At 38.6% G+C, this 461,373-nt stretch carries 398 protein-coding genes, 6 tRNA genes, 1 pseudogene and 1 riboswitch (2 of these 406 only partly in view); of the genes and pseudogenes, 176 read left to right on the top strand and 229 right to left on the bottom strand.

The features are described 5' to 3' along the window. Window positions 1-110 carry the beginning of an aminomethyl-transferring glycine dehydrogenase gene (gene gcvP, locus FFJ24_RS25650; RefSeq protein ID WP_138820010.1) on the bottom strand. It extends 2,767 nt beyond the left edge of the window, so 110 of the gene's 2,877 nt are visible here — the first part of the coding sequence; the start codon lies at window positions 108-110; the stop codon falls past the left edge of the window. A gap of 346 nt (window positions 111-456) precedes the next feature. On the opposite strand from gcvP, the gene FFJ24_RS25645 reads away from it, so the two are divergent. Continuing rightward, window positions 457-1,308 carry a hypothetical protein gene (locus FFJ24_RS25645; RefSeq protein ID WP_138820008.1) on the top strand — a complete coding sequence of 284 codons (852 nt, stop codon included), beginning with the start codon at window positions 457-459 and terminating at the stop codon, window positions 1,306-1,308. Between the two features lie 234 nt (window positions 1,309-1,542). Here FFJ24_RS25645 and FFJ24_RS25640 read toward each other — a convergent pair whose 3' ends face one another. The 3 genes from FFJ24_RS25640 to FFJ24_RS25630 form a co-directional block, all read right to left on the bottom strand. Beyond that, a complete protein-coding gene (locus FFJ24_RS25640; protein ID WP_132404020.1) occupies window positions 1,543-2,106 on the bottom strand; it encodes a hypothetical protein in 564 nt (187 codons plus the stop codon). 121 nt (window positions 2,107-2,227) lie between these two features. Next, on the bottom strand, window positions 2,228-3,118 hold the full coding sequence (locus FFJ24_RS25635; RefSeq protein ID WP_138820007.1) for a DMT family transporter: 891 nt from the start codon (window positions 3,116-3,118) through the stop codon (window positions 2,228-2,230). A gap of 97 nt (window positions 3,119-3,215) precedes the next feature. Further along, a complete protein-coding gene (locus FFJ24_RS25630; RefSeq protein ID WP_138820005.1) occupies window positions 3,216-3,932 on the bottom strand; it encodes a pyridoxine 5'-phosphate synthase in 717 nt (238 codons plus the stop codon). 83 nt (window positions 3,933-4,015) lie between these two features. Here FFJ24_RS25630 and FFJ24_RS25625 point away from each other — a divergent pair, with 83 nt between their 5' ends. Further along, window positions 4,016-5,656 carry a glycosyltransferase family 39 protein gene (locus tag FFJ24_RS25625; protein ID WP_138820003.1) on the top strand — a complete coding sequence of 547 codons (1,641 nt, stop codon included), beginning with the start codon at window positions 4,016-4,018 and terminating at the stop codon, window positions 5,654-5,656. A gap of 1 nt (window position 5,657) precedes the next feature. Beyond that, window positions 5,658-6,038, top strand: coding sequence for a GtrA family protein (locus FFJ24_RS25620; protein WP_132404032.1), 381 nt, complete (start codon window positions 5,658-5,660; stop codon window positions 6,036-6,038). A gap of 108 nt (window positions 6,039-6,146) precedes the next feature. Here FFJ24_RS25620 and FFJ24_RS26685 read toward each other — a convergent pair whose 3' ends face one another. Then, window positions 6,147-6,269, bottom strand: a complete 123-nt coding sequence (locus FFJ24_RS26685; protein ID WP_256377597.1) for a hypothetical protein — start codon at window positions 6,267-6,269, stop codon at window positions 6,147-6,149. A gap of 60 nt (window positions 6,270-6,329) precedes the next feature. Between FFJ24_RS26685 and FFJ24_RS25615 the strand changes: the two genes are divergently transcribed. Further along, window positions 6,330-7,310: a polysaccharide deacetylase gene (locus FFJ24_RS25615; protein WP_138820001.1), complete on the top strand. Its 981-nt coding sequence runs from the start codon at window positions 6,330-6,332 to the stop codon at window positions 7,308-7,310. A 167-nt stretch (window positions 7,311-7,477) separates the two neighbouring features. On the opposite strand, the gene FFJ24_RS25610 is transcribed toward FFJ24_RS25615, so the two are convergent. Next, window positions 7,478-7,819, bottom strand: a complete 342-nt coding sequence (locus tag FFJ24_RS25610; protein ID WP_138819999.1) for a DUF6370 family protein — start codon at window positions 7,817-7,819, stop codon at window positions 7,478-7,480. A 313-nt stretch (window positions 7,820-8,132) separates the two neighbouring features. Then, complete coding sequence (ahcY, locus tag FFJ24_RS25605; protein WP_138819998.1) at window positions 8,133-9,449, bottom strand: adenosylhomocysteinase; 1,317 nt, start codon at window positions 9,447-9,449, stop codon at window positions 8,133-8,135. 404 nt (window positions 9,450-9,853) lie between these two features. Here ahcY and FFJ24_RS25600 point away from each other — a divergent pair, with 404 nt between their 5' ends. Then, on the top strand, window positions 9,854-10,282 hold the full coding sequence (locus FFJ24_RS25600) for a CBS domain-containing protein (RefSeq protein WP_138819996.1): 429 nt from the start codon (window positions 9,854-9,856) through the stop codon (window positions 10,280-10,282). A 238-nt stretch (window positions 10,283-10,520) separates the two neighbouring features. Here FFJ24_RS25600 and FFJ24_RS25595 read toward each other — a convergent pair whose 3' ends face one another. From FFJ24_RS25595 to FFJ24_RS25585, 3 genes are all read right to left on the bottom strand, one after another. Further along, window positions 10,521-11,969 carry a M20/M25/M40 family metallo-hydrolase gene (locus tag FFJ24_RS25595; RefSeq protein ID WP_138819994.1) on the bottom strand — a complete coding sequence of 483 codons (1,449 nt, stop codon included), beginning with the start codon at window positions 11,967-11,969 and terminating at the stop codon, window positions 10,521-10,523. Between the two features lie 384 nt (window positions 11,970-12,353). Then, the gene (locus FFJ24_RS25590; protein ID WP_138819992.1) at window positions 12,354-13,409 is read right to left on the bottom strand and encodes a TerC family protein; all 1,056 of its coding nucleotides are present in this window, start codon (window positions 13,407-13,409) and stop codon (window positions 12,354-12,356) included. Next, entirely contained in the window at window positions 13,409-14,380 is a 972-nt protein-coding gene (locus FFJ24_RS25585; RefSeq protein ID WP_138819990.1) for a polyprenyl synthetase family protein, read from the bottom strand. The genes FFJ24_RS25590 and FFJ24_RS25585 overlap by 1 nt, the downstream gene beginning before the upstream one ends. Window positions 14,381-14,670: 290 nt before the next feature. Here FFJ24_RS25585 and FFJ24_RS25580 point away from each other — a divergent pair, with 290 nt between their 5' ends. Beyond that, entirely contained in the window at window positions 14,671-15,663 is a 993-nt protein-coding gene (locus tag FFJ24_RS25580; protein WP_138819988.1) for a carboxylesterase, read from the top strand. Between the two features lie 186 nt (window positions 15,664-15,849). Then, window positions 15,850-16,350 carry a hypothetical protein gene (locus FFJ24_RS25575; RefSeq protein WP_138819986.1) on the top strand — a complete coding sequence of 167 codons (501 nt, stop codon included), beginning with the start codon at window positions 15,850-15,852 and terminating at the stop codon, window positions 16,348-16,350. 55 nt (window positions 16,351-16,405) lie between these two features. On the opposite strand, the gene FFJ24_RS25570 is transcribed toward FFJ24_RS25575, so the two are convergent. From FFJ24_RS25570 to FFJ24_RS25535, 8 genes are all read right to left on the bottom strand, one after another. After that, window positions 16,406-17,374, bottom strand: coding sequence for a YpdA family putative bacillithiol disulfide reductase (locus tag FFJ24_RS25570; protein ID WP_138819984.1), 969 nt, complete (start codon window positions 17,372-17,374; stop codon window positions 16,406-16,408). A 143-nt stretch (window positions 17,375-17,517) separates the two neighbouring features. Further along, on the bottom strand, window positions 17,518-18,930 hold the full coding sequence (locus FFJ24_RS25565) for a rhodanese-like domain-containing protein (protein ID WP_138819982.1): 1,413 nt from the start codon (window positions 18,928-18,930) through the stop codon (window positions 17,518-17,520). A 528-nt stretch (window positions 18,931-19,458) separates the two neighbouring features. After that, window positions 19,459-20,478, bottom strand: coding sequence for an asparaginase (locus tag FFJ24_RS25560; protein ID WP_138819980.1), 1,020 nt, complete (start codon window positions 20,476-20,478; stop codon window positions 19,459-19,461). Window positions 20,479-20,732: 254 nt separating this feature from the next. Next, complete coding sequence (locus FFJ24_RS25555; protein WP_138819978.1) at window positions 20,733-21,500, bottom strand: TatD family hydrolase; 768 nt, start codon at window positions 21,498-21,500, stop codon at window positions 20,733-20,735. A gap of 79 nt (window positions 21,501-21,579) precedes the next feature. Beyond that, window positions 21,580-24,504 carry an excinuclease ABC subunit UvrA gene (gene uvrA, locus FFJ24_RS25550; protein ID WP_138819976.1) on the bottom strand — a complete coding sequence of 975 codons (2,925 nt, stop codon included), beginning with the start codon at window positions 24,502-24,504 and terminating at the stop codon, window positions 21,580-21,582. A 112-nt stretch (window positions 24,505-24,616) separates the two neighbouring features. Then, window positions 24,617-25,576 (bottom strand): hypothetical protein, encoded by a 960-nt coding sequence (locus FFJ24_RS25545; protein ID WP_138819974.1) that lies wholly within the window; start codon window positions 25,574-25,576, stop codon window positions 24,617-24,619. A gap of 281 nt (window positions 25,577-25,857) precedes the next feature. Beyond that, complete coding sequence (locus FFJ24_RS25540) at window positions 25,858-26,898, bottom strand: ferredoxin--NADP reductase (RefSeq protein WP_138819972.1); 1,041 nt, start codon at window positions 26,896-26,898, stop codon at window positions 25,858-25,860. A 411-nt stretch (window positions 26,899-27,309) separates the two neighbouring features. Beyond that, complete coding sequence (locus tag FFJ24_RS25535; RefSeq protein ID WP_138819970.1) at window positions 27,310-28,092, bottom strand: lytic transglycosylase domain-containing protein; 783 nt, start codon at window positions 28,090-28,092, stop codon at window positions 27,310-27,312. 262 nt (window positions 28,093-28,354) lie between these two features. Here FFJ24_RS25535 and FFJ24_RS25530 point away from each other — a divergent pair, with 262 nt between their 5' ends. The 4 genes from FFJ24_RS25530 (at window position 28,355) to FFJ24_RS25515 (ending at window position 32,419) form a co-directional block, all read left to right on the top strand. Beyond that, window positions 28,355-29,881, top strand: coding sequence for a pseudouridine synthase (locus FFJ24_RS25530; protein ID WP_138819969.1), 1,527 nt, complete (start codon window positions 28,355-28,357; stop codon window positions 29,879-29,881). Window positions 29,882-30,072: 191 nt separating this feature from the next. Continuing rightward, window positions 30,073-31,182 (top strand): lactonase family protein, encoded by a 1,110-nt coding sequence (locus FFJ24_RS25525; RefSeq protein WP_138819967.1) that lies wholly within the window; start codon window positions 30,073-30,075, stop codon window positions 31,180-31,182. 18 nt (window positions 31,183-31,200) lie between these two features. Further along, entirely contained in the window at window positions 31,201-31,695 is a 495-nt protein-coding gene (locus FFJ24_RS25520; RefSeq protein ID WP_138819965.1) for an SRPBCC domain-containing protein, read from the top strand. A gap of 4 nt (window positions 31,696-31,699) precedes the next feature. Further along, window positions 31,700-32,419 carry a phytanoyl-CoA dioxygenase family protein gene (locus FFJ24_RS25515; RefSeq protein WP_138819963.1) on the top strand — a complete coding sequence of 240 codons (720 nt, stop codon included), beginning with the start codon at window positions 31,700-31,702 and terminating at the stop codon, window positions 32,417-32,419. A gap of 122 nt (window positions 32,420-32,541) precedes the next feature. Here FFJ24_RS25515 and FFJ24_RS25510 read toward each other — a convergent pair whose 3' ends face one another. The 4 genes from FFJ24_RS25510 to tilS all read right to left on the bottom strand — a co-directional run bounded on the left by FFJ24_RS25510 (window position 32,542) and on the right by tilS (window position 36,429). Then, window positions 32,542-32,988, bottom strand: coding sequence for a KTSC domain-containing protein (locus FFJ24_RS25510; RefSeq protein WP_138819961.1), 447 nt, complete (start codon window positions 32,986-32,988; stop codon window positions 32,542-32,544). A gap of 285 nt (window positions 32,989-33,273) precedes the next feature. After that, complete coding sequence (gene bshA / locus FFJ24_RS25505) at window positions 33,274-34,416, bottom strand: N-acetyl-alpha-D-glucosaminyl L-malate synthase BshA (RefSeq protein WP_138819959.1); 1,143 nt, start codon at window positions 34,414-34,416, stop codon at window positions 33,274-33,276. Between the two features lie 192 nt (window positions 34,417-34,608). Further along, a complete protein-coding gene (locus FFJ24_RS25500; protein WP_138819957.1) occupies window positions 34,609-35,097 on the bottom strand; it encodes a hypothetical protein in 489 nt (162 codons plus the stop codon). Further along, a complete protein-coding gene (tilS, locus tag FFJ24_RS25495) occupies window positions 35,098-36,429 on the bottom strand; it encodes a tRNA lysidine(34) synthetase TilS (protein ID WP_138819955.1) in 1,332 nt (443 codons plus the stop codon). 65 nt (window positions 36,430-36,494) lie between these two features. Between tilS and FFJ24_RS25490 the strand changes: the two genes are divergently transcribed. Beyond that, the gene (locus tag FFJ24_RS25490) at window positions 36,495-38,930 is read left to right on the top strand and encodes an OstA-like protein (protein WP_138819953.1); all 2,436 of its coding nucleotides are present in this window, start codon (window positions 36,495-36,497) and stop codon (window positions 38,928-38,930) included. 130 nt (window positions 38,931-39,060) lie between these two features. On the opposite strand, the gene FFJ24_RS25485 is transcribed toward FFJ24_RS25490, so the two are convergent. After that, complete coding sequence (locus tag FFJ24_RS25485) at window positions 39,061-39,633, bottom strand: non-canonical purine NTP diphosphatase (protein WP_138819951.1); 573 nt, start codon at window positions 39,631-39,633, stop codon at window positions 39,061-39,063. Window positions 39,634-39,754: 121 nt separating this feature from the next. Next, a complete protein-coding gene (locus FFJ24_RS25480) occupies window positions 39,755-40,408 on the bottom strand; it encodes a hypothetical protein (protein WP_138819949.1) in 654 nt (217 codons plus the stop codon). Window positions 40,409-40,512: 104 nt separating this feature from the next. Between FFJ24_RS25480 and FFJ24_RS25475 the strand changes: the two genes are divergently transcribed. From FFJ24_RS25475 to FFJ24_RS25455, 5 genes are all read left to right on the top strand, one after another. Then, a complete protein-coding gene (locus FFJ24_RS25475; protein ID WP_246862700.1) occupies window positions 40,513-41,100 on the top strand; it encodes a hypothetical protein in 588 nt (195 codons plus the stop codon). Between the two features lie 53 nt (window positions 41,101-41,153). Beyond that, the gene (locus tag FFJ24_RS25470) at window positions 41,154-42,512 is read left to right on the top strand and encodes a peptidylprolyl isomerase (RefSeq protein ID WP_138819945.1); all 1,359 of its coding nucleotides are present in this window, start codon (window positions 41,154-41,156) and stop codon (window positions 42,510-42,512) included. Window positions 42,513-42,517: 5 nt separating this feature from the next. Then, on the top strand, window positions 42,518-43,480 hold the full coding sequence (locus FFJ24_RS25465; RefSeq protein ID WP_138819943.1) for a MoxR family ATPase: 963 nt from the start codon (window positions 42,518-42,520) through the stop codon (window positions 43,478-43,480). 146 nt (window positions 43,481-43,626) lie between these two features. Beyond that, window positions 43,627-44,178: a DinB family protein gene (locus FFJ24_RS26270; protein WP_168202556.1), complete on the top strand. Its 552-nt coding sequence runs from the start codon at window positions 43,627-43,629 to the stop codon at window positions 44,176-44,178. A gap of 258 nt (window positions 44,179-44,436) precedes the next feature. After that, complete coding sequence (locus FFJ24_RS25455; RefSeq protein ID WP_138819941.1) at window positions 44,437-44,958, top strand: tetratricopeptide repeat protein; 522 nt, start codon at window positions 44,437-44,439, stop codon at window positions 44,956-44,958. Between the two features lie 453 nt (window positions 44,959-45,411). Here FFJ24_RS25455 and FFJ24_RS25450 read toward each other — a convergent pair whose 3' ends face one another. The 4 genes and pseudogenes from FFJ24_RS25450 to cysS all read right to left on the bottom strand — a co-directional run bounded on the left by FFJ24_RS25450 (window position 45,412) and on the right by cysS (window position 49,673). Then, window positions 45,412-46,299, bottom strand: a complete 888-nt coding sequence (locus FFJ24_RS25450; protein WP_138819940.1) for a glycerophosphodiester phosphodiesterase family protein — start codon at window positions 46,297-46,299, stop codon at window positions 45,412-45,414. Window positions 46,300-46,494: 195 nt separating this feature from the next. Then, window positions 46,495-47,352, bottom strand: a complete 858-nt coding sequence (locus FFJ24_RS25445) for a DUF4440 domain-containing protein (RefSeq protein WP_138819939.1) — start codon at window positions 47,350-47,352, stop codon at window positions 46,495-46,497. Window positions 47,353-47,692: 340 nt separating this feature from the next. Next, a pseudogene (locus FFJ24_RS26855) lies at window positions 47,693-47,938 on the bottom strand (endonuclease domain-containing protein). Window positions 47,939-48,212: 274 nt separating this feature from the next. Then, window positions 48,213-49,673, bottom strand: coding sequence for a cysteine--tRNA ligase (gene cysS / locus FFJ24_RS25435; protein ID WP_138819937.1), 1,461 nt, complete (start codon window positions 49,671-49,673; stop codon window positions 48,213-48,215). A gap of 406 nt (window positions 49,674-50,079) precedes the next feature. On the opposite strand from cysS, the gene FFJ24_RS25430 reads away from it, so the two are divergent. The 4 genes from FFJ24_RS25430 (at window position 50,080) to FFJ24_RS25415 (ending at window position 53,125) form a co-directional block, all read left to right on the top strand. Continuing rightward, window positions 50,080-50,511, top strand: coding sequence for a GNAT family N-acetyltransferase (locus FFJ24_RS25430; RefSeq protein WP_138819935.1), 432 nt, complete (start codon window positions 50,080-50,082; stop codon window positions 50,509-50,511). Between the two features lie 194 nt (window positions 50,512-50,705). Beyond that, window positions 50,706-51,599: a lipoyl synthase gene (gene lipA / locus FFJ24_RS25425; RefSeq protein ID WP_025144173.1), complete on the top strand. Its 894-nt coding sequence runs from the start codon at window positions 50,706-50,708 to the stop codon at window positions 51,597-51,599. Window positions 51,600-51,713: 114 nt separating this feature from the next. Then, a complete protein-coding gene (locus FFJ24_RS25420; RefSeq protein ID WP_138819933.1) occupies window positions 51,714-52,265 on the top strand; it encodes an RNA polymerase sigma factor in 552 nt (183 codons plus the stop codon). Between the two features lie 2 nt (window positions 52,266-52,267). Continuing rightward, window positions 52,268-53,125, top strand: coding sequence for an anti-sigma factor domain-containing protein (locus FFJ24_RS25415; RefSeq protein ID WP_138819931.1), 858 nt, complete (start codon window positions 52,268-52,270; stop codon window positions 53,123-53,125). A 576-nt stretch (window positions 53,126-53,701) separates the two neighbouring features. On the opposite strand, the gene FFJ24_RS25410 is transcribed toward FFJ24_RS25415, so the two are convergent. Together FFJ24_RS25410 and FFJ24_RS25405 are read right to left on the bottom strand one after the other, a co-directional pair. Further along, window positions 53,702-54,403 carry an AIM24 family protein gene (locus tag FFJ24_RS25410; protein ID WP_138819930.1) on the bottom strand — a complete coding sequence of 234 codons (702 nt, stop codon included), beginning with the start codon at window positions 54,401-54,403 and terminating at the stop codon, window positions 53,702-53,704. Between the two features lie 125 nt (window positions 54,404-54,528). Beyond that, the gene (locus FFJ24_RS25405) at window positions 54,529-56,025 is read right to left on the bottom strand and encodes an NAD(P)H-hydrate dehydratase (protein ID WP_246862699.1); all 1,497 of its coding nucleotides are present in this window, start codon (window positions 56,023-56,025) and stop codon (window positions 54,529-54,531) included. A 265-nt stretch (window positions 56,026-56,290) separates the two neighbouring features. Between FFJ24_RS25405 and yiaA the strand changes: the two genes are divergently transcribed. Beyond that, window positions 56,291-56,698, top strand: a complete 408-nt coding sequence (gene yiaA, locus FFJ24_RS25400; RefSeq protein WP_113950314.1) for an inner membrane protein YiaA — start codon at window positions 56,291-56,293, stop codon at window positions 56,696-56,698. A 39-nt stretch (window positions 56,699-56,737) separates the two neighbouring features. Here yiaA and FFJ24_RS25395 read toward each other — a convergent pair whose 3' ends face one another. Then, window positions 56,738-58,810 (bottom strand): M48 family metallopeptidase, encoded by a 2,073-nt coding sequence (locus FFJ24_RS25395; protein WP_138819928.1) that lies wholly within the window; start codon window positions 58,808-58,810, stop codon window positions 56,738-56,740. A gap of 210 nt (window positions 58,811-59,020) precedes the next feature. Here FFJ24_RS25395 and eat point away from each other — a divergent pair, with 210 nt between their 5' ends. From eat to FFJ24_RS25355, 8 genes are all read left to right on the top strand, one after another. Further along, on the top strand, window positions 59,021-60,334 hold the full coding sequence (eat, locus tag FFJ24_RS25390) for an ethanolamine permease (protein ID WP_138819926.1): 1,314 nt from the start codon (window positions 59,021-59,023) through the stop codon (window positions 60,332-60,334). Continuing rightward, window positions 60,334-61,695, top strand: a complete 1,362-nt coding sequence (locus FFJ24_RS25385; protein WP_138819924.1) for a glutamine synthetase family protein — start codon at window positions 60,334-60,336, stop codon at window positions 61,693-61,695. Before eat ends, FFJ24_RS25385 begins: the two co-directional genes overlap by 1 nt. Before the next feature lie 246 nt (window positions 61,696-61,941). Beyond that, the gene (locus FFJ24_RS25380) at window positions 61,942-63,090 is read left to right on the top strand and encodes an iron-containing alcohol dehydrogenase (protein WP_138819922.1); all 1,149 of its coding nucleotides are present in this window, start codon (window positions 61,942-61,944) and stop codon (window positions 63,088-63,090) included. A gap of 122 nt (window positions 63,091-63,212) precedes the next feature. Then, window positions 63,213-63,926: a gamma-glutamyl-gamma-aminobutyrate hydrolase family protein gene (locus FFJ24_RS25375; protein ID WP_138819920.1), complete on the top strand. Its 714-nt coding sequence runs from the start codon at window positions 63,213-63,215 to the stop codon at window positions 63,924-63,926. Between the two features lie 80 nt (window positions 63,927-64,006). Further along, window positions 64,007-65,371 carry an aldehyde dehydrogenase family protein gene (locus tag FFJ24_RS25370; protein ID WP_138819918.1) on the top strand — a complete coding sequence of 455 codons (1,365 nt, stop codon included), beginning with the start codon at window positions 64,007-64,009 and terminating at the stop codon, window positions 65,369-65,371. A 2-nt stretch (window positions 65,372-65,373) separates the two neighbouring features. Then, window positions 65,374-65,763 carry an STAS/SEC14 domain-containing protein gene (locus tag FFJ24_RS25365; RefSeq protein ID WP_138819916.1) on the top strand — a complete coding sequence of 130 codons (390 nt, stop codon included), beginning with the start codon at window positions 65,374-65,376 and terminating at the stop codon, window positions 65,761-65,763. A 1,074-nt stretch (window positions 65,764-66,837) separates the two neighbouring features. Continuing rightward, a complete protein-coding gene (locus tag FFJ24_RS25360) occupies window positions 66,838-68,787 on the top strand; it encodes a beta-N-acetylhexosaminidase (RefSeq protein WP_138819914.1) in 1,950 nt (649 codons plus the stop codon). Window positions 68,788-68,837: 50 nt separating this feature from the next. Next, window positions 68,838-69,308 carry a CYTH domain-containing protein gene (locus tag FFJ24_RS25355; protein WP_138819912.1) on the top strand — a complete coding sequence of 157 codons (471 nt, stop codon included), beginning with the start codon at window positions 68,838-68,840 and terminating at the stop codon, window positions 69,306-69,308. Window positions 69,309-69,361: 53 nt separating this feature from the next. Here the strand turns inward: FFJ24_RS25355 and FFJ24_RS25350 are convergent, their stop codons facing one another. The 3 genes from FFJ24_RS25350 to FFJ24_RS25340 all read right to left on the bottom strand — a co-directional run bounded on the left by FFJ24_RS25350 (window position 69,362) and on the right by FFJ24_RS25340 (window position 72,582). Beyond that, a complete protein-coding gene (locus FFJ24_RS25350) occupies window positions 69,362-70,330 on the bottom strand; it encodes an FKBP-type peptidyl-prolyl cis-trans isomerase (protein WP_138819910.1) in 969 nt (322 codons plus the stop codon). A 199-nt stretch (window positions 70,331-70,529) separates the two neighbouring features. After that, the gene (locus FFJ24_RS25345; protein WP_138819908.1) at window positions 70,530-71,525 is read right to left on the bottom strand and encodes an FKBP-type peptidyl-prolyl cis-trans isomerase; all 996 of its coding nucleotides are present in this window, start codon (window positions 71,523-71,525) and stop codon (window positions 70,530-70,532) included. 46 nt (window positions 71,526-71,571) lie between these two features. Beyond that, a complete protein-coding gene (locus FFJ24_RS25340; protein WP_138819906.1) occupies window positions 71,572-72,582 on the bottom strand; it encodes a bifunctional oligoribonuclease/PAP phosphatase NrnA in 1,011 nt (336 codons plus the stop codon). A 243-nt stretch (window positions 72,583-72,825) separates the two neighbouring features. Here FFJ24_RS25340 and FFJ24_RS25335 point away from each other — a divergent pair, with 243 nt between their 5' ends. The 3 genes from FFJ24_RS25335 to FFJ24_RS26265 all read left to right on the top strand — a co-directional run bounded on the left by FFJ24_RS25335 (window position 72,826) and on the right by FFJ24_RS26265 (window position 74,592). Then, window positions 72,826-73,245: a nucleoside-diphosphate kinase gene (locus FFJ24_RS25335; RefSeq protein WP_025144153.1), complete on the top strand. Its 420-nt coding sequence runs from the start codon at window positions 72,826-72,828 to the stop codon at window positions 73,243-73,245. A gap of 133 nt (window positions 73,246-73,378) precedes the next feature. Then, on the top strand, window positions 73,379-74,152 hold the full coding sequence (locus FFJ24_RS25330) for an FKBP-type peptidyl-prolyl cis-trans isomerase (protein ID WP_138819904.1): 774 nt from the start codon (window positions 73,379-73,381) through the stop codon (window positions 74,150-74,152). A gap of 263 nt (window positions 74,153-74,415) precedes the next feature. Further along, window positions 74,416-74,592, top strand: coding sequence for a hypothetical protein (locus FFJ24_RS26265; protein ID WP_168202555.1), 177 nt, complete (start codon window positions 74,416-74,418; stop codon window positions 74,590-74,592). 99 nt (window positions 74,593-74,691) lie between these two features. Here the strand turns inward: FFJ24_RS26265 and FFJ24_RS25325 are convergent, their stop codons facing one another. Both FFJ24_RS25325 and FFJ24_RS25320 read right to left on the bottom strand, forming a co-directional pair. Next, window positions 74,692-74,982, bottom strand: a complete 291-nt coding sequence (locus tag FFJ24_RS25325; protein ID WP_090504909.1) for a DUF721 domain-containing protein — start codon at window positions 74,980-74,982, stop codon at window positions 74,692-74,694. Next, window positions 74,975-76,078, bottom strand: coding sequence for a DNA replication/repair protein RecF (locus FFJ24_RS25320; RefSeq protein ID WP_138819901.1), 1,104 nt, complete (start codon window positions 76,076-76,078; stop codon window positions 74,975-74,977). Before FFJ24_RS25320 ends, FFJ24_RS25325 begins: the two co-directional genes overlap by 8 nt. A gap of 105 nt (window positions 76,079-76,183) precedes the next feature. Here FFJ24_RS25320 and FFJ24_RS25315 point away from each other — a divergent pair, with 105 nt between their 5' ends. Next, window positions 76,184-76,591, top strand: a complete 408-nt coding sequence (locus tag FFJ24_RS25315) for a hypothetical protein (RefSeq protein WP_138819899.1) — start codon at window positions 76,184-76,186, stop codon at window positions 76,589-76,591. A gap of 123 nt (window positions 76,592-76,714) precedes the next feature. Continuing rightward, window positions 76,715-77,380 (top strand): tetratricopeptide repeat protein, encoded by a 666-nt coding sequence (locus FFJ24_RS25310; RefSeq protein ID WP_121287707.1) that lies wholly within the window; start codon window positions 76,715-76,717, stop codon window positions 77,378-77,380. 555 nt (window positions 77,381-77,935) lie between these two features. Here FFJ24_RS25310 and pth read toward each other — a convergent pair. From pth to FFJ24_RS25295, 3 genes are all read right to left on the bottom strand, one after another. Further along, window positions 77,936-78,496 carry an aminoacyl-tRNA hydrolase gene (gene pth / locus FFJ24_RS25305; RefSeq protein ID WP_121287706.1) on the bottom strand — a complete coding sequence of 187 codons (561 nt, stop codon included), beginning with the start codon at window positions 78,494-78,496 and terminating at the stop codon, window positions 77,936-77,938. A 218-nt stretch (window positions 78,497-78,714) separates the two neighbouring features. Continuing rightward, complete coding sequence (locus FFJ24_RS25300) at window positions 78,715-79,299, bottom strand: 50S ribosomal protein L25/general stress protein Ctc (protein ID WP_138819897.1); 585 nt, start codon at window positions 79,297-79,299, stop codon at window positions 78,715-78,717. Between the two features lie 146 nt (window positions 79,300-79,445). After that, window positions 79,446-80,387 (bottom strand): ribose-phosphate pyrophosphokinase, encoded by a 942-nt coding sequence (locus FFJ24_RS25295; RefSeq protein WP_055909454.1) that lies wholly within the window; start codon window positions 80,385-80,387, stop codon window positions 79,446-79,448. Window positions 80,388-80,757: 370 nt separating this feature from the next. Between FFJ24_RS25295 and FFJ24_RS25285 the strand changes: the two genes are divergently transcribed. The 3 genes from FFJ24_RS25285 (at window position 80,758) to FFJ24_RS25275 (ending at window position 87,821) form a co-directional block, all read left to right on the top strand. After that, window positions 80,758-83,784, top strand: coding sequence for a DUF2723 domain-containing protein (locus tag FFJ24_RS25285; RefSeq protein ID WP_138819895.1), 3,027 nt, complete (start codon window positions 80,758-80,760; stop codon window positions 83,782-83,784). Window positions 83,785-83,998: 214 nt separating this feature from the next. Then, on the top strand, window positions 83,999-87,037 hold the full coding sequence (locus tag FFJ24_RS25280) for a DUF2723 domain-containing protein (RefSeq protein ID WP_138819893.1): 3,039 nt from the start codon (window positions 83,999-84,001) through the stop codon (window positions 87,035-87,037). Between the two features lie 229 nt (window positions 87,038-87,266). Then, a complete protein-coding gene (locus tag FFJ24_RS25275; RefSeq protein WP_138819891.1) occupies window positions 87,267-87,821 on the top strand; it encodes a transposase in 555 nt (184 codons plus the stop codon). A 199-nt stretch (window positions 87,822-88,020) separates the two neighbouring features. Here FFJ24_RS25275 and FFJ24_RS25270 read toward each other — a convergent pair whose 3' ends face one another. The 17 genes from FFJ24_RS25270 to FFJ24_RS25190 all read right to left on the bottom strand — a co-directional run bounded on the left by FFJ24_RS25270 (window position 88,021) and on the right by FFJ24_RS25190 (window position 117,817). Next, a complete protein-coding gene (locus FFJ24_RS25270; RefSeq protein ID WP_138820811.1) occupies window positions 88,021-88,983 on the bottom strand; it encodes an acetyl-CoA carboxylase carboxyltransferase subunit alpha in 963 nt (320 codons plus the stop codon). Between the two features lie 442 nt (window positions 88,984-89,425). Continuing rightward, a complete protein-coding gene (locus FFJ24_RS25265) occupies window positions 89,426-90,985 on the bottom strand; it encodes a S10 family peptidase (RefSeq protein ID WP_138819889.1) in 1,560 nt (519 codons plus the stop codon). A gap of 327 nt (window positions 90,986-91,312) precedes the next feature. Next, complete coding sequence (locus tag FFJ24_RS25260) at window positions 91,313-92,908, bottom strand: SusD/RagB family nutrient-binding outer membrane lipoprotein (RefSeq protein ID WP_138819887.1); 1,596 nt, start codon at window positions 92,906-92,908, stop codon at window positions 91,313-91,315. Between the two features lie 19 nt (window positions 92,909-92,927). After that, on the bottom strand, window positions 92,928-96,206 hold the full coding sequence (locus tag FFJ24_RS25255) for a SusC/RagA family TonB-linked outer membrane protein (RefSeq protein ID WP_246862698.1): 3,279 nt from the start codon (window positions 96,204-96,206) through the stop codon (window positions 92,928-92,930). 186 nt (window positions 96,207-96,392) lie between these two features. Then, window positions 96,393-97,466: a FecR family protein gene (locus tag FFJ24_RS25250; protein ID WP_138819884.1), complete on the bottom strand. Its 1,074-nt coding sequence runs from the start codon at window positions 97,464-97,466 to the stop codon at window positions 96,393-96,395. Window positions 97,467-98,101: 635 nt separating this feature from the next. Further along, complete coding sequence (locus FFJ24_RS25245; RefSeq protein WP_138817962.1) at window positions 98,102-99,124, bottom strand: IS110 family transposase; 1,023 nt, start codon at window positions 99,122-99,124, stop codon at window positions 98,102-98,104. Window positions 99,125-99,386: 262 nt separating this feature from the next. Further along, entirely contained in the window at window positions 99,387-99,941 is a 555-nt protein-coding gene (locus FFJ24_RS25240) for an RNA polymerase sigma factor (protein WP_138819882.1), read from the bottom strand. Window positions 99,942-100,120: 179 nt separating this feature from the next. After that, window positions 100,121-102,052, bottom strand: a complete 1,932-nt coding sequence (locus FFJ24_RS25235; RefSeq protein ID WP_138819880.1) for an alpha-amylase family glycosyl hydrolase — start codon at window positions 102,050-102,052, stop codon at window positions 100,121-100,123. A 150-nt stretch (window positions 102,053-102,202) separates the two neighbouring features. Continuing rightward, window positions 102,203-103,579 (bottom strand): MFS transporter, encoded by a 1,377-nt coding sequence (locus FFJ24_RS25230; protein ID WP_138819879.1) that lies wholly within the window; start codon window positions 103,577-103,579, stop codon window positions 102,203-102,205. A 124-nt stretch (window positions 103,580-103,703) separates the two neighbouring features. Beyond that, window positions 103,704-105,569 carry an alpha-amylase family glycosyl hydrolase gene (locus FFJ24_RS25225; protein ID WP_246862697.1) on the bottom strand — a complete coding sequence of 622 codons (1,866 nt, stop codon included), beginning with the start codon at window positions 105,567-105,569 and terminating at the stop codon, window positions 103,704-103,706. After that, window positions 105,566-107,884, bottom strand: a complete 2,319-nt coding sequence (locus tag FFJ24_RS25220; protein ID WP_138819878.1) for a glycoside hydrolase family 65 protein — start codon at window positions 107,882-107,884, stop codon at window positions 105,566-105,568. The genes FFJ24_RS25225 and FFJ24_RS25220 overlap by 4 nt, the downstream gene beginning before the upstream one ends. Window positions 107,885-107,984: 100 nt before the next feature. Next, entirely contained in the window at window positions 107,985-108,683 is a 699-nt protein-coding gene (pgmB, locus tag FFJ24_RS25215) for a beta-phosphoglucomutase (protein ID WP_138819876.1), read from the bottom strand. 89 nt (window positions 108,684-108,772) lie between these two features. Beyond that, window positions 108,773-110,689, bottom strand: a complete 1,917-nt coding sequence (locus tag FFJ24_RS25210) for a glycoside hydrolase family 13 protein (protein WP_138819874.1) — start codon at window positions 110,687-110,689, stop codon at window positions 108,773-108,775. A 63-nt stretch (window positions 110,690-110,752) separates the two neighbouring features. After that, window positions 110,753-111,769: a SusE domain-containing protein gene (locus FFJ24_RS25205; RefSeq protein WP_138819872.1), complete on the bottom strand. Its 1,017-nt coding sequence runs from the start codon at window positions 111,767-111,769 to the stop codon at window positions 110,753-110,755. A 20-nt stretch (window positions 111,770-111,789) separates the two neighbouring features. Next, on the bottom strand, window positions 111,790-113,379 hold the full coding sequence (locus tag FFJ24_RS25200) for a RagB/SusD family nutrient uptake outer membrane protein (RefSeq protein ID WP_138819870.1): 1,590 nt from the start codon (window positions 113,377-113,379) through the stop codon (window positions 111,790-111,792). Between the two features lie 14 nt (window positions 113,380-113,393). After that, window positions 113,394-116,369 carry a TonB-dependent receptor gene (locus tag FFJ24_RS25195; protein WP_138819868.1) on the bottom strand — a complete coding sequence of 992 codons (2,976 nt, stop codon included), beginning with the start codon at window positions 116,367-116,369 and terminating at the stop codon, window positions 113,394-113,396. A 437-nt stretch (window positions 116,370-116,806) separates the two neighbouring features. After that, window positions 116,807-117,817 carry a LacI family DNA-binding transcriptional regulator gene (locus tag FFJ24_RS25190; RefSeq protein ID WP_138819866.1) on the bottom strand — a complete coding sequence of 337 codons (1,011 nt, stop codon included), beginning with the start codon at window positions 117,815-117,817 and terminating at the stop codon, window positions 116,807-116,809. Between the two features lie 286 nt (window positions 117,818-118,103). On the opposite strand from FFJ24_RS25190, the gene FFJ24_RS25185 reads away from it, so the two are divergent. Next, window positions 118,104-118,463: a PleD family two-component system response regulator gene (locus FFJ24_RS25185; protein WP_138819864.1), complete on the top strand. Its 360-nt coding sequence runs from the start codon at window positions 118,104-118,106 to the stop codon at window positions 118,461-118,463. Between the two features lie 108 nt (window positions 118,464-118,571). On the opposite strand, the gene FFJ24_RS25180 is transcribed toward FFJ24_RS25185, so the two are convergent. Beyond that, a complete protein-coding gene (locus tag FFJ24_RS25180; RefSeq protein WP_138819862.1) occupies window positions 118,572-118,925 on the bottom strand; it encodes a DUF6717 family protein in 354 nt (117 codons plus the stop codon). A gap of 65 nt (window positions 118,926-118,990) precedes the next feature. On the opposite strand from FFJ24_RS25180, the gene dinB reads away from it, so the two are divergent. After that, complete coding sequence (gene dinB, locus FFJ24_RS25175) at window positions 118,991-120,091, top strand: DNA polymerase IV (protein WP_138819860.1); 1,101 nt, start codon at window positions 118,991-118,993, stop codon at window positions 120,089-120,091. 1,229 nt (window positions 120,092-121,320) lie between these two features. On the opposite strand, the gene FFJ24_RS25170 is transcribed toward dinB, so the two are convergent. The 14 genes from FFJ24_RS25170 to FFJ24_RS25105 form a co-directional block, all read right to left on the bottom strand. Further along, a complete protein-coding gene (locus FFJ24_RS25170) occupies window positions 121,321-123,750 on the bottom strand; it encodes a glutaminase domain-containing protein (protein ID WP_371717081.1) in 2,430 nt (809 codons plus the stop codon). A 255-nt stretch (window positions 123,751-124,005) separates the two neighbouring features. Next, entirely contained in the window at window positions 124,006-124,839 is an 834-nt protein-coding gene (locus tag FFJ24_RS25165) for a PKD domain-containing protein (protein ID WP_138819858.1), read from the bottom strand. 13 nt (window positions 124,840-124,852) lie between these two features. Then, window positions 124,853-126,292 (bottom strand): PA14 domain-containing protein, encoded by a 1,440-nt coding sequence (locus FFJ24_RS25160; RefSeq protein ID WP_138819856.1) that lies wholly within the window; start codon window positions 126,290-126,292, stop codon window positions 124,853-124,855. A gap of 31 nt (window positions 126,293-126,323) precedes the next feature. Further along, on the bottom strand, window positions 126,324-128,021 hold the full coding sequence (locus tag FFJ24_RS25155; protein WP_168202554.1) for an alkaline phosphatase family protein: 1,698 nt from the start codon (window positions 128,019-128,021) through the stop codon (window positions 126,324-126,326). Between the two features lie 36 nt (window positions 128,022-128,057). Beyond that, on the bottom strand, window positions 128,058-129,680 hold the full coding sequence (locus tag FFJ24_RS25150) for a DUF5008 domain-containing protein (protein ID WP_138819852.1): 1,623 nt from the start codon (window positions 129,678-129,680) through the stop codon (window positions 128,058-128,060). Window positions 129,681-129,710: 30 nt separating this feature from the next. Further along, a complete protein-coding gene (locus FFJ24_RS25145; RefSeq protein ID WP_168202553.1) occupies window positions 129,711-130,451 on the bottom strand; it encodes a fasciclin domain-containing protein in 741 nt (246 codons plus the stop codon). Between the two features lie 16 nt (window positions 130,452-130,467). Continuing rightward, window positions 130,468-131,988 carry a RagB/SusD family nutrient uptake outer membrane protein gene (locus tag FFJ24_RS25140; protein WP_138819848.1) on the bottom strand — a complete coding sequence of 507 codons (1,521 nt, stop codon included), beginning with the start codon at window positions 131,986-131,988 and terminating at the stop codon, window positions 130,468-130,470. An 11-nt stretch (window positions 131,989-131,999) separates the two neighbouring features. Beyond that, window positions 132,000-135,146 (bottom strand): SusC/RagA family TonB-linked outer membrane protein, encoded by a 3,147-nt coding sequence (locus tag FFJ24_RS25135; RefSeq protein WP_138819846.1) that lies wholly within the window; start codon window positions 135,144-135,146, stop codon window positions 132,000-132,002. A gap of 21 nt (window positions 135,147-135,167) precedes the next feature. Next, window positions 135,168-136,259, bottom strand: coding sequence for a DUF5007 domain-containing protein (locus FFJ24_RS25130; protein WP_138819844.1), 1,092 nt, complete (start codon window positions 136,257-136,259; stop codon window positions 135,168-135,170). A gap of 36 nt (window positions 136,260-136,295) precedes the next feature. After that, entirely contained in the window at window positions 136,296-137,405 is a 1,110-nt protein-coding gene (locus FFJ24_RS25125; RefSeq protein ID WP_246862696.1) for a discoidin domain-containing protein, read from the bottom strand. Between the two features lie 11 nt (window positions 137,406-137,416). Then, on the bottom strand, window positions 137,417-138,922 hold the full coding sequence (locus tag FFJ24_RS25120; protein ID WP_138819842.1) for a RagB/SusD family nutrient uptake outer membrane protein: 1,506 nt from the start codon (window positions 138,920-138,922) through the stop codon (window positions 137,417-137,419). 34 nt (window positions 138,923-138,956) lie between these two features. Further along, window positions 138,957-141,812, bottom strand: coding sequence for a SusC/RagA family TonB-linked outer membrane protein (locus tag FFJ24_RS25115; RefSeq protein ID WP_246862695.1), 2,856 nt, complete (start codon window positions 141,810-141,812; stop codon window positions 138,957-138,959). A 681-nt stretch (window positions 141,813-142,493) separates the two neighbouring features. Next, window positions 142,494-144,029 carry a SulP family inorganic anion transporter gene (locus FFJ24_RS25110; RefSeq protein ID WP_138820807.1) on the bottom strand — a complete coding sequence of 512 codons (1,536 nt, stop codon included), beginning with the start codon at window positions 144,027-144,029 and terminating at the stop codon, window positions 142,494-142,496. Between the two features lie 301 nt (window positions 144,030-144,330). Then, window positions 144,331-145,389, bottom strand: coding sequence for an SDR family oxidoreductase (locus FFJ24_RS25105; RefSeq protein WP_246862694.1), 1,059 nt, complete (start codon window positions 145,387-145,389; stop codon window positions 144,331-144,333). A 93-nt stretch (window positions 145,390-145,482) separates the two neighbouring features. Between FFJ24_RS25105 and FFJ24_RS25100 the strand changes: the two genes are divergently transcribed. Then, complete coding sequence (locus FFJ24_RS25100) at window positions 145,483-146,271, top strand: AraC family transcriptional regulator (protein WP_168202551.1); 789 nt, start codon at window positions 145,483-145,485, stop codon at window positions 146,269-146,271. Window positions 146,272-146,406: 135 nt separating this feature from the next. Here FFJ24_RS25100 and FFJ24_RS25095 read toward each other — a convergent pair whose 3' ends face one another. Genes FFJ24_RS25095 through FFJ24_RS25085 form a run of 3 tightly spaced genes read right to left on the bottom strand, consistent with a single transcriptional unit; the run spans window position 146,407 to window position 149,950 of the window. Beyond that, window positions 146,407-148,176 (bottom strand): CocE/NonD family hydrolase, encoded by a 1,770-nt coding sequence (locus tag FFJ24_RS25095; protein ID WP_138819834.1) that lies wholly within the window; start codon window positions 148,174-148,176, stop codon window positions 146,407-146,409. 17 nt (window positions 148,177-148,193) lie between these two features. Further along, entirely contained in the window at window positions 148,194-148,886 is a 693-nt protein-coding gene (locus FFJ24_RS25090; RefSeq protein WP_138819832.1) for a LytTR family DNA-binding domain-containing protein, read from the bottom strand. Then, window positions 148,883-149,950, bottom strand: coding sequence for a sensor histidine kinase (locus tag FFJ24_RS25085; protein WP_138819831.1), 1,068 nt, complete (start codon window positions 149,948-149,950; stop codon window positions 148,883-148,885). The genes FFJ24_RS25090 and FFJ24_RS25085 overlap by 4 nt, the downstream gene beginning before the upstream one ends. Window positions 149,951-150,226: 276 nt before the next feature. On the opposite strand from FFJ24_RS25085, the gene FFJ24_RS25080 reads away from it, so the two are divergent. Together FFJ24_RS25080 and FFJ24_RS25075 are read left to right on the top strand one after the other, a co-directional pair. Then, entirely contained in the window at window positions 150,227-150,841 is a 615-nt protein-coding gene (locus FFJ24_RS25080) for a hypothetical protein (protein ID WP_138819829.1), read from the top strand. Window positions 150,842-151,919: 1,078 nt separating this feature from the next. Further along, window positions 151,920-152,333: a VOC family protein gene (locus tag FFJ24_RS25075; RefSeq protein ID WP_138819827.1), complete on the top strand. Its 414-nt coding sequence runs from the start codon at window positions 151,920-151,922 to the stop codon at window positions 152,331-152,333. Between the two features lie 234 nt (window positions 152,334-152,567). Here the strand turns inward: FFJ24_RS25075 and FFJ24_RS25070 are convergent, their stop codons facing one another. From FFJ24_RS25070 to FFJ24_RS25035, 9 genes are all read right to left on the bottom strand, one after another. After that, on the bottom strand, window positions 152,568-153,686 hold the full coding sequence (locus FFJ24_RS25070) for a TlpA disulfide reductase family protein (RefSeq protein WP_138819825.1): 1,119 nt from the start codon (window positions 153,684-153,686) through the stop codon (window positions 152,568-152,570). A gap of 1 nt (window position 153,687) precedes the next feature. Then, window positions 153,688-154,860, bottom strand: coding sequence for a TlpA disulfide reductase family protein (locus FFJ24_RS25065; protein WP_138819823.1), 1,173 nt, complete (start codon window positions 154,858-154,860; stop codon window positions 153,688-153,690). Window positions 154,861-154,873: 13 nt separating this feature from the next. Further along, entirely contained in the window at window positions 154,874-156,289 is a 1,416-nt protein-coding gene (locus FFJ24_RS25060) for a RagB/SusD family nutrient uptake outer membrane protein (RefSeq protein ID WP_138819821.1), read from the bottom strand. 52 nt (window positions 156,290-156,341) lie between these two features. Next, on the bottom strand, window positions 156,342-159,848 hold the full coding sequence (locus tag FFJ24_RS25055; protein WP_138819819.1) for a SusC/RagA family TonB-linked outer membrane protein: 3,507 nt from the start codon (window positions 159,846-159,848) through the stop codon (window positions 156,342-156,344). Between the two features lie 259 nt (window positions 159,849-160,107). Continuing rightward, the gene (locus FFJ24_RS25050) at window positions 160,108-161,280 is read right to left on the bottom strand and encodes a FecR family protein (RefSeq protein ID WP_138819817.1); all 1,173 of its coding nucleotides are present in this window, start codon (window positions 161,278-161,280) and stop codon (window positions 160,108-160,110) included. Between the two features lie 77 nt (window positions 161,281-161,357). Further along, the gene (locus FFJ24_RS25045) at window positions 161,358-161,918 is read right to left on the bottom strand and encodes an RNA polymerase sigma-70 factor (protein ID WP_138819815.1); all 561 of its coding nucleotides are present in this window, start codon (window positions 161,916-161,918) and stop codon (window positions 161,358-161,360) included. A gap of 529 nt (window positions 161,919-162,447) precedes the next feature. Then, window positions 162,448-162,524, bottom strand: a tRNA-Asn gene (locus FFJ24_RS25040). A 527-nt stretch (window positions 162,525-163,051) separates the two neighbouring features. Continuing rightward, the gene (locus tag FFJ24_RS26260) at window positions 163,052-163,210 is read right to left on the bottom strand and encodes a hypothetical protein (RefSeq protein ID WP_168202550.1); all 159 of its coding nucleotides are present in this window, start codon (window positions 163,208-163,210) and stop codon (window positions 163,052-163,054) included. Between the two features lie 287 nt (window positions 163,211-163,497). Continuing rightward, a complete protein-coding gene (locus FFJ24_RS25035; protein WP_138819813.1) occupies window positions 163,498-166,755 on the bottom strand; it encodes a TonB-dependent receptor in 3,258 nt (1,085 codons plus the stop codon). 410 nt (window positions 166,756-167,165) lie between these two features. On the opposite strand from FFJ24_RS25035, the gene FFJ24_RS25030 reads away from it, so the two are divergent. Continuing rightward, complete coding sequence (locus tag FFJ24_RS25030; protein ID WP_138819811.1) at window positions 167,166-167,666, top strand: GNAT family N-acetyltransferase; 501 nt, start codon at window positions 167,166-167,168, stop codon at window positions 167,664-167,666. A gap of 7 nt (window positions 167,667-167,673) precedes the next feature. Here the strand turns inward: FFJ24_RS25030 and FFJ24_RS25025 are convergent, their stop codons facing one another. The 9 genes from FFJ24_RS25025 to FFJ24_RS24985 all read right to left on the bottom strand — a co-directional run bounded on the left by FFJ24_RS25025 (window position 167,674) and on the right by FFJ24_RS24985 (window position 174,429). Further along, window positions 167,674-168,234 carry a DUF4256 domain-containing protein gene (locus tag FFJ24_RS25025; RefSeq protein ID WP_138819809.1) on the bottom strand — a complete coding sequence of 187 codons (561 nt, stop codon included), beginning with the start codon at window positions 168,232-168,234 and terminating at the stop codon, window positions 167,674-167,676. Between the two features lie 344 nt (window positions 168,235-168,578). Further along, window positions 168,579-168,791, bottom strand: a complete 213-nt coding sequence (locus FFJ24_RS25020) for a hypothetical protein (protein WP_138819808.1) — start codon at window positions 168,789-168,791, stop codon at window positions 168,579-168,581. 605 nt (window positions 168,792-169,396) lie between these two features. Further along, window positions 169,397-169,591 (bottom strand): hypothetical protein, encoded by a 195-nt coding sequence (locus FFJ24_RS25015; RefSeq protein ID WP_138819807.1) that lies wholly within the window; start codon window positions 169,589-169,591, stop codon window positions 169,397-169,399. Window positions 169,592-170,587: 996 nt separating this feature from the next. Then, window positions 170,588-171,166: a YdeI family protein gene (locus FFJ24_RS25010; protein WP_138819806.1), complete on the bottom strand. Its 579-nt coding sequence runs from the start codon at window positions 171,164-171,166 to the stop codon at window positions 170,588-170,590. 5 nt (window positions 171,167-171,171) lie between these two features. Next, window positions 171,172-171,558: a DoxX family protein gene (locus tag FFJ24_RS25005; protein ID WP_138819805.1), complete on the bottom strand. Its 387-nt coding sequence runs from the start codon at window positions 171,556-171,558 to the stop codon at window positions 171,172-171,174. Window positions 171,559-171,564: 6 nt separating this feature from the next. After that, the gene (locus FFJ24_RS25000) at window positions 171,565-172,032 is read right to left on the bottom strand and encodes an SRPBCC domain-containing protein (protein WP_138819804.1); all 468 of its coding nucleotides are present in this window, start codon (window positions 172,030-172,032) and stop codon (window positions 171,565-171,567) included. Window positions 172,033-172,038: 6 nt separating this feature from the next. Beyond that, on the bottom strand, window positions 172,039-172,362 hold the full coding sequence (locus tag FFJ24_RS24995) for a helix-turn-helix transcriptional regulator (protein WP_138819803.1): 324 nt from the start codon (window positions 172,360-172,362) through the stop codon (window positions 172,039-172,041). Window positions 172,363-172,534: 172 nt separating this feature from the next. After that, window positions 172,535-173,407: a helix-turn-helix domain-containing protein gene (locus tag FFJ24_RS24990; protein ID WP_138819802.1), complete on the bottom strand. Its 873-nt coding sequence runs from the start codon at window positions 173,405-173,407 to the stop codon at window positions 172,535-172,537. 113 nt (window positions 173,408-173,520) lie between these two features. Next, the gene (locus FFJ24_RS24985; RefSeq protein WP_138819801.1) at window positions 173,521-174,429 is read right to left on the bottom strand and encodes an alpha/beta fold hydrolase; all 909 of its coding nucleotides are present in this window, start codon (window positions 174,427-174,429) and stop codon (window positions 173,521-173,523) included. Window positions 174,430-174,766: 337 nt separating this feature from the next. Between FFJ24_RS24985 and FFJ24_RS26255 the strand changes: the two genes are divergently transcribed. The 8 genes from FFJ24_RS26255 to FFJ24_RS24945 all read left to right on the top strand — a co-directional run bounded on the left by FFJ24_RS26255 (window position 174,767) and on the right by FFJ24_RS24945 (window position 185,744). Then, on the top strand, window positions 174,767-174,904 hold the full coding sequence (locus FFJ24_RS26255) for a hypothetical protein (protein WP_168202549.1): 138 nt from the start codon (window positions 174,767-174,769) through the stop codon (window positions 174,902-174,904). 380 nt (window positions 174,905-175,284) lie between these two features. Next, window positions 175,285-176,022: a hypothetical protein gene (locus FFJ24_RS24975; RefSeq protein ID WP_138819800.1), complete on the top strand. Its 738-nt coding sequence runs from the start codon at window positions 175,285-175,287 to the stop codon at window positions 176,020-176,022. Between the two features lie 304 nt (window positions 176,023-176,326). Next, on the top strand, window positions 176,327-176,893 hold the full coding sequence (locus FFJ24_RS24970) for an RNA polymerase sigma-70 factor (protein WP_138819799.1): 567 nt from the start codon (window positions 176,327-176,329) through the stop codon (window positions 176,891-176,893). 87 nt (window positions 176,894-176,980) lie between these two features. Further along, window positions 176,981-178,111 (top strand): FecR family protein, encoded by a 1,131-nt coding sequence (locus FFJ24_RS24965; protein WP_138819798.1) that lies wholly within the window; start codon window positions 176,981-176,983, stop codon window positions 178,109-178,111. Between the two features lie 120 nt (window positions 178,112-178,231). Continuing rightward, the gene (locus FFJ24_RS24960; RefSeq protein ID WP_138819797.1) at window positions 178,232-181,867 is read left to right on the top strand and encodes a SusC/RagA family TonB-linked outer membrane protein; all 3,636 of its coding nucleotides are present in this window, start codon (window positions 178,232-178,234) and stop codon (window positions 181,865-181,867) included. A gap of 26 nt (window positions 181,868-181,893) precedes the next feature. Then, window positions 181,894-183,432 (top strand): RagB/SusD family nutrient uptake outer membrane protein, encoded by a 1,539-nt coding sequence (locus FFJ24_RS24955; RefSeq protein ID WP_138819796.1) that lies wholly within the window; start codon window positions 181,894-181,896, stop codon window positions 183,430-183,432. Between the two features lie 29 nt (window positions 183,433-183,461). After that, the gene (locus FFJ24_RS24950; RefSeq protein WP_138819795.1) at window positions 183,462-184,604 is read left to right on the top strand and encodes a thioredoxin family protein; all 1,143 of its coding nucleotides are present in this window, start codon (window positions 183,462-183,464) and stop codon (window positions 184,602-184,604) included. Window positions 184,605-184,616: 12 nt separating this feature from the next. Beyond that, window positions 184,617-185,744: a TlpA disulfide reductase family protein gene (locus tag FFJ24_RS24945; protein WP_138819794.1), complete on the top strand. Its 1,128-nt coding sequence runs from the start codon at window positions 184,617-184,619 to the stop codon at window positions 185,742-185,744. Window positions 185,745-186,265: 521 nt separating this feature from the next. On the opposite strand, the gene FFJ24_RS24940 is transcribed toward FFJ24_RS24945, so the two are convergent. The 10 genes from FFJ24_RS24940 to FFJ24_RS24895 all read right to left on the bottom strand — a co-directional run bounded on the left by FFJ24_RS24940 (window position 186,266) and on the right by FFJ24_RS24895 (window position 198,268). Next, window positions 186,266-187,408, bottom strand: coding sequence for a TlpA disulfide reductase family protein (locus tag FFJ24_RS24940; RefSeq protein WP_138819793.1), 1,143 nt, complete (start codon window positions 187,406-187,408; stop codon window positions 186,266-186,268). Between the two features lie 3 nt (window positions 187,409-187,411). Further along, window positions 187,412-188,848, bottom strand: a complete 1,437-nt coding sequence (locus FFJ24_RS24935) for a RagB/SusD family nutrient uptake outer membrane protein (RefSeq protein WP_138819792.1) — start codon at window positions 188,846-188,848, stop codon at window positions 187,412-187,414. A gap of 18 nt (window positions 188,849-188,866) precedes the next feature. After that, a complete protein-coding gene (locus FFJ24_RS24930; RefSeq protein ID WP_138819791.1) occupies window positions 188,867-192,550 on the bottom strand; it encodes a SusC/RagA family TonB-linked outer membrane protein in 3,684 nt (1,227 codons plus the stop codon). A gap of 153 nt (window positions 192,551-192,703) precedes the next feature. Further along, window positions 192,704-193,888: a FecR domain-containing protein gene (locus FFJ24_RS24925; RefSeq protein WP_138819790.1), complete on the bottom strand. Its 1,185-nt coding sequence runs from the start codon at window positions 193,886-193,888 to the stop codon at window positions 192,704-192,706. A gap of 84 nt (window positions 193,889-193,972) precedes the next feature. Then, complete coding sequence (locus tag FFJ24_RS24920; protein ID WP_210419429.1) at window positions 193,973-194,590, bottom strand: RNA polymerase sigma factor; 618 nt, start codon at window positions 194,588-194,590, stop codon at window positions 193,973-193,975. A gap of 428 nt (window positions 194,591-195,018) precedes the next feature. Beyond that, a complete protein-coding gene (locus FFJ24_RS24915) occupies window positions 195,019-196,119 on the bottom strand; it encodes a serine protease (RefSeq protein ID WP_138819788.1) in 1,101 nt (366 codons plus the stop codon). Window positions 196,120-196,865: 746 nt separating this feature from the next. After that, window positions 196,866-197,129, bottom strand: a complete 264-nt coding sequence (locus FFJ24_RS24910; RefSeq protein ID WP_138819787.1) for a hypothetical protein — start codon at window positions 197,127-197,129, stop codon at window positions 196,866-196,868. Between the two features lie 19 nt (window positions 197,130-197,148). Then, window positions 197,149-197,316, bottom strand: coding sequence for a LytTR family transcriptional regulator DNA-binding domain-containing protein (locus FFJ24_RS26850; protein ID WP_168202547.1), 168 nt, complete (start codon window positions 197,314-197,316; stop codon window positions 197,149-197,151). Beyond that, a complete protein-coding gene (locus tag FFJ24_RS24900) occupies window positions 197,276-197,743 on the bottom strand; it encodes a LytTR family DNA-binding domain-containing protein (protein WP_138819785.1) in 468 nt (155 codons plus the stop codon). Before FFJ24_RS24900 ends, FFJ24_RS26850 begins: the two co-directional genes overlap by 41 nt. A 153-nt stretch (window positions 197,744-197,896) precedes the next feature. Then, window positions 197,897-198,268 (bottom strand): helix-turn-helix domain-containing protein, encoded by a 372-nt coding sequence (locus tag FFJ24_RS24895; RefSeq protein WP_138819784.1) that lies wholly within the window; start codon window positions 198,266-198,268, stop codon window positions 197,897-197,899. A 107-nt stretch (window positions 198,269-198,375) separates the two neighbouring features. Here FFJ24_RS24895 and FFJ24_RS24890 point away from each other — a divergent pair, with 107 nt between their 5' ends. The 5 genes from FFJ24_RS24890 (at window position 198,376) to FFJ24_RS26845 (ending at window position 201,662) form a co-directional block, all read left to right on the top strand. Continuing rightward, a complete protein-coding gene (locus tag FFJ24_RS24890) occupies window positions 198,376-199,128 on the top strand; it encodes an SDR family NAD(P)-dependent oxidoreductase (RefSeq protein ID WP_138819783.1) in 753 nt (250 codons plus the stop codon). Between the two features lie 15 nt (window positions 199,129-199,143). Then, the gene (locus FFJ24_RS24885) at window positions 199,144-199,770 is read left to right on the top strand and encodes an NADPH-dependent F420 reductase (RefSeq protein WP_138819782.1); all 627 of its coding nucleotides are present in this window, start codon (window positions 199,144-199,146) and stop codon (window positions 199,768-199,770) included. A gap of 12 nt (window positions 199,771-199,782) precedes the next feature. Next, window positions 199,783-200,541, top strand: a complete 759-nt coding sequence (locus FFJ24_RS24880; protein WP_138819781.1) for an SDR family NAD(P)-dependent oxidoreductase — start codon at window positions 199,783-199,785, stop codon at window positions 200,539-200,541. Between the two features lie 570 nt (window positions 200,542-201,111). Continuing rightward, entirely contained in the window at window positions 201,112-201,495 is a 384-nt protein-coding gene (locus tag FFJ24_RS24870) for a DDE-type integrase/transposase/recombinase (protein ID WP_138819780.1), read from the top strand. Between the two features lie 5 nt (window positions 201,496-201,500). Continuing rightward, window positions 201,501-201,662: an integrase core domain-containing protein gene (locus tag FFJ24_RS26845; RefSeq protein WP_371716936.1), complete on the top strand. Its 162-nt coding sequence runs from the start codon at window positions 201,501-201,503 to the stop codon at window positions 201,660-201,662. Between the two features lie 129 nt (window positions 201,663-201,791). Here FFJ24_RS26845 and FFJ24_RS26250 read toward each other — a convergent pair whose 3' ends face one another. The 5 genes from FFJ24_RS26250 to FFJ24_RS24840 form a co-directional block, all read right to left on the bottom strand. After that, the gene (locus FFJ24_RS26250; RefSeq protein WP_168202546.1) at window positions 201,792-202,169 is read right to left on the bottom strand and encodes a hypothetical protein; all 378 of its coding nucleotides are present in this window, start codon (window positions 202,167-202,169) and stop codon (window positions 201,792-201,794) included. A gap of 27 nt (window positions 202,170-202,196) precedes the next feature. Beyond that, complete coding sequence (locus tag FFJ24_RS24855) at window positions 202,197-202,709, bottom strand: DinB family protein (protein WP_138819779.1); 513 nt, start codon at window positions 202,707-202,709, stop codon at window positions 202,197-202,199. Window positions 202,710-202,720: 11 nt separating this feature from the next. Beyond that, window positions 202,721-203,140, bottom strand: a complete 420-nt coding sequence (locus FFJ24_RS24850) for an ester cyclase (protein WP_210419428.1) — start codon at window positions 203,138-203,140, stop codon at window positions 202,721-202,723. 70 nt (window positions 203,141-203,210) lie between these two features. Next, window positions 203,211-204,083, bottom strand: coding sequence for an AraC family transcriptional regulator (locus tag FFJ24_RS24845; protein ID WP_138819778.1), 873 nt, complete (start codon window positions 204,081-204,083; stop codon window positions 203,211-203,213). Next, the gene (locus FFJ24_RS24840; protein WP_138819777.1) at window positions 204,080-204,460 is read right to left on the bottom strand and encodes a helix-turn-helix domain-containing protein; all 381 of its coding nucleotides are present in this window, start codon (window positions 204,458-204,460) and stop codon (window positions 204,080-204,082) included. Before FFJ24_RS24840 ends, FFJ24_RS24845 begins: the two co-directional genes overlap by 4 nt. Window positions 204,461-204,783: 323 nt before the next feature. Here FFJ24_RS24840 and FFJ24_RS24835 point away from each other — a divergent pair, with 323 nt between their 5' ends. Beyond that, window positions 204,784-205,641 carry an AraC family transcriptional regulator gene (locus FFJ24_RS24835; protein WP_138819776.1) on the top strand — a complete coding sequence of 286 codons (858 nt, stop codon included), beginning with the start codon at window positions 204,784-204,786 and terminating at the stop codon, window positions 205,639-205,641. A gap of 75 nt (window positions 205,642-205,716) precedes the next feature. Further along, window positions 205,717-206,901: an NAD(P)/FAD-dependent oxidoreductase gene (locus FFJ24_RS24830; protein ID WP_210419427.1), complete on the top strand. Its 1,185-nt coding sequence runs from the start codon at window positions 205,717-205,719 to the stop codon at window positions 206,899-206,901. 349 nt (window positions 206,902-207,250) lie between these two features. Here FFJ24_RS24830 and FFJ24_RS24825 read toward each other — a convergent pair whose 3' ends face one another. Continuing rightward, window positions 207,251-208,162 carry an AraC family transcriptional regulator gene (locus FFJ24_RS24825; protein WP_138819775.1) on the bottom strand — a complete coding sequence of 304 codons (912 nt, stop codon included), beginning with the start codon at window positions 208,160-208,162 and terminating at the stop codon, window positions 207,251-207,253. A gap of 109 nt (window positions 208,163-208,271) precedes the next feature. Here FFJ24_RS24825 and FFJ24_RS24820 point away from each other — a divergent pair, with 109 nt between their 5' ends. Then, window positions 208,272-208,637, top strand: a complete 366-nt coding sequence (locus FFJ24_RS24820; protein WP_138819774.1) for a nuclear transport factor 2 family protein — start codon at window positions 208,272-208,274, stop codon at window positions 208,635-208,637. Window positions 208,638-209,190: 553 nt separating this feature from the next. On the opposite strand, the gene FFJ24_RS24815 is transcribed toward FFJ24_RS24820, so the two are convergent. Next, a tRNA-Asn gene (locus FFJ24_RS24815) sits at window positions 209,191-209,267 on the bottom strand. Between the two features lie 143 nt (window positions 209,268-209,410). On the opposite strand from FFJ24_RS24815, the gene FFJ24_RS24810 reads away from it, so the two are divergent. Continuing rightward, a complete protein-coding gene (locus tag FFJ24_RS24810) occupies window positions 209,411-210,331 on the top strand; it encodes a PfkB family carbohydrate kinase (RefSeq protein ID WP_138819773.1) in 921 nt (306 codons plus the stop codon). Window positions 210,332-210,471: 140 nt separating this feature from the next. Here the strand turns inward: FFJ24_RS24810 and FFJ24_RS24805 are convergent, their stop codons facing one another. The 3 genes from FFJ24_RS24805 to FFJ24_RS24795 all read right to left on the bottom strand — a co-directional run bounded on the left by FFJ24_RS24805 (window position 210,472) and on the right by FFJ24_RS24795 (window position 212,412). Then, complete coding sequence (locus tag FFJ24_RS24805; protein ID WP_138819772.1) at window positions 210,472-210,714, bottom strand: cytochrome b5 domain-containing protein; 243 nt, start codon at window positions 210,712-210,714, stop codon at window positions 210,472-210,474. Between the two features lie 476 nt (window positions 210,715-211,190). Continuing rightward, window positions 211,191-211,880: a lycopene cyclase domain-containing protein gene (locus tag FFJ24_RS24800; RefSeq protein WP_138819771.1), complete on the bottom strand. Its 690-nt coding sequence runs from the start codon at window positions 211,878-211,880 to the stop codon at window positions 211,191-211,193. A 1-nt stretch (window position 211,881) separates the two neighbouring features. Then, a complete protein-coding gene (locus FFJ24_RS24795; RefSeq protein WP_138819770.1) occupies window positions 211,882-212,412 on the bottom strand; it encodes a hypothetical protein in 531 nt (176 codons plus the stop codon). Between the two features lie 203 nt (window positions 212,413-212,615). On the opposite strand from FFJ24_RS24795, the gene FFJ24_RS24790 reads away from it, so the two are divergent. Continuing rightward, window positions 212,616-214,097 (top strand): NAD(P)/FAD-dependent oxidoreductase, encoded by a 1,482-nt coding sequence (locus FFJ24_RS24790; RefSeq protein WP_138819769.1) that lies wholly within the window; start codon window positions 212,616-212,618, stop codon window positions 214,095-214,097. A gap of 432 nt (window positions 214,098-214,529) precedes the next feature. Here FFJ24_RS24790 and FFJ24_RS24785 read toward each other — a convergent pair whose 3' ends face one another. From FFJ24_RS24785 to FFJ24_RS24770, 4 genes are all read right to left on the bottom strand, one after another. Continuing rightward, entirely contained in the window at window positions 214,530-215,060 is a 531-nt protein-coding gene (locus FFJ24_RS24785; RefSeq protein WP_121284155.1) for an RNA polymerase sigma factor, read from the bottom strand. Between the two features lie 123 nt (window positions 215,061-215,183). After that, on the bottom strand, window positions 215,184-216,200 hold the full coding sequence (murB, locus tag FFJ24_RS24780; protein ID WP_138819768.1) for a UDP-N-acetylmuramate dehydrogenase: 1,017 nt from the start codon (window positions 216,198-216,200) through the stop codon (window positions 215,184-215,186). 41 nt (window positions 216,201-216,241) lie between these two features. Further along, the gene (locus FFJ24_RS24775; RefSeq protein WP_138819767.1) at window positions 216,242-216,691 is read right to left on the bottom strand and encodes a hypothetical protein; all 450 of its coding nucleotides are present in this window, start codon (window positions 216,689-216,691) and stop codon (window positions 216,242-216,244) included. Window positions 216,692-216,701: 10 nt separating this feature from the next. Next, window positions 216,702-217,142, bottom strand: coding sequence for a sterol desaturase family protein (locus FFJ24_RS24770; protein ID WP_371716935.1), 441 nt, complete (start codon window positions 217,140-217,142; stop codon window positions 216,702-216,704). Window positions 217,143-217,308: 166 nt separating this feature from the next. Here FFJ24_RS24770 and FFJ24_RS24765 point away from each other — a divergent pair, with 166 nt between their 5' ends. The 5 genes from FFJ24_RS24765 (at window position 217,309) to FFJ24_RS24745 (ending at window position 225,091) form a co-directional block, all read left to right on the top strand. Next, entirely contained in the window at window positions 217,309-217,920 is a 612-nt protein-coding gene (locus FFJ24_RS24765; protein WP_138819766.1) for a TetR/AcrR family transcriptional regulator, read from the top strand. A gap of 89 nt (window positions 217,921-218,009) precedes the next feature. Beyond that, window positions 218,010-219,350, top strand: a complete 1,341-nt coding sequence (locus FFJ24_RS24760) for a TolC family protein (RefSeq protein ID WP_138819765.1) — start codon at window positions 218,010-218,012, stop codon at window positions 219,348-219,350. Window positions 219,351-219,352: 2 nt separating this feature from the next. After that, on the top strand, window positions 219,353-220,420 hold the full coding sequence (locus tag FFJ24_RS24755) for an efflux RND transporter periplasmic adaptor subunit (protein ID WP_138819764.1): 1,068 nt from the start codon (window positions 219,353-219,355) through the stop codon (window positions 220,418-220,420). A gap of 65 nt (window positions 220,421-220,485) precedes the next feature. Then, window positions 220,486-223,680: an efflux RND transporter permease subunit gene (locus FFJ24_RS24750; protein WP_138819763.1), complete on the top strand. Its 3,195-nt coding sequence runs from the start codon at window positions 220,486-220,488 to the stop codon at window positions 223,678-223,680. A 607-nt stretch (window positions 223,681-224,287) separates the two neighbouring features. Further along, window positions 224,288-225,091 (top strand): hypothetical protein, encoded by an 804-nt coding sequence (locus FFJ24_RS24745; protein WP_138819762.1) that lies wholly within the window; start codon window positions 224,288-224,290, stop codon window positions 225,089-225,091. Window positions 225,092-225,470: 379 nt separating this feature from the next. Here FFJ24_RS24745 and FFJ24_RS24740 read toward each other — a convergent pair whose 3' ends face one another. The 11 genes from FFJ24_RS24740 to FFJ24_RS24690 form a co-directional block, all read right to left on the bottom strand. Continuing rightward, window positions 225,471-226,676 carry an MFS transporter gene (locus FFJ24_RS24740; protein ID WP_138819761.1) on the bottom strand — a complete coding sequence of 402 codons (1,206 nt, stop codon included), beginning with the start codon at window positions 226,674-226,676 and terminating at the stop codon, window positions 225,471-225,473. A gap of 106 nt (window positions 226,677-226,782) precedes the next feature. Further along, complete coding sequence (locus tag FFJ24_RS24735; protein ID WP_138819760.1) at window positions 226,783-227,436, bottom strand: TenA family protein; 654 nt, start codon at window positions 227,434-227,436, stop codon at window positions 226,783-226,785. Further along, entirely contained in the window at window positions 227,433-228,251 is an 819-nt protein-coding gene (gene thiD, locus FFJ24_RS24730; RefSeq protein ID WP_210419426.1) for a bifunctional hydroxymethylpyrimidine kinase/phosphomethylpyrimidine kinase, read from the bottom strand. Before thiD ends, FFJ24_RS24735 begins: the two co-directional genes overlap by 4 nt. Window positions 228,252-228,613: 362 nt before the next feature. Continuing rightward, a complete protein-coding gene (locus FFJ24_RS24725) occupies window positions 228,614-230,155 on the bottom strand; it encodes a choice-of-anchor I family protein (protein ID WP_138819758.1) in 1,542 nt (513 codons plus the stop codon). A gap of 485 nt (window positions 230,156-230,640) precedes the next feature. Then, the gene (lpdA, locus tag FFJ24_RS24720; RefSeq protein WP_138819757.1) at window positions 230,641-232,047 is read right to left on the bottom strand and encodes a dihydrolipoyl dehydrogenase; all 1,407 of its coding nucleotides are present in this window, start codon (window positions 232,045-232,047) and stop codon (window positions 230,641-230,643) included. Between the two features lie 356 nt (window positions 232,048-232,403). Continuing rightward, window positions 232,404-232,760, bottom strand: coding sequence for a VOC family protein (locus tag FFJ24_RS24715; protein WP_138819756.1), 357 nt, complete (start codon window positions 232,758-232,760; stop codon window positions 232,404-232,406). Window positions 232,761-232,822: 62 nt separating this feature from the next. Beyond that, window positions 232,823-233,374 (bottom strand): Crp/Fnr family transcriptional regulator, encoded by a 552-nt coding sequence (locus FFJ24_RS24710; protein ID WP_210419425.1) that lies wholly within the window; start codon window positions 233,372-233,374, stop codon window positions 232,823-232,825. 42 nt (window positions 233,375-233,416) lie between these two features. Next, window positions 233,417-234,025, bottom strand: coding sequence for a DUF2306 domain-containing protein (locus FFJ24_RS24705; RefSeq protein ID WP_138819755.1), 609 nt, complete (start codon window positions 234,023-234,025; stop codon window positions 233,417-233,419). Between the two features lie 44 nt (window positions 234,026-234,069). Next, window positions 234,070-234,735 (bottom strand): HAD family phosphatase, encoded by a 666-nt coding sequence (locus FFJ24_RS24700; RefSeq protein ID WP_138819754.1) that lies wholly within the window; start codon window positions 234,733-234,735, stop codon window positions 234,070-234,072. A gap of 24 nt (window positions 234,736-234,759) precedes the next feature. After that, window positions 234,760-235,920, bottom strand: coding sequence for an esterase-like activity of phytase family protein (locus FFJ24_RS24695; RefSeq protein WP_138819753.1), 1,161 nt, complete (start codon window positions 235,918-235,920; stop codon window positions 234,760-234,762). Window positions 235,921-236,142: 222 nt separating this feature from the next. Beyond that, on the bottom strand, window positions 236,143-236,970 hold the full coding sequence (locus FFJ24_RS24690) for a DUF6515 family protein (RefSeq protein WP_138819752.1): 828 nt from the start codon (window positions 236,968-236,970) through the stop codon (window positions 236,143-236,145). A 345-nt stretch (window positions 236,971-237,315) separates the two neighbouring features. Between FFJ24_RS24690 and FFJ24_RS24685 the strand changes: the two genes are divergently transcribed. From FFJ24_RS24685 to FFJ24_RS26380, 8 genes are all read left to right on the top strand, one after another. Beyond that, window positions 237,316-239,187: a CocE/NonD family hydrolase gene (locus tag FFJ24_RS24685; protein WP_138819751.1), complete on the top strand. Its 1,872-nt coding sequence runs from the start codon at window positions 237,316-237,318 to the stop codon at window positions 239,185-239,187. A 183-nt stretch (window positions 239,188-239,370) separates the two neighbouring features. Continuing rightward, entirely contained in the window at window positions 239,371-241,023 is a 1,653-nt protein-coding gene (locus tag FFJ24_RS24680; RefSeq protein WP_138819750.1) for a M1 family metallopeptidase, read from the top strand. A gap of 156 nt (window positions 241,024-241,179) precedes the next feature. Continuing rightward, window positions 241,180-241,911 (top strand): head GIN domain-containing protein, encoded by a 732-nt coding sequence (locus tag FFJ24_RS24675; protein ID WP_138819749.1) that lies wholly within the window; start codon window positions 241,180-241,182, stop codon window positions 241,909-241,911. 507 nt (window positions 241,912-242,418) lie between these two features. Further along, window positions 242,419-243,291: a DUF4261 domain-containing protein gene (locus FFJ24_RS24670; RefSeq protein WP_138819748.1), complete on the top strand. Its 873-nt coding sequence runs from the start codon at window positions 242,419-242,421 to the stop codon at window positions 243,289-243,291. A gap of 27 nt (window positions 243,292-243,318) precedes the next feature. Then, window positions 243,319-244,083, top strand: coding sequence for a hypothetical protein (locus tag FFJ24_RS24665; RefSeq protein ID WP_210419424.1), 765 nt, complete (start codon window positions 243,319-243,321; stop codon window positions 244,081-244,083). 9 nt (window positions 244,084-244,092) lie between these two features. Continuing rightward, window positions 244,093-244,539, top strand: a complete 447-nt coding sequence (locus tag FFJ24_RS24660; RefSeq protein ID WP_138819747.1) for a DUF1572 family protein — start codon at window positions 244,093-244,095, stop codon at window positions 244,537-244,539. A 63-nt stretch (window positions 244,540-244,602) separates the two neighbouring features. After that, window positions 244,603-245,049 (top strand): nucleotidyltransferase domain-containing protein, encoded by a 447-nt coding sequence (locus FFJ24_RS26385; protein WP_210419423.1) that lies wholly within the window; start codon window positions 244,603-244,605, stop codon window positions 245,047-245,049. A gap of 6 nt (window positions 245,050-245,055) precedes the next feature. Continuing rightward, entirely contained in the window at window positions 245,056-245,400 is a 345-nt protein-coding gene (locus FFJ24_RS26380) for a hypothetical protein (RefSeq protein ID WP_210419422.1), read from the top strand. A 184-nt stretch (window positions 245,401-245,584) separates the two neighbouring features. Here the strand turns inward: FFJ24_RS26380 and FFJ24_RS24650 are convergent, their stop codons facing one another. Both FFJ24_RS24650 and FFJ24_RS24645 read right to left on the bottom strand, forming a co-directional pair. Beyond that, entirely contained in the window at window positions 245,585-246,475 is an 891-nt protein-coding gene (locus tag FFJ24_RS24650) for a hypothetical protein (protein ID WP_246862692.1), read from the bottom strand. 85 nt (window positions 246,476-246,560) lie between these two features. Next, window positions 246,561-247,271, bottom strand: coding sequence for a DUF2490 domain-containing protein (locus tag FFJ24_RS24645; RefSeq protein ID WP_138819746.1), 711 nt, complete (start codon window positions 247,269-247,271; stop codon window positions 246,561-246,563). A gap of 135 nt (window positions 247,272-247,406) precedes the next feature. Between FFJ24_RS24645 and FFJ24_RS24640 the strand changes: the two genes are divergently transcribed. From FFJ24_RS24640 to FFJ24_RS24615, 6 genes are all read left to right on the top strand, one after another. After that, window positions 247,407-248,732 carry a hypothetical protein gene (locus tag FFJ24_RS24640; RefSeq protein ID WP_138819745.1) on the top strand — a complete coding sequence of 442 codons (1,326 nt, stop codon included), beginning with the start codon at window positions 247,407-247,409 and terminating at the stop codon, window positions 248,730-248,732. A 151-nt stretch (window positions 248,733-248,883) separates the two neighbouring features. After that, window positions 248,884-250,077: an enoyl-ACP reductase FabV gene (gene fabV / locus FFJ24_RS24635; protein ID WP_138819744.1), complete on the top strand. Its 1,194-nt coding sequence runs from the start codon at window positions 248,884-248,886 to the stop codon at window positions 250,075-250,077. Between the two features lie 153 nt (window positions 250,078-250,230). Continuing rightward, window positions 250,231-250,767, top strand: coding sequence for a GNAT family N-acetyltransferase (locus FFJ24_RS24630; protein ID WP_138819743.1), 537 nt, complete (start codon window positions 250,231-250,233; stop codon window positions 250,765-250,767). Window positions 250,768-251,291: 524 nt separating this feature from the next. After that, window positions 251,292-251,744, top strand: coding sequence for a cold-shock protein (locus FFJ24_RS24625; RefSeq protein ID WP_029277369.1), 453 nt, complete (start codon window positions 251,292-251,294; stop codon window positions 251,742-251,744). Between the two features lie 514 nt (window positions 251,745-252,258). Further along, window positions 252,259-252,945 (top strand): SIMPL domain-containing protein, encoded by a 687-nt coding sequence (locus tag FFJ24_RS24620; RefSeq protein WP_138819742.1) that lies wholly within the window; start codon window positions 252,259-252,261, stop codon window positions 252,943-252,945. A 98-nt stretch (window positions 252,946-253,043) separates the two neighbouring features. Further along, window positions 253,044-253,358 carry a hypothetical protein gene (locus FFJ24_RS24615; protein WP_138819741.1) on the top strand — a complete coding sequence of 105 codons (315 nt, stop codon included), beginning with the start codon at window positions 253,044-253,046 and terminating at the stop codon, window positions 253,356-253,358. A gap of 176 nt (window positions 253,359-253,534) precedes the next feature. Here the strand turns inward: FFJ24_RS24615 and serS are convergent, their stop codons facing one another. Further along, window positions 253,535-254,806, bottom strand: coding sequence for a serine--tRNA ligase (gene serS / locus FFJ24_RS24610; RefSeq protein WP_138819740.1), 1,272 nt, complete (start codon window positions 254,804-254,806; stop codon window positions 253,535-253,537). A gap of 98 nt (window positions 254,807-254,904) precedes the next feature. On the opposite strand from serS, the gene rsmI reads away from it, so the two are divergent. From rsmI to FFJ24_RS24580, 6 genes are all read left to right on the top strand, one after another. Beyond that, a complete protein-coding gene (gene rsmI, locus FFJ24_RS24605) occupies window positions 254,905-255,618 on the top strand; it encodes a 16S rRNA (cytidine(1402)-2'-O)-methyltransferase (protein WP_138819739.1) in 714 nt (237 codons plus the stop codon). 38 nt (window positions 255,619-255,656) lie between these two features. Then, window positions 255,657-256,310, top strand: coding sequence for a PH domain-containing protein (locus tag FFJ24_RS24600; RefSeq protein WP_138819738.1), 654 nt, complete (start codon window positions 255,657-255,659; stop codon window positions 256,308-256,310). 126 nt (window positions 256,311-256,436) lie between these two features. Continuing rightward, window positions 256,437-258,065, top strand: coding sequence for an apolipoprotein N-acyltransferase (lnt, locus tag FFJ24_RS24595; RefSeq protein ID WP_138819737.1), 1,629 nt, complete (start codon window positions 256,437-256,439; stop codon window positions 258,063-258,065). Next, window positions 258,058-258,519: a DinB family protein gene (locus FFJ24_RS24590; RefSeq protein WP_138819736.1), complete on the top strand. Its 462-nt coding sequence runs from the start codon at window positions 258,058-258,060 to the stop codon at window positions 258,517-258,519. The genes lnt and FFJ24_RS24590 overlap by 8 nt, the downstream gene beginning before the upstream one ends. Window positions 258,520-258,524: 5 nt before the next feature. Next, window positions 258,525-259,043, top strand: a complete 519-nt coding sequence (gene lspA / locus FFJ24_RS24585; protein WP_246862691.1) for a signal peptidase II — start codon at window positions 258,525-258,527, stop codon at window positions 259,041-259,043. A gap of 89 nt (window positions 259,044-259,132) precedes the next feature. Further along, window positions 259,133-259,549 (top strand): OsmC family protein, encoded by a 417-nt coding sequence (locus FFJ24_RS24580; RefSeq protein WP_138819734.1) that lies wholly within the window; start codon window positions 259,133-259,135, stop codon window positions 259,547-259,549. Between the two features lie 209 nt (window positions 259,550-259,758). Here FFJ24_RS24580 and FFJ24_RS24575 read toward each other — a convergent pair whose 3' ends face one another. Together FFJ24_RS24575 and FFJ24_RS24570 are read right to left on the bottom strand one after the other, a co-directional pair. Further along, window positions 259,759-261,399 carry an NAD+ synthase gene (locus FFJ24_RS24575; protein ID WP_138819733.1) on the bottom strand — a complete coding sequence of 547 codons (1,641 nt, stop codon included), beginning with the start codon at window positions 261,397-261,399 and terminating at the stop codon, window positions 259,759-259,761. A gap of 49 nt (window positions 261,400-261,448) precedes the next feature. Then, window positions 261,449-262,123, bottom strand: a complete 675-nt coding sequence (locus FFJ24_RS24570) for a porin family protein (protein WP_138819732.1) — start codon at window positions 262,121-262,123, stop codon at window positions 261,449-261,451. 30 nt (window positions 262,124-262,153) lie between these two features. Here FFJ24_RS24570 and gldB point away from each other — a divergent pair, with 30 nt between their 5' ends. The 4 genes from gldB (at window position 262,154) to FFJ24_RS24550 (ending at window position 266,174) form a co-directional block, all read left to right on the top strand. Beyond that, window positions 262,154-263,188 carry a gliding motility lipoprotein GldB gene (gene gldB / locus FFJ24_RS24565; RefSeq protein ID WP_138819731.1) on the top strand — a complete coding sequence of 345 codons (1,035 nt, stop codon included), beginning with the start codon at window positions 262,154-262,156 and terminating at the stop codon, window positions 263,186-263,188. Window positions 263,189-263,305: 117 nt separating this feature from the next. Continuing rightward, a complete protein-coding gene (locus FFJ24_RS24560) occupies window positions 263,306-264,076 on the top strand; it encodes a patatin-like phospholipase family protein (RefSeq protein ID WP_108197491.1) in 771 nt (256 codons plus the stop codon). Between the two features lie 314 nt (window positions 264,077-264,390). After that, window positions 264,391-265,185 carry a M12 family metallopeptidase gene (locus tag FFJ24_RS24555; protein ID WP_138819730.1) on the top strand — a complete coding sequence of 265 codons (795 nt, stop codon included), beginning with the start codon at window positions 264,391-264,393 and terminating at the stop codon, window positions 265,183-265,185. A 71-nt stretch (window positions 265,186-265,256) separates the two neighbouring features. After that, entirely contained in the window at window positions 265,257-266,174 is a 918-nt protein-coding gene (locus FFJ24_RS24550; RefSeq protein ID WP_138819729.1) for an omptin family outer membrane protease, read from the top strand. Here FFJ24_RS24550 and FFJ24_RS24545 read toward each other — a convergent pair. The 4 genes from FFJ24_RS24545 to FFJ24_RS24530 all read right to left on the bottom strand — a co-directional run bounded on the left by FFJ24_RS24545 (window position 266,171) and on the right by FFJ24_RS24530 (window position 270,230). Beyond that, window positions 266,171-266,887, bottom strand: coding sequence for a 2-phosphosulfolactate phosphatase (locus tag FFJ24_RS24545; protein ID WP_138819728.1), 717 nt, complete (start codon window positions 266,885-266,887; stop codon window positions 266,171-266,173). The two genes, FFJ24_RS24550 and FFJ24_RS24545, sit on opposite strands and share 4 nt — an antisense overlap. Window positions 266,888-266,960: 73 nt before the next feature. Beyond that, entirely contained in the window at window positions 266,961-268,040 is a 1,080-nt protein-coding gene (gene gcvT / locus FFJ24_RS24540) for a glycine cleavage system aminomethyltransferase GcvT (protein WP_138819727.1), read from the bottom strand. Window positions 268,041-268,397: 357 nt separating this feature from the next. Further along, window positions 268,398-269,600, bottom strand: coding sequence for a glycosyltransferase family 4 protein (locus FFJ24_RS24535; protein ID WP_029275534.1), 1,203 nt, complete (start codon window positions 269,598-269,600; stop codon window positions 268,398-268,400). 21 nt (window positions 269,601-269,621) lie between these two features. After that, window positions 269,622-270,230 carry a ribonuclease HII gene (locus FFJ24_RS24530; RefSeq protein WP_138819726.1) on the bottom strand — a complete coding sequence of 203 codons (609 nt, stop codon included), beginning with the start codon at window positions 270,228-270,230 and terminating at the stop codon, window positions 269,622-269,624. Between the two features lie 87 nt (window positions 270,231-270,317). Here FFJ24_RS24530 and FFJ24_RS24525 point away from each other — a divergent pair, with 87 nt between their 5' ends. The 4 genes from FFJ24_RS24525 (at window position 270,318) to FFJ24_RS24510 (ending at window position 272,705) form a co-directional block, all read left to right on the top strand. Then, window positions 270,318-271,004, top strand: a complete 687-nt coding sequence (locus tag FFJ24_RS24525) for a hypothetical protein (RefSeq protein WP_138819725.1) — start codon at window positions 270,318-270,320, stop codon at window positions 271,002-271,004. 9 nt (window positions 271,005-271,013) lie between these two features. Beyond that, the gene (locus FFJ24_RS24520) at window positions 271,014-271,352 is read left to right on the top strand and encodes a TfoX/Sxy family protein (RefSeq protein ID WP_138819724.1); all 339 of its coding nucleotides are present in this window, start codon (window positions 271,014-271,016) and stop codon (window positions 271,350-271,352) included. A gap of 90 nt (window positions 271,353-271,442) precedes the next feature. Beyond that, entirely contained in the window at window positions 271,443-272,078 is a 636-nt protein-coding gene (locus FFJ24_RS24515) for a hypothetical protein (RefSeq protein WP_138819723.1), read from the top strand. A gap of 96 nt (window positions 272,079-272,174) precedes the next feature. Beyond that, window positions 272,175-272,705, top strand: coding sequence for a DUF4251 domain-containing protein (locus tag FFJ24_RS24510; protein ID WP_138819722.1), 531 nt, complete (start codon window positions 272,175-272,177; stop codon window positions 272,703-272,705). Window positions 272,706-272,988: 283 nt separating this feature from the next. On the opposite strand, the gene FFJ24_RS24505 is transcribed toward FFJ24_RS24510, so the two are convergent. The 13 genes from FFJ24_RS24505 to rsgA form a co-directional block, all read right to left on the bottom strand. Then, window positions 272,989-274,071: a glutaminyl-peptide cyclotransferase gene (locus tag FFJ24_RS24505; RefSeq protein ID WP_138819721.1), complete on the bottom strand. Its 1,083-nt coding sequence runs from the start codon at window positions 274,069-274,071 to the stop codon at window positions 272,989-272,991. Then, window positions 274,049-274,414: a YraN family protein gene (locus FFJ24_RS24500; RefSeq protein WP_138819720.1), complete on the bottom strand. Its 366-nt coding sequence runs from the start codon at window positions 274,412-274,414 to the stop codon at window positions 274,049-274,051. The genes FFJ24_RS24505 and FFJ24_RS24500 overlap by 23 nt, the downstream gene beginning before the upstream one ends. 192 nt (window positions 274,415-274,606) lie before the next feature. Continuing rightward, on the bottom strand, window positions 274,607-276,586 hold the full coding sequence (gene dnaG / locus FFJ24_RS24495; RefSeq protein WP_138819719.1) for a DNA primase: 1,980 nt from the start codon (window positions 276,584-276,586) through the stop codon (window positions 274,607-274,609). A gap of 182 nt (window positions 276,587-276,768) precedes the next feature. Next, window positions 276,769-277,428 carry an SGNH/GDSL hydrolase family protein gene (locus FFJ24_RS24490; RefSeq protein ID WP_138819718.1) on the bottom strand — a complete coding sequence of 220 codons (660 nt, stop codon included), beginning with the start codon at window positions 277,426-277,428 and terminating at the stop codon, window positions 276,769-276,771. An 18-nt stretch (window positions 277,429-277,446) separates the two neighbouring features. Beyond that, on the bottom strand, window positions 277,447-279,015 hold the full coding sequence (locus tag FFJ24_RS24485; RefSeq protein WP_138819717.1) for a serine hydrolase: 1,569 nt from the start codon (window positions 279,013-279,015) through the stop codon (window positions 277,447-277,449). 59 nt (window positions 279,016-279,074) lie between these two features. Beyond that, entirely contained in the window at window positions 279,075-280,016 is a 942-nt protein-coding gene (locus FFJ24_RS24480; protein ID WP_138819716.1) for a hypothetical protein, read from the bottom strand. A 117-nt stretch (window positions 280,017-280,133) separates the two neighbouring features. After that, window positions 280,134-281,318 (bottom strand): M20 family metallopeptidase, encoded by a 1,185-nt coding sequence (locus FFJ24_RS24475; RefSeq protein WP_138819715.1) that lies wholly within the window; start codon window positions 281,316-281,318, stop codon window positions 280,134-280,136. Then, window positions 281,305-281,748: an SPOR domain-containing protein gene (locus tag FFJ24_RS24470; protein ID WP_138819714.1), complete on the bottom strand. Its 444-nt coding sequence runs from the start codon at window positions 281,746-281,748 to the stop codon at window positions 281,305-281,307. The genes FFJ24_RS24475 and FFJ24_RS24470 overlap by 14 nt, the downstream gene beginning before the upstream one ends. A 403-nt stretch (window positions 281,749-282,151) precedes the next feature. Beyond that, window positions 282,152-282,529, bottom strand: coding sequence for a PEGA domain-containing protein (locus FFJ24_RS24465; RefSeq protein ID WP_138819713.1), 378 nt, complete (start codon window positions 282,527-282,529; stop codon window positions 282,152-282,154). Between the two features lie 222 nt (window positions 282,530-282,751). Beyond that, window positions 282,752-286,228 carry a preprotein translocase subunit SecA gene (locus FFJ24_RS24460; protein WP_138819712.1) on the bottom strand — a complete coding sequence of 1,159 codons (3,477 nt, stop codon included), beginning with the start codon at window positions 286,226-286,228 and terminating at the stop codon, window positions 282,752-282,754. Between the two features lie 139 nt (window positions 286,229-286,367). Beyond that, a complete protein-coding gene (locus FFJ24_RS24455; protein WP_138819711.1) occupies window positions 286,368-286,667 on the bottom strand; it encodes a hypothetical protein in 300 nt (99 codons plus the stop codon). Window positions 286,668-286,880: 213 nt separating this feature from the next. Continuing rightward, the gene (locus FFJ24_RS24450; RefSeq protein ID WP_138819710.1) at window positions 286,881-287,834 is read right to left on the bottom strand and encodes a Smr/MutS family protein; all 954 of its coding nucleotides are present in this window, start codon (window positions 287,832-287,834) and stop codon (window positions 286,881-286,883) included. Window positions 287,835-288,029: 195 nt separating this feature from the next. Further along, window positions 288,030-288,950, bottom strand: a complete 921-nt coding sequence (gene rsgA / locus FFJ24_RS24445) for a ribosome small subunit-dependent GTPase A (protein WP_138819709.1) — start codon at window positions 288,948-288,950, stop codon at window positions 288,030-288,032. Window positions 288,951-289,136: 186 nt separating this feature from the next. On the opposite strand from rsgA, the gene fumC reads away from it, so the two are divergent. The 8 genes from fumC to FFJ24_RS24410 all read left to right on the top strand — a co-directional run bounded on the left by fumC (window position 289,137) and on the right by FFJ24_RS24410 (window position 294,143). Beyond that, a complete protein-coding gene (gene fumC, locus FFJ24_RS24440) occupies window positions 289,137-290,534 on the top strand; it encodes a class II fumarate hydratase (protein ID WP_138819708.1) in 1,398 nt (465 codons plus the stop codon). A 122-nt stretch (window positions 290,535-290,656) separates the two neighbouring features. Next, the gene (locus FFJ24_RS24435) at window positions 290,657-291,019 is read left to right on the top strand and encodes a hypothetical protein (RefSeq protein ID WP_138819707.1); all 363 of its coding nucleotides are present in this window, start codon (window positions 290,657-290,659) and stop codon (window positions 291,017-291,019) included. Next, entirely contained in the window at window positions 291,012-291,527 is a 516-nt protein-coding gene (locus FFJ24_RS24430) for a fumarate hydratase (protein ID WP_138819706.1), read from the top strand. Before FFJ24_RS24435 ends, FFJ24_RS24430 begins: the two co-directional genes overlap by 8 nt. A 2-nt stretch (window positions 291,528-291,529) precedes the next feature. Then, window positions 291,530-292,336 carry a S1/P1 nuclease gene (locus FFJ24_RS24425; protein WP_138819705.1) on the top strand — a complete coding sequence of 269 codons (807 nt, stop codon included), beginning with the start codon at window positions 291,530-291,532 and terminating at the stop codon, window positions 292,334-292,336. 123 nt (window positions 292,337-292,459) lie between these two features. Further along, the gene (locus FFJ24_RS26680) at window positions 292,460-292,594 is read left to right on the top strand and encodes a hypothetical protein (protein ID WP_256377596.1); all 135 of its coding nucleotides are present in this window, start codon (window positions 292,460-292,462) and stop codon (window positions 292,592-292,594) included. Between the two features lie 23 nt (window positions 292,595-292,617). Then, window positions 292,618-292,899 carry a hypothetical protein gene (locus FFJ24_RS24420; protein WP_138819704.1) on the top strand — a complete coding sequence of 94 codons (282 nt, stop codon included), beginning with the start codon at window positions 292,618-292,620 and terminating at the stop codon, window positions 292,897-292,899. Window positions 292,900-292,901: 2 nt separating this feature from the next. After that, complete coding sequence (locus tag FFJ24_RS24415; RefSeq protein ID WP_138819703.1) at window positions 292,902-293,336, top strand: low molecular weight protein-tyrosine-phosphatase; 435 nt, start codon at window positions 292,902-292,904, stop codon at window positions 293,334-293,336. A 39-nt stretch (window positions 293,337-293,375) separates the two neighbouring features. Beyond that, window positions 293,376-294,143 (top strand): ThuA domain-containing protein, encoded by a 768-nt coding sequence (locus FFJ24_RS24410; protein WP_138819702.1) that lies wholly within the window; start codon window positions 293,376-293,378, stop codon window positions 294,141-294,143. A 71-nt stretch (window positions 294,144-294,214) separates the two neighbouring features. Here FFJ24_RS24410 and FFJ24_RS24405 read toward each other — a convergent pair whose 3' ends face one another. Further along, a complete protein-coding gene (locus FFJ24_RS24405) occupies window positions 294,215-294,889 on the bottom strand; it encodes a hypothetical protein (RefSeq protein ID WP_138819701.1) in 675 nt (224 codons plus the stop codon). Window positions 294,890-295,052: 163 nt separating this feature from the next. Here FFJ24_RS24405 and FFJ24_RS24400 point away from each other — a divergent pair, with 163 nt between their 5' ends. Further along, window positions 295,053-296,504 carry an alpha-L-fucosidase gene (locus FFJ24_RS24400; RefSeq protein WP_138819700.1) on the top strand — a complete coding sequence of 484 codons (1,452 nt, stop codon included), beginning with the start codon at window positions 295,053-295,055 and terminating at the stop codon, window positions 296,502-296,504. Here the strand turns inward: FFJ24_RS24400 and FFJ24_RS24395 are convergent, their stop codons facing one another. The 3 genes from FFJ24_RS24395 to FFJ24_RS24385 all read right to left on the bottom strand — a co-directional run bounded on the left by FFJ24_RS24395 (window position 296,505) and on the right by FFJ24_RS24385 (window position 302,164). Further along, on the bottom strand, window positions 296,505-298,025 hold the full coding sequence (locus tag FFJ24_RS24395; RefSeq protein WP_138819699.1) for a rhomboid family intramembrane serine protease: 1,521 nt from the start codon (window positions 298,023-298,025) through the stop codon (window positions 296,505-296,507). A gap of 7 nt (window positions 298,026-298,032) precedes the next feature. Next, a complete protein-coding gene (locus FFJ24_RS24390) occupies window positions 298,033-298,782 on the bottom strand; it encodes a bifunctional 2-polyprenyl-6-hydroxyphenol methylase/3-demethylubiquinol 3-O-methyltransferase UbiG (protein ID WP_138819698.1) in 750 nt (249 codons plus the stop codon). A 184-nt stretch (window positions 298,783-298,966) separates the two neighbouring features. Beyond that, the gene (locus FFJ24_RS24385) at window positions 298,967-302,164 is read right to left on the bottom strand and encodes a S41 family peptidase (protein ID WP_138819697.1); all 3,198 of its coding nucleotides are present in this window, start codon (window positions 302,162-302,164) and stop codon (window positions 298,967-298,969) included. A 169-nt stretch (window positions 302,165-302,333) separates the two neighbouring features. Here FFJ24_RS24385 and FFJ24_RS24380 point away from each other — a divergent pair, with 169 nt between their 5' ends. The 5 genes from FFJ24_RS24380 to FFJ24_RS24360 all read left to right on the top strand — a co-directional run bounded on the left by FFJ24_RS24380 (window position 302,334) and on the right by FFJ24_RS24360 (window position 306,903). After that, on the top strand, window positions 302,334-303,614 hold the full coding sequence (locus FFJ24_RS24380) for a glycosyltransferase family 4 protein (protein ID WP_138819696.1): 1,281 nt from the start codon (window positions 302,334-302,336) through the stop codon (window positions 303,612-303,614). 119 nt (window positions 303,615-303,733) lie between these two features. Next, complete coding sequence (locus FFJ24_RS24375) at window positions 303,734-304,825, top strand: YhcG family protein (protein ID WP_138819695.1); 1,092 nt, start codon at window positions 303,734-303,736, stop codon at window positions 304,823-304,825. A 3-nt stretch (window positions 304,826-304,828) separates the two neighbouring features. Then, window positions 304,829-305,575: a glycosyltransferase family 2 protein gene (locus FFJ24_RS24370; protein WP_138819694.1), complete on the top strand. Its 747-nt coding sequence runs from the start codon at window positions 304,829-304,831 to the stop codon at window positions 305,573-305,575. A 3-nt stretch (window positions 305,576-305,578) separates the two neighbouring features. Beyond that, window positions 305,579-306,268 (top strand): hypothetical protein, encoded by a 690-nt coding sequence (locus FFJ24_RS24365; RefSeq protein WP_138819693.1) that lies wholly within the window; start codon window positions 305,579-305,581, stop codon window positions 306,266-306,268. A 74-nt stretch (window positions 306,269-306,342) separates the two neighbouring features. Continuing rightward, window positions 306,343-306,903 carry a type 1 glutamine amidotransferase domain-containing protein gene (locus tag FFJ24_RS24360; RefSeq protein WP_121284244.1) on the top strand — a complete coding sequence of 187 codons (561 nt, stop codon included), beginning with the start codon at window positions 306,343-306,345 and terminating at the stop codon, window positions 306,901-306,903. Window positions 306,904-307,059: 156 nt separating this feature from the next. Here the strand turns inward: FFJ24_RS24360 and FFJ24_RS24355 are convergent, their stop codons facing one another. Together FFJ24_RS24355 and FFJ24_RS24350 are read right to left on the bottom strand one after the other, a co-directional pair. Then, complete coding sequence (locus tag FFJ24_RS24355; RefSeq protein ID WP_138819692.1) at window positions 307,060-308,103, bottom strand: hypothetical protein; 1,044 nt, start codon at window positions 308,101-308,103, stop codon at window positions 307,060-307,062. A gap of 119 nt (window positions 308,104-308,222) precedes the next feature. Beyond that, the gene (locus FFJ24_RS24350) at window positions 308,223-309,413 is read right to left on the bottom strand and encodes a serine hydrolase (protein ID WP_138819691.1); all 1,191 of its coding nucleotides are present in this window, start codon (window positions 309,411-309,413) and stop codon (window positions 308,223-308,225) included. Between the two features lie 119 nt (window positions 309,414-309,532). Here FFJ24_RS24350 and FFJ24_RS24345 point away from each other — a divergent pair, with 119 nt between their 5' ends. Beyond that, the gene (locus FFJ24_RS24345; protein WP_138819690.1) at window positions 309,533-310,426 is read left to right on the top strand and encodes a hypothetical protein; all 894 of its coding nucleotides are present in this window, start codon (window positions 309,533-309,535) and stop codon (window positions 310,424-310,426) included. On the opposite strand, the gene FFJ24_RS24340 is transcribed toward FFJ24_RS24345, so the two are convergent. The 5 genes from FFJ24_RS24340 to typA form a co-directional block, all read right to left on the bottom strand. Further along, window positions 310,412-311,326 (bottom strand): lysophospholipid acyltransferase family protein, encoded by a 915-nt coding sequence (locus FFJ24_RS24340; RefSeq protein ID WP_138819689.1) that lies wholly within the window; start codon window positions 311,324-311,326, stop codon window positions 310,412-310,414. The two genes, FFJ24_RS24345 and FFJ24_RS24340, sit on opposite strands and share 15 nt — an antisense overlap. A gap of 92 nt (window positions 311,327-311,418) precedes the next feature. Then, window positions 311,419-312,345: a lysophospholipid acyltransferase family protein gene (locus tag FFJ24_RS24335; RefSeq protein ID WP_138819688.1), complete on the bottom strand. Its 927-nt coding sequence runs from the start codon at window positions 312,343-312,345 to the stop codon at window positions 311,419-311,421. Window positions 312,346-312,503: 158 nt separating this feature from the next. Beyond that, on the bottom strand, window positions 312,504-313,082 hold the full coding sequence (locus FFJ24_RS24330; RefSeq protein ID WP_138819687.1) for an NAD(P)H-dependent oxidoreductase: 579 nt from the start codon (window positions 313,080-313,082) through the stop codon (window positions 312,504-312,506). 62 nt (window positions 313,083-313,144) lie between these two features. Beyond that, window positions 313,145-313,705 carry a Crp/Fnr family transcriptional regulator gene (locus tag FFJ24_RS24325; RefSeq protein WP_138819686.1) on the bottom strand — a complete coding sequence of 187 codons (561 nt, stop codon included), beginning with the start codon at window positions 313,703-313,705 and terminating at the stop codon, window positions 313,145-313,147. A gap of 368 nt (window positions 313,706-314,073) precedes the next feature. Then, window positions 314,074-315,879, bottom strand: coding sequence for a translational GTPase TypA (gene typA / locus FFJ24_RS24320; RefSeq protein ID WP_138819685.1), 1,806 nt, complete (start codon window positions 315,877-315,879; stop codon window positions 314,074-314,076). Between the two features lie 225 nt (window positions 315,880-316,104). Here typA and FFJ24_RS24315 point away from each other — a divergent pair, with 225 nt between their 5' ends. Continuing rightward, window positions 316,105-316,464, top strand: coding sequence for a DUF4180 domain-containing protein (locus FFJ24_RS24315; RefSeq protein ID WP_138819684.1), 360 nt, complete (start codon window positions 316,105-316,107; stop codon window positions 316,462-316,464). A 6-nt stretch (window positions 316,465-316,470) separates the two neighbouring features. On the opposite strand, the gene FFJ24_RS24310 is transcribed toward FFJ24_RS24315, so the two are convergent. Next, window positions 316,471-316,917: a VOC family protein gene (locus FFJ24_RS24310; RefSeq protein WP_138819683.1), complete on the bottom strand. Its 447-nt coding sequence runs from the start codon at window positions 316,915-316,917 to the stop codon at window positions 316,471-316,473. A gap of 141 nt (window positions 316,918-317,058) precedes the next feature. On the opposite strand from FFJ24_RS24310, the gene FFJ24_RS24305 reads away from it, so the two are divergent. After that, entirely contained in the window at window positions 317,059-317,736 is a 678-nt protein-coding gene (locus FFJ24_RS24305) for a TIGR02117 family protein (RefSeq protein ID WP_138819682.1), read from the top strand. Between the two features lie 104 nt (window positions 317,737-317,840). Here FFJ24_RS24305 and FFJ24_RS24300 read toward each other — a convergent pair whose 3' ends face one another. After that, a complete protein-coding gene (locus FFJ24_RS24300; RefSeq protein ID WP_138819681.1) occupies window positions 317,841-318,653 on the bottom strand; it encodes an esterase family protein in 813 nt (270 codons plus the stop codon). 182 nt (window positions 318,654-318,835) lie between these two features. On the opposite strand from FFJ24_RS24300, the gene FFJ24_RS24295 reads away from it, so the two are divergent. From FFJ24_RS24295 to FFJ24_RS24250, 10 genes are all read left to right on the top strand, one after another. Continuing rightward, window positions 318,836-319,543, top strand: a complete 708-nt coding sequence (locus FFJ24_RS24295; protein ID WP_138819680.1) for an esterase family protein — start codon at window positions 318,836-318,838, stop codon at window positions 319,541-319,543. A gap of 124 nt (window positions 319,544-319,667) precedes the next feature. Next, complete coding sequence (locus tag FFJ24_RS24290; protein ID WP_138819679.1) at window positions 319,668-320,747, top strand: RimK family alpha-L-glutamate ligase; 1,080 nt, start codon at window positions 319,668-319,670, stop codon at window positions 320,745-320,747. A 29-nt stretch (window positions 320,748-320,776) separates the two neighbouring features. Further along, window positions 320,777-321,877 (top strand): carboxylate-amine ligase, encoded by a 1,101-nt coding sequence (locus FFJ24_RS24285; protein WP_138819678.1) that lies wholly within the window; start codon window positions 320,777-320,779, stop codon window positions 321,875-321,877. Between the two features lie 5 nt (window positions 321,878-321,882). Then, a complete protein-coding gene (locus FFJ24_RS24280) occupies window positions 321,883-322,734 on the top strand; it encodes a type 1 glutamine amidotransferase (protein ID WP_138819677.1) in 852 nt (283 codons plus the stop codon). 180 nt (window positions 322,735-322,914) lie between these two features. Then, entirely contained in the window at window positions 322,915-324,099 is a 1,185-nt protein-coding gene (locus FFJ24_RS24275; RefSeq protein ID WP_138819676.1) for a hypothetical protein, read from the top strand. A gap of 413 nt (window positions 324,100-324,512) precedes the next feature. Next, window positions 324,513-324,740, top strand: coding sequence for a FeoB-associated Cys-rich membrane protein (locus tag FFJ24_RS24270; protein ID WP_371716933.1), 228 nt, complete (start codon window positions 324,513-324,515; stop codon window positions 324,738-324,740). A 12-nt stretch (window positions 324,741-324,752) separates the two neighbouring features. Then, window positions 324,753-325,340: a Crp/Fnr family transcriptional regulator gene (locus tag FFJ24_RS24265; protein ID WP_138819675.1), complete on the top strand. Its 588-nt coding sequence runs from the start codon at window positions 324,753-324,755 to the stop codon at window positions 325,338-325,340. Window positions 325,341-325,558: 218 nt separating this feature from the next. Next, window positions 325,559-326,089 (top strand): YceI family protein, encoded by a 531-nt coding sequence (locus FFJ24_RS24260; protein ID WP_138819674.1) that lies wholly within the window; start codon window positions 325,559-325,561, stop codon window positions 326,087-326,089. 71 nt (window positions 326,090-326,160) lie between these two features. Then, window positions 326,161-327,030, top strand: coding sequence for a pirin family protein (locus FFJ24_RS24255; protein ID WP_138819673.1), 870 nt, complete (start codon window positions 326,161-326,163; stop codon window positions 327,028-327,030). Window positions 327,031-328,269: 1,239 nt separating this feature from the next. Further along, window positions 328,270-331,674: a glycosyltransferase gene (locus FFJ24_RS24250; RefSeq protein ID WP_138819672.1), complete on the top strand. Its 3,405-nt coding sequence runs from the start codon at window positions 328,270-328,272 to the stop codon at window positions 331,672-331,674. Window positions 331,675-331,828: 154 nt separating this feature from the next. Here FFJ24_RS24250 and ispF read toward each other — a convergent pair whose 3' ends face one another. Both ispF and porV read right to left on the bottom strand, forming a co-directional pair. Then, entirely contained in the window at window positions 331,829-332,305 is a 477-nt protein-coding gene (gene ispF / locus FFJ24_RS24245; RefSeq protein ID WP_138819671.1) for a 2-C-methyl-D-erythritol 2,4-cyclodiphosphate synthase, read from the bottom strand. A 21-nt stretch (window positions 332,306-332,326) separates the two neighbouring features. Then, a complete protein-coding gene (gene porV / locus FFJ24_RS24240; protein WP_138819670.1) occupies window positions 332,327-333,514 on the bottom strand; it encodes a type IX secretion system outer membrane channel protein PorV in 1,188 nt (395 codons plus the stop codon). A 660-nt stretch (window positions 333,515-334,174) separates the two neighbouring features. On the opposite strand from porV, the gene FFJ24_RS24235 reads away from it, so the two are divergent. Beyond that, the gene (locus tag FFJ24_RS24235) at window positions 334,175-335,851 is read left to right on the top strand and encodes an SUMF1/EgtB/PvdO family nonheme iron enzyme (RefSeq protein WP_138819669.1); all 1,677 of its coding nucleotides are present in this window, start codon (window positions 334,175-334,177) and stop codon (window positions 335,849-335,851) included. 272 nt (window positions 335,852-336,123) lie between these two features. Here FFJ24_RS24235 and FFJ24_RS24230 read toward each other — a convergent pair whose 3' ends face one another. The 28 genes from FFJ24_RS24230 to pckA form a co-directional block, all read right to left on the bottom strand. Beyond that, window positions 336,124-336,624, bottom strand: a complete 501-nt coding sequence (locus FFJ24_RS24230) for an acetyl-CoA carboxylase biotin carboxyl carrier protein subunit (RefSeq protein WP_138819668.1) — start codon at window positions 336,622-336,624, stop codon at window positions 336,124-336,126. 3 nt (window positions 336,625-336,627) lie between these two features. After that, window positions 336,628-337,245: a DUF4159 domain-containing protein gene (locus FFJ24_RS24225; RefSeq protein WP_138820798.1), complete on the bottom strand. Its 618-nt coding sequence runs from the start codon at window positions 337,243-337,245 to the stop codon at window positions 336,628-336,630. Between the two features lie 89 nt (window positions 337,246-337,334). Next, window positions 337,335-338,039, bottom strand: coding sequence for a 16S rRNA (uracil(1498)-N(3))-methyltransferase (locus FFJ24_RS24220; protein ID WP_138819667.1), 705 nt, complete (start codon window positions 338,037-338,039; stop codon window positions 337,335-337,337). Between the two features lie 8 nt (window positions 338,040-338,047). Further along, window positions 338,048-339,472 carry a hemolysin family protein gene (locus FFJ24_RS24215; RefSeq protein ID WP_138819666.1) on the bottom strand — a complete coding sequence of 475 codons (1,425 nt, stop codon included), beginning with the start codon at window positions 339,470-339,472 and terminating at the stop codon, window positions 338,048-338,050. Next, complete coding sequence (locus tag FFJ24_RS24210; RefSeq protein WP_055908779.1) at window positions 339,472-340,023, bottom strand: inorganic diphosphatase; 552 nt, start codon at window positions 340,021-340,023, stop codon at window positions 339,472-339,474. Before FFJ24_RS24210 ends, FFJ24_RS24215 begins: the two co-directional genes overlap by 1 nt. A gap of 2 nt (window positions 340,024-340,025) precedes the next feature. Next, a complete protein-coding gene (locus tag FFJ24_RS24205) occupies window positions 340,026-340,685 on the bottom strand; it encodes a DedA family protein (protein WP_138819665.1) in 660 nt (219 codons plus the stop codon). A gap of 47 nt (window positions 340,686-340,732) precedes the next feature. After that, window positions 340,733-342,106 (bottom strand): NADH-quinone oxidoreductase subunit N, encoded by a 1,374-nt coding sequence (locus tag FFJ24_RS24200; RefSeq protein ID WP_138819664.1) that lies wholly within the window; start codon window positions 342,104-342,106, stop codon window positions 340,733-340,735. 3 nt (window positions 342,107-342,109) lie between these two features. After that, window positions 342,110-343,573 (bottom strand): NuoM family protein, encoded by a 1,464-nt coding sequence (locus FFJ24_RS24195; RefSeq protein WP_138819663.1) that lies wholly within the window; start codon window positions 343,571-343,573, stop codon window positions 342,110-342,112. Between the two features lie 20 nt (window positions 343,574-343,593). Then, window positions 343,594-345,495, bottom strand: coding sequence for an NADH-quinone oxidoreductase subunit L (gene nuoL / locus FFJ24_RS24190; protein ID WP_371716932.1), 1,902 nt, complete (start codon window positions 345,493-345,495; stop codon window positions 343,594-343,596). Window positions 345,496-345,508: 13 nt separating this feature from the next. Continuing rightward, window positions 345,509-345,838 (bottom strand): NADH-quinone oxidoreductase subunit NuoK, encoded by a 330-nt coding sequence (gene nuoK / locus FFJ24_RS24185; RefSeq protein WP_055908793.1) that lies wholly within the window; start codon window positions 345,836-345,838, stop codon window positions 345,509-345,511. Next, the gene (locus FFJ24_RS24180) at window positions 345,838-346,341 is read right to left on the bottom strand and encodes an NADH-quinone oxidoreductase subunit J (RefSeq protein WP_138819662.1); all 504 of its coding nucleotides are present in this window, start codon (window positions 346,339-346,341) and stop codon (window positions 345,838-345,840) included. Before FFJ24_RS24180 ends, nuoK begins: the two co-directional genes overlap by 1 nt. 162 nt (window positions 346,342-346,503) lie before the next feature. After that, window positions 346,504-347,007 carry an NADH-quinone oxidoreductase subunit I gene (locus tag FFJ24_RS24175; RefSeq protein WP_025146332.1) on the bottom strand — a complete coding sequence of 168 codons (504 nt, stop codon included), beginning with the start codon at window positions 347,005-347,007 and terminating at the stop codon, window positions 346,504-346,506. Window positions 347,008-347,009: 2 nt separating this feature from the next. Then, entirely contained in the window at window positions 347,010-348,047 is a 1,038-nt protein-coding gene (gene nuoH / locus FFJ24_RS24170) for an NADH-quinone oxidoreductase subunit NuoH (protein ID WP_138819661.1), read from the bottom strand. After that, window positions 348,047-349,057 (bottom strand): 2Fe-2S iron-sulfur cluster-binding protein, encoded by a 1,011-nt coding sequence (locus tag FFJ24_RS24165; protein WP_025146330.1) that lies wholly within the window; start codon window positions 349,055-349,057, stop codon window positions 348,047-348,049. Before FFJ24_RS24165 ends, nuoH begins: the two co-directional genes overlap by 1 nt. 66 nt (window positions 349,058-349,123) lie before the next feature. Beyond that, the gene (locus FFJ24_RS24160) at window positions 349,124-349,663 is read right to left on the bottom strand and encodes an ORF6N domain-containing protein (protein WP_138819660.1); all 540 of its coding nucleotides are present in this window, start codon (window positions 349,661-349,663) and stop codon (window positions 349,124-349,126) included. An 88-nt stretch (window positions 349,664-349,751) separates the two neighbouring features. Further along, window positions 349,752-351,119 carry an NADH-quinone oxidoreductase subunit NuoF gene (nuoF, locus tag FFJ24_RS24155; protein WP_138819659.1) on the bottom strand — a complete coding sequence of 456 codons (1,368 nt, stop codon included), beginning with the start codon at window positions 351,117-351,119 and terminating at the stop codon, window positions 349,752-349,754. A 75-nt stretch (window positions 351,120-351,194) separates the two neighbouring features. Beyond that, entirely contained in the window at window positions 351,195-351,710 is a 516-nt protein-coding gene (gene nuoE, locus FFJ24_RS24150; protein ID WP_138819658.1) for an NAD(P)H-dependent oxidoreductase subunit E, read from the bottom strand. Next, window positions 351,703-352,917: an NADH-quinone oxidoreductase subunit D gene (locus tag FFJ24_RS24145; protein ID WP_138819657.1), complete on the bottom strand. Its 1,215-nt coding sequence runs from the start codon at window positions 352,915-352,917 to the stop codon at window positions 351,703-351,705. The genes nuoE and FFJ24_RS24145 overlap by 8 nt, the downstream gene beginning before the upstream one ends. Before the next feature lie 91 nt (window positions 352,918-353,008). Continuing rightward, on the bottom strand, window positions 353,009-353,509 hold the full coding sequence (locus FFJ24_RS24140) for an NADH-quinone oxidoreductase subunit C (RefSeq protein ID WP_138819656.1): 501 nt from the start codon (window positions 353,507-353,509) through the stop codon (window positions 353,009-353,011). After that, complete coding sequence (locus tag FFJ24_RS24135; RefSeq protein ID WP_131533237.1) at window positions 353,509-354,051, bottom strand: NADH-quinone oxidoreductase subunit B; 543 nt, start codon at window positions 354,049-354,051, stop codon at window positions 353,509-353,511. The genes FFJ24_RS24140 and FFJ24_RS24135 overlap by 1 nt, the downstream gene beginning before the upstream one ends. 221 nt (window positions 354,052-354,272) lie before the next feature. After that, window positions 354,273-354,644, bottom strand: coding sequence for an NADH-quinone oxidoreductase subunit A (locus tag FFJ24_RS24130; RefSeq protein ID WP_138819655.1), 372 nt, complete (start codon window positions 354,642-354,644; stop codon window positions 354,273-354,275). 83 nt (window positions 354,645-354,727) lie between these two features. Next, window positions 354,728-356,443 (bottom strand): tetratricopeptide repeat protein, encoded by a 1,716-nt coding sequence (locus FFJ24_RS24125; protein ID WP_138819654.1) that lies wholly within the window; start codon window positions 356,441-356,443, stop codon window positions 354,728-354,730. A gap of 78 nt (window positions 356,444-356,521) precedes the next feature. Further along, window positions 356,522-357,427: a PstS family phosphate ABC transporter substrate-binding protein gene (locus tag FFJ24_RS24120; RefSeq protein WP_138819653.1), complete on the bottom strand. Its 906-nt coding sequence runs from the start codon at window positions 357,425-357,427 to the stop codon at window positions 356,522-356,524. Window positions 357,428-357,669: 242 nt separating this feature from the next. Further along, window positions 357,670-358,488, bottom strand: a complete 819-nt coding sequence (locus FFJ24_RS24110; RefSeq protein ID WP_138819652.1) for an energy transducer TonB — start codon at window positions 358,486-358,488, stop codon at window positions 357,670-357,672. Window positions 358,489-358,505: 17 nt separating this feature from the next. Then, window positions 358,506-359,012, bottom strand: a complete 507-nt coding sequence (locus tag FFJ24_RS24105) for a biopolymer transporter ExbD (protein ID WP_138819651.1) — start codon at window positions 359,010-359,012, stop codon at window positions 358,506-358,508. A gap of 3 nt (window positions 359,013-359,015) precedes the next feature. Further along, complete coding sequence (locus FFJ24_RS24100; RefSeq protein ID WP_138819650.1) at window positions 359,016-359,630, bottom strand: biopolymer transporter ExbD; 615 nt, start codon at window positions 359,628-359,630, stop codon at window positions 359,016-359,018. A 79-nt stretch (window positions 359,631-359,709) separates the two neighbouring features. Beyond that, the gene (locus tag FFJ24_RS24095) at window positions 359,710-360,540 is read right to left on the bottom strand and encodes a MotA/TolQ/ExbB proton channel family protein (protein WP_086548865.1); all 831 of its coding nucleotides are present in this window, start codon (window positions 360,538-360,540) and stop codon (window positions 359,710-359,712) included. A gap of 299 nt (window positions 360,541-360,839) precedes the next feature. Further along, a complete protein-coding gene (gene pckA, locus FFJ24_RS24090; RefSeq protein WP_138819649.1) occupies window positions 360,840-362,435 on the bottom strand; it encodes a phosphoenolpyruvate carboxykinase (ATP) in 1,596 nt (531 codons plus the stop codon). A gap of 868 nt (window positions 362,436-363,303) precedes the next feature. On the opposite strand from pckA, the gene thrA reads away from it, so the two are divergent. The 5 genes from thrA to thrC all read left to right on the top strand — a co-directional run bounded on the left by thrA (window position 363,304) and on the right by thrC (window position 369,278). Next, complete coding sequence (gene thrA, locus FFJ24_RS24085) at window positions 363,304-365,757, top strand: bifunctional aspartate kinase/homoserine dehydrogenase I (protein WP_138819648.1); 2,454 nt, start codon at window positions 363,304-363,306, stop codon at window positions 365,755-365,757. Window positions 365,758-365,761: 4 nt separating this feature from the next. Next, window positions 365,762-366,214, top strand: coding sequence for a DinB family protein (locus FFJ24_RS24080; RefSeq protein WP_138819647.1), 453 nt, complete (start codon window positions 365,762-365,764; stop codon window positions 366,212-366,214). Window positions 366,215-366,219: 5 nt separating this feature from the next. After that, window positions 366,220-366,852: a LysE family translocator gene (locus FFJ24_RS24075; RefSeq protein WP_138819646.1), complete on the top strand. Its 633-nt coding sequence runs from the start codon at window positions 366,220-366,222 to the stop codon at window positions 366,850-366,852. A gap of 46 nt (window positions 366,853-366,898) precedes the next feature. After that, entirely contained in the window at window positions 366,899-367,882 is a 984-nt protein-coding gene (locus tag FFJ24_RS24070) for a homoserine kinase (protein WP_138819645.1), read from the top strand. A gap of 88 nt (window positions 367,883-367,970) precedes the next feature. Further along, on the top strand, window positions 367,971-369,278 hold the full coding sequence (gene thrC / locus FFJ24_RS24065; protein WP_138819644.1) for a threonine synthase: 1,308 nt from the start codon (window positions 367,971-367,973) through the stop codon (window positions 369,276-369,278). 258 nt (window positions 369,279-369,536) lie between these two features. Here thrC and FFJ24_RS24060 read toward each other — a convergent pair whose 3' ends face one another. The 9 genes from FFJ24_RS24060 to murQ form a co-directional block, all read right to left on the bottom strand. Continuing rightward, a complete protein-coding gene (locus FFJ24_RS24060; protein WP_138819643.1) occupies window positions 369,537-369,896 on the bottom strand; it encodes a hypothetical protein in 360 nt (119 codons plus the stop codon). Window positions 369,897-370,039: 143 nt separating this feature from the next. Next, the gene (locus FFJ24_RS24055) at window positions 370,040-370,453 is read right to left on the bottom strand and encodes a tail fiber domain-containing protein (protein WP_138819642.1); all 414 of its coding nucleotides are present in this window, start codon (window positions 370,451-370,453) and stop codon (window positions 370,040-370,042) included. A gap of 73 nt (window positions 370,454-370,526) precedes the next feature. Beyond that, on the bottom strand, window positions 370,527-370,829 hold the full coding sequence (locus tag FFJ24_RS24050; RefSeq protein ID WP_138819641.1) for a hypothetical protein: 303 nt from the start codon (window positions 370,827-370,829) through the stop codon (window positions 370,527-370,529). Between the two features lie 171 nt (window positions 370,830-371,000). Next, window positions 371,001-371,954 carry a methylenetetrahydrofolate reductase [NAD(P)H] gene (gene metF, locus FFJ24_RS24045; protein ID WP_138819640.1) on the bottom strand — a complete coding sequence of 318 codons (954 nt, stop codon included), beginning with the start codon at window positions 371,952-371,954 and terminating at the stop codon, window positions 371,001-371,003. A 68-nt stretch (window positions 371,955-372,022) separates the two neighbouring features. Continuing rightward, window positions 372,023-375,703 (bottom strand): methionine synthase, encoded by a 3,681-nt coding sequence (metH, locus tag FFJ24_RS24040; protein ID WP_138819639.1) that lies wholly within the window; start codon window positions 375,701-375,703, stop codon window positions 372,023-372,025. A gap of 121 nt (window positions 375,704-375,824) precedes the next feature. Beyond that, window positions 375,825-375,928: riboswitch (SAM riboswitch) on the bottom strand. A gap of 288 nt (window positions 375,929-376,216) precedes the next feature. Continuing rightward, window positions 376,217-376,972, bottom strand: coding sequence for a Bax inhibitor-1/YccA family protein (locus FFJ24_RS24035; protein WP_138819638.1), 756 nt, complete (start codon window positions 376,970-376,972; stop codon window positions 376,217-376,219). Window positions 376,973-376,998: 26 nt separating this feature from the next. Next, entirely contained in the window at window positions 376,999-377,232 is a 234-nt protein-coding gene (locus FFJ24_RS24030; protein ID WP_138819637.1) for a hypothetical protein, read from the bottom strand. Window positions 377,233-377,303: 71 nt separating this feature from the next. After that, window positions 377,304-377,870 (bottom strand): hypothetical protein, encoded by a 567-nt coding sequence (locus FFJ24_RS24025; protein WP_138819636.1) that lies wholly within the window; start codon window positions 377,868-377,870, stop codon window positions 377,304-377,306. Between the two features lie 112 nt (window positions 377,871-377,982). Further along, window positions 377,983-378,786, bottom strand: a complete 804-nt coding sequence (gene murQ / locus FFJ24_RS24020) for an N-acetylmuramic acid 6-phosphate etherase (protein WP_138819635.1) — start codon at window positions 378,784-378,786, stop codon at window positions 377,983-377,985. Window positions 378,787-378,976: 190 nt separating this feature from the next. Here murQ and FFJ24_RS24015 point away from each other — a divergent pair, with 190 nt between their 5' ends. The 4 genes from FFJ24_RS24015 to FFJ24_RS24000 all read left to right on the top strand — a co-directional run bounded on the left by FFJ24_RS24015 (window position 378,977) and on the right by FFJ24_RS24000 (window position 383,158). Next, window positions 378,977-380,584: a S41 family peptidase gene (locus FFJ24_RS24015; protein WP_138819634.1), complete on the top strand. Its 1,608-nt coding sequence runs from the start codon at window positions 378,977-378,979 to the stop codon at window positions 380,582-380,584. Window positions 380,585-380,738: 154 nt separating this feature from the next. Beyond that, entirely contained in the window at window positions 380,739-381,869 is a 1,131-nt protein-coding gene (locus FFJ24_RS24010; protein ID WP_138819633.1) for a histidine decarboxylase, read from the top strand. A gap of 72 nt (window positions 381,870-381,941) precedes the next feature. After that, a complete protein-coding gene (locus FFJ24_RS24005; RefSeq protein WP_138819632.1) occupies window positions 381,942-382,538 on the top strand; it encodes a short chain dehydrogenase in 597 nt (198 codons plus the stop codon). A 113-nt stretch (window positions 382,539-382,651) separates the two neighbouring features. After that, window positions 382,652-383,158 carry a GNAT family N-acetyltransferase gene (locus tag FFJ24_RS24000; protein WP_138819631.1) on the top strand — a complete coding sequence of 169 codons (507 nt, stop codon included), beginning with the start codon at window positions 382,652-382,654 and terminating at the stop codon, window positions 383,156-383,158. Window positions 383,159-383,491: 333 nt separating this feature from the next. Here FFJ24_RS24000 and FFJ24_RS23995 read toward each other — a convergent pair whose 3' ends face one another. From FFJ24_RS23995 to era, 3 genes are all read right to left on the bottom strand, one after another. Then, complete coding sequence (locus FFJ24_RS23995) at window positions 383,492-384,001, bottom strand: N-acetyltransferase (protein WP_138819630.1); 510 nt, start codon at window positions 383,999-384,001, stop codon at window positions 383,492-383,494. A gap of 245 nt (window positions 384,002-384,246) precedes the next feature. Continuing rightward, window positions 384,247-385,548: a ribosome biogenesis GTPase Der gene (der, locus tag FFJ24_RS23990; protein ID WP_138819629.1), complete on the bottom strand. Its 1,302-nt coding sequence runs from the start codon at window positions 385,546-385,548 to the stop codon at window positions 384,247-384,249. Window positions 385,549-385,677: 129 nt separating this feature from the next. Continuing rightward, window positions 385,678-386,574, bottom strand: a complete 897-nt coding sequence (gene era / locus FFJ24_RS23985; protein WP_138819628.1) for a GTPase Era — start codon at window positions 386,572-386,574, stop codon at window positions 385,678-385,680. 114 nt (window positions 386,575-386,688) lie between these two features. On the opposite strand from era, the gene FFJ24_RS23980 reads away from it, so the two are divergent. Together FFJ24_RS23980 and FFJ24_RS23975 are read left to right on the top strand one after the other, a co-directional pair. Beyond that, window positions 386,689-386,764: transfer RNA gene (locus tag FFJ24_RS23980), tRNA-Met, on the top strand. 75 nt (window positions 386,765-386,839) lie between these two features. Then, window positions 386,840-386,911 (top strand) — tRNA-Glu (locus FFJ24_RS23975). Between the two features lie 192 nt (window positions 386,912-387,103). Here the strand turns inward: FFJ24_RS23975 and FFJ24_RS23970 are convergent. Together FFJ24_RS23970 and FFJ24_RS23965 are read right to left on the bottom strand one after the other, a co-directional pair. Further along, entirely contained in the window at window positions 387,104-389,227 is a 2,124-nt protein-coding gene (locus tag FFJ24_RS23970) for a trypsin-like peptidase domain-containing protein (RefSeq protein WP_168202545.1), read from the bottom strand. Window positions 389,228-389,392: 165 nt separating this feature from the next. Beyond that, entirely contained in the window at window positions 389,393-390,580 is a 1,188-nt protein-coding gene (locus tag FFJ24_RS23965; protein ID WP_138819626.1) for a glycoside hydrolase family 30 beta sandwich domain-containing protein, read from the bottom strand. Window positions 390,581-391,453: 873 nt separating this feature from the next. On the opposite strand from FFJ24_RS23965, the gene FFJ24_RS23960 reads away from it, so the two are divergent. The 3 genes from FFJ24_RS23960 to FFJ24_RS23950 all read left to right on the top strand — a co-directional run bounded on the left by FFJ24_RS23960 (window position 391,454) and on the right by FFJ24_RS23950 (window position 393,944). Then, window positions 391,454-391,529: transfer RNA gene (locus FFJ24_RS23960), tRNA-Met, on the top strand. 75 nt (window positions 391,530-391,604) lie between these two features. After that, window positions 391,605-391,676: transfer RNA gene (locus tag FFJ24_RS23955), tRNA-Glu, on the top strand. A gap of 405 nt (window positions 391,677-392,081) precedes the next feature. Further along, window positions 392,082-393,944, top strand: coding sequence for a right-handed parallel beta-helix repeat-containing protein (locus FFJ24_RS23950; protein ID WP_138819625.1), 1,863 nt, complete (start codon window positions 392,082-392,084; stop codon window positions 393,942-393,944). Window positions 393,945-394,254: 310 nt separating this feature from the next. Here FFJ24_RS23950 and FFJ24_RS23945 read toward each other — a convergent pair whose 3' ends face one another. Genes FFJ24_RS23945 through FFJ24_RS23930 form a run of 4 tightly spaced genes read right to left on the bottom strand, consistent with a single transcriptional unit; the run spans window position 394,255 to window position 398,414 of the window. Beyond that, entirely contained in the window at window positions 394,255-395,418 is a 1,164-nt protein-coding gene (locus tag FFJ24_RS23945) for an AMP-binding protein (protein ID WP_138819624.1), read from the bottom strand. Window positions 395,419-395,427: 9 nt separating this feature from the next. Further along, window positions 395,428-396,345: a glycosyltransferase family A protein gene (locus FFJ24_RS23940; RefSeq protein ID WP_138819623.1), complete on the bottom strand. Its 918-nt coding sequence runs from the start codon at window positions 396,343-396,345 to the stop codon at window positions 395,428-395,430. A 2-nt stretch (window positions 396,346-396,347) separates the two neighbouring features. Then, window positions 396,348-397,580: a hypothetical protein gene (locus tag FFJ24_RS23935; protein WP_138819622.1), complete on the bottom strand. Its 1,233-nt coding sequence runs from the start codon at window positions 397,578-397,580 to the stop codon at window positions 396,348-396,350. Between the two features lie 3 nt (window positions 397,581-397,583). Then, a complete protein-coding gene (locus FFJ24_RS23930; protein WP_210419421.1) occupies window positions 397,584-398,414 on the bottom strand; it encodes a hypothetical protein in 831 nt (276 codons plus the stop codon). Between the two features lie 690 nt (window positions 398,415-399,104). On the opposite strand from FFJ24_RS23930, the gene FFJ24_RS23925 reads away from it, so the two are divergent. The 11 genes from FFJ24_RS23925 to FFJ24_RS23875 all read left to right on the top strand — a co-directional run bounded on the left by FFJ24_RS23925 (window position 399,105) and on the right by FFJ24_RS23875 (window position 412,763). After that, window positions 399,105-399,695 (top strand): RNA polymerase sigma factor, encoded by a 591-nt coding sequence (locus FFJ24_RS23925; RefSeq protein ID WP_138819620.1) that lies wholly within the window; start codon window positions 399,105-399,107, stop codon window positions 399,693-399,695. Between the two features lie 73 nt (window positions 399,696-399,768). Continuing rightward, window positions 399,769-400,920 (top strand): FecR family protein, encoded by a 1,152-nt coding sequence (locus tag FFJ24_RS23920; protein WP_138819619.1) that lies wholly within the window; start codon window positions 399,769-399,771, stop codon window positions 400,918-400,920. Between the two features lie 106 nt (window positions 400,921-401,026). Continuing rightward, window positions 401,027-404,698, top strand: a complete 3,672-nt coding sequence (locus tag FFJ24_RS23915; protein ID WP_138819618.1) for a SusC/RagA family TonB-linked outer membrane protein — start codon at window positions 401,027-401,029, stop codon at window positions 404,696-404,698. 12 nt (window positions 404,699-404,710) lie between these two features. Then, window positions 404,711-406,294: a RagB/SusD family nutrient uptake outer membrane protein gene (locus tag FFJ24_RS23910; protein ID WP_138819617.1), complete on the top strand. Its 1,584-nt coding sequence runs from the start codon at window positions 404,711-404,713 to the stop codon at window positions 406,292-406,294. 10 nt (window positions 406,295-406,304) lie between these two features. Beyond that, window positions 406,305-407,228, top strand: coding sequence for a hypothetical protein (locus FFJ24_RS23905; protein ID WP_138819616.1), 924 nt, complete (start codon window positions 406,305-406,307; stop codon window positions 407,226-407,228). Between the two features lie 34 nt (window positions 407,229-407,262). Further along, window positions 407,263-408,636 (top strand): TlpA disulfide reductase family protein, encoded by a 1,374-nt coding sequence (locus tag FFJ24_RS23900; protein ID WP_138819615.1) that lies wholly within the window; start codon window positions 407,263-407,265, stop codon window positions 408,634-408,636. Then, window positions 408,633-409,724, top strand: a complete 1,092-nt coding sequence (locus FFJ24_RS23895; protein ID WP_138819614.1) for a thioredoxin family protein — start codon at window positions 408,633-408,635, stop codon at window positions 409,722-409,724. Before FFJ24_RS23900 ends, FFJ24_RS23895 begins: the two co-directional genes overlap by 4 nt. Before the next feature lie 64 nt (window positions 409,725-409,788). Next, window positions 409,789-410,697, top strand: coding sequence for a serine protease (locus tag FFJ24_RS23890; RefSeq protein WP_138819613.1), 909 nt, complete (start codon window positions 409,789-409,791; stop codon window positions 410,695-410,697). Window positions 410,698-410,909: 212 nt separating this feature from the next. Further along, window positions 410,910-411,692: an alpha/beta fold hydrolase gene (locus tag FFJ24_RS23885; RefSeq protein WP_138819612.1), complete on the top strand. Its 783-nt coding sequence runs from the start codon at window positions 410,910-410,912 to the stop codon at window positions 411,690-411,692. Between the two features lie 75 nt (window positions 411,693-411,767). Beyond that, entirely contained in the window at window positions 411,768-412,454 is a 687-nt protein-coding gene (locus FFJ24_RS23880) for a GNAT family N-acetyltransferase (RefSeq protein WP_138819611.1), read from the top strand. Between the two features lie 84 nt (window positions 412,455-412,538). Then, window positions 412,539-412,763 carry a CDGSH iron-sulfur domain-containing protein gene (locus FFJ24_RS23875; RefSeq protein ID WP_010600649.1) on the top strand — a complete coding sequence of 75 codons (225 nt, stop codon included), beginning with the start codon at window positions 412,539-412,541 and terminating at the stop codon, window positions 412,761-412,763. A 67-nt stretch (window positions 412,764-412,830) separates the two neighbouring features. Here the strand turns inward: FFJ24_RS23875 and FFJ24_RS23870 are convergent, their stop codons facing one another. After that, complete coding sequence (locus FFJ24_RS23870; protein WP_138819610.1) at window positions 412,831-413,634, bottom strand: AraC family transcriptional regulator; 804 nt, start codon at window positions 413,632-413,634, stop codon at window positions 412,831-412,833. A 194-nt stretch (window positions 413,635-413,828) separates the two neighbouring features. Further along, window positions 413,829-414,707, bottom strand: a complete 879-nt coding sequence (locus FFJ24_RS23865; protein WP_138819609.1) for an oxidoreductase — start codon at window positions 414,705-414,707, stop codon at window positions 413,829-413,831. Window positions 414,708-414,861: 154 nt separating this feature from the next. On the opposite strand from FFJ24_RS23865, the gene FFJ24_RS23860 reads away from it, so the two are divergent. The 6 genes from FFJ24_RS23860 to FFJ24_RS23835 all read left to right on the top strand — a co-directional run bounded on the left by FFJ24_RS23860 (window position 414,862) and on the right by FFJ24_RS23835 (window position 419,995). Further along, complete coding sequence (locus FFJ24_RS23860; protein ID WP_138819608.1) at window positions 414,862-415,056, top strand: hypothetical protein; 195 nt, start codon at window positions 414,862-414,864, stop codon at window positions 415,054-415,056. Window positions 415,057-415,166: 110 nt separating this feature from the next. Next, window positions 415,167-415,565, top strand: a complete 399-nt coding sequence (locus FFJ24_RS23855; RefSeq protein WP_138819607.1) for a helix-turn-helix domain-containing protein — start codon at window positions 415,167-415,169, stop codon at window positions 415,563-415,565. A gap of 95 nt (window positions 415,566-415,660) precedes the next feature. Then, window positions 415,661-416,185 (top strand): hypothetical protein, encoded by a 525-nt coding sequence (locus FFJ24_RS26375; RefSeq protein ID WP_210419420.1) that lies wholly within the window; start codon window positions 415,661-415,663, stop codon window positions 416,183-416,185. 780 nt (window positions 416,186-416,965) lie between these two features. Next, window positions 416,966-417,268: a helix-turn-helix transcriptional regulator gene (locus FFJ24_RS23845; RefSeq protein ID WP_138819606.1), complete on the top strand. Its 303-nt coding sequence runs from the start codon at window positions 416,966-416,968 to the stop codon at window positions 417,266-417,268. Window positions 417,269-417,279: 11 nt separating this feature from the next. Beyond that, entirely contained in the window at window positions 417,280-418,380 is a 1,101-nt protein-coding gene (locus tag FFJ24_RS23840; protein WP_138819605.1) for an NADH:flavin oxidoreductase, read from the top strand. A 724-nt stretch (window positions 418,381-419,104) separates the two neighbouring features. After that, window positions 419,105-419,995: a pirin family protein gene (locus FFJ24_RS23835; RefSeq protein ID WP_138819604.1), complete on the top strand. Its 891-nt coding sequence runs from the start codon at window positions 419,105-419,107 to the stop codon at window positions 419,993-419,995. On the opposite strand, the gene FFJ24_RS23830 is transcribed toward FFJ24_RS23835, so the two are convergent. Further along, on the bottom strand, window positions 419,992-421,167 hold the full coding sequence (locus FFJ24_RS23830; protein ID WP_138819603.1) for a porin family protein: 1,176 nt from the start codon (window positions 421,165-421,167) through the stop codon (window positions 419,992-419,994). The two genes, FFJ24_RS23835 and FFJ24_RS23830, sit on opposite strands and share 4 nt — an antisense overlap. Continuing rightward, a complete protein-coding gene (locus FFJ24_RS23825) occupies window positions 421,164-421,802 on the bottom strand; it encodes an RNA polymerase sigma factor (protein ID WP_246862690.1) in 639 nt (212 codons plus the stop codon). The genes FFJ24_RS23830 and FFJ24_RS23825 overlap by 4 nt, the downstream gene beginning before the upstream one ends. Window positions 421,803-421,977: 175 nt before the next feature. Between FFJ24_RS23825 and FFJ24_RS23820 the strand changes: the two genes are divergently transcribed. Next, on the top strand, window positions 421,978-422,835 hold the full coding sequence (locus FFJ24_RS23820; RefSeq protein WP_138819601.1) for a hypothetical protein: 858 nt from the start codon (window positions 421,978-421,980) through the stop codon (window positions 422,833-422,835). 57 nt (window positions 422,836-422,892) lie between these two features. Here the strand turns inward: FFJ24_RS23820 and FFJ24_RS23815 are convergent, their stop codons facing one another. Both FFJ24_RS23815 and greA read right to left on the bottom strand, forming a co-directional pair. Continuing rightward, on the bottom strand, window positions 422,893-423,291 hold the full coding sequence (locus FFJ24_RS23815; protein WP_138819600.1) for an HIT family protein: 399 nt from the start codon (window positions 423,289-423,291) through the stop codon (window positions 422,893-422,895). Window positions 423,292-423,379: 88 nt separating this feature from the next. Next, window positions 423,380-423,853 carry a transcription elongation factor GreA gene (gene greA / locus FFJ24_RS23810; RefSeq protein WP_010603520.1) on the bottom strand — a complete coding sequence of 158 codons (474 nt, stop codon included), beginning with the start codon at window positions 423,851-423,853 and terminating at the stop codon, window positions 423,380-423,382. Between the two features lie 308 nt (window positions 423,854-424,161). On the opposite strand from greA, the gene FFJ24_RS23805 reads away from it, so the two are divergent. Continuing rightward, window positions 424,162-426,042 carry a M1 family metallopeptidase gene (locus FFJ24_RS23805; RefSeq protein ID WP_138819599.1) on the top strand — a complete coding sequence of 627 codons (1,881 nt, stop codon included), beginning with the start codon at window positions 424,162-424,164 and terminating at the stop codon, window positions 426,040-426,042. A gap of 78 nt (window positions 426,043-426,120) precedes the next feature. Here FFJ24_RS23805 and FFJ24_RS23800 read toward each other — a convergent pair whose 3' ends face one another. The 3 genes from FFJ24_RS23800 to FFJ24_RS23790 all read right to left on the bottom strand — a co-directional run bounded on the left by FFJ24_RS23800 (window position 426,121) and on the right by FFJ24_RS23790 (window position 428,285). Beyond that, window positions 426,121-426,588: an OsmC family protein gene (locus FFJ24_RS23800; RefSeq protein ID WP_138819598.1), complete on the bottom strand. Its 468-nt coding sequence runs from the start codon at window positions 426,586-426,588 to the stop codon at window positions 426,121-426,123. Between the two features lie 310 nt (window positions 426,589-426,898). Continuing rightward, window positions 426,899-427,357 carry a hypothetical protein gene (locus tag FFJ24_RS23795; RefSeq protein WP_138819597.1) on the bottom strand — a complete coding sequence of 153 codons (459 nt, stop codon included), beginning with the start codon at window positions 427,355-427,357 and terminating at the stop codon, window positions 426,899-426,901. 7 nt (window positions 427,358-427,364) lie between these two features. Further along, a complete protein-coding gene (locus FFJ24_RS23790; RefSeq protein WP_138819596.1) occupies window positions 427,365-428,285 on the bottom strand; it encodes an NAD(P)-dependent oxidoreductase in 921 nt (306 codons plus the stop codon). A 218-nt stretch (window positions 428,286-428,503) separates the two neighbouring features. Here FFJ24_RS23790 and FFJ24_RS23785 point away from each other — a divergent pair, with 218 nt between their 5' ends. From FFJ24_RS23785 to FFJ24_RS23770, 4 genes are all read left to right on the top strand, one after another. Further along, the gene (locus tag FFJ24_RS23785) at window positions 428,504-430,990 is read left to right on the top strand and encodes an outer membrane beta-barrel family protein (protein WP_138819595.1); all 2,487 of its coding nucleotides are present in this window, start codon (window positions 428,504-428,506) and stop codon (window positions 430,988-430,990) included. Window positions 430,991-431,085: 95 nt separating this feature from the next. After that, complete coding sequence (locus tag FFJ24_RS23780) at window positions 431,086-431,640, top strand: NUDIX hydrolase (protein ID WP_138819594.1); 555 nt, start codon at window positions 431,086-431,088, stop codon at window positions 431,638-431,640. A 412-nt stretch (window positions 431,641-432,052) separates the two neighbouring features. After that, window positions 432,053-432,514: an IS200/IS605 family transposase gene (gene tnpA / locus FFJ24_RS23775; RefSeq protein ID WP_138819593.1), complete on the top strand. Its 462-nt coding sequence runs from the start codon at window positions 432,053-432,055 to the stop codon at window positions 432,512-432,514. A gap of 36 nt (window positions 432,515-432,550) precedes the next feature. Further along, on the top strand, window positions 432,551-433,309 hold the full coding sequence (locus FFJ24_RS23770; protein WP_138819592.1) for a 1-acyl-sn-glycerol-3-phosphate acyltransferase: 759 nt from the start codon (window positions 432,551-432,553) through the stop codon (window positions 433,307-433,309). 200 nt (window positions 433,310-433,509) lie between these two features. Here the strand turns inward: FFJ24_RS23770 and FFJ24_RS23765 are convergent, their stop codons facing one another. Next, complete coding sequence (locus FFJ24_RS23765; protein WP_138819591.1) at window positions 433,510-434,259, bottom strand: LytTR family DNA-binding domain-containing protein; 750 nt, start codon at window positions 434,257-434,259, stop codon at window positions 433,510-433,512. A 55-nt stretch (window positions 434,260-434,314) separates the two neighbouring features. Next, window positions 434,315-435,340 carry a sensor histidine kinase gene (locus tag FFJ24_RS23760; protein WP_246862689.1) on the bottom strand — a complete coding sequence of 342 codons (1,026 nt, stop codon included), beginning with the start codon at window positions 435,338-435,340 and terminating at the stop codon, window positions 434,315-434,317. A 349-nt stretch (window positions 435,341-435,689) separates the two neighbouring features. On the opposite strand from FFJ24_RS23760, the gene FFJ24_RS26245 reads away from it, so the two are divergent. The 3 genes from FFJ24_RS26245 to FFJ24_RS23750 are packed head-to-tail and all read left to right on the top strand — an operon-like array spanning window position 435,690 to window position 437,573. Then, entirely contained in the window at window positions 435,690-435,860 is a 171-nt protein-coding gene (locus FFJ24_RS26245) for a hypothetical protein (RefSeq protein ID WP_168202544.1), read from the top strand. Between the two features lie 5 nt (window positions 435,861-435,865). After that, complete coding sequence (locus FFJ24_RS23755; RefSeq protein ID WP_138819590.1) at window positions 435,866-436,774, top strand: ABC transporter ATP-binding protein; 909 nt, start codon at window positions 435,866-435,868, stop codon at window positions 436,772-436,774. A gap of 1 nt (window position 436,775) precedes the next feature. After that, on the top strand, window positions 436,776-437,573 hold the full coding sequence (locus FFJ24_RS23750) for an ABC transporter permease (RefSeq protein WP_138819589.1): 798 nt from the start codon (window positions 436,776-436,778) through the stop codon (window positions 437,571-437,573). Window positions 437,574-437,719: 146 nt separating this feature from the next. On the opposite strand, the gene FFJ24_RS26840 is transcribed toward FFJ24_RS23750, so the two are convergent. Beyond that, window positions 437,720-437,950, bottom strand: coding sequence for a response regulator transcription factor (locus FFJ24_RS26840; RefSeq protein WP_138819588.1), 231 nt, complete (start codon window positions 437,948-437,950; stop codon window positions 437,720-437,722). A 502-nt stretch (window positions 437,951-438,452) separates the two neighbouring features. Here FFJ24_RS26840 and FFJ24_RS23740 point away from each other — a divergent pair. The 7 genes from FFJ24_RS23740 (at window position 438,453) to FFJ24_RS23715 (ending at window position 444,239) form a co-directional block, all read left to right on the top strand. Beyond that, complete coding sequence (locus tag FFJ24_RS23740; protein ID WP_138819587.1) at window positions 438,453-438,908, top strand: hypothetical protein; 456 nt, start codon at window positions 438,453-438,455, stop codon at window positions 438,906-438,908. Window positions 438,909-438,912: 4 nt separating this feature from the next. Then, window positions 438,913-439,608: a hypothetical protein gene (locus FFJ24_RS26240; protein ID WP_168202543.1), complete on the top strand. Its 696-nt coding sequence runs from the start codon at window positions 438,913-438,915 to the stop codon at window positions 439,606-439,608. Window positions 439,609-439,736: 128 nt separating this feature from the next. After that, window positions 439,737-440,366, top strand: a complete 630-nt coding sequence (locus FFJ24_RS23735; protein WP_168202542.1) for a sensor histidine kinase — start codon at window positions 439,737-439,739, stop codon at window positions 440,364-440,366. A 2-nt stretch (window positions 440,367-440,368) separates the two neighbouring features. Beyond that, window positions 440,369-441,010, top strand: coding sequence for a response regulator transcription factor (locus tag FFJ24_RS23730; RefSeq protein WP_138819585.1), 642 nt, complete (start codon window positions 440,369-440,371; stop codon window positions 441,008-441,010). 210 nt (window positions 441,011-441,220) lie between these two features. Next, on the top strand, window positions 441,221-441,598 hold the full coding sequence (locus FFJ24_RS23725; protein WP_138819584.1) for a BlaI/MecI/CopY family transcriptional regulator: 378 nt from the start codon (window positions 441,221-441,223) through the stop codon (window positions 441,596-441,598). Beyond that, complete coding sequence (locus FFJ24_RS23720; protein ID WP_138819583.1) at window positions 441,595-443,586, top strand: M56 family metallopeptidase; 1,992 nt, start codon at window positions 441,595-441,597, stop codon at window positions 443,584-443,586. The genes FFJ24_RS23725 and FFJ24_RS23720 overlap by 4 nt, the downstream gene beginning before the upstream one ends. An 11-nt stretch (window positions 443,587-443,597) precedes the next feature. Further along, window positions 443,598-444,239 carry a TonB-dependent receptor plug domain-containing protein gene (locus tag FFJ24_RS23715; RefSeq protein ID WP_138819582.1) on the top strand — a complete coding sequence of 214 codons (642 nt, stop codon included), beginning with the start codon at window positions 443,598-443,600 and terminating at the stop codon, window positions 444,237-444,239. Window positions 444,240-444,928: 689 nt separating this feature from the next. Here FFJ24_RS23715 and FFJ24_RS23710 read toward each other — a convergent pair. The 6 genes from FFJ24_RS23710 to FFJ24_RS23685 all read right to left on the bottom strand — a co-directional run bounded on the left by FFJ24_RS23710 (window position 444,929) and on the right by FFJ24_RS23685 (window position 450,381). After that, window positions 444,929-445,699 (bottom strand): succinate dehydrogenase/fumarate reductase iron-sulfur subunit, encoded by a 771-nt coding sequence (locus FFJ24_RS23710; RefSeq protein WP_025143311.1) that lies wholly within the window; start codon window positions 445,697-445,699, stop codon window positions 444,929-444,931. Window positions 445,700-445,785: 86 nt separating this feature from the next. Then, entirely contained in the window at window positions 445,786-447,765 is a 1,980-nt protein-coding gene (locus FFJ24_RS23705; protein WP_138819581.1) for a fumarate reductase/succinate dehydrogenase flavoprotein subunit, read from the bottom strand. A gap of 17 nt (window positions 447,766-447,782) precedes the next feature. Beyond that, entirely contained in the window at window positions 447,783-448,463 is a 681-nt protein-coding gene (locus tag FFJ24_RS23700; RefSeq protein WP_138819580.1) for a succinate dehydrogenase cytochrome b subunit, read from the bottom strand. Window positions 448,464-448,948: 485 nt separating this feature from the next. Beyond that, window positions 448,949-449,116 carry a GxxExxY protein gene (locus tag FFJ24_RS26835; protein WP_210419419.1) on the bottom strand — a complete coding sequence of 56 codons (168 nt, stop codon included), beginning with the start codon at window positions 449,114-449,116 and terminating at the stop codon, window positions 448,949-448,951. Window positions 449,117-449,366: 250 nt separating this feature from the next. Then, complete coding sequence (locus tag FFJ24_RS23690; protein ID WP_010599638.1) at window positions 449,367-449,558, bottom strand: cold-shock protein; 192 nt, start codon at window positions 449,556-449,558, stop codon at window positions 449,367-449,369. 319 nt (window positions 449,559-449,877) lie between these two features. Then, window positions 449,878-450,381, bottom strand: coding sequence for a hypothetical protein (locus FFJ24_RS23685; RefSeq protein WP_138819579.1), 504 nt, complete (start codon window positions 450,379-450,381; stop codon window positions 449,878-449,880). Window positions 450,382-450,903: 522 nt separating this feature from the next. Between FFJ24_RS23685 and FFJ24_RS23680 the strand changes: the two genes are divergently transcribed. After that, the gene (locus FFJ24_RS23680) at window positions 450,904-451,248 is read left to right on the top strand and encodes a four-helix bundle copper-binding protein (RefSeq protein ID WP_138819578.1); all 345 of its coding nucleotides are present in this window, start codon (window positions 450,904-450,906) and stop codon (window positions 451,246-451,248) included. A 60-nt stretch (window positions 451,249-451,308) separates the two neighbouring features. On the opposite strand, the gene FFJ24_RS23675 is transcribed toward FFJ24_RS23680, so the two are convergent. Then, the gene (locus FFJ24_RS23675; protein WP_210419418.1) at window positions 451,309-452,859 is read right to left on the bottom strand and encodes a trypsin-like peptidase domain-containing protein; all 1,551 of its coding nucleotides are present in this window, start codon (window positions 452,857-452,859) and stop codon (window positions 451,309-451,311) included. Window positions 452,860-453,252: 393 nt separating this feature from the next. Between FFJ24_RS23675 and dapF the strand changes: the two genes are divergently transcribed. From dapF to FFJ24_RS23650, 5 genes are all read left to right on the top strand, one after another. Next, on the top strand, window positions 453,253-454,035 hold the full coding sequence (gene dapF, locus FFJ24_RS23670) for a diaminopimelate epimerase (protein WP_138819576.1): 783 nt from the start codon (window positions 453,253-453,255) through the stop codon (window positions 454,033-454,035). A gap of 420 nt (window positions 454,036-454,455) precedes the next feature. Continuing rightward, the gene (locus FFJ24_RS23665) at window positions 454,456-455,625 is read left to right on the top strand and encodes an efflux RND transporter periplasmic adaptor subunit (protein ID WP_138819575.1); all 1,170 of its coding nucleotides are present in this window, start codon (window positions 454,456-454,458) and stop codon (window positions 455,623-455,625) included. Between the two features lie 48 nt (window positions 455,626-455,673). Next, the gene (locus tag FFJ24_RS23660; protein WP_138819574.1) at window positions 455,674-458,856 is read left to right on the top strand and encodes an efflux RND transporter permease subunit; all 3,183 of its coding nucleotides are present in this window, start codon (window positions 455,674-455,676) and stop codon (window positions 458,854-458,856) included. Between the two features lie 10 nt (window positions 458,857-458,866). Continuing rightward, window positions 458,867-460,267, top strand: a complete 1,401-nt coding sequence (locus tag FFJ24_RS23655) for an efflux transporter outer membrane subunit (protein ID WP_138819573.1) — start codon at window positions 458,867-458,869, stop codon at window positions 460,265-460,267. An 879-nt stretch (window positions 460,268-461,146) separates the two neighbouring features. Next, window positions 461,147-461,373: the beginning of a gliding motility-associated C-terminal domain-containing protein gene (locus FFJ24_RS23650; protein ID WP_138819572.1), read on the top strand. The gene runs 3,307 nt beyond the window's last position; only the first 227 of its 3,534 coding nucleotides appear in the window; the start codon lies at window positions 461,147-461,149; its stop codon lies off the right edge, out of view.

Below are 461,373 nucleotides of genomic sequence, written 5' to 3'. Positions count from 1 at the left end.
TCATCAATAGAATTTACGCCAACAGTTTGCAACATTTCGGCTGTATCTGCCTCATTTGGTGCAATATGACGATTTTGAAAATCTTCCTTGTAGTGGATATTTAAGCTCATGCGGTATGAATAATAAATTTGCGTGCAAAGGTAGCAAAAACGAAGCTGTATTTCACTATCAATCAGTGTAAAAAAGGCGTCTTATTTATACTTAAAAGCTACAAAATAGATAGATTTTATTAGCAAAAGCCAGGACAAACGTTTATTCAATTTTAAGCCAATATTTTGATTATTTGAAAGCGGTGGTTGTTCTAAAATTTATTTTGTCGCTATGGCTAACTTAAATCTTTTTGCATCAGTTGATCCGAATCAATAAGCAGCTGCAACGTAAAATATTAGCTACCAAAGCAAACGAAAAAAGCATTTTCTTAAATTTGAAAAGCATTTACCTACCCTATGCCCTTTTATGTCAACTTGCAAAAATAACGTCGCACTTTTAGTTCACGCCTGCGATAGTTATGAATTTCTTTATAAAGGTTTTGATTACACTTTCTCAGAAAACTGGGATTTTAAAATACCATGCAATTATTATTTCGCTACAGAAGAAAGAACCGCAGATGTGAGCGGCTTCGCAAACATCAAATCGGGCAAAGGCGAATGGGCTGATCGGCTGGTAACGCTTTTAAGCAATTTAGATGAAGAGTATATACTCTACTTCCAGGAAGATATGTGGTTAAGCAAACCTGTAAAGCCTAAGTTCTTTACAGCACTGTTCGAACAGGCAATTGAAAACGATTGGCAACAGGTTAAACTCCATAGTTCTGGCGTTTACAAAACTAAAGGAACCATTAATTTTATTGAAGGATTTAATATTGCGGAGATCGATAACGAGGCGTCAAATTATTTAATGTCGCACCAGATTACCCTTTGGAAAAAGGATTTTCTGCTTGCGCAACTTTATAAAAAAGAACATCCCTGGAGGAATGAGCGTAAAGGCACTAAGAGATTGAAAAAATTAAACCCGTTTATTCTTCATGTCGATTATTTTGCAGAAAACGGCGCGATGGAAAACAACAACAATAGAAATCCATCGGAACGGAGCGAGTACTACGCAGTTTCATTTAACAGCACCTTAAATAGTAATGCCGTTCGGTTTATCGAGGTGTTAAAGTCGGGTAGTCAACCTCAAAAAGACTATGCTGCAGAACTGCTAAACCATTACGACAACAATTTAACCCATAATGGTAAGGAAAGGCCTAAAAAAGAAGATTTGTTTAAGAAGCTTAAAACCTTTATTCAAAAAAGTCTGGGCAGTTAATTTTTTTATATCCATTAAGATTTTGGAAAGCAGTGGCTGTGCTAAAATTTAGGACTGTTCCCGCCATTCGCTTCAATCTTTCTGAGATCCTATCAGCTTATTTAAGATTGCTGCAAACAAAAAGGATTTTCGCTTCTGTCGGGTTTAAAAACGAAGGCACTATAAGAAACAAAGGTTGCAGGGCGCAATATGCATTCCGTTTTTATCTTTGATCTTTCAGCTTGAGTCTTTTTCTTACTTCTGCACCTTCCATCCTTCATCTTTACTCAACTTTAATTTATAAGTTTTGGTAATGAAGTTGCTGTTTTTATCGGCGTCTTTATCAAATGGCTCAAAATCGGTCGTATTCATTTTAAGCGACACCGTCACTTTTGCTGTGCTTGAGTTTACCTGCGCAAAATCAACTGGTTTCTCGTCTGATAAAACATACTCTACCACTTTTACAGTAGCCTTGTCGCCATCCTGTTTCAACACCAACGGACTTGCTTTATCGGTTAAAGTAATCTGATAAACATAACTGCTATCTTTCGAAAGAAATTTCTTTTTGGCTTCTTTTAAGCTTAGGGTAACCAAACCTTTGCTGGCCAAAGATTTATATTTCCCCAGTTCGAACATATCGTTTGTACTATTAAATTTCATCTCCCCAAATTTAAACCTGGTGGTTTTATATTCAGGATTGGCTTTTAAGTAGCTGGTAATTACTTCAGCTGCCTCATCCTGATTGATGGTGGTTTTGGTTTTACATCCGGCTAAGCCGATAATGATCAGGGATAAAATATAAATGGTAAGTTTTTTCATGTGTAAATGCTTTATGCTTTTTAAAGATATTTAATTTTTCAATAAGTCGGGTGTCCGAGGTCCGAAAGTCGGAAGATTATTATCGTGTATTTCAACCTTACACCTTCAACCTTCCTACCTTCTACCTTTTTTTAAGGTACTTCAGGTTTGGCAAAACCATCGCCGATAAAATTACTACAACACCAACCCATCTTAGAAACGACACCTGCTCTTGCAGCACAAAACCAGCCATCATTACGGCAACAGGTAGCTCTGCTGCACTTAATATCGAACTTATGGCAGTACCAATTCTGGGCACGCCTTCTGCGTAAAATAAAGGGGGAATAACCGTACCGAAAACTGAGATAATCAATCCCCATTTCAATAAACTTCCACCCAAAGCACCATTAAACAAAAATGCTGGCGGGAAGATAATGAAGATTAATATACAGGCGCCGGTAATCATCAGCGCGCTTTTCTTTAGTGGAGCATATTCATTCCCAATTCTACCACTTAATAATAAAAAACCCGCATAACAAAGTGCAGCCAACAACCCAAAACTAATCCCTTTTAAATCCATGCTTCCAATGCTGGTTTCTACCATTCCACTGGCTAAAACTGTACCACCCAGAACCAGTAAAATAGCGGCTAATTGTAAGCCGGTAGGTTTCTTTTTAAAAATGAGGTATTCCATTAAAATACTCATCCAGATAAACTGCATCAATAAAATAATCGCTACCGAATTGGGTACCAGCTTTACACACTGATAATAAAAGATGCTCACCAAGCCCGTACAGGTTCCTGCGATGATCATTTTCCACCAAGGTGTTTCAGGCACAATAGCCTTAGCTTTATAAGCGGCTGTTCTGCTTTGAAAGAAAAATAATACCCATAAAATTACCGCTCCGAAAAAAGCCTGGGCACCGGTTACATCGCCCAGCGTATAACCTTCGTGATAAGCGAGTTTTACAAAAGTAGACAGGATACCAAAACTACAGGCACCAAAAAAAACAAGGAGAATTCCTTTTAACATATTTATATTATCTAACCACAGAGAAAAAGAGTTTTTCACCGAGTACGCAGAGGCTCTGTTTCTCTGTGCACTTCTTAGTGTGCTTTGTGGTTAAAAACTAAGCAAGTTGTTGTAAATATTTATGAACGGTTGTTTCTAAACCTAAATAAAGTGCATCGCTAATTAACGCGTGACCGATTGAAACTTCTAACAAACCTGGTATGCTCTGTGCAAAATAATGCAGGTTGTGTAAATCAAGATCGTGACCGGCATTAATTCCCAAACCTAATTTGTTGGCGTGGTGTGCTGCCGCAATATAATTCACCAAGGCCTTTTCGCGATCGGCAAAATAGTTATGGGCATAAGCCTCTGTGTACAATTCAATGCGGTCTGTTCCGGTTTCAGCCGCGCCTTCAACCATTTCTACAACCGGATCAACAAAAATAGAAACGCGGATGCCTTCCTTTTGAAAAACAGCTACCATTTCTTTCAGGTAATCTTTATGTTTAACCGTATCCCAACCGTGATTAGAAGTAATTTGACCTTCGGCATCAGGCACTAATGTAACCTGAGCAGGTTTGTTGGCCAAAACCAGATCAACAAATTTATCTTCTTTGCAATTTCCTTCAATATTAAATTCTGTCGCAATAACAGCCTTTAAATCGTAAACATCCTGGTAACGAATGTGGCGTTCATCAGGCCTTGGGTGCACGGTAATTCCCTGCGCACCGTAACGTTCGCAATCTAATGCAACCTTAACCAGATCAGGATTATTACCTCCGCGACTGTTGCGAAGTGTAGCAATTTTATTGATATTAACCGATAACTTTGTCATGAAGCAAAGATAATGCTTTGCCCTTGTTAATCTTAAACCTTAAAAAAATTTGACTTTTTTTTGCTCATATTTGCTTCCTGTAAATGAACTTAAAATATACAACCCTATATAAATTCCTGATCGTTTTACTTGCAATTGCGAGTATACCAGCACTTTTTGGCGGCGTGATGGAGCCCGATGGCGCATTGTATGCTTCCATGTCTAAAAACATTATTCTGTTCAAAGATTGGTTTAATCTTTACGGCCGTGGGGCCGACTGGCTGGATAAACCCCACCTCACTTTTTGGATTTCTGCAGCATCCTTTAAAATTTTCGGGATATCGTCCTTTGCCTATAAATTACCATCATTTCTATTTGGTTTACTGGGCGCGTGGTATTTATACAAGCTAGCTAAAGATATATACGATGAAAAAACCGGGTTAATCAGTACGGTAATTTTTCTTAGTGCCTTACATATCATCACCTCTACTTTTGATGTTAGGGCCGAAATTTACATTACAACTTTCACGTTAGCATCTATTTACCATTACTATAAGGCACATCAAAATTCTTTCTGGCACCTAGTAGCAGGTTCATTTTTTGCGGCCTGTGCAATATTAATCAAAGGAATTTTTGTACTGATTCCTGTATTTGCAGGCTTTATTATCTACTGGTTGCTTACAAAACAGTACCATCAGCTTTTAAAACCAAAATGGTATATCGCCATCCTTTTGATTTTTGTTTTTATTACCCCTGAATTGTATTCGCTTTACACGCAATTCGATCTGCATCCCGAAAAAATTGTTTTTGAAAGGACCGGTGTTTCGGGTTTAAAGTTTTTCTTTTGGGACAGTCAGTTTGGGCGTTTCTTTAACAATGGGCCAATTAAAGGCAAAGGGGATATTTCGTTCTTCTTGCATACCACCCTTTGGGCATTCCTCCCTTGGTCTGTACTATTTTATACGGCCGTAGTAAATCTGTTTAAAAGAAAAAATAGAATTGCTTTAGCTCCTGAAAGCATTATGATCTGGGCAAGTGCAGCGGTTACTTTTCTGATCTTTTCTCTTTCTAAATTTCAGTTGCCGCATTATATCCTGATCATCTTTCCCCAGTTTTCGATCATCACAGCGCTGTATCTGCGAAAGCTTAGTGGGAATGGCTTAAAAATCTTCTTCATTATACAGAACATCATTTTCATATTGGTTATTGCCTTACTTTCTGTCTTAGTCTTTTTCTTTGGATTCGACAGCCCATATTTAATTATCGGGATCCTGATTGTTGTTCTCGCCATCTCTTTCTTACTATTTAAAGGCATTTTACTGGAAACCATCATTGCCAGAAGTGCATTTTTATCTGTCGGATTAATGATATTTCTATTCATTTTTTTCTACCCGGCCCTTTTAAAATATCAATCAGGTATGCAGGCAGGTAATTGGTTAAAGCAAAATTATCCTACTGCTAAACCTGCAGTATTAAACTATATAGATGCATTTTCTTTTGACTTTTATGCCCCGGGAGAAGTAAAATATCTGCATAATTATAGTGATCTCGACAAGTCAAAGCATCTAAAAGACTTAGTTATTTACATTCCAGAACAGGAATTGGCAAAACTAAAAAGCGAATACCATGCTGAAATTCTAAAATCGTTTGAATACTTTCATACCACGAAACTGACGGGTAAATTTTTAAACGTGAAAACACGCCCCCAGGTTTTAGAACATTTTTATCTGGTTAAAATACATTAACATGGATTTATTCTTCCGCATCTTAAAATTTGGATTAACAGGTTTTCTCGGGATGGCGATAGATTTCGGCGCAACATGGCTGTGCAAGGAGAAAATCAAAATCAATAAGTACATTGCTAATGCCATTGGTTTTACTTTAGCCGTAACCAATAATTATCTCATTAATCGGATATGGACATTTGAAAGTACCAACACCCATTGGGCAACTGAATTCAGCAAATTTTTAGTAGTGAGTTTAATCGGCTTAGGTTTAAACACCTTCATCATTTATCTTTTTCACCAGCGGAAAAATGGCACCAATTTTTATGTAGCCAAATTCTTCGCGATTGTGATTGTTTTTGTGTGGAATTTTCTGGCGAATATGCTGTTTACTTTTAGGTAAAATACTTTCGAAATAGATCCGGAAACAAGTTCAGGATGACGGTCGGTTCAAAATTTTATGCAATTCGCGCGGACTAATGAGCTAATGACTACTGAACGAATGAACTATTTAAGTAACGTTTTTGCCAATAAAATAGAACACAACAAGCCATATTAATCCTTTAATCAGGAAGAATAAAAACCCAACCAGCCCCACCCGCTTAAACCATAATTTTGCTTTTTCTTTGTTCATGGCGATGTTTGTAAAGGTAACGGATTTGCATTAAATTAGAAAGATTTTAAATAAGGAAATATGAAATTATCTAAATCCATACTGCTCAGCATGTTTTTCACCTGCTTCTTCTGCGCTGAAATTTTTGCACAAAATTTTGAAGATATTAAACGCTATAAGGTAAGTTTTGCCCTCGCAAGTGGTGCTAATGAGAAGTTGATTGCGGTCAGAAGTTTTTCGGCAAATAACCAAAAATATTTATTGCTGGTAAATCCTGAAACATTAGATACCAGGGTAGATTTGTCCAGTAATTATGCCACAAGCAGCTTACAGTTCCAAAATGTATTGGCGATTTTTAAAAACACGGCTTATATAAAATCAATAGAAGCCGCAGCTGCTAAAGATCTGCAGCTGCAAAACGCAGGGATTGATCACGCCATTCCGAATGAAAAGGGCATTACTTTAACGATCGATCTTTGTCCTTCGCACAAGGCTTTAGACCGGATTATTTTCCAATCAGTTTTCGACGAATTTAAAAAGACAGAGCAGCCCGCCCCACTTGCGGTTTCCGTTTCAGGTAAATGGATGTTAAAACACCAGGATGATCTGAATTGGTTGAAAGGTTTGGTAGAGAAAAAGAAATTGAATATTACCTGGGTAAACCATACTTATAACCATGAAGTCAATAAACTGCCATTGGCTGAAAATTTCCTGCTGGCTCCGGGAACCAACTTAGACGTAGAGGTATTAGAAAATGAAAAAATGATGTTAAAAAACGGTTTAATCCCATCGGTATTTTTCCGGTTTCCAGGATTGGTATCGGATGAGGCGATTGTTGAAAAAATTGAAGCTTACGGATTAATCCCTGTTGGAAGCGATGCCTGGTTAGCCAAAGGACAGCAACCTAACGCGGGCAGCATTGTGCTGATTCATGGTAACGGGAACGAAGAAATTGGGGTGAAAGATTTTATCCAGTTGCTAAAAACGAAACAAGCTGATGTGAAAAACAAACAATGGTTGCTTTTCGATTTAAGAGAGGGTTTAGAGAAAGAATTTGAATAATTTATCGCGTTTTTAACCGCAGAGGACGCTAAGAAAGGCGCAGAGTTCACAAAGATCGCACAATAAATTTACCACAAAGGCACAAAGATCACAAAGTTGGGTTCAGACCGTTTTTAAATCAGACTTAGCGGCTCTTTGCGAAAAGTTTTGCTTCCTTTGCGGTAAAACTACTTCTTAACCGGTAATAACTTTATTTCTTTTGCTTTAAAGCGGTTGTTTACGATTTCGCCGGTAACTTCTGCTTTACTTACCGCATTGCAAAAACCATGTTTACCGTGGGCATCGCCAAAGTCATCAATGCCTTTGCCATCGACAAAATAAGGTTTACCGTCAATTTTAACTGCTAACTCACAATCTTTACCTTTCATTTTAAACTGACATTCGCCACAGGCAATATCGACCACCTGTTTGGTTACTACTTTTGCAGTTGCAAGTTTTTGAGGACTGGTTTGGGCATTTACAGCAACTGAAAACACACCAAGTACAAGGGCGAATATTATTTTTTTCATTATTTGAGTTTTTATCAAATTTAGGATTTCAGCGTTAAAAGAACCACACACTTTGTAAAATAAACCTGATAGAAATGGAAATCCTTTTTGTTGTCATTCTGAGCGTAATCGAAGAACAACAAAAAGATTGGAATGAATAGCAGGACTGATGCCTCCGAAAAGCACTGAACGTACTTTTTCAAAAAACACCTAAAGACACCCCGCCTTACAGGCACCCTCTAGAAGAGGGGAATAAAAAAAGGGACATGCATATTGCATATCCCTTAGATATTATGGCATTTAGTTAACTGCTAACTAAAAACTGTAAACTGAACTAGTATCTGTATGTATCTGCTTTAAAAGGACCTTCAACCGGTACGCCGATATAATCAGCCTGGTGTTGATCCAAAACATCTAATTCTACACCGATTTTTTCTAAGTGTAAACGGGCAACTTTTTCATCTAAATGCTTAGGTAAAGTATATACTTTGTTTTCGTAAGCACCAGTATTGGTCCAAAGCTCTAATTGAGCTAAAGTTTGGTTGGTAAATGAGTTACTCATTACAAAACTTGGGTGACCAGTTGCGCAACCTAAATTAACCAAACGACCTTCAGCAAGAACGATTACGTCTTTACCATCGATGGTATATTTATCAACCTGAGGTTTAATCTCCACTTTGGTATCGCCATAAGCACCGTTTAACCAAGCCATATCGATTTCGTTATCGAAGTGACCGATGTTACAAACAATCGCTTTATCTTTTAATGCCCTGAAATGTTGCTCGCGAACGATATCACAGTTACCAGTCGTGGTTACCACGATATCAGCTTCTTTAATAGCAGTAGCTAATTTTTTAACTTCGTAACCTTCCATTGCAGCTTGTAATGCACAGATTGGATCAATTTCAGTTACAATAACACGTACACCCTGTGAGCTTAAAGATTCTGCAGAACCTTTACCCACATCGCCATAACCACAAACAACAGCCACTTTACCAGCCATCATTACATCAGTAGCACGACGGATCGCATCAACCAATGACTCACGACATCCGTATTTGTTATCGAATTTAGATTTGGTAACCGAATCGTTAACGTTAATTGCAGGTAAGTGCAATGTTCCGTTTTTCATTCTTTCGTACAAACGGTGAACACCGGTTGTAGTTTCTTCTGATAAACCTTTAATATTCGAGATCAGTTCAGGGAAACGGTCGAAAACCATATTGGTTAAATCGCCACCATCATCCAAAATCATGTTTAATGGCTGTTGATCCGGACCGAAGTGTAAAGTTTGCTCAATACACCAGTCGAATTCTTCTTCGTTTAAACCTTTCCAGGCATAAACCTGAATACCTGCAGCGGCGATTGCAGCCGCAGCGTGATCTTGTGTAGAGAAAATATTGCAAGATGACCAGGTAACTTCAGCACCAAGGGCCACTAATGTTTCGATTAATACAGCCGTTTGGATGGTCATGTGCAGACAGCCTGCAATACGCGCACCTTTTAACGGTTGTGTTGGACCGAATTCTTTACGTAAACTCATTAAACCTGGCATCTCTGCTTCGGCTAATTCGATTTCTTTACGGCCCCATTCTGCCAGTGAAATGTCCTTAACTTTGTAAGGAATATAAGTTGTCTCTACTGATGACATAATTATTTGTTTTTAAATGTGATGCAAAGTTACGGCATCCCTTTGTGAAAGCCAAATAATTAAAGGGTGGGTGAGTTGGAGGATTGTAAAATAGTGCTGCGATTTTTTATACCTAAGTTCGAAAACTTCATGTCTTATTTTATTTTTTTGGAAAACAAGTATGGTAGTTCTTAGCTCAGCTTGAGGCCTGCCATACATTATAGCTCCGATGGAGAATCGGAGGCTGCCATTCCTGTCAGGTTTAGATTAATCAGGTCCTACGGTTTTCGCTCCTAAAGAAGTCAAGTTTGACATGGCAAGGTGCCTATTAAAAACCTGACTTCTTTTAAAATCTCCAAACATCAAAACAAAACTTTGATATCCAGCTAATTATTTCTTAAATTGTTATAACCAAATTAAACTTTATGAAAAGCGTAAAACACTTACTCGATACCAAACAGGCCGTCATTATCTCCGTATCAGAAAACATTTCTGTTCTGGACGCCTTAAAAGTGATGACAGAAAAAAATATCAGCGCCGTATTAGTCATGGAAGATGAACAACTTCGTGGCATTTTTACTGAACGCGATTATGCCCGAAAAATCATCCTGCAAGGCAAATCATCAAAAGATACCCTGATTAAAGAAGCCATGACCGCTAAACCCATTACCATCAAGTTTAGCGACAGTATTGATCATTGTATGGAATTGATGACCGATAAACACATCCGCCATTTACCAATCGTAGAAAGCGGTGAGGTAAAAGGTATGGTATCCATCGGCGATGTGGTAAAATTTATCATTGCGGATCAAAAACAGACCATTTCGCAATTGGAAAGTTATATTAGCGGGTAATTGTTGTTCCATGCACGCTCCTATTAATTAGCTATTTAATTTATTTTGTTGGCATTTGGGTTCTTGTTCATAAAAAAGGTTTGTTTATTAACATTAGATTAGCCTTAGCTAACAGAACTAAATCAAATAGATTTCTCCGCTACGGTCTAAATGACGACCCGCCGAACGACGGATTGATCTTAAATCTGTGCAATCTCTTATTCTGTGTAATCACCCGCGAAGCGAATCTGCCAAATCATTACTTCCATCTCCACTCGCCCGCAATGCTTAAAGGTTCTTTCAAGTTCTGCGATTCTAAGAAAGCCCTCAACTCTTCTTCGCCCTGAACACCTACCGGGATTTTCGGTGTATTGGCTAATGCATAAGTTAACATGGCACTGTAGCGTACCGTATTTTTAAGTTCCTGCTCATCAACCAGTTTAAAGCTATCGCCATCAGAATGGTAAAATGGTCCGGAATTATTTGGCAATTTACCTCCGAAACCACCTCCTGTAGGAATACCTTCCAACATAAACGGCTGATGATCGCTATGCAAACCTGCTCCTGCATTAAACAGGTTTTTAAAGCCTGTATCAATCTTTACAATATCAGCTCCCCAAGATATAAAAAGGTCTTTCATTTCAGCACGTGAAGTAGAGAAACCTTTCGGATCGTTGGTCATATCGTAGTTCAGCATAAATTTCACCTTGTTTAAGGTTCCGTCTTTTTTAGCCTGGTCGATATAAGCTTTAGAGCCCAACAAACCTTGCTCCTCACCCATAAATAAGACAAATTCTACTGTACGTTTGGTTTTTAAATTCAGTTTTTTAAACGTCCGTGCCATATCCATAATGGCGAAAGAACCGATTCCGTTGTCAATAGCGCCCGTGGCTAAATCCCAGCTGTCTAAATGTCCGCCGACAACAATTTTATCTTTTGGTAATTCTGTTCCTTTAAAAGTAGCCACTACGTTTCGGGCTTTAATCATACCAGAGAAATTCGTCATGGCAATGTGCGCTTTTTGTGGCTGCGATTTAACTTGATCTTTCAAAGTCATACCATCCTCCAAACCAATACAAACCGCAGGGATTGGAATTAATTTTCCCGTTACCGATGCCGTTCCTGTTAAAAGCACACCATCCTTTACCGTATTGATGATAATTATACCAATGGCACCATATTTTGTGGCAATAGCAGTTTTTTCTGAACGGTGTAATGATTTTGTTCCGGCCTTAGAGCCTGGTAATACCCCAAGATAAATCAAAGCAATTTTACCTTTAAACTTTTCAGGACTGGCCTGATAATTTGCTTCCAATCCATTACCAGCGTCAACAATTTCACCTGTAATATCCGCACTTACTGGCGAATGCGCCAACGTAACGGCTTTCATTTTAACAAGGCTATTTTTATCAGCCCCAATTTCTACATTGATCGTTTTTCTGGCCCAGCTTTCCACCTCAAAAGGTTGAAATTTTACCTCGCAACCATAAGATTTTAATAAATCAAAAGCATACTGCTCTGCCTTTGCCCCATTTGCAGAACCTGTTAAACGGTGACCGATGGTTTCGGTTTCGTATTTAAGAGTTTTGTAAGCCTTTGAGTTTTGCTGTACATCCGTATTGATTTTGGCAAAAACATCACCAAATTTATCCTGTGCATTGGCAAATAAAGTGGTACAGAGAAGGGCTGTAGAGAAAAGGTATTTCATTAGGTTTAGTTATATCTGCTGAAAGTACAAATTTTCGGTAGAGATTGCCAGCTGTAACGTTTATTTTGCTTTTGGATAACCTATAACTATGCTGGAGAAAATTTATGATATAAAATTCAATACAGTTTTTTTCAACAGGTAATGGCTGAGAGAAATCGTCATTCCCAACTCGATTGGGAACCACGGAGTGCTCATGAATGCCTTTGAAATAAGGGAAACTTATGAATAATCGTAATGCAACCGCTTTAAGATTCCCGCCTACGCGAGAATGACGATCGTGCTAATGATTCTGTTTACTGTCGGCACGAAGCATCTGCAACCTACGAAACACCTTCCGATTGCAGTCAAAGATTCTTCGCTGCGCTCAGAATGACAAAACTTAAACTAATGCTTTACATGTACCTTTTTCTTCGGAAAAACCAATGAAGCCACAATGCTAATCACCAGGATGCTTAAAATCACAATCAGTGAATGCTCAGTGGTAAATCCCCATTTTTCCAGGTAAGTATGCCCTAACATTTTTACACCAATAAAAGCCAGTAAAAATGCTAATCCGGTTTTTAAATAATGGAATTTGTGAATAATATTTACCAGTAAAAAGAACATAGACCTCAAGCCCATGATAGCAAAAATATTAGAAAAAAATACAATATAAGGATCTTTCGTTACCGCAAAAATAGCCGGAATAGAATCAACTGCAAATAACAGATCGGTAAACTCTACAATCAACAGTACCAAAAACAATGGTGTAACCATTCTTTTATGGTCTATTTTTACAAAGAAGTTTTTACCCTCGTATTTTGGGTGGATGGAAAATATTTTCGAAGCCCATTTCACTACAGGGTGATTTTCCGGATCAATTTTATCATCTTCTTCCTTACTGAAAAACATCTTCACACCGGTAAATACCAGGAAAGCTCCAAAAACATAAAGTATCCAGGCAAATTTGGTAATCAGCGCTGCACCTACAAAAATGAATATGAAACGCATAATGATGGCGCCCAATATCCCCCAGAACAATACGCGGTGATAATATTTTTCTTCAACTGCAAATGCAGAAAAAATAAGCACGATAACAAAGATATTATCTACCGAAAGTGCATACTCAATTACGTAGCCTGTTAAAAACTCCAGTCCAAGGTTTTGCTTATAAACCGCCAAACTCCCTTCAAAATCGCCCGGAACCAGTTTAATATGATGCTGGTGTTTGGTTACAATCTCTTGCAGGTGGGCAAAATACTTAATTCCATGTAGCTGGTGGCCTTCAGTTAGCAAGATAAAATAAAAGCCGATGGCCAGGGCAACCATAATCAAACTCATTACCCCGGCTTGTTTTAAACTCACTACATGCTCTTTCCTGCTAAAAAGACCAAGGTCTAAAGCAAGAATCAGTACAATAAAAAGAAGAAAACCTAAGCTAAAAAGTAATTCGTTACCCATTATTTTTTACGTTCAGTGGTATACAGTACAAGCTGTTCTAAACCTGTCCTGGCTTCACCTGCATCAAAACTGTGCAGAATATTAAATGCTGATTGCTGGTACTCCAACATTTTCTCATTTGCATAATACACCCCTTGGTGGGCATTTACGAAATCAATAATCTGTTGTATTTTAACCGGATCGTCCTGATGGTTTTTAACCAGGTTGATCATTTTTTTACGTTCTGTCTTCTCCGCTTTATTTAAGGCATAAATTAAAGGCAAGGTTACTTTCTTTTCTTTAATATCAATACCCAAAGGCTTTCCAACATCATCGGTTCCAAAATCGAACGTATCGTCTTTAATCTGAAAGGCAATCCCAACTTTTTCACCAAAAAGGCGCATTTTTTCTATCGTAGCATCATCAGCACCAGCTGAAGCAGCACCCGCAGCACAGCAGGAAGCAATTAACGAAGCCGTTTTCTGTCGGATCACATCAAAATATAAATCTTCCGAAATGTCCATTCTCCGTACCTTTTCTACCTGCAGCAACTCACCTTCACTCATCTGTTTCACCGCTTCCGATACAATCTGTAACAAACGGTGCTCATTATTGTTTACCGAAAGTAGTAATCCCTTAGCCAGCAGATAATCACCTACCAAAACGGCAATTTTATTTTTCCATAAAGCGTTGATAGAAAAAAAGCCACGGCGTTCGTAAGCATTGTCTACCACATCATCATGTACCAAAGTGGCCGTATGTAAAAGCTCTACCAAAGCAGCTCCGCGATGGGTTGATTCTGTAATTCCGCCGCACAGTTTAGCCGCAAAAAACACAAACATCGGTCGCATTTGTTTGCCTTTTTGCTTTACAATATAATGGGTAATCCTATCCAGCAACGGTGCGTCGCTATGCATAGATTCCTTAAAGGTTTTTTCAAACGCTTTAATATCAGCAGCTATAGGTGTTTTTATCTGTTCGATTCCCGGCATTAAGTCGAAAAATTTTGATTGCAAACTTAAGCTAATTTCCCATAAAAAGGTAATCCGCAAGCTTATTATTAAGGATTTGAAAAGCAAGGCACGGCAATCTTTAACATCTTTGCTCCTGCTATTGCCCATAGTCCTCGCCCTCATGCTTCGGGCTGTGGGCTATTTGGCGCTATCAGGTTTAACATGATGGGGCAGTGCAGGTAAAAAGGCCCCTCAAAGTGATAATTAATTCCCCTAAAAATTAGCTTTATTTAAATTCAAATTTTACATTTAAACCAATATTTAATGGCATGAAAAAACGCTACAAAGTAATTATAGGCCTTTCTGCATTTATTATTGCTGGTTATTTGTTAGGGCCAAAACCCAAAAAACCGGTATTTAGTGAGGAGCTGACCAAAGTGCCCGATCTGGAAGACCTGGACAACTATGTAGCCAGTATCGAATCCATGCATAAAATAAAACCCGGCAACGAAGCTGAAATTGTATGGGCTGATAACCTCCACCAGCAGACAGAATATGCCATTGTGTATTTACATGGTTTTTCGGCATCAAAAACAGAAGGCAACCCGGTACACCTAAACTTAGCTAAAGCGCTGCATGCCAATTTATACCTTGCCCGCCTGGCTGATCACGGTATCGATACCCTGGCGCCTATGCAATATTTCACGGCTGACCGCCTTTGGGAAACCAGTAAACAGGCTTATGCCATCGGCAAAAAACTGGGCAAAAAAGTAATTTTAGTGGGTACCTCTACCGGCGGAACGGTGGCTTTAAAATTAGCGGCAACCTATCCTGAAATTAACAGCTTGATTTTAATGTCGCCAAATGTGGCCATCAACGATAAAAATGCCTGGCTACTGAATAATCCCTGGGGATTACAGATTGCCCGTAAAGTAGTGGGCGGCGATGAACGTAAAGTAGACGACCGCACCGACGAGTACAAAAAATACTGGTACACCAATTATCGACTCGAATCGCTGGTAGAACTGGAAGAATTTATAGAAAGCAGCATGCTCAAACCAACCTTTAAAAAGGTAAAACAACCTGTTTTACTGCTTTATTATTATAAAAATGAGCTGGAACAGGATCCTGTAGTACGGGTAGATGCCATGCTGAAAATGTTCGATGAATTGGGTACTCCTAATAATTTAAAGAGAAAAGTAGCAATACCCAATGCAGGTAACCATGTAATGGGATCTTATATTACTTCGAAGGATTTGCCAGGAGTGGAAAAAGCTATTGAAAGTTTTGTAGAGAGTAGACTGAAGGTTCCTGTTTATTGATAATGATTTATAATTCTAAAAGAGTGGTCGTCATTTCGATCGGAGTGCAACGGAGTCGAGAACCCGAAGGCTCTGCGAAGCAAAATCTGTTTAAATAGATCTCTCCATTTCGCTGCGCTTGAGTCGAGATGACGATCGGCCTAATTAATACAACTATACATAAAGCTTATCTAAATCTTTCTCATCATGGAAATCAAACCTATACTGCTTGAAATAGCATGGCTTTTAGGCTGTGCAGTAGTATCATATTATATGTTCATCGTATTATTAGGAAATTTTGACCAGGATATCAACCTTCATGACACTTATTTCGTTATTAAAACAGGACATGCATGGATATCCTGTTTTATCATTATTTCCTTTTTTGTTTATTATTTTAAAGAACTTAAATATTCATTTCGCAGAAAGATTCAGCGTTCATTTATTTTCTTTTTAGGCTTTATTTTAATCGTCCTGGCATCATTGGCGGTACAGCTTTTGCCATTTTTTAATCCATACAATAATAACGGCTGGACCATTTATCCTCCATTGTCTGCTCAACCCAAAATCCATCAATTCAAACAAAACTTCATTATTTTAACAATCGTATCTAAAGCTGTACTTATACTGCAGATCGCAGTAGTGATCATGATGTTATCCGTAGCTTATAAATATGGGAAATCGAAGAAAATGATTTCAGGAATTTAGTACAGACTTAAGAAGTTATTCCATCACTAATCTCCCGGATAAACTTCGTAAGACACTAACCCAAAATATTCTTCACAATCATTTCCGCATGTACTCTCGAGTTTTCGATAAACAGTTTGTGCGTATCTAATCCACCGCAAACTACACCAGCCAGGTACAAACCCTTTACGTTGGTTTCCATGGTTTCTTCGTTGTAGGATGGACAAAGGCTTTCAGGCAGGTTGATACCGAATTTTCTTAACATCGAAAAGTCTGGCTGATAGCCCGTCATGGCAATTACAAAATCATTTGGAATGGTTCTTATCCCTTCCGGTGTTTTGATATCCACTTCACCTTCCCTTATTTCAACAAGTTCAGAATCGAAAAGGGCAGTAACTTCACCTTCTTTAATCCTGTTCTGTATATCAGGGCGAACCCAATATTTAACATGGGGACCAAGTTCACCACTCCTCACCACCATGGTTACATTGGCACCTTTGCGATAAGTTTCTAAAGCGGCGTCAACACCCGAGTTATTGGCACCAACCACCACTACATTTTGGAAGGCATATAAGTGTGGATCTTTATAATAATGGGTCACTTTGGGCAGGTCTTCACCTGGTACATTCATTAATAAAGGTACATCGTAAAATCCTGTGGCCACAATCACATTACCAGCCACATAATTGGCTTTAGCAGTCTTGATTTCGAAAAGATTATTATCATTCTTAAACACCTGTTCTACCCTTTCGAAAAGATGGATGTTTAAATCAAATTTTTCGGCAACACGTCTATAATATTCTACGGCTTCGTTACGATTTGGCTTCGGGCTGATGGTTACAAAAGGTACGCCCCCTATCTCTAACTTTTGCGAGGTAGAAAAGAATGTCATAAATACCGGATAGTTAAACAAACTGTTCACCAAAGCGCCTTTTTCTATAATGACATAGCTTAGATTTGCTTTTTTGGCTTCAATTGCACAAGCCATCCCTATCGGGCCGGCACCTATAATTAATACGTCGTAATGATTTTGATTGTCTGACATCCAAATTTTTTAATTCGCTTTTAAGAGTGGTCGTCATCTCGATCCAATAGCTATCGGATGGAGCATCGCGGAATGGAGAGATCCGTTTAAATAGATTCCTCGGCTGCACTGCGTTCCGCTCGAAATGACGATCTCTTTTAATTTTATACTTTCATTGCTTTACTTGGGCAGGCGAAATCGGTTCTTTTTAAACCGGTATTTTTTATCGCACCATAACCCCCAGCTATATCAATTACATTTTCTACTCCACGCGATTTTAAAATAGAAGCCGCAATCATGGAGCGATAACCACCTGCACAATGAATATAATAGGTCGCTTTCGGATTAATCTCACCAGTCCATTCGTTAATAAAATCCAATGGACGGCTAAGCGTAAATTCTAAATGTTCTGATTCATATTCACCTGGTTTACGCACATCAAGCGCCGTAATTTCATCATTTGATGCCGCCTGCTCAAAAGCTTCTGCCGAAATAGATTCAATGGTATCGATTTCTTTGCCGGTAGCTGTCCAGTTTTCGAAACCGCCATCCAAATAACCAATGGTACTATCATACCCTACACGGGTTAAACGGGTAATCGTTTCTTCTTCTTTGCCCTGGTCGGCAATTAATAAAATCGGTTGTTGTAAATCGGTAATCAAAGCCCCAACCCATGGTGCAAACTGACCGTTTAAACCAATATTGATCGAATTTGGGATAAAACCTTTTGCGAAAAGCTGCGGATCGCGGGTATCGAGCATAATTGCACCAGTTTGGTTGGCCAGATCTTCAAATTGTTGAGGAGTTAAGGCATTTAGTCCTTTTTCGTAAACATCATCAATGCTTTCAACCCCACCTTTATTAATCGCGGCATTTTTAGCAAAATATTGAGGAGGTGGCATAATACCATCCGTTACTTCGGCAATAAACTGTTCTTTCGTTTCCGCCTTTAAAGCATAATTAACCTGTTTCTGATGGCCTAAAGTGTCAAACGTTTCTTTACTCATGCTCTTACCACAGGCCGAACCAGCGCCGTGAGCCGGGTAAACAACTACATCATCAGCTAAGGGTTTTATCTTTTCATTTAACGAATCGTAAAGCATTCCGGCCAAATCATCCATTGTTAAATTTCCTTTTTGCGCTAAATCCGGACGGCCTACATCACCGATAAACAAAGTATCACCACTAAAAATACAATGGTCTTTACCATTTTCATCAGTTAAGAGATAAGTAGTCGATTCTAAGGTATGCCCAGGGGTATGTAATGCAGTTATGGTTAACTTACCGATTCTAAATTGTTCGCCATCTTTGGCGATATGCGATTTAAATTCAGTTTTGGCAGTTGGACCGTAGATAATTTCAGCTCCCGATTTTTCTGCCAAATCTACGTGACCGGAAACAAAATCGGCATGAAAATGCGTTTCGAAAATATATTTAATGGTGGCACCAGCTTTTTCTGCTTTCTTTAAATACGTCGCAACTTCTCTTAAAGGATCAATAATTGCAGCTTCGCCATCACTTTCTATGTAATAAGCGGCTTCTGCCAGGCAACCTGTATATATCTGTTCTATTTTCATGTTTAATAAGTATCGGGGTGTTGAGTATCAAGTATGGAGAAGTGAGTATCAAGACACAACCTTACGCCTTAAACCTTTCGCCTTACACCCTTTTCACAGCAAAAATAGGGCTAAATACTTATAATCGAAATGATGTTGGTCATAATTGCAGAAGTTTTACTTATTGTAGTGCATGATACAGCTTATCTAGATATTAAATTTAGTAATGCTAAATCTTAATCCTTTTTATTTGAAAACGAACGTTTTTGTTGATCTTGGCCAGTGAAGCCCTGCCATTCGCTTTAGTCCCGATAAAAAAATCGGGAGCTGCCGCTACTGTCAGGTTTATAACCGAAAGGCCTGTTCCTTACATCATGCCAAATACTGCACTTTGCTAGGTTTAGCCAATTGTACTTATCCTTTGTCTCTAAACCCGATCGAAGCGAGATGCCGATTCTTCATCGGCAGAAACGTGAGCGGGACTAAAAACCTCCAAAAGAGCGGAACTGCTCATTTCCTTAAAAAAAAATATTATAAACGCTGGAAACATTATTCCTTTGTTAGCTCTCCCCGCAACGATTCATCCATCAATTTCCGGCTTTCTTCAACTGATAAACCCAAGCCCATTACGAACATCAGTTTGGTTACGGTAGCTTCAAAAGTTAAATCGTAACCGCTTACAATGCCCATTTTTAACAATTCCCTACTGGTTTCATAGCGACCAAGCTGCACCGATCCTTTTTTACACTGAGAGATATCGATAATGATTTTTCCATTTAAAATGGCCTGGCGCAAACTATCTAAAAACCATTGTGCAGTGGAGGTATTACCTGAGCCAAAAGTTTCTAAAATGATGGCATCAACCTTAGAATCTGTGATGGCCTGAACGGCTTGTGGTGTAATTCCCGGATATAATTTAAGCACACCAATATTCGAATTAAAACTGGTATGCAATTTTAATTCACCGCCGGTAGCTTTTAAAATATAATTTCTGTGAAACTGTAAATGTACTCCAGCTTCTGCAAGTACCGGATAATTTGGCGAACGGAAGGCTTCAAACTTCTCGCTATTGTATTTAATAGAACGGTTGCCCCTGAACAATTGTGCATCAAAATAAATGCAAACCTCCGGAAATAATGCTTTACCATCTTCTTTGGTAGCAGCTATCTCTAAAGCAGTAATTAAATTTTCTTTGGCATCAGTCCTGATTTCGCCAATAGGCAATTGCGAACCGGTTAAAACAACAGGTTTATCGAGGTTTTCGAGCATGAAACTCAGTGCCGAAGCTGTAAAAGCCATGGTATCAGAACCGTGCAAAATCACAAAGCCATCGTACTGGTCATATTTATTGTAAACCAGTTCGGCCAATGTTTTCCATATTTCAGGATCCATGTTTGATGAATCTAAAACCGGATTGAAAGAGTGTACATCTAACTGGTAATCTAAACGGCCCAGTTCCGGAACGTTTTCTTTTATCTGCTGGAAATCAAACGGAATCAACATCCCGTTTGTAGGATCGTTAACCATACCGATGGTACCACCGGTATAAATTATAAGTATTTTGGTCATTTGGTTTAGTGAAGGTTGCTCAGCGCAAAGAAACTAAAAATTTATAAATGATTCGGCGATATTTTTAAATTAGCAATAAAAAAGCTAAAAAACATTAATTTTTTACCAAAACAATAAAATTATAGTCAATATTTTACAATATAAGAAATCAATAATATCATTATCCTGCATTAGAGATACCTCAGCAGATTTCTCCATTACGCTACGCTCCAGTCGAAATGACGACCGACCTAAACCCGACTGAGGACTCAATCCTAGACTCCAAAAATCTTTTTCGAATTTTCTGTAGTTACATCCGCTATTTCTTCAATAGAAACGCCATAAATATCAGCCAGTTTTTGTGCGATATAAACCAGGTAACTGCTCTCGTTAGGTTTACCACGGAAAGGAACCGGTGCCAGGTAGGGAGAATCGGTTTCTAAAACCAGATCAGTCAAAGGAATAGCTGCCAATACCAGGTCCAAACCCGCTTTTTTATAAGTGACCACACCACCAATGCCTAAATAAAAATTAAGGTCAATGGCTTGTTTTGCCTGGGCCAAATTACCGGTGAAACAATGGAATATACCTCGCAATTTTTCATCACGTTCACTTTCCAATACTTCAAAAACTTCATCAAAAGCTTCTCTGCAATGGATTACAATCGGCAGCTCTAACTCTTTTGCCCAGCCAATCTGTTTGTGGAAGGCATCTTGCTGGATAGTTAAAGTAGTTTTATCCCAATATAAATCGATCCCGATTTCGCCAATGGCATAAATTTTCCGCCCGGCAATACTTGTATATATTTCATCCAATAGCGCCTGATAATCTTCCTTTACATCACAAGGATGCAGGCCGGCCATTGCAAAACAATTTTCAGGGTATTTTGCCACCAGGTCATCAATCATCGTGATCGATTTCACGTCAACATTGGGCAAAAACAAACGGTTTACATCGCTTTCAAAACAACGTTCCATTAGCTGCGCCTGTTTCTCGGCATCCTGCTCGTAATATAAATGGGTATGGGTATCGGTAAAAAGCATGTTATGTTATAGTATCAAGTATTTAGAATTAAGTATCAAGATGGATTTGCTGCTCTTGATACTTTACATAAGAGGAGTTCTATTTCTTTTCGGCCTTGCTTTTTTTCGGTGCTTTGACTTTGGACTCCGGACTTCCGCCTTCGGACTTTCCGTTCTGCGGCATCCATTCCATTTCCTTTTTCAAAAATTTTCCGGTTAAACTAATCGGGTTCTGGATCAAACCTTCTGGTGTACCTTCAAACAAAATCCTTCCACCGCCAGCACCTCCTTCTTCGCCTAAATCAATCACCCAATCGGCAACTTTAACCACATCTAAATTATGTTCGATCACCAAAATGGTATTTCCTTTATCAACCAGCTCCTGCAATACGCCCAAAAGCACGTTAATATCTTCAAAGTGAAGTCCTGTTGTAGGCTCATCTAAAATATAAAAGGTCTTTCCGGTATCTTTTTTCGAAAGCTCCGTCGCCAGTTTTACACGTTGCGCCTCCCCTCCGGATAAAGTAACCGACGATTGGCCCAAAGTAATATAACCTAAACCAACATCTTTTAAGGTTTTGATCTTTCTATAGATGATCGGAATATTTTCAAAGAAAGTACAGGCATCTTCGATACTCATATCCAATACATCACTGATCGATTTTCCACGGAAACGTACCTCTAAAGTTTCCCTGTTGTATCTTCTTCCACCGCACTCTTCGCAAGGCACCTGCACATCAGGTAAAAAATTCATTTCGATCACCTTCAAGCCGGCTCCCTGACAGGTTTCGCAGCGCCCACCTTTAACATTGAAAGAGAAACGGCCGGGTTTGTAACCACGAATTTTCGCTTCAGGCAATTGAACAAACAGATTCCTGATATCAGAGAAAACCCCAGTATAGGTAGAAGGATTAGAACGTGGTGTTCTGCCAATCGGTGCCTGATCAATCTCGATTACCTTATCAATTTCTTTTAAGCCATTGATTTTTTCGTAAGGCAAAGGCGTTTTTTTGGCCCTAAAGAAATGATGGTTTAAAATAGGATATAAAGTTTCGGTAATTAAACTCGATTTACCACTACCTGAAACTCCGGTTACGGCAATAAATTTACCCAAAGGAAAATCTACTGAAACCTCTTTCAGGTTATGTCCGGTTGCTTTAATAAGCGATAGTTTATGTCCGTTGCCTTTCCTGCGGAATTTTGGTGTTTCAATCTGCCTTTTGCCATTCAAATAATCGGCAGTTAAGGTGTTCGATTTCAGGATCTGCGCAGCTGTTCCTTCGGCTACAACAGTACCTCCATGGATACCGGCACCAGGGCCCACATCAATTACCCAGTCGGCTTCCAAAATCATATCCTTATCGTGCTCTACCACTAAAACGGTATTTCCCAGGTCGCGGAGATTTTTTAGTGCATTAATCAAACGTTCATTATCACGCTGGTGCAGACCGATACTGGGCTCATCGAGGATGTACATGACGTTCATCAGCTGCGAACCAATCTGTGTGGCCAAACGGATACGCTGCGCCTCACCACCTGAAAGTGTACGGGCCGTCCGGTCTAAGGTTAAATAAGTTAAACCTACATCAGTTAAAAAACCGATCCTGGCTTTAATCTCTTTTAAAATTTCTTTGGCGATAATATTCTGGCGGTCAGACAAACGTTCATCAACTTTTTCGAACCACTGATGAAGATTATTGATATCCATCGATGAAAGTTCGAAAATGTTTTTGCCATCAACTTTAAAATGCAGGCTTTCTTTTTTCAAGCGTGCACCATGGCATTCCGGACAGGTTTTCAGTTTCCTGAACTCGTCCATATCGTCGGATGCTGATTCGCTCCTCTTTTCGTTCTGCTCTTCGAGCATTTTAATTATCCCATCAAATGTGATGTTATAATTCTGAACGTTCCATTTATTGTATTCAACCTCAACCTTGATCAAATCGGGTGAACCGTTTAAAATGATATTGATCACTTCATCGTTTAATTTTTCAATGGGCGTAGAAAGTGAGAAGCTGTATTTTTTGGCCAGCGCTTTTAATACCTGAAACATCCAGATGTCGCGGTATTCGCCCAATGGAGCCAAACCACCGTTTAAAATACTGAGTTTGGGGTTAGGGATAACCGAATCTTTATCGACTACAAAAATATAACCCAAACCATCACAACGTTCGCAGGCGCCATAAGGCGAGTTGAACGAAAAACTATTGGGTTGAGGTTCGTCATAAGAAATACCCGTGGTTGGGCACATCAAAAACTTACTAAAGTGCGCTACGTTATTATCTTTATCGCTGATTTTGATTACTCCTTTACCCATTTTCATTGCAATCTGCAATGAATCGAGCAGGCGTTTTTTATCTTTCACGTCAATGATCAGGCGATCGATCACCACTTCAATATCGTGGATTTTATAACGATCTACCTGCATTTTAGCAGTAATATCTTTTATTTCTCCATCTACACGCACTTTTACATAACCCTGCTTACGGATCTGCTCAAAAAGTTCACGGTAATGCCCCTTTCTGCCTTTAACTACCGGAGCAAGGATATTTACAGCTAAACCATCAAATTTATTGAAGATGTTCTGCAGGATCTGGTCTTCGCTCATACGCTCCATTTTCTCACCGGTATTGTACGAGTAAGCATCGGCAACACGCGCATAAAGCAAACGCATAAAATCGTAAATTTCGGTAATGGTACCCACGGTTGAGCGCGGATTTTTGCTGGTGGTTTTCTGCTCAATGGCAATAACCGGACTTAATCCTGATACTTTATCTACATCCGGGCGCTCCATGCCTCCCATAAACTGGCGGCTGTAAGCGCTAAATGTTTCCATATAACGGCGCTGACCTTCGGCATAAATGGTATCGAAAGCCAATGATGATTTACCGCTGCCACTTAAACCCGTGATTACCACAAGCTCGTTGCGCGGAAAACTAACATCTATATTCTTTAAATTATGTACCCTCGCACCATATACTTCTACATCTTTTTGCTCGCCGAGGTCGATAGATTTATTGCTCATATTTCATTTAAAGTTGGGGCCAAAACCAGGCCTTTAAAAAGACCGGATTTCAATCCGCAAAAATGCTAAAAATTTTATCAAAAAGAAAGTCAAAACCAATCTGTATTACCTATTAATTGTCATAATGTCGGCTTCTATTTCTAAGGAAACCAGATGATAAGCCAAAGCGCACATAACCATAATGATCCTGAAAATAGATATTGTAATTATCTTCGCCATAATAGCCTACCGCCGCCATTAGAAACACATTGTTCATAAACGGAAAACTGTAATTAAAATTGATTTCAGCATTAAGCCTCTTCTGAATATTGTCAAAATTTTTGGATGGAATTTTATTTACGGCATAAGATAACTCGGTATTTAAACGCCAGGTTTCTTTTTCGGTTTTTACTTTTTGCTTATTCCGGGCATTTTTTTCGGTTTCATCATACCTGCGCCAGGAGAATCCGTACAGCACTCTTGTAAATCCGAAACCTTCATTTAGCGCAGGCTCATACCTGAAAAACTTATACCATTGCAAACCGACGCGATGATTGAAAGAATAATAGCTTTGATCGGTATTAACAGGTGTAAAATCTCCAAAGCGATAAGAAAGCGTTAAATAATTTGCATTAAAATTTCCGGTGCGGGTGTTAATTGTTCCATCAGGATTAAAGGCAGACTGATCCTGACCGTTTGAATGGTGGGTAAAAGCCAATTCAGCATATTTATAATGTTCGGGATCGGGATTTAACCTGGCATAAAGTGCTCCGCCCAAACGGTAACTCGGCGTTCGTACAGCAGCCGAAAATTCTGTCCGCACCCGTACCGTAAAATCAGGGATAATTGCAAAAGCAATGGGCGATTTATAACTACCAAAAAGCATATAAGTGGTGGTGAGCCGACCGTTGATTACATATTTTGAAGGTGCGCCCAATTCGCCACCCGGCGCCGTATAGGCTAAATCAGCATTTTCTTTGTATAGATGAATATATTCTTTATTGGCAAATTCTCTTTTTATTGCTATTGAATCCTGAGCAAAGGATTGTAAACAGATGAAGCAGATGATAAGCGTAAAAAAAGTTTTCGTCATATCAGATAAACGCTGATAATGAGACAACGGTTTTGTATTTTTAGAGAAAATAACAATCGCTAATCAAATGATACAAAACTTAAAAAATCACGAAGATTACAGATCAACAGTTAGTTTCCACCTCACCGGAGAATTAGGTTAGATTTCAATAATTAAGCACATCCAAAAGATCTCTCGGCTCCGTTACTCTCCGCTCGAGATGACGATGCAACGATGAACGCCACGTTAAGCAATGAAGCTGTAAACGAATGACCAATGAACGATTGAACCAGTGAACTAACCTACCACTCTATCGTCGTTCCATTTTCAGTTGGGTGACCCGTACAAACCAGCACTCTTCCTCTTTCCAGTTCATCATCGGTAAGCACTTCGTTGTAATCCATCCTTACCCCACCTTTGGTACAATTGGCCACGCAGGTGCTGCATACGCCGCCACGGCAACTGTAAGGAAGTTTAATTTTATTTTCGAGTGCTACATCTAAAATCCGCTTTGGCCAGGGCACTTCAAGATTATATGATTCCCCTTTAAAATTTAAAACAACCGAATACGTATTTTTATCGACTATTTTTTCAGAACTATCGTCCTCATCAACCTCATCTTCCGGCAGCACAAAAGTCTCCCTTTTGATCTGTTTGATATCGAAACCCATACCCAATAAGGTGATCCGGCATAAATCCATGTAGATTATTGGTCCGCAACTATAAAACAGCGCATTATCCCGATCGAAATGTAAATGTTCTTTGATTAATTTCTCGATATAGAACTTGTTCAGCCTGGCAGTCATTAAGTTTTTGCTGTTGCTAAAAATCCAGACAATTTTTAACCTATCGGGGTATTGCTGTTGCCATTCGATCAGTTCATCATAAAACAAAGTTTCTTCTTTCGACCGGTTACTATATATTAATGTGATCAAAGATTTCTTTTCGCGTACCAATGCCGTTTTCATAATCGAGAACAAAGGTGTAATGCCGACTCCCGCAGCAAAAAGAAAAAGATCACGCTCTAAATTTTCTTCAGGCAAATAACTAAACAAACCCTGCGGTTCCTGAGCCAAAAGAATATCATTTACTGAAGTTTTATGATGCAAAAACCTTGAAATTTCTCCATTCTCTACCCGCTTTACCGTAATAGCCAAAGGTTCATTTACATCTGGAGAACTATTAAAAGAATACGATCTTCTCACCTCTTTATGTTTCCCCTGAAAAACCAACGATAAAAACTGTCCTGCCAAATATTTTGGGTATTGATCTACCTCTTCAAATTGAAAAGTAATATTATCGCCGGGCTGATTGATGATTTTATTAATGCGCAGTTTGAACATGATACAAAGAAAGGAAATTGGTTTATTAGTTCAATAGTTCATTGGTCATTTGTTCATTGGTAACTGCAAATTGCCAACCGAAAACTGTTCATTGGTTCATTGGTCATTTGTTAATTGGTAACTGCAAATTCCCAACTGAAGAACTGTTCAATAGTTCATGAGTCATTTGTTCATTAGTAATTGCCAATTGTAAACTGTTCAATCGTTTCATTGTGATTGCAAATTGCCAACTGTAAACTGTTCATTGGTTATCGTGGTGAGAAAAACTACTCGTGGCTTTGCGATAAAGAAAACATCTATCAGCAAAACAAACCTGTGTAATCCAACGATCTGTGAAATCACCCTAAATAAAAAGCGTCCCGATTGAAAACCGGGACGCCTTACCAAATGCTTGTCTTTATCTTAATTATATTATCCGCCGTTATAGGCCAATAACACTCTCGGTTTTGCGTAACCGTAACGTTTCGGATGTTCCATAATCTGTTTCATAGAAATTACTTTATAAACATAGCCACCGGTTTCGCGGTTAAGCCTCATTTTGTAGTAATTATCCTGATTTTGATTATTGATCTGCTTGCGTAAGCGTCCGTCGCCAACATTGTAAGCCGCAGCTACCAATGTCCAGCTTTCTAAACCTTTATACATTTCTTTAATGTATTTACAGGCTGCAATGGTCGATTTGCGCAGGTTATAGCGCTCATCAACATTTCCATTTACTCTTAATCCATAGGTACGGGCTGTGCCAGGCATAAACTGCCAGATTCCGGCTGCACCTTTTGGAGAAACCCCTTCCGCCATTCCAGATTCGACCAATGCCAAATACTTAAAATCGTTCGGGATTCCGTAAGCAGCGAGAATGGGTTCAATTACAGGAAACCATTTTGCTGCTTTTGCGTGCAGGCGGTTGGTTTGGGTATTTCCGTAAGTGTGTGCTGCAAGAATTTTTTTCATTTTGCGTTCTACCTTTTTATCGCCTAATGGCAGGGTTTCTTCCGCGAAATTCAACTGTGCCATTAAAGATTGAGGGGCTTCCTCGTTTTCTACTTTCAGGCTATCAGATTTGGGTATTGTAGTGTTTAATTTTTCTTCTTTTAAAAGACTTTTTTGTGCTAAGGGCATTTGGTAAGCGAACACTTTTGCCAAGATAAATAGTGTTGCCACTACCGCAAATGGTACGATGTGTTTCTTTAACATTTTCCTCCTTTTTTTGGTGAACTTATATAAAAACGTTGGCAAAGGTAAAAAATAATAAGCACATTATCAAACAGTTACAAGAATAAGCCCAAAAATCAGCCTTTAAAGTGCTTTAAACGTGGGTTTTAATTTTTGATTTTCAGGCAAATTTCCCTATATTAGAGGCTATTTTTTTATCTAATTTTTCAGCTGCTAAAATTGTTATGTTCATCATTTTTTCATAAATTTGCAGCCCGCATTTTTAATGCGTTAAAAGCGTATCATGATAAATAAAAACAACAGGAACAGTCGGGATGACAAGTCCAAACCAGGCAGTCGGAGAACAGAAGGCAGAAGTAGTTCGGCCGGGTCTGACAGAAAAAGATCAGACGACAAAGACAGCAAATTCAAAAAATCATCCGATTCAAAAGAAGGCTTCAGACCCAGAAGCGCAGACGGTAAAGATTTCAAATCAAAATCTTTCGGAGACAAAAAAGATTTCAAACCAAGATCAGGCGGACGTGATTTCAAATCAAAAGATTCGGAGCCACAGAGTTTTAAATTCGGCGATCGTGAGTTTAAATCTAAAGATTCAGGAGCAGAAGACCGTGGTTTTAAACCAAGAGAAGGTAAATCAAGAGATTACAAGCCAAGAACCGGCGACCGCGATTTCAAATCGAGAGAAGGTGGATCTAGAGATTACAAACCAAGAACAGGAGACAGGGATTTTAAACCAAGAGAAGGTGGTGCAAGAGATTATAAGCCAAGAACAGGAGAGCGTGATTTCAAATCTAAGGATGGAGATTCGAGAGATTTTAAACCGAGAACTGGCGACCGCGACTTTAAATCGAGGGATGGTGGATCAAGAGATTACAAACCAAGAGAGGGTGGCTATAAAGATTACAAATCAAGAGGCAAATCAGATGATTTCAAGCCAAGTGCTGGAAGTTCAAGAGATGTAAAGCCCAGAGAACCAAAGGAAGGTGATACCCGTCCGTTTAGAAAACGTGAGGAGGCACAGCCAAGAGATACAGAATTTAACCGCCCGGAGCGCACTGTTATTACTCAGGGCCGTAAAACAAACGAAGATAAAGGCTTAATCCGCCTAAACAGATATATTTCAAATGCAGGCATCTGCTCTCGTCGTAAAGCCGATGAGTTAATTATTGCAGGTATTATTACCGTAAACGGCGAAGCGGTTACCGAACTGGGACATAAAGTTGACCCTGCAAAGGATTTGGTTCGTTATAACGGCGAATTATTAAAACGCGAGAAAAAAGTTTACGTTTTATTAAACAAACCAAAAGATTACATCACCACTACCGACGATCCACAGGAACGCCGTACGGTAATGCAATTGGTTGATAAAGCCAGTCGTGAGCGTATTTACCCGGTTGGACGTTTAGATCGCAATACCACAGGCTTGTTGTTAATGACAAACGATGGTGATTTAGCCGATAAATTATCACACCCTAAAAACGGTATCACTAAAATTTACAATGTCGAACTGGATAAATCTTTATCACAAGGCGATTTAAACAAGATTGCCTTTGGTTTAGAGTTAGAAGATGGTTTGATTAAACCTGATAACATTTCTTACGTTGCAGGTGGAACCAAGAAAGAAATCGGTATCCAGATCCACAGTGGTAAAAACAGGATTGTTCGCCGTATTTTCGAACACTTAGGTTATAATGTAGAAAAATTAGACCGTGTAGTTTATGGCAATTTAACAAAGAAAGACCTGCCACGTGGCAGATGGCGCTATCTTGAAGAACATGAACTGATTCAGATTAAACATTTAATAAAATAATACATAAGGCAGCCGATTGGCTGCCTTTTTTGTTTATTGTTTTTTACCACCAGGTACACAGAGAAAAAGCACGAGGGTCACAGCGCAGGCATCCATTGAATAGTCTCTAATAATTAAGAAACATCTTCCGTGTTTTATATGCCTCCGTGACCAACTTTCTTTATATTTGTTAAAATCAATATCATCGTTTCATGAAAAAACTTAGTCCATTGCTGATACTTTCTATATTATCGACCCTTAGTTTCGCTCAAAAAACCAACTATAATTTCATTGTCGGCACCTATACTGCACCAGGAAAGAGTGAAGGGATTTATACTTACAACTTTAATGCCTTAACAGCAGCTACAAGCATAAAAAGTATTACAAAAAACACCGCTAATCCAAGTTACATAACCATTTCACCTGATAACAAATTTGTTTATGTCGTTAACGAAACCGGAGCTACCAGTACAGTAAGCGCATTTAAATATGATGCCAAAACAGGCGATTTAACTTTTTTAAACAAAGTTGACAGTCATGGTGCCGATCCCTGCTTTATTACAGTTGATGCTAAAAACGTAATTGTAGCCAATTATAGCGGTGGCAGTTTAGCGGTATTTTCACGAAAAGTTGATGGATCTTTAACAGAAGCCTTACAGATCATTAAACATACCGGAAAAAGCATCGATCCTAAAGGCAGACAGGAAAGCGCTCATGTGCACATGACAAAATTTACACCAGACCATAAATACTTAATTGTTAACGACCTGGGCGAAGATCAAACTTATATTTACAATTATAATCCAACCTCGAAAGAAAAAATATTAACGGTAAAATCGGTGCTTAAAACCAATGCAGGCACTGGCCCAAGACACATTACTTTTAGTCCGAATGGAAAATTTGCTTATTTAGCACACGAATTTAACGGCGGTATAACTGTTTTTGCTTATGCAGATGGAAGTTTGACCAAAATTCAGGAGATCGGCACAACCCCAAAAGATTTTACCGGCAAGGTTGACGGGGCAGACATCCACGTTTCTGACGATGGAAAATTCCTATACGAAACCAACCGTGGTGATGCCAATAGCATTTCTGCATTCTCTATCTTACCTAACGGAAAATTGAAATTTATTGAAACGGTAAGTACCCTGGGAAAAGGACCAAGAAATTTTACGATTGATCCAAGCGGAAAATTCTTATTGATCGGACATCAGTATACCAATGACATTGTTATTTTTAACCGCAACAAAATAACGGGTAAATTAACCGATAGTGGTAAAAGAATCGATGTTGGTGCTCCGGTTTGTTTAGTTTTTAATTAATCTGCCAAAATTTAGCCAGTGGAAAACTTCGATTGGACCAAATTCACCATCAGGATCGCCGTTAAAGCAAAACTTGAAGACATCTACAATTCCTGGACAAAGGCCAGCGAAATTGAAAAATGGTTTTTAAGTGATGCATTATTTACTGACGAGAATAAAGTTCTGCTCAATAAAACGCAGAATGCACTTAAAGGCGATCGGTATAAATGGATCTGGTACCTGTATGATGATATCGAAAACGGAACGGTAACCGAGGCAAATGGCACAGATTATTTTCAGTTTACTTTTGCAGGAGATTGCCTGGTTGAAATCAAACTCCATGAAAAATTTGAATATACCATTGTAGAATTGACTCAAAAAAACATTCCTGCAGACGACAATTCAAAGCGAAATATTCGGTTGGGTTGCCACAATGGCTGGAGTTTTTACCTCATTAATCTAAAATCGGTTTATGAAGGGGGATTAGACTTAAGAAATAAAGATAACCGCTTTAAACCCATGTTGAATAATTGAGGTAATGGATGTAACGGTTAAAGAAAGAGAAATTCAGGAATCAGGATTTTCCGTGATTGATAGCGTATTTACCGATCAGGAAATTGAAGATATTTTGTTGGCTATTAGCAGGGCAGATACTACAAAAGAGTCCTTTAGGAAATCAGACGATCTTTTTGCGATACGCAGATTTTTAAAAGAAGTTCCGGATGCTATAGACCTAATTTTCAATAAAAAACTAAAATCCATCAAACGGGAAATTTTTGGGAGAGATTATTTCCTTGTTAAATCAATCTATTTCGACAAACCCGAAACTTCGAATTGGTTTGTTTCCTATCATCAGGATTTGACTATTTCTGTTGACCAGAAAATAGAAATTCCAGGATTTGAACCCTACATTAGGAAACATGATCAGTTCGCCGTACAGCCACCGTTAAATATCCTTGAAAGTAACTTTACCATCCGCATCCACCTTGATGATACCAATGAAGAGAATGGCGCGCTAAAAGTAATTCCGAATTCGCACAGTAAAGGCATTTACCGTCCAGAAACAATCGACTGGAGCATCGAAAAAGAAGTTAGCTGTAATGTATCGCGGGGAAGCATCATGATCATGAAACCATTGCTTCTGCACAGTTCAAGCAGAACCACAAACAATCAAAAAAGAAGGGTAATCCATTTAGAATTTAGCAATCAACTACTACCAAAAGAATTGCAATGGTCTGAATACCTTGATTTTGAATAATTAACAAATTTGATTCAGGATCTTAATACCTTGATAGATAAACAAGTTCAGTATCAAAGATCGTAAAACAAAAATGGCCCCGATTTTCATTGGGACCACTTAAATATTATAAATATCGTTTATTATACTGGTTCTGCAACCCTGGCCACATTACGATACGGGAATTCATTAAAAATATGTCTACGGGCAAAACGACCAGGAGAATCGGCGTTAACCAATTTCACGTAAATTGCTTTTGGCACATCGAAATATTCGTAAGCACTTCCATCAAAAAACTGGATATTTAAAACCTGTTGTTTGTATTCAAAATCCTGAATATTCGACAATGTTGTAGTTTGCGTGTACGTTTCGATATTCTGTTCGCGAGTTTCTGGCGCAATACTTACCAGAAAATGATAAGCTTCGATAATTTCTTTACTTCTGGCTTCTGCATCTAATTTCTCTTCTTCCTGCTGAAATTTATCAGGGTGACAATCTTTCATCAATGTACGGTACACAGATTTAAGCTCTTTTAATTCAGCATTTTTATCTACACTCAAAAGCTTTCTGTAATCAACTATTTTCTTCATTTGGGATAACCTCTTTTTATTTTTGTCGAAATGATTTAGGTTTTTTTACCTTCCAAACCGTTTCAAGCTGCAAAGATACAATTTATAATCATTTGATTTTGAGAAAGTTTAATTTGTTTAATATTGCTGACACTAATCATCAACCAGGGAATTCTCTATAAAATACTTAAGTTTTTTAACCACAGATGCATACAGATAAACAAGGATTTATCATTTCTATGCATCCTTTTTATCTTCCGAAACTGGGACTGGTCGTGGTTAAAAGATAACGTAAGACTTATATTGTTAATATTTAGCTTGCAAAGAGTTTTCGATTACTTCCTTATAATAGCTAACATAAATTGGCAGGATCTTTTTCAGGTCAAAATCCTGTGCTCTTTTAAACGCATTTTCTTTAAAACGGTTAAGCGTTTCATCATCTTTTAAAATTTCAATGGCATGGGCCGCCATCGATTCTACATCACCGACATTGCTCATGTAACCACAGAAGCCGTCAATATTAAGTTCGGGTAAACCGCCAGCATTTGTGGTAATTGCCGGTACTTTACAAGCCATTGCTTCTAATGCGGCCAAACCAAAACTTTCAGATTCTGAAGGCATCAAGAAAAGATCTGAGACCGATAGAATTTCTTCTACGGCATCTTGCTTGCCTAAAAACCTTACATTTTCACAAATATTCAACGATCTGCAAAGCTGCTCATTGTAAGCACGTTCAGGTCCATCCCCTACCATTAATAGTTTTGATGGAATAACTGTTTGTACTTTTTCGAAAATCCTGATCACATCAGCCGTACGTTTCACTTTTCTGAAATTACTGGTATGGATTAAAATGCGTTCATTATTTGGTGCAATCGCTTTTTTAAAGTGTCCTTTTGCCTGTAAACTGAATCGCGAAAAATCTATAAAATTTGGTATTACCTTAATTTCTTTTGTAATCTCGAAATGGTTATAGGTATCTTCTTTCAAATCTTCTGACACCGTAGTTACACCATCGCTTTGGTTGATAGAAAAAGTAACAACAGGTTTATAGGTTGGATCTTTACCCACTAAAGTAATATCGGTACCGTGCAAAGTGGTTACTACCGGAATATGAAGGCCATAACTCGCCAAAATCTGCTTTGCCATAAAGGCTGCTGATGCATGGGGAATGGCATAATGAACGTGTAACACATCCAATTGTTCAAATCGAACAACATCTACCAGTTTGCTGGCCAGCGCGGATTCGTATGGAGCATAATCGAAAAGCGGATAATCCCTTACTGATACCTCGTGATAAAACAGATTGGAAGAAAAGAAATCGAGCCTCGCGGGCTGACTATAAGTAATAAAGTGCACCTGGTGTCCCTCGTTAGCAAGTGCTTTACCAAGTTCTGTTGCAACTACTCCACTACCGCCAAAAGTGGGGTAGCAAACAATTCCTATCTTCATCGTAAATGTATTGTTGTTACCGCAAATGTAGCCGATTTTAATCTATAATGCGTGTCGGTTTATTGCAATAATGTAATAACATGCGATTATTAATTTCCCTTCGCAATGCGACTTCATCAGATAGCTACCAGGCCAGGGCTAAAACCAGAAACAGTAATAGAAAATGGAGTAGATGGAGAATGAAAAATTAAATTATTTAAGGCCGCGCATTTCTTCTTTTAAAACAAGGAAGAGTTCATTTGGCCTCTGGGTACCAATAAAATATTCTAAGCCATCCCTATCGGTTAAAACCACTGCATCCTTACCTGATGAATAAAAACGAATCGTACCTTTTGTATGCAGGTTGTAAACCGGATTATTAAAAAAATAACGGCTGTAAGTAGCTTTACGTACATCAACAATGCTATTTAGGTCAATCTTAACCCTCTTGGTTGTCCAAAGGCCATCCAGAATCATGCTACCATTATCTACCACAATTTTATACTGAATAAGGAAAAGCAAAAGCATTGAAACACCTATGATTCCGAAGCCTACTACAAGGAAAAGATCTTGGGTATTGTCACGATCGCGCTCGTAAACATAGGCGGCAAAACAGAAAGCAGCCATAATTAGCCTGATAAAAATGCGCACATAATCACGGCCGATGTATTGTTTTTCGATGTAGGCGTATTTGCTTTCCACTTATTTAATTTTGAGTTCGAATATAGCAACTTTTTTTGTTGCTGAAGTTAATTTATATCGGTTGTCCTGACGCATACCTGCAATCCAAACAATTTCACCGTTCCCGTTAACCAGAATCGGGGTAACACTTTTTAAATGTAGCGGAACCTTCTCGTCGATAAAATAATCACTAACTTTTTTAAGATTACGCATACCCAGTGGAATAAATTTATCTCCATTTTGCCAATTTCTCAATACTAACGGAAAAATTAATTTATCAGCATTAACAAAAGCTTTGTTCAAATTCACTTCGAATTTCACCTCTTCAGTAAACGTCAATAAAACTTCATCATTGGCAAAAGCAATGCTTTCTGTTGTTGGATGGATAAATTGGTTAGCGGTAACCGTTGTGTTCTTTTCAACAATAACCAGGTCGTTTCTGTCGATAATCGCCTGATGTGTAGTGCTAAAAAAATGCGTACCACTCAGAGCCTTTAAGCTGTCTAGAATTTCCTGTATTACATTTTCATCAAAATTAAAAGGTTTAAGCAACTCGTAAAGCAATAGTTTTTGGGGGTTTAATTTAGAAATTTCATCCAGGGAAATATAAATGCCATCATTTCTTTTATTTAGAATTTCAACAGCAAGTTTCTGAACCTGAATATTTAACAAAGTCTCTAATTCCGCAAAGCGCGCAATATTTTCGGAAAATGTTTTTTCGAGATTAGGGTTGATTTCCTGCAAATGCGGTACTACCTGTAATCTGATTTTATTCCTGACATATTTTGTACTTGCATTCGAACTATCCTCTACAAAATCTAAGTTATTAACCCTTACCAACTCATCAATTTGCTGCTGGTTTAAAAAAAGCAAGGGTCTGATCAGTAAATCACGTTTAGGTAAGATACCGTGCAATCCACTTATGCCTGTGCCACGGGTAAGGTTGATGAGTACGGTTTCTACCGCATCGTTCTGGTGTTGTGCCAATGCGATGTAATCGTATCCTTCTGTACGCCTAATTTCTTCAAACCAGTTATAACGCAGATCGCGTGCGGCCATCTGGGTAGAAACTTTATTTTCGGCCGCATATTTTTTGGTATCAAAATGCGTTACATAAAAAGGTAATCCAAAATTTTTGGCCAATAATGCAACAAAACTTTCATCGCGTTGTGCTTCATTAGCCCGTAAATTAAAATTACAATGAGCCACACCAACATCAACGCCTATTGCTTTAAACAAATGCAGCATTAATACCGAATCCTTCCCCCCACTTACAGCCAAAAGAATACGATTACCCTGATCAAATAATTTTTGCTGTTCAATAAAATCCTGAAATTGGCTTAGGGGTAACATCCTTCAAAAATATTTAATTTTAACTGGTATTCCGAACGTTCGGAACAAAAAACTAACTTTGTAGTGTGCAAAAACTATTTGTCTTTTTACTCTTTCTAATCAGTCCAGTATTTTTATTCGGCCAGCAACCTGCTTCGAAGATTAAAATCGTTTCGTTTTCTAAAATAACCGGGGATGTTAAAAATAAGGTCAGCTATTTACGGAATCCGGTTTTCCAACAAGACAATGCGACCTTAACTTGCGATAGCGCTATTTTTTATAGCGAAAGAAACTATTTCGAGGCTTACAGAAGCGTTCATATCCATCAAGAAAATACAGATATCTATTCCGATCAGCTTGAATACGATGGAAATAAAAAGCAGGCGCATTTAACCGGAAATGTAGTAATGAGGGATCTAACCTCAACTCTAACCACTAATATTTTAGATTACAATACCCTCACCAAAATAGGAACCTATACCAGTGGCGGCAAAATTGTAAACAAAGAAGTAACGTTAACGAGTAAAAACGGCTATTATTTTAGTGAAAGAAACGTAGCCTACTTTAAATACGATGTGGTAGTCGTTACGCCTCAATCGGTCATAAAATCGGATACGATGAGCTATAATACCCAGGATAAATGGACCTACTTTTATGGCCCAACCAACATCAAGGGAAAAGACGATAATCTTTACACCGAAAATGGTCAGTATAATACGATGACTGAGGATGCTTTTTTCGGAAAGAAAAATCTATATACACAGGGTACCAGATCGTTAAAAGGAGATAGTTTGTACTATTATGGTAAGAAAGGTGTTGGTAAAGCGGTTAAAAACATTGTTTTCTCTGATACGAAAGATAAGATGAAAATGTTCGGTGATTTAGGCTATTACTACAAACTGGATCAACGCACATTGGTAACACGAAATGCCTACCTGGGAATAGGCACTGAAGATTCGATCATGGTGAAGAATAAAAAAAGGCCTGATAGTTTATGGATGGGTGCAGATACACTGGAAACGCAAATGGTACTGCAAAAAACCTTAAAGTTAATCCCTAAAATTTCAATCAAAGCCGATAATCAGGTTGGCGAAGACGATGAAGATACCGGCGAAAAGAAAGGAAAAGGTGAGCCAAAATTTAAACCAGAAGCTGAATCAACCCAAAAAGAAGACAAAAATAAACGTAATGCCAGAAATAGCAAGGCTGACAAAAAGAAGAAGAACAAAGGCGATGCCGAAGCAGAGGACCTGCTTAACCTGAAGGATAAAAACGTCGATAGTTTAAAATCGAAAGTAGACTCACTTAGCAAAGGACTTCCCAAGCTTAATCCAGATAGTTTGCAAAAAAGTAACCTTTTAAAGGGAAAAGCCGATTCTATTATCAAAAACCTGCCTAAACTCAAAACAGATAGTCTTGAAAAACTAGTAAACAAAACCAATTCGATTACAAAGAATGTATCGAAAACCAAAATCGATAGTTTGCAAAAAAAGATTACCGGCAAGGCTTCTCCAATTATGAAGGAAATTTCAAAAACGAAAGTCGATAGCCTTCAAAATAAGATAACAAAATCTGGCGCCAAAGATAGCTTAACAAAAGTTCTTGGAAATTTAAAAGCCGGAGCATTAAAAACAGATACGGCCAAATTTAACCCAGCCGACACAGTTCAAACGCGTATTATTAAGGCTTACCATGGTGTTAAGATTTTTAAAACGAACATACAGGCCAAAACCGATAGTCTGTTCTACACCAGTGCCGATTCTACTTTACGTTGCTACAGCAACCCGATCATCTGGTCGGAAGGTTCTCAGCAGGTTGGCGACACCATATTTGTACAGTTCAAGAATAAGAAACTCAATAATTTACAGGCATTTAGAAATGCATTTTTAGTAAATACACCAAAAGATTCGTTAAGGTTTAACCAAATAAAAGGTAGGTTGATGACGGGTTTCTTTTCCAACGGAAAATTCAAAAACCTGTATGTAGATGGTAATGCGGAGAGCATTTATTATACCCAGGATGATAGCACAAAAGTTTATAAAGAAATGAACCAAACCCTAAGCAGCAGGATAAAGTTCATCTTTAAGGATAAGGAAAATGCCATTGAGGAAATTGTTTATATCAAGGGGATAGAAGGGGCTTTGAATCCCGAAAATACGATTGCAAAGGATCATGTATTAAAAGGGTTTTCATGGAAACCCACTGAACGTCCGAAATCAAAGAAAGATGCGATAGGCTCATCAGGAAAACCCAAGCCCAAAGCAAAGGCCAAAACGGTTATGGGTAAAACTGCAGGAGGTGCGAAAGCGGCAAGCCCGGCAGTTAAACCATCAACAACGACACCTGTTGTTAAACCAAAAAGCACTTTGGGAAAAGACAGCTTAAATGTAGATAAGAAATCGCTTCAGGTTAAACCAGCTGACACAACCAACTTTGGCATTAAACCTATCCTACAAAAAAAGGACTCAGTTCAGGTGAAAAAAGATTCTGTTCAGGTAAAAAAGGTGGTTGATAAAATGTAATAAGTATGATCGTCATTTCGACTGGAGCGCAGCGGAATGGAGAAATCTTTTAATGAAAACTTCAAAGATTTCTCCACTACGGTCGAAAGGACGACCCATCATATTTTAATATTCAGTAAAGTCTATAGTTCTATCCCCTCAAAAAATCCAGCATCTTTTTTAGTGCGAGAGCCCTGTGGCTGATTTTATTCTTTTCAGCCATATCCATTTCAGCAAAAGTAATATCGTAACCATCCGGCTGAAAAATGGGATCATAACCGAAACCCTTCGAACCTGATAATATTGTTCTGATGGTACCCGCTATTGTACCTTCAAAAATATGATTTTTACCATCCTGCATTAAGGAGATCACCGTTTTAAACCTTGCTTTTCTATTGGAATTCCCCTCAAGCCTGGCCAAAACCATTTGAATATTTTCTGAGCTATCGCGGCTGCCAGAATATCGGGCAGAGTAAACGCCAGGTTCGTTATTTAAAGCTTCAACCTCCAAACCGCTATCGTCGGCAAAACAATCCAAATTAAAATGTTCAACCACATAACTGCTTTTTAAAGTTGCATTGCCTTCAAAAGTATCAGCAGTTTCAGGAATATCAACCAAACAACTAATATCTTCCAGATTTAGCACTTCATATTTACCTTCAAGTGCAGCGCGTATTTCTTCAGTTTTATGTTGGTTATTGGTAGCAAATACAAGTTTTTTCATTTTAGGAAAAGATAAATGGTGTAGGGTGTAGGGTGTAGGGTGTAGGGTGTAGGGTGTAGGGTGTAGGGTGTAGGGTGTAGGGTGTAGGGTTTGAAAGATTAACCGTGTCTTTGTTACCGACTTATTTAATTTTCTGCAGATGCCCCCAAAGTGTCTTTTTAGCGATTAAATCACTATCCAGATGATGGAGGTTTGGAGCAAAGATAATTCTGGTGGTTTCGTGGACGATGATTTCATTCTGCCAGGTAAGGTTCAGCCGCAAGTCGGCAAACTCTACTCCGAAAGACAACATAATGGCAGGTTTAAAAAACCGTTTTAATTCTACGAAATCTGTTCCCTTATAATTCGAATAATTTAGAATGGCAAAATCGGGCGTACCTAAATCTACAGCTTTAACAATTTTCCGCAACAGTTCTCTGCCTTGTTCGGTACTTACATCATGTTCACAATCATTGACTAAAATGAGTACTGATTTTTTATTTCCACCTAAAAATTTAAACGTTTTTTCAGGCACTGGTTCGGCCACAATATGCGGAATTTCAGGGCCTTGCGGATAAACTTTAGGGGGATTTGTAGGATTAATCCCAGGAATTTGCGTCGTTTCTGGCTTTAAAACAGCTTCTTCTGCCGCCTTAACAGAAACCGTTTCGACAGCCAAAACTGGCTCAGGGTCACGTAAAGGCAGAATTTCTATGCTTTCATCCTTTACCAAAAAAACTTCTTCAGTAAAAAATAAACGTAAAGCATTCGCATTGTTGGTAACCTGGTTTTCCATTTGTATTTTTGTCGGATAATAATTTCTGTTAAAATTAGTTAAATATCTTATAATAGCGTCGCTAATTGTTACTTTTATCCCTTAAAATTTATAGAGTGTTCTGCGTGAAGAAAGCTTACTGCCTATTTGTTTTTAGCTTTATTTATAGCATTTCGTTTGCACAAAACGTGGCTGTGGTAAATGGTAAATCAATAAGTGCTAAAGAATTTATGTGGGCATACAAAAAAAGCCATAATGGAAACGTTAGTGCTGCGTATGATACTTTACAGGCTTATTTAAACTTGTATATAAATTTTAAGCTTAAGGTTTTAGATGCCCGCGAAATGGGATTGGATAAAAACGCTGGTTACCAGGAAGAAGTTAAAACTTATGAGGATGCATTGGCCACACATAAAAAAGCTGGAGTCAGTAGCAAAGATCATGATTTCTTGTTGAATGAATACCGCGAAGGTGTTTTAATGTTTAATGTTTCGGAACAAAAAATATGGAACAGGGCACAGGAAGACGAGCAGGCGATAAATGAATTTTACATCAAAAACCAACAAAATTATAATAAACCTATAAACGAAGTTAGAGGAGAGGTAATTGCTGATTACCAACTTAGTTTAGAAGAAAAATGGCTAAAAAGCCTGAAACAAAAATATCAGATCAAAATTAATGAAAACGAGTTGAAAAAGCTTGCCAAATTATAACCGACCTGATCTTTTTACCATAAGTATTAAATTTGCAAAATATAATAAATAGAATGAAGAAAGTTTTTTTAGTAGCAACCGCTTTAATTTGCCTGTTTTTAAACAGTTTCGCTCAAAAGCACACGGTAGATAAAGTTGCTGCTGTTGTAGGAAATAATATTATCCTACTGTCAGATTTAAACCAACAATACACTCAATATCTTTATCAGGGAAACCAACCGAACAATGATATTAAATGTAAGATATTACAACAAACCTTAACCCAAAAGTTACTTAAACAACAGGCTGAGATCGATTCGGTAATGGTTGAGGATGGTGCGGTTGATGATGAAGTAAATAAGCGTATGCGTTACAGCATGCAACGTGCAGGTGGGCAAGAGCGTTTGGAGCAATTCCTGAACAAATCGGTTTTACAGTACAAGGATGAAATCAGACCATCAGTAAAAGATGAATTGATTGCACAGAAAATGCAGCAAAAAATTACCGAAAACATTAACGTTACGCCAATGGAGGTTGAAAAATATTTCAAATCTTTAGGCGATAGTATTCCAGAATTTAATACCGAGGTTGAGGTTGGTGAAGTAATTTTAAATCCACAGTTAACCAGAGCGGAAAAACAGAAATTCCGCGATAAAATTGAAGCCCTTCGATTAAGGGTTAAAAGTGGCGAAGATATGGGCGTTTTAGCTAAAACCTATTCTGAAGATCCAGGTTCTGCTTCAGATGGGGGTGATTATGGTTTTATCGACAGGAATACCATGGTTAAAGAATTTACAGCCTGGGCGTTTAAATTAAAAGCCGGAGAAATTTCGCCAGTATTCGAAACAGATTACGGTTTCCACTTTTTACAGGTTTTAGAGCGTAGAGGTGAGCAGGTACACGTTAGACATATTTTAATTACACCTAAAACCACACCAGAAAGTTTAACACGCTTAAAATTACATGCAGATAGTATTTACAATAACATTATCGGTAAAAAATTAAGTTTCGCTGCTGCGGCAAACCTTTATTCAGACAATAAAGAGAGTAAATACAATGGCGGTATGATGCTTAATGCTGAAAATGTTCAGGCCAGAAGTACTTTTATTCCTGTTGATAAATTAGATCCATCGGTATTTTTGGTAATCGATACTATGAAAATTGGTGGCATTTCCAAACCTGATTTATTTACTGCAGCTGATGGAAAACAAGGGTACCGTATTTTGTATTTAAAATCTAAAATTCCACCACACAAAGCAAACTTAGCTCAAGATTTCCCAAAAATCAGAGATGCCGCACAAAGTGATAAAATTAATCGTACTTTAAGCGAATGGTTTGAAAAACGTCGCGAGAGCACCTACATTAAAATCGACGATGAATTTAATACCTGTGATGAATTAAAAATCTGGACTAAAACCACAGCCGCAAAATAATACCAATGCAGTATAAGAACGAAGTAGAAGCTGTTGATGCACTTCATCAATCTTTCAACAATATAAAAGCCGAAATAAGCAAAGTAGTAGTTGGACAAGATGACATCATCAAATCTGTTTTAATCGCCATTTTTAGCAACGGACACTGTTTGTTGGTTGGCGTACCAGGCTTGGCTAAAACTTTACTTGTACAAACCGTTGCTTCCGTTTTAGACCTCGATTTTAACCGGATTCAGTTTACACCCGATCTAATGCCAAGCGATATTATTGGCGCAGAGATTTTAGGAGAAGACAGGCACTTTAAATTTATAAAAGGGCCTGTTTTTTCCAATATTATCCTTGCTGATGAGATTAACCGTACACCACCGAAAACCCAGGCAGCTTTGTTAGAAGCCATGCAGGAGAAATCGGTTACCGCAGCTGGACAGACCCATATTCTACCAAAACCATTTTTCGTTTTGGCCACACAAAACCCTATTGAACAAGAAGGAACTTATCCCCTGCCTGAAGCCCAATTAGATCGTTTCATGTTCAACATTCAATTAAATTATCCTGCCTTTGCAGATGAGTTGAACATCGTAAAAAACACCACCAGTAATAAAACCACCCAACTGCAGAAAGTTATCCATGCAGATGATATACAATATTTCCAGAAACTGATCCGCGATATTCCCATTACCGATAACGTTTTGGAATATGCTGTTAAGCTGGCTGCTAAAACCCGTCCAAACAGTGAGTTTGCTACCGATGCCGTTAATAAATACATTAGCTGGGGTGCAGGTCCGCGTGCTTCACAGTTTTTAGTATTAGGCGCAAAATGCCATGCCGCAGTAACCGGAAAATATTCTCCTGATATTGAAGATGTGAAAGCTGTAGCAGAGCCTATTTTACGTCACCGTATTGTGCGTAACTATCGTGCGGAAGCTGAAGGTTTATCAATCGAGAAAATTATTAAAGATTTATTGTAAAACTTTAGTCGTGGCGTTAACCGCCCTGATTTTAATATTGGGATCAGCGCATACTTTGCAGGAAAGATGTTAAGCTAAATTTCTCAAAACAGATTTGGATAGAAAAGTCGTCATCTCGTTCCCCGCTGCTTTGCTCTCCGCTCCAAATGACGGGAATTAAAGGGAGTTATTTACTAAATCAACTCACTGCAAACAATTATATTTGTTTAACGATGGAAGCCAATAACCTTACCGGTGCAATTGCTGCACTAATGGATGAATATAAAAAAGCAGTTGATGAGCTGATTGAAGTAATTGAACTAATCAGCCAACAGCAACTACTGAAAACCATTGAGCCAGAAAGTTCAAATACAGATTGTATTTCCATCCAAACTATTTTAACGCATGTAACTGCCTCAATGTTCAGTTATGCCGTTTATATCGAAAACTCCATCGGATTAGAAACTACCAGGCCGGAACGATTGCAATTTGATCAGGTGGCAGCCTATATTTCAAGGCTCCGGGAAGCGCTCAAATATAACGAGGACTTTTTCGCCAGAAATCCCGACATCACCATGGAAGAGTTCGATCAATCAAAAAAGATCAACACAAGGTGGGGGCAACAATACGATGTAGAACAGATGCTAGAGCATGCCATTGTTCATATTTTAAGGCATAGGAGGCAGATTAAAAATGCACTTATCAGGATGAAGAGCTGATCAATCGAAAAAATAATTTGCAATTCACTGAAAATAAATATCTTTGCATCAAATTTACAGAAATGCTACGTCAACTACATATCCAACAGTTAAGCTTTAGCCCGTCTTGTGGCATAAAGGGCTTGGGTATTGACTTAAATTTCCTTCCCAACCCTTAGCTCGGTTTTACTGTTCAACACAATAAAATCCAAATTTAAAAATCATTTATTATCCATTTGTTAAGCAAAATACCGCTTAACAAAATTAATTATATCCGTTATGGACATTTATACCACTGTAGAAGAAAAATATCTACAGGCTATTGAAGAATTGCACTGGGGCGAGCTGCCTAAAGCACTTCAATATTTTAATGAACTTATTGCCTTTGATCCTGATTACGCCAGGGGTTATTTTCAATTGGGAGATATTTATCATGAACGTTTTAAGGATTACAAAACCGCTGGTTATTATTACAAACGCTGCACCGAACTCGACGCCGATTTTCCTGAGGTTTACGAGCCTTACTTAAAGCTGGTGATTACGCTAAAAATGCATAAGCTGGTTAAACAGATTGCCGATAAAGCTTTAAGCGTTGCAGGTGTTTGCGAAGCCCACATTTATGAAAGTTTAGGTTTGCATGCAGAACAACAGCAAAATTTTACAGAGGCAGCCAACTATTTTAAAAAAGCAGAACTGTTTAATGCCGTTCAGGATGAACATGGTGCTTTACTTGAGCATCAGAACCGCATCAAAAGCAAAATGAACAGCACCAAAAAAATGGTTTACGATTTACAGGGATAAAAGGCCAGGCCTTTTATCCCTTATGCTTTTACATACAAATCGCCATTTTATCTTTTTATTTTAATTTTGTTATTATCTTTACCACACAATTACAAAGCATAAATTCTTAAATCAAAAATATTCGATATGTCAGCTCACGATTCACACGCGCCAGTTCAGCAAACTAAAGGCATTTGGGCATTACCATTAACGGCTTGGATTATTGTTTTAATCCTGCTAGTGGCTTTCACAAGACCAATTTTCCACCATGATGAAGAAACTTCTTCACATGAGAAAACTGAAGCACACCACACGGAAGCTCCTGAATCGCACCACTAGGCATTAGTAAAGATCAAAAAAAGCGCTAAAATCTGCGCTTTTTTTGTTTGATCTATCCCGCCCTCTCTATTGGTTGGTGTCACACCAATCAGCTTAGTTACTATTTATTCTGTCAGTGAGATACCAAATGTTAGGTTAGTTATTCAACTGTCCCATAATATTAGGGTAATCGGTAAGCACACCATCGACACCTAAATCCATAAAATATTTAAGCTCCTTTACCGTATTTACAGTCCAGGGAATAATTTTGATGCCCATCGCATGACAGCGGTCTACCAGACCTTTACCAACCAGAACGGAATAGGGACTATAAATAGTCGGTTTAAATCCTAATTTATCAATATAATCTTCAAAGGGTTCTTTTTCATCAATCAATAATGAAGTTTGTATTTTAGGGTATTTCTCATGCAGATATTGAAGCGTTCTCATATCAAACGATTCGATAATGACTCTTTTGCTTAATTTCCTGGCATTGATTACCTCCATAATAAGGTCTACAAACTCTGCAGGCTCAGGGTGGAATTCGTTATCGCCGTTTTTAATCGTTTTTGTTTCAATACTGTACATCGGTTTAGCCAGTTTGTGTTCTTTCACATAAGCCTCTGCAGCATCTATGGTTGCAGAGAGCAGGGGTTTGTAAGCCTTAAATTTCATCTGTCCCGGAAAACGGCTGTGCACCTTACTGCCTACATCGAACTTTTTAACCTGCTCATAGTCCATTTTGTAGATATTGAAATTCTTCTGGTCTTTTAAGGTGATGGCTTTCCCATTGGGCTGAAGCGAAATTTCGTTGTTAAAATAAGGCTCCTGCGAAAGTACCACCTGTTTATCTTTCGAAATCACGGCGTCCATTTCTAAAGTGGTAACGCCCAAATCTAATGCTTTTAGCATACCTTCGATGGTGTTTTCGGGCATAATGCCACGTGCGCCGGCTTTGCCCTGTAAATCGAACCTTTTCTTTTGTGCCGAAACGTTAAAACAAAATAAAACGAGAACGGAGAATAGAAGTAAATTTTTATGCATGATCTTTAAACGTAAAATGCGCCATTTTATTAGTGAGTTGACAACTTTAATAACCAACATAAATGGAAGTTGTAAACGCTCAAAATAGGGTATAATATTAAGCTAATCTGATCCTAACTACAGGTGAAGGTAAAATGCTAAAATGAAAAAAGGGCCTCTTTTTATAGATAGCCCTTCTTTAATTCACATTTGTATTTATCTTTCTGCAGGTACAAAAGCCTGTACAATTAAGTTCCAGCTGGCATCGGCTGCTTTTTCGTAAACGAAAACGTAGTTAAAACTTTCACGTAAATCGGCTTTGTAATCAATAGTAGCAACACCATAGGTATAAGCCAAATCACTACCGATTGCTTTATCTACCCCTGTTGTTTTCAGGTTAATTTTGCTGATCATTCCATTATAAAAAGCAATAATTTTTCCTTTTCCATCAATGGCTTCGTTACCTGGGAAAAGTAAACGTGCATCGTTGGTTAAAAAGCCGCCAAATGCTGCAATTCCATGTGTTTTTAACAAAGTATTTAATGTTTTTTCGGTAGTTAAGATAATATCCTTCCCAGCCTTAATTTCTTTTTCATTTAAGAACTTTGGAGCAAAATGATCTTTAGGTTCAATAAACTGTGGGCTAGATTTAGCTAAAGGTTTATTGCTTTCCGTTCCTAAATCAACAACTAATTTCCATCTGCCGTTTTCCGGCTTCCAGATCGATAAGTATTGACCGTATTTCTTTTCTGAAGTTCCGATTTCATACGGCCCGGTAGTGAAACCTAAATCGCCACTACGCGATACCTTTGCCAAATTTGGCGTCCATGATATCTCTTTTTCAGCATTTGCCTTACCCGCATAAAAAGTTTTAGCGTTAACAGGATTGGGCCTGAATACTAAAGTACCTGTGGTTGAATAGTCTATGTAGGCTTCTTTATCTCCATTTTTGGCAATTGACTTAGCAAAATCCTTTTCAGCATTTATTAAAGATTTGGTTGTTCCGTCGCTTTTTTGAGCAAAAGCACTTAAGGCTAAAAGTGAAGCTATTGCAGTTGAAAATAATTGTTTCATTATTAATTAAGATAATATGTTTGGCGAATATAAAATTTTCTTTAATGCACGACCTTAAAAGTAATTAACAATTACACATTAAATTCCTTATTTTCTCTTTAAATGGCTCCTAAAGCACTTCCCGATTGGTTGCTATATTTCTAATGTCATTCCGATGAGCTCTGGCAAAAAGTTTACGATTGTAGTGGTAATTGTCCATGCTAATATTCTATTTTTTAATTCCGACGATTTTGCATGCGCTGGTTTTGTATTTCCCCGCTCCCTAAGAATGGGACAGATTTTCCCTCGAGATAGCTCGTCCCCCTTGGAAAGGGGGCAAGGGGGATGATGCATTGACTTCTTATTTAGTACGAGGATGCTCCTTCTCCCACACTCCAATATAATGTTTAATCGTCCTATCTACATTTTCAATATCTTGCATTACTTCATCATCAGTAAACCGTAGGATATTAAAGCCCAACATCCTAAAAACCTTTTCTCGTATCTGATCCTTTTGAAATTGACCTTCTCATTCATGCGAAAGTCCATCAACCTCGATGACCAACTTTAAATCCTTTGAGAAAAAATCGGCTATATAATTCGCAATCGGCCGCTATCTTAAAAAAGGATATCCCAACAGTTTCTTATTCCTCAACAATTCGCACCACATTCTTATCTCCGCTTTGGTACTATCATTTCGATGAGCTCTGGCAAAAGTTTTTAGTTTAGGGTTATAGTTGTTCATAAGCTTATTCCATCTATGTTTCATCCTCCTGCCCCCTTCAAAGGGGACAGACTCCTTGATGAATTCAAAATGCCCAGAATGTATTTTTTCGCGATTAATCCATCGCCCTTGAGGAGATGATCATTCTCAGAACTAACTAGGCCTTACTCCAGGTTGTACCCTCTTTGCCATCTTTAAGCTGGATACCCAATTCCTGTAAGCCTATGCGGATCCGGTCAGATGTTGCATAATCTTTATTCGCTTTTGCTTCAGTCCGTAAGTTAATCACCATCTCTAAAACGCCATTTAAGTCATTTCCACCAGCATCCTCATCTTTCAAACCTAAAATACCGAATACGAAATCATTAATCAATTGCTTTAACTTTTCTAAAGCATCGGCAGAAATTTTTCCTTTACCATCGTAAACGGTATTGATAATACGAACGGCTTCAAATAACTCGGCAACCAAAATCGGACTGTTAAAGTCGTCATTCATCGCATTAATGCATTTTTCTTTCAATGCATCAATATCGAAATCATTCTGTTCAGAAACCGATAATTTATCCAGCAGACCAATTGCTGACATTAAACGGCGGAATCCTTTTTCCGAAGCATCCAAGGCATCGTTAGAGAAATCCAAAGTACTGCGGTAATGCGCCTGCAACATAAAAAACTTTACCGTCATTGGGCTATAACCTTTTTTCAGTAGAGGGTGGTCACCAGTAAACAATTCTAAAGGAAGGAAACCATTACCTGCAGATTTAGACATGCGTGTGCCATTTACGGTAAGCATATTGGTATGCATCCAATAGCGCGCAGGCTGTTTATGGCTGCAAGCTTCCGATTGTGCAATTTCATTGGTATGGTGCGTAGCCGCTAAATCCATTCCACCCCCATGGATATCAAACTCTGCACCCAAATATTTGGCGCTCATGGCCGAACATTCAATATGCCAGCCCGGAAAGCCCATGCCCCATGGCGATTGCCATTGCATTAAAGTTTCCGGTTTTGCTTTTATCCAGAGCGCAAAATCTAACCTTCCGCGTTTCTCATCCTGTCCACCCAGTTCGCGGGTATTGTTCAGCATGTCTTCGAGGTTGCGGTTGGTTAAAATCGTATAATTGTATTCCTTACTATATTTTTCTACATCAAAATATACATTGCCATCCACTTCGTAACCATAACCATTGGCAATAATTACCTTAATCATTTCAATCTGTTCGATAATATGACCTGTAGCAGTAGGTTCGATACTTGGCGGCTGTGTATTGAACATGCGCAATACATCATGGAAACCCAAAGTATATTTCTGTACAATTTCCATTGGCTCAAGTTGTTCCAATTTCGCACGCTTTGCAAACTTATCATCACCCTCATCCCTATCGCCTTCCAAATGGCCTGCATCGGTAATGTTACGCACATAACGCACCTTATAACCAGCATATTTAAGATACCTGAAAATTAAATCGAAAGAAATAAAAGTGCGACAATTGCCCAAATGAACATCGCTGTAAACAGTAGGACCGCAAACATACATCCCAACATTGGGTGCATTTAAGGGTTGAAAAAGTTCTTTTTTGCGTGAAAGCGTATTGTAAAGCTGTAAGCCAGTATCCATACTGCAAATGTAAGATTTAGTTAGAAAGTTAAAACGTTTAAAATTGGATTGTTAGGCTTATGATTTTTAGCTAACATTTATCTACCGGGCAGAATGATTAACTTATATTGTTTCCATTGCTAGATTGTAGTATTGCTAGCTTGTTATTTGGAAAGGTGCTGTAGTGCCTATCGGCAATAGCAGTCCCTCTTTCTGCTGTAGCTTCGCCGAAGGGGCTCAGGCTGCCGCTTCAATAGGGTTTAGGTGGCAAGGCCTGGTGCATTTTGGATCGTAGTTAGCCCTGGCGCCGGCCCGTCAAATTCGTAAGTTGTCAGTACTAGACATCCGTACCGTCAGCTCTTACCATCTGACGGTTGAATCGAATTTAAACTTTAACTTAGTTTCACTTCTTAAATCATTAGTATAAATGGTCAAAATCAGAGCAATAACCGAAAAAGATGCAGAAAGTGTGGCAGGGCTGTCTACACAATTGGGTTACGAGAGTAACATCGAACAAACACTATTTAGGATCAGGCAGATTAACAACAGTAACGGGAACTGTGCTTATGTTGCTATTTTCGAAAATAAGGTGGTTGGCTGGATCCACGGTTTTTATACCTTAAGAATTGAGTCAGATTCTTTTGTCGAAATTGGCGGATTGGTTGTCGATGCTGCTTACCGCAACCTAAAAATAGGAAAACAGTTAATTGAACGCATAAAACTTTGGGCAGAACAGCATCAGGCGAAGAAATTAAAGGTAAGGTGCAACATCAAACGAACGGAAAGTCATCAATTTTACGAACGGATTGGTTTTAAAGAAAATAAACGGCAAATTGCTTTTGAAATTGATTTAGATTAATTTTTTAGTGTCAGATAGAAATATCTGACACCACAGGCCCTTGCTAAACTTGCGAAGTCTAGCTCCGCCTCTGCACAGCCAGACTTCACAAGTTGGCCCCACAGTTAAACAATTCACCAGTTAATCCAACTTTATTACAACCCTCAAACATTTCGGCATTGTAACATTTCAATCCTATTCATTAACTTTGTACCATGATTGATTTACCGGTAGTACCTGCTGTGACTGAAGTAAAGCGTAAACCAGATTGGTTACGTGTAAAATTACCCGTTGGTAAAGAATATGCACAAGTTCGCAGTTTAGTAGACACGCATAAGCTCCATACCATTTGCGAAAGCGGCAATTGCCCGAATATGGGCGAATGCTGGGGCGCAGGTACGGCAACTTTCATGATTTTAGGAAACATCTGTACCCGCAGTTGCTCTTTCTGTGCGGTTGCTACAGGCAGACCACTGGCTGTTGATGTTGACGAACCAAACCGTATTGCCGATTCGGTAAGGTTAATGGGCGTTAAACATTGCGTAATTACTTCTGTAGATCGTGATGATTTAAAAGATGGCGGTTCAATCATTTGGGCCGAAACCTTACAGGCCATCCGCAGAGAAAGCCCGATTACTACCTTAGAAACTTTAATCCCTGATTTTAAAGGTCAGTGGGATAATTTATACCGCGTTTTAGAAGAACGCCCTGAAGTGGTTTCACACAATATGGAAACCGTTAAGCGCTTAACGAGGCAGGTGCGCATCCAGGCTAAGTACGATAGAAGTTTAGAAGCTTTAAAAAGAATTTCGGAATTTGGCTTAAGAACAAAAACAGGTATTATGCTTGGTTTGGGCGAAACTGAAGAAGATATTTTCGAAGCCATGGACGATTTAGTGGCCAATGGCGTTCACATACTAACCTTAGGTCAATATTTACAACCAACCCGTAATCACCATCCTGTGGTTGATTGGATCCATCCTGATACCTTTGCAATGTACAAAGAAGCAGGTTTGGCAAAAGGCCTAAAATATGTAGAAAGCGGTCCTCTGGTACGTTCATCTTATCACGCCGAAAAACACCTTTTTCCAATTGAAGGAATAGCATAATTCTTTTTTAAGGAATAGATTAGCAATGTTTTAAAAATCGCACTCTTAAGCGGAATGCATTTTTAAAACATTTTTTTGCTTTTAGTGTTGTGTATTGTATCTTAGTGACCAATAGTGACTGCATTAAAAAAATTAACTCTAACCGAGCCTGAACTTGTTCAAGCACTGCAATCGAAAGATCCGGCGGTACTAAAAACGCTGTACAGCATGTATTCGTCAGCGCTTTACGGCGTTATTTCACGTATTATTACCCACACAGAGCTTGCAGAAGATGTATTACAAGAAACTTTCGTAAAAATCTGGCAGTCTGCAGCACACTATGATCATACAAAAGGACGTTTGTTTACGTGGATGATGAATATTGCCCGCAATTTATCGATCGATAAACTCCGTTCTAAAGATTTTAAGAATTCACTCAAAAACCAAGATATAGAAAATAACGTAAGTTTCGTTGATGAACAAAACAAGGTTACGTTTAACCCGGATGTTCTTGGTGTTAAGCAACTTGTAGAAAACCTTAAACCGGATTTACAAGCAGTTCTTGATTTAGTTTATTACAAGGGTTTCACACATGTGGAAGCCGCAGAAAAGTTAGATCTGCCATTAGGTACGGTGAAAACCCGGATCCGGTTGGCTATTATTGAATTGAGAAGGAATTTTAATTGAGCGTGGAAAATTTAAAAGCATATATCGAATCTGGAGTACTTGAACTGTACGTTTTAGGTGATTTATCACCTGAAGAAACACTGCAGGTGGAGGAAATGGCATCTCAAAACCCTGAGGTAAGAGATGAAATAGCGGCCATCGAGCAAGCTATGGAACAATATGCTATGCAAAATGCTGTAGAACCATCTGCAGATGTAGAAACAAGATTATTCGAAAAGTTGGGGTTAAGTGAGATTGAAGAGAATGTGAATGTTCAACCCGAACCAATTTATGCTGAAGAACCAAGAATTATACGTTTGGATGGAAGTGATGCTAAAGTGAGAACTTTACGTTACGCCTTAGTTGCTTGTATAGCTTTATTGGTAGTAAGTACGGTAGCATTGTTTATTACGTATAATAAGTTAAATGCTGCACACGACCAAATTGCCAGCTTAAACCTGGATAAACAGAAATTTGCTGGCGTAGTGAGCAAGCTCGAGTTCGAAAACCAGGGCTTAGATAATATGGCTGAAATGGCCGATAGTAAAGAATGGGCAACCATCCGTATGGCAGGGCAGGCATTTAGTCCAGCTTCTAAAATGAAGGTTTACTGGAATAAAAAAGATAAAAGTGTGCTGATTAACTATGTGGCAATGGATTTACCCAAAACCGATGCCGAACATCAATATCAGTTATGGGCCTTGGTAAATGGCAAACCGGTAAGCCTGGGTGTTTTTGGGAAAACAGATTCAACCAATAATGAGGCACTGTTAAAGATGCAAACCATTCAGGAAGCACAGGCGTTTGCCGTAACCTTAGAACCTAAAGGCGGAAGTGTTAATCCAACCATGGACAAATTAACCGTAATGGGTGGTGTTTAATTAGACATTATTTAATCAACATAATAAATCCCGACATTGGTAAAATGCCGGGATTTTCTGTTTTTTAACTAAAGAATCGTCATTTCGAGTGAAGTGAAACGAAGTCGAGAATCACGTAGTGCTCAGCGAAGCTAAATCTGTCTAAATAGATCTCTCCATTCCGCTGCGCTTCAGTCGAGATGACGATTAAGATTTAACGCCTTAGTTGTGTATCCACTAGCAAAGGAATATCATATTTTAAGATTTAGTTGCATATTTCATTTCTTCACAAGAATACACCGATCCCCTATTAGGTCTGTTAAATTATGAGGAAAACTGTTTAAACTGAAGGTTTTTGCTCCTTGCACCTAAAATAGAATGAATGGCCGCGCCACCTAAACCTGACAATAGCGAGCACCGAACGCAGAGAGGTAAAGTGAATGGCAGGACTATCGTTGCCTAAAGGCTTCTGCATGTGCTTTCCAAAAAAGCGGATAAATATTTCTGCTGAAAGAAGCACAATACCTGATTAACACATGCAGAGAGACCTTGTCATAAAGATCTCTCCACTGCGGTCGAGATGACGATTTTACTATATTAAGACTTTGCTGCGTACTTCACCTCTTCGTAAGGCTGTACCAATACCCATCCCTCGCCAAAAAACTCTAATTGGAAAGATTCGCCACTTCCTCTTCCGATGAAAGAACCGAAAGTCAAATTGGTTTTGATGTTTGGCGTTAAATTTTCCGACCAGGCTACCGTAGCATTCGGATCGGTGTATACCGGTTGGTTGCCCGTTACTCTTAATAAAATGGGTTCGCCATGTGTGGTTATGGCAATATAACCGCTGCCCGATAATTTAACCTGGAATAAACCACCACTCATCATGCCAGCAATGCTTTTTAACATCTTTATTTCATTTTTAATATTCTCTTCCAATGCCAAAACATCATTACCATTAACAAAAACTGACTCGTTTTGGAGTTTGATGATTATCACTTTCTTACCCTCGTCGGCCAGATATAATTTGCCCGTTCCTGTTGCGTGCATCAGTGAGGTGCCTTCACCAGATATGGCTTTTTTTAACAAACCGCCCAAACCTTTGCTCAATAGCCCTTCTCTTTTAAAATCGATGTTTCCGATATAAGCCACCATCGAACCAGCCTTTGCCAGGATTTTTTGATTTTTTAAGTTTACCTCCAGCATGGCCGGTTTTTCCAGTTCAAAAAAATCGTTTTCTGCCGGGTTTTCTGCTGATTCCTTTATGAGTTCGTTCAGCGTATACTCTTTTTGTGCCATAATAATTTTGTTTTCCGTTTTAAGATATCTGTTATTTAAATATTCCTGTAAACCATAAATTCTAAACTAGAAGTATAGTAAGTTAGTGGAGTTTTTTCCACAATTCTGGCTAAGCACATGACAAACTATATGGAGATGAGCACTTTAATTTCTTTTGATATCCTTGCGCTAAGATGCGACGCGGTAACTACGAATTGTTCCTGCGCTAAATGATCGCCTGCTTTTCCATGAATGTAGCAAGCCAGAATAGCGGCATCTGTTGCAGAATACCGTTGCGCCACAAAACCTGCAATAATCCCGGTTAAGATGTCGCCCATCCCCCCCTGTGCCATTGCCGGATGACCTGTTAGGTTGATCAGCACTTTCCCTGTTGGCAAACAAATAAAGATATATTGGTTTTTAAGTACGATAACGATTTTTAATCTTTTGGCTTTTTCTTTGGCCGACTGTACCCTGTCCCACCAGCTGTCGTGCTCACCGAATAAGCGATCGAACTCTTTTACATGAGGGGTTAAAATGGTATTTGGAACAAGTTTATCAATTAGATCCGGTCTTTCGCCCAAAATATTTAAGGCATCAGCATCAATCACTAAGGGTTGATTGGCTAAGATCAAACTTTCCAATAGCTTTTCATTTTCAGGATTTGTTCCCAAACCCGGTCCAATGGCTATAGCCTGGTATTTCTTTGGGTTTTCGATCCGCGTATATTCGTCTCTTGGCAGTGCCATTACTTCGGGTAAGCTGGTATTTAAAGCTATTAATCCACTTTGTGGGATGCAGGCGGTAGTTAAACCCGCACCTGTATGTAAACAAGCCATTGAAGAGAGTAAAGCCGCCCCCATGGTATCGGTATTACCCGCTATAATCAATGCATGGCCATAAGTACCTTTATGACTGAATAACTTGCGTGGCTGTAGTTTTTTTTGAATATCGCTTTCATCTGTTAAATAAAAATCGGCTTCCTGTTTTTGGATAAATAGCTCATTGAGCTCAATTTCTACCACTTCAAATTTTTCAGTTGCAGCGGCAGATTCGGGAAAGAAAAAGTTAATCTTTGGACGTTGAAATGAGATCGTTTTATAGGCTTTTATGCCGTTATACACTTCAGGTAATTTTCCTTCAGAAAAAAAACCTGTAGGTACATCAACCGCATAAACCTTTTTATGTTGTTTATTAATAAACTGAACCAGTTCTTCATAGTCGCCTGTCAACGCTTTATCTAAGCCCGAACCTAAAATGGCATCGATCACTAAATCTGCTTTTAAGCTTTTCAGATCGGAAGGTTGGTTGATTACTACTTTTTTGCAGCGCGATTCGTCTATCCGTTGCAGGTTGATGGTAAAATCGTCGCTTTGCTTTTTACTAAAGTTAACAATGTAAACTTTAATGTTTTCATAACCGTTGGCCATTAACAAATGGGCAATCGCTAATCCATCGCCACCATTATTTCCCTTTCCACAAAAAATGGCCACACTTTTAGTGGCGTCAAACTCATCTCTCAAAAAGCACTGAACAAAAGCCCTGGCAGCCTTTTCCATTAGATCGATTGATGCAATGGGTTTGTTTGCAATGGTAAACTGATCGGCACTGCGCATTTGGGCAGAAGTAAGCAACGTTCGCATATAACTAAGGTAAGATTATAAGCTATAATGCGAAAGATTGAATTTTGTTTGTTTTTTTATCCATTAACGCAATTGCCATTATTGATTTAAGCATTTTTAACTACAGATGTTGACAGATAAAGACGGATTTTCATAGCCACATACATCCATTTCATTTCCTCTCATGCATCAGATTTAAAAATAATTTAAGGCAGCGGCTTTTAATTGTTATACCTTTTGCCAATCTTTAGCGTTTCCTATTGAATTAAATTAAATCTCAAAACAAATGAATCAAAAACCATCGAATGCATTCGTGGCTGCGGCCTGGATTGCATTAGGCATCGGAATGATCGGCTTTATTGTAGGCCTGTGGCGTTCTGATATGCTTCTCAACGAAAAAGGATATTATTTTACGGTATTGATGTTTGGCCTTTTTGCCGTAATCTCTTTACAAAAAGCTGTTCGCGATAAACTGGAAGGAATTCCCGTTACCGAAATTTATTATGGTCTTAGCTGGTTTTCTACACTGCTCACCATCACTTTGTTGGTAATCGGTTTGTGGAATGCCACTTTGTTACCCAGTGAAAAAGGGTTTTATGCCTTTGCCTTTTTACTCTCACTTTTCGGCGCCATTACGGTGCAGAAAAATACGAGAGATAGTCAGATCGTAAATAAAAATCGTGATTCGGAATAAGCATAAAAGCCAGTAAGATTAATTACTGGCTTTTTTAAGCTAACTAAATACCGGATTTATCAACTTTGCTTCAAAGTTCAGAAGTTCTCTTTTAGTAAGGAAATGTCGTTCATAAATTACTCCTCCGAAAAAACTCATCGCAAAAAATAAGTCCTTAAGCTCTTCATCAAAATAAAGATCTGCCCCAAAATACTTATAATCATGTTTTAAGTAATCTGCCAGGGCTGTTTTTGCCTCTTCGGTTATTAAACTGGCATACGCATCATCGTTAACGATTGCAATCAAATAATCCTTAAATTTCTGCTCTTCTTTTTTAACGACCACCATCTTTCTTTTGATCATTTCCTTGGATGCTGATGTATGCATAAATCTTGTTGCATTGGCCAGATCTAAATAAGCATTCTCTTGAACCGTGAATTCTTCAGCAACCTGCTTATATTTGATCGAAAGCGATTTAAATGTTGCTTCAGTTTGATTTTCTTTTGCCAAAAATCTGAAATATTCAAAAACCTTTACATCGAGCAGGGCCAATTGCCCATTTTTCTTGCTTATTTCACCCTTCAGATAATCGATCATTGCCCTACAATCTGCCAGCGAATACTTTTTGCCATCGTAATTAAATGTTTTAACATTAATCACCTGCGAATCTATATTATCTATCGTGGCCAGATCGGCTTCCAATGCCTTCAACTCATACATTACGCTTAAGTTGGTGTCATCAAAAAACTCTTCAACGCTCAATTCGGATGGAATAGTTGGCAGATCAAATGAATCTATATTAAATTGATGATAGGGATTTCTATAATCGAAATAACCATTAAAAATATCAGGATAAGAATTTTGATCATTTTCTTTCAAAAAATCAGTTTCGAAGTCACTCAACTGCTGTACCGATGGTTGCTCTCGGTAAACTGCGCGCTGGAATATCTGTGCTGTAAATTTTTCAGCAATTTTTTCCTGATCAACAAGTAGTGTGTTCGCCATATCATGGTATGGTTTTGCAACAGGAATTCCAAGGTCATTTAATCTTTTAACACGCTCATCGGTTTCAGGATGTGAGCTATATTGATTGGAAAAGGATATTTTTGATTTGTTAAAGCGGTTATAATAATCAATACTCACCTGCGGGAATCCATTTTCGAAAGGCAGTTTATTCCTTTGAGCCAAAAAATTCATTACTAAAATCTGTTGCGGAAAAATATTTGCCGAAATAACACAATCATCGATTTTTCTTTCGTAATAATTATAGATAATATCTACAGAACGGCTTGCGAGCTGCATGCGCAATAACGAATCAACGAGGGGTTTAGAACCTACAACTACTGCCGCAACTGCATCGGCATAAAATTCCATTTCGTGCGAAAGTTTGCTGTAACTCTCACTTAAAACCTGATATACACGCACTAGAATTTGTTGCATCAAACCAATTATCTTATCAGAAATCAGCACAAAAACACCAATATAAGAACTTGCATTCGCTATGCCCCGCGTTACTTTATCATAACTTTCATTTTCATAAAGCATATCGTAAATAATCTTATTAAATTGATATACATAAATACCTACCTTCATGCTCTTTTGCGAAAAGTGGCCAAACTCATGGGCCAATATTACACGTAGTTCATCAGCAGTGGTCGTATTAATCAGACCAAATCCGATTATCAGGTTTTTGCGCACGGGGAAAAACATGCTCCAAAAGTTCGAATCGTAAAAAACGGCAGCATTAACCTCATTCGATAGGTATACTTTTTTCGGGAAATCTGTTTGTACGCTTAAAACAATTTCATCAATCATTTTAAAGATATTAGGCTGATCGGGCCTGGTAATTTCCATTAAATGAGACCTGTCCACCTTATTGCTCTTAAACATAAACTTGACCAGAAAAAACAGGATCATAAAGCCAAAACCTATCAAACCGATGCCCAGAATAAAAGTAATAGAAGAGCTGATGTACTCCATGAGCATTATCCCTAAATAACAGGAAATTGCGGTTAGCGCCAATGTAAATATTATTAAAACTATATAGGTGGCAATGAATAAGGTAATCGCCTGTACAGACTTGGCTGCCATCTTCTTAAAATTTTCAGAAGGCCGGAGAGCGTTTTCGTGCATAAAGATATTGTTTGGTCATGCAAGATAACAAAACGGATAAATGCCCAAAAGCGCTTTAAAAAAAATTAACAATAAATTATTGCAGCAATTGCGAGCGACAGTGAAATGATTCGAAAATAATTACTACTTTAAACATCAGATACCGAGGCTAATAGTTTATCATTTTCGAGCAAATTTTATAAACCTGTTTAAATCTTATAAATCCTACCCATGGAACAAAAAGATGGCTTAAGGAAAACGCTTACCCCCTTTATGCTCTGGGGGCTTGGCGTGGGTTATGTAATTTCGGGAATGTATTTCGGCTGGAATTTGGGTCTCGAAAAAGGTGGCACCCTGGGTATGGCCATTGCTACGGTTGCCATCATGGTGATGTATATTACCTTTAGTTTCAGTTATGCCGAACTGGCCTGCGCCATACCAAAAGCTGGCGGTGTTTTCGATTATGCCAATACTGCGCTGGGTAAAAACCTCGGTTTTATTGCGGGTATTGCCCAAATGGTCGAATTTATATTTGCCCCGCCTGCCATTGCATTTGCCATTGGTGCTTATTTTAATGCATTTTTCCCGCAGGTACACATTCTTACGAGTGCAATTGCGGTGTATTTCATTTTTACAGCTTTAAATGTTTATGGTGTAAAGGCTGCAGCTTCATTCGAAGTCATTATTACCATTTTGGCTGTTGGAGAACTGTTGCTGTTTTCAGGCATTACCTTAGCCAAATTTCATCCTGGAAACCTGGTGCATAACAACTTTCCTAATGGCTGGAGCGGTGTTTTCGCAGCAATCCCTTTTGCCATCTGGTTTTTCCTCGGTATCGAAGGTGTTGCCAATGTAGCCGAGGAAACCAAGAACCCACAACGCGATATCAGCAAAGGTTTTGGCTGGGGCATATTTACGCTGGTTGTATTATGTGTACTGGTTTTTATCTCAACCATTGGCATTGATGGCTGGGAAACCATTGTATATAAAAACGGAAAATCGGGCGAAACCTCTGATTCACCTTTGCCACTTGCCCTTTCGATGATAACCGGCGATAATCATTTAATGTACCACTTACTGATTACGGTTGGTTTATTTGGACTGGTAGCCTCCTTTCATGGTTTAGTTTTAGCAGCGGGCAGGTCTACTTATGAAATGGGCAGGGTAAAAAGTATCCCTGCAATATTGGGAAAAATCTCACCAAAATTTCAAACGCCGGCGAATGCATTGATCGGTAATATGGTAATTGGCATCATCGCTCTTTTATCTGGTAAAACTGCCGAGATTATTATCATTTCGGTATTTGGCGCATTGACATTGTATATCATTTCGATGATTTCGGTAATGGTGCTCAGAAAAAACAGTCCGGAAATGGCGAGGCCTTTTAAAACACCGGTTTATCCATTATTTCCCATCATTGCATTGATCATTTCCTGTGTTTCTTTTATCGCAATGCTGATTTATAATCTTAAATTGGGTTTAATTTATTCGGGCATTGTTTTAGGCATATTTCTTCTATATAAAATCTTTAAAAAGGCAGATTAATGAGTACTAGCAAAGAGATTCTGGATTACGTAAAACATCATCCTTCTGGAAAAGTAAAACTAGCTGTTGCTGATATCGACGGCATTCTCAGAGGGAAATATGTCGCTGCTGAAAAGTTTACTTCACTGGTTGAAGGCAGACTGGCTTTCTGCGATGTTACTTTCGGCTGGGATGCAGGTGATCTGGCTTACGAAAATGGAAAATATACGGGTTGGCATACCGGTTACCCGGATGCTCAGGTGAAAATCGACCTAAACACCTTTCGAAAAATCCCATGGGAAAATGAGGTGCCATTCTTTTTGGGAGATTTTATTGATGACCAGGATCGACCAAATTTTGTTTGCCCGAGGCAGCTGCTAAAAAAACTGATCACTGAATGTAAAAATGAAGGCTTCTCACCACTTTTTGCTCAGGAATTTGAATGGTTCAATTTTTCGGAAACGCCAGAAACCGCCCATGAGAAAGGTTTTACCAACTTAAAACCCTTAAGTCCGGGCATGTTTGGCTATTCCATTTTAAGGAGCACTTACCGGAATGCATTTATGAGCGACCTGTTCGAACTGCTGAATAAATTCGACATCCCTATTGAAGGCTTGCATACCGAAACCGGACCAGGGGTTTACGAAGCTGCCATCAAATATGCTCCGGCTTTACAAGCTGCCGATCAAGCAATTTTATTTAAAACAGCCGTAAAGGAAATTGCCTACAAACATGGGATCCTGGCCACTTTTATGGCTAAAATAAGCGAAAACTTACCTGGTTGCAGCGGACATGTGCATCAAAGCTTATGGGACAGCAACAACAAAACCAATCTCTTTTACGAGGAAAAAGATCCGGATAAAATGAGCGAAACGATGAAAAGTTATATCGCTGGTCAGCTGTATTGTCTACCGCACCTTTTGCCAATGATTGCCCCTACCATAAACAGTTATAAACGTTTGGTTGAGGGCGCATGGGCACCAACCACCGTAACCTGGGGAATCGACAACCGCACTACGGCATTGCGCGCATTGCCTGGAAGTAAAAAAGCTTCACGTTTAGAAACACGAATAGTAGGATCTGATACCAATCCATATTTGGCACTTTCTGCCTGTTTAGCCGCCGGAATGTATGGTGTTAAAAACAAACTCAAACTGGAACAACATGCTACCAAAGGGAATGGATATACCGATTTATCAAATGGTATATTATCCCGTAATTTATTCGAGGCTACACAAAAAATGAAAAATTCAGATCTGGCCAAAACATTATTGGGAGAAAATTTCGTTGATCATTTTACGATGACACGGGAATGGGAATGTAAGCAATACGCCAAAGTGGTAACCGATTGGGAGTTAAAAAGGTATTTAGAAATTATTTAGCCGAGTCGTCATTCCCAACCTGATTGGGAATCCTAATGCCTTAGGGGTATATTTTTTAACATCCAGCCTTAGATGGACTTAGGTGACTTAGGTGGTAAAATAAAACAAGCTAAAATGTTAACCACCTAAGTCACCTTAAACACCGTAGTTAATCGCTGACTGTTAGGTTTAATAATATAGCCTCAGATGGTAAAATAAATTAAAAAGAACAGGTCTTAAATACCTAAAATAGTAAAATAGAATATCATGATATTTGATAAAATCCATCAGTTTAATTTCCCCACAACCATCCGTTTTGGTGCAGGTGCCGTAAAAGAATTACCAGCTTATTTAAGCAAAAATCAATTAAAAGCCCCATTAATTGTTACCGATCCAACCATTGCCCAACTTCCGTTTTTTAAAAAAATTGTAGAAGATTTAAAGTCAAAAAATATTTCTGTTGAGGTTTTTAGCGACATACACAAAAACCCGGTAAAAAGCGATGTTTACAAAGGTACCGATGCCTGGGATGCTACCCATCGCGATAGCATTATTGGTATTGGCGGTGGCGCAGCTTTGGATGTTGCCCGTGCCATTGTACTGCGTGTTAACCACCGCGAAGATTTATTTAAATATGATGATTTAATCGGTGGAGATGTTTACGTAACCAACGATGTCCCCCATTTTATTACCATCCCAACCACATCAGGTACGGGAAGTGAGGTGGGCCGCAGCGCCATTATTGCCGATGATGAAACCCACCAGAAGAAAATCCTTTTCTCGCCTAAATTAATGGCGCAGATCGTTTTTGCAGATCCGGAGTTGACGATGGATTTACCACCTTTTATCACGGCAGCAACAGGGATGGATGCCCTAACACACAATATGGAAGCTTATCTGGCCAAAAACTTCCATCCTATGTGCGATGGAATTGCCTTAGAAGGTCTTTCGTTGATTAAAGACTCATTGGAACGCGCTACCAATAAGCCCGATTTAGAAAGCCGTAGCAAAATGTTAATGGCTTCCATGATGGGCGCCATCGCCTTTCAGAAGGGTTTAGGTGTCGTCCACTCGTTGGCGCATCCTCTTTCTTCTCTTTTAGATACCCACCATGGTCTGGCAAATGCCGTGAATATTCCTTATGGAATGCAATTCAACATTGTGGGATTTGAAGACCGGTTTAAAAAAATTGCCCGAACACTCGGGCTTAAAGAGGAAAATGGAGAAGCTGTTGTAAAATATCTGTTCGATTTAAATACGAAAGTAAATATTCCGCATAAATTGAGTGATATTGGCGTTAAAAGTGAACACATTGAAATACTTGCCGATTTAGCATTTGCAGATTTCGCACATCCAAACAATCCTAAACCGGTAAGCAGAGCAGATTTTAAACAATTGTATTTAAGTGCTCTTTAAAGTGATCATTAACCACAGATAAAAAGGATGAACACAGATAAAAGGTGGTATTACTTAAATAAAAAATCACAATCCAAATCTGTGTTTATCTGTGAAAATCTGTGGCAAAAACATAATAGACTATGCCTGATAAAATAACTATTGGTGTTACCGATTGCAGCAAGTATACCATTTACCGCGACTGGGCATTATATTACCATAAAAATGTAGAAGTAATCCAGCTCGGATACAAGCTTAACAATTTCGACGAGATCAAAAAATGCGATGGCATCGTTTTAACTGGTGGTGAAGACGTGCATCCGAGATTTTATAATCAGCCCGAATATTATCCTTATTGCTACGAGGATGATATCGATGAAAAACGTGATGAGTTCGAATTTAAAGTTTTAACCTATACCGAAGCTCATTCAATCCCGATTTTAGGTATATGCCGCGGCATGCAGGTTGGAAATGTGTTTTTTGGTGGCACCCTAATCCCCGACATCGCAACCTGGGGAAAATTCGATCATTCTAAAATGCACGATAAATCAGACCGCTACCACGAAATTTTGGTAAATCCATCTTCATGGCTCAATCAGATTGTAAATACCGATAAAGGATTGGTAAATAGCAACCACCATCAAAGCACCGATAAAACTGGAAAAGGGCTTGTGGTGAGCGCAATTTCTCCTGATGGGGTTACCGAAGCCATGGAACGATTGGAACCGGAAGGAAAATCATTTTTGTTATTTGTACAATGGCATCCCGAGCGGTTGCAAGATCAGCACAGTCCATTTAGCAAAAACATACACGAGGCTTTTATTCATGCGATAAACTTAAATATTAACCACAGATAAAAAGGATAAATACAGATCCTAATGATTATTACATTTAAAATCTGTGTTTATCTGTGAAAATCTGTGGCAAAACAAAGAATATGCAAATCATCAACCCAGCAACAGAAGAAATCATTACCAGTTTGGAGGAGGATAATTCATCCACGCTTCATCTAAAATTTGACGCTTTAAAACAAGCGCAGCCGCTATGGGCAAATAAAACCCTTCAGGAAAGGATTTTAGTGATCGCTAAGTTCAGTGGTTTATTGGAAACTGAGATAGAAGAACTGGCCTCGGTATTAACCAGCGAAGTAGGCAAACCTTTACAACAATCGCGTAATGAAATTAATAGTGCAAGAGCCCGTATTAAATGGATGCTTAATAATGCTGAAAAATATTTAAGTGATGAGGTGATGGTTGATGAACCAGGTTTGAAAGAAATCATTAAATACGAGCCGCTGGGTGTCGTATGTAACATTTCGGCGTGGAATTATCCTTACCTGGTTGGCGTAAATGTTTTTATCCCTGCACTTTTAAGTGGTAATGCAGTGATGTACAAACCATCAGAATATGCCACTTTAACCGGGTTACAGATCGAAAAACTGTTGAAGAAAGCAGGTGTACCTGATGATATTTTCCAGATCGCCATCGGTGCGAAAGAAACAGGCGCAGCTTTATTAGAAATGAACTTAGATGGTTATTTTTTTACAGGATCATATAAAACAGGGAAATTCATCTACGAAAAAGTAGCTTCAAAAATGGTTCCCTGTCAGTTGGAGTTAGGTGGAAAAGATCCTTTATATATTGCTGATGACGTGGCCGATGTAGCCGCTGCAGCGGTTGGTACAGCTGATGGCGCTTTTTACAATAACGGACAAAGTTGTTGTTCCGTTGAGCGCATTTATGTGCATGAGAAAAATTACGACGATTATTTGAATGCCTTCCTTACCGAGGTTAAAAGCTGGAAAAGTGGTTCACCTACAGCCGACGGCACTTATATTGGACCCTTAACGAGGAAAGAACAAATAGCGGTATTAAAAACTCAGGTTGAAGATGCTTTAAATAAAGGTGCAAAATTGTTAACCGGAGGCAAAGCCCTTGTAGGAAAAGGCTATTATTTTGAGCCTACCGTACTTACTGATGTAACAAATGATATGCTGGTGATGCAGGAAGAAAGTTTCGGCCCAATTATCGGAATTATGAAAGTGAAAGATGATGCCCAGGCATTAAACATGATGCGAGATACTGATTACGGCCTAACCGCTTCAGTTTACACAGCCGATCAGGCAAGAGCCGAAAAAATACTGTCTCAGCTTGATGCCGGTTCGGGTTATTGGAACTGTTGCGACCGGGTGAGTGCTGCTTTACCTTGGAGCGGAAGAAAATATTCGGGTATCGGTGCTACTTTATCCCACCAGGGATTAAGGGCTTTTACCAAACCAAAAGGTTATCATTTAAGGGATTAAATATGGGAAACGATAGAGATAATAACCTTATCGAAGGCGAAATAGCCGATTATTTATTAACAGATACCGGAATACTGATTGCGTACAGCAAAAATATTTTACGTACCGTAGAAAATATTTCGGCCAATGTTGCGCTGGTGAAAAAAATCACCGATAACAAGAAAGTTCCGTTGTTAATTTATTTGAAAAATTCGCCGGTTCCGGATAAAGAAACAAGAAAATTTTCGACTCAGCAGCTGCCCCAAATTTATACCGCAATGGCCATGGTTTCGAAACCGGGTTTGGCACAATTAATTATGAAAATACTTTTTAAGTTTCAAAACCCGCCTATACCGATGAAATCATTTACAGATGATAAGAAAGCGATGGAATGGTTGACGCAGTTTTTGTAATTTGAATCAAAAAGATATTATCCTCAGTTTAAATTATTGCGTGAAACCGATATAAGTGACAGTTTTTTCATCAATCATGGACTGTGAGGAATCGTCATGCTGAATTTATTTTACAAGTAGAAGTTAGTGTTTTCAATTGTTTTGTAGCTACTGCGTGATCAGCATCTTTCCTGCTAATAGCAAGCTTTGATATCTTAAAGACTATACTTTGGAGATAAATGTTGATTTTTTTCGCTCTATGCCGCGGTGGCATGGTACTTTGGAGCGCCAAAGTACCCAAAGCGCTTTGTCATCCGATGGCTATCGGATCCAGCAATGGGCCCTTTACACAATCTCATGCACATCAAAAAAACAGAGGCACTTTGTTTTGTGTTCAATGCTTTTTTGAGCTTAAATTCAGTGATTACGAACACAAAACCACTGCGTTTCAGGTTTGTTCGTGCCAATTGTAGTGAACTACTCCTGTTTTTTTGATTCTCCTGGCCCTTGGGATTGACGGCGTTCTTCGGTACAACTTGTAATTTATTAAAGCAAGCCAGCAAAACGCATAAAAAATCCAAACCAAAAGATGTGTCCATACGATAGGCCTGCGTGGGAATGACGGACGTTTTATAGGAATTCCATCATTGATAGGTATAATTTATTACATAAAAGGTAATATGAATGACAGCAGTTAATCTATACGTAAAAATTCGCTCGAGTTACCGTCCTTTCGAGCGGAGTGCAACGTAGCCGGGAACCACGATTGCTCAACGAAGCTAAATCTGCCAAGATAGATCTCTCCATTTCGCTGCGCTACAGTCGAGATGACGATCGATTTTTTTAAATCCGTCTATTGGTAATGCAAGAAGAATATGATACAGATAGATTTGTTGTTAGGTAGTAACTCCATTAGTCTTCGACTACGCTCAGATTGACAAATCTCTGGCTTATCAATCCCTAACTTTTTGCTCTTCGTGCTTTCTCTGTGACCTCTTTGTGGTTAAAAAAGTACGGAAACAAATATCACCCATTAAATCTTTTTTAATAAATTGCGGATTATACTTATCCGGCTAAACCGTTTTAATTATTTTAATGAAAAAATTATTCCTGATTATCTCCTGCTGTTTTTTTACAGCCAATACTTTCGCTCAATCTATTGTTACAGAAACTGAAATCGGCGACTCAGAAGGTGCTGTTGTACAAACACCAATTGCCATTATTCCAGAGCCAGTTTCATTGGTAAAAAAAGCCGGAAGCTTTACCTTACCCGAAAATGTAATTCTACAGGCGGTTAAAAGCGCAGAGTTAAAGCAATCCATTACTTATTTGTCTGACCGGATTACCACAGCAACAGGTAAATTTGTAAGCACCGTAAGCAATTCGACCCATCCTACTATCAAATTGATTTTAAACGCCCAGGAAGATGCACAATTGGGTAAAGAAGGTTACAAATTAAATGTTAATCCTACCCAAGTTGTCATCACCGCAAACCAGCCAGCTGGTATTTTTTATGGTGTACAATCTTTACTTCAGCTTTTTCCTGCCGAGATAGAGAGCAAAGAACTGGTGAAGGATGTGAAATGGAAAGCTCCTTGTGTTGATGTGGTAGATTATCCAAAATTAGGCTGGAGAGGTTTAATGTTCGACGTGGCCCGTCACTTTTTCACCAAACAGGAAGTAAAACAGTTTATCGATGACATGGTTCGCTATAAATTTAACTTACTGCATTTGCACTTAGCGGACGATGAAGGCTGGAGGATCGAAATTAAAGGCTTGCCTAAATTAACTGAAGTTGGTGCCTGGAGCGTTAAAAAAACCGGAACTTTTGGTGATTTTACCCCACCAACCCCTGATGAACCCCGTACCTATGGTGGTTTTTATACACAGGAAGATATTAAAGAATTGGTACAATATGCACAAGAACGTTTCGTGAACATTTTACCCGAAATTGATGTCCCAGGGCATAGTTTAGCCATTATCGCTTCTTATCCAGAATTATCATGTACGCCAGATGCCGTGAATTATAAAGTCCGTTCGGGCGAAAAAATTATGGATTGGAGCCGTGGTGCACCACCAACAGCCTTAGTTGATAATACCCTTTGCCCTGCAAACGAAAAAGTTTATGTCTTTTTAGACTCGGTACTGACGCAAGTAGCCAAACTTTTCCCTTTCGAATATATCCACATGGGTGGTGATGAAGCCCCTCATAATTTCTGGGAAAAGAACGATCAGGTTAAAGCTTTAATGCTTCGCGAAGGCTTAAAAACCATTCCACAGGTTCAGGCGTACTTCGAAAAACGTGTAGAACAGATTGTGATTTCGAAAGGCAAAAAATTTATGGGCTGGGACGAAATCCTTGAAGGTGGCGTATCGCCTACAGCGGCCGTAATGAGTTGGAGGGGAATGAAATATGGCATTCAGGCGGCTAACGATAAGCACAATGTGGTAATGAGTCCAACTGATTTTGCCTATTTGGATTATATGCAAGCGGATCCTATTACCGAACCAAAGGTTTATGCCTCTTTAAGATTAAACAAAGCTTATCAGTTTAACCCGGTTCCGGCTGGCGTAAATGCACAGTATGTTATTGGCGCACAAGCCAACCTTTGGACAGAACAGATTTTCACTTTCCGCCAGGTTGAATATATGGTTTATCCACGTGCATTTGCCATTGCCGAATCAATATGGAGTCCGATTGAAAAGAAAAACTGGACAAATTTTATTGATCGTACACAACAGCATTTCAAAAGATTAGATTTTGCAGAGATTAAATACTCACCTGCCATTTACGATCCGATTTTTACGGTAAAACGCAGCGCAGATAAACAACTGATGATAGAATTGACCACGGAAATAGATGGATTGGACATTTACTACAGTTTTGACAACTCTACGCCCGATCGCTTCTACCCGAAATATACAGCCGCGTTACAGGTACCTAAAGATGCCAGCATGTTGCGCGTAATTACCTATCGTGGTAAGCAGCCTATCGGAAGATTGATCAGCATGCCTGTTGCAGATTTACAAAAAAGGGCACGTTAACCAATCAGCATTAAGATTCCCGCTTTCGCGGGAAAGACGAAATACCTACCATGGGAAAAGAAATAGAGCGCAAGTTTTTAATAGATCAGCCAAAGTGGGATAACCTGGATAAACCGGAAGGAAAACTTTTCAGGCAGGGTTATTTACTCACTGATAAAGATAAAACCATACGCGTAAGGACAACAGAAACTAAAGGTTTTTTAACCATAAAAGGTCAAACCATTGGCGCCACACGGTTAGAATATGAATATGAAATCCCAGTTGATGAAGCCACGGAATTATTAGACAATTTTGCTGTTTCTGAACTTTCTAAAATACGCTATGAAATTACATTTAACGGCAAACTTTGGGAAGTGGATGTATTTTTAGGTGACAATAAAGGATTAATTGTTGCAGAAATTGAACTGGGAAGCGAAGATGAAACTTTCGATTTGCCTGATTGGATAGGTAAAGAAGTAACCGAAGAAGAAAAATATTATAACTCCAATTTAACGGTTAAGCCTTTTAAAGATTGGAATTAGATTTACATAAAGAGACCTTATAGGTTTTGAAAACCTATAAGGTCTAAATTGTTCTATTTAGCCACGGGCGTTGCCGCAGCTGGTTTAATAATACCTTTCAACTCCACATCAAATACCAACGGGGTAAATGGATTAATTGGCCCGCCACCATTTTCACCGAAGCCTAATTTCGATGGCAAAATCATTTTAATCTTACCGCCTACCCCGATCAGCTGAATGCCCTGAATAACGCCCTGTGGCAATTGACCCAATGGTAAACTGCGTGGAACATATTGTACGCTTTCTGAGAAAATTCCAGCCTCCTTCGCGATTTTAGCATCAGAAGTATCAAAAACATTTAATGTTCCGTTCGATTTTTTATTGGTAAACTGACCAGTATAGTCCATTAATACCGTATCTGTTAAAGCTGCCCTTTCAGAATTTCCTGGTGCAGAAATTACATACTGCAGGCCAGATGGCGCAGTAGTTACTTTCAGATTATTCTCTTCAACGTATTTGGCTATTTTAGCAGGTTCTACCGTTTTGTTTTTCTCGTTTAACGCTTTGTATTCAGCTTCAAAAAAAAGTCTTTTCTTTGCCTCAAAAATAGAATCGGGATCTTTCCCTTTGTGTAAAACCTTCTCAATTTTAATGGTAAAGGAGGCAATATTCGATTTTAATCCTTTTGGTTTCGGCTGTCCTGAATATTTCTCCATCGAATCGAGGTTCAATTTAAAAACGGCGCTATCTCCTTCACCAAGTAGTTTCAATCCAGAGGCTAAATCGCCTTTAAACATCGATTTGCTAATGGCAAAAAAAGCAGGACGTTCATTATCGTAGGTATTTACCATTACCGAGTCGGGATTGGTATTGGTTTCTACTGTTTGAACGCCGTTTAATTTTACATAATCGCCATCCTGAATTTTTGGCTTACCTTCACTTTTATAGATCTTGTAAGTCATATCTCCTTCACCCTTTTCGAATTTGTTACAGGCACATAGTCCCGATGCTGCTGCCAAGAGAATAATTATTCCTTTTTTCATTTAATATATTAATTAAAAAATTAACCTTTAGTCCAATTTTTGGATGACTGGCTATTTTATCAGATCATACAAAGATAGGCTATAATAAGTTTTTACGAATCTTTGTAAAGTTTTATTTCTTGGTTTTGCGTCAAAAAAATCAGACAAAAAAAATCCTGCCTAACTGAATAAGCAGGATTTAAAATTATATTTTAAGAAATTACTTCTTAACCGGAGTAGCCGCTACCGGAGCTGAAGTTGCCGGAGCTGGTTTTCCTTTTATGATATCTTTAATTTCTAAATCGAAAGCAATCGGGCTGAAAGGCATAATACCAACCTGTGGTGCACCTTGCTCGCCGTAACCTAGGTTAGAAGGGATAATTACTTTAATTTTACCACCTTTACCAATTAACTGTAAAGCTTCAGTAAATCCTGGGATAGTACCACCAACCGGCATTTTTTGAGGGCCATAAGGTTTACCTGGTTTAAATTCGTTTTCTGCTTTAGCCAGTTTCTCATCACTTGTATCGAAAATTTTGTATTTACCATCTTTACCTTTTTTAGTTACTCTACCAGTATACTCAATTAGTACGGTATCGCCTAAAGCTGCTTTTTCTGCACTTCCAGCGTTTTCGATAATGTAGTGTAAACCACTTGCAGTAGTTTTGGTTGCCAGTTTAGTATCATCTAAATAAGCTTTTAACTTAGCAGGTTCAGCAGCTTTCTTTTTTTCTGAAGTAGCTTTATAGTCAGCCTGGAAAAATTCCTGAGCTCTCTTGTTAAAAGTAGAGTCAGCTTCGCCAGTTTTTTTCTTGAATACTTTCTCGATTTTCACCGTGAAAGTGATGTATTTATCATTTTTGAATTGCTCTGGTTTAGGTTGTTTACTATGAAATGCCATAGTATCCAGGTTTACTTTAAACGTAGCGCTATCGCCTTCTCCAAACAATGTTAAAACATCGTTCATATCACCAGCATACATTTTTTTCTGTGCAGGAAATACTGCAGGTGTTTCGCTATCGAAAGTGTTTGATAAAACTGAATCTTTATCGTTTTTCTGAATAAAATTCATTTTAACAATATCGCCTTCTTTAATTTTTTCGTTACCTGCCGAGTGGTGAATGGTATATAGTAAGCCACCAGCTCCCTTTTTCTCTTGTTTACATGCTGCTAAACCTAAAGTGGCTGCTGCTAGAATAATAATTCCCTTTTTCATTTATTAATTTGACTTTTTTAAATTTTTATTGTTGTATTTCTTTTTTCTAAGCTATCAATTGTTCTTTATATTCTGCTAATATCGATTTAAATTCATTTACTACATCAGCTAAAGGTTTTTCTGCTGCACCACCAGCCGCATTTCTGTGACCACCACCATTGAAATATTTTTTACAGATTTCGTTAGCCGGGAAATCGCCTGTAGACCTAACAGATAATTTAACCTTATCAGTACGTTCTATAATTAACGCGGCCAAACGGATACCATTGATGGAAAGGGCATAGTTTACTACTCCTTCTGTGTCGCCGGTAATGCTGTGGTACTGCGCCAATTCTTCTTTAGTAACCGAAATGATGGCTGTGTTGTAATCTCTTAAAACTTCTAGTTTATTAGATAGACAATAGCCTAAAAAGCGCAGTCGGTTTTCGCTCGAGTTATCGTATACCAACTCGTGGATTTTCGATTGGTCGGCCCCTAAATCGATCAGATTTGCAGCAATACGGTATACTTCCGAGGTTGCTGATGAGAAGCGAAAAGATCCCGAATCGGTCATTATACCCGTGTAAAGGCAAGAAGCTACATCTTTATTGATCAGCTCGCCATCCTGTAACTGATTTACAATAAAATCATAAACCAATTGCGCAGCAGCACATGCATTGATATCCCAATGACGGTAATCGTCAAAATCCTCTGGCTCCAGGTGATGATCGATCATGATCTTTTTAGCACCTGCAGCCCTAACCAATTCGCCTAATTCGTTAATGCGGCTTAGGGTATTAAAATCAAGGCAAAATATGAGCGATGCTTCATCAACCAATTTTGCCGCCCTTTCTTGTGCTTCCGTAAAAATAATTACATCGCTATTATTTGGCATCCAATGCAAAAAAGTAGGATAATCGGTTGGGGTGATTACCTTAACATGGTGGCCTTTTTGAATCAAATATCCATATAAACCCAGAGATGACCCCATTGCATCGCCATCGGGTTTGTGATGCGTAGTGATCACAATTCGTTGTGGCGTAGCCAATAATGTTTTTAATTCGGTTAATGTAAGCATATATTTTTTGCGCTGCAAAGCTAAGTAAATTTAGATTAGGATTGATTAGGATTTAAAGATTTTAGAATGAGCAGGATTATAGTTTAAAAAATATTAAATATAAGCATAGTAAGATTAGCTACAAAACAAGGTTAATTGGCTATTTTAATCCCTATCATCATTCATTCGCAACTGAAAAACAAGTTGTATTGATTATTCATCAATTAAAACGTATTTTTGCAGAAAATTGATATCAAAAGCACAATGAGCACTAACAGAACTTTTACCATGATCAAGCCTGATGCAGTAGCAAACGGCCATATCGGATCAATCATTAACGACATTACTAATGCTGGTTTCAAAATTATTGCATTAAAATATACTAAACTTACAGACGAAACTGCTGGTCAGTTCTATGCTGTTCACGCTGAGCGTCCTTTTTACAAAGATTTAGTAAGCTTTATGTCCTCAGGACCTATTGTTGCTGCTATTTTAGAAAAAGACAACGCGATTGAAGATTTCAGAAAATTGATTGGTGCTACTAACCCAGCTGAGGCTGCAGAAGGTACCATCCGTCAGAAATATGCAAAATCAATCGATGCAAATGCAGTTCACGGTTCAGATTCTGATGAAAATGCAGAAATTGAAGGTAACTTCTTCTTCAAAGCAGACGAACGTTTCTAGTTCCCAACACAAAAAAATTACAATAAAACCCCGAATATTCGGGGTTTTATTGTTTTATCTATTTTGTATCTTTCGGCCTTAAAATATAATCCAGCATTTTAATCCTGTTGGAATTAATTACATAAAATAATCAATGAAGAGATTTTTTTTAGCGATATGTCTATCCGGTATCGCTGTTGCATCTTATGCACAAACCAAAACAACAGCAAAGAAACCTGTTGCCAAAAAACCGACTGCAGCCTCAGGTAAAACATCACCCCTTACAACGGGTTTAAAATCTACTTTAGATTCTACCAGTTATGCCTTCGGTACTTCTATAGGTGCAGGCTTGAAAACAACCGGCCTTTCTACCTTAAATTACGAAGTATTGTTAAAAGGACTAAAAGATGCATTTACAGGTGGCAAGGTTATTTTAACCCAACAGCAGGCACAACAATGTATTAATGAGGCTTTAGCAAAGGCATCTGCGGTAAAAAACAAAGCTGAAGAAGCAGCAAATAAAATTAAATACGCACCAATTATGAAAGAAGGACAAGATTTCTTAGAACAGAACAAAAAACGTGCAGGTGTACAAACAACTGCAAGTGGTTTACAATACGAAGTTTTAACGGCAGGTACTGGTGTTAAACCACAGGCAACGGATTCGGTGCTGGTACACTACAAAGGAACGTTATTAAATGGCAAACAATTTGACAGCTCTTACGACAGAGGCGAGCCGATTTCTTTTCCGCTAAACCGTGTGATTCCAGGCTGGACAGAAGGTGTACAATTAATGCCTGCAGGTTCAAAATACAAATTTTTTATCCCTTACAACCTGGCTTATGGTGAACGCGGTGCAGGACAGGATATTCCGCCTTACAGCACTTTAATCTTCGAAGTTGAGCTGTTAAAGGTTAACGGAAAATAAAAACTCTATTCGTCATTTCGAGCGAAGTGCAACGAAGTCGGGAATGACGATTTTCTTTTAGAATAATCCTTTAATGTGCAGTCAGATGTTACCATCTGACTGTTTTTTTATTGAATAATCCTATCAAAAAAGTGATGAATACTGCGTCAGATGATAAAATCTGACACCACTAAACAGGAATTTCTTTTAGAATCGAGCTAAATAAACCCACAATTAAAACTTTCTTGAATATTCGATGTTAGCTATTACAAATTAACATAAATATGAAAAAAGCATTCCCTTTAGCACTGATCGCATTTTTATGCACTACCTTAAGTAGTTGTGAACTAGTAGAAGGTATATTTAAAGCCGGCGTTTGGGTAGGCGTAATTGTAGTTGTAGTAGTGGTTGCGCTGGTGATCTGGATTTTGGCAAAGATATTTGGCGGAGGAAGAAGTTAGTTTAGTCTTGAGTCCGAAATCTACAGCCTTTAGTCGGGATTATCATCCCTGGTAAAATATAAAGGGCGTAAGTTTTAACTTTTGCCCTTTTATTATGCCTTATAAAAACACCATTTCGGTAATCACCTCGCTGCCTGCGTGTTCATTTAACTTCTGGATTATTCCTTGTCGCACCATAATCAGTTCATTTTTGATCACAGACGATTCTATTCTTAAGAACAATTTCTTATCGTGAATATAAATCTGTTTGGTTCGGTTGGCAATTGCAGTCCCCATAATCTCCGGCCAGATAGACAAGATTGAAGTTTCATCAAACTTACGGCGCAAACGATACACATCCAGCATTTTGCTGATGGCATCTTTTACGGTAACATCATTGGGTTTACGCATTTTGTATCGCTCCGTTATCTACTTCGAACAAAGTTACATCAACTTCTATTTTTTCAAAAATTGATTTTACTCTTTCTCTTCCTGTATCTGTAATAAATATCTGCCCAAAATCATGGTGGGAAACCATTTGCATTAGTTTTTGAACACGGTTATCATCTAACTTATCAAAAATATCATCCAGCAAAAGCAAGGGCTTAAACCCTTTGTTTTTAGCGAGATAAGCGTATTGTGCAAGTTTTAAGGCAATTAAAAAAGACTTCTGTTGTCCTTGCGAGCCAAACTTTTTTAAAGGCATTCCGCTGATGATAAAAGCCAGCTCATCTTTATGGATACCAGTTGTGGTACGCTCCAGCACACGGTCTTTTTCTACAGATTTTTTCAATAGCTCCTCAAAGGTCGCATCATTCAATTGCGATTGATAATTCAACTCAACGATTTCCTTATTTTCGGTAAGGTAGGTATAATATTGGTTAAACAATGGAATAAACTGATCCATAAAAGCTTTTCGGATGGAGAATATCTTATTGCCGGCAATAACCAATTGTTCATCCAAAATTTCAAGCAATGTTGGATCGTATTTTCGGGTTATGGCGATCTGCTTTAGCAAAGCATTCCGGTTTAGCAAAATACGGTTATAGGTAATCAGCTGATCGAGGTAATGCGCATCGGTTTGCGAAATCACATTATCGATAAACTTTCTTCGCTCTTCACTGCCTTCCATAATCAGGTTTACATCATAGGGAGAAACCATCACTACCGGGAAAAGTCCGATGTGATCGGCCAGTTTATCGTATTCCTTTTTATTGCGCTTGAATTGCTTTTTCTGATTGCGTTTTACGCCGCAGGAAATTTTTTCGTTTTTTTCGTTGCGGTCAAAATCGCCCTGGATCATAAAAACCTCTTCATTGGTTTTGATCTGCTGGCTATCAATGGGATTAAAGTAACTTTTACATAGACACAGGTAGTGAATCGCATCAAGCATGTTCGTTTTGCCAGAGCCATTATTACCGGTAAAAACATTTACCGTTTCCGAGAAATGGAGATCTGCATCGGTATAGTTCTTAAAATTTAGAAGGGTAATATTTTTTAACCACATAAATATGTCACAAATTTACCCTTTTTTAGCCTCTTAACATTCATTGTTTAAAATAAACGTTAATAACATTTAAAAAAACTGTACTTTCATCGCAAGGAAAAATAAATGGTTGCACAAAAAATGTTAGAAGGGAATGTTCTATGGTCTTATGATCACGAACTGACCAATGATAAAAATTCGAACTGGATTAAAAAAATCGCAGGTTTATTTTCGTTTTTAAAACCAGTTCACAATCACGAGGGCGATATCTTGTTGGCTTCCAACGGTCTTTTTATTACCGGAGATGAACAATTGGAACTTCCATTATCACATATAGAAGAGGTTTATATGGGCTTCGATGATTTATTCCCAGCTTCATCCGCAAAAAACTTCGGTGCATTCTGGCAGCCCATTAGAATTAGATCGACCCTGAGCCGATCGGAAAGTCAAACGGTATACCTGGTCATTAACCACACAGGTATTTTTAGCGATAACCAAACCTGGTTTAATACACTAATTAGCTTGTTGCGCTAATGATCGTGATGATTTTACGATCTGCAGGCCTAAATAACTAATGTTTAATCAAATACTTCAAAATAAAGATTGATACTTTGATTGAAAAATGTATTTTTGCAATCTTAAATTTTTTAAACAAACATGTCTACAACAGATAACCAGACAATTCAACCAACTAAAAAAGGTTCATTTTTACAAGAGAATAATAAAAGCTTACTGTTTATTGCAGGTGCTGTAGTTTTATTAGTTTTAATATATCTTTGGTATCAAGGCGTGTATTTAAAAGGTCGTGCTGAAGAAGCCGCCAGCAAAATGTACAAAGCAGAGCAATCTGTCGGAGTAGATTCATTGTCGAACAGAGCTGTTAAAGGTGAAGGTGGTTACCCAGGCTTGGAGCAGATTGCTAAAGAGTACGATAACACAAAATCGGCAAACTTAGCCAACCTTTATTTGGGCGGCATTTACTTACGTAAAGGCGAATATAAACAAGCTATAGAGTCATTGAACAAATATAGCGCTACCGGCAGCCCGGTTGCAGACCCATTGGCTTTAGGTTTATTAGGTGATGCCTATAGCGAGTTGAAAGACTACAAACAAGCTTCTACATATTATAAAAAAGCAGCAGATAAAGCAAGTAAATTTACTTCGCCAATGTTTTTAAAGAAATTAGGATTGGTTAACGAAAACCTGAAAGATTTTAAAGGTGCAGTTGATGCTTACACTAAAGTTAAAACTCAATATCCGGAGAGCGCAGAAGCACAATTAATTGATGCTTATATTGCAAGGGCTCAAGAACAAGTTAAATAAACACTAACTGAAACATATTTACAGGAAAGATCATCGAAAGATGGTCTTTTTTTGTTTAGTAGCTTTTCGTAATTGCAAGCGCTGGCCTTTTGACTAAGTTATCAATAACAGATTCTTATAGAAAGATTGTCATCTCGACTGGAGCATCGCGGAACGGAGAGATCTATGAGCCAGATTAAATTGGAAAATAGATTTCTCGACTGCGTTGCACTCCGCTCGAAATGACGACACTCCGAGGCTAACGCGCCAATAATGTTATCTTTTTTTTTGGAAATCAGGTGCAGATGCGTTTAGGTTAGTGCAGCCCCGCTCTCCGTTCCTTCCGATGAAAAATCGGAACCACTGCGATCAGGTTTAGGTGGCAAGGGCAGTGCTGCTGTTTTGGGTTGTATGGAGCAAAAAATCTAACTACCTATTCTATTTACCATATAAGGCATTTAAGGGCACATAAGCTTAAATGTTCTTATAGTTACTTATATGGTTATATATTCTTGGCTTATAAAAGATCCTTCGCTGCGCTCAGGATGACAGCATGAAGTTAACCAATTAACCCACCTACTTATTAAAAGCCGTCATGGTATGAGCGGGCCCAACCGTAACAAAACTTTTAATCAACTCTACACTTTTATCAATCAATGCAGGAAGCTCCAATTGTTCATTTTTATCAAACAAACCCAAAACGAAATCTACTTGTCTGCCTTTCGGATAATCATTACCAATGCCAAAGCGAAGGCGTGCATAGTTTTGACCACCGCAAACCTCTTCAATACTTTTTAAACCATTGTGGCCGGCACTAGAGCCTTGCAGTTTTAATCTTAGCTTTCCCAGGGGCAATGCAAGGTCATCAACAATAACGAGTACATTTTCTGGTGCTATTTTCAGTTCCTTCATCCAATAGTTTACGGCCTTACCGCTCAGGTTCATAAAAGTAGTAGGCTTAATTACATGCAGTTTTTTGCCTTTAAAGCCCACTTCAGCATAATAGGCCAAACGGATATTATCAAAGCTACCACCTAAACCTTTAACCAGTTCATCGGCAATATCAAAGCCAATATTATGCCTGGTGTGCGCATAATCCGGTCCGATATTTCCTAAGCCAACTATAAGATATTTCATGGGGCAAAGATAAATAAAAAGGTTGAGGGCGGGAAGGCTGGAGGGTTGAAGGTGAAAAAGTTGGGAGTCGGAAATCCGAATTCTTGAGTCCCAAGTCCAGATACTATCAAGGACTTAGCGGTTAGCGTTGGCAAATTGACCTCTTTAAAAACAAAAAAGCGTTCCGACTTAAATCGGAACGCTTCATCTTAAAATCAGGAAAATCCTAAGAATCCTGATTATTTTTTACCTTTAGCCGCTTCAGTTTCTGCTTGTTTTAATGCTCTAGACATTGCAACAGAAACGATAGTATCTTCAGGAGTGTTAGTGATTACGTATTTATCACCTTTAAGGTCACGAACACGGAATAAGCTACCAACTTCTAATTTCTCTAAGCTTACCTCTACGTTTTGTGGCATATCAGCTGGTAATGCTTTAACACGTAGTTTACGTAATTTCTGAATTAATTTACCCCCCATTTTAACACCTGGAGAAGTTCCTGTTAATTTAACCGGGATCTCCATAACGATTTCTTTCTCGTCGAATAACTGAAGAAAATCGATGTGCATTAATACGTCGGTAAGTGGGTGATATTGAGTATCTTTAACAATAGCTTTAGTTTTAGTACCGTTTACATCAATTTCCACAAAGTTAACTTCCGGGGTATAAATAACATCTCTTAAATCAGCAATAACTACAGCTAAGTGTTGTTGCTCTTTTCCACCATACAATACCGCCGGAACTTTACCTTCGTAACGAAGTTCCTTGGCATCGCGTTTCCCTACGTTCTCTCTTGGAGAACCGCTAATTGCGATTGTTTTCATTTTTTATTTATATTTATTTATTAGTAGTAAGTATCGAGTATCAAGTAAAAGCCTTACGCCTTTAACTTTTCACCTTCAACCTTAATTATGCTCTTCTTGTTGTTTGACGTTTGGCGTTTTAACCGCTTATCGTTAAACGCTTTGCACTACACTCTAAACAGATCACTAATTGACCCGTGTTCGTTTACATTGGCAATTGCCCTTGCAAATAAACTGGCTGTACTTAGCACTCTTATTTTCGGACTCTCCTGTCTTAGTGGAATCGTATCCGTAACAATCAGCTCTGTCAATACCGAATTTTCTACGGTTTCGATTGCTTTTCCTGATAAAACAGCATGTGTACAAACCGCTCTTACACTTGCTGCACCGTTTTCCATAATCAAAGCCGCAGCTTTTGATAAGGTACCGGCAGTATCGCAGATATCATCGATCAATACAACATCCTGTCCGGTTACATCACCAATAATCGACATTGATTCGATTTCGTTGGCACGCTTACGGCGTTTATCACAAATAATTACCTCAGCGTTAAAAAACTTGGCAAAAGTACGCGCCCTGTAAGAACCGCCCATATCTGGCGATGCAATGGTTAAGTTTTTTAAGCCTAAGCTTTTGATATAAGGCACAAAGATTACCGATCCGTCTAAGTGATCAACCGGAATATCAAAGAAACCCTGTATCTGTGCAGCATGTAAATCCATCGTCATAATACGGTGAATACCTGCTGATTTCAATAAGTTAGCCACCAATTTGGCACCGATTGCTACACGCGGTTTGTCTTTTCTATCCTGACGGGCTAAACCATAATAAGGAACCACTGCTGTAATATAATGTGCTGATGCTCTTTTAGCTGCATCAACCATTAGCAAAAGCTCCATTAAATTATCGCTGGGCTGATAAGTTGACTGGATTAGAAAAACATCACTACCACGGATTGACTCATCAAAGGAAGGCTGAAACTCTCCATCACTGAATTTGTGAATGGTGACGCTACCAAGTGGCTTGCCGTAGTGCTCGGCAATCTTAAGTGATAATCCCTTAGAACCTGTTCCGGAAAAAAGCTTTACCGGGTTAAACTGCAATGGCATGGGTTCGTGTAGTTACGGTTAAAAAAAATCGGATCATGTCTATTTAAAACATGATCCGTTATTAAATTTTAGTTGTCCGACCTGGATTCGAACCAAGACAAACGGTACCAAAAACCGTTGTACTACCCTTATACTATCGGACAAAAACTTTTCAAGGATATTCTCCTCGAAAGGGAATGCAAATGTAGGAACCTTATTTTAAATATGCAAGAGTGATTTTAAAATATTTTCAATTTCTTTCCTGCTGTTCTTTGTTTGCGATGCAAAGATAAAAAAATGATCATATCCGGTGCAACATTTTATTTTTTTCTACGACTTTTTTTACCGCTAACCACTTAAATCATTTATTATCAAAGACTAAAATTAAACTATGAATTACTCAAGGATCAACACCATTGGAGGCTGGCTCTGTTTTAGCGTTGCCGCACTCACGTACATCTTAACTTTAGATCAATCCGTAAGTTTCTGGGATTGTGGGGAATTCATCTCCTCAGCTTTCCGTATGGAGGTCGTGCATCAGCCTGGAGCACCCATTGTTTCTATGATCCAGAGATTATTCTCTGCCCTGGCTTTTGGCGATAAAACTAAAGTAGCCTATTTTGTTAATATTGCTTCGGCCCTTGCAAGCGCAGGAACGATTTTGTTTTTATTCTGGACCATTACCGCTTTGGCAAAGAAAACAGTGATTAAAAAAGGGGAAGAAATCAGCAAACAGCAAATCATTGGCATTATGGGTGCCGGCCTGGTTGGCGCGCTGGCTTATGCTTTTTCTGATAGTTTCTGGTTTTCGGCAGTAGAGGCTGAGGTTTATGCCATGTCATCGCTTTGCAGCGCCATCGTATTTTGGGGTATCTTAAAATGGGAATCGCAGGCTGATGAACCAAAAGCAGACAGATGGTTACTTTTTGTAGCCTATATTATGGGACTTTCTATCGGCGTGCATATTTTAAACCTGCTTACCATTCCTGCATTAATATTTGTTTATTATTTTAAAAAGAATCCATCGCCAAGCTGGCAAGGTGTTCTAAAAATATTTTTTGTTTCCATCGCAGCTTTAGCTGTGGTGCAATTTGGTATCATCCAATACGTGGTATCGCTTGCAGCAAGCTTCGATTACTTTTTTGTAAATTCCATGAACCTTGGCTTTGGTTCGGGGATATTATTTTTTGCTGTTTTATTGATCGGAAGCTTAGTTTATGGTATCCGTTATTCCATCCTTAAAAACAAAAGGGCTTTAAACCTGATCCTGTTATTCACTGTATTACTTTTATTTGGATACAGTTCTTTTGCGTTATTAGTTATCAGAGCACAGGCCAAACCTAACCTGAACAATTATAACGTGGATAATGTATTCTCGCTTTCGAGGTACCTGGGCCGCGACCAATATGGCGACAGGCCTTTACTTTATGGGGAGAATTACAATTCAGAAAAAATCGACATTAAAGAAACGGGCAAAGTTATCCGTAAAGGCGACAAAAAATACGAACCGGCGGGAACAAAATCAGCCTATGTTTTTGCCGATAAGACTTTAATGCCACGGATGTACAGTGATAAACCTGAACATGTGAGGTTTTACAAAAGTTATATGGGTTTTGATGATGCACATAAACCTACACTTATCGATAATTTAAAATATCTGTTCTCTTTCCAGACCGGACAGATGTATATGCGTTATTTTATGTGGAATTTTGTAGGCCGGCAGGATAACGAAGATGGACAGTTTGGCGGAAAAGATGGCAATTGGCTAAGTGGCATTAAACCAGTAGACGCCATCAGGCTTGGCAGTCAAAAAAATCTGCCGCCGTCTATTGTAGAGAATAAAGCCTATAACAGGTTTTTCTTTTTACCTTTAATCATCGGTTTAATTGGTGCAGTTTGGCACTTTAAACGCAACCAAAAAGATGCCGGCATTATCGGTTTATTATTCATTTTTACCGGAATTGCGATTGTTGTTTACTTAAATTCTGTACCGATTGAGCCCCGCGAAAGGGATTATGCTTATGTAGGCTCATTTTATGCCTTCGCCATCTGGATAGGGTTAGGTGTATTTGGATTAAAAGACTTTATTTTCAAAAAACTAACACCTGTACGTGCAAGTATCTTTGCTTCGGTTATTGCTTTGCTCGGTGCACCAATTATTATGGCCAACCAGGGCTGGGACGATCACGACCGTTCTGATAGCCATGTAGCCAGGGATATGTCAGTCAATTACCTTAAATCATGTGCGCCCAATGCCATTTTATTTACTTACGGCGATAACGACACCTACCCTGTTTGGTATGCGCAGGAAGTGGAAAATGTACGTCCGGATGTGCGGGTGGTAAACCTGAGTTTATTTACTGCCGATTGGTATATCGATGGCATGCGCAGAAAGCAAAATGAATCGGCACCACTTCCTATCACCCTAAAACCTGAGCAATATGTTGAAGGGACGAGGGACATTATGTATTACCAGGATTATAAGATTGCACAACATATCGAATTACAGCAAATTTTGGATGTACTCCTCTCCGATCACGATGAAGATAAGGTAACCATGAACGATGGCTCGAAATACAATGTATTACCGACTAAGAATCTGAAACTTGCGGTAAGTCCACAACAGGTTTTGGATACAGGTACGATACCCAAAGAAGATGCAGGCAAAATTGCGAGCAGCATGGAATGGACATTTAACCAAAATTACGTAACCAAAGGTACACTGGCTTTATTTGATATTTTGGCGCATAACAACTGGGAACGGCCGATTTATTTTACCGGAGCCATGCCAGATGAGCAATACGTAGGATTGAACAAATACCTTTATTCGGAAGGATTGAACAAAAGGCTGCTTCCATTAAAACCCGATACAGCCATTACAGAAGATTATGAGCGCATCAACATTAAACCTTTGTATAACAACCTGATGAATGTGTATGGTTTTGGTAATATCAAAAATGCCAATCATTTAGACAGGCAATCTGCTGATGATGTAACCATGTTATCGAATATGTTTAATGGTTTATTAAACGGCATGATCAACGAAGGCAAAATTGCGGAGAGCAAAAAAGTAGCGGACAAGTATGTTGCGGTAATCCCATCTAAATTTTACAGTATGCGCCAGGTAATGAGCACTTATTATTTTACCGAAAGCCTGTATCGGTTAAATGATTTAAATCGTGCCAATGCAATGATCAAAAAAACGGCCGATTATGTGGGCAAGGAACTCACCCACCTGGCCGATGTTTCAGAGAGCAAAAATCAGCTGTCATCAGAACAGGATGTACGTTTCTATCTTAGTTATTTAGGGCAAATGGTAAAATTAACAGAGGTATTTAAACAAGCAGCACTGAGCAAAAGCCTTGAGAAACAATACAACGACCTGATTGTAAGGTTTACCCCGTTTGCCGCAGGATAGGCAAAAAACATTCTAAATTTAACCCATAGGCAGATTTTACATTTCTGCTTGTGGGTTTTTGCTTTCCAATAAATTAAAATCCTTTATGTTAAAGGCCTTAAGCCGTTAAAAATTGTTAAATCAATGCAAAAATTTACCTGTTTTATCGACTAGAATAGTTAATTTCGGCAGCATTTTTATATGAAAACAATTTTTAATATCATTAAACAAACCAATGAATTATTCAAAAGTTAATAATATAGTAGGCTGGATCTGCTTTTTAATTGCTACACTAACTTACGTTTTAACCTTAGAGCCTTCTGCCAGTTTTTGGGATTGCGGTGAATTTATCGCATCGGCATTTAGAATGCAGGTTGTTCACCAGCCTGGTGCGCCTTTATTCTTAATGATCCAACGTTTCTTCTCCATTTTTGCAGCTGGAGATTTAACCAAAATTGCTTACTGGATGAACGTAGGCTCGGCTGTTTCAAGCGGGGCAACTATCTTATTTTTATTTTGGACCATCACTGCATTGGCTAAAAAAACGGTGTTAAAAGCTGGTGAAGGATTAACAACCGGTAAATTGATCAGTATTATGGGTGCGGGTGCCGTTGGTGCTCTGGCTTATACTTTCTCTGATAGTTTCTGGTTTTCGGCTGTAGAATCAGAGGTTTATGCGCAATCCTCTTTATTCACAGCCATTGTATTCTGGGCTATCCTTAAATGGGAAGCGCATGCCGATGAGCCACGCGCCGATCGTTGGTTACTGTTTATCGCCTATATTATGGGTTTATCAATCGGTATCCACTTGTTAAACTTATTAACCATCCCGGCACTTGCTTTTATTTATTATTTCAAAAGAACAGATAAAGCAACCACAGCAGGTATATTCAAAACACTTATTGTTGGTATCTTAATTTTAGCAGTAATCCAATATGGTATTATCCAATACCTGGTTTCGTTCGGTGCGTATTTCGATCTGTTCTTTGTAAATACATTAGGTCTTGGTTTTGGAACCGGCGTTTTATTCTTCGCCATTTTATTAATCGGTGCCCTGGTTTGGGGGATCCGTTATTCGATCAAGCATCAAAAGAAATTATTAAACTTAGGTTTAATCTCTACCGTTTTAATCATTTTCGGTTATGCATCCTTCTCGATGATCATCATCAGGGCAAAAGCAGATCCGAATTTAAATAACAGTGCACCTAAAGATGCTTTCTCTTTCTTAAGTTACCTAAACCGTGAGCAATATGGCGATAGGCCATTGGGTTACGGTCCTAATTATAACTCTGAAAGAACAGGTGTAACAGAAGGTAAAACCATCTGGAGAAAAGGAAAAGACAAATACGAGGTAGCGGGTAAAAAAACCGATTACGAATACAGCAACAACACTTTATTGCCACGTATGTATAGCGACGACCCTAAACATGCCAGTTTTTATAAAGAGTGGATGCATTTGGATGATAGTAAACACCCGAATTTAGTTGATAATGTTGGCTTTTTGGCCAGCTACCAGATCGGCTACATGTATATGCGTTACTTTTTCTGGAATTTTGTTGGTCGCCAGAACGATGAACAAGGTCAGGGAAGCGGATTTGAAGGAGAATGGATTAGTGGTATTAAACCGTTTGATAGCTGGTTACGTGGAGATCAAAGTCATTTGCCACCATCAACAGTTGATAATAAAGCATACAATCGTTTCTTCTTTTTACCGTTGATTATGGGAATAATTGGCGCACTTTGGCACTTTAAACGCAACCAGAAAGATGCTGGCGTAGTGGCTTTGTTATTCTTTTTTACGGGTATCGCGATTGTATTATACTTAAACCAAAAGCCTCTGGAACCTCGTGAAAGGGATTATGCTTATGTAGGATCTTTTTATGCCTTTGCGATATGGATTGGGCTCGGGGCACTGGCCATTAAAGAGTGGTTGTTTAAAAAACTAACTCCAACTGCCGGTGCCATTGGTGCAACGGTTATCGGTTTATTGGCTGCTCCGGTAATTATGGCCGAGCAAGGATGGGATGACCATGACCGTTCTACGAAACTGGTTCCTCATGATATTGCTCTGGATTACTTACAATCCTGTGCACCAAATGCCATCCTATTTACTTACGGCGATAATGATACCTACCCGCTTTGGTATATCCAGGAGGTAGAGAATGTTCGCCCTGATGTTCGCATTGTAAACTTAAGTTTATTCGATACAGATTGGTACATCAATGGTTTAAGACAAAAACAAAATGAATCGGCTCCATTGCCAATTACCATGAAACCTGAACAATATGTACAGGGTGAAAGAGACGTAATGCCTTATGATGATTATAAAATTGCAGGTAATGTTGAGCTTAAAAATGTAGTTGATTTATTGTTATCAAACGATGAGAGTGATAAAGTAGCCATGCAAGATGGATCGAAATCTAATTTCCTACCAACTAAAAACCTTAAAATTACAGTAGATCCACAGCAAGTAATCAGCACAGGAACATTGCCTGCAGCTGATGCTTCAAAAATTACCACCACAATGGATTGGAAATTCAATAAAGGTTATGTTACTAAAGGGACTTTGGCCATGTTCGATATCCTTGCACATAACAACTGGAAACGTCCGATTTATTTCGCTTCTACTGTACCTTCTGAGCAATATAATGGCTTGGATAAGTATTTATACAATGAAGGTTTGGCCATGCGTTTATTACCGCTTAAAGCTGATACAACTGCATCTGAAGATAGACCAGAGCAATTGAATACCCCTGTTTTATACAATAATGTGATGACTAAATTTAAGTGGGGAAATATGAAAACTGCTAAATATTTAGATCCGCAATCATCAGATGATACTTTCATTTTTACCAATATCTTCAGTAGCTTAACCAACAGCTTGATTAAAGAAGGTAAAATTGCTGAAGCTAAAAAAGTAGTAGATAAATATTTCGCGGTAATGCCTGATAAATTCTTCGGCATCCGTACCGTTGTAGTGAAATTCTATATGGCTGAAAACTTATATAAACTAGGTGAAACTGCCAGGGCGAATGATATTTTAGACAAATCCGGCGATTATATCAATAAGGAATTAAACTACCTGGCTGATATTTCACAATCAAAAGGTTTAACCGGATCGCAGAATATTCAAACCGGCTTATATTATCTGGACCGAATGATTAAAACCAGTAAAGCTGCAGGTCAGGATAAGTTGAGCGAGAAGCTGCAGAAAACATTCAACAACCTCGAAGGCCGTTTATCAATGTTCTTCCCACAACAAAGCCCGCAGTAATAAACGGATTTAAAAATAGCTTACAAAGCAGCTGCATTAATTTGTAGCTGCTTTTTTTTGCTTGCGCTCGTTTCTAACGAGCGCAGTAATAGCCTTACGATTTCATCGTAAAAGATGATATAAATTTAAATTTAGGATATAAGTCGTAAATATGACCAACTATCTATATGCTCGTTGGAACAAGCATGAGCAATTATGATTTTTCTGAATAAATAAATATTTTTATTAAATGTCAGATCAATACCAAGCAAGAGATCCGGAAGGCATCTATTTTTTAACTTTTACGATTGTAGATTGGGTAGATATATTCACCCGATCATCGTATAAAGAAATTATTATTAATTCACTAAAACACTGCCAATCCAACAAAGGGTTAACACTTTACGCCTATTGCATGATGACCAACCACATACATCTCATTGCCTCTGCGAGTGGAGATGTAAAGCTTTTTGAAATTATTAGAGATTTTAAAAAGTTTACGAATAGGGCGATTATCAAAGAGATTACTTCAGGAAATGAAAGCAGGAAAAAGTGGCTGCTAAATAAATTTGAATTTGCAGGTAAATACTTGACAAGAATTGAGAATTATAAGGTTTGGCAAGATGGTTACCATGCTATTGAATTAATCAGTCGAGATTTTACATTTCAAAAGCTAAATTACATTCATCAAAATCCAGTTAGAGCTGGAATTGTATCAGAGCCCGAACATTATATTTATAGTTCCGCGACTAATTATCATGGGCTTAGAGGACTAATAGAAATTGAATTACTAGACATTGATTAATATTTATTGAATGCTTGCGCTCGTTTCGAGTGCAGCAATTGCTTTACGATATAATCGTAAAGCAAGCTAAAGATATTGATAACTAACACCGTAAAATACGGTATCCTATTTACACGCTCGTTAGAAACGAGCGTGAGCGCGCAAAAAAAAATCCCATTCAGCATTGCCAAACAGGATTCAAATTTATTTTAGTTAATGATTATTCGTTTACTACACCCATCGCACAGAATTTATCAATTCGTTGTTCGATCAGCTTATCCGTTTTTAATTTACCTAAAGCAGTTAAATCTTTAACGATATACTCTTTTAATGTTTTACCCATCAATTCCGGATCCTGGTGTGCACCACCAAGCGGCTCAGGAATGATGCCATCGATTAGTTTGTTGCCAAACATATCATCAGAAGTCAATTTCAAACATTCAGCAGCTTTCTCTTTAAAATCCCAGCTTCTCCATAAAATAGATGAACAAGATTCCGGAGAAATTACAGAGTACCAGGTATGCTCTAACATATAAACTTTATCGCCGATACCGATGCCCAAAGCACCACCCGAAGCACCTTCACCTACAACAATGCAAATAATTGGCACGCGCAGAATAGACATTTCCAATAAGTTTCTGGCAATAGCTTCACCTTGTCCACGCTCTTCTGCCTCTAAACCAGGGTAAGCACCCATCGTATCGATAAAAGAGACAACCGGTTTATTGAATTTTTCAGCCAAACGCATTAAACGCAATGCTTTACGGTAACCTTCCGGGTTGGCCATACCGAAATTACGAAACTGACGCTCTTTGGTGTTTTTACCTTTCTGGTGACCGATAACCATTACTGTTTGACCATTGATGGAAGCAAAACCACCGATAATCGCCTTGTCATCCTTAACCGTTCTATCGCCATGCATCTCAATAAAATCATCGCAGATCATGTTAATATAATCAAGGGTTTGTGGACGATCTGGGTGACGGCTCATCTGAACCTTGTTCCAACCGGTTAAATTTTTATATAAGTTATTGGTAGTTTCATCTAATTTACCATCAAGCTCGTCTAAAGTGGCAGACATATCTACCTTAGTTTTTTCGGCAACTTGCTTAACCTTTTCTATCTGCTGAACTAAATCTGCAATAGGTTTTTCAAAATCGAATGATGTTTTTATTTGCTGCATAATTGAACCACAAAAATAAGTAATTATTTTTAGTTTGTAACCAACAGTTTTTCGTTTACGTTTTTGGAGGGGAATTGCTTTGGCTTTACAGGTAAAAGACCGCTGTAAATACGATTTATTTCTTTTTTTGGAAAGCAATTGCAGTGGCACTTTGGTTGGGTTCCGTCCTGCTCTCCCTCCAGCCACGAAAAGTGGCATCCGTACGATCAGGTTTATTTTATTCTGGTTTCTGCATTATGCGGGGTTTCCATGCCACCGCCCTAACCTACCTAGCCCTGATTGCAATGGAAAGCACGCAAGCGAAGTATCCCGATTCATCGGGACGGACTTACAATGCAAAGCAGGACGAACGATAATTATTGTTCTTCAACTGCGCCCAATAAACCTAAAATAGTTGACAAATTAATAGCAATGTGCATAGGAATTTGTCAACTCTAATTTTTTAGAACTTAGCGGCCTCGCCTGCTTTTGGCAATGCTTTTTTGATAAACTTACGGATATGGTTATTGGCCGTTTTCAGATCATCCTTACGTAAATACATCATGTGTCCGCTACGGTAACCTTCCCAGCTCATACGGTCTTGCAATTTACCAGCTGCATCTAACTGCCATATACTGTATTTGGCATTAAAATAATCGCAGGCTCCATCGTAATAGCCCGATTGCACCAATAAATGTAGATACGGGTTTTGTGCCATCGCCTGGCGGAGATTATCTCCGGTCTGATCTCCGGATTTATCCCATGGATAAACTGAACCGAACATATTGTATTTCAAATCGGTTTTATAATTCAGCTCGTTGCGGATGTACATATTGATAGCTGGTGTAAAAGAATGCAACCAGGAAGTTAGTTCTGCATTATAATCAGGCGCTTCTCCGGCACCCATTTTATCTATGCCACGATAGCGCGAATCTAACCTCCCAACAGTAAACCCTTTATCTCTTAATAGTTCTTTCCAAAAGAAATCGGTTGGTACATTAAGGTTATAATCTAAAATTACTTTTTCTGAAAGACCTGAGTAACGTGCCATTTTTACGGCAATGCCTTTCTTTTTATCAGCACTCAACATTCCTCCCTGCGAAATGGCCGGAATCAGCTCATTAATGGTAAAACTTTCTACTTCAGGGAGCATGGCGGTTAAATCTTTGCTTTGTAAATCGGCTGCCAAAGCTTTATGGTACCATGCAGTAGCAGCGAAATACGGTAAGCGCAAAGCTGCATCAACAGGGCCGCTACGCTCAATACCGAGTTCGGTTGGCGAAACCAATATCACACCGTTTAAATACATCCATTGACTGTTTTGCAGTTCTAAAGCTAAGCCTGAGACACGGGTGGTACCGTAACTTTCGCCGATTAAAAACTTTGGCGAAGCCCATCGGTTATTCCGGGTTACAAAAGTATTGATCCACTCGGCCAGGTATTTAATATCGGCCCTTACCCCAAAGAATTTATTGGTTGGAATATCTTTGCTCACCGCTCTGGAATAGCCTGTGTTAACCGGATCGATGTATACAATATCTGCCACATCTAAAATAGAATATGGATTTTCTTTATAACCGTAAGGCTGTACAGGATAACCTTCATCATCAATATTCAGCACTACCGGACCGGTATAGGCAATGTGCATCCAAACCGAAGCAGAACCTGGTCCACCGTTAAAAGAAATTACCAAGGGTCTTTTATCGCGGTTTTGTATATCGCTGCGTTCATAATAGGTATAAAACAAACCGGCTATGGGTTGCCCGTCTTCGTCCCAAACCGGTAATGTACCAGTAGTGGCTTTATATGGAACGGCTTTTCCATCAATCGTTACTGAATGATTGGTGATTACCGAGCTTTCTACTTTTATGTTTCTTTCGTTTGATGATGATTTGGGTTCATCTTTAACGGTAACCTGTGTGGTGGTTACCGTTTCTTTTGACTGACTCTTTTTTGGCGTTTGTTGTGCATGTACAAAAAAACCTGCACACAAAAAGGTGGTAAGTATAAATCTGAATTTCATTTAAAGTTTGGTTTGATATATAAATATCAAATTAATGCACCGTTAATCAAAAAACCGATTAGAAATGTTACCATAAAAAAACCAGCAAAGCTTTTGGCAATGCCGGTTCTGCAAAAAAAGCTGCAATAAAGGAGTAGGTCTTATTATTTTATCAATTAAATCACAACGGCTTCTGCACTTGCTGACACTGCGACATCGAATTTAATGTTTTAAATATCAGATCTTTACAATAAATACCACACAAACGTTTGCTATAAATCAGATCACATAAAAAGGCCGACAATGCATGCTGCACTGCCGGCCAGGTATAAATCGGGATGATTTATTTTATTTATCCCACCAAACCCTGCCAGTGAGGTTGTCACCCCCAGGTACAGCCGAAGAGGCTGCTTTGTAATTGGCGTTATTTTTGGCCGCTTCTTCAACCGGGTATGGGAAACGGCGTGGAATGGTACCATTGGTGGCATTACCTGGATAAACCACTGGGGTTAAAGCCGGAAATCCTGACCGACGCCAGTTAGACCATGTTTCATAAAAATCGAGCATGGTACAGGTATGCAACCAATATTGGGTATTGATCATTTCTAAACCATTGGCAGCAACGTAAGGATTGGCAGCAGCATAAGCGTCAGCTATTGTACCCGAAATGGCTAAACTTGCATCATACTGCGATAAGAAAGTGATACCTGCAGATAGTCCACTGGCATAATGAGTAGCAGCCGAACCGCCTATTGCCCATCTTTGCGCCGCCTCCGCCAATAAAAGTTCGCTTTCGGTATAGGTTAAAATAAATGTAACGCCGTCTTTTTTAATCATTGCCGGATTTGGCGAAGAGTAAGCCGGAAATGTGGTGTAAGAAGCATCTTGCCGAACATCTCTGCCTGCTATACCACTCAGGTCTTTTCCATTAGGCATTCCTTTTTGCAGAAGCGGATCGGCACTGTAATTGGGGTTTTGTGTTTTACTGTTTTCATCCAGATAAAGGCCTGTAACGGCAACTTTTGCTAAACGCGGGTCGTTTGCTGTTTTTAATTTATTAATGAAAGTTTGCGACCATTTAACATAATAGTTTTCCTGACCACCATCGCCCGATAATACCTGGCTATTTCTATTTTGCGTTACCCTTGCACCAGATACATCATGTTTAACAAAAGCATTATCATCATTACTGAGCATGGTTTTACCGATCACTTTTTGGGTGTAGGCTTTGGCTGTGTTTTCATCCACTTTGGTTAAACGCATGGCAATACGCAACAGCAATGTATTTCCGAACATTTTCCATTTGTTGATATCACCTTTATAAATGGCATCGCCGGTAACTTTATCACCATTTACATCCAATGCATTGGTGGCTTCTTCTACTTCTTTTAATAAATCGGCATAAATGGCTTGTTGTTTATCATATTTTGGGGCCAGATTACCGGTATAATAACCTTGTCCTGCTTCAGAATAAGGTGCATCGCCATACAGATCGGTAATACGTTCAAAAATCAGTGCTTTCCACAAACGGGCCACCTGGCGTACGTTATTATATTTAGGTAATCCCTTTGTAAATTCAACAATATCTACAATTGGTTTAACCTGCTCTACATAAGCACCTACAGTGGTGCTGCCCCAGTATGCTGCAGTATAACCTTCATTCAATAAATATTTATCACCCGCCCAATAACTTACCACAGTAGAAAGTCCCTGCATCATGGTAGAAGAATAGATTAAATTTCCCCTCCAGGTATCGTAAGCGAAATCGATACTGCCGGTATAGGTAAGCTGAGCAGTGGTTAACGTATAATTGGGATCAAAAGTTGCTGCGCCATAAGCAGATGGGTTGGTATTGATATCCTCGAAATTTTTGGTACAAGCCGAGATCATTAACATGCCGGTACAAAGTAACAGGCTATATTTTTTTAATATGTTCGTTTTCATTGTTTTGTCTGTTTAAAATTTAAAGCTTCACACTAAGGTTTACACCAAATGTTCTAACCGGAGGTACACCACCCAGTTCCAATCCCGGAAAGGTTGCATTATAACTCGATTCAGGATCGATATTATCCGTTTTTTTCATCAGGATAAACAGGTTCCTGCCTACAAGACTCACATTTAAGCCATGTATTTTGTTGTTGAACATTTTTGCAGGAAAATTATAACCCAGGGTCATCTGCCTGAACTTGATGAAACTTGCATCCTGCACAAATTTATTAGACACATTATCTGCCGATAGCTGATAGTAAGTTGCGGCCGTGTTACCCAATGCCTCGCGGTTTTCGAGCGTAGCCTGGTGTAAACCAAAAACATAACCATAATAATCAGTTGCAGAGAATACTTTTCCACCCCATTTACCATCAATCAAAAAAGATAGGGTTGCACCTTTATAATTAAACTCGTTATTCCAGCCTGCAAACCATTTATTATATGCAGAACCATAAGCAACCAGATCACCACGCTGTGGGGCGTTATTTGCACCCAGCATAATATTTCCTGAAGCATCATATTTATAATCGTAAGCCATTACCTGAGAGGCGGCTTTGCCCGGGATATTCTGTAAAAAGCCAACGCCAGATCTTGAAGTGGCAATAAGATTTGAGGTAACACCATCAGCAAGTGAGATTACTTTATTGTCGTTATACGATCCATTCAAAGAAGAAGTCCATACTAAATCTTTGTTTTTTACCACCTGACCCGATAACAACAGCTCTACTCCTTTATTTTGAATTTTACCAGAATTTAAAACCGCACCACTATAACCAGTCGATGTAGATGTGGTTACAAACGTGATTTCATCTTTAGATATTTTTTTGTACCAGGTAAAATCGAGGTTTAAACGATCTCCGAAGAAGCGCATTTCCGTTCCGATCTCCAATTCTGATGCTTTTGAAGCTTTTAATGCAGAATTAGGAATATTTACGTTGGAAATGGTACCCAATGGCAATCCGTTTAAAACCTCACTTCTTAAACTATAGGTTAACAAAGTTTGATAAGGATCTGTGGCCTGACCAACTACTGCATAACCTGCCCTAACTTTACCAAAGCTTAAGAATGATGGTTTCCAAAGTTCTGAGAAAACAAATGAACCGCTAATGGAAGGATAAACCACATTTAACTTATTGTCTTTACCAGGCGTTGCCAGTGTAGAAAACCAGTCGGTACGTCCGCTACCTGTTAAATATAAAATATCTTTATAGGCAAGTTCAAGTGTACCATATACCGATTGTGTTTCGGCTTCGGATGCGACATACGCCACCGATTTATTTTTAGCGTTAAGAATATTATAAACGCCGGAAACGGCGAAATCGGCACCGCTATTGGTGGTTTGCGTTATATTTGTTCTACGGTAACTCGCACCGATATTTGGAGTAACAGAGAAATCTTCGTCTACTTTAAAAGGCTTGCCGATTAATACATCGACGTTAACATCTGCAAATTTGGTGGCCTGCTCAACAATTTTACCGGGCGCATAATAAGCTGTACCTGATGGAACTACATTTTTATAGGTGTCGTTATAAGCATCGCGACCAGCACGACCTTGTACAAACAAACCATTATCAAAAGTATAACGGGCATTAAAAGAGCTAATCAAACGATCGCGTTTGGTATCGTTTACGAATTCGTTTGCCGCAAACCAGGGGTTGGTTGCATAAGCATTGCCTTTATTGTACTGAATTTCATTTCCATTGGCATCTTTCCATGGATCGAGGTTTTTTACGCTTACACTGGTTGGTAAAAATGCCACGTTATAATTGGCATTACCTGCACCATCTGATACCATCGGTCTGTTTTTAGCCTGCTCTAAAATATAGTTCATGCGAGCATCAATGGTCAACCTTTTAATTGGGTTAAAAGTACCGACCAGGTTAAAAGATTGTCTGTTTAAGCCAGAATTTGGCACAACTGAATTGTTATGTACATCGTTGGCAGATAAACGGATGGTACCACCATCAAAACTTTTGTTTAAAGCAAGGGTATTAGACCATGTGCCCCCTGTGCGGTAAAAATCTTCAATATTATTTTTCTGCGCAGAATATGGTCTGCTTATCCCGTCAAACTGAATCACGTTAGAACCGTCTAATTTTGCTCCCCAGCTAGATCCGCCTACCTGTGCAGCAGCTGCTGCATCAATTGGCTTTACCCCATTGGCGCCCTGTCCGTAAACATATTGCCAATTGGTTCTGTCCATTACCTGTTCTGCAACATAATTGGAATTAAGTTCGATGCTGTTGCCCTTTCCACTTTTAGTGGTGATCAAAATTACCCCGGCTTTTGCACGATAACCGTATAAGGCCGCTGCAGCGGCACCTTTTAACACCGAAATACTTTCAATATCATCTGGATTCAAGTTCCCAACGGCATCTCCTAAATCAGGTGCGTTATCATATTGACTACCTGAGTTCCCATTACCATTCAGGTTATTTAAACCCACTGGTTTATTCTCCATGGGTACACCGTTAATTACATATAAAGGCTGGTTGGTTTGACTTAAACTGGAAACCCCACGGATGGTTACGCTGGTTGCCGCGCCCACACCACCTGATGTTGAGCTAATATCTAAACCAGCCACTTTACCTACTAACGAGTTGGCCACATTATTTTCCCTGGCCTGGGTTAAGGTTTCGCCACTTACCTGCGTAACCGAATAGCCTAAAGCCCTTCTTTCTTTTTTAATACCCAAAGCCGTAACTACCACATCGGTAAGCTGTTTGGTATCTTCCGTTAAAACGATAGTAATGCTGGTCTGTGAGCCTATACCTACTTCTTTGGTTTGAAAACCTGCATAAGAAACCACCAAAACTGCATTTTCCGGGGCATTAAGAGAAAATTTACCATTAATATCGGTAGATGTGCCTATTCCTGTTCCTTTAACCCTCACGCTGGCTCCCGGCAAAGTACCGCCAAGCGCATCTTTTACTGTTCCGGAAATGGGGACTTCTTTATTTTTGCTAATGACAATTAAGCCGCCATCAGAAACAGAATATTTCAGGTTGGTTCTGTTTAAAATGGCTGCCAAAACATCGGTAACCAAAGTATTGGTTACAGTAATACTTATATCCTTATTTACGGGAACGTAGGAAGAGCTGTAAACAAAATGGTAACTGCTTTGCTGCTCAATAATCTGTAAAACCCTGGCCAGTTTTGTTTTCTTAACATCCAGTGAAATTTTTTCCTGCGAAAAAACCGATGCAGAAACATTAAGGCAGGTAATGAAAACCATAATACAGGCTAGTTTCATTAGCATAATGAATTTTAGGAGCGCTTTATATTTTGGGCGCCCTTGCAGTAAGTAATAATAAATCATATTTTTGTTTTTTTGGTTGCATAAGTTCTTGGCAGCAATCTGTTTGCGCATAAACTGCCATTAATTGATCAAAAAAGAAATTCAAGAGGGCGGTGCTCCAACACCGTCCTTTTTTTCTTCCTATTTTGAGATAATTACCTGTTTTCCCTTTATCTCATATTTAAAATTATTTTCGGTTGCTTTTAATGCATGTAATACTTCTTCAATGGTCTCATTGGTAATGGTTGCCGTAAAACGGTATTTCTCAAGCGTCGGGTCAGTGAAACTGATTTCAACATTGTACCATTTCTCCAGCACATTTTTGATCTCGCTAAAATCCTGATCGTAAATTTCGATCCGGTTTTGTGTCCACGCGGTTTCAACAATAGTGCTGTCCTTTATTTTGGTGTAATGGTTAATGGTAATTTCGGGCTGTGGTGCTGCAGGTTTGACCAATTTATTCTTTTGCTGCGGAGCTACGCTTTTGTAAAACGTAACCTTCTGACTTGGCTTTAAAGTAATTACACCGCCATTTCCGTTTACGCCTTCCATGGTAATTAAACCGCGAATCAAAGTGGCTTCTGAGCTGATTTCATCCGGATAAGCTTTTACATTAAAAGCGGTACCCAGTACATTGATGTTAAAATCGTTGGTATGTACTTTAAAAGGTTTTTCCTTATTATGTTTCACATCAAAAAACGCCTCACCTGTTAAAGTAACTTCGCGGTATTTATCATTAAAATCTTTAGCAATGGTTAAAATACTCATGGCATTTAACAGCACAGAGGTGCCATCAGGCAACATAATTTTTTTACGTTCACCATTTTTTGTAGCGAAAGTGTAAACATCGGGTACTACGTTATTTGTACCTGTACTTTTATAATAGGTGCTATAAATTAAAACCCCACCAAGCACCAAAATTATGGCAGCGGCAATTTTTAACCATAAATAACGCTGTAGTTTAAGGACTTTTTCTTCAGTGGCAGGAAACATATTTTCTTTAAATTGTTCTACCTGCTTAACCAGCGGGCGTTTGTTACCGCTCAATATCACATAAAGTTTTTTTGCCTCTGCAATTACCGCTTCCTGTTCGGGGTGTGCATTAATGTATTTCTCCCAATATCCAATGCATAGCTTATCTGTTCCAGCGCAGTATTGCTGGAAAGTGCTGTCAACAAGAAAGTCTTCTGCATTGAATTTACTTCTATCAACCATTCTTTTTGCCTTTTATATAACAGTGCCCAAAAGCTTTATTTTTTCCTAAGGAAATTTTAACTTTTTTTTAACATGACGAAATATATGCCCTGAATGCCAGCAGAATGAAGAAATTTAATTTGTAATAATATGGATTTTGAGGTTAAAAAGGCTGATTTCTCAGGCTTGAAAATAGTTAAGCACATTTTTTGGAAAGCAAGAACAGAAGCATTTAGCAAAAAATGTTCCTGCTTTTCGCTTGTAGTCCCGATTAGAAAAAAATCGGGAGCTACCGCTGCAATCAGGTTTAGATGGCCCAGGCTGTATTACTATTGAGGAGTGCAGGGTACAGACGATTAGGCCGCCAAGGACTACAAACTTAATTCCCTAAACCCGGTAGTAACGGAAATCCTTTTTATTGCCTATAATCATGATTAAAGTATACTTATTGCCTGTAGCGTTAAATTGCAATAAAAAGATTGGAGTGCATAACGGGGCTACAGTCCCCACGGAGACACGAATGTTCGTTTCCAAAACAAAAATATCCCTAAATAAACTACGTTTTAGCAGGAAAAATTTAGAAAATTTTTCTGTCAATTAGATTTCTCCACTCCGTTGCACTCCGGTCGAAATGATTGTTATGATAAAAACAAATTTTAAGCAGCTATTTTATAGTTATTTTTATAGCTGGCTTGATTTTTTATAACAGCAGCAACTCTTAATGCTATCTTGTTTCTAACGGCATTAATTATGCTCATGCTGTGCTTCCCTTCATCCTTTTTTCTATTGTAATATGTTTTGAATTCCTGATTATGTTGAATCAAAGATAATGCACACATATGCAGCAATCTTTTAAGCTCTTTATTGGCCATCCGGTGTACTCTTGTTTTACCTTTGATACTTATACCACTGCTGTGTTCAAATGGTACAACCCCTGCATAACAGGCCAGTTCTTTTCCGCTGGGGCGCCCTGCAAAATTTCCAGTGCAGCCAATCAGGTATACTGCGGTAACATGTCCTATCCCAGGGATACTGAGCAATAGTTTGTAGTTCTGCTTGAAACCCTGGTTTCCTGTGATAATTTTTTTGATCTGATCTTCGAGGTTCCTGATTGACTTTGCGATACCCTCAATTGCATTTTTAAGTGCTTTTTCAATCAGTTTCTGATGTTCTTTACCATTGACATTGCCAAGTTCTTTTACCGAAACGCTAATGCCGGACCTTTGTTTGAGCAGCTTTGTCCTCGCTGATATCAGATCTTTCAGGAGCATCAGTTCGGGATCCAGGGCAGCTGTAGCCTTTAGGTCATCCGCTTCCTTAAAGGCATAGTTGCATAAACGGATACTGTCTATTTTATCATTTTTGCCCCTTGCTATCCCAAAACTCCATTTGATATGGGCGGCATTGCCAATATGGATGGGCAGATTTCTGTTGCTGCAGAAAGTCCATATTAAACGATGATAGATCCCCGTATTTTCCATGACAACCAGGGAGTCCCCATTGAATGTGGTTTTCTGAGATTTCAACCACTTCTCAAATAGCTTTATACCTGGAGCGGTGTTATCAAACCGTGCGGTGGCTATTTCCTGTTTTACATGGTTCACAACGGCCATTAATGCAACATCGAAGTGCGGTTTGGAAATATCAATACCGATAAAAAATTTTGTAGTGGCAATCATCCTGCTATTTTTTATGTTTGTAATGGTTACCTAAGTTTTACCCCATCGATCCTAGTCCTTAATAATGGGTATTACCCTAATTGTTATCTGGTCACTAAGGGAAAAAACGGTAACGGATTGAATCATTTCATAGGCATAAAAACCTTGACGAATTTTAATGTGCCGCTACCGTTTTAGGTAATCTGATTTATAATTTAAGCAAAGTAAGTACTTGGTATCTTTAAATAAAATATCAAAACAAATCTAAAGGACGAAACTAAAATTATGCATTAAATTCCTTTCTCAGGATTTTAAGGGCATCATAAATGGTATTGTAGGCCGTTTTTATCGTCTGGTTGCTCTGTTCGGCAATCTGCTCGTAACTTAAGCCTTCAAAAAACTTTAAATGGATCAGTTGTTTCTGGCGAAAAGTGAGTTTTTCCAATGCATTTTTGAGTTGGTGCTGTACCAGTTCGTCGCTTTGCACCTTTACAATAAATTCTTCGTAGCTCATCTCCATCCAATCGCCATCTGCACCTGCATTAAAAAGGGCATCATTAATTTTACGCTTTCTTTCGAGAATCCTGAGCAATTTCCGTTTTAAGAAGGTGCGCAGGTAAGCTTCAACATTGTCAACCCGGATTAAACTTTCATGCTTTTCCCATACAGTGGTAAAAACGAGGTCGGTGGCTTCACTGGCCGTATCGGCATCGGCACAAACCCTGATCCCGAAATTAACCAATGGATAATAAAGTGCCGTATAGAGATCAAAAAATGCATCTTTATCGCCAGTCCGTAATCGTTCCCATAATAAATGATGCGCTAATTTGTTATCCATTAAGTTGTTAGTTGTTATCGCAATATTAACTAAAAACAATAAGATTATTACTAAGTTTCAGTTCGTGCAACACGAACTGAGTTGAAATTTAGACCTCGCAGGTTTTTAAACAGCGTAACCCTCAATGAGACCATTGAAAAACAATATAAGCCACGAATTGAACCTGCGGGGTCTGTAATTTATTTTAAAGCTACGCTACTAAAAATATGATATTCACCAGGCGCCAACGTTTTCGTATACGTACTGCCCGAAAAGTTAACACCATTTCCAACCGCATCGATCCAGGTTCCAGCCGATCCGAAATCGATATTTGCCGTTTGGCTCACCACATCAAAATTACCTACAACCACAACAGTATTGCTCCCTTCGGTTAACTTGATGTATTTAACGCCTCCCGCCAGGTTATAAGTTGAATTGCCTGAATTAAAAATGCTGTTATTCTTTTTCAATTTGATAAATTTAGCGTAGGCATTGTACAGGGCTTTACGGTTTGGATCAGTATAATAATCCCATTTAATTGGCTTTTCGCCTGTTCTACCATTAAAATCGATGTTGATATCATAACCCAGTTCTCCGAATTGCCAAACCATTTTCGGTCCGGGTATACTGAACAAAAATGCTGCTGCAAGTTCTTCTCTTTTTAAGGAAGTGGCCAGGTTTCCTTTAATCACATAACTGCCTGAAGCATTTCCATAAGTGATATTTTTAAAGTTCAGACGTTCCTCGTCGTGACTTTCACCATAGGTAACCAGACCATCAGACCTGGTGAAGCCATGATTGGCATAAAAGCCCCACTGAAAATTGGAATTATCCAGCCAGCCCATTGTGGCCTCGTTCATATTGTAATTGAGGTTATTCCAAAGCATCATACCGTCATCAGCCAATACCTTTTCTTCTGATTCTTCGGCAAAATGTTCTAAAATCACATAAAAATTAGGGTCTAAGCTTTTAATGTAGCCATTATAGTCTTTCCAGATGGCGACACGACCAGCATCGTATAACCTGAACTGTGTATCATCTGTTGATTGTTTCTGTGTAAATCCTTTTGACAGATCAAAACGAAAACCATCAATTTTATATTGCTGCATCCAAAACTTCATCACGTCTTTCGAGAATTTTTTAGTCGCCGAACTTTCATGGTTAAAATCGTAACCTACATTAAATGGATGTTTAGCATCAACATTAAACCATGGGCTGTTTGCAGTAGGTTTTGAGCCATCGAAATACAATTGCACCATAGGCGATTGACCAAAAGAGTGATTTAATACCATATCCATAATTACGGCTATTCCGCGGCCATGGCATTCATCGATGAAGTTTTGCAGAGCGGTTTTAGTACCATAATACTTATCGGGGGCAAAGTAAAAAGAAGGATTATAACCCCAGCTTAAATTTCCCTCAAATTCATTTACCGGCATTAACTCAATAGCATTGATACCCAAACCAGTTAAATAATCGAGTTTGGCCAAGGTTGATGCATAATTATGATCGGAGGTAAAATCGCGGATCAGCAATTCATAAATCACCAGGTTATTTTTATCTGGACGCGTAAAGCCGCTATTCTTCCAGGTATAAACGGGTTGATTGGCCTGCATCACACTCACAATTCCTGTAGTTTTACCTGTTGGGTAAGCTTTTAAGTTTGGGTAAGTCGCCGCAGAAATATATTGATCATTATCCGGATCAAGCACTTTTTCGCAATAGGGATCGGCTACTTTCAGGCTTCCATCTACATAAAACTGATAGGCATATTCTGTAGCTGGGTTTAAATTATCAACCTGGATCCACCAGTAATTTCCATCGGTTGTGTTTTTCATCGGTGTTGCGCTGGTTGACCAATTGTTAAATTCGCCGATTAGTGCAACCGATTTTTTACCGGGCGCATACAAGGTTACAATGGCCGATGTCCCGTTATTGATAAACACGACACCATCTTTGGCTCCTGCAGGCAGATCAGCTTTTTGATCAGTTGGCGCAGGTTCTAAAACACCATCTGACGCTTTTTTACAGGCCATACTACATATTATTACTAATAGTAAAAGGTAAACAATGGTTTTGACTCTTTTTGTTTCGTGCACACACGAAACAAGGTGGTTAATTATTCTTTTCATTTGGTTAGGATTATTATTGGTTTTACCACAGAGAACACCGAGTTATCACGGAGCGCACTGAAAATAAATATTTTATGTACCTCGGTCTGCGTCCCCACAGGCCGAAATATGAATAATGGTCTGTGAGGACACAGACCATGGAGTAGTGTTTTAGACCGATCTATTTTCTTCTACTTCCAGTTTTGAAGTTAAAACTTCATCTGCTTTCTTTGGTTCACGGATAAATAAATAACAGATTATTGCCGCTAAAATCATCAATCCACCGCCTAATTGTACCGCCAAAAGCCTGTCGTTATTGAGCACATTACGCATAAGCCACCCAAAACCAAGCGAAGCAATAATTTCTGGCAATACAATAAAGAAGTTGAAAATCCCCATGTAAATCCCGATTTTATCTTTAGGCAGCGATCCGCTTAACATAGCATAAGGCATAGAAAGGATACTGGCCCAGGCAATACCCACGCCTGTCATGCATAAATACAGCATATTTTTATCGTGCACCCAGGCCACACTGATCAAACCGATTGCTCCGCAGATTAAACAAAGGGCATGGGTGGTTTTGCGGCCCAATGTATCGGCAATTTTTGGTAGTACCAGGGCAAACAGAAAAGTAATTACACTGTAATAAGCAAGTGTTAAACTGCCAAAATCTGCACCATGTGCATAAACCGGATCAGCAGCATCTTTACCGCCAAAAACATTAACAGCAACGGCTGTAGTGTAATAAAACCACATTAAAAATAAACCTGGCCAGGTAAAAAACTGAACCAGGGAAACAATCTGCATCCTTTTTGGCATATTCCTCAAGGCATGAAAAATCTCTCTTGCACCACCACCAAAACCTTTATTGCTTTCTTTTACTTTTTCTTTGAAATCTACATCCTGAGGCGGGTATTCTTTAGTGGTAAGCACCGTCCATAATACTGCAGCGAAAAAGAAAAATGCACCGATATAAAAAGAAAATTTTACATTTTCGGGGATATTACCTTGCGCTGCCGTATTAGTTAAATGGAAAACATTGTTCATGATCCAGGGCAAGGCTGATGCAACACTCCCACCCAAACCAATCATCATACTCTGCATAATAAAACCACGGTTCACCTGGCTATCAGGCAATTTATCAGTAACAAAAGCGCGGAAAGGTTCCATGGCAATGTTTCCAAAAACATCCAGAATCCAAAGCAGTCCGGCTGCCATCCACAATACACTGCTATGTGGCATAAAGATTAAGGCAATACTACTTACAATAGCTCCAAGCATAAAATAAGGTCTTCTTCTCCCCCATTTTGGATGCCAGGTACGGTCGCTCAGGTAACCAATAACAGGCTGAACGAGCAATCCGGTTAAAGGTGCTGCCAAAAACAATAATGGAACCTGATCGGGATTGGCGCCCAGGTTTTCGTAAATACGCCCCATGTTGGCCCTTTGTAAATCCCAACCGAACTGGATCCCGAAAAAACCAACGCTCATGTTGATGATCTGTGCGAGTGTTAATTTGGGGTTCTCGAATATTGTTTTTAACGTCATTATATCTGGTTTAGTTTGTAACCGCAAAGGGCACAGAGGCAAAGAGACTTAAAGTGGAAATTAAAATACGACCTCTGCTTCCTTTGCGCCACACTTAGCGTTCTTTGCGGTTAATTCATTGTTCTTAAAATTCTATCACCTGTGCACTAACCGGTGCCAGGGTTACTGGAATGCTTGTTCCTGCGGGAATATTTAATTTTTTACCTGTTAACAGCTCGGTAACGGGCGATGAACTTTTAACCTTTAAAATCTCCTCTGGGATTTGAATGTTGGCAGTTAAAGCTTCTGTTCGATTAAAATTGGCCACGATCAATAGACGTTGTTTACCTGAATAACGGATAAAAGCGTACATGCGCTTATTCATATTGCCGGTAGCAGGCACTTCATAAATTCTGCCATTAATTACAGCATCACTTGTTGTGGTTACTTTTAATAATTGCTTATAATAAGCCCTTAGATTTTGCTGGGCAGCATTTAATTTATGGCCATCAAATAAGCCGCCGTTCATCCATTTCTGGTGATTCGGAACGCCCCAATAATCGAAAATGGTGGTCCTATTATCGTCCTCACCAAAACCCTCTTGCCCTTTTCCCGGTTCGCCAACTTCCTGACCAAAATAAAGCATCACCGGACCACCACCTAAAGTTGCCGTAACTACCATTGCAGGTAGAGCCAGTTCGGCCTTGCCTGCAAATCCTGCAGATGCGATGCGTTCTTCATCATGGTTTTCCAAAAAGCGTAACATGCGTTGGCCAAAACCAGCACTCTCTTTCTGCCAAACGAAACTAATATCTTTTACATCTGCGTTTGGTTCATTCCTGACCAATCTTTTTAAACCATCATATAAACCTACCTTATCGTACAGGTAATCGAATTTACCTTCGTCTAAATATTGTTTGTACACTTGTGGAATATAGGCTTCTCCGATAAAAATTAAATCAGGATTCACTTTTTTAACCTGAGGAATGACCCAGTTCCAAAATGCAATAGGAACCATTTCGGCCATATCACATCTGAAACCATCAATCCCTTTATTGGTCCAAAAGGTTAAAATATCACGCATTTTTAGCCAAACCGGTGGAATGGGATCGAAATATTTTTTCTCCCCATTTTGATAATCTACTCCATAATTTAACTTGATGGTTTCGTACCAATCATCGTATTTAGGCTGAGCAGAAAACACATTGTTCCCAGTTGCTTTTGCTGGATTCTCTTTAAACTTAGCATCCTGAAGTGCCGAAAGTGGTGTTTTTTGCCCATTTGCAGGAACCACCAAAGCCTGACCAGGTATATAATAAAAATCGTTTTTAGGGCTAAATGCTTTGGTTACCTCATCCTCTGCCCCAAAATCAACTACGCCATCCGGTTTTGAATAAGAATGGTAACTCCTGGCGACATGATTGGGTACAAAATCGATCAAAATTTTTAAGTTTTTGGCATGTGTTCTTTTAATCAAAGCCTCAAATTCATCCATCCTGTTTTTAACATCAACAGCTAAATCAGGATCCACATCATAATAATCGCGGATGGCATAAGGCGAACCTGCCCTGCCTTTTACCACATCAGCATCATCAACCTTAATTCCGTAAGCAGAATAATCGGTTAGGCTGGCGTGTGCAATGGCTCCTGTATACCAAACGTAATTTACATGGAGTTCTTTTATACCATCTAAAGCTTTATCGGTAATATCGTTAAACTTGCCAGAACCATTTTGTTCGATGGTTCCGTAAGGTGTATTAGTAGTATTTTTATTCCCGAACAAACGGGGCAGTAACTGATATATAACGATCTGTTTATCGTTCATTTTTGTACGCTTTTTTTGTGCAAAAGATGGTATAGAGAGTATTATAAAGGTAAAAAAAAGTGTAAATAGCCACTCTTTATTACTTCCAAATACGGATAAGCTTTGAGCAGAATAACATCTTCCATCAGATAAAGTTTTAGATTTTAACCCTCTACCCTCAACCTTTACACCCTTTACCTTTCTCATACCAACTCTGTATTATTTACTTCAATTTCAGTATTTCCGGCCAATTTATAAAGCTGGTTTCTGATACCGATTTCCAAATCAATAGCTGCGTGGTTTTTAATGCTGATGCCGCTCTCGGTGATATTAATTTTTAAGGTAGCTCCTCTGAAGCCAATGGTAAACGAAAATGACTTCCACTTGCCTGGCAAGAAAGGATTAAAATGCAATTTACCGTCGCGCACACGCATGCCTGCAAAACCTTCTACCACACTCATCCAGGTTCCTGCCATCGAGGTGATGTGTAAACCATCCTCAGTATCGTTATTATAATCATCAAGGTCTAAACGTGCAGTACGTAAGTAGAATTCGTAGGCGCGGGTTTCGTCGTTTAATTTGGCTGCCAAAATACTGTGAACGCAAGGCGACAACGAACTTTCGTGTACCGTACGCGGCTCATAAAAATCGAAGTTGCGTTTTAATGTATCCAGATCATAATCTTCTTCAAAGAAATATAAGCCTTGTAAAACATCAGCCTGTTTAATAAAACACGAACGTAAAATCCTGTCCCAGCTCCATTTTTGGTTAATCGGCCTTTCGCTCGCTGGCAGATCTTTAACCAAAGTTTGTTCCTTATCTAAATAACCATCCTGCTGTAAGAAAATACCCAGTTTTTCATCCTGCGGATAATACATCTGGTCGATAATATCAGCCCAATCGGTAAATTCTTTTTGATCGAAGTTTAAACTTTTTAACAAGCTGTTATATTTTTCCGGCTGCTGTGTTTTTACAATTTCGGCAGCTTCGGTGGCATATTTCATACACCATGTGGCCAGAACATTGGTGTACCAGTTGTTATTGACGTTGTTTTCGTACTCATTTGGCCCGGTTACGCCAAGCATTACATATTGCTGTTTATTGTTGCTCCAGTTAACGCGTTGTTTCCAGAAACGGGCAATACCAATCAATACTTCTAAACCAAAATCAGAAAGGTAGCTTTCATCGCCAGTATAACGGATGTAATTAAAAATGGCAAAGGCAATGGCACCATTACGGTGGATTTCCTCGAAAGTAATTTCCCACTCATTATGGCATTCTTCACCATTCATCGTTACCATTGGATACAATACCGCACCATTTTTAAAACCTAATTTCTCCGCATTTTCTATGGCTTTACCTAATTGTTTATAGCGATATACCAACAGGTTTTTACTTACTTCCTGTGGAGCAGTTGCCAGGTAAAAAGGCACACAATAAGCTTCGGTATCCCAATAAGTTGAGCCACCATATTTCTCTCCGGTAAAACCTTTCGGACCAATGTTCAATCGGTCATCTTTACCGGTATAGGTTTGAAAAAGTTGAAAAATATTAAAACGAATAGCCTGTTGAGCTGAAACGTCGCCTTTGATAATGATATCGCTTTCTTCCCACTTGCCTGCCCAGGCTTCGCCTTGTTCTTTTAATAAAGTATCAAACCCCTTAGCAGATGCTTTGGCAATTACTGATTTGGTTTCTTTTAAAAGTGATTCTTTAGGGTAATTTTCTGAAGATAAATTCGCCGCAATTTTAACCAGAGTAATTTCATCGTTTGCTTTTACATCAACAGAAAAAGTTTGTCCGACGAATTTCTCTTTGCGGACAGCTTCTGGGTTAATGTCTAATTTCTCTGTATTTTTATACAGTTCGATGTTGCTTCCGGTGCAAACCTCAAATTCAGTTTTCTTTGTCCTTAATTTGATGTAGGCTTCCGTTCCTGAAATTTCATCAGCAACCATATCCCAGAATTTTTCATCGTAGTTACTGTCCTGATTTTTTACATCACCATCAATAAAAGGTGTTAAAGTTAATTTTCCATCAAAATCCAGCGGCGTAATATTGTAACGGATAGCGCCAACTTCATCATCAGCTATGCTGCAAAAACGTGTCGATTTAACTTTTAGGGTTTTACCACTTTTTAATTTCGCGGTGAAACTACGCTCCAGATATCCGGCATGCATGTTCAGCACACGTTTAAAATCGCTCACTTCAGCTGTTGCCAGATCCAGGATTTCATCATCGATTTTCACTTCGATACCTACCCAGTTTGCTGCATTTAACACTTTTGCAAAATATTCCGGATAACCGTTTTTCCACCATCCCACACGGGTTTTATCGGGATAATAAACACCTGCAACATAATTGCCCGGCAGAGTTTCTCCGGTATAGGTTTCTTCAAAATTGGCTCGCTGCCCCATGCGACCATTGCCCAGGCTGAAAATACTTTCCGAAATTTTATTTAAATGTGGATCAAAGCCTTCTTCGATAATATTCCACTCATCTGCTTTAATGTAGTTTTTCATATTTAGTATCAAGTAGCGAGTAACTAGTATCAAGTAATTAGAATCGGGTATCAAGATAAATTTACTACTTGATACTTACTACTTAATACTTGCTACTCCTTTACAATTCTTCTAGGTCTTTAACTGTTAATTTATCTAATCCGCTTACTACCAGATCTGCCTGGCTAAGCACGCTTTTTTCGCCGATACCGATGGCTTTCATTCCGCCTCTTTTTGCTGCTTCTACGCCTGCAACGGCATCTTCAAAAACCACACATTCATCAGGTTTAAAACCTAAAAGTTCGGCACCTTTTAAAAATACCTCGGGGTCTGGTTTTGATTTGGTTACCATGTTTCCATCAACTATTTCATCGAAGAAATGGGCCAGATTTGTTTTTTCTAAAATGATTCCTGAGTTTTTGCTTGCTGAGCCCAATGCCAGTTTATAACCTGCTTTGTGTATTTCGGTTAAAAAATCAACCGTTCCGGGCAAAACTTCAGCAGGCGTCATTTTTGTAATCATATCTACATACCAACTGTTTTTCAAAGTGGCCAGTTCTTCTTTCTCATCATCAGTTTTCTCTACGCCGCCCCAGGCCAAAATCTTGTTCAAACTTTCTACCCGGCTAACACCTTTCAACTGCTCGTTCTGCTCTTCAGTAAAATCAAAACCCATGGTATTAGCCAAACGTTTCCATGCTTTATAATGGTAAACCGCAGTATCTACCAGCACACCATCAAGGTCGAAAAGACAAGCCTTTATTGAGGCAGAAGGTGTAAGGTGTAAGGAGGAAGGTTCTGAGTGGATGTTATCTTGCATCTTTGTTATATTTTTTAGTATCAAGTAATGAGTATTGAGTATCAAGATGTAAGTTCTACGTCTTAAAAACCTCAATCTTGTACTTTTCGCTATCTTAATTCCAATACCAACGTTGTTTTAGCGGGTACTTTAATGTTTTTAAATTCGATGTTTTCGCCTGTAATTACATTTTTCGCGGAAGTAATTCCTGTTGTTCTTTCTGCAAAGCGATCTGTATTTAATGGCTTTTCTTTCTCTGTATTGTTTACAATAACCATTACAGTGCCTTTTGGTTCTGCATTGTAACGGAAATAAACATAAATATCATCCTGTGGCACAAACTGCATCAATTTACCTGTTTGCAATGCCGGACTGTTTTTGCGGAAATTAGCTAAGGTTTTTACAAAGTTGAAAGCCTCGTTTTCTTTGTTTGTACGGCCATCGGCTATGAATTTATCTTTTTTATCGCCTTCCCATCCCCCAGGAAAATCAGAACGGATTAATCCATCTGGATTGGAGAAATTTTTCATTAAAATTTCGGTTCCGTAATACATTTGCGGAATGCCGCGCATGGTTAACAAGATACTCATTCCCATTTTGTATTTATCGAAATCTTCGCCCACCATTGAGTAAAAACGGCTCATATCGTGGTTGTCCAGAAAAATACAGTTGGTATTTGGATTTTTGTAGAGAAAATCATGCGCCAGGGTTGCATACAAACGGTTAATGCCATCTACCCAACCATTTTTGCCGTTTATTCCTTCATAAATCGCATCTTTTAAAGTAGCATCAGTAATGCCCTGTAAATGGGTATCGAAACCGCGGTTCACGGTATTGCCACCAGTAAAGAAAGCCTGGTTAGCCACCGCGGTTACCAATGTTTCACCAAAAACAGATAAGTGTGGAAATTCTGCCTGCACTTTTACAGCCCAATCGGCCATGTAAGCCGGATCATTGTATCCATAAGTATCCAAACGTAAACCATCAATACCAGCATATTCTATCCACCAGATGTGGTTTTGGGTCAGGTAATTTTGTACGAAAGGGTTACGTTGGTTTAAATCGGGCATTGAAGGTACAAACCAGCCATCCAACATCTGCTTGCGGTCGGCTGCTGATGCATGGATATCCATTACCGTTTGATCGCGGTAACTGGTCTGTGTATATTTTGGCCATTGGTTTAACCAGCTTTTCATTGGTAAATCTTTATAAAACCAATGTTGGGTACCAATGTGGTTGTGCACAATATCTTTTATTACTTTTAGTCCTTTGGCATGCGCAACTTCTACGTATTTCTTGTAAAGTGCGTTAGTACCATAACGTGGATCTATTTTGTAGTGATCGGTTACCGCATAGCCATGATATGAAGCATGTGGCATGTCATTTTCTACCTCTGGCGTCATCCAAACGGTCGTAATTCCTAAATTTTTCAGGTAATCGAGGTGATTGATTACGCCCTGGATATCGCCGCCATGGCGGTAGTACATGCTGTCGCGGTTTAATGCGGTTTCGGTTAAGCCCTGCACCACATCGTTGCTTTTATCGCCGTTCGAAAAACGGTCAGGCATGAGCAGGTAAATAAAATCTTTGTTGGTTACACCCTGAATCCTGCCCGCGCTTTTATCACGGTTTTTTAATTCGTAGGTGTAAGTAAATATCTTTTTTCCGTTAACGGCAAAGTTAATCGGGAATTTTCCGGCTTTGGCCGCGGGAGCAATTATTAAATCAAGAAATATATAGTTCGGGTTTTCAACTTTGTTAACCTTTACGAGTTTTACTCCCGGATAAGTTAAGGAAACCGAGCTTGAAGCAATGTTTTCGCCATGAACCAGCAATTGCAATTTTGGATTGTGCATGTCTGTAAACCAGAACATCGGTTCTACCCGTTCCAGCTTTTGGGCAAAGAGATTGTTTGTTAGCAAGACAACCAGAAGGGTCAAAATGGTTGTTACCCTTTTTAAAAAGGAAGTATTAGTATGATTATGAATTGGGAACGGATAATTTGGATGGGTATGAGATCTGTTCATGCTAAAACTTTAAAGATTTAAAAAAAGCCCTGCAGTACTTAACTGCAGGGCAGGTAATAAGAATTAGTTTTTAACCATTGTAGCTTTTTTTGCAGCTACATCTAAAGTGATGGTATAAGTTCCGGGAGCGGTTACGGCAATGTTATCGCCTCCATTGGTTAAAGCAGTTATGCTACCACCAAGATTAACGGTCCAATCGTGTTTGAACCTGAATTTCAATGCACCAGTGGTTAAGGTTGTTTTAATGGAGTAATTATTTGATTTTCCATCATTTACCACTTTCATATCCGTATCATTGTTCCACCCGCCCAAAGTTGCGTCTCCAATAATCGACCATTCGTTCGGTGTTGAAAAAACTATGGTTTTAGCATTTAAATCAACTGTAACCTGTTTCACTACAGCATCTGGTGATTTTAGGTTATCGCCTGCGCTACTGCTGATTTTACCCGCACCTGCGTCGCCATAGGCAACATCCCATTTTTTGGCAGGTGTAATTTTAAACTCCAGGTTTCCGGCAGTATAAGCAATCATTCCGGTGTATATACCATTGCTTGATAACGAAATTAAACTGTCAGCAGTGGTAGGATCCCAGCCCTGATAAGCTCCCGGAGCATAAATCCATGCTGAAGCTAAATAAGGTGTAGCGGTTAAAGTGATCACGTTTGAGTAAGTTAAATCGTTTACGGCTGCGCCCGATTTCAACCTCACTTCTACCTGGGCAGCAACGCCAACTTTGCCACCTAAAGCCAAAATCATGTTGTTGATTTCGGTTACGGTTGGGGCATAGGTTTTTGTGTTAACCACTACTTCTTTTGGAGTAGCAAAATTGGTACCTTTTAAAGCGAACTGTAGGGTGGAGTTAACCGGCACCACATAACCTGATGAAGTAGCCAGTGGATAGCTTAATGTTAATGCGGCCTGCGCACCGTTTGCCTGCACTAAACTTAAGTTAGTAGTAGAAGCAGTTAGTGTGCCTGCTGCCCCAATAGTTGAAACCGTTTGGGTTTCGTCTTTTTTACACGACCAAAGCGATAGTGCTATAAAGCAAAGGGCCAAGGTTTTGAAAAATATTGATTTCATATCTTATTAAAATATTAAGATTAATAACCTGTGTTTTGAACCAGATTCGGATTGGCAATTAAATCTGCCGCCGGAATCGGATAGATGTTGCGGTAAGCTGGAATGGAAGTTCCGGCTTTAACCCCACCTTTAAACGGCCATAAGTAAGTACCACCGGTAAATTTACCATAACGCACCAAATCGGTACGGCGGTGACCTTCCCAGTATAATTCGCGGGCACGCTCATCCAAATAAAAATCGACAGTTAAGGCAGCCGGAGTCAGATTACCTGACGCATTGCCATAAGCACGTTGACGTAAGGCATTAACATATTCGAGTGCTTTCCCTGCATCGCCACCTGAACCGCCACGGGCAACTGCTTCTCCGTAAATCAAATACTGTTCAGCCAAACGGAAAATGGCAAAATCCAAAGAGCTGAATGTTCCATTTAATGATGGCGGTATGGTACTTGTACCAATGATGTTTTTGAATTTTGTAACACGCAATCCATCTGTAAACACACCAATTTCATCAACTGTATTTTTCGCACCGAAAAAAGTACCGCGTTTATCTAAAGTTCCATTTGCATCTGGGAATAGTGCAGGCAAATTCTGACGGGTCCTGTTACCGCCCCAACCACCATTTGGCACACCATAAGAGGCTGTACCCATATCGGCATTAATGCCTGCATTGATCAGGAATGTGGTGCCTCCATAATTGGTACCTGTTATGCCATCATAATTAATAGTTAAGATGTTTTCGGTATTGTTGATGTTGTTATCTGCTTTAAAAAGATCCATATAATTGGATTTTAAGCTATAACCTGCAGCAATTACCTTGCTTGAGTAAGTAATGGCTTCGGTATATTTTGCAGTGCCGGTATACACCTGTGCATTTAAATATAACCTGGCCAGTAGCGCCCAGTCAGCACCTTTATCTGCGCGACCATATTCGTTGCCACGGGCATTGGCTAAATCACCCTCAATTGCTTTTAGTTCTGATTCGATATAAGTAAAAAGAGCCGCTCTCTGAATTTGTTTTGGGGCTACTTTACCGATTTCATCATTTTCGGTAACAAAAGGCGGATTACCAAAGGCATCTAAAAGCACCCAATATTGATAAGCACGTAAGAAACGGGCTTCTGCACGGTATTTGGCAATATCTGCAGCATCGGTACCCGTAATGTTGCGCGAAGCTAATTTCTCAGGTGTACTTTCGCGAAGAAATTCATTACAAACCGTGATCTGTAAAATACTTCTCGAGTATAATCCCCTTAAAAATTGATTATCCACACTTGGTGTACCATAATCCAATTCCGGAATACCAGTATCTCCCCAGGCACAGATCGCCTCATCGGTTACCAGCTCTTGTGAAGTCCAGAATAAACGCAGGAAATCTGCAAAACCCGAGTTCAATCCACCAATATCACTATTATCCGATCCGGTAGAACTGGTTAATGCATAAGCTGCATATAGTTTAACCAAACCTTGTTTATAACCTGCCGGAGTAGCATAAACGGTTGCCGCAGTAACATCGTTGGTGGGCAATACGTTTAAATCTCCTTTTTTGCATGAATTTAATGACAACAATAAAACACCTGATGCCAATATTATTTTAAATGAGTTTTTCATTTTTTGTCTCCTTATTAAAAACCAACATTAAAACCTAAAGTATACGTGCGTGGACGCGGATATAGGTTATAATCAATACCACCGCTCAATTCAGGGTCTATACCATTATACTTCGTTACGGTAAAAACATTTTGACAGTTTGCCGATATCCTTAACGAGGCTGTTCCGGTTTTAGATAACTTGCCGGCGTTGTAAGAAATACCTGCATTATCCATTTTCAGGAATGAAGCGTTTTTAATATAATAATCGCTTAAAAACTGGTTGTTCTGGAAATTGGTTGCCAGAAAATCTGTAGATGCGTTATTGATCACACCTGCCGGACTCAAGATATTCGCCCTTACACCAAAGTTTGAAGAAACGTTATCATATATGTAATTGCCAAAGTTTGCCCTGAGTGATGTTGTAAAACTCCATTTTTTATAAGAGAAAGAAGTATTGAAACCCAGGGTAATGTTTGGATCTGGTGATTTATAAAAATACTGATCGCTGGTATTGATCACGCCATCTTTATTCAAGTCTTCATAAACACCTTCTAAAGGTTTTCCATCCGCGTTATACACCTGTTTGTATACGAAAAAAGATCCTGGAATCTGGTTAACCGCATTGTATTTTAAGGTAACACCGGTACCACCTGTAATATCGCCCGCACCAACTTTAGAAGCCGGATCAGGATTTAAGGTTAAATTGGTTACTTTCCTTTTGTTGTACGCAATGTTTACACCAAAATCCCAACTGGTGTTTTCGGTTTTGATTGCCGAGAAGTTTAAACTTCCCTCAACACCTTTAACATCCATATTACCCACATTTGTAGTTAACTCGTTGTTAAAGTTTGTACCTACCGGAATATTGATTTTGCTTAAAAGATCAGAGGTTTTTTTGTAGTACACATCGATACTTCCATATAAACGACCTTTCATAAAACCATAATCTAAACCTGCATTGTAAGTAGTAGTCGTTTCCCATTTCAGATCAGGATCGTAAGCTGCAGGCGTATAATAGTTGTAAAAAGTATTGCCGATCTGGTATTGGCCGGTATTGCTGTTGGCATAATATTTAGATAAGTAATCGTAATAACCGATACCATCTTTATTACCTGTTTGACCGTAACTTAAACGGAGTTTTAAATCAGAAACTGATGTACTGTTTTTCAGGAAATTCTCGTTCGAAATTCTCCAGGTAAAAGCAGCTGAAGGAAAATAACCCCAACGGTTTTTCTCTGCGAATTTAGAAGAAGCATCAGCCCTTAATGTTCCGGATAAAATATATTTATCGGCCAAAGTGTAAATAAACCTTCCGTAGTAAGAAAGCAATTTATCACGATCGGTAGAGAAAGGGAAAACAGGAGTTACCAAAACTTCGCCGGTTCCTTTGTAAGAAGTAAAGTTGAAACCGGTTTTTGAGTTATCGTAATATCCGTAACCTGCAGTTACATCAAAACGGCTTTTAATACTTTCTACCGTGTGTGCATAGTTTAAGTAAAACTCAGAAAGTTTGTTTGTTTCTGTATTCAAAGAATGGGTGTATGATCCTGAAGTTGAAATGCTTTGTGCGGCATAAACCGGGATACGAACCTCACCATAACCTTTAGACAGATCGTAACCTAAATTTAAATTGGCATGCAATTCTGGTAAAAAGTGGAAAGAGTAATCGAAACGTGCATTACCAAAACTTCTTTCGGCATTACCGTTATTATCGTTCAACCTGATTAAACCTACCGGATTCCGCGGTGCATTCGGGTTTACCGTACCATCGCTTCTTAACCATTCAAAATAGTTACCAAAGTTATTGTTTGCGTTTACCGATTGTGTTGGATCGAACTGAATAGCTGCGCCAACAGCACCAGCATTAGCAAAATGCGACTGGGTTAAAGCACCTTTTAAGTTTAAGTCGATTTTTAAATGATCCTGGAATAATTTTGGCGAAATGCTGATTGCACCGGTACCACGAGAAAAATGATCGCTAATTAAAAGACCTTGTTGATCTAAATAACCAGCAGAAACACGGTAAGGAACGCCTTTAAACGAGCCTGCAATGCTTAAACTATTATCAGTAGAAAATGCATTCTGATAAATTTCATCCTGCCAATCGGTATTCGAGCCGCCCAATAATGAGGTGAATTTTTTACCATCATCATAACTTGCATTTGGGTTCGCGTTTACGAAATCGCGGATCTGACCTGAAGAAAGAATATCAACCTTTTTAGCAACCGTAGCAATAGAATTGTTGGTGCTAAAGTTAAACACCGGAGCACCTGACGCACCTTTTTTGGTGGTGATTAAAATTACCCCGTTTGATGCCCTCGAACCATAAATAGCTGTTGCATTTGCATCCTTTAAAACGGTAAAGGTTTCGATATCGTTAGGGTTAACCAATGATAATGGACTTGGCGCATTACCAATAGAGTTACCACTGAAGGGAACCCCGTCAATTACGATAAGCGGATCGTTACTGGCATTAAGTGAAGCACCTCCACGGATACGGATGGTACTTCCTACCCCTGGCTGACCACTATTTGAGATGATGTTTACGCCAGCTACCTTACCCTGAATCAATTGTTCAGGTGTAGTAATGGTACCCTTTTGAAAATCTTTCGAATTTACGGTAGTGATAGAACCGGTTAGGTTTTTCTTTTCAGCCGTACCGTAACCAATTACCACCACTTCGTTCAGTTTTTGTGCATCAGGCACCAATTGAAAATTAACAGTAGCATTTGCTGAAATGCTTACGGCTTTATCAAGGGTTTGATAGCCGATAAAACTTGCTGATAGCGTTATCGAACCATCCGATAACCCTGCCAGTTTAAAATTACCATTGGCATCGGTTGATGTACTTCTTGTTGTTCCTTTAACAACTACAGAAGCGCCAGGTAGTGGCAGGCCGGTTTCATCAAGCACTTTACCAGATACCGATCCGGTTTGTGCTTTTACCATTAATGCTGAAAAAACTAACAGCACCAAAAGCCCCTGTTTTAACAGGTAAAATACTCTCATATTTGAAGCTCGTTTAAGTATAAAAATTTGGTTAAATATTATAGTGATTTACACATAGGCCTAATTTACAGCTGTTAATGATATTTCAAAATTTATTTAAAAAATATATTTGGGATAAAAAACGGGGCTTCAAAAACTTCGCAAAATCAGACTTTTAGACGAGCCTAAAAAACCACATTAATTAATTGTTAATTACTTAATTTATTGATTATAAATATATTACAAACATTAAATTTGATTTTAAGGTGTAATTATTACACTAAGCCTTTTTTGGAGTATTTTTCGGGAACGTTCCCGAAAAAATTGTATAAAAATTTAAGCCATTTTCGGGAACGTTCCCGAAAATGAGTCGCAATTCTGCTTATTTTACACTAAGTGAAGATTTTTTTTGAAAATTTAAGACCAAAAACAAGGTGGTTTTCCTGGCCTTTTTTCACCTATTTATTGGTCGAATTCCGCTTGATAATTTTGGACTCTAAAACCACCTCATTTGCCTGGTTTTTATCGGCATGATCATCCAAAACAGTAAACAATAATTTAGCCGCTTCTTCTCCAATTTCAATTGCGGGTTGGGTGATGGTGGTAAGTGAAGGATTTAACAAAGGAGCAATTTCCAAACTGGAGAAACTGATCACCTTTAAATCTCCGGGAATGTTGATGTGGAGATCGTAACAAGCATAATAGGTGGCAAAGGCCAAACGCTCTACCGAGGTAAAAACACCATCAGGTTTCAATTGCATTAAAGCATGTTTTATGATAATGCTGTTTTCTTCGTAACTGTTGCTGCAGTCTACAATCAAATTTTCTTCGAAAGGAATCTGATGTTTGGCCAGTGCATCAAGGTAGCCCTGCATACGGGTTTTACCAATAGATAAACTTTTATTCACCACCAGGTAAGCAATTCTTTTGCAACCCTGCTCTATTAAGTGTTCCGTTGCCAGAAAACTGCTGTTATAATCATTTGTAATTACCCTTGGGGTAGCTATGTCTTCATAAATACGATCAAAAAATACCAGCGGCAGCCTTTTAGTGCCAAATTTATTGAGGTAATTATGATCATTGGCTTCTCCGGAAACGGACATGATAATGCCATCGGCTCTGCCATTGTGTAAGTGGCGAATGAAAGTTACTTCCTTTTGATAATCATCATCGGTTACGTAAATCAAAATATGGTAACCATTTTCTCTTGCCACACGTTCGATACCATGAATGGCCTGCGAGAAATAATTATTAGCGAGTTCGGGTACAATAACAGCAATAGTCTTGCTTTTTTGCTCCCTTAAATTACTGGCATAATGGTTAGGCTGATAGTTTAACTCTTTCGCCTTGGCTAATATAAGCGCTTTCGTAGCGCCATTAATGTCGCTATTATCCCTAAAAGCCCTCGAAATTGTAGAAGTAGATAAATTTAACGCCTCTGCTAACTTCTTAATATTAATACTATCCATTTTTGGCCATTAAACCCAATTAATTTGAATAAACGCTGTAAATATAAAATATTAATGTACGAATATCTGGCATGTAAAATAAATTATCAGTTAATTCACTACTTCGGGAATAAAACAGCTATACTTTATCAATTGACAATAGTCAATATTTGCCATAAAATTCTTTAAATAAATATTCGTTTTTTTTAAAACAAAAAGCATCTTTGCCGCATTAATAATCTATCGATATTAATCATCTTCTCATTAACCGATTGAAAAACAAAACTATTTGAAATAAAATTACAAAATGGGGAACAAAAAAATACTCATCGCCGATGACGACGAAGGGATTGTTGATGCTATAACAATGATTTTGGAAGTGATGGGTTATGATGTTGACTTTACGTATGATGGCGGAGCAGTAATAGATGCGGTAAAAAATAGGCCAGATTTGATTCTGCTCGATATCTGGATGAGCGGTCATGATGGGAGAGATATCTGCAAGCAGCTTAAAAACGACCCTCAATTTAAGGAAATTCCTATCTTAATGATCTCGGCTAGCAGAGACATCAGACAATCTGCACTGGATGCTGGTGCAAATGATTTTATGGAAAAACCATTTGAGATGGATTCTTTACTGAATAGGGTAGAAACATTGTTGGATTAGATAAAGGCATAAGGTTTAGCATGTATGGCTTTCCGGAACAATCGTTATACCAACTGAAGCGAAATGGAGAGCGCTGCCTCCATAAATTTAGCCTCGCTCAAAATCTTGTTATTCAATTTCCTTAAAATAAATCCTTTCAGGCAATTGTTTAAAAACAAACTCCGTTACATGGCAAAGCCAAATTTTATGGTTCTTAAATTCTCCTCTAAATTTTTCTAACAGATAGTCGCCACCCCCGCCTAAATTCTCTTCGCGTGCATAAACAAGATCTAAAATTTCGGCATTTTGTATTTGCTCATCGGCCATTAATAATTTACATTCATTTTCGGCAGCAGCTATCCAGTTTAACAGTTCGTCGGCACCCTCTACCATTTGTAGATCTTCAATAGCCCCTCCCCATTCAGGTATATCGGCATACCATTCGTGTTTTGCATTTTTATAAAAACGAATTGCTCTCTCCATATTTTGTAAAGAAAAAAAATCCAGCTCAATAATCCTGATAAAAATCACGAAATTTAGATCATTGCATGTCTGATTCAACTCCACCGGTTTTAAGAAAAATAATTCATATCGATATGGATGCTTTTTATGCATCTGTAGAGCAACGCGATTTTCCTGAATACCGGGGAAAGCCTTTGGTGGTTGGTGGCAAGCCAGATAGTCGTGGGGTGGTTTCTACAGCCAGTTACGAAGCCCGGCAATATGGAATTTGCTCGGCAATGTCGTCAAGTAAAGCTTACCAGCTTTGCCCGACAGCAATTTTCGTCTATCCTCGTTTTGATGCTTATACTGCGGTTTCGAAAGCGCTTAGGGAAATTTTTAGCCGCTATACGGATGTCATAGAACCCCTTTCGCTGGATGAAGCTTACCTTGATGTAACAGAAGACAAACTCGGAATTGGATCGGCCATTGATATAGCACAATCGATTAAGGATGCAATTAAAAATGAGTTAAACCTAACGGCTTCAGCAGGTGTATCGATCAATAAATTTGTGGCTAAAGTAGCTTCAGACATGAACAAACCTGATGGTTTGACTTTCATTGGTCCATCGAAGATTGAAGCTTTTATGGAAAAACTCCCGGTAGAGAAATTCTTTGGTGTAGGCAAAGTTACCGGCGCCAAAATGAAGGCCATGCAAATTAATACGGGTGCAGATTTAAAAAAACTGACTGAAGCCCAGCTTGTTGCCCAGTTCGGAAAATCGGGAAGGTTTTATTATAAGATTGTTCGTGGTATTGATGACAGGCCTGTGAGGGCAAACCGTGAGGCGAAATCGGTTGGTGCAGAAGATACTTTTGCAGAGGATACCAATGAAGATTCGGTGATGCACGATCTGCTGAAACAGATTAGCGAAACCGTGGCCAAACGTTTAGAAAAATACCAGCTAAGTGGAAAAACGGTAACCCTAAAAATCAAGTTCGCCGATTTTAAACTCATTACACGCAGCCGTTCTTTTGCTATACCGATAAACAAAGCTGAGGTAATTTATGCAGAGGCGATTAAACTTTTGGAAGAGGCAGCTATCGGCGTAACACAAGTCAGGTTGTTGGGTATTACCTTATCGCGGTTTTATGATGATGTGGAGATAGAAAAGCCAGAAAGTAATCAGCTGGAGTTTGAGTTTTAATGATTGATGTTTAATACATGAATTTCGTAATTTAAAAGTGCCTATTTCCATTATATGAAGCGCAAGGCCTCTGCAGAGCAATAAATGCCTTCCCGTTTTACGCTTGTACGCTTCACTTCCTCGTACCTCGGTCGTTGCAGGGTACCGCTTCAACCGGGGCTATTGGGCAAAATAGCATTTCATTTTTGGGGTTGCTATGTGCAGAAACCATTGTTCCTAAACCCGACAACAGCGGCAGCCTCCGATGTTTCTATCGGAGCTATAGCGAATGGCGGGACTAAAGCCAGCCAGAAACCACAAGCCACTCATTTCCTAATAAGATATCTTTTACTTCGGTCGGTGCGACACCAAACGATAGGATAATTTAAAAGTGCCTATTTCCATTATATGGAGCGGAAGGCCTCTGCAGAGCAATAAATGCCTTCCCGTTTTACGCTTGTACGCTTCACTTCCTCGTACCTCGGTCGTTGCAGGGTACCGCTTCAACCGGGGCTATTGGGCAAAATAGCATTTCATTTTTGGGGTTGCTATGTGCAGAAACCATTGTTCCTAAACCCGACAACAGCGGCAGCCTCCGATGTTTCTATCGGAGCTATAGCGAATGGCGGGACTAAAACCAGCCAGGAACCACAAGTCACTCATTTCCTAATAAGATATCTTTTATTTCGGTCGGTGCGACACCAAACGATAGGATAATTTAAAAGTGCCTATTTCCATTATATGGAGCGCAAGGCCTCTGCAGAGCAATAAATGCCTTCCCGTTTTACGCTTGTACGCTTCACTTCCTCGTACCTCGGTCGTTGCAGGGTACCGCTTCAACCGGGGCTATTGGGCAAAATAGCATTTCATTTTTGGGGTTGCTATGTGCAGAAACCATTGTTCCTAAACCCGACAGCAGCGGCAGCCTCCGATGTTTCTATCGGAGCTATAGCGAATGGCGGGACTAAAGCCAGCCAGAAACCACAAGCCACTCATTTCCTAATAAGATATCTTTTACTTCGGTCGGTGAGACACCGACCGATAGGATAAAACCAGCCAGGAACCACAAGCCAATCATTTCTAACAAGATATCTTTAATTTCGGTGGGTGAGACACCAATCGATAGGATAAAAAATGCCCCGTCCTGCTGACACCCCTTTAAAAGAGGGGAATGGAGGGCATGATGGGAAAAAAAAGGTCCTGCAAATTAATGCAGAACCTTTGATTGTTAATTTAAAGGAGATGAGATCTTATTTACTATTTAATTTATCGGCAAGCATTTTCATGTAAAAGCCACCCACTACACTGCGGGCTTTAAAGTTATCGCGAATACCAGTATTTGAATCATAAAAATCATTCAAAGGCACTCTAGAGTCAGTTTCGATAGCATGCTTGTAAACAGGATGAATCAAAGCTTCGAATTCTTTTTGTGTTGGTGCAAAAGTAGCGGTCCACAAGATCCAGTCGTTTTTAGTGTAGGCCTTTCTACTATCTAATGGGATACCGTATTTATTTTGTTTCGTCAGGTAATATTTGGTTTCGGTATCATATATTTTTTGAGGGAACAAATTTAAATTTAAAACCTTATCCCAAACCAGGTTATACTTCTGGCTCCAGGTATTTTTGTTATCAAAAGTTAAAGCATAGTGATCGCCTGCATCGGCCATTTCTATCCATTTTGGCACCATACTTTCAGCAATATCCCTATATTTTTTAGCTACTTCATTATAACCTAATGTTTGTGCCATCTGGGCATAACAGGCTATACCCACAATAGCTTTTACCGATAAGTTGGCATTACGGGCAAGGTGACCAGCAAAATCATCGGTACATAACTGTGTTTTTGGATCTAAGCCCTCTTTGGTTAAATAATCAACCCAGGTGGTTAAGGTTTTCCAGTGTGCTTTAGCGTAATTGGCATTTCCCTGTGCTTTGGCAATCGCCGCAGTTAAAATAATCATGTTGCCCGATTCTTCAACCGGCATTGGCTCGCCATAGGTTTGTCCGTTGGCTAAGGGGTAAGTACCCAGATCGTGGGCTGCCCAGGGATGAGGATATTTTCCACTTTCGCTGAAATAGAAAATACCGTTCAACATGCCTTGCAATAACTCTGGATTATAAATCAGGTATAATGGTGCCGAAGGGTAAGTTACATCGACGGTATTAATAAAACCACCACTGTTATTTTCTTTAGATAACCATAAAATCTCTCCTTGCGGACTTTTTGCCAGAGTATGTGCTGCAATACTCTGGCGGTAACCTAAAACGCATAAATCAGCATATTCTTTACCACCCGATTTTAAGGCATCGGCATATAAATTTTTGTTAAAAGTCTCGCATTTCCGGATCACCGTTTTGTATTCATCAGCCGCAGCCGTTAACTGTGATTCAATGGTTTCTTTACCTGAGGTATTCCACCATGGTCTTAAATTTTTGTTAAAATATTGAACACTATAAATTTCGTCATAGCCTAATTCAACATATTTTTCTACCGCAGCTTTACCCACTGTTCCGAAGGGGATAACAGTATTCAATGCAAGCATTTTGCCTTGTTTAACGGTTGAAGCGGAATTGCCTTTTCTAAAAGCATCGGCAGCATCTTTTTCGGCCGTTACAAACTGGATGGCATTGCCGGTTTTTGGCGCAGCCACGTAAAAATAACCCCAGTCAATTCGCATATCATCACTTGCTTTTTGAAGAACTGGCTGCTCTACCGTTCCTGTTTTCAATACTGATAATTTAGCTGTTGCGTACTTGGTTGCGGCAACCTCTTGTGTAGGACGGTAAACTGCAATGTTAGAAGAAGCACTTAAATACACTTTTACCTGGTGCGTTTTACCATCATTTGCTTTTACCTGATAGGAAACGTAAGAAACCGGACGTGCAAACAAACCCAAATCGTTCATTAACAAGGGAGAGGTAAAAGTTAATTTTAAATCGACCTTACCACAGGTAAAGTTATAAATGGTTTGCGTGGCATTGATATCAACACTTTTTTGTTTAGCCAGCTGTACTTTTTCTGCTTTGTCTTTTAGCTTTTCTACTAAACCAAAATCGAGAAAGCGGCCGCCAGCAGTGTTAATTAAATGGATCGAGATTACGTTAGACCCTGCCTTTAAAGCATTTTTATCGCTATTGCTTAAGGCAATATATTGGAAGTTATTGGTCCAGCCTTCTTTCGTGTAGATTTTCTTTCCATTCAGGTAAACCTCAATATTATCATCATGATTAATCTTTAAAAACAGTTCGTTTATTGATGCCGGGTTAGCGACATTAAAGGCTCTCCTCACCCATATATCATGCGATTTCCAAACGGTTTTTACATTTTTTTCATCATCACCAATTGGCGTAGCACCTGTTTGCCAGTTGGTGGCGCTATAATTTTCCGCCTTCCAATCGCCCTGTGGCTCACTTTCAGTATATTTAACTTCGTAAGCTTTTTCGTCGGAAGCAGGTACAACCGTTCTATAAGTGGTAGTTTCTTTACCTAAAAACCGATAAATACCACCGTCAACATTAATCATTCCTAAAAGAGAGTGATCAGCTCCCGTCCAGTGTTGGGTAGAAGATTCGTTTAATTTATCCGTGGTAGACCAGATACTGAAATAGGTATTGTGTGTAATTAAGGGATAAGCCGGGGCTTTCCGCTCCTGGGCCTTCAGCAAACTGCCTGCAAACATGCAGCCGAGTACGCCTATAAATTTAAAAGTGTTGGTTTTGTTCATCATTTGTATGTGTGTGTTGAAATCCGATTGTATATTTTGGTTAGATTTAACTTTAGTTAAACGTTTTACTAAAGTATAAAATATAATTTAATTTGCAAGTGAAGACATTTTTTTAATTGTCTAAATGACATTTAAAATGAGCCCTCAAAAAAATACATGAAGTTTTTAAGCTCCATGTATCTTTCAAATTGTGCATAAAACCTATATAAACTAAGGCTGTTTTTTGTTAATGGTCCATTCGGATAATTGGAAAACCCTGCTTCCTCTGTTTGCTTTAATATAAAGACGATAGAATTTATAGGCAACAAAGTTGTCGAAATAATACCTTTTGGTAACGCGTCTTTCATTAGAGTTTGCCCACGGGCAAGTGGTTACGGTATGTAAATCGGTATACTGAATACCATCTATTGATCCCTGTAAAATCCAATATCTAGGGTCTCTATCTTCAGCATCGTTTCCCGAAGTTAAAGTATAAGCACCAACAACCTGTGGGGTTGCAAGTTCGAAAGTACATCTTTGCGTACCATCAAAACCTGCCTGCAAAAATTTGGTCGTGATGTCGCCATCAACCAGTTTTTTCGATCCCTCATCAGAATTAGGTCCGGCACCGGCTTCTAAATTTACCGAAAATATGCCACCAACCGTCTGCATATAATTCTCTCCAATTTTTGTTGGATCGAAATTTGGATCTACAATATTTAAAAGCACTTCTTTTGCGGCCGAATAGCCCTGGCTGTTTCTGGTGGTTAAGGTTACTTTATATTTGCCGGGGAAACGATAGGTATGTTTTGGATTAACCAAAACAGAGGTACTATCATCTCCGAATTGCCACAACAAAGTTTTGTAATTTGTCGAGCTACCCGTAAACTGGTACTCTAAGAATTTTACAGTATCCGGCCTTACGTACGAAAAACCTGCTGTTGGTTTAGGTTCGTCCACCACCGGAACAACCTCTTCTGCATCTTTCTTACACTTTACTGTTGTCATTACAATAAGTATTAAAAGAGATAGAATACTGAGTAATTTTTTTACGTTATTTTTCATATCTGATTAATATTTAAGGTGTTGGAAATAATTGAGATTTTGGTATTACCCTTTTGGATAAAATATTCGGCACTTCAATTTCAAGATAAGCCTGCTGCCCACCTACATTTTCGCGGTGATGTGCTTCTATTTTATATCTTTTACCACGTTCTAAAAATATGGTGCCCTTACGTGTATCTTTATCCCATTGGGTGGTGTAATCGTCTACTAACGCTACGCCATTAACATATAGTCTGGCACCATCATCCCAGCGGGTTTGATAAAAAGTATAGGTACCACGAACTGGCGCCAAAAACTCGCCTGTCCACCTGGTCGCAAAGTTATCTCGGCTCAAAGAATTACTTTTTGTATTAACGTACACACTATCTGGCCAACTATCCCCACTAAAGTTAATTTGCTCATCAATTCTGGTTTTAAATGGCGCGCGTCCATCATCCGGATCTAATTGGGTATTGGTATAATATTTTGCTGTTAAACCAGTACCGTTTCCGGTGATGTAAGAGTTATTATCCAAATTTACATTAGGATCTACAATCACTATTAATTTGCTGTTAGTTGGGTGAATTACATGATTGCTTGCCTCGTTAATACTGAAGGCGAATGCAAATTTCTTATTTGCAACAATGTTGGCATCGAAAACCGGCCATGGGATCTGAAGTCTGACGATCGCACTCGAAGCTCCCGTGGCAAACCGAACCAAAGTATCAACGCTATAATCTTTAGCAGCCAAATGGATTGCATCTGCGGGCAAAGTTCCCCTGCCAACTAAAGTAGCAATGGTATCTATGTTTTCCTTGATTTTAATATTGAAAGCTGTTGATGGTTGGTTTTCTAAACTTACAATCAGTGGAATCGTTACCCCGGCAGGGCCTACAATGTAATTGCCCTGATATACTACATTATAGGTACCACCGCCATTTAAAGTTAAATAGTGCAGATCGGTGGGTTTTAACAGATCGGCAGTATTGATAATAACCATGATGGTAGATTGGCCAGCGGCAATCTTATTTCCTTTGCCGGGAGCCGAAAGCTTTAGGGCGAAAACCACTTTTTTACCATAATTGCGCTCCAATACTGACCGGCGAACAATAGCAACGCCTTCGCTCTTATCGGTTCCGTAAGCCACGTTGATCACATTAGGATATTCTACCCCTGCAGACGGCATTAGGATCGCATTTGTAATGGTTCCATTATTAATTAACTGCGTAACAGTATCGTTATTTAAAGTTAAACCTACCTGAAAGGCCTCTTCTGCAACGCCCGTTAAAGAAATTTTAAAAGGAACTTTAATGTATTCGTTATCTATGGAAACGTTTCCGGCAACGATACCTTCCCCTGTTACACTTCTGGTATTAGGATCTGGCAATTTTAAATCATCTATTTGTGATTTGCGACAAGAATAAACACCAATTATGGCTAAACTTATCAATGCGATATATATAATTTTCTTCATTTTATGATATTTTAAATAATCAGCAAATCTGTTATTGATCTAACCAAACCCGGCCATCAAGCCCCCATATTTGTTTATTGGCAATCTTTAACCAATTTATAATCTGTGCAGGTATATCTGATGTTTGAGGAACAAATATGGCCAGTGTTTCTGGTGCCGGAGGGCAGATTAAATCGTTAAAACTCTCCCAGGCATAGTTTCCCTGAAATTTAAAATCATGTGCCTGAGAACTTAAATCTGCCATGATATCACCATTACCATCTGTTGCGGGCCAATACCCTACCAGAAAATTAAAGTATGGATGACTTTGGTCTATTGAAGTTTGACAGGCATAGTTGCCGATCATTCCGTCCGGAACAGAAAATTTAAAAAAGCGGATATCACTTACATATACATCTGGTACTCCGTGTCCGTTTCCGTTTAAAAATCCCAGTTTTAAAGGATTAGAATTTGCCAATGAACCTGAACCTGTAATTTCGAGCTCATTATTAAAGCTACCATTGGTATAGGTACGAACAAACCTTTGTCCATTACGTACCTCTATTTTTGCCGTTAAATTTGTCCATTTCCCCTTGGCAAAACTCCCACCCCTACATTGGTGGTAATCTCCATCTTTGGTGCCCCGCCACTCAAAATACCAATAGTCTTCTTCTAAATAAATAACCCAGCCTACACTCGGATGGCCACCAGACCACTCATTACGTTTACCTAAAACACTTGGCCAGAAGAATTTGTCTTCGTTCTTTTTAACCTTAAGTTCAATGGTCACTTTTGTAGTGTCATCTATATTGTAAACGTTTGCGTCAGCAGCATCAACCTGTGCCCTCACATCTTCCCCTTTAAAACGGATTGTTTTGCCTAAATACCTGTTACCCGTAAATGGCTTTGTTAAAATTCGTTTGTTGTAGGTTGGTGCATAATAAATTACAAACGAATTTACTTTTGGCTGGCTAAAAATAGTTTGGTCATCGGCATTTGAGGGTAAGGTATATTGCCCGCCTGCACTTGATGCAATAACCACCAGCCATTGCTCATTGTTATAATCAGGACGTTTTTTTAGTGCCGCGAGGATTTCACCTACGGAAGTATCGAATTTTTCGATAGCTGCTTTATAAGCTGGAAAAGAAACATCATATCCTGATGCAGCACCTGCCGCATTAACCCCCGTAAAATGGCCTACAATAACCGTTGCAGTATCACTTGTTAAATTGCTGATCAATCCGGCTTTAACAGCATCATCATCTGCCAACAGGCTAGTCACGTCAGCTCCTGTATTTAACGATTTAAAAACCGCTGATGAGGTATAGGTAACGATTTTCGATTTTGCACTTGCCTCTTTAATCCTGTTGAAGATAATTGGGTAATTCTGCAGATTGTTATTCGTTAATGCATCGGTGGTAACCTTATGCTTCTCTTTTTTAACCCCGGTTAACATGTTTGCCCAATTGGTTGCACTTGCAGTTGCTTCAGGATCACTTAACCCTACCCATGTGTAGATAGCGTGCGGTAAAATAGCATCAATATTTGGTGTATTTGCATCTAAAACCGATTGCCCCCTGGCTCCATCGACAACTAAATAAAGTACCTTACGGTTTCCGTATTTAACAGTTGTGGTATCACTGGCATTCTTATCTCCAATAGTTCTTTCGAATTCTTTATTACAAGAAAATATGGCCGTGGTAATTATTGTTGCGATTAAGCCAATCAATAATTTATATTTTTTCATCATACTCATCTTAATTTATATTCTGGTTAGCTTAATCTGTTATTCGATAGTTACCCTAATAATGTTGTATAATGGTAAATTATCAAAACGACTAAAGCTACCTATTAGCAATAGTGCTTTTTTACCATCTGCCGATTTCGTTTCGATCACATCGGATAGGCTACCATTAAAAGGACCTGTAGAATTGTATCCTTTTGCCAATGTTCCTGTTGGTGTTAAAACCATAAACCCATTTCTGGTGATGCCATTGTATTTAATAAAATACCCGCTTACTACAATTAACCCATTATTAAGCTGTTTGGCAAAATTAGCTTGCCCACCTTCGAAGGAGAGCGATGCGAATGATTCATCTAAAGTTCCATTATCGTTTAAAACCGCAACACCTACTACTGCTTTACCATTATAACGGGTAAAACTTCCGGTAATCACATATTTTTTTGTTGTTACATTATAAGTACAAGAATATATGGCATTATCGGCGCCTGTACCTGATGTAAAAGTAGGATCGATACTTCCATCAGCATTTAACCTCACAATGCGGTTAGCTTGCTGACCATCGAAAGTGGTAAAATTACCAAACACAACCAGTTTTTCCAGCTTCTCTGCCTCAGTATGCATGTAAGTATCCACAGGTCCGTTTGCACTTTCTTTTCCTTTATTGGTAGCGGTGTTGAAACGGAATGTTTTATCAAGACTACCATCTAAATTAAAGCGCAAAATCTGGCGGATTTCTGTACTGTCCAATATGACCGTATCCCTCGATAAATCGTAATTAAACTTATCGTAAGTTCTTTTTACATAATACCTGAAATCGCCGGTTGCTAAAATTTTTCCCTGGTGTGCGTATACACGGTTAATAAAACCATTTGTACCGCCGTTAAACCTCGGAAACCATTTCTGCGTAACGGTATCAGTGACTGTTGGCTTTCTTTTGGTTTGAATTTTTATGGTGTCTATTGCTCCGCTGGTGAACAAACTGGTAATGTTGCTGATATTTTCTGTACGCTGGTTAAATCCGGTAAAACCACCTGCTACAATAAAACGCCCACCAATTTCTACAATCCTGGCTAAAGTCCCGTTAGCTCCCCGCCCTGTACGGAAAGTACGATCGTATTCTCCATCTAATGATGTTCTTGCGATCCGGTTAATGGGAACCACACCTCCTTTATTATCAAAATTGGTAAAATTACCAACTACGATATTCCTTCCATCAAGCATTTCGTATACCTGACTTACATAACCGTTGGTACCTGCTATAGCTTTAAAAGTAGGATCAATCTGCATGAGCCCGGTTACGGTAAAAGTTGGCCCAATAAATAACTGATCGCCAATAGCGATTGATGTTACGCCCGTACTTCCGCTTTCCGGAACTTTAACGGTAATTTCTGTGGCCGTAACGCTAATTACCTCGGCCTTTTCGCCGTTAAACATAAAGGTTAATCGATCTTTATATTTATCAAAGCCCGAAGCTTTGATGACTACAGATGTACCTACAATCCCAACAGCAGGAACTGGGACATCAGTTTGCGAAATGGCCACGCCTAATGGCGATTTAGCATCAGCATAAGGGTCAGGGATTACATCATCTGCCTTTTTACATCCTTGAAAGCTGAAAGCAATCAAAGTGATTATTGTGAATATAAATTTAATTTTTTTCATCATTTAATTTCTTGAGGTAAAACCAGTTATGACTTATTTTGAGGGATCAGAAGGAGCTAAACCGCTAAAATATACATCACTAAAAAAATCACTCTCGTTAAAGCCAAAATAAGCGCCGCCTCTTATGTCATTATAGGCCAAAGTGTGTACAACGCCATTGGTAGGTTTTATATCAGATGATGCCACCTTGTTGATGTACCAATTATCATTAGGTTTTGAAGCATCGGGGATATAAGTTAAGTTTAATTGGCGGTACCCGATATATTTGATATTGTTCGCGGTAGCATAGGTTACTCCAATATTTGAGATATTACCACTAAGAGAATAATACAAACCGCCCGGATAAACACTCTTAACATCAAAATCGATTTGCTGATAATCCTTTAACCTATTCACACCCTTAAACATATAACGTTGCAGATATCTCCTCCAGATTACCGGACTAATCTGATCCAGCGTTTTAACGGTATCTTTTCCTGCGTAAAAAAGTAGGTTATTTAATCCATCAGTTCTAATTGTCCCGATTGTTTTTTTAATTACCTCATCATCAGGCGCAAAAAAAGTAAAGTCCTCATTTGAAAAGGTACTTTCTAAACCCGCCAGTTTTACAATTTTGGCTATGGTATCAAAAGGTACTTTTTTAGCCTGTAAATATTGAAGCATGTTACCATTAAAGTCAGGATTGGCCAGGCCTCCATCACGATAATATTCATCACGCTTACAAGCATTTAATATCAGCAGTAAAGCAGCACAAGCAAAAATTAGCTTTTTCATATCTTTTTTATTATAATTAATTACCACCATTAACCCAATAATCATTCAGTTTCATGAATGGGTTGTTGTTTAGCGCACCCGGGTTTATCGGCCAGGTCCAGGCACCACGACTAAATTTATCGGATGTAAGTACGTTGTAAGAATATTGACTATTTAAAATTCTCTTCGTTCTAACTAAATCAAAATAGTGATGACCTTCGCCAATAAGCTCCCTTGAACGTTCGTAAAAGATAAATTCCTTAAGATCTCCATTTGAAGACGTATATGGAGATGCGCCGGCGCGGCCCCTTACCATATTTACCAGTTTTATGGCTTCGGCATCTTCATCTATATTTGCAAGCGCTTCTGCCGCCAGCAGGAGTTCTCCACCATACCTGAAAATCATAAAGGTATTATCCGGATTGGCATCTTCCTCACCAACAATAAAAGAGTTCTTGGCATATTTTAATAACATGAACTTACCATTGTCGGCAAAAATATCTTCATTAAACCAGGTTGTGATCCTTTTGTCGCCTCCATCCTGAAAAAGTTTCTGCATATATTCGCCCCTGTAATAAGCAAAACTTACGCGGTGTGTATATTCAGGTCTTTTGTATGGGTAATGCAAAAACATGTCGGCAATTGGTGCAACATTCAGTACGGCATCTCCATAATTTATACTTTGATAAAATTCGAATAAACTTTCATCTGAGCGGCCCTTAATTACTGTAGACCAGTCTGAAATTGGTAATAACCGATAGGCATTACTTGCAACCAATTCTTTACCCAGATCTGCTGTAGCCTGATAATATTTTCTTGCGTTAGCGCCGTCAAAGCCTGCGTTCCACATATTCATCTCCATCATTAAGGCAATGATGCTACCTCTACTTGCCCGAACGCCTTTTAAAGCAGGATCGCTGTAGGTAAATGGAATTTGATTTTTATAACTACTTAAATCGGCAATACATTTATTTAATACGGATACAAAATTTTCGCGGGGTAAGGATGTAGAATGAAATGCATCAGTATAATACACTACATCGCCAAATAACCGTACCATGGTAAAGTAACAAAGTGAGCGAATAAAGGCGGCTTCAGCCTTAAACTGTCCTTTTTCTGTTTCAGAAACACCCGGAACACCCTCATCTAATTTCGCAATCAGGATATTGGCACCTTGAATTGCCCTGTAATAACCGGTCCAGTCTGTTATTCTATCAAAATTATAATAGTCCCAGGGCTGCCCTCTCCTAATCAGGTTTAACAGATCATTTCGACCTAAATACTCCACATATTCACGGGAAGCGGCATTGTCAGACTGGCTTTCGTGTAATACTTCGCCTGATCTGTATTCGCCAACCGCACCAACATAATGCGTTTCATTTATTTTGCTAAAAACAATCCTCGACAAATCATAAATATTGGCAACAACGTCTTCTTTAGTCTGGAAAAAGTTGTTCCCTGTTAGTTTATCTAAAGGCTGTACGTTTAAAAACTTTTTACATGAAGGCAAGCAAAAAGATGCTGCAATAACCAAAGTGTAAATAATAACTTTTTTCATAATCAATATTTTTAGTTGCCTGTATTAAGTTCTAAATTTAAACCAATGTTATAGGTACGTGGCACAGGATAACCGTTAGAAATATCGCGACCTAATGCAGTTACGTTTTCCGGATTAGGGCCACTATACTTAGAAAATGTAATTAAGTTATTAGTGGAACCAAATATCCTTAAATTAGCCAGTCCGAATCTGCTGATCAACTTCTTATCGAACATATAGGAAAGAGTTAAGTTGTTAATTTTCAAATACGTACCACTTTCCTGCCATAAGGTTTGGTCAGCTCTTAATGGTTGGATATTTCCGTAACGGCTAAAATCATAAGGATATGGATATTTAGCCACATCGCCTGGTTTCTGCCAGATATTCAAATCACCTAAAGGTACTACTGCATTTAATGCATAAGGATCTCTCATGATGGCAATACGATCGGCAAGGGCATTATTTAAGATTGTTCTGTCGGCAGTGTAACTGGCATACATATTTAGTCCCCATCTTTTATACCTCATGGTGAATGATAAACCACCTGTTAACAATGGCTGTGAGTTTCCGGTAATTTCGTAATCTCTGCTGTCCAGAATATAATCGCCATTTACATCTTTTAAGATCGGATCTCCCCCGTAAAAGAAGGTATTGTTTGTTTGGTATCTTTTTCCGGTAACCGGATCTACAGGTACATCTGCGTCTGTTTTGTAAACCCCCTGGTTAATTCTTAAATAGTTTGACAGGGTATTTCTGCCTACACGGAAAACATTATGTTGCAGGTAACCGGAATCATCGAAGCGGATATACTGCCCGTTATACTCTTCAGGCAATTTTAACAGCACATCGCGGTTGTAAGCACCGTTTATTGAGAAAGATAAATCGAAATCCTTGCTGGTAATGGCTTTTACATTTAAGCTGATCTCGGTACCATAATTGGCTATACCCAAATCGTTACTTGATAGTTTATTAAAACCTGTAGTATTTGATAAAATACGATCGAACAGTAAATTATCTACTTTTTTAAAATAACTATCCACAACAATCGAGAATCTGTTCAGGAAACCAATGTCAAAACCAAGGTTATACTGACTTGTAGTGGTTGGCTTTAAAGCCGGATTTGGAATTAAATCGTAATTGATACCAATGGTTTGCGTATTGTTGTAATTTCCATTAAGGTTATAAATACCATAAATACTTTGCAGATTACCTGTTGGCACAATATTCTGGCCCCAGGTTAATCTTAAACTACCATAGTCTAACCATTTTTGATCTGTTAACCAGTTTTCTTTGTTGAAATTCCATCTTAAACCTATTGAAGAGTTTTTAGAATATGGATTTTCCAAACCACTTGATGAGGTACCATCTAAACGGTAAGAGAATTCAGCAACATATTTTTTATCATAATCGTAAGATAGCGATCCTGCGAAAGAGGCAATTGTAGCATTTTTATAACTACTTAAAACTCCGCCACCTCTTGAGTAATAACCATCGAAGCCGACTGGCCCCTGGAGCTGATCGTTTGGAATTCTTTCCTGCCGGCTTATTGATGATTGGGAGCCCTGTTTATAAATTTCGTTAAATGTATTGATAAAGAAATTGTGCTTTTCACCTAATGTTTTAGCGTAGGTAATTGCATTTCTATTGTATAGCTGGAAATTTCGGCCATTATAATCATAAAGCTTGGCAAATGATCCGTTGGCTGCGGCTGGTGTAAATGTAGTTTCAGTATCTGAGGTATAATCATAACTTAAGGTAGAAGATGCTGCGAAACCTGGTATAAATTCGTAACGGGCATCTATATTTGCTCTTAAATTTCTGGAATTGTTATCGTTTAGCGTTTGCAAAGCAGATAATACCCCGCCAGATGCCTGATAAAAAGACGGAGGTGGCAAAAGTGTTGATGCCTGGCCGTTTTCAGCTACACCCGATTGAAGCAAACCTGCACCGTTACCTTTATTCTGTTTACCTACAGAGCCATTAACGAAACCGAAAAACCTGAATTTATCATTCGGCTTAAACTCCATGTTCATGTTTAAATTGTAACGGTTATAACCCGTATTTTTAATTACACCTTTTTCCGCATAATAGCCCATATTAGCTTTGTAATTAAATTTTTGGTCACCGCCATCTAAAGCCAGGTTATGACTTTGGTTAAAGGTGGTTTGATAAAATACATCCTGCCAATCGGTAGAGTTATTATAATACGCATTTAAACTATCGGCAAGAAAAGGTGTATTGCTAATTCCCCTGATCTGATTAATGGTCTCAGCGTTTAAAATAATTTGCTGAATTTTTAATTGGCGTTCTGAATTACCGCCTAATGTTTCGCGTAATTTAGGCGGAGCATTAACGAAAAAGTTCGATACATATTTAATACGCGGCACTTTAGAATTACCTCTTTTTGTGGTGATGATGATTACCCCATAAGCACCTCTTGATCCATACATGGAAGTGGCCTGCGCATCTTTCAGGATCTGGATGTTTTCGATATCCTCCTGAGGGATTAGCGAAAGTGGACTCACCCCGGGGCCTTGCGTTTGAAAACCAAACTCTGCTGCCTTATCTGCATCTAATGGCACACCATCGATAATGTATAATGGCGATGTAGGTTGTAAAAATGAATCGTTACCACTACCCGAAATACTTAAACTTGATAAACCACGAAGCTGTACCGATCCCCTAAAACCAGGGGCACCGGTATTGTTCTGGATATTTAACCCTGGCACCTTACCCTGTAAAAGGGTTTCAATATTTGATACCGGGATATCGGATACATCCTTACCGCTAAGCACCGTTACCGATCCGGCAGTTGTTTCTTTTGGTCTGTTTTGGTAAGCTACAATAATCACATCATTCAGATCTTTACGATCCTCGCTAATGGTTACTGTGATATTGGTTTGATTGGTAATTTTAACCGATGAGGTATTGTACCCTAAAAATTTAAATAAAAGTGTTCCTCCAACAGGCACGTTAACCGAAAACTTTCCATCACCGTTTGTTTGCGTTAAGCCTTTATTTGTGCTTTGCAAAACAACAGATACGCCTGGCACCCCCTGTTTGGTATCTTTATCCAGAACCCTGCCATTTACAATAATATTTTTTTCTTGCGAATAGGCATTCGTACAACAGATTATACATACAATAAGTAATGTATATAAAAGTATATTTCTTTTCATAATATTAGCTTTATTGATCAACTATTCGTTAGCAAATTTTGGGTTCTCGTTTTTGAAATAAAAGACGATTTCCCAGTCGCCAGCCTTATAAATAGCGAAATCGACACCGAAACTGGCCACTGTACGTGCCCCTCCAAAACCAATCCTGGAGTAACTCAACTCTGCTTTTGCCCTTGATCCGCCTTTAGCATAAGATGTAGGGATTTCTACCAATGGAATTGGATAAGCAACATCATACTGAACATATTGATCGGTTTTCTGGATATTGAAACCATGGATCATTTTATCCCAAACTGTTTCATTGAAGAACTTAGGATCGATCGGTAAAGAATCTTTACCCAAAACCACAATACGTAGTGAATGGCCATTACCTCCTGATGTTAATGGACGGATGTAAACAATGGCATCCTTCTTATCATTGTTGCTCACTAAGTTTAAATTAGAAGTAGCACCGATCACATTATTCAGATAAGGACGGATGTAATCCCTCAGTTTTTTGTCTAACGGAAATTTTGGATCAGGGGCAGGCAAACCTGTATAAGCATTAAAATCATTCGATGGTTCGTAAGGGCGTTCTCTGAAAGGTCTGATCTGAAAATCTCTGATCAGGCGCTCGCCACCGGTGTTTTTAACCTTTACATCAAAAAAGCGTGTATCCTGAGCAAAGTTGGTACTATCAGTCGGACGGGGTTTCAATAGCTGGTTGGTTGCTGATGGCCACAAGATAAATTCACCTGATGAACGTATTTCGAATATCGGATGTGTTTCGATTTTTCTTTTTGCCTCAATTTCAGCCAGGCTTTTTTCCAAACCCGTATAAGGGGCCGTCCATACGTAAGTTGGCGCCGTTGTAAAAAGATCGTTCACCGGCTTTCCATCCCCAAACCTAACGTTTACAATTTCGAAAGTGATGGGATTGGTCGAGTTATCGCTGTTAAAGCCACCGATAAGATTGGTCCTTCCGATTATTGGCTCCAGAATTTTATTGCTAAAATTTACATTGTTACTGATATAATCTTTCTCATCGGGTAAATCGAAAATCTTTTTACAGCTACTGCAAACGGTTACAGCAAGCAAAAGGAGCGCAAAATATTTATATATGATCGATTTCATCGGGCTATTTATTTTAGTGTTTCTATTTCGCATCACTTATTTCGTTTTGTTTATGGTAAACTCAGCCAACTGGAAGGTTCCACTGTTTCTGAGTTCGGTAATCACAATGCGGTAAAATTTGTAGGCAACCGTATTTGTACACCTAAATACTTTTTGCTGGTATCTTTCTTCAAAGAAGAAATTAGATCTTCTGTCCAATTCTACCCAGTTTGAACCATCCATCGAGCCTTCATAAGTCCATGCTTTTGGATCTCTTTCGTTGGCATCATTTGCAGATGTTAAAGTATATACGGACGAAACCGCAGGTGTTTTAAGTTCAAATCTCATCCATAATTCGCCTTGTAAATCGGCCAGGAATTTAGTGTGATCATCCCCATCAATTACTTTTCTCGAATTTTCTCCACTGGTTATACCGCCGCCATTTTCGCGGTTTGATGAAAATATACCGCCAATTTCGAGATAAAGGTTTGGTGGTGGTGGTACAAAAGTTAACCGGGTAACGAACTCATTGAAGCCAAATACGTGATCGGCACTGATAACATGTACGACACCGTTTTTGGTTTTAATGTTATTTGATGATGTTGTACTGGTTGCCCAGTTGCGAACGAATTTGCTTTTTTTGGTATTATCAAAATTAATAACCTCAGGTCCGGCACCAACCTGACCAGAAGCCGATATTTTGGTTACACTCGCATGCATCGGGTAACCAATATGTACACTTTTCAAGTCTAAACCATCCTGAAGTTTTAATGAATCGGTTGTTTTCTTACCTCTGATAATATAGTACGAGGTCATCGTATCCAACTGAACAGCATCAATATTGGCCAAAAAAAGTGGGTCTTTATCAGATAGTTTTCTTAACGTATTTAAGTTACGTAAAGCCAGTTGGAAGCTTGGATTGCTTACTGCAAATAACGTAACATTACTATCGGTTAATGTTTTTTTCAAACCCATCCTGTCAATCGCTACAATAAGCGAATCGAAAACGCCTGGTTTGCTTTTCAAATAATCGTAAGTATTGCCGGCAAAAGTTACATTCTGGTCTGGTGCATCGTAAAATCCTCCATTCTTTTTGCAGGCCGAATTGATGAGCGTAAGCAATGATAAGATTGCCAGTGCGCCTGTGTATTTAATTGAATTTTTCATATCCGTTATCATTAGCGCCAGTAAGCATTTTGGGTTAATAAACTATTTTGAGCAATCAGCTTTCTTGATATTGGCCAGTAAATGCCACCAGAATTAATGAGGTTCATAAATTTGGCGTCGTTCTGTTTGATCTTGTTGTAACGGATCAAATCATACCACCTTGAGCCTTCACCCAACAATTCGCGGTGACGCTCTTCGAAAATTAATTTAATGATGTCATCTATATTTACAGAAAATCCGTCATCATATCTTCTCACCATCACAGAAAGCAGTTCATTTAAAGCGCCCTGTTGGTCGCCCAAAACTGAAAGCGCTTCTGCTCTTAACAATACGATATCTTCTAAGCGGGTAAAAACCAAAGCACTGGTAAAGTACCTGAAGTTTGGATCTGTTCCGCCACCCTGAATTACTTTGATTTTGCTGAAAATGGGATACTTACCGTTTATGTTGGTAAAATATCTTCCATCGTATTTTGCTTGCCCTAAAGTATCAACCGCAAACCTTTGATCTTTTGCAATATTGAAATATTTTAGAATCGAATCTTTCGGAAGATAAATATCCGGAACTGACTTAGTCATAACCGGTTCAGCTAAAGTTAACTCTTCAATATGCCCGGTAGATGAACCATCCACGTGGCCATAATCGGAGTTAAAACCGAACATCTGCCTGGTGTTTTTATTATAGAAAAACCCGTTGGAATTTGATAAGTCAGCACTTCCTGTAAAACCTCCGGCACTTTTTCCGTAATTATCTTCCACAAATTTGGCATATTTAGAAACGCTGGTATAATCGCCATTCCAGGCTGCCAAATGCGCTAGAACCGCGTATACCGTAACTTTTGTAGCCAAAGCACCGCCCCATCTTCCTGAAGTTTCATTATAATAATCAGTTGGCTGCTGCACATCGCCACCGCTATAAATAAATGGCAGATCAGCTGCTGCTTTTAGCATTTCCTGCTCGGCCCATGCTAAAATCCTGGCCTGGCTTTCGCGGGGTTTATTCGTAAATTTACCTTCGTCTGATGAGGTAATAAATGGTACATCACCCCAGATTCTCACCATGTAGAAATAGGCAAAAGCCCTTAAAAACCTGGCTTGCGCAATATCCACTGTCATGTTATTGCTTGTGTATCGTTTATCTGTTTCTTTTACATGCCCAATATTTTCTAAGAAAACATTAGCACCGTTTACAATGGCGTAAAACCTTGTCCAATCAGATAACGCCTCCATCACAGGATATGCTGCGTTTAAATTATTGCCGATTACAGCCTTTAAATCCTGTCTTTTCGGACTTAAAAACTCTCCGGTTCTTACATCACCATAAATCCAGTGACCGTTATTATCTGATAAGGCAGCCCGTGTTAAAGCATAAACCCCCAAAATTCCCGACCGGGCATCCTCTACTGTATTCCAGGCATTTTTTTCGCCTACAACCCTGGTAGAATCGGTTTCTAAAGCTTTATTACAGCTCGAAAAGGCAATTATAGAAACCAGAAGTATGTATAATATATTTTTCATCTTACCTGATGTTTTGTTAGTTCTTGTTTTCATCTTATAGCTCCATTTTAACACCCAGTGTATATGTTCTCGGAATGGGTTGGCCATAACCTGTATCCACGCCATCGTAGCTAACTAGCTCGGGATCCTGACCGGTGTAAGGCGTGATGGTGAAAATATTACTCACGGCACCGTATACGAAGAATTTGTTGATTTTGATGTTCTTCTTACTAAGCAGATTACCCAGTTCGTAACCCAATGAAACCTGTCTTAATTTTAAGAATGAAGCATTCTCTAAAAAGAGATCCTGATCTGCACGGTATGGGATTACCGTACTCCAGGGATTGTAAAGCGGATATTTTGAGTAATCGCCACGTTTCTCCCAGAAGGTAATTTCTTTAACAGAACTGATATCGGTATTACCTTCGCGGTTAACAAAATCAAAATGGTTAGCCATCTCCTGGTTGATTAGCTTTCTGCCTAAATTAAAGTAGAAACTTGTAGCCAGACTCCAATTGCCATATCTAAAATTGTTATCGAAACCACCTGCAAGGGTCGGTAATGAATGACCTTTTAATACTTTATCGTTATCATCAATAGTATTATCTCCATTTTGATCTTTCCAACGTGGATCGCCGGCCTTTAAAACAATCCCCTTATATTTTAATTTTTGTCCGTTAACCGCTGGCACATCAGCATCTGCAGTGTAAATACCATTATTCTCCAATAACCAATATTGATCTACGGGCTGGCCAACTTTTAAAAATCTGTTACCTACTACCAACTGATCCAGTCCTCTTGGCAATGCTTTCAATTCGTTAGCATTGTGATTAAAGTTTAAGGCCGAATTCCATGAGAATTTACTTTTTGCGATGATTTGAGCACTCACGGTGAAATCGATACCCGTGTTGTTAACAGACATTCCGCTTTCGATAGATTGTTTATAACCATATTCGGCATAAGCAGGGATGCCAATTAATTGATTTTTGTCGGTTTTGCTGTAAAGGTCAACAGAAACGTGAAGACGGTTTTTCAACATCGCCACATCAGCACCAACATTAAGTTGATCTGAGTACGACCAAGGCACACCATAACCTACCCAACCAAATTGATAAGGACGTGTTAAAACACCGAATGCATTATATCCAGGTACTGTTAAGTTACCAGTATAACCAACTGAAGCTGTATATTGTGGACCCTGCGTATAATTATCGTAACTAAAGGTACGCCCCATTCTACCAGCACTTGCACGCAATACCAAATCATCAACCAAGCTGTTATCTTTCAAAAATTCATTTTTGATATTCCAGGCGGCAGAAATAGTTGGCGAATAAAACCAACGGCTTGTTGGTTGTGCGTTTGAAGAGCCATCTAAACGTAATACGGCTGATAAGAAGTATTTATCGCTAAATGAGTAATCAGCTTTTCCATAGAAAGACAATAAGTTATCTTCCGTTTTATCTAAAAACCGATAAGTTAATTCTCTTGGAAAGGCAACTGGTGTTAAATAACCTGGGTTATCCTTACCATCGTCATTTTTAGGTTTAGAGTCCAGCAAATTGATTTTAATATAATCATTAACACCTTTATAAGCGTAGGCGTTACTGTATTTATAAATATCCCATTGCATGGATTGCCCTAAGGCAAAATGAAAATCGTGAACCTTATCCAGGTTTAAATCGTAAGTTACTTTGTTATCCATCATTAATCTCTGGCTAAAGCCATAATAATTGGATGCATAACTGTTTCCCTGCAAAAGCGTTCTGGCATAAAAAACATCTCTATACCCCTCACTGTAATCAGCATTAAAAGATGATACCACCTTAAACTGACCAAAAATTCCTTCTAATTTGGCATAACCCTGAATAGAGTTTGTTTTGTTATCATCAAAACCTTTCTTATATTCTTGCAGGTATGAACCATAGAAATCTTTATTTGGAGGCAGAGGCGCACTTAAATCAGGAAAATAATTAAGTTGTGCAAACCGGTCGCGCAAGGTTTTATTTCTGTCGCGGTTTAAGCGGTTCGCATTAATCATAGTCGAAAACAACAACCATTTGGTTGGCTTCATATTGATATTGAAAGTGGCGCTATAACGGTCGATACCCGTTTGATCTGCTACACCTTCACTTTTGGTATTACCCAATGCAAACCTAAAGTTCGCCCTGTCCGTACCGCCGGCAAGTGAGAAATTAATACCATATACCAGTGCATTTTTATAGTATAGATCTGTCCAGTCTGATTTTCCACTGTACACATTATTTAGCGAATCGCTTAAATATACCGGATACTCTTCATCATCAGAATATCTGCCATTTGTGGTATATACATCATAAAAGCGCTGTCTGAAATCATTTTCATATTTACCATTGATGGTATTTACAAATGGTTTTTGCACCATACCGATATACGAATTGAAAGATATCGCGCGGTATTTACCAACTGCTGTTTTTGAGGTTAAAACAATTACCCCGTTAACACCTCTTGGGCCGTAAACAGAAGTGGAACCTAAATCTTTAAGCACTTCTACCGATGCAATATTATTCATATCAATACCAGTCAATAAATTAGTTGCAGGACCGATTCTGTTAAAATCGAATTGCTGTATATCAAAAGCGAAAGGATGCTCCCGTACCAACGGGATTCCATCTAGAACCACCAGAGGTTGAGCATCGTACAAATCCTTTTTAGATAATAGCGGCATTGCAGCTCCCCTAATAAACATGTTCTGAATAGAACCTGGTTCGCCTGAGGGTTCCTGAATATACAGACCAGCAAAATTGCCCTTTAAATTTTGCTGTAATGAAATTGCAGGGAAGAGCGATAAATCTCTGGTGTCTTTTTGTACACCACCAGACAATTTGTTGTAAAGTGTTTTTTTCCTGATCTGTTCAAGACTATCTTTTCGCAAAGAATCTTTAGTTGATACGATCTTAATTTTCGTCGTATCCTGAAGGATCAAATAATTAATTGTTAGGCCTTTATGATTTTTTTTGCCCGCAGAAAAAACGGGTAAAACGTTTAACGTAAACGCGGCAAAAAAAACAAGGCACGCCCATAAGTATCGCATAGTTAATGGATCTTTTAATTGGTAAAAAAATGATTTCTAGAACTTATTTTTTCGGAAACGGCAAGACACGTCTTAGGTTAAAAGAACAGGTACTTTGGTAGTAATAGTTAGGGATTCTCATAAAATTTAGTATTTGGTTAACTCAAATATATAATATACTAAAACGTTTTAATAACGAATTGTCATTTTTATGAAATTTTTATAAAACAGCGCAATAATATTTAATTCTATTAAAATAATTGTCAAGCAGACAGGTAAAAAATAAATATTATTAAAATAATTTGAAAAATTAACATCCTATAAAACAGTAGATAAGGATATTTTTTACAAATAATTACAATAATCAGAACAATTTTAGGTTACAATTTTTTAAAATGCTTAAACGTTTTAGTAAAAATTAATATGCAGAGTATGTATTACCATTAAATTGCCGGCAATAGTTTAGTTCTGAATAGCTACTACCCAATTATCCCTTAAAATCAGTTAACTGCAAGTGTATTGTAAAAGAAAGGTTAACTTAATTTATCTTTCAGTAGCTATCCGATAGGTAGGATCTTCCATAATGTTTACTGCGATAATCTGATCAGCATTTTTCAGCAAGCGCTTACAGTCGTTACTCAGATGTTTTAATTGAAGTTTCTTATCCACTAAACGATAACGTTCGGTTAGTTTATTCAGCGCATCAATGCCCGACATATCAAAAACACGGCTGTGCTTAAAATCAATAATGATATGCTGCGGATCGTGTGCCACATCAAACAGTTCATTAAAACTAGCAATTGATCCAAAAAACAGGGGCCCGAATATTTCGTAAGTTTTCACACCATTGGCATCGATATGTTTACTGGCACGTATTCTTTTAGAACTCTCCCAGGCGAAAACAAGTGCTGAAATAATTACACCTATTAATACCGCAAGTGCCAGGTTATGCAGCCAAATGGTGATAACAGCCACCAGGATGCCAATGATAATATCATGCACAGGCATTTTATTAATCACTTTAAAGCTCATCCATTCAAAAGTGCCAATGGCTACCATCATCATTACACCAACCAGCGCGGCCATAGGTACACGATCGATCACCGGAGCACCTATCAAGATGATAACGAGTATAGTTAAGGCCGCAACAATACCTGATAACCTGGCCCTGGCACCTGCCGAGAGGTTAACCAGTGTTTGGGCAATCATCGGACAGCCACCCATCCCCGTAAAAAAGCCGTTTGTAATATTGGCAATTCCTTGTGCAATACTTTCCCTGTTCCCATTGCCTTTAGTTTCTGTAATTTCATCAACCAGGTTCAACGTAAGCAGGCCCTCTGTTAAGCCCACACCAGCCATAATGAGTGAATAGGGAAAAATGATCTTGAGCATATCCAGATTAAGCGGAACTTTCGGAATATGAAAGGGCGGAAAACCACCATTTACTGAAGCAATATCTTTAACCAGTTTGGTATCAATCCTAAAACATAAGACAACAAGAAAAACCACAATAATAGCCACCAGTGAGGATGGAATGGCTTTGGTTATTTTAGGGAGAATGATCACTATTGCAACAGTGAGTAATACCAAAGCCAACATGATATATAAAGGCACACCACTCAACCATTCTACTCTGCCGTTAACAAGGGTTTTGAACTGTTCTAACTGCGACATAAATATAATAACCGCCAAGCCGTTAACAAAACCGAACATTACGGGCTGCGGAACCAGCCTGACAAATTTCCCAAGTTTAAACAGCCCTGCTATAATCTGGATTACGCCTGCTAAAGCCACTGCCGCAAAAACATACTCTATACCCTGTGTTTTCATTAAAGCGATAAGCACAATTACTGTTGCACCTGCCCCACCCGAAACCAAGCCTGGCCTGCCACCTAAAACAGCCGTAACCAGGCCCATAATAAAAGCAGCGTACAAACCTGTTAAGGGAGGAAAACCCGCAAGGATAGCAAATGATAACGATTCGGGGATCATGGTCATGGCCACCGTTAAACCTGCAAGAATTTCAGTTCTGTAATTTATTTTCTTTGAAAAATCGAATAGTTGCAGGTAAGGCTTCATCATTAAAATTATTAGTAGCTGCAAATATCTAAATTATGAGAACATTAGTTCTATATAGATTCTTCAAATTGCAATTCATGTCAAAAGCATCACAATATCTAGTAGGTAATGAATGTAAGATGGATCTAATCCGAAGTCGGGGGGCCGGGCCTATCGTGCAAAAGAAACATACCTTAGTGCTTAATGATGGGAACGTAAGTTGGATGTTGGAATTGATTCTGCATTTATCTTCTGGATCTGCGGAATAAATAATTAAAAACGAATTGCAAATCCTGGTCAATATTAACTCCAGGCAAGAAAACTAATTCGGGATAACTTTTTTACGTTTAAGTTCGTCAAACAGATTAAAAAACATTTTTTTAGTATCAACGTACTCGTGGAAGCCCAATCGCCTTGCTTTGGTACCATCCGAGAAAAAATCGTAATCCCAGGAAAAAACAAAGTCGCCAAAGGCCCATGAAGATACGTCTTCATAACTATGTTTGGCTAGGTTATGTTTTTCTTGCATCTGTGTCCATAAAGCCGATTTATCGGCCATTACGGTTTGCAAAGGCATTTGAAGTGGAGGTGCAGCATCCATTTTAAAATATGCTGCGATTTTAGGCCAAAGATCATTCCAGCGGACCAAATCACCATTGGTTATATTAAAAGCTTGATTGGCACATGCCGGGCTTGTAGCCGCCCATACCGTTGCTTTTGCCAATAATCCAGCGTCTGTAATATCTAAAAGCTTATCATAAGCCCCTAATTTGCCAGGGAAACGCAAAGGCAAACCCAGTTCTTTCGATATGGATGCATAAACTGCAATTACAGAAACCAAATTCATCGGATTTCCCAATGCAGTACCTGCAACTACAGATGGCCGAAGAGAAGACCAATTCCATTTTTTACCTTTTTGCTGTGCCTCAAGAAACTGTTGCTGATTTACATTAAATTCCGGAGGCATGTGTCCACCGTCGCTTTCTTTTGCCGGTGTTTTAAAAGGACCGTAATGCGCCCCGTATACTTTATAGCCTTGCATTAAACTGATGTGCTGTAAGTCTTTTGCAATACCTTCAATGGCATTAACCACGTTTACAAGCATCGCCAAATTAGGCGCAACCAGCTCCACCCATGTAGGTTTATCTTGATAAGCGGCATAAAAAATATGTGTTACCATAGTTAAAGGGCTCAATTGTTTCTTACTGTCCTCTGGGTCGAGCAGGTTTACAGAAATGTACCTGGTTTTATCCGTATCGAGCCCACCCCGACGCGATAAACCGATAATATCCCAATCGCCAAGATTTTCTAAATGGCTGATTAAATTACTGCCAATTACGCCATTTGAACCCACAACTAATGCTGTTTTACTGTTATTCATCTCTTTTGATTTAAATTGATTCATGTAAAGCAAAGATCCTGACAAACTAAAGCTATGTTTTTGTAAAATAGTATGATAGATTTGTATAAATCTATGATGAAGCGATACGTCCAATTTCAACCAATTGTTATTTCAGAATTTGAAGTAAGCAAATGGCAGCACCCTGTACACCGGCACAATCATTACGAACTCATATACATTAAAAATGGATCTGGCCATCATATCATTAACGAAATCCCAATTGTTTACAAAGGAGGGAATCTCTTCTTAATTGGTCCGGATGATGACCATCGTTTTGAAATTGATGAAAAAACACATTTCATTTACATCAAGTTTACTGATATATACATCCATCAAAAAGAGATTGGTTCAACAGGCTTACAGTACTTAGAATACCTGATCAAAAGCCGGGAAACGCATTTTCTAAGTTTTAACTTTACGGAAAACGATCATCTGATTGTTGAAAAAATCATTGCGCTCATCCTGTCACTCAACATAAACATGTTGCAAAATGAAGCTTTAATCTGGACACAGATCTTAATGCTTTCCACTATTATGCAACGCAATATGCCCGAAATTAAAAGCAGCGCACAACGATCAAAAGACATTCAAGCCATTTTCTGTTACCTGCACAAATATATTTACCAGCCTAAAAATTTAAAGGCGAATGTAATGGCAACACATTTTAATCTTTCAGAAGACTATATAGGACCATATTTTAAAAGAAATACAGGGATAACCTTACGCCAGTATATCCACAATTATCGTCAGCATTTAATTCAACAGCGAATAGAAAGCGGAAGATTTGGATTGAAACAAATTGCCGTAGAATTTGGCCTTGTTGATGAAAGCCACGTGAGTAAACTGTTGCGAAAAGTCTGAAGCCCGGAGCAAAAGCATGGAAAATGTAAGATGGGTGATGGAGTTGATTCTGAGCTCATATTCTAAATCTGCGGACAAATGAATATTTATAAACGAATTGTAAATCCAGGCCCGCTAAATGCATATCCTGATCAATTAGCGGTTGTATTTATCTAAATAAAATTTTGCATCAACCGACAAACCTAACTCAATAAAACTCTGTGTAGACCATTTAATTTTGAGTGGAGTACCTGCATCTTTTACAGTTTCTTTACTCACATCCTTACCCGTTCCATAATTGATCTGCGCAAAAGGATTTTTATTAATATTGAGCACCAAAAGTAACCTGCTACCTTTTTGAAGCTGCTTACTAAAAACCCTCGACCTATAAAAAGGTATGGTTTCTAATTTGCCAGGCCTGAGTAATTTCCTTTTACTCATGTCGTGTGCATAGCTTGCTCTTCCTAAATAATAAGAAAGCTGGAAATATTCGCCAGAGGGAGTAACTTCATACAGGACCAGGCCTACATCCATATCCTTTTTGTTGATGATGGCTTTAAGCTGTCCCTCTGGTGCACCTGATACCGAAATGGCTTGATTAAATGGCTTCGTGATAAAAAACAGTCCATTGGATCTGTCGATTTCTTTTTTGATGATCGGATCAGGATAATAATCGTTGTAGAACTCGTTTCTATCGGCCAGATCAATGTGCTGGTGCATGAAAATTTCTTTGGCTGGCTTTTGCTCCGATAGCATCAGCCCGTTTTCCGCACTGTCCAGATAAAAGCGGATGTGGTAATCCTCCATCTTTGCCAATGAAGAAACATGCTTCCACTTACTTGCGCTCATTACCTCATAATTGATCTTATCTTTTAACAGTGCAGGTTTCTTTCCGCCCTTAAGAATATAATCAAGCCATTGGAAAGTGATTTCGCGGGTATTGATCAGTGCTATTGAGTCTACCTCATAATCTCTCAGCCTGGCTACTCCACCTATCTGCGATCCAAAATGATCATAAGGGCCTATAATTAAATAATGTTCGGCTGATGGATTATACTTGTAATGTTCGCGGAGGTACTCTAATGCTGAAATTTGCCCATCGTCGTAATAACCAGTAATACTGAGCACTGGAATATTAATGTGTTTAAAATCTTTACCATAAGGCACCATCGACTGCCAGTAGGCATCGTAATCGGGGTGATTAAGCCATTTCTGCAACAATGGATTTGGTGTGCCATCAATGCTGTCGATCTTATTGTAAGCGGCCCCACTTTCCCACCAGTTATTCCGCATCCTGCGCCAACGGGCATTATCTTTATTCACAGCATCATCCGTGTATTTGTTATTGGTGATGTAAAATGCCCACTGATAATTGGCTGCTAAAAAAACATTATTTTCCATGGGCAAGCCAAGCCCTGGAATAGCCGCTACATAGGGTACAATGGTTTTAAGTGCCGGATGCAGGTATTTGGCCGCTGCCCATTGCGCAAAGCCTGAATAACTTCCACCATACATCCCTACCCTACCATTACTCCATGATTGTTGGATGATCCAATCAATAACCGCATTTACATCTTTGGTTTCATATTCGTAAGGCACCGGTATATCGGGGCTGAGCCGTTTTCCTCTTGCATCGGCAACAATACCAACATAACCATGATCGGCTGCATATTTGGCTTCCACCAAACTTCTATTGGTATTGGAGTAGATAAAATAGAACAATGCGGCTGGCAATTTCTGCTGCACACCTTTTTTCCTCACCACTACGGCAGATAAACTAATGCCGTATTTTGTTTTAATCATCACACTATCGTTAATGATGTAATTATTGCTATCGGGTAAGGTTAGTTTTTGTTGTGCAAAAGTTTCTATGCCCATTATGAGGCATAGCACAGCCACACCCAGTTTTACTAAGTTTATTTTCATGATCAAAAAATTATAGTTTATGTTTTAATGAGGCTCCTTAATTTAACAGCCCTCCGTTCTGATATCCTGATTAAATTTCCCGTCTTAAGCTCTACAAACATCCCCTCATCATCTTTTCTTATTGAACTGATGTAGTCGAGGTTAAATAATATACTTCTGCTGGCTCTAAAAAACCTTTCACAATCGGGGTTTTCTTCGAGTTTGTTTAAGGAGGTTTTGAGCAATACCTGCTCCTTGCCGAAAAAGAGTCGCGCATAATTCTCTACCGACTCGATCAAATGCACGTCTTTCCACTTTATGAGATGATATTTGCCCTTTCCTTTCACAAAAATAGCTGTTCCATCATCTATACTGATCTTTTCTATGGCTTTATCAATTGCACTTTTAAAGCGTTCATCACGTACAGGTTTCATCAGGTAATCCATAGCGCTTACTTCAAAAGCCTGCACAGCATAACTGTCGAAAGCCGTTACAAAAATCACCTGTGGCAGATATACCAGATTTTCTAACAGATCGAAACCCGAACGACCAGGCATCTGTATATCCAGAAAAATCAGCTCGGGTTTTAAAAGTCCAATAAGCTGTTCGGCTTCATCAGCATTCGCAGCCTCACCCAATACTCTAATCTGCGGATAGCTTTTTAACATCCTCATCAGCTCCTGCCTTGCCCCACGTTCATCGTCGATGATTAGCGTCTTAATGTTTCTCATCTGATCGGAATTTTAATTTCGGAACAAATCTTTTGATCTATTTCATACAGGCTGAAAGATGCAGAGTGGTCGTAATTGAGATCGAGCCTTTCTTTCAGGTTACGAAGTCCGATTCCAGTAGTTGTTTTATCCTGTTCCAATTTGCCGGGATTTAAAACACGGATATTAACAAATCCTTCATGTTCATTAATTATTACTTCAATCTTTCCACCTTGCTTTTCTAAGGCAACTCCATGTTTTACCGCATTTTCGACCAATGTTTGAATACAAAGACGTGGCACCATCAACCCGGAAAGCGAAATATCCATATCCATATCCAAATCGTAAGTTAATCTTTCTTCCATTCTCAAACCTTCAAGCTCCAGGTAATCTCTAACCAGCTCTACTTCTTCATTTAACCTAATGAGCATGGCACTACCCTTATATAATCCGCTGCGTAACAGTTCGCTTAACAGATCAATTGCCCTACCTGCAGCATCGGGGCGGGTGTATACCAAAGATTTTATATTATTGAGTGCATTGAATAGAAAATGGGGGTTTAACTGAGCAGAAAGATTGTCCAACTGCGATTGCTTAAAACTAAGCTCCAGTCTGGCATTTTCTACCGATAACCTGATTTCTCTTTTTGCGTAATGGTAAAGATGATAGGCCAAAAGCCATATAGCCATTAAGCGGATGCCAGCAACGAAAATACCAGTAGCATGTACACTAAAAAAATCGGTAAACGACTGGGGTGGATGGCTCAGAAATAACAGCCTCACCAGGTATAACTTACCAATGGTAACCAGCAGATAAAAAATACCCATCGCCGGAATAACAATTAACATTCGCCAGATCAGTTTCTCGAGTGAAAGATTCTGCCAACGGTTTTTGTTTGCAAAATTACGGTATAAATGGGTAATCAAAATGTATATTACCACATCCGAAACAAACTGCACAACAGCCAGATCGAATCTAAAATTACCTGAAGCAGACCAACCTTGGAATGTCCAATACAAAGCCGCTACCGACCAACCAATTAGCTGGCATTTCCAATAAAGCGATATGTAGGGTTTCTTTACCAAAATTTTCTGCTCTGAACAAAGCAACGAAAACTAATTTTAAGAAAGAAGACAAAGTACACGAGCGTAGGCTTTTGGGGATAAGTGTTTTTTAGGCTGGAATAATAGAATGGAAATAGTCCGAAGTCGGGAGTCAATTGCGCAAAAGAACTAACATATTTTAGTGCGCGCTGCGTTATCTTTAAATCTGCGGGAGAAACAAAAAGATCAGTCTGGTGTAGCGTCTGTCTGTATTTTTACGTTTTATGGAGGAACACTAATCTAAAAAATCACATCTCTATGAAAAACCTGCTCCTTCTATTTATTGTTTTCGCATTTGTTTCTTGTAAAAAATCAGAAAGATATGGTCCGCTGAACTTAAAAAACGGACAGGAAGTTGAATTATTGGTAAGCCCTCGTTATGCTGCAGATAATGATGTACTTTTAAAATTGCCCGGCAATGTAGATGCCGGAGCTTCGCTTTCGGGGTTTGATCAGCGGGAGCCCGGTTATACTTACCGCATTAAAGCGAGGTTCAACCGCGATGAAGTGCCCCTTCAAGACGGGCCTGAATACTACTTTATTTTCGAAAAGATAATCAGCAAAGAGCAGTATAAAGGAAGTGAATCTTTTACCGTGCAGCTGATTACTTCTTATATACCTGGAGGACCAGTAATAAGACTGAGCAAAACTGGAAATGACTATTATCTGATTCCAGGTAAGTTACAGCTCACTTATGCAAACAGTACTGTTCAGAACGAGCTGGAGGAAATCTGGTTGAACGCACAGGAAATCCGTGCAAACTGGCAAAATGGACAACGGCCAAAATGGAAGGCCATTAAAGCTACAGTAGTTCACGATCCGCAGAAGTTTGGAAAGGCCTATTTAGTACAACAGATACAATTTATTGATTAGCGAAAAATATGGGCCTTAGGTAAAATGGATGAAAGATGGACGTAAATCTGATACCATATAATCAATATCATCAAGTTAAACACTTCGGTTGTCGTCTGAGCGTAATCGAAGACTTCTCAGGATTCATAATCTAAAGTAAATACCCCTCAACTACGCTACAATTGACAGATTTAAATAGACTGGTCGTCATCCCGACCGCAGCAACGCGAAGTGGAGAGATCTATCAAAACAGATTTAGATTAGCAAAGCCTTCGGGTTCTCGACTGCGTTGCACTTTGCTCGAAATGACACCCCTTGTATATCTGTCATCAACCCTCCAATGTATTTGAAAAATTCTAGCTTCTATCAATAACAGATCTTATAAGAAAGGTCGTTATTGTGAGCCACCAAGCAATCTAAAATCGCACACTGTTAGCGATCGTCGTAAGATTGCTTCGCCGGCTGAAAAAGCCTTCTTGTAATGAAGTTTATGTAAACAACTAATCTATAGTGTTATTTTTTTTGACCGTATAAGACATTTAAGGGCCATATAATATAAGCTTATATGGTGTGAAAGCCTGGAGGATTATTTAATGAATTAGATGTTATTGGTGTCTAAGGTGGTTAATTAAACTGGGTAGTCTTTAATTTTTGCGACCACTTTAGACATCTTAGCTCAATGAGTTTTGCAGGATGCAAATCTTAAATCTAATACGTTAGAAAGCGAATATAGGATCATTCCTATTTTTTCAGGCCAAAGACCTGATGCTTTCTTATAATGACGACCCCTCGGGGAGATTTATTTCCATTAATTCTACCGCCATTTATATTGACTTTTACCATAAATTACCCCCTCAGGGTGACATCTTTTTTGCAATTTATTCCTTAACTTAATGGTATTGACCTTACGCTAGCCAAGCAACGCTGCGTGCTTGGCGCCTTCCCTTAGCGCTCTTTGCGGTAAAAAATAGAGAATATTAGATCTTTTGGTTTGGCAAGCCATCAATAAGTCGCGTTTTACCCCTTAACTTGTCGTTTTTGCACATTAATACCTATGTAGCTTTAGTATACCTTTGAATATACTAAATCATAAAACCACATGGCAACTCAAATTTTTGTAAACCTGGCTGTTAACGATCTTAACAGATCTGTAGAATTTTTCACCAAACTAGGTTATACTTTTAACCCACAATTTACCGATGAAAAAGCAACCTGTATGATTATAAGCGAAACGATTTACGTGATGCTGCTTACCAGAACCTTTTTTCAAACCTTTACAGAAAAAGAAATTATAGATGCCCACAAAGCTATAGAAACCTCCATTGCAATATCGGCTGAAAGTAAGGATGCAGTTAACGAAATGGTAGATAAAGCGGTAGCTGCAGGCGCCACTATACCTAATCCGGCTACTGATTACGGCTTTATGTACCAGCATAGCTTTGATGATCTTGATGGTCACCATTGGGAATATGTATGGATGGACCCGAACGGCATGCCTGAACAGCAGGGCTAATAAAAAAAGTATATAAATATAAAAAAAGGTAAGCAACGGATCCGTGTTTACCTTTTTTTTGGAATTTATTTGAATGTGGTTATACTAATTGATCAGTGATTGGTTATCGTGCTTTGATAATATAGTCTTAGCGGGATGCTAAGACGAGTGAGTGCGAAAGTTAATTAAGCAACTTAAAAGGGTGCCCAAAAAGGTAGGACACCCTTTTAATGATTTTATAGATCTGTCTAATTACTATTTGAAGATGCCTGCCAGGGTTTTGTTCAGTTCCTCTCCTCTTAAATCTTTACCTACTACCTTACCTTCCGGATCAAGCAGAAAGCTTGCCGGCACAGATTTTACGCCATAAGCTTTTACCGCAGCGTTCGACCAGGCTTGCAGATCCGACACATGCGTCCAGGTGAGCCCATCAGCTGCGATGGCTTTTAACCATGCTTCTTTTTTTGAATCCAGGGATACACCCAAAATTTCAAAGCCTTTATCATGGTATTTTTTGTAAGCGGCAACTACATTGGGGTTTTCTCTCCTGCAGGGTCCGCACCAGCTTGCCCAGAAATCAACCAGTACATATTTACCTTTAAAATCAGACAACTTCACAATCTTACCATCCTTATCAGGCATCGCAATGGCAGGGGCAACTTTCCCTTTGGCGGTTTTCGCATTGGTTTTTAACGCGGTGATGATTTGTTCGCCAATTTCCGATTGCTGTGCTTCTTTAGTGAGCAGCCCAAAGAACGCTTCGGCCACCGGAAAATTCGGATAACTGATAAAACGATCATAAATGACTGCTGCAGATCCGGCCGAAGCAGGATTTTTGAGGATGTACTGCTTTACAGTTGCAATGTTCATCGTATCCAGAGCCCTGAATTCCCGGTCGAAACCTGCACGGGTAGCCGTATCTTTTTTGCCGGCTTTCTCCGCCTGATCAAGCCGCCTGTAAATATCTCCTGCTTTGGCAGTGATTGTTTTCCAGGGGCCTTTGTAAAAGCCCATCCATACATCCTGTGCAGCAGATCCATTGATGACCACCTGAGATAAACTATCAGGTTTGGTCACATTGATAGCCGAATTCTCCATTATAAAAAGTACTGGATTTTTCAGGCCCTTACTTTCCAATTTATAAAATCCTGGTTTTTTGACCATTCCTTTAAACATAAAGGTACCATTAATAACATTGGCTGAATCTGCAATTACATATTTATCCCCAACGTCGTGACCAAGGTAGATCTTATCTTTAACGGCAGGAAGATTACCGGTCACCACATACTTTCCATTCTGGGCCAATAGCGGGCCTCCATAACATGCCAGTGCCACGGGTACTATGCTTAATATTCTCTTAAATAAAATGTTCATCTTATAATGTTTTTAACTTGGTGATTACTTCTTCCATGCTCATATTTTCCAGTACAACTTTCCCCTGCCCGTCTAACAGGAACATGGCAGGTATCGCCTGTACTTTCCAGGCATTGGCCGTTGCACCATGATCCAGGAAACTTGGCCATGGCAGTTTTTCTTCCTGCTGTGCCTTTAACCAGTCGGCCTCTTTTTTATCAATCGAAATACTAACAATCTGCAAGCCTTTATCTTTATACGCTTCATACACTTTTTTCAGACCGGGAATAGATTTACGGCATGGTACACACCAGGAGGCCCAAAAATCGACCAGCACATATTGATGTCCTTTTTTTAATGCTCCTATTTCCGCAGGCTGCCCGTCCTCATTTTTCGCGTTCAGCAAAGGTGCCTGCTGGCCTTTAAACCCCAGGGGATTAATCAGCTCGCCCAGGATCTTACCGTAGTAACTTTTCTGTGCAGCAGGCGACAGCTCTGCATACATACTTTTGTCTTCCGGAGTGAAATAACTGTAGACATCAAGTGCCAAAAGCGGCCCCCAGAAAGAATCTTTATTGTCGGTCACAATTTTGCGCATATTTGTCTGCGCCTGTTTAAAGAACCCTGATTCATCAGCCATTGCTTTTTTCCAGGCGGGAGTCTGCATGATCGATTTAACCAATGCGGTATCTTTCGCAGCGTATGCCTGGTTTCTCCTGGTCATCACCTCTTTATTGGCTTCCTGATTTGCAAGAAAAAGTGCATTGAGTTCATTCTTGGGCGCAATTTTTTTCATATACTGGTCATTTGCTTCGCTCCCTTTTACCACCACATCAGTAAACTTATAGTATTTGTTTTCTGCCCCGCCCGACAGGGTAGCTGTGGCGGTAACAACAATCTTTCCGGGCTGAAGGACTAATGAGGTTTGCCCGCTGATGCCTGCAGTCCGCAAATAATACAGCCTTGGTTCTGTAGCAATTGTTGCTTGGAGCAGAAAATTACCGTTACTGATTACAGCGGTAGCCACAGGCTGCTCATTTGCATGTGTAGCCCCCGGAAAAAGATCGATACGTGTGCCATCAGGCAAGCCTTTAACCGTACCGTTGATGGTAACCGGCATGGTGACCGCTTTCGCCTGTCCCAGGAAGACGGTTAAGAGTATGAGGAGCAGTAAATGCCCAATTTTCAGTTTCATATTGTATTTTAATCTACTTGTCTACATTTTGTTTGATGGTACCATTACCCGGATTTTTTGAAGCACCCTGTGGAAATGGCATCGTCCAGAGATGAGAATTCGGGGCAAGCGTTAAGGCTTGTCCGGCTTCTGTTTTGCTCAGCGTAACGGCATAGTTAGGATCCTTATTCAGGCGGCGTGCATCAGCAAAAGGTGTAATCCCTAAAATGAGTTCGTTACCTTTGGTTCGCTGGATGAGTTTTACCGCCTCTATGGTGCTAGATGCGCTCAGCGGTGCATATTTTGCAGCAAAGATTCTTTTCACCCGCACAGCATTCAATGTGGCCATCGCACCAGCAACATCGTTGAGACGTGCCTGGCATTCTGCTTTAATCAGGTACACCTCAGTGGTTGTTAAACCACCCACGTTGAAAAAACCAGTGGTGATGCTGGTATAATACGTATCTGCACCAACTGTCCTGAGTTTCCAACGGGAAGCAAATCTTGCATCACCCTGTTCAAAACGTGCTGCACGGTCAACGCGGATCGCCTGTTCCCGTCCGGCATTACTTGATGCACCATGACGGAAATAGTAATTTTCCACATAATTGAAGCCCATTGGTGTAGGTGCATTGCTATAGATACCAACAGCCTCTATCTGCGTTTTGTAGGTATTATAAAATGTTGTCCAGTCAAACAGTTTATCATTGTACTTCAGGGCTTCATTTGCAGCAGCCAGCGCATCGGCATACCTTCCCATTTGCAGAAGTATTCTTGCTTTCAGCGCATTTGCCGATCCGAGATTGGGATGCAGTACCGTTGCGCTGGTAGCGCCTAAAGCAGGAATAGCCTCATTAATATCCTTCAGCATGAAATCATATAGTTCTTTGATCGATACCTGAGTATAAGCAGCGCCAATATCAGCACTAAGGATCAACGGTACAGATAATTTGGTAGCTGCGTTTGTTTCTTCATAGGTGTCTGCATAGTAATTGGCCAGGATATCATAATCCATCGCCCTTAATACTTTCGCCTGTCCGATCAGTTCCGCTTTTTGGGCCTCCGTCCCCTCTGTTGTTCCCGCTGCCTTTTCAATAATCAGGTTGCTGGTATTGATCCCTTTGTAATTATTATAGTAAGTACCTTCATCGGCATTGTTCAATGCAATCCTGTTGGCCGATTCATCCCAGTTGTAATTCGCCTTGTATAGGGGATAGTAATTCAGGTTGCTGCTGGTCTCAAATTTGTCATTAAGCAAAAGCACTGCCTGGGTGATATCTGAACGGTGGTTACCATACTCGTCGCGGATCAACGCCTCATAATCTGACAGCGTAGTAGGGATCTGGCCATTACCTACAGGAAGGATATCAATAAATTTTTTGCAGCTGCTAAAGCTCAACACTGAAGCAAGAGCGGCTAATTTTATGGTGTTTGAAAATATATTTTTCATCACTTATGTCTTTAAATATTGTTTGCTGCTAAATGCAGTATAAAATAGTTTCCTAGAAATTAAGATAAGCACCCCATACATAATTAGGAGTAAGGTATCCGTTGAGCAGGTATTTTGCAGTTTTGGATTTGGCCAATGTAAAGGCGTTCTCCACATTAAACTGGAAACGTATATTACTCAGTCCTGCTTTTTTAGCGATCAGTTGAGGTACGTTATAGGCAAGAGAAATATTTCTCAGTCGCATATTAGTCGCATCCAGCACATTGATATCTGCATACCTGTAGATGTCAGCACTCTGACTATTATAGCTAGGGTCTTCAGCAAAAACAACTTTAGGGATATTGGTCTTCAGTTCATCGCCCGGATTTCTCCACCTGTTTACAATATCTTTGTTCACTGCAGAAATTTGCGTAACATAACCGTTGAGGGCACCATTATAGCTGGCTCCCAATACAGGTAAAAATGTATCCCTCATTTTATGACCGCCCTCAAAAGTAAGCAGGAAGGATAGGCTGAAGTTTTGATAGGAAAGCGTACTGTTCACTGATCCGCTGTATTTTGGAACGGTCGATCCGCTGTAGACAATAGATTGCAGCGTAGCCGGTGAAGCCTGTACCTTCTCTCCCTTTTCATTGTAAACCTGTGGCAATCCTGTATTACTCAAACCAGCCCATTGATAACTGTAAATGGCATTGTATGGATTTCCGATACGTGGGAATGATTGCGGATAATCAAGCTGAAGCACATAAAAAGGTGCCTCTATGTTAACGTAAGTAACTTTATTTTTGTTAAAGGCATACTGCATCCCTAAATTCCAGATCAGGTCTTTGCCACGGATGATATCACCTGACAAGGCCAGTTCAACTCCCTGATTCAGCATCTCTCCGTTATTGATCACGTAGGTTGAATAACCGAACCCTTCGGTCGGCACACCCTGCGTGTTGGCCAGCAAATCCTTGCCACTTTTATGGTAGTAGTCAACCGATCCCGATAGGCGGTTTTTAAAAATTGCGAAATCCAGACCGGCATTGGTGGTCGTAGTTTTTTCCCATGACAGCAATGGGTTTGGCCTGCTGCCTATGATCGCCTGCAAACCTCCCACGTTATAGTTAGGGTTGAAATTGAAAGTGGTAAACGGTGCACTGTTGGTGTAAACATTACCGCCGATGCCATGCGAAGCACGTAATTTCAATCTATCCACCCAGTCTGCATTAAAGAATGATTCCTTATCGATATTCCAGCCGGCACCGAATGACCAGATTGGTGTATTCTGGTATTTCGAACTTGTGCCCCAAAGGTTTGATTTGTCCCAGCGGATGCTACCTGTAAAGAGATACTTTTCATCATAGGCATAGCCAACATTACTATAGAAGGAGACAAAACGCTCTATATTGATTCTGTTAACAGCCGCATCTCTTGTGGTAAAACTTCCTCCTCCGAGGATATTACCAGGGTAGCTACCCAATAAAGGCTGGTTAACCAGGCTGTAGGTTAATGTACTTGGATTATAGTTGTAAAGAGACTGATTATCATATTCAATTTTTCTGTTCCTGATCTCAGACCCTAAAATTGCAGTGAAGCTATGTTTATCTCCAAAAGTTTTATCAACGTTTAACTGCTGGCGGAAGTTATAGGCATTATTGAACTGATTTTCCCTGTAATTAATATTTCCGTAAGGCAGATTAAAGATTGCCTGTCCGCCACTCACAGGATTGAAAGAAGCAAAACTATTTACCTTGCTGCGAACAAAATAGGTGTTTTTATCATATAGCTGATTCAGCCTGCTCGTTGCATACTCATATTGAAAACTTGATTTGTAAGACAACCAGTCGGTTATTTTTGCACCCAGGCGCACAAACGACCTGCTGGTAAAGTTCTTTGTTTTACCAATGCTCATTGCCTGTTCATCCAATGGCGTAATGTCCATATTGTACAGCCGGTTATTATTAATCAGTGACATGTTATTGGCTGATAAACGGGATGCAGCAGTAGAGGTAAAGTTACTTCCGTCTGCATTCACCAGCCTGTCATACGGTAAAAATGTATAACCTGGCGACAACGTGTTGTAAGGTTGGATCTGGCCTTCATTATAGGACAGGAATGTGCTCAGCTCCATGGTTAGCCATTTATTAATCTGAGTGGTATTGTTGATGTTGATGCCAAGTGATTCATCACCCGCATATTTATCCTGTGTTTTGTTATTGCGGTAAGTTGCAGAAGTGTACAAAGCATTTTTTTCTGTCGCGTTGCCAATACTCAGGTTATACTGCTGATAAAAAGGACTGCGCTTGCTGTACTTTTCAACGTCATCATAATACTGGTATCCACCGGCGGCCAGCTGGCCTAATTTTGTATTGAGATCCGCCTGTGAAAGGGTACCAGCAGCATTTTTCAGAATAGCATTGATACCCTGGCTTGGGTAAGCCACATTCTGCAGTAAATTGGCCGCGTAGGTGCCGGCATTTGCACCGCGTAAATTCGGGTTATTGGCCGCCCATTCCTTCTCCAGGTCAACAATATCGGCTGAATTGGTCAGGTTATTAGTGTATTGCCTGTAGGGAGAAAGCGTAAATGTACCGGAAGCAGCGATTTGCGGCTTGCCTTTTTTTGCTTTTTTGGTAACAATAACGATAACACCATTGGAAGCACGTGCCCCATAAATAGATGCAGCAGCAGCATCTTTCAGTACCGTAATGCTTTCAATGTCTTCCAGGTTCAGTCCCGGTATGCCTTCGGCTACGCTATTGTTGGCATCCAGTTTCAGGTTTTCTACAGGAAAGCCATCAATCACATATAAAGGCTGTACCAATCCGTTCATCGAAGTTGTTCCCCTAATCAGGCCGTTGTTATAACCTGGAATCCTGCCTTCCAGCAGTGACTGCATACTACTCAAACGCTGTTGATCAAGTTGTTTGGATGATACCGTAGAAAATGATCCTGTTACACGTTCTTTAGACAGGGTTTGATATCCTGTGGAAACGGTCACTTCATCCAGCTGCCCTGTTTGAACGGCCAGGATGATATTACCCAGATTTTCCGAAGCCTTGATTTCCCTGGTCTGATAGCCTAAAAATGTAATCACCAGCACAGCATCTTCATCAACATCCTTTAATGTAAACTCGCCATCAGTATTGGTCACTGTCTGTTTTTTCAGTCCCTTTACGCCTACAGTAGCGCCGGGAAGCGGCAGATTCTTTTCATCCAGCACCTTTCCGGTAATATCGATCGATTGAAATTGTTTGATAATTTTTTCCAGGAATGCAGGGGCTTTCTTTCTAACCAGTACAGATTTGTTAGTGATCGTGAACTCCAGCGACTGGTTTTTAAATATCTGATCCAGAACGTCACTTAATTCCGCATTTTTAACATCGATCGTCACTTTTTTGGAATTCTTTAATATAGAATTCGTAATGACAAAATCATAACCGCTCTGGTCGCTGATCTGATCAAAAATGGTAAACAATTCAGCATTTCTGGCTGACAAAGTGATTTTCTGTGCGTAGGTGCCCGCACTTACTTGCATGAAAACAGCAAGCATGAGTAGAGTGGTTAGCTTCATAACTCTCCATAAGTTATACTGCGCGCTGAAAAAGCGCACTAGTTTAGTGCAAATTTGGTACATTTGGTAAGTAGGTTGTTGCTTCAAGCCTTGTATTTTCGAGATCGCGGCTTTTAGCGGTTAGTTGACAATTTTTGTTAATTCCCAGCCTTTTGTTACCAGTTCGATTGGCGTCGGACTGGTATTTTATTTCTGGAGCACATCCTCCTGTGGTTCCAGGGATGGACTTTGAATTTCCTATAGAGTAGATAGTAGATTTTTATTGTATAACCGTCACCCTCCTTCCCTCAACTTTAAATTTAACATCATTAGAATAGCTCAGCATATTTAATACTTCGCTTATATTTTTACGCCGTGAAATATTACCATTAAATTTCTCACCAGATACCTTGCCTGCATATACTACGTCGATATCGTACCAGCGGATAATTTTTGCCATTACATCCTCAATCGGCTCATTTCTGAAACGGAAATAACCATTTTTCCAGGCCATCACATTTTTGATATCCGCAGGTTCAACGATGATATCCCGCCCATCCTGTACTATCGATTGCTCTCCGGGTTTGATGATTTTTCCCTGTTCCAAATGATTTGACACATGCACGCTTCCTTCGAGTAGTGTAGTCACTGTTGTGTGGTGATCAGCGTAGCTATTGATATTGAAATGTGTACCGAGTACCTGTACCTCCTGAAGGTTGGTTTTTACGATAAAAGGGTGTGTTTTGTCTTTTGCAATTTCAAAATAGGCCTCACCTGTAAGTTCAACCTCACGCAATTTCGCCGATGCAAATGATGCAGGAAACCTGATAGAGGAGGATGCATTCAGCCATACTTCACTTTGATCTGGCAGGCGAAGCCGGTAAGTTTCCCCCACGGCTGTCGATAAGGTATGGATATGTGTACCTGCAGCCAATTTATCATCTTTTACAGTATAAACGACTTGTCCGTCTGCAGTTTTACTGATCACGATCCCTGCTTCATTGGCCAGTTTGCCATCATTGGCAGTAGATAATACTATCTTTTTGCCGTTATCCAGGGTAAGTGTTGCGGTGTTTCTGCCTGGAGGAATATCGTTCCTGATCATATTGACCAGATTTTGTGGCCGCTGCTGATCGCTGTGATAAATAAAGCTGATTCCGATAATGAGCAACACCGCCGCAGCCGCGATGCTGAACCAAAGTTTACGCAACTTACCCTTGCTCCGCACAGCAGAGGTTATCTCGATGTGCGCTTTTAATTCACCCCACTTTTTATGGGTATGAAAAGAAGAGTAGGTTTTCAATGCGTCAGCAGATTCATCCCTGATGGCACGAAGTTCCGCTAAAAGCACCTGTTCATCGGCGCTCAGGGAATTTGACGACTGTTCATCTGCTTCCAGTTTGTCTAAAAGCTTATGCCAGTCAGGAGTAAAAGGGCTGAGTTCTTTATCCATATCAACACACTGTCGTAGCTGTATCGAAAATGGGTGACAGCAAATCGGGAAATCTCTATTTTTTTTTCAAAATAAATCTAAAAACGCCCTGATAATGAAGAAAAGGCAATAAAAGCAAGAATGGCATGATTACGAAGCGCTGAATAAGCCCTGCTTAATTGTGTTTTGACCGTATTGATTGAAATATTTTGCTTTTTAGCAATATCTGCATAGCTCATTTTATCTACCGCATGCATAATAAAGATATTTTGTCTGTTTTCAGGCAGTTTCTGAATCAGTTCGACAATTTTTATATAACGCTGATGTCTGATTTCGTCATATTCCAGCTCCTTGTCTTGTTCCTGTTCCTCTTCCAGAGCGGCCAGCATCGAATTCCTCTTTTCAGTTACTGCATTTTTGCGCAGAAAATCAATACATTTATATTTTACTGCCCTGCGTGCGTAGGCTTCGAAACCTGTGGTCAGTTGAATAGTATGACGCCTCTGCCAGAAGTCTATGAAAAAGTCCTGCACCATATCTTCCGCCGTAAACTCATCATGAACGTATTGCATCGCCACAGCACACAGAAATTGATGGTTTCTTCGAAACATTGTTTCGAATTCGTAGATATTGAGTCTTTTACTATCTTCTCCTTCCATTAATTAAACGCTAATGAATGACATAGTTAGTTAAAAGCTATGAATTTACGAAATGAATGTATCATCCATAACCTGTCGCAGAGAAAGTGTGTTGTTTCAATGAACCTCTGCTAGTTTTTTGTGATAAATTCTGGTCTTTACATTGCGCGTGCCATCGTTTTCCGTAATGGTAAACGTGGAGTTTTGCATCAACTGTTGACATTTTAACTTGAGAAAATTGCGTTTACGGGTACCGGAAGCCCTAAATCTTGGAGTTTTCTTTATTAAATATTTGTAAAAGTCATACGTTAAATTCTATAGTTTTTCCTGTAAAACTTAACATTGTTGGCTACTGAAAGGACAAAATGGAGTATGAAGCTTCCTATTATGGAAATAAAAAACCTCATCCTATTAGCTAGAAATGGATTTTTTATGTGATTTTCAGAATGAAATCTTTGCTCCCTCTGCTGGGCTTTTCTTCGTCTGCGCTCAAGATAAACTTCTCGCCCAGCCCTAAACGCAAAAAACCCACAACTTTCATTGTGGGTTTTGGCTCCCTCTGCTGGGCTCGAACCAGCGACCCTCTGATTAACAGTCAGATGCTCTAACCAGCTGAGCTAAGAAGGATTACTGGTTATTTCCTTAAACAAAGTTTATTTACACTTTTCAGCTAAATACCCTTGCTCGTTTTGGGAGTGCAATATTAGTGCTTTTAAACTATTTATGCAAAAAAACATTAAAGAATTATTAAAACACACTAATAATTAACCAGTTAAAAAAATACAACTCAACAGTAATTGTTGAGCACAATTAAAAGCTACCTTAAATGGCATTTACCGCACTTGAAGATGGCAATACACAGTATGCCTGTGTCATCCAGGCGCCATTAATGCCTTAAGATCAGTCATATCAGCTTTTGGCTAAGCGTAGCCCTTAAACAATAATGCCCAAATTCTTTACGTCTTTCTTTAATTTTAACGCTGATCTGTAAAAGAATCTCTTCTTGGATGCCAAAATGGGGATTAATAGCGCTAGTGTATTATTTTTTATTCCTGTAATCTAAATCAGCAATCTCTTAAGTTATGTGTTCACATTTTTTAACATGGTTACAAAAACAAATCGCCACCATTTTTTGATGGCAGCGATAATAAAAATTAACGGTAATGTCCTGGCACCCAATGCCGACCACCATAAGGGTCAATATTATAATGCCCACGCACCCAATGTGCCCTTGGTACACGCGCACTTACCACGCATGCACTAAAATTAACCGCCATAACCAACAAGAGCAATACATTTACAATCCTTTTCATAACCTAACCTTTTTAAATTGAAAAATAAATTCAAGCTTATACTGTGTGTTTTATTTTGACGGATGCATTGTAAAAAAGTTTAATTGGTTAATTGTTTACAAAAATATTTGCTCTTATTAAGATGACAATAGAACACGTCCTCTCGACTGAATCGCAGTAAAATGGAGAGATCTATCAGTTAAATTTCTCTACTTTGGGTCGATATGATGATTGATCTCAAGCCAAAACAAAAACGGCCTGACCTTTTTCAAGTCAGACCGTTATATATATATTTATTTAAAAAAAGATTAAAAACTATATCTCAATCCCAATTGCATCTGGTAACGTGAGGCAAAGAAATCTTTTGAATAAGAACTAACGCCAGCTTGACTAAAAGTATAAGTAGGATAAGTAGTAGGGCTTCCAGTTAAAACTTTTCCTGCAGCATCTTTTGCTTGGGTTAAACCAATACTCGCCATTGAGTTATAGGTATTTGGCGAAAAGTATTGTACACCCCAATCTTTATTTAACAAATTAGTTAAGTTAACAATATCGTAAGTAAGTGTTAAAGTATGTTTTTTAGCTGCTGTACCGGTAACAAAAATATCTTGTGATAAACGGAAATCAGCCTGAACATTCCAAGGGGTACGTGCGCCATTACGCTCTGTAAAATTCCCTCTACGTGTACTTAAATATTTATCGCCATCAATATAAGCATCAAAAGCTGCTGCTTGCGCTATACCAGTTGGCGTATTTGCGAAAAACTTAGGCGTTTCTCCTGCTGCTGGAATATACATTAAGCTTACATTTTGTCCCGTACCATTAATTACCGCTCCAACTAAGCCAAGAGAATATGGAGCACCTGATTGTGCACTAAAGAATAAGCCAAAATTAGTTGTATATTTTCCGTCTTTAGACCAATCCAATCTGTAATTAATGGTAGAAATTATTCTATGGCGAACATCAAAATTAGAATAAGCCAAACCAGGATTGTTCGGGCTAAGCGCCTGGTTTAATTGCCAGTTAGATTCCATAGAGTTACGGATACCGTTGGCAATATCTTTCGATTTTCCATAGGTATAAGCCACCATTACATCCAAACCAATAGGAAGTGATTTACTTACCTGTGCAGTTAAGCTGTATTTATATCCTTTATCGGTATTTGATAATAAATAAGCATTGGTGTACAAAGGATTAATTTTTGCTCCTGAATAAATAGGCTGTTCTTTCTGCGTATCATAAACCATGTATTTTGGATTATCTACGTAGTTGATTTGTTGAAATTGTACATCTTTAATCACCTGGCTAAAAATCCCCTCTAAAGTAAACTTCCAATTGTCTTCGGTCTTAAAATCGAAAGCCAAATTACTTCTCCAGGCTTTAGGCATTTTAAAATTGTTATCAACCAAATCTACCTGTGTTGCTCCAGTTGCATCATTAACATTTACATTTTGTTTGCTAACAAAGCCAGCTTCTCCATTACCATTTAAAGCATCCTTAATTGGGTCTGAACCCGCCGTATAGGCCTTAGACGATCTTTTTTGATCAAAAGCGCCGTAGTTTACCCCATTGTTGTAATAAGCATAACCAATCCAGGCAAAAGGAACACGACTGGTAAACAAGCCGGTACCACCACGCATAACCAAGCTTTGATTGCCCAAAACATCAAAATTAAAACCAACACGCGGAGAAATCTGAATTTTATTTAGGAATTTTCCGGTAATTGATGATGGTTGGGTATAGGTATAGGTTGTACCGTAATTTGCATCAACAGGAGAGTTTGTTGTTTTTGTGCTCAATGATGGCATGGTAGGTAAATCTGCCATATCAAAACGTAAACCTAATGTCAGTTTAAATTTATCGCTCAAACGCATTTCATCCTGCCCATAAGCGCTATAAAGATTAACATTGAATTTAGCTGTCGGATTCGCAATAATATTATCGCGGGTGTTATCTGCGTAATTAAAATTTGTTCTTACTCTACTCGGATTATTTATTAAGAAATCATTTACACTATCGTATGCAACACGGCCGTTCCAAGAGTTAACAAACCCATAATTAATATTATAAAACTCATTATGCGTTCCGAAAGTAAAAGTACTTATCCCTTTACTAAAAGTATAATTATCAGTCAACTCAAACGTTTTTTGTTTCATGTTAAAAATACTAGCCTCACGGTCTGTACCTAAGAAAATTATTCCTGAACCTCCGGTTCCTGTAATTTCTATTTGGGGTACAGCAGGATTAGATAGTGGATTTCTAAAGTCGTGTACCGTAGAATAACCCAAAATCAGGTTATTTGTAGCTGAATTTCCGAAACGGGTTTTCAGATCGGCAACGGTAGACGATTGGTTGTTATTCTGTTTAAAATCGATACCGCCAAACCTGAAGTTAGATTGATCTCTTTCTAAGTTCGTGGCTTTCGAAACGATGGTGTTATTTCTGATGGTTAACTGGGTATTTTCACTGATATTCCAATCTAAACGGTTAAAGAATTTGTTAGACTGCGAATAGATGTTATAATCGCCAAACGAACCAGCATCTATGCCATAAGCATTTTTCATGCGATCTGAGATCTGCTGCGCCTCAGTCAAGGTAAGCAATTTCATATCCGATGATCCTGCACCTAAAATTACCGGATCCTGACGGCGGGTAATTTCCTCATTGGTGAAGAAAAACAACTTATCTTTTATAATCGGAAAACCAACACGGAAACCGGTTTGATAATCATGGAAAGCTGATGGTTCTTTGCTGTTATCGCCGATTTTATTTCTACCGATCAATGAAGCATTACGGCCATAACCGTAAACCGATCCTACTACCTCGTTGGTACCACCACGCGTTACAGCGTTAATACTACCACCTAAAAAGTTACCTACCTTAACATCGTAAGGAGAAAGTAGAACGGTAACATCCTGGATTGCATCGAGCGAAACTGGATTGGTACGTGTACTGCTTCCCGGCATACCAGAACTTCCGCTCTGGCCACCCAATGAAGGACTGAAACCAATGGCGTCGTTGTTAATCGCACCATCAATGGTTACGTTATTGTACCTGAAGTTGGTACCACCAAAAGTATTGTCTTTACTACCTTGAGGCGTTACACGGGTAACATCCTGCAAACTGCGGTTCATGGTTGGTAAGGTTTTAATCTGACCTTCGCCAATACTGGTACCTGCACCAGATTTTGTTCCGCCCTTTTGGCCCTTAATACTTACATCAGCCAGTTGATTACCCTGCTCCTGAAGATCAAGATCGAGTTTTACATCTGAGCCAAGGGTTAAATAAATGTTTTCTTTTACTACTGGGCTATAACCTACAAAGGTTACAGTGATTTTGTATGGTCCACCAGGATTTAAATTACCAATGCGGTAAAGTCCAGATTCGTTTGACGAACCTTTGGACACTGTTCCTGTAGGAACGTGTACCATAACGATGGTTGCACCAGGGATGATACCTTTGTTATCCTTAATCTTTCCATTAATACTAGACGTGGTAACCTGCGCCTGAGCAAACGTGACCAGGAGTACAAGAATACTTACTAGAGATAGTATACGTGATTTCATTTTCTGTTATTTTATTTTGCACAAAACAACAGTCTTAATGTTAACTCAATATTAACATGAAATTAAGTTTAACCTTATGTTAACAATATGAAAATCAGAATTAAATAATAGGAAAACAATTCCTTAACAGCTCTTTGGAAGCCGGAATATGATGAAGAGCAATATGCTCAAATATCAGACTGAAAGATGAAGATTTGATGAAGATTAGAAAAGTCAGAAGTCTTTAGTCGGAAGTCAGAAGTCAATTTTCAGTTAACAATTTTTAGTTTGCGGTTACTCAAGCTCCGTAACATGTTACTAATAAGCCAATAACTCCTGAACCAATGAACCACCAGCAAAGAACCATTAACCAACAAACAAATGACCAATGAACAACTGAACGAATGAACCCATCTATTATCTTTGCATCCATGACAATAAGATTAGCCGTTACAGAAGATATACCACTAATTATGCAACTTGTGCGCAAGGTTGTGCCCTTGATGCGTGCTGCAGGAAATTTCCAGTGGGGAGATGATTATCCGAACCCTGACGTATTTGCCAGCGATATTAGGATGGGTCAGTTATGGGTAGCTGAAATGGAAAACGAAATTGTCGGTGTTTCAGCGATTACTACAGATCAGGATCCCGAGTATGTCGATGCTGGCTGGGACATTACAGAAAAAGCCATTGTTACGCACCGTTTAGCCGTTGATCCTGATTGCCAGGGCATGGGCATTGCCAAAGCTTTGATGAACCAGGCCGAGCAGGAAGCAAAAGCTTCTGGAATCTCTATATTAAGAGTAGATACCAACAGTAAAAATATGGCCACACAAGCGCTTTTCCCAAAACTTGGTTATCAGTTTAGCGGCGAAATTAGCTTGGCCAAGCGCCCCGGACTACATTTCTTTTGCTATCAAAAGCTGCTGTAATTGTTCGCTATACCCTAAACAAACCACGAAATGCCCTTGCAGCATAATACGATTGGGCGCCATTGTGGTACACGAATACATGATCGTAGCGGCGATCACCAAAAAGAGCACCTCCTAACTTTCTGATCTCTGGCGGGGTAACGATCCAGCTGGATGTTTTCGTATCAAACTTGCCGAGTTGCTGCAAAAAGCGGTATTGCTCTTCTGTTAACAGTTCGATACCCATTGCAGCAGCCATATCAATAGCATTATTTTCTGGCTGATGCTCTTTTCTTGACCCTAGTCCTTCCAAATCGTAACAAACACTTCTCCGGCCCTTAGGGCTCTCTGCCGAACAATCGTAAAAAACATATTCACCTGTAGCCTGGTCATAATCTACTACATCGGGTTCGCCGCCGGTTACTTCCATTTCATCAAGTACCCAGAGTTTTTCAGCATTCGCTTCCAATTTTGCCTGTATTTTAGCCCATTCAAAACCTTTATGACGATTCATGTTTTTTTCGAAACGGGTTTTCAGCGTATTCAGCAATCCATGCGTTTGTTCTGCAGATAGTTCTTTTTTGCTCATATTATGGTTTCAATCGAATAGTTGCTCAGTTTCTTTTTTTAAAAATACCAATTTATATTTGGAGCGCAAGGCTTGTACTAAACAAGAAGCTTCTTCCCGTTTTACGCTTTTACGCTTCGCTTCCTCGTGCCTCGTTGCTGCAGGGTAACGCTTCAACCGGGGCTAGTTGGCCAAAACAGCTTTCATTTTCGAGGTTGCAGAGTACATAAACCCCTGTTTCTAAACCCGACAGCAGCGGTTCCGATACTTCATCGGAATTAGCGAATGGCGGGACTGAAGCCCTCCAAGAATTACTGTACACTCATTCCAAATAAAAAAAATAACCATGTAAGTGGCTTATAAGCTTATATTTCCTTCAATGTCTTATATGGTGTAAAACAGAAATAAACCTTTTGGAGCGCGGTGCCTGTACAAAACATCAGGTTTACTCCCGTTTTTGCTTTTACACTTCGTTTCCGCATACTTCGTCGCTGCAGGGTAACGCTCAATATCACTAAGTTGAGGTTTTTAACCACAAATGCACACAGATAAACACGGATTTTTGTATCTGTGTGCATCCTTTTTATCTGTGGTTAAATTATTTTCACCTGTGCCAACGGTTGCTTAACTTAATGAAGTTGGGGTAACGCTTCAACCGGGACAAATAGGCTAAAACAGTGTTTCATTTTTGAGGCTGTAGGGTATACAAACCCCTGTTCCTAAACCCGACAGCAGCGGCAGCCTCCGATTTTTTCTATCGGAGCTACTGCGAATGCCGGAACCAAAGCCCTCCAAGAACCACAAACCACTCAATAAAAAAACTAACCATATAAGGAAACATAAGAGGCATATAAGATTATTTTTTTCTTTAAATCACCCCCTTAATCCGGCTTTATTTTTTGAATTGAATCAATGTATCATCAACAAGATGTGCTATCGATATAAAATTATTGGCTAACGATAAAATTTCATTTTGAAAATCGTTCGCATCACAATTTACCCAACCCTCCATTAAAGTTAGCGGCCATAATTGACACTCACATTTGGCCATTGGGTTTAAAAAAGATTGAAACTGCTCCTGAATACATCGGCAAATGGCCTGCTTTGTATGGCGTAACCTTTAAGATGCCTCAGTTTAAATGCATGAATGTTATAATAAATCTTTTGTTCTTGAATGATGGTATCATTTATCCAATTGGAGAAGAAAATCCTCGATGCTGCAGTTAAGGGGACTTGCCCAGGATTTTTTATAGAGTTTTAAAAATACGGAATCCAAAATCACTCCAAAAGCAGCCTCGATTTCTTTTTCACGAAGCCGTTTTTGATCAAGCTCATCAGCTGCTTTTTGAAATTTCTCTAAGTAAAATGAAGTATGCATATAGCGGTTTTGTAATTAAATGTAGTGAAAAAGGAGTAGATGGCTCACATAAATAAGTCGTCCTCGACTGAAGCGAAATGGAGAGATTTTTGAACTATGTTAAAGATTTTGCTTCGCAGAGCCTTCGGACTCTCTACTGCGGTCGAAATGACGCTCCCGTATCTGTCCATAGCGTTCCATTGGCCTCTACGGATTAATAATAGAAGAGTCTGTGACTCATTTTAATGGAGTTTATAAACTCAATTTTATCTTGTATCCATAGAGCTTCTGCTTAACGCTAGGGACAGGGCGGAATAAAAAAAATCAGGACAGCCGTTTATTGTTTCTTTAACCGTGCTGCTCCGACACAGTTATACAACAACAATACCTTAAGATAACTTTCCCTTTACCTTTTATTTAGCTATTGTTAGCCTGCCGATCTAAAGCGAGGCAAATCTTTGATCTACCTGATCTCCACCAGGGGCATCACTCCACCGAAGCAAGGGTTAAGCAATGTGCAAGCAGGTGTTAGGCACGCCTGGCCGAAAGGTGGCCAAAACGTGGGGTAAAGGTGGCGTAAAGGTGGACTTGGAATATTTTTTTGGGAATCTTTAATCAGATGGATTGAGTTGGGTTATCATCGCTTTTGATTAACCTAATATAATAAAATTATGGTAAAGCGGGCAAAAAAGAGCTTCGTATTTTTTGGCACGGGCAGCAGAAACGCAATTTGTTCGTACCTATCCGTAACGTTCTGAAGGGCGCTACGGATTAATAATTAAAAAGAGTCTGTGACTCGTTTTATGGAGTTTATAAACGCAATCTTAGTCTTGTATCCATAGGAGACGCTATGCTTAAACTACGGACAGAGCGGAGGTAAAAAGATTTCTCCACTGCGGTCGAAATGACGCCCCTTGTATATCTGTCATCAACACTCCGATGTATTTGAAAAATTCTACTGTAATTATATTCATTTTTATACAATAAATTATCCTTCAGGATGATAAACCAAAAAAACTAATCATTCAATCCTTTCCCACTTAATATCTGCGGCATAAACTTTTCAACCCTTGCTTCACGGGTACTGGATTGTTTAGGTGCCGAAAAATGCAACAAATAAGCCCTTTGGCGTCCCGGAGTTAAGGCTTCGAAAGCGATTTTTAAATCAGGAATGTGATCCAGTTTAATTTGAAATTCAGCAGGAATACTGTATTCCGCCGTTTTTTTTAATTCAACTTTTAATCCGGCTTTTTCTACTTCAATGGCTTCAAAAATATAGGTTTTTAAAATCGCTTTCCTTTCTACGATCTGCATTGCAGTGGTAAAACGGATCTGCCTTGCCGATTGCACATTTTCCGTTTGCTGAATCAATAAACCATCATTATCTTTCAATAAAGCACCCTTAAAGAATAAAAAAGCACAGTATTCTTTAAAATCATGAATTAAAACGATGTTGCTTCCATTATAAGTATAGCAGGGACTGCCCCATTTCAATTCTTCGGTAAGCTTACAATCAAGCGCAATACCTCTTAATAAATTTACTGCTTCCTGCCACTTTTTGGTTTTATTAAAATAAAAATCAACTTTTGAGTTCATCGTAATTATAGATTAGTTGAAACAATTTTCCTTTCTGCAGGCCTGAAATACCATGACAGCACAATTAACACCAGTAACAACAATGGCCCGAAATAGGCAGAAATACTAGTATCGCCAATAGCAATATGCGAGAAAACAGCACCAGACATGGCAAAGAAAAAACCTGCATAAGCCCATTCTTTTAGTAAGGTAAATTTAGGAATTAACACCGCAACAACACCCAATATTTTCCAACCCCCCAATATTGTCATAAAATAAAGTGGATAACCCAACTGGCTAAAAAGAGCTATTTCTTCCTTCATTTTTAACAACTGTACAATACCGGTTGATAACATGCCTAATGACAGCCATGCCGTAGCAATCCAATAGATAATTTTGTTTCTCTTTGTCATGATCTGTTATTTTGATTCACCAACAACATCCTGTAACCGGTTATGTGCCATGTTAATGCCCTGGGCAAACGGAAGTGCTAAAATCTGATCTCTCATCCCAACCGATTTATAGATCACATGCATGGTGAGTTTACTCCGCTCATTGTCCAGTTTTTCGAAGGTCAAAAATTCAAGTTGAGGATCAAACGGCGTATTTTCCATTTCGAATGTCCGCGTAATTTTTTCATCTGGTACAAATTCGTGGATTACGCCACTGGCGATAAAGGCTACATTACCCTTGTGATCAGAAGTTTCGAAAGTATAACTACCGTGTTTTTTGTTTTCCAGCTTTAGCACTTTGGTGCCCATCCATTGTGCTACAATTTCGGGTTCTACATAAGCTTTAAAAAGCAAATCAACAGGCAGCTCAAATTCTCTCGTAATTACGATTTCCTGCTTGCCATTTTCGGCATCAATTTTTGTTTTCTGTTCCATGCTATGCTATTTGCCTGGTTTATAGTTCTGCATAATATCTTCCAGTTTATTAAACCTGTCATCCCACATTTTGCGAAAAGGCTCAATAAAATCGGCTATTTCTTTCATCTTTTTTGCATTAGTGTGGTAATGCACTTCTCTACCAGTTTGTTTTTGCGCTAACAATTCGCACTCGGTAAGAATTTGCAGGTGTTTTGAAACAGTTGGCCTTGCGGTGTCGAAATTGGCAGCTATTGCGCCAGCCGTCATAGACTGTGAAGCTACCAACAACAATATTGCCCTTCTGGTAGGGTCGGCAATCGCCTGAAATACATCTCTTCTCAAATTCATTATGTAGCTATTTGACTACAAATATAAGCGTAGTCATTTAACTACGCAAATTTTATTGAGAGTTTTTTACTTTTCAACCAATTGTTATAAATCAGCAATTAAAATTAAAGTGATTAAACTCTACAGGGTAAGTAGTGCCTTACCTATAATTCCGTAACCTAAGTACATAAGATTATTCCTGTTTCGTTTCCTGTACATTTAGGTACTTGGACCTGAAGCCAGACGGAGATTCGCCGGTTTTAATAAAAAATAATCTGCTAAAATAGGCAGGATCTTCATAACCCAACGCATAGGCAATTTCTTTTGCTGTTCTGTTGGTGTGTACCAGCAATCTTTTTGCTTCCAGCATAATCCTATTTTTGATGATTTCGTTGGGCTGAGGTAGATTAAGCCGCTTAAACCGATGAGTAAGCGTTTTTGGGGCTATCATCATCCGGTCGGCATAATCCGCAACATTATGCTTTTGTTTAAAGTTAGCTTCAACCAATTGTGTAAATTTTCTGAAAAACTCGAGGTCGTTATTGGGTCTGGCGGCCATCACCCCTTCTAAGTGCTGTACCTTCCATAATCTGGTCGACTTGATCAAGAGCTGTTTAAGGTAAGTTCTAATCATTTCTTCCAGCGAGCCATCCTTCAATTCAAATTCGTCTTCCATCCTCGAAAACAAGTATTCCATAAAAGCAGCATCCTGCGCCGGTATCACCGTCATTGGCATATTATTGATGTTATTAAACAAGAGCCCATCACAGGCAACTTCTTCATCATGCAACTGTATGCAGTAAAAGTCGCGGTTATAAAAAACCAATCGACCAGGTTGCTCACCAAGTTTTTCGATGCTCAGTACCTGATTTGGACTGATAAAGAATAGTGTTGGACCAGAAGTGGTATATACATTAAAATCTACTTTTATCTCAAATCCTTCATTAAGATAAAGCACCTTGATATAGGATTTATATGATTCGGAATTAATGACTTCGATACTTTGTAAATCGACATTTAACATGCCGATGGTTTTAAGGTTCTCGTCAAAAATGCTTCGTTTCATAATCGGGCTAATCAAATAAGTTAAAGATAAAAATACGATTCTTCGTGATGATTTTATTATGGGCTGAAACGAAAATTACCTGTAGATATCTAAACCTACAGGCAAATTTTTAATTATTTTTTCGCAAACTGTTCTAGCTCAGAGTTGAATTTATCCATCTCCTCTACAAAAAGTGCATGTCCGCTATTCTCGAATTTTACAATGTATGAGTTTTTTAAGCCTTTATGTAGTTGCTCGGCTAGCGTAAAATCAATCAGTTGATCTTTTGTACCCTGAAATATGGCTACTGGGATGGTTACGTTTTTAAGCACAGGACGCAAATCCAGATCGCCAAGGGCACTGATAGATTCGGTAACTACATACGGACTTGCAGATAAGTTGATACTTTCAAGCCATTTCTCTGTATTTTTTTGAAGTGTGGTACCTTTGGCCGCAAATGCTGCACCTAATCCGCCTATCAGATCTTCTCTGCTGGTCATGGTTTGTTTGATCAGTCCGGCAGCACCTTCTTCAGATATTCCGTAATTGTAATCCGCACGTTGTTTCCAGGATGGAGCAGCTGCCGCAAATAGCGCAAGTTTGCTCACATGTGCAGATTTATACTTATTTACATAATGGATGGTAACGGCACCGCCCATAGAGAAACCGCCCAGAACAGCATTTTCTATTTTTAAGGTATGAAGAACAGCATAAATATCATCAGAAAAAACATCAAAATTGTATTTCCCATAAGGCTTATCAGATTTACCGAAACCACGTAAGGTAATACCGATTACCCTAAAACCTTTCCTTACCAGATATTGGTATTGATATTCGTACATTTCATCACTAAGTGGCCATCCATGAATCAGTACAATTGGCTGTCCTTCGCCAAGATCAGTTACATGAAGTTTTACACCTGGCTCAACTTCGATATATTCTGCCCTTCCGGCGGAAGCGGGAACTCTTTTATTTTGTGAAAAAGCAAATTGGCTTGTAATTAAGGTAATAATCAGGCTTGTTGTTAAGATTAGATTTTTCATTGTTACTTTTTTTAAATTAATGTTTGAAATATTTGTTGTTTGTTGACAATACAAAGGTGGGGAGAGAACCCTGCCTAAAGAATGGACAAACAGACAACAATCTTGTACATTTTTCCCACAAACAAATATTTATCGAATCCTTATCGATTAAATCATCAGACATTAATCCCATCTCCGAAAACATCCTTAATGATAATAAAGCAAATATCTTGAGTATGTTTAATTATTGCGATACGGAAATACGAATCGTATATGGATTAATTTTACACTATCCGAATCTTAACGCCGTACTTGTGGGAAACTATGCTATACCTGAATTTTGCAAAAAACATATACAATGGAAATGCAATTTAATTTCAACAGCGAACTATCAAATAAGATTGCCCTGGTAACAGGCGGAACCAAAGGCACCGGAAAGGCAAACTTCCATTCTATGAAAGCACACTACCCTATGCGGCAGCAAAAGCCGGGCTGATTAATTACAGCAAAGGACGCTCTAAAGAAGTTGCTCCAAAAGGAGGGCGGGTTTTACCGGTTTCTCCAGGCTCGATCATGACCGGTGGCCCAAAACGAATGATGGAACGTATAGCGAATAGCGAAACAATTTCCATAGAACAAGCTACACAAAGGATGTGCTTTTTGTAAAAAGATTTTTAAAGAATTGTTCAGAAAATCCTAACCTAAAAAATAGCCCATTCTTTTTGCGAAAATGGGCTATTTAGAACCCTTTTTCCGTAAAATTAGACAATCATATCATCTGATACTTTTTGCTAAAAAAAGAATAAAACGCCTATTTATTGGCGGGGCTGTAGCGTTAGCTGACAATTATCCGTATAAGCAGTATAACCAACCGATATGAAATTTTTAACCAAACCACTTACCTCATTCATTTCCCTTAGCTTTGCGCTTGCCCTGTTGTTTTCTGGCTGTAAAAAAGAAGAACTCACCGCTGCCCAATGGGGAGAGCGTGCAGTTGCCAAACGTAACGAGATCATGGCTCTATCAACCAATATCCCTTGCAGCCAAAAAGCCCAGGTAACCGTGCAAACCATCGAGTTCAATTGCTCCGTGCAGTTTTACCCTATATTGTCTTCTGACCTGCAAAAATATGAAAGGCTTAAAAAGGAATACCTCGATTTCACCGACAATCAATATGCTGCCTGGTATAAAGAGGGGTTAATTGTAGAGCCCTGCTTTGAAAGCCTGTGGACCACCGACCAGCCAGTTAGACTGGATTGTAAAAATGATAAAGTTTACCTGATTACCGCGGAGAACCTACCGGTTGAAGAAGCAAAATCACTAGTCACCACAACCAAAAACCAGCTCGACATCCTGACCTCCGCATTAAGCTGCAGCAGTGAGGCAAACTGGAGTTTTACCAGATTAATCAACCACCAGACTATGAGCATGGAATATATTCCCTATTCACTCACAACAGGCTATAAAGAATTCAAGGCAAAGGTCTCATTATACAACAGGCTAAACCTTAATGTGATCAAAGCTGAAAATAAAGGAAATCACTTCACAAATATAAAAACGGTAGAGAAAATAGAATGCGTAAATGGCAAACCGGTAATCAAATTCAAAAATTAAAACATATCAGGCAAAAAACTTCCCCGGTTCAGCTAATAATACTTATATGAGCATTTTATGAGGAAGACTTTTAAGCTACATTTTCAATAGGTGATTAGCGGACAATTCCCTCTCCTTGTCAAAAAAATCTAGCAGACTGTGCTTCTTTGCTATTCGATAACTAAGAGTATGCTTGCGTCATTTTCTTCCAGATTTGCTATAAATACACTCATTAATCAATGGGTTACATTTTGCCTTTTGTAATAATTTAGTGATATTCACGGTTCTGATACATTATTCAAATTTTAGTATTCTTAAACCGGCCATGATCGCTTACCATCTTCTCTCTGACAGTGAGTTAGCTGCCCAGCTAAAAACAGGGGATGATGTCGCTTTCAATGAAATTTATAAACGCTACTGGAAATCATTATACGAATCGGCTTATGCTGTATTAAAGGACAGTACCTCTTGTGATGATATTGTTCAGGAGATTTTCGTATGGGTATGGACAAATCGTGAAAAACACTTAACAGACTCTTTCCGTCCCTATTTACATGCTGCAGTGAAGTATAAAATTGCTAATCTTATTCGGCATGGAAAAGTAAAAGACGCATACCTCGCCCGTTCGTTAACATTAAAACACCGTGCTGAAACAGACGAGAATGAACTGGAATTAAAAGAACTTAAAGAGATTATTGCACAATTCACTTCAAAACTTCCATCTCGTGCAAAATTGATTTTCCAATTAAGCAGAAATGAATTATTAAGCAATAAAGAAATTGCCCTGCAGCTCGGCATATCAGAAAAAACAGTCGAGAATCAAATGAATATCAGCCTTAAAAAACTCAAAAAAACATTGGGAAACCTGTCTTTTTTGATGAGCTTAATTTAGTTTCAATATTATTTTATTTTTTCTTGGGTGCTACGGCCATTTTAAGTTATATGTTACTGTACGCGGTAATAAAATATTGTGAGTAACATGAACAATGAAGAGCTTTTAAAGCTGGCTGAAAAGATAAGTATTGGCAAAGTTTCAGATGAGGAAATTGCACGCTACAATGCCTGGTACAGTTCAGTAACGGTTGAAAACGATTCGGCAAGCCAGGCATTAGGCAATGCTGATCTGAAGGAGGCCCAGCTTTTTAGTCAGATCCAGGCAAAAATAAGTCGCCGCAAAACAAAGAAAATCTGGCCTTTATACTCAGGAATTGCCGCTGCAGCAGCGATGATTTTATTCACTGTATGGATTTACTTTGTACCCAGTCAAGTTGATAAAAAAGTTGCTAAACAATATAAGCAAGATTTCACTCCTGGTAAGATTGCTGCCACCTTGCTTCTTTCAAACGGACAGTCAATTCGACTATCTGATGATTCACAAGGCACAATTGCGAAAGATAATGGGGTTACCATTACTAAAACAACAGACGGCCAGATTGTTTATCACCTAAAAAATGTAAATGCAAGTGCCAATACATTAAACACCCTTGCCACCGCAAAAGGAGAAACCTTTGCAATCGTTTTACCTGATCAAAGTAAAGTCTGGCTTAATGCCACATCAAAATTAACCTATCCGACAAATTTGAGTGCAAATCGCTATCGCACAGTTAAGCTTGAGGGCGAAGCCTATTTTGAAGTTTCAAAAGACAAAATGCATCCGTTTATAGTGGAGACTAATGGACAGCAGATTAAAGTATTAGGTACTCATTTTAATGTGAGCGCCTATAGTGATGACGCGGCTACCCAAACAACTTTGTTAGAAGGTCGCGTACAAGTAGTTTCAAACCTGGGCAACCATGCCATATTGACTCCGGGACAGGAAGCTAGTCAGTCTAAAGGTATAATAAATGTTCAGCAGGTTAATGCCGCCGAAGCGATAGCATGGAAAAATGGTGAATTTGTATTTAACGATGAACCCTTGGAATCCATTATGCGAAAAATAGCGAGATGGTATAATCTCGAAGTGGAATACAAGGACGAAAGTGTACGAAATAAACTCTTTTCAGGGGGCATATCTAAATTTGCGAATGTATCAGATGTTTTAAGAATGTTGCAGTTAACGAAGGATGTACAATTTGAGATCAGAGAAAGGAGGATTATAGTGAAAAAATAGCTACCAAGAACTATTAACTAATGTCAAAAGAGGCCAAAAGTGGTGGAACACTTCTGGCCGTAAGTTTGGCAAAAAGTCAATAAATACTGTAAATCGATCAACTAAACCAAACTCAAACAAATGTATAAAATTTATACTTACAAATGGGGTATTCAACTATCCCGTATTAGACCTCTATTGCTCACGATGCGCTTAACTACCGCTGTTTTGATAATCTCCATGATGCAGGTAAATGCCTCAGGATTCGCACAGAAACTTACCTTTAAGGCGAGCAATGGCCAGCTTAAACAACTTTTTACAGAGATTAAAAGGCAAACGGGTTACAACGTTGTCTGGAATGCCGAGCGGATAAGATCTGCAAAACCCATCAGTGTAAACTTTATAAACACCGATTTAGAGCAGGCCCTGAAGATCAGCTTATCCAATCAGGCCTTAACCTACACCATCGAAAAAAAGACGGTGGTGATTAGCGAAAAGGAAACGCCCGCTTTATTTAAACCTATATTTTTTGCTATTGACGCACGCGGTACCGTAGTGGATGGGAATGGAAAGCCACTTCCTGGAGCAAATGTTAGGCATCAAAGAACAGGTACGATCGTATTGACCGACAACCTTGGGGATTTCGTATTAAAAGGAATCAATGAAGATGATATTCTCGAGATTACCTTTATGGGCTACAACCCGGTTGAAGTAAAGGCAAAACCTGCAATTGGAACAATTAAAATGTCTGTTTTAACGAATGAGTTAAGTGCTGTTGAAGTCGTGTCTACCGGTTTCCAAACGCTGGCAAAAAACAGGGCATCCGGAACGATTGAACACATTGGTCAGGAGGTGCTGGCAAACCGCCCGAACACCGACCTTTCGTCCATGTTGCAGGGTGTCGTGGCGGGTATGCAAGGTTCGGAGAGCGCTAATGGCAACATTGCATTTACCATCAGGGGGATTTCAACTTTGGGAACCACGAATAACCAACGCTCTCCTTTAATTGTTATCGACGGCTTCCCTTTAATGAATGGTGATTTTTCGGCAATCAACCCAAATGATGTAGAAAGTGTGGATGTGCTTAAAGATGCGGCAGCTTCAGCAATCTGGGGCGCACGTTCTGCCAACGGGGTAATTGTTGTAACGACTAAAAAAGGCAGGGGCAAACAAGGATTATCGATAGACGTTAGTGCTTTTACACGGGTGTCTGAAAGACCAGATCTTGACCAAATCTATACCATTGCCAACTCTGCCGATCAGATTGCCTACGAAAAACTGGCTTTTGCAAAAAAAATATATCCAACTGCGGGCTTCTTTTATCAGGGCGGCCTGTTTCCCAGTGATTTTACCTTCACGCTTACCAATGCCCAACAATTATTGTTTGCAAACCAATACGGCAGGCTCTCAACCACGGAGATGAATACCGGCCTGGATGAGTTGAGCAAAGTAGATAATCGGAATCAGATTCAAAAATACCTGATGCGACATGCCATTACACAGCAGTATAATGTCAGTTTGAGTAATAACACCGAGAAATCTAAAACTTATCTGTCACTATTGTTAGAAGATAATAAGGATCGGTTTATCGGCAACGGATTTAAGAAATATGATATTAATTTTTCAAACGAATACAAATTGACGAAATTTTTAACGTTTAACTTTAATACTTTTCTTCAGTATAACGGGCAGCAAAATAGTGGGGTAACGCTTTCCGAGTTGAATGGCTATCCTACGCTTTTTGGCGGCGGACTATCGTCTTATGAGCTTCTGCTCAACCCGGATGGGACTTATGCAAAACAGGCAGCAGGCGGCAACACTGGTACTAGTGGTCCTGATCCATACATATTATCGCAATTACCAATGAATAAATTTCCCTATCCAGACTGGAGCTATAACTTGTTGAGGGAAATGAGGGGTCGCGACTTGCAGTCGGCAAATTATAATGCCCGTATCCAGACAGGCCTAACCGCAAAATTACTACCAGGTTTAACGCTGGATGCAAAGGTGCAGATTGAACGTGGCAAAACTGCGGTAAAAAATCATTATAGTGACGACACCTATTTTGTAAGGAATCTGGTTAATACAAATTTACAATATAACAATACCACCAAAGTTGTAGGCAATGTTTATATCCCTAAAGGCGGGATTCTTCAGAAAAATGATACAGAGGTTAGCAATTATAACTATAGGGGCCAACTTTCTTACATCAAAAATATAGGGCGTAAATTTGATGTTAATGCAATTATAGGTGGTGAGGTATCGCAATACCGTACAGATGGCACAATATACCCATGGTTATATGGCTACAATCCGGCTACATTAACGTCGATAGTTCCACCCTACGGATACGGAAGTTCAGTAGATTTTTTCCCTAATGGAACCGTTACAGGAGACAACCTGGCCTCGATTCAAGGCGGAAACACGACATTATCTTATGGATTAGACCGTTACGTTTCTTATTTTGCGGCAAGTGATATCACCTATAACAAAAAGTATACGCTTTCATTAAACATTCGTGGTGATGCTTCTAACTACATTACCTCAATCCCTTCACTCCGCTGGTCCCCATTTTGGTCAGTAGGCGGTAACTGGGATGTTAAAGCAGAAAATTTCATATCCTCCAGCGACTGGATAGACTACCTGCACCTGCGCGCAAGTTACGGTAGCAATGGCACGGCAGATAAATCTACATCTACTCAGGCACTTGTTAACGTTGGTACATCGCCAAATGTTGGAACTGGTACAATCACGGCTACCATCAGCAGTTTTGGTAATCCTTACCTGCATTGGGAGCGCACACATACCATCAACTTCGGTGTTGATTTTGCCCTCTTAAAAAATAAACTGACCGGTAGCATTAACGTTTATAACAAACAGAGTACCGAGGTTACCGGAACGGTTGCCTTGCCGCAGGCATACGGTACGTCATCGCAAAAGTTTAATAATGCAGAAATTCTAAATCGCGGTATCGAAATCCAATTGGGAACAACATTAAAATTACCTGCAGGTATTGGATACAGCACTTCACTAAACTATGCATATAACCACAATGTTGTTACCGATCTGTACTTTCCTAATCCAATTAATGCAAACTTAACTGCGCCAGGAAATGCTTTTGTACAGGGCCAGCCGGTTAATTCATTCTACACGTATGACTATGCCGGTGTAGATGCCACGGGAATGCCGCAGATTTACGGATTAAATGGGGCCAGATTTGGATTTAATTCTCAAACCCTGCTGGCAAGTAATGACGGCATCACAAAGGGTTACATGCACTATGCAGGTACTGCAACTCCACCGCATACCCTGGGATGGAGAAACACATTTACCTTTGGCAATTTTACCCTGACGGCGCAACTCATCGGAACCTTCGGTGCCCACTTTCTTAACCCTTCATTCAACTATGGAAGTGCATTTGTTGGATTTGGAAAAACTGCACCAAACCGTTTTGTAAGACAAGTGTTAGACGGCGACCCGACAGTGCCACCATTATTGGCTGACCCAGCCATTACAATTTGGCCACGATACTCACCTTTTCTAACGAGTTACATTGAAAGTTCATCCTACATACAACTTAAGGAACTGTACCTCAGTTACAATATCCCGGCAAAAATATTTGAGCGGGCAAAGTTGAGAAACTTCAATGTCTTTGTACAGGCAAGGGACTTAGGCATGGTTTGGAACAATAATACCCATGGTTACAACCCGGACTTTTTGCCGGGAACTGACCGACCTGTAGCCGCCTACACCTTTGGTTTCAAATTCGGAATATAACATTGGTTTTTAATAACGATTTAGAGATGAAAAAAATTAGATATGCAGTCATGCTGCTGGCTTTTGTGAGCCTTGCATCGTGCAAAAAATATTTGGAGGAGCCTAACAAAATTCAGGCTTCCATTACAACAACTGCTCAGTTACAAGCACTACTCGATAATGTTGCAAATACATCGCCTGATTGGAGCAGCCAATTCGCAGCAAATTACGCGGCAATGAATGCAAGTGACGATGTGGAGATAAACTTAGCGGCTTTTAATGCATCCCCAGGCGCATTAGACTTGAACAGTGCATTTTATTATACATTCGACGCTGATAAACTGATACAAACGTCAGCAAGTGATGCGGTATGGTCGAACGCATTTCAACGTATATTAACCGCCAACGTGATTCTTGCAAATGTCGACAACGTGAGCGGCAGCGATGAAGCTAAAAATATGATTAGAGCCAATGCCTATTTTGATAGAGGTTATGCCTATTGGACTTTGGTAAATCAATACTGCCAGCCTTACCATGCAAGTACGCTTCAATCGCTTGGTCTGCCGTTGAGGAAAACGGTAAGTTATACCGAATCTTTAACCCGTGCAACTTTAAAAGAAACCTATGATTTTATACTTTCCGATATTTTACAAGCGCAGGCTTTAGTAAGTTATTCAGACGTGAATCCCCTGTTTAGATGGAGAGTTAGTAAAACGGCTATAGAAGCTTTTTTAAGCAGGTATTACTTATTTACAGGCGATTATAATGCATCACTTAGCCACGCCAATAATGCACTGACAACAACAAATGCCCAATTGGTTAATTTTAATACGATTGAACCCGCAACTAACCCGACTATTTACAGACCTGACGGAGCCAACGGCCCTGCGTATGTGGTTAATTATTCAAGTCTTAGTCAATGGACAAATACCCAATACCTTGCCTGGCCAGAATTCTTCTATACAAGTTTTACAGCCGGCCTTAATACAGGCAGAAATACATTCAATGCCAGTCCTTCACTAATTGCAACTTACGGACCTAACGAAACGGAAAGAGCAAAGGATTTAAGGTACAAGCATTTTATGCCCGAAAATAGTGGTTTTACCGCACAATGGAAGACACCTGGATTAAATAGCTTTAAACAGTTTGGCCTCAATTTAATTCCAACAGGGCCAACGATAGCGGAGGTGATGTTGAATAAAGCCGAAGCTTCTGCACGGTTGGGTGATTTTGCCACAGCTTCATCTTTGATCAAAGCACTTAGAACCAAACGTTTTGTGACCGGTTATGCTGATTTAGATTTGGGATTTAATGCTACAAATGCCCTAACCTTAGTTCTGCAGGAGCGACGCAGAGAACTTCCTTTCGCATTCAGGTGGTACGATATCCGTCGTTTTGCCTACAATGAAACGACCAGCGACGATGTTGTAGTTACACACCAGTTCTATAACGTAACATTAAGCGCTGTGGACAGAACCTCACCAAAAACCTACACCATGCCCGTTAAAAGCGCTCATTACATGATCCAGATTCCGAATAATGATGTTATCCAATCTCAGGGGCAGATTCAGCAAAACACTTACTAATTTTTTATACAGATAATAAAATAAAAAACATGAAAATTCAGGATATAATAAAGCGGTTGAACATTTTAGTGTTTGGCTTAACTTTAATTGCAGGTATCTTCTGTCAGGCAAATGCACAAGAGAAAGCGACAAAAAAACTCTCATTAGGCGACCCTGCCCCAAAGCTGACCTATTCAAAATGGATCCAGGGGCCAAAACCGATTACAAAAATTGATCAGGATAAGGTTTATGTTATTGAATTTTGGGCAACATGGTGCGGGCCTTGTATTGCTGTAATGCCACATCTTTCAGAGCTTGCTAAAAAATACGAAGGTAAGATCAATTTTATTGGTTGCAATGTTTGGGAAAACATGTACGGTGGACCAAAAGACCAGGAAACTTATCTTCCCAAAGTAACCACCTTTGTAAATGACCAGTTTAAAAAAGGCCGTTTAACCTACAATGTCATCACAGACAATACAGCCGAAGACATGGGAAATAACTGGCTAAAAGCCGCGGGGCAAAATGGCATCCCCTCATCATTTGCAATCCAAAATGGAAATATCGCCTGGATTGGACATCCTGTCTATCTCGATTCAATTCTTAACGCTATAGATAAGGGAACTTACGATTACAAGGTAGAAAAAGCAAAAAAAGAAGAACAGGAAATCCGCAATCAAAAAACTTCAGCTGGCTATACCAATGCAATCAAAGCTTACAAAGCAGAAGAAACCGCTAAAAACTACGACAAGGCTTTAAAGTTGATGGAGGAAGCGACGGTAAAATTTCCAAATAATAGCTACCTATTTGCTACCGATAAATTTAATCTATTGTTAAAACATTATAGCGTTGATAAAGCTATTGCATACGGTAAAGCTTTGCAGAGCGACAAACTAGCCGGACAGGTATTAATAGCTAACCTTTACAAGGATGATAAACTACCTGTAGAAGTCTACAAATTTGCGGTTGAGGCCGTAAAGGGATGGGGTATGTCCAATTATTCCAAGGTCTTTGATATTTTAGCAACTTTACAAATGCGTGCCGGTCAGATTAAAGAAGCAGCTGAAAGCCAGCAAAAGGCAGTTGATGTTGCCAAAGGAGAAAAGGATAACCCCGGTATTACAGAAGGCGTAATCCAGGATTACCAGAAAAAAGCAGATGAGTATAAATTGAAAGCAGCAGGGAAGATTTAAAAATTTAGTAAGATGAAAAAAATAGAAAAAATAATCACATTGGCCATCCTTGTGCTCTCTAGTTTGACAATAACAGCGCAGGAAAAAACACCCACAACATTATTTATCGGAGATAAGGCCCCAGAATTATATTATGGGGCATGGATCAAAGGAACTCCAATCAAAGAATTCAAAAGCGGACACCTGTATATTTACGAATTCTGGGCAACCTGGTGCGGTCCCTGTATTGCCTCTATGCCACACCTGTCTGAAGTTGCCAGAACAAAAGCCAAGGATGTAACCATTGTGGCTGTAGATATTTGGGAAGATAAAACTGGAAAGATGACCTACGATGACATCTATGCAAAAGTGAGTAAGTTTACCAAAGGCATGGGTAAAAACATGGATTTTAACGTAATTACAGATACCAAAGACCAATTAATGGCAAAAAACTGGATGACCGCTGCAGGCCAGGCTGGTTTACCTACCTCCATGATGGTAAAAGATGGCGTCATTCAATGGATGGGCCACCCGGTTAACTTAGATTCGATTATCACCGTAGTCATGGATGGCAAGTATGATGTTACGGCAATGCGCAAAAAAGCAATAGACCAGGCCAATAGAACACCAACGGCAGATGAAATAGCTATGACGAATGCTACAAAATTAATTGATGATGCAATTAAAGCTAAACAATATGATAGAGCATCTCAACTAACAGATTCTATCACTGCAACAATGCCACAAAATAAAGGGGTTGTTTTAAACTGGAACAAGTTTATGATGCTCCTGGACCATGTCGGAGAAAAGGAAGCAATGGATTTCGTCAAAAAATGGCAGGCCACCAACCCTGGATTTAGGGGTTCAGTTGGCGCTGCGATTGTCCATAAACCCAACTTATCAAAAGAAAGCTATCTGTATGCAATAGACATTCTGAGATCAATGATAGACAATCCGCAACCAGGCTCTCTGATGTTAAATATGATTGCCATTGGTTATGTGAATATGGGAGACTATAAATCTGCCGCAGTAGCCCAGGAGCAAGCAATTGCCAAGGCAAAAGAATACCTGAAAGAGAAAAAGTTTGTTGGTTTTGTAATGGAAAGTACGGTTACAGAATACGAAGCGAAGCTTGCTGAATATAAAAAACTAATTAAATAATAAATGGCTATCAAATAACCTGATTTTGGTATTTGTGTGGGCAATTTTATTCCCAATACGATGTTTCTGAAAATTAACATTGTGTTATTTTCTTGAACATTAATTATATGAGCCCAAAAAGGGCAAGCGTGCACTTACCGCGCTTGCCCTTTTTAGCTTCTGAGACTAGAAACTTGAAGTTGATTAATAATGTGGCTTTTATGGCTATTCTTCAGGTATTTTAGTATTAACCTGAGTTCGATTTTAATATTCCTTTAAAGGTCTACTGCAGACATTTTTCGTTAATAGCCGTCACCCTGACCTGTAGCGAAGCGGAAAGCTACGAAGTAAACCGAGCCTTAAGCGAGCTCACCGAAGGTAATTCATTTCAATGGTCTTAATAGCTTTTCTTCATCTGATGAGAAAGATGGGGGTATATAAAAGGGGTTACTATCTCGAACGACATAGTAACCCCAAAATACTGTTAATAGACAGCTATATGCTGAATGTTGCCTGGAGCGATGTGAATGAAAATCCTGCTATCAGTGTAAAACCTCCTTTAACTTCATTTCGAGTAACAATCCACCCAGGTTTTTGGCTATTATCTTTCCCGTGGGGTCTATCAGCAGGTTTTGCGGATAAGATCTGACTTTATAAATATCGCTGACTATATTTTTCTTCCCGGTCATATCTCCAAGTTGTGTCCATATACCAACTCCATCTTCCCTGATCGCTTCGATCCATTTTTCCCTGTTGTCGTCGCAAGATACACCGATGATGGTGAAGTTCTTATCTTTAAAATGTATGTAAGCCTTTTTCATAAACACACTTTGCGCCCTGCACGGGCCACACCAGCTTGCCCAAAAATCGAGGAGTACATATTTTCCTTTAAATTCAGATAAGCTAACAAGTTTTCCTGATGTATCCGATTGAGTAAAGTCAACTGATTGACTGCCTGGCAAAAAGTATTCTCTTTCCTCAATGTCTTTGGCCAGCTTCCGACCTATGCTTGTTTTTTTTAATTCGGGATCAAGTTTATCAAAAAAGGACTTGAAAGGTTTGGGCGACATTATAGGTCTATTGTAATCATCAACTGCAAAAAGTGAAACAGGAGAGTGAGGGTTGGCTGACACATAACTGTCAACCATAGCCCGCTCCATCTCGTCTAAAGAGTCTAGCTTTTTGCGTACATTAATAAAGTTACTTACGTCCATTTGCTTCTCAAATGCTTGTGCTTGCATATTGTAAGGCCGCATCTCATAATGTAACTTTTGTAATGACTGAAAATATCTGGTGTATTCCTGTTGGATTTGACTCCCTTTCACAATTGCGGTATTCAGACTTTCCCCGGTTGTACTCAATTTATAGTCAATTGGTTCCAATAAAATCCGGTACATATTTTTCGGATCGTATAATGCCGGTCCAACGGTAGCTTGGGGTAATTTTATCTTAAGTATTGCGACCACAGGCTCTGACACCTCACCTGAAAGTTTAAATTTTCCATTTTCGATTTTTACAGTATCCCTTTTAGGTTTGCCGTTCGCATTAGCATAAGCCATAGTCATCAGTCCTGTTTTGCAAACTTTTGAAACATCACCACTGATGGTAAAAGATCCATTATATTTCGATTGTGCTTTTACCTGGCAACAAATTAGCAGAAAAATAGCGATTATACTTATTTTCATAGTTTATGGATTATTTGTAATATCAGGATTCTGAGCCATTAACTTAAGTGGAAATCTAAGTGTTAATCGCTCTTTCGACAAAGTATAGGTAGACAGTACATTTCCTTGCAAATCGTAAATTTTATGTGTGTAAACATCATTAGCGAAAAGTGGATCAACGGATAACCTTCTCATATCAAACCAGCGGTACCCGAACATGGCGAATTCTCTACGACGCTCATCAATAACAAACCTGATCATATTTTCTTGATTTGAAATGCTCACAACAGCATCTGCTGACGGCATTCTTTTTTTCCGAAGCGTTTCAAGATCATCCTTAGCTCCGGTCAAATCGTTGGTTCTGGCTTTACACTCTGCCCGAAGGAGAAAGTATTCCGGATAGGTTATTCCAAAAGATGGAATCGTACTATACCCGTATCTTCTTACCATGCTCAGCGGAAAGGTTACATTACTTGAGAATGGGGTAGCTCTTTCCGTGAATAATCTTTTCCTTAGGTCATTCCTACCATACAATTTGTATGCTTCCTGCGTTAGCAGGAGTAAATTTGAGTTGGGCATGAACTTGGAATTGTAATTTCTTGCCAGCATACCTTCGTTACTCAGTACCGGGGCCGGGCCATTAGTATACGAATTTGCAGTAGGAGAATATCCCCAGCTACCCCCAGGAACCAACGTTTGGTTATAATCGTAGATTTCTGTGGTCACATTCGTGGGTAGCACAGTTGCAGCCTGATTCAGTTGTGAAAGTGCCTTCCCATATTCGCCCATAAAGACATAGACCTTCGCCAGTAACGTGATCGCAGAGGATTTGTTCATACGCTGCCTCAATAAAGAATTGCGCGGAAGATCTGGAATGCTTTCGGTAAGGTCTTTAATAATAAAATCGTAAACGGCCTGCACGCTGGCTCTACTAAAGGAAGTTGCCGCTGCATCTGCCTCTGTAATAATAGGAAAGCCTGGATCAGACGCTGCTGTTGCCGCATTGTACGGTTTGCCGTAATAGTTGATGAGCATAAAATAGCTCCATGCCCTGGTTGCACGGGCCTCTGCCTGTATCGCTCTTTTTTCGGCTTCTGAGCCCTCGGTAGAGCCCATTACCTCATTGGCAATTTTGTTGAGTAGATATACCTGCGCCGTCAAGGTGGTAAATTCAACTGCATCTTCACTATCGAGATAGATGTCCTTTTCCCAACGAAAGGCATTTTGTACGTTAACTGCCGCCGGACTTAGATAAGTAGAAACTCCGGCGACTTCGTCGCTCAGGGTAATCGGTATGTCGGAGGAAGATGTCGATAGCAGACTTGTAGTATAAAATAAATTGTTATAATCGTTTGTTGTAGTAGCTATAACTTTCCCAATCGGATCAATCTCCAGGAAACTCTTTTTGCAAGAGACAAGTACTATACAAGCTAGTACAATGATGAATTTTTTTTTTAGCATTTTTTCTCTTTTTAATGATTAGAAATCGATATGTGCTCCAACGGAAAATGTATGCTGGTTGGCTACCTGTCCTCGTATACCCAGTAGTGCATTCTGAAATTCCGGATCAATATTGAATTTGTTTGCTTTCCAGAGCGTGATATTACCCGTTTGAACACGCAACGTTATACCTTGCGTTTTAATTCGGCGTAATAACACCTCAGGGAGTTTATAAGAAAGCGTAACATCCCGCAATTTAATATAGGATGCACTGATTACATTTGTATTGCCATATAAATAATAGTTGACATAACGCCTGCTCCCGCTTGTAGTGGCATTACTCACCCAGCCAGGAATATCCGTGAAATTTTCGTCACCCGGCTTCTGCCAGCGTTGCTCAAAATCCGAATGCACATTTGCACCCGTTAGTGATGTACCGTTGGGATACAAGCGGTTGAGGGTATAGGTTCTGTTGAGGTCACGCCTCATCACATGCCCCAGGTTGTAGATAACATTGGCAGAAAGTGAAAGTGACTTATAACTGAAAATGTTGGAAAAACCGCCACTCCATTTGGGTTGGTAAGTGCCCATGAAAACCATATCTTCCGGCTTGGCTACGTTCAACGCTTTAGTTACCGTGCCATTTGCCAATCGGATTTGCGGATCACCCATATTGTCCAGTCCGGCATAATTGTAGGCGAAAAGAGCATAGGCTGCATAACCCTGATAAAAGCCTCCGTAGCCATTGTTATTGATTACTGAATTACCTGTGGTCGAAATGAGGGCTGTTGCCAGGCGGTTTATTTTATTATAGTTATAAGCGATGTTCCATAAGGTGCGCCAGCTAAAGTTCTTGCTGATAACATTTTCGGTAGTCAGGCTCAGTTCAACACCTTTATTCGTCAGGTCGCCCAGGTTGCCCACAATTGTGGTTACACCTGTAAAACCGTTGCTTGGGACATTGCCGAGCAGGTTCTCTGTCTTTTTATGATAAAAATCCAACGCACCATTGATCCTGTTGTTCAGTATCGCGAAATCAACACCAATATTAGTTACTTTCGTTGATTCCCAGGTAAGGCTTCTATTGGCATAACTTGAAATGACATAGGCTATCGATCCGGGAAAGATTGATGACCCTGTTCCTGCTAAAATAATATCTTTGGAGGATGCTGTTCCGGGCGTGGGCGCATTTCCGGTAATTCCATAGGTAGCCCTTAGGTTCAATCGCCCAAGCCAGTCAATGTGTTCCATAAAATGCTCTCCTGAGAGCGACCAGCTTGCGCCTATGCTCCATACCGGTCTGTTCTGAGCCGATTTTTCTACACCGAAAAGATTAGACTCGTCCTGACGCCAGCTGCCATTGACCGTATATTTTTGACGAAAGGTATAAGCTGCGTTTGCGTAAGTTGACCGGAATCGTGTTTCCACCTGCGCAAAGTTAAAATCGTTAGTGGTGTAGAGGCTTTTTGAAGAGTTATTACGCAGGATGGTATTCACTACACCTTTGGATAAAGTGTCGTAATTGAGAGGCATCGTAGTTCCAAGTTGCGGATTAAAACCTCTTTGCGTAATCGATGTACCTCTTGTCAACGCGCTTTGCATTTCGGTACCCAAAATGGCAGATAACTGGTGTTCTGAATTTTTCCAGTTTTTATTATAAGCTAACTGATGACGAATGGTCCAGTTTTCCTGCATATTGTTTCCTGTCGTATATCGTCCGCCTTTTTGTGGCATAAAATAACGGATATTGTTACCGGCTACGCTGCCTGTTGCAAAACTCACCACTTCCTCTCTGGACGCATAAGCTTCCTGTCCTCTGTAGTTGCGGCTGTTGTCGCTGCCTTTTACCAGGCCATAAGTACCTTCCAATTTTAAGCCATCTGAAAGGTTAAGTGCAACACCACCAGTGAGCCTTGCTAACAGGTTGTCTGTAAGCGTATAGCCATACTCTGCCTCATCTAACGGGCTATAGTCTAAACTTATACCACTTCTGGTTTCGTATGCATTCCGTAAAGAATCTGTCCTGAACAACCAGGGCATGTGAATGTTATTGCCCTGAGCATCACGAATTAGCTGGTAAGGTAAAAAAGTGTTATTCGCATTTGGTAAAGGGGTTACTTTACTTCTTGTATTGGTAATATCGGTAATCAGGTACATCCTTATAAAATGCGATGGCCGGTAATCCTGACGGGCATTGATTTTGAATGTGTTGGTGTAAGATCCCGGTTTGCTATTTTGGTTACCCGTATAAGCGAAAGAACCATAGGCACTGTATTTTTCTCCTCCTCCACGGATAGAAACTGTGTGGTTAGTTAATATCTCACTTTGATAGAAGAGATCTTTGATTTGAGCACGATTACTAATTCCTGCGAGACTGTCCAATTTAGCATCTTTAACAGAATTCGAAATCTTTCCACGCGACCAGTCGAACAAAATTTGTTCATGAGGAGGCACACCAGGAGTTCCGGTAGAATTGGAAGTGCTTACTGTTTGCCAGCTTGTAACTGAAGGATCAAACATATCTTTAGCAGCCTGTATGAATTGCTGGCTGTTCAGTAAGGGCATGTTATCCAGATCAGGTTTGCCTAAAAAATTGACGAAACCATCATATTCAATTTTTAATTTGCCGGAACGATCGCCCTGCTTTGTCGTGATTACAATCACTCCGTTTGCGGCCCTGGAACCCCAGATGGATGCGGCTGTAGCATCTTTCAGCACCGTGATATCAGCTACATCATTTGGGTTTACCGAAGCAATATTACTGATGGCAATGCCATCTACAACAATAAGTGGCCCCCGTTCGGTGCCGCTGTAAACGCCACTCGTACCCCCGCTAAGCACACCAATAGAGGTCAATCCACGGACTTGAAAATTGTCTGTGTTTGCGTTGTTGATGGTGAGACCAGGGATTAATCCATCCAAACGTTGTAAGATGTTCATTGTACCAGACCGGTTATTCAAGATCTCCATGTCGGGCTTTGCAAAAGATCCCGCACTCCGCTCCTTCGGCAAGGTTTGGTAACCTGTAGAAACAACCTGCACTTCTGTAAGCTCACCACTTGTTGCCCTAAGTTTGATGAGCTGATAGTCTAAGTTTTCCTTTGCGGTAAAACTAAAAGTTATAAATCCAATAAATGAAACTTCAATACGATCTCCTGATTTGGCACTTATGCTAAAGTTCCCATTTTCTGAGGTTATGACTGATTTGTTCTGCGTAACATTTTTTACGCTTGCGTTAGAAAGCGCCTTACCTGCTGTATCGGTTACTTTACCTGAAATGGTTAAATCAATTGCAAAATTTTTGCGATTTTCCGTTAAAACTTTTTCTTTAATCACGATCATCTTATCCTCGATAGAAAATTCCAGCGCAAGTTTGTCGAGACATGAATTAAGAACAGCCTCCAAAGGTTGATTATAAGCAGAAAGGTTAACCGACTGCTTTTTCATTATGATGTCTCTGTTATAAAGAAAATCGTAGCCAGTCTGCCGGTGAATCTCCCGGAAAATTTTTTCAAGAGATACATTTTTATGATTTAGGGTCACATTTTGTGCAAAACCAGCTGCGCTTACCTGCATCAGTGTGATTAAAATAATAATGGTGGTTAGCCGCATGACACGCCAGAGTTTAGGGAATAGACGATCTGGTCTATCCGTTTCAATGAGATAAAATTTATACATTTGTTTGGTTTGGTTTAGCAGCAGCCCATGTGGTTCGAAGCTCATAGCTGTTGCGGTTTTCGTTGATTTTTATTAACTAATGCCAGACTATTATCAGGGGTGTTTATGCACCCCTGACCTTTTTAGCCCTGGTTTTGCTGTCGTAAAAGTTTTTCCATTCTTTTTTGTTTAAAAGTTATAATCTATTAATTGATATACTTATTTGCTTACAAAAACCTTTCGTCCTTCTATCCTAAAATGCACTTCGCCAGTTTTTGCAATCATTTTTAATACAGTAGAAATATTTCGTGATCTCGATGAGAACCCTCCCAACTGCAGATTTATAGGAGCTGATGGCTCATAGATTACCTCGATGTTATACCACCGCTCAATCTTGCGCATTACTGTACGAAAATTATCACCGCCGAAAATAAATTCCCCATTCTTCCAGTCGATCGCTTCTTCAACATCTGCAGGCGCTACCTGAATGCGACCCGAACTGAGGACAGATTGCTCCCCTGGCCTGAGCACTTTTTGAACAAGATTCGAATTTGAAACCAATACACTTCCCTCCAGCAATGTAGTTGTTGTAGCTGCCTCATCATCATATGAGTTTATATTGAAGTGTGTTCCTAAAACCTGAACCTCCTGTCGCGTAGTTTTCACGATAAAAGGATGCGATCGATCTTTAGCAACTTCAAAATATCCCTCTCCTGTTAAAAACACCTGTCGTTTACCTTTTTCAACGAAACTTACCGGATATTTTAATGAAGATTCTGCATTTAAAAACACAATGGTTCCATCAGGTAAACGCACCTGAGTTTGCTCCCCCCGGGAAGTCGATAAAGTATTGTACCCTGAACTCTTTGAACCATTATCCGTGATCTCATATACAATCTGCCCATCAGGCGTTTTAGAAATCTTTACGCCTGATTGCATGGCAATATTTCCTGACAGTACATCATTAACTAATATCTTTTGCCCATTTGTTAAGGTCAAAGTTGCACCATTGCCCCCTGGCGCAACATCATTTTGGTAAGCTACTTTTTCGGGTAATTGTTTATGATTATTAAAGTAGAAATAACTTCCTGCCATTACTACTATAGCAATGGATGCGGCGGCAACCCATTTAGTAAATAATTTATAGGTTTTTATTTTTTTATCCGGCATTATAATTTCTTCATCAATAAAGTGAAGAATTTTTTCAACCATCGCAGATTTATCCTGCACCGAAAAAGGATTATCCTTTGCATTGAAATTTAACCAATGTAATTCCATTTCCTTTTCAATATTTTCTTTATTAGCAGCTATTCTGACCAAAGAAAATAGTTCTTCCCGCTCTTGCTGATTAGCTGTTTTATCGAAATATTTCTTAAAGAGAATATTTAACCTTACATCCTGCATAATAATGGATTTATAGTCATTTCACACTAAAGACAAAAGACCAGGAAAAAAGGGGTAGTGATTTATGAAAAAATTAACCGAATGTTAACAAATTACTAAAGAACTCATTAAAATCATCAATGTAACGATGTCTATTTTAGAATCGAGGTCTTTCTTAATGAAATTAACAGCATATTGAATGTGCTTTTTTACTGTTTCAGAAGAAATATTTAATTTTTTAGCAATTTCTTCATGCTTTAGCCTTTCGTGGCGACTGAGAAGATAAACTCTTTTAGCTTGTTCCGGAAGTTTATCAATAGAATGATCAATTAAAGCCCGATAATGGTCAACTTGTACAATCTCTTCTTGAATATCGAAACCCTTGTTAACGTGTTGTTCGATTGGCAAATTAAAATTACGTTCAACAGCAATTTTCTTTAACTGGTTATATGTTTGGTTTCTACAAATTATGAACAGGTAATTACTGAAGCTTTTGATACCTGCAAGTGTTTCCCTTCGGAGCCAAATTTTGATGAAGGCATCCTGGACAATCTCCTGCGTTACAGCCTTGGATTCAGTAATTTTATATACAAATTCTCCCAATGCACCGTAGTACCCTTCAAAAAGCTCCGTAAAGGCACGCTCATCCCCCTCAGCTATCTTAGCCAACAGTTCCTGCTCATTAAAAAGGGGTTTTAGTGCCAAAACTTTGTTCAAAGCCAATTTACGAATAAACTGACATCAATTATAGACATATTTTTCTATATATGACAATGGCGGTTCAATTTGGATCTATTTACTGTTAGATCCTTGTGTTTATGCAATGGGTCAGACTTGTTCGTATGAAAATTGAATTTATCGATCTAGTACACTAGTTTGTAACTCCCCCTTTAAAGGCCCCAACTTTTCTGCTTGATCCGGAAAATCTTTGCTCCTCTGCCGGGCTCCCTTCTTCTGCGCTCAAGATAAACTTCTCGCCCAGCCCTAAACACAAAAAACTCACAACTTTCGTCGTGGGTAACCAGCGACCCTCTGATTAGCTGATAGCAAATAGCCACATCGATGGGCTTACCAAATAATTGAGGAGGATTCTAAATATTGATGGAACAACAAATAGATCTTTCAAATTCATCTTACCTGAGCTCGACTGATTATAATTCACCACTTATAAATGGTCTTATTTTATTCTTGTTTGTTTCAGATAAGCTATTGTAAAATGCTATCATGGTGGATTTAATATGGGATATTTTAACTACTCTGATAATCTGAGGGGCATTTTCCTTGTCGCTTCCTCTAACCATGATACCCAATAATTGCCCATCTGCATTAAATACGCCTCCTCCACTCATCCCTGCTATTGCCTGCGCTTCTATTAAAAATTCGGCACTCGAATTATACGGTATATCTCCTTCGGTGTCTCCGGCAATCTTCAGTTTTTGGATGGTTTGCGTAGCTTCTGTATCGGATAATATTTTTCCATAAGCTACTGCTCCGTTAGGATAGTTGATATCATCCTGAGGATAACCAACTGCAATGACTTTTTCGCCTGCCACAGCGGCATTCCATGTTGGGGTTGCTTTTGTCCTATGCTCGGGATCGTATAACTGCAATGGTTCAGACGTTTTAACAAGTTCAGGGTATTTAGGAAAAGGACCTTGCGGAGTTCGTTGATTATCAATTATTCCTAGATAAAAATCTTCTGCCGGCAGTATGGTCGTATTAGTGGCACCGGAAGAAATATCGAAATGAATAAGGGGGAAATCTGCCACCAGTGTATTACCTAAATCGATACCTCCATTATTCGGAGGAATTTGAGATAATTCAAAAATGCCCGTGTTTTCGGACGATAAGTCAAAGAATTTGGCGTTTCGGGAATTCCATCCGGATATGTTATAAACATGGTTGGCGCTTATATAAAGTCCCAAACCATAATCGTTTTTTCTACTCCAAATTGTTTTTGATCCGTGGCCACGTCTTCCAACGCTTCCCCGTACCTTATTTAGTAGGTTGATCAGATTTTGATCATTTCCGTTCAAAATATCTTCAATTTTCGGAACGGTTTGCTCGCTTTTTGGAACAACTGGGTTATTTCGTTTACATGATTGGACGGCTATTCCAACACTTATTAATAAAACTGTCAATACTGTTTTTGCCTGCATATTATTTGAGCTTAGAAAATGTAAATATTTAATATCATTGAACATTAATTGCCGCCTCTCTTTCTTGTGGATTTTTAAATAACCATTAAGCATTAAAAGGACATGTACCACTTGTTATTTACAATAAATACGGTTCGATAGCTTAAAACGCTACATGTCACTTCAATCTTTTCACTATAAGAAAAACCATAGGTAGAAGATGATTTTTAAATCATTTTGATCCGACTAAAATTTAGGGATTTTAAATGAAAAGCGATATGCCTGTTTTAGTCTGATAAGTATGTGTAAGGCGTTTTCGTTCAGGACCGATTTGTTCTTTTATACCGATCAAGTCTCGCAGGGATTTTGGCGCTTAGGCGGTACACAGGACCGCCTATCTGAGCTGCATTAGATAACAAGTTACAATTGGTTGTTCTTCAGATTCCTCCAATTTCAATTTAGCTTCTTTAGCCTGCTCCTCTTTATGCTTAGCTGTGCCGCTATCAAAATCTCTTAATATATACTAGTTATCTCAAAAAAATTCGCTATCTTAATAAACTCCAACAAACTATTATGGCATCGTTAACCAAAACCAACCATAATGGAAAATCAAATAACCAAATCTCTTACCACCAACAAGGTAATCGAAGACCTCAAAGTCAAAGGCATTAATCTATCAGAAGAGGAAGCAGAAAGTATACCGAATTAATTTATTTCTTTTCAGAACAGGCGTTTAAACTCTACAATGCTAGCAAAACTTGTATTCCTATCGAATTTACCAACATCGAACCAAAAAAAGCCGACAATGCAGATTATAACTTATCCGCTAAGAAGGTGTTAGCAAAGCAAGTTTGAAAATTTTAAAGGCTTTGCACAGTATGGGAGGTATTGTGGAATAGTTCAAAAAAGGGCTCGCGATAATTTTTCCGTAAGTACATGGTCTGATCAATGACCATATATCCCCTGTCTTTTCTTAGGTATAAAGGATTGACCCTTAATTCGCTCAGGGTAATGGTTTCTCCTAGTTTTTGATTAATGGTCTGCCTGACTAAGTGCTGTTGGTTAACGTTTGCAGATGGATTTATATAGACAAGCCTTCTTAGCATTGCATGCGCATCATCCATATAAGTGCTTTTATTTTAATCAACTATTTAAAATTTGCCTCAAAAAATCTTCTCTATAATACTCTCCTATTGGTATTATAGTATTGTTGACTACAATATAATCTTTATGTATCTGTTCAACTTTGCTAATAGCGACAATATAAGATTTATGTATCCTTACAAAAGACTTGGTTGGTAGAATATCCATTAGTCCCTTCATTGTCTGGAATTTTACTACTATCGAAATGGAGAAGTACATAATCCCTTAATCCTTGGGCATAAAGAATTTCATCAAAATTTATGCGATGCATGCGCTGTTCAACCTTTAGATATACGAAATTATCATGTCGTGCGATAGCTTGCTTGGCATCTAGCTTATCTCTCGCCTTTGATATTGCGGCTAAAAATCTACCCAATGTAATTGGTTTTAACATGTAGTCGACAATATTATGTTCAAAGCCAAGTATAGCATATTCACTATATGCACTTGTTACTATGATATTGTAGCGATTATTTATCAGTCTCATTATTTCAATTCCGTCTAACTTTGGCATTTGTATATCAAGGAATATCAGATCAATATCCGAATTCTGACAGTACTCCATAGCTTCCAGAGGATTTGTAGTCGCTAACATGATTGCAGGTCATGGACTTGTTTTATGTGGTCTTCAAGCAAAGCTATAGCCAGTGGTTCGTCATCAACAATCACACACCTGATCATAAATCCATCCTTTCTAATTTAACGACGAGTTCCACTTTATTTTACTTATGCCAAACCGCAGGTTTAACTATCCGGCATAATTTATCCTGCTTTTTTTATCGGTCTCCAGGTTAATCGGAGCTACCTCATATTTTAAATTCCATTCTTTGATGTGTTCTAATATCGGCAGAAATGCCAGGCCCTTTTCAGACAACTTATACTCTACTCTTGGCGGCAGTTCCTTATAGGCTAGTCTTTCCAATAGTCCATCTTCTTCCAGCTCTTTGAGTTGTTCGGTTAATACTTTTCTGGAAATCAGGGGTATGATGGTATCGAGCTGACCAAAACGAACCGTACGGTTGCCGATGACGTTGATAATTATCGGCTTCCATTTATTTCCAACAGTGCCGATAGCCCTCGTAAACGGGCAATTCGAATTGCAAAATCTTTCGTCTTTCATATCATTTAAAAATTGTGGTTACCTGTTCGTAACCAGTATGTACGCCATTAGTTACAAATATAAACTATTGATAGTACCTTTGAGAAACAAATATAAAAAAAGAAACAATGAGTAGATTAAAAAATAAAGTGGCCCTGATCACTGGCGGTAACAGCGGTATCGGATTGGGTATTGCTGAAGCATTTAAAAACGAAGGTGCGAAAGGTGTTATCGTCGGCAGGAACGAGGAAACACTAGCGAGTGCCGCGGTAGTATTGGGCGATGATTTTATCGCTATTAATGGTGACGTAACCAATTTGGCCGACCTGGAAAGGGTGTTTGCGGCAGCCGCTGAAAAATTTGGTAAAATAGACGTGATCGTAGCTAACGCCGGTGGCGGCGCTGTAGGAACAGTAGCAACGACCAGCGAAGCCGACTTTGACCAGGCTATTGACCTGAACCTGAAAAGTGTTTACTTCACGGTGCAAAAGGCACTGCCCTATATGAATGATGGTGGCTCCATTATTTTGATCGGTTCAAATGCCGCACATCGGGCCTACGCCAATTTTACGCTGTATGGGGCTGCCAAAGCGGCGGTGATCTTTTTAGCCAAAGCCTTTTCAAGCGACCTGTTAGACCGCAAGATCAGGGCAAATGTCATCACGCCAGGTACCACAGATACCCCGGCATTTGACAAATTTGTTCCCGCAGAACAAATGGAAGCGGTAAAAAAACACTTTGCAGATCAAATGCCGATAGGCAGGATCGGGCAACCTTCCGACATTGCTAAAACTGCGGTCTTTCTGGCCTCTGATGATTCTTCTTTTATGTTGGGTGCCGAACTCCTGGTAGATGGAGGTATGACCTATTTATCCAAATAATTAAAAGTTATCAAAATGAGTAATTCAGCAAAAAAAGCAGCAAGCTATGCTATTATCGGCTTCGGCCAAATCGGTAAGGCCCTGGCCAGGGCATTCGCCCGCAAGGGTATCAAAGTATCCGTTGCCACCACTCGCGACCCGGGAAGCTTTGCAGCCGATGCGACCGCTATAGGCCGGGAGATCGATCCGACAATATTAGCGGAAGCCGTCAAGGCCGACGTTATCTTTTTGGCTGTGCGTTTCGAATCGCACCACGAAGTCGCAAAGGCACTGCCCAACTGGGAAGGCAAAACCATTGTTGACGTTACCAATGCCTACGGCGTAGCTCCTGAGCAGTTGGGTGGACTGCCTTCTGCCCAATTCGTGGCGCAGGCCTTCACTGGTGGCAAACTGGTTAAAGGCTTCAATCATTTGATCGCCGCTATTCTTGACCAGGATCCGGCCGTACAGGGTGGCAGTAGAGTCGTGTTCCTGACGAGCGACGATGAGGCCGCCACCGCAGAGATCTCTGCGCTCGCCGAAAAACTCGGTTTCGCGCCGGTAAATCTGGGTGGGCTTTCGGAGGGCGGACTGCTGGTGCAGGCTCAAGGAAAGAACTGGGGTAAACTCATCTTTCAGGACCTGGTAAAGTTCAAATCTTAAATCATATTAACCATGAATATATTAACAAACAAAGTAGCCGTAATTACGGGTGCTTCCAAAGGAATTGGCGCAGCCATCGCCAAACACTTTGCGGCGGCAGGCGCAAAGGTGGTGGTTAATTATGCTTCCAGTAAAGAGGCCGCGGATCAAGTGGTGAAAGCCATCACCGATAAGGGCGGCACTGCCATTACTGTACAGGCCGATGTATCAAAAGAAGCAGATGTAAACAGGTTGTTTGAAGAAACCAATTCGGCATTCGGCGGCTTGGATATATTAGTCAATAACGTTGTTTATCAGGGATACGCTCCTATAGAATTGATTTCAGGAGAAACTTTTCATAATAGTTTCAATGTGAATGTGCTGGGCCCGATATTGACCATTCAGGCAGCGTTGAAATTATTTGGAGATAAAGGAGGCAATATTATTAATATCAGTTCGGGCGCCAGCAAAATGCCGCTTCCGGGTGCTTCTTTGTACTCGGCCACTAAAGCGGCATTAGATGCCATCACGATCGCTTTGTCGAAAGAACTGGGTGCACAAAACGTTCGCATCAATTCGATTTTGCCGGGCGCTACGGAAACCGAAGGTGCGACTGCAGCGGGGGTGACCGCCGGCAGCGACTACGAAAAAATGTTTATCGCCAATACGCCGCTTGGCCGCAGGGGCCGGCCCGAAGATATAGCCAAAGCTGCGGTATTTCTGGCTTCCGATGATGCCGCCTGGATAACGGGAGAACAAATTTCCGTGTCAGGTGGTATGTATGGTTTTTAAAAGGTGGTGCGACGGAGTTATTGTTAACCGTGACTCGCCAGCCAGATACTGATCGTTGCTTTCAAATCCCTGCTTCCAGAAGAAACAGGGATTTTGTTGCTTCTCTTCTTCATAGAGTTTAGGCCTGTTAGAATCATATTGGCTGATTTCAATAAGGAAGATCTGTCCAATTTCCTCTTTAGTCAAATCATTGAGTGCTTTCTTTTTTATTTTTTGAAGTGGCTTAAATAAATTATTTAAGATAACTCAGTTATACCATAATTTTCAACACAGAATTATACAGACGTTATGGTTTAATTCAATTCAACATAAAACATTTAATTTGACCTATTATTAAACAGTTGAATAATGATAGTGATTACAACATCATATCTAACTTTTCCAGTATTGCCTTATATGGTTGGTTTTCTTCTAATTCCCAGCTACAAAAGTAGTTTCGTCAACTCCTAAAATTTTTCCCAGTTTTTTTTGCTAAGCCCACGTTTCAATAGGCTTTTGGCAGTGTTACTACCGATTGCGTCGAAAAGGGCTTAAATGGAATCATAAAAGGATTTATAGGATTTATCCTCAATGAAGCTTAATATCCGCCGCAGGGCAAAGAAGAGGCTGCCAGAAAGAGTTAAAAAACCCCTGTTCGTGCCAGGAACAGTAAATGAGGTATGGTCCATGGATTTTATGAATGATGCGCTCTGGAATGGAAGGAAATTTAAGTTGCTGAACATCGCAGACGATTACAATAGAGATATGCTTGCTATGGAGATAGATTATTCACTTCCGGCATTGCGAGTTATAAGAGCCTTGGATGACCTAAAACAATATAGGGAGCTTCCAAAAAAAATAAGAATGGATAATGGGCCTGAGTTCATCTCACATAAGCGGAATGAATGGGCAAAGGAAAACGATGTTGAACTGGTTTTATCCAGCCAGGAGAGCCAACACAGAACGCATATATAGAAAGATTGAATGCAAGTATCAGAAGAGAATTGTTAAATGCCTACATATTTCACTCCCTGGATGATGTAAGGCAGAAAGTAGAGGAATGGATGGTGGATTACAATTACCATCGACCACACCAGGCATTGAACTTCAAATCTCCAGTAGATTTATTGCAGGAAATTTGAGGACAAAATTATACTTTTGAATGGTCTGAAAAACAGGGAAGCTTACAATAGCCCGGGCTACTTGCTGGGGCAACTGACTATGCTTTGGCAACGAAAACAAAAAAAGGTACTAGACCCATTGGACTTAACTCAGATACAGTTTGTTTTGTTAGCAGCGTTAGGATGGCTTTCAAAGAGCAGCAACGCAGTTACCCAGGTTGATATTGCCAACCAGAGTAATGCTGATAGAATGATGGTTTCTAAAGTATTGCGTATGTTATAGGAAAAGGGCTTTTTAACAAGACAGGAACACGAAACAGACACAAGAGCAAAAATAATAAGACTGACAAAAAAAGGAGAAGCTGTTTTACAAAAAGCCATAATTGCCATAGAAAATGCAGACATAGATTTTTTTGCTATACATGACATTGGACTTAATGAATTTAATTCTACAATGACAAGCTTGATAAGCAAAAACAAGGATTGAGTAGGTCCGCGGTATTCCGCCTTCGATCTTTCTGTATTCATTTGTCAAACTTCGCTTTGAGCATAAGATTACGATCTAAAATCTTTGGTTTTTAAGATATAATATGTTGCCAGATCTATTGACGAAAATCGGCTGTAACCAGCCTGCCGCAGCAGGGTAACCAATTGCCCGCGATGATACGTTGAATGGTTAACAATATGAGCAAATGTTTGATAATAGGGCATTTGTCCGATATTGCCGTTCGGATAGATAAAACTAACTGATCGCATAAAATCCTCCTCCAGATGGCTGTTTATATAATGCTCCAATCCTATAGAAGCTGCTTTCCAGATGTCCATTAATTCGGTTTTGGTACCATTGAAATTGGCCGACAAGTAAACCGGATCTGGTGCCCCGGTCCAGAAGTCTATCCAGATCTTTTCCGCGCTGGCTATGTGCACAGCGGTTTGTCTGATACTGGAAAAGCTGCTGACATTAACCTGTTCCCATTGCTCATCAGTGATCTGGCTCAGCCAGTCCATTGCCTTTTCATCTGCCCAGCTATTATAAGCCGCCAGATCAGTAAAATATTGTTTCAACATAGTATTTGTGTTTAGGACCGCGCTAAAGTAGCAAGGAGTTCTGGTAATGTAGTAATGCCCCAGTGTTCAATGTATCTGCCGTCTTTTACCCTCACTATGTCCATTATCCCGATGCTAATCACGCGTCCGGTCGCAGGCGCTCCTAATAATTGTCCCGTATGCATACCGCTGATGGTTTTGCGGGTAGTGACCATATCGCCTTCGGCTATCTGGTCATGGATAATCACCTTCATGTCGGGTATGGCTGGACGCAATATTTCGTTAAAGAAATAAATCATTCCCTGCGGGCCGTTGTCCATTTCAGCCGGTGCTGATTGGTTAATAAAATCAGGGTCCATAAGGGTGTTAAAACTGTCTACATTTCCCTGTTCGATCACTTCCTTATTAAAGCGACGCACTACTGCTTTGTTGTTTTCGATCATCGTTTTCATATATTCATATATTGATGATACAAAGGTACCAGCCAGCTAAGGTTGCGTGTTAAGGCCGGACGTTCAGGAGTTATGGCGCAACGTTCAATTGTTGCTGCTGGTAATCGCTTGGGGTATAACCGAAATGGTTCCGGAAAGCCTCAGAAAAACTGGAATGATTCTGATAACCAACTTTCAGATAAACACCCGATGGGCTTTCTCCTCCGGATCTCAATAATTCGGCAGCCATTTCCAGCTTTCGGTTAAGCAGCCATTTTTGAGGGGTGGTATGATAGATCTCGCTGAACCTTCTTTTAAAGGTGGAAGTGCTCATATGGCAAAGAAAAGCCAGTTCATCTACGGTGATCAGCTGACCGACATGACTTTCCACCACTTTTTTGATCTGCAATTGTTCCCGGTCCTTGGTAAGAATCTGAATAGCCCGGAACCGCTCAGGATCGAAATGTAAAAGATACAAGAGCAACTCTTCCAGTTTGATGGATCTGACCGCTGCCGGTAGTTCGCTTTCCGTAGCCATCAACGCCTGCATAGACACGATAAATTGTTTGATAAAATTATCCTGCTTAAAAGTAAGGAAGGACTTTTTACCGCTTAAAGGAATTACGCTTTGCAGCAAATGGTCATACTTAATCAGGAACTTATTGAACAGTTCGTTGCTGAAATAAAATAGAATGCTGTTAAACTGCTGTCCGCCCGTTAATAGCTCGGATGTGAGTACATTCCCTGCCGATAATACCACCAGTTCACCCGCATTCACCACAGCTGTTGCATCCGGATAAACGACGGTCTTGGTGCCGCTGACCAGCAGGTTGATCATGTTCTGAGTTAAGACGATTCTGTTCTTAACGGAATCCTGTCCGGAGGTGTAGCAACGGATCACTACCTCATCTGCACCCATAGTGGAGCCATTTAATATATCATCCGGTAGATAATAGGTGTTCATAATGTGACTGCCTTTTCATAACGTTCCCGGGAAGCTTTGATCTCGGGCATGTTGGCATTCGCCCAGTCGTATAAATGCATCAGCGGTGTTACGAGGTTTTCACCCAGCCACGCTAAGGCATACTCTACTTTAGGCGGAATCTGTGCATACATCTTCCGCGTTAGCAGTCCGTCGGCTCCCGGCATTTTCAGCGTAACGGTCAGCATTTTTTGCGATATGCCAACGATCAGCTGGTGCAATTCGTTAAAGCGCAGCATACCAAGGTCAGATAACATGATGACCGTAAGCATCGACCATTTATCACCCACACGGTTCAAAACATCTTTTACCGGGCAGTTGTTACGGTCGTTCTCACACCTTATTGAAATTTCTTTCATATCCGCCTCATTTTCAACAACAGTTATTTACAAGTAAGTATCTGACTTTCAAGCCCCGTCTTGTTTTAGAATAATTCACTTATTAGCTTTGACTTACTGAACGTAAGTTAATCAACAAAAGTAATAAAAAGAATATCATGGATCTGAAATTGTCAGGAAAAAGAACGCTGGTCACCGGCTACAATGCAACGATTTGGCTGACATTGAGCGCAGTGCCCTTGAACAATTTATGCAGATAATAAACCGGGGAAAATTCCAGCCAGCTAAAAAACATCGTTGATTGTTTTAGTTCCTTACATATAGTTATCTTTACTATTTCTGTAATGAGCAAGAAAACCAATAATATTCCTGTAAATATACTGCCTGAAGACAGTTGCAGGGGGATCATGATGATGCGGGATTCATTTAACGGGTCGCCCAATTCCGAACAGGTCGAACGGTCTCACCGGGATGGTGGTTATACTTTCATCATCCAGGAAATAGGAAAAACCCTAATTGAAATCGATTTTCAAACACATCATATCCAGGCACCGGCTGTTATCTTTATTCACCCTCATCAAGTTCACAGGGTTATAGCGTTCGAAGATGCAATGATCTGTACGTGGATCATAACAGAAGAAAACATCCGGCAGGAGTACTTAAGCATGCTTGAAAGTCTTGCGCCGGTAAACGCGTTGTCGGTTATTCCGGAAGCACTTGCTGTACTCACAGAAACTGCAGCGTTATGTATCAAACTGTCTGAAAATAAAACTGAAGTACTTTATCATCCCATTTTGAAGGAAAGCGTTAATACGCTTATTGTATCGATCATTTCCCAATACCTTGCATTGTCTAAGCCGGCTGAAAATCATGCCCGGATGGAGGATCTCACTAGGGAATTTAAGACCGCATTGGAAAAACATTATAAGTCGACCAAAAATCCGTCTGAATACGCTGCTCAGTTAAGTTTATCCCCTTCATACTTAAATGAATGTGTGAAAGCTACTACCGGAAAGTCCGTTTCCTCTCATATTCAACAGCGTGTGGTGCTGGAAGCGAAACGCCTTCTGTACCATTCAGGAAAATCAATAAAAGAGATTGCCGGCGATCTTGGCTACTATGACTATTCCTATTTCACACGACTGTTTACTAAAGTGGCCGGCATGGCACCCATTGATTTTCGGGCGAAAAACCGCGAATAGTCCTACACTTACAGTATCGTGTCATTGTACTAACTCAACTTCCGGCGTTCCTTTGTGCTCATAAAATAATAGAGCATGGGGATGATACAAACACCGGAACTTTTACTTCATAAAAAAATTGCTATAGTGGGCGGCGGCCCCGGCGGCCTGACACTTGCAAGGCTTTTGCAGATCAAAGGCGTGGAGGTCAAAGTTTATGAGCGGGATCACAGCCAGGCAGCACGCGTACAAGGCGCAATTGTCGACCTGCATTTTGACTCCGGCCTGAAAGCCATGGACGCGACCGGGCTGATGGAAGCATTCAAAGACAATTACATGCAGGGTGCTGATAAATACCGCTTGCTTGATCCAAAAGGAAATATCTTGTTTGATGAAGGTAACCAGGCCGGCAAACCACAATTTGGAGATCTGCAATTCAGGCCTGAAATAGACAGGGGTGCACTGAGGGATCTTTTGATCGACGGGTTGCTACCCGATACCGTAATATGGGACAGCCAGTTCCTGAGCATGAAGGAGGTTGACAATATTTGGGAATTGCAATTTAAGAACGGAACAACTGCTACTGCAGATATTGTTATCGGTTCAGATGGATACCGCTCCAGGATCCGGCCTTACCTTACTGACTTAAAAGCATCTTATTCAGGCGCGACAATTATCCAGGGCGAAATAGATCATCCGGAAACAGCCTGTCCCGAATTTTACAAATTAGTTGATCAGGCGAATTTGATGGCCATGGGAAACAGCGCGACCATAACTGCACAACCGCGGGGCGATGGCGGCTTGACTTTTTATGCTGCGTCATTGTACCCCGAAAACTGGGTTAAAGACAGCGGTATTGATTTTAGTAACCCTCAAGATGTGCACGAGTATCTGATCAATCGCTACGGAGATTGGAACCCTATATTTGCCAGCTTATTTAAAGCTTGCAACCATTTTGTTGCCCGGCCGCTGAACTACTTTCCTTTAGAGAACAGGTGGGGAACTAAATCAAACCTCACTCTTATTGGCGATGCCGCACATCTGATGCCGCCCAATGGTGAGGGCGTTAATTTGGCCATGCTTGACGCCTTAGATTTGTCAAATTGTTTGATCAATAAGGATTTTACACAACTTAGTGAAGCCATGGCAGCTTATGAAAAGATCATGTTTGACAGGGCTGCGCCATTATGTAAAGAAACAATCGAAAGCATCAGCGACTTTGCTGCGCCGACGGAAGAATCGGTGCAGAATCTGATTAAAATGCTTGGCAAAACAGATTAGTTAATTTTCTGAATTATCTTAGCTTATATTCGGGAGGTAATGATCCCCATTATCAAGTTTACTGAGACAGATAAGCTTAAAATTCGCTCAAAATCTATCGTTCTAATTAGGGTATTAATAACGAATTAAGTAATTGATATTTAATTTATTTGATTTATTTTATTGGTTTTGAGCCATTTTGTGGGGTTTGAAATAAACGGGCGAATCACCCGCCTGCCAAAGCGCATTAAAGCCCTCCAATCTGAGACTATCGCAAAATAAAAATTGACGAATATGAAAACACAGAATACCACTTTTGGAGTGATCTTCTAGGTAAGGGAGAGATTGGTGGTTCCTCAATTAAAATGTTCTATTTACTACGTGACCTTCTAAACCTAGCAGGTGTCACTTTAAATGTATGTTTAAAGAGACGGTTAAATGCGGCCTCTGATTGATAGCCGACTTGATTAGCTATAATACTTACATTGTCCTTGCTTGATAAAAGTATTTCTTTTGCCTTTTGCATACGCCAATTCTGGAGGTAACTAAGTGGAGTTTGCCCTACCAGCGATTTGAAGCTATTAAAAAAAAGCGTTCTTGACATTCCCGCAGATTTAGAAAGTTCTTCCAGCGTCCAGTTTTTTTCAGGTGAATCTTGTAAGTTTTGCAAAGCTGAACATATCCTTTCATCCGTCAATGCAAGCAAAAACCCCTGCTTGATTTTACTCTGATCTATATAGGCGCGTAATGTATGAATGAAAAGCCCTTCAGATAAACGGCTTACTAAAATATCACTGCCAGGCTTTGGTTGATCAATTTCCAGGAGTATCTGATTGGTGGTAAGTTCGAGCCAGTCTTGATTTTGTTGATGAATTTCTTTTAAGTGGATTACGCCAGGTAACCCGGTTATGAGAGGGTGTTGATATTGATCATTGAATTCAAAGTGACCGCCCAGCATGACAGTTTTCAAATCTCCATCCAAAAAGTAAGGGCTTTTGCTGTCCCGAAAATTTATATAGGTTTTTAAGGGGATCTTGATACTATCAGCTTTATCAGATATGCAATGACTGCTTCCATTTGGTATCAGCACGAGGTCTCCCTTAGCTAATTGTATGTAAACGTTTTCTTCTACTTTAAGGAAACACGCCCCTTCCAGCAGTTTCCAAAATTGCAAAAACCGACTTTTAGGCAACTCAATTCCCCAGGGAGCCGTTACTTCCAGTTTCCGGTAAACTACACCGCTAAGCTTTATTGATTCTAAAATTTTACTTAATGCATCCATGAAAATGTACGATTAAGCAAAATTAATGAATTAATCAGTCCATTATGTACATATTGTCTGGTTAATTTTGAATAATAATTAACAAGCAATGCATTCAACAAATAATGTTATGACCAACGACAAACTTCGAATCGTTTTTGAGAAGTACTTAGACGCATTCGCCAAGGCATCTCCTGCTGAGCAGGAACAACTCTTGAATTCAAGTGTAGCTGAAGATGTGGTATTTACAAATCCTGGCGTAGATGGCCGTGGACGAATTTCTCTTCTTGCTCATGCTACCGGCTTCCAAAAAAAATTTCCAGGTGGTTATTTCCGGGTAAATTGGTTTAGGCAGCAGCACGGACAGCTACTTTCAGAATGGACACAATATGACCAGCAAGGCCACGCACTTTTTACAGCGCATAGTTACGGACGGCTCAACGAGGACGACCTCTTGATCCACCTAGCCGGATTTTGGGCGGCCGGGGCCGTTTAGACTAAGGTAGCATGATTGTATTGTACAAGGTAATGCAGTTCAGGCCGGACTGGATAAATTTAGCAAGATTGATATACTCATCAACAACACTGCAAATTTCAATGCCGGTTATTTTGAGGAACTTTCTATAGAAGGAATTGAAGACCAGTTAGCAACCAGTTTATTCGCACCAATTAGCCAGATTGTGAGAATAGCTGTAATCGAGTTTATTATAAATACTCCATTTTTCAGAACCAAAAACTGCGTAAACAGATACCGGAAGTCCTAAATCACGGGGGTTTTCTTGTAAGATATTTGTAACAAATTATCGGGAAGTTCAGCAATCTTTGCTGTAGAACCTGACAATAATTGGCTATTGAAAAGAGAAGATGAAGCAGGAAGCCTCCTATTATGGAAATAAAAAAACCTATCCTATTAGCTAAAAATGGGGTTTTTATGTGATTTTCAGGCTTGAAAATCTTTGCTCCCTCTGCTTGGATCCCTTCGTCTGCGCTCAAGATAATTTCTCGCCCAGCCCTAAACACAAAAAACCCACAACTTTCGTCGTGGGTTTTGGCTCCCTCTGCTGGGCTCGAACCAGCGACCCTCTGATTAACAGTCAGATGCTCTAACCAGCTGAGCTAAGAAGGAGTGCTGGTTGTTCCTAAAACGAGGTTCTCTATACTCTGCAGCACAATTGCCCTTGTTCGTTTTGGGAATGCAATATTAGGGCTTTTAAATTATTTATGCAATATTTGCAGTGAAAAATTTTAAAAAAAAATTAATACATATATATGAGCCTGATAATCATAGGTACTGTAGCTTTTGATGCTATTGAAACGCCCTTCGGAAAAACAGATAAAATTGTTGGTGGTGCTGCAACTTACGCAAGTTTAGCCGCTTCTTACTTTTATAATAAAGCAAAAATTGTAGCTGTAGTGGGGGATGACTTTCATCAATCAGACATCGACACCTTTACCAAACATGGCATTGATACCGAAGGACTACAGATTAAAGCAGGTGAAAAATCATTTTTCTGGTCAGGTAAATACCATAACGACATGAATAGCCGTGATACTTTAATTACGGAATTAAATGTATTAGAAAATTTCGACCCGATTATCCCGGAGAGCTATCAAGACTGCGAATACCTGATGCTGGGCAACCTAACTCCACAGGTGCAGCAAACGGTAATTAAACGCCTTAAAAACCGGCCAAAATTAATCGTAATGGACACGATGAACTTCTGGATGGATATTATGATGGATGATTTATTGGAAACCATTAAAATGGTGGATGTATTAACCATTAATGATGCTGAAGCACGTCAGTTGTCGGGCGAATATTCATTGGTAAAAGCAGCGAAGAAAATCCTTGCTATGGGTCCAAAATATTTGATCATTAAAAAGGGTGAGCATGGCGCATTGTTATTCCATGAAGATCAGATTTTCTCCGCTCCGGCCTTGCCTTTGGCAGAAGTATTTGATCCAACGGGTGCTGGCGATACATTCGCAGGAGGTTTTATCGGTTATTTGGCTAAAGTGGGTACAATCAACTTCAATAACATGAAAAATGCAATTATTTATGGTTCAGCATTGGCTTCTTTCTGTGTAGAGAAATTTGGAACAGAAAAGTTATTGAATTTAACCGATGAAGAAGTTGCAGCAAGGATTCAAGAATTTGTAAACTTAAGTGCTTTCACCATAGAAATATAATCAGTTAACAGTTTTCAATAGGCAGTTCCCAGTTTCACACTGCATATAAATTAAGCCGTAGATTTTAAAGAGTAATTTCTTATAAACTGCGGCTTTTTTATTGGGTAAATTTCTAAGCCGAACAATCCAGCTTATACAAATTAATTTGGTTTAACGAGTACAGCTATCGGAACAAACTTTTCAAAAACAGCTTCGGTATGGGGTGCATCGGGCAATTCATCAGTCAAATCCTGCCCGGCCCAATGCTCGTAATGCTTCCCGTTTTTCCACAACCTGCTATCAGTCATATCATAGATCAAGCCTTTGTATGCTACCCAGATCTGTGGCTTATCCTGTCCGTTCCGCAAAGCAAGTTGTTGTTTGGTATAGCCTGGTAAATCCATTTAAATTAATTTCGGGCTGAAGATAATCAAAAGGTTTTAACCGTATAAGAAATAAAGGGTATATAAGCTTATGTTTTCTTACATGGTTAACCAGCTATTATTTTTTAAGCAAAAGGTCACTGCAAAGTTTTCCGTCTGAGCAGAGTCGAAAACCTATATGTTGTGTATTTCAATTTATTGTTCCGGTTTGAAGCGCAAGGTCGCTACAAGACAACAAATTCACTCCCGTTTTCGCTTTTACGCTTCACTGCCTCGTACCCTCGTTGCTGTAGGGTATCGCTTCAACCGGGGCTAGCTGGCCAAAACAGCATTTCATTTTTGGGGTTTTTATAGTGCAGCCCCCGTTCTTAAACCCGATCCGATAGCTATCGGATGCAATGAATCCCGACGTTAAGTCGGGAGTAATGGAAAGCGGGGCTGAAAACCTCCAAGAACACAGAACGTTCGTTTCCTAATAAAAAATAAAATTATCTCCCTTATGCCTGACTTTTACCAGCCCTGCTTTTAAAAACTTCGTACAGGTAGATATTCATCAGCAACAGCCCCATTAAATAAAAATGATCTTCAAAAGGGATAGTACCCACTCGAAACCCAAGGTTTTGCTTATTATTATACATCACCACCGGAATAGCAGTTAAAAAACCATTTACAATATAGAAGGGGATAAGCGAAACCAGGTAAGCCCTGTAAAATTTGTACATAAACCTAAACTCCACATTTACATATTCTACATAAGCCAGCACTATAAATAAAAAGCCAAAATTAATTAGCGTGTACCACCTGTTGTAACCAAAAAATAAAATGGCCACGCAAAGCCCCAGAAACAGATTACTTAACGCAAGGCTATATTTTTGCAGATCATTTTTTGGGAAATAGATGTTCAAACATTCGTAAATAAAAATACAGGCATACGGAACAGTTAAAAAGAATAAGATCTCTTCCAAAGGTAGGCCCAGAAGATTTACACCTATGATGTAACCGGGATTAAACGACCATACATGGAGCTTGGTAAACAGGATATCCCAAATTAAAAATACAATGCCAGTAAGCAATATTGCAGGAAATACAAACTTCCATTTGCTAAAAAAATGAACCTTTTTATCAAATGATAAAACCAATGGAAAAAAAATTACGGCAATATTAATAAGTAGATAGATATAATTCATTCTAAAGGTGTTTTGTCAAAATTTTAACTTCAGCAGAACTGCATTTTTTACTGTCGATCATAAATTTAGCTACGTTTTTAACCAGTTCGCGATCAGCAAGACCGAAGTTTCCATTTTGATAATGTTTAACAATCTCTTTTTTATCCTGAGCCAAATCTTTACTGAAGCCGAGAAAGGAAGGCGTATAAAATTCAATCGAAAACCGCATAAAACGGATCTCCAGATTTTCCTTATCCATATCTATTGCTCTTTGCATCGTTTTTAGCGATCGGCTCACATACTTGATCTTATTATACGGATTCCAGGAGTGTTTGGCTTTGAGCGCTTCCAGGGTTCCTGTGTAGCCGGTAATTAGTGCTGTTTTGTTTGGCAGTTTATTTAGCCTGGTAAATAAAGAATCGGTTAGTTTGGAGTTTTCAACCGCCTTAACCATATTAATTTTTAATATTGCAATTTCCTGAGTGGATAACTGAGCGTAAGTAACATGGCTTGCTGCAAATAGCAGCAAAAATATAATGCGTAGTTTAATCATGAGATGGTGGCAAATGTAAGAAAAGCTAAGCGTATTTGCTTCCAACTGTCATCCTGAATACATTTCACCAAAACTACCGATTGAATCAAGCTCCCATAAAGACTACTTCTAACAAAAAAAAGATTCTTTACTGCGTTTAGAATGATAAACACAGAATGACAAAAAACCAAAACAAAACGCAATAAAATTCCTTTATTTATACCATGGAGAAAAAACCCAAGGTTACCATTATAGGTGCCGGTTTTGCAGGCCTGGCTGCTGCAGCTTTATTGGCCAAAGATGGTTGTGATGTTACTGTTATTGAAAAGAACGAAATGGCCGGCGGCCGTGCCAGAACCTGGGAAAAAGACGGCTTTCTTTTCGATATGGGCCCGAGCTGGTATTGGATGCCTGATGTTTTCGAAAACTACTATCAGATCTTTGATAAAACAGCGTCCGATTTTTATGAACTGAAAAGGCTAAGTCCTTCTTACCGCATTTATTTTGGTAAAAATGATATTATTGATGTTCCAGCGACATTGGATGACCTATATGCTTTATTTGAAAAACTAGAGCCAGGCAGCAGCGACAACCTAAAACATTTTCTCGATCAGGCAAAGTACAAGTACGATGTAGGCATGAACGAATATGTTTTCAAGCCTTCGCACAGTATAATGGAATATTTCGATCCCCGTTTAGCTGTTAGCGGAATCAAACTACAGCTTTTGGGAAATATGCGCAAGCACGTACATCAGTTGTTCAAAAATGAGCGTTTAAGGAAACTGTTAGAATTCCCCGTTTTATTTTTAGGTGCCACACCACAGAACACGCCTGCGCTGTATAGTTTAATGAACTATGCCGATCTCGTTTTAGGTACCTGGTATCCTATGGGCGGCATGCATAAAATTGTGAATGCCATGCAGAAAATTGCCGAAGAGCAGGGGGTGAAATTTATTTTTGATACCGAGGTGCTTAAAATCGAAGTTAAGAACAACATTGCTGAAGAAGTGATTACAAATAAGGGGAATTTTAAAAGTGATTTTATAGTGGGCAATGCCGATTATCACCACATTGATCAACACCTTTTTGATGCGCCGTACCAAAATTACACCGAAAAATACTGGGATACCAGAACCATGGCTCCTTCCTGCCTGTTGTTTTATATCGGCTTAAATAAGAAGCTCAACAATATATTACACCACAATCTTTTCTTCGACGAGAATTTTGATCAACATGCTGAAGAAATTTACACTGACCCGCAATGGCCAACAAAACCATTATTTTATGCCTGCTGTCCATCGGTTACCGATCCGGGTGTAGCGCCAGAGGGTTGCGAAAACCTTTTCTTTTTGGTTCCGCTTGCACCTGATTTAAAAGATAGCGAAAGCAAAAGGGAAGAATATTTTAATTTATTGATAAATCGTTTCAAAAATTTAACAGGAAACGACATTAGTGATAACATTCTGTTTAAACGAAGTTATGCCATGAACGATTTTATTGAAGATTACCATGCTTTTAAAGGAAATGCGTATGGATTAGCAAACACTTTGAAACAAACTGCTTTCTTAAAACCCAAAATGAAAAGTAAGGTAACAAATTTTTTATATACCGGACAGTTAACCGTTCCTGGCCCTGGCGTACCACCTGCAATCATCTCCGGACAAGTGGTAGCAAAAGAAATAAAAAAAAAGTTAAAAAAAGCTTGACAAATTTAAAATTTCCCTTATCTTTATAACCACAAAACAAAAACACTGCAAAAAAGCTTCAAAACACATAATCGTTCGGGGTTTGCATTTGTTTCGAAATAAGAGAGAAGGCGAATTGTTGAAAGAAAAAATAAGAATCAACTAACCAAATATATGATAAGCAAAAAGGCCTGGATTTTCCAGGCCTTTTGCTTTTTAGGCTGTTTTGGAAAATTTTGCTTAAAATCTAAGCGTCATCTCGACTCAAGAGCAGCGAAATGGAGAGATCTATCTCGAGATGGATTTAGCTTCGCTGAGTACTACGTGGTTCTCGATTAAGTTACCGATGTAAAATGGGTACAGGTAACACTCCGCTCGAAATGAGGAGACATAAGAACAAACCAAAAAAGGGCCAGATAAAATCTGAGCCCCTAGTTTTTCGATGGATGTATCTTATACCAATTCTACACTGGCAATTTCTTTTGAGTAAGTTTTAAGGTATTTTTTTAAAATACCTCTTGCTACGTGGATACGGGTTTTCACTGTTCCAATTGGAATTTCTAACATATCCGCAATTTCATGGTATTTGTAACCTTCAAAATAGCGGATAAAAGGCACATAATATTCTTCCGGCAATTGCGAAAGGGCTTTGTCAATATCGCCCAGTACAAATTTACTTTCTGCCTGGTTTTTAGTCGCACTGTATGAAAGATTTGCAGAAGAAATATCTTCGCTTTGTGTAATTAGCGTATTGGTTTTTACCAAACGACGGTAGTTATTAATGAAAGTATTTTTCATAATGGTAAATAACCAGCCTTTCAGGTTAGTACCTTCTTTAAACTTATTGTAATAAGTGATTGCTTTAAGCATGGTGTCCTGAACCAAATCATTTGCGTCTTCTGCGTCTTTAGTAAAATTTAAAGCATAAGACCTAAGTGATACCGAGTGATGATTAACCAGATGATTGAATTCAAATTTTGTCATGATTTTTAGCTTTAGGTAGATTAAAACAAATTATTGCTTATTCTACTAAACCTAAACAAACTTAATACCAAAATTTTCTGGCACGGTGTTAAAAGTGCTTAACTACTTAATAGCCAGCCTTCGTCACAGAATATTTACTTCTCTTTCCAGAATGACTCCAAAAGTAGACTTCACACTGTCTATTATTTGTTCAGAAAAATTATACACTTCTGTACCAGTTGCGTGTCCATGGTTAACTAAAACCAAAGCCTGATTTTTCCATGTGCCTGTTTGACCAACCACTTTACCCTTCCAGCCACATTGTTCAATTAACCAGCCTGCTGCTAATTTAATTTTATCATCTGCTGTGGGGTAATGTACCACATCGGGGTACTTTGCCACAATATCGGCAAATTCATATTTTTCGATTACTGGATTTTTAAAGAAACTGCCAGCGTTACCAATAGTAGATGGATCGGGCAGTTTGCTCACACGGATGTGCGATACGGCAGAAGAAACATCAGCAATATTTGGATTTTCGATTCCCCTGTTCAGCAACTCCGTTTCAATTGCACCGTAAGAAGTATTAATTTTTGCTTCAGTTGACAAACGGAAAGTAACAGATGTAATAATATACTGCCCCCTTAATTCCCTTTTGAAAATACTTTCACGATAACCAAAACGGCAATCGGCATAGCCGAAGGTTTTCATTTTCCCGGTTTTAATTTCAAATGCCTTGCAGCTTTCGAAAACGTCTTTCAACTCTACCCCATACGCACCAATATTCTGTATGGGTGAAGCGCCAACCGTGCCGGGAATCAGGCTTAAATTCTCTACACCTGCAAAATGATGTTCAACACAATAGTTTACAAAATCATTCCAGACCTCACCTGCACCAGCAATTACCAAAACTTTATCATCAATAACTTCAGATTGAATACCCTTGATGCTGATTTTAATAACTAATCCGTTATAATCCTGAGTAAATAACACATTGCTACCTCCGCCAATCACTAAAAGCTTTTGAGATTTTATGATCTCGTTTTTAAATAAGCTAACCAGATCTGCCTCAGAGAATATCTCAGCGAAATAGCTGGCCTTAACATCTATACCAAATGAGTTATATGGTTTTAGAGAAATATTTTCCTGGATTTGAAGCATATTGATTTTGGGTTATGCTGCAAAAGTAGAATAAAAAATAATTAAGGAACGATTTTGGTAATCCCCTTATCAAAATTAAGGCTTAAAATCTCAGGCTTATCTCCTGCTATAGTTACCCCAGAAAGTTTCCAGCCAATAAACGCAGGTTTCGTTTTAGTAAATTCCAACAAGTGGTATCGCTCTTTAGTTAATCTGGCGCTGATCAAACCTACGCTATCCGACTCTGCCTGACTCAAATGCTCAATCTGACTTTCTAATTCAGCCAGGGTAATATCCAGCTCGTTTCCCTTTTTCAGGCTATCGGCATAAGCCTGGGGAGATATATTGTATAGACTATCCAATTTTGAACCATCAAAATTCAAATCCCGGTTACTGGTTTCGTATTTCGATTCTACAAGTGCAATGGCGCGGTCTTTATCAGTCTTTTTTTCACAAGAATATAAGGTCAAAGAGATAATTACAAGAAGAATGATCTGATAATAATTTTTCATATAGCTTAATTTAGCTCTTTAATACTGCTTTCCGCACAAACAACAAACCAAAAGCTTTCCCTTTTTCCTTCCCCCTACTTTTATGGTGGATTTTATGCGCTTTACGTACTGCCTGCAAATAAGCATTATTACTTTTAAAGGTTTTAAAACGACGGTGCACAAACCAATCGTGTACTACAAAATAAATCAGTCCATACAAAGTAATGCCTAAGCCCGCAAAAAACAGGTAGCCAAAACTATCCTGATCGGTGTACATTAAATATAAGGACACTCCAGCAAATAACACCGCAAACAGATCGTTCCATTCGAAAAATGATTTTGCCTTTTGGTGATGGCTTTTATGCATAAACCACAGTGGTCCATGGAATAAATACTTGTGTATAAACCACGACAAACACTCCATAAAAATAATGGTAAATAATACGATAAGAATATTGATAAATACAGACAATTTTTCTAAATGATTGGTTTGTAAAGATATATAACAGCCAAATATGCAAAATTATGTCATAAAACTGTAAGCTTAACAATGTTTTTAAAAAACGTTTCATGACAAATCATTTTTTAGCACTATTTTTGACTAAAATATTAAAAAAGTCAGAAAGTAGAAAAGTAAAATGATTGTAGCCGATAAAAAGAGAGAGCAAATTATTGATGGTGCTATAAAACGCTTTATCCATTTTGGTATTGGTAAAACCACAATGAATGATATTGCCGAAGATCTATCTGTATCCAAACCATCTCTTTATTATTATTTTCCGGATAAAAAACATTTGATTGTGGGAGTAATTGAAAGAGTGTTTAACGATTTCTTTGAACTGATTAAAAAGAAATACAACCCTGATTTGCCGGTACAGGAAATTCTTTTTAATACCATTGATGTTCGGAACACCTTTTTCCAAAAATATTACATGCTCCGCATTACGGAGGGCATTCCGGATTTACTGAACGATGAGGTAATTAAAAGTAAACTGCACTCATTAAAAGAATCGGAAAAGGACTTTTTCGCAGAGATTTTTAGTCTGGCTAAATCAAAAGGAGAAATTGAGCATGATGATACAGCACATGTTGCCGAATTATACCTGGAAAGTTTAATGGGCCTTTGTACAATGTGTATTATGGAAACCGGCAAGGACCTTTTCCCTGATAAAAAAGCATTAAATAAAATGACTTTAAAACAAAAAAACCTGACCACCATCTTTATAAGAGGTTTAAGGTGTGTAGACTAAAAAGCGTGACGTTAGCATCAATAAACAGACCCGAATTAACTGGTTTGAAAAAATAGAGAAGAAACCCAAAAACAAAAAAACAATACATTATGCTTAGAATAAAAATGGTAAGATTAATGCTCATCGTCATTATTGGCTCGGTATTACCGCAGCTGGCAATTGCACAGCAGCAAATTACCTTAAAAGATGCGCTCACATTTGCGCTCCAAAACAACACAAAAGTGCGCAATGCCAGGTTGGATATTGAAGGCGGAAGGTACAAGGTAGAAGAAGTAAGGGCACAAGCCTTACCACAACTCACCGGAAATGTAGGTTTAACTTACAACCCTATTATTGGCCAGTTGGTTGCTAATATTGGTGGAGCAACACAGTCGTTTAAATTAGGGCAGAACTGGAATTCTACCGCAGGCGTTCAACTTTCGCAGCAATTATTTAACCAACAGGTTTTTACCGGCCTGCAGGCTGCACGTTCAAGCGAAGAATATTATGCACTTACTTCACAGTTAACAGAAGAACAAATTATCGAACTGGTGGCCAACAATTACTACCAGGTTTTGGTAAACAGGCAACAGCTTAACGTAATCGACACCAACATTAAAAATGTTAAAGTGGTTGAAAAAATTGTGGGTAACCAATATAAAAATGGTTTAGCCAGAAAAATCGATGTAGACCGGATTAGTGTAAACCTAACCAATTTAAATACACAGCGCGAGCAAACGCTTAATGCGATTACCCAATTGGAAAACCAGTTGAAATTTTCGATGGGAATGGCGGTTGCAACTCCAATTAGCCTTCCTGCTACCGAATTAACAGAAGTAACTACATTACCTATGTTTACAGATTCTATCGATCTCGCCAACAGAACTGAAGTTAAACTTTTAAATAACCAGGATAAACTTTTATCCCTGCAAAGAAAAGCTTATGTAGCCGAATACTATCCTAGTTTGTCTTTAACAGGCAATTATACCTATTCGAGCCAGAGCAATAGTTTCGATTTCCTTAAAACGAATGCTTCGGCTATCGGTTTTGGTTCGTCAGCAATTGGATTAACCTTAAAAGTGCCAATTTTTAACGGTTTCTTAACCCGTTCTAAAATCCGCCAGGCTGATGTAGACATTAAAAAGGCTCAGGAAAGCAGAAAAGAGACCAACAATGCTTTAAACCTGGCTTATGAAAATGCAAAAATACAATTGCGCAATAATTTAAATACTATTAAAGCGCAGCGTAAAAATGCCGATTTAGCGCAAGAGATCTATAGAAGTACCCAAAATAACTACAATAACGGCTTAGCTTCGTTAACCGACCTTTTGGATACCGAAAATGCACTTACCTCGGCACAAAACAGCTATACACAGGCTTTATTAAATTATAAAATAGCCGAAATACAATTAATCAAATCAAACGGAAATATTAAATCGCTAGTACAATAGAAATGAAAAGAGTAATTACCATAATCATCGTAGTTGTTGTTGCCCTTGGTGCAATAGCTTATGTTTTAAGCAACAATAAAAAGAAGAACGAAGAAAAAACTGCTTTCATTGCTAAAGGTGGTGGTGCTGTTGCCGTTCGTGTTGCCCAAGTAGAAAGAAAAGCTGTAAATTTAGATTTCAGTGCAAACGGAAACTTTATTCCTAAACAAGAACTTAACTTCTTATCAGAAAATGCTGGTCGTGTTACGGCTATTTATGTAGATGAAGGTGACCGGGTAAGCAAAGGACAGGTTTTAGCCCGCGTTGACGCTGAAATCATCAATACAGATAGGGAAACTGCTGAAGCTAACTACCAGAATGCAGTGAGAGATGAGGCCAGATACCAAAGCTCATTCTCAACTGGTGGTGTTACGCAACAACAGTTAGACCAGGCTAAATTGGCTACAAGAAATGCAAAACTGCGTTTACAGGCTTCACAAAGAAGATTAAGTGATGCGAACATTAAATCGCCAATTAACGGTATTGTAAACAAAAGATACATCGAAGTTGGTGCTTTTGTAAATACCCAGGGCACTCAATTGTTCGAGCTTGTTGATGTTTCTAAATTAAAATTAAAAGTAAACGTTAACGAATCGCAGGTTGCCAATCTTAAAATCGGTGACCAGATCGACATTAAATCTTCTGTTTTCCCAACTGATAATTTCTCCGGAAAGGTAACTTTCATCGCTGCTAAAGCTGATGGAACCTTAAACTTCCCTATTGAAATTGAAGTAGAGAACAGCCACAAAAACACTTTAAAAGCCGGTATGTACGGAACTGCCATATTTAAGTTTCCTAAACAAGCACCTAGCATCCTTATCCCACGTACATCATTTGTGGGTAGTGTAAGCAGCAATCAGGTTTTCGTATTGGACAAAGCCAACAATACTGCCAAAACCCGTAATGTTGTAGCTGGCCGTATTTTAGGAGATAATGTTGAGATTCTTGACGGCTTAAAAGAAGGTGAAACTGTAATTACCAGTGGACAGATTAACTTAACTGAAGGTACTGCCGTTAGTATCGTAAAGTAAGTTAACAGAATTTTTCGGCTTTTAAAAACGCGATATGCCAATCGCAAAACGCAATACGAATTAAAATGAAGATAACAGACATATCTATAAAAAGGCCTTCGCTGGTGATTGTGGTGTTTACCGCACTTACCTTGCTTGGGCTACTAAGTTACTTTTCGTTGGGTTATGAATTACTTCCAAAATTCTCTAACAACGTAGTATCTATTTCGACCATCTACCCTGGCGCTTCGCCAAATGAGGTTGAAAACACCGTAACCAAAAAGATTGAGGATGCGGTATCATCGATGGAAAACATTAAGAAAATCAATTCTGTATCGTTTGAGAGTTTATCAACTGTTACCATCACCTTAACTGATGCGGCAAACATCGATATTTCCTTAAATGACGCACAAAGAAAGGTAAACGCCATTCTTTCTGATCTGCCTGAGGATGTAAAAACGCCGTCGTTAAGTAAATTCTCTTTGGATGATTTACCGGTAATTACCATGTCGGCATCAGCCAATATGGATGATATTACCTTTTACGATTTAATCGATAAACGTATAGCTCCGGTAATTTCGAGGGTAAGTGGTATTGCACAGGTTAACCTTGTTGGTGGTTCAGAACGCGAAATTCAGGTTTCGTTAGATGCCAATAAACTCCAGGGCTACAACCTTTCGGTTCCTCAGGTGCAACAATTAATTTTGAGTTCTAACCTCGATTTCCCTACTGGAAGTGTTAAAACGCAGAATCAGGATGTATTAATCCGTTTATCGGGTAAATACAGAAGTATGGAAGAATTGAGAAACCTTGTTTTAACAACAACTAAAGATGGAGCACAGATCCGCTTAGGTGATGTAGCCGATGTTCAGGATTCGCAAAAAGAAACCGAGAAACTGGCACGTATCGATCGTAAAGCGTCTATCGCTATCCAGATCATTAAACAAAGTGATGCGAATGCAGTAGAGGTAAGTAAAGGTGTACACGCCATTATTGCCAAACTTAAAACTGAATATGCAGCCAATAAGCTTGATATCAGAATTGTTAACGACAGTTCAATCTTTACCTTAGAATCAGCCGATGCGGTAATCCACGATTTAATTCTTGCGGTTATCTTGGTGGCCTTCGTAATGCTTTTCTTCCTGCACAGCTTACGTAATGCGTTAATTGTAATGGTATCCATTCCGGTTTCGTTAATTGCCACCTTTATCGGAATCAGCTTGTTCGGCTTTACTTTAAACTTAATGTCGCTGTTGGGGCTATCACTCGTGGTAGGTATCCTGGTGGATGATGCGATTGTGGTACTGGAGAACATCCAGCGACACATGGAGATGGGTAAAAACAAGGTAAGGGCAGCATCTGATGCGACAAGAGAGATCGGTTTTACGGTTGTATCCATTACTTTCGTAATTGTGGTGGTGTTCTTCCCGATTGCGGTAAGTACCGGATTAGTATCTAACATCTTACGTCAGTTTTGTATTGTGGTAATTATTGCAACTTTACTTTCGTTGGTCGCTTCATTTACTATTGTACCATTGATCTTCTCTCGTTTCGGTAAATTGGAACATATTGAAGGTAAAAACATATTTGGCCGTTTCATTCTCTGGTTCGAAAAACAGTTAAAGAAATTTACCCTTTGGATTACCAGTATATTAACATGGTCGTTAAACCATAAAGCACTTACTTTAGTTGCCGTAGTGGTGATGTTCTTAAGTTCTTGCGGTTTATTGGTAGGCGGTTTTATTGGTTCTGAGTTCTTCCCTAAATCAGATAAAGGTGAGTTCTTGGTTCAGCTGGAGTTACCAAAAGATGCTTCTTTAGAGCAAACCAACTTCTTAACACAAAAAGCCGAGGCTTTCTTAGATAAACAACCAGAGATTACACAATTAATTACAACTGTAGGACAATCGACAGGTGATTTCGGTGGTACGCAGGCAACAGCCTATAAATCGGAGATCAACGTAAAACTTGTTGAGCGTGATGAACGTGAAGGTGTTTCTTCAGATATTTTTGCAACGAAAATGAGCCGTGCACTGGCAAAAGAATTAATTGGTGCAAAAGTAAAAACCGTTCCAATCAGTATTTTGGGTATTGCAGAAAATGCACCGATCCAGTTGGTGGTAATGGGTTCTGATTTGGATAGTGCTTTGAAATATGCCGAAGGTGCACAGAAAGTACTTGCTTCTATTCCTGGTGCTACAGAGATTAAATTATCGGTAGAAAAAGGAACGCCTGAAATTAACGTTCAGGTAGACCGTGATAAGATGTCGGCAGTTGGCTTAACGCTACAAACCGTAGGTTCTACCATGCAGACTGCTTTTGCGGGTAACACGGATGGCAAATACAGAAAAGGCGAATACGAATATGATATCAATATCCAGTATCAAAACTTTAACCGCCAGAACATTGACGACGTACGTAACCTGATTTTTGTAAATAATGATGGCAAACAGATTAAGTTATCGCAGTTTGCAACCATTACTGAAGGTTCAGGACCAAGTCAACTGGAGCGTTTAAATAAATCGACTTCAGTATCAGTTAAGGCCCAATCAATCGGTAGACCAACAGGAACCGTGGTTGCAGAATTCCAGGCAAAACTGGAAGAGATGCAAAAAAATGGCAAACTCAAAGCGCCAATTGGCGTAAGTTATAGTTGGGCGGGTGATCAGGAGAACCAAAGCGAAGGTTTTGGTACCTTAGGTATCGCTTTATTGGCTTCGATCATTTTGGTTTACCTGATTATGGTTGCCCTCTACGATAGTTTTATCTATCCATTAGTGGTGATGTTTTCACTTCCGCTAGCGGTAATCGGAGCCCTGTTGGCCCTGGCTTTAACCAATAATTCAATTGGTATCTTTACCATTTTGGGATTAATTATGTTAATGGGTCTCGTAGCGAAAAATGCGATTATCCTGGTCGATTTTACCAACCACTTAAAAGCTGAAGGTAAAGAAACCAAAGAAGCGCTTGTGTTGGCTAACCATGCACGTTTACGTCCAATCTTAATGACAACCATCGCCATGGTATTTGGTATGCTTCCAATTGCCCTGGCAAGCGGTGCAGGTGCCGAATGGAAAAATGGTTTGGCATGGGTTATTGTAGGTGGATTAACCAGTTCATTGTTCTTAACTTTAATTGTGGTACCTGTGGTGTACTTAATGTTCGACAGAATGTTAGAGCGCCTTGGCTTCAATAAAAAAGGAAAAACCATCGACGAGTTAATGGTTGAACCATACGACCATAAAGATGTAAACGAATACGACTTAGATCACGGACATTAATAAACATCCAGATTAACAATCAATTTAGCCCCGACCCCAAATCGGGGCTTTTTTGTGGAGTTTTAAAAATCAAGAGCCATGGTTTAGTGAAGATCATAAATCTTATTAATCTGAACCAAATGCACAATGTCATTAAGTTAAGGGAATAAATCTCAAAAGATGTCACCCTGAGCGTAGTCGAAGGGTATTTATTTACGATTAACCAACCTCAAAAAGTCTTCGACTACGCTCAGACTGACAATCGTGGTGCTTTAATGAATTGACCGAATGCGTTCTGCGGGTATAACAAAACTGATGAAAGTAACACTTTGAACACCATTGACTATTCTTCCAATGAGCAATTCCATTTTTTTGCCTTTTAATATCAACTATGAAAACTAGTTTTATCCGCAGCGAAAACACATCTAAAACACATGGTTTTAGCTGCGAATAATAGATTTTATTTTAATAAGATTGTTCTGGGATAGTCGGGAACCACTATTTTTTTAGACCAAAGAACTCAGAAACATGTAAAAGCATATTTAAATTACTTGCTTTTTCCATGCGCAGATAATTCTACAATGTTGTCAGCAAACAAATTATGTGCTCACATTGTATATTAGGGATTATGTTCAAAATCATTCTTAGCCTGTTCCTAATCTGTTCTACACTCCTTGTAAAAGCGCAACACCCTCCTGTTTTTGCAGCTATGCGTACTGATTCGAGCTTTATTAAACTCTATAATTTGGATATTACCTTAGTAAAATACAGCTATAAACCCAATGGTGTAAAATTTTTGGTGGTACACGATAATGAAGATACGGGTGTAAAGGCTGGTTTTGATTATATCCGATGGTATGGCGGTGAATTGATCGACAGTCAGTACGGAGCCGTTCGGGATTATTATTTCAGCTATATGGACGACCAGTACCGCATAGACCCTAATGCGATCTACACCGAAGTGGGGGTTAATACCAGGTTAAAGAAAAACCAGTTCAGCTCTAACGAAGTTGAAAAAGCCATATTAAATGCAGGAAAGCAAATTGTAGATTTTTACGATCCAAAAACTACGGGTTATTTTTTAACCCTCCATAACAATGCCGATGGTGGTTTTGGAATCTCGTCTTATTTACCAGGTTACGATTTAGCCAGCACCGCCGATTCCGTTTACATTAACTTCCAGATGGATGGTGACGATCTTATTTACGTAACCGAGCCAAGATTATTCAGCAGCTTAAAAAAGGCAAACGTGAATGTAATTCTTCAATCTAAATTTGCTTCCAATGATGGTTCCCTATCGGTTTATGCCATGCAAAATAATATCCCTTATATCAATGTAGAAGTGCAGCACGGGCATCTGGAAGAAAATTTCAGGTTGATCGAACTTGCTGTTGCTACACTGAAGGAACATGGGATAATCAGGAAAGAATAGATAAGACATTGAAGAAAATTTAAGCTTATTATTCTATCTATTGGTGTTTTAACCACCGAAATAAATTAAGACATTTTAGCATCTTAAGATTTGGAAATGAGCATACAGTGGTTCATGGAGGCTTGTAGTCCCGCTTTGCGCTTTATCCCGATTAAAAATCGGGATGCTCGCTGCAATCGGGTTTAGGAACAGGGATTCTGCATCCTGCAACCCTTAAAATGAAAAGCTGTTTTGGCCAATTAGCCCCGGTTGAAGTGGTACCCTGTAGCAACGAGGTACGAGGAAGCGAAGCGTACAAGCGAAAAACGGGAAGAAATGTATTTTTTTTGTAGTGACCTTGCGCTCCAAATAACCGATAGATTTTTTAAGGAACAAAATCCTAATTTATCTCCTTTATTTTCGTAACCAGAAAAGTAATCAGCAGGCCAAAAACGGAAATGATTCCAAAAGAATAACGCAAGCTCGATAATTGCGAAACATAACCAATTAAGGGCGGACCAAACAAAAAAGCAAAATAACCGATACTCGAAACCATGGTTATGGCTTTACCAGCAGGCACTTTTTTGTTATTACCCGCTATGCTATATACCATCGGTACAATACTCGAAACGCCCAAGCCAATAAGCATAAAGCCAAAAATGGCAACAATCAGATTCGGGAATATTACGGCAAGTGCCATACCTATCGATATAATGGCACCACTGATCTGCAACAGGTTTTTCCGCCCAAATTTACCGATCAAGTATACGCCCAAAAACCTTCCACTTGCCATCATAAACATAAACGATGCATAACCAATAATCGCCCTATTATGAGGTAACTTCACCACATCTTCAAAATAAATAGCGCTCCAATCGAACATTGTACCTTCCGTAGCCATACTACAAAATGCGATAACACCCAATAACACTAAAATACCTTGTGGCATGGTAAAAAACTTTGTCTTCTCAATTACGGTATCTGGTTTATTATAGTTCAGCAACTTTTTCCAGTTAAGGGTTACATTGGTTAAAGATATTAGGGCAATAATCCAAAAATGGGTATACATGCCTAATTTTAAGTTAACCAAACCGAGCGCAATTAATGCACCGGTTAAATTACCGATACTCCAGGCGCCATGAAAAGAACTCATAATAGGTTTGCCGTAATAGTTTTCGCCGGCAACACCCTGTGTATTTAAGGCGATGTTACAAAGATTACCTGTTATGCCGAATAAAACCAAAAAAGCAGCCAGTTGCCAACCAGTAGTGGCTAGTGCTAAAAAAGTTAAGGCAATTGCATATAATGGCGCAGTTGCCCTGAGCATTTTTTTACTACCGAAATGTGTGGTCAGTTTTGCAGAAAAAAACATGGTAATGATCTGTCCTGCAGGTAATGCAAAAAGAATAGAGCCTAGTTCTGCATCATTTAAACCCATTGAAGCTTTAAAAGTTGGAATCCTACTGGCCCAACTTGCAAAACAGACCCCTTGCATAAAGTAAAAGGCAGATATGGCTAAACGTACTTGTTTTGGAGAGCTTTGTGCTAATACAGGTTTATCTTCTTGTCTATTTAAAATTTCCTGTTCTTGCGTGCTTTCTTCCAAAGTGATGTCTTAAAATTATAGAACTGCAAAGTTCTTTAAATCTATTGGAAATACCGACAAGTTTTTAACATTTTATCAAAAATTTGTTGCTTATAGGGTTAAAATATTAGATTTTCCATTTTTCCAATTCATAAGCACTATCCCAGAACATCCATTCTAAACGGGTTGCCATTTCGAAAGCATCCAGCATTTTTTGTTGAGTTGCGGCATTGGCCTGTGCTGCCAGTTGATTTGTAATATCAATTGCTTTTTCAACTGCTGCAGCAAATTCGATTCCTGCATACATATCAATCCATCTCTTATAGGGATTTTGATCATTGGTCTGTTGAGCGAAAATATGATCGCCCACCGCTTTATAAATCCAAAAGCAGGGCAAAACAGCCGCTACTGCTATTTCTACATTGGCGTACGCAGCCTGACTAAGAATATAATTGGTGTACAAGAGTGTAGATGGAGTGGGTTGCACCTGGCTTGCTAAACCAAATTCTACAAAGTAACTTTCGTGCAAACTCCGCTCGGCAAATATAGCGCCTGTAGAAAATCCGGCAAAAGCCATTACCAAATCTGCATCTTGCATACGCCCGCTAATAGTGCTTAGCGTCCGCCCAAATTCTAAAAGGTAATAGGCATCCTGTACTAAATAGAAGATAAATTTTTCTTTCGGTAAGGTACCATTGCTCAGCTCCTTATTAAAGGGCATGGTTAAAATTTTATTATAAATGGGTTTAACCCGTTCCCAGGCATCGTCGCTCCACTTCATTGGATAATTAATCTTAAAGGTTCGAAAAAGTGGTTTAGCGGCCCATTACCTTCACCTGTTTTTACTTCGCTACCAGCTTTTAAGGCCTGGCTGATGTAGTTTTTTGCATTTTTAATTGCGGATAATAAATTGTTGCCTTTCGCCATTTCGGCAGCTATAGCCGATGAAAGTGTACAACCCGTTCCATGTAGATTTTTAGAAGCAATAAAGGCACTTTCTAAAACCACCGGAATTTCAGTACCAGAAATGAGCACATCGTAAATAATCGGCCCAGCCAAATGACCACCTTTAACTAAAACTGCTTTTGCGCCTTTTTCGATGATTTTCTTCCCTGCCGCAACCATATCATCGAGGTTATTGATTTTTTGTTCCGAAAGGATTATGGCCTCATCTATATTTGGTGTAACCAAACTAACGATAGGGAACAATTTTTCTACTAATTGGTTAACGGTATCGGGTTCGATTAAGCGGTGACCGCTGGTAGCGACCATTACCGGATCTAAAATAACAGGAACAGATTGCTGGTAAGCTTTTAGTTCTTTTTCAATCACCTGTACCACTTCGGCACGGTTAATCATTCCAATTTTAATGGCCACTGGTGCTATATCATCCAATACTGCCTGTAACTGATCTTTAATCATTGCAGCCGGAATACCATGCACTGAACGCACCCCTAGCGTATTCTGTGCAGTTACCGCTGTAATTACCGATGTACCAAAACAGCCCAGGGCCGAAAAGGTCTTCAAATCGGCCTGAATGCCAGCCCCACCCCCACTATCTGAGCCGGCAATTGTTAATACTTGAATGTAATCCATTGCTAAAGACTTCATTTTGTTGTACAACTTCAGGAGTCTTCAAATGCCGAAGGCATTTTATGCAATTATTGCAGACAAACTAATTTCCTACGCCAGCATGATCCGGATCAGGTCCATTTGAGGTTGATGGCTGGAGGATTTTAAGGCTGAAGGAAACTAACCCTCTACCTTTTTACTTCTGCCTTTAACCTCAAAAAGGGTATATTCTCAGCCAACTTATTTGAAGGCACCCCTAAAGTTTTATTTTGTAGCGCAATATAGGGCTTAGTTTTTATTCTTTGTTTATAGAAATGAATTATATATAAAAATCCCGATATAAATACCGGGATTAAAACATAATAATTAATAAAGGAATAGGTAAATTATATCTTATCGGGTTGATAAAACCGAACGGTACCATCTCCTTCATTTGAAACAATTAATAAACTTCTGCCATTCGGGCTATCTTTTGGTTTAACAAACATCAAACCTTCCGGTGCATCGCCGGTAGAGAATAACTGAACAAATTTTGGTGCTGCCGGATTGGTTACATCATAAATAGCAATTGCATCTGCACGTTCCATGCCAATAAAAGCTAAAGTTTGCCCGTTTACTTCAGCCACGGCGATCCCTTCAACCTCAACCCCTTTTTTATTTGCTCTTTTGGGGTCATATTTTCCGGCATCCGACACTTTTTGCGCCAGTTCTTTGCCTATATTGGCCACTAACTGACCAGTATTGGCATTAATAATGCTGAAACTGCGGGTGCTAAAAGAATACAGTTCATCATAATCACCATCGCCGTCCGTATCGCCATAATTTTTCGCAACGATAAGTTTACCCAAATTTTCATTTAACTTTAGTGTTGCCGCATTCGGGAATTTAACAGGATCTAGGATCAGTTTACTGCTGCCCACCTCTATTTCTTCGGATGTTTCTTTCGACCAATCACGTGTATCGCCCTCATTGGCCAAGGCCAGGTAAGCATTACCGTTTGCGGTAAAATAAGATATGGCATCAGGCAGGTAAAAACCCTTAACCTGCCATGTTTTAAATTCTGGCTTATCATCTTTTACTGTAAAATCAACGGCATTTTCTGCAATACTGAAATCCCTAGTGCCCAATGGGATGATTTTGTTGATTTTGCCTGCAACGATATCAACTTCTGCTACGCCATTGTTTTCCTGTAAGGTAACGTAGGCTTTTTTAGAGTCTGCACTTACGGTGATGTACTCTGGTTCTATATCTTGGGCAAAACTTGCATTTGGGCCATAAATGCGAAATCCATTGGCAATTAGGCTTGATTTTTCTGATTCTAATCCAGCAAAATTAAACGTTTTAACTACATAATTATCTTTGATATTGATAACCGAGATGCTTCCAACGGGATCAACAGTATAGCTTGCATTTGGCTCGCCTTCGTTTGCAGATAAAATATAATTTCCATCCGGACTGAAAGTTACCATATCTGGCATAGCACCTACGGTGATTTTTTTAACTTCTGATAAATCTGATGTTTTCAGCACCAAAACATCGCCATTACCTTGTTTATCTGCACCATCTAAAGCGATTGCCAATAAACCGTTATTTACTGCCACACTATTAATACCAGCGTTTGCTGTATAGGCTAAGGTTTGTAATTTGGTAACATTTGGATACTTGCTCATGTCTACAACATCAACCTTGGCACCACCATCATTGCTTACTACAAACAATTTTTTGGTTAAGGGATCGTAAGCAGAAATTTCTGAAGCGAATTCACCGCCTAAATCAATAAATGCAGTTTCTTTAAAGCTGTCTATTTTTTCTGGAACAACGGCTTCGACCGGAGGATCTACAATCGGATCATCAGTTGAATCTTTTTTACAGGCAGCAAATGCCAGCGAAGCAATAAAAATTGCACCAAATAGTTTTTTACAGTTCATGGTTTTTTAATATCTGAATCGCAAAAATAAAAGTGCAAAACTTTATTTTTTAACCTGCAAACATTATCATTTGGTTAAGGAATTGTGAAGAAAAGCTAGAGCGGAAGACAAAAGACCAAAGTTGAAAGACTAAAGTAGAAACCACCTTCATCTCGATTCGATAGTTATCAGTCCGATATGAAGAAAGTGGCTGAAACAAAAAAAGTCCCGATATAAATACCGGGATTAATGATATGTGCAATTTACCAACAAGATACTAAACAAGTTACCGTTGACAGACTCCAAAAAAAGCTCGTCATCTCGACCGAAAGCGCGAAGTGGAGAGATCTATCAAAACAGATTTCTCGACTCCGTTGCACCCGATAACTATCGGGTCCGCTCGAAATGACGGTAACTCGGGGGATTTTTACGCGTAGATTAATTGCTGTCAATCATATTGATTTTTATACAATAAATTATCCCTCAATATGAAGGTTGGATAATAATTAAATATGTATTGCTCTGTTATCAGTTGCAGCAAGTGCCGCTTCTTTTAGCGCTTCAGTATAAGTTGGATGTGCATGGCAGGTACGGGCGATATCTTCAGCAGATGCGCGGAATTCCATAGCAATAACCGCCTCAGCAATCATATCCGCAGCACGCGGACCAATCATGTGTACACCTAAAACCTCATCAGTTGCAGCATCAGCCAGAACTTTAATGAAACCATCGGTATCCATACTTGCTTTTGCACGTCCGCTGGCTTTGAACGGAAACGAACCTGCTTTATATTTTGTTCCTTTTTCTTTTAACTGCTCTTCTGTTAAACCAACAGATGCAACTTCCGGCCAGGTGTAAACCACACCCGGAATTAGGTTATAGTTAATGTGTGGTTTTTGTCCGGCGATGGTTTCTGCAACATAAGTACCTTCATCTTCGGCTTTATGCGCCAACATGGCACCCGTAATTACATCGCCAATGGCGTAAACACCACGAACCGAAGTTTCTAAATGTTCATTAACAGGGACTTTTTTACCTCTTTCTTCTATTGTGATTCCGATTTTATCCAAACCTAAACCTTCTGTATAAGCCGTACGGCCAACCGCCACGATGCAATAATCAGCGTCGAAATTTACGGCTTCACCCTTCGCGTTTTCTGCAGTAACGGTTACAGTTTTACCATTATTTGTAGCGCCGGTAACTTTATGATTCATAAAGAATTCCATGCCCAGGTTTTTCTTCAATACGCGTTGAAGTTCTTTACCTAAACTTGCATCCATTGTCGCAATGATGGATGGCAAAAACTCAATTACTGAAACTTTTGTACCTAAACGGGCATAAACAGAACCTAACTCCAAACCAATAACTCCGCCACCAATTACAACCATCGACTTTGGAACTTCTTTAATATTTAAAGCCTCTGTTGAAGTAATGATGCGTTTTTTATCAACTGGCAAAAATGGCAAGGATGTAGGTTTAGAACCCGTAGCAATGATTACATTTTTAGCGGTTAAGGTTTCCGTAGAACCATCAGTTTTTGTGATTAAAACTGTGTTTTTATCTACAAATGAACCAACGCCTTCGTAAGAATCGATTTTATTTTTCTTGAACAAATAAGTAATACCAGCCGTATTTTGTGCAACAACATCGTCTTTACGGGCGATCATCTGCGGCATATTTACTTTAAGGCTTTTTAAATCGATACCGTGAGTAGTAAAAGTATGAGCAGCATTATGAAAATGCTCTGATGAATCTAACAAGGCTTTAGATGGGATACAACCAACGTTTAAGCAAGTACCTCCAAAAGTTTTATATTTTTCTACTACTGCAGTTTTTAAACCTAACTGAGCACAACGGATTGCGCCTACATAACCGCCCGGCCCTGAACCGATAACAACGACATCGTATTGCATAATTTCTTTAGAATTTTGATTAGCCAAATGTAGGGAAAAAAGGCGGAAAGCTGAAAGTCGATTAGGCTATAGAAATTGCTTATTAGTCATTTGTTTATCAGTTATGGCTTATAGTACCAGCTTATCGTTCTATATTAAGGCTCAACGGGATATTTTTTGAAGGTTCAAAATTCATAGGTTGCTGAGCGTACAAAACATTTTACTTTAAGACTATAATGTTTGATTAACCCAATGAACGAATGAACAATGGATAAGTCAAAGCCGAGCATTTGCCATTAATTAATTATAAATAGAAATTAAGCTATTAATGGTGTTAACTGATGGTAAGGGCATCAAACCATATTTAAATGAACTTATTAAACCGATTGCCCAAAAGTGAGTAAATTACTATCCGGATCGAGCATGGCAAATTCCTTTTGTCCCCATGGTTTTGTTTGCAAATGCCCATTCGGATGAATGCTTTGTTTAGTATCCTGCATCCATTTGTATAAACCCTCTATATCATCTGTACGGATATAAACTTGTCCGTAGTTTTCTTTCGGATCGAGTGTTTCGAATAAAAAAAAGTGAATCTGAACATGATCTTTTTGCACCATAAGGTAATCCTTAAAATTATCTACCCCAATGTCTTTAAAGCCTAATTTATTCACATAAAAATCTCTGGTGATTTCTTTATCACGCATTGGAAGTTTCGGATTGATTTCTGTTAGCATATTTTTTTATTTCAAAAATGAGGAATTTTCTAAACAGCAGCACTTGATCGAAATCATGAAATTCAATAGTTAGCTCTAACCCTACTTAGGGTTTCGGGCGCTATTTTAAGATATGAAGCGATCATTTTAACTGGAAAAACCTGGACAATGAGCGGCTTTGCATTTTTAATATAATTATATTTTTGGACAGGGCTTAATGCATTGTCGAAAAGGTAAGTCCGGTGATTAGCCTGATCAAAAATTCTTCCCAGGTTTAAGAAAGACTGCGACCTTGCAATTAGCTCATGCAGGTTAATTAAACTCAATTCAATTACCTTTGCATCCTCAAATGCTTTAATCATAGTGCTTGATGGCATTTGCTTAATCAAACTCGGGTGATTAAACATCCATTCTTCGGGCAGGTGCAGATCGATGATTGTTTCAGTTTCATAGTCAGACTGAAATTGAACAAAAGATCCGGATAGGATGAAATAGACAGATTGGCAAATCTCACCTTGACGCAATAGCATATCATTTTTCTCAAATGATTTTCGCACTATCTTTTCTTCAAAAAGAAGCAGATCTTGAAATGAAAATGATCCGACACTGAATAAAATTTCCTGAGCTGACATCATATAAAATTCAATTATTTCGGCTGGTGAGGTATCAAAAACAACTTATTGATTAGCGGTTTTTCTAGTGATTAAATAGGCAACAATCAAATTTGGAATCCAGCATAACCAGGCAACAACCAGGTAGGCTTTTGAAAAATCACCATAAGCCATGGTCAAAATTGGTAACCAAATCCTTAATGTTACCGCAGCAAAACAAGCCGCATAACTATAAACCATCATTTTTTGATGTTTTTCAATTTCTCCGTGTTTAATGTATAAATAAGCTTTTAATGTGGTGTAAAACCAAACGACGCCTAAACAAATAAATCCTGCAGAAGAAACCCATCCACCTGTTGCAAAAAAGCCTATATAAATACCTGCTAATGCGCTAAGCAGCACGGAAACCACATAAACCTTACCCAGTTTTCGGTGTAATGCCATTCGCCTGTTTCTCATTTTCGGACTAAACTGTGTCCAACCTATTAATAAAGCGATTCCCCCCAAAATGATATGCGTATAAAAACCAAGGTTCCAGAAAGTATTACTCAACAACTCAACCGACTTTGATTTTAACAATCCAAATTTTCTATCGATCAAAAAGTAAATCATTGGATAAAGTCCAATCAGCAATGCGAAGCTTGCAAATAAAATCCATAATCCTTTTTTTACCATATTAAGTTCTATTGCTTTATACTAAGCTAGATAATTTTCAAGAACTAAATCAATTCCTTTTGCAGCATAAATTCTTTGGCATTGGCAAAACTAAGGAACAGCTCATCAGCGATTTTCAGTTTTTGATGTGCACGCACATTATTTTGTATGGCGTAACAGGTAATACCGGCAGCTAAGGCCGATTTAACACCATTCAAGGTGTCTTCAAAAACGATGCATTCTTCTTTCGCTATCCCCAACCGCTCCACGCAGAGGTTATAACTTTCTGGATCGGGTTTTGATTTGCTTACATCGGTCCGGGTGATAAACAAGCTGAAATATTTGGCCAAACCATTGCGTTCAAAAACAGCTTCAACATCAATTTTAGGACTGGCTGTAACTACCGCAAGTGTAAGTCCCTTTTCGTAAGCAAACTGCACAAATTCTAAGGCATAAGGCATCAACTCAATATCGGTCGTTCTAAAACCATCAAAAGTTATCTTTTCTCTTCTGTCAATGAAGCTGGCTAAATCTTCATCAATTTTATAGCGGTCTATAATGGTTTTTGCATTTTTAGGCAAGGGGATTCCAGCGTAATTTGTTAACCAATCCTTAAAATCCAGCGTAACTTCGTATTCACACAAAAACTTATTCCAACAATCGAAATGAAACTTCTCCGAATCAATTAATGTACCGTCTAAATCGAAAAGCAATGCTTTTATTTTACTCATTATAAATTTTTAACTGAAATTAGCTTATGGGATTATCTCAAAAAGGAAAAACTGCTGCACCTGCGATTTTCCAAAATTATTATCTACACAAAATATCAAAGAATGGTGTCCGTTTGCAAGTTTTGGACCGAAAGTTACCCCTTCAAAATTATCAATGTGCCTGCTTAAAGTATCAAAATCGAAAAGTAGTTTTTTGCTAAGCGGTTTAGGCGGATTTTTAAGAAACGAAGCATTCTCAATTTCATTCTCTGCGCCATTCAGATCAACCAGGTAAAGTTTTAAAAAAGTATGGTCATCGTACCCCTTTGCCCATGCCCTTTCCATAACCAAAAGCGTATGATTGTCTATGGCTAGTATTTCCGAAATTCCATTTACATTCCAGTCATTGTCTACTGTAGGCTTAACAGGTAAAGCATCAAGGTTATAGGCATATTGTGCCACATTCTTTTTAGCCGCCACATCGAACTTTAAAATCCGCGTTAAAGCCTTATCATAACCGAAAGAAGACTGTGGGCCATCCTGATATAAAGGCTCCTCTAAACTGGCATATAATGTTTTATATTGATCGGCATAGGCTAACCCTTCAAACAATGCATTTTTCCGTGGACCGCTCTCCGTTTTGGTAAAATGAAAACCTTTTGGCAGCGGAATGGTATCTAAAAATTTTCCGATTGTAGAAATAAAAGTTAAACCGGGTTGAACAATGGTAGTATCGCCGTTTTTAAACAACCTTTCCCCTTCGCCGCTCCAGATCAATTGTTTGGTAACCGGATTATAACGAACGGACTCTCCATCTGGTTTTACACTTTTATCCGTTCCATATTTGGGATATTGTTTTCCGTTTTCCTGTAAGAGGTACGTAACTCCTGTAATTCTGATGGTATCGATTTTATTTTCCTTGAGATCAATCTGTGCAGTGTAAATCCTTGCCGGGCTAAATTGCGAGGGATCATCACTGATCAGGTAATACTGGTTTTGTGCTGCATCGTAATCAATTCCCGATAAACCACCTACTACAGAATTTTGGAAATTTAAGTTTAAAGGCATCACGTATTCATGCAGAAATTTAACCGACGAAATACTGGTTTCTACTTGCTTAACTGCAGCATATTTGGTTACCGAACAGGAGGAGAATACAACAGCAAAAAGCGCATAAGCAAAGAAGAACTGGCGTGTGGGTTTCAAATCGAAATGTTTAGGTTGCAAAAATATGTTTTTTTGATGCAACAATTTATAGTTTTTGCCAGTGAGGCTGAGATGAGCACAGGATAATCTATTTTATGGTGTCAGATGGTACCATCTGACACCACATCAATATAACGATAGAAACCTTACAATTAAGCATTTTTTCAAAATAAAAAGTCGGATGATAACATCCGACTTCACGCTAAAACCAAATAATTATATTTAAAACAACTTACCAATTACTCGGTAAGTAATATTCGTTCCATCTACAATTTCTTCATAATACACATCATCAGGCGAAACAAAATATTTTTCATTTTTAATGGTCACCTCTCTGCATCCTTCTGGCAACTGGTTAATAATATCACCGATATTATGTGTATCAACCGGACCATCAGTCGTATTTAAAACCCCATCTTTTCCGGCCACTACATATACAGTTTTACCATCGGCATTCTCTTTTTGGGTATAATAAACGCCTTTATACTCGTAATAATCAACCCCATTAATGGTTACCTGATTGGCATCCGATGGTAAATTCGGAACTTCAGCACCCACTGGTGGCGTTACCACTTCGTATTGATCATTATTTTGTTGATAAAACAATCCACCAGAATAATAAAACTGCGTTGGACCATACCAGAATGGATAATAGCCATAAGGCAACACGCCAATCCTGAAACCTAAAAACGGCCTGTAGAAATTGTAATAACTGTAATATGGCCTGTAATAAGGTCTTCCGTAACCAAATCTGTAACCATAACCCGGCCTGCCATATCCCGGATGATAACCTGGTCGGTTATAACCATAACCTGGTCTACCAGAACGAATGCCAGAAGAAAAGCTACCTCTGCCCGGCGCTCGCATAGATGGCTGACGTGAAATAGAGCCACCACCTCTTGATGAGCCAATTGAGCCCGATCTGCCTCCGCCGAAAGAACCACCGCCGCCCCTACTTGGCCGCTGTGCAGAAACACTTTCGATACTCAAGGTTGCTATCATCGCTGCTACAGCGAAAACAACCAATCCTTTATTTAATAACCTGTTCATTTTTTTGTGTTTAATTCGATTATCAATATGACGGTTAAAATTCTTAAAAGATTATCCCTTAACAAGATTTAACTAAATTTTGATAAAGTGATGACGAATAAAGGGTTAAGCTGTATAAAAATACGCAATGGAAAAGCCACAATGCCTCATCATTACTTATTTTCGATTACCTATCACTAAGGCTTGCACAACACACTTCTGACCCCGGTCTTCCGACTTTCGGACTACTCCATTATCCATCACACCTCTTCCATTATACATCTTTAACAAACCTTTTACGAGCTATTTTTTCTTATCAATCGTTAATCAGCTATATTTAAATTTTATTCCTAAAAACCAGCTTGAATGAACCTTACCAGAATTTTCAGTCTTTTATTTTGTCTGTTTATTTCTAATGAATTAATGGCTCAACAAACCGATTCGGCTTACGTGAGAGAAAATTACACCAAAATAGAGCGCCTGATCCCCATGCGCGATGGAGTTGAGTTATTCACTTCCATTTATATACCCAAAAATCAATCCAAAAAATATCCGTTTTTAATCAATCGTACGCCTTATACTGTTGCCCCTTACGGCGAAGATAAATATAAGCTTAGCCTCGGCAATTTCCCAGCCATGATGCGCGAAGGATTTATTTTTGTTTACCAGGATGTGCGTGGCCGCTGGATGAGCGAAGGCACCTTTGCCGATATCCGCCCTCAAGTGGTGGAAAAAAAGGGTAAAACGGCTATTGATGAGAGTACAGACACTTATGATACCATTGATTGGTTAATAAAAAATGTAAAGGGCAATAACGGAAAAGCCGGGATTTATGGTATTTCGTACCCGGGGTTTTACTCTACCACTTCATTGCCAAATGCGCACCCGGCTTTAAAAGCCGTCTCGCCACAGGCTCCCGTTACCGATTGGTATCTAGGTGATGATTTTCACCACCGCGGCACTTTATTTTTAATGGATGCCTTCAGTTTTATGGGCAGTTTTGGCGTTCCCCGTCCTAAACCCATTACACCAGATCAAGGCCCCAAAGGTTTTCAGTTCCCTATCCAGGACAATTACCGTTTCTACTTAGAAGCCGGCTCAGTTAAAAATTTGAAAGACCGTTATTTTGCAGACAGCATTAAATTCTGGAACGATTTATTTAAACATCCAAATTTAGATACCTTCTGGAAATCGCGTTTAATTACCCCACATTTAACCAATGTAAAACCTGCGGTAATGGTAGTAGGCGGTTTTTTCGATGCTGAAGATGCTTATGGAACCTTTGCCACTTACAAAGCCATCGAGAAACAAAATCCTGGCGCTAATAATATCCTGGTAGCTGGTCCATGGTTTCATGGTGGCTGGGTACGCAGCGATGGCTCTTACCTTGGCGACATCAACTTTGGCAAAACCACCAGTATCGATTATCAGCAACAGTACGAACTGCCTTTCTTTAAACATTATTTAAAAGGCGAAGGCGATTTTAAACCTTCAGAAGCCAATATATTTGTAACTGGCAGTAATGAATGGAAAAAATTCAATACCTGGCCACCACAAGACGTTGAAACCAAAAACCTGTATTTACAGCCAAACGGAAAATTAACTTTCGAAAAAGTTGGCAGAACCGATAGCTGGGACGAATATGTAAGTGATCCCAACAATCCCGTTCCTTATCAGGATGGTATCCAGGCCAAACGTACCCGCGAATATATGATCGACGATCAGCGCTTTGCCGCCCGTCGCCCGGATGTTAAAACTTATCAGACTGATGCCTTAACAGAAGATATCACCCTAACCGGACCAGTGCTGGCCAATCTTGTGGTTTCTACCACCGGAACAGATGCGGATTATGTGGTAAAACTGATCGATGTTTATCCCGAAGATGCACCAAACCCGGTACCGAATCCTAAAAACTTAATCATGGGTGGTTACGAGATGCTGGTACGTGGAGAGATCATGCGTGGCAAATACCGCAACAGTTTCGAAAAACCTGAAGCTTTTGTTCCTGGCGCCATTACCAAAGTAAATTATCCCTTGCCAGATGTTGCGCATACCTTCAAAAAAGGACATAAAATCATGATCCAGATTCAAAATTCATGGTTCCCTTTAGCTGATCGCAATCCGCAGAAATTTATGGATATTTACCAGGCAGAGCCACAGGATTTCCAAAAAGCAACACACAAAATTTATCACGATGTGCACAACAGCTCGTTCATTACCGTTTCGGTGTTGAAATAAATCCATCTGCCCCGGTTCGTGTCGCCACGAACCGAAGACCAACGGTCAATAGCATAATAAATAAAAAAACTATTTATCCTTTTGCAATAATTAATCGTTTTTAACGATCATAAACAAATTAAAATATACCGCCTCGGTTCTCGTGTCTCCACGAACCGAAAGCGTCGGTCAACCAATAAACAAATGAAAAAATTATTTATCCTTTTCGCGCTTGTTTTCAGCATTCCAGCTTCACAGGCACAGATACTTGGCAAAAACCAGGTGAACTCCCGGGCCGATAGCCTACGTGGAACCCTCACTCCATTACGTACCTGTTACGATATTAACTATTACCACTTAGACGTAAAAATCGATATTGATCAGAAATCCATCACCGGAAGCAATGAATTTGCCTTTACCGCTACACAAGATTTTAATAAATTACAGTTCGATCTTTTTGACAACCTCAAAGTAGAAAAAGTAGTGTATAAGGGTACTGATTTACCTTTCACAAGGGAATATAATGCTGTTTTCGTAACCTTCCCAAAAGCAGTTAAAAAAGGAAGCAAAGATAAATTCACGGTTTTTTACTCGGGTAACCCTACTGTGGCCAAAACCCCACCATGGGATGGCGGTTTTATCTTCAAAAAAGATGCTACAGGTAATCCATTTGTATCTGTAGCCTGTCAAGGGCTTGGCGCCAGCGTGTGGTGGCCAAATAAAGATCACCAAAGTGATGAAGTAGACAGCATGTTGATCAGCATCAGCATACCTAAAACTCTGCAGGAAATATCAAACGGAAGATTGAGAAATACCGTCGATAAACCTGATGGTTATAAACAATACAACTGGTTTGTGAGCAACCCCATCAATAACTATGATGTAACGTTTTACATCGGTAAATATGCCCATTGGCAAGATATTTACGATGGAGAAAATGGTAAACTCAGCATCGATTACTGGGCTTTACAAACCGACAGTGCCAAGGCCCGCCCGCATTGGGATTCCGATGTTAAACCCATGCTAAAATGTTTCGAATATTGGTTCGGTCCTTACCCATGGTACCAAGACGGTTACAAACTTGTTCAGGCACCACATTTAGGTATGGAACATCAAAGCGCCGTTGCTTATGGCAATCAATTTAAACCAGGTTATCTGGGTAAAGATTTAAGTGGCACCGGCCATGGCTTGAAATGGGATTTCATCACCATACACGAGAGCGGCCATGAATGGTTCGGGAATAGCATCACCTCAAAAGATATCGCCGATATGTGGATACACGAAGCTTTTACCAATTACTCGGAAGTATTGTTTACCGAATGTACCGAAAATAAAGCAGCTGCTGATGAATATGTAATCGGACTACAAAAAATTATCCGTAACGACATTCCTATCATCGGTCCTTATGGTGTTAATAAGGAAGGTTCAGGCGATATGTACCCAAAAGGAGCAAATATGATTAGCATTATCCGTCAGCTCGTTAATAACGACGAGAAATTCAGACAGATTCTCCGCGGATTAAACAAAACTTTTTATCATCAGACCGTAACTTCTGCCCAGATCGAAAATTACATCTCTAATCAGAGCGGTTTAAAATTGGGCAAGATTTTCGACCAGTATTTACGTTATACCAAAATACCGGTTCTGGAATATAAAATTGATAATGGCAACCTGTCTTACCGCTGGATAACCGATGTTAAAGATTTCGACATGCCTGTACGTGTAACTTTAAAAACCGGTGCTTACACTTTAATTAAACCGACAAACGATTGGAAAACCGTAAAGGTTGATGCCAGTATAAACACAGATAATTTTAAACAGGATCCGTTATTTTATGTTAACCTCAAAAAAGGGTAATCTCCTTCCAGACTTACGAAGTTTCTCAGGGCCTATAGCTCGGCCGACTTCGTAAGTCAGCCAGCAACGATAATTTTCAACTTGTGCAACTTTTCTTAAAAACAACCGTCTTATAAGAAAAGCTCATTATTCATCTAAAATATAAAATCTATAACCATGAAAAAAGTATTTGCAATATTATTGGCATCATTAACACTTACCGCTGGCATTAACGCAATTGCAAAAGACGGCACCCTTATCCACGCTGCAAACAAAAAGAACGACGAACGTAATGTTAAAAATTTTAACGGTGTTGCTTCAGCAGGGCCAATCAACGTAATTGTAACCTTAGGTAATACCGAAAGTTGCCGTTTAGAAGGCGATGCAGAGGCAATTGCCTCAATCGTTACTGAAGTAAAAGGCAATGTTTTGGTCATCCGCCCACAAACCAGCATCACCAGCTGGTCTAGAAAATACGAAGGCAAAAAAATTACAGCTTACGTAACAGCAAAAGAACTGGCCAGCTTAACCGTAAGTGGTGATGGTAACTTAACCGTCAACGGAAAAATCAGCACCGGTAGCCTGACCACCACCGTAAGCGGTTCTGGTAACATTAAAGCAGCAGCCGATGTAGATGATTATAGTGGTGTAATTAGCGGTTCAGGAGCCATAAACATCACTGGCGGTGCCGATCGCGCCAAAGTGGTCATCAGCAGTTCAGGTACATTTTCCGGTAAATCTTTTTCAACAAAAACATTAACCAGCACCATCAGCGGATCAGGAACTGTAAATATTGCAGTTAGCGAAAGCATCAGGGCTGTAATCAGCGGATCAGGAAGCGTTAATTATTCTGGCAATCCAACTATCGATAAAACTGTTATCGGTTCAGGTGGTGTAAGAAAAATGTAAAATCAGATTCATCATCATACAAGGAACGCCCCGGAGAATTCGGGGCGTTTTTTTGTGCACTTCATTCCTTCGCTATGGTTCGTGTCTTCAAGAACCATAATTTTTTTGTGTATAATCTATATATACAGAAAATGACCGTTAACAGCATTTGGCGGTCTTCAGCCCTGCTTTTCATTTCAAGTCCTCGCTACGCTGTGGGCTTTCCATTCCAATCAGGTTTAGGAACGGAGGTTTGTGCGCTGCAAACATTAAAAATGAGCACTGCTCTGCCCACCTAGCCCCCGTTGAAGCGTTAACCCTAATGTCATTATTTAAGCCATTAGCATAGGTAAAAATAATTTAATGAAATTGATCGGTACCCTGAAACGACCGAGGCACGAGGAAAAAGAAAAGAATCGGTTTGTTAAAGAAATTCTGATTTAATATGATCTCCGTTTGTATTCATTTGTATATTTAAACCCGGTTTACCACAACATTAGCCATTAACAAGTACAAGTACACTAGATCATGAGTTTATTCAACATCTTTAAAAAGAAAAACACGTTAGAAGAAAACAAACAAATTATAGAGAATGATCCATTGGAGAATTTTCCCGAGCTGCTTAGCGCCAAGCTTTTATTTATTGAAAAACCAAATCTAGATGGCAATCAGCTTTTAGCCGGGGTAAAAAAACACTTTGCAAAAGTTGAACATTCCTTCTCAGAAAACACCTTTATTTTCTCATTCCCCGATCATACCATTCAGCTGGCAGACGCCATAATTCCGGCACAGTGTACAATGATGATACCCAATCAGGGCAGATCTGAAGTCGAACTTCCTGAGGCCGCTTTTCAACAAAACTGGCATTGGCCTGAAGCCAATCAGATTGCAAAAAACTGCACTTATGAAATATTGGTAACGGATTTCATGTCGAGAACATTACCCTACAAAGAAAGGCTGAATTTATTTATGGATTTTTTAGTTGAGGTAATCAAAGTAACCGAACCAAATGCGGTTTACTCATCTCCGGCACAGAAAATTTTAAACCCTGGCAATATCATCAGCATTTGGGATACCGACAAAATACAAACGTTAAATGCAATTTGTAATGTACGGCTTTACAACATTAGCAATAGTCCTAATCATAAAGAATTGTTAATGGATACCCTCGGACTTCATACCATTGGATTGCCGGATTTTCAAATCCGGTTCTCAGCAGCAGATGAAAATGAAATGGCAAATTTATTATGGACATACGCCTACTATGCTTATGAATATGGCGATGTGATATTAGAAGGAAATACCCTCGAAGGACTAAAAGCGGGTTCAAAATGGAAATGTGAGAAACAACTTTCTCTTGTTGCGCCCGAGAGAATTGTAGTAAATGTAACTCCAGATTAATTATCTTCGTTTACCTATACCTCACCCATGAAAAGAACATTTTTAGCCTTTTTATTAATCAGTAAAATCAGCCTTGCTTATGCGCAGGATCAAACGCTCGATAAAAAATACCGCCCGTTAGTTATCGGCTTTATCAACGCCGTTAAAAGTGGAAATGTAGAAAAGCTGAGCAGCAAAATTAAATATCCTTTAAACAGGACCTACCCTATTCCACCCATTAAAAATAAACAGGAATTCGTAAAGCGGTATAAAGAAGTTTTTGATGATAATTTAATCAAAAAGATTATTACTTCGAAGATTGAAACCGATTGGAATGACGTTGGCTGGCGCGGCATTATGTTGTTAAACGGCGAATTATGGCTTGATACGGATGGAAAATTAATTGCCGTTAATCACCAATCGAGGTTAGAAGCCAAAGAACAAGTCAGGTTAATTAATATTGATAAAAGCAGCCTTCACCCCTCAATTAGCAATTTTGCACAACCGGTTCTCGTTTTCGAAACGGCTCAGTACAGGATCAGGATTGATGACCTTGGTAATAACAATTACCGCTATGCCTCATGGCCAATAAAAAGTAAAATGAGCGATAAGCCCAAATTAATTCTAACTAATGGCAAATTTACACCTGATGGCAGCGGCGGAAATCATAATTACCAGTTTAAAAGTGGCGACAATTTATATACCTGTTTCATCATCGTAATGGGCGAAAAAGGTGCTCCTCCTGCACAATTGGTGATTAGTAAAGCTGGAAAAGAAATATTATCACAACCTGCGAAAAAAATCGCTCCTTAATTGCAATAGATGCTTACAGAAACACTAAAAAAACTTTTTAACCGGGATCTTACCAAGCTGAAATCCGAAATCGAATCTTACCAAAACGAGGCAAATCTTTGGCGAATAGATCGCGATATTGCAAATTCGGCAGGGAACCTTTGCCTCCACCTCATTGGGAATCTGAGTACTTATATCGGTGCAACTTTAGGTGGCACCAACTATATCCGTAACCGTGAACTGGAATTTTCTTTAAAAGATATTCCGAAACAAGAGCTGATTAACATGATTGAAGCAACCATTACCGTTGTTAGCGAAAGTTTGAATCAGGTAAGTAGCGAGCAGATGGATGGCGAGTATCCAATACTGGTATTTGAAGAAAAAACTTCTACTGAATTTTTCCTCGTTCACCTCACCACCCATTTAACTTATCACCTGGGGCAGATTAATTACCACAGAAGGCTGCTGGATGCTTAATTCAATCCGTCATTGCAAACAGAAGCGTAAGCATTAAGCAATCTTCTTTAATAAATTACATTAATGAAAATGCCCTTCACGATACAACATACCTTCGCCTTACAGGCAGCCAAAATCTTAAAAAATGATGAATCTGTTATTGGTTTAGCCGTAGGTGGTTCCTGTCTTAGCAATGAAATCGACGAATTTTCAGACCTCGACCTGATCCTCATTACCAAAGAAAGAGTGTCAGCAGACCAATTAAAAATGCTCCAATATGCCAATCGCCTTGGCGAAATGATTTCTGCATTTACAGGCGAGCACGTTGGTGAACCCCGGGTATTAATCTGTCTTTTCGATAATCCACTTTTACATGTCGATATCAAATTTTTAACCCTCGATGAATTTGCTTCAAGAGTAGAAGATCCTGCATTATTGATTGATCGTGATCATCAATTACAACATATTCTTGATCAAACCGAAGCTCAATTCCCTCATCCGGATAACCAATGGATCGAAGATCGTTTCTGAACCTGGATGCATTATGCACTGTTAAAAATCGGCAGAGGCGAATACATGGAAGCGATGGATTTCTTTAGCTTTTTAAGGATGGTAGTATTTGGTCCATTACTCCATATTAAAAACAACAACCTACCACGAGGTGTGCGTAAAGTAGAATCGCAACTCCCTGCCGAAGATTTTAACTTACCTAAAGGTACCATTGCCGAATACAATAATGCCTCCTTAATTACTGCTTTAGAAAATGCAATTGAGGTTTATAAAAAACTAAGACTTGAACTGTTCGATAAAGACATTAAGTATAACCAGAAAGCAGAAAATGCTGTAATGAAGTATTTAGCCAAAATAAAAGACAACCACTAAGAATGATAAATTAGATCATATAATATTCTCCGTGCTTTCTGTATTTCCGTGGCAATTTTTAACCAACAAGTCAAAAAACAACAATCTGCGTTTATCTTTTTAATGTGCGGAAAAACTGTAATGCACAACTTCCACTGGCCACACATAAAAACAAAAAAGGAGGCTTAGCCTCCTTCAACATCTTTTAAAACTGAACACCGATTAACCACATATTTTCGATGTAGTTAATTTTTTGGCTTGCCTTATCGTATTCATCCCAGCCCGTGGTGTGTACGTTGGTTAAATTGGTTGCCCCAAATTTGGTGGTATTCTGCAGGTAAACATTTTTCCAGACATAAAACTTAAGACCGATTTTAGCCGAAACGCCATAGCCAGAAATATTCCAGTGGTTGTTTCTGCCCAGGCCAAACAAACGTACATCAGAACGTGGCACCATAATTCCACCGCCTAAACCCGTTTCTAAAGTTAATGAAGTATTTCCACCTGGTGCTACCCAGATATCATCATAACGTTCGACCTCGATATTAGCATAGTTAAAACCATCAGTATGCTCATAAGTAAGCATGCTTTCTTTAACATTTACAAGCTGCCCATTATAATCGCCTGCCAGTGCACCAGTAGCCACATTTTCAGGCGTAATATTAGCTCCGATATGTCCGGTAATGGCAACAGTTTGTGGAATATCCATTACATATTTCATGTGGTCCCAGCCAATGGAAATACTATAATTATCTTTAATAAAATACCCTACACGGATATTATACTGTGGTACAGTGATTAATCCCGGGTTTAAATAGTCCCAGCTTAATTTTGATTGACGATCATGTGCAACTACATCTTTCATTGTAAAATCGTAGTTCGGTCCCTGAAACCTGATATCGCTTTTACCATACCAGGAACTATTATATCCCCAGTGGAAAAAGAAATTGCCTTTACGCGAAAAATTTCTTTTATGCTCCGGATTAAACAAGCTTTTCGAAGTTGGCGTATGATCTGTGGTTGAGCTTTGAACCTCTTGTGCCTGCATCCGCTTGCCAAACAAGAGTGCTAAAAATAGAATGGTAATTTTTTTCACGCGGCAAATTGAGCAAAAAGACCAATCATTTACAACAGGTTTAACATTTCGCCAGAGTTGTTGGACAAAAAATGACTTTAAAACATTAAAACCTCGTGTAAATGGCCAACTGGATAATATTGTTAATCGTATTATTGCTTAGTCCATGAGAAGCCTGGTTCATATAACCAGCTTCAATATCAAACTTTTTCGAAAAACGGTATCCCAAAGCAAGATAGGCCCTGTTCTGATCAAACAGACTATTATTAAGTTCACTTTTGTTCTGAAGATTAAAAAAAATCTCATTCTGCAAAGCCACAAAAGCGCCATTGGTAAAAGCAGGCTGCGTTTTTTGTAGCGGTTGGATGAACCTGAAGAAATAACGGAACCTCTGCGAAAAAAGGTTATCGTTATTTAACCTTTCGATAAAACGCTGTTCCAACCTAAACCTGTGACTGGCAAATACCGAGCTAATTTTATGGTTGTAGATATACTGTTCAAAAATGCGGTGCTCATTTAAAGAATTATTATTCGAACCGATTAACCTTGGCTGTGTGGTTTGCCACAAATAGCCCAACGCAACATTGCTTTTATCATTAATAAAATATTGCAGCGCAGGCCTTACCAAAGTATTGCGCACATAACCCCAATCATCGGCAGAACGGATCTGAAGATCGAACTGTAATCCCCACTTATCATTAAATTTAGTATTGTTTAAAAACATAAACCAACCCGAATTCTGGTATTGGGTTTGCGCATGTAACTTTCCTGATGCCATGATGAGAAGCATCGCGGCAGATAATAATATTTTTTTCATAAAAAGATAAACCGGTTTTATCTGTGTGGCGCTAAATTAATAGAAAATGAACAAAGCAAATAATTTAACTTTAAATTAATCCTCAAGAAAGAGGCTACACGCTTATCTTTAAAGTTTAATTCAATTGAAAATCTTATGCGTTTTCTTTTAGGAATTTTGTTACTCGTGATTTCGACCGGAGCAAAAGCTCAGAACTTTACGGGTACCTGGGATTTTAAGTATCGTCCTTATCCTAGGGCTTTACCAATTAATATGCAAATGAAGATTGGCAAAGCAACTGAAAAGATGCTTTATCCGGCCAACTTAAAAATTACAAATGGTGATTTTATATTTAGTTATGAGCTCTTGCTTGTTCAAAAAAATAGTACCCAGCTGGGCATTGGTCGAAATAAGTACCCGATTATTGAAACTCCTTTCAAAATTAAACAGTGGATGCCATACCTAAATGGCGTACTTACGCTTGGCAAATCCAAAACCGGACAAGCACAATTAAGTTTGGAGCGGATGTGGATCGATAATTTTGGACTTTTTATGCGGGGTTTAGATGAAGGCGATGAAATTTACGAAAGCTCAAAAGTAAATATGAGGGATCTTTTATATCGAGAAAAGATTACCTTAACAAAAACAAATTCAGTGCCCTGGACAGATCCTCATATTCCAAGGATAGTGGCTCCCACCGGAAAGAATAATATTTATTATGGAATTTACGATCCAATCACCACAAAAGATAGCATTGTTACCCTGGCCATACAGGATGAAGAGCTTATAGATGCAGACACCATAACACTGATTCAAAATGGCAGGATAATTTTAAACAAACATGCCATTGATGAGAAAAAATTTAGCTATGAACTTCATTTAGATACAGGAATGAATACGCTTGCACTTTTTGCAGATAATTATGGTCGCAAGCCACCAAATACTGGGAATTTAATTGTTAAAACTAGCGAAAACATGTATAGTTTTGATTTTTCAAACCGCTCAAACGCGTTTGCAACTTTTCTGGTGGCTAAATTTTACAGCGAATATTCAAAACCCCTGTTAGCAGATAATCAACGCTTAAGCAGTAAACCTGTAGATATGCAAAAGAAAAAAATTGCTACGGAAAAACCCATAGACAGAAGCACCGATGTTATTGCAAATATGCAAGTTGAAAACAAGCAAATAGAACTTGAAATTTGGGACGGCCAGGTAGAAGATGGAGATAGTGTATCTTTAAAACTTAATGACGAATGGGTTCATCAAAAAATTGCAGTTAAAAAAACATCCAAACGGTTTTATCTAACCTTGCAACCAGGCAAAAATACTTTACTGTTTCGGGCAGATAATTTAGGTAGTGTCCCACCAAATACAGCAGTGCTTTGTATTTACTATGGCGATAAAACACGGATAGTTTACCTGGACACCGATATGAAAAGAGATAATATGCTAAATATAGAATTTAGATCTAAAACGAATTAAACAATTGTAAAAGCTTATTATTTAAAATTCATTTAGTCATAAACAATTAAAAATTTATCTTCGTTAAAGATTTGACCATTTTAAGAATCAGAAATTCTTAAAAAAAGTCGTAATTTTTAAACATTACAAAACGTAAAATCAAAAGAATAAGATGATTATCGAACCTAGAATGAGGGGCTTTATCTGTTTAACCGCACACCCTGATGGTTGCGCACAAAACGTAAAGAATCAAATTGAATATGTAAAATCAAAAGGAGCTATTGATGGTCCTAAAAAAGTATTGGTAATTGGCGCTTCAACCGGTTTCGGTTTAGCTTCACGTATTGCTGCCGCTTATGGATCTGGCGCTTCTACCATTGGCGTATTTTTCGAAAAAGCACCTTCTGAAGGCAAAACGGCTTCACCAGGCTGGTACAATAGTGCAGCTTTTGAAAAAGAAGCCCATGCCGCTGGTTTATATGCAAAAAGCATCAACGGCGATGCCTTCTCAAAAGAAATCAAAGAAAAAACCATCGAACTGATCAAAGCTGATCTTGGTCAGGTTGATTTAGTGATCTATAGCCTGGCTTCTCCGGTAAGGAAACATCCTGAGACAGAAGTATTGCACCGTTCTACTTTAAAACCTATCGGCGGTACTTATACTAACAAAACTGTTGATTTCCATACCGGTAACGTTTCTGAAATCTCCATCGAACCAGCGACCGAAGAAGATATTGCCAATACCGTTGCCGTAATGGGCGGCGAAGACTGGTCGATGTGGATTGATGCCCTTAAGGCTGAAAATTTACTGGTGGAAGGTGCAACCACGGTAGCGTATTCTTATATCGGCCCAGCTTTAACCGAACCGGTTTACCGCAAAGGCACCATTGGAAGAGCTAAAGATGATTTAGAAGCAACCGCTTTCACAATCAGCGATAAATTAAAAGATATTGGTGGCAAAGCTTATGTATCGGTGAATAAAGCATTGGTTACCCAGGCCAGCTCGGCTATTCCGGTAATTCCTTTATATATTTCATTGTTGTACAAAGTAATGAAAGCGGAAGGTGTTCATGAAGGTACTATTGAGCAGATCCAACGTTTATATGCAGATCGCTTATATACTGGTAGTCCGGTTCCAACTGATGAAAAAGGAAGAATCAGGATTGACGATTGGGAAATGCGTGAAGATATCCAGGCTAAAGTTGCCGAACTCTGGAAAGAAGCCACTACAGAAACTTTACCAGCGATAGGTGATTTGCCAGGTTACAGATCTGATTTCTTAAGCTTATTCGGTTTCGAAATTGATAAAGTAGACTATCAAAAAGATGCCCAGGAAGTAGTAGAAATTGAAGGTTTAGTAAATTAAATAACTAATTCATAAGAGATGCGTCATTCCCAACTTGATTGGGAATCTTAATGCAAGAAGCTTCAAGATTTCCACGTGCGTGGAAATGACGAATTTTAAAACATACTTACAAACGGCTGGCCCTATAGCCAGCCTTTTTTATATCCAAACGATATGAATTTCGATTTACAGCCCACACTAGAAAACGATTTAATTAAAGTAGTTCCGTTAAAAGAGTCTGATTTTGAAGCGCTTTTTGCTGTAGCTTCCGATCCGTTAATCTGGGAACAGCACCCCAACAGAGACCGTTATAAGAGAGACGTTTTCGAAAATTTCTTTAAGGGCGCAATGGAATCGAAAGGCGCTTTTATTGTATATGAAAAAGAAACCAATAAAATTGCAGGCAGCTCCAGGTATTATGAGCTCGATGAGGAAGACAGTTCAGTTGCGATTGGCTATACCTTTATTGCACGCGAGTTTTGGGGCAAAGGACATAACAAGGCTTTAAAAACATTAATGCTTGATTATGCATTTCAATTTGTAGATAAAGTAATATTGCACATCGGAGCAATGAATTTCCGTTCGCAAAAAGCATCAGAAAAGCTCGGAGCAATTAAGATTTCCGAAATCGAGGTCGCTTACTATGGTGAACCGGTAAAATGGAATTTCGTTTACCAAATTGATAAGGTTAACTGGGAAACAATACATTAAAATTTTAGCCACAGATTGCACAGATAAACGCAGATATTAATTTCTTATCTGTGTTCATCTTTTTATCAGTGGTTAATTATATCATGGTCAACCTTATGAGTTGCCTCCCATTCGTTATGTTATCCTGAGCGGAGTCGAAGGATTTACACCCTAAGTATCTATAATATCACACTCGAAAATTAATTCATTTAAAGTTTGGCAACAGACTTATACAGATTAACACAGATGTTATTCACTTATCTGTGTTAGTCCTTTTCATCTGTGGTAAAATAATAGAGAAACAATTGCCACGGAGGTAAACCGTCCTGAGGTGCCGTCATTTCGAGCGAAGTGCAACGCAGTCGAGAAATCTAAAAAATATCGATCTATCCGCTTTTTTCTGGCAAACATCTTGCCTTATATTATCCGTTATTACCATAATGACAAGAGCATAACCGAATAAAATCGTGTTTATCCTTAAGTATTGTTATCTTTGTATAATTCTCCATTCCACTCACCCTTCAAAACAAACAATTAAATAAAATATGGCTAAATCTCAGGCAACATACAGTAAAAAAGAGAACGAAAAAAAACGATTAAAAAAACAAAAAGACAAACAAGAGAAAAAAGAAGAGCGTCAGGCTAATGCCAAAAAAGGTTTAGCACTTGAAGATATGATGGCTTACGTTGATGAAAACGGAAACATCTCTTCTACTCCACCAGATCCGAAGAAAAAGAAAGTAATTAATACAGAAGATATTCAGATTGGTATTTCAAGACAAGAGGACATCATTGATGAAAATCCTGTTAAAAAAGGAACAGTTACTTTCTTCAACGACAGTAAAGGTTACGGTTTTATTAAAAACACTGAAACACAAGACAGTATTTTCGTTCACGCAAACGGTTTAATCACCCAGATTAAAGAAGGTGATAAAGTTACGTTTGAAGTAGAAATGGGCCAAAAAGGACCAACTGCTGTTAAAGTATCAAAGGTTTAATGACCTAAATCCAATTCTTTTTGCAGTTCCATATTGCAAAACATGATTAAAATTCTGCAGAAAACTCTGCTGCGCTAGGTTTTATAATCCTATATAATTCCGTCTATTTAAGCATAAAACCTTGCGCATAATTTTATTCATCTTACTTATTTTCTGAACATCCTTTTTAGAAAATAAATAATCCAGATACATTTCTACCTTGTGCAGTAGCCCGAACAATTTAGATGGGTAACAAATATTATCTTATTCTATTTTTCTTCGGGATACTAATGCTTAATTTATCTTACTGTATGTAAATGACATAGGATTATTATGTAAAGAAATTGTAGCTTTTACGAAGCAGCTATCGTTTATAAAAATAAAAAAGATATAATCCCGGTGTGGAATTTGCACAGCGTTTACATCATTACAGTACACACAAAGGAAATACAAATTATGAAACCTGCACAAGCAAACAAAAGCTAAATAAAAAAAGCTTATGCAAGTTTCATAACAATTAAAAACACTACAAATTATGAAAAAGTTAATAGCACTTGCACTGGTTGCATTTTTAGGTTTATCAACAGCGATGGCCCAACAAGTAGATTTACGTAGAAAAATTAATGTAAGCGGAACTGCAGAAACAGAAGTCACCCCCGATATTATCTACATCGGCATTTCACTTAAAGAGTATTTAAACGGAAAGAAAAAAGTAGACATTACTGAACTGGAAAAACAACTGTTTGCTGCCGTTCAAAAAGCAGGTATAGCAAAAGAAAATTTAACCATTAGCAATTTAAGCAGCTGGAACTATGAAACAGAGAAAAAGAAAAATCCCGATTTCTTGGCCAGCAAACAATATCGTTTAAAAGTGAGCGATCTGAACAAGTTCAATGCCATATTAGAAGCTATTGATGCCAAAGGAATTGCCAATACCAATATTGAAAGCTACGATTATTCTAAAATTGAGAGCTTGAAAAAAGATCTTAAAATTAAAGCTTTATTGGCGGCAAAAGAAAAAGCAGCTTATATGGTTGAGGCTTTAGGTGATAAATTAGGGGCTGTAATTGAAATACAGGATAGTGGAGACAATGTTATACAACCGGTTTACAGAAATTTTGCGATGAAAGCTGAAATGTCTGATTCGGCTGGCGCTCCAGAGATTGATTTCAAAAAGATTAAGCTGAATTTTACGGTAAATGCCATTTTTGAGATCAAATAAAATTTTTTAACGCTTAAATTAATGCTTTTAAAAACCTATCAGAACATTTTGGTAGGTTTTTTGTTAAGTAGAGGTCGAACACTAAAAAATTAGATATTATGAAAAAATTCATCTACACGTTAGCCTTGTTTTTTGCTTTAGGCATTAGTTTTAATTCAGCTCAGGCAGCTGATAAACCTGCGAAAAATCCAACAGAGTTAACTGCAGAACAGGCAGTGAAACTGGAAAAAATTAAAACCCGTGTTGAAGAAATCAGAGACATGGACAAATCGAACTTAACAAGAGCTGAACGTAAAGCTTTACGCAGCGAGTTAAGAGAGTTAAAAGGTCAGGCCCGTGCAGTTTCTGGAGGTGTTTACCTTTCAGTTGGCGCGATTATCATCATCATTTTATTATTGATCCTGATTTTATAATCATTACAAAAAACTCATCTATCTATAAAAACAAAAAGCTTTGCAGCAGTGCAAAGCTTTTTTTATGCCCTCACCCTTTTCAATGGGTTGGAGAACATGTAGTGTCTGTGCTTTCCCTCTTCTGCAGGAGAGGGACGAAAAGGCAGAAAAGCAGCAGTTTCTTTAACAGGGTGAGGCTAATCAATCATATCAAATCCTGTATACTTCACTAAAGCTTCCGGAACTTTAATGCCGTTTTCCGTTTGGTAGTTTTCCAAAATCGAAGCCACAATACGCGGTAAAGCCAATGCACTTCCGTTTAAAGAGTGCGCCGGTTGTGCCTTGCCTTCTTTTCCTTTAAAACGTAGTTTCAAACGGTTACTCTGGTAAGTTTCGAAGTTTGATACAGAAGAAACTTCTAACCAACGCTCTTGTGCAGCACTCCAAACTTCCATATCGTAAGTCATGGCAGATGTAAAGCCCATATCGCCACCACATAAACGCAGTACGCGGTAATGCAGACCCAGCTCCTGTAAAAGAGATTGAACATACAGGCTCATATCTTCCAGCGTTTCGTACGATTTATCCGGATGGGTGATTTGAACCACCTCAACCTTATCAAACTGGTGTAAACGGTTTAAACCACGTACATGAGCACCGTAAGAACCTGCTTCTCTCCTGAAACAAGGTGTATAAGCCGTATTTTTAATTGGGAGATCTTCTTCTTTAACAATTACATCACGGTATAAATTCGTTACCGGAACTTCAGCTGTTGGGATTAAATATAAATCATCAACAGTTGAATGATACATCTGTCCTTCTTTATCAGGTAACTGTCCGGTACCAAAACCTGAAGCCGCATTAACCAAATGAGGTACCTGCATTTCTTTATAACCCGCTGCAGTGGCATGATCTAAAAAGAAATTGATCAGTGCACGTTGTAATCTTGCTCCTTTTCCTTTATAAACCGGGAAACCGGCACCAGTAATTTTTACGCCCAACTCGAAATCTATGATATCGTATTTTGCCGCCAATTCCCAATGTGGCAAAGCCTTAGCTGGAAGTTGTGCAGGCTCACCATGAGTTAAAACAATCTCGTTGTCTTCTGCTGTAGAACCTTGTTTTACCAAATGGTACGGTAGGTTTGGCAACTGAACGATTAAATTGTGTTGAGCAACTTCCAACTCATTCAATTTATCGCTGAGATTCTTGATATTTTCTTTGTGAGAAGCAGTTTGTGCTTTAATCGCTTCCGCCTCCGCCTTTTTACCAGTACGCATTAAATCGCCAATTTGTTTGGCAGCTGCATTAGCTTCAGCAGAAATATTATCCAGGGAAGTTTGTGTAGAACGGCGGTCCTCATCAATTTTAATGATTTCGTCTACCAGTTCTGGTTGTTTAAAATTACGGATACTTAAACGTTCTAAAACTTTCTCTCTATTTTCGCGGATATAGTTAACTTGCAGCATTATTTAATTTTTTAAGCAAAGATAGCAAGAGTTTGGAGTTTGGGGTAAGGAGTTTGGAAAAAACTGTAAACCGTTAACTGTAAACTGCAAACCGAAATATGGATGGCAAACTATTTCTCGTACCAACGCCCATAGGCAATTTGGAGGATATGACCTTTAGGGCAATCCGTATATTAAAAGAATGCGATCTGATTCTCGCTGAAGATACCCGTACCAGTGCCCCAATGCTGAAACATTTTGGCATCGATAAAAGAATTTTCTCACACCACCAGCATAATGAACATAAAGCCACTTCAGAAATTATCAGGTTTTTAAATGAAGGACAAAAAATTGCTCTGATATCTGACGCCGGAACACCAGCCATTTCCGATCCGGGTTTTTTCCTGGTACGCGAGGCCATTAAAAATGATATTGCTGTAGAGTGTTTACCTGGCGCAACGGCTTTTGTACCTGCTTTGGTTAATTCGGGCTTACCTGCAGATGCATTTTGTTTCGAAGGTTTTTTACCGGTAAAAAAAGGCAGACAAACAAAGTTTAAAAAACTGGCCGAAGAAGACCGCACCATTATACTTTACGAAAGTCCGCACCGTTTATTAAAAACTTTAGAGGAATTTGCGCAGTATTTGGGCGCCGACAGGCAGGCATCGGTAAGCAGAGAACTGACCAAAATGTTCGAAGAAACTGTAAGAGGTACTTTGGCAGAAATAAAATCACATTTTGAAAACAATACTTTAAAAGGAGAATTTGTAATTTGCATAGCGGGGAAACCCAATGTTAAAAGCAAAAACAAATATGAAGATGCTGAAGAGTAGCATTAAAAACGTAACAAACACAACAATTTAAAATTATTATGATTAGCATAGATAGATTTCTGAGTGACGAACAAGACCCAAAAGCGGTTGAAAAAGTTATTGGAAAATTAAATGACCTTTTAACCACAGGCGAAGAACTTTTATATTTAGCGGTACAGAAAAAACCTGCAGTAAACTTGTTACCAGACAGCATCGCGATTTCCAACAAACGCATTTTTTATTGCGAACCTGGTAATTTGGGCTTAACGATGAATTTCAAGGATATTTCGTGGAAAAGCATTAAAGAGGTTTCGTTTAAAGAAGAATTTTTTGGTTCTAAATTTATCTGTGTGCCACAACATGGCGAAAATATCGTAACTGAATTTATTCCGAAAGTTCAGGCACGTAAATTACATCAGGCTGCAAACCAACAATTAGAAGAGTACAAGGAAATGCTGCGCCAGCAAAAACTGGAAGAAAACCGTGCAACGGCCTCTCCCATTAATTTAAATGCACAGCCTTTAGCCGAAATTCCTGCTTACGAACCAACTCCGGAACCTATAGAACCTATTATCCAAATTGCTGAAGTGGTAGAAGAGCCGGAAGATGAAACCACTTTAAAATTACGCAAGCTTAAAACCTTGTACGATAAACACCTGATTACCCAGGAAGAATATGAAGCTAAAAAAGCCAATATTTTAGATAGTTTGTAATTAATACTGTCATGCTGAGGCACGAAGCATCCTTAATACAGTTGCACTGTACTTACATTAACAAAAAAAGGTCAGTTCTTTGTCGCTTAGGAATTCTTCCTGCGTCAGAATGACAAGTAATTCTATATGAAATCTAAACAAACTTACCTCCTCGCCCTCTTTAGTGCATTTTTGCTTTGGCTATCCTGGCCGCCAATGCCTTTTACTACACCTTTGCTGTTAATCGGTTTGGTACCTTTGCTCATTGCGCTCGATTCCATTTCAGGTAATGCAGAAAAAAAACAAGGAAAAAAAATTTTCCTGACTGCAGGTTTAACTTTTTTAGCCTGGAATACGGCATCAATTTATTGGGTATATAATGCCATAAGCGCTTATAATGGTCCGGCAGTGGCGTTACCTGTCTCCCTAATCCCTTATGGATTGGGCGCACTGTTAATGACCTTTGCTTTTTGGTTATACTACAGGTTGGGCAAATATGTAAATAAAAAGATCGCTTATCTTGGATTAATCGCATTTTATATTGCTTTAGAATATCTGCAGCAAACCTGGGATTTAGCCTTCCCCTGGATGACATTAGGGAATGGTTTAGCAGGAATGCACCAGCTAGCACAATGGTACGATTATACTGGCATTTACGGAGGTTCGCTGTGGATTTTAGCAAGCAATATTCTCGCTTTTGAAGCTTACAAAAAATTCAAATCCCAGACTGGTTATTTAAGATTTAGAACTGCAGGAATCTGGGCTTTGGTGGTGATGATACCCATCAGCGTTTCACTAACCAAATACTTTACAGCAGAACAAAAAGGCACCCCAAGTAATGTAGTGGTGGTTCAACCGAATATCGATCCCTACCAGAAACTAGAAAATATTCCACCAGCCGAACAAATCAGGATATTGACACACTTATCAGACTCGATCGGGCAGCCCAATACAGAGTATTTTATCTGGCCGGAAACTGCCATTCCAAATTACGCAGATGAAGATAGAATCAGAAGCAATAATGATTTCATTAACCTGCAAAGCTTTTTATCAAAGTATAAAAATGGAACATTGATCACTGGTATAGAAAGCATTAAAATTTATCAGGATAAAAAAACAATAACAGCTAAATTTGATAACCAGAAAGGCCTTTATTTCGACAATTTTAATACAGCGATGCAGGTAGAAAATTCTGCAAACGTCCAATTCTACCATAAATCCAAATTGGTTCCCGGGGTAGAAAAAATGCCTTTTCCAAAAGTATTTTCATTTTTAAACGGTGTTTTTGCTCAATTAGGGGGAACTGTTGGCGGATGGGGCTGGCAAAATAAGCCAAGTGTGCTTTATGCCCAAAGCGGTATCGGAGTTGCTCCCGTGGTTTGTTACGAAAGTTTATGGGGCGACTGGATCGGTGAGCAGGTTAAAGAAGGTGCACAATTTATTGCTATTATTACAAATGATGGGTGGTGGGGAAATACCTCAGGAAAAGACCAGCATGAAATGTATGCCAAATTAAGAGCTATTGAAACCCATCGCGATGTAGCCCGCTCGGCCAATACCGGAATTTCATGCTTCATCAATCAACGTGGCGATGTAACGCAAAGCACCAAATGGTGGACCAGAACTGCGCTAAAAGCAAACATCAACCTGAACGACGAGATTACCTTTTATGTAAAAAGTGGAGATATTATTGCAAAATTCTTCAGTCTTGCAGCCATTCTTTTAGCTTTGATCATTCCTTTTAGAAAATGGATCAGAAAACCAAGCCATGCTTAAAGAACAATATGATTTCATTTTATCATCCAGAAATACCCTGTTAGATTATATCAGGGGCATTTCAGAACAGGATTTCTTAACCAACAACAGTTCGTTCGGCAGAGGCTCTATCAGAAATTTGTTGGTTCATATCTGTCAAACCTATTGCGCGTGGATTGGCGAAAGAGCCTTAGGCAATGAACAGGAGTTTTTACCTTTCGAAAATTACCAGACCTTACAAGACTGCCAGACTTATTTTAGCCAGGCAAATGAATATATTGGCTTATTTATCGAAAAATTTAAAGGAAATGAGCTGCAGGAAATGGAGTTGCACAGAAATGAAGAGATTTTAAAGGTAAACCCATTGCAATTGTTTACCCATGTTGTTACCCACGAGTTTCATCACAAAGGGCAAATCATGTCGTTAAGCAGGCATTTAGGTTACGTACCTGTTGATGCCGACATTATCAGATAAAAATTATGCAAAAAATAGAAAACTTCCGCTGGTCGATACTGCTCTTGTTATTAACTTTAAATTTTGGCTGTGATCAGATTTCAAAAAAAATTGTCCGTAACGAAATTAGTGAGTATGAGCATATCAGCATTATAAAAGACCATTTTACCTTGATGAAAGTAGAAAACAGTGGTGCGTTTTTAAGTCTTGGCGATAATATGCCCTATATTTTCAGACTGATTATTTTAACAGGTTTACCGTTATTATTTTTGGGCTACGGGTTATATTTTCTTTTTGCCAAACGTAATTTACAAATGACTATGCAAATTGCTTTGTGTTTTCTGATTGGTGGCGGCATTGGCAATCTATATGACCGGATTGTACATGGATCAGTTACCGATTTTATGCACATAGATTTTTACCTCTTCCAAACAGGTGTTTTTAATTTTGCTGATATTTCGATTATGATAGGTGTTGGCATATTACTTTTTCAATCGTTAAGAAGCAAGATGGTTAAAGAAGAACCAATAGAAAAACTTGAATAATCACATTATTTCTTAACAAAGAATTATCACCTTTAAACAAACATATTTTTATCTTTAGGTGTTAAACAATTTTAAAATAAAATCCAATCATGAAAAGAAATGCAACAGCCGTATGGCAAGGTTCTATTAAAGAAGGTAATGGTAACATCACTACACAAAGCACTACTTTAAATAATACTCAATATTCTTTTAATTCTCGCTTTGCAGAGGGTGTTGGTACAAATCCGGAGGAATTAATTGCTGCAGCACACGCAGGCTGTTTTACCATGAAACTATCTGCAAACTTAACTGAAGCAGGATTTACAGCAGATAAACTGGAAACTAAATGTGAAATTAACCTTGATCCATCAAAAGGAGAAATCGTTGAATCGCATTTAACTTTAACGGCTTCTGTACCTGATTTAACACAAGAAAAATTTAATGAGCTGGTAGCCGATGCGGAGAAAAACTGCCCGATCTCTAAATTATTGAATACAACCATTACAGTTGATGCAACTTTAGCTTAAAACGTAATGGCGGACCGGTAATATATCGTCATTTCGAGCGGAGTGCAATGCAATCTGGAAATCTGTATAGATAGATCTCTCCATTCCGCTGCGCTTCAGTCGAGATGACGACCCGTCTACAAATTCACAGTTTAAAAAATTAGCCGTTAACCAGTTAACAGTTCTCAATTGGCAATTTAACAACCTCAGCAATTGATCAACCAAGCAACCTAAGCCATATATTTTCCAACTATCGGCATTCTTCTTCCCATACCGAAGGCTTTAGGCGACACCCTTAAAATAGGTGGTGTTTGGTAACGTTTAAACTCAGCAACATTTACCATCTTTAAAATGCGCAACACCAATGCTTCATCAAAACCCTGCGCAATAATGGCTTTTGAACCCTGTTTCTTTTCGATGTGCTGGTATAATATTTTATCTAAGATTTCATATTCAGGCAACGAATCAGAATCTTTTTGATCAGGCCTCAATTCTGCTGAAGGTGGTTTAACAATAGTATTAACCGGTATAATTTCCCTCTCCTTATTGATGTACTTGGCCAGTTCAAAAACCTGCATTTTATATACATCCCCAATGACGCCAATCGCACCACACATATCTCCATACAAGGTACCATAACCTACTGCGCATTCGCTTTTATTAGAGGTATTCAATAAAATATAACCAAATTTATTGCTCATCGCCATGTTAATGATGCCACGGATACGGGCCTGGATATTTTCTTCGGTAAGATTAAAAGGCAAGCCTTTAAAAGCTGGTGCCAGTATATGATCAAATGCTTCTGCAACTTCTTTAATTGGCACAATTTCGTGCATGCAACCAATATTGTTAACCAAATCTAAAGCATCCTGAACGGAATGGTCGGAAGAAAATTTAGAAGGCATTAAAACAGCCATTACATTCTCCGGCCCTAACGCACTACAGGCCAGGGCACAAACCACAGCAGAATCAATTCCGCCCGATAAGCCCAAAACTGCTTTACTAAAACCAGATTTCCTAAAATAATCTTTAATGCCTAAAATCAATGCATCGTGAATCTGCTCAATATCTGTCAATCTTTCCGATTTAGGGTATTTATTGCGCACGCTTTCAACCTCTTCTAAATCAAAAACCTGGAGATCTTCTTCAAAATACTTCATCTCTGCTTTCACGGCTCCATCAGCATCGAAAACCAAAGAACCGCCATCAAAAATAATCTCAGTCTGTGCACCAATCTGGTTGACATAAAATACTGGCAGGTTATACTTTTTTGCATTATCAGACAATACTTTAATACGTTCATCATCATGGGTATAAGAAAAAGGAGATGCTGCAATATTAATCATTACATCTGGCTGCTCCTTAATCAACTCATCCATTGGATTTGATACATATAATGGATTATCGTTGATATTCCACAGGTCTTCGCAAATGGTTAAGGCAATTTTTTTACCCTTAAAATCGATACAGTTAAATTGCGTGGCAGGTTCGAAATAGCGATATTCATCAAATACATCGTACGTTGGTAATAGTGCTTTTTTAACAACTGCCTTAACTTTTCCTGCTTCGATAAAATAGGCTGCGTTATACAGGTCTTTCCCCTGTAATATTTCATTTTTTATCGGCAAACCGACAATACAAGCAATATCTGTACAATGCCCGGCTATCTCCTGAGCAGCACTTTCGCACAGTGCGATAAACTCATCAAACTCCAAAAAATCTCTTGGGGGATATCCACAAATAGCTAATTCCGCAAACACAATCAGATCAGCTCCTTTATCTTTAGCCAATTGAATATTTTCGGTTATTTTTTTAGTGTTGGCCTCAAAGTTTCCGATATGGTAATTAAGTTGTGCTAGTGCTATTTTCATGGTTGTAGTATCAAGTGATGAGAAGTGAGTATCAAGACAATGTACACGATTAAAAGAATACGCCGAAGTTAAGCGCCAGGTAATGATTTTTAACATTTCTGGCTTTATCTGTTACAATATTAGTGAAACCGTTATTAAAAGTTAAACCGGCAACGATGCTGGTATTGCCCGAAATATCAAATTCGCCACCTCCACCAATAATTAATCCGGCACGATAAAGTTTGATGTTATCAGACACATTTAAATTATCGCCAACAACCGATCCACCTGTAACCGCATCTTGTTTTGCACTAATGTTGATTGAATTAGACAACCCAAACTGGCCATACCAACGTTTCCCATCAGTCTTTACGGTTTTTAATTTAATGGTTAATGGCAGGTCTATGTATTGTAGTTTATATTTTAAATCGTAAGCTTTTGGTGCTGTACTGCTATTGGCTGCATAATAAGGTAAAACATTGGCTTCTGTACTTTTACCGTTAACAGAGGTGATGGTTAGTGCAGTTGAAAAACTATAATTTGGAGCAAAATTAAAATCACCAATTAATCCATAAGAAAAGCCCAAAGCTATTCCTTCTGTTTTTCCCTGCTCCGGTTTAATCCAGCCAAAAGTCGGGGTAGCAGTTAAACCTAGCCTAAAGCCGTAACTGGTTAAAGGAGAGTTTTGCGCCCATGCGCCAAAACTTAAAACAGACAAAATTAAAATGGTCGATATTCTTTTCATGCTATAGGTGTTTATATATATTTGTGATACATGATGTATAACGTAAAACACTGGCAAATTTATCTAATTTTTCTTTTTGCCATCACATTTATTTCCTGCAGACATAGCAACAGGCCCGATGTAAGTAATATACAGGTAAACATTAAAATTGAAAGATTTGATAAAGAGCTGTTTAACGGAAAAAACAAAAATGCGATTGATGTAAACAAACAACTAACTTCAAAGTATGGTGTGTTTTATGATGATTTTATCCATCGGATTTTAGACAGTAAATATTCCAACACCGAATCGCTGACCAATTTATACCACGATCAGGCCTATACCGATTTAAGCAAAGAAGTTGATAGCGTTTTCCCAAACTTAAAAGTTCAGGAAGAGGGATTAAACGAAACTTTTAAATACATTAAATATTATTACCCGAAAGCGAAGATTCCAAAATTTATTTCTTTTGCTTCGGGTTTTGCTTACCAAATGCCCGTAGGTGATAATTATCTGGGCATTGGTTTAGATATGTTTCTGGGTAAAGACAGCAAATTTTACAGGGCCATTGTGCAAAGTGTACCCTTATATCTTTCCCGAAGGTTTGCACCTGAATATATTGTGCCCCGTGTAGCCGAAACGTATGCCCACGAAGAACTTTTTGCTGAGCCTGATGATAATAGAACACTGTTATCTAAAATGATTTTCCAGGGAAAGATTTTATATTTTCTTGACCAGGTTTTGCCTGAAAATTTAGGCGATTCTACCAAAATCGGATATACGCAACAGCAATTAGACTGGGCACAAAATTTTGAAGGAGATATTTGGGCATATTTTTTAGAGAACAATTACCTGTATGAAACCGACTATCAAAAAATTCAGGTATTTTTATCAGAAGGGCCATTTACGCCAGGTTTAGGCGAAAATAGAGATTCGGCACCAAAATTGGGTGTATGGATGGGCTGGCAAATTGTTAAGAAATATATGAAAATTCATCCTGATGTTACTTTGCAACAATTAATGGCAGATAACGATGCGCAGAAAATTTTAAATCAATCGAAGTATAAACCTAAACAACAGCGATAGTTATCAGTTTGCAGTTTTTAGTCATCAGTTTTAAGGGCCAAAACAATTTAACAATACAACAATTAAGCAATAAAATTGATCAGTTGAACTTTTAAGTAATCATCCTAAATTAAATCTATGAAAGTTGGCATTGTATTATCGGGTGGAGGAATTAGGGGAATAGCTCATCTAGGCGTTTTAAAAGCCTTTAGCAATTTGGGCATTACCTTTAGTCACATTAGCGGAACAAGTGCAGGAGCGATAGCCGGAGCCTTTTTTGCTGCTGGTATAGATCCCGAAGAGGGATTAAATATTTTCCTCAAAACGAAGCTATGGCGCTTTGTACGCCCGGCAGTAGGTTCACTAGGCTTAATTAATATCGAAAATACCGCTTTAATTTTAAAGGAATATTTTCCGGAAGATTCAATTGAAAAGCTAAAAATACCACTAACCATTGCTGCTGTAAATTTTAGCGAAGGCCGGTTGGTTTATTTTACAAAAGGGCCGCTAATCAGAGCCATTCATGCCTCCAGTTGTATACCTGGCATTTTTAAACCCATTATGATTGATGGTCAGATGTATGTGGATGGCGGCATTTTAAATAATTTCCCGGTCGAACCTTTAATGGATGAGTGCGATTTCATTATAGGCTCGTCCTGTAACCACCTTAAACCAGTTGATAAAATTACAGGTATCACCAATTTAATGGGCCGTGCGGGCATCATGTCTATCAATCATGATATGGAAAGAAAGGCTAAATTCTGTAATGTGTTAATCGAACCAAAAGGTTTAGGCGCCATTAGTACATTCGACATGAAACGTGCAGAGGATATTTACTGGCTTGCACACGAGGAAGCCTTAATTACCATTAAAAATAGTCCAACAATCTCTGAATTAATTACAAAGTAACAGGTAATCAAAAAACCAAATTTGGTAAAAATGTAATATTAAAACTACATTATTATTTATTTTTTATACTTTTAAATATCATATAAAAAATACAATTATGAAATAAAAATATTACATTTCTTTTGGTGGTAACACAATAATATTTTACTTTAGGATTATACTTCACAAATGTGAGGTAAGCTAAACCTAAATGTCTACCTATGTTTTTCAACCAAATTATTCTTTTCCAAAGAAGAAGAATTCCTGTCTTCACTATTTTCTGACTTGTTTTTCAGCTAAAAATCAGATCATTATTTACCTAAAAAAACCTAAACATGAAATTTTTTAAATTAAATAGAACCTTATTAACTGCCCTTGCGCTGTCTTCAGTATTATACGCTTGTAAAAAAGAAAGACCTGCAGAAACTGCAGATTTAGAGAAACCAGAAATAGCTGCTGTTAATCCGCTTGGTAACATTCAGATCTGTACAGAAAGATCTTTAGATGGTACTATCCCAAGAGGCGCCGTTCTAAAGTCAACAAAATGGACTCCGGGAACTACGATTAAAGTGAGCTTAAACGGAAGTACAGCAGCTATCAGAGCTAAAGTAATCCAATACGCGAAGGCATGGGAACAATACGCCAACATCAAATTCAACTTTGTAACAAACGATAATACAGCCAAAATCAGGGTAAGTTTTGTTAGTGGAGATGGATCCTGGTCTTACATCGGAAAATCAACTCCCAGCACAGGTGCTACCATGAACTATGGCTGGTTAACTGCAAGCACAGCAGATTCTGAATATAGTCGCGTAGTTATCCACGAATTCGGTCACGCTTTAGGATTGATCCATGAGCACCAACACCCATTAGTAGCTATACCTTGGGATAAGCCTGCTGTTTATGCCTATTATGCTGCAGCACCAAATTATTGGAGTCAGGCAGATGTAGACAATAACTTATTTGCAAAATACAGTACTACACAAACCAATTATAGTGCTTATGATAAAAATTCGATCATGCACTATTCGGTTCCAAATGAATTAACTATCGGTGATTTCGAGGTGGGATGGAATACTGTATTATCAGCCACCGATAAATCATTTATCGCCTCAGTATATCCATTTTAGAAAATAATTATTACACATAGTGGTATAACTGGCCACTATGTGTATTTTACTGCTATAAAATAAAAACAGATATGCTGGTCGCTTGGCGGATTTCCTTCTTCAAACAGTTTTTAGTCTGCTCAATCCTGATCCTATTCTGTAAAGTTGTATCAGCACAAGACAACCCTCACAAGTGGAGCGTAAAACCTTATATCGGTCTCCAGCAATCTAAATTCGATTGGTCTATTGCCGGCAATGCGGCCGGAACCAGTCCGAATGTACTATCAGAACTGATCTGGAAAAATCTTAAAGGGCCTGGTTTTGGGTTAGACATCAAATACAGTATTACCGGGCGGTTCAGTGTTAAAGCCACCAACCAATACAGCAGCATAACTAAGGGCGAGGCAGAGGATACCGATTATACAGATGATAACAGGCAAAATGCTTTTTATTTCGATCTGCTCAACGCAAATAAAGGTTACTTATATGATGCCGGTTTACAGCTCAGTTACCAACTGCTAAAATTTGGCGATTTTAACATCAATCCAATTGCCGGACTTTCATACCATCAACAAAAATTTCATCTGTTAGAAAGTGCAAATAACCCCGACAGCAAAGGCTTAAACTCTACATACGAAGCAAGATATAAAGGCTTCGATTTTGGAGCAGAACTCGTTCTTAAAATGCAGAAATTCAGCATAAGTGCTAAAGTATTAGGCGGTTTTTATACTTATTCAGCAAAAGCCAACTGGAATTTAATTCCTGATTTTACAAAACCTGTAAGCTTTACACATAAGGCAAATTCCTTTTCATTAAGTGGCGATATCAAATTTGCTGTACCGGTAAGCGAAAGTTTACGGGTAGAAGTTGACTATAAGATCAATAATATCAACACTTACTCTGGTGTAGATAAAGCTTATTTTAATAGCCGGGCAACAGAGGAAACTCAGTTTAATGGTGCTAATTTTAGAAAAAATGCAATATTATTAGGATTAAATTTCAGCTTTTAATTTTTTAAGGCTACCAAACGTTCGCCTTCCAATACCGGAATTGTTTTGCACAGATTTAGCTGCAAACAGAACACAACATCTTCTTCTATATTCAACTGAGCCAGGCGATGGCTATGCGATGATTTGTGAAGATATTTTCTCAGATCTGCTTTAGCCAAAAAATATAAATCTTCTGCAGCTACACTGGAATCATCAAAATGTTCGAAATTTTGACGGAGATTCGTTACCACCGCACCAGCAAAAAGAGTATCCTCTAAATTGAACTGATCTTTCCACCCAGCACACAACAAAAGCACATTTTTATCCTGGCTTTTCAAATAACCACAAAGTGAATCCAAGTTCAGAAAAGATCCAATTACAACCTGATAGGCCCTTTTCTGTGCCAAATGTAAGGCCTTGGTTCCATTGGTAGTGGTTAAAACAACCGTTTTCCCGTTTACTTTTTCGTGAGTATAAGAGAATGGCGAATTTCCGAAATCATAGCCTGCAACTACCTCTCCATTTCGTTCGGCTGCCAATAAAAATCCGCTATCGCTATAGTTTAAACAATCTTCTACCTGAGCCACTGGAATAATCGCTTCAGCACCATTATCTATCCCATAAGTAATAGAGGAGGTCGCTCTCAAAATATCGATAACCACTACAATACTTTGTTCGATATCATATAGATCGATCAAGGCTGGCGTTAAACAAACTTCTATTTTTTTTGACATAGGTTTAGTATCCTGTATAAAGTATCAAGTAGCAAGACAAATTCCATCTTGCTACTTGATACTGGCAACTTATCTATTTATAAAAAGGAAACTTAACCACTTTAGCTTTAATTGGCGTATTGCGGATTAAAATAAAAACTTCAGTTCCTTCTTTAGTGAAATCTTTTGCAATGTAGCCCATACCGATTGCTTTTTGCAAAGAAGGTGCCTGGGTACCAGAAGTTACTTTACCGATGATATTTCCTTCAGCATCAGCAATTTCATAATCATGGCGCGGGATGCCACGGTCGATCATTTCGAAACCAACCAATTTCTTTTGAATACCAGCTTCTTTTTGCGCCAATAATGCCTCGGAATTGGTAAAAGATTTAGAAAATTTAGTAATCCAACCTAAACCAGCTTCAATTGGTGAGGTAGTATCATCAATATCATTTCCGTATAAACAGAAACCCATTTCCAAACGCAAAGTATCACGGGCACCTAAGCCAATTGGCTTAATATTATACGGTGCACCCGCCTTAAAAATAGCATCCCAAATTTGATCAGCATATTGGTTTTCGAAATAAATCTCGAAGCCACCAGCTCCCGTATAGCCAGTTGCAGAAATAACCACATTATCAACACCAGCAAAAGTACCTTTTACAAAAGTATAATACTCCATTGAAGCCAAATCAACATCTGTTAAGCTTTGTAAAGCATCAGCCGCTTTTGGTCCTTGAATGGCCAAAAGAGAGGTTTGATCAGAAATATTGTGCATTTCAACATCTTTCGAATTGAATTGCTGAATCCAGTTCCAGTCTTTTTCAATGTTTGATGCATTTACCACCAACATATAGCTTTTATCATCTATTTTGTAAACCAAAAGATCATCTACAATCCCGCCATCTTGATTTGGCAGGCAAGAGTACTGAACTTTTCCATCATATAATTTAGAAGCATCGTTACTGGTTACGCGTTGAATAAGATCCAAAGCGTTTTCACCCTTAAGAATAAATTCGCCCATATGGCTTACATCAAAAACACCTACACCATTTCGAACAGTTGCATGTTCAGCATTAATACCTTCGTAAGTAACAGGCATATTGTAACCTGCAAATGGAACCATTTTAGCGCCTAAAGCGATGTGTTTTTCTGTTAATGCGGTGTTTTTCATCCGTAAATTCTATTTTTATGATAATGAAGCCAGTATAGCTGATATTCTTTGAATTATGACAGCTTTATTCGTTAATCTTCTTGGGGTGCAAAAGTACTAAGAAAAAGACAAAATTCTGAGCTTAATTTTAAGGAGTTTTTGGACTGAAACCACTTTAACTAAGTCATTATTGTCCGGCGGAATCTTCATTTTGAGCGTAGCCGGGAAATCTATAAGTTGCATTAGATTTCGCTTCGCTCCAGTCGAAAGGATGAACGAAATATATAATTCGTCTTTTTTAGCTTCTATCTGATTACATTTTAGAGTTGACAACTTTCACTCTTGATGCCTATTAAAGTCGTCAAATCTGAAATCCACCTATGCACTCACCAATTCTTCGTAAATCTTCAGCATTTTACTGGAGATTAAATGCACACCATGGTCGTTTTCGACAGTCTTACGAGCGTTCTCTCCTATTTCTACCCAACGTTTCGGGTTAATGATACACTGTAAAATCGACCGGTAAAATTCATCTGCAGAATCAGCAATTAAAATATCATGTCCGTGCCTGCAATTAATTCCCTCTGCGGCAGTAGTGGTGGCAATAATGCATTTCTTCATGGCCATACCTTCAATAATCTTTACCCGCATTCCGGTGCCTGAAATTAAAGGAACAATCATAATCGCCTTTGAGTTCATAAACTCTACCGCATCGAACACTTCTCCCTCTACAATCAGGTTTTCTGAATCGTATTCGAAGAAGTGTTTTTGCATGTTTTTCCCTGCAATATAAAAACGAAGGTCTTTATTCAGCTTTTCGATATCAGGCCAAATATCATCCAAAAACCACTCTAATCCCTCCTGATTTGGTCGCCAATCCATTGCACCTAAATGAAACAGTGTAGGAAAACTTGTTTTACTTTTATCTACTTTATATTTTTCTAAATCGATGGCAACGGGAAAAACCGACATTGGAATTTCGCAGCCAAACATTAATATACTCTGCCGATCGGGTTCACTAATGGCAAAAATATGGTGGAAACGGTTAATCTGATCGGTTTCATATGCTTTGAGCCGCTGGGCTAAAAAAGCTAAATACTTACGCCGGATGAGAAACTTTTCTGAATGAGAAAGACGTTCCCAAAGGGTAAATTCGATATTGTGTGCCCTATAGATGAGCTTGGCATTACTGTTTGCCTTAACCACATCCAGGTAAGGAACAACAAAAAGCCCCTCAAATTGAATAATATCAAACACATTTTCGCGTAAGAGATTTTCTAACTGCCGGGCAGCATCTTCGCTATAATAACGAGAAACGTTGTACGATTCGTTCGTGAAAATATTAAAAAATGCCGACCATACATTTACATCGGTATCTAAATCGTAGGTATGGTATTTAATCTGTTCAAAAATAGGATCATAGATATCTTCAATATCGATCCGTCCTTTTGTGGGGTTGAGGCTAAACAAAGTAATATCTGCGCCAAGTTGCAGCAAACCTTTTATGGTGTTATAAACCACAATGGGATAACCACTATTTGGCGGAAAGGGAACCCGCTTAGTAATCAACAGAATTTTCACAATGTTGTAAAATACGAAATTTTAAGCGTTTTTTGAAAACAGTTCTAACTGAGGATCGCTTACATTAAAAGTTCTACGGTGAAAGGGTGATAATCCGATTTCGATCACGGCTTTACGGTGTGCTATTGTGGGATAGCCTTTATTCTGCATCCAGTTATAATGTGGATAATCGATATGTAAATTTGTCATGTATTCATCTCGGTGCGTTTTTGCCAGTATAGAAGCCGCCGCAATGTTTAAATATTTACCATCACCCTTAACAATACAACTATGCGGAATCTGCGGATAGGTTTTGAAACGATTGCCATCAATCACCAGATATTGGGGCTGGGTATGTAATTGTTCAATCGCCCTGTGCATGGCCAAAAAAGAGGCATTTAAAATATTAATGCGATCGATTTCTTCATGATCACAAGAAGCTACAGCCCAGGCCAAAGCCTCTTGCTCAATAATTGGCCTTAACAGCGCTCTTTGCTCATGCGATAACTGTTTAGAATCATTTAATCCATCTAACACAAAACCTTTTGGTAAAATAACCGCAGCAGCAAAAACAGGACCTGCAAGGCAACCTCTTCCAGCTTCATCACATCCAGCCTCTAAAAATTCTTCCTGATAACAGTTTAATAACATGTTGCAAATTTACTGAAATAGAGATACTAAGGAAATTATTTTGTTCAACATCTTTTAAACATTAATTTTAAGGATAAAGGATTTCTAATGTATATCATTAAATTAACGCTTATTTTTTGCCTGTTATGTTTTACGTGTTTTGCACAAAAGAAAAAACGGAATATAATAGAACCTCCTTTGGCCCCACCCTCAAGAGCAGATTATGATGTTTTAGAAAAACGCATGGCCTGCATCCATCGAAATACTTACTTACCTGGAGAAAGATTAAAATTTTTCCCATTTGACCAACACAAAAAGGTGATGCTGATTTCTTTTGAACCACCGGAGCTAAGAGCAGAGATCATTTATACCGATACCACTAAGGCTTCGATCAACACTCCGATTAAGGAAGAAGTTTACCATGCATTATTGGAAAAAAAACAAAAATTAGATTTAACAAGATTAAAAGAAAAAAAGATTTTATCAGCTTTGGAGCTGGATAAACTTACCGATGTACTCTATAACTTTGGCTATACTTCTACTAAAAGCTACAAAGGATTACTGATAGCAGAATCAGATGGATATAGATGTTATGAACCACGAAATGCAATTGTATTCTTAGATGAAAAGGGATTGATAGCAGAATATATTGAGATTTGTTTCGAATGCCATCGAAGAAAAGAAAGCTCAGAAAAAATGAAGACAGGAGAATTTTGCACCGAAAAATATGACCTGATCAAAAAATATTTTCACACAGTTGGAATTAAATACGGAACAGGCAAAAATGTACATTAATTTTAGATCATGAAATACAATGAAAGCTTAACCCTCCGAGTTGCTGAAAGGTTAATGCACATAGAAGATGTGACGGAAAAAGAGATGTTCGGTGGACTTATTTTTATGGTGAACGGTAAAATGTGCATTGGTATTTCTAAGAACAGCATCATGGTGAGGCTTGACCCAGCAACTTTAGAAAACCTGTCGCATAAAGACGGCTGGGAACAAATGGTGATGGGCGGCATACTGATGAAGGGCTACATTTCGGTTTCAGAAGATGTTTTAAGCCGGAATGATGAGCTTGATTTCTGGGTTAACCTTGCCCTGGCCTTTAATCCCTTTGCAAAAGCATCAAAAAAGAAATAATCACATACACAATCTATTGTCATGCTCCACATTTAAAAACTAGCAAGAGCCATATTTTTTGATTAATTTTATGTTAACTAATCAAATTTTATGAAAAAACGGGCTGCTGTAGCGGTATTTCTGCTAGGTATTTCATTTACGGTTTTAGCTCAGGTTAAAAGAACTGCAACACAAACATCAACAGCAAAAGAAACAAACACACAACAATTAAGAGCACAAGTTCCTGAGGGGCATTACTGTGATTATTGCAAATTAAATTACCCGGAATCTCACTTCCCTTGCATCATGAAATCTATTAAAGGTAAACTGGATGTGACTACTGGTGAGGTAAGTTTCGTTGCAGGGCAACCTATTGGCGGCATTGTAGTTAAAGGCGGTAAAAACCCGGGGGGCAATATCATTACACTTGTGACTAACCAAAATGGAGAAATAGAATTTAATAATACCAGCATGGGGAGTTATAAATTTACCATTTCAGTACCTTCCACTAATCCCAAATCGAGGGTGGCAGGATCGCCAATTGGAGGAATAATTGTTAAAGGCGGTAAAAATCCCGGTGGAAGTTTAATTACGTTAATGACAAACGAAAATGGAGAAATAGAACTGAATGACCTTCCTGCAGGGTTATATAAATTCACAACACTGGGTGCTTCGGAAACTGAAAAAACTAATCCTATGTATAAATCGGGTTATTCAGAAAAGACCAACCCCTTATCTAAAAACTAAATTCGTTAAATTTACACTACATTCCATTTTTGGCACTATTATGGAATCTTTCGGGTTTGTGCATCTTTAAATTGTTACACATTTAAAACACACATTATGAAACGTTTAAATTTAATATTGAGCCTTACATTTCTTTCGATAGGATTTCATTCTTTTGCCCAAACCAATAAAGAAACTACAGTAAAAATTGTAGCAGATAAAAATTATACTTTTGTTGCCAACTCAGCCTTGCCAATGTCGAACAATGATGTTAACAGAGTATTAGCAATGATGCCAGGCGGTCAGGGAGGCGCTTCAATAAACCTAACGGGATCGCAATATGATGTAAAGGTTACCAAAGACAGTATTGTTGCTTATCTGCCCTATTTTGGAAGGTCTTTTTCTGCTCCGATGGATCCGACACAAGGTGGTATTAAATTTACCTCAAAAAAATTCTCCTACACCGAATCGAAAAATAAAAAAGGAACCTATATTATCCAGATTGATACTAAGGATGTAACAAGAGAAAATTATCGGTTTACTATTAATATTTCGACCAATGGTTATGCTTCGCTAACTGCTAGCAGCATGAATAAACAACCTATCATTTTTAATGGTTATTTAGACGAGCCGAAGAAACAGGATTAGGTACTTGTCATCCTGAGGGATAATATTTATTGTATAAAAATCAATATGAATCCCTTGAGAAATCGTCATTCCCAACTTGATTGGGAACCACGGAGTGCTCATGAATGCCCTTGAAACAAGGGAATACTTATGAATAATCTTAAAACGCTTGCATTAAGATTCCCGCATGCGCGAGAATGACGACCGAAATAGTGGATTCTGTCAATGGTAGCCTGTCGAAGGGCCTACTTAAATTCGTATTAAAGCATTTCGACAAGCTCAATGTGACATATCGATAATTAAATTATTTCTTAATCAACTCGATCTGAAATATATGGGGCCATTTCTTGCCGGCTACAAAAAGCCTTTTGCCTGCATTATCGTAAGCAATTCCGTTTAATACATTATTGGCCTTTTCATCTTCTGTTTTAAAGTAATCAGCTGGTAATAATCCAGATAAATCAATCTTGCTTTCAACGGCGCCGGTTTCCGGGTTGATGATCATGATTTCATTGGTTGTATACACGTTTGCATAAATTTTACCATCAATAATTTCAAGTTCATTCAGATTTTGAATCGGGCCCTTATTATCAAAAACATCAATCGAACCAATTTTCTGATAGGTATCCTTATTCAGAAAAAAGATCGTGTTTGAACCATCGGTATTCAATACTTTCTCTCCATCAAAAGCCAGGCCCCAGCCTTCTCTGCCTGTAGTGTAAGAAAACTCGGATAGTTTTTTGAAGGTAGCTTTATCATAAACAAAGCCTACTTTTTCGCGATAAGTTAGCTGAATAATCTTGTTTCCGATCACGGTTATGCCTTCGCCAAAATACTGCTTATCTAAATCTGTTTTCTGAAGAATTTTCCCGGTTGATGGATCTACTTTACGCAAACTCGAATGGCCATAATCGCCGGCACTTTCGTAGAAGAAACCGTCATGGTATTCTAAACCTTCTACATACGAAGAGGTATCGTGGGGCAGGCTCTTAATCACTTTATAAGTATATTCAGTGGGTGCCTGAGCCGCCAGCACATTAATATTTGAAGTTAGATCTTCTGATTTTCCCGCATCAAATATTTTGGCAGTTAGCAGGTGATTACCCAATTTTAAACCCGCTGTTTTAAGTTTGATGGCTGAAGTATCAGTTTTTGAAGCTACTTTAACGGTATCGATCAAATAAACTACCGAATCTACTTTTTGCTCGGATCCAAACTGTACCTTCACATCAAATTCATTTCCAGATGGTACATTAAGACCGGTTAAAGGAGAAATAAAGCTACGGTAAGTTGTGGTAGAGTGGTCTTTACAAGAACTCACGAATGCAAGTGCAATTCCAATAAATAAGAAATTTTTAATAGGGTTAATCTTCAGGCCAAAACGCATCTTCTATATGGTTTAATTTATAATTTTTATTTTTTGTAAAGGTAATCGCAATAATATCAAAACGGATATCATTTTGATGATTCATGATGTCAATATAGGCATTAGCGGCCAATTCCATCTGAATTTGTTTCGCTTTGTGTACAAATTCTTCTGGTTCGCCAAAAGCAACCGAACTCCGCGATTTAACCTCTACAAAAACCATAATGCCATTTTTATAAACAATTAAATCTACCTCTGCCTTACCATGCGTCCAGTTTTCATCCAAAACCTCATAACCCTGATCTTCGAGATATTGTTTGGCAATTTTTTCGCCTTCTTTACCTAAATCATTATGGAGCGCCATATCTAATTATTGAATGATCGAATTTTTCATTGGACAATCGTCATACTGGAAAAACCGTCATTTCGAGCGGAGTGCAACGCAGTCGAGAACCCGAAGGCTCTGCGAAGCAAAATCTGTTTAGATAGATCTCTCCATTTCGCTAAGCTTCAGTCGAGATGACGAAATCTCTACAGGACTCCAGTCATTTGTAATTTACTTAACAATAACTGAGCCCAGAAACTTAGAAATTTCTCTCTCTACACCTTTAATCACTCCATAACGTTGCATTAAAATCATCTGGTTATCCTCGTTCTTTTCTTCTTTAATTTCTTTCAACAGATTCATCAATATTTTTTCGACTTTACGTTTTTTAAGGTGAAAAATGCCTCCTAAAATAGTCGCTTTTAAATTCATCGATTCATCTTTAACATAGATCAGATGTTTATTTAACCAGTTTTCACTTAAAGCGTACTCGGAAGTAGAAAGTGTAATCGCAAGATCGGCAATATCCCGATCTTCATGCTTAACAAAATGGTTCGATGTAGGTAATCTGCCATTGTCGATTTCTGATTTATAATAATCGATAATTCTTTTGCAAAGTGGATCATCAAATTCTACATCGCTCAGGTTTTGCATGATGAATGAACCGATGTACATATCATCAATTTTATCCCAGTTTACAAATTCGTGCCCGAAAGCTAACAACAAGCGCACAATTTCTTTTTCCTGGTGCTCATCCTCTTCTACGGGCTGCTCGTAACCCTTTGGGCCCGCACTGTCATCCCATAAATCATCAGGCGGGCCAAGTGGCTCAGGTGCACCGGGAGAATATGTTTTTGGACTTGATGAAGGGGTTGCACGCTGGTTGTTATCAAAGCTTTTTTTGAGCTTGGCCGAGCGCATTTTATTTAATTCACTCAGTAAGATATGTTCATCAATTTCAAGTAAACTGCTACACTCACGGATAAAAACAGATGCTTTAATCGGGTCAGGGATTTTGGCAATACTTTCTACAATATCACGGATAATACCTGCTCTTTTGATCGGATCGTTGCCCGCATCTTTAAGCAGCACATTCGCCTTGTATAAAATAAAATCTTTTCTATTCTCCTCAAGATAGGTTTTAAATGCCCCGGCGCCCACATGATGCATATAAGAATCAGGGTCATGGCCATCGGGGAAGGAAACGATTTTTACGTTCAGCCCTTCTTCCAGGATCATATCCAAGCCACGCAGAGAGGCTTTAATACCCGCAGCATCACCATCAAACAAAATGGTAATGTTCTGGGTAAAACGCCCGATCAGTTTAATCTGCTCTACCGTTAACGAAGTACCTGATGAGGCCACTACGTTTTCTATACCGGCCTGATGCACCGAAAGTACATCGGCATAACCTTCGGCCAGGTAACAGTTATCGAGATCGCGGATGGCTTTTTTGGCGTGGAACAAGCCATAAAGCACATTCGATTTGTGGTAAATTTCGCTTTCAGGCGAGTTTACATATTTGGGAACATTTTTATCGGTTTTAAGTGTTCTACCTCCAAAACCGATTATCCTACCGGTAAAGTTGTGGATGGGAAACATGACCCGACCGCGAAAGCGATCGTAAATTTTACCATTATCGTTTTTGATCGATAATCCGGTGGCTTCTAAAAACTCTAATTTATGACCTGCATTGGTTGCGCTTTGCGTCATCGCATCCCACACGTCAGGAGAATAACCAACCTCGAATTTTTTCAAGATATCTTCCCTGAAACCACGCTCTTTAAAATAGCTCAGGCCTATCCCCCTGCCCTCATCTGTTTCCCAAAGCTGTTTTACGAAAAACGCAGCAGCATATTGTGAAACAACGTAAAGGCTTTCTTTTGCGCTTTGTGCTTCAGCATCCTGCGTACTGAGCTCGGTTTCCTCAACCTCTATATTGTATTTATTGGCTAAAAATTTAAGTGCTTCCGGATATGAATATTTTTCATGATCCATAATAAAGCGCACTGAATCGCCCCCTTTACCACAACCAAAGCATTTATATATGCCCTTAGTTACAGATACGTGAAATGATGGTGTTTTTTCGCCATGGAAAGGGCAATTACCAATTAAACTGGTTCCGCGTTTTTTTAAGTGCACAAAATCCCCAACTACCTCCTCAATGCGGGCGGTATCCATTATCTTATCTATCGTTTCGCGGTTTATCATACCCCAAACCCCTTAAGGGGCTTTTACCTTTCTTTTAATGTAAAAAATATTTTCTTCGGTTCGCAATGAAGAATCGGCTTGTTTAAACACAAAGATAACAGAGAAAAAATACAAAGAACGCAGAGAAAATTTCTTTGTGTTCTTTGCGAAATGCTTTGCGGGCTCTGCGGTTTAAACCCCTATTATTTAACCAAAGGCAATAACTGATCAGCCACCAATTTATTACCGGTTTCGTTCAGGTGTACTCTATCAACTGTTAAAATGCCTTTTTCTTTATCTTCAGAATTATTTTTCGCTTCGTATTCTGCGAAAATCTTTCTTAAATCGCATACCGGAAGGTTGTTTTTTGCAGCCAACTCTCTGATGCCGGCAGCATATTTATTTAAATCGGCATCTAACTCATTGGTACCATCTTTTTTCTCGCCAACAACTGATGGGGTAACCAATACCACTTTGCTACCTACGCCCTGTATTTTATTGATCAAAGCCTGATAAAACTTTAAATATTTATCATAATCGGTTCCGGTATGGGAAGATTGTTTATGCCACACATCATTAATACCCACATAAATCACTACTAAATCAGGTTTCTTGTTCAAAACATCATCTTCTAAACGCAGATAAAGATCATAAACTTTATTGCCGCCTATACCAGCACCAATTACATCGTATTTTGTAGAATCTAGTGATTTTTTGATCAGGGTTACATATCCGTTTTTAGAAACACCCTGTTGGGTAATCGAATCACCGAAAAAGATAATCCGTTTTGGTTTAAATGTCATTGAGGTTAATGCAATTAAGCAAAAGCTTAGTAAAATACTCGTTTTTATTACTGTTTTCATCGTGTATAATTGGTTAGGTTATTTTTTATCGGTCTTTTTAAAATCCAGGTCCTGAAAATCGAAACTGAAATCGGTTAATGGAGAAATGGCTTCTATTTTAAAACCATCGGCCAGAGCATTGTTATCTAAACTGAAATTAACAAAGGCATCAGCATCCAAACTTCTGTCGTACCATTTTGCAATAAAGGTATTTCCCTTATAGTAAGTCATATCGCCCTTCAGTTTTGGCGCATTTTTGGCCTGAAAATGCATTTTACCGTTCACTTCACTAATGGTTACTTCGCCAAACCACGAATCGCGGAAAGTGCCATAGTAATTTTTAGCATCAGGTTTCGAAGTTGATAATTTTTGTTGAGCAGCAATATCATTCCAAACTTTGGCGACCATTTCATCAGCCTGTTTTTCGTTTCTTAACCTGTTATCGTTGTAGGTTTTAATCCTGTCCTGACCTTTGATTCCCAAATAACCATCTTTGATCGAATTGGTAATGGAGTTAAAAGCAGCTCCGGATTGCTGGTTTGTTAACACGATAATACCCAGTTTCAGTTCAGGCAGAATGGTAACCTGTGTTACAATACCTGATAAACCACCAGTATGTGTAGCCTGAAAATTACCATTAACGTTACTCAAAAACCAGCCTAAACCGTAAGTGCTAAAAGCAGCCGGATTACCACCTGCGATAATGGTTTGCGGGGTCCAGAGTTCTCTCGCCACAGCAGGGCTGAATAACCTTTTATCAAGGGTCTCTCCATATTTACCACCGTTGATCATCGCCATTACCCATTTGCTCATATCGGTAACATTTGAGTAAATCCCTCCTGCTGCATTGGCGATTTCGCCAAAGCTTAAGCCTACGGGAAGCAGTTTACCTTCGTAAGGTGCGTGTCCGTCAATTACATTCGATTTATCTTTTAAGCGGTACCATGAAGCTGCCGTTTTAGTCATCCCCAAAGGTTTAATAATTCTTCCTTCAATAAAATCTTCGTAAGTAGTTCCAGAAACCCTTGCTACCACTTCTCCGGCAACAATGTACATCAGGTTATCGTAATCGTATTTGGTACGGAAAGAGGAAACCGGTTTTAAGTACCGTAAATTGTGAATGAGCTGCTTTTTATCCACAGTTGATGAATCGGGCCAGATCATTAAATCGCCTGCGCCTAAACCTAAACCACTGCGGTGTGTAAGCAAATCGCGGACGGTAAACTCACTGGTTACGTAGGCATCGTACATTTTAAACTCAGGAATTATATCGGTCACTTTTGTATCCCAGGTAATTTTCTTTTCATCAACCAGCATACCTAAAGCGGCCGCTGTGAAAGCCTTTGTATTTGATGCAACACCAAAAAGGGTATTCTCATCAACCTTTTTATTGGTCCTGATGGAGCTTACCCCGTAACCTTTTAAATGAATAATTTTACCATCTTTGATTACAGAAACTGCAATTCCGGGAACATTAAAGGTATTTAACGTTTTTTCGACCACACTATCGATCTGTTTTGAAGAAAGCACCTGTGCCTGCACATGGATACCCAAAAACAGCAATAAAGCAATGGATATTTTGAATTTTACAGAAGAAAAAAGTTGCATATTAATCGGTTTAAATAATCGTTTAAAGATAATAAATCTTTTAGGCGATAGTTGAATCCTTATTTGCCCTTTTCGAGTTTGTAATCTTTATGTACAATTAAAAAACTTGCCCGTTCTTCTTTTTTGAAAGGATAATCCCAGTTACCCTGATAGGTAATTTTGGTTGGTAATTTATCTTCTCCGAAATAACCCATTTCTATATTCATCTGTACATCAAAATCAAACAACATATTGCTGTATTTCATGTCGACATAACGGCCAAGAATATTAAAATTCCGTTTATCAAAAATGGTAACCAGTTCTTTGATCATGATGCCATCTTTTGTCCAGCTGCTCAAATCAGGTTTAACTGAAACCTTGAAACGATAAACCGGGATAGAATCGAGATAAGTACCACTAGTGAAGCCATAATCATAATACTGGCGCATATTGGCCGAAAATATTTCGGTTTTACTACCGATAAAGGGCACTTTTACGGGTCTGCCTGGATTAAAAATCAAGGTTTTCAATTTGTCTTTATAACTTTCGTTTGTTCCACCCTTTCCATCAGGTTTTGGCGCATTCGGTACAAAATCAGTGTTATAAGCATTCATAAAAATGTAATCGAACATTTCTACGGTATATAACTGGTACTTTCCGTTTTTCTTATAAATTTTTCCGGTATCCTGTTTTACCAGGTATTCCATTTTATAAGGACCGCTATTGTTGTGACGGATTTTGCGGTAAATTTTTCCATCAACTTTGTTCTTTTTATCATAGCTGTAAATCCTGTTTTCGGCAATAAAAGTATAACGTTTCATATCCCTAAACGACTGATAAAAGGAAGTATCATACATCACCTTTCTGATAAATGTTTCTACATTTAACTTTTCGGCCTTAATATTTACAGCCGAATCGAGTACAATGGTTTTAATGGTGTCTGGATTAAAACGGTTGATTTCCTGCGCAAAACCTTTATAGAATAGAGATGTTAACAGTAAAAACAGAAAGACTTTTTTCATGCAAGTAAGATATGTAAAATGGAAAATGTGGGATGGAAAATGTAAAACGGATGATTGAAGATAGATAATGGAACTTGACTCCCCCATCACCCATCTTACCTATTTACATCTTCCATTCTAATTCCCTAATTGTTTTAAAGCAATATAAGCCATTAACCCGGTTGATATTTTCAAGGCGTCTTCATCCACATCAAACCTTGGTGTATGTACTGAATATTGTGTATCTTTTGTTGCATTCCCAGTACCTAAACGATAAAAACAGGCATCTGTTACCTGTGAGTAGAAAGAAAAATCTTCGGCGGCCATCCAGATATCTAAATCAACCACATTTTCTTTTCCTAAAAAATCTTCGGCAAAGGCCCTCGCGTTTGCCGTTAATTTTTCTTCGTTAATTAAAAATGGATATCCTCTATGAATATCGAAATCGCAGCTTCCGCCCATGCTTTCGGCAATGCCTTCGGCCATTTTTTTCATGCGTTTGTGCGCTTCATCTCTCCATTCTTCATCCAAAGTTCTGAACGTTCCTTCAATTTTTACTTCATTCGGAATAATGTTGGTTGCACCGTTGGCAATTACTTTACCAAAAGACAGCACTGATGGGATACGTGGATCAGCATTGCGGCTCACCACCTGTTGCAAAGCAATTATGATATGTGAAGCGATTACAACCGGATCGATATTTTGGTGTGGTTGTGCGCCATGACCACCTTTCCCGGTTACGGTAACATAAAGTTCATCTGTCGAAGCCATGTAAATACCAGAACGGAAACCCACTTTACCGGCATCAATCAATGGCATTACATGCTGACCAACAATATGATGTGGTTTTGGATTTTCGAGTACACCTTCTTTGATCATGATACTTGCTCCACCTGGTAAAAGTTCTTCAGCAGGCTGAAAAATCAGTTTAATGGTCCCGCCGAAATTATCTTTCATTTGATTTAGGATATAAGCTGTGCCCAAAAGTGAAGAGGTATGTACATCATGTCCGCACGCATGCATTACCCCATGATTTTTAGAACGGTAAGGTTTATCATTAGCTTCATGGATAGGTAAAGCATCCATATCGGCACGTAGTGCAATAACTTTGTCAGAAGACAGGTTTCCCTTAATTAAACCTACCACACCTGTATTGGCACAATCGGTATATTCGATGCCCCATTTTTTTAATTTATCCTTAATGAACAATGAGGTTTCGAATTCTTTGAACGATAATTCGGGATTGGCATGGATATGTTGACGATAACCTACTACATCGTTAAAAATGTGAGCGGCCAGTTCCTGTACTTTATTTTTGATCATTGGTTGTTGTGGTATCTAAAGTTGGTGCATTTATTTTTTCCCTAAAAATAAACAGTGTAGGGAAAGTTGGTCTGAGTTCGTTGATAAGGCGCTGTGCCTCTAAGCGGCTTCTGAAATCGCCCACCCGAACGTAATAGTTAGGTTCTTTATAGGTGAGGTAAGTATTTAACTGGGGATATAGCCCTTTAAAACGTGCCTGCTGGTTAAAAACCTCGCGCCGGTCTGATCCATAAAAAATCTGTACGCGGTAACCATAGCCTGAAACAATCGGTTTGCCAGGCTTTACCTCCCCTGAAGTTTTATAAACTTCTAAACGTTTAGCAATTAAACTATCGATTAAAGGATCTTTTATAACTGTTACTTCTCCTTTTTGTGCAAAAACAGTTATGGTAAGAAATAAACAAAATATAAAAGTTATTGTAGTTTTCATGAGCAAAATAATTGGCATTTGATGAGGAGATGTATCGTCTCACTTCTTCTTAACAACAAGAATGCCGAAATCGTTGCAAAAATCGGCATTCTTTATGGGTTAAGCAAATAGTTATCGTTTGGGAGAAAATCTAAAAGATTTTAGGGCTTATGAATGACAGAAAAATTTAAGAAGATAACCTCTTAGCAATGTCGTCATTTCGAGCGAAGTGCAGCGCAGTCGAGAAATCTTTTAAAAAATAGGTAATAGGTTAATAATAATTCAAAGATTTCTCCATTCCGCTGCCGTAAAAATCGGCACGCTTCAGTCGAAATGACTATTGATCACGATGATCGTGCAAATCAAAAAACCCAGATTCCTTTACTAAACCTGGGTTTTTAGCATTATTTCCAACAAGATATTCTTAATTCGCTTTCTTTTGCTCTAAGGTAAATTCGTAAACTGTCGGGTCGTATTTCATCATTGCGCCTGTAGCAATATCAACAATAAAACCAGGAATGAATAATAGATTTACCACAGATACGGCATTAAAAGTAGTTACGGGCTGGAAAGTTTTGGTTTCGTAACCATCAAGTTTTAAAGAGATGGTCTGTCCGGTAAATCCTTTTTTTAAGGGTACTGCCATAGGTGTTACCCCTGCTTTAACCCCATCTACCTCAATGGTAGCGGCTGGAGGATTGGAATTGATTTGAACGGTTTGTTTTGTGCCCGTAAAAATAGTGGCGCAGCCAGATAGCAGCAATGTCGCTGAAACAGCGGCAATGTTAAAAATTCTTTTCATTTGTGTGTGTTTTTGTGTGTTTCCTACTCTTATGGCCTTTCGGTTACGCCCTGTTTTTTATGGTTTCCAGACTCCATTTTTAAGTTTATTCGTCAGTAAGAAATTGCCTACCAATTACAAATTGACTGTCACTAAATATAGTGCTTAATTTGAGAATTAAAAATTTAGTTTAAAAAAAAGCCCCGACAATGTCGGGGCTTAATAAGCTATTATATGTATTGATTATAAATTCGCGCCGTGGCAGTTTTTATACTTTTTACCACTACCGCAAGGGCAAGGTTCATTTCTGCCAACTGTTGCTTCTTTGCGGATTGGCTGTTGTGGAACAGCTTCACGTGTATCGCCAAACTCGATACCTGGCTCTTCTCTGCCAAACTCCTGTTTAGTGGTTTGCAACTTTGGTTGTTTTATCGGAGCTGGTGCTTCTCTCACCTGGTCTGGCTCTTGCTGAACCGGAATACCGCCTTTATATAAGAAACTCACTACTTCTTTATTTACTGCATTAAGCATGTTTTTAAATAAGTTGAAAGCTTCCATTTTATAAATTACCAATGGATCTTTTTGTTCGTAAACCGCATTTTGTACCGATTGCTTCAAATCGTCCATTTCGCGTAAATGCTCTTTCCAGCTATCATCGATTAAAGCTAAAACAATGGTTTTTTCAAATGATCGAACCACCTCTTTCCCTTTATTGTCGATTGCTTTCTTTAAGTCAACAGCCACCTGGATACCACGGATACCATCTGTAAACGGCACCACAATCTGTTCGATATGTTCTCCGCGCTCTTCGTAAACCTGGGTTAACACTGGTAACGATTGTTGAATAATGGCTTCCGATTTACGTGCATAAAATGCTTCTGCTTCTTCAAATAACTTTTCAGTTAACTGAGGGATATTAGTTGAAGAGAATTCTTTTTCGGTAATGGCCGTATCTAAAGAGAAGTTTTTGATTACTTCCAGTTTGAAACCATCATAATTTGCTTCTTGTTTATATTCGCTTACGATATCTTCAGCAACATCGAAAACCATATTGTTCATATCCACATCCAAACGTTCGCCAAATAAAGCGTTTTTACGTTTAGCATAAATTACGGTACGTTGTGAGTTCATCACATCATCGTACTCCAATAAACGTTTACGGATACCAAAGTTATTTTCTTCTACTTTTTTCTGAGCACGCTCGATAGATTTGGTGATCATAGAGTGTTGGATCACCTCACCATCTTCGATACCCATGCGCACCATGATGCCAGAAATACGTTCTGAACCAAATAAACGCATTAAGTTATCTTCCAATGAAACGAAGAACTGTGATGAACCCGGATCGCCCTGACGACCTGCACGACCGCGTAGCTGCCTGTCTACACGACGGGATTCGTGACGCTCGGTACCTACAATAGCTAAACCGCCAGCTTCTTTAACGCCCGCGCCCAATTTAATATCCGTACCACGACCAGCCATGTTGGTTGCAATGGTTACCGTTCCTGCCTGACCAGCTTCGGCAACGATATCGGCCTCTTTCTGGTGCATTTTCGCATTTAATACATTATGTTTAATTCCGCGGAGTTTAAGCATACGGCTTAATAACTCTGAAATCTCTACAGAAGTGGTACCTACCAATACCGGACGACCAGCTTTTGGCTCCAATTGTCCTGTTTGAGGGTTAACCGCAGGGATTAACGCACCTTTAGCATCCAATTTAGGAACTGGTCTGCCAGTTTGGTCGAATTTAACAACCGGCTTGCCATCCTTCTGTTTTACATTACCTTCTTTATCTATTTCATATTCGGTTTCATAATGAGAATATGGGAAAACCAGATATTGTATCTCTTCAGCAACGGCATTATATTTTTCGCGAACGGTACGGTAAACATAATCCTGCTCATCAATCCTCGAAATATTTCTGTTGGTCGGGATTTCTACCACATCCAATTTATAGATCGACCAAAACTCACCAGCTTCTGTTGTTGCAGTACCCGTCATACCGCAAAGTTTGTGATACATACGGAAGTAGTTCTGCAAGGTTACGGTTGCGTAAGTTTGAGTTGCATCTTCAACCTTTACATTTTCTTTAGCCTCAATTGCCTGGTGTAAACCATCTGAGTAACGGCGGCCATCCATAATACGACCAGTCTGCTCATCAACAATTTTGATTTTTCCTTCGTCGATGATATACTCTACATCAATCTCAAATAAGGTATATGCTTTTAATAATTGGTTTACCGAGTGGATACGTTCTGCTTTTACCGAATAATCGCGCATTAAAGCATCTTTTTGAACCACTTTTTCTTCTAAAGGCAGATCAGACTTTTCTAATTCGGCAACCTCAGTACCTACATCAGGCAATACAAAGAAATGTGGATCTTCTCCCGATTGGGTAATCAGTTCGATACCTTTTTCAGTTAACTCAACCTGGTTGTTTTTCTCATCAATATAGAAATACAGTTCAGAATCTACCTTAGGCATATTCTTAGATTGATCTGCCATATAGTGGTTTTCGGTTTTCAACAACAAACCACGAACACCACTTTCACTTAAAAACTTAATTAAAGCTTTATTTTTTGGCAAACCACGGTAAGCACGTAATAAGGCTAAACCACCTTCGCCTTCTTCAGTTCCGCTATTACCTGCGTTGATTAATTTTTTAGCCTCATTTAATGCCTGGGTTACATAAGCTTTTTGTGCATTAACCAAACGCTCAATGCGTGGTTTCAACTCATAAAACTCGTGTTCATCTCCGCGTGGAATCGGACCAGAAATAATTAAAGGGGTACGGGCATCATCAATCAAAACTGAATCGACCTCATCCACCATGGCAAAATGCAGCTTGCGCTGTACCAACTGATCTGGTGTTTGCGACATATTGTCACGCAGGTAGTCAAAACCGAACTCGTTATTGGTTCCGTAAGTAATATCTGCGGCATAAGCTTTTCTTCTTTCTTCTGAGTTTGGCTCATGTTTATCAATACAATCTACACTTAAACCATGAAATTCAAATAAAGGACCATTCCACTCACTATCACGACGGGCCAGGTAATCATTCACCGTTACAATGTGTACACCCTGTCCGGCCAATGCATTTAAATAAGCCGGCAATGTACTTACGAGGGTTTTACCCTCACCCGTAGCCATCTCAGCAATTTTACCACTGTGCAATACAATACCACCAATTAACTGTACATCGTAATGTACCATATTCCAGGCTACTTCAGTTCCTGCAGCATCCCACTTATTGGCCCATTGTGCCTTATCGCCAACAATTTTAACATTGTTTTTTCTTGCAGCATAATCTCTATCAAATTGTGTTGCAGTAACCTCTAAATAATCGTTTTCGCTTAAACGGCGTGAAGTTTCTTTAATTACAGCAAATGCCTCCGGAAGGATTTCCAAAAGCACTTTTTCCAATTCTGTATCGCGGTCTTTACCTAAGGCATCAACCTGATCGTAAATAGCCGTTTTTTCGTGAAGATCTAAACTTTCACTTTCTGCATCAGCTTTTAAAGCGGCAATTTTTCCATCAATCTCGGTTAAGAAATCAGAAATCCTGCTTTTAAATTCTATGGTTTTACCACGTAATTCATCGTTGCTTAATACAGACAGCTTACTGTAGTGCTCGTTAATTTTGACAACCAATGGTTGAATAGCCTTTATATCTCTTTCTGATTTACTTCCGAAAATCTTCGCTAAAAATCCTAACATTATATTTTAAATCGTATTTATTATTAAAAAAATGGTGTGTTACAACAACCAAGCCATTGTCTTCCTTAAGTCAGTTTGGCAGTTATTGGTATAAATGGGGGCTTAAATCTTGTAAAAAGATCTTTTGAGGAAAGGATAACTAGGGGCTGTTATTCTTTGGTTTTTTCCTGATTGTTAAATCGGCAATAATTTGATTTACGCTTACATATTTTGCAACTTTTACCGGAGCCTGCGTTCCAATTAAAGCCAGCCTGGTGTAGGATAATAAATAAGGGTTACGGTCTTCGTTAAGCTGGACCGAGCTTTTACCCGTAGCGTTTACACCTATATTGTGCTCATTACAATATTCATTTAATATCCTTAGCCCTTCAACGCGTTCGGCTTTTGCCAAATGTGTTAAGCTAAAGAATACAAGTGATATGGTAACGAAGTGTTTCATTAATAGCGGCAAAGCTAGTTTTAATCTTTTATAAAAAGAAATTACAGTTTAGCAAAAAGCGTACCTCAATCTTCCTGTCATTCAGAATGCAGTGAAGAATCCTGCACCGAGGAATATCATAACCTTAACCAATACACTAAAATCATTGCCTACATTCGTAATGCTTCCAACACAATAGAGATCCTTCATTGCATTCAGGATGACAACTGAATGTTATTTAAACACTACTTCAGTAGCGCCATAGCCAAATTTTTCTTTCCTGGCATCCATGTACGTTTTTACATATGGATTTTTACTGATCAGTTTATGGATTTTATCTCTTAAAGTACCATTCCCCGAACCGTGTATAAAAATGATCTTATCGAAATGATGCACCACCGCAGCATCCATTGCATTTTGGAAGTGATTGATCTGTATCTGCAACATCTCGTCTGCTTCCAGGAAATGATGATCGTCCCTTAGTTTTTCGATGTGCAGATCGATTTCTTTTTGGGGTGCCTCAACTGTTCGTTTTTCATCTGCAGTTTTAAAGAAACTTTCTTTTAATTTCTGTGGATCGATGGATACCGGAACGAGATCATCCAGACGGATGAACCAACCTTTATTCCTCAACTGAGGCAATTCCTTTTGTTCGATACTAAAATCTTTTGCCCTAAACTTCTTACGGATTACCAATGGATTGATAGGTTTCACATCAGCTTTGCTAAATACCAAAACCTGAAAGTTAAATTCCGGCCAAAGATCAAGATCAGCCAATGATGCGGAATAAACTAAAGTGGAGCCATAAGATTCGATTATCCCATGAAAAGCACCTGCATATTTTTCTTTACGCTCGGTGGTTAGGCTGACCAATAAAATATTTGACGAATGGTTCTGTAGGTGAAAATGCACCACATTACCGGCCTTATCATCTGTAGCAACGGCAACATAAATGCCATTTTCGATTTTATTAATGCTTGGAATATTTACCTGGATAGGTTTTGGCGCATCCAATTCTTCAGCAACCACACCATGACCATGTACAGAAGTTAAATTACTTACCGCAACAGGAATTTCGAAACCATCTTCATCGGTAACGCCCAAAGTTTGCGTATCGATAATTTTAGTTACATAACCCTCACGTTTTTCATCAACAAAACGCACAAAATCTCCCAGTTTAAATTTCATTTCAATTATTTTTTAGGCACAAAGTACACAAAGATTTTTAAGCTGTTTGTGTTAAAATGTCGTGCATGAAGCTATTTACTCCTTTAGTCTTTCAGCTTTTTGGCAGGGGTTTTCGATCTAATTCGCTGGTACAATCAAGAAATGTACTATTACACATCATATCTTCGGACTCCGGACTTTCGACTTCTGACTCAATTAATGTCTTGTATCGTTTCCGTGATAAATACTCAGGTAACTTTCATATCTCGAAACCGCAATTTCACCTTCGTTTACAGCTTCAATAACAGCACAGCCAGGTTCGTTAATATGCCTGCAATTATTAAAGCGGCAATCGTGCGAAGTTTTAAAGATTTCTCTAAAAAAATGACCTAGTTCTTCTTTTTCAATGTCGATTACACCCAGTTCCCTGATACCTGGTGAATCTACAATAAAACCTCCCTGCGGCAGTTCGAACATTTCGGCAAACGTAGTGGTATGTTGCCCCTTATCGCTCCAGTCTGAAACTTCGCCTGTTCTTAAATCCCGATCGGGCATTAAAGCATTGATCAAACTTGATTTTCCCACTCCCGAGTGACCCGATATTAAGGTAATTTTATTAGTAATCAATTCCTGGATAACCGGAATGTTAATGCCTTTTAAAGCTGAAACTTCGTAGCAGGCATAGCCGATATTTTCGTAGATATCTTTAAACTCCTGAAGAATTTCTAATCCCTCTTTACTAAACAGATCCAGTTTATTAAACACCAATACGGCTGGAACATCATAAGCTTCGGCAGTAACCAAAAAACGGTCGATAAAACCCAACGAAGTACGTGGTGAGGCCAGTGTAACCACCAGCATGGCCATATCCAGATTAGCGGCCAGTATCTGCGCCTGTTTGCTCAGGTTAATCGATTTGCGGATGATGTAGTTTTTACGCGGCAGCATTTCGTTTATCAAACCCTGATCGCTATCCTTTTCCAGATCAAATTTCACCCTGTCCCCAACCGCAATCGGGTTGGTAGTTTTAAGTCCTTTAATCCTGAATTTACCTACAATCCGGCAATCGTAGCGTTCACCATTATCGGCCAAAACACTATACCAGCTCCCTGTAGATTTAATAACTAATCCCTGCATATTTGCGGTAAAGGTATGAATATGATTTCATTGGTAGAAGTGGCCTTGCCGGATAAAAGTTTGCGTAGACGCAAAAAGAACAAGCACTTTTAACTATATTCTTTGTTATCTACCAAATATCTTACATAAATACAACGCTTTAAAAGGCAAAAAACCTAAATTTGCGACAACAAAATCAAAAATATAATGAGTTTCAGAATAGAACACGATACCATGGGCGAGGTGCAGGTACCAGCCGACAAATACTGGGGTGCACAAACCGAACGCTCACGCAATAACTTTAAAATCGGTCCGGAAGGTTCGATGCCAAAAGAAATTATTCATGCTTTTGGATACCTGAAAAAAGCAGCAGCGCTTGCCAATACAGAACTTGGTGTATTATCTGCAGAAAAAGCCGATTTGATTGCTAAAGCTTGTGATGAAATTATTGCTGGCCAATTGGATGATCAATTTCCATTGGTAATCTGGCAAACGGGTTCGGGTACCCAAAGTAACATGAATGGCAATGAGGTGATTGCGAACCGTGCTCATGTAATAAACGGCGGCTCATTAGCTGACGATAAAAAAGTACTTCACCCTAATGATGATGTGAATAAATCACAATCATCAAACGATACTTATCCAACTGCAATGCACATTGCAGCCTATAAACTTACGGTAGAAAATACCATTCCAGGTTTAGAAAAACTAAGAAATACCTTAGCCCAAAAAGTGGAAGAATTTAGTGCGATTGTAAAAACCGGCCGTACACACTTTATGGATGCGACCCCACTTACTTTAGGGCAGGAATTTTCCGGTTATGTACAACAGATTGATAACAGTATCCGGGCAATTAAAAATGCATTGGTTATGGTTGCAGAACTGGCTTTGGGAGGAACTGCTGTGGGTACAGGCTTAAATACGCCAAAAGGATACGATGTTTTAGTGGCTAAAAAAATTGCAGATTTAACCGGTCTGCCTTTTGTTACGGCTCCAAACAAATTTGAAGCGCTGGCTGCACATGATGCCATGGTCGAACTTTCTGGCGCATTAAAACGTACTGCAGTTGCTTTAATGAAGATAGCGAACGATGTAAGAATGTTAAGCTCCGGCCCACGTTGTGGCATTGGCGAAATTGTGATTCCAGATAATGAACCGGGATCATCTATTATGCCAGGAAAAGTTAATCCTACTCAACCAGAGGCTTTAACCATGGTTTGTGCGCAGGTAATCGGTAACGATGTTGCGGTTTCAGTGGGTGGTATGAATGGCCACTTCGAACTTAATGTATTTAAACCTTTAATTGCAGCCAATGTATTACAATCGGCACGTTTAATTGGCGATGCATGCGTTTCTTTTACTGATAAGTGTGCTGAAGGAATCACCGCTAATTTACCTGAAATTGAAAAACACCTACAAAATTCTTTAATGTTGGTTACGGCTTTGAATCCACATGTGGGTTACGAAAATGCAGCTAAAATTGCAAAGAAAGCCCATAAAGAAAATAAAACTTTAAAAGCAGCAGCTGTAGAATTGGGATTATTAACCAGTGAGCAGTTTGACGAGTGGGTACGCCCTGAAGATATGGTTGGAAGTTTAAAATAAGCTCATTACATAACGGTCGTCATGCTGAATTATTTCATGATCTTTTCAGTACTTAAGATGCTGAAACGAGTTCAGCATGATGTTCCGATTTACAATATGGTTAATAAAAAAACACAGGTAATATGAACTCAATACTTTCTAACCTTTTAAGCTTAATATCCATTATTTCGCCTTGTATTGTATTTGGAACCTGCTGCTATTTTTTAGTAAAAAAATCTTCAGTTGAGGCTATTTTAATGACCATTGGCTCAGGAATTGGTCTGCTCATTACCCTGTTTTACAGCTTTTTGATGCCATTACTAATTTCATCTCAAAATTTAGCTTATACAGAAGTTTCAAAATATTATGCTGTTGTAGGTATTATCAGTTTTATAGCCAGCCTTTGTTTTGCAGCGGGTCTTTTAATTCTGGTTATCAACACTGTTAAAAAACAGGCAGTAGTCCAGAATCAATTCCCTAAAGGCACCGATTATAACCATGAGTAAACCGCAATTAGGATTAAGGCTTTGTTACATTTTTCTTTTTACATTATCCGTTTTACAGCTGGCATGTAGTCCGCGGCCCAACATACAGGGTAAGGGCGAAGATTTTATGCAAGGTGTTTGGAATGAAGATTCAGTCGCTTTTAGTAATAAATTAAGCAATTACACACAACATCATTTCAAGTTTACCTGCGATTCGGTTTACATGGATATGATTACCCACAGTAAAGTGAATTTATATGAAGATTCATGTTATCATAACGGTATCTGGAAAGAATATGCAAAGGGCGTTTATGTAGTAAGAGGCGATACGCTGTTTGTTGGCGCTACTTTTACACATGCCAATTACAAACAAAAAATATCTGGCTGTTACCGCATCGGCAGATATGAAAAGAATTTCCTGATCAAAAAGCGATCGGCAGATACCCTCTCCTTAGAGAGTTTAAGCGACCAGCGCGAAATTAAATTAATCCTCAAACAAAGAATTACCTGCATACCAAAAGAATTATAAAAATGATTTTAACATCAATAAAAAAGAAATTAACCACGGCGTTAGCTATCGGTTTATTAGCATATCTCCCTATTCAGGCAAATGCTTGGGGTACGATCGGCCATCGTGTGGTTGGTGAAATTGCTGATAGTTATTTAAAGGCAAAAACACGCAAGGCTATTCAAAGTATTTTAGGTTACGAAACTTTGGCCATGTCGGCCAATTGGGGCGATTTCATTAAATCAGATTCTACTTATAATTATATGTATAACTGGCATTTTGTTAATCTTCCGGCAGGATTGAACAAAGATGGCGTTTACAACTTTCTTGAAACAGAAAAATCGCCTAACCTTTACAACAAAATACCTGATCTAATTGCTGTATTAAAGAAAACAAGCAGCACCCCAGCCGAAAAGAAATTGGCTTTACGCATGTTGGTGCATCTGGCGGGCGATTTATGCCAGCCGATGCATGTTGCCCGTAAAGATGATTTGGGTGGTAATCGCATTTCGGTCTTATGGTTTAACGAGAAATCGAATATCCACCGGGTTTGGGATGAACAGCTGATTGAGTACCAACAGTTAAGCTATACCGAATATGCAAAAGCCATTAACCATGCTTCAGCTGTGCAGCTTTACAACTGGCAGAACACCAGCCTGAAAGATTGCATTTATGAATCGTACGGTATCTGTAACAAAATTTACGCAAACACGAAACCAGATGCTAAATTGAGCTACCGTTACAACTTTGAATGGGTTGATACCCTCAACGACCAGTTACTAAAAGGTGGTGTACGTTTAGCTAAAATGTTAAACGATATTTACGGATAACATTTCTGATATTTCCAGTGCCCCAACGCTAACCAGCATTGGGGCATTTTTTTTTGTAATGCTGTAGCAATTCAACTACTGGATCCGTTTTATCAGTAACAAACCAAAACCAATTATAAACTGATGAAAAAATTACTATTCATCTTTACACTTTGTCTGGCATTTGCCTGTAAAAAGAAAGAAAACGTTAACATTGACGACATTACAAGATATAACTGGCCTTTGCAATCGGCAACTGTTAATCCTGCTTTAACATAAACGGAAAACCGAGCAGTAATTTTATGACACTTTCTGGTCCTGATGCCTGTTTAAAAAATAATTATGCATTAAATTTTTCACCAGGTGGATCTTATGCTTTTACCTCTACAGGTTCCTTGTGCGACATGATTTCCTTTCAGAATGCAAAATGGACGAAAAACGGAAATGAAATCACATTAAATACCGGGTTTGGAAACTCAGGAACTGTAAATTTAAACGGCAGTTATATCACCCAAAAATATACTTTTGATAAGGAAGGAAAAACTTATACCGTTACTTATATATTTGCAGCAAAATCTAAATAACATTGAAAATTTTAATGGTTTGTCTGGGTAACATCTGTCGTTCGCCATTGGCTGAAGGCATTATGCGCCATCTGGCAGATGAACAAAACTTAAATTGGGAAGTCGCTTCGGCAGGAACAGGCAATTGGCATATCGGCAAGGCACCTGACCATAGAAGTATTTCTGCGGCTAAGGCTTTGGGTTACGATATCAGCAAACAGCGGGCACAGCAGTTTAACCATTCGATGTTTGATTATTATGACCTGATTTTGGTAATGGACAAGAACAATCTAGCTGATATTAAAACCCTGGCCAAAACCGATAAAGAGCGAAAAAAGATTAAACTTTTTCTTGATAACGATGAAGTTACAGACCCATATTGGGATAATGCCCTGTTTAGCCCTGTTTGCAGGCAGGTTGAAGAAAGATGTAGGGAAATTATCAAACAACTTTCTTAAATTTATAGCTTAATATCCATCACTAACCAAGTCAAAAAAATGAAAAAGTACATCTCATTATGTCTATTAATTGCATCCGTTTTTTTATTGCAGAGCTATACCACAGCGAAGAAACCGGCAAAAGTTTTAGTTTTTTCCAAAACCAAAGGTTTTAGGCACAACTCTATTGAAACCGGAAAAGAAGTGATCCAAAAATTAGGTACCGAACATCATTTTGAAGTAGACACCACCGAGAATGCCGATCTGTTTACAGAAGACAACCTTAAAAAATATGCTACTGTTATTTTCTTAAACACTACAGGCGATGTATTGGACAATAAACAACAGGTTGCTTTCGAAAGATATATACAGGCCGGCGGAGGCTATGTGGGTATCCATGCGGCAACAGATACTGAATACGACTGGCCTTGGTATGGTAAATTGGCCGGCGCTTATTTTATAAGTCACCCAGCTGTTCAGGAAGCCAGATTCATCATTAAGGATAAAAAACATCCAGCTACTAAATTCCTTACCGATTCGATATGGATGAGAAAAGATGAGCTGTATAATTTTAAAAATATTAACCCGGATATTAAAGTGCTGATTACCTTAGATGAGAAATCTTATACCGGCGGTAAAAACGGCGATTTCCATCCTTTTAGCTGGTACCACAATTTTGATGGCGGAAGAGCTTTCTACACCTGTATGGGCCATACTAAAGAAGGCTGGGCTGACGATAAGTTCCAGAATCATTTATGGGGAGGCATTGAATACGCGATAGGTGGACAAAAGAAACTAGATTACAGTAAAGCACATTCAAAATTCTAAAAATTGGGTTGAGCTTGTTGAAATAATGACCAGCAAGCTCAATCTATCTGTTATGCTTAATAAACAATATTTTAAGATTTATTCTTTTTCAGGTTGACCAAATAAATATAATTCAGCATACAGAAAGAAGCTACAGCCCCGAAAGTATGCCATAAAAAATGCGTGCCGATACTCAATATATCCCACTTATCTGCAATTCGAAAAGTTAAAGCAAATATGAAAGCAATCAGGGCAAACCCTACCCATTTGCCATTTTTCCAGTCTGTTTTAATTAAGTAGCCAAACACAGGAAATAAAACCAGCGCAGCCATAAAAGCATAATTAATATTGATAAAAATCTGAAAATCGCCATTGCTAAAGAGCCTTCTTACATAAAATTGAAAAAAGGCATATACCGCTACAATTAAAACGGCAAAGTACCATTTGGTTAGTTTAGAAAGAAAGTAGACACCAGCCGAAAGGCACAAAAGCATAATTGGCATCCAATCCATCATAATAAAGATCGGCCAGCGCCTTAAGCCGTGATAAGTGGTGCCTCCAATCCCACCAATATAGAGCAGCACCAGCGCAATACTTAAAAAAGTATGTTGTTTAAAATTACTCCATAGTTTAATGGTCCAATACACCGCTATAGCCAAAAAAAAACAACTTGTTATGGTATTAAAAGGCTCTGGAAATAACTGGCTTAGATTGGTTTCGGTGTAGATTGTACCACCGTCTGGAGGGTTCTGGTTAAAAGCGCTCATGCTTAAATAACGTAAGTAGAAATTAATTGTTTCATGGATCTATGTAACGATCAAGATGTAAAAATAATTTCATGCTTACATTTCCAACAGGTTAAATATTGATTAACGCTTACCTTACCAATGGTAATTATTTGTACTTTAGTTTTATCTAAGCTATACAATTATGAAACCATTATTGATTCTTTTTTTACTTCTTTCGACAGCTATTTATGCTCAAACACCGCCTCAACCTTATGGTGCAGTACCATCAAAAAGGCAATTGGCCTGGCACGATATTGAAGTTTACGGTTTGATCCATTTTACTCCCACCACTTTCGAAAATAAAGAATGGGGCTTTGGTGATGCTGACCCTAAAATTTTTAACCCGACAAATTTTAATGCCGACCAGATTATTAAAGCCGCTAAAGCAGGTGGTTTGAAAGGGATTATATTAGTAGCCAAACACCATGATGGCTTTGCCTTATGGCCAACTAAAACTACGGAATACAATATCAGTAAAAGCCCGTTCAGAGGGGGAAAAGGAAATTTAGTTAAAGAAGTAGAACAGGCTGTACGTAAAAACGGTTTAAAGTTTGGGGTTTATTGCTCGCCATGGGACAGGAATAATGCACTATATGGTACAGACAAATACCTGGCTATTTATCAGGCACAGTTAAAAGAACTTTACAGCAATTTTGGGGAACTTTTTATGAGCTGGCACGATGGTGCTAACGGTGGCGATGGCTATTATGGTGGAGCAAAAGAAAAACGTTCTATAGACAACACCACCTATTATGATTGGAACAACACCTGGGCAATTACACGTAAAATGCAACCCATGGCGAATATTTTTAGCGACATTGGTTTAGATATCCGTTGGGTAGGCAATGAAGATGGACATGCTGCACCAACCTCTTGGGCAACCTTTACTCCGATGGCCCCGGATGGCAAAAGTGTAGCAGTGCCCGGGCAGGCAAATTACCCGCAAAGCCCTGAAGGGATTAGAAATGGTAAATTCTGGATGCCGGCAGAATGCGATGTTCCTCTGAGAAAAGGATGGTTCTATCATGCCAGCGAAAAACCCAAAACACCTGAAACGTTATTCGATCTGTATTTAAAAAGCGTGGGACGTGGCGCAGGTTTAGATTTGGGTTTAGCACCCGATACCCGTGGACAGCTTCATGATGATGATATAGCTGCACTCAAAACCTTTGGGGATATGGTTAAACATACTTTTGAGAATAACCTGGCCAAAGATGCATCTATTAAAGCGAGCAATAGCAGAGGCAACAAATATGATGTTGCTACACTTCTTGACGGTAAAAAAGGGAGTTATTGGGCTACTCAGGACGATGTCCATCAGGCAAGTTTAGAACTTGATTTGAAAACTGCTAAAACCTTTGATATCATCAGCCTGCAAGAATACATTCCTTTAGGTCAGCGCATAGAGGCTTATACGATTGAAATATTTGAAAACAATGCCTGGAAAAACGTTTACGATGGCACGAGCATAGGCGCTAAAAGGTTAATTAAACTCAATACTCCGGTTACAACTGATAAGGTGAAAATCAACTTTATTAAGTCGCCCGTATGCATTACTTTAAGCGAAATTGGGTTGTACAGAAAATCAGCTTAGTTACCATTTATACTCACTAGAACCTGCTTCGCTCCGAATATTATTAACTTCATTCGTAAGCTGTTCTATTTCATAACGGTATTTCGATGATTCTTCGAGATATTCTTTACGTAAAAGTGAAGAGATTTTGATGGCCAGATTGGTTATTTTGCCATCAAAATCTCTTCGATAGCTTTCTTTTTCTTCCAAATTGAGTTTATGCATTTCGGCAACAATCTGTTTGTTTTTCTGCCAAAGCCGTATACCGTATTGTTCAATTGTTTTTACTTTTTCTGCTTTAGATAAATCGTAAGGAATAGAATAAACCTTATTAAAATCAAATGAATTCTGCTCAAATTGGAACTGTAATTTGTAGAATTTTCTATTTTGATAGTTAGGGGCAAAAATCAAAATAATAGCAGAAAATATCAGCACAACAATGCATGTTAAACCGTATTGCCAATTGGTGGTTATTTTCCATCTCCAAAGTTTTTCATTAAAAAGTATATAACATATTACAAATCCAGAAATTAGCCCACCAATATGAGCGCTATTATCTACTTTACCGTTTATACCATTTAAGAGCATAATAGCCGTAACCAGAATGGTACTAATCAATAAGGACTTATTGGCATTTTTCTCAAAAGCTTTACTTAGGATTAAAGCCATAAAAGCACCGAAAACACCCATAATAGCACCTGATGCGCCAGCCATAAAACCATATTTATGAAAGATGAGACTCACCAAACCACCGCATATTCCGCTAAGTAAATAGGTAATCAAAAATTTAGCCGAACCGAGTTTATGCTCAACCATTAAACCGATATATACCAAAGCATACATGTTAAAAAACAGATGAGACAAACCTAAATGAACAAATTGATGGGTAATTAACCGCCAGTATTGCCCTTCCAAAACCAGTTCGCGGTTATTTGCTCCAATGTTTAAGTAGGCATTGGTAATTACCTCAGGAATAAGAGAATTTTGAGCCCTCAGTTTAAGCACAGCAGCAACAAACAGCAGCGTAAAGCCATAATAAAGTACATTTAAAATTACCAGAACTGGGGTAACTAAATATCCCTTTTGAGGAAAAAAAAGATATAAAATATTTTTAATTTTATTCTTGGCAGTTAATGGCGCTTTGCCAAAATAAGTATCATCCTGAGTAGCAATTAAAGCATGGAACGTAGCTAAACTTTCATCCCAGATATTTTGCAAATGGTACTGGACATATTCAAATTCATGGAAAAATTTTTCAAGATTTAAATCGTTTTTCCCGTAATCGTTAAACCACATCTGGATACCTACGCACTCACTCTTTACTACAGCGAAATTCCCATGGATACGGATAGATACTTCTTCACTATACGATTGAAAAGATATTGGCGTGTAAGCAATTAGCCCGCTTTCTGAGATATGGCTAAGGCTCCACCTTAGATTTTCGATGGCCTGCCGGGCAATGATCAGGTATTTATCTGCCGGAAAATCGGCCAAAGGAATATACTTTTCAATTTTAGGCGAGTAACCCCAACTGATTGACATAGCGCTTTTAGATTTTTTTCGCTACTAAGATAATATAAGGTGATAGATTTTTGCTTTCGAACGGGATAATCTTCGTAAATATTTTTCCGCTTAGCCAAACTGTTTTCTTAAATAGACGAACACCAGCCGATTTCTGGCTTTCATTTTCCAGCCAAACGCTGAATCGACCAAAATAACCCGATTTTACTTCTTTAAGACCAGCCTGCTCACAGATTGATTTCAACAGTGCCGGGTCCATGCTATCGATATTGTGTTTGTCGTAATTTTCTCTATCGAAATTCTTTTGGAACCAACCGTTAATGGCTTTAAAATTCGGCAGCGTGATAAACAAAGTTCCACCTGGTTTTACAAAAGCAATATGGCGGTTAATAATGTCGGCAGTATCATTAAAATGTTCGATTAAACCGCAGCTTAGTACAAGATCATACTGTTTTTCAGGTGTATAATTAAACAGGTCGGTTTCAATAATATGGATATCCTTCTCAGTTAAACGGTTCTTTTCCAAGAGCTCTTTTACCACAGGTGGGTGAACAAAATAATCTAAAAGTGTAACATCAAGTTTGAAATATTTTTTCAGGAACACGGCATAATATCCCGGAAAACCACCCAGCTCGATGGCCGTTTTAACATGATCTTTCCGGATTACATCTGCCAGCTGGGTATGAAATAAATAGTTTGAAGGTAACTGAACCGCGAGTCCTTTTTTACTTTCCCAATAATTTACCCAAAAAGCCCTGTCGGTTAATAAATTTGCCATGTATTAAATAATTCCAATCCCAAAGAAACGGAAAAAATTGGTTAATTGGTTAAAAATTGAATGGCCTATATTGCTGGATTGTTATTTTTTTTATTGCTAATTTAGCAAACAGGCCTATATATTTTATGTCGGTTGCCAACAATATTAACAATCCAACAATAAAACAATCGTTTTAAGATTACCCCTACTTCAGGTCTTTCAAAATCTCAGCCACTGCTTTTTCGAGTTGAGGATCTTTATCGGCCAGGCGATCTTCGAAAGTGTTTTTAACGAAGATATCTGGCTTAACACCTTCTTTCTCAATATTTTTCCCATCCATGGTATAGCAGCCCCATGATGGTAAACGGTAAGAAGAACCATCAACCAAACCTTTGGCAGAGGTAAAAATAATCCAGCGGTAAGTTTCCGTACCAATAATTTTTCCCAGTTTTAGTTGTTTAAAACCTGCGGCCGTCATTTCGGCATCACTTAAAGATTGTTCGTTAATGAGAAGTACAATCGGTTTTGCTGCAGGACCAAAATTACTTTGAGGCGCCAGTTTACCGCCACGGTATTTCCACTGGAGGTAAGGACGCTGAGAAAGGAATTTCAACACATCATCATGCACGTTTCCGCCAGTATTGTACCGTAGATCAAGAATAATGGCTTCCTTATTTTCTTCTTGTGCAACCATATCCAAAAGGAAAGTTTCCAGCTCGCCACTACCCATATTTTTCATATAAGAATAAGCTATGCGGTTGTTGCTCCATTTGTCTACATTTTTATGGTTCTGGCTAATCCACTCATCGTAAAGGTTTCCGCGCAAAGTGCCAGAACTTTCAGGGTGTACATTTACATAAACATCTTTTCCATTGCGTTTAAATGTTAACGTCATTTCCCGATCCAATGATGGCTTACTGAAATAATAATCACGGTCTATTTTTTCATCTACCTTAACGCCGTTCACTTCTGTTAAAATATCCCCAGCTAAAATATTTGTTCCGGTACGGGCAGCATTACTTTTAGCAGCAATACGTTCTACCTTTAAAGGGTTTTCGTTATCGAAGATGATCCCTGTTTCATTGGTAATGTAATTAAGGTTTTTGCGTTCCTCTGCACCTGCACTATTAAAACCCATGTGCGAAGAATTAAGCTCTCCAAGCATATCATTCAATAAAATCCTTAAATCGCTCCGGTTGTTTACATAAGGCAAATAAGTGGCATAACGTGTTCTCATTTTATCCCAATCTACACCATGGAATTTTTCATCGTAGAAATTTTCATCCAACCCCACCCAGGTTTCGTAAAACATCTGGTTAAATTCTGCATTTAGGTTTCTTGTAAATTTATAACCATGTTCTACCCGATCAAGTTTATTTCCCTCTAATGAATACTTGTTGATTGCTCCACGTGATAAAACGAAGAATTTATCACCCGATGAGATAATCGAATAATTGTCGCCATCAGCAACTTTTTCGGTTTTATTGGCTTCGAAAGGTTCGATAGTCGTACGGTAAAGTCCTGGCGCACCTCCTTCATGGTTAGATGAATAAAACACATAGGTTTTATCGCCCTTGGCAAAAACATCAGTTCCATACTGACCTCCAAAAGAAGGCCCAACCAGTTCTATCCTGTCTAAAATATCCTGCGTATTAATGGTAATTACATTTGCCGGTTTTGGAGTAGGCTTAACATCCGTTTTCTTTTTAGTTGTGTCTGCTTTTGCTTTTTTATCATTTTTAGGCGCAGTAATAGCAGGTTTAACATCTGTTGGTGCTGGCTTGGTTTCTTTAAACAGATCGTCGAATTTATCAGAACGATAAGGCTCATCGTAATTATTTAAGGCCATGCGGTAAATATGTGCATTCTGCATACCGGTTGGGTAAGAAGGTTTGGTACGTGCACTGGTAAAGAAAATATACTTTCCATCCGGCGACCATGCCGGTCCGGTTTCGGTAACGCCGGTATTGGTTAAGTTAATGGTTTTATTATTTTTAATGTGATGCACCATAATATCCTGTTCAAAATTCCGATAGACCGTGAAAAGCACATATTCATCATTTGGCGAAAAACCTGGCGTTGAGCTTTGTATGGCCCAAAACTCGTCAGTCACTATAGTTTTAGCATCGAAAGTTTTAAGATCCATGAGCTTAAGCTCGTTCCTGCCACTTAAATACACTGCCATGGTTTTGGTTTTGTTCAAGGTGATATCGCGTACGTTTGCTTTATCTTTTGTAAGCTGTTTAACAGCACCTTTTCCATCACCCGTAATGGTAAACCAGTTCTGATAACCATTAGTGGTTTGACTAAATAAAATTGTTTTATTGTCGGCCAGCCATTTACACTCCAAAGCACGTTCGCCGCTATTGGTAATTTTCCGGATAAACTTTCCATCAGCATCACTTACAAACACGTCACCTCGCGAAATAAAAGCCATCTTTTTTCCATCAGTAGAAACATCAAATGCCGAAATATTTCCGCGGACATCGTACTCCTGCTCTTTACTCAATACCTGATTCCGTGAGGTATTAATATTGATTTTCTCAGCTTTCTTCGAAGCTACGTCATAGGTATACAATTGATAGTCTTTCTCAAACACGACTGTAGTTCCATTGGCCGAAACAAAAGGTCGTTTAATGGAAGTATCAAAACTGGTTAAACCAGTTTTTTTACCATTGATAAAAGTATAAAGGTTGTATTCATCATTTCCTTCGTCCGACACAAAAAAGATATTGCCTTTTTGATCTACACTCGTCCAGAAATCTTTCCCAATGTAATCAGTATAACGTTTGTAACTTTTGGTTTTTGGGTTATATGATTGAATATCTGGATTATAAGCACCTTTATAATGTTTACGGTTGGTGAAACGGTAGCTCTCCCAGGTATCGTTAAAAAACAGTTCTCCCGTTGGCGATTCGGCAATATGGTGCGTAGTATTGAAATAATTATCAAACAACCGGACAGCAGTACCACCATTGACGCTTACTTTATAACTCGAAAAGGAGTTGTACCGGCCAGACGTAAAATAAATTGTTTTCGAATCCCAGCTCCAGTTATCTACTTCATCACTGGCATCATTAAAAGTTAACTGTTTAATATCACCTCCTGTTAATGGCATTAGATAAATATCATAATTGCCAAACTGATTGGAAGAAAAGGCAAGCCACTTACCGTCGGGAGATATTTTCGGGTTAATTTCTTCTCCCTGCATAGCGGTAATACGCGATGCTACACCTCCTTTTACCGGAACTTTCCAAATGTCTCCGTCGTAACTGAATACTATTGCTTGCGCATCGGGCGTTAAAGCAGGGTACGCCGCAAAGTAGGTCTGACCTTGGACAAATGAATAAATAGGCAGTAAAAATGCGAGTGTCGCAAGCGATTTTAGCAGGGATTTGATCATGATTTATTTGTTTGGCTTAGGATGCCTGAAGTCGTCATGTTTAAATAATCATTAAGTTCAAATATGATTACCTAAACATCAAAGGCTCCATCCTACAATTAAAAGCAATAAAAATATTAGGATGAAATTACGCAACAGATTTTATATTCGTAAACAATAAAATGTATTTTTGATTGATTTGAAAGTAGTACACCTAAATACCTACGATGGAAATGGCGGAGCAGGACGAGCCTGTTTGCGTTTAAGTGATGCCCTAAAGGCAAGTGGAATCGATTCGAAAGTATTGGTTTACTATAAATTTGGCCAAAACCCAAACATTGATACCTTTAGCAAATCGCCCCTGCAGAAAGCAAAAGCCGTTTACAATATCTTATCCGAAAGGTATTATGCAAAATGGCTGAGCAAATCAGTAAAAACGCCATTTAGTTTGCAATGGTTTGGCCGTTCGGTCATTAACCATCCCGACGTTAAAAATGCTGATATTATCCATTTGCATTGGGTAAACCACGGTTTTCTTAATCCTAAATTTTTAGCCCAGCTTGATGAACTGGAAAAACCGATTGTGTGGACTTTTCATGATAGCAATGCTTTTACCGGCGGATGCCATGTGCGTTATGGCTGCGAAAACTTTCATCACCAATGTGGCAATTGCCCGATTTTAAAAATCAGCGGGAAGAACGATATCTCGCATAAAACCTGGTTACGCAAACAAAAAGCCTATACTGAATTAAATTTTCATATTGTGGCGCCGAGTAAATGGATGGCGGCATCAGTAAAGTTCAGCAGTTTATTGGGCACCAGGAAAGCTACTGTAATTCCAAACACTATTGAAACAAAAATTTTCAAACCTTATGTTAAATCAGAGGCCAAGAAAATCCTAAAGATCAATCCGCATAAATTTGTTTTGATGAGCGGTTTTATGCCTTCAAAAAACGACAAACATAAAGGAACCCCCTATTTGATCGAAGCTTTAGAAATTCTTTCGCGCAGGGCAGGTATACAAAAAGATAATATTGAACTGGTTATTTTCGGGAATAAGGAAAATGCCGAAATGCCAGAATTCCCTTTCAAAACCACATTTTTGGGTACCATTAATAAAGATGACCATTTAGCGAAATGTTATTCTGCAGCTGATGCTTTTATTACACCTTCTCTTGAAGATAATCTACCCAATACCGTAATGGAAAGCCTGGCCTGCGCTACCCCTGTTGTTGCCTTTACCACAGGAGGGATTCCGGATATGGTAAAACACATGCATAATGGTTACCTGGCTGAGTATCAAAATGCCGAAGATCTGGCAAACGGCATCGAGTGGTTGTACCACCGCCCAAATAAAGAAGATATCCAAAAAGCAGCAAGATTGAGTATTTTAACCGATTTCTCTGAAGAAGTTATTGCCACAGAACACATCCATCTTTACGAAACACTGATTGATTTACAGCCAAAATAACTCAATATCTTAATAATTTACAGTTCTATTTAAAATTCGGTTGGCAAAATTTTATTTTCTTTTATACAAATAAAATTTTGGTCAATCTTTATTAAATTTATAGCGACTGAAACTGTTTAATGGAAAGCATCGCAAATTATTCTGAAAGTATTAAGGCATTAAAATCGGCTATTTTATCAAGCCGGTATAAAGCTGCTACTTTAGTAAATAAAGAACTTTTGCTGCTCTATTTTACAGTGGGCAAATTCATTTCGGAAAAGGTAGAAAAAGAGAAATGGGGCGCCAAAGTGATAGATAATCTTTCTAATGATTTACAGTTAGAGTTACCAGGCTTAAGAGGATTTTCAGGCACAAATATTAAACGGATGAGGTTCTTTTTCGAATCATGGAGAGAACAAATCTTAATTAGTCCGTCACTGACGGACCAATTACAAATAATTGATATTGAGCACATTGAATTTAGACCGTTAGTGACGGACCAATTGGAAAAGACATTTTTCAACATCAGTTTTACCCACCACATTGAAATTCTACAGAATTCACAATCGGTTGAAGAAAAGATATATTATATCCAAAAGGCAGCTATCGAATTTTGGAGTGTTGGTACCTTAAAGCACCAACTCAAAAATAAATCATTCAGTAACTCCGGCAGTTTACCGAATAACTTTTTAAAAACGATTTCTAACGAAGAGATAAGGAACAAAGCGCTACAATCTTTCAAAGATGAATACCTGTTGGATTTTATTAATATAGAAGATACTGACGAGCAAGATGAACGGGTTTTAGAAAGTGGAATAGTACAGAATATTAAAAAGTTTTTAATGTCGCTAGGAACCGATTTTGCCTTTATTAGCAATCAATATAGGTTAATTGTTGAAGACGAAGAATATTTCTTAGACCTTTTGTTTTTTAACCGCCGTTTACAATGTTTGGTTGTTTTCGAACTAAAAACCGGAAAATTCAAACCTGAGTACCTGGGCAAAATGAATTTCTATTTATCTGCTCTTGATGAATATGTTAAACAACCACATGAGCAGCCATCAATCGGCATCATACTTTGCAAAGAAAAGAAAAACAAAATTGTAGAATTTTCATTCCGCGATTTTAACAAAGCAATGGGTGTTTCTACCTACAAAACCAGTGCAACATTACCTAAAGCATTTAAAGGTTTAATCCCAGATGCTGAAACCTTTAAAAAACTAATGGATTAACCCATGTCCAAATTAACAATCATCACCATTGTATATAATAACGTTCGCGATATCGAACGTACCATTCAATCTATCCTTAAACAGACCTATAAAAAAATCGAATATATTGTAATAGACGGCGCATCAACTGATGGTACGCTGCAGGTTGTTGAGCGTTACAAAGATCAGATTTCGAAAATCGTATCAGAACCCGACAAAGGCATTTATGATGCTATGAACAAAGGTTTAGCCCTGGCAACAGGCGATTATGTTTTGTTTATGAATTCTGGCGATGAGATTTATGACGAGCAAACAGTAGAAGATGTTTTTGCCTCTGCTCCCGGTGCCGATATTTACTACGGGGAAACGGAAATGTACAATGATAAATGGGAAAATCTTGGCCGCAGAAGACACGAAGCACCCGAGGAATTTGATTGGACCAGCTTTAAATACGGCATGAATATAAGCCATCAGGCCATTTACATCCGCCGCAGTATTATTACTTCTTACGACTTAACCTATAAATATAGTTCAGATATTGATTGGATTATCAAAGCAGCAAAAAAGGCATCTAATATCGTTAATGTTCACCGGTACGTAGCTAAATACCTGGTTGGTGGCATGAGCAAGAAAAAACACCGCGAGAGCTTAAAAGAGCGGTTTAAAATCTTCAACAAATATTATGGCCTAGTACCGAATATCTTTAATCATATTATCATTGCAGGTAATTTAGCCTTATATTTTGTTAAACACCGTAGGACAAATGATTAGCTTATGAATGAAGAAATTAACGAGCTACTCTCTATCTATGAACAGGAAAAAAAATTAATCGAGTCTATAATTGAAGAAGACCGGATTGACAATGATTATAAAGCAATTCGTATAAATTCTAAAAATCTAAATAGGATACAACGCCAGATTGCATTGATTAAATCATTAATTGATCCATATATACAAGAAAAAGAACAATTAAAAAGAACAATCGATTTTTTCGTTAAAAAAAGTGAGCTGGAAGAATCTAATGAGTACAGAACTCACATGCTTGCTCAGATTGACGAGAAATTAGACCAACTAAATAGTTATAAACCGGGTTATTTTAACGATGGACAAGAGTTTGATGATGCTATATTTGATTTGGTAGAACAGAAGATTGAAGGATTTATTTTCAACTTGAAAAAAGAAAATAAATTGGCCCTATTGTTTAAACGCAAGGATAAAGAAATTTTGTTATCAGTTACCAATATTAAAAAGCTTAAAAAACAGCACATCTTAGATAAAAACTCCAGGACTATACTTAAATCAATCGGTTTTAAAGAAGAAAAGCATCTTGATTCACTAGTTTTTACTTATAGTTTGGATAATTTTAAAAATGCTATTTTTATCAAAACTATTGTTAGCAGAGTAGTTTTTGATGCATTCTATTTTCAAGAACTCGACAAGAAAACAACAATTGAGATTTTCTAGTAATCTCAAATTTCTGAAACAATAATTTCCCTCAACTGTCTTTAATACATCACCTATTAAAAATATTAAAGATTATGGGACAATTAAGTAACCGCACTATTGCTGTACTTTCAGAAAGCGGATTTGAAGAAGTAGAATTAACCGAACCAGTTAAAAGGTTAAAAGAAGAAGGAGCTACCGTTCACATTATCTCCTCAAAAAGTGGAAAAATAAAAGCCTGGGATCAAGACCACTGGTCGATAGAAGTTGATGTAGATAAAACCATTGCAGAAGCAAATGCTGATGATTACAACGGATTACTTTTACCAGGTGGCGTAATCAATCCAGATCAATTACGTGTTAACGAAGACGCCCTGGCTTTTGTAAAAACATTCTTTGCCGATGGTAAACCAGTTGCCGCCATTTGCCATGGTCCACAAACTTTGATTAATGCAGATGTAGTGCAGGGCAGAAAATTAACTTCAGTAAAAAATATTTCGCAGGACCTGATCAATGCCGGCGCGATATGGTCAGACGAAGAAGTAGTGGTTGATCAAGGTTTGGTAACGAGCCGTACACCAAAGGATTTACCTGCTTTTAACGATAAAATTGTAGAGGAATTTGCCGAAGGTGTTCACGAAGGGCAGCATGCCTAAAAACTTTGGACGCTCTTTCTAGATTCACTCAAAAACGGTTGGCAATTTGCCAGCCGTTTTTCTTTTAGGGCTATTTTTTGTGTCATCAGATGTTACCATCTGACGGATAAATTTATTTTGATTTTTTCAGTGTCTGATAGTAACATCCAACACCACTTATAGCTTTACCTGCCTGATGATATTTTTTATATTCAGTTCAATAATATCCGTCATGGTTTTACAGCGCAAATAATTCTTATCCTTAAAATAATCGCTCATGCCCTGTTTTAGCAAAGCAATGTTTTCCGGTGTGGTGAGTTCTTCTTTGTTCGAAACATCGCGGAGATCAGTTAATCGATGACGCTCACTCCTTACCCGGTGCACAATAGACGAGCGTTCTTCCTGTTGGTACTGTAATACGGTTTTCTCTGTCAATTGCTCCATGCTCATTTTTACATAAGGCAAATTTTCTTTAAAAAACTGTGGAAGGTAAACCTTTAAATTTCCTTCATAAAACTGTTGATCAAAATCTATTGCCCTGATGCGGAACTGGATATCATCAAAATCGGGGGTAATCTGTACCACGAAGTTATAAGCACGCATATCGCCCAAAAGCATAATCAAACAACGCTCGTTAAACTTTACAAACTCTTTTGCAATACGCGTAGGATTAAACTCTGGCGTATACAATTGTCCTTTGGTAAAAACATCTCCTGGAATTCCTGCGATGTGCTCTTCTACCAAAGTATCACCATCAACCAGGTAATTTACCTGATTTGGCGAAAGGATTTCTTCCATTTCCAGGCCATAAATGCGCGAAGCATCAGCTTTTTTAATATAGAAATAATCGTACACATCATTTAAACGGTTTACGATACGGATGCGGAAGGGATGTGTATTTCCAAAGGTGCAATATTCAATTTTATCGATGTATTTATGCTCTACAATCCGTAGGTTACCCGATGCTTTTAAGTTGGCATAAATTTCTTTTAAGCCATCATGCAATCTTTCAATTAAATCCTGCGCATAAATTGGCCCTTCCCAAAGCGAATCTTTACCAAATTTATCCATTAAAGGAAAAGCTTCGTTAAATTGCATCAGGTCTTTATAACCGATGGGCAATTTGGCTTCGCGTTGGTAAGTGCGCAAATATTTCTGCAAAGCAGGTGTAACCGGAAAAATCGGCTTCTTTTTTGAAATTTTTACATCGTTGTTTTCCATGTATTTGCAATGTACTATTTTAAAAAATTAACCGCAAAGGACACCAAGTTTTACGCAAAGTATGCAAAGTTCTATATCGTAATGTGCCCTTTGCGCCAATTTCTTAGTGCACTTTGGGGTTAAGACCTAGGATAGCTAAATGGCAAAGCACTTAAATACCTGCTGATTTTCCTATAAGGATAATTACCAGCCCCGTGATCGGCGAACTGTACAATAATGGTATTCGTTTTTGGATCAATATACAGTCTTTGCCCCAGCATACCCTCAGCAGTATAATCTCCCTTATCCCCTTCCTGCGGAATCCACCAAAGGTAATGATGAGCTGATTTTTGCCAGCCTTTTGCCGATGCTGGTTTTTCAGCACCAATATTTATAGATTGATTTACCCAATCTTCCGGCACAACCTGCTTCCCATGATATTTCCCCTTAGTTAAATACAAACGCCCGATTTTAGCAAAATCAATAGCGGTTACCTGGAAACGGCTGGCAGTATTGGTTAAACCGTCTACCTGATCTAATCCCCAGGTGGCGTTATATTGCGTACCGATCTGCTTCCACACATTGGCTTCAAAATACTGCGCAACCGATTTACCCGTTGCCTTCTTTAAAACCCAGCCCAATAAAATCGGATCGATACTTTTATACAACCAAACCGTACCTGGCTTATTTACCAGTTTAACTTTCATCAACTGCGCCTTCATATTATCAGTATAATAATATTTGGCTTCGTCCGAGAAAAATGCCTTTACAATCCCACCTAAAGCATCCTGAAATTCAAGCCCTGATTTCATATCCAGGAGGTTTTTTAAAGTAATTTGGGCAAAGGCAGGGTTCGATTTTAATTCAGGAATGTATTTTGTTACTTTATCATCTAAGCTTTTAATACTGTGATCTGCCAATGCCTGACCGATAGCAATAGAAATCATACTCTTAGCTCCCGAAAATATACTCGTTAAGGTACTATCGCTATAACCCTTATCATATCGCTCATATAAAACACTATCATTCCTGATGACGATAAAAACATTGACCTGTCCATTTTTTAAATAGTCTTTTAACGGAATAGAATGGTTATTTCCATCTAATACATGAAGCGTATCCAGATCGTCGCGTTGTCTTGGAGGTCTGATAAAATGAAAAGCCGAATCACTTTTACGCGAAACTTCCTGTGGAAAAATTTTATAAGTTTCGGCGCCGGGTGTTCTATACCTTAACACCCTTCTGAGGTATGGTTTCCAGAGCAGGAGCGCAAAAAGCAATAAAAAGAAGGAATATATCAGGGTTAATAATGTCTTTTTAAAGGTTTTCATTTGTAGTTTAAAAATGATATCTAAATAAATTAATTAGATGTTAAAATTGTTTATTATTTTGTATTTGATTAAAAATCCTCAGTCAATTATTTTTTCACTTTCAGACCATAATTAAAGCTATGAGCTATCTAAAATATAATTGTGATGAAAATTCCCTTTTAATTCATAAAGGTGCTACTCAATTCAAAAAAAGCGAAGTCAAAATAGACCAAGAAACCTATATTATACCTAAAGAATATAAATCAGCTAAAATAAATGATTTTCTATCTAAGCACGAATTAATTGGATTTAATGGGGAACTTAAATTTAAAAAGTTATTAGATGATAACAAAATACCTTATTTATACATTGGTCAGGGGGCATATGGCATAGAAAAATCAAAAACGTTATTAGATCACTCCGAATCCAAACGCCCAGATTTTTTATTGAACATTAAAGACCTTGGTACGATTCTCTTTGATGTTAAATGTAGAGCTAAAATGAATTGTGCCAATAACAAAGAAGCTTTTTTTGCTTTGTTTATTTCTGAAATTAACGCCTTGCTCGAATTACAAAAATCTGTGCAAATGCAGGTTTGGATCGCATTTATAGAAAGAGATGAAAATGAAGATCTTAAAGATTGCTTCCATTTTATATCAATATCTAACCTTTATAAATTTCTCGAAGAGATTCAAAAAGACAATTCTTTCCAACAAATAAAAGTTTTGAGAATCCCCAATCAATTTTTGAAAAAAATAGGCAAAAAAATATCTTTTAGCGTCGGACACGTTGATTTTTCTCCGAAGATAATCCAAAAATCTATCCAAATACATTTAGAACTGATGGAAAATTTAAAAAATCAAATCATAATGTTTATACGAAACAATAAATGCTACAAGTCTAATATTGGTCGTGAAATTATCAAAAACACTATGAAAACCTACTACAGTAAAGAGGTAGACGCATGTACTAATACCCTTATTAATGACAAGGTTATTTTACATTCAAAATATAAGCATTTAAGCCTGTTTTAACATTTCATTTTTGCTAAATATAAGTTCCGTTTTGGGCTTGTATTTCCATCTTTTATGACTCCACAACCAATAGGCGGGTTCTTCGTTAATCATCTGCTCCAGAAAGCGGGTATGCAATTCGGTGATTTCAAATTCAGCCGTGTCTGCCGGGTTTAAACACAATGGAATACAATCTACACTGTAAAAACCACGTTTAAGCACATTTATTTTGAAATAGAATATCGGTTGACCAGTACGTTTCGCAATTTTCTCAATCCCCAATTGTACCGAACTGGGCTGGTGCATAAAAGTAGTCCAGTAATGTGATTCATCTTTCGAAGGTGCCTGATCATTACCAAAACTGAAGATACTCGGTGTACCTTTACTGGCCTGCAATGCCCGCATGGTCCGCCGCATGGCAATAAGTTTATTCCCGAACCTGCTCCTCACTTTTTTAAACCAGTTATCGAATACGGGGTTGGTTAAAGGTTTGTAAATAGGATAATGATCAGCCTGAAAATTGAGTCCGATACCCAGCGTGCCCCACTCCCAGTTACCGTAATGTGCCGAACAGATCAATACGCTTTCGCCACGATCTAAATAGGCCTGAACCTGAGTTTTGTTTTTAAAAATGAAACGCTTTTCTATTTCTTCCTTTGAGATACTGTTCATTTTTACAACCTCAAATATCAGCGAAGCCAGGTAGCGGTAAAAACGTTTTTCAATAAGAACAATTTCACTTAATGGTTGATCAGGAAGGGCATTTAACAGATTTTCCCTCACCACTTTCCGACGGTAGCCGAAAACAAAATAAAGCACTAGATAAGCCCCATCGGCCAGCATGTATAAAACTGATATTGGAAACAGAGATAATACGCCTAAAAAAAATATTCCCAAATGGGAAATCCCCTTTTTAATCATACCAGAATTAGTTGAATTGCTAAATTAAAAAGCAACGCAAAGAATTATGCCACAAAAATGTTAGATTTTAAGTTAGGGATACAAAAAGTAATTTAGACCATCGCATCCATCACATTCTGATTCCTTGCCATCACTTTATGAATTTTCTGCTCAGGTTTATATTTCCACCTCCTGTGGCTCCACAACCAGTAAGCCGGCGCTTCTTTGATCATGTCTTCCAAAAAGTGAGTATGCATTTCAGTGATTTCAAATTCGGCAGTTTCAGCCGGATTTAAACAGATCGGCACACAGTCTACTTCGTAATAGCCCCTTTTTAAATGATTGATTTTTAGGTAAAAAACAGGACGATTGGTTTTTTTTGCAATTTTTTCTACACCCAATTGTATCGATGATTCCTGGTTTAAAAACATAGTCCAGTAGTTCGATTCGTCCTTAGAAGGCGCCTGATCACTTCCAAAAGTAAACATGGTCGCCTCATTTTTACTCGCCTGTATCGCCCTTAAAGTTTGGCGCATAGCCACCATGTGGTTACCGAATTTACCTCTCATGTTCAGGAACCAATTATCAAAGGCATCGCTGCTCAAAGGTTTATAAATGGGGTAATGCTCGCCAGAGAAATTTAAACCAATCGCCATACAAACCCATTCGTAATTGCCATAATGCGATGAGCAAAAGATTACGCTTTCGTTATTTTTAAGGTAAGCTTCAACCAGATCGACATTTTTGAATTTTACCCTTTTACTAAGCTCTTTTTTGGAGATGCTTTTCATTTTAATCACTTCGATAAAAAGTGAAGCCAAAAATTTATAGAACCGTTTTTCTATCGCACAAATTTCAGTAGTGGTTTTCTCTGGAAAAGCATTAAGCAAGTTTTCTTTAACCACTTTTCTACGGTAGCCAAAAACATAAAAAATTAATACATAGAAAGCATCTGCCAATCTATATAAAATGAATAGCGGCAAAAGAGAGAGCATATTTAATAAAAATATACCCACCTTGGATAATCCTTTATTAATCATAATTGAGACGATTTGTTTGCTTGGTAAAATGCAAAATTAAAGTCTGCACCAAAACGAATTGCCATCAAATTGTTAATTTTTTACTCCTATAAGTTTTATGAAAAACTACTGACAAAAAAGCATTAAGCTGATTAATAATAACACTAAGGAATAATCACTTACCTCAAACTACTTCCGAGTTTATGTATTTCATTTACCCACTTTATTCTCTGTTTTTGTGTAGATTTTTTAATGATTCCTACGTAGGTGATTTTAACCGGACTTATCCCACAAAACTGAAGTACACTTTTTTTTAACTGGTTAACGCTTGGCCGACCAAAAAACAGGCGGTAATACCATGCGGGCTGGTCTAAAGTAGTAATGATCCGGGCTGTTTTCTCACTAAAAAGTTTATCCCACCAAACACTGTTTTCGCGGTACCTAAAGGCGATGCCGGGTAGAAACAAGCGGTCGATAAATCCTTTCATTAAGGCGGGCATGCCGCCCCACCAAACAGGATGAACCCAGACCAAATGATCAGCAGCTTTTATTTTTTCTAAACTCGCTAATAAATCAGGCTCCAATTCCATGCGCTGCTGGTAACCGAAAGCAAGGTTAGGATTAAAAATTAAATCGCCAATGTGGATTAATGAAACCGTGGCACCCGCTTCCACCGCCCCTTTATAATAAGCTTCTGCCAGGGCAAAATTGATGCTTTTTTTATGTGGATGCCCGTTTAGGATTAAAATATTTTTCATGTTGCTATTATTACAACACAAAATTAACCCCGATCTTTTGCTCAACAGGCAGACAAATGTCCTTAAATAATTTCTTTGCGGAGCCGGCTTAAGTGCCTCGGGGTAATGGCCAGAAACGACGCCAGATATTTTACAGGTATTTTTTTAATATAGTCGGGATAATTTTTGAGAAGCTCCAGATAGCGCTGTTTAGCCGCATCTTTCTGGTACATAAAAATCCGCTTTTCTAAATGCAGGTATTGCTGCTCAGCTATAGTTTTTAGCAACTTTAATCCATTTATACTGGATGCAGCTAAATCATCAATCACTTCTTTTTTGATAATCAGCAAATCTACAACACTCATTGCCTGGATATTCTCTACGGTTGGGTTTCCGGTAATCAGAGAGGAATAAGCCGTCATAAACTGACTGGGAAAAGTAAGGCAATAAGTATATTCTTCTGCACTGGCCGAAGTATAATAAGAACGCAGAATACCCGATTTTATGATAGCTATTTCCTTACATATCTTACCCTCCGTGATAAAGAATTCTCCTTTTTTTAATGCCCTTGGTATAGCATTAGCTGTAAAAACATCAATTTCTGCCGGAGAAAGAATATTAAAGGATTGAAGGTAAGTTTGCATGATAAAAATTTTGCACGGGCAAGATAAGCAAAACTTAAGGAACCTATTGCCACATCCTTAACGAACCTAAACCTTATTGGAGCGGTATCACCCGATTCTTCATCGGGTATTTAGCGGAAAGAAGGACTGACAATAAAAAATGTAATGTAACTGCTTTACTCATCATTTTTATCACTAACTAAACACAAACTAATCCTGGGAGAACTGTTATTATTTCATCATTATTACTTAAGAGTTGACACCTTTCGGGGCCTGTTTAAAATTAAAGTCGTCAACTCTGATCAAACCTTTTAAACACAAAAAGCCCCGATTTACATCGGGGCTATATTAATCTTTATTTTTAAGTCCCCTTTAGGGGATTTATTGGTCTAAGCGAATTGCTTTCCTTTAACTTTACGTTCTTGCTCAGTTAAGAAAATTTTACGTAAACGCATGCTTTGCGGTGTAACCTCGATATACTCATCAGCCTGGATATATTCCATCGCTTCTTCTAAAGAGAATTTAATTGCCGGAGCAATACGGGTGTTATCATCAGTACCAGAAGCACGCATGTTGGTTAATGCTTTACCTTTTACCACGTTTACTACTAAATCGTTATCACGAATGTGCTCACCCATAATCTGACCTTCGTAAACATCAGTTCCCGGATCGATGAAGAAACGGCCTCTATCTTGTAACTTATCGATTGAATAAGCTGTAGTTTGACCCTTTTCCATTGAAACTAATACACCGTTTAAACGACCAGGGATTGTACCCTTCCAAGGCTCGTAAGCTTTGAAACGGTGAGCCATAATTGCCTCACCTGCTGTAGCAGTTAAAACGTTATTACGTAAACCAATGATACCACGCGCAGGGATTTCGAACTCCAAGTGTTGTAAATCGCCTTTTGGCTCCATAATTAATAACTCGCCTTTACGCTGAGTTACCAATTCGATTACTTTACCAGAAACTTCTCCCGGAACATCAACAATTAAAGTTTCAATCGGCTCATGTTTTTTACCATCAATTTCTTTAATGATAACCTGAGGCTGACCTACCTGAATCTCATAACCTTCACGACGCATCGTTTCAATTAATACCGATAAATGGAGAATACCACGGCCATAAACCAACCAAGCATCAGGAGAAGCTGTTTCAACAACTTTTAAAGCTAAGTTTTTTTCCATCTCTTTGTATAAACGTTCTTTAATACGTTGAGAAGTTACTAATTTACCTTCTTTACCAAAAAACGGAGAGTTATTGATGGTAAACAACATGTTCATCGTTGGCTCATCAATGCTGATTACCGGTAATTGTTCTGGTGCTTCAAAATCAGCGATAGTATCACCAATATCAAAACCATCAATACCTACAACTGCACAAATATCACCAGAGCTTACTTCAGTAGCTTTAACCTTACCTAAACCTTCGAAAGTATAAAGTTCTTTTACTCTTGATTTAACAACTTTGCCATCGCGTTTAATTAAAGTAACCGGTTGGTTTTCTTTAATAGTACCGCGGTGTACACGGCCAATTGCGATACGACCTACGAAAGATGAATAATCTAACGAAGTGATCTGCATCTGTAAAGTACCGTCGTTAATTGGTGCAGGTGGAATGTTAGCCACAACCGCATCTAGTAAAGCGAAAATATCAGTAGTTGGTACTTTCCAGTCTGTACTCATCCATCCTTGTTTAGATGAACCGTAAATAACAGGAAAATCCAATTGCTCTTCAGTTGCTTCAAGGTTAAAGAACAATTCGAAAATCTGCTCATAAACCTCTTCCGGGCGACAGTTTTCTTTATCCACTTTGTTTACAACCACAATCGGTTTTAAACCAAGGGCTAAAGCTTTTTGTGTTACGAAACGTGTTTGAGGCATTGCACCTTCAAAAGCATCGCAAAGTAAAAGTACACCATCGGCCATTTTCAAAACACGCTCTACCTCACCGCCAAAATCCGCGTGACCAGGTGTATCGATAATGTTAATTTTTACATCTTTGTATTGAACTGATACGTTTTTAGACACGATTGTGATACCACGCTCACGCTCTAAATCGTTGTTATCCAATATCAACTCTCCTGTTTGTTCGTTGTCACGAAAAATAGAACAAGAGTGTAAAATCTTATCAACCAAAGTGGTTTTACCGTGGTCAACGTGTGCTATAATAGCTATATTTCTAATCTTTTGCATAAAATGCGCCTCAAATTTGGCGCAAAGATAGTGTTTAGAAATGGATTTTCTACTATATCGCTCACTATTTAATACGATGATAATGTTGCAATTATCTCACTTTTAAATAGAAAGGCAGAGCAATTCTTTTTTCAATCCATTACAGGTTCGAACCAAATGTTTTAAAAAACATAATCTTTAAATTAGCCGCGGTAAATTAAAACACCTGCCAATTTATAATTACAGATGAAAATTGAAACGCATACCATAAACAACATCAATATTGCAGAAGTCATTTCGGAAGAAATTATTATTAATGACGCAGCAGATGGCTTAGACTTATTGGGGAACCTATATTACCAGGGTTTTGATAAAATCATCATCCACAAACAAAATATCACCCCCGATTTCTTCGACCTGAAAAACGTAATAGCAGGAGAAATTCTTCAAAAATTTTCAAATTACCGGGTAAGCCTCGCAATTATTGGCTATTTTAGCTCATATCAAAGCAAAAGTATCAAAGATTTTATTTACGAGAGCAATAAGGGCAAACATATTAATTTTTTAGGTTCGACAGCTGAAGCTTTGACAAAGCTAGCTGGATGAAATTTATTATGTGCTTAACCAATCCTCGTAAGAAATTACACCTAACTCTGGCCTTGCCTTTCCTTCTAAAATAGCAATAAATTCTAATGCATGCCCATCAGGATCATTAAAATAAATAGCCAGGGCAGGCATCCAAGCGAAAACCATTGGCTTGTGATTTCCATTGTTAAGAAAATTATAAGGCTGAAGATTTTTAGATTCAAGAAATTGAACTGATTTGTTCAGCACATCATTCACATCGCAACGAAAAGCAAAATGCCTGATGTCGATTTCTGCCTTTGGTTTCTCCCAAATTCCCAACATGGCTTCCTGCGGTTTTCCGATCCAGAAAAAGGCAATTTTGCGTTCTTCTTCATAGTGGCATTGTGTTAAACCTAAAACATTGCGGTAAAAATCGATTGATCTTTCTAAATCCTCTACATAAATGTGCGTTTCAAATAATCCTTTTATCATGCTGTCAAGGTAGGGATAACTTATAGCCGTGAAAAATCATGTTTTTCAATATCAGTATCAATAAAATCGATAGGCAAATTATTCTGTAGATTGGGTTACCAGGAATGCTACTTTTGTATTAATTGTAGAAAGGAGATTGGAATGAACAAAAGGAGTTTAAAATATACAGGTAGATTTTTAATTGTTTTTATCGCATTGATTGGGATTTACTTCTTCACTGCATTTTGCTGCTCGCGTATTACCATAAATGCCAATCCAACAAATGCTAAAGAAGTTGCCATATATATTATGACCAATGGCGTGCACACTGATATTGTGGTTCCGGCTGTTAGCGCCGAAATGAACTGGACAAAAGAAATCAGTTATCAGAATACTTTAGAAGCCGATAGCAGTTACCGATACCTGGCCATGGGCTGGGGTGATAAAAAATTCTACCTGGAAACACCCGAATTTTCAGATCTTAAACTAAGCAATGGCCTACGGGCAATATCCGGACTAAGCACATCGGCCATGCACACCACCTATTACAAAAACATACGGGAAGATGCCAGCTGTAAAAAAATCATGATTAGCCGTGCGCAATACAAACAACTTATTGGCTATATCTTAAATAGTTTCAAAAATGGTGCAACGGGCCGTTTGATCAGTGTCAAATCGAACATCCATTATGATATTGGCGATGCTTTTTATGAAGCAAAGGGAAGTTACAGCATTTTTAAAACCTGCAATACCTGGGCCAATGCGGCTCTTAATTCGTGTGATCAAAGAAGCTGCTTATGGACAATATTTGATACGGGTATTTTTTTGAAGTATAAATAGCCATGCGAACGATCGTCATTCCCAACTCGATTGGGAATCTTAAAGCGCTTGTATTACGATTCCCGCATGCGCGGGAATGACGACCATACTAATCAATTCTATCACTAAACCTCAAATGCCCAATCTAAAAAGGCTGGCATTACACTTTCCCATGTTGGAACATCGTGTTTACCACCAACTTTTTCATAATAAAAGATATTATCAGGCCGTTTGTAGCCTTTATTCAGGAGTATTTTAACAACATCAATGGTATCGTCTATAGAATCGATAATCATATTTTTATTCCGGTCTGCCTTTTCGTCTTCTGTCCCGGTCATCAACCAGAATTTCATATCCGGCTTAGTAAAAGTATTCTCCAATTGCTGATGCATAATACGGTCGGCATCGGTATACCCTTCATTCAAATCTTTTTTTCTCCACCAAAATGCTCCTGAAAAAACACCAATAACATCGAAAGCAGAAGAATTATTCCAGGCAATATCAAAAGCAGATAAACCGCCCAGAGAAAATCCTGCAAAACCCACTTTACCAGTAACCGGCATCGCAATTTTCTTTCTAACAAAAGGCAGAAGTTCTTTAATCACAAAATCAGTATATAGGTTAGCTTTTGCACCGCGACCTTTAAAATCAGGCATACCTGCAATACCATATTCCATTAAACGATCTTCTGATGCTTTAATGCCCACAACAATTAACCTGTGATTTCTTTTGGAATGATGGGCATCTTCCAAAATCGTGCTAAAATCCATTTTAGCCACATCTTGCCCATCATTTAATAAAAGAAGCTCTATTTTTTCATTCCCTAAAATACCTTCAGGCGTATAAATATCTATTTCTACCTCACGCTTTAAATAAGCTGAGGGTATTTTAAAGCTACTGGTATTAACTTTTACCGATAAAATTGTGGTGTACTTCATAATCAAAATCCCCTATCACACGGCTATCGCCTCAGAATTAGGGTGCAAAGGTACAAATCTCCATAAACTATTAATTATCATAGGTCAATTTTTACAATCCCCTCTTAATTTGATTCATTTTACTGCTTAAACTATTCTTATTGTAGATTTTAATTTATACCTTAAATTATTCAATTTTTATTATGGTTAAAGAAGAACATAAGAAATGGTACAGCCCGAATTTAAGTGGCGAAATCGACATGCTCATCTTTGGTCACGGTGGCACCCCTATCCTACTGTTCCCAACGAGCATGGGTCGATATTTTGAAAATAAGGATTTTAAATTGATAGATTCTGTTGAGGGATTTATCAATGAAGGAAAAATTAAGATTTATTGTCCTGATGGCGTTGACAAATTAAGTTGGTACAACAAAAATATCCATCCCGCAGACCGGGTTAAGAACCACATTTGGTACGACAAATACCTGCTTGAAGAGGTTGCCCCTTTGGCCCGCCAGGAAACCGGGCACAGTAAAATTATTACTGCTGGTTGTAGTTTCGGGGGCTATCATGCAGCAAATTTCGCTTTCAGGCATCCCTGGTTGGTTAGCCATATGTTCAGCATGAGTGGCGCTTTCGATATCTCTGGTCAATTAGACGGCTTTTACAACGATGATGTTTATTTCAACAACCCGGTTGATTATCTGCTGAACAACAGTAACCCTGAGCTGCATTATATGAAAATTGTGCTGGGTACAACCGACCGCGATATGTGCAGGCCGGACAATGAACGTTTATCGGAAATTCTCCGTAAAAAAGGAATCGATCATTGGCTGGATATCAGGCAAAATGCTGACCATGACTGGCCGATCTGGAGAGAGATGTTTCCGAATTATATTGCACAGCTTTAGTTTAGTCCAAAGTCGGAAGTCTTAAGCCCCGAGTCGATTTAGGTCATAATCATCAAACAATTAACCGATTAACCAGTTAAGCAATTAGCCATAATGCTTAAACAATTAAATTTAAAATATACTAATGAAAAAAATAGGGATTTTATTCGGACAGGAGCGTTCTTTTCCTGAAGCCGTAATCGAAAGGATTAATCAAAAAGCAGAAAAAGGTATTACCGCCGAAGCTGTTAAAATCGACAAAATATTTCAGAATGTACCCCTTGGCTATTCGGTTATCATCGACCGTATTTCGCAGGATGTGCCTTTTTACCGTGCATCTTTAAAAAATGCAGCCATTACCGGAACTGCAGTAATCAACAATCCATTTTGGTGGAGTGCAGACGAGAAGTTTTTCAACAATGCCCTGGCCGAACAAATCGGTGTTCACGTGCCCAAAACAGCCTTAATCCCATCACGTGAGCATCCTACAGGTACCACAGGAGAATCGTTTTCGAACCTCACGATGCCTTTAGATTGGGATGCCATTTTTGAGTACACTGGTTTTCCGGCCTATATGAAACCTTACGATGGTGGTGGCTGGAGAGATGTTTATAAACTTCATGATAAAGAAGATTTTTTTGATAAACACAGCGGCACCCAACAACTGGTAATGCTTTTGCAGGAAGAAATCATTTTCGAAGAATATTTCAGGTGTTATTGCATCGGTGGTAAACATGTACGCATTATGCAGTATGATCCACGCAACCCGCATCATTTACGCTATGCAACAGAAGGTAAATCACCAGATCCGAAATTACTTAAAACAGTTGAGGAATACACCTTAAAATTATGCAAATACCTGGGGTATGATTTCAATACAGTTGAATTTGCGGTGCGTGATGGAGTGCCTATTGCAATCGATTTCTGTAACCCTGCCCCCGATGCAGATATTAAAAGTGTTGGTCAGGAGAATTTTGACTGGGTTGTAGAAACCACAGCCAATTATGCCATAGAAAGGGCTAAAGCACAAAAAGACGGACAAGATAATTTAACCTGGGGCGAATACATTAAAGCCTCTGTTGGTGGTAAACCACTAATAGCTAAAGCTGAATCAAATGTGGCTAAAACAGTTACGCCTAAGAAAATTACGGCTACAGAAAAGGCTAAAACTGCAACACCAGAGAAGGCGCCCGCAAAGCCTAAAAAGGCAGCAGCAAAAAAATAATTGGGATTTAAATTCTAATCAATATTAACATGAATGAGTTTACGCTGGGCATAGAAGAAGAGTACATGGTAATTGATCCCGTTACCAGAGAGCTTACTTCTCATGACCAAAAAATTGTAGAAGCTGCACAAAAGATTCACAAAGACCAGGTTAAAGCAGAAATGCACCAGGCAGTAGTAGAAGTTGGAACTGGTATTTGTAAAACAACCACAGAAGCACGTAAAGAAATTTCTCAACTGCGCTACACCGTATCGCAACTTGCCGGAGAACAGGGTTTGAGAATTGGTGCAGCTGGTACCCACCCCTTTTCGCATTGGGAAAAACAATTGATTACCGAACATCCCCGCTACAACGAAATCGTTAACGAGTTGCAGGAGGCCGCCCGCTCTAACCTTATTTTTGGGCTGCATGTACATGTAGGCTTTCAATCGCGCGAGCTGGCCATTCATATTGCCAATCAGGTAAGGTATTTTTTACCGCACGTTTTTGCTCTATCAACCAATTCGCCTTTCTGGGAATCACGAAACACAGGCTACAAATCTTTCCGAACTAAAATATTCGATAAATTCCCACGTACAGGCATCCCCGATATTTTTAACAGCATTGAAGATTACGACAATTATGTAAAACTGCTCATCAAAACCAATTGCATGGATAATGCAAAGAAAATTTGGTGGGACATCCGCGTACATCCATTTTTTGACACCGTAGAGTTCAGAATATGCGATTGCCCAATGCTGATTGATGAAACGATGGCTTTTACGGCATTATTTCAGGCATTATGTGCTAAACTGTATAAACTGCGTTTGCAGAATATGGAGTTTATCAGTTATTCAAGAGCATTGATCAACGAAAACAAATGGCGGGCTGCACGTTATGGGATTGATGGCAATTTGATAGATTTTGGTAAAGAAATGGAAGTTAACTGCCGGAACCTTGTTTTAGAATTACTGGATTTTGTAGATGACGTAGTAGATGATTTGGGCTGCCGCGAAGACATTAGTTATGTGCATAAAATCCTGGAGCATGGTACCGGAGCAGACAGACAGTTGGCTGTTTACCAGCAAACTGGTAACTTTGAGGCCGTGGTAGATTACATTACCACTCAAACACTTATAGGTGCAAAATAATTAAAATGGATAAAAGAAGCTTTAAGGTAGCCGTTATTGACATGAATAACGGCGCACCTAATCAGGGTATGCGGGGAATTCAGGAAATTTTATCCCGTTTCAGAATTGAAAACAATATTGATTTAAGCTTTGATATTTTTGACTTAAGGCAGAAAGGAGAAATGCCCGGCATTGGTTACGATGCATATATTTCTAGCGGCGGACCAGGGAGTCCGATTGAAAGTAAAGGCGAACAATGGGAAAATGATTTCTTTAATCTCTTAGATCAGATAGAAGCTTTTAACTATAGAAACGAAAGAAAAAAATATGCTTTTTTAATCTGCCATTCCTTTCAATTGGCTTGCAGAAAGTATGAATTGGGTAACGTAACTGAAAGACGGTCTAATGCTTTTGGTATTTTCCCGATTACCTTAACTGAATACGGAGAAAAAGATGAAATTTTTAACGGCATCACCAATCCTTTCTTTTCGGTCGACAGCAGAGATTGGCAGGTGATTGAACCAGATTTTGCAGCTTTTGAGCGAAAAGGTGCCAAATTATTGGCCATCGAAAAAGAACGCAAACATGTCAATTTAGAACGCTGTATGATGTCGATCCGCTTTTCAGATGAAATTATCGGTACACAATTTCATCCTGAGGCCGATCCGGCGGGCATGAAAATGTACTTGCTTCAGCAAGAAAAGAAAAAAGCAATTGTTGATATGCACGGGGAGCAAAAATACCTGGATATGTTAAACAGTTTAGACGATCCTGCAAGGATTGTGCTTACGCAAAGTGTTATTTTACCTAATTTTTTACAAAAAGCAATTAGGCATTTGCAAAAACAGTCGTCATTGCGAACTGAAGAGGTAGATTGAGCGAATGAGTGAAGCAATCTTTCTCGCATATATTCGTCATTTCGACTGGAGCGCAGCGGAATGGAGAAATCTATTAAAAAAGTATATGATAATCGCCGATAGATTTCTCCACTACGGTCGAAAGGACGATCACTCTTTTGTAATGACGGATTCGGCAACAGAAATCAAACACAAAAACCTATGATACCTGCTCAACGCCAAAAATACAACCAGCAGTTTACCGAAGAGAAGTTTCAAAACTTCCTTACCGAATTGGAAAATGGCTATCCCTCAATTCCTTTCCGGGTTGCAGAAACACCTGTTTTTGTTCCGAAAGCTTTAAAAGAAAAATTAATTGCAGCAGGAGAAGAAATTATAAACCTGATTAAGCAACCCAATTTTAAAGCACTTACGCAAAAGGCAATCCCTTCAGACTGGAATGTACCTAATGAAAATGAGCAGCCACACTTTTTAACCTTTGATTTCGGTATTTGTAAAGATAAAAATGGAGAACTCACTCCTATGTTGATCGAAATGCAGGGTTTCCCCTCGTTATATGGTTTTCAGCATCACTTGGCAAAAACTTTTAAAACGAATTTCGATATAGATCCTTCCGTAAATTATTTTTTAAACGGCTTTAACGAAGAAAAATACATTAAACTACTTAAAGAAGTTATTATTGGCTCCCACCAGCCAGAAGAAGTGGCCCTGATGGATGTAGATGCGCCTAATCAAAAAACAGCCATTGATTTTTTTGTAACCCAAAAAATGCTGGGTATTAAAATTTTGGCACTGGAAAACATTAAAAAAGCAGGCAAATTCCTCTTTTACGAAGAAAATGGCAAAAAGATCCAGTTGAAAAGAATTTATAACCGTCTGATATTCGACGAAGTGGCAAATAACACCGGGATCTTTAAAAACAGTTTCGATCCACGTGAAGAAATCGATGTGGAGTGGGTAACGCACCCCAACTGGTTCTATCGCATCAGCAAGTACACCATGCCATTTCTAAAAAGCGAATTTGTGCCTGAAACACGTTTTTTAAATGAGGTAAAAACGATTCCTGGTGATTTAGAAAACTATGTACTTAAGCCATTATTTTCTTTCGCAGGCATGGGTGTTATTATTGACGTAAGCAAAGCGGACATTACCAATATTAAAGATCCTGAAAACTGGATTCTGCAGCGGAAAGTAAACTATGAACCAGCCGTACAGGCGCCGGATGGTGGGGTAAAGGCCGAAATCAGGATGATGTATTTATGGCCTGACAATGGTGAGCCTCAACTTTGTATTAATCTGGCAAGGTTAAGCAAAGGAAAAATGATTGGTGTCCGTTACAATGCCGACTTTGATTGGGTTGGCGGTACTGTAGGTTTTATGGAATAGTTCTCCGCTCTAACCGCAAAGACCGCTAAGGGAAGACGCAAAGAACGCAAAGATCATTTTATTTAACCATCGAGCCTACGGAGAAAAGGCACAGAGGATCACAGAGAATGATCTTTCTTAAGCCAAGGTTCGTATCTCCACGAACATAAATAATTATTAACTCAATAATCATTCAGGCACAGAGACACGGATGGCACGAAAAACTATGCTAAATAATCCCAGTATAAAGATTTGCCAAAGAAAAAAGGATAGTACCAAGCTATACGATCCCTCCGTGTTTTCTGTGACTCCGCGGCAAAATATCTCAAAACCCGCTCTGTGAACTCCGTGTAAAAATCGGTTATCTCTGTGATAAAAAACGTATTCTACTTAACGTTTCTTTGCGAAATGCTTTGCGTATTTTGCGGTTAATTATGGATAGCAATCCGATATATTTACATTCACCTGAACACCAAAACACTAAAAGCCCTTATATTTGTACTATGGATATTCAAACGATTTTAGTCTTTTTACTTTTTGCGGTAGCATTGGTATATGTTGGCCGTTTGGTGTTTAAATCTTTACAGGCAAAAAAAGACGGATGTGGCGGTAATTGCAAATGTGGTGTAGATTTTTCCGATATTAAGCCCGTAAAAAAATAACATTCCACCTTTATGATTCATCAGTTTCAAAAATACTTACAGGAAAAAATAGAGATCACTGATGAACAGTTCGAAAGCATATCTTCTGTTTTGAAGATTAAAAAATTCGAGAAAAACGAAATAGTTCAATATACCGGCGATAATTTCAAACACGGATATTTTGTAGGCAAAGGATTGTTACGTGCCTATTCAATTGATGCAAAAGGTAAAGAACACATTCTTCAGTTCGCACCAGAAAACTGGTTGGTTTCCGACCGTAATAACATGAATAACGAACCCTCGATATTTTTTATTGATGCCATAGAAGCAACCGAAGCGGTGTTAATGCCCAACAATTTTATGGAAGAAGCGGCCAGGCAAGTACCATGCTTACAGCCGATGCAAATTAAGCTACTTAATAATTCGATCCGCTTTATGCAGAAAAGAATAAATATGTTATTGAGCGCAACGGCGGAAGAAAGATACCTCGATTTTATTAAACTTTACCCTAACCTTACGCTCCGCGTACCACAATGGATGATTGCATCTTATCTGGGTATTACACCCGAATCGCTAAGCCGCGTAAGAAAAGAACTTGCTAACAAACATTTCAGACCTTAGCTTTAATTAGTGAATGACTGAATTTTGAATGAGTGATTGGTATCGTCAAATCTAACCTTTCAACGTTTCAACCTTCTCGCATTCCATAATTCTCTCATTCCATCAACCTATCCTTCTCTCATTCAATTATTTCCCTTTCTTACCATACATCAATATGTAGTAAAACCCTGCGCTGTACTTTTGTGTTGTAAATATTAAACAGCTCAAAAACAAAAGATATGGCAACTACAAAATGGACATTAGATCCAACCCACAGCGAATTACAATTTAAAGTAAAACACTTAATGATTACTACAGTAACAGGTAGTTTAAAATCTTTCTCCGCAGAATTATTGTCTGATGGTGATGAATTTGAAAATGCAGAAATTTCTTTCAAAGGTGATATCGGTTCACTTGATACCGGAAATACTGACCGCGATAACCATTTAAAAGGTGGTGATTTTTTCGATGCTGAAAAATTTGCGCACATCGAATTTAAATCCAATTCAGTAGAAAAAGATGGGGGCGATTATATCGTTAAAGGTGATTTAACGATTAAAGGCGAAACTAAACCGGTAAAATTAACCGCAGAATTTGGTGGCATTGCTACCGATCCCTGGGGAAATACCAAAGCAGGTTTTACCTTAAGCGGAAAAATTAACCGCTCTGAATTCGGTTTAACATGGAATGCTGCGCTGGAAACTGGTGGCGTAATGGTAAGTGAAGAAGTTCGCATTTTAGGCGAATTACAGTTTGTGAAACAAGCATAGAGCAAAGGGAATTTAAGCATGGGGTTTTTACTCCATGCCCTATGCACCATGCCTTATTTAACTTGAAGGTAATGGAAACAAAACAAATAGAAAAAGTACTAAAAGCTCCGGCGCCGCACATGGTTGGCGATGGGTTTAGGGTACACAATTTTTTTCCAGGCGGATATCAAATCAATATGAGTCCTTTTTTCTTAATGGATTATGGCTCAAAGATCGAATTTTCTGCAAGGAAAGAACCACGGGGCGTTGGTATTCACCCCCATCGTGGCTTCGAAACAGTAACGATTGCCTATCATGGTGCGGTTGCACATCATGACAGTTCTGGAAACAGTGGAGTGATTTATCCGGGAGATGTACAATGGATGACTGCAGCGAGCGGTGTATTACATAAAGAATATCATGAAACCAACTACAGCTTAGCCGGAGGTCCCTTTCAAATGATTCAGCTTTGGGTTAATCTACCTGCAAAGGATAAAATGGGTAAACCCGGCTATCAGGCCATTAAACAGGCCGATATGGCTCTTTTTGAACTTCCGGAGAATGGAGGAAAAATTGAAATTATAGCAGGTAATTATAAAGGCATAAAGGGCAATGCAAACACTTTTAGCCCCATAGAAATGTATAATGCCCGACTAAATAAAGGTGGCGAAGTTACCTTTAACTTTCCTGAAAATTTTAATACCGGATTTATGGTGATTGAAGGCTCGATTAAAATAAACGGATCGGAAACCGCAATAGCAGATAATTTTGTCCACTTCAGTAACAAAGGTACAGAGATTAAGATCGAAGCTTTAGAAAACAGTGTAATTTTAGTTTTAAGCGGAGAACCAATCGACGAGCCGGTTGCTCAGTATGGCCCCTTTTTAATGAATACTGAAGCCGAAATCCATCAGGCCATTGAAGATTATAACCAAGGCAGGTTTGGCTACTTAGAAGAGTAAACGGAAAATCATGCTGATCCGATAGTTATCGGATTGGTTTCAGCATCCATCATACTGAATAGATAAAATTAGCCGGCATTTTTGTAATTGTCGGCTTTTTTCGACTTTATATTACAACAGAGTCCAATCATTGCGTTATGATAAGCTACATTCCTCCACAAGCACAGAACTGTTCATTTCCAAAAAGCCTCTTATCCAATTGGCCCGGGAAGTTATATGGCGCTAATTAAATTATTTTCTGCGAAAATGGTTTTAGGAGCGCAAGGACTGTGCATGAACATCGTTTGTTCCTTTGCTATGCTTGTACGCTTCGGCCGTCGTACCTCCAAGCCTGCAGGGTACCGCTCGCCAAGGGCTAAATTGGTTGGGCCTCCGGTAAGGAAAACCCCTCATAGCAGCAAGAACAGGAATCATCTAAACCCGATAGTACGAATGCCGATTTTTCTATCGGCAGTAGGGATAGCGGGGCTGCAGTCCTCCATAAAGCACAGAAGTGTTCATTTACAAAAAACCTTTTATCCATTTGGCGCGGGAAGTTATATGGCGCTAATTAAATTGTTTTCTGTAAAAATAGTTTTAGGAGCGCAAGTACCGTGCAAGAAACATCGTTTATTCCTTTGCTATGCTTGTACGCTTCGGCCGTCGTACCTCCAAGCCTGCAGGGTACCGCTCGCCAAGGGCTAAATTGGTTGGGCCTCCGGTAAGGAAAACCCCTCATAGCAGCAAGAACAGGAGTTATCTAAACCCGATAGTACGAATGCCGATTTTTCTATCGGCAGTAGGGATAGCGGGGCTGCAGTCCTCTATAAAGCACAGAAGGTATTCATTTCCAAAAAACCTTTTATCCATTTGGCGCGGGAAGTTATATGGCGCTAATTAAATTGTTTTCTGTAAAAATGATTTTAGGAGCGCAAGTACCGTGCAAGAAACATCGTTTATTCCTTTGCTATGCTTGTACGCTTCGGCCGTCGTACCTCCAAGCCTGCAGGATACCGCTCGCCAAGGGCTAAATTAGTTAGGGCTTCTGTCAACGAAAACTCTTCAAAGTGGCCATACCCGGAATAATTAAAATCCTAAATCTATTAATGATAAAGAGGATCCAAAAATTCATTCTTCAATCAATAAAATAGTATCTTAGAGTAGAACTAACGATCTAATTTCACGGCGCTTTAATTTAAAATCATTCATTCAATCTTCATATTCGTTAGTGACATTTGATCAATAAATCAGAAAAGAAAAATGTCCGGAAAACAAATATTTCAGACTGAAACTAAAAGGCGCTGGCACGCATTTACATGGGTAAGCCGTACGTTTTTTTTAGTCTTCATTGTCGCAATCATCTGCGTAGCCTACACACTGTCTTCAGTACAGTCGCCCAGTTTGCCTTTTATAAACACGAATGCACCATTAACACAAAAACAGTTAGAGAAGTTAAAAAAATCGCAACGGTATAAAGATTTCACTATAGAAAAATCTAAGCTGCAAAAGATCAAAAAAGATCGTGAACACCGCATTTTAACTCATCGTGGCAATAACAAGCGCATCAACATGGCCTTTTACGTAAGTTGGGCAGCAAGTAAAGAATCGTCAATATCAGATTTAAAACGCAACATCAGCCATTTGGATATGGTGGCTACAGAATCGTTCTTTTTAAATGGTGATTCAATTGTAGATAAGGCAGATACTGCGGCCTTAAAAGTAATACACGCTGGCAAAAAATCGGCTCTTGCAGTGGTTTCAAATTATAATAAAGACCATTGGGATGGTGCAGCAGTAAGAAGGTTATTAAATGATCAACCCGCTCAGCAAAAATTGATCTACGATCTGATAGCGATCACCAAAAAGTATGGTTATAGTGGAATCAACATAGATTTTGAAGAACTCAACCTTCAAAACAACGATAGCTTTAACGCTTTTATGAAGAATCTATATACTCAGTTTCACGCAAAAAAACTGATTGTTTCTCAGGATATTTCACCCGAAAATGACGATTATAAGCCAGAAATCCTTCAAAAATATAATGATTACCTCGTATTAATGGCTTATGATCAGCATACCGAACAAAGTAACGCAGGCGATATTTCCCATCAGGAATGGGTAGAAGAAAAGCTTGATGACATTTGCAATAAAGTTGATGCCAGCAAAGTAATCCTTGCCTTAGCTTGTTACGGTTATGATTGGCCAAAAAATAGCATTGGACAACCCGTTACTTACGAGCAGGCTATGACAATAGCGGTTAATTATAAAAGCAAAATAAACTACAATCCTGCTTCTGCCAATTTAAACTACACTTACAACGATGGCAGTGGAATTAAACATGAAGTTTACTTTACTGATGCGGCCACTTATTTTAACTTAATCCGCAAAGCGGATGACTGGGATATTGCTGGTATAGCCTTATGGCGTTTAGGCTCGGAAGATAAACGCTTATGGTCATTTATTTCTGATGATCTTAGCCTGGATACACTAAAGAAAAAGCCCTTCGATTTACGCAAAATTGCTTCGTTAAATATGGGCGGAATCTCCTATTTAGGTGATGGCGAAATACTGGATCTCATTTCCACTCCTACACCAGGCAGCGTAAAATTCACTTTAAATAAAGAAAATTTCTCCATTGCCGATCAAAAGTATACCAGACTTCCAGAACAATACGTAATTAAAAGGTTTGGAGAAGCCGACAAAAAAATTGCTTTAACTTTTGATGACGGCCCCGATCCTGTTTATACCCCACAGGTGTTGAATATTTTGAAACAGGAAAAAGTACCTGGCTGTTTCTTTGTGGTTGGCATTATGGCTGAAAAGAACATGGAATTGTTAAGGCAGGAATATAATGATGGTTACGAAATTGGAAACCATACCTTTTTTCATCCAGATATGTCTGCTATTGGCCCAAAGCGGGTAAAATTTGAACTGAATGCAACCCGTAGGTTAATTGAAGCCGTTACCGGACATAGCACAATCCTATTCCGTGCGCCATTTAATGCCGATGCCGAACCACAAAACATTTCTGAAATTTTACCCGTTGCACAAAGCCGCAAAGAGAATTACATCAATATCGGTGAATATATCGATCCCGAAGATTGGCAGCCGGGTAAAACTGCCGATCAGATTTTTAACGAGGTGGTAAAACAGCAAGACAACGGCAATATCCTTTTACTGCATGATGCCGGCGGAAACCGTGAAGCTACCGTTGCAGCCTTACCCCGCATTATAAAATTCTTTAAAGCAAAGGGCTATACTTTCACCACGGTAGGCGATTTAATGGGCAAAAAGAGATCAGAACTCATGCCTGCAGTAAAATCTACCGCAAACAGTGGCTTTTCAGGCTCTGGTGATTACTTTTTCATCAATTTCTTTTACTACGGAAACATGATTTTAAACATTATATTTTCTGTTGCAATTGTACTTGCGATCTTAAGGACCATATTTATCGCTTATTTAGCCATCAGACAGCGAAAAAGAGCAAAACGCAATGTGAGTAAATTAATACAGCATCCTGCAGAAAAGGTAAGCATTATCATTCCGGCTTACAATGAAGAAGTTACTGCAGTTCAAACCATTAATAGTCTTTTAAAAACCACCTACCCTGATTTTGAATTAATTTTTGTTGATGATGGTTCAAAAGATAAAACCTTTGATATCATTAATAAACACTTTGGCAATCACCCTTTGGTAAAGGTTTTCCGTAAAGAAAATGGAGGCAAGGCATCTGCATTAAATTATGGTATATCAAAAGCTGCTTCTGAATTTGTAGTCTGTATAGATGCCGATACGCAACTAAAAGAAGATGCGGTTACCGAACTGATGCGCTATTTCTATAACGATAAAATAGCAGCCGTAGCCGGAACTGTGAAAGTTGGAAATACCAACAACATCATTACTAAATGGCAATCGATCGAATACATCACAGCTCAAAATATGGATAGAAGAGCCTTCGATTTATTAAATACAATTACTGTTGTGCCTGGGGCAATAGGTGCCTTTAGAAAAAATGTGATTCTTGAAGTCGGTGGTTTTACTATTGATACCCTTGCTGAAGATTGTGATCTAACCATGCGCATTTTAAGGGCAGGTTACAAAGTTAAAAACTGTGATAGTGCAATTGCCTATACAGAAGCACCAGAGACAGTAAATATGCTGCTAAAACAACGTTTCCGCTGGAGTTTTGGGGTAATGCAAAGTTTTTGGAAAAACAGAAAAACATTGCTTAACAAGAAGTATGGCTATTTTGGAATGGTAGGGATGCCAAATATCCTGATCTATCAGATTATTTTGCCATTATTTTCTCCACTTGCCGATCTTTTTATGCTTATTTCTTTAATCAGCGGTCTCTTCTCTCTAAGCGCCATTAATAATTTAACGCTAACCGGATTTTCAGGAATTTTAAGTCTTCATAATGGTTTTGGCCAGGTACTCTTCTATTACATTATCTTCATCTTTGTTGATATGATCTTTGCTGCAATTGCTTTCCGGATGGAGAAAGAAAAGTACACCAATTTACTTTACATTTTCCCTCAGCGTTTTTTCTGGAGACAATTAATGTATGTTGTACTCTTCCGTTCTTTCAGGAAAGCAATAAAAGGCGAACTGGAAACCTGGGGTACAATAAAAAGAACAGGAAATGTTAAGGAGCAGATAGCCTAGTACAATCCGGTCCTTTAAAAGAAGTCAGGTTTTAATAGCCAATGTGTTATAAAAAACTTGACTTCCTTGGCTACCATCTCATCCATAATAATAACATCATTATTAATGGAAAGATATTTAACCAAACTCCTGTACTCTCTAAAAACAGAAGTTTTTACTTTTCGATTAAGCAAACCGCATAAGAAACAACGCCCTCTTCTCTACCGATAAAGCCCATTTGCTCGTTGGTGGTTGCCTTTATTGAAATATCTTCGGTAGAAATTCCAATGGCATCAGCAATGTTTTGTTGCATGGCCGGAATATGTGGATTAATTTTTGGCGCTTCTAAACAAAGCATGGCATCAATATTCCCAATATGCCATCCTTTTTCAGCCAGTAATTTAACGGTTTCTTTCAGCAGGATTAAGCTACTAATGCCTTTCCATCTGTCATCTGTATTTTTAAAATGAAAACCGATATCACGTAAATTGGCGGCCCCTAAAAGTGCGTCGCAAATGGCATGAAGTAAAACATCAGCATCCGAATGTCCAAAAGCACCCTTGTGATGATCTAATGTAACACCACCAACAACAAAAGGATGCTGATCTTTTAATTGATGCACATCAAATCCGAAACCTACTCTAATTTTCATGTTTATTTGCTTTAATCTTTTTTATCTTTTGCTTTTACTTTCGCCAAAGTTAAACAATAGACCAAAACGTAAGGTATTTGCAAGTGGACTAGTCTGTGCATTTGCAATTAAATAAGAGAAATCGATATTAAATACGTTGTATTTTAGGCCAAGGCCCAAGGTAAAATAGCGACTATCGCCTTTCATTGGGCTCTGATAGTTGTAGCCTGCCCTAACCGCAAATTGTTGATTGTACCAATATTCAAGACCTGTTGAGATTCCAACTTCCTTGAGTTCTTCGCTAAAACCACCTGGTGCGTCACTAAATGAACCAAAAATTCCGGCGGGTACCGAACGGTTCGGATCTTTTCCGCTTACAATGTTATTGTTCGAATCGTATATAGGTTGAGTTGGTACCAGCAATTTGTTAAAATCAAGCGCAAAGGTTAAAGTGCTGAAATCGTCTACAGTAAATGTCGATGCACCTCCGATTTTAAAATTTGTAGGTAAAAAGAAGTTCTCTCCCCCATCAGAATAGCTCATTTTTGTTCCGATATTGGAAATATTAGCACCAGCCGAAAGAATAGCCTGTTTACCAAATAATGTTGTGGTTGTTTTGTACAAACCTGAAACATCAACTGCTACTGCATTTCCACTGCGTACCTGTCCTGAAGATGAAAACTGACCGGAAGCTAAATTTGAATAAATATATCTTAATGACGTTCCCAGTGAAAACTCTTTACCAAAATTACGGGCAAAAGAAACATCAAAAGCCAATTCATTAGGATTGGAGATCCCAAGATCCTGTTGGTTAATGTCTGTAAGCTGGATGGAGCCTAGAGAAAAATACCTTAAAGATGCGCCAATGGTATTGCGGTCGTCCAATTTATAAAAACCACTTAAATAAGCAAGATTAATATCAGGCACAAGGCTTTTTAACCATGGGCTATATGACACTGAAAAACCATAAGGTTTGTCTAAAAAAGCAAGTTTAGAAGCATTAATACTGGCCGAATTTACATCTCCCGCAACAGCCACACCGGCATCGCCCATTGCGCCTGCACGGGCATCGGGTGTAATAAGCAGAAATGGAACTGCTGTTACAATGTTGTTTGCCTCGCTACCATTCGTTTGGGTATTGCCTATGGTTACCTGGGCATTTGTTTTACCAAACACCAAGGCCATTGAGAGTGCAGAAAAAGCAAGTTTACTGATGTACTTGAAATTCATCCTTTAAAGGTACGTAATTTTAGATCTTGGTATTTAGCAATAACTGGAGAATACATCAGTAACGTAAAACCAAAACTTATATTTCACCAAATTACGAATTCTATGATTATTTACTAATTAAACCTACGATTTTTACATATGGGTGTTACTGCAAAACTGTAAGGACAAAGTTATTAACCATTTAATAAAACAATTTAATCCATATTTTTCCAGATTTTATATCTTTATGTATTGATTTACCCGATTTAATCGTGACTAAGCAATACACCAAATGGATAATTTATTGATCATCATTATCAAAATATTAGTGTATTATACTAACTTCCCGATTATTATAACCTTAATCGAACCTCGTGTAAATAGGCTAATTTTCTCTCCAGTTTTACTCAAATTATAAAGTTGTAAATTTCACATGTAAACATATTTTATTTGCTACTAAAACAATCTACAATTTTAGTTTAAAAATTTTATCTCGCTTATTTATAATTATTTAGCAAGAATTTCGTTTAAAAGAAAAGCAGACGCCATATTAAAAAAATGATACGTTAAGGCTCAAAAATATAATCAATATTTTATTCTCATATTATTTATATATTCATTTATAATTGTTTAATTTTATGGCTTGAATCCCTACAAGGACGATATTCCACCATGTACTATATGAAAAAACTATTACTATATTCTTTTACTTGTTTATCATTAGCCGCCTTGCTTTCGGGTTGCAGTTCAAAAAGCGGGAGTTCTAGCAAAACAGGCATTCCTTATGCCGATAGGAAAAGCAAAAACAACCAGTCTGGTGCTTTTGCGGTGGCTACCCAATATAAAAGGGCACCAGGGCCTGGCTTAATTCCAATTGAAGGCGGAGTTTTAGTTGTGGGTGGTAGTGCTATCGAAGTACCGGGAGTTGAGCCAAGTATTTACAACTATAAAAGACAGGTTACCGTTCCATCATTTTATATGGATGAAACAGAAGTCTCAAATACCGATTGGCTGGAATATTTACACTGGATCAGATATAACTTCCCTGAAGACCGCGAATTTTATTACAATGAACTTCCTGATACATTGGTTTGGCGCCAGGCTTTATCATACAACGAACCTTATGTAGATAACTATTTAAGACACCCTGCTTACCGTGATTACCCTGTAGTAGGTGTTTCATGGGAGCAAGCTTCCCGCTATTGCGAATGGAGAACATCCAGGGCAAACGAGTTTATCTTACGCGAAAAAGGAATCTTAACTGATTATAGAACATTAGCTGGGAACGGAAGAGGGAATACTGCTACTATGGCAGCTACACCTAGGCCTGATAAGCCATATAACGATGCAGCATACCAAAACGGCCAATATAATGACATAGGTAAAAATGCACCTATTGATTATAATACCAAATCCGGCGCAGCAACATCAACTGCAGGAGGAACAACAGCAACAACCGGAGGCAGAAACAATCAACCTAGAAGAACTGCTACATTAGAAGATGGTGTAATCATGCAACCTTACCGTTTACCAACAGAAGCCGAATGGGAATATGCAGCTTTAGGTTTAATTGGTAACACCGAATATGAAAACATTAACCAGAATAAAATCTATCCCTGGAATGGTTTAGGCGTGAGTTCAGCCAAAAAGAAAACCAGAGGTATGATTCAGGCCAACTTTAAAAGAGCACCTGGAGATTACATGGGGGTTGGCGGTTCATTGAATGATAAGGGAGATTTAACTGTTCCGGTGATTCAGTACGCACCAAACGATTTTGGTTTATATAACATGGCCGGTAATGTTAATGAATGGGTTAACGATGTTTACAGAACAGCTACATTTACTGATGCTGATGCATTTAACCCTTATCGCGGTAACTATTTCACAAACAAGAAATTAGAAGACTCACAAAGTGGAAAAATTGCATTAGATAAATATGGTAATCCGATTAAGGAAAACGCTTATGCTGGAAGAAAACAAACCTGGGCTGAAAAACAGGCACAGGCGAAGCGTTCTGATTCGATTTCTAAATCAACTGATCCACAATCGCCAGTAGCATCTGGCACTTATCAAGCCGATCAAAGAGGGTATCGCGATAGACAAAACACTTTACTAAATGAAGAAGGTGTAACGCTTGTAAACGATAAATCCAGAGTTTATAAAGGTGGCTCCTGGAATGACATGGCTTATTGGTTAAACCCGGCAACACGTCGTTTTATGCAACAAGATGAATCATCTGCTGAAGTGGGTTTCCGTTGCGCAATGACCATGCTTGGTGCTCCAGAAATTAGTACCGCAGGCAAAAGAAGTTTTAAAAACCCTCCACAAAAGCCTTACCGGGTAAGTAGAGGTAAATAATAAAAAAGTCCCGACATGAAATCGGGACTTTTTTTGTGGTTTTATATTTTGTTAGATAATTTAAGTTTGAAGGATTCAAAGAAAAATCGTCACCTCGACTAAAACGCAGTGGAATGGAGAGATCTATCTAGAAAGATTTAGCTTCACTGAGCACTACGTGGTTCTCGACTGCGTTGCACTCCGCTCGAAATGACGACCCTATGGAATGGATAGACTCAGTGATTAGAAACAAAACCTTAATGTCCTCAACTCCTTAATGGTTAAAAAAGCAACTACCTAAACTGAACCAAAATCTGGCTCTTCTCTACTTTATCTCCCTGTTTAATCAATATCTTTTTAACCACCCCATCCGTTGATGATTTTAAAATATTTTCCATTTTCATCGCTTCCAGCACCAAAAGGTTATCGCCTTTCCTTACTTCAGCGTTTTCTTCAATTAAAACCTTTAATACCAAACCAGGCATAGGTGCTTTAATTTCTAAAATTTTATTCGCCGCTAAATTATCCAGACCAAGTTGTTTTAATAAAACATCAAACTGATCTTCGATATTGATCTGATAAATATTGCCATTTACTTTTATTTTACAGATTTTTTCAGCTCTATTTATTTCAACAAGTTCTGTACTAAAAGACCTGTTTTGGTATAACACATGCATATTGTTATGTCCAAGCGTACTTAGATCGAGTTGAACCTGCTCTCCATTTACTAAAAAAGCTGAATCCTTATTCTCAACCTCAAATAAAAACTGATCGTTTACCTTTATTTTATACATAGCTTATTGAGTTAAAGCATACTGAACTAAATTAGCGCCCATTTTAAGTGCTTTTGTCCTCGTTTCCTGAGTATCTTCAGGATAAGTACCAAAATCTTCCCAACCGTTGCCCAAATCGCACTCGTAGGTGTAATAACAAACTACTCTTCCCTTGTAAATCAAAGCAAATCCCTGCGGACGTTTATTATCATGCTCGTGGATTTTTGGCAAGCCTCCAGGAAACTTAAACTTCTGATTATAGATTGCGTGGTTCGCTGGCAATTCAACAAAACTAAGCTCTGGAAATACTTTTTTCATTTGTGGCCTGATAAATTTATCTAAACCATAGTTATCGTCTATATGAAGAAATCCTCCGCCGGTAAGGTATTGCCTTAAATTTTTAATTTCCTGATCACTAAAAACGACGTTTCCATGGCCAGTCATATAAATAAAGGGAAAATTGAAAATCTCTTTTGAGCCTACTTCTACTATGCTTTCGTCAGCATAAAAATTAGTCTTCAGATTGGCATTGCAGTATGCAATTAAATTAGGTAAAGCTGTTCTGTCTGCATACCAATCGCCACCACCGCTGTATTTTAATTTGGCCATGCGGTAAGTAGGTGGAATGAAAGCGAAAAGCATAAAGCTTAAAACCGAAAGACCAAAGGAGAAAAATAAAAGCCTCGCCTTTTTTGAAAACTGAAAACTGGGAATTGAAAACTTCAAGCTTACTAACGGTTAAGGTAATTGATTTCAAAACAAACAGATAAAGCAGCAGTTTCTGTGCGTAATCTGTTATCACCTAAAGTTAATGCTTTAAAACCTTTGTTCAAAGCTAAATTAACTTCATCCGGCGTGAAATCTCCTTCGGGACCAATAAGAACTAAATATTTTTGATATGGAGCTACAAGTTTGGAAATATATTGTTTTTCTCCGTTATCGATACAATGTGCAATTAATTTATTGCCTTCAAATGGTTCTTTTAAAAAAGCATCAAAAGCAATGGCGTCATTTAATTTGGGGTGATAAGCTTTAATGGACTGTTTTACGGCAGAAGTGATTACTTTATTAAGACGGTCTTCTTTAACCACCCTACGTTCCGATCGATCGGTAATTATTGGAGTAATCTCATCAATGCCCAATTCTGTAGCTTTTTCTAAAAACCATTCGATACGGTCGATATTTTTAGTCGGTGCAACAGCAATGTGTAAGTAATGATTTCTTTTATGAAACTCCGTTTCTATTTTTAAAATGGTTAAAGAAACCTTTTTTGGATTATCGGAAGTGATTTCAGCAGTGTAAAAGCCACCTTTACCATCAACTAAATTAACAATTGAGCCGGTAGTAAGCCGAAGCACCCTAACGCAATGTTTGCTCTCTTCTTCGTTTAGTGTGTAAGTATTTTGGGTTATATCTGGTGTATAAAAAATATGCATAGTTGAAATTAATGATTATCAACCATATCTGCTTTATTGATTACCAATTCTAATTTAATGGTTTCTATGTTCTGTTCTGTCTTTTTAAGGATGGTAAACAGGTAACCATAAGATTCGTTGCTTTCGCCTACCTCGGGAATACGTTCAAAAACATGAGAAACCAATCCTCCAACCGTATCAAAATCTTCATCCTCCGGCAAATCATGAGGCAGATGTTCATTCACATCATATACTGTAGCAAAAGCATTTACGATAAACTCATTATCAGAAACCTTTTCTACCAGTGGTTTTTCTTCATCGTATTCATCCTGTATTTCTCCTACAAGCTCTTCTACAATGTCTTCTAAGGTAACCATACCCGCTGTACCACCAAACTCATCTAATACAATGGCAATCTGTATGCGATTACTTTGCAGTTCGCTCATCAGATCATTAATCTTTTTAGTTTCGGTAACGAAATATGGTTTTCTGATGATATCATTTAATGTCCAATGCTGGTTGCCTGCAGCAACTAGTGGTAAAATGTCTTTAGCATGAATAATCCCTACAATTTTATCCATGATCTCATCATAAACAGGTAAACGCGAATAACCTTCCTTAATAATGGTATCAATTACTTCCTCTTTAGGAGAAGTAAGCTCAATACCGGAAATTTTGGTTCTCGGCACCATGATATTCTTAACCACGCGCTCGTTAAAATCGAATACGTTTTTAATCAGTTCATGTTCATTATTGTCTAGTGCACCACTTTCCTTTCCCTGATCAAGCAGATATTGTAACTCTTCAGTACTGTGGATAGATTCATGCCCAGCAGAGGTATCAATACCAAATGGCTTAAGAATAATGGCTGCAAGACTATTTAGTGTCCAGATAAATGGCTTAAACACTACATAGAATAATTGAAGTGGGATGGAAACGAAAAGCGTTGTAGCTACAGGTCTTTGGATAGCGAACGATTTCGGAGCAAGCTCACCAAATACAATGTGCATAATGGTAATGAGCGAAAAAGCAACGATTGTAGATGCAGTATGGATTGAAGCATCGCTTAACCCCCATTGTAAGCTATCAAAAAGATTTTTAAAGATGGTATGCATAACGCCTTCACCTACCCAGCCAAGGCCAAGAGATGCAAGCGTTATACCTAGCTGTGTGGCGGCCAAATATCCGTCAAGGTTGTGAATAATGCCTTTGGCCATTTTGCCAACACGGCTGCCTGTTTTTGCCTTAATCTCGATTTGTGATGCGCGAACCTTTACAATTGCAAACTCTGCAGCAACAAAAAAACCATTAAGCAACACCAAAAATAATGCAAAGAATAATCGCCAGCCAACGGAACCTGTATCAGGTTCTTGTAAAGCAGCCAAAACTACGTTTGTGGGCAGGATTGCACTTAACTCAAAATTTAAAAACAAACATACCGTGGGTAAATCCATTAAGCCAATTCTCTAAATGTTGTGTTATAAAGTTCTATGCTTTCTTTTATTACTTTATGCGCATAGCGAACACCAAGTAAATGTTCGATAGTTACATTTTTATCTTCTAATGCTTTATAATCCTGAAAGAAACGAACAATCTCTTTCATTTGGTGTGGAGGTAACTCATCTAAATCGTTGATATAGTTTACCGACATATCGTGAGCAGCTACAGCAATGATTTTATCATCCTGTTCTCCATTATCAACCATATGCATCACACCAACTACTTTAGCTTCAATCAATGTCATTGGATAAACATCTACTGAACAAAGTACCAAAATATCTAATGGATCTTTATCGTCACAATAAGTTTGTGGAATAAAACCATAGTTTGCCGGATACATTACTGACGAAAAAAGAACCCTATCCAATTTAATCAGACCTGATTCTTTATCTATTTCGTATTTTGCTTTTGAACCTTTTGGAATTTCAATAATTGCATTTACAACCTCTGGAAGGTTTGAACCAGGAGATACGCTATGCCACGCGTGATGATCGTCTTTTGCCATTTTTAATTTAAATCTGTTTTATCCTCTTCAGGGCTACTCACTACTTTACCTTTTACAAAGGTAATTAATAATGGGATAGTTGTAATAAGGATAAAGCCAATAATAATATATAATAAATAATCGTTTATTTCTTTTTCAAATCTTCTGCCTAAAAAATAACCCAGCAAAGTTAAGGAACAGATCCAAAGTACTCCACCCAGGATATTATATAAAGCAAATTTTTTAAAGTCTAGTTTTACAACGCCTGCAAAAATCGGTGCAAAAGTTCTAACAATAGGTACAAATCTGCCCATTATTAATGCAAAGGCACCTTGTTTATGATAATACTCCTTTGCAGCTTTTAAATATCTCTTCTTAAAAAAGAAACTGTCTTTTCTGGTGTATAATACCGGGCCAGTTTTGCGCCCGAACCAATAGCCGGTAAAATTCCCGGAAATGGCCGCTACACATAAACCAGCTAAGAGAACCGCAATGTTCACATCAAGCTTGCCTGTTGCCACAAACATTCCCGCTAAAAACAATAAATAATCTCCGGGAAGAAAAAAACCAAAAAACAGGCCTGTTTCTGCATAGATAACAAATACGACTAGATAGAATCCGCCCTCCCTCAATAATTTTTCGGGGTCAAGTAGTTGATGCAGGTTATTCCAAAAATCGTGCATATTCAATTATTCGTAAAACTACAAATAATTATTAAACAACAGCATACCTATATCAGGTTTAAAATAATTGCAGGATAAATACCCAAAATAAGTGTGATTACTACTGATACCAACAATACAACTTTATATTGTAAAGGAGTAGAAAGCTCTGTTTCTGCTCCATCTTTAAACCAAATAGCCACAATTACTTTAAAATAATAATAAAAGCCTACCAGTGCGTTTAAAATAGCAAATGCAACCAGCAAAGTTTTATACTGGGTCATTACATTAAGGAACATCAGGTACTTTCCAATAAAACCCGCAGTTAATGGAATACCGGCTAAAGATAGCATGGCAATAGTAAGTGATAAAGCTACTAAAGGATTTTTCTTACCTAAACCATTAAAACTTTCGAAGCTATCGCTACCTGTTTTTTGTTTCACTAATATTAATACCGCAAAAGCGATAATTGATGCAAAGGTATAAGCCGCTGCATAAACCAACACATTGTTTCCAGAACTTTTGGTTAAAACAATTAATGAAAACAACAGGTAACCCGCGTGTGAGATACTGGAATAGGCCAGCATCCTTTTGAAGTTTTTTTGGAACAAGGCCGTTACGTTACCGATAAATAAGGTCAAACAAACGATAACCAATAGCGGGGCAACCCAAAAATCGTGAAGTGGGGCAAGTGAACCCGCAAATAATCTTAAAAAAGCAGCAAAACCAGCAGTTTTAACCACTGTACTCATAAAAGTAGTGATCAATGTTGGCGAACCTTCGTATACATCTGGTGTCCAGAAGTGAAAAGGCGCGGCACCAACTTTAAAGCAAAGACCAATCATCATCAAGATAACACCTGGATAAAATATCGGCGAAACCGAGGTGGTATGGTCAACCAGGTAAGCCTGGATCTTATCTAAATCGAATGAGCCTGTTGCACCATAAATCAAGGTAATACCGAACAACAAAAATCCTGTTGAAAAAGCACCCATTAAGAAATATTTTAAAGAAGCTTCATTAGAGGCAAAATCCTTTTTACGGATACCTGCCAAAATGTACAAACTCACCGACATGATTTCTAAGCCTACAAACAACATGGCCATATTTTTATACGACACCATCATGATCATTCCGGCAAGTGCGAAAAGAATGAGGGTATAATATTCAGCTATATTATCGCTTTTAGAATGGAAATAGTTCTGTGTTAATAAGAAGATTAAAAGTGTACCCACAATGCAAACACCTGAGAATGCGAGGGCAAAATTATCAGTCTGCATCATTCCGAAATGAACGGCATTGCCGTTCCATGCGCAGAAAGTAAATCCTAATGCAGTAAGTAAGCCAACAACGGTAAGTGGTAGTAATGCTTTATTTGCTTTAAACAAACCTGCATAAAGCACTATAAAAGCTGTTATACTAATGGTTATAATAATATTCATTGCTTAATTTACTGTGTTTAATTTTTGATTTACCTGTTCTAATAAATGTTGTACAGATGCCTCTGTTAAGTGCAAAATTGGTTTCGGATAAACTCCCAAAACAATAATTAATGCACATATAATATAAAGAACCAATTTTTCAGTTCCTTTAATATCAGTGAAAGTGATGGTTAAACTGTTGGTTTCGCCAAGCATTACATTCTGGTACATGCGCAACATATATACGGCACCAAAGATGATGGTTAAACCGGCGATTGCAGCTGCCCAGATGCCATAATTGTAAACACCCATCAGTAATAAAAATTCCCCAATAAATCCGTTTGTTCCCGGTAAAGCTACGGTACCTAAAACAATGATCAGAAAAGTAAGCGCCAGCTGTGGTGCTACTTTTGCTATCCCACCCAACTCTTCAATTTTATTGGTTTTAACACGAGAAAAGATGATATCTAAAACAAAAAATAAACCAACCACATTAATACCGTGGCTTAACATCTGTACCATCGCACCTTGCATACCTTGCTGGTTGAAAGCGAAGATACCAGCCGATATTAATCCAACGTGAGCGATGGATGAATAGGCGACTAAACGTTTAGCATCCTTTTGTGTAAAAGCAATCAGCGAAGCATAAACAATACCAATTATCGATAAAATAATAGCCACTTGGCCCCAATCGTGAATGCCTGCTGGTACAATTGGCAATAACCACCTGATGACACCATAAATACCCATTTTTAACATGATACCTGATAACAACATCGTTCCCTGTGCTGGCGCTGCTGTATAGGTATCGGGCTGCCAGGTGTGGAAAGGGAAAATCGGCATCTTAATGGCAAAAGCGATAAAGAAAGCCCAGAAAATCCATCCCTGTTGTGCACTATCTAAGTTTAAAGCATAAAATGCATGAATATCAAAATTGTGTGCCGGGTTTTGAAGATATAGATAGATAATACCCATCAACATAAATAGTGAACCTGCAATGGTGTACACAAAAAATTTCATATTGATGCGGATGCGGTCTTTCCCTCCCCAAACGGCACAAATAAAATAAATCGGGATTAATGCGGCTTCCCATCCAATATAAAACAGGAAAGCATCCAATGCTGTAAATACCAGTAATAAGCCACATTGCATGAACAAAATCAATGCATAAAATGCAGCAGGATTTTTATATTCATGGTTATAGCTCGATAAGATGATAACCGGTACCAGTAAGTTGGTAAGCAATACCACCAACAGGCTAATGCCATCAATGCCCGCATGGAAATTAATACCCAAATCAGCAATCCATGGCAGGTTAACCTCAAACTGGGTACTTGCATTTGGAATGAAATTACAGGCGATAACCAAAGCCAGCACCAAAGAAGCCACCGAAAATACGGTAGAAACGATTTTAGCCGACTTACCAGCAAGTGCAGTGATCATTGCACCTACAAGCGGAAGAAATATAAGTAGTAAAAGTTGTTCCATTATTTAATTTTGAACCCTTTTTATATGTAATAAAATGTATATGCAAGCAATGCGATGATACCAAATACCATCATAAATATATAGAAACCTACGTTTCCACTCTGTAACAAACGTACACCTTTACTGGCTTCGTTGGTGCTCCATCCTAATCCGTTCACAATTCCATCAATCAATTTATTATCGACAATCCTATAGAAGAATTTCGATAATGCATCCAAAGGTTTTGTGATGATGAAATCATAAATTTCATCAAGGTAGAATTTATGATATGATAATTTTGCCAATGGTGAACGCGGTGCTTCATCAGCAACAGGAACGCGTGCTCCCTTTACATACCTGGTGTAAGCATATAATAAAGCTATAACAGCCGCTGCTACCGAAACACCCATTAACGAATATTCAGTTGAGTGACTTAATTCCAACTCATGCTGTGCAACACCTGCTCCTGATAACCAATGTGCCAACCACTCGTTACCACCAAAAACGTGAGGCCAGTTGATTACTCCACCAATTGCTGCAAGAACAGCTAAAATGATTAAAGGGAAAGTCATCGCTGTAGGAGATTCGTGTACATGGCTTTCTTCATGGTGTGTTCCACGATATTTACCAGAGAAAGTTAAAAACATCATTCTGAACATGTAAAATGCGGTCAAGAATGCAGTCAATACCCCCACTCCCCATAAAATTGGACTAGCCTGGAAAGCATGTGCTAAAATTTCATCCTTAGAGAAGAAACCAGAGAACGGTGGTAAACCTGAAATAGCAATGGTCCCGATCAACATGGTTAAAAAAGTAACCGGAAGTTTTTTTCTCAATCCGCCCATCTGGCGCATATCTTGCTCATGATGCATGGCATGTATAACCGACCCTGCTCCCAGGAACAATAATGCTTTAAAGAATGCGTGAGTTAATACATGGAAAAATGAACCTGTATAAGCACCAACGCCAAGCCCTAAAAACATATATCCCAGTTGAGACACGGTGGAGTAAGCCAATACTTTTTTGATATCTGTTTGTGTTAAGGCAATAATTGCAGCTACTAAAGCAGTCGCTGCACCTACAATGGCAATAATGTGCTGGGTAAGTGGTGCCAAATCAAACAATACGCTAGAACGCGCAATCATATAAATACCAGCGGTAACCATGGTTGCTGCGTGGATTAAAGCTGAAACTGGTGTTGGTCCGGCCATCGCATCAGGTAACCAGGTAAACAATGGTAATTGTGCCGATTTACCGCAGGCACCGATAAACAATAAAATGGTGATTAAAACCAAAGTATCATTACCTGGCAACATATTAGCTGCCTGAGGGAAAACTTTAGCAAATTCTACACTGCCAAAAGTGTTGAAAATTAAGAATATACCTAATAAAAAACCTAAATCACCGATGCGGTTCATCACGAAAGCTTTTTTTGCTGCCGATGCATAAGCATTATTGGTATACCAGAATCCGATTAACAGGTATGAGCATAAACCAACGCCTTCCCAACCGATAAACATCACGATATAGTTTGAACCCAATACCAATAAAAGCATGAAGAACACAAACAGATTTAGGTAAGCGAAAAACTTACCAAAACCAGCATCATCGTGCATATAGCTGGTAGAATACAGGTGGATCAGGAAACTGATCCCGGTAATGATCAAAAGCATGATTGAGCTTAAAGGATCAACCAGGAAAGATAAAGGAATGTGCAATGCACCTGCAGTAATCCAATCGAATAAAAATACTTCGTGAGCTTTTTGTGTATCGCCTTGTAAACTAAAGAAAATAACTACGCTGATGATAAAGGATGCCAGGATTACTCCGCTTCCAATGATGCCAACTAGTCCTTTAGATAAAGAGTTTCTGCCTAGTCCGTTAATTACAAATCCTAAAAAAGGAAGTAAAGGAACCAACCAAATCAATTGTTCTATTGTCATTCTTATTATATATTTACCACTTAAGGCGATTTAAAACATTAATATCTATCGATTTCGTATTGCGGTAAACCATTACGATAATAGCTAAACCAACTGCAACCTCTGCTGCTGCCAAAGCCATAATGAAGAATACGAAAACCTGTCCTGATGGATCGTTACTGTGAACCGAAAACGCAGTTAAAAGTAAGTTAACTGCATTAAGCATCAGCTCAACCGACATAAAGATTACGATGGCATTTCTGCGGGTAAGTACACCGATTACGCCGATAGAGAAAATAATGGCACTTAAATAGATGTAGTGATTTAGCGGAACGCCCTGAAGTTGTGATGTTAAATTTTCCATTATGCTTCTACCTCATCTCTTTTAGATAATAAAACGGCTCCAACCATTGCTGCCAACAGTAATAGAGATGATAATTCGAATGGTAATAAAAATGGGCCAAAAAGCTCCTTACCTAAATTTTCTACCAATCCCAATCCCGGGTTTTTCAAGATCAACGGGCTTGTAATACTAGCTGATTTTAAAGAACCGATTAAGGTTATCACCAAACAGCCTCCGGCAATTACGCCTACGATTTTGATCAATGGAGATTTACTTGGTTCGGTTTCTTTGTTCAGGTTAAGCAACATCAGTACAAAAAGGAAGAGTACCATTATTGCGCCCATGTAAACAATAAAGTTTACCACCGCTAAAAACTGTGCGTTTAACAACACATAGTGAACAGTGAAGGTAAAAAAGGTAAGGATTAAGTACAATACACTGTGGATCGGATTTTTTGCAAAAATCACCAGCAGCGAAAAGATGATACTTAATGTGGCTACGAAATAGAATACTTGTGTACTCATTAATTAATTGTTTATTTATTTGTTTTCTGTACCATCATTATCGTGGTACTGTTATCCCATTTTATTGGGGGTGCAATTTTATTATGCTTTCTTCATCCTGAATTTATTTCAGGATCTGGTTTGATAGATACTGAACGAGTTCAGCATGATGATTCTATCTAATTATTTTTTCATTTCCAATGGAGCCTCTACCAACTTGTCTTTCCCGTAAATGAAATCCTTACGTAAATAGTCAGCAGGTACAATCGGCCCATCTAAATAAATCGCCTCTTTAGGGCAAGCTTCTTCACATAATCCACAGAAAATGCAGCGTAACATATTGATTTCGTAAGTTGCTGCATATTTTTCTTCGCGATATAAATCTTTCTCTTCCGGCTTGCGCTCTGCAGCGATCATAGTAATGGCTTCAGCAGGACAAGATAAAGCACATAAACCACATGCAGTACAGCGTTCTTTACCATTCTCATCGCGTTTTAGCGAGTGCATCCCTCTGAAGTTGGTCGAGAATTCGCGTTCCACTTCAGGATATCTTATTGTAGCCTCTTTTTTAAATAAGTGACTGATGGTAATGCCCATACCCTTGGCAATTGCCGGCAGGTACATTCGCTCCATAAAGCTCAACGGCTTTTGTTCCAGTACTTTTTTCTTATTACTTAATGATTCCATAATTAAAACTTCTCAATAATAGCAATCACAACACCTGTTATTATAATATTGGCAATCGCCAAAGGTATTAAACCTTTCCAACCTAAATTCATCAATTGATCATAACGGAAACGAGGGATTGTCCAACGTACCCACATAAAGAAAAAGATGAACATTACAATTTTTCCGAAGAAAACAGCCGTACCAATAAGTGGAGCCCAGGTTGGACCTAAATGTGCAGCAACGTAATCCATTCCAGGATAGTTATAACCGCCCCAATATAAGGCTGCCATTACTGCCGATGATACGAACATGTTGATATATTCTGCAAAAAGGTAAAAACCTAATTTCATTGATGAATATTCGGTATGATAACCACCGATCAACTCGGTTTCACATTCAGGTAGGTCGAAAGGTGCACGGTTGGTTTCTGCAAAAGAGCAAACCATAAAGATTAAAAATCCAAGCGGCTGATACCAAACATTCCAGTTTAATCCATGCTGTTGACCAACAATTTCTTTTAAGCTTAAGGTATTTGTCATTAAAAGCAAAGCGATAATCGATAATCCCATTGCAATTTCATAACTGATGTTTTGCGAAGCTGCGCGGATAGCACTCAACAAAGAATATTTGTTATTTGAGGCCCACCCACCAATCATTACACCATAAACACCTAAAGATACCACACCGAAAATGTATAAAACACCAACATTGATATCTGAAACCTGTAAGGAAATAGTTTTGCCAGCGATTAAAACAGGGCTACCCCATGGAATAACGGCTGTACCGATACAGGCACAAAGCAAAGCTAAACCCGGACCGGCGATAAATAAAAACCTGCTTGATGTTGTCGGAATAATTTCCTCTTTCATAAACATTTTGATACCATCGGCCAAAGGCTGTAAAATACCAAAGGGACCAGCTCTATCCGGTCCTAAACGATCTTGTAAATACGCAGCAACCTTACGTTCTGCATAAGTAGAATACATGGCAATAACTAAACTGATGCCGAAAATTACAGCTACCAGGATAAATTTTTCTATAACAAAAGCGCTATCCATTAGTATTTAACTGTTTTATGTAATTCAATTTCATTTGCAGCCTGTAAAGCCTCATTTGGCTGAATTACGTGCAAAGGTTTTAATGTTTCGTAGTGGTTTGATGCAATTACCGAAGTATCATCAATATGAGTTGGGTGTTCGATCACCCAATCAGCAGTTGCTTTTTTATCAAAGCGGCAAGTATTACAGATAAACTCTTCTACTTCACCAAACTGGTCTTTACGGGCCGTAACACGTAAAACATCTGCTCCCTTGTACCAAAGGGTTACTTTACCATTGCATTTTTCGTGATCGCAATCCCGGTGTGCATCAACTGGTTTGGTAAACCAAACACGGTTTTTAAAACGGAAAGTTTTATCGGTTAAAGCCCCAACAGGACAAACATCAATTACGTTTCCTGAGAAATCGTTATCAACAGCTTGTTGGATATAAGTAGAAATTTCAGAATGATCGCCACGGTTTAGGATACCATGAACACGTTTATTAGTAATCTGATCTGCAGTAAAAACACAACGGTAACACAAGATACAACGGTTCATGTGCAACTGAATCTTATCGCCTATATCGATACGTTCAAAAGTACGGCGTTCAAACTCATAACGTGTTTTTTGCAAACCGTGTTCATAACCTAAATTCTGAAGATCACATTCACCTGCCTGATCACAAACAGGGCAGTCTAAGGGATGGTTAATCAACAAAATTTCCACAACTCCAGCACGTGCTTCCAAAACTTCTGGAGAAGTAATATTAAGCACTTCCATTCCGTCCATTACCGTTGTACGGCAAGAAGCCACCAACTTTGGCATAGGGCGAGGATCTTTTTCCGAACCTTTAGTCACCTTTACAATACAGGTACGGCATTTACCGCCACTGCCTTGCAACTTAGAATAATAGCACATTGCTGGCGGAACAATATCTCCTCCGATCTGCCTTGCAGCATTCAGAATGGTTGTTCCGTTATCAACCTCTACTGTTATCCCATCTATCGTAACCTTAACTTTTTCACTCATGGTTAATGATATTCTTTTTATTTCTTTATCTCGCCCTGGTTCGTGTCTCTACGAACCAATTTTATATTATTTCCCTTTCGGGATCTTATAACCAATTTCTTTTCTTGGCTTTTCTTTCTGTTCTAGTAACTCATCAAAATACCTGAATATGACTTCAATATTTTTATCTTGATTATCTACCTTCTTTTTTATTTTTTCTACTTCTAATCTTATTTCTGTATTGCTTAAAACCATCGTTCTAAGCTGTACAAAAACATCAATAATTTTAATACTTACTTCTACCGCCTGTTTACTTTTTAAAACGTTCGATAGTTGCAAAATACCATGCTCGCTAAATGCAAACGGAAGATACTTTGAGTGTTGTCCGTGTCTTAAGGTCGCAAATTGCGACCTTAAGACTTCATTTTCTTCTTTTGTTAATTCGAACATAAAATGTTCAGGGAACCTTTCTATGTTTCTTCGAACCTGTTCTTTTAATCGCTTAGTATCAACACCAAAGAGTTCTGCCAAATCAGAATCTAACATCACCTTAACTCCTCTAAAAAGATATATTTTATTAACTATTACTTCGTTGGGGATGATCGCTGGTGATATTTCTTCTTTCATTTACATATTCATTGCCTTAAGTTCCTTTTCTAAGATCGCAAATTGCGGCTTTAGAATTTTAGTATCACAAACCGTAATACCTAAATATTTATTTCTCTTCCGCTACCGGAGCTTTTTCAATCGGTGTTGCATAATTAGCAATACCGTAATTTTGACTCTGGCTTTTAACCGGTTCTTTAATGTGCCATTCAAATTCATCTCTGAAGTGACGGATTGCACTGGCTACCGGCCAGGCTGCTGCATCACCCAACGGACAAATGGTATTACCCTCAATTTTGCGTTGGATATCCCACAATAAATCAACATCTTCCATGCTGCCATGACCATGTTCGATTTTATGCAGCACTTTTTCCATCCACCCGGTACCCTCGCGACAAGGTGAACACTGTCCACAACTTTCGTGGTGATAAAAACGCGCAAAATTCCAGGTATTTCTAACAATACACTGATCTTCGTCAAAAGCAATAAAACCACCCGATCCCATCATGGTACCAGTAGCAAAGCCACCTTCTGATAATGATTCGTAACTCATTAAACGGGGCTCGCCATTAGCGTATTTTAAGGTTAAATTAGCAGGTAAAATAGGCACAGATGATCCACCTGCAACTGTTGCCTTTAAACGTTTACCATTAGCGATACCACCACAATATTCATCAGAATAGATAAATTCTTCTACCGGCAAACCCAATTCGATTTCGTAAACGCCTGGTTTTACTAGATTACCTGATGCGGATATTAATTTTGTACCTGTACTTCTACCGATGCCAATTTTTGCATATTCATCGCCACCATCATTGATAATCGGAACAACAGCAGCAATCGATTCAACATTGTTCACCACTGTAGGGCAACCATACAAACCAGCAATCGCCGGGAATGGTGGTTTAATACGTGGGTTACCCCTTTTACCTTCAAGTGATTCTAACAATGCGGTTTCTTCACCACATATATAAGCACCACCACCTGGCTGAACATATAATTCTAAATCGTAACCAGTACCTAAAATGTTTTTACCCAACCATCCGGCGGCTTTAGCTTCAGCAATGGCTTTTTCTAAAATACGGATCTGAGGCATCATTTCGCCACGTACGTAGATATAAGAAACCTTTGCACCTAAAGCGAAACTCGAAACAATCATTCCCTCAATTAAAGCATGGGGAATGTAAGTCATTAAATAACGGTCTTTAAAAGTCCCTGGCTCAGACTCATCAGCATTACACACCAAATAACGTGCAACACCCTCAGGTTTGGCCAAAAAACTCCATTTCATCCCCGTTGGGAAACCCGCACCTCCGCGACCGCGTAAGCCTGATTTTTTAACCTCTTCAACAATCTCTTCAGGTGTTAAAGTTTTCAGGGCTTTTTCCACAGCACGATACCCGCCTTTTTGGCGATAGACTTCAAGCGTATTGATGCCTGGTACGTTTATATGCTCTAGTAACAGTTTTCGAGACATTTTAATTAGTCTATAGTCCGTAGTCCACAGTCCTTAGTCTTAAGTCAAAACGACTCACGACTTAAGACTCCCGACTTAGGACTTATTTTTCAAATCTTCAATCAATTTATCTACACTTGCTTCAGTCAGGTTTTCGTAGAAAGTATATTCCGGGCTAATTTGCAACACCGGACCGAAACCACAGGCAGCTAAGCATTCAACTCCTCTAAAGCTGAATAAACCATCGGCAGTAACTTCACCCTCTTTAATGCCCAACTTATTTTCCAGGTGGCTTAATATTTTTTCGGCACCAACCAGGCAACAAGGGCCAGTACGGCAAACCTCTAAGGCATACTTACCCTGTGGTTTTAAAAAGTACATCGTATAAAATGTTGCCACTTCATAAACTTCAATCGGCTGAATATTTAAATATTCGGCCACCTTATCCATTGCTGGTGTACTTACCCAAAGGAATTCGGCCTGTACCAAATGTAATAATGGTAGCAAAGCTGATTTGTGTTTGCCTTCAGGGTAACGGCTTTTTACTTCATCAAATTTGGCCAGCAATTCTGATGAAAACACTACAGGTGTTTGTTCTTCTACTTTAAGCATCTAATTCTCCTGCAATAATATTCATACTACTCATGTTGATAATGGCATCAGACAATAACATGCCCTCGCTCATTGGTGCAAACATCTGGTAGTTTATAAAACTTGGTCTGCGGAAGTGCAAACGGTACGGTGTACGGCCTCCATCATTGATCAGATAGAATCCTAATTCTCCATTTCCGCCTTCTACAGCGTGATAAACTTCTGCTTTTGGTGCATCAATCTCACCCATCACAATTTTGAAGTGATAGATTAATGCTTCCATATTGTTGTAAACTTCTTGTTTTGGAGGAAGGTAAAATTCAGGGACATCGGCATGGAAAATGCCTTTTGGCTCTGTTTTTAACTTCACAACTGCCTGTTCGATAATGCGGACACTTTGCCACATTTCTTCGTTACGCACTAAATACCTGTCGTAAATATCACCGCTAGTACCTACCGGAACTTCGAAATCGAAATCCTGATAAGAAGAATATGGGTCACTTATGCGAACATCGTAATCTACACCTGTGGCACGTAAAAGTGGGCCAGTCCAACTATATTCTAACGCTTTTTCCTGGGTAACCTCTGCAACACCTGCCGTTCTGTCAATAAAAATACGGTTACGTGTTAACAGATTTTCGAACTCTTTTAATGCTTTAGGGAACTCTTTTAAAAACTTATCGATTTTAGCAAAGGCGATATCATTGAAATCTCTTTCGAAACCACCAATACGTCCAATATTTGTAGTTAAACGCGCACCACATACTTCTTCAAAGATTTCGTAAATGTGTTCGCGAAACTGAAAAAGGTATAAGAAAGTGGTGGTAGCTCCGGTATCCTGACCAATAATCGTGTTGCAGATAATGTGATCGGCAATACGCGAAAGCTCCATAATGATTACCCGAAGATAATCTACACGTTTCGGCATTTGAATATTTAACAACTTCTCAACCGTCATGTGCCAGCCCATATTATTAATAGGAGAAGAGCAATAGTTTAAACGGTCGGTAAGTGGAGTAATCTGGTAAAAAGGGCGATGCTCGGCAATCTTTTCGAAAGCACGGTGGATGTACCCAATAGTAGAAACGCCGCTCACAATGCGTTCGCCATCTAATTGCAGAACGTTTTGAAAAACGCCGTGGGTTGCAGGGTGTGTTGGACCTAAGTTTAAGGTTACCAGCTCACTTTGCGGGTCGTTATCTGTAAATACCGGATGGTTATGATTCATATCCCCTAAATCCCCTGGAGGGGACTTCCTTTCAATGTTTATAATATTTAATTTTATCTTCTACCCAATTTCTCCTTTAGAGGACAAGCGGTTACCTTCCAAAAAATTCGTCTTTTTTATCCACTCTGTTCGGATCTTCCAATGGATATTGTTTCAGCATCGGATGAACACCCAAATCATCCATATTTAAAATACGGCGTAAATCAGGGTGACCTTCAAATTTAACTCCAAACAGATCATAAGTTTCACGCTCCATCCAGTTCGCACCTTTCCAAACCGTTGTTGCAGTTGGGATAGTTGGATTTTGCTCTGAAATGAAAACCTTAATCCTGATCCTAACTTTCTCTACCATGTTATGCAGATGATAAACAACAGCGATACCATGATCTTTACCAGGGTAATGAACTGCTGTAATATCCGTTAGAAAATTGAATTTTAATTCTTCTTTAAGATGTGAAAGCACATTTACAATAACATCTTTATAAGTTACAAAAGTTAATAACCCATAAGGTTCAGAAACAGCAGTAACTTTTTCGCCAAACTTTTCAGTCAGTTTAACGTTTATGTTGTTATTTAGCGTCGTTTCTTCCATTATTTAATGCCGTATTGACCTAAAAGTTCTTTGTAATAATCAGAATTTCTTCTTCTGCCTGATTCATTCTTCACTAAATCCTGGATACGTTGGAAACCATCTAAAATGGCTTCTGGCCTAGGCGGACATCCCGGAACGTAAACATCGACCGGAATTACTTCATCAATACCTTGCAGTACCGAATAGGTATCAAAAATACCACCACTACTTGCGCAGGCACCAACCGCCATTACCCAACGTGGCTCTGCCATTTGGATATAAACCTGTTTTAATACCGGGGCCATTTTTTTTGCAATGGTACCCATAACCATTAAAACATCAGCCTGACGGGGAGAAAAGCTTAAGCGTTCAGCACCAAAACGACCTAAATCATAATGAGAACCCATGGTTGCCATAAACTCGATTCCACAACAAGAAGTTGCGAAAGGTAAAGGCCATAATGAATTTGAGCGGGCCAAACCAATCACTTTATCAATAGAAGTAGCAAAAAAGCCAGATCCTTCTATTCCTGGAGGCGCATCAACTATATTAATTTCACTCATGTTTATAAACAAAAAATGCTCATCCCTTTGCAGAATGAGCAACAAATTTACAATATTTTACAGGCAAACAAGCGAGCTTTACTCGATTTAGAACCTTTCTAAATAACTAAAACCCGATAGAGTTAGTGTAAGTGATACACATTCAGTTTTCAATTGGTATTTTTCGATTATCAGTTTATAAAACTAGTGGCATTAAAGCCAATTGTGAACTGTAAACTGAATTAGTTCCAGTCTAAAACTTTTTTCTTGATTACGTAGATGAAACCCAGCAATAATGTGCCCATGAAAATGAACATTTCAATCATTCCATCCATACGTAATGCACGGAAATTAACTGCCCATGGATACATAAAGATAACCTCCACATCGAAAAGTACAAATAAGATGGCTACTACAAAATATTTGATAGAGAAAGGCTGGCGGGCATTACCTACTGATTTTATACCCGCTTCAAAAGTTTCTAACTTATCACTCGTTTTGCGTTTTGGACCTAAAAAGTGGGTAGCAACCAATGTAGTTACTACGAAACCTAAAGCAACAATTACTTGAAATATAATTGGTAAAAAATCTATAGCCGAACTTTGCGCTTGCATAATTATTATTTTGTGATTGCAAAAGTAAAAGAAAAAGGCAGAGTAACCAAACTCTGCCTTTTCTAAATTATTTAACTTTTTAATTATTTGCCTTTACCTTTTGGAGCTGGAGCAGCTAATTCTTTTAACTTAGCTGCTGCAAAAGTTCCAGTAGGATATACAGCTACACTTTTATTAAAATATTCTTTAGCTTTTTCCTTGTCTTTGTAGTAATAATAACCACCAATAGTATCATAAGCTTCAGAAAGTTTCTTAGCGTTTGCTGTAGCTAATTCAGGTTTTTCAGTTATCTTTTTGATATACTCCTCATAAAACGGAAGCATCAAACCCTTAGGCTCTTTCTCATCATCCAACAAACTGTTAATACGAGCTCTTGTTAAATATGCGTCGTAAGTTTCAGGAGCTAGTTGTGTCACTTTAGCAATTGACGAATCAGCCCTTACTAAGATATCTTTTGAAGGATTTTGTTTAGCTGTTAATTTTGCAGCATAATCAAAATAATTTGCCATTGCATTATAATAATAGTTATATAAAGCTCCTTTTCCGTTAGGATTAGCTTTTATAGCTTTCTCATAAATCTCAGATGATTTAGCATATTTTTTAGCATCGTAAAAACTTTTAGCAACTTCAGCCAATGCATCGGCATTTGTAGAATCTTTTTCTACAGCTTTAGTGATATTAATTAATGCTAAACTATCTTGACCAGCTTTTAACTGAGCTTTACCTAAATATAAATAATCGAAAGCAAGGATTTTGTTAGGGTCTTTCTCTTTAGCGAAGAAATCATTCATGCTGGTAAGTGCAGCAGGATAGTTTTTATTCTCATAAGCAGCCCAACCTTTCATCCTGGATACGATAGCACTCTTAGGATCGTTAGCTGGTGCTTGTATAGTTGATGCTACCTGCTCCAAAGTTGGAAAATCTTTTGCGTAAAATAAGAATTGAGCATAACGCAACTGAGACTCCAAAGATTTATCTGTTAAGTCCATGTACTTTTTGTAATTCTCAATGGCTTTTTTTGCTTTTTCTTTATCTGTACCAAAACTACTCCATTGTAAATATAACTCACCTAACTCGCGGTAAGCCGGACCGTAGTTTGCATCAGCAGCAATTACATCCTGTAATTCTTTCTCGCCTTCAGGAAAAGCCCTTGATTCTTTGTACATTTTACCAATCTGCGTTTTAGCTCTTCTGTTGTTAGGATCAACATCACCAACACGCATATATGGACCCAATGCTTCAGAGTTTTTTTTCTGCAAAGCATAAGCATCGCCTTGTGCTAAGAAAACTTCAGCATCCTTATCTTTAGAATCTAACTCATCTGCTTTGGTAATATTTGCTAAAGCATTGGTAAAATCCGGTTTTGATACATCATCACTCGGTTTATCCTGTGCTAAATAGGCTTTACCGATATACAAATAAGTTTTGTAGTCTTTAGGTGCCAAAGCTACTGCCTTGTCAAAATTAGTCTTAGCAGAACTTGGGTTATTAGATAACATATCTGCTTCACCTAAACCGATTAAGTTTAAGTTGTTTTTCGGATCAGCAGTAACACCCTTGGTAAATACGGCCCTGGCAGAGTCGATATAACCGGTTTTTAGGTAAACCAAACCAAGATTGTAATAATTATTACCATCTGAAGCTTTTGAACTCACCAATGATTTAAGCATTGATGATGCTTTTTGATACTGCTCCGCGTCGATGGCTTTTTTCGCGTCATTTAAATCTTGAGCAAAAACTGCAGAACCCATCAACACTAAACCTACATTTAAGGTTATTGCTTTCTTTAAAATTTTCATCGGATATCCTGTTTTTTATTTAATAAAAATGAAGTGTCTCTTTAGATTTACTTCGTGGTTCAATTTATAATTTTTAATTTAATTTCCTTTGGTCAGGTTAATTTGCCTTGGCATTAATTTATGTGGGCCAAGTCCAGATTTAAGTACAATCAATTGTCCCCTCTGACTTCTTAACCATGTTGCAAATCCTGTGCCTAAACCATCTCTTCCTTCGCAATCTATAATATTTATATTTCTTAAGAAAGGATAAACGCCATTGATTAAGTTATCCTGAGTTGGTTTATAGAACTGATCGTCTCCTACTTTCCCTTTTATATTCTTTACACCCAACACTTTTATCTTTGAAAGAGATTCACTCACCCCTGTATCTTTGCCCGTGATCCAATTCACGCCTAAAATACCAATAAAATTTTTATCTTCTGCAATAAGTTTAATTACTTCTTTGCTAGAATTTTTTGAGTAAACACCTGTAGCTGGAAACTGGCCAATATGGGCCAACTCTTTAAAATACTGAAAGGTACTAGAATAGGCGTTATCAAAGACCAGTTTTTTATCTGATTTCTTCCCCTGTAAGATATCAATCACCTCTTTAACGTTAATTGTACTATCGATATTGCTTTGATTTGTAATTAAAGCGATACCATCAATAGCGAAACGTGAAGAGTTAATTTTAATATTACGCTGATTATAATACTTTTCTTCTGCCTTGGTTAATAATCTTGGTAAAATAATTACCCTTACGCTATCATTCAAGAAAGCAGGTAATAATTCTTCTTCAGGTTTAACTGTCGCCTCAAATTTTGCATCCGGGTAGTCTAAACCAAAAATATTGATCTGATCCTGAACAATCGGTCCAACACTTTCATCAACCAATATTTTTAAGGTACCGCTTGTTCTGGTTTCTTTAACTGCATCCGTCTTGTTTTTACGCTTGCAGGATACGATTAATGCCAGTACACAAAATATTAAAAGGAAATTTTTCATTTAATTGATTAATCGCGCCTACCCAGGCTTAAAAGTCTTACAAAAGCATAAATAATTAAGAAGATACCAATTGCAATGCGGCCCCACTGCGGGATAGTGCTTAAACGAAGTGCAATAGGCTCATAAAATATGAATGCGAAACCCAATACCACATAAAAAACAAACATGATAAGGCCTAAAATGAGCAAAAACCGCTGTTTAGGCGATTTTTGCTTAAAAATATCAAAATTTAACATCTACTATTAGTTCAATGTAAAGTTAACGTTGATGTTGTATTTTACCCTTACCGGCTTACCATTCTGGATACCTGGGTTCCAACGTGGGCTCGCTTTTAATACACGGATGGCTTCTTCATCAGTTCCGCTACCCAAACCACGGGTAACTGTGATATCTGTTAATTTACCATCTTTTTCCACAACGAAAGATAAAAACACTTTACCCTGAACGTTGTTCTCCTGTGCCATTGGCGGATATTTTATTGCCTTACCTAAGTAGCCATAAAATTTAGCAATACCTCCGGGGAATTCTGGTTGTTTCTCAATACTAACAAAGTCATAAACTTTATTATCATCAACTGCAACTGCAGCTTCTCTTTTTGGTCCTTCACCTACTGGTTCAGCGATAACAATATCAGCAGTTGGATCACCTTTGATATCTCTCTGACCTGGATCAGCTTCCTTCAATTTTTCAACTGTAGGTGGTTCATCACGAACCTCGATATCGGGTTTTACAATCGGAGGTGGCATTTTCACCTGATCTACCTTTGGTGGCGGTGGCTCTACCGGTGGCGGTGGAGGTGTTTCCGGATTTACCGGTGGTGGTGGAGCTAAAATTACTTCCTGTGCTTTTACCTGATCTTCCTGTTGATCCATTGAACCTTTAATAAGGCTGTAGATTTTTGGAGAGAAAAATAATACAAGGAAGATAATAGATCCAATAATTAAGGCTTTGGTGGTATTTGCACCATTACTTTTACGCAATTGGTACGCACCATAGTTTTTGTTTTTATCTGCAAAAACCACTTCAAGCCATTCTTTTCTGAATATATCTAACTTCGACATAAAATTGGTTTTACTGATTATAAAATTCCTTTTTCTTTCATGAACTGTTTCTCATTGTCAAGGATGTTATCATCGTCGATTTGACGAACCTTAACTTTAAGAATTTCCAACTCATCCATTATATCTACAAAGTTTTGGAATGTAGAACCTGATGTTGGTTTTACCAGTACAACAAAGTCTCCGGCAACGCCTGAGGCATCAGCTGCTTTTCTATTTTTAACAATAGCATCTTCGATTTGTGAACCAGATTCGATAGTTGGGGCGCTTTCGCCAGCTACTCCCATGTACCATGCTACTTTATTGCTTTTACCTAACAAAATAGTCATTGTTTTACTTGCCTTCAGTTCCAATCTGTTCTCTGGTAACTTTTCGTTTTTATCTGGCTTTGCAATATCCATCGCTTGTGGCGTAGAGATTACTGTTGTTAAGATAAAGAATGTTACCAAAAGAAACATTAGATCCACCATCGGAGTCATATCAACCCTTGGGGTGGCTTTCTTCCCGCCTGTGTTTAATTCTGCCATTTCTTATTTCTTTTTAGCTTCAGAGTTGGTAACCAATAAAAACTTGTTTACACTTTGTTTCTGAAGTACATCAATAATCTTTTTAACTACCGGATATTCTTCTTTGGCGTCGCCTTTAATACTGATACGCATATCCTGATTGTTGATCTCTTTTGTAGCTTTACGCGCATTTAAAACCCAGGAATTTAACTGATTGTCAGTCGAATCCGATGGAATACCCGGTTGAACCCCAGGCTTCATACGGTCGCCGCTATTCATGGCGATAAGCGACTTTAAGCTCTGGATTGGCACACCGAAACTTCCTATGTTCGAGAAACGTTGAACTTCGGCCGGACTGAACGATATTTTGTACTGTTCGCCCATTAGCTCCAATGTTTTCGCTCTTACTTTCGTACCTGCTACTTCAAAGAAAACTTTCCCCTGCCCAATGGTTAATATCGCATTGTTTTCTACGGGTACCTTAAACTCATACGTTGAGGAAGGTGTAGAAACGGCTAGTGGTTCTGGTTGCCTTGCTGTAGCAGTTAAGATGAAGAAAGTAAGTAACAATGATGCCACATCACACATGGCAGTCATATCTGTTACTGTACTTGTTCTTTTAACTTTAATTCTAGGCATAATATTTTTTACTAGTTTTTAATAATGATGATCTTTTTTCCGGTTTTCCATAAAGCCGGTAAAAATTTTTTCAAAATTCTTATTTATGCGAACTAGCGTATGTTTGAACGATGCTGAAACCAGCCTCATCGATTGCGTAAGTTAACTTGTCAATTTTAGAAGTTAATACGTTATACATGATAATTGCCACAGTAGAAACCAAGATACCTGTTGCAGTATTGATCAATGCCTCAGAGATACCTACCGCTAATGCCGACTGATCTGGTGCTCCAGAGTTTGCTAAACCGGCGAATGCACGGATCATACCTGTTACTGTACCCAATAAACCTACCAATGTACCGATTGATACCAAAGTTGCAATTACAGTTAAGTTTTGCTCTAACATTGGCATTTCTAAAGCTGTAGCTTCTTCTACTTCTTTTTGGATAGCAACAATTGATTGCTCAACATCCATATTAGTATCAGCTTCAACTTCACTGTATTTTTTCAAACCAGATTTAATTACGTTAGCAACTGAACCTTGTTGTTTATCACACTCAGCTTTTGCAGCTTCGATGTTACCTGCGCTTAATAAACCTTGTACTTTGCGAATGAAAGTATCTAAGCTAGATTTTCCACTTGCTTTACCAATAACGATGAAACGTTCGATAGAGAATACAATTACTACTAATAGTAATCCAACTAAGATCGCTACGATAGGACCTCCTTTGTAAGCTGTTCCAAGATAGTTACCAGGTAATGGTAATTTCTCTCTGTCACCATCGATAAAGTTACTTCCTTCTCCGAATACGAATCTCCAAACACAGAATCCAATGATAATACAAATTGGAATAACGAATGTTGCAAATACATTTGAAGCACTAGAAGAGCTCTCTTTTTTAACAGTTGTTGGTTTTGGTGCGTTTGCCATTTTTTTTGAAATTTTAGTTTTAGTTCTTGTTTTTAATTTTTAGCTGTTTTTTTTCTTTTGTACAACACTCAACGTTTCATATCCGAAATTGTTGCGAAAAACAAATTTATAAATTGATTTTAAATTACAAATTAATAAATCAATAAGCAATTAAATCGTTACTTAGAATTTTGTTTCGGTAATTCACCATAGGTGTATAACAAAAAAATTGCCCCAGCCGAGGCAATTCTTTCACAATAAAAACTAAAAAAAAATCGATTTGCAAATTTTTCGTTCAAAAAATGCATTTTAAAGCACATTTAACATAATTTTAACGCTTCGTGTCTGCTTTTTGGTACTTTTGTCAGTTCAAACTGCTTAAAATTTTCTGAGAAGGCATCTGCCAGTTGATAAGCTTTTAAAAAATATTCTTCCTGATTATCCCATGTTTTAGAAGGGTCTAAAATATCATAGGGCACACCCGGACAAATTAAGGGCATCATTAATTTAAACACATGATGTTTTTTATAATGGTGGTGATTTAAATCCCCGTTTAATGCTGCTTTGATCATTGCCCGTGTATAACTTAATTTCATCCTTTTACCAACACCATAAGCTCCCCCACTCCATCCTGTGTTTACCAGCCAAACTTGTACCTGGTGTTTTTTCATTTTCTCGCCGAGTAATGCGGCGTATTTTGAAGGATGCAATGGAAGAAAAGCTTTTCCAAAGCAAGCAGAAAATGTTAACTGGGGCTCAGTAACGCCAGCTTCTGTTCCGGCAACTTTAGCGGTATAACCACTCATAAAATGGAACATGGTCTGCTCTACGTTTAATCTGGATATTGGAGGCAATACGCCAAACGCATCAGCGGTAAGAAAAAAAATATTTTTTGGTACCGCGGCAACAGAGGGCAGAATAGCATTATCAATATAATCTATGGGATAAGCTACACGCGTATTTTCTGTTTTATCAATATTGGAATAATCAACATCTTTTGTTCCCGGGAAGAAGTTGATGTTTTCTAATAATGAGCCAAATTTAATCGCTTTAAATATCTGAGGCTCTTTTTCTTCTGTTAAATCAACACATTTTGCATAACAGCCGCCCTCGAAGTTGAATACGGAATCGTTACCCCAGCCATGCTCATCATCTCCAATTAAACCGCGCTCAGGATCGGCTGACAAAGTAGTTTTGCCCGTTCCAGATAAGCCGAAGAAGATAGCGGTATCTCCATCTTTGCCAACATTAGCCGAACAGTGCATAGAAAGTGTATTCTTATATACCGGAAGAATGAAATTCAGTACAGAGAAAATTCCTTTTTTGATTTCACCTGTATAACCGGTTCCCCCGATCAAAATCATTTTTTTAGTAAAATTGATGATGGAAAAATTTTCCTGACGGGTTCCATCAACAGCAGGATCTGCCTGAAATCCCGGAGCGGCAATAATGGTCCACTCCGGACTGCTTATTAAATCATCTTCATCAGGACGGATAAATAAATTGTGAGCAAAAAGATTCTGATACGCTGTTTCAGTAATTACGCGGATGGATATTGCATAATCCGGATCAGCACATGCCGAAGCATCACGTACATAGATTTTCTTATCGCCAAGGTAATTGGTAAGCTTATTGAATAACTGGTCGAATTTCTCAGGACAGATTTTAATGTTTACATCACCCCACCAAACCTCTTCTTCTGTTATGTCGTCGCACACGATAAACCTGTCTTTAGGCGAACGTCCGGTAAATTTACCGGTATCAATGGCCAGTGCTCCCGATGCCGCCAGTATACCTTCTTTATTTAATAATGCATCATCAATTAACTCTTTTGGAGATAACTGGTAATTTACAGCAATGTTCCCGCCTAGATTTAAATAGCTTAAATCTGGCGCTTGCAGTTTCTTTTTGCTCATAACAATAAGTTAGTTAGTGGAGCAAAGGTAAAGACTTATATTGCACAAAAACGAGTTTTAAAACATAATTTTTTACATATTGTAGCAAATACACTATGATTTAAATATCTGATATTTAATTAATTAAACCATATTTTTAAATATAAAAAAAATCAAAAATATACACTAAGTAAAATATGGTAAATGGTTTTAGTGTTTAAATCTTCTGAGTCCAGACTGACTTATATGGGATTGAGTATAAGTTATGCTTCTTAGATAAAAAACATCAATTTCACCCCGCCTTGGAAAAAGGAGGGGAATAATTAAACGCCGGAAAGGCAACGCACTTCAATAGTAGCACCAGCCCGCATTAAATAAACCTGATAAAAGCGGCAGCTCCCGATCTCACCCACAACAAAACAGCACCACCATCGGGACTATAGCGGTTAGCAGGGCTGCACTGCCCAAAAAGCTACTGCAGCATCTTTTCTAAAAAAATTACTGATCAACCACCCCGCCCTGCGGGCACCCCTCCAAAGAAGGGGAATAATATGGCTATTTCATTTACTTAAACGTTTTAATAGAAATTTCGAAATAAAATTGAAAAAACATTTGCATTTTAAGAAAATAATCTCCTACTTTACGGTGTACAAAATACACGAAGACAAGATGAATTTTAACACTTCAATTATTACAACGATTATTATTACCACCGGTATAAACCAGCGGGGCTAATTTGTTGTAAATTGAAAAAACATAAAACACAGAGAGCGTCCCGATGAAAGTCGGGACGCTTTTTTTTTAAACCATGCTGAATGAAACCTGTACAGACGAGCATTTTAAAACACAGATCGGTGCGGCAACAAACAGTTAAACCCAATATAAACTAATGAAAGTACTCAAATTCGGCGGCACATCCGTAGGTTCGGCCGAGAACATTAAAACCCTCTTGCGCCTGGTTGGCGAAGAAAAACAGAAGAATAGCCCGGTAGTTGTATTATCGGCAATGAGTGGTGTAACCAATCTGCTTACCGATATGGCCGAAATGGCTGAGCGTGGTGAAGATTATGATGCCCATTTAAAAGAAATTGAGGCCAAACACTTTGCGGTAATCCGTTCGCTTTTACCTGCAGCAGCACAAAACCCTGTGTTTACGCGCTTAAAAATCTTTTTTAACGAACTGGAAGATCTGCTACAGGCAGTGACCAACCTGCGTGAGCTTAGCTTACAGACCAAGGATCAGATTTTAAGCTATGGCGAACGTTGTTCTACTTTTATGATCAGCCACATTGCTTCGCAAACTTTTGGAGGCGCGCTTTATGTAAACGGGTCGGAACTGATTAAAACCGATAGCAACTTCGGTCAGGCCAAAGTTGATACCGAGTTGACTGAAATGCTGATCAACAATTTTTACCAGGAAAATAAGGATAAGGTACTTTTTGTTACTGGTTTTATAGCGAGCAATGCAGCAGGAAGGGTAACGACTTTAGGCCGTGGTGGCTCTGATTATACTGCAGCGGTATGGGGTGCAGCCTTAAATGTGGAAGAAATAGAAATATGGACCGATGTAAACGGCATGATGACAGCTGATCCGAGGATCGTTAAAAAAGCTTTCTCTTTGCCAGAGCTGAGCTATACTGAAGCCATGGAACTGAGTTATTTTGGTGCAAAAGTGATTTATCCGCCAACGATGATCCCTGCTTTTATGAAGAAAATCCCCATTGTGATCAAAAATACTTTCGAACCGGATTTTGCAGGCACCTATATTAAAAGTGATGTAAAAGCATCTAATTTACCCATAAAAGGAATTTCTTCTATTGATCAGATCAGCATTATCAACCTAACCGGAAGTGGCATGGTGGGTAAGGCAGGCTTTAGCGGAAGATTATTCTCACTACTTTCGCGCGAACAGATCAATGTGGTATTGATTACACAATCTTCATCAGAGCATAGTATTACCTTCGCAGTTAAGCCAACAGATGCTTCGCAGGCCATTTCATTAATCAAAAAAGAGTTTGAGCTGGAACTGGATGCAAAAAAACTGGAACTACCAGAAGTTGAAAGTAACCTTTCAGTTTTGGCCATCGTGGGTGAAAACATGAAACGTACACCGGGTATGAGCGGACGTTTGTTCAATGCATTGGGCCGTAATGGTATCAATGTAAGAGCTATTGCACAGGGCTCATCTGAATATAATATCTCTGTGATCATCAGCAAAGATGATCTATCTAAAGCGGTTAATGCGGTACATGACGCCTTTTTTACCGACCTGAAAAGAACGCTTAACGTGTTCTGCCTCGGCACAGGGAACATTGGTAAAACCTTATTTAATCAACTGAAAGAGCAAATGCCTTTCCTGGCAGCTAATAATGATCTACAGGTTAAGGTTGCAGGCATTAGCAATACGCGACAAATGATCTTCAGCGCAGATGGTTTACCACTCGAAAATTGGGAAACCGAACTAGCTGCTAATGGTGAAAAAGCTGATTTAGCTGGTTTTGTAGCCAAAATGAAAGCTTTAAACTTACCCAACTGTGTTTTTGTGGATAATACGGCAGCGGAATCACCAATAGAATTTTATCAGGGTATATTCGAAAGCAGCATTTCAGTAGTAACCTGCAATAAAAAAGGAAACTCTGCTGGTTATGCGCAGTATAAATCATTCAAAGATACCGCCCGTAAATTTGGTGTTGATTTTTATTATGAAACCAATGTTGGTGCTGGTTTACCTATTATACGCACGCTGAAAGAATTAATGATGAGCGGCGATAAAGTTGCCCGGATTGAGGCTATTTTATCAGGAACCATTTCATACATCTTCAATAATTTTAAGGGTGAAGCCGGTTTTTACGAAACGGTAAAAGAAGCACAGGAACTGGGTTATACGGAACCAGATCCACGTGATGACCTGAACGGAAAAGATTTTATGCGTAAGATGTTGATCCTGGCACGCGATGCAGGTTATCCATTGGAAGCCAGCGATGTGAAAATTGACAATATTTTGCCCGAAGCCTGCTTAAACGCTTCAACAGTAGAAGATTTTTATGCGGAACTTAAAGCCAATGCGACTTATTTTGAAAATCTAAAAAACACGGCAGCCAACGATGGAAAAGTTTTACGTTACATTGGCAAGTTAGAAGATGGCAATGTAGAGATCAGTCTTCAAATGGTTGATGATAGCCATCCTTTTTATATGCTATCGGGGAGTGACAACATTATTTCTTTCACTACTGATCGTTATAAATCACGTCCATTGGTGGTAAAAGGCCCAGGTGCAGGCGCAGAAGTAACGGCTGCCGGTGTTTTTGCGGATATCATTAACGTTGGTACTTTAAACAACTAATACCATGAATCCGGTTTTAGCACATAAAAATGAAATCCTAAGCCTGGTTGATCAGGCAATGATTGATTTTGAAAATATCACGGAAAAAGCATGGAACGATAAACCGCAACCCTCAAAATGGTCTAAAAAAGAATTATTAGGTCATTTGATCGATAGTGCATCGAATAATATCCGTCGATTAATTATTGGCCAGTATGAGCAGTGTGTTAAAATCGTTTATCATCAGGATGAATGGGTGCTTTATCAAAATTATCAGGGAACTGATATTAGTGAGGTTAAAACACTTTGGAAATTATTGAACTATCAGATTTGCCGGGTAATTGAAAACATTCCGGAAGAAAAGCTTCAGAATAACTGTGATACCGGAAAAGGAAAAACAGAACTGCATACACTTTCTTATTTTATTGAAGATTATGTGTTGCATTTAAAATATCATTTAAAGCAAATAACGGCATAATAGCTATGTTAGGAATCGAGAATTTAGGTGCATTTATATTAGCTGCTATTATAGTGGTTATTACGCCCGGTGTAGATACCATAATGGTTTTAACAAGAAGTATTTCTAAAGGAAAAAATTCAGGTTTATACTCTGCTCTAGGTGTCAGTTTGGGCTTGCTTGTACATACTTGTGCAGCTACATTTGGCCTTTCTCAAATTTTATCGAAATCAGCCATTGCTTTTAGCATAGTTAAATACCTGGGCGCAGCCTATCTTATTTACCTGGGCTACCGGTCTTTTGCCAGTAAAGGTGAACACGTTGAGATAAAGCCCGTTGAAAGTAAAGTAACCGGAATGAAACAAATGTTTTTTACGGCGCTTTTGAGTGATATTTTAAATCCTAAAATAGCCCTCTTCTTTCTTGCCTTTTTACCCCAGTTTATCAACAGTGAGGAAATTAATAATCCGATTCCTTATTTTTTACTCGGCCTGATTATGTTCTTCATAACCTTAATCTGGTGCTCATTTTTAGCATTAACAGGAAGCAACGTAGCTAAGCACTTTAACCGAAATAAAAATATCGAGATCTGGATGAACAAAACTTCAGGGGTAGTATTTATTCTATTGGGGCTAAAAATAGCCTTAACTAAAAAATAACATTTAAGTTTTACCAAACAGCCAATAAGGCAATCAGTATTAAAAGATGCAAAAGAATATAAATGATAATGAGCTAGTTCCAGCAGATTTAGAAGTTGGAACTTCTATCCGGGTATTTGCACCCGCAACTGTAGCAAACGTTGTTTGTGGTTTCGACGTATTGGGTTTCGCCGTAAACGAACCGGGTGACGAAGTGGAAATGCGTTTTACCGATACACCAGGAGTAGTGATCAAAAGAATTACCGGCGATGACGGTCGTTTACCATTGGATGCTGCTAAAAATACGGTAAGTGCCAGTGTGCAACATTATTTAAAACACATCGATCGTTTGGATGTGGGCGTAGAAATTGAACTCCACAAAAAAATGCCTATCGGCAGTGGATTGGGCTCTAGCTCGGCCAGTACGGTTGCAGGTTTATTTGCCATTAACAAATTAATGGGCGATTTATTAACGGCCAAAGAACTGGTTCCTTTTGCCATGAAAGGTGAAGAACTGGCTTGTGGCTATGGCCACGCCGATAATGTTGCACCTGCTTTGTTGGGCGGTTTTGTACTGGTAAGAAGTTACGAACCATTAGACGTGATTTCTTTGCCAACACCAGCCGGAATGTACGCCGCAATTGTTTATCCGGAAGTTGATGTACCAACAAAAGATGCACGCCAAATGATCCGTAGTAAGGTTGCCCTAAAGGATGCAGTTACCCAATGGGGAAACGTAGCTGGTTTGGTAAGTGGATTGTTCATGAATGATTTCGACTTAATTGGAAGAAGCATGAAAGATGTGCTGGTAGAACCTACCCGCTCGATCCTGATCCCTGGTTTTGAAGAAATGAGAAAACTGGCAATGGAAAATGGTGCAATTGGTTTCGGAATTTCAGGTTCTGGTCCTTCTGTTTTCGCATTGACCAAAGATGAAGAAACAGCCAGAAAAATAACTAAATCGCAACAGCAACACTTGCATAAAATAAATATTAATAGCAAAGCTTTTGTTTCTCCGGTTAACGCGGAAGGGCCAAGAGTAATTTCTTAAGGCTGGAAGGTAGAGGGTTTAAGGGTGGAGGGCTAAGCATCCAAAACCTTCCAACCCTCAACCTTTCAACCCTCCAACCTCATTAAAAATGAAACTATACTCAACCAACAATAAAGATTTACGTGTTTCTTTTAAAGAAGCCGTTTTTAACAGTATGCCTCAGGATAAAGGCTTATACATGCCGGTAGAAATCCCGCAGCTTGATGCCGGTTTTATTGAAAATATCGAACAATATTCTTTACCTGAAATTGCTTACAAAGTAGCCTCAACACTATTAAAAGATGAGATTCCGGCTGAAGATTTAAAGGCTTTAATTGATGATGCCATTAATTTTGATGCTCCCGCAATAAAATTGGATGATAAAACCTTTGTACTCGAATTGTTCCATGGCCCCTCTTTGGCTTTTAAAGATTTTGGCGCCCGTTTTATGAGCCGTGTGATGGCTTATTTCTTAAAAGATGGCGAACAGCTGCTAGATGTATTAGTTGCCACTTCAGGAGATACCGGTGGAGCTGTAGCATTAGGTTTCTTAGGTGTTCCGAACACCAGGGTAACGATTCTTTATCCCGAAGGAAAAGTGAGTCCGATACAGGAGTTGCAGTTAACCACAAACGGTGAAAACATTAGGGCAATTGAGGTAAAAGGAACGTTTGATGATTGCCAGGCTTTGGTGAAGCAGGCTTTTGCTGATGATGAACTGAATGCGAAATTCAGGTTGACTTCTGCTAACTCCATCAATATTTCACGGTTAATTCCTCAAACCTTTTATTATTTCAACACTTATGCCCAATTGAAAAAACAAGGTTATAGCGATGTTGTATTTTCGGTTCCCAGCGGAAATTTCGGAAATATCGGTGCCGGCTTACTGGCTTACAAATTAGGATTGCCAATTAAACAGTTTATCGCCGCTACTAATGTGAACGACACTGTTCCACGCTTTTTAGAAAGTGGTTTTTACGAAACAAAACCATCAACACAAACCTATTCGAATGCGATGGATGTTGGTGCACCAAGCAATTGGGTCCGCATTATGGATCTGTTTGATCAGGATGTAGAAGCGCTTAAAAAAGTGGTTACGGCTTATCGCTTCACTGACGAAGAAACATTGGGAGGCATTAAAGAACTCGACAACAAACTTAATTATGTTGCCTGTCCCCATACTGCAATTGCGTATTTGGCAATTGAAAAATACAGAAGCGAAAATCCATCTGATGAAAGTGCGGCTGTTTTCTTATCTACTGCGCATGCCTGTAAATTCCCGGATATTTTCCCGGCGGATATTGCAGCTAAAATCGAAATCCCGGAGCAGGTAAAAGCTTTGGAAAGTAAACCTAAACATGCAGATCAATTGGCGGCAGACTTTGAAGGATTTAAAAGTTATTTGCTTAAAGGGTAGTAATTAGATTGATCGTCATTTCGAGCGGAGTGCAACGAAGCCGAGAACCATGGAGTGCCCAGTGAAGCTAAATCTGTCTAGAGATAGATCTCGCTGTTCCGCTGCGCTACAGTCGAGATGACGATTTATAAAAGTGCAAATCCATCCCAACTTCTGACCTATCTCTAAAGTTAGCCGGGATTTGTAATCCTTAACCAAAAAAAGTCATACAACACAAAGGTCCGGACTATAAATCCGGACCAACTTGAAAATATTTATTTAATTAACAGAAGCGAAAGCTGTAGAAGTAATGCTAACATTATTAAATGTCGCGCTGCCGGTGCTGGTGGTAATCGCTTGTCCATTAAATCTAAAAGTGCGTGAACCTGGGGCAGCAGTATAAATAATAACCGTATAAGTGCCGGCCGTCAACGGACCGTATGAACCTCCACTTGGACCAAAATAAGCACTAACAGGAGTAGGTCCGTACAGGTAAATAGATCCGTTATCACCAGTTCCATTACTTAAATTTAAACCAATGCTAAAAAATTTACTGGCCTTATTTTCAGCCTTAGTATTTTGCAAAGGTAACACAGCCAGTACTGTACAGAACAGGAATAATTGAATAAGCTTTTTCATAATAATTGTTTTTAATTGTAGATTTATATTTGGTTAATTATATAAAAATAAAAATTTAAGCATTACGTAGGATCGTTTTATTTATAAAAATAAAAAAGGCCGGAACATTACTCCGACCTGAATCAACTATAAAACTAAAAAAATTACTTTGTATTTCTGGATTTTAAACTGTTTACTTCTGCCTTTAATTGTTCTATTTGCTCTTGTTGCTCTTTTATACTGGCGACCAAAAGCGGGACTAAACTTTCGTAGTCTACCTTAGTAATGGTCGCATTTTTAAAGGCGTTTTTGCCAGATACATAACTTTTAGCTTGGACTGAAACGATCTCAGGAATAGTTGTTTTAGCTTCAGCACCTACAAAACCATACTGTGATTTGGCTGATAACTTTAGTTTTTCCGCCCAGGCTTTATCGTAATTAAAACTTACCGGCTGGAGCTTAGTTACCTGACTCAGGGCATTTTCTACAGGCTTAACATTATTTTGCACAACTTCCTGTGCACTGATTTTTAAAGAAGCAGCGATTAATAACACTGCAAATGAAATTGCTCGTTTCATATATATTATTTTAAAATTTGAAATAGACTATCTGTTCTACAGGATTTGCAGAAAATTAAACACAGAAATATGTTTAAATGGAGGGTGGTGGAGTTAAAACTTCAGGGAAGTATGCCAATTGAAGAGAACAATCAGGAACAATCACCTTTTTTGAAGTTTGAAGCGGAAAATACATTTTCCCATGAAACATGGTTTCCTGTATTGCATATTCGGTTTCTATTTTCTTTTCTTCTTTCTCTGTTGCATCATCACTTGTAGATAGAACCTCAACATTATCTGTAGAATAGCTTAAATACGAAACCACACGACTCACTTTTAAGACAAAAGTTAGTGCAATGCAGGCAATCAATATATATTTAAGGCCCTCTAATTTCATTGTTACAAATATAATTGCTACAATATTAAAACAACAAAATTAAGGTTAAAGTTCTGTAAGAATTTGAAATATTGGGCAGATGCTATGCGCAAGTTTATGAAAGCAAGGAGCTTTTCCAATAATGGTTTGGATCAGACCTCGCAGTTTTTTGAAACCTGCGAGGTCTTTTTACTAAAAAATAGCTTTAGCAATCTTTTTAGTTTGTTCAGGGCGGCCCATGGTATAAAAGTGTAATACAGGGGCGCCAAAATCGATCAGTTCTTTACATTGTTTGATCATCGCTTCTGTACCAATTTCTTTAGCCTCGTTATTGTTTTTAGCGTGAGATAGCGCATCCGTCAATTCATCAGGTAAATCTATGTGAAAAATCTTCGGTAATACATTTAACTGCGATAAGGTACTTATAGGTTTCAAACCTGGTATAATTGGAATATTGATATCGTTTTCCCTGCATTTCTTTACAAAATCGAAATACTTCTGGTTGTCGAAGAACATCTGTGTTACGATAAACTCTGCTCCCGCTTCAACTTTCTTTTTCAGATATTTGAAATCGGTATTCATGTTAGGTGCTTCGAAGTGTTTTTCAGGATAACCAGCTACGCCGATACAGAAATCGCTTTTAAAGGTTTCGACATCTTCGTGGAGAAATTTACCATCGTTATGGTTCTTGATGTGCTCGATTAAATCTGTAGCATAACAGTGTCCACCAGGAGTTGGTACAAAATTCCCATCTGCCTTACGTGCATCTCCACGCAAAGCCAAAACATTATCGATCCCTAAAAACTGTAGGTCGATCAATGCATTTTCGGTTTCTTCTTTGGTAAATCCACCGCAAATGAGATGCGGAACGGCGTCAACTTTATATTTATGAATAATGGCTGCACAGATGGCAATGGTACCAGGGCGCTTGCGGTAAGATACCTTTTGCAGCAAGCCATTTTCCTGTTCTTTATAAATGTAGTCTTCGCGGAGCGAAGTTACATCAATAAAAGGGGGATTGAACTCCAATAGTGGCTCTATGGCATCATAAATCCATTGGATACTTTGCCCTTTAATAGGCGGTAATAGCTCAAAAGAAAATAAGGTTTTACCCTTCGCGTTTTTTATATGGTCTGTAATCTTCATAACCCAACCCCTTAAGGGGCCTTAAATTTTAATTTGTATGCAATTCCCTCCCCTTAAGGGGCCGGGGGTTAATATGCTAAATTCGGACTTAACCACCGCTCCACTTCTTCAATTGGCATATTTTTCCTGATGGCGTAATCTTCAATCTGGTCTTTGGTAATTTTTCCCAATCCAAAATACCTCGATTCGGGATGCGCGAAATAAAACCCACTTACCGCCGCTGTTGGATACATGGCATAACTTTCTGTTAAGTGCAACCCTATTTTATTCTCCGCATCAAGCAATTGGAATAAAGTACCTTTTTCAGTATGTTCCGGACAAGCAGGATAACCTGGTGCCGGACGGATACCGGCATATTCTTCCTTGATCAGTTCCTGATTACTCAGATTTTCATCCTGTGCATAACCCCAATATTCTTTACGTACACGTTCGTGCATGCGCTCGGCAAAGGCTTCCGCCAAACGATCGGCCAGTGCTTTGGCCATGATGCTGTTATAATCATCGTAATTAGATTCAAACTCATTCACCAGTTCATCAATCCCGATACCAGCAGTTACGGCAAAACCACCAAAATAATCCTGAATACCACTTTCTTTCGGTGCAATAAAATCAGATAACGCATAATAAGGCTGTCCATCTACTTTTTCGGCCTGCTGGCGGAGGGTGTAGATAGTTACCAGTTTGGAGTCATTTGATAACTGATCACTGGCAACTGTCAACTGAATATCGTCTCCCACCGCATTTGCCGGCCAGAAACCAATTACAGCTCTTGCTGTTAGCAGTTTTTCGTCGAGAATACGTTTTAATAAGGCCTGTGCATCATCAAAAAGTTTCTTTGCTTCGTCGCCTACATTTTTATCGTCAAAAATTTTCGGGTAACTTCCACGGAGCTCCCAGGTATGAAAAAATGGCGTCCAATCAATATAGGGAACCAGTTCCTCTAATGGGTAATTATCGAAAACCCTGGTACCTGTAAATTCGGGAACAGGTAGGTTGGGTTGAAAATCGATCTTAAATTTATTTTCGCGAGCTTCTTCCAACGTTTTAAAACGTTTATCAGAACGCTTATTTAAATGCGCTTCGCGGGCTTTGTCATATTCAGCCCTGATGCCTGCGATATAGTCATCTCTCGTTTCAGGATTCATCAAGGTACTGCAAACGGTAACACTTCTAGAAGCATCTAATACGTGAATAGCAGGACCTGAATAATTCGGCGCTACTTTTACGGCTGCATGGATCCTGGAAGTTGTTGCGCCACCTATTATTAATGGAATGGTAAAACCTTCACGCTCCATTTCTTTGGCAAAGTGAACCATTTCATCCAGAGACGGTGTAATTAAACCACTTAAACCAATAATATCAGCATTTATTTCTTTGGCTTTTTTGATGATTTCCTGTGCCGGAACCATTACGCCCATGTCTACAATTTCGAAGTTATTGCAAGCCAATACTACGCCTACAATATTTTTACCAATATCGTGCACATCGCCTTTTACAGTGGCCATTAACACCCTTCCTGCCGACGAATTCTGATCCTGGTCAGGATTATCCAGTTTCTCCTGCTCAATAAATGGTAACAGATAGGCTACCGCTTTTTTCATTACCCTTGCCGATTTTACCACCTGGGGCAAGAACATTTTTCCGGCACCAAAAAGGTCCCCGACAATGTTCATTCCATCCATCAATGGCCCTTCAATTACCTGAATCGGGCGGGCATATTTTTGTCTGGCTTCTTCCACATCATCATCCAGGTATTCCACAATTCCCTTTACTAAAGAATGAGATAATCTTTCTTCAACAGAACCTTTTCTCCACTCTTCATCTTTAACCACCTCTTTACCTTTTGATTTTACGGTATCGGCATATTCTACCAAACGTTCTGTCGCATCTTCCCTTCGGTTCAAGAGTACGTCTTCTACCCTCTCTAATAGTTCTGGCGGAATTTCCTGATAGACCTCCAGCATCCCTGCGTTAACGATCCCCATATCTAAACCTGCCTGAATGGCGTGATAAAGAAATGCGGAGTGCATCGCTTCGCGAACAGTATTATTTCCCCTGAAAGAGAATGAGATGTTCGAAACCCCACCACTCACTTTGGCATAAGGCAGGTTTTCTTTGATCCAGCGGGTGGCATTTATAAAATCGACGGCATAATTATTATGCTCTTCCAATCCGGTTGCAACGGTTAAGATATTTGGATCGAAAATAATATCCTCTGGCGGGAAACCAATTTCGTGTACCAGAATATCATAACTCCTTTTACAGATTTCCTTTCTACGCTCGTAATTATCGGCCTGCCCCTGCTCATCAAAAGCCATTACCACAACAGCAGCACCATATTGCATAATTTTGCGGGCACTTTCGCGGAATTTATCTTCCCCTTCTTTTAAGGAAATCGAGTTTACAATTCCTTTTCCCTGCAAACATTTTAAGCCATTTTCGATAACCGACCATTTCGATGAATCGACCATGATAGGCAATTTGGCAATATCGGGTTCAGAGGCGATGAGGTTTAAAAATTTGGTCATTGCTGCTTCCGAATCCAACATCCCCTCATCCATGTTCACATCAATTACCTGTGCACCGCCTTCAACCTGTTGCAAAGCAACAGCTAATGCAGCTTCATAATCGCCACCCAAAATCAGTTTGGAGAATTTTGGAGATCCGGTAATATTGGTTCTTTCACCAATATTGACAAAAATACTATCCGGAGTGATGGTTACAGGTTCCAATCCGCTTAAACGCATATAAGGCTCGAGCACCGGAATTTTGCGGGGTTCAGCTTTTCTGGCATTTTTGGCAATGCAACCAATATGTTCCGGCGTAGTACCACAACAACCGCCCACAATATTCACAAAGCCAGAGGCAATAAAATCGTCAACCAAATGTGCGGTTTCGTGTGGTTGCTCATCATAAGCACCAAACTCATTTGGTAATCCTGCATTTGGATAGGCCGAAACGTAACAACCTGCTTTTGCAGCAAGCTCCTCAATATGCGGACGCATTTCTTTTGCACCTAAAGCACAGTTAAAACCGATACTTAATGGTTTTGCGTGCATTACAGAGTTCAGAAAAGCTTCGGCAGTTTGCCCCGAAAGTGTTCTGCCGGAAGCATCGGTAATAGTACCAGAAATCATGATCTCCAGTTTACGGCCAATTACCTCTTCGTATTTTTTTATGGCTACAATAGCCACTTTAGCATTTAAAGTATCGAAAATAGTTTCGATTAATAATACATCAGAACCACCATCTACCAAACCCCGTACCTGCTCATAATAAGCAGCTTCCAGTTCATCAAAATAAACCGCCCTAAAACCAGGGTCGTTTACATTCGGCGACATGGAAAGGGTACGGTTAGTTGGGCCAATAGCACCAGCCACAAAACACTTGCGACCGGGGTTTGCAGCCATAAATTCATTTACAGCTTCTTTTGCCACCCGTGCCCCTTCGAAACTCATTTCGTAAGAAAGGTCTTCCATCTGGTAATCGGCCATCGAAATGCGCTGGGTACTGAACGTATTGGTTTCGATGATATCGGCACCGGCCGCCAGGTATTCCAGGTGTATTGTTTTTATAATATCCGGACGTGTGATGTTGAGCAAATCGTTGTTGCCTTTTACATCACAGGGATGGTTTTTAAATCGCTCCCCTCTAAAATCTTCTTCGGTTAAGGTATATCGCTGAATCATGGTACCCATTGCACCATCAATCACCAAAATACGTTTCTCTAATTCTTCTCTTATACCCATTTGTTGTGTAAAATGTGGGATGGAAAATGGAAAATGGCAAGACACATCATACATCCTCCATTATACATTATTACATCCTAAAAGGCTTATCTAAAAAGTTGGTACGTGAATCGTAATCCTAAACTTATCTGTTTCCGCTATTTGCAGAATAGAATTTAGCACCTTGTAGGTTACAGGTTGCTAAGACTTCGTTGGGTCTAATCCCTCCGTCTTTCTTAATAAGCATACAAAAATGCAACAAAGCAACATCAATTCCAAAATTTATCGCCTTGCAACCAAATAAAATTACAAAGGCCACGCAAAACTGCGCAGCCTTAAGAATATTGTTCTGTTTTTAAAATCAGCAGACTACCTTTTTTCCATATTTTTTATTATACAAAATTACTATATACGCCAACCAAATTCCACCTACGGAACTTACAATATAGATATTTTCGGTTATAAAAGATTTAGTTATCGCCTGTATACAAGCGCCAATTAAGATGAAGCTAACAACTGCGACAAACTTATTCATTACTTTCTGCTTCCGAAAATGCGTAATAAGAAAAGGAAGATATTTAAGAAATCTAAGTATAAGGACAGTGCAGCTACAATAGCCATTTTTTTAGATTCAATCTGAAGAACCTGTTCGCCGCTAGCTTCGATCCCTTCGCCAATTCTTTTTATTTTTTGCACATCGTAAGCCGTTAATGCCGTAAATATGGCAATACCAATGAATGCCATAAACAAACTGAACTGTTCGCTTTGAACAAACATATTTATTACACTGGCAATCACTAAACCAATTACGCCAACCATTAAAATTGGCCCAAATTTACTTAGATCGATATTGGTTGTATAACCCATAAATGCCATAATTCCAAATATTCCGGCAGCTCCAGCAAAACAACTCACCACTGAGCCTGAAGTATAAGTTAACAAGATAAAACTTAAACTCACTCCAGTTAATACTGAATAAAGTACAAAAACGCCAATTAATGCTGGCAATGATAATCTGCTTAAACCGAATCCCATTAATAAAACCAATCCGAGTGGTGCAAACATCGCTATATAACCGAAAATCGACATGCTCACTTTTCCAGTTGAGGGATTAATATTTAAAAGGTATTGCATCAATTGCTCATTAGTACCAAATAAATACGCTGCCACTGTCGATAAACTTAACGCCACAAACATCCATAAGAAAACGTTGGCAAAGAATTTTTTAGAAACAGATCGTTCCTGAACGAAAACACTGTTGTCCTGATATTGATAATTTTGTTGTTCCATTTAATTTTTTGTGTATTTATTAGTTTTTATTTGAAATAAAGTCCGATTATCATTAATGCTAAAGCTATGAATAACCCAACAAACCATTTTATCATGTCTGTTTTTGTATTTGCCAAATCTTCTTTTGAGGCTAAATGTGCAGTTTTATCTACAACTGTTTTATCAACTTTAGACTCAATATAACTTGTTAAATTTTCGGCAACATCCTTATCTAGCTTTTCGCTTAAAAGTGCATATAACTGAGTTACTGAAATATTCATAATTATTAATGATTAAGCTTTGCCTTGTTAATCTCTTTCTTTAAATTATCTCGTAAGATAAAGATAATATTTTAGTTCAATCTTTTTGTCAACAGTTCTTCAACTTTTTTAAAGAATTGTAACGGTTTTAATGTACGCCATGGCAGATTATCAAATGCACCGCCAAAGTTAATGTAATAATCGATGCTATTATCGCGAAATTCGCTGATCACATGCTCCTGAAAATTTACCCCAACAATCCAGCCATCTTCTACTTCCTGAAACCATTCTTCGTAATAACTATCATCTGAAGCGTGAAAATTAAGTACATTTTCTCCTATCAGGATAAACTTATTAATGCCTTCGTCCATCATCAGCTCTAAAATATCGCGCTTCATCAGCATAATATCGTTGTTAATGGCATCGTTCCACTCGCCGATAAATTCGATAATGGCATAACTTCTGTCGTAGTCGGCATATAATACCTTCATGTACAGTGTATTCGAACCAAACTCATCCCATTGCGGATGCAATAAAAAGTTATAAATCTGCTTATCGAAGTAAAGTTCTGAATATTCGGTATTATAAAATGGCGAACGCTCATCTTCTGCCGAAATATAATCATCTCTCCACTGGTAATAAGGCTCAATTTCGTGCATATTTTCTAATTATTGAATGAGCGAGTTTTGAATGAGGGAATGATTAATGCTACTCTTACATGCTATCAATCACTAATTCTTTCATTCACTCAATCCATCCTTCTATCATTTCTTAGTGTCCTGCTTCCACGGCTCTACGTACACTTCCATAACGGTTCAGCAATTCGGCCGCCTCATCATAACCGATATTCAGTTCATCGGCAACCATTTGTGTACCTCTATCGACCAGTTTATGGTTAGTTAACTGCATATCGACCATTTTATTGCCAACTACACGTCCCAGCTGAACCATAACAGTAGTGCTTAACATATTTAATACCATTTTCTGCGCCGTACCGGATTTCATGCGGGTGGAGCCGGTAATAAATTCAGGGCCAACCACCACTTCAACCGGAAAATCCGATTCTGCAGCAATAGGTCCGCCTGCATTACAAACAATGCAGCCAGTTAAAATGCCATACTTACGTGCGGTGTTTAATCCACCGATTACATAAGGCGTAGTACCTGACGCCGCCAGACCAACCAAACAATCTTTCTCATTAATCCCAAATTCCTGAAGATCTTTCCAGGCTTGTCCGGCGTCATCTTCAGCAAATTCTACTGCTCTTCTAATGGCCGTATCTCCACCAGCAATAATTCCTACAACCCAATCAAAAGGAACACCGTAAGTAGGCGGGCACTCTGAAGCATCTACCACACCTAAACGACCACTTGTACCTGCACCGATGTAAAAGAGACGACCACCTCTTTTCATCCTTTCGGCAACGGCCGATGTTAATTTTTCGATCTGAGGCAAAGATTTTTCGACTGCAAAAGCTACAGTTTTATCTTCGTTATTAATGCCCTGCAAAACTTCCAACACCGACATCTGATCAATGTGGTTATAGTTAGATTCTTGCTCGGTAACTCTGTTCATAAATATAATTTTGATAAAATTCGGTAAATTCTTTTTAAATTCTACGCTAAAAAATCAAAAATATCGCTCACAAATTTCAATCATTCTATTCTTTGCGTTAATTAATGTTAAATATTATAAACAAAAGACATGAAAATGCAGTTAAAAAATATATCAACTCGCTAATTTTCATAAATTTGCAATAACGCCAATGAAAAAAAATACCCGTAACAACATACTGATCGCTGTAAGCTATTCTGTTATTTTAATAGCAGGTATGTTTTTGGGTATAAAATTCATTAAAGATCAAGGCTTTGGCGTTAAAAGAAGTCCTCAACTAGCCAATAACAGCGACGAAAAATTAAACGAAATCTTACACATCATCAACGGCAATTACGTTGATGATATCAATACCGATTCGCTTCAAAATTTACCTATCGATAGTGTTTTACACCAACTCGATCCACACAGTGTTTACTTGCCACCAACTGATGCGCAAGAGATGACTGATAACCTGGAAGGAAATTTTGAAGGTGTAGGCATAGAATATTACATGCTTAACGATACCATGATGGTTACCGGTGTGGTTAAAGATGGACCAGCATACCAGGCGGGAATTAAATTGGGCGATAAGATCCTGAGTATTGATACTGCAGTAGTAAGTGGCCGAAACCTACCCAAAGATCAACTTACAGGTCGTTTTAAAGGCAAATCCGGTACGGGCGTGAGTGTAGTGCTTTTACACCCGGGAGCGCCACAAAGTAACCGCATTATGGTTACCCGTGGTAAGGTAAACGTAAGCAGTATTGATGCGGCCTACATGATTAACAACGAAACTGGTTATGTTCGGATAAGTAAGTTTGGCGCCAATACGGATAACGATTTTTCTGCTGCAGCCAATAATCTTAAAGCAAAGGGCATGAAAAAACTGATTCTTGACCTGCGCGATAATGGAGGTGGTTATTTTACAGCGGCGACGGGCCTCGCCGATCAGTTTTTGGGCGAGAACAAACTCATTGTGTATACACAAGGCAAGCATGAGCCACGCACCGATTATTTTTCTACTGGTACCGGGTCTTTTCAAAATGGGAAGTTGGCTGTGCTGATTAATGAAAATACTGCTTCAGCAAGTGAAATTGTAGCAGGAGCCATCCAGGATTTAGGACGTGGGATTATCGTTGGCCGCCGCTCTTTTGGCAAAGGCCTGGTACAAGAGCAATTTGCTTTTGGCGATGGCTCTGCATTGAACTTAACCATTGCAAGATATTATACGCCATCCGGTCGGAGTATCCAAAAATCATACAAAAAAGGTTATGATGCTTATAAACATGAATTAGACGAACGGATGACGGATGGAGAGCTCACAGGAGACCGTACCTCTTTCCAGGATTCTATTGAGAAAACTGAAGGTGTAAATATTCAGCCTAACAAAAAAGTTAAACGAATTGGCGGGATCCAGCCAGATATATTTGTGAAATTAGATACAAATGGCTATAATAAGTTTTACAGTAATCTGGTAAGTAAGAAAATACTTTCTGACTACGTGTTTAATGTACTCACCAATAAGTACAGTGCCAGTTTTGTAGAACAGAATATCAATATCTTCACCATAAACGATAACGACTTTAAGGACTTCATCGGATTTCTTCAACGCAAAAACATAGCAATAGATCGTTTTCAACTGTACAATTCGAAAAATGTGATTTTAAATGACCTTAAAGCTTTGCTTTGTCGCTATTATCTGGGCGATGTTGGTTATTATAAGGCCGCAAACCAGACAGACAATGCGGTAAGACAAGCACTTCTTAACCTTCAATAGCCATATTTTATACTTTATTGAGGCTAAATCAAGCAGCTAAATAAATTTTAAATTTCGAAAAATCAGCATAAAACAACATAATATTTCAATTAAAAAACATTAACTAATACTATATTTTGTTTTGATTAATTTTGTCTTCAAATCATATCATATTATGGAAGCGAGGTTAGCAGCAAAAGATCAACGAGTATTGGACAACCTTTTAGAAAAGGTTAAGGAGCAAACCGATTTATTTTTAGGTTATCCGGTATCTAAAGATTTTGATTACCAGTCACTTTCTGATTTTTTAAAATACCCGATGAACAACCTGGGCGATCCTTTCGTTACTTCTACCTATGGCGTTGGCTCCCGGGAGCTGGAAAAAGAAGTAGTCCGGTTTTTTGCCGAACTTTTTCGCGCACCAGCTGATAATTGGTGGGGTTACGTTACGAATGGTGGCTCAGAGGGTAATCTCTATGGCTTGTACCTTGCCCGCGAGTTACACCCAAAGGGAATGGTTTATTATTCTGAAGCTACACATTATAGCGTGCAAAAGAACCTGCATTTACTCAATATGTCAAACATCGTTATCCGCACGCAAGACAACGGAGAAATCGATTACGAAGACCTTGAGCACACCATTAGAATGAACCGCCACATGCCTGTTATTATTATGGCCAATATTGGCACTACCATGACCGAGGCACGTGATGATGTGGCCAAAATTAAAGCCATCTTAAAAAAACTGGCTATCCAACACTATTATATCCACGCTGATGCGGCACTTTCTGGTACCTACAGCGCACTGATTGAACCAAGGCCAGCATTCGATTTTGAAGATGGTGCCGACAGCATTGCCATTAGCGGCCATAAGTTTTTCGGCTCGCCCATGCCTTGTGGGGTCGTGGTGGCCAAAAAATCGAACCGTGATCGGATTGCCCGTTCGGTTGCTTACATCGGAAGTGTTGACACCACTATTACGGGATCCAGAAATGGACATAGCCCTCTATTTTTATGGCATACCATTAAACGTTTGGGCATAGCGGGTTTAAAGAGCAGAGCCATACACAGCCTAGCAACTGCAGCTTATACTGAACAAAAACTTAAAGCGCTAGGTATTGCTGCATGGCGAAATGCGAATGCCATTACTGTAAACTTTCCTACACCATCTGCCAGCATCTGCAAAAAATGGCAGCTAGCAGCAGAGCAGGGAAATTCGCATATCATCTGCATGCCAAATGTTACGCAAATGCATATCGACCTCTTGATTACCGACCTTAAAGCCGAAATGGTATTGCAGGATTGATGATCTACAAACATTTCGATAAACTCTGATGTTTAAAACGATATTAGTGATATCCATATTAAAGAGGTTTAAATGAAAATAATAATTGTTGGTGCAACAGGCACACTTGGCAGAAAGGTGGCTGAAGGTTTTGCACCAAAACACGAGGTCATCCGTGTAGGAAATACTAAAGGCGATGTCCAGGTAGATATTACCAGTGAAACATCGGTTAAAAATATGTTTGAGCAAATCGGGGCTTTCGATGCCCTGATCAGTACGAGCGGTAAAGGTCCCTTTGCGCCTGTAAATCAGATGACGGGTGAAGTATTTAAGGGTGGCTTGCTGGATAAACTATTGGGTCAGGTTAACCTGGTGCTTATCGGTCAGCATTACATTAATAAAGGCGGTTCATTTACACTAACTTCTGGAATATTGGCAGAAAATCCTGTTGCTGCGGGATCAGCACTGAGCACCATAAACGGAGGTTTAAATGCATTTGTTATGGCTGCTGCTCCAGAACTTGAAAATGGAGTTCGTATCAACGCTATTAGTCCTAACGTAGTTGAAGATTCTCCTGCTTATTTCGATTCTTTTCCCGGGGAAATTCCGGTTGCCATGGAGAAAGTGGTTAAAGCTTATGAGAAAAGTGTGCTGGGCATTGTATCGGGCCAGGTAATAAAGGTTTATTAATTATGTTCGGTATTTGAAAAAATCCAGGACGTCGTTTTTCAATAAAAGCTTATTGTAAAATTTTGCTTATTCAAAACCCAAAGTTTTATATAGTCTATATAACAAACTCAAGCATGATAGAAACAGAACGCCTCATTTTAAAACCATTAACGCACGATCAGCTTTTAAAATATATTAAAGATGATCATTCTTTAGAACAAGAGTTTGGCCTTCTACCAACCAAGAAAAACATTTCTCCTTCGCTTCAAGAGGCTTTGGAACAAACGATTTTACCTAATGTTTTTGATAAGGATAAAGATTATCTATGCCATACTTTATGGACCATCATATCCAAACCCGATCATAGAATGGTAGGCGATATTTGTTTTATTGGCGAGCCAGATCCAAATGGCGAAATCGAAATCGGTTACGGTACTTACGAAGAATTTCGAGGTCGGGGATTTATGACAGAGGCTGTGGGCAGAATCATCGAATGGGCAAAGGAACAACCTAAAGTGAAATCGGTTTATGCCGCCACTACAAAAGACAATGTAGCCTCTTATTCTATTTTAGAAAAAAACAACTTTATCCATATTGGAGAAGTAGATGATATGTTAAGCTGGAAGATTGAGTTGAAATAAGTTTTACCAACTCGGATTATAAATATGTCTGAATAAAAATCTACGTAGTTACCGTTATCCTGACCTGTAGCGAAGCGGAAAGCTACGAAGTAAACCGAGCCTTGAGCGAGCTCACCGAAGGTAATTTATTTCAGGATCTACCCAACAAGGTTATTTTTATATGAAAGATGCTGACCACGAAGTAGCTATTAGGCCTTTAAAATCATAAATACTACTAATAAAACAAGTTCAGCAGGACGACTACCCTCTAGTCTTAGCGTCTCGCTAGATATTGATGATTTTATCACAGCATAAATTTCGTTACGAGCCACCTTGATGCACCTTTGAAATGCGCTACAGCACAATCTCAAACAAACTTAAGCTGATTCCCTCATAGTGCTTTGGTAGCCCGTCGGTTTTTTCCATAGTTACTACCCCAACATAATCAAAACCACAACCCGTATAATAATCGAGCAGTTTTTCGTTATCCGCCCAGGTATCCATTCTGATAAATTTAATGTCGTTCTTTGTTGCGTAATCTTTAGCCCATTTGATGATTTCTTTCACAAAAAAATAACCTCTAAATTCAGGATTGGTTACAATTCTATGGATATATATCGCATCATGATCTCGTTCTCCCCAGATCAACGGATCGTTAAACGTAACAGCAAAAACACAGGCAAAAACGCCATCTACCAGGATTTTATACTGACGGCTTTCATCAATCTCGGTTTGTACCATTTCTCTGCTAAAGCCCTGCCAGTGTTTATTAAATACTTTCTTTTGATGGGCAATGGCCATATCGTAAAAATCGAAAATGGTATTGATGTCAGCTGACTGGCTATTTTGTACTTGTAATTGCATGAAGCAAAGGTAGGGGTATTTTCTGACCACTGATAAGGAGGATCGTCCTTTCGAATGGAGTACAGCGAAATGAAGAAATCTTTAAATTATGTTATTGGACAGTTCAAAGATTTCTCCACTACGGTCGAAATGACGGTCGATTAAAATAAAACAGGGCTGTTATGGAATGCAGCCCTGTTTTTAATAGATTGGTTTTTTAGGCATATCGACCTTACGCCCTCCACCTTTAAACCTTCAACCTTACCTTATTTCTGTCTGAAATAAATCTGGATCGGTGCACCGGAAAAATCGAAGTTTTCTCTTAATTTATTCTCGATGAAACGTTTATACGGATCTTTAATGTACTGTGGCAAGTTGCAGAAAAAGGCAAACATTGGCGAAGTAGCATTAATCTGGGTGATATATTTAATCTTAATGTGTTTTCCTTTTAATGCCGGTGGTGGGAATTTCTCGATCAGTGGCAACATTACATCATTTAATTTAGATGTAGGAATTTTCTTGCACCGGTTTTTATAAACTTCTAAAGCCGCTTCTATTGCTTTAAAAATACGTTGCTTGTTTAATACAGAGGTGAAAATGATCGGCACATCAGTAAACGGACGGATACGCTCATGAATCTGCTCTTCGAAAGCTTTCATGGTTTGGGTATTTTTTTCAATTAAATCCCATTTGTTTACCAGAATTACGATACCTTTTTTGTTCTTCTCGGCCAGGTGGAAAATATTGATATCCTGACTTTCAATTCCTTCTACGGCGTCGATCATTAACACCACCACGTCAGCTTCTTCTAAAGCTTTGATAGTACGCATTACGGAATAAAACTCCAGATTTTCTTTAACCTTTGTTTTTTTCCGTAATCCTGCAGTATCGATCAGCATGAACTCATGACCGAATTGATTATAATGGATTTTAATTGAATCGCGGGTTGTACCTGCATTTGCAGTAACGATATTACGCTCTTTACCAATTAATGCATTAACCAAAGAAGATTTACCCACATTCGGGCGACCAGCAATGGTAATTTTAGGCAGTTGGTTTTCTTCTTCCGGAATATCTTCGAAATTTTTAACCACCTCATCCAATAACTCTCCTGTTCCGGAACCAGTCATTGATGACAGAGGATATACTTCTCCTAATCCAAAACCATAAAAAGTATGGATTTCGTTATATAAAGCGGTATTATCTACCTTATTTGCACAAACATAAACGGGCTTATTACTTCTGCGCAATACCTGGGCAATATCATCATCTAAATCGGTAATGCCTGTTGTTACATCCACCATAAAGATTAAAACACTGGCCTCTTCGATAGCAATCATTACCTGCTCGCGGATGGCAGCTTCGTAAACATCTTCTGAGTTGGCTACATAACCACCGGTATCGATTACGGTAAATTGTCTGTCGGTCCACTCACCTACTCCATAATGCCTGTCGCGGGTTACACCGCTGATATCATCTACAATTGCCTTACGGCTTTCGGTTAGTCTATTAAAAAGGGTGCTCTTGCCTACGTTTGGCCTGCCTACGATGGCTATAATATTACTCATAGTGTTCTTTTGATAGTTAATGGCTTATAGTTAATGGTCGTGGTGTTCAGGCAAGCTGCTAAAACTATTTGGCTATCAGCCATTGACTATCAACTACTAACCGATTCATTTCGGGCTGCAAAGGTACAGTTAATTATCGTAACCGAAGCTTTTTAAATAATTCTTTTTACTTCTCCAGTCGGGAATTACTTTTACAAACATTTCCAGAAAAACCTTACTGTCTAAAAATTTCTCAATCTCTAAACGTGCTTCAGTACCTACCTTTTTCAGCATACTTCCACCAGTACCAATTAAAATGTTCTTCTGCGAATCGCGTTCTACGATAATTTCTGCCGTAATCCTGATCATGGCGCCTTTGCCATTTTTCATTTCCTCTTCTTTAAAACTCTTTACAATAACTTCGGTACTGTAAGGAATTTCTTTCTGGTAATTAAGGAAGATTTTTTCGCGGATAATCTCCGAAACAAAGAAACGCTCAGAGCGGTCGGTTAAATCTTCTTTATCGTAATATGGTGGGTGTTCCGGCAACATTTCGAGCACACGATCCAACAACCCGTCTACATTATGTTTATGTAAAGCTGAAATTGCGTAAATAGCAACTGGATTTAACTTTTCCTGCCAGTAAGCAATCTTCTCATCAACCTGTTCCTGTAGTGCTTTATCAATTTTATTAATCAGTACAATTGTTGGAATATCCCGGTTCAGGATTTTCTCCAGCACATCCTCTTCATCGTGCGCTTCATTGATATCGGTTACAAACAAAAGCACATCTGCATCAGTTAAAGATCCGTTAACAAAGCTCATCATGCTCTCCTGTAAACTGTATTTTGGTTTAATTATACCCGGAGTATCAGAAAAAACGATCTGATATTCTTCTTCATTTACAATCCCTAGAATGCGGTGTCTTGTGGTTTGTGCCTTAGGAGTGATAATGCTAAGTCGCTCGCCTACAAGCACATTCATGAGGGTGGATTTACCTACATTTGGTTTACCTATTATACTAACAAAACCTGCTTTATGCGCCATTAAAATATTTTTTAAAAAAAATTTGCAGCACAAAGAAACGAATTATATCTTTGCATTCCAATTCGGAAACAGAGTTAAGGATTTAATTCAAAGAAAAAAACGAGTTGTATAGCGTGCGGGGTGGAGCAGTTGGTAGCTCGTCGGGCTCATAACCCGAAGGTCGCACGTTCGAGTCGTGTCCCCGCTACCAAGAAGTTGGGAGTTGAGAGTATTAAGTTGGGAGTTTCTCCAAACTAAAGACTCCAAGATCAAAACTCAGATTAATGGCCCGTTCGTCTAGGGGTGAGGACGCCAGATTTTCATTCTGGAAACAGGGGTTCGATTCCCCTACGGGCTACAAGTATTAAAATCAAAACCTTTAAAAAGCTGTAAATCTATGATTTACAGCTTTTTAAGTTTTATAGGCATATCAAAAAGTACGCTAATTCTCCCGTGTCAATGAGTATCTGTTCTGATAAGTACCTACAACGCAATAAAGTCCTGTTAAATAAGGTATAATGCACCATAGAAATTGCTATGGAAGGCTGGATTAGTTGGCCACAATAAATTTGGATGACAGTTGCAGCCCCGAGCCCTTAACAACCAGTATATATAACCCTGGCGAAAGATTAAAGTAAACACGCTTGAATACTTCGGATGGTTGATAATCTACAACATGCTTGCGGCCACTCATATCATAACAATCTACTCCCTCAATAGCAAACGTTAAGGGCACATTAATATTTATATATTGACTACATGGATTAGGAAACAGCAATAAAGCATCAGACCGCAATTCATCTGTTTTGCCGTAACACTCAACGATGCCAATTGACATAGAAGCGGAGTAATCAATTTTGTCAATTGAATTAATATTGTGCCAGGCACCATCATAGACATACATTGTCGACGGACCTGTTTTACCACGATTTGCAGAATGATATACTGCGAACCCATTATGGTTATCATCCATTAATTGGTAGCCAATATAGAAGCCCGAGGTTAACTTTAGAACAGAATCAAGCAAAATATAATTGACCGACCCAGCCTTTAATTCTTTCAAAAAAATGTTCTTTGTATAAATCTCCTGCCCGGGCAGGCTTCCGCCGCCCCATATCTTTACTTTTATATTGGAAGTTTGATTAAAAGTTCCTAACCGCGCAATATTTAAGTAAAAACCTGGCAAAAGCAAGTAGCCTGGCGTGGTGAATTTCTCGGCAAACATAACAGAAGCATTTCCCAATAAGTAATCAGAAGGCCTTTCGGTCAGGCTGTAAGCTGTCTTCTCCTTAACTCTGATATGAGACACCGTATCACATTGTTCAGCATTAAACCCATAAGGATCGTAGCCCTCCATAAAACTTGCCCCAAGGTGTACAGGATCAAGCAATTCGATCAGCTTATTTCCTATTTTTGCCCTGGAAGTATAAGAAACACTTAACTTATTAAAATAATCGCTACCTTGTGAATTGCAGGAAGAATAGCCACCCGTTAAATTACCCACCAACCTATGCTGTTGGTTGTATAGCGGAGCTCCGGAAGAACCGGGCTCAGTAGTACCAATATTCCATTTAACAACCTGCCATGAAGAATTGGCTTTATAATCCGAATTGAACGTTGCCGAATTAAGCCGATTATAAGTTATAGCAATCTGTTTATACCTGCCACCAGGATGATGAATGCAAACACCAGCTTCGGGTTGAACCTCCCTTACATCCCAACCGGCGTAATAAGGATGAAAAGAGGCTGGAGGCACTTCATTAAGTTTGAGCAGGGAAAAGTCAAGTTTATCAGCTGCAGCCACAAGTTTAGCACCAGAAATGGTCTGGTCGTCGCTGATCGATGTTTGTTCGCAATCATACTCATAATTAAATATAAACACAGATTCTTCTGCATGGCTTTCATCGAAAATAGTATGAAAAGATGTTAGAAGATATGGTTGCTTATCTTTTGATGTATTACCGATAAGTGTACCCGAGCTTAGATTGCCATCGGTAATAATTTTACATACAGCCCTTTTGTCGGTTAACCAATTAATGCCATTTTCACAATTTATATTTTGATCGCAATAAGCCTCGGTACTTGCAGAAACTTTTTTGGTTCCTGTTTTAAAAATACCGGTTCTATCTAAATATACTTTGGATAATTGAATACCCCCATAATCAGTTACACCATTAGGTATATTCAATTCCAGCATTATTGTATCTCCGGAAACGGGAGCCAATGAGATGTGACTGCTTACATTGTTTTTTTGATTATACTTTCTGAACTGCCTTAAACCTTTGTTATATACGAACAGCGTTACGTCTTTTGATAGTTTCAGGGAATTAAAAGTCAGGTAAATGGAATATGCATTAACGCCATGGATGCCTAAGCGCCAAATTCTGCCATGTATTGTTTGATCCCAATGTCCTGAATTTGCAGGATTAAGGTTAACATTTACCCTTTCCGCAAACTGATAAGATTTTACACCTGAAGAACTTTGTAATGCGTTATTGCTCAACAACTCTGCTCTTCCTTTGCTACTGCCGCTTAAAGTTTCGTAATTTTCTAGGGGCTTAATTCCGGCAGCAAGGCTCATGGGGATGGCATCATTATAAGTTTGCGCAACCGCACAATAACTGCACAAAAGTATTGACAGCAGTACTAAAAAACAATTGCAGATAAGCTTCATAAACATATTAAGATAAAAATCCGCCACATACACTGTCATGAATAAAAATTTGCTTTTTCTTAAATCTTATTATGGAAATATCATGGGCATGAAACAATAATACTTCATGCCCATGAAGGTGATATCCGGCATTTTGTTGCTTACTGCAATAAGCTGTACTACCAGCTAAAACTGGTGAAAGGTAGTAATACTTTTAGCAGGAAGCGTATACGTAAATGCATTACCCGAAACAGCAACTAATCCTATTGAAGACATGTTTTCATTACTAGATGTACGATGAATATTCAGCGAACCAACGCCACTAACGTTAGCAACCGAAAAAGACTGGCTTACTGCGGAAGTGCCTGTATTAACAGCCACGATGACCAATCCACCTCCCCGGTAGGCTGTTAAATAAACACTAGGGGTAGGATTATAGGTACAGGCTATTCTTTGTTTTCCTGGCCTTATCCATTTGGCAAACTGGCCGCCGGTGTAGCCGGCTTTGTAAATTGTACCACTTTGATTAACCAGGTTAACGCTTGCATCATTGTCATTAACCCACCAAAAGTAGTACGCACTAAATTGATTGTTCATACAATCATTAATGTTTTTAGCTAAAACTAAACAGTTATCCATATTGTCACGGCTATTTTCAACATAGTATTCTGTCATCCAAATGCGTTTTCCTTTATTAAGCGCATTTTGGTGCACATAATTACCACCACCATAAAGATGCCCGGAAACATAAGAAATTTTAGCGACAGCGGCTGCATCGTTCAGTGTTGGGTCAGTATAGGTATCGTTAAAATTAATAGCATCAGCACAAACAATGGGTTTGCCAATATTTGATCCGCCAGCTTTAATAATATCACGTATCTGGTTTCCATCCAAATTTCCATCTTCCGAAGAGCCATCAGGCTCATTTTTTATAGATACAAAATCACAGTTTATGGCTGAAGCAGCGCTACCCAGCCAATTGCAGAAATTAATGTACTGGTTAGATGGAATGGTATTGCCTGATCGGTAAGCAGCAGGTATTTTCCAGGGGCAGCCTAATACTTTAGCGCCCCGGGCATGTGCCGCAGCGGCATTGTTCGTTTCATCTGCCCATGCATTATTCTGGTCGAAACGAACCCTTAACAAAGAAAAACCCAGTGTATTATAAAGTGCATCATTTTTGGCTGTAGTAAGCGTACCACACCACGCACTGGAAAAGCCCAACCCATCAATGGTTTGATAATAGGTATTGCCATCAATAGATGCCAATCCTTTTAACTGTGGTTCAATATTTTCTTCAATTTGCTGTTTTTCTTTTGAACAGCCGAGTAGTAAAAATACCGTAATAGCGATAACACAAATTTTAAATTTCATAATGGTTTGATTAAGGTTTTTTAAAGATAGATAGTCACTAATTTTGATTTTTTTTTATAAAGGTACTTACTTGAATGCTCCTCCTTTCTTTTAGTCTCCGGAATTTTGTTGAATACCATATATGCTGACAGATATTTCTGCCTGGCTACCATTTGCAAATAGGTATGTGAATAGCTGTAATTATTCATAACCCTTTTTATTTACAATTATAACCAGTTAATTAACATACAAAAATCATATATTTTATAATACCATAACTAAAAACAAAAAATACATATTTACTCGATGTAAAACTGAATACATTTACACTTAAAGCACACATTTTTAGCCAGTACAAGTAATTAAGGATATTAAAATTGGCAAACCAGGGGAATTTAAAGCATTTAAAACCCAAATTAACTATTTGATTAGCAGTTCAAATGTATTGGCTTATAATTTTAGTGTAGGGCAATTTTCGTTAAATTAGCAGTTCAAATGTTCAATAAAGAACTTCAATTCTTCGCGCACAAACAAATCATAACATCTATAAGCTAACTGCATTTATCTTATTAATTATACAAAAGACAATTCCCTACACGTACCAGCTTGTTTAATGCCATTATAACTAAAGCTAACACCAGAAACACTTTGCAGGAGATGCGAAACCGAGATTATTTCCGATGAGATTAAAATTGAGGATCAATTTGGATAGGTAAGTTCTTTTCTTTATTTCCCTTTTACAAGAGCAGTAAAAAATCAGCTGCAGCAAAAATAATACACTAAAAATCAAGCAGATAATTTAAATATCTAATAAAAGTTTGTGAAGCCTTTTGAAAAGCAAAAATATTATATACCTTTGCACTCCTTCAAACAAAGAAAATTGAAGCTATAGAGTGCGGGGTGGAGCAGTTGGTAGCTCGTCGGGCTCATAACCCGAAGGTCGCACGTTCGAGTCGTGTCCCCGCTACCAAGAAGTCGGGAGTTGAGAGTTTTAAGTTCGGAGTAACTCCAAACTAAAGACTCCAAAGTCAAAACTCAGATTAATGGCCCGTTCGTCTAGGGGTGAGGACGCCAGATTTTCATTCTGGAAACAGGGGTTCGATTCCCCTACGGGCTACGGAAGGGGATTTTTCCCCAGAAAAGACAAGGGTTGTTCTACCAAGAGCAGCCCTTTTTCATTGAAATTCAAATAGTTAAGAAAGCATTTTGTTGATGCTAAATGTTCTAAATACTCCATCAGAATAAGAAATTATGTTTGAATACACCCTCTAACGAGCCGATGCTAGTCAATTGTACGAGTTTTTCCGTAAAGCTCACTTAAGCTAGCTAATTTTAGAAGATGCTTTGAGAGTCTTTCCCACTTACTTGTTTTTTCACTGCTTGCTTTACCAATTTCTTCTAATTCTTCAATTTTTTCAAGCTCTAGTATGTAACTGATCCTTTTGGCCTTTTTATAACTCTAACTTTAACCTTTGATTTTACAGGTATATTTCGCTAATTTCAGAAATCAAAAGATGTTAATATGAGCCAATTTATCTTCGTGGAGAATGTTCAACAATTAAGAAATTTATCAGCTGAAAATATAGCCAGCCTGGAAAGCGGACAATATTTAGGAGTAATCTTATTGGGTTATTACGTAAAAGATGACACACCCTATCCAATAAATTACTTCTTAACTGATACAACCGAAGAAGATGATGGTGGTAGCGTTTTTAACGTAGGAGGTATTAAGCTAAAACATAATTTTGAGGGGCAAGTAGATGTTCAATATTTTGGAGCAGTTGCCAACTCGTTAGTGGATAATGCGGGTGCAATTACAAAGTGCATCGAAGTCTGTTTGTCAGTATCTATTAGTAAATCTTATTACATAAGTGCAGATAATGATAATTCGGGAATCCAATTAAAGAGCAATAGCAAACTTGTTTTCAACCCTCTTGGGAAAATAATAGCACTACCCTCATCATCTCCCAATTATCGGTTATTAAATATTTATAATATAAGAAATGTGCGGATAGTAAATCCACGAATTGTGGGTGAGCGAGTCCATCACATTGGAATCTCAGGAGAATGGGGACATGGAATCTCGATAACAAATTCGGAAGATATTGTTATAGAAAATCCCGTAATTAGCAATTGTTGGGGCGATGGCATTTACATAGGAAATCAGTATTTAGATACAACTTCGACAATTTCGACGAATAAAGTTACTATAAATAATGCTTTCATTGACAATGTCCGTAGGAACGGTATCTCCATTACATCAACGAAAAATGTAACATTAAATAACCCGAAAATATTCAATACCAATGGAGCTGCCCCCGAGGCTGGAATAGATATTGAACCAGAGGGATTGGGTGGGATGCCGATTGTAATCGACAACATAGTAATTAACGATCCATTTACTTCCAAAAATGCTGGGTCAGGTATCATGTTGTTTTTCAGCAGCGACATTACTATAGAAAATAACCCTAATATTGATATTTCAATTTCAAAGCATATCGATGACAGCAGTAAGCATGGTTTTTTCATACCTAATGTGCGCGATGGCTTAGTAGGAAGTATCAATTTACTAAACCCAGTCTGGCAAAATAATAAACAGGGCGCGTTGTTGATATCAAACTTTGGAAAGGAAGGAACGTTAACTCTCAATATTCTCAATCCAATATTGACGAATTGGAATACTTCACGCAGCGATTTTTTTTATTATAGGAATGGTATAAATATTATTAAAGAAGATCCGGTTAATGACTATCGAAATGTAGGAATCAATATTCACAATTTGACAATAAGAAAAACGGAGGTTGGAGATGACACAACGATCCCAATTGTAATAGATAGTACAAACCCAAACACAAAATCTATATATCTATCCATCTTAGATTCCGATGTAAAATATATACAGGCTAAAAAAGGATTAGTGCTTTCTGATATCAGAAATATTTTAAAAGGATTTTATTGGGAAACTTCGACGGCTGTCCAGATCGTAACCTATGGCAGATTTTTTACGGTGTATACAAATCTTGGCTTGTCAGATAATCCTATATATTACATTAGAAATGAACAGTACACGGAGGGACAACGCATAAGTTTTCTCGTTGAAAGCAATAATTGGATGACAATAGTTTCTGACGCAAATAATATCTTACCAAATGTTGTAGGAGGGAACTTATCATCTCGAGAAATCGGAAGCAAATTAACACTTGAGTATCATAATAATCATTGGTTTATTGCCGAGCAAATTGGGCAATGGACTAATACAAAAAGAGCAAATGATATGCTTTTGATAACTCCAGAAGAACCTGTTGTGAATTTAAAAGATGATCTCGTCTGGATAAATCCAACGAACAAAGAAATAAAGGTATATAAATTCGGTAGCTGGATTTAAGTTATATTACAAATTGATCATACTAACAAATAGAGCCTCTTACATGGTTTCTTATTATAGTTTGGTTTTTCAAAAGTAGAAATTTTCCAAAAATGAAAAGACACGGATATCACCATAAAAATCAGTCTCTTAAGTTAGCATGTGGGGTAACCGGATTGGTGAATCTGTAAAACACTGATAAAGAATTGAAATTCCGGTGGAAAGATTCCCCTACGGGCTACGAAAGCCGCTTCTACTTGAAGCGGCTTTTTTTGTCCATTCCATTCTGGAAACAGGGTATGAAATCCGCAGAATCCGCCAAAAGTCAATATCAAATCCGATGATCGACAATCACATGTGTTTTACCAGTAATGGCATTGGTATAAAGATCTAAATCCATACCCGCTAAAACCTCTAAATTTCTCACTTTGTAACCAAACACCTCATTTATCTCTTGAAGCTTTAACTCAATATAGGCTGCTTTATCGTTATTGGCTACATCAGCTATCAGCATAAATTTTATTGCGGTATGCCCTTCATAAGGTGTGATCTGTATCTGAAACCGTTCAACATCTGTTAAAACTGCATTAAAATCATCCAGTTCATAGTTACACTCGTTAAACATAAAAGAATTGGAAGATCTCCCTTTTAATTCCAAATAAGGTTGGCCGTCAACTTCAACCCATTTACCGATATCGCCTGTATTGTACCTAAAGATTGGGAAACGTTTACGGAATAGATTGCTCACCAGGAGGGAACCATAGCCATCAGCACCCGGATCGTTTGGCTCCACTACCAGCCCGTGAATTACCCTGAACAATGATGGCGAACGGCTATAATCGCACCAGGCCCATATCCCGGTTTCTGCAGAACCGTATAATGAATAGATCTGCCGGGTTCCGAAAACATCCTCGAAAAGTTTGATATGTGAGGGCGGCAAAAACTCGCCACCAAACACAAGATTGGTGATTGACAAACTAAGCTGATGCTTTTTAAGGTATTGCGCAAAAAGGAATAATTTTGAGGGTGTACCTAATAATAAATTGGGCCTGAAATTCAGCGCCATCTGGTAGGCGTCTTCGTAAGGTAAGCCGGCACTGGCTACCAATGTGGTTGCACTGCAACGTTCCAAAAGATCGTCCATAATGGCAGCAGTGCGGTACATATCCATATAACCAAACATATTGAGGGCGATGGTTTTTGGGGTAAATACTCCAGCTTGTTTTAATGCGGAGGCCAGTATTGCACGCTGTTCGAGATTTTCTGCAATATCAACCGGAAAAACCAGCGGTTTTTGAGTAGATCCGCCAGAACGCACCAGATAAACACCTTCTTTCTGGCTATGCAGATCAAAATAATCATTTAAAAGATTAATCAATTCCTTTTTACCTATTAAGGGAGCGCTTCGATAATCTTCATGATCAAGATAATAGAACCTGAAAAGATCAGATTGCCTAACAATCTGATAATATTGATTAAGGAGAGGATCGATCATTTTTAAAATTTATCTTTTGATGAGCAGATAGCCAATATATTTCGGCAATAAACTTCGGTAATGCCATAAAAAACGTGCTCTTTGGGTATCGGATGGTAAATTTTGTAGGGCGTATTTATACCAGCGTTCACCGATCATGCCCATCAACAGGCGGTCGTGTTTATCTTTACTGTCTACATACCTTGAAATTACCGGTGGCAATTCGATCTGTTTAAAATGGCTATATTTTTTCCTCGAAAGGCTCCCGGGGACCTCGTTAACATAAAGATAACCACCAGTTTGCAGGGCTATTTTACCTGGCACCGAGTTCAGTATTCCTTTTAGTACCCGGTACCAAAAATCGACACCTTCATTTAGCTGGGCTTCTGCCTGGTATCGGTTAGAGGCGATCCATTTACTTCGTGTAATCACATTACTTCCAACCCCAATTATAAAATGCGGATCGCTAACTGCCATCAAAGGATTTTTAATCAGATATAGATCTGCATCAAGCGGTTCCAGGTACTTTTTTAATGGCTTCAGGTCAGGATATATCTCATTACCTGGCATAAAAGTGATATTAAGCACCATAAAATCGAGCTGATGCACTCTAAATGCATGTGTTGCTATTTCCAGCAGCTGTGGATGATATTCGTCATCAGCATCTAAAAAACTAACTAATTCACAATGAGTAGCAGCAAAACCGATATTCCGTGCATTACCCGGGCCTTTATTTTCCGCGAGTTCAATTACCAGTATCTTGCAATTGCCAAAGGCGGAAATATGATTACGCAAAAAATCATGGACAATAATAAGACTATTATCTGTACTTAAGTCGTCGACAATAATCAACTCATCCGGCAGTTTACTTTGCCGGATGAGTGAATTTAACGTTTGGCTAACATAGGGCGCTTTGTTGAACAGCGGTATAATGATGGCATGTGTCATGTTTATGATACTGACATCATTGCGGGAAAAATGACTCCCCTGCCCTGGTGGACATTAACCACACTTTCTGCTGAACCACGGAATAAGCCAGGCCCAAAAGACTGGTTATTGTAACACAGCAACATCCCTACTAAATTGATCAGGCTTTTCTCCGGACCATTGCTGTATTTAAACCAGCGTTGGGGTACATATTGTTGTATCATGTATTCTGGCCATTGTTTAGCTATAATATCAGACCAAACAATGGTTTCACATTCACTTTTTACATACATATCAATGCCACGCCCACCACTATTCCGCTTTAATACCCAGTTTAATGAAGAATTGCTTACTTCTATCCTTTTTTCGGGGGTATGTAGGGCATAAGTAGGTATTAAAAAGGAGCGTAAAAAGAGGTATTCTTCTTCAGAAAGGTGATCCCTCATAATCTCTTCATTATACAGAACAGCAAGTATACGCTTATCATGTACCAAGATTAGTGTACGCACATCGTTAAAATAATTTCCCCTGGTGATGATCAACCTCAATACTTCAGGATCAAAATTGCGCAGTTCTTCCCGGTCCATTTCCAATATAAACTGGTTAACGGCTTTGTCTTGCAACATCAATTCACCATTTTGACAGCTTAGCTGAGCAGGGCTTGCAGAAACATAATTCAAGCCCTGTTTACTGAATTCATTTAACAGGTAAAATACCTCTGTACCCTTTTCTCTCTCATGCACCAACACGATAGATTCATTACTGTTGAAACGGTCAAAAATGGTATTAATAAAGTCACGCTGATGAGGAACAGCCTCCAGTAAAGGCAAGCTGCTGTCTTCAGAAATCAAGTTAAGGTAATAACTCAACATCCACCCGTTTATGGGGTACCTTGCTCCTATTTCGCATATTTTAATGCTGCTATCTTCTGCCTGTAAAAAATCGGGGCGGTACATGCCTACTTCATAAGGCTGTGCATTTGCAATGTTTAAAATATCGTTCAAGCGCTCATCAAAGTTATAAATGGCACGTATCCGTTCATCGGAAAAATAAGCATTTACAACGCTGGTTAATGCTTTGTTCAAAACCTGGCACAGTTTCTCCATCCGTACAATTTCGTTACGGTTTACAGCAACGGGGACCGGAGAAAATGAATCGGCACCATTACAGGGTATTTCGCCCAGGTGTTTCATCAGTAATTCAGTCAGTGTTTCCCTGCTACAGATCGTGTGTTCTTCTACAAGCTCGCCTGTCATAATTTATACCATTTCTTCTTCAGACATCACAGGTTCCAGACTAGCGCTAATGGTTTCCATAACTGCCGCTTTTTTACTCAAATAATCGGCAACGATTTCGCGTAAGTCATAATCAGCCAAATTTACATCCATTGCTTTAAGATAATAATTGATGGCGTTAACAGCATAAAAGAAATGGTTTTTCTCAGTTGGTCCACAGTGTACGGTTATCCAGGCTAAAGTATGTTTTAGGGTATCTTTATCAAAGCCAAAATCATCTTCCAGCCAACGTGTAAACTTCGGTAATATAAATTCCACTTCTCCATGAGTATAAATTTCATGTACCAGTGTAGTTAAAAGGCCGACCAATAAATCTTTATTACGCAATGAGTTCTGGTCTTTCCAATATTTAAATGCACGGGCACTTGGATCAAGGTATTGCCTCAACAACCATCCATCATCGCCGCAGGTATTTGTGGCCATGGTGTAGAACAAATCAGAATGTAATACTTTACCAACAACAGCCAGGTCTTCATCAACAATCCTGTTCAGACTTGCTACCGATCTGAAAAGCTGCGCTTCATCTGGTACAGGTATGTTTTTATGGATCAACATGGTCATGCGGTTACTCAATCCGGCAACAGTAACCGCACTATTGTTGGTTTGGCTCCAGCTATGAAAAAAAGGTTTAAGGTGATCCCTATCATGCAGAATTGCTGTAAGTTTCACAAAACTTTCTTCAATTGTTGTAAAATGTTCAGCCTGTTGAGGGAAATAGGCCAGGAGTTGGTGCTTCAATGGAGATTCTTCCATCCCTTCGAGCACAGGAATAATAATTGACAATAAATTTTTCACAATTGTTTGGTTTAAGGTTTATTAAAAATGTAAGTTAATACAGATAAAAATATTCTTATTTTGTTTTAAACATTTAAGACTAAACGAGAAATTAGCTTGTTATTACTACATCAAATTATCAGATCTAATCAATAATATCGAAAAGCAAAACACTTCAAATAATTGATAAACAAATAAATACAGCTAAATATTAAAATTAAGAGATAATAATCGGAATAACTGATGTAAGAGCGTGTTGCATTTTGATTAGCGTTTTTAAAGTTTGAGGCGATTGAGATGTATTTGGTTTATACATAGATACTGATTTTATTTTTAATAAAAAATAGACAAAATAAATATCTTTGAAAATTACACAATAAACATTTATTAATTACAATAAAGTAATACATATAATACATACAACTGCTTTGTTTGTCAATATGATTTAAAGGTGATGCCCCATTTACATCCCGCCTGATGAAATTCTAAGCAATAAAAACTTATGCCATGTTAAGTATCAAGGTAATTTAGCTAACAATAAAAAGCCTAAATGATAATATTTTTCTTAGTATTGATAGAATTAACTGGGATCCAAATCAGAAATCTAAATAAATGTTAATGATTTGGAAGATTAGAGATTACTTTATTCAAAAAAATGCTGTTACAACTCAGTTTTTATATAAATTAGTATAACTAAACGACGATGGATAAGTGAAGTCTATACCCATTACTGCCGAAAAGGAATTATTAATTGGATTAAAGCGCGGGGATAAGGTCGCCTTTAAACAGTTATATCAGTTATATTCGGGTAGACTCGCCAGTAAATTGATTTATCTGTTAAAATCAGAAGACTTAGCCCAGGATATCTTACAAGATGTATTTTTAAAGATCTGGATCAACCGCGAAATGATTGATACCGAACTAAGTTTTGTTGCATTTCTGTATAAGATTGCTACAAATCTGTCAAAAAATGCGATTCGAAAAAACGTTTATGATCAGATTATGCGCCATGAAGTTGGCCAGGAAGAGGTTTATCATCCTATGGAAGAGGATGATGAGGCAGAACAAGCAAAGGTCATTCTAGATCAGGCCATGGATCAGCTAACAGACAGGCAACGTGAAGTATACACTTTACATAAACTGGAAGGACTCAGTTATCAGGAAATTAGTGAAAAACTGAATATCAGTCTTTCTGCTATTAATCATCACATTCAAAAAGCCAACAAACAATTAAAGGCAATACTAAAATCGAGGTCGTTTGAGCTATTTATTCTCCTGCTACCCACCATATTAAAAAAATAATTCAATTAGAGGTGCTATTTTTTCTTTTTCATGTGTATTCTATTTAAAAGGGATGATTTTTCTCTAGTTTACCATGAGCAAACCAAACAGAATTAAGTTTTTATTTGATCAGTACCTAAATAATGCCATCACAAAGGATGAATTGGCAGAACTTAATCAACACCTTCAGGATGATGAGCACCAGTCACAGCTTGACGAGGTAATTAATGGCTATTTTGATTCAACATTTCACTCAGCTCACCCAAAATCTAAAGCCATTGGCGATCTAGCATGGAATGAAATAGCTCAGGCAATAGAAAAAGTTCAGCCTAAGCAGCGGAAATTGTTTTCTTCTCTACAATATATAGCAACCGCAGCCGCCGTCCTGATTTTTTTATGCACCACATTTTTTATCTACAGATCCATTGATCATAAAGATGCTCTTCGAAAAGATATTGCACACGACATACTTCCGGGTACTCATCGGGCAACGTTACAGGCAGCCAATGGTAAAATCTATCAGTTAGAGGGCAGTAAACAGGAGATTATTGCTGATGAAAATACGATCCGCTACAAAGATGGCGCATTGCTTGAAAAAGAAGATCAAATTCAGAATTTTACTTTATCTACTCCAAAAGGCGGGCAATACAGAATCACTTTAGCTGATGGTACCAAAGTATGGCTGAATGCTGCCTCGTCGATATCTTATCCAAGTGCATTTGCAGGAAAAGAAAGAAGAGTTTTTGTTATGGGCGAGGCCTACTTCGAAGTTGCCCATAATGCTCAAAAACCTTTCATTGTGAGTACCCAAGTGCAGGAAATAAAAGTTTTGGGAACAGCCTTTAATGTTAATGCCTATCAAAATGAAGGAGTAACGGTTACCACACTTGTCCATGGTCGCGTGCAACTCAACGGTGCTTATATTTCAAAAGCAGCGTTTTTGAATCCTGGAGAACAATCAGTATTGAACCAAAATGCTTTCCAGATTACACCCGTTGATGCAAGTTTTTACACGGCCTGGAAAGATGGAGAATTTATTTTTAAAGCTACTCCGCTTACAGAGGTACTTCGCCAGATAGAGCGTTGGTACAACCTGGATATAGATTACAGTGGTATACCTGACGATATCCAGATTCACGCCTCTATACAGCGGAACAGGCCATTATCTGCCGTACTTACTGCACTTGAAAAAATCACTAATCTAAAATTTGATGTCCAAGGAAGGAGGATGAAACTGATGAGATAACTTATACTCAACAGGCTGACCAAGGGTAAGGAGAAAACTAATCCATCCCAACAGCCTTAAAACCTAAAACCAATCAACAAACCATAACCAACAAACTAATCAGATTATGAACGACTTCCTTTTTCGTAAGGAGCATAGCCGGCGCATGCCCGGTAATGAAATGGATGGCAGTATCGTCAAGACCCATTCGCCGTTTTCTTTTCAATGGATCATCATTTTATTTTTCGTGTTCGCTATTGCATTATCAAACCAGGCACATGCACAAACCGTAACGCTTGATCTTAAAGATGCCTCTATTATACGTGCAACAGCAGAAATAAGCAAACAAACCAAGTATGACTTTACCTATAACGATCTCATTTTAAAAAAAGCAAAACCGGTTACCATAAAACTCGTTAAAGAACCACTAAACAGTGCCTTGAAAAAGCTGCTTTCGGGTCAGGCGCTTGATTTTGAAATTAAAGACCGGATTATCATCATTACAGAAAAAAAAGTTAGTCAGGCTAACAATACATTTAAGGAACTTACAGGTCCGGTAAACGGAACCGTGGTTAATGAGAATGGCAAACCCATGGAAGGGGCCTCGATAAAGGTGAAAGGGACCAGTTTCTATACTAAGACTGATCAGAACGGAAAATTTGTAATACCGGGCCAATACGCCAATGAAATGCTCGAAATCAGGCATTTAGGCTTCTCCCCTATTGAGATTTCTGCGGTACGGGCGCGGGTAGTCTCACTTAAAATGACTTCATCTGATCTGGAAGATATTATGGTAAATACAGGTTATCAGCAAATTGATAGCCGGCAGCTAACCAGTGCCATTACCAGCAAAAAGATGGAAGAACTTCTTACACCCGGTGTAAATACCATTGATAAATTATTGGAGGGCAGAATACCCGGACTTGTTTTTATGCAGAATTCAGGACAGGTAGGCGCAGCACCTAAGCTTAGAATCCGTGGAACATCCACTATTTTAGGTAACCGCGAACCACTTTGGGTACTAGACGGAATTGTACTTCAAGACCCTGTAAATATTGATCCAAAATCAATTAATGACCTGGATTTTGTGAATTTACTCGGAAATGCCATTGCAGGATTAAACCCTGAAGACATTGATCAGATTGATGTACTTAAAGATGCTTCTGCCACAGCTTTATATGGCGCCAAAGCAGGTAATGGCGTAATTGTAATTACCACAAAAAAAGGCAAGCCTGGTAAACCGACTATTTCTTATTCAGCTAATACTACATTCAACAGACGCCCACGTTATTCAGACCAGAACATGAACATGATGAATTCTGAGGAACGAATGGATGTTTCAAAGGAAATGGTAGAAAGAAGAATGCAATACAACAATGTAACCCAGTTTTCAGGCTATGAAGATGCCCTTCAACAATATTATAAAGGAACCATCAATTATAACGAATTTAAACGCCAGAGCGATTATTATGCCAATATCAATACAGATTGGTTAGGTTTGATTACTCAAGATTCTTACTCCCAGAATCATACCTTAACCTTATCCGGAGGTTCTAACCGTATTAAGTTTTATTCTTCTTTAGGTTATTTGAATGAAAATGGAACTATTAGAGGGGAATACAATAAGCGGTATTCATCAGTGGTGAATGTAACAGCAGATTATGATCAGTTTCTGGCGCAAGTAAGCTTTACAGGTAACTATTCTTCGAGGAATTATTCACCAGCTGATCTGGGTATTATGAACTATGCCTATAACACCAGCAGGACATTGCCTGCTTATAATCCGGATGGTAGCTATTTTTATTACCCGGTTACCACCCCAGCTGGTCAGATTTTTAATTACAATATCCTAAGGGACAAAGACTACAGCGCTGATCATACCGATTTGCTTGCAAGTAATTTAAAGGCCTTAATAAGATTAAAAATCACTCCGAAGTTTAACCTGGAAGGTACTTTTGCCTATGCCATAAGTAATAATGACAGGCAACTATATTATACAAAAGATTCTTACTATATCAGTAAGCTTCGGGCTGACTATAGCTTAAGGAGTGATTTAGCTCCGGTAGGAGGTGAATGGACAAAAAATGAAGTTCGTAATAACAACTATACAGGCCGTTTACAGGCAAATTATGCAACCACATTTGGTTTAGAAAAAAGACATTCCCTTACCATTTCAGGAGGCACGGAGATAAAATCAAATGAATACAGCGGCTTTGACATCACAAGAAGAGGATATTTCCCTGAAATGGGTGGCTACTTTGATATTGTACCTACTACTTACACAGGCTATTATAACCAATGGATGTCTACCAAGCCTGCTTTAGGCTCATTCAATCGTCAGCTTACTAACGAGTTTGCCTGGTATGGTACAACGGGGTATTCTTACCGTGATAAATATATTTTCAATTTTCATATTCGTGGTGAACAATCCAACCTATTTGGAACACGTTCAAATAATAAATTGCTACCTATTTATGCCTTCTCCGGTAGGTGGAACATGAGAGAAGATGTTGCCAGAAATGCTTCGTGGGTAAATGATCTTGCTTTAAAAGCATCCTGGGGATGGCAGGGAAATATGCTTCCAGGGCAGTCGCCATATATGATAATTAGACAAAATGCTTCTACTGATCCTTACTATAATGCTCAATTTGCGAATATTTCTAATTATCCAAATCCAGATTTAAGATGGGAGCGTACTTCATCCTCAAATATTGCCTTGGATTTTACTTTGTTTGGTAATAAAGTAACTGGATCCGTGGGTTATTTCTATAAAAGAACTCAAGACGCATTTCTTAATAAAACAGTATCAGAAATCAATGGGGTTCAATCTTACGTAATCAATAGCGGAACAATAGAAAACAAAGGAGTCGAGGTAGCTTTAAGCGTTACCGCCATTAATAATGTGGGTATGGATAAGTCTAAACGCGGTTTTGTTTGGCGTTTCGATCCACAATTGGGTCAGGTGTTGAATAAAATTATTAACCAGGCCATCAATAATAGGAATAACGTTCTTATTGACAATATCGATTATTCCAATTACCTGAGCGGTAATATTCAGCTTGCAGGCAAACCTATTAATACCTTTTATTCTTACAAATTTAAAGGCTTAAGTCCTGTTGATGGCTCTCCAATTTTTTATGGTTTAGAGAATGAAAGTTCGGTGGCATACCAACAACGCTATTTAAATATGGATAGACAAGACGTTTACCTCGAGATCATGAGTGAATCTGGTCGTCGTGAACCCTTTATCCAGGGTGGCTTATCCAATTACTTTGGATATAGAAATTTTGGATTATCGTTTAACCTCTCTTATTCTTTAGGAAACAAAATCAGACTGATGAAAATTGCTTCAGGTTATGCCACTACCAGTGCCTATCCGCAACAGAATCTGCGTAAAGAATTTGTAGATCGTTGGCGCAGACCGGGTGATGAAGCTTACACCAATATTCCAGGACTACAGGTTTCAAACAATGTGATTAATGCTTGGTGGCAAAACTATCCGGCAAGCAGTCTTCAACTGGGTGGAAGTGCTTATGAGATGTACGATAATTCTGATGTGAGATTGGTTAGCGGAGATTACTTAAAATTGCAATCAGCATCTTTCCGATATACTTTTTCAGAAGCTGTAATACGTAAATTAAAATTAAGTTCGGCATCTGTTAGCCTTACCGGAACAAATTTATTCACCCTCAGCAATAAAATGTTAAAGGGACAAGATCCAACTCAATCGGGTTCTACGCCAAACATCAATCTATCAGTTAGACCAACCTATTCAGCTAGTATTAATGTTTCATTTTAAAGAAAACAAACTATGAAATATCTTTTAACCCTTTTAGCTTGCCTTTTGCTGCTGAGCTCCTGCAGCAAGTTTTTGGAAGAATATTCTACAGATCAAAAATACCTGGAAACCACCGACGACCTGAATAAGGTGATGATTGGTGAGGCCTTTATGAATAATGTATATAGTTTATCGATCTATAATCCGGCAACCATGGGAAGCATCTCTTCAGAGACTGACCTTTCTACACCATGGCTCCATGTGATGGATGATGACAGTGAAGCATTTGTGCTTGGCGCTGCTGACAGAGATCAGGCTACTCCGCTTTACATGCTTTCTGGATTTCACAACTGGGGACAAAATCCTACAGTCAACATTTTGGGCTTCTCCTGGACTGATGTGATGTGGAAAAAAATTTACAAACGCATTGGTGCCATCAATGCATTAATTTTTCAGGCTTCAGAAATTGCAGCAAAAAACCAGGCAGATGCAAACCTGCAGCATTTACGTGGTGAAGCCTATTTTCTTCGGGCCTATTATTATTTCTTACTGCAAAATATTTATGGTTCTCCTTACCGTAAAGCAACCGCTTCAACAGATGAAGGTGTACCGTTGAAGATTTCGGAAAAAGTAGAAGATATCTATTTCAAAAGAAACAATAACGAAACCGTTTATAAACAAATTGAGGCAGATCTTAATCAAGCCGCAGACTACCTTCAAGGCTATAATCCCACTAATAAAATTAGGGTAGGTATTGCGGCTGTTAAATGTTTGCAAAGCCGGATATATCTATTTACCGAACAATATGATAAAGTATTACAGGTGACTAACGGATATGAAAATATGGGTTACAGCATTATTGATTTAAAGCGTTATGTAGCTAACAGTAATTTTACTTACCGCAGCTCTACAGAAACCATATTTACCATGGGGACAAATGCTGTGCCGGCAGTTTTCCTTAATGATTCATTGTCATCTTATGCTCCTGTCAACCGTCTTGCTTCTGGTTTTAAGGCTTCTGATGATCTGATACAGAATTTTAGTACTAATGATCTGCGCTTAAATGCCTTTTTTATGCTATCGGCAAAAAGCAAAGCTTTTCTTCCGGCTAAATGGCGTACCTGGCGAACTTATAATGACCCCGAGCAGGTATCTTGTATTTTTTCTTTCCGTTTGCCAGAAATGCTGCTCAACCGCGCAGAAGCGCAAGCTATCCTTGGTGCTGATGGTGAAGCCTGGAGTGAAATTCAGAAATTGCAGGCGATGCGCTTTAGCAATAATTCAGGCAGTCAGCAACCGGCATCCAATCTGACCCTGGTTGAGTTTATCCGGAATGAACGTAGACGAGAGTTGTGTTTTGAAGGCCATCGCTGGTTCGACCTGAGGAGGTATGCGGTGAATTCTAAATATCCACTGGGTACAGATTTTAAGATCAAACACCCTACTTACAATTATGATGCGCAAAGTAATAGTTATACCCGCGCCGGATATTATGTGTTAAATTCTATTGCTCAAGATCAAGCCAGCTGGCAGGTACCCATCCCTAATTATGCCATAGAATTTAATAGGGGATTATTAACTAACCCAATTCGCAGTGTACGTAATATTCAACCTTAACCTGATCAAGATGAAAAATATCTTATTCATTATAGCAGCATGCTACACGCTTGCGCTGGTTTCCTGCAGAAAAGAGCCTTTTACCGAATTTCCTGATTATGATAAAAATTGGTTGGCCATGGAGGATAACCCCAATGACCCAACAATTCATGCCAATTTTCAATTTTATAAAGAAACAGGGATCCCGGTATTTGTTAATGACACCATTGGTACTCAAAAGCGTGTAGACGTTTTCGGTAAAACTTATACCCATTATGAAATTTTATCATTAAGCTATTCGCTGGGCGGTATACCAAGTGGTCCGCCACCTGCGGTACAGTCGTTCACCTATTGTAATAAAGCAGATGTTCCGGCAGCGTTGACCTTCTTACGGAATGAAATTATGCCTATAATAGGGAAAATACATGTTCCGAGCATTCTTTTAGTTGAAAATATGAATACAAATGCCTTTGGAACATATGCTTACAAAGGTTTCAATACCGTTGCTATTGCACAAATTTCCAAAATTTCAACGATGAGCCAAGCCACAAAAGTGACCTATAAAGCTGCCATTTTGAGGGCCATCCTCACGAATGCCGTATTAGATAGTAAATATGCCGATATCCTGGATAAATTTTATGGAGTATCGCGGAAGTTTGTACCCACCCGAGACGCTTATGGACTATCTACTTTTTATTTAACCAGCACCTATGTTACTGGCCTACCGTCGGGTACTCCGCTCACTTTACAGGCCATTGGCTTTCTTGGGGCAGATACCAGGATATCGAACTCCTCACCCATTTCTACCTGGCTTGACGTATCAATGTACATTGAGGCTGCCATGGCAAACACTGATGCGGAATTCAAACAAAAATATACTGCATATCCTAATATTCTGATCAAATACGCTTACATCCGGCAAATTCTGACTGGTATCGGCATCAAACAATCTTAATAAATACTTCATCAAAAACAATTACAAACTAATAATGAAAAAAACACTATTTTTTTCCATGATGCTGACCATATCGGCATCCACGTGGGCACAAACTGCGATTATCAAAGGAAAGTTTCATAAACTTTTACCAAATGGCAAAGAAACTCAGGAGGTCTTATTTTCCAAACCCGAAGAAGGTGAAATCCAGGTCATTTTACCGATGGTAAAAAGTAGACAAGATCAAATCTTCCGTGGAGAGGTGAAGAAAGAAGATCTTAATGCAATCCGATATGTAGGTCTATATGACGAACAATATGCGGTATATCTGAAAGCCGGTGACGAGTTGAATATAGATGCCGGTGATGGACAAATCGTTTATTCGGGCACAGTCAACAAAGAAAACCAGGTATTTGCCGATTGGTATAAAATGATTAAGCCATTAAGAACTTACGGTTACACCAAAGATGGCTATCGGTTACCTTCTGCCGGTTATCTTAAAGTTATCGACTCATTGAAAGCACCCGTTCAGCAATTTATTAAAAACATCAATACCGGAAATGCGGCTTTTGATAAACAAGCTAAATATTTCTTAACCTATAGCTACAAATATGACGTGATTATTCCTACCGCTTCTGGTTTAAACATTGGAAAGCAAGCGGAATACCCTGAGAGCCTTGTAAAATTTTATAATGATGAGAAATGGGCAGATGGTAATATCTGGACACTTCCTATGGGTTATCATTATATGCTTTACCATGCCTTTGTAAAACATATTATTTATGATGGTAAACAAGGAATGGCTGTAGATATGCTCATCCCAGAGATAACAGACAAAGAACTTAAAGCAAAACTTATCCTGGCACAGGCTGAAAGAGGGGCAACGGCAAACCTGGTTAAATTTCTGGAGCGCAATGAACCTTATATGGTAACGAAGCAGCAAAAGGAGAAGATAAAAATATTACTAAATCGTGCACGTTTGCAAGAACCTGGCGGCGAATCGATCGATTTTGCTTATCCTGATGCGAACGGGAAGATCCACCGTTTAACCGACAATCTGGGCAAAGTGGTATTGCTTGATCTGTGGGCCACCTGGTGTGTTCCATGTTTGAAAGAACAGCCGGCATTAGAAGAATTGGAAAAATCATTTGAAGGCAAAAACATTGTCTTTATCAGCCTTTCTATTGATACAGATCAAGCGAAATGGCAAAAAATGGTAGATGAGAAAAAATTATCTGGACTTCAACTGTTTACCAACAATAAAGGATCAATGATTGGCGATTATGAGGTAACAGAAATACCAAGATTCATCCTGATTGACCAAAATGGAAAAATGGTAAATTTCCAGGCACCCCGTCCGTCTGACCCTAAATTGAAAGCGCTAATCGAATCAACTTTAAATAATAACCAAACGTCTAAATCGAAATGAAAAAACTAATTATATGTTTAACAGTTTGTTTAAGCATCCTGAGCTGGCGGCCTGCCCGGGCTCAGGGCATCAATTTTCAAACCATCACAATGCAGGAAGCCATGAATATAGCTGGTAATCCTGCAAATCCCAAACTTATCTTGATGGATTGTTATACTACCTGGTGCATTCCCTGTGTGGAGATGGCTTCTTACGAATTTCCAAAAAAAATTGCCGGAGATTATTTCAACCCCAAATTTGTATCTGTAAAATTTGATATGGAAAAAGGTGAAGGAAAAGAACTTGCAAAAAAATATAATGTAAAGGCTTACCCTACTTTCCTGATATTGAATGCTCAGGGCCAAGAAATTAATCGCGTGGTTGGTAAATCAACCGCACAGGAATTTATTGAAAAGGTAAAAGTTGCACTTGACCCAAAAAATACGCTTCCAGGACTAAAAACCGCTTATGACGCTGATAAACAAATGCGTACGGGTTTGCCTTATGCCCTCGCACTCTATCAGAATTCAAAGGACCCTACACCTGTACTAGATGAATTATTTGAAAATGCCCAAGACTTTGAACGGTTTAGCAAAGATTATTTGGAACTTGCCTTAGGGACAACCAAATTTGGAAGTCCATTTTTCAAAAAGTTGATGATGGAAAAAGGCAGTATCGACCAGGCTTTAGGGACAGAAGTTACCAATCAGATTCTTTTTGATAAAGTACGTAAAGACATGTATGGCATTGCTACTGAAACTGGTGCAAAGTACAATGTATTTTATACTCCTCAGGAAGTAGAAGATGTAGCCTATACCATCGGCTTACTCAAATTACCCCCGAATGATGCTCAAAACCACATGTGCCGCATCGCCCTTTTTGTGGTAAATAAAGACCTGGATGGTATGACCCGATATTTCAATCGCCATATTGCAAATTTACCAACCACATCGCCATATAAGGGCATTTTGGAGGGTATTTTAATGACAAATGCAGCTAAGGCTAGTCCTGAGCAAAAGGCAGCCATTAGAGCTTATTTTGAAAATAAGAATAAATCTTTAATTAAAGAGGCTAAGTCTTATCAGGAAAAAATAGACAGAACAAAATAACCTGCCAGAATGATCTTAACTTGTCCGGCTGAAGAATCACCGGCCGGACATTACTCAAACATCAATGAATGTATTAAAAATCAGAAAAGAATTGCAGTTGATCGTCTTGCTATCAGGTTTATTATTGATGGCCTTTTCTACCAGTGCACAGGAATTTACCGATGATAAAAAAGTGCTTAGCGACTATCAGGAAAGTATTAACGCCTTATTAAAAAAAGGAAGTACGATTTCCGCACCGGATGCGCTGATGGCCCTAACCTCACCACACCAACTGGTGGATATTAGTTATGCAAAGTCGCCAAAAAAACCAATTACAGGCCACGAACTTTATACACTTGCTAAAAAATCAACTATAGTAGTGGGTTGCTCCTACCTGTGCCCTAGGTGCTCTAATGCACACATCAGTGAATCAAGCGGATATATTATTGATCCCAATGGTATAGTGGTTACCAATTATCATGTAGCACTTACCTATGCAGATATGAAAGATGGTTATAAACCATTGGCTTTTACGATTCGTTTGGCAAACGGACAGGTTTACGCTGTTAAATCTATACTAGCTGCCTCGAAGGAAAATGATCTTGCGGTAATACAGGTGGAAACAAACGGAGAGAAATTTCCAGCACTGACACTGGCTGATGCAGCGCAAGTCGGCGATCGCATTTATGTGCTTGGTCATCCTAAAGGCATGCATTATTTCTTTAGTGAGGGCATTGTAACCAACAAATATATGGAAGAAGCCGGAACAGCAGAAAAACATTTTTTTAGGGAAATGATGGCTATTTCGGCAGATTATGCAACTGGCTCAAGCGGTGGGCCAGTACTTGATATTTACGGACGTGTGGTGGGAACAGTATCCAACACTAAAATGTTTACCCATAGCGAAACGAATCCCAGTGTGCAGATGGTAATCAAAAATACGATACCTGTAGAATCCTTGTGGAAACTGCTTCGATCAGGATCAAATCACTAAAATTTATTGCCACTGTTTTAGTTATAACAACACGCTCAGATGTCCGCGATTTTAAACCGCGGGCATTTTTAATTTCTAAAAATGGAAGTGATTCCATACATTATATGCTGTATTTTAGAATGGCTCAAAAACCCCTAAACTTGTCTGTTATGAGTGCCTTGTTTTCAGCTACCTTGCTTAGCTTTGTTTAGCAAAATTTAAATTCTAAACCAATGGAAGCTTATCAAAAAGCCGGACACGAGCAGATAAATGGCATTAAGATGTACTACGAAATTTACGGTGATGGAGAAATCCCCCTGGTGCTGATCCATGGCGGCGGCTCCACCATTCAATCAACATTCGGCAGATTTATTCCTTATCTGGCCAAATGCGGCAAGGTAGTAGCAGTTGAACTTCAGGCCCATGGAAGAACCAGCGACCGGGACCAGCCAGAATCTTTTGAGCAGGACGCAAAAGATGTGACCACTTTATTAAATCAACTCCAAATAGCAAAGGCCAATTTTTTAGGCTTTAGTAATGGTGGCACTACCACGCTGCATATTGCTGCCCATTATCCCGATGTAGTAAATAAAATCATCGTGATTTCTGCAAATTACCAACGGGAAGGTTTAACTGATGGCTTTTATAATGGCTTTGGAGATGCCACTATCGACCACATGCCTGAACCACTAAAAACAGCTTTCCTAGCCGTAAATCCAGATCAAAAGGCACTGCAAACCATGTTTGAGAAAGACAAACAACGCATGCTCGATTTTGTCGACCTCAGCGATGATGATCTGAGGGGAATTACCTCCGATACACTTTTAATGGTGGCAGATAAGGATGTGATCAAGCCAGAACATGTGGTTAAAATGTCGAGATTGATTGCAAATGCGCAGCTGGTTATTTTACCGGGTATGCATGGCGCTATGATCGGTGAAAACCTGAATCCGGATGTAAGCGACAAAACGATAGCGATTACGGCGCATTTGGTAGAGACTTTTTTGAATCAATAATACCACAGGGATAACCTATAGTTGATCCGGTTAAAATTTACCCTCTCCTGATTTAGGATTTAATATCTTTGCCAGATGGAACATATATTGGATAATCCCATTTATTATGCTTTAACTTCTGGCCATAAACACCTGGCGAAAGGTGTAGAAACGGTAAAATATTATAACGAAGATATCACTGCTTTTGCTGGCTTAAAGAATAATTCGCAGGAGGATTTAAATACGCTTTATCAGATCAGTCCTCCTGAAAGCCTGTTTGTTTTTTTCGTAAAAACACCGGTCGAAATTCCGGATCAGTGGAAATTATTGACGCATATTAATATGTTCCAGTTTATTTTTAGAGACACAAAAATTCCTGACTCAGATGGAGCCGGACTTACAGACCTTGATCTTGAACATGTTGCCGAGATGATTGATCTCGTGGAATTGACCAAACCAGGACCTTTCCTGTCTAAAACCATAGAATTGAGCAATTATACCGGCATATTCCTGGATGGAAAACTGGCTTCAATGGCTGGTCACCGCTTTTTCCCCAGCCCCTACCGTGAAGTGAGTGCAGTTTGTACCCATCCTGATCATTTAGGGAAGGGCTATTCCTTTAAGATTCTTCAGGAACAGATCAGGCGTATATTGCTCCGCAACGAAATTCCTTTTCTGCATGTACGCAACGATAATGAAGGCGCGATCAAACTCTATCAGAAACTGGGTTTCGAAATCAGAACCGATATGATTGCTTATGTGATCAAAAAAGAGTCTTTATAGATTCAAGGGAGAACGTTTCTAAATAGAAATCAGCAAAAAAATTGCGGTTTTTATGGCTTACTTTTGCCGGATAAATCACAAAACATGTCTAAAACAAAACTTACCATTAACAATAACGGCTCTGTTAAAATTGAGGGCGATTTCGAAATTGTAGATAGAAACGGAAACGTTTATGGCTTACAGGGCAGAGAAGTACTTTCGATCTGCCGTTGCGGTTTATCTAAAAATAAACCTTTTTGCGATGGCGCACACAATGGCCATTTTGAGCATGAGGCCATTGCATTCGATCTTCCTCCTAAAAAAGTTTAATAAAACGCATTTAAAAGCATCAATCTTCCAGGGTTGGCGCTTTTTGTTTCAGGTACAACGAAGAAAATTAATTACCAATATGCGATGGAGACCTGCCATAAGCCTTTTTAAATGCAAAAGAGAAATGCGATAAATCTTTAAAACCAACCTCAAGATAAACATCCGACGATTTCCAGCCCTTCTCAGTAATCAGATAATAGGCATCATTTAAACGCTTTTTCTGCAGCCAGCGATTGGGCGAAAGATTAAAAATCTTTTCAAAGTCTCTTTTAAATGTGGCTAAACTTCTTCCCGTTAAATAAGCAAAGCGACTAATATCAACGTTGAATTTGTAATTGGCATTCATGTATGCTTCCAGGTCAATTTTCCCAGGTTCAGAGAAATCAAAAAGCACATCTTTCAGCATCGGATTGGTCTGCAATAAGATCATGACCACTTCCTTAACCTTTAAGTCAACTAAAGCCTTGTTAAACCCATTATTTCCGGCCAAATACGGCCATATCGAATCGATATAATTCTTCAGCAAGCTATTAGGCTCGAGTGCTAGACCTTTAAGATCATGATTAGGCTTTTCTATATGCAAATCATATTCGTTGCTAATGCTGTGCAAAATCTCCTGATCAATATTGATGCTGATGGATTTAAATTCCCCGTCTGCAGGTGGATATTTAGTATACCTGGCCAGTTGATTACGCCTGAAAAATCTAAAATTGCCATCAGAAAATACAAATTTCTCTCCACCGATAAAAATCTCAGAAGTACCTGCAATAACTAATCCTACCGAATGATTGGGGATAAACTGTTCGCCCTCGCTACTTTTATGCGCATAGCAGGAATACAGGATATCTGGACGTCTGGCTTGATTTGACATGTTAGATCAAATTTAAGGTTTTATAGTGAGACAATCGTCATCCCCATGCAGACGGGAATCTTAATGCTAATCAAACCTGGTAATAGCATTAAGATTCCCAATCAAGTTGGGAATGACGTACCGCCAAATATGGATGGATATTTAATAGATTTCCAGACTGCATTGCACTCCGCTCGAAATGACAATACAACCAATTATTTCTTTATAAAAGATTTACCCAAGTCAGTGGCTAAAAAATTCTCTGCTTCATCATGATCTGTTGATAAACTTACCTCCATCCATTTTTCCATTTCTGCAGTTCTGGCAGCATCGGCATGTTTAAGCATCCCAATAGCTTCGCTTCCAAATACTAAATGTATCGGGGGCTCAGGATTTTCTACAAGATCAAGCATTGCTCTGGCTGCCTTCTCCGGATCGCCCATCGGCACAAAATTACCGCTCTGAAAAAAATCAGCTCGTTTCCCTACAGTATTTTCGTACCCTGCAATATGTGGTGCATAAGACATTGAAGCGCCTGCCCAATCGGTACGGAAACCACCAGGTTCTACACTGGTTACATAAATCCCCAATTCAATTACTTCTTTCGCCAGCGCTTCACTAAAGCCGCTAAGGCCAAATTTTGCTGCCTGATAAATACTCACTCCGGCATTCCCCACACGCCCACCTATTGAGCTGATCTGAAGAATTCTGCCCGAACCTTGTTTGCGCATAAATGGCAATACTGCTCTGGTAATCTCTATCGGTGCATATAAATTTGTTTCGAACTGACTGCGAACCTGATCTTCGGTAAAAGCTTCGGCTGCGCCCACTATACCAAAGCCAGCATTGTTCACCAAGACATCTATTTTACCAAAGTGTGCAATGGTAGATTCAACCGCCAAGTGAACCTGATCGTAATCGGTAACATCTAATGTAATTGGCAGAATCTGATCAGTATATTTTTCTACAAAGCCTTTTAAAGCATCGGTATTTCTTGCTGTTGCAGCAACCAAATCGCCTTTTGCCAGTACCTGCGCAGTTAGGTCACGTCCCAATCCACGGGAACTACCTGTTATAAACCAAACTTTTTTCATTTTTTCCTATTATTTAATAAATCAAAGGTAGATTGAACAGCAAAGGAAAGCTTTGTTAAAAGGCTCAATTTTCTTTGTTAAAAAGCTCATAGAATTTTATTGGAACCTTTTTAGGAGATATAATGTTAAATAAAGGTAATCAGTTAAATTTATCATGGCAAAGGCAAAGAAAAAAAACAAAAAGGAAAAGGATAAAAAGAAAAGCAAGAAAAAGAATAAGCTGGGCGTTAAAAATTCGTTGGTAAATAACATTAATGCCCGAAAGAAAAAAGGCAAATCAAGATCAAAGAAGAAATCAAAAATTAGCAAAAAGGCCTACAAAAAAATGCAGAAAGGCTGGAAAAAATAATTAGTATTTTAGGTCATGTATAGAAACAATCATTTAGGGTTCGCTATCCAAAAGACACTAATATCCTAAAGGATAGTGCTATCCTCAATGAAAGCTTATAACTTTGTATTATGGGGCCAAGAAAAGAATACCATAATAAAGAAACCTGTACTGCAAGTTTAAACGCAGTAAAAGACGCTCTCTACGTATTAAACGGTAAGTGGAAGCTACCCTTGATTATTTCCTTGCAAGATGGACCGCGGAGATTTAATGAAATCCAAAAATCACTTGGAGAAATTACGCCCAAAATATTATCGAAAGAACTTAAAGATCTGGAATTAAATGAATTTGTAACCCGAAAAGTATTTTCAACCACTCCGGTTACCGTAACTTACGAACTTACCCCATATAGTGCATCACTTGAGAGGGTAATTGATGAATTAAGGGATTGGGGGTTAAAACATCGCGAACGGTTAGTAAAGAATAGAAAAAATGAATTAGCAGCAGCAGAAATAACAGCTGTTCTTTAGGGGTTAAATTTAACCTCCCGGGCCATGCATTTTACCCCAAAAAGCAAAAAATTGATAATGATAAAATTCGGCTATCTTTGCATAAAATAAAATCCATGGCGGTATTACATAAAAAAGAAGAAAAAATTCAGGCAGTGCTGGGTAGGTTGCCTAAAAAATATACGGACGAACAATTTGTAGAGATGTTTATCAGACTTTACTCTAAAGATTGGGGCAAAATTAAATCAGCTTACATTAAACAATCTCAGGATAAAGAACGTGGAACCATTATTAATATGCCTAAACCAGAGGTATATTTAAGACAGATCCTGGCAAACTATCTCCAACAAGACCATGCTCAGAAATCTGTTGAGGTTAAAGAAGAACCTGTTGTTGAAGCTCCAGTTACTGAAGTTAAAAAAGCGAAGGCTCCAGATAAGAAGAAAGAAGTAGTAGCTGAAGAAGTACCTGCAGAGGTTAAAAAAGCAAAAGCACCTGCTAAAAGGAAAGCTGAAGAAACTCCTGTAGAAGTTAAAAAAACCAAAGCGCCTGCAAAGAAAAAAGCGGAAGCGATTGAAGAAACTCCAGTAGCTGAAAAAAAAGCAAAAGCACCTGCTAAAAAGCCAACAGCAAAAAAATAAAAAATATTTTACATCAAATATAATAAATCATCTTTTTGGTTGTTTATATATATGAGAGCGTTAATTTAGATGACGGGGATAGGTCGGTATGATTTATCCCCGTTCTTTTTTAGCCGTTTTTTGCCCTTGCGGACATATCTTTGTTAATTATATATTTGTTTTTTTTAGTACATCCATTAAGGCGGTCGTCATGCTGAATTTATTTCAGCATCTTTTTCAGCTAATAAAAGGCATTTATTTCAAAAAAAAATAATTGTGCAAACATTGTCTTTTCCGCTCTTTGCCGCGGGGGCATGGTACTTTGGAGCGCCAAAGTACCCAAAGCGCTTTATCAATCCAGCAATGGGCCTTTTACACAGCCCTACACGCATCAAAAAAACAGCGGCACTTCGTTTTGTGTTCATAGTTATTTAAAGTTTTAAATTAGTGTTTATGAACACAAAACCACTGCGTTTAGGTTTGGCAGTAGTATTTGTTCTTTTTTACAACTGTTTTTTTGATTTCTCCGGCCCTTGGGATTGACGGCGTTCTTCGGTAAAACCTGTAATTTATTAAAGCAAGCTACCAAAACGTATAAAAACCCAAACCAAAAGATGTGTCCCCACAATAGGGCCTGTACTGGAATGAAGACTGTTCTCTAAATCAGTCAATAATAGTGCAACGAAGAATCTTTTCAGCTCATATCATAACTCATTTCTACCCATGTTCAAGTTTTACATCTAATTGTAAACTTTACTCTTTTAATTGGTATATCGGGAAAAGTCGATATACCTTTGTGTCATGGATCAGGTAGAAATATTTAAAGCCCTTTCGAACAAAACACGTTTACAGATTTTAGGTTGGCTAAAAGAGCCCGAGTTAAACTTTCCGGAACAGCCAAATGCCGATTTTGAAAACGTTGGTGTTTGCGTTGGACAGATCCAGATTAAAAGTGGTTTATCACAAAGTACCATCTCCGAATACCTGTCTATTTTACAGCGTGCTGATTTAATCAGCTCTACCCGCCTGGGCCAATGGACTTATTACAAACGCAATAAAGAAGGCTTAAAAAAATTAAGCGAAATCATCAATACCGAATTATAATTTAGAAATATATGAACACAGATAGTTTATTCAGGCCCTTTAGCCTTAAAACATTAAATACAAAAAACAGGATTGTAATGGCACCAATGACGAGATCTTTCTCTCCAGGCGGAGTGCCAACACCCGAAGTTGCAGCCTATTATGCAAAAAGAGCCGCTGGCGAAGTAGGCTTAATTTTGTCAGAAGGTACTGTAATTAACCGCCCATCTTCTTCCGCAGATCCAAACATTCCACATTTTTATGGTACCGAAGCTTTGGCGGGATGGCAGCAGGTAATTAATGACGTTCACCAGGCCGGCGGGCAAATGGGCCCACAGATCTGGCACCAGGGAATTATGGAAAACCACGCATCAGGCTGGTTACCAGATACACCTTTCGAAGGTCCATCAAGTTTTAACAAACCTGGTTTCGAAAACGGTGTACCTATGACAGATGCAGCAATTGCTGATACCATTGCTGCTTTTGGTCAGGCGGCGGCTGATGCCAAAGCTCTGGGTTTCGATACGGTTGAAATACATGGTGCACACCAATATCTGATCGATCAGTTTTTTTGGGATGGTACAAATAACCGCACCGATATTTATGGAGGCAAAACCTTAGCCGAGCGTACCCGTTTTGCTGTTGAAGTAATTACAGAGGTACGGAAAAGGGTTGGTGAAGATTTCGCCTTAATTATCCGTTTATCACAATTCAAACCTGCTGCCTATGATTTCAAATTGGCTAAAAACGAGCAGGAAATGGAACAATGGTTAACACCATTGGCCGAAGCCGGAATTGATATTTTTCATTGTTCGCAACGTCGTTTCTGGGAGCCTGAGTTTGAAGGTTCTGATTTGAACTTTGCAGGTTGGGCGAAAAAAGTAACCGGAAAAGCAACTATTTCAGTAGGTTCTGTTGGCTTGGATGGCGATTTCTTTGGTGCTTTCGCAGGTCAAAGTTCACAACCTAGCTCATTAGACGAACTGGTACGTAGAATGGACCGGGGCGACTTCGATTTAGTAGCCGTTGGTCGACCGCTTTTAGCAGATCCAAACTGGGTAGAAAAAATTAAACATAACCGCATGGAAGAATTGAAAGGCTTTAGCAAAGAGGCTTTAATGCAGTTAGTATAAATAAATATCCTTATTTTTCTTTTTAATTTAAAAGCATCTCTTTTGAGATGCTTTTTTGTTGGTGATATCAGATGTTACCATCTGACATCAGAATTTTTGCCACGGAAAACCAGAAATCACGGAGTTAGTTGCATTTTCGGCTAATCCATCATTACGAGCAGGCTTTTTCAGCAACGAAAGAGAAATTTCGTAAGTTATATGATAAATGAATAGATTTTTTCTCTATGTTTAGTAAAGCAGTACCTGCAATGCTTCGGTTGCTCCAGCCCCGCCCTTTTGCTTAATCCCGACTGAAAAAGTCGGAATAACGCTGGCGGTCGGGTTTATTTGACCTCTGACAGTAGCAATACCGGGTCCAACTAAACCCGATTAAAGCGGGATGCCAATTCCTTCAAATTGGCAGAAGCGGAGCGGGACTACAATAACCCAAAAGCTTCTGTAATTGCTTTCCAAAACAAAACAGGTCTTCTTCTTGATAATTAGGTTTCGTCATCTCGACTGAAATGCAGTGAAATGGAGAGATCTATCTTTCTGTGGAGTTAGATGTTACCATCTGACACGTATGCAATCATTATTCATTTCTTTCGGAATCCACATTTCCAAATACCATTCTTATAGATTTCCCGACTCCGTTGCACTTCACTCGAAATAACGTGACGAATAGAATTTCAATTTAAATCCCAGCCTTTTTCCTTAAATTCACCTCTTTAAAATTGATCTCCAGATGTCGAACATTAAACTCATTATCGAAGAAAGGCCCGCAAATATTGGCAATTTTATGGTTGGCAGACTTTTGCCTTTCAGAGAGAAACGCATGGTTGGTCCTTTCTCTTTTATCGACCACATGGGGCCGGCAGCGATGAGCGATCACGAAAATCTTGATGTTCCGCCGCATCCGCATATTGGACTTTCTACCCTAACTTTTTTGTTCGAAGGAGAAATTACTCATAAAGACAGTCTTGGCTCTGATGTGGTAATCAAACCCGGGCAGGTAAACTGGATGACATCAGGCAGCGGCATTGTACATTCAGAAAGAACTCCTGAATACCTTCGTCATACCGATAAAATGCTCCATGGCTTACAGATCTGGGTGGCTTTGCCAAAAGCGCTGGAACAAATGGACCCGGAATTTTTTCACGTAGATAGTGCCGATATCCCTTCATGGGAGCAAGATGGCGTTGCCATTAAATTAATCGCCGGAGAAGCTTTCGGACGAAAATCACCCGTACCCATCTACAGTCCGCTGTATTTTCTAGAGTTGAAAAGCACAAATCGTAATAAAGTAAATATTGGCGATTATCTTTTCGGAGAGAGTGCCTTGTATATTTTAGAAGGAGCAATAGAAAGTGACGGCCATATTTTCGAACCCCGCCAGATTTTAATTGCTAACGATGCCAAACTCTGCGAATTCACCATGCACGCCAATACTATGGTTTACATTTTTGGCGGCGAGCCTTTCCCTGAAGAGCGCTTCATTTACTGGAATTTTGTGGCCTCGGATAGAGAACTCATCGAAAAAGCAAAGCAAAAATGGTTAGAACAAAGCTTTAAGCCTGTTCCTGGTGAAACAGGTTTTGTACCTTTACCCGACCCGATTAAAAATATTAAACATTAATTTTTCTTAAATAAGTTCATATTTACCGAAACTGCTACACCTGTTGAGGATAGTTTTGAATTGCCATAACCAATGTCGGTTAATGGGATTTTCATGAAAGGTTTAGCACTAATACTTAAATTATTGTTTATTTTATGTTGAAATTCTACCCCAACATTGGCAATACCTAAATAATGTTGGTTCTCGTTTCTTACTTCGAAATTTTGAGGACCTTGATACGCACCATTGTAAGAGTAGGTATACTGTTCCTTTAACATGATATAACTCGAAAGCCCGGTACTCACTGAAACTGAATTTCTGCTATTTCCAAAAACCTTATAATTTACGTTTAAAGGAATGTCGATTACATCGCAATTGGCATGGATTTTTGATGGGGCCACATTAAAAACGTAACTGGTGTTGGGCTTGTATAAACTAAAATCTGAATCGTAAATTTTCTTGGCGTAAGACGCTCCGGTGCTCACACTCAATTTTTTAGTAATCATATAAGTAGCCTCTACTCCAAAGCCACCACTTAAATTGCTTGTCCCGGATTTCTGAACACTGGTTAAATCAGGTGCAGCTAAAATACTCAATACAAATCTCGATTTTTGTTTCACAACCGGCGGTTTTATGCGTTCAGGCTTACCAACGGCAACGTTAACCGTCATTTTCTGATCTTTAAATGCGATAGGATTATTTGCTGAGTTTAATGTTGGTTGATATATCAGGTTAGCCAATGTATTGGCATTATTGATTCCGTTCTCAATCAGTTTTTGCTCAATTTCTGTATTATTTTTTTGTTGCTGTTTTCCACGTTCTCCTGTATTCCTTTGCTTTATAGCGAACAAATTTGAATCTGCATTTACATCAGGAACGATTTGCTTAGCAGGTACGTCAGTTAATGCACCGGTATCATATTGTGCTTTAGTTTGGTTTTGATCCTCCTTATCGGTTTTTACCACCGCATTAACATCTGTTTTATGGTTTGATGGTTTTACCAATAAAAATACGATCAATAATATTGCTGCGATTCCAGCTGCAGCGGTAAGCCAAAATAAGGGCACAATCCTCCTTTTTGGTGTTGGATGCAATCTCTCCTCCAGATTATCCCAATCTAAATCATTAAAAGGCAGGTCGGGGTTTCCCAATCCATCTTTAAATAATTTATCTATATCTTTTCCCTCTTTCATTGCATATTTGTGTTTAACCTTATCTGTAAAAGGTTTTTATCTACGCCCGAACTCCTCACCTGGTAAGTTTTCGCATCAGTAGCTTTTAACATTTCCTGTAATTTCTGCCTGGCCTTAAACAGGTTCGATTTTGATGTACCTATCGATATCCCAAGCATTTCAGCAATTTCTTCATGCGTATATCCGTCAATGGCAAAGAGGTTAAAAACGGTACGGTAACCCGGGCTCAGCTTTTGTACCATTGCCAATAAATCGTGATAAGCTAACTTATCATATACAGAACTTACCTGTGCAATATTTTCATGATCAAGAATATCTACATGATCAGCAAATTTTAGATTGGCCCGGTAATAATCGATAGCGGTATTGGTTATAATCCGTCCAAGCCAGGGCATAAACGCCTTAGAATTTTCATATTTGGCTATATTTTTAAAGGCTTTAAAAAATCCATCGTTCAGTATCCCTGCAGCATCCAACCTGTCGTGTGCGTAACGTAAACATATACCCATAGCAAAGCTATAGAAATGTTTGTATAGCGCTTTTTGACTATCTCTTTCATTTCTAATGCAGCCCTGAATATACTTTTGTATAATTTCTTCACTATCGCGGGTAGCGGTCACAAGTTCTCCTTTCAACACACATTACGGCAAGGGATAACAAAAGGTTGCCTTAAAAATTTATTTTTAAAAAATATTTTATTTCGTTCGTTTTTGGTCGAAAATATCCATTCTACAAGCAACCATTTACAACTTGGGGGCGTAATAGCAGCATATCAATTTTTATTAAAGTTAAAACTAAAACAAAAATCTTATGCTAATCTACTTAAAAAAGAATCTATTGGCGCTAGTATGTATAGCCATGGTATTTATAGCCTGCAAAAAAAATAGTTCAGAAGACCCTACACCCATCGGTAATAACAAAAAAGGTATCCAATTGGCAACAAACGCCAAATTCGGATCAGTATTAACCGATAAAGACGGCAAAACCTTATACTTTTTCGCAAATGATGCTGCAGGTGCACCAACCTGTACAGATGGTTGCGAAACCACCTGGCCACTTTATTATTCTGCAGATGCCAGTACAGATTTAAACCTGAACAAAGCCGAAGTTGGTGAAGTTACCCGTGCCGATGGCCGTAAACAGAGTACTTATCGCGGTTATCCACTTTATTATTTTGCCGGCGATGCTGCAAAAGGTGATATTAAGGGGGATGGTGTTGGTGGAATATGGTTTGTAGCCAAGCCCGATTATTCTTTAATGCTGGCTAATGCACAATTAACGGGAAACAGTATCAATTACACCAGTACTTATGCTGTAGGCGATGGCAAAACCATTTACTTAACTGACAGCAAAGGACGTACTTTGTATGCTTTTGCGCCAGACAAAAATGGTGTAAACACATACACCAAGAGTGTAACACAAGAAGGTATTTGGCCAGTGTATGAATCTGAAGTGCTTAACGTACCTTCTGCGGTAACAAAAACGGATGTTGGTGTAATTACTGTAGCCACAATTAACAAAAAACAGTTAACCTATAAAGGATGGCCATTATACTACTGGATCTCAGATGTAAAAAGAGGAGACAACCTGGGCATAGTAATCGGAAGAGGGCCAGGTTTAACTTGGCCGGTATTACAACTAAATGCTACTGTTGCCCCGGCACAATAAAAATATTTGGGTTAGGCGGGTTAGGACGGTCGGCTGTGTTTTCGCAGCCGGCCTTTTTTATACAGTTAATAAAGCCTGCTTAATTTTCTCAGCAGCCTCAGCCAATTCTTCATGGGTAGGCTTTAATTTTTCTTTGCTAAAGTTCATATCGCTTACACTATTCATCGGTATTAAATGGATATGTGCGTGCGGAACTTCCAATCCGATTACCGAAACACCTACCTTTTTACAAGGGAAAGCAATTTTTACACCTTTGGCTACAATCTTAGCGAACATCCACAAACCAACATATAAATCCTCATCCATATCGAAGATATAGTCGGTTTCAATCTTAGGGATCACCAATACATGCCCTGCAGTTAACGGCTGAACATCTAAAAAGGCTAAATATTCTACGGTTTCGGCTACAACATGTGCAGGGATTTCGCCTGCAACGATTTTTGAAAAGACAGTCATTTGAGGTATAGGGTTTAGGGGGTGAGGTTTAGGGTTAAGCATTTGGCGATAGGCCCTTAATAAACGCCGACTGCCAAACGCTATTCGCTTATCTCGAAATTTCGAGCACTTCAAACTGCATTTTACCTGCAGGTACTTCAATTTCGGCAAACTCACCTACCGATTTACCTAATAAACCTTGCGCAATCGGCGATTTAACAGAAATTTTTCCGGTTTTTAAATCAGCTTCACTTTCTGCTACCAACTGGTAAGTCATGGTTGCACCGTTTTTAACATTTTTTATTTTTACAATGGATAATGCTAATACTTTCGATAAGTCTAATTTAGACTCATCAATTAAACGTGCATTTGCCAGCGTATTTTTTAATTTCGCTATTTTTGCTTCATGCAAACCTTGCGCTTCTTTAGCAGCATCGTATTCTGCATTCTCCGATAAATCACCTTTATCCCTTGCTTCTGCAATTGCTTTAGATATTAGCTGACGACCGGTGGTTGTTAAATAATGAACTTCCTCTTTTAATTTATCTAACCCCTCTTGGGTGTAGTATGTTACCTCTGTCATTGCTCTATTAATTTTATTCAAACGCTATAAAAAACAAACAAGACTATATAGTTGGTTTGCTACATAGTCTTGCTTCAATTATAACGAAGATAAAATCTGGAAATTACAAAAGCAAATAAAAGATTAAGATTTAACGGATTTTTAGATTTCAGGATCTTTTTTTTACATCAATCGGCTTATAGGAGAGGTAAGACCCACCAGAAATGTAACATTCAATCATACACTCATTCAAAAATCTATCATTCTCTCACTCAATCATTTTCTAATTCAATCATTAGTTTTAATTTAGCTTAAATTATTCTTAAAAAATGAAAAAGTTATTTCCTATCGCCCTGCTCCTCAGTTTGGGCGTTTATATGGCTTCGGCCCAGGAGCTTTATATGCCCCGGAATATCAAAGCGGCATACGCCAAGGGTACACGCTCAATGAATGGAAAACCTGGTCCAAATTATTGGCAAAACCACGGTAAATACAATATGGATATTAAGGTAGATGCCGAAACCAAAGTGGTGAGTGGTAAAGAAGAAATTTTGTACAGTAACAACAGTTCCGATACCTTAAAAAACCTGGCCATCCGCTTTGTAAACAACCTGCATAAACCAACTTCACCAAGAAGTGGAGCCGTAAGTGAAGACTTTTTGAGTACGGGTTTAAATATTATCGCTTTATCGGTAGATGGCGAAACTTATAAAGTGGATAGCAAAAGCTGGGGAACAGTAGGTAATGTACCGCTAAAGAAACCTTTATTACCAAAATCGAAAATTACAGTTAAAATAGAGTGGGATTACCCATTATCAAAAGAAAGTGGACGCGAGGGGCAGATTGATCCCAACTCGTTTTTTGTAGCTTACAGCTATCCCCGCATTTCGGTTTATGATGATTATAATGGCTGGGACCGCATTCCGCATACGGATAGAGCCGAGTTTTATAACGATTTTAACGATTACGAATTTTCGATCAAAGCGCCTAAAAATTATGTGGTATATGCCACAGGCGATTTCCTTAACCCGGATGAGGTATTGCAACCTGAAATTTCTGCGCGTTTAAAGAAATCATATACCGGTGATGAAGTAATCCACATTGCTACCGAGCAGGAAATGAAGGGTGGTAAAGTAACCCAGCAAAAAGACTGGAATACCTGGAAGTTCGCGGTAAACCACATTACCGATGTTACTTTTGCACTCAGCAACCACTATGTTTGGGATGGCGCTAGTGTAATTGTAGATAAAAAGACCAACCGCAGATCGAGCGCTCAGGCGGCATATAATCCAATCACCGGAAAAGACTTTGTTAACTCGGTTAAATACAATCTCAATGCTTTAGACTGGTTCTCGAATAATTGGCCGGGTATCCCCTATCCTTATGTAAAAACCATTGCTTTTCAGGGTTTTGCCGATATGGAATACCCAATGATGGTAAACGATTCGCAGTTTGGAGATCCTGTTTTTGCACAGTTGGTTCAAGACCACGAAGTGGCACATACTTACTTTCCTTTTTACATGGGCATTAACGAAACCCGTTATGCTTATATGGATGAAGGTTGGGCCACTACATTCGAATATTTAATTGGTATTGCCGAGCATGGCAAACAAGCTGCTGATGATTTTTACAAGAAATTTAGAGTTGATCAATACATTAACGATAAATCTACTGAAGAAGATCAACCGGTAATTTCAATGTCCGATCAGGTTTCAGGAGCTGGTTATGGGAACAACGCTTATGGAAAAGCGTCTTTATCATATTTGGCTTTAAAAGATATGCTTGGAGATGACTTATTCAAGAAAGCACTACATACTTATATGAGCAACTGGAATGGCAAGCATCCAATTCCATGGGATTATTTTAATTCGATGAATGCAGGTTCCGGTCAGAATTTAAACTGGTTTTTCCAAAACTGGTTCTTTACCAACAACTATCTTGATTTAGCGATCGCCAAATTAACACCTGCAAAAGGAAAATCTACGTTAGCTGTTAAAAATGTTGGAGGTTTTGCAATTCCTTTTGATGTGGTAGTCACTTATGCTGATGGAAAAGTTGAGACCATACACCAAACACCAGCGGTTTGGAAAGCAAATCAAAAAGAAGTTAATATCACGATTAATACCACTAAAAAAATAACGTCAATCAGTTTGGATAACGGCATTTATGTAGATGCTACACTAGGGGATAACATTTATGAGGTAAAATAATTCAGGTCAAAGTTGGCAATTTTCAGTTGGCAGTTAGATATAAGCTGTCAACTGAAATTGTTGACTGAGAACTGAAAACTAATAACTGAGAGCTGGCTCGTGTTTGACCGGGAAATTTAGTGAATTGGCAATAAAACACATTTTATTGGCTTCGTGATGCAGAGATGCTGCAAGTTCGTAATGTGCCTTATCAGCTATTAAAACCTGGGGGTGAAGGGTAACTTCTCTAAATCTTCCGCTTCCATCAGCCAATTCTTCCATTGTACCTACCGCTTCATCTTTATAATCGATCACTACGATTTCGTTTTTAGAGCATAAATGTAAATACCAGAGCATGTGGCAGCTGGAAATCGAGGCCAATAAGAGGTCTTCAGGGTTATATTTAGATTTATCGCCCAAAAAGGCAGAATCTGATGATCCCGAAATATCCGCCTTGCCTTTTACTGAAATAATATAATCGCGATCGTACGAACGGTAATCCATTGTGCCCGAGCCTTTATTGCCCGTCCAGGTAACTGTGGTTGAATATAAGTGATCTTTCGGCATGATAAAATTGGTTAGATTGTATTGCCAATTTAAGAAAATAAAATTACTTTTTTGAAACCATCGGGTTTTATCGCTTAGATGTACCAATGGCTAAAAAGATAAATAATTAATTTTGAAAATGAGGGTTCGGCAGTGCTTCGGTCCCGAAAGTCCTGCTATCTCTCCAAGTCCTCGCTGCGCTGTGGGCTTTCCGTTCTATCAGGTTTAGCTAACAAAGGCTTACCCAGCCCATACGCAAAAGAACTTCAGGAAGTCTTTAGGTAACCTTAAAGATTTTCGACCCCAGTAAGGTATTTATCTTTCTGTAAAATTATGAGCTGATTTCGTGTCCTTTTGAAATCAAGAATGATTTAAGCAGATCATATGTACGTTCGTCTGCTTCAATATTAATTCCCATATTGTTTTCCATATACAAACATTCAAAACATATATTAAGTGCGGAAACAACTTCACGATCTTTATTGTAAAATACGATAGCATCCCTGTAAATAGGCGCACACATCCATGCAGGCATATTCGCAACGTCGATTTCCAAAATTCGAATCAATGTGATTCCCTCAGCATCAGCACATTGAAATGAACTAATTTTTCTTGAAGAAGGATTTATTTTTTTATCCGGACCAGTAATACGTTGATCATGCCAGGATATTGTATCAGAATTTCTATTCGTTTCAAAGTAATAAGTATTTTGCTGAAAGGAATAGGTTTCAACATATTCGAAATCGATACTTTTAATATAATCTCTTGAATTAATAGCTTGATTTGCCATACAGAGACTAAATCTTACGCAGTTTATCCGCTAAAACTTCCGAAATCTTACGATACGAATCAAACGTCCAGCCACCCACATGTGGCGTTAAAATCACTTTTTCGTTATTTTTTAATTCATCATACCAGGGCTGTTCACCCAAAGCAGGAAATTTCTCAGTTTGTAAAACATCTAAACCTGCGCCCAAAATCTTGCCGCTTTTTATGGCATTTAGCACCGCAGGTGTATTTACAATTTCGCCGCGGGCCGTATTGATAAAGAAAATCGGCTTTTTAAAATGAAAAAAATATTCTTCATCCATCATTTGCTTCGTTTCGGCCGTTAATGGAATATGTAAGCTCAGCACATCACTGTATTTTACAATTTCTTCCATACTCACCTCACGGGCAAAAGCATCGCTAAAACCTGTTTTATATTTATCATAAGCCATTACATCCACTTCGAAACCAGCCAGTTTTTTCGCAAAACTCTGTCCCATAAAGCCATAACCGATAATGCCAACCTTTTTGCCTTTCAGTTCGTAACCGCGGTTCCCTTCACGGTCCCAAACACCATTTCTGATTTCCATATCCGCCCTGCGGAAGTTATTCATCAAAGATAAAAGCAAGCCGGTGGCATGTTCGCCAACAGCATCACAATTGCCTTCGGGTGCATTAATCAGCTCTATATTTCTTTCGAAAGCAATTTTATCATCAATATTATCCAAACCAGCCCCTGCCCTGGCTACAAACTTTAAATTTGGAGCGGCAGCAAAAATTTCGGCATCTATCCTAAATTTCGTCCTTACGGCAATACCAGTATAGTCTTTTATTTTATCTAAAGTTTGTTGACGCGTAATCTGCGGTTCATCATCAACCTGGTAACCCATCGCAGTTGCCTGTTCTTTAAATACAGGATGCAGGTCATCAACAATTAATATCCTTTTCATAATAAGCAAAAGTAACATTTTACAGATTGATCAATTGTAATATTCTATCATTGCTGCTGGCAAAACTGAAAACTGCTATTTACGAACTGCCAACTGTAAATTAGCCCACAAAAATATTACTATAAAATGGCTGTAATAAAATAGTTACGGCCCATTTATTAAACTTACTTGCCGTTACTTTGTCTCCCTTTATAAAAACACACGAAATTTAATTTTTAATGAAACTATTTCAATACAGAACAATACAGATTATCCTATTACTGCTCACTTTTTCATTTAGTCTTTTTGCACAAACAGGCGGAAAAGCAAAAATTACCGGAGTACTTAAAGATGCCAAAACACAAGAAACCATTCCTTTTGCCACGGCAGTCTTAATCAATAAAGCCACAGCAAAAAATGCCAAAATAGTTCAAACAGATGTGAATGGTGCATTTGTAATGACAGAAATCCCTACAGGGACTTTTACCTTTAAAATCAGCTTCGTTGGTTACCAAACCATGGTTAGGGACAATGTAACGATTACCGCAAGTACGGGTACCTTAAATTTTGGCGACATTAAAATGAATGCGGCAAAAGGTAATGTATTAAGCGAAATTACCGTGACCGGCCAGAAACAGGGTATGCAAATGGGCATTGATAAAAAGATTTTCGCAGTAGATCAGAGTGTAATCAGCGAAGGTGGTTCTGCTGGCGATTTATTGCAGAATATCCCTTCCGTTTCTACCGATATGGATGGCAATGTGAGTTTACGCGGCTCTGCGGGTGTTAAAGTATTAATTGACGGAAAGCCATCTTTAATTGCCGGTGGTAATGTAGCGCAGATTCTTCAATCCATTCCTGCCAGTTCCATCGAAAGTGTTGAAGTAATTACCAATCCATCAGCAAAATACGATGCTGAAGGCCAATCAGGTATCATTAACATTGTACTTAAGAAAAATACAAAACTTGGGTTTAATGGTTCAGTTGCTTTAACAGCAGGTAACCGTGATAATTATAATGCCAATACCAACTTAAGTTTTCAAAACAGTAAAGTAAACATTTATGGAAACTATGGCTACCGTTATGGAAACCGCGTGGGTGGTGGTTTTCAGGATATTTTTTATAAGCCAGATACACTTGTAACACGATTTGCCAATCAGAATACCGTTTCAAAATCATTAGATAAAGGACATAATGCCAAAGCGGGTATTGACTATTATTTAGCACCTAAAAGTGTAATCAGCTTATCTGGCGGTTTCAATTCAAGGGAAAATGAACGCAATGACTTGCTTAATATCAGACAGTTGAACATCAATCAATCTCCTGTTTTGTTAAGTACCAGAACCAACAATACTGACGGTTATGGCAATAGTTATGATGCTAATTTGGATTATGTGCAGAAGTTTAAGAAACCGAAAGAGGAGTTAACTTTTAACTTCGGTTACTCGTATGGCACCAATAATAACGATCAGTATTACAGCACCAATACTACTAACCGCAATGGTGTACCCATTGATGAAACCTTAAGTTTACAACGCGTATTTAATACAGGTAATAACACCAACTATAATATTCAGACGGATTATGCCCTGCCAGTAGGTAACGCAGGTAAAATTGAAGTAGGTTACCGCAGCCAGATCCGCTTAGGGAAAAATGATCAATATGCAGATTCGATCCTAACCAACAGCACTATCTACATCAGCAACAACAAGTTGATTAATGGTTTTGATAGTAAAGATCAGGTGCATGCCCTGTATTTCAATTACCAGAACCAGATTAAAGATTTTGGTTATCAAATAGGTTTAAGGGGAGAAGATGCACGTTTAGATACACATTTAGAAGGTTATACCAATAATGTATTAACCACTGCCGAAGGAAACATTCATTACAAAAGGATATACCCAAGCGTGTTCTTAACACAGAAACTAAAGGGCGATAACCAGATTCAACTGAGTTATACCCGCCGTGTAAACCGACCACGTCCATGGGATACCAATCCATTTTTAGATGTTTCTGACCCCTTAAACTACAGAGGCGGTAACCCTAATTTATTACCTGAGGATGTACACTCTTTTGAGTTGGGTTATAGCAAGTACTGGAAAAAAGTAACCTTAACTTCAAGCTTGTATTTCCGTCAGACCAATGATGTAATCCAACGCGTAAGAAGTACACCAGTTAATGGGATTATTACCTCAACCCCTCAAAATTTAACAAACCAGATTAATAGCGGTTTAGAATTAATTGGCCGCTTTGACCTGATTAAAGCTTTAAACTTTACCACAAACGTAAACTTGTACCAGGCAAAGTTTGCTGGTGATGCACGATTTGACATTCCATCAAGCAGTGGCTTTAGCTGGAACGCCAACCTGACCGGAAATTTAACGGTAGTTAAGAGTTTATCTTTACAGGTGCGCGGCGACTATAGGGCACCAGAAGTGATGGCACAGGGAAAACGTAATGCGATGTATGGGATTGACGGGGGAGCCAAATACGATTTCCCTAACAAAAAAGCATCTTTAAGTTTCAATGTCAGAGATGTCTTTAATACCAGAAGATGGAGCATGACCACCGAAGACAGAGCCACAATTGTTGATTTTGAACGCCAGTTTCAAGGAACAATGGGGAATTTAACTTTCTCTTACCGCTTTGGAAAAACCACATTTACCGGTACTAATAAAAAGAAAAAAGAAGATCAGGACAACCGTCCTGATGAAGGATCATTCTAATTTAACCAAGGGTGCTTAGAAAAAAATCTAAGCACCTTTTTTTGTTCTACATTTTCTCCTTCCTTAAAAACCATAGTAAGTTATTATCTTGCACCATGGAAGAAACTAACCCCTGGAAAACGCTGGAAAGCGAGGTAAAATACGATAATAACTGGATTCGTTTAACCGAACACCAGGTCATTAATCCATCTGGTGGGCAAGGAATTTATGGTACCGTTCATTTTAAGAATTTGGCCATCGGAATTCTTCCTTTGGATGAAAAATACAATACCTGGCTGGTTGGCCAATATCGGTACGCCCTAAATGCCTACAGCTGGGAAATTCCCGAAGGCGGAGGACCATTCCATGAAGCGCCATTAGAAAGTGCAAGAAGAGAATTACTGGAAGAAACGGGTATGAGTGCCAGAAACTGGAAAGAGATACAAAGAATGCACTTATCCAATTCTGTGAGCGATGAACTGAGCATAATCTATGTTGCCACTGGTTTAATTCAAGGTATCGCTATGCCAGAAGAAACGGAACAACTTGTGGTAAAAAAATTGTCCTTTAATGAAGCTTATCAAATGGTACAAAATGGAGAAATTACCGATTCGATGAGCGTAGCTGCAATCTTAAAAGCCAAACTGATGATAATGAATGGCGAATTGTAACCGGGGGAACCACCAAATGTTCCTAACGGAACATAAAAATATTATATACTTTTTCTACCGGGCATATGTCCCGGTGGGACATTGCATTGATTAAATATTAAAATTATTTATATTAAATTGCTGAAACAAACCCTGAATATTAATCACCCAAAAAACTAATGGTGTCCCAGAGGGATGTCGGCTTATTATTTTTTTTAACAGTGGGTTCTTATAAAAATTCTCCTAACACCTAAAAATATTGCATCAGCACTTGTTCTATAGAGCCATTTGTTTTAAATTGCTAGTGCAATCCCTAAATATTAAATCATCCTAAAATTAATAATGTCCAGTATGGACATTTCCTCGGTAGAAATTGCAGACGGCAATTTTCGTTCCGTAGGAACGTTTGATTATGATTTAAATTTAGAACGCTATGCCAAATACCTATACCCAATTACACATTCAGTTTGTTTTTGCAGTTAAATTTCGTGCTTCATTAATTCATCTGGAATGGAAAGAAAGGCTATTAAAATATCTCACAGGAATATTTCAGGCAAATAACCATAAAATGATACAGACTAATTGTATGCCCGATCATATTCACATTTTTATTGGTATGCGGCCACATCAGTCTATTTCTAGCCTGATTCAAAATGTAAAGACAGAAAGTTCTAAATGGATTAATGACCAGCGATTTTGTAAAACAAAATTTGCCTGGCAAGAAGGTTATGGTGCATTTTCATATTCGAAAAGCCATATTCAACAGGTCATCCAATACATTCAAAATCAGGAACAGCACCATAAAAAGGAGAACTTTTTACAGGAGTACACCCGTTTCTTAAAAACGTTTGAGATTGAATACGAAGAAAGATACATCTTCAAAGAACCAGAATAATTTATTATTATCTTTGCCCTCTATTAAATCAACCAGATGAGCAAGCTTTTCGGCTATATTTTAAGCCCTGTTTTTTATATTTTCTTTGGTTTAACCCTTTGTATATTCCACCCTATACAATGGCTTTGTTTTAAGCTTTTTGGCTATAAAGCGCATAAAGTTTCGGTAGATATCCTTAACTTTTTCCTAACCTACTGCCAGGTCTTTTTATTCAATTCAATCAGTTTTAAAAATGAATACGATTTACCAACAGATAGACCAATTATATTTGCCGCGAACCACCAGAGCATGTACGATATCCCTTCGTTAATTTGGTTTTTAAGAAAACACAGTGCAAAATTCATCTCTAAAATTGAGCTTACCAAAGGCATTCCGTCAATATCCATTAACCTGCGTTTAGGTGGCGGTGCAAACATCAACAGGAAAGACAACAAACAGGCCATCTCTGAAATCATCAAGCTTGGCCGCAGAATGAAAGAGAATAACTGGAGTACTGTTATTTTCCCGGAGGGAACCCGGGCAAAAGATGGTCAGTTAAAAACTTTCCAATTTGGCGGTATTGCTACCATATTAAAAGTTGTACCTAATGCTTTAGTGGTTCCGGTGGCCATAGAAAATTCGTGGAAAATTGTCCGCTTTGGTATGTTTCCGTTAACCACAGGAAATGCCTTAAAATGGACGGTTTTAAAGCCAATAGAACCTGGCGCAAAAACTGCAAATGATATTACTTTGGAAGTAGAAAACGAGATCAGGAAAGTTCTAGGTCAGCCGATGCCGCAGCCTGCTAGTTTGTAATTTTAATTAATCACCTTAAGTATTCTTCGACTCCGCTACCATAGATAGAATTCCATAGAACGGTCGTCATCTCGACTATAGCGCAGCGAAATGGAGAGATCTATCTAAACAGATTCTCGTAAAATATTCGTTGTTTCTGTGAAATTCGTCGCAACACAGTGGTTAACCGGTCAAGCGCTAGACGCCTAAAGCCAATCGCTCTAAATATTTTTGTTCCCAATCACCCTGAAAAATTCATCGCGGTAAGTATCTCCAACCGGGATAATTTTTTGGTTAATGGTAATGCGGCTACGCTCAATACTTTCAATCTTATCAACCGCCACAATATAAGATTTATGCACCCGGATAAACTGACTTTGAGGCAAAGCTTCTTCCATCTTCTTCATGCTCTGAAGCGTAATTACACGTTCGTCCTTTGTAAATATCGAAATGTAATCTTTTAAGCCTTCTATGAATAAAATATCGTGCAGATAGATTTTTTGAATCTTATGTTCCGTTTTTACAAAAATATAATCCTGAACCGGGTTTGGTGCACCTGAAAATGGTGCTGGCGTAATAATCGGCTGGGCCACACTGGCAGGCGTTTCAACCGGCTTTACCTGATTGTGAACTTTTTCTACCGCTTTATAAAAACGGTCGAATGCAATTGGCTTTAACAGGTAATCAGAAACATTCAGGTCGTAACTTTCTAAAGCGTACTGCGGGTAAGCGGTAGTTAATATGTAGTGGCATTTATTGCCGGCAATTTTTAAAAACTGGATTCCGGTTAACTCAGGCATCTGAATATCTAAAAACACAAGATCAATCCCTCCGCCCTGAACAATCTGCAAAGCTTCAATAGGATTTTCGCATCTTTTAACCATAGTTAAAAAAGGTACTTTAGATATATAATCCTGTAAAATATCAAGCGCTAGAGGCTCATCATCAACAACAATACAGTTTAAGTTCATTTTAGGTTATTATTTAATTAATGATTTATTATCCGGTTTATGGTTAGTTATCGGATTATATGTCAATCATCAGTTCACAGGTATAATGAGTAGCCGAATTTACAACATTTAATTTATATCTATCAGGATAAACCAATTGTAACCGCCGTTCTACATTGGTTAAACCAACTCCTCCCTGTGCATCTTTATTCTGCTGGTTCTTTTTATTCACTACACTAAAATGCAAAATTTTCTGATTGGCAATGATATTGATTTTAACTGGTTCTGCAGGATCAGTTACTACGCCATGCTTAAATGCATTTTCTACAAACGAAATCAACATTAGAGGAACAATTTTTTGATTATCAATTTCGCCGTTTAAGGTAAGCTCTATATAGGCCCCATCTTTAAACCTAATTTTTTGCAGTTCGATATAACTGGTTAAATAATCTACCTCCTTACTTAACGCTACGGTTGGCGTGTTGCTTTCGTAAATCATGTAGCGCATAATTTCTGAGAGCTTCATAATGGCATCGGCTGTTTTATCTGATTTCTGATAAGCCAGCGAATAGATATTGTTAAGCGAATTAAAAAGAAAATGAGGGTTTAACTGCGATTTTAAAAACTGAAGTTCCATTTCGCGACGCTCACTTTCTAAATTACGCTGAATCCTTTCGCTTCCAAACCAATCAATAGTAAACTTGATAATACAGCTACTGATCATAAAAAAGCCGCCAACAAAAGCTTTACCTGCAAAATATTCATTCACATTATATTCTGCCTTTCCACCTCTCACCATCATCATATCTGATGGATATAAAACTGCAACAACTGTCTTAATTAAGGCAAAAACTGCAATCATCAGAAAAAAAGCAAAAACATAAAGCCAATACTTTTTTCTTCTCTTAATGAGTTCAGGAATTAAAAAAATGTAGTTGATGTAGAAAAGTGAAACATTTAGGATTCCAAATACACCAAATGAGATGAACTCCCGCTTCAGCGTTATTCCAGAGCCAGTTGTTATCACGATAACAACTGCACCTATTAATATAGTTGCCCAGAAAATACTGTGCAATATTAAAGCTCCCTTACCTTCTTTCATTACAAATTGTTTTACCAGAAATAACAGCTGCCCATATATATTTTAGAACCGCTTTTTTCATGCATCCAAAATAAATAAAGTTTTATCGATTTACTTACACAATCTACCAACGGGCTTTTTTTTTCTACCAACGGCCCAATAGGCAAATTTTATCGACAAACGCCAAAAATGTCTGTTGATCTAGAATCTTGAACACTTGGTATAATAGATTTTAGCAGGTTATTTTTCTTGAGTTTCTTTGAATCATCAAAACGAAAACAAAATGAAAACATCATCAGTAATCAACTTAAAAAATCAAACAGTAATTACTGATGGTCTTTTCTCAACCTCTCAAATAAAACTATCGATCATGAAAAAGTTAGCAAACACATCGCCATTTTTACTTTTATTATTACCTGTATTTATGATGATTATTTTAACGCTTACCGTTAACACCAATCAGAATGATGCAGAAATAGCTGTAAAAACAACAAAACCATCTGGTTCTGTTGTGAAACAGGCAACTGCCATTTTCAAATAGGAATAATGGGTAATTACGCTATCGAAACCGTAGGTCTAAACTTTAACTTCGGCAACCAGGCCATAGTAAAAGATTTATCCTTACAAGTCCCGAAAGGGAGCATATATGGTTTTTTAGGCCCGAATGGGGCTGGCAAAACAACCACTATAAAAATCCTGCTGAACCTGCTGAAGTCGCCATCCGATCAGGTTTTTATATTTGGCAAGGAAATAAACAATAATCGTATAGCGATTCTTAAACGCATAGGTGCTTTAGTAGAACAACCAGCCATTTATGGTCACTTAACAGGAAAAGAAAATCTGGTTAACCGTTGTATCTTGTTAGGCATTAAAAAATCAAAAGCTGATGAAATGCTGTCGCTGGTGGGCCTGGCAGAAGCAGCAAATAAAAAAGCCAACAAATATTCGTTAGGCATGAAACAAAGGCTTGGCATTGCGCAGGCACTAATTTCAGATCCGGAATTACTTCTATTGGATGAGCCTACCAATGGCTTAGATCCAAATGGGATTATCGAGATTCGGAACCTTATGATCGATTTAGCCACAAAACACCAAAAAACAATATTGGTTTCAAGCCACTTATTGGCAGAAATAGAAAGAACAGCAACCCATGTTGGCATTATAAATAAAGGCCAATTATTATTTCAGGGTACGATTGGAGAACTTCATTTATTGAGCAAACCCATGCTCGAAATCCAGGTTGACAATATTGAAAATGCAAGTGCCTTATTAGTAAAACAGGGATATGAAATCGTATCAAAAACCGATAAGATAATTACTATACCATTTGCTTCTTCGCAAAAAAGTGGAGAACTAAATACATTACTGATCCAAAATGGTTTTACGGTGAGCAGTCTTTATCAGCAACGAAAAGATCTCGAAAATTTATTCCTGGATATTACTAAAACCAATTAACATGCACGCTCTTTATATTTCCTTAGTATCAGAATTTTACAAATCCAGAAAAACCCTGGCCTTTTGGGCAGCTATATTATTACCCGTTATTATTTGCGGGTTAATCAGTTTTGGTTTTTATTCCGATGCAGAGAAAATTATCGCCAACCATTATCCTCCAATGCTCTTATGGGCTCATTACAGTGGCGCAGCACTCGGTGTAATGGGATTCTTAATAATGCCCTTCTATGTCATATTTATGGCCTTTTCGGTCAATAACATCGAACACAAGAACGACACCTGGAAAATGTTATTTGCCCAACCCTTAAATAAATTTTCAATTTATACTGCAAAATACCTGTATGCTATATTGTTAATATTTATCTGCCTGCTCTTATTTGCTACACTTACCTATGCCTTTGGCCATTTATTACAGGTATTGGTTCCTAAGTTTAATTTTAATCAATATAACCCACTAAATATTCTGATTAACTCCTACGTTAAATTATTTTTAGCTTCTCTAGGCATTTTATCCCTGCAGTTTATATTAAGTTTATTATGGAGCGATTTCCTTAAACCCATGGGTATTGGCTTTGTTGGCACCATCATGGGCATTATTACGGCAAACGTAGGCTGGAAATACGCTTACCTTATTCCCTATTCTTTGCCAACGCTGGCTTTAAGAATAACGAAAGTAAAAAAAGGTGCTGATCCGTTAGCTTTCCCTGGTTTTACGCAAGAAATATGGACAAGTTTGATTTATGCTTCGGTTCTTTTCATCATTGGTTATTTTATCGTAACCAAAAAGAGCATAAAGTAATCTCCCTTAAATCACCAACAGAATTCAAGAATAAATTAATTACACAAATAAAAACATACCTACAAAGAAAAGCCTGCTAATTTGACTTTAGTATCAAATAGCAGGCTTTGTTGTTTAGACTGAGAGGTTATATGTATCTTTTACTCTTATAGAGATAATATTTTTTCTTTGAATGCCCAGACAATTAATTGATAAGAATTTTTAAGATCGAGCTTTCTTACCATATTTCTTCGGTGGGTATTAACCGTGTGCTCGCTAATAAAAAGCATTGACCCAATTTCTTTACTATTGTAGCCCATTGATAACAGGTGTACAATTTCAACTTCCCTTTCGCTAATCGAACTATGATTTTCCTGCAATAGGATATTATTTATCATTTTGAGAGAATTTAGTGGTGAATGTTGCCAATAATCAAAGCTTTATTAAAAAAAAGACTTATTTTGACATAAGTCCAAAATGTTTGTTTTCATGGGATAGACAGTATTTATTTTTACAATTACAAATATTCAGCTGTTATTGCATACCAAAAATAGTGGTAGGGCGCAATTTGATGTTAATGCAAAACACCCTAAATTGAAGGGTATTTTTACGGTATTTTGGATTGTTAAATTCAATTATATATGTCAAAATATGATAAGGACATTTTCACTTTCAAATTCCTTAAAATGATTATTTAGGCACTAGGCTGTATGTATTCACCCGATAAGAGTTCCGGTATCTCTATTTTTAAAAAAAAGAGTTCTCAGCTTTGCGAACTATTTTTTTATCAATGTAACTTTTATAAGTTAAGACTTTACTAATTATATAGACTTAAATCAATTGTTTAGCGCCAAATAAACAAAAATGCATAATTTAGTTTCTTAATTTATCAATCAAATAATGTTCGAAAAAGACGCTAAAAACAGTACAACAAATACAATACCTGTAGGTATTGCCAGCCAAATGACGGCAGCTTTCCGCAAAAGCCAAAACGCAGAAAAAGGTACTTTTACCGAAGCAGCCTGGTTTCCTGCAGAACAAATTACTTCATTAACAAAAAAATTAGAAGAATTTGGAGGGGATGGCGTTAGAATATATTTTGGAAGGTATACTGATGATATCATTGATCAGATCAACAAACTTGAATATGGTGATAAAATCCCTGCTAATTATGCTGAAATGAACACATTACTTCTTGTGGTAACCAAAATAATTGATGGCAAGCCCCGAGTAGATTATTTTATAGATAATGACGATATCTATGGAGGACCTGTTCCGGCACCTACTGATCCTTATAACAGATCCTCACTATGTCCGCAAGTTTGTGATGACAAAAGCCCATTAATGTATGATTAAATAGATGACAGCGAAAACCGCCACGCATTTTGATATATTAAATAGCTTAAAATTTATTCTCCCAACCAGCAGTTCATATGCAGAACTGCTGTGCCTTATTTGTGCAATATACTTTTTAGCCAAGGACAAATCAACATTTTGGCTAATAACGATATGCTATATGGCCATAGTAATGTTGACCGAAATAGTTGGAAGGTATTTTGCTATAACCTATCATACGAATTTATGTGTTTACAATATTTATACAATATTTGAGGTTTCTTTCATCACTTATGGCTTTTTTACTTTTATAAAACAATACGCAAATATAAAGTACTGGTTAACTGCAGCGTATGTAGCAACAATCATAATATATACAATATTTACTCTTATGTATGGTATAAACATTTACAATGCTTTTACAATAAGTATAGCTTCTGTGGTTTTTGTAATCTATGGCCTATTATATTTTTATTTGTTGCTCAAAGACGAAAATTATATTGATTTAAAGTTTCACCCTGCATTTTGGTGGGTCGGCGGAACATTAATATTCTATTTTGGAAGTACACTTGCCAATTTTTTTGATGATATTATTCAGCAAAAATTCTTAGGAAAATATAACACCCGGGTAATAATCTATACAACACTAAATCTTTTTTTATATGGCTTTTGGGCCTATTCATTTATATGCAGAGCTCGTCAACGGAAAACATGTCCCTAATAATACTGGCATCATTTGTTTTTCTTTTGATGCCAATATTTCTACTACTTTATATCCGATTATACAACCGGCACAAAAAGAACCATTTTCTGGAAAAGCAGAATATGCAGCAAAAATTTGAGTCTGAAATGCTTCAAGCCAGGGTTGAAGTACAAGATCAAACGATGCAAAGTATAGCTACAGAATTACATGATAATGTTGGCCAGTTGCTCAGTCTTACCACACTCACCTTAAACTCTGTAAATTTAAACGATAAGGAAAAAGCCATAAAAAAAATTGATAATTCATTAACACTTGTTAATAAATCCATTAAAGAATTGAGGGAGCTGGCCAAGCTTTTACATGGAGAGCAACTGGTAGAAAATGGTATTGGCCATGCGATAGATCAGGAAATTAACTGGCTTAATAAGGCAGGAACGTATGAACTAAAAGTTAATAACCAATTGGTAGATCTGAGGATCACATCTCCTGATAAGGACCTGATCATTCTTCGTTTATTGCAGGAAATCATCAATAATATTATAAAACATGCTCAGGCAGAACGTATACAGATCGATTCTTATCTTGAGCATAATACTTTACATTTAAGGGTGGCCGAGAATGGTATAGGCTTTGACCCGGATATCGTTAAAACTAAAAAATCGGGAATGGGGCTTAATTCTATTTATAAAAGAATTGAGATGATCAATGGAAAATTAGCACTAAATTCGGCTCCTGGCGAAGGCACATCTATTTCAATTGAAATCCCCTACCCCTAATTATGCAGAACCAAAGTATCTCTATTGCAATTGTTGATGATCACACCCTTTTCCGCTCCGGACTAGCTAGTTTATTAGCAGAATTTGAAGATATAGAAGTCATGTTCGAAGCTATTAACGGAATCGATCTTCAAACTAAAATTAATCAGCACCCTGAAGTTCAGCTTATTTTAATGGATATTAACATGCCAGTAATGGATGGTTTTGCTGCCACCAAATGGGTTAAAGCCAACCATCCTAATATTCATATACTTGCACTAAGCATGCTTGAAGATGAAAAAGCAATAATTGGAATGCTCAAAGCTGGTGCCGGAGGTTATATGCTGAAAGAATCTACACCATCTGATTTATTAACGGCCATTAAAGTAACTGTAGACAAAGGGTTCTATGTAAATGAGCTTGTATCGGGCAGGCTTTTGGTGGCTTTAAAAGACAATAGTATTAAACCAACATTTTCTGAAAGAGAGCTTACGTTTCTGCAACATTGCAGTACTGAGCTTACCTATAAGGAAATTGCTGACCTCATGAATGTTAGCCCCCGCACAGTTGACAACTATAGGGAATCTCTTTTTGCCAAACTAAATATTAAGTCGCGCACCGGATTAGTGGTATATGGCATCAAAAACAACCTGATTATCATCTAGCCTAAAAATCACATAAATATCTGATTAACAATTAAATAAATGATAAAATTCTACAATTTTTTCGCAAAGAAAATTCCTTAAGTAGAAGAAAACTCGTACTGCATTTATTTTTCAAATAATTATTAAATAAAATTTGGACAACTAACTAATTAGTTTTAACTTTAGTTAAGGCAAAGCAATTTGCTATCATCCTTATTATTATTAACTATTATGGAAATTAAAGATTTAACCAAAGCCGAAGAGCAGATTATGCAGGTTTTATGGCAATTGGAGAAGGCATTCGTTAAAGAGGTTATTGATCAGCTCCCCCTCCCTAAACCGGCGTACAATACCGTATCAACCATTATTAGAATTTTAGAAACCAAAGGCTTTATTGGTCACGAAGCCTTCGGTAAGGCTCATCAGTATTATCCTTTAATCAGCAGAGAAGAGTACAAGCGCCATGCAACAGAAAAACTGTTAGGCAATTACTTCGAAAATTCGGTGGAGAGTATGTTTTCTTTCTTCGTTAAAGAAGAAAAACTGGACTTAAGTGATGTTGATGAAATTTTAAAAATGATTAACAAAATTAAACACAAGCCAAAATGAGTTTTGCCCACTACCTATTACAGGTGAACTTATACTTAATTGTTTTTTTCGGCTTTTACAAATTACTATTAGATAAGGAGACCTATTTCACTTTAAACCGTATTTATTTAGTGTCTGCAGGCGTTTTATCCCTATGTATACCATTTATCCGTTTAGAATGGCTTACGGAACAGAAAGCGGCGCAAAAGGTCTATACTTCAGTTAATTGGGAAGCTGTATTAGCACAAGCAACAATTGTAACAGAACGTAATACTGGTTTTAACTGGGCAAATGCATTCGTTTATATTTATTGCGCAGGGACTTTGTTCTTCTTAGGTAGATTGGTATTTAATTTATTAACAGTTAAAAAACTCATTACTATAAATAAGGCTGGTACAGCTTTCTCTTTTTTTGGCAAAAAAGTAATTGACCAGGAATTGCCACAAATGGATGTAATTGATATTCATGAAGAAGCACATATCAAACAATGGCACAGCGTAGATATTATATTTTTCGAAATTATAGGGATTATTACCTGGTTAAACCCGGTGATTTATCTTTACAAGAAAGCCATTAAAAATATCCACGAATTTTTAGCTGATGAACTTGCCGCCGAATTTCAAGGTGATAAAGCTGAATATGCCATGCTGTTATTAAGTAAGTCGTTTGGGATTTCACCAAATGCTTTAACAAATGGTTTCTTAAAAAAATCATTGATCAAAAAAAGAATTTTCATGCTTCATAAGGAACGATCTAAAAAGATAGCGATTGTGAAGTATGGAATCTTTATTCCGCTATTTGCCCTTCTCATTGTATTTTCATCTGCTACTGTTCGTAAAAATGAGAAATTGTTGTCCATTACCGATCAAATCCCGATGGATAAGCCGATTGAACTGGTTGAAAACATGGTTACAGCCCCCGAGAAGGTAAGTATAGCGCCTAAAATTTCGGTTGATGGCAAAACAGATCTAAACTGGAAAGGATTTTATAAGTTTCTAGGCCAGAATATCAAATATCCAACGACAGCCAATAGCAATCAGATTCAGGGAAATACCCAGATAAGGTTTAATTTAAAAGGCGGAAGGGTCACCAATGTTACATCAAATGTAGAACTAGGTGCTGGCTGTGACGAAGAAGTAATGAAAGCAATATTATCTTATAAAGGGTTTAAAACTGTAGCTGATGGCAAATATGCTTTAACCGTAAGTTTTAGAATTCCAGAATCTTCAAAAGGTTTTAAAAATAAGTTGTTACCTAAATCGGGTGAATATGTAAACCTGAACAAGATTAATATCATATCTGATTTTCCTAAAACTACTGAATCTGGAATCAGCAACATTAAAGCTGAAAATACTGACAAAATATATGACTTCGTTTCGATCGAGAAACAACCAGAATTTCCAGGCGGTATAACCAAGTTTTATAATTACCTGGGTGGCCGCATTAAGTATCCAAAGGAGGCTCAGGACAATAATGTTCAGGGTAGAGTTTTCCTCAGTTTTGTAGTTGAAAAGGATGGTTCATTAACAGATGTTCAAATTACAAGGGGTTTAGGCAGTGGTACCGACGAAGAAGCAATGAGAGTTATAAAAGAATCGCCAAAGTGGAACCCAGGCATCCAGAATGGTTTAGCTGTAAGAGTTAAATACAATATTAACGTGAATTTCAAACTCAGCGACCCTATACCTACAAAAGAGACTAAAACAAGTAGCATTCCCGGCGACCGGATCAGATTAAGGGAGGATACAAATCTTGACGCGCTAATCATTGTAGATGGCGTTAAATTATCAGATAACAGCCAGTTGAATACAATAAACCCAAACAGCATCGAATCAATAGAAGTGTTGAAAGATCAAACTGCAATGAATCTATATGGGCCAAAAGCACGGGGTGGTGTAATTTTAGTTACCAGCAAAGGTGCAAAAAGCAATATTTTCAGGCCACTTAAATCAAATGAGCTTTCGATAGATAAGAACACTAATTTTTTCGAACTCAGAAGAAAATTCTAATCAAATTCAATATGAAAAACGTAATCATATTTAGCATGCTGATGGGCTTTAGTTTAGCCGGTTTTGCTCAAAAGACAGATAGTATCAGAACGCCTAAAATTACGCTCTGTGGAGCATCAACATTAGGCACTGAACCTTTAATTGTAATAGATGGCAACAAACAGTATATAATAAGGGGCACAGCATCACTTAGCGATGTTGATCCCAATAACATTGAAGCTGTAAGCATTTTAAAAGATAGTTTAGCAACAGCGCGGTATGGTGCTGATGGTTTTGCAGGTGTAATAGAAGTTAAAACCAAAAATGGTTCTCTGAGTAATAATCATGAACTTAAAACGACTCCAATAAAAGTTGATGAATCTAATTTAAAAGGAAAAGTATCAGGATTTAGCGTACGTCCATTAATACCAAACATAGATACACCCAAAGAAGTAAGATACTTATTGAACAGAGATTTTGACCCTAAGGCAAAACCACTATATGTTGTTGATGGGAAGGAAGTTTCAGAAATAAAAAACCTGGATCAGAAATCTATTAAATCAATAGAAGTGCTAAAGGATTCGTCTGCTGTAACTTTACATGGTAATAAGGGCAAAAATGGAGTGGTAATTATTACCACCAAAAAACCAAAAGGAATTCCTGAGAAAAACTAAATAATCAACATTTTAACAAAAAACAATGGGAAAGCTAATCTTTTTAGCTCTGACGGGCATCGCCATCTGTTTTAATTTAGCAAAGGTGCAAAACAGTTCCAGCAAAGTTTATGATTTTGTCTCCGTTCAAAAGCAACCAGCATATCCGGGTGGAATTGAAAAATTCTATACTGTTTATTAGCCATGAGATTAATACCCTGAAGCGGCCAGGAAAAATAAAATTCAGGGCAAAGTTTTAAATTTGTCAAACCTCCCCAAACACAAAACCCCAGCAAAATTGCCGGGGTTTTATGTTTTCTCTCCTGTCTCGGAAGACTAAATTTATAAAAATTTTAATGTATATGCAAATATTACAAAATAAAATTTCCAAATACGCAAAAATTTAATATGCAAACATAGGATTATTACCACTTTCGCAAACTTTTGTTTCGAGGTGATTTTATTGTACACACTTTCGGTTTCCAAACCTGAAGTTTCGAATGTTTTCATAACAACAGGGAAATGTTAAATATGTATAGTTTTAATCAGCAATTTGCTGATAAACTACTAGCAATATTCATTGGCATATTTTAAACTAATAAGATAAGGAACATTTTAATACTGTGATAGCCACGAATTGGTAAAATAAAAAGCCCCCATAATATGGAGGCTTAAGAACCCGGCGATTAAACCAGGTACACAGTATATTTTTAAACCGTTTCTTCTGAAACGAATTTTGCCGAAGCGAAATCGCGGTTCATACGAGCGATGTTCTCTAAAGAAATTCCTTTAGGGCACTCGGCTTCGCAAGCACCAGTATTGGTACAGTTACCAAAACCTTCAGCATCCATTTGCGCAACCATGCTCTGCACCCTACGGTAACGCTCTGGCTGACCTTGAGGTAACAATGCCAACTGAGAGATCTTAGCTGATACGAATAACATTGCTGAAGCATTTTTACAAGTTGCCACACAAGCACCACAACCAATACAAGCTGCAGCTTCGAAAGCAGCATCTGCCTGCATTTTAGGAATTGGCAGGTTGTTCGCATCTTGCGCATTACCTGTGTTTACCGAAATAAAGCCACCAGCAGCAATAACCCTGTCAAATGCAGAACGATCTACAGTTAAATCTTTTACTACCGGAAAAGCCGCTGCTCTCCAGGGCTCAACAACGATGGTATCGCCATCTTTGAAAGAACGCATGTGCAACTGGCAGGTAGTCACCAGGTCTTTTGGTCCGTGCGGACGGCCGTTAATGAACATCGAACACATTCCGCAGATACCCTCACGGCAATCGTGATCAAATACAACCGGCTCTTCACCTTTGTTAATTAATTGTTCGTTTAATACATCGAACATCTCTAAGAAAGACATATCCGGTGAAATATCGGCCAATTTATAATCTACCAAAGCACCTTTGGTTTTGTTATTTTTTTGACGCCAAACTTTTAGCGTTAAGTTCATATTTCCTGTACTCATGATATTGAGGTTTTAAGTATCAAGTAGCGAGAGTCAAGTATCAAGTTTGGATTCAAGTCTTGATACTTGATACTAGCATCTTACTACTATTTATAACTTCTTTGTGCTACTTTAATATTTTCAAACTTCAATTCTTCTTTGTGAAGTTCGAAGTTTACACCTTCTTTAAATTCCCAGGCAGCTACGTAAGCATAGTTCTCATCATCACGTAAGGCTTCACCTTCTTCTGTCTGATACTCTTCACGGAAGTGACCACCACAACTTTCGTTACGGTTTAAAGCATCAATGCACATCAACTCGCCCAGTTCGATAAAATCAGCCACACGGCCTGCTTTTTCGAGTTCTGTATTTAACTCATCAGCTGTTCCAGGTACACGAACATCGCTCCAGAATTCAGCTCGTAATGCTCTGATTTCCTGAATTGCTTCATTTAAACCTTTTTCGTTACGGGCCATACCACATTTCTCCCACATGATGTGGCCTAAACGTTTGTGGAAATGATCTACCGACTTGGTTCCTTTAATATTGATCAGCGTATTTAAAATACCAACTGCTCTCTCTTCAGCCTCCACAAAAGCAGGGTGATCAGTAGGAATTGCCTTTACAGAAATCTCTTTTGATAAATAAGCTCCAATGGTGTATGGAAGAACGAAATAACCATCAGCCAAACCCTGCATCAAAGCAGATGCACCTAAACGGTTAGCACCATGATCTGAGAAGTTAGCCTCACCTGTACAATATAAACCAGGTACAGATGTCATTAAGTTATAATCAACCCATAAACCGCCCATAGTATAGTGAACTGCAGGATAAATACGCATTGGGGTTTCGTAAGGATTTTCACCGGTAATTTGTGCATACATATCGAACAGGTTACCATATTTTTCCTTAATTACCGCAGTGCCTAAGCGCATGCAAGTTTCTTTGTCTGGATTGTGGTTACCTGCTTTAGCAGCTTCGATTTTTCCGTAGCGTTCTGTATTTGCTTTAAAATCTAAATATACGGCCAATTTAGAAGCACCTACTCCATAACCGGCATCGCAACGCTCTTTAGCCGCACGGGAAGCCACATCACGTGGAACCAGGTTACCAAAAGCAGGATAACGACGCTCTAAATAATAATCTCTTTCATCTTCAGGAATTTCTGAAGCTTTACGGTTATCATCTTTCTTTTTAGGTACCCAGATACGTCCATCGTTACGTAATGATTCAGACATCAGGGTTAATTTAGATTGGTGATCGCCAGAAACCGGGATACAGGTCGGGTGGATCTGCGTGTAACAAGGATTTGCAAAGTAAGCACCTTGTTTGTGCGCTTTCCAGGCAGCTGTAACATTACTTCCCATGGCATTGGTAGAAAGATAGAATACGTTTCCGTAACCACCTGTTCCTAATACTACCGCATGACCAAAGTGACGTTCGATTTCTCCGGTAATTAAATTACGGGCAATAATACCGCGTGCTTTGCCATCAATTTTAACCACCTCAAGCATTTCATGGCGGGTATACATTTCTACTTTACCCATACCAATCTGGCGTTCTAAAGCAGAATATGCACCTAATAATAACTGCTGACCAGTTTGACCTGCAGCATAGAACGTACGCTGAACCTGTGTACCACCGAATGAACGGTTATCTAACAAGCCGCCATACTCACGTGCCAAAGGCACACCTTGTGCTACACACTGATCTATAATGTTGGCACTTACTTCAGCCAAACGATGCACATTGGCTTCGCGGGCACGGTAATCGCCACCTTTAATCGTATCGTAAAATAGGCGATAAACACTATCACCATCATTCTGATAGTTTTTTGCTGCATTAATACCACCTTGAGCGGCGATTGAGTGTGCTCTACGTGGTGAATCCTGAAAACAGAAACACTTTACTTTGTAACCCATCTCGGCCAAAGTAGCGGCTGCCGAAGCACCTGCTAAACCCGAACCTACAATAATTACCTCAATAGTTCTTTTGTTCGATGGGTTTACCAAAGGCACAGAAGACTTATATTTTGTCCATTTGCTGGTTAATTCGCCTTCTGGAATATTTGAATTAATATCTGACATATCTTTTGTGCTAAAAATTATTGAATAAGACCGAAATAAACTGCAATCGGCATGGCAGCGAAAAGGATCGAAATAATAATCGAATACCAAACGCCAACTCCTTTAATTATACCATTATATTTTGAGTGGTTCCATCCTAATGTTTGGAATGCCGAAGCAAAACCATGCAATAAGTGGTAGCATAAAGAAAACATAGCCAAAATATACACGGCAACCCTTACCGGATCCTGAAATTTTTCTTTCATTACCGCATAAAGATCTTCATGTCCGTTGGCATCAACCGTTGGGATGCCTGTAAAACGGGAAACTACCCAAAAATCTTTCAGGTGGACCACCAAAAAAATCAGCAAAAGCGTACCTAGCAGGCCCATAGAACGGCTGTACCATTTACTGTTTGCCTGACCATCGTTTACCGCATACTTAACCGGACGTGCTTTCTGATTTTGCAATGTTAAACGTAAAGCCTGAAAAATGTGTGCAAGCAAGCCAATAAATAACACAATCTCGCCAGCCCGGATAATCCAGTTGGTGGCCATAAAATGTGCGCCTACGTTAAATGTCAAACCACCGTCGCTAATAAAAATTAAAGCATTAATACCGCAGTGTACAATTAAAAAAAGTATCAGGAACAAACCTGTAATACCCATGATGAATTTCTTCCCTATTGATGAAGAAAATGCATTTCCGAAACCACTCATTTGATTAGGATTTATATCTAAATTTCTTGCAAAAGTATCTAATTATGAGTTTAATTTATAAACGATTATGACAAAACAGCGATAAATCATTTATTTAGAAACATTCTAAAGCATATTCTGAATTAATCGAAAGAATATGTGATTATTTAAGGTTTCGATTCTTAGTATTGGTTAAATGTGCGGCATGACCTAACGTTTTTAACCATTAAGGAATTAAGAGCATTAAGTTTGTGTACCAAGATTGTTAAGTTATCTATCTGGTAAAATACTGAAATATTCATTTACTATAGGTACAATGCTTTAGTAATATTTTCTGTAAAAAAATTAATCAATAATCCCTGCGGAGCATTAAGAAGTTTCATTAGGTTTGGAGTTGTACATGATGAACAGGTAGAATACTCGATATCGCTTTTATTTCTATTACAACACAATTATTACAAATAGATCCGGCCGTAAATCTAAATCTATTTCCAATTCATCATATACTACCGAAAGCACAAATTGTTGAGCAACAGTATATCCGTTTTTTTCAACTCATATTTTAAGCAGCGTTCGTATATACTTTCCAATAAACCTGGACCTAAGATTTTATGAACTTTAATTGCGAATCCTGTTATCTCATAGGATAACTGCGTAACCTCTTTTTTAGTCATTCCCTATTTAATTTAGTTGATACATGCTTTCCACGTTAAAATTTAAGCATGTATGATTAGGGGATGAATAAAATAAATTGATATTAAGAACTTATTCTAACACTAAAATAACAAATATCCTCTTAACTACCTTAATTTCTTAATGGTAAAAAAATTAGATAACAAGAAGACTTGACGTTCAAAAAATAATGGCATAAAAAAAGTCCCGATTTGCATCGGGACTTTTTACGATTTATGTGTTCGAGTTTTCTTAAGCTACTTTAACATTTACCGCGTTTAGGCCTTTTCTACCTTCTTCTACATCGTAGTTTACGGTATCATTCTCGCGAATGTTATCGATCAAGCCTGAAGCATGAACAAAAATTTCGGCATCGCCATTAGATGGAGTGATAAATCCGAAACCTTTAGTTTCATTAAAAAATTTTACTGTTCCTTGTTGCATTATATTGTATTTTAATTTGAACCAAAGATAGGGTTAAATACCTATAAATCAATTTTTTATTTTTTTTACTGTATAGTATAGACTAAATACATTGACTATTTGCCTTTTAAGCCCTATTAAGGGCCCAATTTAATCCATTAACTTTTAACTTATCACCCTGTTTTGTTCACAAAATATGTTCAAAACAGGCTTTCCCGCATCGCTTTTCTGCGTGAAAAACATAAATAAAAAAGAACTACTTTCTCCCAACTGTTCATAATGATGAATAACATCGAAAATTTATAACCAAGAGTCAATCTGGAGCAAGCTAAGCGTAAATTTAAATATAAACTAAACTTTCGCGCCGCTCATCATTTACCGTCAGGTTTTCTGTAATTTTTACAACTAACGTTTCATGGTTTTTAGCACTATAGCTCAGGATTAGCAAATCACCAACGATTTCGTGTAAAATTAAATCCTGACTTGTATAGGTGATCGAGACTATGTGCGCTGCTTTATTTAACAGATCAGAATCATAAATATGTAATTCGGCGCAATCAAAAAGGACTGGATGATCTTCCAGGTCATTTAAAACAGGTATCTTATGTTCTAACGCCGCAATACTGTTCATTACTGAATACTGAAGTTTTTGATTTAACGTGTTTGCCTTTTCATTCGCTTGTTGCATCTGAGAAAAGGTATGCAGGTGTTGATCTAGGCTATATATTTTGGAGCTTTTTTGAAATTCTTTGTAAGTATCGTGAAATATCCGTCTTTCAAAATCCGTTCTGCACATGAAATTGAAATATTGTTTTATGCTGAGGTTAATGTTAGCTAAAGCCATAATATTCGGTTTTTGTTGCTGATTCAAATATGGAACAATAAAAAAATAATTTATAGAGTATCGGTAAAGGTTGATTATCAATCTGTAAATAGCGAAACTAAATCTTGATTATGAAAAACGGATGAATATTGGTTTGCGTATAAGAAAGGGAGGTAGCTGGCAAAGATTTAAGGTATTTTAACAAATAGACCTGTAGATAAGTAAATTTAAAAAAGGCCTTCGACTATGCTAACTAGAACAGGCTCCAATAAAATGGTAGTCATCTCGACTGTAGCGCAACGAAATGGAGAGATCTATTTAGTTGGATTATCGGAATGATAATTCGTTGATCGAATCTCACTCCAAGATCCTTCACTGCATTCATGATGACAAAATAATCTGTTTATCCTCAGCAAAAAATATATGGTGCAATGGTCTGTGGGACACAGCCCATGGATCACCTCAATTCATTTTTTTTAAAACAGTTTAATTTACATCAGGTTATTACTATACAAAACATTTATAACCAAAATAATTACCGATATGGAAACGAGAAACAACCATGGTTTGATCCAGGCTTTATTGGATTGCGCTTTAGCATGCGAACATTGTGCATCATCTTGTTTAAAAGAGGAAGATATCAACATGATGATCGATTGTATTAAACTCGACAGGGACTGTGCGGATATCTGTACCCAGGCGGCCAGGTTACTACAGAGGGATTCGGTTATTGCCCACCAGTATTTGTTGCTTTGCGAGGAAATATGCAGGCTTTGTGCGGAGGAATGTGGCAAACATGATCATGAACACTGCAGACAATGTGCGGTGGCTTGCGAAGAATGTGCAGAAGCCTGCCATGCTAACTACGAACCTATAAAACAAGACTAAACAAAAAGGCTTCCCAAGTTAAAAACCCGGGAAGCCTTTTAAACTATTTATTACAATTAATTATTGTGCAGGGAAGCTGTAGTTATATGAACCTTGCTCACCAACACCAGAAATACTAACCATATTGTTTCTGCCTAATGGCAATGCTTTTTGAACATCAGCCACAGAATTTACCGGTTGTCCATTTACTTTGGTGATAATTAAACCTTTTTCTACCCCAATATTATCGAAAGCTTTTCCAGTTGTAACTGATGTTACAACTACACCACTGTTAATGCCATATTTCGATTTTTGCGCTTGAGTAGCAGGAGCGAAAGTTGCACCTAATTTACTTACTTCGGCACCTTTACTTGCATTATTATTTGCAGTTAAACCTACACTGGCTTCGCCTTTAAGGGTAACAGTATAGTCTTTCAAGGCACCATCACGCAATACTGTTAATTTAACTTTATCACCAGGGTTTAAACGGCCAACTCTTTCCTGAAGATCAGGTGAATCATTGATTACCACACCATCAACTTTTTTGATGACGTCGCCTGATTTGATACCCGCTGCAGCAGCACCGCCACCAGCAACTACATCATTCACATATAAACCACTGATTTCGTTTGTTTTAATACCTTCTGGTTTTTCTTCACCACTTAGTGGCACGAAGTTAACACCGATATAACCACGTTTAACCGAACCATATTTCATAAAATCGTCAACAATTTTACGGGCCAGGTTAACTGGAATTGCAAATCCATAGCCTTGGTTATAACCGCTTTGTGATGCAATTGCTGAGTTAATGCCTACCAATTCACCATTTGCATTTACAAGGGCACCACCGCTGTTACCAGGGTTAATGGCGGCATCTGTTTGAATAAATGATTCGATACTGGTATTTGCCGGACGATCTGGTCTTTTACCAGTGCGTTGGTATTCGCGGTATTCTTCTTCAGTAATCTCATTGCCTTGTTGCTCGCGACCGATAATACCGATGCTACGGTTTTTAGCGCTTACAATACCCGCAGTTACTGTAGTATTTAAATCTAAAGGGAAACCGACAGCTAATACCCACTCTCCTACCTGCACATTATCAGAGTTACCCATTTTTACCACAGGTAAATTAGTTGCATTTACTTTAATTAAAGCTAAATCTGTATTCGGATCACGACCGATTACTTTTGCCTCAACCTTACGTCTATCTGTTAACACCACTTCAACTTTCTCCGCATTTTCTACTACGTGGTTGTTGGTAACGATATAACCATCCTGACTGATAATTACACCAGAACCTGATGCTGCCCTTGGCTGACGTTGCATCTGGCGGCCACCGCCACCGAAGAAATCTTCCATCATATCAAATGGAGAGGAGTTTCTGCCTCCGCCACTCTGCGCAGCATAGGTTGTTTTAATATGGACTACACCCGGCGCCACTGCTGCTGCCGCCTGAGTAAAATCTGCAGTACCCGCTGATGATACTTTCAGTGGATTATTGGCGAAATACAAATTCTGTTTTTCAGTAATGGTACTGCCAGTTTGGTTACGCTCAAATAGTTTGTAACCTCCAATTGCTGCTGCCCCACCTATAAAAGCAGCTAACACGGTAATTCCTAATATTTTTTTCATCTGTTTGTAAATTGTTTTTTAATGGTCATGAAGCTATTATAAGCATACTTACTTTTAAAATTGGTTAGCTTTTAATGGTTTCATCTGTTAATTATGTTTTTAAAGCCATGATTTATAATAAGCCGTTTGCTAGCTAATTGTTTAGCCTATCATACTTCATTTGTTAAATGTTATTGTTTGCGGGAGCATTTTTCATTTTGATTTAAGCAGGATGCTCCAGCAGTTTTTATCTGCTCAAATTTTCTTTAGTAAGTTTATTCAAATTTAATACCATATAAACGATATTTGTATCCTCAAAGCACTTAGTTTTGTGTTAAAAAATGTTAAATTAAAAAACACAATCCACTTATTACCTTTTTCAACTCAAATATTGCATTAAAAAATGAAGCTTTAATGAAAATTAATTTTTATAAATATCAGGGCGCAGGCAACGATTTCATTTTGATAGATCACACCACAAGTCCGTTAAAAAATATTGACAATCAACTAGTTGAGCAATTGTGCCACAGAAGATTTGGCATTGGTGCCGACGGATTAATGTTCATTACAAAGCATGAGGATTACGATTTTGAGATGCATTATTTTAATGCCGATGGCAAGTTAGGTAGTATGTGCGGAAATGGTGGCAGGTGTATCGTGGCTTTTGCCAAACAACTCGGCATTATTGATCGCGAAACCAACTTTTTGGCAGTAGATGGTCCGCACTATGCCAGAATTTCAGAAAATGGAGAATGGGTTGATTTACAAATGATTGATGTTGATGCCATTACCAAAGATGGAGAAGCCTATGTATTGAATACTGGTTCGCCACATTACGTTTCTCTGCAAAGTGATTTAAAAGATTTTAATGTTTTTACCGAAGGAAAAAGTATTCGTTATAATGCAACTTATGCAGAAAAAGGTATAAATGTAAACTTTGTTGAAGATAAAAGTGATCATTTATTTGTGCGCACTTACGAACGCGGTGTTGAAGATGAAACTTATGCTTGTGGCACAGGGGTAACAGCAGTTGCCATGGCTATGGCAAAACATAAAAACCAAACCGGCCATATTAAAACTGATATTAAGGTTTTGGGCGGTGATATTAAAATAGAATTCGACTACGACGGGAAAGCATTTACCAATGTATTTTTGTGTGGCCCGGCCAAATTGGTTTTTGAAGGAGAAGTAGACTAGTTTTGTTTATAAACCTCGCATGTTTTTGAGACCCGCGAGGTTGAGTCGTGATCCAAATATCTCGTGTAAAACATACACCACCAACGCGTTTTGTTTGTTAAAACAAACACGGTTAATTGTCTAAAAACTGCCTCACAATAAGTAATTTTAACACCATTTAACATCTGTCTCAAGATATTTACACATTCATTTCTGACTAAAAACAACGCTCAAAAAGCTAAAAAACAACGTTTTAACCCAAAAAAACTGCATTTTAAAATCAAAAATAAATCAATCGATTGATTAAATGACAGAATTTGGACAGATTTATTTTTTGTTAGGCTCTATTTTTGGACAATTATTTGCGAAAATCGAAATCCTAAATTTTGACGACGCTCTTAATTCCGGAAATTCAAATTTATACACACACAGAAATAGTCCATGAGAAAAGTAACAACTCTCTTTTTTAGCATGAGCATGGGTATGCTCCTGGCATCCTGCGGAAACAACGATGCTGCTAAAAAAGCCGCAGCTGCAGCAGCAGCTGGTCCACAAGCTTACCCGGTTTTTACCGTAAATACACAAAACACCACTTTAGATTCTGATTATCCGGCAACGATTGAAGGGATCCAAAATATCGACATCCGCCCAAAGGTTGACGGCTTTATCGAAAAGATTTTTGTAGATGAGGGTGCCGTGGTTAAAAAGGGTCAGTTACTTTTCACCATTAATGCGCCACAATACGAACAACAAGTACGTACAGCAAGAGCGGCGATCAGTAGTGCCGAAGCCGATGTTAATGCAGCCCAGTTAACAGTAAATAAAACCAGGCCTTTGGTAGAAAAAGACATTATCAGCAAGTACGACCTTGATGCTGCTCAATTAACACTCCAAAGCAGAAAAGCAGCATTGGCACAGGCAAAAGCCGAATTGGTAAATGCACAGGTTAACTTAGGTTATACTTCAGTTAAAAGCCCTGTTGATGGTGTGGTTGGCAGTATTCCTTTCAGAAATGGAAGTCTGGTAAGCAGTACCAGTACGCAGCCATTAACAACAGTTTCTAACACTTCAAAGGTTTATGCTTACTTCTCTTTAAATGAGAAACAGCTTTTAGATTTTTCTAAAACTTATAAAGGAAATACTTTGGCGCAGCAGATGAAAAACATCCCGGCGGTAAGTTTGGTACTGGCCGATGGAACAATTTATGCACAAAATGGTAAAATAGAATCCATCAACGGACAGATTAACACCAGCACAGGTTCTGCAAGTTTAAGAGCAACCTTCCCCAACCCAACTTCTTTATTAAAAAATGGAGCAAGTGCTTCTGTAAGGATTCCTCAGCATATTGACAATGCAATTTTAATTCCCCAAAAATCTACCATCGATTTACAGGGAAAAAAATTCGTTTATGTTCTGGGCGATTCTGCTAAAACCATTAGTACCGAAATCGAGATTATGGATTTGGCCAAAGGCAAGTTCTATGTCGTAACGAAAGGGCTTAAAGCTGGAGATAAAGTTGTTTTGGAAGGTTTTCAATCATTAAAAGACGGAACGAAAATTAAACCTGAAGAAAAAAATGCTGATTCAGTTTATGCTGATATCAAGAAATAACAATATCATGTTGCCAATCACACTATTGCAGTGTAATCAATATTAATTATGTTTAAGAAATTTATAGAAAGACCGGTTTTATCAACGGTTATATCCATCATCATCGTTATACTCGGTGTTTTAGGTTTAGCTACGTTGCCGGTTTCACAATATCCGGAAATTGCCCCGCCCACGGTGCAGGTTTCTACTTCATACCAGGGTGCCAATGCCGACGTGGTGATGAATAGCGTTGTTGTTCCGCTGGAAGAGCAAATAAACGGTGTGGAAGACATGACCTACATGACTTCTACCGCCAGTAATGATGGTACCGCGACCATTACCGTAAACTTTAAGCTGGGAACCAACCCCGATCTTGCAGCCGTAAACGTACAGAACAGGGTTGCACGTGCGACCAGTTTATTACCTGCAGAGGTTACCAAATCGGGGGTAATTACAGCTAAAAGACAGGCGAGTAACGTATTGATCTTTGGTTTATATAGCGACGATCCTTCTTACGATCAGAAATTTTTGCAGAACTATGCAAACATCAACATCATCCCTCAGATTAAACGTATCAATGGTGTGGGTGATGCGAGTGCATTCGGAACATTGGATTATACCATGCGTATCTGGCTAAAACCTGATGTGATGGCAACCTACGGACTGGTTCCTAACGATATTAACGTTGCCCTGGCCGATCAGAATGTGGAGGCCGCTCCGGGTCAGTTCGGAGAGCTTGGCGATCAGGCATTTCAATATACCTTAAAATATACGGGTAGGTTAAAAGATGAGGCCCAGTTTGGCAACATTATTATCCGCACTACCGATAACGGTCAGATTCTCCGTTTAAAAGATATTGCAAGGATAGAATTAGGTGCACAGAGTTATGCCAGTTCGGTTAAATTTAACGGAAAACAAGCTTTGGGTATCGCCATTAACCAAACAGCAGGTTCAAATGCAAAAGAGGTAATCGAAAATTCCATCAAAACCCTTGATGAAGCTCAAAAATCTTTTCCAAAAGGGGTGCATTACTCAACTTTGGTTAACGTAAACGACTTTTTGGATGCATCGATAGAAAAAGTGCTTCACACCTTGATCGAAGCATTTATTTTGGTGTTCCTTGTAGTGTTCATCTTCTTACAGGATTTCCGATCAACCTTAATTCCGGCGATTAGTGTACCGGTGGCAATTATCGGAACGTTCTTTTTCCTGAGTTTATTTGGATTTACCATCAACTTACTAACCTTATTTGCCCTCGTGCTTGCCATTGGTATTGTGGTGGATGATGCGATTGTGGTAGTAGAGGCCGTGCACGCCAAGCTGGATGAAGGTTATACCGATGCCAGAAAGGCAACCATAGATGCGATGGACGATATTAGTGGAGCGATTATTTCAATCACTTTGGTAATGGCTGCCGTATTTATCCCGGTGAGTTTTATCTCCGGATCTTCAGGTGTATTTTACAAACAATTTGGTTTAACACTGGCCATTTCCATTATCTTATCGGCCATTAACGCCTTAACATTAAGTCCGGCATTATGTGCTTTGTTCTTAAAACCGCATAAAGAAGAGCACAAAAAATCTAAAAACTTTTTAAACCGTTTTTACGATGCTTTTAATACTTCTTTCGATGCCGTAACCGGAAAATATAAAAAATCAGTAGGCTTCCTGTCCAGAAAAAAATGGATCGTTGGATTGGCTATCGCTTTCTTCGCAGTAGTATTGGTTTGGACGATGAATACCACACCAAAAGGTTTCGTACCAAATGAGGATTTGGGAACCATTATGAGTGATATCTCATTACCAGCAGGAACTTCGCAAGAGGAAACCAATATTGTAATTGCAAAGATTGATAGTATTGCACACAAAATACCTGAAATTAAAAACACTTTAAGGGTGGTGGGCCGTAGTATGATTAGTGGTTCGGGCAGTTCGTATGGTATGGTAATTTCGCGATTAACCCCATGGGATGAACGTAAAGGCCGGGATGTAAAAACCATAATTGGCGAACTGTTTGCAAAAACAGCAGGTATTAAAGGTGCCAAGATTATTTTCTTTGCTCCGCCAACTATCCAGGGTTTTGGTACCAGTGGCGGTTTTGAGTTCCAGTTGCAGGATAAAACTGGTGGAGATATTAAAAAATTCAACGAAGTTGGAAATGGATTTTTAGCAGCTTTGAGTAAACGTCCTGAGATCCAATATGCTTCTACCTCTTTTAACCCAAATTTCCCTCAGTACCAGATTGATGTAAATGTGGCAAAGGTTAAACAGGCCGGCCTGAATGTTAGTGATGTTTTAGGTGTAATGCAGGGTTATTATGGCGGTGTTTATGCTTCAAACTTTAACAAATTTGGTAAACAGTTTAGGGTAATGTTCCAGGCAGATGCGCAGTACCGTGCAAACGAACAAACTTTAACCCGTATTTTTGTTAGAAATTCTGCAGGGCAAATGGCTCCGGTATCAGAGTTTATTACTTTGACCAAAGTGTATGGACCACAGGCCATTTCACGTTTCAACTTGTTTACTTCAATTTCGGTAACCGGTAACCCAAATGCAGGTTATAGCTCAGGTGATGCTTTAAAGGCTGTTCAGGAAGAGGCTGCTAAAAATCTTCCGGCAGGATATGGCTATGAATTTTCTGGTTTATCACGTGAGGAGATGGCCGGCGGAAGTCAAACGGTCTTCATTTTCTTACTTTGCGTAATTTTTGTTTATTTCTTGCTCGCCGCACAATACGAAAGTTATATTTTACCATTAGCTGTTTTATTCTCTTTACCGGTTGGTTTAGCAGGTGTATTCGTTTTTGATAAAATTTTCGGGGTAGATAATAACATTTACACGCAGATTACCCTGATCATGCTTGTGGGACTACTCGCCAAAAACGCCATTTTGATTGTTGAATATGCGGTAGATAGAAGAAGAAAAGGAATGAGCATAGCCAACGCCGCAATTGATGGTGCAACAGCACGTTTACGTCCTATTTTGATGACTTCATTTGCCTTTATCTTAGGATTATTGCCACTGATGCTATCATCAGGTGTGGGTGCCGCGGGTAATACCTCAATTGGTACAGGTGCTGTTGGCGGTATGTTGATCGGAACAATTTTCGGGGTTTTCGTAATTCCGGCTCTGTTTATCATATTCCAATCCTTACAAGAGCGCATCAGTAATAAATCGCCTTTTAACGAAGGTATTGACCATGAACAAACGCCAGAGGAATATGAATTGGCTACTGCGAACAGCAAACATTAATATTAAGAAAATGAATTTTAAATATAAGCATTCCATTTTAACCGGTTTAGCCATTGTTACCCTGAGTGCCTGCGTAACTAAAAAATACGAACGCCCTCAGGTAACTAGTGAGGGTTTATACCGGGATAATAGCACAACAGATACCACTACGATGGCTGATCTGCAGTGGAAAACATTATTTTCGGATACCACGTTACAATCGCTGATCCAACAAGGGATAAATGAAAATTTGGACCTGAAACAGGCCATTGAGCGTATTAAAATTGCCGAAGCAACACTCATACAGAGTCGTGGAGCATTATTGCCAAGCTTACAGGCGGATGTAAATGTAACGGATAATAAACAATCGCAGGCCTCCTTAAACTTTCCTCCCGGGATTAACATTAATTTAGAAACCCAAACCTATAAAGCGCAACTTAGCACCAGTTGGGAAGCCGATATATGGGGGAAATTAACGAGTGCAAAACGTGGCGCTTATGCAACTTTATTACAAAGTGATGCAGCGAAAAGAGCTGTCCAAACGCAATTAATTGCCACAATTGCCAACAATTATTATACTTTATTAGCGCTCGACAAACAATTGTCCATTACAGAGGAAACCATTAAGGTACGCTCAAAAGATGTGGAAACCATGCGTGAGTTGAAGCAGGGAGCGGTGGTTAATGGCGCAGCAGTTGTACAGAGTGAAGCCAATTTATATGCAGCCCAGGTAACCTTACCTGATTTAAAAAGAAGCATTAAAGAAGCTGAAAATGCACTGAGTGTTTTGGTTGCCAAAGCGCCAAATGCAATTAACCGTACGACTTTAGATCAGCAGACCCCTTATGCGAATTTACAGACCGGTGTTTCTGCACAATTGTTAAAAAACCGTCCGGATGTGATTGCCGCTGAATTTGGTTTCAGATCGGCTTTTGAAAACACAAACGTAGCAAAAGCTTATTTTTATCCAGCTTTAACCATCACCGCAGCGGGTGGATTATCAAGCTTACAATTACAGGATTTCTTCAGCAAATCTATCTTCTACAATTTAGTGGGAGGTTTAACGCAGCCAATTTTTGCAAGGGGAGCAAACAAAGCCCGCCTAAAAACAGCTGAAGCCAATCAACAGATTGCTTTTTACAACTTTCAACAAACACTGTTAACTGGCGGACAGGAAGTATCAAATGCATTATATGCTTACCAAACGGCTGCAGAAAAAGAGGAAACAAGGGCAAAACAAATCGCCTCATTAACCAAAGCAGTAGATTTTACCAAAGAATTATTGCGCTATAGCTCTGCAACAAACTACACTGACGTGTTAACTTCAGAACAAAGTTTGTTAACAGCTCAATTAAGTGGGATTAATGATCGATTACAAAAATTACAGTCCGTAGTAAATCTATACCGTGCATTAGGCGGTGGCTGGAAATAAATCATATTAACATACATTAAGGTAAGGCATTCTGAATTCAGGATGCCTTTTTTCATTCCATTCCACGGCCTGTGTCTCTACAAGTCATTGCGTTGCTTTTTGCCAAGGAGGCAGGGATAACACGGAGGATTTTTAGTCTGTCATCCTGAGCATAGCGAAGGATCTTTAAAATGAGATGCGCTCTTGCAAATCGTTAAAAACGCATAATTATTAAGAGGCTACCTCATAAATAATAGAATTGCCATCCTGAGGGTTAATTAATTTTTTAAAATCAATATGAGTGACGTATAATTGTCTTCTCTTGTCCCAGGGCTCGGTCTTGCCTCGGCTCGCCGACTCCGAAGGGCTCTTTCTTTTTGGCATTAAGAAGAAACAAAAACTGCCGGCTTAAAATTTTTCTTTCGAAGCTAGTTGGTTGGCTTAAGCAGTGCAACCCTAAAAATTTGTTAGGCCGGATTTAAGTAGAACGGAGATATTGTACTATGGCCTAGCTGGGCGCAAATAATAAAGTAATTAAAGGGTAGCTTATCAAATGACCTGTTTTAAATGTTTTACAAGGCATTTAGATACTTCGTCAAGCTTAGTACAGGCTAAGCTCAACGTGACAAATTCGATTAAATTCCAATTTATAATACAGCCTCCAGCGAAAAGTCGAGATGACGACTATTCTATTGGAGTCTTTCTATATTAACACAACAAAAGATCTATAAAACCAGATTAATACGATAGATTCCCAATGCCATGTTTTCTGTGTCTGCCTCGGTGAGCTCGATGGTAAAAAACCAAGGCAACTCATTTTCAGAAAAATAATGTAGGTTTGTGAACTAAAACCCTAGCCACTAAACTTTTATTTGTATTTTGGCTGTACCAAACATTTTTATGCGTCTCTCAAAACTGCTGGCCCTATTTATGGGCTTATTTTTCATTAATAATGTTTACGCTCAAACTTACGTGGTTACCAGTAATGCCGATAGCGGCACTGGAACATTAAGGGAGGGATTAACACAAGCGGCTATAGCTAATAGGATCACTACTTTTACCATCAATTTTAATTTACCCGGCAATCCAAGCGATAATGCGAACCGCACCATTAGATTACGTTCGGC

It is taken from the genome of Pedobacter sp. KBS0701 (assembly GCF_005938645.2).
Lineage (GTDB): Bacteria > Bacteroidota > Bacteroidia > Sphingobacteriales > Sphingobacteriaceae > Pedobacter.
The sequence above is the reverse complement of the archived record's forward strand: the minus strand, read 5'-3'. Positions and strand labels throughout refer to the sequence as shown.

Bases quoted from the DNA above. Each gene is read 5' to 3' on its own strand.
- FFJ24_RS25645 (WP_138820008.1), top strand. From the start codon at position 457: ATGTCAACTTGCAAAAATAACGTCGCACTTTTAGTTCACGCCTGCGAT.
- FFJ24_RS25640 (WP_132404020.1), bottom strand. From the start codon at position 2,106: ATGAAAAAACTTACCATTTATATTTTATCCCTGATCATTATCGGCTTA.
- FFJ24_RS25635 (WP_138820007.1), bottom strand. From the start codon at position 3,118: ATGTTAAAAGGAATTCTCCTTGTTTTTTTTGGTGCCTGTAGTTTTGGT.
- FFJ24_RS25630 (WP_138820005.1), bottom strand. From the start codon at position 3,932: ATGACAAAGTTATCGGTTAATATCAATAAAATTGCTACACTTCGCAAC.
- FFJ24_RS25625 (WP_138820003.1), top strand. From the start codon at position 4,016: ATGAACTTAAAATATACAACCCTATATAAATTCCTGATCGTTTTACTT.
- FFJ24_RS25620 (WP_132404032.1), top strand. From the start codon at position 5,658: ATGGATTTATTCTTCCGCATCTTAAAATTTGGATTAACAGGTTTTCTC.
- FFJ24_RS26685 (WP_256377597.1), bottom strand. From the start codon at position 6,269: ATGAACAAAGAAAAAGCAAAATTATGGTTTAAGCGGGTGGGGCTGGTT.
- FFJ24_RS25615 (WP_138820001.1), top strand. From the start codon at position 6,330: ATGAAATTATCTAAATCCATACTGCTCAGCATGTTTTTCACCTGCTTC.
- FFJ24_RS25610 (WP_138819999.1), bottom strand. From the start codon at position 7,819: ATGAAAAAAATAATATTCGCCCTTGTACTTGGTGTGTTTTCAGTTGCT.
- ahcY (WP_138819998.1), bottom strand. From the start codon at position 9,449: ATGTCATCAGTAGAGACAACTTATATTCCTTACAAAGTTAAGGACATT.
- FFJ24_RS25600 (WP_138819996.1), top strand. From the start codon at position 9,854: ATGAAAAGCGTAAAACACTTACTCGATACCAAACAGGCCGTCATTATC.
- FFJ24_RS25595 (WP_138819994.1), bottom strand. From the start codon at position 11,969: ATGAAATACCTTTTCTCTACAGCCCTTCTCTGTACCACTTTATTTGCC.
- FFJ24_RS25590 (WP_138819992.1), bottom strand. From the start codon at position 13,409: ATGGGTAACGAATTACTTTTTAGCTTAGGTTTTCTTCTTTTTATTGTA.
- FFJ24_RS25585 (WP_138819990.1), bottom strand. From the start codon at position 14,380: ATGCCGGGAATCGAACAGATAAAAACACCTATAGCTGCTGATATTAAA.
- FFJ24_RS25580 (WP_138819988.1), top strand. From the start codon at position 14,671: ATGAAAAAACGCTACAAAGTAATTATAGGCCTTTCTGCATTTATTATT.
- FFJ24_RS25575 (WP_138819986.1), top strand. From the start codon at position 15,850: ATGGAAATCAAACCTATACTGCTTGAAATAGCATGGCTTTTAGGCTGT.
- FFJ24_RS25570 (WP_138819984.1), bottom strand. From the start codon at position 17,374: ATGTCAGACAATCAAAATCATTACGACGTATTAATTATAGGTGCCGGC.
- FFJ24_RS25565 (WP_138819982.1), bottom strand. From the start codon at position 18,930: ATGAAAATAGAACAGATATATACAGGTTGCCTGGCAGAAGCCGCTTAT.
- FFJ24_RS25560 (WP_138819980.1), bottom strand. From the start codon at position 20,478: ATGACCAAAATACTTATAATTTATACCGGTGGTACCATCGGTATGGTT.
- FFJ24_RS25555 (WP_138819978.1), bottom strand. From the start codon at position 21,500: ATGCTTTTTACCGATACCCATACCCATTTATATTACGAGCAGGATGCC.
- uvrA (WP_138819976.1), bottom strand. From the start codon at position 24,504: ATGAGCAATAAATCTATCGACCTCGGCGAGCAAAAAGATGTAGAAGTA.
- FFJ24_RS25545 (WP_138819974.1), bottom strand. From the start codon at position 25,576: ATGACGAAAACTTTTTTTACGCTTATCATCTGCTTCATCTGTTTACAA.
- FFJ24_RS25540 (WP_138819972.1), bottom strand. From the start codon at position 26,898: ATGTTCAAACTGCGCATTAATAAAATCATCAATCAGCCCGGCGATAAT.
- FFJ24_RS25535 (WP_138819970.1), bottom strand. From the start codon at position 28,092: ATGTTAAAGAAACACATCGTACCATTTGCGGTAGTGGCAACACTATTT.
- FFJ24_RS25530 (WP_138819969.1), top strand. From the start codon at position 28,355: ATGATAAATAAAAACAACAGGAACAGTCGGGATGACAAGTCCAAACCA.
- FFJ24_RS25525 (WP_138819967.1), top strand. From the start codon at position 30,073: ATGAAAAAACTTAGTCCATTGCTGATACTTTCTATATTATCGACCCTT.
- FFJ24_RS25515 (WP_138819963.1), top strand. From the start codon at position 31,700: ATGGATGTAACGGTTAAAGAAAGAGAAATTCAGGAATCAGGATTTTCC.
- FFJ24_RS25510 (WP_138819961.1), bottom strand. From the start codon at position 32,988: ATGAAGAAAATAGTTGATTACAGAAAGCTTTTGAGTGTAGATAAAAAT.
- bshA (WP_138819959.1), bottom strand. From the start codon at position 34,416: ATGAAGATAGGAATTGTTTGCTACCCCACTTTTGGCGGTAGTGGAGTA.
- tilS (WP_138819955.1), bottom strand. From the start codon at position 36,429: ATGTTACCCCTAAGCCAATTTCAGGATTTTATTGAACAGCAAAAATTA.
- FFJ24_RS25485 (WP_138819951.1), bottom strand. From the start codon at position 39,633: ATGAAAAAACTTGTATTTGCTACCAATAACCAACATAAAACTGAAGAA.
- FFJ24_RS25480 (WP_138819949.1), bottom strand. From the start codon at position 40,408: ATGGAAAACCAGGTTACCAACAATGCGAATGCTTTACGTTTATTTTTT.
- FFJ24_RS25470 (WP_138819945.1), top strand. From the start codon at position 41,154: ATGAAGAAAGTTTTTTTAGTAGCAACCGCTTTAATTTGCCTGTTTTTA.
- FFJ24_RS25465 (WP_138819943.1), top strand. From the start codon at position 42,518: ATGCAGTATAAGAACGAAGTAGAAGCTGTTGATGCACTTCATCAATCT.
- FFJ24_RS26270 (WP_168202556.1), top strand. From the start codon at position 43,627: ATGACGGGAATTAAAGGGAGTTATTTACTAAATCAACTCACTGCAAAC.
- FFJ24_RS25455 (WP_138819941.1), top strand. From the start codon at position 44,437: ATGGACATTTATACCACTGTAGAAGAAAAATATCTACAGGCTATTGAA.
- FFJ24_RS25450 (WP_138819940.1), bottom strand. From the start codon at position 46,299: ATGCATAAAAATTTACTTCTATTCTCCGTTCTCGTTTTATTTTGTTTT.
- FFJ24_RS25445 (WP_138819939.1), bottom strand. From the start codon at position 47,352: ATGAAACAATTATTTTCAACTGCAATAGCTTCACTTTTAGCCTTAAGT.
- cysS (WP_138819937.1), bottom strand. From the start codon at position 49,673: ATGGATACTGGCTTACAGCTTTACAATACGCTTTCACGCAAAAAAGAA.
- FFJ24_RS25430 (WP_138819935.1), top strand. From the start codon at position 50,080: ATGGTCAAAATCAGAGCAATAACCGAAAAAGATGCAGAAAGTGTGGCA.
- lipA (WP_025144173.1), top strand. From the start codon at position 50,706: ATGATTGATTTACCGGTAGTACCTGCTGTGACTGAAGTAAAGCGTAAA.
- FFJ24_RS25410 (WP_138819930.1), bottom strand. From the start codon at position 54,403: ATGGCACAAAAAGAGTATACGCTGAACGAACTCATAAAGGAATCAGCA.
- FFJ24_RS25405 (WP_246862699.1), bottom strand. From the start codon at position 56,025: ATGCGAACGTTGCTTACTTCTGCCCAAATGCGCAGTGCCGATCAGTTT.
- yiaA (WP_113950314.1), top strand. From the start codon at position 56,291: ATGAATCAAAAACCATCGAATGCATTCGTGGCTGCGGCCTGGATTGCA.
- FFJ24_RS25395 (WP_138819928.1), bottom strand. From the start codon at position 58,810: ATGCACGAAAACGCTCTCCGGCCTTCTGAAAATTTTAAGAAGATGGCA.
- eat (WP_138819926.1), top strand. From the start codon at position 59,021: ATGGAACAAAAAGATGGCTTAAGGAAAACGCTTACCCCCTTTATGCTC.
- FFJ24_RS25385 (WP_138819924.1), top strand. From the start codon at position 60,334: ATGAGTACTAGCAAAGAGATTCTGGATTACGTAAAACATCATCCTTCT.
- FFJ24_RS25380 (WP_138819922.1), top strand. From the start codon at position 61,942: ATGATATTTGATAAAATCCATCAGTTTAATTTCCCCACAACCATCCGT.
- FFJ24_RS25375 (WP_138819920.1), top strand. From the start codon at position 63,213: ATGCCTGATAAAATAACTATTGGTGTTACCGATTGCAGCAAGTATACC.
- FFJ24_RS25370 (WP_138819918.1), top strand. From the start codon at position 64,007: ATGCAAATCATCAACCCAGCAACAGAAGAAATCATTACCAGTTTGGAG.
- FFJ24_RS25365 (WP_138819916.1), top strand. From the start codon at position 65,374: ATGGGAAACGATAGAGATAATAACCTTATCGAAGGCGAAATAGCCGAT.
- FFJ24_RS25360 (WP_138819914.1), top strand. From the start codon at position 66,838: ATGAAAAAATTATTCCTGATTATCTCCTGCTGTTTTTTTACAGCCAAT.
- FFJ24_RS25355 (WP_138819912.1), top strand. From the start codon at position 68,838: ATGGGAAAAGAAATAGAGCGCAAGTTTTTAATAGATCAGCCAAAGTGG.
- FFJ24_RS25350 (WP_138819910.1), bottom strand. From the start codon at position 70,330: ATGAAAAAAGGAATAATTATTCTCTTGGCAGCAGCATCGGGACTATGT.
- FFJ24_RS25345 (WP_138819908.1), bottom strand. From the start codon at position 71,525: ATGAAAAAGGGAATTATTATTCTAGCAGCAGCCACTTTAGGTTTAGCA.
- FFJ24_RS25340 (WP_138819906.1), bottom strand. From the start codon at position 72,582: ATGCTTACATTAACCGAATTAAAAACATTATTGGCTACGCCACAACGA.
- FFJ24_RS25335 (WP_025144153.1), top strand. From the start codon at position 72,826: ATGAGCACTAACAGAACTTTTACCATGATCAAGCCTGATGCAGTAGCA.
- FFJ24_RS25330 (WP_138819904.1), top strand. From the start codon at position 73,379: ATGAAGAGATTTTTTTTAGCGATATGTCTATCCGGTATCGCTGTTGCA.
- FFJ24_RS26265 (WP_168202555.1), top strand. From the start codon at position 74,416: ATGAAAAAAGCATTCCCTTTAGCACTGATCGCATTTTTATGCACTACC.
- FFJ24_RS25325 (WP_090504909.1), bottom strand. From the start codon at position 74,982: ATGCGTAAACCCAATGATGTTACCGTAAAAGATGCCATCAGCAAAATG.
- FFJ24_RS25320 (WP_138819901.1), bottom strand. From the start codon at position 76,078: ATGTGGTTAAAAAATATTACCCTTCTAAATTTTAAGAACTATACCGAT.
- FFJ24_RS25315 (WP_138819899.1), top strand. From the start codon at position 76,184: ATGGTTGCACAAAAAATGTTAGAAGGGAATGTTCTATGGTCTTATGAT.
- FFJ24_RS25310 (WP_121287707.1), top strand. From the start codon at position 76,715: ATGTCTACAACAGATAACCAGACAATTCAACCAACTAAAAAAGGTTCA.
- pth (WP_121287706.1), bottom strand. From the start codon at position 78,496: ATGAAATATCTTATAGTTGGCTTAGGAAATATCGGACCGGATTATGCG.
- FFJ24_RS25300 (WP_138819897.1), bottom strand. From the start codon at position 79,299: ATGAAAACAATCGCAATTAGCGGTTCTCCAAGAGAGAACGTAGGGAAA.
- FFJ24_RS25295 (WP_055909454.1), bottom strand. From the start codon at position 80,387: ATGCCATTGCAGTTTAACCCGGTAAAGCTTTTTTCCGGAACAGGTTCT.
- FFJ24_RS25285 (WP_138819895.1), top strand. From the start codon at position 80,758: ATGAATTACTCAAGGATCAACACCATTGGAGGCTGGCTCTGTTTTAGC.
- FFJ24_RS25280 (WP_138819893.1), top strand. From the start codon at position 83,999: ATGAATTATTCAAAAGTTAATAATATAGTAGGCTGGATCTGCTTTTTA.
- FFJ24_RS25275 (WP_138819891.1), top strand. From the start codon at position 87,267: ATGTCAGATCAATACCAAGCAAGAGATCCGGAAGGCATCTATTTTTTA.
- FFJ24_RS25270 (WP_138820811.1), bottom strand. From the start codon at position 88,983: ATGCAGCAAATAAAAACATCATTCGATTTTGAAAAACCTATTGCAGAT.
- FFJ24_RS25265 (WP_138819889.1), bottom strand. From the start codon at position 90,985: ATGAAATTCAGATTTATACTTACCACCTTTTTGTGTGCAGGTTTTTTT.
- FFJ24_RS25260 (WP_138819887.1), bottom strand. From the start codon at position 92,908: ATGAAAACGAACATATTAAAAAAATATAGCCTGTTACTTTGTACCGGC.
- FFJ24_RS25255 (WP_246862698.1), bottom strand. From the start codon at position 96,206: ATGAAACTAGCCTGTATTATGGTTTTCATTACCTGCCTTAATGTTTCT.
- FFJ24_RS25250 (WP_138819884.1), bottom strand. From the start codon at position 97,466: ATGGTTGATAGAAGTAAATTCAATGCAGAAGACTTTCTTGTTGACAGC.
- FFJ24_RS25245 (WP_138817962.1), bottom strand. From the start codon at position 99,124: ATGATTGCCACTACAAAATTTTTTATCGGTATTGATATTTCCAAACCG.
- FFJ24_RS25240 (WP_138819882.1), bottom strand. From the start codon at position 99,941: ATGGATAACAAATTAGCGCATCATTTATTATGGGAACGATTACGGACT.
- FFJ24_RS25235 (WP_138819880.1), bottom strand. From the start codon at position 102,052: ATGAAAAGAATAATTAACCACCTTGTTTCGTGTGTGCACGAAACAAAA.
- FFJ24_RS25230 (WP_138819879.1), bottom strand. From the start codon at position 103,579: ATGACGTTAAAAACAATATTCGAGAACCCCAAATTAACACTCGCACAG.
- FFJ24_RS25225 (WP_246862697.1), bottom strand. From the start codon at position 105,569: ATGAGAAAGGTAAAGGGTGTAAAGGTTGAGGGTAGAGGGTTAAAATCT.
- FFJ24_RS25220 (WP_138819878.1), bottom strand. From the start codon at position 107,884: ATGAAAAACTACATTAAAGCAGATGAGTGGAATATTATCGAAGAAGGC.
- pgmB (WP_138819876.1), bottom strand. From the start codon at position 108,683: ATGCAAGATAACATCCACTCAGAACCTTCCTCCTTACACCTTACACCT.
- FFJ24_RS25210 (WP_138819874.1), bottom strand. From the start codon at position 110,689: ATGAACAGATCTCATACCCATCCAAATTATCCGTTCCCAATTCATAAT.
- FFJ24_RS25205 (WP_138819872.1), bottom strand. From the start codon at position 111,769: ATGAAATCAATATTTTTCAAAACCTTGGCCCTTTGCTTTATAGCACTA.
- FFJ24_RS25200 (WP_138819870.1), bottom strand. From the start codon at position 113,379: ATGAAAAACTCATTTAAAATAATATTGGCATCAGGTGTTTTATTGTTG.
- FFJ24_RS25195 (WP_138819868.1), bottom strand. From the start codon at position 116,369: ATGAGAGTATTTTACCTGTTAAAACAGGGGCTTTTGGTGCTGTTAGTT.
- FFJ24_RS25190 (WP_138819866.1), bottom strand. From the start codon at position 117,817: ATGGATAGTATTAATATTAAGAAGTTAGCAGAGGCGTTAAATTTATCT.
- FFJ24_RS25185 (WP_138819864.1), top strand. From the start codon at position 118,104: ATGGGGAACAAAAAAATACTCATCGCCGATGACGACGAAGGGATTGTT.
- FFJ24_RS25180 (WP_138819862.1), bottom strand. From the start codon at position 118,925: ATGGAGAGAGCAATTCGTTTTTATAAAAATGCAAAACACGAATGGTAT.
- dinB (WP_138819860.1), top strand. From the start codon at position 118,991: ATGTCTGATTCAACTCCACCGGTTTTAAGAAAAATAATTCATATCGAT.
- FFJ24_RS25170 (WP_371717081.1), bottom strand. From the start codon at position 123,750: ATGTTTGCAGGCAGTTTGCTGAAGGCCCAGGAGCGGAAAGCCCCGGCT.
- FFJ24_RS25165 (WP_138819858.1), bottom strand. From the start codon at position 124,839: ATGAAAAATAACGTAAAAAAATTACTCAGTATTCTATCTCTTTTAATA.
- FFJ24_RS25160 (WP_138819856.1), bottom strand. From the start codon at position 126,292: ATGAAGAAAATTATATATATCGCATTGATAAGTTTAGCCATAATTGGT.
- FFJ24_RS25155 (WP_168202554.1), bottom strand. From the start codon at position 128,021: ATGATGAAAAAATATAAATTATTGATTGGCTTAATCGCAACAATAATT.
- FFJ24_RS25150 (WP_138819852.1), bottom strand. From the start codon at position 129,680: ATGATGAAAAAAATTAAATTTATATTCACAATAATCACTTTGATTGCT.
- FFJ24_RS25145 (WP_168202553.1), bottom strand. From the start codon at position 130,451: ATGAAAAAGCTAATTTTTGCTTGTGCTGCTTTACTGCTGATATTAAAT.
- FFJ24_RS25140 (WP_138819848.1), bottom strand. From the start codon at position 131,988: ATGAAAAAAGTTATTATTTACACTTTGGTTATTGCAGCATCTTTTTGC.
- FFJ24_RS25135 (WP_138819846.1), bottom strand. From the start codon at position 135,146: ATGAAAAGAAATATACTTTTATATACATTACTTATTGTATGTATAATC.
- FFJ24_RS25130 (WP_138819844.1), bottom strand. From the start codon at position 136,259: ATGAAATCGATCATATATAAATATTTTGCGCTCCTTTTGCTTGCTGTA.
- FFJ24_RS25125 (WP_246862696.1), bottom strand. From the start codon at position 137,405: ATGAAAAATTCAATTAAATACACAGGCGCACTGGCAATCTTATCATTG.
- FFJ24_RS25120 (WP_138819842.1), bottom strand. From the start codon at position 138,922: ATGAAAAATATATTATACATACTTCTGGTTTCTATAATTGCCTTTTCG.
- FFJ24_RS25110 (WP_138820807.1), bottom strand. From the start codon at position 144,029: ATGAAGCCTTACCTGCAACTATTCGATTTTTCAAAGAAAATAAATTAC.
- FFJ24_RS25105 (WP_246862694.1), bottom strand. From the start codon at position 145,389: ATGAATAACAGTAAAACAGCATTAGTTGTGGGTTCAAATGGCGTAATT.
- FFJ24_RS25100 (WP_168202551.1), top strand. From the start codon at position 145,483: ATGATGAAGCGATACGTCCAATTTCAACCAATTGTTATTTCAGAATTT.
- FFJ24_RS25095 (WP_138819834.1), bottom strand. From the start codon at position 148,176: ATGAAAATAAACTTAGTAAAACTGGGTGTGGCTGTGCTATGCCTCATA.
- FFJ24_RS25090 (WP_138819832.1), bottom strand. From the start codon at position 148,886: ATGAGAAACATTAAGACGCTAATCATCGACGATGAACGTGGGGCAAGG.
- FFJ24_RS25080 (WP_138819829.1), top strand. From the start codon at position 150,227: ATGAAAAACCTGCTCCTTCTATTTATTGTTTTCGCATTTGTTTCTTGT.
- FFJ24_RS25075 (WP_138819827.1), top strand. From the start codon at position 151,920: ATGGCAACTCAAATTTTTGTAAACCTGGCTGTTAACGATCTTAACAGA.
- FFJ24_RS25070 (WP_138819825.1), bottom strand. From the start codon at position 153,686: ATGAACATTTTATTTAAGAGAATATTAAGCATAGTACCCGTGGCACTG.
- FFJ24_RS25065 (WP_138819823.1), bottom strand. From the start codon at position 154,860: ATGAAACTGAAAATTGGGCATTTACTGCTCCTCATACTCTTAACCGTC.
- FFJ24_RS25060 (WP_138819821.1), bottom strand. From the start codon at position 156,289: ATGAAAAATATATTTTCAAACACCATAAAATTAGCCGCTCTTGCTTCA.
- FFJ24_RS25055 (WP_138819819.1), bottom strand. From the start codon at position 159,848: ATGAAGCTAACCACTCTACTCATGCTTGCTGTTTTCATGCAAGTAAGT.
- FFJ24_RS25050 (WP_138819817.1), bottom strand. From the start codon at position 161,280: ATGGATAAAGAACTCAGCCCTTTTACTCCTGACTGGCATAAGCTTTTA.
- FFJ24_RS25045 (WP_138819815.1), bottom strand. From the start codon at position 161,918: ATGGAAGGAGAAGATAGTAAAAGACTCAATATCTACGAATTCGAAACA.
- FFJ24_RS26260 (WP_168202550.1), bottom strand. From the start codon at position 163,210: ATGAAAAGGATTGTAAATGTATTGCTCTTGTTGGTTATGGCGGTTAAT.
- FFJ24_RS25035 (WP_138819813.1), bottom strand. From the start codon at position 166,755: ATGAAATCACGTATACTATCTCTAGTAAGTATTCTTGTACTCCTGGTC.
- FFJ24_RS25030 (WP_138819811.1), top strand. From the start codon at position 167,166: ATGACAATAAGATTAGCCGTTACAGAAGATATACCACTAATTATGCAA.
- FFJ24_RS25025 (WP_138819809.1), bottom strand. From the start codon at position 168,234: ATGAGCAAAAAAGAACTATCTGCAGAACAAACGCATGGATTGCTGAAT.
- FFJ24_RS25020 (WP_138819808.1), bottom strand. From the start codon at position 168,791: ATGCACACAGATACAAAAATCCGTGTTTATCTGTGTGCATTTGTGGTT.
- FFJ24_RS25015 (WP_138819807.1), bottom strand. From the start codon at position 169,591: ATGCATACTTCATTTTACTTAGAGAAATTTCAAAAAGCAGCTGATGAG.
- FFJ24_RS25010 (WP_138819806.1), bottom strand. From the start codon at position 171,166: ATGAACTCAAAAGTTGATTTTTATTTTAATAAAACCAAAAAGTGGCAG.
- FFJ24_RS25005 (WP_138819805.1), bottom strand. From the start codon at position 171,558: ATGACAAAGAGAAACAAAATTATCTATTGGATTGCTACGGCATGGCTG.
- FFJ24_RS25000 (WP_138819804.1), bottom strand. From the start codon at position 172,032: ATGGAACAGAAAACAAAAATTGATGCCGAAAATGGCAAGCAGGAAATC.
- FFJ24_RS24995 (WP_138819803.1), bottom strand. From the start codon at position 172,362: ATGAATTTGAGAAGAGATGTATTTCAGGCGATTGCCGACCCTACCAGA.
- FFJ24_RS24990 (WP_138819802.1), bottom strand. From the start codon at position 173,407: ATGAAACGAAGCATTTTTGACGAGAACCTTAAAACCATCGGCATGTTA.
- FFJ24_RS24985 (WP_138819801.1), bottom strand. From the start codon at position 174,429: ATGAAAAATCTAATCTTAACAACAAGCCTGATTATTACCTTAATTACA.
- FFJ24_RS26255 (WP_168202549.1), top strand. From the start codon at position 174,767: ATGGAAATGCAATTTAATTTCAACAGCGAACTATCAAATAAGATTGCC.
- FFJ24_RS24975 (WP_138819800.1), top strand. From the start codon at position 175,285: ATGAAATTTTTAACCAAACCACTTACCTCATTCATTTCCCTTAGCTTT.
- FFJ24_RS24970 (WP_138819799.1), top strand. From the start codon at position 176,327: ATGATCGCTTACCATCTTCTCTCTGACAGTGAGTTAGCTGCCCAGCTA.
- FFJ24_RS24965 (WP_138819798.1), top strand. From the start codon at position 176,981: ATGAACAATGAAGAGCTTTTAAAGCTGGCTGAAAAGATAAGTATTGGC.
- FFJ24_RS24960 (WP_138819797.1), top strand. From the start codon at position 178,232: ATGTATAAAATTTATACTTACAAATGGGGTATTCAACTATCCCGTATT.
- FFJ24_RS24955 (WP_138819796.1), top strand. From the start codon at position 181,894: ATGAAAAAAATTAGATATGCAGTCATGCTGCTGGCTTTTGTGAGCCTT.
- FFJ24_RS24950 (WP_138819795.1), top strand. From the start codon at position 183,462: ATGAAAATTCAGGATATAATAAAGCGGTTGAACATTTTAGTGTTTGGC.
- FFJ24_RS24945 (WP_138819794.1), top strand. From the start codon at position 184,617: ATGAAAAAAATAGAAAAAATAATCACATTGGCCATCCTTGTGCTCTCT.
- FFJ24_RS24940 (WP_138819793.1), bottom strand. From the start codon at position 187,408: ATGAAAATAAGTATAATCGCTATTTTTCTGCTAATTTGTTGCCAGGTA.
- FFJ24_RS24935 (WP_138819792.1), bottom strand. From the start codon at position 188,848: ATGCTAAAAAAAAAATTCATCATTGTACTAGCTTGTATAGTACTTGTC.
- FFJ24_RS24930 (WP_138819791.1), bottom strand. From the start codon at position 192,550: ATGAGCTTCGAACCACATGGGCTGCTGCTAAACCAAACCAAACAAATG.
- FFJ24_RS24925 (WP_138819790.1), bottom strand. From the start codon at position 193,888: ATGCAGGATGTAAGGTTAAATATTCTCTTTAAGAAATATTTCGATAAA.
- FFJ24_RS24915 (WP_138819788.1), bottom strand. From the start codon at position 196,119: ATGCTTAATGGTTATTTAAAAATCCACAAGAAAGAGAGGCGGCAATTA.
- FFJ24_RS24910 (WP_138819787.1), bottom strand. From the start codon at position 197,129: ATGGATGATGCGCATGCAATGCTAAGAAGGCTTGTCTATATAAATCCA.
- FFJ24_RS26850 (WP_168202547.1), bottom strand. From the start codon at position 197,316: ATGGATATTCTACCAACCAAGTCTTTTGTAAGGATACATAAATCTTAT.
- FFJ24_RS24900 (WP_138819785.1), bottom strand. From the start codon at position 197,743: ATGTTAGCGACTACAAATCCTCTGGAAGCTATGGAGTACTGTCAGAAT.
- FFJ24_RS24895 (WP_138819784.1), bottom strand. From the start codon at position 198,268: ATGAAAGACGAAAGATTTTGCAATTCGAATTGCCCGTTTACGAGGGCT.
- FFJ24_RS24890 (WP_138819783.1), top strand. From the start codon at position 198,376: ATGAGTAGATTAAAAAATAAAGTGGCCCTGATCACTGGCGGTAACAGC.
- FFJ24_RS24885 (WP_138819782.1), top strand. From the start codon at position 199,144: ATGAGTAATTCAGCAAAAAAAGCAGCAAGCTATGCTATTATCGGCTTC.
- FFJ24_RS24880 (WP_138819781.1), top strand. From the start codon at position 199,783: ATGAATATATTAACAAACAAAGTAGCCGTAATTACGGGTGCTTCCAAA.
- FFJ24_RS24870 (WP_138819780.1), top strand. From the start codon at position 201,112: ATGAAGCTTAATATCCGCCGCAGGGCAAAGAAGAGGCTGCCAGAAAGA.
- FFJ24_RS26250 (WP_168202546.1), bottom strand. From the start codon at position 202,169: ATGAATACAGAAAGATCGAAGGCGGAATACCGCGGACCTACTCAATCC.
- FFJ24_RS24855 (WP_138819779.1), bottom strand. From the start codon at position 202,709: ATGTTGAAACAATATTTTACTGATCTGGCGGCTTATAATAGCTGGGCA.
- FFJ24_RS24850 (WP_210419428.1), bottom strand. From the start codon at position 203,140: ATGAAAACGATGATCGAAAACAACAAAGCAGTAGTGCGTCGCTTTAAT.
- FFJ24_RS24845 (WP_138819778.1), bottom strand. From the start codon at position 204,083: ATGAACACCTATTATCTACCGGATGATATATTAAATGGCTCCACTATG.
- FFJ24_RS24840 (WP_138819777.1), bottom strand. From the start codon at position 204,460: ATGAAAGAAATTTCAATAAGGTGTGAGAACGACCGTAACAACTGCCCG.
- FFJ24_RS24835 (WP_138819776.1), top strand. From the start codon at position 204,784: ATGAGCAAGAAAACCAATAATATTCCTGTAAATATACTGCCTGAAGAC.
- FFJ24_RS24830 (WP_210419427.1), top strand. From the start codon at position 205,717: ATGGGGATGATACAAACACCGGAACTTTTACTTCATAAAAAAATTGCT.
- FFJ24_RS24825 (WP_138819775.1), bottom strand. From the start codon at position 208,162: ATGGATGCATTAAGTAAAATTTTAGAATCAATAAAGCTTAGCGGTGTA.
- FFJ24_RS24820 (WP_138819774.1), top strand. From the start codon at position 208,272: ATGACCAACGACAAACTTCGAATCGTTTTTGAGAAGTACTTAGACGCA.
- FFJ24_RS24810 (WP_138819773.1), top strand. From the start codon at position 209,411: ATGAGCCTGATAATCATAGGTACTGTAGCTTTTGATGCTATTGAAACG.
- FFJ24_RS24805 (WP_138819772.1), bottom strand. From the start codon at position 210,714: ATGGATTTACCAGGCTATACCAAACAACAACTTGCTTTGCGGAACGGA.
- FFJ24_RS24800 (WP_138819771.1), bottom strand. From the start codon at position 211,880: ATGAATTATATCTATCTACTTATTAATATTGCCGTAATTTTTTTTCCA.
- FFJ24_RS24795 (WP_138819770.1), bottom strand. From the start codon at position 212,412: ATGATTAAACTACGCATTATATTTTTGCTGCTATTTGCAGCAAGCCAT.
- FFJ24_RS24790 (WP_138819769.1), top strand. From the start codon at position 212,616: ATGGAGAAAAAACCCAAGGTTACCATTATAGGTGCCGGTTTTGCAGGC.
- FFJ24_RS24785 (WP_121284155.1), bottom strand. From the start codon at position 215,060: ATGACAAAATTTGAATTCAATCATCTGGTTAATCATCACTCGGTATCA.
- murB (WP_138819768.1), bottom strand. From the start codon at position 216,200: ATGCTTCAAATCCAGGAAAATATTTCTCTAAAACCATATAACTCATTT.
- FFJ24_RS24775 (WP_138819767.1), bottom strand. From the start codon at position 216,691: ATGAAAAATTATTATCAGATCATTCTTCTTGTAATTATCTCTTTGACC.
- FFJ24_RS24765 (WP_138819766.1), top strand. From the start codon at position 217,309: ATGATTGTAGCCGATAAAAAGAGAGAGCAAATTATTGATGGTGCTATA.
- FFJ24_RS24760 (WP_138819765.1), top strand. From the start codon at position 218,010: ATGCTTAGAATAAAAATGGTAAGATTAATGCTCATCGTCATTATTGGC.
- FFJ24_RS24755 (WP_138819764.1), top strand. From the start codon at position 219,353: ATGAAAAGAGTAATTACCATAATCATCGTAGTTGTTGTTGCCCTTGGT.
- FFJ24_RS24750 (WP_138819763.1), top strand. From the start codon at position 220,486: ATGAAGATAACAGACATATCTATAAAAAGGCCTTCGCTGGTGATTGTG.
- FFJ24_RS24745 (WP_138819762.1), top strand. From the start codon at position 224,288: ATGTTCAAAATCATTCTTAGCCTGTTCCTAATCTGTTCTACACTCCTT.
- FFJ24_RS24735 (WP_138819760.1), bottom strand. From the start codon at position 227,436: ATGAAGTGGAGCGACGATGCCTGGGAACGGGTTAAACCCATTTATAAT.
- thiD (WP_210419426.1), bottom strand. From the start codon at position 228,251: ATGGATTACATTCAAGTATTAACAATTGCCGGCTCAGATAGTGGGGGT.
- FFJ24_RS24725 (WP_138819758.1), bottom strand. From the start codon at position 230,155: ATGAACTGTAAAAAACTATTTGGTGCAATTTTTATTGCTTCGCTGGCA.
- lpdA (WP_138819757.1), bottom strand. From the start codon at position 232,047: ATGCAATACGATGTCGTTGTTATCGGTTCAGGGCCGGGCGGTTATGTA.
- FFJ24_RS24715 (WP_138819756.1), bottom strand. From the start codon at position 232,760: ATGCTAACAGAAATCAATCCGAAACTTCCAATGCGTGATAAAGAAATC.
- FFJ24_RS24710 (WP_210419425.1), bottom strand. From the start codon at position 233,374: ATGATGTCAGCTCAGGAAATTTTATTCAGTGTCGGATCATTTTCATTT.
- FFJ24_RS24705 (WP_138819755.1), bottom strand. From the start codon at position 234,025: ATGGTAAAAAAAGGATTATGGATTTTATTTGCAAGCTTCGCATTGCTG.
- FFJ24_RS24700 (WP_138819754.1), bottom strand. From the start codon at position 234,735: ATGAGTAAAATAAAAGCATTGCTTTTCGATTTAGACGGTACATTAATT.
- FFJ24_RS24690 (WP_138819752.1), bottom strand. From the start codon at position 236,970: ATGAACAGGTTATTAAATAAAGGATTGGTTGTTTTCGCTGTAGCAGCG.
- FFJ24_RS24685 (WP_138819751.1), top strand. From the start codon at position 237,316: ATGAACCTTACCAGAATTTTCAGTCTTTTATTTTGTCTGTTTATTTCT.
- FFJ24_RS24680 (WP_138819750.1), top strand. From the start codon at position 239,371: ATGAAAAAATTATTTATCCTTTTCGCGCTTGTTTTCAGCATTCCAGCT.
- FFJ24_RS24675 (WP_138819749.1), top strand. From the start codon at position 241,180: ATGAAAAAAGTATTTGCAATATTATTGGCATCATTAACACTTACCGCT.
- FFJ24_RS24670 (WP_138819748.1), top strand. From the start codon at position 242,419: ATGAGTTTATTCAACATCTTTAAAAAGAAAAACACGTTAGAAGAAAAC.
- FFJ24_RS24665 (WP_210419424.1), top strand. From the start codon at position 243,319: ATGAAAAGAACATTTTTAGCCTTTTTATTAATCAGTAAAATCAGCCTT.
- FFJ24_RS24660 (WP_138819747.1), top strand. From the start codon at position 244,093: ATGCTTACAGAAACACTAAAAAAACTTTTTAACCGGGATCTTACCAAG.
- FFJ24_RS26385 (WP_210419423.1), top strand. From the start codon at position 244,603: ATGAAAATGCCCTTCACGATACAACATACCTTCGCCTTACAGGCAGCC.
- FFJ24_RS26380 (WP_210419422.1), top strand. From the start codon at position 245,056: ATGCATTATGCACTGTTAAAAATCGGCAGAGGCGAATACATGGAAGCG.
- FFJ24_RS24645 (WP_138819746.1), bottom strand. From the start codon at position 247,271: ATGAAAAAAATATTATTATCTGCCGCGATGCTTCTCATCATGGCATCA.
- FFJ24_RS24640 (WP_138819745.1), top strand. From the start codon at position 247,407: ATGCGTTTTCTTTTAGGAATTTTGTTACTCGTGATTTCGACCGGAGCA.
- fabV (WP_138819744.1), top strand. From the start codon at position 248,884: ATGATTATCGAACCTAGAATGAGGGGCTTTATCTGTTTAACCGCACAC.
- FFJ24_RS24630 (WP_138819743.1), top strand. From the start codon at position 250,231: ATGAATTTCGATTTACAGCCCACACTAGAAAACGATTTAATTAAAGTA.
- FFJ24_RS24625 (WP_029277369.1), top strand. From the start codon at position 251,292: ATGGCTAAATCTCAGGCAACATACAGTAAAAAAGAGAACGAAAAAAAA.
- FFJ24_RS24620 (WP_138819742.1), top strand. From the start codon at position 252,259: ATGAAAAAGTTAATAGCACTTGCACTGGTTGCATTTTTAGGTTTATCA.
- FFJ24_RS24615 (WP_138819741.1), top strand. From the start codon at position 253,044: ATGAAAAAATTCATCTACACGTTAGCCTTGTTTTTTGCTTTAGGCATT.
- serS (WP_138819740.1), bottom strand. From the start codon at position 254,806: ATGCTGCAAGTTAACTATATCCGCGAAAATAGAGAGAAAGTTTTAGAA.
- rsmI (WP_138819739.1), top strand. From the start codon at position 254,905: ATGGATGGCAAACTATTTCTCGTACCAACGCCCATAGGCAATTTGGAG.
- FFJ24_RS24600 (WP_138819738.1), top strand. From the start codon at position 255,657: ATGATTAGCATAGATAGATTTCTGAGTGACGAACAAGACCCAAAAGCG.
- lnt (WP_138819737.1), top strand. From the start codon at position 256,437: ATGAAATCTAAACAAACTTACCTCCTCGCCCTCTTTAGTGCATTTTTG.
- FFJ24_RS24590 (WP_138819736.1), top strand. From the start codon at position 258,058: ATGCTTAAAGAACAATATGATTTCATTTTATCATCCAGAAATACCCTG.
- lspA (WP_246862691.1), top strand. From the start codon at position 258,525: ATGCAAAAAATAGAAAACTTCCGCTGGTCGATACTGCTCTTGTTATTA.
- FFJ24_RS24580 (WP_138819734.1), top strand. From the start codon at position 259,133: ATGAAAAGAAATGCAACAGCCGTATGGCAAGGTTCTATTAAAGAAGGT.
- FFJ24_RS24575 (WP_138819733.1), bottom strand. From the start codon at position 261,399: ATGAAAATAGCACTAGCACAACTTAATTACCATATCGGAAACTTTGAG.
- FFJ24_RS24570 (WP_138819732.1), bottom strand. From the start codon at position 262,123: ATGAAAAGAATATCGACCATTTTAATTTTGTCTGTTTTAAGTTTTGGC.
- gldB (WP_138819731.1), top strand. From the start codon at position 262,154: ATGATGTATAACGTAAAACACTGGCAAATTTATCTAATTTTTCTTTTT.
- FFJ24_RS24560 (WP_108197491.1), top strand. From the start codon at position 263,306: ATGAAAGTTGGCATTGTATTATCGGGTGGAGGAATTAGGGGAATAGCT.
- FFJ24_RS24555 (WP_138819730.1), top strand. From the start codon at position 264,391: ATGAAATTTTTTAAATTAAATAGAACCTTATTAACTGCCCTTGCGCTG.
- FFJ24_RS24550 (WP_138819729.1), top strand. From the start codon at position 265,257: ATGCTGGTCGCTTGGCGGATTTCCTTCTTCAAACAGTTTTTAGTCTGC.
- FFJ24_RS24545 (WP_138819728.1), bottom strand. From the start codon at position 266,887: ATGTCAAAAAAAATAGAAGTTTGTTTAACGCCAGCCTTGATCGATCTA.
- gcvT (WP_138819727.1), bottom strand. From the start codon at position 268,040: ATGAAAAACACCGCATTAACAGAAAAACACATCGCTTTAGGCGCTAAA.
- FFJ24_RS24530 (WP_138819726.1), bottom strand. From the start codon at position 270,230: ATGTTATTAAACTGTTATCAGGAAGAATTTTTAGAGGCTGGATGTGAT.
- FFJ24_RS24525 (WP_138819725.1), top strand. From the start codon at position 270,318: ATGTATATCATTAAATTAACGCTTATTTTTTGCCTGTTATGTTTTACG.
- FFJ24_RS24520 (WP_138819724.1), top strand. From the start codon at position 271,014: ATGAAATACAATGAAAGCTTAACCCTCCGAGTTGCTGAAAGGTTAATG.
- FFJ24_RS24515 (WP_138819723.1), top strand. From the start codon at position 271,443: ATGAAAAAACGGGCTGCTGTAGCGGTATTTCTGCTAGGTATTTCATTT.
- FFJ24_RS24510 (WP_138819722.1), top strand. From the start codon at position 272,175: ATGAAACGTTTAAATTTAATATTGAGCCTTACATTTCTTTCGATAGGA.
- FFJ24_RS24505 (WP_138819721.1), bottom strand. From the start codon at position 274,071: ATGCGTTTTGGCCTGAAGATTAACCCTATTAAAAATTTCTTATTTATT.
- FFJ24_RS24500 (WP_138819720.1), bottom strand. From the start codon at position 274,414: ATGGCGCTCCATAATGATTTAGGTAAAGAAGGCGAAAAAATTGCCAAA.
- dnaG (WP_138819719.1), bottom strand. From the start codon at position 276,586: ATGATAAACCGCGAAACGATAGATAAGATAATGGATACCGCCCGCATT.
- FFJ24_RS24490 (WP_138819718.1), bottom strand. From the start codon at position 277,428: ATGAAAACAGTAATAAAAACGAGTATTTTACTAAGCTTTTGCTTAATT.
- FFJ24_RS24485 (WP_138819717.1), bottom strand. From the start codon at position 279,015: ATGCAACTTTTTTCTTCTGTAAAATTCAAAATATCCATTGCTTTATTG.
- FFJ24_RS24480 (WP_138819716.1), bottom strand. From the start codon at position 280,016: ATGAAAAAAGTCTTTCTGTTTTTACTGTTAACATCTCTATTCTATAAA.
- FFJ24_RS24475 (WP_138819715.1), bottom strand. From the start codon at position 281,318: ATGATCAAAAATAAAGTACAGGAACTGGCCGCTCACATTTTTAACGAT.
- FFJ24_RS24470 (WP_138819714.1), bottom strand. From the start codon at position 281,748: ATGAAAACTACAATAACTTTTATATTTTGTTTATTTCTTACCATAACT.
- FFJ24_RS24465 (WP_138819713.1), bottom strand. From the start codon at position 282,529: ATGAAAAGAATTTTTAACATTGCCGCTGTTTCAGCGACATTGCTGCTA.
- FFJ24_RS24460 (WP_138819712.1), bottom strand. From the start codon at position 286,228: ATGTTAGGATTTTTAGCGAAGATTTTCGGAAGTAAATCAGAAAGAGAT.
- FFJ24_RS24455 (WP_138819711.1), bottom strand. From the start codon at position 286,667: ATGAAACACTTCGTTACCATATCACTTGTATTCTTTAGCTTAACACAT.
- FFJ24_RS24450 (WP_138819710.1), bottom strand. From the start codon at position 287,834: ATGAAATTTAAACTGGGAGATTTTGTGCGTTTTGTTGATGAAAAACGT.
- rsgA (WP_138819709.1), bottom strand. From the start codon at position 288,950: ATGCAGGGATTAGTTATTAAATCTACAGGGAGCTGGTATAGTGTTTTG.
- fumC (WP_138819708.1), top strand. From the start codon at position 289,137: ATGAGTTTCAGAATAGAACACGATACCATGGGCGAGGTGCAGGTACCA.
- FFJ24_RS24435 (WP_138819707.1), top strand. From the start codon at position 290,657: ATGAACTCAATACTTTCTAACCTTTTAAGCTTAATATCCATTATTTCG.
- FFJ24_RS24430 (WP_138819706.1), top strand. From the start codon at position 291,012: ATGAGTAAACCGCAATTAGGATTAAGGCTTTGTTACATTTTTCTTTTT.
- FFJ24_RS24425 (WP_138819705.1), top strand. From the start codon at position 291,530: ATGATTTTAACATCAATAAAAAAGAAATTAACCACGGCGTTAGCTATC.
- FFJ24_RS26680 (WP_256377596.1), top strand. From the start codon at position 292,460: ATGAAAAAATTACTATTCATCTTTACACTTTGTCTGGCATTTGCCTGT.
- FFJ24_RS24420 (WP_138819704.1), top strand. From the start codon at position 292,618: ATGACACTTTCTGGTCCTGATGCCTGTTTAAAAAATAATTATGCATTA.
- FFJ24_RS24410 (WP_138819702.1), top strand. From the start codon at position 293,376: ATGAAAAAGTACATCTCATTATGTCTATTAATTGCATCCGTTTTTTTA.
- FFJ24_RS24405 (WP_138819701.1), bottom strand. From the start codon at position 294,889: ATGAGCGCTTTTAACCAGAACCCTCCAGACGGTGGTACAATCTACACC.
- FFJ24_RS24400 (WP_138819700.1), top strand. From the start codon at position 295,053: ATGAAACCATTATTGATTCTTTTTTTACTTCTTTCGACAGCTATTTAT.
- FFJ24_RS24395 (WP_138819699.1), bottom strand. From the start codon at position 298,025: ATGTCAATCAGTTGGGGTTACTCGCCTAAAATTGAAAAGTATATTCCT.
- FFJ24_RS24390 (WP_138819698.1), bottom strand. From the start codon at position 298,782: ATGGCAAATTTATTAACCGACAGGGCTTTTTGGGTAAATTATTGGGAA.
- FFJ24_RS24385 (WP_138819697.1), bottom strand. From the start codon at position 302,164: ATGATCAAATCCCTGCTAAAATCGCTTGCGACACTCGCATTTTTACTG.
- FFJ24_RS24375 (WP_138819695.1), top strand. From the start codon at position 303,734: ATGGAAAGCATCGCAAATTATTCTGAAAGTATTAAGGCATTAAAATCG.
- FFJ24_RS24370 (WP_138819694.1), top strand. From the start codon at position 304,829: ATGTCCAAATTAACAATCATCACCATTGTATATAATAACGTTCGCGAT.
- FFJ24_RS24365 (WP_138819693.1), top strand. From the start codon at position 305,579: ATGAATGAAGAAATTAACGAGCTACTCTCTATCTATGAACAGGAAAAA.
- FFJ24_RS24360 (WP_121284244.1), top strand. From the start codon at position 306,343: ATGGGACAATTAAGTAACCGCACTATTGCTGTACTTTCAGAAAGCGGA.
- FFJ24_RS24355 (WP_138819692.1), bottom strand. From the start codon at position 308,103: ATGGAAAACAACGATGTAAAAATTTCAAAAAAGAAGCCGATTTTTCCG.
- FFJ24_RS24350 (WP_138819691.1), bottom strand. From the start codon at position 309,413: ATGAAAACCTTTAAAAAGACATTATTAACCCTGATATATTCCTTCTTT.
- FFJ24_RS24345 (WP_138819690.1), top strand. From the start codon at position 309,533: ATGAGCTATCTAAAATATAATTGTGATGAAAATTCCCTTTTAATTCAT.
- FFJ24_RS24340 (WP_138819689.1), bottom strand. From the start codon at position 311,326: ATGATTAAAAAGGGGATTTCCCATTTGGGAATATTTTTTTTAGGCGTA.
- FFJ24_RS24335 (WP_138819688.1), bottom strand. From the start codon at position 312,345: ATGATTAATAAAGGATTATCCAAGGTGGGTATATTTTTATTAAATATG.
- FFJ24_RS24330 (WP_138819687.1), bottom strand. From the start codon at position 313,082: ATGAAAAATATTTTAATCCTAAACGGGCATCCACATAAAAAAAGCATC.
- FFJ24_RS24325 (WP_138819686.1), bottom strand. From the start codon at position 313,705: ATGCAAACTTACCTTCAATCCTTTAATATTCTTTCTCCGGCAGAAATT.
- typA (WP_138819685.1), bottom strand. From the start codon at position 315,879: ATGCAAAAGATTAGAAATATAGCTATTATAGCACACGTTGACCACGGT.
- FFJ24_RS24315 (WP_138819684.1), top strand. From the start codon at position 316,105: ATGAAAATTGAAACGCATACCATAAACAACATCAATATTGCAGAAGTC.
- FFJ24_RS24310 (WP_138819683.1), bottom strand. From the start codon at position 316,917: ATGATAAAAGGATTATTTGAAACGCACATTTATGTAGAGGATTTAGAA.
- FFJ24_RS24305 (WP_138819682.1), top strand. From the start codon at position 317,059: ATGAACAAAAGGAGTTTAAAATATACAGGTAGATTTTTAATTGTTTTT.
- FFJ24_RS24300 (WP_138819681.1), bottom strand. From the start codon at position 318,653: ATGAAGTACACCACAATTTTATCGGTAAAAGTTAATACCAGTAGCTTT.
- FFJ24_RS24295 (WP_138819680.1), top strand. From the start codon at position 318,836: ATGGTTAAAGAAGAACATAAGAAATGGTACAGCCCGAATTTAAGTGGC.
- FFJ24_RS24290 (WP_138819679.1), top strand. From the start codon at position 319,668: ATGAAAAAAATAGGGATTTTATTCGGACAGGAGCGTTCTTTTCCTGAA.
- FFJ24_RS24285 (WP_138819678.1), top strand. From the start codon at position 320,777: ATGAATGAGTTTACGCTGGGCATAGAAGAAGAGTACATGGTAATTGAT.
- FFJ24_RS24280 (WP_138819677.1), top strand. From the start codon at position 321,883: ATGGATAAAAGAAGCTTTAAGGTAGCCGTTATTGACATGAATAACGGC.
- FFJ24_RS24275 (WP_138819676.1), top strand. From the start codon at position 322,915: ATGATACCTGCTCAACGCCAAAAATACAACCAGCAGTTTACCGAAGAG.
- FFJ24_RS24270 (WP_371716933.1), top strand. From the start codon at position 324,513: ATGGATAGCAATCCGATATATTTACATTCACCTGAACACCAAAACACT.
- FFJ24_RS24265 (WP_138819675.1), top strand. From the start codon at position 324,753: ATGATTCATCAGTTTCAAAAATACTTACAGGAAAAAATAGAGATCACT.
- FFJ24_RS24260 (WP_138819674.1), top strand. From the start codon at position 325,559: ATGGCAACTACAAAATGGACATTAGATCCAACCCACAGCGAATTACAA.
- FFJ24_RS24255 (WP_138819673.1), top strand. From the start codon at position 326,161: ATGGAAACAAAACAAATAGAAAAAGTACTAAAAGCTCCGGCGCCGCAC.
- FFJ24_RS24250 (WP_138819672.1), top strand. From the start codon at position 328,270: ATGTCCGGAAAACAAATATTTCAGACTGAAACTAAAAGGCGCTGGCAC.
- ispF (WP_138819671.1), bottom strand. From the start codon at position 332,305: ATGAAAATTAGAGTAGGTTTCGGATTTGATGTGCATCAATTAAAAGAT.
- porV (WP_138819670.1), bottom strand. From the start codon at position 333,514: ATGAATTTCAAGTACATCAGTAAACTTGCTTTTTCTGCACTCTCAATG.
- FFJ24_RS24235 (WP_138819669.1), top strand. From the start codon at position 334,175: ATGAAAAAACTATTACTATATTCTTTTACTTGTTTATCATTAGCCGCC.
- FFJ24_RS24230 (WP_138819668.1), bottom strand. From the start codon at position 336,624: ATGTATAAAATAAAGGTAAACGATCAGTTTTTATTTGAGGTTGAGAAT.
- FFJ24_RS24225 (WP_138820798.1), bottom strand. From the start codon at position 337,245: ATGCTTTTCGCTTTCATTCCACCTACTTACCGCATGGCCAAATTAAAA.
- FFJ24_RS24220 (WP_138819667.1), bottom strand. From the start codon at position 338,039: ATGCATATTTTTTATACACCAGATATAACCCAAAATACTTACACACTA.
- FFJ24_RS24215 (WP_138819666.1), bottom strand. From the start codon at position 339,472: ATGGATTTACCCACGGTATGTTTGTTTTTAAATTTTGAGTTAAGTGCA.
- FFJ24_RS24210 (WP_055908779.1), bottom strand. From the start codon at position 340,023: ATGGCAAAAGACGATCATCACGCGTGGCATAGCGTATCTCCTGGTTCA.
- FFJ24_RS24205 (WP_138819665.1), bottom strand. From the start codon at position 340,685: ATGCACGATTTTTGGAATAACCTGCATCAACTACTTGACCCCGAAAAA.
- FFJ24_RS24200 (WP_138819664.1), bottom strand. From the start codon at position 342,106: ATGAATATTATTATAACCATTAGTATAACAGCTTTTATAGTGCTTTAT.
- FFJ24_RS24195 (WP_138819663.1), bottom strand. From the start codon at position 343,573: ATGGAACAACTTTTACTACTTATATTTCTTCCGCTTGTAGGTGCAATG.
- nuoL (WP_371716932.1), bottom strand. From the start codon at position 345,495: ATGACAATAGAACAATTGATTTGGTTGGTTCCTTTACTTCCTTTTTTA.
- nuoK (WP_055908793.1), bottom strand. From the start codon at position 345,838: ATGGAAAATTTAACATCACAACTTCAGGGCGTTCCGCTAAATCACTAC.
- FFJ24_RS24180 (WP_138819662.1), bottom strand. From the start codon at position 346,341: ATGAGTACACAAGTATTCTATTTCGTAGCCACATTAAGTATCATCTTT.
- FFJ24_RS24175 (WP_025146332.1), bottom strand. From the start codon at position 347,007: ATGGAATCATTAAGTAATAAGAAAAAAGTACTGGAACAAAAGCCGTTG.
- nuoH (WP_138819661.1), bottom strand. From the start codon at position 348,047: ATGGATAGCGCTTTTGTTATAGAAAAATTTATCCTGGTAGCTGTAATT.
- FFJ24_RS24165 (WP_025146330.1), bottom strand. From the start codon at position 349,057: ATGAGTGAAAAAGTTAAGGTTACGATAGATGGGATAACAGTAGAGGTT.
- FFJ24_RS24160 (WP_138819660.1), bottom strand. From the start codon at position 349,663: ATGAAAGAAGAAATATCACCAGCGATCATCCCCAACGAAGTAATAGTT.
- nuoF (WP_138819659.1), bottom strand. From the start codon at position 351,119: ATGTCTCGAAAACTGTTACTAGAGCATATAAACGTACCAGGCATCAAT.
- nuoE (WP_138819658.1), bottom strand. From the start codon at position 351,710: ATGCTTAAAGTAGAAGAACAAACACCTGTAGTGTTTTCATCAGAATTG.
- FFJ24_RS24145 (WP_138819657.1), bottom strand. From the start codon at position 352,917: ATGAATCATAACCATCCGGTATTTACAGATAACGACCCGCAAAGTGAG.
- FFJ24_RS24140 (WP_138819656.1), bottom strand. From the start codon at position 353,509: ATGGAAGAAACGACGCTAAATAACAACATAAACGTTAAACTGACTGAA.
- FFJ24_RS24135 (WP_131533237.1), bottom strand. From the start codon at position 354,051: ATGAGTGAAATTAATATAGTTGATGCGCCTCCAGGAATAGAAGGATCT.
- FFJ24_RS24130 (WP_138819655.1), bottom strand. From the start codon at position 354,644: ATGCAAGCGCAAAGTTCGGCTATAGATTTTTTACCAATTATATTTCAA.
- FFJ24_RS24125 (WP_138819654.1), bottom strand. From the start codon at position 356,443: ATGAAAATTTTAAAGAAAGCAATAACCTTAAATGTAGGTTTAGTGTTG.
- FFJ24_RS24120 (WP_138819653.1), bottom strand. From the start codon at position 357,427: ATGAAAAATTTCCTTTTAATATTTTGTGTACTGGCATTAATCGTATCC.
- FFJ24_RS24110 (WP_138819652.1), bottom strand. From the start codon at position 358,488: ATGTCGAAGTTAGATATATTCAGAAAAGAATGGCTTGAAGTGGTTTTT.
- FFJ24_RS24105 (WP_138819651.1), bottom strand. From the start codon at position 359,012: ATGGCAGAATTAAACACAGGCGGGAAGAAAGCCACCCCAAGGGTTGAT.
- FFJ24_RS24100 (WP_138819650.1), bottom strand. From the start codon at position 359,630: ATGCCTAGAATTAAAGTTAAAAGAACAAGTACAGTAACAGATATGACT.
- FFJ24_RS24095 (WP_086548865.1), bottom strand. From the start codon at position 360,540: ATGGCAAACGCACCAAAACCAACAACTGTTAAAAAAGAGAGCTCTTCT.
- pckA (WP_138819649.1), bottom strand. From the start codon at position 362,435: ATGAGCAAAAAGAAACTGCAAGCGCCAGATTTAAGCTATTTAAATCTA.
- thrA (WP_138819648.1), top strand. From the start codon at position 363,304: ATGAAAGTACTCAAATTCGGCGGCACATCCGTAGGTTCGGCCGAGAAC.
- FFJ24_RS24080 (WP_138819647.1), top strand. From the start codon at position 365,762: ATGAATCCGGTTTTAGCACATAAAAATGAAATCCTAAGCCTGGTTGAT.
- FFJ24_RS24075 (WP_138819646.1), top strand. From the start codon at position 366,220: ATGTTAGGAATCGAGAATTTAGGTGCATTTATATTAGCTGCTATTATA.
- FFJ24_RS24070 (WP_138819645.1), top strand. From the start codon at position 366,899: ATGCAAAAGAATATAAATGATAATGAGCTAGTTCCAGCAGATTTAGAA.
- thrC (WP_138819644.1), top strand. From the start codon at position 367,971: ATGAAACTATACTCAACCAACAATAAAGATTTACGTGTTTCTTTTAAA.
- FFJ24_RS24060 (WP_138819643.1), bottom strand. From the start codon at position 369,896: ATGAAAAAGCTTATTCAATTATTCCTGTTCTGTACAGTACTGGCTGTG.
- FFJ24_RS24055 (WP_138819642.1), bottom strand. From the start codon at position 370,453: ATGAAACGAGCAATTTCATTTGCAGTGTTATTAATCGCTGCTTCTTTA.
- FFJ24_RS24050 (WP_138819641.1), bottom strand. From the start codon at position 370,829: ATGAAATTAGAGGGCCTTAAATATATATTGATTGCCTGCATTGCACTA.
- metF (WP_138819640.1), bottom strand. From the start codon at position 371,954: ATGAAGATTACAGACCATATAAAAAACGCGAAGGGTAAAACCTTATTT.
- metH (WP_138819639.1), bottom strand. From the start codon at position 375,703: ATGGGTATAAGAGAAGAATTAGAGAAACGTATTTTGGTGATTGATGGT.
- FFJ24_RS24035 (WP_138819638.1), bottom strand. From the start codon at position 376,972: ATGGAACAACAAAATTATCAATATCAGGACAACAGTGTTTTCGTTCAG.
- FFJ24_RS24030 (WP_138819637.1), bottom strand. From the start codon at position 377,232: ATGAATATTTCAGTAACTCAGTTATATGCACTTTTAAGCGAAAAGCTA.
- FFJ24_RS24025 (WP_138819636.1), bottom strand. From the start codon at position 377,870: ATGCACGAAATTGAGCCTTATTACCAGTGGAGAGATGATTATATTTCG.
- murQ (WP_138819635.1), bottom strand. From the start codon at position 378,786: ATGAACAGAGTTACCGAGCAAGAATCTAACTATAACCACATTGATCAG.
- FFJ24_RS24015 (WP_138819634.1), top strand. From the start codon at position 378,977: ATGAAAAAAAATACCCGTAACAACATACTGATCGCTGTAAGCTATTCT.
- FFJ24_RS24010 (WP_138819633.1), top strand. From the start codon at position 380,739: ATGGAAGCGAGGTTAGCAGCAAAAGATCAACGAGTATTGGACAACCTT.
- FFJ24_RS24005 (WP_138819632.1), top strand. From the start codon at position 381,942: ATGAAAATAATAATTGTTGGTGCAACAGGCACACTTGGCAGAAAGGTG.
- FFJ24_RS24000 (WP_138819631.1), top strand. From the start codon at position 382,652: ATGATAGAAACAGAACGCCTCATTTTAAAACCATTAACGCACGATCAG.
- FFJ24_RS23995 (WP_138819630.1), bottom strand. From the start codon at position 384,001: ATGCAATTACAAGTACAAAATAGCCAGTCAGCTGACATCAATACCATT.
- der (WP_138819629.1), bottom strand. From the start codon at position 385,548: ATGAGTAATATTATAGCCATCGTAGGCAGGCCAAACGTAGGCAAGAGC.
- era (WP_138819628.1), bottom strand. From the start codon at position 386,574: ATGGCGCATAAAGCAGGTTTTGTTAGTATAATAGGTAAACCAAATGTA.
- FFJ24_RS23970 (WP_168202545.1), bottom strand. From the start codon at position 389,227: ATGAAGCTTATCTGCAATTGTTTTTTAGTACTGCTGTCAATACTTTTG.
- FFJ24_RS23965 (WP_138819626.1), bottom strand. From the start codon at position 390,580: ATGAAATTTAAAATTTGTGTTATCGCTATTACGGTATTTTTACTACTC.
- FFJ24_RS23950 (WP_138819625.1), top strand. From the start codon at position 392,082: ATGAGCCAATTTATCTTCGTGGAGAATGTTCAACAATTAAGAAATTTA.
- FFJ24_RS23945 (WP_138819624.1), bottom strand. From the start codon at position 395,418: ATGATCGATCCTCTCCTTAATCAATATTATCAGATTGTTAGGCAATCT.
- FFJ24_RS23940 (WP_138819623.1), bottom strand. From the start codon at position 396,345: ATGACACATGCCATCATTATACCGCTGTTCAACAAAGCGCCCTATGTT.
- FFJ24_RS23935 (WP_138819622.1), bottom strand. From the start codon at position 397,580: ATGACAGGCGAGCTTGTAGAAGAACACACGATCTGTAGCAGGGAAACA.
- FFJ24_RS23920 (WP_138819619.1), top strand. From the start codon at position 399,769: ATGAGCAAACCAAACAGAATTAAGTTTTTATTTGATCAGTACCTAAAT.
- FFJ24_RS23915 (WP_138819618.1), top strand. From the start codon at position 401,027: ATGAACGACTTCCTTTTTCGTAAGGAGCATAGCCGGCGCATGCCCGGT.
- FFJ24_RS23910 (WP_138819617.1), top strand. From the start codon at position 404,711: ATGAAATATCTTTTAACCCTTTTAGCTTGCCTTTTGCTGCTGAGCTCC.
- FFJ24_RS23905 (WP_138819616.1), top strand. From the start codon at position 406,305: ATGAAAAATATCTTATTCATTATAGCAGCATGCTACACGCTTGCGCTG.
- FFJ24_RS23900 (WP_138819615.1), top strand. From the start codon at position 407,263: ATGAAAAAAACACTATTTTTTTCCATGATGCTGACCATATCGGCATCC.
- FFJ24_RS23895 (WP_138819614.1), top strand. From the start codon at position 408,633: ATGAAAAAACTAATTATATGTTTAACAGTTTGTTTAAGCATCCTGAGC.
- FFJ24_RS23890 (WP_138819613.1), top strand. From the start codon at position 409,789: ATGAATGTATTAAAAATCAGAAAAGAATTGCAGTTGATCGTCTTGCTA.
- FFJ24_RS23885 (WP_138819612.1), top strand. From the start codon at position 410,910: ATGGAAGCTTATCAAAAAGCCGGACACGAGCAGATAAATGGCATTAAG.
- FFJ24_RS23880 (WP_138819611.1), top strand. From the start codon at position 411,768: ATGGAACATATATTGGATAATCCCATTTATTATGCTTTAACTTCTGGC.
- FFJ24_RS23875 (WP_010600649.1), top strand. From the start codon at position 412,539: ATGTCTAAAACAAAACTTACCATTAACAATAACGGCTCTGTTAAAATT.
- FFJ24_RS23870 (WP_138819610.1), bottom strand. From the start codon at position 413,634: ATGTCAAATCAAGCCAGACGTCCAGATATCCTGTATTCCTGCTATGCG.
- FFJ24_RS23865 (WP_138819609.1), bottom strand. From the start codon at position 414,707: ATGAAAAAAGTTTGGTTTATAACAGGTAGTTCCCGTGGATTGGGACGT.
- FFJ24_RS23860 (WP_138819608.1), top strand. From the start codon at position 414,862: ATGGCAAAGGCAAAGAAAAAAAACAAAAAGGAAAAGGATAAAAAGAAA.
- FFJ24_RS23855 (WP_138819607.1), top strand. From the start codon at position 415,167: ATGGGGCCAAGAAAAGAATACCATAATAAAGAAACCTGTACTGCAAGT.
- FFJ24_RS26375 (WP_210419420.1), top strand. From the start codon at position 415,661: ATGGCGGTATTACATAAAAAAGAAGAAAAAATTCAGGCAGTGCTGGGT.
- FFJ24_RS23845 (WP_138819606.1), top strand. From the start codon at position 416,966: ATGGATCAGGTAGAAATATTTAAAGCCCTTTCGAACAAAACACGTTTA.
- FFJ24_RS23840 (WP_138819605.1), top strand. From the start codon at position 417,280: ATGAACACAGATAGTTTATTCAGGCCCTTTAGCCTTAAAACATTAAAT.
- FFJ24_RS23835 (WP_138819604.1), top strand. From the start codon at position 419,105: ATGTCGAACATTAAACTCATTATCGAAGAAAGGCCCGCAAATATTGGC.
- FFJ24_RS23830 (WP_138819603.1), bottom strand. From the start codon at position 421,167: ATGAAAGAGGGAAAAGATATAGATAAATTATTTAAAGATGGATTGGGA.
- FFJ24_RS23820 (WP_138819601.1), top strand. From the start codon at position 421,978: ATGCTAATCTACTTAAAAAAGAATCTATTGGCGCTAGTATGTATAGCC.
- FFJ24_RS23815 (WP_138819600.1), bottom strand. From the start codon at position 423,291: ATGACTGTCTTTTCAAAAATCGTTGCAGGCGAAATCCCTGCACATGTT.
- greA (WP_010603520.1), bottom strand. From the start codon at position 423,853: ATGACAGAGGTAACATACTACACCCAAGAGGGGTTAGATAAATTAAAA.
- FFJ24_RS23805 (WP_138819599.1), top strand. From the start codon at position 424,162: ATGAAAAAGTTATTTCCTATCGCCCTGCTCCTCAGTTTGGGCGTTTAT.
- FFJ24_RS23800 (WP_138819598.1), bottom strand. From the start codon at position 426,588: ATGCCGAAAGATCACTTATATTCAACCACAGTTACCTGGACGGGCAAT.
- FFJ24_RS23795 (WP_138819597.1), bottom strand. From the start codon at position 427,357: ATGGCAAATCAAGCTATTAATTCAAGAGATTATATTAAAAGTATCGAT.
- FFJ24_RS23790 (WP_138819596.1), bottom strand. From the start codon at position 428,285: ATGAAAAGGATATTAATTGTTGATGACCTGCATCCTGTATTTAAAGAA.
- FFJ24_RS23785 (WP_138819595.1), top strand. From the start codon at position 428,504: ATGAAACTATTTCAATACAGAACAATACAGATTATCCTATTACTGCTC.
- FFJ24_RS23780 (WP_138819594.1), top strand. From the start codon at position 431,086: ATGGAAGAAACTAACCCCTGGAAAACGCTGGAAAGCGAGGTAAAATAC.
- tnpA (WP_138819593.1), top strand. From the start codon at position 432,053: ATGCCAAATACCTATACCCAATTACACATTCAGTTTGTTTTTGCAGTT.
- FFJ24_RS23770 (WP_138819592.1), top strand. From the start codon at position 432,551: ATGAGCAAGCTTTTCGGCTATATTTTAAGCCCTGTTTTTTATATTTTC.
- FFJ24_RS23765 (WP_138819591.1), bottom strand. From the start codon at position 434,259: ATGAACTTAAACTGTATTGTTGTTGATGATGAGCCTCTAGCGCTTGAT.
- FFJ24_RS23760 (WP_246862689.1), bottom strand. From the start codon at position 435,340: ATGAAAGAAGGTAAGGGAGCTTTAATATTGCACAGTATTTTCTGGGCA.
- FFJ24_RS26245 (WP_168202544.1), top strand. From the start codon at position 435,690: ATGAAAAAGTTAGCAAACACATCGCCATTTTTACTTTTATTATTACCT.
- FFJ24_RS23755 (WP_138819590.1), top strand. From the start codon at position 435,866: ATGGGTAATTACGCTATCGAAACCGTAGGTCTAAACTTTAACTTCGGC.
- FFJ24_RS23750 (WP_138819589.1), top strand. From the start codon at position 436,776: ATGCACGCTCTTTATATTTCCTTAGTATCAGAATTTTACAAATCCAGA.
- FFJ24_RS26840 (WP_138819588.1), bottom strand. From the start codon at position 437,950: ATGATAAATAATATCCTATTGCAGGAAAATCATAGTTCGATTAGCGAA.
- FFJ24_RS23740 (WP_138819587.1), top strand. From the start codon at position 438,453: ATGTTCGAAAAAGACGCTAAAAACAGTACAACAAATACAATACCTGTA.
- FFJ24_RS26240 (WP_168202543.1), top strand. From the start codon at position 438,913: ATGACAGCGAAAACCGCCACGCATTTTGATATATTAAATAGCTTAAAA.
- FFJ24_RS23735 (WP_168202542.1), top strand. From the start codon at position 439,737: ATGCTTCAAGCCAGGGTTGAAGTACAAGATCAAACGATGCAAAGTATA.
- FFJ24_RS23730 (WP_138819585.1), top strand. From the start codon at position 440,369: ATGCAGAACCAAAGTATCTCTATTGCAATTGTTGATGATCACACCCTT.
- FFJ24_RS23725 (WP_138819584.1), top strand. From the start codon at position 441,221: ATGGAAATTAAAGATTTAACCAAAGCCGAAGAGCAGATTATGCAGGTT.
- FFJ24_RS23720 (WP_138819583.1), top strand. From the start codon at position 441,595: ATGAGTTTTGCCCACTACCTATTACAGGTGAACTTATACTTAATTGTT.
- FFJ24_RS23715 (WP_138819582.1), top strand. From the start codon at position 443,598: ATGAAAAACGTAATCATATTTAGCATGCTGATGGGCTTTAGTTTAGCC.
- FFJ24_RS23710 (WP_025143311.1), bottom strand. From the start codon at position 445,699: ATGAGTACAGGAAATATGAACTTAACGCTAAAAGTTTGGCGTCAAAAA.
- FFJ24_RS23705 (WP_138819581.1), bottom strand. From the start codon at position 447,765: ATGTCAGATATTAATTCAAATATTCCAGAAGGCGAATTAACCAGCAAA.
- FFJ24_RS23700 (WP_138819580.1), bottom strand. From the start codon at position 448,463: ATGAGTGGTTTCGGAAATGCATTTTCTTCATCAATAGGGAAGAAATTC.
- FFJ24_RS26835 (WP_210419419.1), bottom strand. From the start codon at position 449,116: ATGACTAAAAAAGAGGTTACGCAGTTATCCTATGAGATAACAGGATTC.
- FFJ24_RS23690 (WP_010599638.1), bottom strand. From the start codon at position 449,558: ATGCAACAAGGAACAGTAAAATTTTTTAATGAAACTAAAGGTTTCGGA.
- FFJ24_RS23685 (WP_138819579.1), bottom strand. From the start codon at position 450,381: ATGGCTTTAGCTAACATTAACCTCAGCATAAAACAATATTTCAATTTC.
- FFJ24_RS23680 (WP_138819578.1), top strand. From the start codon at position 450,904: ATGGAAACGAGAAACAACCATGGTTTGATCCAGGCTTTATTGGATTGC.
- FFJ24_RS23675 (WP_210419418.1), bottom strand. From the start codon at position 452,859: ATGAAAAAAATATTAGGAATTACCGTGTTAGCTGCTTTTATAGGTGGG.
- dapF (WP_138819576.1), top strand. From the start codon at position 453,253: ATGAAAATTAATTTTTATAAATATCAGGGCGCAGGCAACGATTTCATT.
- FFJ24_RS23665 (WP_138819575.1), top strand. From the start codon at position 454,456: ATGAGAAAAGTAACAACTCTCTTTTTTAGCATGAGCATGGGTATGCTC.
- FFJ24_RS23660 (WP_138819574.1), top strand. From the start codon at position 455,674: ATGTTTAAGAAATTTATAGAAAGACCGGTTTTATCAACGGTTATATCC.
- FFJ24_RS23655 (WP_138819573.1), top strand. From the start codon at position 458,867: ATGAATTTTAAATATAAGCATTCCATTTTAACCGGTTTAGCCATTGTT.